This is a genomic window from Fibrobacter sp. UWH4, from assembly GCF_900142475.1.
Taxonomy (GTDB): Bacteria; Fibrobacterota; Fibrobacteria; order Fibrobacterales; family Fibrobacteraceae; genus Fibrobacter.
Map to the genome: position 1 here is coordinate 173,015 of NZ_FRAY01000002.1, position 443,700 is coordinate 616,714.

356 protein-coding genes, 8 tRNA genes, 1 rRNA gene and 3 pseudogenes are annotated in these 443,700 nt (G+C 50.0%); 212 read left to right on the forward strand and 156 right to left on the reverse strand.

All coding sequences use genetic code 11. The features are described 5' to 3' along the window. Nucleotides 1–131: 131 nt before the first annotated feature. The gene (locus tag BUA93_RS03555) at nucleotides 132–968 is read right to left on the reverse strand and encodes a hypothetical protein (protein WP_139257739.1); all 837 of its coding nucleotides are present in this window, start codon (nucleotides 966–968) and stop codon (nucleotides 132–134) included. A gap of 317 nt (nucleotides 969–1,285) precedes the next feature. Continuing rightward, complete coding sequence (locus tag BUA93_RS03560; protein WP_072977516.1) at nucleotides 1,286–2,227, reverse strand: aldolase catalytic domain-containing protein; 942 nt, start codon at nucleotides 2,225–2,227, stop codon at nucleotides 1,286–1,288. 646 nt (nucleotides 2,228–2,873) lie between these two features. On the opposite strand from BUA93_RS03560, the gene BUA93_RS03565 reads away from it, so the two are divergent. Then, entirely contained in the window at nucleotides 2,874–4,034 is a 1,161-nt protein-coding gene (locus BUA93_RS03565; RefSeq protein ID WP_072977518.1) for a trans-sulfuration enzyme family protein, read from the forward strand. A gap of 1 nt (nucleotide 4,035) precedes the next feature. Further along, nucleotides 4,036–4,947: a PLP-dependent cysteine synthase family protein gene (locus BUA93_RS03570; RefSeq protein WP_072977520.1), complete on the forward strand. Its 912-nt coding sequence runs from the start codon at nucleotides 4,036–4,038 to the stop codon at nucleotides 4,945–4,947. Between the two features lie 12 nt (nucleotides 4,948–4,959). Here BUA93_RS03570 and BUA93_RS03575 read toward each other — a convergent pair whose 3' ends face one another. From BUA93_RS03575 to BUA93_RS03605, 6 genes and pseudogenes are all read right to left on the reverse strand, one after another. Further along, entirely contained in the window at nucleotides 4,960–5,538 is a 579-nt protein-coding gene (locus BUA93_RS03575) for a hypothetical protein (RefSeq protein WP_072978077.1), read from the reverse strand. 232 nt (nucleotides 5,539–5,770) lie between these two features. Next, nucleotides 5,771–6,491 (reverse strand): annotated as a pseudogene (locus BUA93_RS03585) (cell filamentation protein Fic); the annotation flags it as partial. 58 nt (nucleotides 6,492–6,549) lie between these two features. Next, nucleotides 6,550–9,603, reverse strand: coding sequence for a metallophosphoesterase family protein (locus BUA93_RS03590; RefSeq protein WP_072977525.1), 3,054 nt, complete (start codon nucleotides 9,601–9,603; stop codon nucleotides 6,550–6,552). A gap of 132 nt (nucleotides 9,604–9,735) precedes the next feature. Then, nucleotides 9,736–10,515, reverse strand: a complete 780-nt coding sequence (locus tag BUA93_RS03595) for a DUF2971 domain-containing protein (RefSeq protein ID WP_072977527.1) — start codon at nucleotides 10,513–10,515, stop codon at nucleotides 9,736–9,738. Nucleotides 10,516–10,531: 16 nt separating this feature from the next. Beyond that, nucleotides 10,532–11,698: a hypothetical protein gene (locus tag BUA93_RS03600; protein ID WP_072978078.1), complete on the reverse strand. Its 1,167-nt coding sequence runs from the start codon at nucleotides 11,696–11,698 to the stop codon at nucleotides 10,532–10,534. Between the two features lie 34 nt (nucleotides 11,699–11,732). Continuing rightward, nucleotides 11,733–13,340, reverse strand: a complete 1,608-nt coding sequence (locus tag BUA93_RS03605; RefSeq protein WP_072977528.1) for a toll/interleukin-1 receptor domain-containing protein — start codon at nucleotides 13,338–13,340, stop codon at nucleotides 11,733–11,735. Between the two features lie 319 nt (nucleotides 13,341–13,659). Here BUA93_RS03605 and BUA93_RS03610 point away from each other — a divergent pair, with 319 nt between their 5' ends. Genes BUA93_RS03610 through BUA93_RS03620 form a run of 3 tightly spaced genes read left to right on the forward strand, consistent with a single transcriptional unit; the run spans nucleotide 13,660 to nucleotide 19,497 of the window. Further along, nucleotides 13,660–15,231 carry a type I restriction-modification system subunit M gene (locus BUA93_RS03610; RefSeq protein ID WP_072977530.1) on the forward strand — a complete coding sequence of 524 codons (1,572 nt, stop codon included), beginning with the start codon at nucleotides 13,660–13,662 and terminating at the stop codon, nucleotides 15,229–15,231. Continuing rightward, a complete protein-coding gene (locus BUA93_RS03615) occupies nucleotides 15,218–16,333 on the forward strand; it encodes a restriction endonuclease subunit S (protein ID WP_072977532.1) in 1,116 nt (371 codons plus the stop codon). Before BUA93_RS03610 ends, BUA93_RS03615 begins: the two co-directional genes overlap by 14 nt. Nucleotides 16,334–16,338: 5 nt before the next feature. Continuing rightward, a complete protein-coding gene (locus tag BUA93_RS03620; RefSeq protein WP_072977533.1) occupies nucleotides 16,339–19,497 on the forward strand; it encodes a type I restriction endonuclease subunit R in 3,159 nt (1,052 codons plus the stop codon). A 2-nt stretch (nucleotides 19,498–19,499) separates the two neighbouring features. Here BUA93_RS03620 and BUA93_RS03625 read toward each other — a convergent pair whose 3' ends face one another. The 5 genes from BUA93_RS03625 to BUA93_RS03645 form a co-directional block, all read right to left on the reverse strand. Next, nucleotides 19,500–20,957, reverse strand: coding sequence for a KAP family P-loop NTPase fold protein (locus tag BUA93_RS03625; RefSeq protein ID WP_072977535.1), 1,458 nt, complete (start codon nucleotides 20,955–20,957; stop codon nucleotides 19,500–19,502). A gap of 68 nt (nucleotides 20,958–21,025) precedes the next feature. Continuing rightward, on the reverse strand, nucleotides 21,026–21,886 hold the full coding sequence (locus BUA93_RS03630; protein ID WP_072977537.1) for a nucleotidyl transferase AbiEii/AbiGii toxin family protein: 861 nt from the start codon (nucleotides 21,884–21,886) through the stop codon (nucleotides 21,026–21,028). Nucleotides 21,887–21,888: 2 nt separating this feature from the next. Beyond that, on the reverse strand, nucleotides 21,889–22,467 hold the full coding sequence (locus BUA93_RS03635) for a type IV toxin-antitoxin system AbiEi family antitoxin domain-containing protein (protein ID WP_072977538.1): 579 nt from the start codon (nucleotides 22,465–22,467) through the stop codon (nucleotides 21,889–21,891). A 217-nt stretch (nucleotides 22,468–22,684) separates the two neighbouring features. Continuing rightward, complete coding sequence (locus tag BUA93_RS03640) at nucleotides 22,685–23,527, reverse strand: metallophosphoesterase (RefSeq protein WP_072977540.1); 843 nt, start codon at nucleotides 23,525–23,527, stop codon at nucleotides 22,685–22,687. A 283-nt stretch (nucleotides 23,528–23,810) separates the two neighbouring features. Then, entirely contained in the window at nucleotides 23,811–24,587 is a 777-nt protein-coding gene (locus BUA93_RS03645) for a PDZ domain-containing protein (protein ID WP_072977542.1), read from the reverse strand. Nucleotides 24,588–24,715: 128 nt separating this feature from the next. Here BUA93_RS03645 and BUA93_RS16155 point away from each other — a divergent pair, with 128 nt between their 5' ends. The 6 genes from BUA93_RS16155 to BUA93_RS03670 all read left to right on the forward strand — a co-directional run bounded on the left by BUA93_RS16155 (nucleotide 24,716) and on the right by BUA93_RS03670 (nucleotide 30,469). Then, nucleotides 24,716–24,871, forward strand: coding sequence for a hypothetical protein (locus BUA93_RS16155; RefSeq protein WP_175547361.1), 156 nt, complete (start codon nucleotides 24,716–24,718; stop codon nucleotides 24,869–24,871). A gap of 495 nt (nucleotides 24,872–25,366) precedes the next feature. After that, nucleotides 25,367–26,650 (forward strand): O-acetylhomoserine aminocarboxypropyltransferase/cysteine synthase family protein, encoded by a 1,284-nt coding sequence (locus BUA93_RS03650; protein WP_072978080.1) that lies wholly within the window; start codon nucleotides 25,367–25,369, stop codon nucleotides 26,648–26,650. A gap of 160 nt (nucleotides 26,651–26,810) precedes the next feature. Beyond that, entirely contained in the window at nucleotides 26,811–27,971 is a 1,161-nt protein-coding gene (locus BUA93_RS03655; RefSeq protein WP_072977543.1) for an iron-containing alcohol dehydrogenase, read from the forward strand. 65 nt (nucleotides 27,972–28,036) lie between these two features. Beyond that, a complete protein-coding gene (locus BUA93_RS03660; protein WP_072977545.1) occupies nucleotides 28,037–28,591 on the forward strand; it encodes a carboxymuconolactone decarboxylase family protein in 555 nt (184 codons plus the stop codon). A gap of 90 nt (nucleotides 28,592–28,681) precedes the next feature. Next, nucleotides 28,682–29,659, forward strand: coding sequence for an ABC transporter permease (locus BUA93_RS03665; protein WP_072977546.1), 978 nt, complete (start codon nucleotides 28,682–28,684; stop codon nucleotides 29,657–29,659). A gap of 6 nt (nucleotides 29,660–29,665) precedes the next feature. Next, entirely contained in the window at nucleotides 29,666–30,469 is an 804-nt protein-coding gene (locus tag BUA93_RS03670) for an ABC transporter ATP-binding protein (protein WP_139257741.1), read from the forward strand. A gap of 184 nt (nucleotides 30,470–30,653) precedes the next feature. Here the strand turns inward: BUA93_RS03670 and BUA93_RS03675 are convergent, their stop codons facing one another. The 20 genes from BUA93_RS03675 to BUA93_RS03770 form a co-directional block, all read right to left on the reverse strand. After that, nucleotides 30,654–31,733, reverse strand: a complete 1,080-nt coding sequence (locus BUA93_RS03675) for a hypothetical protein (RefSeq protein ID WP_072977548.1) — start codon at nucleotides 31,731–31,733, stop codon at nucleotides 30,654–30,656. Nucleotides 31,734–31,957: 224 nt separating this feature from the next. After that, entirely contained in the window at nucleotides 31,958–33,643 is a 1,686-nt protein-coding gene (locus BUA93_RS03680) for a sulfate adenylyltransferase subunit 1 (RefSeq protein WP_072977550.1), read from the reverse strand. Further along, on the reverse strand, nucleotides 33,643–34,542 hold the full coding sequence (gene cysD / locus BUA93_RS03685; RefSeq protein WP_072977551.1) for a sulfate adenylyltransferase subunit CysD: 900 nt from the start codon (nucleotides 34,540–34,542) through the stop codon (nucleotides 33,643–33,645). Before cysD ends, BUA93_RS03680 begins: the two co-directional genes overlap by 1 nt. Before the next feature lie 58 nt (nucleotides 34,543–34,600). Then, a complete protein-coding gene (locus BUA93_RS03690; RefSeq protein ID WP_072977553.1) occupies nucleotides 34,601–34,915 on the reverse strand; it encodes a 4Fe-4S dicluster domain-containing protein in 315 nt (104 codons plus the stop codon). Continuing rightward, nucleotides 34,899–36,647: an adenylyl-sulfate reductase subunit alpha gene (locus BUA93_RS03695; RefSeq protein ID WP_072977554.1), complete on the reverse strand. Its 1,749-nt coding sequence runs from the start codon at nucleotides 36,645–36,647 to the stop codon at nucleotides 34,899–34,901. Before BUA93_RS03695 ends, BUA93_RS03690 begins: the two co-directional genes overlap by 17 nt. Continuing rightward, nucleotides 36,644–37,507, reverse strand: coding sequence for a 4Fe-4S binding protein (locus BUA93_RS03700; protein ID WP_072977556.1), 864 nt, complete (start codon nucleotides 37,505–37,507; stop codon nucleotides 36,644–36,646). The genes BUA93_RS03695 and BUA93_RS03700 overlap by 4 nt, the downstream gene beginning before the upstream one ends. 72 nt (nucleotides 37,508–37,579) lie before the next feature. Further along, complete coding sequence (locus BUA93_RS03705) at nucleotides 37,580–38,806, reverse strand: O-acetylhomoserine aminocarboxypropyltransferase/cysteine synthase family protein (protein ID WP_072977557.1); 1,227 nt, start codon at nucleotides 38,804–38,806, stop codon at nucleotides 37,580–37,582. A gap of 121 nt (nucleotides 38,807–38,927) precedes the next feature. Next, nucleotides 38,928–39,986, reverse strand: coding sequence for an ABC transporter ATP-binding protein (locus tag BUA93_RS03710; protein ID WP_072977559.1), 1,059 nt, complete (start codon nucleotides 39,984–39,986; stop codon nucleotides 38,928–38,930). 8 nt (nucleotides 39,987–39,994) lie between these two features. Next, on the reverse strand, nucleotides 39,995–40,828 hold the full coding sequence (gene cysW, locus BUA93_RS03715) for a sulfate ABC transporter permease subunit CysW (protein WP_072977560.1): 834 nt from the start codon (nucleotides 40,826–40,828) through the stop codon (nucleotides 39,995–39,997). Continuing rightward, on the reverse strand, nucleotides 40,828–41,661 hold the full coding sequence (gene cysT, locus BUA93_RS03720) for a sulfate ABC transporter permease subunit CysT (protein ID WP_072977562.1): 834 nt from the start codon (nucleotides 41,659–41,661) through the stop codon (nucleotides 40,828–40,830). Before cysT ends, cysW begins: the two co-directional genes overlap by 1 nt. Then, nucleotides 41,662–42,708, reverse strand: a complete 1,047-nt coding sequence (locus tag BUA93_RS03725; RefSeq protein WP_072977563.1) for a sulfate ABC transporter substrate-binding protein — start codon at nucleotides 42,706–42,708, stop codon at nucleotides 41,662–41,664. A 249-nt stretch (nucleotides 42,709–42,957) separates the two neighbouring features. Further along, nucleotides 42,958–43,368: a M67 family metallopeptidase gene (locus BUA93_RS03730; protein WP_072977565.1), complete on the reverse strand. Its 411-nt coding sequence runs from the start codon at nucleotides 43,366–43,368 to the stop codon at nucleotides 42,958–42,960. 144 nt (nucleotides 43,369–43,512) lie between these two features. Beyond that, nucleotides 43,513–44,322 (reverse strand): HesA/MoeB/ThiF family protein, encoded by an 810-nt coding sequence (locus tag BUA93_RS03735; protein WP_072977566.1) that lies wholly within the window; start codon nucleotides 44,320–44,322, stop codon nucleotides 43,513–43,515. Further along, a complete protein-coding gene (gene thiS, locus BUA93_RS03740) occupies nucleotides 44,322–44,528 on the reverse strand; it encodes a sulfur carrier protein ThiS (protein ID WP_072977568.1) in 207 nt (68 codons plus the stop codon). Before thiS ends, BUA93_RS03735 begins: the two co-directional genes overlap by 1 nt. A 17-nt stretch (nucleotides 44,529–44,545) precedes the next feature. Continuing rightward, nucleotides 44,546–44,791 carry a sulfurtransferase TusA family protein gene (locus tag BUA93_RS03745; protein WP_072977570.1) on the reverse strand — a complete coding sequence of 82 codons (246 nt, stop codon included), beginning with the start codon at nucleotides 44,789–44,791 and terminating at the stop codon, nucleotides 44,546–44,548. 198 nt (nucleotides 44,792–44,989) lie between these two features. Further along, the gene (gene epsC / locus BUA93_RS03750) at nucleotides 44,990–45,949 is read right to left on the reverse strand and encodes a serine O-acetyltransferase EpsC (protein ID WP_072977571.1); all 960 of its coding nucleotides are present in this window, start codon (nucleotides 45,947–45,949) and stop codon (nucleotides 44,990–44,992) included. A 123-nt stretch (nucleotides 45,950–46,072) separates the two neighbouring features. Then, nucleotides 46,073–47,818, reverse strand: a complete 1,746-nt coding sequence (locus BUA93_RS03755) for a cysteine desulfurase (RefSeq protein WP_072977573.1) — start codon at nucleotides 47,816–47,818, stop codon at nucleotides 46,073–46,075. Beyond that, nucleotides 47,805–48,770 (reverse strand): family 2A encapsulin nanocompartment shell protein, encoded by a 966-nt coding sequence (locus tag BUA93_RS03760; RefSeq protein ID WP_072977574.1) that lies wholly within the window; start codon nucleotides 48,768–48,770, stop codon nucleotides 47,805–47,807. Before BUA93_RS03760 ends, BUA93_RS03755 begins: the two co-directional genes overlap by 14 nt. Before the next feature lie 127 nt (nucleotides 48,771–48,897). Continuing rightward, nucleotides 48,898–50,271 (reverse strand): molybdopterin-synthase adenylyltransferase MoeB, encoded by a 1,374-nt coding sequence (gene moeB, locus BUA93_RS03765; protein WP_254793832.1) that lies wholly within the window; start codon nucleotides 50,269–50,271, stop codon nucleotides 48,898–48,900. Nucleotides 50,272–50,522: 251 nt separating this feature from the next. Then, nucleotides 50,523–50,903 carry a M67 family metallopeptidase gene (locus BUA93_RS03770; protein ID WP_072977578.1) on the reverse strand — a complete coding sequence of 127 codons (381 nt, stop codon included), beginning with the start codon at nucleotides 50,901–50,903 and terminating at the stop codon, nucleotides 50,523–50,525. Between the two features lie 156 nt (nucleotides 50,904–51,059). Between BUA93_RS03770 and BUA93_RS03775 the strand changes: the two genes are divergently transcribed. The 5 genes from BUA93_RS03775 (at nucleotide 51,060) to BUA93_RS03795 (ending at nucleotide 55,926) form a co-directional block, all read left to right on the forward strand. Then, nucleotides 51,060–51,464 carry a DUF4418 family protein gene (locus BUA93_RS03775; RefSeq protein ID WP_072977580.1) on the forward strand — a complete coding sequence of 135 codons (405 nt, stop codon included), beginning with the start codon at nucleotides 51,060–51,062 and terminating at the stop codon, nucleotides 51,462–51,464. Then, a complete protein-coding gene (locus BUA93_RS03780) occupies nucleotides 51,457–52,668 on the forward strand; it encodes an ABC transporter permease (protein ID WP_072977582.1) in 1,212 nt (403 codons plus the stop codon). Before BUA93_RS03775 ends, BUA93_RS03780 begins: the two co-directional genes overlap by 8 nt. Beyond that, nucleotides 52,665–53,378, forward strand: coding sequence for an ABC transporter ATP-binding protein (locus tag BUA93_RS03785; RefSeq protein WP_072977583.1), 714 nt, complete (start codon nucleotides 52,665–52,667; stop codon nucleotides 53,376–53,378). The genes BUA93_RS03780 and BUA93_RS03785 overlap by 4 nt, the downstream gene beginning before the upstream one ends. Nucleotides 53,379–53,537: 159 nt before the next feature. After that, nucleotides 53,538–54,881, forward strand: coding sequence for an O-acetylhomoserine aminocarboxypropyltransferase/cysteine synthase family protein (locus tag BUA93_RS03790; protein WP_072977585.1), 1,344 nt, complete (start codon nucleotides 53,538–53,540; stop codon nucleotides 54,879–54,881). Between the two features lie 16 nt (nucleotides 54,882–54,897). Continuing rightward, a complete protein-coding gene (locus tag BUA93_RS03795) occupies nucleotides 54,898–55,926 on the forward strand; it encodes an ABC transporter substrate-binding protein (protein WP_072977587.1) in 1,029 nt (342 codons plus the stop codon). 278 nt (nucleotides 55,927–56,204) lie between these two features. On the opposite strand, the gene metK is transcribed toward BUA93_RS03795, so the two are convergent. Then, a complete protein-coding gene (gene metK / locus BUA93_RS03800; protein ID WP_072977588.1) occupies nucleotides 56,205–57,395 on the reverse strand; it encodes a methionine adenosyltransferase in 1,191 nt (396 codons plus the stop codon). A 244-nt stretch (nucleotides 57,396–57,639) separates the two neighbouring features. Between metK and BUA93_RS03805 the strand changes: the two genes are divergently transcribed. Together BUA93_RS03805 and BUA93_RS03810 are read left to right on the forward strand one after the other, a co-directional pair. Further along, entirely contained in the window at nucleotides 57,640–58,599 is a 960-nt protein-coding gene (locus BUA93_RS03805; protein ID WP_072977590.1) for a 50S ribosomal protein L11 methyltransferase, read from the forward strand. 15 nt (nucleotides 58,600–58,614) lie between these two features. Further along, nucleotides 58,615–59,217, forward strand: coding sequence for a dimethylsulfonioproprionate lyase family protein (locus BUA93_RS03810; RefSeq protein WP_072977591.1), 603 nt, complete (start codon nucleotides 58,615–58,617; stop codon nucleotides 59,215–59,217). 15 nt (nucleotides 59,218–59,232) lie between these two features. Here the strand turns inward: BUA93_RS03810 and BUA93_RS03815 are convergent, their stop codons facing one another. Continuing rightward, the gene (locus BUA93_RS03815; protein WP_072977593.1) at nucleotides 59,233–60,657 is read right to left on the reverse strand and encodes a MocR-like pyridoxine biosynthesis transcription factor PdxR; all 1,425 of its coding nucleotides are present in this window, start codon (nucleotides 60,655–60,657) and stop codon (nucleotides 59,233–59,235) included. A 140-nt stretch (nucleotides 60,658–60,797) separates the two neighbouring features. On the opposite strand from BUA93_RS03815, the gene pdxS reads away from it, so the two are divergent. The 3 genes from pdxS to pabB all read left to right on the forward strand — a co-directional run bounded on the left by pdxS (nucleotide 60,798) and on the right by pabB (nucleotide 63,869). After that, a complete protein-coding gene (gene pdxS / locus BUA93_RS03820; protein ID WP_072977595.1) occupies nucleotides 60,798–61,676 on the forward strand; it encodes a pyridoxal 5'-phosphate synthase lyase subunit PdxS in 879 nt (292 codons plus the stop codon). Further along, nucleotides 61,676–62,263, forward strand: a complete 588-nt coding sequence (gene pdxT / locus BUA93_RS03825; protein WP_072977596.1) for a pyridoxal 5'-phosphate synthase glutaminase subunit PdxT — start codon at nucleotides 61,676–61,678, stop codon at nucleotides 62,261–62,263. Before pdxS ends, pdxT begins: the two co-directional genes overlap by 1 nt. A 145-nt stretch (nucleotides 62,264–62,408) precedes the next feature. Beyond that, the gene (gene pabB, locus BUA93_RS03830) at nucleotides 62,409–63,869 is read left to right on the forward strand and encodes an aminodeoxychorismate synthase component I (RefSeq protein ID WP_254793833.1); all 1,461 of its coding nucleotides are present in this window, start codon (nucleotides 62,409–62,411) and stop codon (nucleotides 63,867–63,869) included. A 6-nt stretch (nucleotides 63,870–63,875) separates the two neighbouring features. On the opposite strand, the gene BUA93_RS03835 is transcribed toward pabB, so the two are convergent. Next, nucleotides 63,876–64,472 carry a LysE family translocator gene (locus BUA93_RS03835; protein WP_072977599.1) on the reverse strand — a complete coding sequence of 199 codons (597 nt, stop codon included), beginning with the start codon at nucleotides 64,470–64,472 and terminating at the stop codon, nucleotides 63,876–63,878. A 19-nt stretch (nucleotides 64,473–64,491) separates the two neighbouring features. Beyond that, nucleotides 64,492–65,433 carry a biotin synthase BioB gene (bioB, locus tag BUA93_RS03840; protein ID WP_072977601.1) on the reverse strand — a complete coding sequence of 314 codons (942 nt, stop codon included), beginning with the start codon at nucleotides 65,431–65,433 and terminating at the stop codon, nucleotides 64,492–64,494. 108 nt (nucleotides 65,434–65,541) lie between these two features. On the opposite strand from bioB, the gene BUA93_RS03845 reads away from it, so the two are divergent. Next, nucleotides 65,542–66,123, forward strand: coding sequence for a DUF6803 family protein (locus tag BUA93_RS03845; RefSeq protein WP_254793834.1), 582 nt, complete (start codon nucleotides 65,542–65,544; stop codon nucleotides 66,121–66,123). Between the two features lie 10 nt (nucleotides 66,124–66,133). Here the strand turns inward: BUA93_RS03845 and BUA93_RS03850 are convergent, their stop codons facing one another. From BUA93_RS03850 to nifH, 11 genes are all read right to left on the reverse strand, one after another. Next, nucleotides 66,134–67,297: a MalY/PatB family protein gene (locus tag BUA93_RS03850; protein WP_072977603.1), complete on the reverse strand. Its 1,164-nt coding sequence runs from the start codon at nucleotides 67,295–67,297 to the stop codon at nucleotides 66,134–66,136. A gap of 14 nt (nucleotides 67,298–67,311) precedes the next feature. After that, nucleotides 67,312–68,319 (reverse strand): DsrE/DsrF/DrsH-like family protein, encoded by a 1,008-nt coding sequence (locus BUA93_RS03855; protein ID WP_072977604.1) that lies wholly within the window; start codon nucleotides 68,317–68,319, stop codon nucleotides 67,312–67,314. A 130-nt stretch (nucleotides 68,320–68,449) separates the two neighbouring features. Then, nucleotides 68,450–69,436: a nucleotidyltransferase family protein gene (locus tag BUA93_RS03860; protein WP_072978084.1), complete on the reverse strand. Its 987-nt coding sequence runs from the start codon at nucleotides 69,434–69,436 to the stop codon at nucleotides 68,450–68,452. A gap of 115 nt (nucleotides 69,437–69,551) precedes the next feature. Next, nucleotides 69,552–70,121, reverse strand: coding sequence for an HD domain-containing protein (locus BUA93_RS03865; RefSeq protein ID WP_072977606.1), 570 nt, complete (start codon nucleotides 70,119–70,121; stop codon nucleotides 69,552–69,554). 47 nt (nucleotides 70,122–70,168) lie between these two features. Next, a complete protein-coding gene (locus BUA93_RS03870) occupies nucleotides 70,169–70,861 on the reverse strand; it encodes an ABC transporter permease (protein WP_254793835.1) in 693 nt (230 codons plus the stop codon). Between the two features lie 68 nt (nucleotides 70,862–70,929). Continuing rightward, nucleotides 70,930–71,745, reverse strand: coding sequence for an ABC transporter ATP-binding protein (locus tag BUA93_RS03875; protein WP_072977609.1), 816 nt, complete (start codon nucleotides 71,743–71,745; stop codon nucleotides 70,930–70,932). Between the two features lie 7 nt (nucleotides 71,746–71,752). After that, nucleotides 71,753–72,787, reverse strand: coding sequence for an ABC transporter substrate-binding protein (locus BUA93_RS03880; RefSeq protein WP_072977611.1), 1,035 nt, complete (start codon nucleotides 72,785–72,787; stop codon nucleotides 71,753–71,755). A 17-nt stretch (nucleotides 72,788–72,804) separates the two neighbouring features. Beyond that, nucleotides 72,805–74,016 (reverse strand): hypothetical protein, encoded by a 1,212-nt coding sequence (locus BUA93_RS03885; RefSeq protein ID WP_072977612.1) that lies wholly within the window; start codon nucleotides 74,014–74,016, stop codon nucleotides 72,805–72,807. Between the two features lie 382 nt (nucleotides 74,017–74,398). Continuing rightward, entirely contained in the window at nucleotides 74,399–75,751 is a 1,353-nt protein-coding gene (locus BUA93_RS03890) for a nitrogenase component 1 (protein WP_072977614.1), read from the reverse strand. A gap of 15 nt (nucleotides 75,752–75,766) precedes the next feature. After that, nucleotides 75,767–77,395: a nitrogenase component 1 gene (locus BUA93_RS03895; RefSeq protein ID WP_072977616.1), complete on the reverse strand. Its 1,629-nt coding sequence runs from the start codon at nucleotides 77,393–77,395 to the stop codon at nucleotides 75,767–75,769. An 11-nt stretch (nucleotides 77,396–77,406) separates the two neighbouring features. After that, on the reverse strand, nucleotides 77,407–78,252 hold the full coding sequence (nifH, locus tag BUA93_RS03900; protein WP_072977618.1) for a nitrogenase iron protein: 846 nt from the start codon (nucleotides 78,250–78,252) through the stop codon (nucleotides 77,407–77,409). Between the two features lie 448 nt (nucleotides 78,253–78,700). Here nifH and BUA93_RS03905 point away from each other — a divergent pair, with 448 nt between their 5' ends. From BUA93_RS03905 to mnmA (BUA93_RS03925), 5 genes are all read left to right on the forward strand, one after another. Continuing rightward, nucleotides 78,701–79,573: a radical SAM protein gene (locus tag BUA93_RS03905; protein ID WP_072978086.1), complete on the forward strand. Its 873-nt coding sequence runs from the start codon at nucleotides 78,701–78,703 to the stop codon at nucleotides 79,571–79,573. After that, nucleotides 79,566–79,976, forward strand: a complete 411-nt coding sequence (locus BUA93_RS03910) for a NifB/NifX family molybdenum-iron cluster-binding protein (protein ID WP_072977619.1) — start codon at nucleotides 79,566–79,568, stop codon at nucleotides 79,974–79,976. Before BUA93_RS03905 ends, BUA93_RS03910 begins: the two co-directional genes overlap by 8 nt. Before the next feature lie 156 nt (nucleotides 79,977–80,132). Then, nucleotides 80,133–80,975, forward strand: coding sequence for a class I SAM-dependent methyltransferase (locus tag BUA93_RS03915; RefSeq protein ID WP_072977621.1), 843 nt, complete (start codon nucleotides 80,133–80,135; stop codon nucleotides 80,973–80,975). Between the two features lie 74 nt (nucleotides 80,976–81,049). Continuing rightward, complete coding sequence (locus tag BUA93_RS03920; RefSeq protein ID WP_072977623.1) at nucleotides 81,050–81,595, forward strand: RBBP9/YdeN family alpha/beta hydrolase; 546 nt, start codon at nucleotides 81,050–81,052, stop codon at nucleotides 81,593–81,595. Between the two features lie 14 nt (nucleotides 81,596–81,609). Then, nucleotides 81,610–82,695 (forward strand): tRNA 2-thiouridine(34) synthase MnmA, encoded by a 1,086-nt coding sequence (gene mnmA / locus BUA93_RS03925; RefSeq protein ID WP_072977625.1) that lies wholly within the window; start codon nucleotides 81,610–81,612, stop codon nucleotides 82,693–82,695. A gap of 1 nt (nucleotide 82,696) precedes the next feature. On the opposite strand, the gene BUA93_RS03930 is transcribed toward mnmA (BUA93_RS03925), so the two are convergent. Continuing rightward, on the reverse strand, nucleotides 82,697–83,602 hold the full coding sequence (locus BUA93_RS03930; RefSeq protein WP_072977627.1) for a LysR family transcriptional regulator: 906 nt from the start codon (nucleotides 83,600–83,602) through the stop codon (nucleotides 82,697–82,699). 224 nt (nucleotides 83,603–83,826) lie between these two features. On the opposite strand from BUA93_RS03930, the gene metE reads away from it, so the two are divergent. Together metE and BUA93_RS03940 are read left to right on the forward strand one after the other, a co-directional pair. Further along, nucleotides 83,827–86,094 (forward strand): 5-methyltetrahydropteroyltriglutamate--homocysteine S-methyltransferase, encoded by a 2,268-nt coding sequence (gene metE / locus BUA93_RS03935; RefSeq protein WP_072977629.1) that lies wholly within the window; start codon nucleotides 83,827–83,829, stop codon nucleotides 86,092–86,094. Nucleotides 86,095–86,179: 85 nt separating this feature from the next. Beyond that, a complete protein-coding gene (locus tag BUA93_RS03940; RefSeq protein ID WP_072977631.1) occupies nucleotides 86,180–88,303 on the forward strand; it encodes a glycoside hydrolase family 9 protein in 2,124 nt (707 codons plus the stop codon). Nucleotides 88,304–88,453: 150 nt separating this feature from the next. Here BUA93_RS03940 and rpmB read toward each other — a convergent pair whose 3' ends face one another. From rpmB to BUA93_RS03965, 5 genes are all read right to left on the reverse strand, one after another. Continuing rightward, nucleotides 88,454–88,675, reverse strand: a complete 222-nt coding sequence (gene rpmB, locus BUA93_RS03945; protein ID WP_014546602.1) for a 50S ribosomal protein L28 — start codon at nucleotides 88,673–88,675, stop codon at nucleotides 88,454–88,456. 69 nt (nucleotides 88,676–88,744) lie between these two features. Beyond that, complete coding sequence (gene ispH, locus BUA93_RS03950) at nucleotides 88,745–89,677, reverse strand: 4-hydroxy-3-methylbut-2-enyl diphosphate reductase (RefSeq protein ID WP_072977633.1); 933 nt, start codon at nucleotides 89,675–89,677, stop codon at nucleotides 88,745–88,747. Further along, nucleotides 89,674–90,858: a glycosyltransferase N-terminal domain-containing protein gene (locus BUA93_RS03955; RefSeq protein ID WP_254793837.1), complete on the reverse strand. Its 1,185-nt coding sequence runs from the start codon at nucleotides 90,856–90,858 to the stop codon at nucleotides 89,674–89,676. The genes ispH and BUA93_RS03955 overlap by 4 nt, the downstream gene beginning before the upstream one ends. Then, nucleotides 90,849–91,571, reverse strand: a complete 723-nt coding sequence (locus BUA93_RS03960; protein ID WP_072977635.1) for a methyltransferase family protein — start codon at nucleotides 91,569–91,571, stop codon at nucleotides 90,849–90,851. Before BUA93_RS03960 ends, BUA93_RS03955 begins: the two co-directional genes overlap by 10 nt. Before the next feature lie 29 nt (nucleotides 91,572–91,600). Next, nucleotides 91,601–93,163 carry an ABC transporter ATP-binding protein gene (locus tag BUA93_RS03965; protein ID WP_139257743.1) on the reverse strand — a complete coding sequence of 521 codons (1,563 nt, stop codon included), beginning with the start codon at nucleotides 93,161–93,163 and terminating at the stop codon, nucleotides 91,601–91,603. Nucleotides 93,164–93,238: 75 nt separating this feature from the next. Here BUA93_RS03965 and BUA93_RS03970 point away from each other — a divergent pair. Next, nucleotides 93,239–93,311: transfer RNA gene (locus tag BUA93_RS03970), tRNA-Glu, on the forward strand. 121 nt (nucleotides 93,312–93,432) lie between these two features. Beyond that, nucleotides 93,433–93,505: transfer RNA gene (locus BUA93_RS03975), tRNA-Glu, on the forward strand. Nucleotides 93,506–93,632: 127 nt separating this feature from the next. Here the strand turns inward: BUA93_RS03975 and BUA93_RS03980 are convergent. From BUA93_RS03980 to BUA93_RS04015, 8 genes are all read right to left on the reverse strand, one after another. Next, complete coding sequence (locus tag BUA93_RS03980) at nucleotides 93,633–93,860, reverse strand: hypothetical protein (RefSeq protein ID WP_072977636.1); 228 nt, start codon at nucleotides 93,858–93,860, stop codon at nucleotides 93,633–93,635. Nucleotides 93,861–93,954: 94 nt separating this feature from the next. Then, the gene (locus BUA93_RS03985; RefSeq protein ID WP_072977637.1) at nucleotides 93,955–94,404 is read right to left on the reverse strand and encodes a septal ring lytic transglycosylase RlpA family protein; all 450 of its coding nucleotides are present in this window, start codon (nucleotides 94,402–94,404) and stop codon (nucleotides 93,955–93,957) included. After that, complete coding sequence (locus tag BUA93_RS03990; RefSeq protein WP_254793838.1) at nucleotides 94,391–96,298, reverse strand: tetratricopeptide repeat protein; 1,908 nt, start codon at nucleotides 96,296–96,298, stop codon at nucleotides 94,391–94,393. The genes BUA93_RS03985 and BUA93_RS03990 overlap by 14 nt, the downstream gene beginning before the upstream one ends. Nucleotides 96,299–96,415: 117 nt before the next feature. After that, entirely contained in the window at nucleotides 96,416–98,131 is a 1,716-nt protein-coding gene (locus BUA93_RS03995; RefSeq protein WP_072977638.1) for a tetratricopeptide repeat protein, read from the reverse strand. Continuing rightward, nucleotides 98,131–98,982, reverse strand: a complete 852-nt coding sequence (locus BUA93_RS04000; RefSeq protein ID WP_072978091.1) for a sigma-70 family RNA polymerase sigma factor — start codon at nucleotides 98,980–98,982, stop codon at nucleotides 98,131–98,133. Before BUA93_RS04000 ends, BUA93_RS03995 begins: the two co-directional genes overlap by 1 nt. A 62-nt stretch (nucleotides 98,983–99,044) precedes the next feature. Continuing rightward, nucleotides 99,045–99,341: a DUF971 domain-containing protein gene (locus BUA93_RS04005; protein ID WP_072977639.1), complete on the reverse strand. Its 297-nt coding sequence runs from the start codon at nucleotides 99,339–99,341 to the stop codon at nucleotides 99,045–99,047. Then, on the reverse strand, nucleotides 99,338–100,462 hold the full coding sequence (locus tag BUA93_RS04010; RefSeq protein ID WP_072977641.1) for an Mrp/NBP35 family ATP-binding protein: 1,125 nt from the start codon (nucleotides 100,460–100,462) through the stop codon (nucleotides 99,338–99,340). Before BUA93_RS04010 ends, BUA93_RS04005 begins: the two co-directional genes overlap by 4 nt. A 15-nt stretch (nucleotides 100,463–100,477) precedes the next feature. Continuing rightward, nucleotides 100,478–101,878 carry an ATP-binding cassette domain-containing protein gene (locus BUA93_RS04015; protein ID WP_072978093.1) on the reverse strand — a complete coding sequence of 467 codons (1,401 nt, stop codon included), beginning with the start codon at nucleotides 101,876–101,878 and terminating at the stop codon, nucleotides 100,478–100,480. Between the two features lie 87 nt (nucleotides 101,879–101,965). Between BUA93_RS04015 and BUA93_RS04020 the strand changes: the two genes are divergently transcribed. The 9 genes from BUA93_RS04020 to BUA93_RS04060 all read left to right on the forward strand — a co-directional run bounded on the left by BUA93_RS04020 (nucleotide 101,966) and on the right by BUA93_RS04060 (nucleotide 116,474). Beyond that, nucleotides 101,966–103,645, forward strand: coding sequence for a glutamine--tRNA ligase/YqeY domain fusion protein (locus BUA93_RS04020; protein ID WP_072977642.1), 1,680 nt, complete (start codon nucleotides 101,966–101,968; stop codon nucleotides 103,643–103,645). Nucleotides 103,646–103,872: 227 nt separating this feature from the next. Next, complete coding sequence (locus tag BUA93_RS04025) at nucleotides 103,873–105,636, forward strand: AAA family ATPase (RefSeq protein WP_072977644.1); 1,764 nt, start codon at nucleotides 103,873–103,875, stop codon at nucleotides 105,634–105,636. Nucleotides 105,637–105,761: 125 nt separating this feature from the next. Further along, a complete protein-coding gene (locus BUA93_RS04030; RefSeq protein ID WP_072977645.1) occupies nucleotides 105,762–107,084 on the forward strand; it encodes a hypothetical protein in 1,323 nt (440 codons plus the stop codon). 33 nt (nucleotides 107,085–107,117) lie between these two features. Then, complete coding sequence (locus BUA93_RS04035) at nucleotides 107,118–108,302, forward strand: LysM peptidoglycan-binding domain-containing protein (protein ID WP_072977647.1); 1,185 nt, start codon at nucleotides 107,118–107,120, stop codon at nucleotides 108,300–108,302. Between the two features lie 15 nt (nucleotides 108,303–108,317). Next, entirely contained in the window at nucleotides 108,318–110,381 is a 2,064-nt protein-coding gene (locus BUA93_RS04040) for a sensor histidine kinase (RefSeq protein WP_072977649.1), read from the forward strand. Between the two features lie 3 nt (nucleotides 110,382–110,384). Then, entirely contained in the window at nucleotides 110,385–111,095 is a 711-nt protein-coding gene (locus BUA93_RS04045) for a response regulator transcription factor (RefSeq protein WP_072977651.1), read from the forward strand. A 23-nt stretch (nucleotides 111,096–111,118) separates the two neighbouring features. Next, a complete protein-coding gene (locus BUA93_RS04050) occupies nucleotides 111,119–113,653 on the forward strand; it encodes a PQQ-binding-like beta-propeller repeat protein (RefSeq protein WP_139257745.1) in 2,535 nt (844 codons plus the stop codon). Nucleotides 113,654–113,768: 115 nt separating this feature from the next. Further along, nucleotides 113,769–115,547, forward strand: coding sequence for an ABC transporter substrate-binding protein (locus BUA93_RS04055; protein WP_072978095.1), 1,779 nt, complete (start codon nucleotides 113,769–113,771; stop codon nucleotides 115,545–115,547). 117 nt (nucleotides 115,548–115,664) lie between these two features. Further along, entirely contained in the window at nucleotides 115,665–116,474 is an 810-nt protein-coding gene (locus BUA93_RS04060) for a CDP-alcohol phosphatidyltransferase family protein (protein WP_072977655.1), read from the forward strand. Here BUA93_RS04060 and mpaA read toward each other — a convergent pair. From mpaA to ruvC, 3 genes are read right to left on the reverse strand one after another with little or no spacing between them, the layout of a single operon-like run. Then, a complete protein-coding gene (gene mpaA, locus BUA93_RS04065) occupies nucleotides 116,437–117,123 on the reverse strand; it encodes a murein tripeptide amidase MpaA (protein WP_072977656.1) in 687 nt (228 codons plus the stop codon). The two genes, BUA93_RS04060 and mpaA, sit on opposite strands and share 38 nt — an antisense overlap. Nucleotide 117,124: 1 nt before the next feature. Continuing rightward, a complete protein-coding gene (locus tag BUA93_RS04070; protein WP_139257747.1) occupies nucleotides 117,125–117,799 on the reverse strand; it encodes a M15 family metallopeptidase in 675 nt (224 codons plus the stop codon). Beyond that, on the reverse strand, nucleotides 117,796–118,392 hold the full coding sequence (ruvC, locus tag BUA93_RS04075) for a crossover junction endodeoxyribonuclease RuvC (RefSeq protein WP_072977660.1): 597 nt from the start codon (nucleotides 118,390–118,392) through the stop codon (nucleotides 117,796–117,798). Before ruvC ends, BUA93_RS04070 begins: the two co-directional genes overlap by 4 nt. A gap of 52 nt (nucleotides 118,393–118,444) precedes the next feature. Here ruvC and BUA93_RS04080 point away from each other — a divergent pair, with 52 nt between their 5' ends. The 4 genes from BUA93_RS04080 (at nucleotide 118,445) to BUA93_RS04095 (ending at nucleotide 123,965) form a co-directional block, all read left to right on the forward strand. After that, nucleotides 118,445–120,355, forward strand: coding sequence for a CHC2 zinc finger domain-containing protein (locus BUA93_RS04080; protein ID WP_072977662.1), 1,911 nt, complete (start codon nucleotides 118,445–118,447; stop codon nucleotides 120,353–120,355). Nucleotides 120,356–120,357: 2 nt separating this feature from the next. Continuing rightward, a complete protein-coding gene (locus BUA93_RS04085) occupies nucleotides 120,358–121,560 on the forward strand; it encodes a glycosyltransferase (protein ID WP_072977664.1) in 1,203 nt (400 codons plus the stop codon). Then, a complete protein-coding gene (locus BUA93_RS04090; RefSeq protein WP_072977666.1) occupies nucleotides 121,557–121,874 on the forward strand; it encodes a Dabb family protein in 318 nt (105 codons plus the stop codon). Before BUA93_RS04085 ends, BUA93_RS04090 begins: the two co-directional genes overlap by 4 nt. Nucleotides 121,875–121,940: 66 nt before the next feature. Then, complete coding sequence (locus tag BUA93_RS04095; protein WP_072977667.1) at nucleotides 121,941–123,965, forward strand: LTA synthase family protein; 2,025 nt, start codon at nucleotides 121,941–121,943, stop codon at nucleotides 123,963–123,965. A 12-nt stretch (nucleotides 123,966–123,977) separates the two neighbouring features. Here the strand turns inward: BUA93_RS04095 and BUA93_RS15840 are convergent, their stop codons facing one another. After that, the gene (locus BUA93_RS15840) at nucleotides 123,978–125,159 is read right to left on the reverse strand and encodes a glycosyltransferase family 4 protein (RefSeq protein WP_139257749.1); all 1,182 of its coding nucleotides are present in this window, start codon (nucleotides 125,157–125,159) and stop codon (nucleotides 123,978–123,980) included. Here BUA93_RS15840 and BUA93_RS04105 point away from each other — a divergent pair. After that, nucleotides 125,113–127,698: an MMPL family transporter gene (locus BUA93_RS04105; RefSeq protein ID WP_072978097.1), complete on the forward strand. Its 2,586-nt coding sequence runs from the start codon at nucleotides 125,113–125,115 to the stop codon at nucleotides 127,696–127,698. The genes BUA93_RS15840 and BUA93_RS04105 overlap by 47 nt on opposite strands. Nucleotides 127,699–127,702: 4 nt before the next feature. Then, on the forward strand, nucleotides 127,703–128,587 hold the full coding sequence (locus BUA93_RS04110; RefSeq protein WP_083597112.1) for a glucosamine inositolphosphorylceramide transferase family protein: 885 nt from the start codon (nucleotides 127,703–127,705) through the stop codon (nucleotides 128,585–128,587). 30 nt (nucleotides 128,588–128,617) lie between these two features. Here BUA93_RS04110 and BUA93_RS04115 read toward each other — a convergent pair whose 3' ends face one another. From BUA93_RS04115 to BUA93_RS04140, 5 genes are read right to left on the reverse strand one after another with little or no spacing between them, the layout of a single operon-like run. Further along, the gene (locus BUA93_RS04115; protein ID WP_254793839.1) at nucleotides 128,618–130,615 is read right to left on the reverse strand and encodes an LTA synthase family protein; all 1,998 of its coding nucleotides are present in this window, start codon (nucleotides 130,613–130,615) and stop codon (nucleotides 128,618–128,620) included. 21 nt (nucleotides 130,616–130,636) lie between these two features. Next, nucleotides 130,637–131,671, reverse strand: a complete 1,035-nt coding sequence (locus BUA93_RS04120) for a glycosyltransferase family protein (RefSeq protein WP_072977671.1) — start codon at nucleotides 131,669–131,671, stop codon at nucleotides 130,637–130,639. A 48-nt stretch (nucleotides 131,672–131,719) separates the two neighbouring features. Further along, entirely contained in the window at nucleotides 131,720–132,781 is a 1,062-nt protein-coding gene (locus BUA93_RS15715; protein WP_083597113.1) for a glycosyltransferase family 4 protein, read from the reverse strand. Further along, the gene (locus tag BUA93_RS04135) at nucleotides 132,778–134,256 is read right to left on the reverse strand and encodes an oligosaccharide flippase family protein (RefSeq protein ID WP_072977676.1); all 1,479 of its coding nucleotides are present in this window, start codon (nucleotides 134,254–134,256) and stop codon (nucleotides 132,778–132,780) included. Before BUA93_RS04135 ends, BUA93_RS15715 begins: the two co-directional genes overlap by 4 nt. Before the next feature lie 21 nt (nucleotides 134,257–134,277). Continuing rightward, a complete protein-coding gene (locus BUA93_RS04140; RefSeq protein WP_072977678.1) occupies nucleotides 134,278–135,240 on the reverse strand; it encodes a glycosyltransferase family protein in 963 nt (320 codons plus the stop codon). A gap of 162 nt (nucleotides 135,241–135,402) precedes the next feature. Here BUA93_RS04140 and BUA93_RS04145 point away from each other — a divergent pair, with 162 nt between their 5' ends. The 3 genes from BUA93_RS04145 to BUA93_RS04155 are packed head-to-tail and all read left to right on the forward strand — an operon-like array spanning nucleotide 135,403 to nucleotide 139,450. Beyond that, entirely contained in the window at nucleotides 135,403–135,897 is a 495-nt protein-coding gene (locus tag BUA93_RS04145) for an SRPBCC family protein (RefSeq protein WP_139257751.1), read from the forward strand. An 8-nt stretch (nucleotides 135,898–135,905) separates the two neighbouring features. Next, a complete protein-coding gene (locus BUA93_RS04150) occupies nucleotides 135,906–137,795 on the forward strand; it encodes a UbiD family decarboxylase (RefSeq protein WP_072977681.1) in 1,890 nt (629 codons plus the stop codon). Beyond that, nucleotides 137,792–139,450, forward strand: coding sequence for a hypothetical protein (locus BUA93_RS04155; RefSeq protein ID WP_072977683.1), 1,659 nt, complete (start codon nucleotides 137,792–137,794; stop codon nucleotides 139,448–139,450). The genes BUA93_RS04150 and BUA93_RS04155 overlap by 4 nt, the downstream gene beginning before the upstream one ends. Nucleotides 139,451–139,494: 44 nt before the next feature. Here BUA93_RS04155 and BUA93_RS04160 read toward each other — a convergent pair whose 3' ends face one another. Genes BUA93_RS04160 through BUA93_RS04175 form a run of 4 tightly spaced genes read right to left on the reverse strand, consistent with a single transcriptional unit; the run spans nucleotide 139,495 to nucleotide 144,895 of the window. Continuing rightward, nucleotides 139,495–141,093 (reverse strand): glycoside hydrolase family 57 protein, encoded by a 1,599-nt coding sequence (locus BUA93_RS04160; RefSeq protein WP_072977685.1) that lies wholly within the window; start codon nucleotides 141,091–141,093, stop codon nucleotides 139,495–139,497. 9 nt (nucleotides 141,094–141,102) lie between these two features. Continuing rightward, on the reverse strand, nucleotides 141,103–142,227 hold the full coding sequence (locus tag BUA93_RS04165) for a DUF4912 domain-containing protein (RefSeq protein WP_072977687.1): 1,125 nt from the start codon (nucleotides 142,225–142,227) through the stop codon (nucleotides 141,103–141,105). 23 nt (nucleotides 142,228–142,250) lie between these two features. After that, complete coding sequence (locus tag BUA93_RS04170) at nucleotides 142,251–143,486, reverse strand: hypothetical protein (protein WP_072977689.1); 1,236 nt, start codon at nucleotides 143,484–143,486, stop codon at nucleotides 142,251–142,253. After that, complete coding sequence (locus BUA93_RS04175; protein WP_072977691.1) at nucleotides 143,486–144,895, reverse strand: hypothetical protein; 1,410 nt, start codon at nucleotides 144,893–144,895, stop codon at nucleotides 143,486–143,488. Before BUA93_RS04175 ends, BUA93_RS04170 begins: the two co-directional genes overlap by 1 nt. A gap of 106 nt (nucleotides 144,896–145,001) precedes the next feature. Here BUA93_RS04175 and thrC point away from each other — a divergent pair, with 106 nt between their 5' ends. Then, nucleotides 145,002–146,342, forward strand: a complete 1,341-nt coding sequence (gene thrC / locus BUA93_RS04180; protein ID WP_072977692.1) for a threonine synthase — start codon at nucleotides 145,002–145,004, stop codon at nucleotides 146,340–146,342. A gap of 799 nt (nucleotides 146,343–147,141) precedes the next feature. Here the strand turns inward: thrC and BUA93_RS04185 are convergent. After that, complete coding sequence (locus BUA93_RS04185) at nucleotides 147,142–148,371, reverse strand: hypothetical protein (protein WP_254793840.1); 1,230 nt, start codon at nucleotides 148,369–148,371, stop codon at nucleotides 147,142–147,144. A 181-nt stretch (nucleotides 148,372–148,552) separates the two neighbouring features. Here BUA93_RS04185 and mutL point away from each other — a divergent pair, with 181 nt between their 5' ends. Then, nucleotides 148,553–150,493 (forward strand): DNA mismatch repair endonuclease MutL, encoded by a 1,941-nt coding sequence (gene mutL, locus BUA93_RS04190; protein WP_072977696.1) that lies wholly within the window; start codon nucleotides 148,553–148,555, stop codon nucleotides 150,491–150,493. Here the strand turns inward: mutL and BUA93_RS04195 are convergent. The 3 genes from BUA93_RS04195 to BUA93_RS04205 all read right to left on the reverse strand — a co-directional run bounded on the left by BUA93_RS04195 (nucleotide 150,446) and on the right by BUA93_RS04205 (nucleotide 155,649). After that, a complete protein-coding gene (locus tag BUA93_RS04195) occupies nucleotides 150,446–151,654 on the reverse strand; it encodes a lipid-A-disaccharide synthase (RefSeq protein ID WP_072977698.1) in 1,209 nt (402 codons plus the stop codon). The two genes, mutL and BUA93_RS04195, sit on opposite strands and share 48 nt — an antisense overlap. Nucleotides 151,655–151,659: 5 nt before the next feature. Next, entirely contained in the window at nucleotides 151,660–155,523 is a 3,864-nt protein-coding gene (gene dnaE / locus BUA93_RS04200) for a DNA polymerase III subunit alpha (RefSeq protein ID WP_072977699.1), read from the reverse strand. 53 nt (nucleotides 155,524–155,576) lie between these two features. Then, nucleotides 155,577–155,649, reverse strand: a tRNA-Cys gene (locus BUA93_RS04205). Nucleotides 155,650–155,731: 82 nt separating this feature from the next. On the opposite strand from BUA93_RS04205, the gene BUA93_RS04210 reads away from it, so the two are divergent. Together BUA93_RS04210 and BUA93_RS04215 are read left to right on the forward strand one after the other, a co-directional pair. Continuing rightward, the gene (locus BUA93_RS04210) at nucleotides 155,732–156,247 is read left to right on the forward strand and encodes a lysophospholipid acyltransferase family protein (RefSeq protein WP_072977701.1); all 516 of its coding nucleotides are present in this window, start codon (nucleotides 155,732–155,734) and stop codon (nucleotides 156,245–156,247) included. Between the two features lie 58 nt (nucleotides 156,248–156,305). Further along, entirely contained in the window at nucleotides 156,306–156,947 is a 642-nt protein-coding gene (locus BUA93_RS04215) for a 3'-5' exonuclease (RefSeq protein ID WP_254793841.1), read from the forward strand. A 60-nt stretch (nucleotides 156,948–157,007) separates the two neighbouring features. On the opposite strand, the gene BUA93_RS04220 is transcribed toward BUA93_RS04215, so the two are convergent. From BUA93_RS04220 to BUA93_RS04235, 4 genes are all read right to left on the reverse strand, one after another. Then, nucleotides 157,008–157,826, reverse strand: coding sequence for a GRP family sugar transporter (locus BUA93_RS04220; RefSeq protein WP_072978105.1), 819 nt, complete (start codon nucleotides 157,824–157,826; stop codon nucleotides 157,008–157,010). A gap of 43 nt (nucleotides 157,827–157,869) precedes the next feature. Then, nucleotides 157,870–159,312: a tRNA modification GTPase gene (locus BUA93_RS04225; protein ID WP_072978103.1), complete on the reverse strand. Its 1,443-nt coding sequence runs from the start codon at nucleotides 159,310–159,312 to the stop codon at nucleotides 157,870–157,872. Between the two features lie 55 nt (nucleotides 159,313–159,367). After that, nucleotides 159,368–160,345, reverse strand: a complete 978-nt coding sequence (locus tag BUA93_RS04230; RefSeq protein WP_072977705.1) for a glycosyltransferase family 2 protein — start codon at nucleotides 160,343–160,345, stop codon at nucleotides 159,368–159,370. Nucleotides 160,346–160,418: 73 nt separating this feature from the next. Then, the gene (locus tag BUA93_RS04235; protein ID WP_072978107.1) at nucleotides 160,419–162,344 is read right to left on the reverse strand and encodes a LamG-like jellyroll fold domain-containing protein; all 1,926 of its coding nucleotides are present in this window, start codon (nucleotides 162,342–162,344) and stop codon (nucleotides 160,419–160,421) included. Between the two features lie 109 nt (nucleotides 162,345–162,453). Here BUA93_RS04235 and BUA93_RS04240 point away from each other — a divergent pair, with 109 nt between their 5' ends. Then, complete coding sequence (locus BUA93_RS04240) at nucleotides 162,454–163,359, forward strand: lysylphosphatidylglycerol synthase transmembrane domain-containing protein (RefSeq protein ID WP_254793842.1); 906 nt, start codon at nucleotides 162,454–162,456, stop codon at nucleotides 163,357–163,359. A 64-nt stretch (nucleotides 163,360–163,423) separates the two neighbouring features. Here BUA93_RS04240 and BUA93_RS04245 read toward each other — a convergent pair whose 3' ends face one another. Further along, nucleotides 163,424–163,861 carry a DUF3332 family protein gene (locus tag BUA93_RS04245; protein ID WP_072977709.1) on the reverse strand — a complete coding sequence of 146 codons (438 nt, stop codon included), beginning with the start codon at nucleotides 163,859–163,861 and terminating at the stop codon, nucleotides 163,424–163,426. 263 nt (nucleotides 163,862–164,124) lie between these two features. Here BUA93_RS04245 and BUA93_RS04250 point away from each other — a divergent pair, with 263 nt between their 5' ends. The 3 genes from BUA93_RS04250 to BUA93_RS16160 are packed head-to-tail and all read left to right on the forward strand — an operon-like array spanning nucleotide 164,125 to nucleotide 167,468. Next, on the forward strand, nucleotides 164,125–165,633 hold the full coding sequence (locus tag BUA93_RS04250) for an extracellular solute-binding protein (protein WP_254793843.1): 1,509 nt from the start codon (nucleotides 164,125–164,127) through the stop codon (nucleotides 165,631–165,633). Between the two features lie 17 nt (nucleotides 165,634–165,650). Then, nucleotides 165,651–167,327: a sensor domain-containing diguanylate cyclase gene (locus BUA93_RS04255; protein ID WP_254793844.1), complete on the forward strand. Its 1,677-nt coding sequence runs from the start codon at nucleotides 165,651–165,653 to the stop codon at nucleotides 167,325–167,327. Continuing rightward, on the forward strand, nucleotides 167,328–167,468 hold the full coding sequence (locus BUA93_RS16160; RefSeq protein ID WP_175547365.1) for a hypothetical protein: 141 nt from the start codon (nucleotides 167,328–167,330) through the stop codon (nucleotides 167,466–167,468). It abuts the gene before it with no gap. Nucleotides 167,469–167,574: 106 nt separating this feature from the next. On the opposite strand, the gene BUA93_RS04260 is transcribed toward BUA93_RS16160, so the two are convergent. The 8 genes from BUA93_RS04260 to BUA93_RS04295 form a co-directional block, all read right to left on the reverse strand. Then, a tRNA-Pro gene (locus BUA93_RS04260) sits at nucleotides 167,575–167,648 on the reverse strand. A gap of 75 nt (nucleotides 167,649–167,723) precedes the next feature. Next, nucleotides 167,724–168,449: a hypothetical protein gene (locus tag BUA93_RS04265; protein WP_072977713.1), complete on the reverse strand. Its 726-nt coding sequence runs from the start codon at nucleotides 168,447–168,449 to the stop codon at nucleotides 167,724–167,726. Nucleotides 168,450–168,471: 22 nt separating this feature from the next. After that, a complete protein-coding gene (locus tag BUA93_RS04270; protein ID WP_072977715.1) occupies nucleotides 168,472–169,149 on the reverse strand; it encodes an HAD family hydrolase in 678 nt (225 codons plus the stop codon). A 146-nt stretch (nucleotides 169,150–169,295) separates the two neighbouring features. Further along, complete coding sequence (locus BUA93_RS04275; RefSeq protein ID WP_072977717.1) at nucleotides 169,296–170,759, reverse strand: esterase; 1,464 nt, start codon at nucleotides 170,757–170,759, stop codon at nucleotides 169,296–169,298. A 109-nt stretch (nucleotides 170,760–170,868) separates the two neighbouring features. Further along, nucleotides 170,869–171,063, reverse strand: coding sequence for a hypothetical protein (locus tag BUA93_RS04280; RefSeq protein ID WP_072977719.1), 195 nt, complete (start codon nucleotides 171,061–171,063; stop codon nucleotides 170,869–170,871). 6 nt (nucleotides 171,064–171,069) lie between these two features. Continuing rightward, nucleotides 171,070–172,110, reverse strand: coding sequence for a hypothetical protein (locus BUA93_RS04285; protein WP_072977720.1), 1,041 nt, complete (start codon nucleotides 172,108–172,110; stop codon nucleotides 171,070–171,072). 73 nt (nucleotides 172,111–172,183) lie between these two features. Next, nucleotides 172,184–173,917, reverse strand: coding sequence for a beta-galactosidase (locus BUA93_RS04290; RefSeq protein WP_072977722.1), 1,734 nt, complete (start codon nucleotides 173,915–173,917; stop codon nucleotides 172,184–172,186). A 12-nt stretch (nucleotides 173,918–173,929) separates the two neighbouring features. Further along, on the reverse strand, nucleotides 173,930–174,604 hold the full coding sequence (locus BUA93_RS04295) for a TonB family protein (RefSeq protein ID WP_072977724.1): 675 nt from the start codon (nucleotides 174,602–174,604) through the stop codon (nucleotides 173,930–173,932). Between the two features lie 229 nt (nucleotides 174,605–174,833). On the opposite strand from BUA93_RS04295, the gene BUA93_RS04300 reads away from it, so the two are divergent. The 16 genes and pseudogenes from BUA93_RS04300 to argS all read left to right on the forward strand — a co-directional run bounded on the left by BUA93_RS04300 (nucleotide 174,834) and on the right by argS (nucleotide 187,804). Further along, nucleotides 174,834–175,151 carry a type II toxin-antitoxin system RelE/ParE family toxin gene (locus tag BUA93_RS04300; RefSeq protein ID WP_072978111.1) on the forward strand — a complete coding sequence of 106 codons (318 nt, stop codon included), beginning with the start codon at nucleotides 174,834–174,836 and terminating at the stop codon, nucleotides 175,149–175,151. An 11-nt stretch (nucleotides 175,152–175,162) separates the two neighbouring features. After that, complete coding sequence (locus BUA93_RS04305) at nucleotides 175,163–176,173, forward strand: HigA family addiction module antitoxin (protein ID WP_072977726.1); 1,011 nt, start codon at nucleotides 175,163–175,165, stop codon at nucleotides 176,171–176,173. A gap of 18 nt (nucleotides 176,174–176,191) precedes the next feature. Next, entirely contained in the window at nucleotides 176,192–176,365 is a 174-nt protein-coding gene (locus BUA93_RS16165) for a hypothetical protein (protein WP_175547366.1), read from the forward strand. 9 nt (nucleotides 176,366–176,374) lie between these two features. After that, nucleotides 176,375–176,476: pseudogene (locus BUA93_RS15845) on the forward strand (type II toxin-antitoxin system YoeB family toxin); the annotation flags it as partial. Nucleotides 176,477–177,121: 645 nt separating this feature from the next. Beyond that, nucleotides 177,122–177,925 carry a restriction endonuclease gene (locus BUA93_RS04315; RefSeq protein ID WP_072977727.1) on the forward strand — a complete coding sequence of 268 codons (804 nt, stop codon included), beginning with the start codon at nucleotides 177,122–177,124 and terminating at the stop codon, nucleotides 177,923–177,925. Beyond that, nucleotides 177,922–178,950: a site-specific DNA-methyltransferase gene (locus BUA93_RS04320; protein ID WP_072977729.1), complete on the forward strand. Its 1,029-nt coding sequence runs from the start codon at nucleotides 177,922–177,924 to the stop codon at nucleotides 178,948–178,950. The genes BUA93_RS04315 and BUA93_RS04320 overlap by 4 nt, the downstream gene beginning before the upstream one ends. A 400-nt stretch (nucleotides 178,951–179,350) precedes the next feature. Next, on the forward strand, nucleotides 179,351–180,673 hold the full coding sequence (gene miaB / locus BUA93_RS04325; protein ID WP_072977731.1) for a tRNA (N6-isopentenyl adenosine(37)-C2)-methylthiotransferase MiaB: 1,323 nt from the start codon (nucleotides 179,351–179,353) through the stop codon (nucleotides 180,671–180,673). A 103-nt stretch (nucleotides 180,674–180,776) separates the two neighbouring features. After that, the gene (locus BUA93_RS04330) at nucleotides 180,777–181,748 is read left to right on the forward strand and encodes an SPOR domain-containing protein (RefSeq protein ID WP_175547367.1); all 972 of its coding nucleotides are present in this window, start codon (nucleotides 180,777–180,779) and stop codon (nucleotides 181,746–181,748) included. A 79-nt stretch (nucleotides 181,749–181,827) separates the two neighbouring features. After that, nucleotides 181,828–181,911: transfer RNA gene (locus BUA93_RS04335), tRNA-Leu, on the forward strand. 23 nt (nucleotides 181,912–181,934) lie between these two features. Further along, nucleotides 181,935–182,663 (forward strand): hypothetical protein, encoded by a 729-nt coding sequence (locus BUA93_RS04340; protein WP_072978115.1) that lies wholly within the window; start codon nucleotides 181,935–181,937, stop codon nucleotides 182,661–182,663. A 7-nt stretch (nucleotides 182,664–182,670) separates the two neighbouring features. After that, the gene (gene panD, locus BUA93_RS04345) at nucleotides 182,671–183,018 is read left to right on the forward strand and encodes an aspartate 1-decarboxylase (RefSeq protein ID WP_072800535.1); all 348 of its coding nucleotides are present in this window, start codon (nucleotides 182,671–182,673) and stop codon (nucleotides 183,016–183,018) included. 100 nt (nucleotides 183,019–183,118) lie between these two features. Next, nucleotides 183,119–184,630 carry an SPFH domain-containing protein gene (locus tag BUA93_RS04350; RefSeq protein WP_072977741.1) on the forward strand — a complete coding sequence of 504 codons (1,512 nt, stop codon included), beginning with the start codon at nucleotides 183,119–183,121 and terminating at the stop codon, nucleotides 184,628–184,630. A gap of 30 nt (nucleotides 184,631–184,660) precedes the next feature. Further along, nucleotides 184,661–185,203, forward strand: a complete 543-nt coding sequence (locus tag BUA93_RS04355) for a hypothetical protein (RefSeq protein WP_254793845.1) — start codon at nucleotides 184,661–184,663, stop codon at nucleotides 185,201–185,203. A 100-nt stretch (nucleotides 185,204–185,303) separates the two neighbouring features. Beyond that, nucleotides 185,304–185,690 carry a LytR C-terminal domain-containing protein gene (locus BUA93_RS04360; protein WP_254793846.1) on the forward strand — a complete coding sequence of 129 codons (387 nt, stop codon included), beginning with the start codon at nucleotides 185,304–185,306 and terminating at the stop codon, nucleotides 185,688–185,690. Further along, nucleotides 185,677–186,090 carry a ribosome silencing factor gene (rsfS, locus tag BUA93_RS04365; RefSeq protein WP_072977746.1) on the forward strand — a complete coding sequence of 138 codons (414 nt, stop codon included), beginning with the start codon at nucleotides 185,677–185,679 and terminating at the stop codon, nucleotides 186,088–186,090. The genes BUA93_RS04360 and rsfS overlap by 14 nt, the downstream gene beginning before the upstream one ends. Then, nucleotides 186,077–187,804, forward strand: coding sequence for an arginine--tRNA ligase (argS, locus tag BUA93_RS04370; protein ID WP_072977748.1), 1,728 nt, complete (start codon nucleotides 186,077–186,079; stop codon nucleotides 187,802–187,804). Before rsfS ends, argS begins: the two co-directional genes overlap by 14 nt. Before the next feature lie 141 nt (nucleotides 187,805–187,945). Here the strand turns inward: argS and BUA93_RS04380 are convergent, their stop codons facing one another. Together BUA93_RS04380 and BUA93_RS04385 are read right to left on the reverse strand one after the other, a co-directional pair. Beyond that, the gene (locus tag BUA93_RS04380) at nucleotides 187,946–189,490 is read right to left on the reverse strand and encodes a family 16 glycosylhydrolase (RefSeq protein WP_083597116.1); all 1,545 of its coding nucleotides are present in this window, start codon (nucleotides 189,488–189,490) and stop codon (nucleotides 187,946–187,948) included. Between the two features lie 110 nt (nucleotides 189,491–189,600). Then, entirely contained in the window at nucleotides 189,601–191,007 is a 1,407-nt protein-coding gene (locus BUA93_RS04385) for a tetratricopeptide repeat protein (RefSeq protein WP_072977750.1), read from the reverse strand. A 68-nt stretch (nucleotides 191,008–191,075) separates the two neighbouring features. Here BUA93_RS04385 and BUA93_RS04390 point away from each other — a divergent pair, with 68 nt between their 5' ends. Beyond that, on the forward strand, nucleotides 191,076–191,342 hold the full coding sequence (locus BUA93_RS04390; protein ID WP_072977752.1) for a hypothetical protein: 267 nt from the start codon (nucleotides 191,076–191,078) through the stop codon (nucleotides 191,340–191,342). A 36-nt stretch (nucleotides 191,343–191,378) separates the two neighbouring features. Here BUA93_RS04390 and BUA93_RS04395 read toward each other — a convergent pair whose 3' ends face one another. After that, nucleotides 191,379–192,041 carry a DNA alkylation repair protein gene (locus tag BUA93_RS04395; protein WP_072978117.1) on the reverse strand — a complete coding sequence of 221 codons (663 nt, stop codon included), beginning with the start codon at nucleotides 192,039–192,041 and terminating at the stop codon, nucleotides 191,379–191,381. 408 nt (nucleotides 192,042–192,449) lie between these two features. Here BUA93_RS04395 and BUA93_RS15850 point away from each other — a divergent pair, with 408 nt between their 5' ends. The 6 genes from BUA93_RS15850 (at nucleotide 192,450) to BUA93_RS04425 (ending at nucleotide 202,898) form a co-directional block, all read left to right on the forward strand. Further along, nucleotides 192,450–192,839: a hypothetical protein gene (locus BUA93_RS15850; RefSeq protein ID WP_139257755.1), complete on the forward strand. Its 390-nt coding sequence runs from the start codon at nucleotides 192,450–192,452 to the stop codon at nucleotides 192,837–192,839. Between the two features lie 101 nt (nucleotides 192,840–192,940). Beyond that, on the forward strand, nucleotides 192,941–193,966 hold the full coding sequence (locus BUA93_RS04405) for an aldose 1-epimerase (RefSeq protein WP_072977755.1): 1,026 nt from the start codon (nucleotides 192,941–192,943) through the stop codon (nucleotides 193,964–193,966). Nucleotides 193,967–194,158: 192 nt separating this feature from the next. Next, on the forward strand, nucleotides 194,159–196,093 hold the full coding sequence (locus BUA93_RS04410; protein WP_072977757.1) for a glycosyl hydrolase: 1,935 nt from the start codon (nucleotides 194,159–194,161) through the stop codon (nucleotides 196,091–196,093). A gap of 245 nt (nucleotides 196,094–196,338) precedes the next feature. Then, a complete protein-coding gene (locus BUA93_RS04415; protein WP_139257757.1) occupies nucleotides 196,339–198,216 on the forward strand; it encodes a T9SS type A sorting domain-containing protein in 1,878 nt (625 codons plus the stop codon). Between the two features lie 148 nt (nucleotides 198,217–198,364). Next, the gene (locus BUA93_RS04420; protein ID WP_083597117.1) at nucleotides 198,365–200,224 is read left to right on the forward strand and encodes a glycosyl hydrolase; all 1,860 of its coding nucleotides are present in this window, start codon (nucleotides 198,365–198,367) and stop codon (nucleotides 200,222–200,224) included. 571 nt (nucleotides 200,225–200,795) lie between these two features. Then, nucleotides 200,796–202,898: a glycoside hydrolase family 5 protein gene (locus tag BUA93_RS04425; protein ID WP_072977762.1), complete on the forward strand. Its 2,103-nt coding sequence runs from the start codon at nucleotides 200,796–200,798 to the stop codon at nucleotides 202,896–202,898. Nucleotides 202,899–203,037: 139 nt separating this feature from the next. Here BUA93_RS04425 and BUA93_RS04430 read toward each other — a convergent pair whose 3' ends face one another. Together BUA93_RS04430 and BUA93_RS04435 are read right to left on the reverse strand one after the other, a co-directional pair. Next, the gene (locus tag BUA93_RS04430) at nucleotides 203,038–206,748 is read right to left on the reverse strand and encodes an SNF2-related protein (RefSeq protein ID WP_072977764.1); all 3,711 of its coding nucleotides are present in this window, start codon (nucleotides 206,746–206,748) and stop codon (nucleotides 203,038–203,040) included. Between the two features lie 103 nt (nucleotides 206,749–206,851). Further along, nucleotides 206,852–207,403, reverse strand: coding sequence for a carbohydrate-binding family 9-like protein (locus tag BUA93_RS04435; RefSeq protein ID WP_072977766.1), 552 nt, complete (start codon nucleotides 207,401–207,403; stop codon nucleotides 206,852–206,854). 204 nt (nucleotides 207,404–207,607) lie between these two features. Between BUA93_RS04435 and BUA93_RS04440 the strand changes: the two genes are divergently transcribed. Beyond that, nucleotides 207,608–207,931, forward strand: a complete 324-nt coding sequence (locus BUA93_RS04440) for a SpoVG family protein (protein ID WP_072977767.1) — start codon at nucleotides 207,608–207,610, stop codon at nucleotides 207,929–207,931. Between the two features lie 9 nt (nucleotides 207,932–207,940). Continuing rightward, nucleotides 207,941–209,476 carry a YifB family Mg chelatase-like AAA ATPase gene (locus BUA93_RS04445; protein ID WP_072977769.1) on the forward strand — a complete coding sequence of 512 codons (1,536 nt, stop codon included), beginning with the start codon at nucleotides 207,941–207,943 and terminating at the stop codon, nucleotides 209,474–209,476. 1 nt (nucleotide 209,477) lies between these two features. Here the strand turns inward: BUA93_RS04445 and BUA93_RS04450 are convergent, their stop codons facing one another. Further along, the gene (locus tag BUA93_RS04450) at nucleotides 209,478–209,843 is read right to left on the reverse strand and encodes a dihydroneopterin aldolase (RefSeq protein WP_072977771.1); all 366 of its coding nucleotides are present in this window, start codon (nucleotides 209,841–209,843) and stop codon (nucleotides 209,478–209,480) included. Then, nucleotides 209,837–210,874, reverse strand: a complete 1,038-nt coding sequence (locus BUA93_RS04455; RefSeq protein WP_072977773.1) for a hypothetical protein — start codon at nucleotides 210,872–210,874, stop codon at nucleotides 209,837–209,839. Before BUA93_RS04455 ends, BUA93_RS04450 begins: the two co-directional genes overlap by 7 nt. 575 nt (nucleotides 210,875–211,449) lie before the next feature. On the opposite strand from BUA93_RS04455, the gene pgk reads away from it, so the two are divergent. The 4 genes from pgk (at nucleotide 211,450) to BUA93_RS04475 (ending at nucleotide 215,251) form a co-directional block, all read left to right on the forward strand. After that, a complete protein-coding gene (gene pgk, locus BUA93_RS04460) occupies nucleotides 211,450–212,706 on the forward strand; it encodes a phosphoglycerate kinase (protein WP_072977774.1) in 1,257 nt (418 codons plus the stop codon). A gap of 101 nt (nucleotides 212,707–212,807) precedes the next feature. Beyond that, complete coding sequence (locus tag BUA93_RS04465) at nucleotides 212,808–213,599, forward strand: hypothetical protein (protein WP_139257759.1); 792 nt, start codon at nucleotides 212,808–212,810, stop codon at nucleotides 213,597–213,599. A gap of 96 nt (nucleotides 213,600–213,695) precedes the next feature. Next, the gene (locus tag BUA93_RS04470) at nucleotides 213,696–214,529 is read left to right on the forward strand and encodes a hypothetical protein (protein ID WP_072977778.1); all 834 of its coding nucleotides are present in this window, start codon (nucleotides 213,696–213,698) and stop codon (nucleotides 214,527–214,529) included. 11 nt (nucleotides 214,530–214,540) lie between these two features. Beyond that, complete coding sequence (locus tag BUA93_RS04475) at nucleotides 214,541–215,251, forward strand: hypothetical protein (protein WP_139257762.1); 711 nt, start codon at nucleotides 214,541–214,543, stop codon at nucleotides 215,249–215,251. A 63-nt stretch (nucleotides 215,252–215,314) separates the two neighbouring features. Here BUA93_RS04475 and BUA93_RS04480 read toward each other — a convergent pair whose 3' ends face one another. From BUA93_RS04480 to BUA93_RS04505, 7 genes are all read right to left on the reverse strand, one after another. Beyond that, complete coding sequence (locus BUA93_RS04480) at nucleotides 215,315–216,409, reverse strand: HAD family hydrolase (RefSeq protein WP_254793848.1); 1,095 nt, start codon at nucleotides 216,407–216,409, stop codon at nucleotides 215,315–215,317. 195 nt (nucleotides 216,410–216,604) lie between these two features. After that, nucleotides 216,605–218,311, reverse strand: coding sequence for a Na/Pi cotransporter family protein (locus BUA93_RS04485; RefSeq protein WP_072977781.1), 1,707 nt, complete (start codon nucleotides 218,309–218,311; stop codon nucleotides 216,605–216,607). Nucleotides 218,312–218,518: 207 nt separating this feature from the next. After that, the gene (locus BUA93_RS04490) at nucleotides 218,519–222,211 is read right to left on the reverse strand and encodes a hypothetical protein (RefSeq protein ID WP_072977783.1); all 3,693 of its coding nucleotides are present in this window, start codon (nucleotides 222,209–222,211) and stop codon (nucleotides 218,519–218,521) included. Between the two features lie 112 nt (nucleotides 222,212–222,323). After that, a complete protein-coding gene (gene ispF, locus BUA93_RS04495; RefSeq protein ID WP_072977785.1) occupies nucleotides 222,324–222,809 on the reverse strand; it encodes a 2-C-methyl-D-erythritol 2,4-cyclodiphosphate synthase in 486 nt (161 codons plus the stop codon). A 24-nt stretch (nucleotides 222,810–222,833) separates the two neighbouring features. Beyond that, on the reverse strand, nucleotides 222,834–225,608 hold the full coding sequence (locus BUA93_RS04500) for a YfhO family protein (RefSeq protein WP_254793849.1): 2,775 nt from the start codon (nucleotides 225,606–225,608) through the stop codon (nucleotides 222,834–222,836). A 149-nt stretch (nucleotides 225,609–225,757) separates the two neighbouring features. Next, nucleotides 225,758–225,880, reverse strand: a complete 123-nt coding sequence (locus BUA93_RS16655) for a hypothetical protein (protein WP_255396653.1) — start codon at nucleotides 225,878–225,880, stop codon at nucleotides 225,758–225,760. A gap of 66 nt (nucleotides 225,881–225,946) precedes the next feature. Then, a complete protein-coding gene (locus tag BUA93_RS04505) occupies nucleotides 225,947–227,116 on the reverse strand; it encodes a TraB/GumN family protein (RefSeq protein ID WP_072977786.1) in 1,170 nt (389 codons plus the stop codon). 119 nt (nucleotides 227,117–227,235) lie between these two features. Between BUA93_RS04505 and BUA93_RS04510 the strand changes: the two genes are divergently transcribed. Next, complete coding sequence (locus BUA93_RS04510) at nucleotides 227,236–227,847, forward strand: hypothetical protein (protein ID WP_072977788.1); 612 nt, start codon at nucleotides 227,236–227,238, stop codon at nucleotides 227,845–227,847. Nucleotides 227,848–227,868: 21 nt separating this feature from the next. Next, nucleotides 227,869–228,339, forward strand: coding sequence for a hypothetical protein (locus tag BUA93_RS04515; protein WP_083597118.1), 471 nt, complete (start codon nucleotides 227,869–227,871; stop codon nucleotides 228,337–228,339). Nucleotides 228,340–228,377: 38 nt separating this feature from the next. Here the strand turns inward: BUA93_RS04515 and queA are convergent, their stop codons facing one another. From queA to gltX, 4 genes are all read right to left on the reverse strand, one after another. Next, nucleotides 228,378–229,424 carry a tRNA preQ1(34) S-adenosylmethionine ribosyltransferase-isomerase QueA gene (gene queA / locus BUA93_RS04520; protein WP_072977789.1) on the reverse strand — a complete coding sequence of 349 codons (1,047 nt, stop codon included), beginning with the start codon at nucleotides 229,422–229,424 and terminating at the stop codon, nucleotides 228,378–228,380. 1 nt (nucleotide 229,425) lies between these two features. After that, a complete protein-coding gene (locus BUA93_RS04525) occupies nucleotides 229,426–230,409 on the reverse strand; it encodes a WYL domain-containing protein (RefSeq protein ID WP_072977791.1) in 984 nt (327 codons plus the stop codon). Between the two features lie 10 nt (nucleotides 230,410–230,419). Next, entirely contained in the window at nucleotides 230,420–231,592 is a 1,173-nt protein-coding gene (locus tag BUA93_RS04530; RefSeq protein ID WP_083597119.1) for a BON domain-containing protein, read from the reverse strand. 240 nt (nucleotides 231,593–231,832) lie between these two features. Next, nucleotides 231,833–233,305, reverse strand: a complete 1,473-nt coding sequence (gene gltX, locus BUA93_RS04535) for a glutamate--tRNA ligase (RefSeq protein ID WP_072977794.1) — start codon at nucleotides 233,303–233,305, stop codon at nucleotides 231,833–231,835. A 118-nt stretch (nucleotides 233,306–233,423) separates the two neighbouring features. On the opposite strand from gltX, the gene BUA93_RS04540 reads away from it, so the two are divergent. From BUA93_RS04540 to BUA93_RS04565, 6 genes are all read left to right on the forward strand, one after another. Continuing rightward, nucleotides 233,424–234,866, forward strand: coding sequence for an alanine/glycine:cation symporter family protein (locus tag BUA93_RS04540; protein ID WP_072977796.1), 1,443 nt, complete (start codon nucleotides 233,424–233,426; stop codon nucleotides 234,864–234,866). A gap of 97 nt (nucleotides 234,867–234,963) precedes the next feature. Beyond that, entirely contained in the window at nucleotides 234,964–235,680 is a 717-nt protein-coding gene (gene ispD, locus BUA93_RS04545) for a 2-C-methyl-D-erythritol 4-phosphate cytidylyltransferase (RefSeq protein ID WP_072977797.1), read from the forward strand. A gap of 134 nt (nucleotides 235,681–235,814) precedes the next feature. After that, complete coding sequence (gene prfA / locus BUA93_RS04550; RefSeq protein ID WP_072977799.1) at nucleotides 235,815–236,882, forward strand: peptide chain release factor 1; 1,068 nt, start codon at nucleotides 235,815–235,817, stop codon at nucleotides 236,880–236,882. 85 nt (nucleotides 236,883–236,967) lie between these two features. Beyond that, on the forward strand, nucleotides 236,968–237,873 hold the full coding sequence (prmC, locus tag BUA93_RS04555; protein WP_072978123.1) for a peptide chain release factor N(5)-glutamine methyltransferase: 906 nt from the start codon (nucleotides 236,968–236,970) through the stop codon (nucleotides 237,871–237,873). Nucleotides 237,874–238,108: 235 nt separating this feature from the next. Further along, nucleotides 238,109–239,074, forward strand: coding sequence for a porin family protein (locus tag BUA93_RS04560; RefSeq protein ID WP_083597121.1), 966 nt, complete (start codon nucleotides 238,109–238,111; stop codon nucleotides 239,072–239,074). 29 nt (nucleotides 239,075–239,103) lie between these two features. Further along, the gene (locus BUA93_RS04565; protein WP_083597122.1) at nucleotides 239,104–240,744 is read left to right on the forward strand and encodes an NAD(P)H-hydrate dehydratase; all 1,641 of its coding nucleotides are present in this window, start codon (nucleotides 239,104–239,106) and stop codon (nucleotides 240,742–240,744) included. Between the two features lie 45 nt (nucleotides 240,745–240,789). Here the strand turns inward: BUA93_RS04565 and BUA93_RS04570 are convergent, their stop codons facing one another. Together BUA93_RS04570 and BUA93_RS04575 are read right to left on the reverse strand one after the other, a co-directional pair. Further along, nucleotides 240,790–241,947 (reverse strand): FprA family A-type flavoprotein, encoded by a 1,158-nt coding sequence (locus tag BUA93_RS04570; RefSeq protein ID WP_072977802.1) that lies wholly within the window; start codon nucleotides 241,945–241,947, stop codon nucleotides 240,790–240,792. A 53-nt stretch (nucleotides 241,948–242,000) separates the two neighbouring features. Beyond that, nucleotides 242,001–242,702, reverse strand: a complete 702-nt coding sequence (locus tag BUA93_RS04575) for an SIMPL domain-containing protein (protein WP_072977804.1) — start codon at nucleotides 242,700–242,702, stop codon at nucleotides 242,001–242,003. Nucleotides 242,703–242,772: 70 nt separating this feature from the next. Here BUA93_RS04575 and BUA93_RS04580 point away from each other — a divergent pair, with 70 nt between their 5' ends. From BUA93_RS04580 to nth, 7 genes are all read left to right on the forward strand, one after another. After that, the gene (locus tag BUA93_RS04580; RefSeq protein WP_139257764.1) at nucleotides 242,773–243,786 is read left to right on the forward strand and encodes a TM2 domain-containing protein; all 1,014 of its coding nucleotides are present in this window, start codon (nucleotides 242,773–242,775) and stop codon (nucleotides 243,784–243,786) included. A 17-nt stretch (nucleotides 243,787–243,803) separates the two neighbouring features. Next, nucleotides 243,804–246,656: a DNA polymerase I gene (polA, locus tag BUA93_RS04585; RefSeq protein WP_072977808.1), complete on the forward strand. Its 2,853-nt coding sequence runs from the start codon at nucleotides 243,804–243,806 to the stop codon at nucleotides 246,654–246,656. Nucleotides 246,657–246,706: 50 nt separating this feature from the next. Beyond that, nucleotides 246,707–249,121 (forward strand): DUF3536 domain-containing protein, encoded by a 2,415-nt coding sequence (locus tag BUA93_RS04590; protein WP_072977810.1) that lies wholly within the window; start codon nucleotides 246,707–246,709, stop codon nucleotides 249,119–249,121. 14 nt (nucleotides 249,122–249,135) lie between these two features. Continuing rightward, on the forward strand, nucleotides 249,136–249,681 hold the full coding sequence (hpt, locus tag BUA93_RS04595) for a hypoxanthine phosphoribosyltransferase (protein WP_072977811.1): 546 nt from the start codon (nucleotides 249,136–249,138) through the stop codon (nucleotides 249,679–249,681). Further along, nucleotides 249,682–250,188, forward strand: coding sequence for a hypothetical protein (locus tag BUA93_RS04600; protein WP_072977813.1), 507 nt, complete (start codon nucleotides 249,682–249,684; stop codon nucleotides 250,186–250,188). Then, nucleotides 250,185–250,973, forward strand: coding sequence for a serine O-acetyltransferase (cysE, locus tag BUA93_RS04605; RefSeq protein ID WP_072977814.1), 789 nt, complete (start codon nucleotides 250,185–250,187; stop codon nucleotides 250,971–250,973). Before BUA93_RS04600 ends, cysE begins: the two co-directional genes overlap by 4 nt. Nucleotides 250,974–251,071: 98 nt before the next feature. After that, entirely contained in the window at nucleotides 251,072–251,707 is a 636-nt protein-coding gene (gene nth / locus BUA93_RS04610) for an endonuclease III (protein WP_072977816.1), read from the forward strand. Here the strand turns inward: nth and BUA93_RS04615 are convergent. Next, nucleotides 251,694–252,446, reverse strand: a complete 753-nt coding sequence (locus BUA93_RS04615) for a hypothetical protein (protein WP_254793850.1) — start codon at nucleotides 252,444–252,446, stop codon at nucleotides 251,694–251,696. The two genes, nth and BUA93_RS04615, sit on opposite strands and share 14 nt — an antisense overlap. 419 nt (nucleotides 252,447–252,865) lie before the next feature. Here BUA93_RS04615 and BUA93_RS04620 point away from each other — a divergent pair, with 419 nt between their 5' ends. Together BUA93_RS04620 and BUA93_RS16500 are read left to right on the forward strand one after the other, a co-directional pair. Then, nucleotides 252,866–254,326 (forward strand): glycoside hydrolase family 30 beta sandwich domain-containing protein, encoded by a 1,461-nt coding sequence (locus tag BUA93_RS04620; protein ID WP_254793851.1) that lies wholly within the window; start codon nucleotides 252,866–252,868, stop codon nucleotides 254,324–254,326. Nucleotides 254,327–254,512: 186 nt separating this feature from the next. After that, on the forward strand, nucleotides 254,513–254,674 hold the full coding sequence (locus tag BUA93_RS16500; RefSeq protein WP_254793852.1) for a T9SS type A sorting domain-containing protein: 162 nt from the start codon (nucleotides 254,513–254,515) through the stop codon (nucleotides 254,672–254,674). A 79-nt stretch (nucleotides 254,675–254,753) separates the two neighbouring features. Here BUA93_RS16500 and BUA93_RS04625 read toward each other — a convergent pair whose 3' ends face one another. The 7 genes from BUA93_RS04625 to BUA93_RS04655 all read right to left on the reverse strand — a co-directional run bounded on the left by BUA93_RS04625 (nucleotide 254,754) and on the right by BUA93_RS04655 (nucleotide 262,959). Continuing rightward, nucleotides 254,754–255,764 carry a T9SS type A sorting domain-containing protein gene (locus BUA93_RS04625; RefSeq protein WP_072977817.1) on the reverse strand — a complete coding sequence of 337 codons (1,011 nt, stop codon included), beginning with the start codon at nucleotides 255,762–255,764 and terminating at the stop codon, nucleotides 254,754–254,756. A 157-nt stretch (nucleotides 255,765–255,921) separates the two neighbouring features. Continuing rightward, nucleotides 255,922–256,560, reverse strand: coding sequence for a hypothetical protein (locus BUA93_RS04630; protein ID WP_072977819.1), 639 nt, complete (start codon nucleotides 256,558–256,560; stop codon nucleotides 255,922–255,924). A 138-nt stretch (nucleotides 256,561–256,698) separates the two neighbouring features. After that, a complete protein-coding gene (gene murI / locus BUA93_RS04635) occupies nucleotides 256,699–257,508 on the reverse strand; it encodes a glutamate racemase (protein WP_072977821.1) in 810 nt (269 codons plus the stop codon). Continuing rightward, on the reverse strand, nucleotides 257,505–259,925 hold the full coding sequence (locus tag BUA93_RS04640; RefSeq protein WP_072977822.1) for a UvrD-helicase domain-containing protein: 2,421 nt from the start codon (nucleotides 259,923–259,925) through the stop codon (nucleotides 257,505–257,507). The genes murI and BUA93_RS04640 overlap by 4 nt, the downstream gene beginning before the upstream one ends. Nucleotides 259,926–260,023: 98 nt before the next feature. Beyond that, nucleotides 260,024–261,046, reverse strand: a complete 1,023-nt coding sequence (locus tag BUA93_RS04645; RefSeq protein WP_072977824.1) for a lysylphosphatidylglycerol synthase transmembrane domain-containing protein — start codon at nucleotides 261,044–261,046, stop codon at nucleotides 260,024–260,026. Continuing rightward, a complete protein-coding gene (locus tag BUA93_RS04650) occupies nucleotides 261,043–262,176 on the reverse strand; it encodes a glycosyltransferase family 4 protein (RefSeq protein WP_072977826.1) in 1,134 nt (377 codons plus the stop codon). The genes BUA93_RS04645 and BUA93_RS04650 overlap by 4 nt, the downstream gene beginning before the upstream one ends. 3 nt (nucleotides 262,177–262,179) lie before the next feature. Then, nucleotides 262,180–262,959, reverse strand: coding sequence for a class I SAM-dependent methyltransferase (locus tag BUA93_RS04655; protein ID WP_072977828.1), 780 nt, complete (start codon nucleotides 262,957–262,959; stop codon nucleotides 262,180–262,182). Between the two features lie 530 nt (nucleotides 262,960–263,489). Between BUA93_RS04655 and BUA93_RS04660 the strand changes: the two genes are divergently transcribed. Further along, a complete protein-coding gene (locus BUA93_RS04660; RefSeq protein WP_072977829.1) occupies nucleotides 263,490–264,302 on the forward strand; it encodes a sigma-70 family RNA polymerase sigma factor in 813 nt (270 codons plus the stop codon). A gap of 151 nt (nucleotides 264,303–264,453) precedes the next feature. On the opposite strand, the gene BUA93_RS15860 is transcribed toward BUA93_RS04660, so the two are convergent. The 3 genes from BUA93_RS15860 to hemW all read right to left on the reverse strand — a co-directional run bounded on the left by BUA93_RS15860 (nucleotide 264,454) and on the right by hemW (nucleotide 272,759). Further along, nucleotides 264,454–268,722: a hypothetical protein gene (locus tag BUA93_RS15860; protein WP_072977831.1), complete on the reverse strand. Its 4,269-nt coding sequence runs from the start codon at nucleotides 268,720–268,722 to the stop codon at nucleotides 264,454–264,456. Continuing rightward, entirely contained in the window at nucleotides 268,723–271,464 is a 2,742-nt protein-coding gene (locus BUA93_RS04670) for a hypothetical protein (protein ID WP_139257765.1), read from the reverse strand. Nucleotides 271,465–271,601: 137 nt separating this feature from the next. Beyond that, a complete protein-coding gene (gene hemW / locus BUA93_RS04675) occupies nucleotides 271,602–272,759 on the reverse strand; it encodes a radical SAM family heme chaperone HemW (RefSeq protein WP_072977834.1) in 1,158 nt (385 codons plus the stop codon). Nucleotides 272,760–272,828: 69 nt separating this feature from the next. On the opposite strand from hemW, the gene BUA93_RS04680 reads away from it, so the two are divergent. The 5 genes from BUA93_RS04680 to BUA93_RS04705 all read left to right on the forward strand — a co-directional run bounded on the left by BUA93_RS04680 (nucleotide 272,829) and on the right by BUA93_RS04705 (nucleotide 275,888). Further along, nucleotides 272,829–273,008, forward strand: a complete 180-nt coding sequence (locus tag BUA93_RS04680; protein ID WP_072977836.1) for a hypothetical protein — start codon at nucleotides 272,829–272,831, stop codon at nucleotides 273,006–273,008. A gap of 7 nt (nucleotides 273,009–273,015) precedes the next feature. Continuing rightward, entirely contained in the window at nucleotides 273,016–274,092 is a 1,077-nt protein-coding gene (locus tag BUA93_RS04685) for an adenylate/guanylate cyclase domain-containing protein (protein ID WP_083597123.1), read from the forward strand. Nucleotides 274,093–274,123: 31 nt separating this feature from the next. Next, nucleotides 274,124–274,196 (forward strand) — tRNA-Gly (locus BUA93_RS04690). Nucleotides 274,197–274,702: 506 nt separating this feature from the next. Beyond that, nucleotides 274,703–275,722: a UDP-glucose 4-epimerase GalE gene (gene galE / locus BUA93_RS04700; protein ID WP_072977842.1), complete on the forward strand. Its 1,020-nt coding sequence runs from the start codon at nucleotides 274,703–274,705 to the stop codon at nucleotides 275,720–275,722. 93 nt (nucleotides 275,723–275,815) lie between these two features. Next, nucleotides 275,816–275,888, forward strand: a tRNA-Gly gene (locus BUA93_RS04705). A 561-nt stretch (nucleotides 275,889–276,449) separates the two neighbouring features. Here the strand turns inward: BUA93_RS04705 and BUA93_RS04710 are convergent. Continuing rightward, nucleotides 276,450–277,352, reverse strand: a complete 903-nt coding sequence (locus tag BUA93_RS04710) for a PD-(D/E)XK nuclease family transposase (protein WP_139257767.1) — start codon at nucleotides 277,350–277,352, stop codon at nucleotides 276,450–276,452. Between the two features lie 295 nt (nucleotides 277,353–277,647). On the opposite strand from BUA93_RS04710, the gene BUA93_RS04715 reads away from it, so the two are divergent. From BUA93_RS04715 to BUA93_RS04740, 6 genes are all read left to right on the forward strand, one after another. Then, nucleotides 277,648–278,853, forward strand: coding sequence for an FISUMP domain-containing protein (locus BUA93_RS04715; RefSeq protein WP_139257769.1), 1,206 nt, complete (start codon nucleotides 277,648–277,650; stop codon nucleotides 278,851–278,853). 362 nt (nucleotides 278,854–279,215) lie between these two features. Continuing rightward, entirely contained in the window at nucleotides 279,216–280,373 is a 1,158-nt protein-coding gene (locus BUA93_RS04720) for a ribonuclease D (RefSeq protein ID WP_072801320.1), read from the forward strand. A 57-nt stretch (nucleotides 280,374–280,430) separates the two neighbouring features. After that, nucleotides 280,431–281,006, forward strand: a complete 576-nt coding sequence (locus BUA93_RS04725) for a 5-formyltetrahydrofolate cyclo-ligase (RefSeq protein ID WP_072977847.1) — start codon at nucleotides 280,431–280,433, stop codon at nucleotides 281,004–281,006. A gap of 65 nt (nucleotides 281,007–281,071) precedes the next feature. Continuing rightward, entirely contained in the window at nucleotides 281,072–282,058 is a 987-nt protein-coding gene (locus tag BUA93_RS04730) for a TrmH family RNA methyltransferase (protein WP_072977848.1), read from the forward strand. Between the two features lie 27 nt (nucleotides 282,059–282,085). After that, the gene (locus BUA93_RS04735; protein ID WP_139257771.1) at nucleotides 282,086–283,150 is read left to right on the forward strand and encodes a PorT family protein; all 1,065 of its coding nucleotides are present in this window, start codon (nucleotides 282,086–282,088) and stop codon (nucleotides 283,148–283,150) included. A 121-nt stretch (nucleotides 283,151–283,271) separates the two neighbouring features. Continuing rightward, nucleotides 283,272–284,642: a sensor domain-containing diguanylate cyclase gene (locus tag BUA93_RS04740; protein WP_072977852.1), complete on the forward strand. Its 1,371-nt coding sequence runs from the start codon at nucleotides 283,272–283,274 to the stop codon at nucleotides 284,640–284,642. Nucleotides 284,643–284,690: 48 nt separating this feature from the next. On the opposite strand, the gene BUA93_RS04745 is transcribed toward BUA93_RS04740, so the two are convergent. From BUA93_RS04745 to BUA93_RS04775, 6 genes are all read right to left on the reverse strand, one after another. After that, entirely contained in the window at nucleotides 284,691–286,829 is a 2,139-nt protein-coding gene (locus BUA93_RS04745) for a C13 family peptidase (RefSeq protein WP_139257773.1), read from the reverse strand. Further along, the gene (locus BUA93_RS15865; protein WP_139257775.1) at nucleotides 286,816–287,790 is read right to left on the reverse strand and encodes a type 1 periplasmic-binding domain-containing protein; all 975 of its coding nucleotides are present in this window, start codon (nucleotides 287,788–287,790) and stop codon (nucleotides 286,816–286,818) included. Before BUA93_RS15865 ends, BUA93_RS04745 begins: the two co-directional genes overlap by 14 nt. A gap of 126 nt (nucleotides 287,791–287,916) precedes the next feature. After that, nucleotides 287,917–288,984 (reverse strand): FISUMP domain-containing protein, encoded by a 1,068-nt coding sequence (locus BUA93_RS15870; protein ID WP_139257777.1) that lies wholly within the window; start codon nucleotides 288,982–288,984, stop codon nucleotides 287,917–287,919. 229 nt (nucleotides 288,985–289,213) lie between these two features. Continuing rightward, nucleotides 289,214–290,236, reverse strand: a complete 1,023-nt coding sequence (gene pheS, locus BUA93_RS04760) for a phenylalanine--tRNA ligase subunit alpha (RefSeq protein ID WP_072801315.1) — start codon at nucleotides 290,234–290,236, stop codon at nucleotides 289,214–289,216. 5 nt (nucleotides 290,237–290,241) lie between these two features. Continuing rightward, on the reverse strand, nucleotides 290,242–290,883 hold the full coding sequence (locus BUA93_RS04765) for a GNAT family N-acetyltransferase (protein ID WP_072977856.1): 642 nt from the start codon (nucleotides 290,881–290,883) through the stop codon (nucleotides 290,242–290,244). A 501-nt stretch (nucleotides 290,884–291,384) separates the two neighbouring features. Then, nucleotides 291,385–291,981: a pyridoxamine 5'-phosphate oxidase family protein gene (locus tag BUA93_RS04775; protein WP_072977860.1), complete on the reverse strand. Its 597-nt coding sequence runs from the start codon at nucleotides 291,979–291,981 to the stop codon at nucleotides 291,385–291,387. Nucleotides 291,982–292,162: 181 nt separating this feature from the next. Here BUA93_RS04775 and BUA93_RS04780 point away from each other — a divergent pair, with 181 nt between their 5' ends. Then, nucleotides 292,163–294,127 carry a carbohydrate-binding domain-containing protein gene (locus BUA93_RS04780; protein ID WP_072977862.1) on the forward strand — a complete coding sequence of 655 codons (1,965 nt, stop codon included), beginning with the start codon at nucleotides 292,163–292,165 and terminating at the stop codon, nucleotides 294,125–294,127. Nucleotides 294,128–294,180: 53 nt separating this feature from the next. Here BUA93_RS04780 and BUA93_RS04785 read toward each other — a convergent pair whose 3' ends face one another. Then, nucleotides 294,181–295,551: a toxin-antitoxin system YwqK family antitoxin gene (locus BUA93_RS04785; RefSeq protein WP_254793854.1), complete on the reverse strand. Its 1,371-nt coding sequence runs from the start codon at nucleotides 295,549–295,551 to the stop codon at nucleotides 294,181–294,183. A gap of 82 nt (nucleotides 295,552–295,633) precedes the next feature. Here BUA93_RS04785 and BUA93_RS04790 point away from each other — a divergent pair, with 82 nt between their 5' ends. The 9 genes from BUA93_RS04790 to BUA93_RS04835 all read left to right on the forward strand — a co-directional run bounded on the left by BUA93_RS04790 (nucleotide 295,634) and on the right by BUA93_RS04835 (nucleotide 303,821). After that, nucleotides 295,634–296,437: a hypothetical protein gene (locus BUA93_RS04790; protein ID WP_083597127.1), complete on the forward strand. Its 804-nt coding sequence runs from the start codon at nucleotides 295,634–295,636 to the stop codon at nucleotides 296,435–296,437. Between the two features lie 7 nt (nucleotides 296,438–296,444). Then, nucleotides 296,445–296,963, forward strand: coding sequence for a hypothetical protein (locus BUA93_RS04795; RefSeq protein WP_072977865.1), 519 nt, complete (start codon nucleotides 296,445–296,447; stop codon nucleotides 296,961–296,963). A 195-nt stretch (nucleotides 296,964–297,158) separates the two neighbouring features. Beyond that, the gene (locus BUA93_RS04800) at nucleotides 297,159–297,761 is read left to right on the forward strand and encodes an alpha/beta hydrolase (protein WP_139257779.1); all 603 of its coding nucleotides are present in this window, start codon (nucleotides 297,159–297,161) and stop codon (nucleotides 297,759–297,761) included. Nucleotides 297,762–297,805: 44 nt separating this feature from the next. Next, nucleotides 297,806–297,889: transfer RNA gene (locus BUA93_RS04805), tRNA-Leu, on the forward strand. 122 nt (nucleotides 297,890–298,011) lie between these two features. Continuing rightward, nucleotides 298,012–298,614, forward strand: coding sequence for a GNAT family N-acetyltransferase (locus BUA93_RS04810; RefSeq protein WP_072977868.1), 603 nt, complete (start codon nucleotides 298,012–298,014; stop codon nucleotides 298,612–298,614). A 72-nt stretch (nucleotides 298,615–298,686) separates the two neighbouring features. After that, nucleotides 298,687–299,535 carry a TIGR02147 family protein gene (locus BUA93_RS04815; protein WP_072977870.1) on the forward strand — a complete coding sequence of 283 codons (849 nt, stop codon included), beginning with the start codon at nucleotides 298,687–298,689 and terminating at the stop codon, nucleotides 299,533–299,535. Then, entirely contained in the window at nucleotides 299,535–300,926 is a 1,392-nt protein-coding gene (locus BUA93_RS04820; RefSeq protein ID WP_072977871.1) for a carbohydrate binding domain-containing protein, read from the forward strand. Before BUA93_RS04815 ends, BUA93_RS04820 begins: the two co-directional genes overlap by 1 nt. 76 nt (nucleotides 300,927–301,002) lie before the next feature. Continuing rightward, nucleotides 301,003–302,733, forward strand: a complete 1,731-nt coding sequence (locus BUA93_RS04825) for a maltotransferase domain-containing protein (RefSeq protein ID WP_072977873.1) — start codon at nucleotides 301,003–301,005, stop codon at nucleotides 302,731–302,733. 332 nt (nucleotides 302,734–303,065) lie between these two features. Next, complete coding sequence (locus BUA93_RS04835) at nucleotides 303,066–303,821, forward strand: acyl-[acyl-carrier-protein] thioesterase (protein ID WP_072977877.1); 756 nt, start codon at nucleotides 303,066–303,068, stop codon at nucleotides 303,819–303,821. 11 nt (nucleotides 303,822–303,832) lie between these two features. On the opposite strand, the gene BUA93_RS04840 is transcribed toward BUA93_RS04835, so the two are convergent. Further along, nucleotides 303,833–304,798 carry an L-threonylcarbamoyladenylate synthase gene (locus BUA93_RS04840; protein ID WP_072977879.1) on the reverse strand — a complete coding sequence of 322 codons (966 nt, stop codon included), beginning with the start codon at nucleotides 304,796–304,798 and terminating at the stop codon, nucleotides 303,833–303,835. A 148-nt stretch (nucleotides 304,799–304,946) separates the two neighbouring features. Beyond that, the gene (locus tag BUA93_RS04845; RefSeq protein WP_072978132.1) at nucleotides 304,947–307,853 is read right to left on the reverse strand and encodes a DUF349 domain-containing protein; all 2,907 of its coding nucleotides are present in this window, start codon (nucleotides 307,851–307,853) and stop codon (nucleotides 304,947–304,949) included. 126 nt (nucleotides 307,854–307,979) lie between these two features. Here BUA93_RS04845 and priA point away from each other — a divergent pair, with 126 nt between their 5' ends. Continuing rightward, on the forward strand, nucleotides 307,980–310,118 hold the full coding sequence (priA, locus tag BUA93_RS04850) for a replication restart helicase PriA (RefSeq protein WP_072977881.1): 2,139 nt from the start codon (nucleotides 307,980–307,982) through the stop codon (nucleotides 310,116–310,118). Nucleotides 310,119–310,179: 61 nt separating this feature from the next. Here priA and BUA93_RS04855 read toward each other — a convergent pair whose 3' ends face one another. Both BUA93_RS04855 and BUA93_RS04860 read right to left on the reverse strand, forming a co-directional pair. Next, nucleotides 310,180–310,896 (reverse strand): M15 family metallopeptidase, encoded by a 717-nt coding sequence (locus tag BUA93_RS04855; RefSeq protein ID WP_139257801.1) that lies wholly within the window; start codon nucleotides 310,894–310,896, stop codon nucleotides 310,180–310,182. An 81-nt stretch (nucleotides 310,897–310,977) separates the two neighbouring features. Beyond that, the gene (locus BUA93_RS04860) at nucleotides 310,978–313,338 is read right to left on the reverse strand and encodes a peptidase associated/transthyretin-like domain-containing protein (RefSeq protein ID WP_072977891.1); all 2,361 of its coding nucleotides are present in this window, start codon (nucleotides 313,336–313,338) and stop codon (nucleotides 310,978–310,980) included. A gap of 41 nt (nucleotides 313,339–313,379) precedes the next feature. Here BUA93_RS04860 and BUA93_RS04865 point away from each other — a divergent pair, with 41 nt between their 5' ends. The 10 genes from BUA93_RS04865 (at nucleotide 313,380) to BUA93_RS04905 (ending at nucleotide 323,256) form a co-directional block, all read left to right on the forward strand. Next, nucleotides 313,380–314,207, forward strand: coding sequence for a nitrilase-related carbon-nitrogen hydrolase (locus BUA93_RS04865; RefSeq protein WP_072977893.1), 828 nt, complete (start codon nucleotides 313,380–313,382; stop codon nucleotides 314,205–314,207). 205 nt (nucleotides 314,208–314,412) lie between these two features. Next, the gene (locus BUA93_RS16660) at nucleotides 314,413–314,544 is read left to right on the forward strand and encodes a hypothetical protein (protein ID WP_256374669.1); all 132 of its coding nucleotides are present in this window, start codon (nucleotides 314,413–314,415) and stop codon (nucleotides 314,542–314,544) included. An 18-nt stretch (nucleotides 314,545–314,562) separates the two neighbouring features. Next, the gene (locus BUA93_RS04870; RefSeq protein WP_072977895.1) at nucleotides 314,563–314,913 is read left to right on the forward strand and encodes a hypothetical protein; all 351 of its coding nucleotides are present in this window, start codon (nucleotides 314,563–314,565) and stop codon (nucleotides 314,911–314,913) included. Then, nucleotides 314,910–316,091 (forward strand): phosphotransferase, encoded by a 1,182-nt coding sequence (locus BUA93_RS04875; RefSeq protein ID WP_072977896.1) that lies wholly within the window; start codon nucleotides 314,910–314,912, stop codon nucleotides 316,089–316,091. Before BUA93_RS04870 ends, BUA93_RS04875 begins: the two co-directional genes overlap by 4 nt. Before the next feature lie 144 nt (nucleotides 316,092–316,235). Beyond that, the gene (cmk, locus tag BUA93_RS04880) at nucleotides 316,236–316,904 is read left to right on the forward strand and encodes a (d)CMP kinase (RefSeq protein ID WP_072977898.1); all 669 of its coding nucleotides are present in this window, start codon (nucleotides 316,236–316,238) and stop codon (nucleotides 316,902–316,904) included. 35 nt (nucleotides 316,905–316,939) lie between these two features. Then, a complete protein-coding gene (gene rpsA, locus BUA93_RS04885) occupies nucleotides 316,940–318,703 on the forward strand; it encodes a 30S ribosomal protein S1 (RefSeq protein WP_072977900.1) in 1,764 nt (587 codons plus the stop codon). A 134-nt stretch (nucleotides 318,704–318,837) separates the two neighbouring features. Continuing rightward, nucleotides 318,838–319,941, forward strand: coding sequence for an acyltransferase family protein (locus BUA93_RS04890; RefSeq protein ID WP_175547368.1), 1,104 nt, complete (start codon nucleotides 318,838–318,840; stop codon nucleotides 319,939–319,941). A 365-nt stretch (nucleotides 319,942–320,306) separates the two neighbouring features. Further along, a complete protein-coding gene (locus BUA93_RS04895) occupies nucleotides 320,307–321,623 on the forward strand; it encodes a bifunctional phosphopantothenoylcysteine decarboxylase/phosphopantothenate synthase (protein ID WP_072977904.1) in 1,317 nt (438 codons plus the stop codon). Then, the gene (locus BUA93_RS04900) at nucleotides 321,616–322,599 is read left to right on the forward strand and encodes a uracil-DNA glycosylase family protein (RefSeq protein WP_072977907.1); all 984 of its coding nucleotides are present in this window, start codon (nucleotides 321,616–321,618) and stop codon (nucleotides 322,597–322,599) included. Before BUA93_RS04895 ends, BUA93_RS04900 begins: the two co-directional genes overlap by 8 nt. 21 nt (nucleotides 322,600–322,620) lie before the next feature. After that, nucleotides 322,621–323,256, forward strand: a complete 636-nt coding sequence (locus BUA93_RS04905) for a CatB-related O-acetyltransferase (protein ID WP_072977909.1) — start codon at nucleotides 322,621–322,623, stop codon at nucleotides 323,254–323,256. A gap of 9 nt (nucleotides 323,257–323,265) precedes the next feature. Here BUA93_RS04905 and BUA93_RS04910 read toward each other — a convergent pair whose 3' ends face one another. The 3 genes from BUA93_RS04910 to BUA93_RS04920 all read right to left on the reverse strand — a co-directional run bounded on the left by BUA93_RS04910 (nucleotide 323,266) and on the right by BUA93_RS04920 (nucleotide 327,049). Further along, nucleotides 323,266–324,219, reverse strand: a complete 954-nt coding sequence (locus BUA93_RS04910) for a class I SAM-dependent rRNA methyltransferase (protein WP_072977911.1) — start codon at nucleotides 324,217–324,219, stop codon at nucleotides 323,266–323,268. A gap of 157 nt (nucleotides 324,220–324,376) precedes the next feature. After that, entirely contained in the window at nucleotides 324,377–324,820 is a 444-nt protein-coding gene (gene nrdR / locus BUA93_RS04915) for a transcriptional regulator NrdR (RefSeq protein WP_072977912.1), read from the reverse strand. A gap of 156 nt (nucleotides 324,821–324,976) precedes the next feature. Continuing rightward, nucleotides 324,977–327,049 carry a transketolase family protein gene (locus BUA93_RS04920; protein ID WP_072977914.1) on the reverse strand — a complete coding sequence of 691 codons (2,073 nt, stop codon included), beginning with the start codon at nucleotides 327,047–327,049 and terminating at the stop codon, nucleotides 324,977–324,979. Between the two features lie 209 nt (nucleotides 327,050–327,258). Here BUA93_RS04920 and BUA93_RS04925 point away from each other — a divergent pair, with 209 nt between their 5' ends. The 4 genes from BUA93_RS04925 to gmk all read left to right on the forward strand — a co-directional run bounded on the left by BUA93_RS04925 (nucleotide 327,259) and on the right by gmk (nucleotide 332,718). Then, nucleotides 327,259–328,332, forward strand: a complete 1,074-nt coding sequence (locus BUA93_RS04925; protein ID WP_139257781.1) for a prolipoprotein diacylglyceryl transferase — start codon at nucleotides 327,259–327,261, stop codon at nucleotides 328,330–328,332. Nucleotides 328,333–328,524: 192 nt separating this feature from the next. After that, nucleotides 328,525–331,092, forward strand: a complete 2,568-nt coding sequence (locus BUA93_RS04930; protein WP_072977917.1) for an NPCBM/NEW2 domain-containing protein — start codon at nucleotides 328,525–328,527, stop codon at nucleotides 331,090–331,092. 7 nt (nucleotides 331,093–331,099) lie between these two features. Next, nucleotides 331,100–332,014 carry a glycosyltransferase family 2 protein gene (locus tag BUA93_RS04935; protein ID WP_072977919.1) on the forward strand — a complete coding sequence of 305 codons (915 nt, stop codon included), beginning with the start codon at nucleotides 331,100–331,102 and terminating at the stop codon, nucleotides 332,012–332,014. 143 nt (nucleotides 332,015–332,157) lie between these two features. After that, nucleotides 332,158–332,718 carry a guanylate kinase gene (gmk, locus tag BUA93_RS04940; protein WP_072977921.1) on the forward strand — a complete coding sequence of 187 codons (561 nt, stop codon included), beginning with the start codon at nucleotides 332,158–332,160 and terminating at the stop codon, nucleotides 332,716–332,718. Between the two features lie 59 nt (nucleotides 332,719–332,777). Here the strand turns inward: gmk and BUA93_RS04945 are convergent, their stop codons facing one another. From BUA93_RS04945 to BUA93_RS04955, 3 genes are all read right to left on the reverse strand, one after another. Continuing rightward, nucleotides 332,778–335,891, reverse strand: coding sequence for an AAA family ATPase (locus tag BUA93_RS04945; RefSeq protein WP_072977922.1), 3,114 nt, complete (start codon nucleotides 335,889–335,891; stop codon nucleotides 332,778–332,780). Between the two features lie 11 nt (nucleotides 335,892–335,902). Further along, nucleotides 335,903–337,162: an exonuclease subunit SbcD gene (gene sbcD / locus BUA93_RS04950; RefSeq protein WP_072977924.1), complete on the reverse strand. Its 1,260-nt coding sequence runs from the start codon at nucleotides 337,160–337,162 to the stop codon at nucleotides 335,903–335,905. A 195-nt stretch (nucleotides 337,163–337,357) separates the two neighbouring features. Further along, nucleotides 337,358–339,679, reverse strand: coding sequence for an NADP-dependent malic enzyme (locus BUA93_RS04955; protein ID WP_072977926.1), 2,322 nt, complete (start codon nucleotides 339,677–339,679; stop codon nucleotides 337,358–337,360). A gap of 359 nt (nucleotides 339,680–340,038) precedes the next feature. Between BUA93_RS04955 and BUA93_RS04960 the strand changes: the two genes are divergently transcribed. The 22 genes and pseudogenes from BUA93_RS04960 to BUA93_RS05060 all read left to right on the forward strand — a co-directional run bounded on the left by BUA93_RS04960 (nucleotide 340,039) and on the right by BUA93_RS05060 (nucleotide 361,509). Then, entirely contained in the window at nucleotides 340,039–340,596 is a 558-nt protein-coding gene (locus BUA93_RS04960) for a glycosyltransferase (protein ID WP_175547369.1), read from the forward strand. A gap of 25 nt (nucleotides 340,597–340,621) precedes the next feature. Then, nucleotides 340,622–341,794 (forward strand): GDP-L-fucose synthase family protein, encoded by a 1,173-nt coding sequence (locus tag BUA93_RS04965; RefSeq protein WP_072977930.1) that lies wholly within the window; start codon nucleotides 340,622–340,624, stop codon nucleotides 341,792–341,794. A 72-nt stretch (nucleotides 341,795–341,866) separates the two neighbouring features. Further along, nucleotides 341,867–342,968 (forward strand): annotated as a pseudogene (gmd, locus tag BUA93_RS04970) (GDP-mannose 4,6-dehydratase). A gap of 6 nt (nucleotides 342,969–342,974) precedes the next feature. Next, a complete protein-coding gene (locus tag BUA93_RS16175; protein ID WP_175547370.1) occupies nucleotides 342,975–343,127 on the forward strand; it encodes a hypothetical protein in 153 nt (50 codons plus the stop codon). A 27-nt stretch (nucleotides 343,128–343,154) separates the two neighbouring features. Next, complete coding sequence (locus BUA93_RS04975) at nucleotides 343,155–344,684, forward strand: oligosaccharide flippase family protein (protein WP_072977931.1); 1,530 nt, start codon at nucleotides 343,155–343,157, stop codon at nucleotides 344,682–344,684. Then, nucleotides 344,681–345,490, forward strand: a complete 810-nt coding sequence (locus tag BUA93_RS04980; RefSeq protein WP_072977933.1) for an SDR family NAD(P)-dependent oxidoreductase — start codon at nucleotides 344,681–344,683, stop codon at nucleotides 345,488–345,490. The genes BUA93_RS04975 and BUA93_RS04980 overlap by 4 nt, the downstream gene beginning before the upstream one ends. 6 nt (nucleotides 345,491–345,496) lie before the next feature. Continuing rightward, nucleotides 345,497–347,239, forward strand: a complete 1,743-nt coding sequence (locus BUA93_RS04985; protein ID WP_072977935.1) for a thiamine pyrophosphate-binding protein — start codon at nucleotides 345,497–345,499, stop codon at nucleotides 347,237–347,239. Next, complete coding sequence (locus BUA93_RS04990; RefSeq protein WP_072977937.1) at nucleotides 347,236–348,300, forward strand: polysaccharide pyruvyl transferase family protein; 1,065 nt, start codon at nucleotides 347,236–347,238, stop codon at nucleotides 348,298–348,300. The genes BUA93_RS04985 and BUA93_RS04990 overlap by 4 nt, the downstream gene beginning before the upstream one ends. 39 nt (nucleotides 348,301–348,339) lie before the next feature. Next, nucleotides 348,340–348,843, forward strand: a complete 504-nt coding sequence (locus BUA93_RS04995) for an EpsG family protein (protein ID WP_072977939.1) — start codon at nucleotides 348,340–348,342, stop codon at nucleotides 348,841–348,843. Next, a complete protein-coding gene (locus BUA93_RS05000) occupies nucleotides 348,821–349,516 on the forward strand; it encodes an EpsG family protein (protein ID WP_072977941.1) in 696 nt (231 codons plus the stop codon). The genes BUA93_RS04995 and BUA93_RS05000 overlap by 23 nt, the downstream gene beginning before the upstream one ends. 9 nt (nucleotides 349,517–349,525) lie before the next feature. After that, nucleotides 349,526–350,125 (forward strand): hypothetical protein, encoded by a 600-nt coding sequence (locus BUA93_RS05005; protein ID WP_072977943.1) that lies wholly within the window; start codon nucleotides 349,526–349,528, stop codon nucleotides 350,123–350,125. Between the two features lie 15 nt (nucleotides 350,126–350,140). After that, nucleotides 350,141–350,815 (forward strand): glycosyltransferase family 4 protein, encoded by a 675-nt coding sequence (locus BUA93_RS05010; RefSeq protein WP_175547371.1) that lies wholly within the window; start codon nucleotides 350,141–350,143, stop codon nucleotides 350,813–350,815. Nucleotide 350,816: 1 nt separating this feature from the next. After that, a complete protein-coding gene (locus tag BUA93_RS05015) occupies nucleotides 350,817–351,788 on the forward strand; it encodes a hypothetical protein (RefSeq protein WP_083597133.1) in 972 nt (323 codons plus the stop codon). 250 nt (nucleotides 351,789–352,038) lie between these two features. Further along, entirely contained in the window at nucleotides 352,039–352,389 is a 351-nt protein-coding gene (locus BUA93_RS16180; RefSeq protein WP_175547372.1) for an acyltransferase, read from the forward strand. A gap of 1 nt (nucleotide 352,390) precedes the next feature. Next, entirely contained in the window at nucleotides 352,391–353,536 is a 1,146-nt protein-coding gene (locus tag BUA93_RS05025; RefSeq protein ID WP_072977947.1) for a glycosyltransferase, read from the forward strand. Further along, nucleotides 353,533–354,393, forward strand: a complete 861-nt coding sequence (locus BUA93_RS05030) for an SDR family NAD(P)-dependent oxidoreductase (RefSeq protein ID WP_083597137.1) — start codon at nucleotides 353,533–353,535, stop codon at nucleotides 354,391–354,393. Before BUA93_RS05025 ends, BUA93_RS05030 begins: the two co-directional genes overlap by 4 nt. Before the next feature lie 8 nt (nucleotides 354,394–354,401). Continuing rightward, on the forward strand, nucleotides 354,402–355,391 hold the full coding sequence (locus BUA93_RS05035; protein WP_217650988.1) for a glycosyltransferase family 2 protein: 990 nt from the start codon (nucleotides 354,402–354,404) through the stop codon (nucleotides 355,389–355,391). A gap of 3 nt (nucleotides 355,392–355,394) precedes the next feature. Next, entirely contained in the window at nucleotides 355,395–356,648 is a 1,254-nt protein-coding gene (locus BUA93_RS05040; RefSeq protein WP_072977950.1) for a polysaccharide pyruvyl transferase family protein, read from the forward strand. 66 nt (nucleotides 356,649–356,714) lie between these two features. Continuing rightward, nucleotides 356,715–357,341 carry an acyltransferase gene (locus BUA93_RS05045; protein WP_072977952.1) on the forward strand — a complete coding sequence of 209 codons (627 nt, stop codon included), beginning with the start codon at nucleotides 356,715–356,717 and terminating at the stop codon, nucleotides 357,339–357,341. Then, complete coding sequence (locus BUA93_RS05050) at nucleotides 357,342–358,427, forward strand: glycosyltransferase family 4 protein (protein ID WP_072977954.1); 1,086 nt, start codon at nucleotides 357,342–357,344, stop codon at nucleotides 358,425–358,427. 174 nt (nucleotides 358,428–358,601) lie between these two features. Continuing rightward, on the forward strand, nucleotides 358,602–359,327 hold the full coding sequence (locus BUA93_RS05055; protein ID WP_072978142.1) for a WecB/TagA/CpsF family glycosyltransferase: 726 nt from the start codon (nucleotides 358,602–358,604) through the stop codon (nucleotides 359,325–359,327). Nucleotides 359,328–359,349: 22 nt separating this feature from the next. Beyond that, nucleotides 359,350–361,509, forward strand: a complete 2,160-nt coding sequence (locus tag BUA93_RS05060; protein ID WP_083597139.1) for a polysaccharide biosynthesis tyrosine autokinase — start codon at nucleotides 359,350–359,352, stop codon at nucleotides 361,507–361,509. Nucleotides 361,510–361,575: 66 nt separating this feature from the next. Here the strand turns inward: BUA93_RS05060 and nadC are convergent, their stop codons facing one another. The 3 genes from nadC to BUA93_RS05075 form a co-directional block, all read right to left on the reverse strand. Beyond that, on the reverse strand, nucleotides 361,576–362,439 hold the full coding sequence (gene nadC / locus BUA93_RS05065; protein ID WP_072977958.1) for a carboxylating nicotinate-nucleotide diphosphorylase: 864 nt from the start codon (nucleotides 362,437–362,439) through the stop codon (nucleotides 361,576–361,578). Between the two features lie 103 nt (nucleotides 362,440–362,542). Continuing rightward, nucleotides 362,543–363,994, reverse strand: coding sequence for a sugar transferase (locus BUA93_RS05070; protein ID WP_072977960.1), 1,452 nt, complete (start codon nucleotides 363,992–363,994; stop codon nucleotides 362,543–362,545). A 43-nt stretch (nucleotides 363,995–364,037) separates the two neighbouring features. Further along, entirely contained in the window at nucleotides 364,038–365,327 is a 1,290-nt protein-coding gene (locus tag BUA93_RS05075) for a homoserine dehydrogenase (RefSeq protein WP_072977962.1), read from the reverse strand. 82 nt (nucleotides 365,328–365,409) lie between these two features. On the opposite strand from BUA93_RS05075, the gene BUA93_RS05080 reads away from it, so the two are divergent. From BUA93_RS05080 to BUA93_RS05090, 3 genes are all read left to right on the forward strand, one after another. Continuing rightward, nucleotides 365,410–366,444, forward strand: coding sequence for a CofH family radical SAM protein (locus BUA93_RS05080; RefSeq protein WP_072977964.1), 1,035 nt, complete (start codon nucleotides 365,410–365,412; stop codon nucleotides 366,442–366,444). 440 nt (nucleotides 366,445–366,884) lie between these two features. Then, the gene (locus BUA93_RS05085) at nucleotides 366,885–368,696 is read left to right on the forward strand and encodes a BatD family protein (RefSeq protein WP_072977966.1); all 1,812 of its coding nucleotides are present in this window, start codon (nucleotides 366,885–366,887) and stop codon (nucleotides 368,694–368,696) included. 124 nt (nucleotides 368,697–368,820) lie between these two features. Next, nucleotides 368,821–369,582 (forward strand): tetratricopeptide repeat protein, encoded by a 762-nt coding sequence (locus BUA93_RS05090; RefSeq protein ID WP_072977968.1) that lies wholly within the window; start codon nucleotides 368,821–368,823, stop codon nucleotides 369,580–369,582. Nucleotides 369,583–369,603: 21 nt separating this feature from the next. Here the strand turns inward: BUA93_RS05090 and mnmA (BUA93_RS05095) are convergent, their stop codons facing one another. The 4 genes from mnmA (BUA93_RS05095) to BUA93_RS05110 form a co-directional block, all read right to left on the reverse strand. Further along, entirely contained in the window at nucleotides 369,604–370,701 is a 1,098-nt protein-coding gene (gene mnmA / locus BUA93_RS05095) for a tRNA 2-thiouridine(34) synthase MnmA (RefSeq protein ID WP_072978144.1), read from the reverse strand. 76 nt (nucleotides 370,702–370,777) lie between these two features. Further along, nucleotides 370,778–377,629, reverse strand: coding sequence for a T9SS outer membrane translocon Sov/SprA (sprA, locus tag BUA93_RS05100; protein WP_083597141.1), 6,852 nt, complete (start codon nucleotides 377,627–377,629; stop codon nucleotides 370,778–370,780). Between the two features lie 299 nt (nucleotides 377,630–377,928). Next, a complete protein-coding gene (locus tag BUA93_RS05105; protein ID WP_072977970.1) occupies nucleotides 377,929–379,548 on the reverse strand; it encodes an acyl-CoA carboxylase subunit beta in 1,620 nt (539 codons plus the stop codon). Between the two features lie 126 nt (nucleotides 379,549–379,674). Continuing rightward, a complete protein-coding gene (locus tag BUA93_RS05110; protein WP_072977972.1) occupies nucleotides 379,675–381,570 on the reverse strand; it encodes an AIPR family protein in 1,896 nt (631 codons plus the stop codon). Between the two features lie 264 nt (nucleotides 381,571–381,834). Between BUA93_RS05110 and BUA93_RS05115 the strand changes: the two genes are divergently transcribed. The 3 genes from BUA93_RS05115 (at nucleotide 381,835) to BUA93_RS05125 (ending at nucleotide 385,434) form a co-directional block, all read left to right on the forward strand. Next, a complete protein-coding gene (locus BUA93_RS05115) occupies nucleotides 381,835–382,587 on the forward strand; it encodes a leucine-rich repeat domain-containing protein (protein ID WP_072978145.1) in 753 nt (250 codons plus the stop codon). 136 nt (nucleotides 382,588–382,723) lie between these two features. Further along, the gene (locus BUA93_RS05120) at nucleotides 382,724–383,959 is read left to right on the forward strand and encodes a S41 family peptidase (RefSeq protein ID WP_139257783.1); all 1,236 of its coding nucleotides are present in this window, start codon (nucleotides 382,724–382,726) and stop codon (nucleotides 383,957–383,959) included. A gap of 50 nt (nucleotides 383,960–384,009) precedes the next feature. Further along, nucleotides 384,010–385,434: a S41 family peptidase gene (locus BUA93_RS05125; protein WP_072977974.1), complete on the forward strand. Its 1,425-nt coding sequence runs from the start codon at nucleotides 384,010–384,012 to the stop codon at nucleotides 385,432–385,434. Here BUA93_RS05125 and BUA93_RS05130 read toward each other — a convergent pair whose 3' ends face one another. Then, nucleotides 385,435–386,748 (reverse strand): M23 family metallopeptidase, encoded by a 1,314-nt coding sequence (locus tag BUA93_RS05130; protein ID WP_254793856.1) that lies wholly within the window; start codon nucleotides 386,746–386,748, stop codon nucleotides 385,435–385,437. 99 nt (nucleotides 386,749–386,847) lie between these two features. Further along, a complete protein-coding gene (locus BUA93_RS05135; RefSeq protein ID WP_083597143.1) occupies nucleotides 386,848–387,945 on the reverse strand; it encodes an FKBP-type peptidyl-prolyl cis-trans isomerase in 1,098 nt (365 codons plus the stop codon). A 124-nt stretch (nucleotides 387,946–388,069) separates the two neighbouring features. On the opposite strand from BUA93_RS05135, the gene glmS reads away from it, so the two are divergent. From glmS to BUA93_RS05175, 8 genes are read left to right on the forward strand one after another with little or no spacing between them, the layout of a single operon-like run. Then, nucleotides 388,070–389,896, forward strand: coding sequence for a glutamine--fructose-6-phosphate transaminase (isomerizing) (gene glmS / locus BUA93_RS05140; protein ID WP_072977977.1), 1,827 nt, complete (start codon nucleotides 388,070–388,072; stop codon nucleotides 389,894–389,896). A gap of 6 nt (nucleotides 389,897–389,902) precedes the next feature. Beyond that, nucleotides 389,903–391,762, forward strand: a complete 1,860-nt coding sequence (locus BUA93_RS05145; RefSeq protein ID WP_072977979.1) for an alpha-amylase/4-alpha-glucanotransferase domain-containing protein — start codon at nucleotides 389,903–389,905, stop codon at nucleotides 391,760–391,762. Between the two features lie 3 nt (nucleotides 391,763–391,765). Then, entirely contained in the window at nucleotides 391,766–392,455 is a 690-nt protein-coding gene (locus tag BUA93_RS05150) for an STAS domain-containing protein (protein WP_072977981.1), read from the forward strand. After that, nucleotides 392,445–393,146 (forward strand): lytic transglycosylase domain-containing protein, encoded by a 702-nt coding sequence (locus BUA93_RS05155; RefSeq protein ID WP_072977983.1) that lies wholly within the window; start codon nucleotides 392,445–392,447, stop codon nucleotides 393,144–393,146. Before BUA93_RS05150 ends, BUA93_RS05155 begins: the two co-directional genes overlap by 11 nt. Nucleotides 393,147–393,196: 50 nt before the next feature. Next, complete coding sequence (locus BUA93_RS05160) at nucleotides 393,197–394,558, forward strand: TolC family protein (protein ID WP_072977985.1); 1,362 nt, start codon at nucleotides 393,197–393,199, stop codon at nucleotides 394,556–394,558. Between the two features lie 22 nt (nucleotides 394,559–394,580). Beyond that, nucleotides 394,581–395,159, forward strand: coding sequence for an MlaC/ttg2D family ABC transporter substrate-binding protein (locus BUA93_RS05165; RefSeq protein WP_072977987.1), 579 nt, complete (start codon nucleotides 394,581–394,583; stop codon nucleotides 395,157–395,159). Between the two features lie 4 nt (nucleotides 395,160–395,163). Then, complete coding sequence (locus tag BUA93_RS05170; protein WP_072977989.1) at nucleotides 395,164–396,057, forward strand: hypothetical protein; 894 nt, start codon at nucleotides 395,164–395,166, stop codon at nucleotides 396,055–396,057. Continuing rightward, the gene (locus tag BUA93_RS05175) at nucleotides 396,057–396,761 is read left to right on the forward strand and encodes a pseudouridine synthase (protein WP_083597145.1); all 705 of its coding nucleotides are present in this window, start codon (nucleotides 396,057–396,059) and stop codon (nucleotides 396,759–396,761) included. The genes BUA93_RS05170 and BUA93_RS05175 overlap by 1 nt, the downstream gene beginning before the upstream one ends. A 97-nt stretch (nucleotides 396,762–396,858) precedes the next feature. Here BUA93_RS05175 and BUA93_RS05180 read toward each other — a convergent pair whose 3' ends face one another. Further along, nucleotides 396,859–397,248 carry an HU family DNA-binding protein gene (locus BUA93_RS05180; protein ID WP_072977991.1) on the reverse strand — a complete coding sequence of 130 codons (390 nt, stop codon included), beginning with the start codon at nucleotides 397,246–397,248 and terminating at the stop codon, nucleotides 396,859–396,861. Nucleotides 397,249–397,353: 105 nt separating this feature from the next. Here BUA93_RS05180 and BUA93_RS05185 point away from each other — a divergent pair, with 105 nt between their 5' ends. The 15 genes from BUA93_RS05185 (at nucleotide 397,354) to BUA93_RS16525 (ending at nucleotide 411,487) form a co-directional block, all read left to right on the forward strand. Continuing rightward, the gene (locus tag BUA93_RS05185; RefSeq protein ID WP_072977993.1) at nucleotides 397,354–398,451 is read left to right on the forward strand and encodes a tRNA dihydrouridine synthase; all 1,098 of its coding nucleotides are present in this window, start codon (nucleotides 397,354–397,356) and stop codon (nucleotides 398,449–398,451) included. 230 nt (nucleotides 398,452–398,681) lie between these two features. Next, nucleotides 398,682–398,882 (forward strand): type II toxin-antitoxin system RelB/DinJ family antitoxin, encoded by a 201-nt coding sequence (locus tag BUA93_RS05190; protein WP_072977994.1) that lies wholly within the window; start codon nucleotides 398,682–398,684, stop codon nucleotides 398,880–398,882. A gap of 219 nt (nucleotides 398,883–399,101) precedes the next feature. Beyond that, entirely contained in the window at nucleotides 399,102–400,121 is a 1,020-nt protein-coding gene (locus tag BUA93_RS05195; RefSeq protein WP_072977996.1) for a DUF4332 domain-containing protein, read from the forward strand. Between the two features lie 15 nt (nucleotides 400,122–400,136). After that, nucleotides 400,137–400,709 carry a coiled-coil domain-containing protein gene (locus BUA93_RS05200; RefSeq protein ID WP_072977998.1) on the forward strand — a complete coding sequence of 191 codons (573 nt, stop codon included), beginning with the start codon at nucleotides 400,137–400,139 and terminating at the stop codon, nucleotides 400,707–400,709. A 235-nt stretch (nucleotides 400,710–400,944) separates the two neighbouring features. After that, nucleotides 400,945–401,559, forward strand: a complete 615-nt coding sequence (locus BUA93_RS05205) for a hypothetical protein (protein ID WP_072978000.1) — start codon at nucleotides 400,945–400,947, stop codon at nucleotides 401,557–401,559. Nucleotides 401,560–401,626: 67 nt separating this feature from the next. Then, nucleotides 401,627–402,283 (forward strand): hypothetical protein, encoded by a 657-nt coding sequence (locus BUA93_RS05210; RefSeq protein ID WP_072978002.1) that lies wholly within the window; start codon nucleotides 401,627–401,629, stop codon nucleotides 402,281–402,283. Between the two features lie 87 nt (nucleotides 402,284–402,370). Continuing rightward, nucleotides 402,371–404,281: a hypothetical protein gene (locus tag BUA93_RS05215; protein ID WP_072978004.1), complete on the forward strand. Its 1,911-nt coding sequence runs from the start codon at nucleotides 402,371–402,373 to the stop codon at nucleotides 404,279–404,281. Further along, nucleotides 404,281–404,943, forward strand: coding sequence for a hypothetical protein (locus tag BUA93_RS05220; RefSeq protein WP_072978005.1), 663 nt, complete (start codon nucleotides 404,281–404,283; stop codon nucleotides 404,941–404,943). The genes BUA93_RS05215 and BUA93_RS05220 overlap by 1 nt, the downstream gene beginning before the upstream one ends. Then, complete coding sequence (locus BUA93_RS05225; RefSeq protein WP_072978007.1) at nucleotides 404,933–405,541, forward strand: tetratricopeptide repeat protein; 609 nt, start codon at nucleotides 404,933–404,935, stop codon at nucleotides 405,539–405,541. The genes BUA93_RS05220 and BUA93_RS05225 overlap by 11 nt, the downstream gene beginning before the upstream one ends. A 17-nt stretch (nucleotides 405,542–405,558) precedes the next feature. Beyond that, a complete protein-coding gene (locus BUA93_RS05230; protein ID WP_072978009.1) occupies nucleotides 405,559–407,280 on the forward strand; it encodes a DUF6765 family protein in 1,722 nt (573 codons plus the stop codon). Nucleotides 407,281–407,320: 40 nt separating this feature from the next. Further along, nucleotides 407,321–409,126 carry a C2 family cysteine protease gene (locus tag BUA93_RS05235; RefSeq protein WP_072978011.1) on the forward strand — a complete coding sequence of 602 codons (1,806 nt, stop codon included), beginning with the start codon at nucleotides 407,321–407,323 and terminating at the stop codon, nucleotides 409,124–409,126. Nucleotides 409,127–409,260: 134 nt separating this feature from the next. Next, entirely contained in the window at nucleotides 409,261–409,860 is a 600-nt protein-coding gene (locus BUA93_RS05240) for a BspA family leucine-rich repeat surface protein (RefSeq protein WP_254793857.1), read from the forward strand. A gap of 226 nt (nucleotides 409,861–410,086) precedes the next feature. Further along, nucleotides 410,087–410,371 carry an FIST N-terminal domain-containing protein gene (locus BUA93_RS16515; RefSeq protein WP_254793858.1) on the forward strand — a complete coding sequence of 95 codons (285 nt, stop codon included), beginning with the start codon at nucleotides 410,087–410,089 and terminating at the stop codon, nucleotides 410,369–410,371. Further along, nucleotides 410,356–411,024: an FIST N-terminal domain-containing protein gene (locus BUA93_RS16520; RefSeq protein ID WP_254793859.1), complete on the forward strand. Its 669-nt coding sequence runs from the start codon at nucleotides 410,356–410,358 to the stop codon at nucleotides 411,022–411,024. Before BUA93_RS16515 ends, BUA93_RS16520 begins: the two co-directional genes overlap by 16 nt. Before the next feature lie 10 nt (nucleotides 411,025–411,034). Further along, a complete protein-coding gene (locus tag BUA93_RS16525) occupies nucleotides 411,035–411,487 on the forward strand; it encodes an HD-GYP domain-containing protein (protein WP_371359295.1) in 453 nt (150 codons plus the stop codon). A gap of 67 nt (nucleotides 411,488–411,554) precedes the next feature. Here BUA93_RS16525 and BUA93_RS05250 read toward each other — a convergent pair whose 3' ends face one another. The 3 genes from BUA93_RS05250 to BUA93_RS05260 all read right to left on the reverse strand — a co-directional run bounded on the left by BUA93_RS05250 (nucleotide 411,555) and on the right by BUA93_RS05260 (nucleotide 416,937). Further along, complete coding sequence (locus BUA93_RS05250) at nucleotides 411,555–412,844, reverse strand: citrate synthase (RefSeq protein ID WP_072978014.1); 1,290 nt, start codon at nucleotides 412,842–412,844, stop codon at nucleotides 411,555–411,557. A 123-nt stretch (nucleotides 412,845–412,967) separates the two neighbouring features. Next, nucleotides 412,968–414,263: an aminotransferase class I/II-fold pyridoxal phosphate-dependent enzyme gene (locus BUA93_RS05255; RefSeq protein WP_072978016.1), complete on the reverse strand. Its 1,296-nt coding sequence runs from the start codon at nucleotides 414,261–414,263 to the stop codon at nucleotides 412,968–412,970. Nucleotides 414,264–414,336: 73 nt separating this feature from the next. Continuing rightward, on the reverse strand, nucleotides 414,337–416,937 hold the full coding sequence (locus tag BUA93_RS05260; protein WP_072978018.1) for a DEAD/DEAH box helicase: 2,601 nt from the start codon (nucleotides 416,935–416,937) through the stop codon (nucleotides 414,337–414,339). A gap of 80 nt (nucleotides 416,938–417,017) precedes the next feature. On the opposite strand from BUA93_RS05260, the gene BUA93_RS05265 reads away from it, so the two are divergent. The 21 genes from BUA93_RS05265 to BUA93_RS05365 all read left to right on the forward strand — a co-directional run bounded on the left by BUA93_RS05265 (nucleotide 417,018) and on the right by BUA93_RS05365 (nucleotide 441,643). Next, entirely contained in the window at nucleotides 417,018–419,114 is a 2,097-nt protein-coding gene (locus BUA93_RS05265) for a polysaccharide biosynthesis tyrosine autokinase (RefSeq protein ID WP_072978020.1), read from the forward strand. Nucleotides 419,115–419,135: 21 nt separating this feature from the next. Continuing rightward, nucleotides 419,136–420,023 carry a glucose-1-phosphate thymidylyltransferase RfbA gene (gene rfbA / locus BUA93_RS05270; protein WP_072978022.1) on the forward strand — a complete coding sequence of 296 codons (888 nt, stop codon included), beginning with the start codon at nucleotides 419,136–419,138 and terminating at the stop codon, nucleotides 420,021–420,023. Between the two features lie 71 nt (nucleotides 420,024–420,094). Next, a complete protein-coding gene (locus BUA93_RS05275) occupies nucleotides 420,095–421,231 on the forward strand; it encodes a dTDP-glucose 4,6-dehydratase (RefSeq protein ID WP_072978024.1) in 1,137 nt (378 codons plus the stop codon). A gap of 99 nt (nucleotides 421,232–421,330) precedes the next feature. Continuing rightward, a complete protein-coding gene (rfbC, locus tag BUA93_RS05280) occupies nucleotides 421,331–421,894 on the forward strand; it encodes a dTDP-4-dehydrorhamnose 3,5-epimerase (protein WP_072978026.1) in 564 nt (187 codons plus the stop codon). 118 nt (nucleotides 421,895–422,012) lie between these two features. Beyond that, complete coding sequence (locus tag BUA93_RS05285; RefSeq protein WP_072978028.1) at nucleotides 422,013–422,459, forward strand: low molecular weight protein-tyrosine-phosphatase; 447 nt, start codon at nucleotides 422,013–422,015, stop codon at nucleotides 422,457–422,459. 21 nt (nucleotides 422,460–422,480) lie between these two features. Further along, nucleotides 422,481–423,614, forward strand: coding sequence for a polysaccharide biosynthesis/export family protein (locus tag BUA93_RS05290; RefSeq protein ID WP_072978030.1), 1,134 nt, complete (start codon nucleotides 422,481–422,483; stop codon nucleotides 423,612–423,614). A gap of 17 nt (nucleotides 423,615–423,631) precedes the next feature. Continuing rightward, nucleotides 423,632–425,008, forward strand: coding sequence for a mannose-1-phosphate guanylyltransferase/mannose-6-phosphate isomerase (locus BUA93_RS05295; RefSeq protein WP_072978031.1), 1,377 nt, complete (start codon nucleotides 423,632–423,634; stop codon nucleotides 425,006–425,008). Between the two features lie 148 nt (nucleotides 425,009–425,156). Continuing rightward, the gene (locus tag BUA93_RS05300; RefSeq protein ID WP_072978032.1) at nucleotides 425,157–425,966 is read left to right on the forward strand and encodes an alpha/beta fold hydrolase; all 810 of its coding nucleotides are present in this window, start codon (nucleotides 425,157–425,159) and stop codon (nucleotides 425,964–425,966) included. Nucleotides 425,967–425,984: 18 nt separating this feature from the next. Continuing rightward, nucleotides 425,985–427,043 (forward strand): acyltransferase family protein, encoded by a 1,059-nt coding sequence (locus tag BUA93_RS05305; protein ID WP_072978033.1) that lies wholly within the window; start codon nucleotides 425,985–425,987, stop codon nucleotides 427,041–427,043. 200 nt (nucleotides 427,044–427,243) lie between these two features. Then, complete coding sequence (locus tag BUA93_RS05310) at nucleotides 427,244–428,347, forward strand: vWA domain-containing protein (RefSeq protein ID WP_072978034.1); 1,104 nt, start codon at nucleotides 427,244–427,246, stop codon at nucleotides 428,345–428,347. Nucleotides 428,348–428,359: 12 nt separating this feature from the next. After that, complete coding sequence (locus tag BUA93_RS05315) at nucleotides 428,360–429,388, forward strand: vWA domain-containing protein (RefSeq protein ID WP_072978035.1); 1,029 nt, start codon at nucleotides 428,360–428,362, stop codon at nucleotides 429,386–429,388. A 260-nt stretch (nucleotides 429,389–429,648) separates the two neighbouring features. Next, on the forward strand, nucleotides 429,649–430,332 hold the full coding sequence (locus tag BUA93_RS05320) for a DUF4956 domain-containing protein (RefSeq protein ID WP_072978037.1): 684 nt from the start codon (nucleotides 429,649–429,651) through the stop codon (nucleotides 430,330–430,332). A gap of 9 nt (nucleotides 430,333–430,341) precedes the next feature. Then, on the forward strand, nucleotides 430,342–431,406 hold the full coding sequence (locus BUA93_RS05325) for an HlyD family secretion protein (protein ID WP_072978039.1): 1,065 nt from the start codon (nucleotides 430,342–430,344) through the stop codon (nucleotides 431,404–431,406). A 96-nt stretch (nucleotides 431,407–431,502) separates the two neighbouring features. Next, nucleotides 431,503–432,870 (forward strand): TolC family protein, encoded by a 1,368-nt coding sequence (locus BUA93_RS05330; protein ID WP_072978040.1) that lies wholly within the window; start codon nucleotides 431,503–431,505, stop codon nucleotides 432,868–432,870. A 1-nt stretch (nucleotide 432,871) separates the two neighbouring features. After that, nucleotides 432,872–433,702 (forward strand): polyphosphate polymerase domain-containing protein, encoded by an 831-nt coding sequence (locus BUA93_RS05335; RefSeq protein WP_072978042.1) that lies wholly within the window; start codon nucleotides 432,872–432,874, stop codon nucleotides 433,700–433,702. Nucleotides 433,703–433,732: 30 nt separating this feature from the next. Then, nucleotides 433,733–435,412, forward strand: coding sequence for a lamin tail domain-containing protein (locus BUA93_RS05340; protein ID WP_072978044.1), 1,680 nt, complete (start codon nucleotides 433,733–433,735; stop codon nucleotides 435,410–435,412). An 85-nt stretch (nucleotides 435,413–435,497) separates the two neighbouring features. After that, on the forward strand, nucleotides 435,498–437,300 hold the full coding sequence (locus tag BUA93_RS05345) for a TolC family protein (protein WP_072978046.1): 1,803 nt from the start codon (nucleotides 435,498–435,500) through the stop codon (nucleotides 437,298–437,300). Between the two features lie 51 nt (nucleotides 437,301–437,351). Further along, nucleotides 437,352–438,350, forward strand: a complete 999-nt coding sequence (locus BUA93_RS05350; RefSeq protein WP_072978048.1) for an HlyD family secretion protein — start codon at nucleotides 437,352–437,354, stop codon at nucleotides 438,348–438,350. A 51-nt stretch (nucleotides 438,351–438,401) separates the two neighbouring features. Beyond that, entirely contained in the window at nucleotides 438,402–439,649 is a 1,248-nt protein-coding gene (locus tag BUA93_RS05355; RefSeq protein ID WP_072978050.1) for an ABC transporter permease, read from the forward strand. Next, on the forward strand, nucleotides 439,646–440,836 hold the full coding sequence (locus BUA93_RS05360) for an ABC transporter permease (RefSeq protein WP_072978052.1): 1,191 nt from the start codon (nucleotides 439,646–439,648) through the stop codon (nucleotides 440,834–440,836). Before BUA93_RS05355 ends, BUA93_RS05360 begins: the two co-directional genes overlap by 4 nt. Nucleotides 440,837–440,929: 93 nt before the next feature. Continuing rightward, nucleotides 440,930–441,643 carry a zinc metallopeptidase gene (locus tag BUA93_RS05365; RefSeq protein WP_083597149.1) on the forward strand — a complete coding sequence of 238 codons (714 nt, stop codon included), beginning with the start codon at nucleotides 440,930–440,932 and terminating at the stop codon, nucleotides 441,641–441,643. Between the two features lie 86 nt (nucleotides 441,644–441,729). Here the strand turns inward: BUA93_RS05365 and BUA93_RS05370 are convergent, their stop codons facing one another. Both BUA93_RS05370 and rrf read right to left on the reverse strand, forming a co-directional pair. Then, nucleotides 441,730–443,202 (reverse strand): segregation/condensation protein A, encoded by a 1,473-nt coding sequence (locus tag BUA93_RS05370; RefSeq protein WP_072978054.1) that lies wholly within the window; start codon nucleotides 443,200–443,202, stop codon nucleotides 441,730–441,732. 405 nt (nucleotides 443,203–443,607) lie between these two features. Continuing rightward, nucleotides 443,608–443,700 (reverse strand): 5S ribosomal RNA (gene rrf, locus BUA93_RS05375); the annotation flags it as partial.

Sequence of the window (443,700 nt, forward strand, 5' to 3'; positions counted from 1 at the left end):
AGTCCCTTTGGTCTATCGCCCGGGAGACCGACATTGGCCCCGGGAGGGTTCCGATAAAAATCGGTGCACCAAATATAGAAAATCAGGAAAAAATGTCAAACTGCGGGAGGCAGTCCGCCCCAAAACAGTCCCTACGCCCCGAGCTGGAGCCCCAGGAAAAAGGTGTTCGACCACCCCTCGACACCCCCGTGGACGTATCTTTGCCCACCCACTTCAAAAGAAATCCATGTAGAACGGAGCGCACCTTTCGCCCAGGGCCACACTTCCAGCAGGTTGAAAGCCACCCCCGGCACAAGGCTCAACATCACGTCCTTCGAAAAATTGTATTCGACCTGGACAAGCCCCGTTACCGCGAACAGCCTAGACACGTTATAGCCGCCCCCTAGGCCAAGCCCGATAGAGAAACCGTCCATAGCGAACAGCTTTCCGCAGTTCGTCTCCGTTTTAGAGGAATCGTCCGTTTCTTCAAGATCTTCGTCATCCGCCTGCTGCCACCAGAAACGGGCACGCGTTTTTTTTGAATCCGCCTCTTCCCGGTCCACCACCTGCTTGCGGAATTCCGAGATGCTCGTATTCTCCAGCCCCAGGAACGGCCCCGCAAAAAGAGCAAATTCATCGTAAGCGGAATGAAACCTCACATGAATCCGATAGCGCTGGAACATGACCATCTTGTCGCGGTCCAGGTCGCCGCCGAAAAAACGCACCTCGAAACTCCCACTCACCAAATCCGAATAAAAATACTCCAGCTGGCCCTGCCACGAGCCCATGCAGTCACATTCTTCAATCGGGCTGAAGACACCTGCCGCAAGTCCGATCGAAAGCCCCGCACCCGTGTAGGCGGACTGCCCCGGAAGCGCCACCGATTCCCGTTTCGGAACCGATTCGGCATCATTCGCCGAAGACTCCCCCGCGAGTGAATACGACGGGAGCAAAAGGACAAAGGCGATGAAAATAAAAAGATGCGGCACGAGAAACAAACTAGAAAAAAAAGAAGGGGGAAGTTTCCCCCTCGCTCGCACGACGCACGCTAGTCGCTCGCTACCCCTTCGCCTAGGGCTCCGCCCTAAAACCCGGATAGTTTATCGCGGCATTCGGCTCCTCTGTGAGCAACAAAGCCCCCAGGTGTTAACTGGGGGCGGTTGCGAGAGCGAGCGCTCAGGGCACGTACTTAGTACGATTGGGCGCGAGCGGTCTTTAATCGTGGCCCTTGATTTTTCAAATCAAGGGCGCGACTCGTCGGCTCACCAATACGAAAGTGCGAGCACTTTCGTGCTGGATTCGCCTCCTAGTCGTTCATCATATGATTATAGAACTTGCGGTAGTTGTCGCGGTCTTCGGTTTTGCGGACGGCGATAGCATCCTGCGGGTGGCGGTTCAGCATACCCGTAATCATCTGCGGGATGATGTAACCCCATTCATACTTTTCCTTGAGCGGCAAGAACAGTTCCTGGTAGGCATCGAGCACCGGACGCAGGTCGTACTTCGGGTTCTTGAGGAAACCGAGGAGCAACTCGGTGGTGCAGTTGCCAGCGCCACGGCCCATGCCAGACACGGAACCGTCGAGGAAATCCACATGGTTAATAATTGCCTGGATCGTGTTGCTGAAGGCAAGCTGCTGGTTGTTGTGGCCATGGAAACCGAACTTCTTGTTCTTCACGATTCCCTTGTAACGAGTCAGTTCCTTGTCAATGTCTTCCTGGTAGAAGGCACCGAAGCTGTCGACGAGGTAAAGCACGTCGGCCTTGCACTCTTCGTTCACCTGATGCAGGGCTTCGTCAAGTTCCGGACCACGGTCACGGCTCACGGCCATGATGTTGAGGGTTGTTTCGTAACCCATGTCGTGGAAGGCATTCACCATCTCGATACCCTTGTCGATGTTCTTCACGTAGCTTGCCACGCGGAACATCTGGTACGGGCTTTCGCTGGCGGGCTTCACGGCGTCCATGTTCACGCGGCCCACGTCAGCCATCACGGCCATCTTGATGTTGGATTCGATGCCGTCTTTCACCTTCCACAGGAGATCGTCTTCGCAGAACTTCCACGGACCGTATTCCTTGGGGTCGAAGAGTTCCGGAGAATTCTTGTAACCCATTTCCATATAGTCCACGCCGGCGGCAGAAAGGAGTGTATAGAGGCGACGCACAAATTCGAGGGAGAAGTCGTGCTTGTTGACGAGACCGCCATCGCGGATGGTGCAGTCGAGGACCTTGATGCTTTCGTAGTACATAGTGGTTATGAGGTCGCTTCGCTTTGAGGTATGAGCGTCGCCGCGAGCGGCTAGTGGTTAAGGTTAATTGTTTCGCAGGCAAAGATAGGTTATGCAAAGGCTTCGGTCAAGAAAAAAAGTTAACCGTCTACAAAAAAGCTAATTTTTAACGCAGATTTTGCGTAATTAGTTGAAAATTCAATCAAAAATAGAGTAAAACAAGGAACCTGACACAGCAAGAATTGTTCGCTACGGCAAATTCTAGAGCTTAGGAGCACTAATTTCGGGTCAATCCGAGGCAATTCCGTCCACCACGCCAAAACCTATCACTCTATTTTTTCCGCAGATTTTGCGTAAATAAATAAAGCGGTATGTTATAGATAAAAACTATCTTTAATCAAAGAAAAATTGTATAACCAAATAACCCGATTTCGGTTGACAGCGTTATTGTTTTTGTCTATATTATTCCTACACAAACGATAGGAATTAAAAAAATGACTCAAAAAATGATGAACAAGTGTTGTTTCTGTTGGGGTCGATGTCGAACGGGCGACTAGTTTTTAGGCTTTTATCTAAAACAGATTCCCGCTCGGTTTTGTCTCCGGAGCGGGATTTTTTATTCGAATTTTAACAATAAATGGCGCATGGCGCTAAAGGACTTCAAAAAATGTCAATTTCCAAGTATATCGAAACGAAACTCATCCACGGCGGCATCGATGGTGACAAGGTCACCGGAGCCGTTAACGTGCCCATCTACCAGACTTCTACCTACAAGCAGGCGGGTCTCGGCGAAAATACCGGCTGGGAATATTCCCGCACGGGTAACCCCACGCGCGCAGCCCTCGAAGCGCTGATTGCCGACCTTGAAGGCGGTGTCGCGGGCTTTGCTTTTGGTAGCGGCATGGCGGCTACCTCTACGGTGCTTTCGCTTTTCAAGCAGGGCGACCGCATCATTATCTCTAGCAATGTTTATGGTGGTACCTTCCGCGTTCTGGATAAAGTTTTCAAGAACCTCGGCATTACCTATTCTATTGAAGATACGACCGACTTGGCAACGCTCGATACCAAGGTGACGCCCGATGTGAAGGCCTTCTTTATCGAAAGCCCGGCGAACCCGCTCCTGACCGTGACGGACTTGGCGGGAGTCGCCGCGATTGCGAAGAAGCATGGAATTCTGACCATTGTCGACAACACCTTCATGACTCCTTACTTGCAGCGCCCGCTGGAACTTGGCGCCGACATCGTGGTGCATTCCGCGACCAAGTACTTGGGCGGCCACAGCGATGTGGTGGCAGGCCTCGCCGTAACGAATAACAAGGAAATCGCAGAAAAGCTTGCGTTCAATCAGAATGCCGTGGGTGCGGTGCTCGGCCCCTTCGATTCGTTCCTCCTGATTCGCGGTATCAAGACGCTTGGCGTGCGCCTCGATCGCCATACCGAAAATGCGGAACGCATTGCCCGCTACCTGGAACAGCATGAAGCCGTGAAGCGTGTTTATTATCCGGGACTCCCGACCGCTCAGGGCTACGAAATCAACAAGAAACAGGCCAAGAACGGCGGCGCCATGATTTCGTTCGAACTTTACGAAAACTACGACATCAAGAAATTCTTCAAGGCACTGCAGCTGATTTCGCTGGCCGAAAGTTTGGGCGGTGTTGAAAGCCTCGTATGCCATCCGGCCACCATGACCCATGCCTCTATTCCGAAGGAAATCCGCGAAAAGGTGGGCATTACCGACGGACTCATTCGTTTGTCTGTAGGTATCGAAAAAGTCGATGACATTATCTTGGATTTGAACGCCGGCATTAGCGCCGCAAAGGAAGCATAATATGCATTACTACGAATCGATGCAATCTTTAATCGGGAAGACTCCGCTTGTAAAGCTTAACCATGTCGGACTCCCCGAAGGCGTAAACCTGTTTGCTAAACTCGAACTCTGGAACCCCTCGGGCAGTGTGAAGGACCGCACCGGCCTTTACATGGTAAACGACGCGATTGAAAAGGGTCTCCTGAAACCGGGTGGAACCATTGTGGAAGCCACCGCAGGCAACACCGGCCTCGGCATCGCCTTCGCGGCACTCAACCGCGGCATCCGCGTGATATTCGTGGTGCCCACCAAGTTCTCGCAAGAAAAGCAGACGCTCATGCGCGCCCTCGGTGCAGAACTCATCAACACCCCGCGCGAAGACGGAATGCTCGGCGCCGAAAAGAAGGACGAAGAACTCCTGACGCAAATTCCGGGCTCTGTTTCGCTAAGGCAGTTCCGCAACATGGCAAACCCGCTGGCCCATTACGAAACCACCGGCCCCGAAATCTACGAGGATCTGGACGGACAAATCGACTACGTGGTCGCAGGCGCAGGCAGTGGCGGCACCTTCAGCGGAATCCTTAAGGCGCTCAAGGAAAAGAACCCTAACATCAAGGGCGTACTCGCAGACCCCATCGGCTCTACTATGGGCGGCGGCGAACATGGCGACTACAACATCGAAGGAATCGGCAACGACTTTATCGCCGACACCATGGACATGTCGCTCGTAGATCAGGTCATCAAAATCAACGATGACGACGCCTTTGGCGGTGCCCGCGAACTCGCCAAGAAAGAAGGAATCTTCGCAGGCTCCTCTTCGGGTGCCGCGTTCACCGCTGTCAAGAAACTCATCGCCTCGGGCGCCCGCGGAAACATCGTGTTCGTAGCACCCGACCGCGGCGACCGTTACTTTAGCAAGGGATTGTATGAGTAAAGTGCGCTGTACCTAAAATACGGAGTCCTGTTCGTCTTCAATTTTATCCGCATTTTTGAAGAAATAATAAAGAATCAGGAATCCCTGGCGGGAAGAAATCTCGCTTGCGGAACATTCGAGAACAACCATATCAAGATTGTCGGCGAGTTTTCCTCCCTTACCCCAGATGGCGGCCAAAGTGCGTGCGCCACCTTTTAAGGTGTGCATCCAATAATAGCCTTCTTGAAAAACAGATTCCGGATCAATTTCATCACGAATCGTAGCTTCGCCGTACTTCTTTGCGATACGGTCTTTGGTGGTATTGAAAGCGCCCTGCAATTCTGTTCCATAGTCGTTTGTACTGATGGCCGAAGATAATGCCTTAATCTGGTATAAGCCCTTATTTTTGTCGACAAAAACAAAATAATACTCAAATGACGGGTGACTTTTCTTAGGCTTGATTATGTAAGCGTCATTTTTTACGAATTCGGGCTTGCCCTCGCATTCCTTGGCAATCTCCTTAATCGACATACCCATCTTTAAACCAAAAGGCGACGCCATGGCAAGAGTGGGAAATATCGCCATAATCATAAAAAAAAGAATCTTTTTCATATTATGCCTCCTGAAAAGAGTGTTTCTGCCCACAAAGATACATTCTTCGAGTGTCAAAAGATGACAATCACGAAATTTTTCGTAAAAAAGCGAAAATTCAGACAGGTATTCAACAATAATTTTCTTGAACTTTGTCGACTTTTATCGACGTTTTAAGCATTTTTCGCCACTTTTCGGATTCTCTTTCACAATGTCTAGAATCTGTTTCTGGCGTTCGCTGATTTTTACTGTGACATTTTACTGTGACATTTTTTGATTTTTCAATCACAGCTTTGTCCTTGACTCCCTTGTAATCAACATGCAAGTAGCGGTTTCTCAGTTCGTTGTGTTCGCCCATCAGCAAATTACGGAAGAACTTTTCGAGGTGTTCCGGCTCTTGCTGGATTCCCTTCCGCACATTCTTGTAGTTCGCACGGACAAGGGCATTCCTGAAATACCACGAATTTTTGGCGAAAATGTCGTTCCCGACTTTAAAGCCCATGGAACGCAGATACTTGATGGTAAAAACCGCAGTCGTGCGAGTATTGCCCGTTCAGCACCCATTCCTTTTTCGAAATATTGTATTTGCGGATTTCTCCAGCATGTTTGAACACCCCCTCGAAAAGCCGCTTGTGAATTGCAATCAAAAAAGAGGGTGAAAAATTGAACGACTTTTCACTCAATATTTGCGCAATGCGGGCAGAAACTTTGTCAGCTTCTTCAGTATCGTCTTTGTCGTCGGAACGCTCCGTCTTCGATTCGTAATAAGAATCAATGAGCTCCTGAGCCTTGTTCAGGGAAATCTTCCCTTCAATGTTCTTCTTGGCGACTTCGAGCAGATAATCCGAAGGCGTCAGGCCATCAACCTGCTGCAAGCCGATAGCCGTGGACCACGCGTAGGACTTTTCCCGCTTGGCGGGCTCGACCTGACGGATGTATTCTTCAAAATCCAGTTCTGACGGTTTCTTTCGCATCGGAGTTCTGCCGTTTATGTTTGATATAACTTTTATTTACTATGTTACTATAAGAGAGTTAAACGCCTTTCGCTGGTAAAGTCGGTTTAAATTGGACTTTTAAATTTAATGCACTAGCAATTTTTTGTTTTTTTGAAATATCAATATTGTTTGTATAAACATAATTTCGTACTATGTCGCAAAGTAAATTATGAACAAGCATATTTTTCTTATAAAACTCTTTGTGAAGTTCTTCAAGTTTTTTCATATTAAATCTTCCTGATGATAACGCTACAGAAAAAGCTGTTAATTTAGCGATAGGAGAATTGTTTTCTGAATTGATTTTAAAAGCGACTTCATCTGCAATCAAGGATATGTTTTTTTGAGCAACAGCATTCGCGATCTTGTATATCATCATATGGCAAATAAAATACGACAACATTCTCACAAAATTATTTGCCGCTAGTTTTATTTTTTGAGGGTCATTCTTTTTATGATTCTTTTTTTCTAGTTCTTTTGTTACTGCTAATGTCAAATCATCTTTTGCCCGAATTAGATCTTGACAAAAAAAGTCTAATGTTCTGAAGCCGCATTCAAAAACATTTTGCATCATTTCCTGAATTTTTTCTTTTGCAATCGATGCATATCGGTTCTTTATTATTTGACCAACAATTTCAATTGATCTAAAAGACTGTAAGATTGGAGCGAGGACATCCGATGAGTCAACATTTTCCTCTTTTTCAAGGCTGATTTCCTCGTCAACTTTATCTATATTGTCTTGAATAACTTTATGGGTTTCATAAGGATCTACGTCGCCTTGAATAACAGAGGATGATATTTTTTCAACAACTTCATTTATGAAATTAAAGTACTCGCTTTTAGCATCAAGAGTTGCTGGTTTATAATGCTCAAAAGGCAACATTGTTGCAAAAGAAACCTCATCCAGCAGGTTTTCACTTTCAGTATAACTAGAAATAAAAATTAATATATTTGCATTTTCTAGTGAATTTAAATTAGAACACAGATCTTCAACAATTTTCTTCCCCTCATCCCTATCTATGGTCTTTGCTATTTTTCCTGCAACTAGATAATAATAAATGTATTTATAAGAAAATGAGTAAATTTCGTCATCTTTTTTCAAAAGATTTGCTTTTAGACAAGTAGATAATAAGGCATCTGGAGAACCAAGGATGTATTTATTAGCGTATTCTCGAGAAAAAGCGTCGAAATCTTCTTTTGTAAATCGAGTATCCTTCTTTTTATAAAGAAAAAAAGAAAATTCTTCTAAAAATTTAATATGCATATTAAACTCATCGTCTTTGACGCATCCATTTTTCATCAAAGACAAATAAATTAGCGTCCTGTAACATTCTGAATATGATGTTTTTTCGAAATTTCTTGCAGGGAAATTCTTTTGAGCCTGCAATATTATCAGCATATATAAAGGATACGATGGAACGATTTTGTTTTGTACAACTCGCCTTAGCAAAAGACAATTATTTTTTAGGAAGTCCAAATCATCATTTTGATCTTTGTCAAAATCTTTGTCTTCGTAAAATGCGTAATATTTTTCACATAATTCGCTTCTTCGGTTATTATTGAACGGAAGAATTCTAAAAAGAGAAATTTTATCACCAAATATGCTCTTTAACTTAATTTGCCAATTCAAACTTGAATTAGTAAAAATAATTATTTTTTTGAATACGCTTTTCAAGTAATCAAAAAATATTTGGAAGTTTTCTTTTCCCAAAGGGTCTAGAGAGAAATCATCTATAAATATAATTTTATTTTCATCCTGTCTAAATTCATCAAAAGAAGAACAAGCAGAAACGTACTGTAATCCATATGTTTTTTTTATAATTTTTTCAAAATCGTCTATTTCTCTTTTTTTTCGGACTAATAGGTCCTTGTTTTTTACGTAAAGAGATAGATTTGAAGTTTTTTCTGTGTCAAAAAATAATTTTAACGCAAGAGATGTTTTCCCGCTTTGAGCGTCCCCCTCTATAACAATTATTTCCGAATCATCATCTAAGACTTTTTCTGACGAAATATGATTTTTGACTTCGTTTGATGTCGTTTTTTCCAAATCTGGATAAACAAATATGTCATTTATTACGGCTTGCTTTCCATTCTTATTTGGTAACGTAAAATTGATTTTTTCAATACTATTGATAAAATCTTTTGAGTGGCTTTTGCTTAAAAGCCCTGATTCCGTTTTTTCAGCAATAAAAGAAGCTTTATTTTTTTCACAAAATAAATCATCCGCATAAAAATATGTTTTCAGCCTTATATCTTTCGTATTTGAATCAAATACAATCGTTTGAAATTCTGAGCAGTCTTTGCCATCTTTTTGAAAATTGAACGCCGCTCCGCAAATATCAATAAATCCATTTGCTGTCAAATCATTATTTTCTTCTCTAACAGTAAGATTATGTTCATGACCGCAAAAGGCAAAATCAAAATTATTTTGCAAATATGTCCTAAACTCATTTCTATTATTTTCTTGATTTTGCGAAGTTAACCAAGATAAAGGATGGTGAAAAATTGCTATTCGAATTGTCCCGTTAGAATCAAAACGAGGAAATTTTTTTACAGGAATAAAAAGACGGGATTCATTTAGTGATGATGTTAACGCTGTGTTTATTTCATAAAAACCTAAATGACAATCCGCTGTTTCTTCAGTTTCATAAAAAACAAACTTCTCAAATTCATGAGATGACTGATTTATTTTTCTATAAAAATCCCAATAATCAGATTGAACGCTTGCACAAGTTTCAATTATACTATTGTCAAGATTATTGTATCCGTTATTTTGAATATGTTGTAAGGTGATATTACGAATTCCTGAATTTTTATTGAAATCGCAATCATGATTTCCTGGAACTAAATAAACACCTGTCGGTTTCTTTATTTCTTCTTGTATTAGTAGCAAAACAGATTGAATCCAATCTTCAGCTTTTGCGTACTCTTCCTTTTTCCCTGAGAAAGCGATATCCCCGGAAAAAAGTACATATATATGGCTAACATCAATCCAGTCACTTTTAATGGCTAAAACGATCTTTTCTGCTGGTTTAAGCACAGAATCTTCTTTTATGTGTAAATCTGAAATATGAAGAAATCCGATTTTTGCCATTTTGCATTCCTTTTTTATAAAAATAATAAAAGTTAAATGGTAAAATCAAAATATTGTTTTATAGTTTTATAAATATAGAACGATTTTAAGGCAATGATATTCGCCTATTCGAGAAAAAGAGTGTGCAAAAATTCAATTTTCAATAAATCCTGCATTCAATCTAAACTGATTAGGATCTATTGTCATCTTATAAATTTTCATTTCAGGATTAAGCCATCGCGCCACTTTCAAAATTTCATCCTGCTTGTCTTTTTCCACATTGACGCCGAGATAGAGTTCGCAAAAACATTCTCGACCTATAACCGGATAAAAGCGAACATCTTCGTAATCAACCGAACCGTCTTCCTTTTTAGCACTTTCTGAATATTCTGAAGGAATTGTTCCAACTAATGGATCTGTCAGCAACAAGCGAACTTCTTTTTCATGCTCCCATTCCTTAGCTTTTGTTGACAGCTGGTAACGGGTGTAATTAATCATGTCGATTTTGTGAAAGAAATCCGGTTTATTGACAATGTCCTTGTACTGCACTTCTAATTGTTGTACGCCCAAATAGACTCCGTTCATTACTCGAGAAAGATACTTCTCTGCTTTTTCCATGTCGATACCGATACAGACACCGCTGTAACTGCTGTAAAAGCACCACATAAGCAAGGAATCATAGACCTTTGAAAGACTACAAATCCAAGTACGTTTTCGCAAGTTCTTATATTGGCAAGACTCCAATTCCTCAATTAAATGTGCCGACCATATCTTGCATTTTTCTGCAGGAACTTTTGAAAAGTCTATCAAACTGGGATGACAATCAAAAGGGTCGTTTAATCTTGTGGCGTTAACGAATCGAAGATTGTGGCATTTCATCATCTTCAATCCGCCATAGATATCAAGATATTTGTATAATTTAGAAGCGCTCATAAAATTTATTTCACCCTTATTTGTATTTTAGATCGCCTCTATCTATAATCAATTCACAATACCCTTCATTAAAAGCTTTTATTTCTCTAAGTCTATCAAATTGATAGTCCAACTCCATTCCTGCCATTATTCCGGCAGAATCTATTTCCTGCTGAATGTTTTCTGTAGTTAGTTCAGATTCTTGCTTGTGAGGATTCATTTGTCGAATCCGTCCGTTAAATTCGTCGCAACCAACAAATAATCTTTTTCGTTCCTCAAATGGTAAGGTGCTTGGAATTTTTTTATTTATCCTATACTTACATAATTCCCAAGATAGTATAACTTTTTGACGAGGATCCATTTTTTCTTTTTCTAATGCTTGGTTTAGTTGATTTATAAAAGCGACTTCTTTAAATTCCTCTTGCGATTCAAAATACCGTTTTCTTTCTGCTACAATTTTTTTATTCGCTTCTAGCACCTCCTTATAAATTGAATCCGTATATTTTAAAATATATGGGGATTCGTTTGAAGTTAAAATTTCTGATATTTCTTTTCCATTTACCACATCAATGACATAGCGTTGATCAGGCTTCTTCAATGAAAAAATTTTGGATCCAAACGAAAAATCCAATTTATTGACTTCTAAGTATTTTGAATATATTTTTTCATTTCTATAATAAATATTTAATAGGAATAAGGCGCCTAAAGCACGAATAAGATTTTTTACAGTGCCCCTACTAACAGACGAATATCTATCATGTTTTACTGCTTGATACGCGCTTTCCCAGTCAGTTCCCTGTCTTTTATGAGCTTCTCTCAGAGGTCTAAAAACCTTATTACTATCTTCGGTTAAATTGAACGACGGACAAGTTACCATCACTATCTTCTTAGACGAATTACATTTTATATCTAATATTTTCAAGCAATCTTCATCAAAAAATAAATCTTTATCCCCTCTTTTTTTTGAGCCTCCTAAGTCAAAATACAATTCCTTTGATATGGCTTCAATTTCGACACATGTTCTAACAATCAAATCTGCAATATGCGGAGAAAAAGTTTCGATTTGCGTTTTACACGATTCTCGGATCAAGGAACCTTTTGAATAAACATATTTCTCATCTGTAATGTAAATGTATTTAGACAGTTCGAGAAGTTCTCTTTCGAGATTTAGATATGTTTGCCAATACATTTCAGCTTTTTTCATTGTCAAGTTCTCCATAAGCAAAAACCATTTTTTTCTAAGGCAAGGAAGCGATGTCATAATTGCCAATTGTTAAAGGAATTTTCGGAACTTTACTTAAAGAACCGGGATATCCATAGCCAGCTTCAATCGGATTATTTTGTATCTTGCACTTTAGTTCTTCAATGGTTTTTGCGTTAAATAAAGGTAGAATCTTCAAACAATACTGTTTCGAAGGCAATTTTTTCCACACATTTATTGAACTTTCGCCAAAAGGATTTATGTTTGCATAAACATATGAAGTAGGAAACCAAGCACCATCTTTTATATTCAAGACAGCCGACATTTGACAAATAAAAATATCTGTTTCTGCAAAAGATTCTTGAGTTATTAAAGGCTCCTTGATTCTTTTAACAGCAACATCTGCTGTAAATGAATACATTCGCGAATTTTCTTTAGAATATTCAAGATTTTCACAATAACACCCAAAATTCATAATAGAAGCGGGAGAAATGCTTCTTAGAGGAGATATTTCTTTTTGCAAAAAATAAGTATGAGTCAAAACCAAATACAGTTCTTTATATTTTTCATAATGAAGTAAATAAGTGACAGTACAAACAAATGTTTCCCATATAAAAAAATGATAGTGCTCATAATGAGAATTACTCCAGGAATTCGTGTGAGGGGGCAAAAGCATTAGTTCATTATATACATTTTCAAAGAAACGACACACGAACTCAGCTAAATCCCGTTCAGAGAATATAATTTCTTTTAAAAAATCTAAATATGAATCTCTTAATGGTTTCATAGCTCCTTTTTTCGACAAGATTTCTTGTCCGATATTATTTGAGTCCTTAATAATAAATTCTTTCGCTTTGCTTGAAAATTCTTGGTAAAAATCCGCAACAGCAGCATTCTTTCGAGTTTCATTGGCGGAAGATTTTAAAATTGATATCGACTTTGACAAGGAGGACAAGCTTACTTTATTTTCGTTCAACCATTCTGGCATACTTCCTAATTTTGGTTTAGGAATTAACGGCTTATTATAAATGTGTCTTAATAGTCTTTCATATTCATTTTCGTAATTATTTTCATCGGTAAAATCAAAATATATTCGAGATTTTATATATACAGGTCGGGTAGCTTCGTCTTTTTCATCTGTTTCTAAAACTAAAGGCAAAAATTTTGTTTGAGACGATTTCCCATAAAGTTCTGATGTGATAATGACGGTTTCGTCACCAACACCTCCAGTTCTATCATTAGCCTTTTTGGTATAAGTTTCATCGCAAAGAATCAATACATAATCAATGGATTGGTCTGCCACCATCGATTCCATAAATTTGTATTTATCTTGCCCCTCTTTTAAATCCCAAAAATCGACTTTGGTCTCTACACCGTCATTCATTAAACGAGTAGCAAGATTAACAGTCCAGTCTTTTACAGCCCAAGAGTACGATATAAAAACTTTCGGTTGTCCTACTTCATTCATTTTACACACTTCCATTTTGGATTTCTTTTCAGTATAAATATATATCATGGGAATGTCATAAAATTTCAGAAAAAATTTCGGAAGCGCTATTTTGGGCAAATTTTCGGCTCTTTGTCTAGGATGTCTGGAGAGCCTTGCCACCAAGGGTGCAAAATTTGCTCTTATGTGACGGTGCATTTGACACAAAAAATTCGTATTTATATATATTTTCCACTGACATAGCCCTTTGCCACCCGGCATTGGGCGACCGGAAATTTTGAGATTCGTCTCTTATTCTCGCTCTGAAACTACCACTTTCTAATGACTCGAGAGTAAGACGAACGCTCACGTCCCATCTGGGGCGTGGGTCGTTTGTGCTTATTGAGTCAAGGGTGTGGTAGCCCGCAGAGCGATAGGCACGCTAAGCGACTCCACGCCTTTTTTGTTTTCCCGACATCTTAGGCCAACGTCTCCGTGCGAATGAGGACGGATTTCGCCACTTTTGCTTGGAGATGTTATGGCGAAGGAAAAGAAGCAGGTGTCGCTCGAAGCGGGTCTTTGGGCTGCGTGTAATAAGTTGCGCGGAAGCGTGAGTGCCACGGATTACGTGAACGTCGTGTTGGGGCTATTGTTCCTGCGGTTTGCCTATGACAAGTTTGAGGCACAACGTCAGGCTCTCCTTGCAAACGAAGACACGAAGGATTTCGTCAACAATCCGCGTTTTTACTCCAAGGAAAACGTGTTCTATCTCGAAGAGACGGACTGCTGGAACTACTTGCTCAAGAATTCCAAGAAGAACGACATCTACAAGCAGATTGACGATGCGTTCAACAATATGGAAAAGAACAATCCTTCGCTCAAGGGCGCTCTCCCGATAGGCTTCTATCGCGACCTGCATATCGAGGCGAACAAGTTCTCTTCGCTGATGGACGAAATCAACAAGATGCAATACAGCACCGATGAAACGGACGATGTGATCGGTCGAGTTTACGAATACTTCTTGCGTAAGTTCTGCATTGCAGCAAAGTCCGAAAAAGGCGAGTTCTACACGCCGGGGAATATTGTTGAACTGATGACTGAAATCGTGCAGCCCTATACGGGTTCCGTTTTTGACCCGGCCTGCGGTTCGGGTGGAATGTTCGTGCAGTCGGCCGAATTTATCAAGCGCCACAAAGGCAACAAGAAGAACATTACCATTTATGGTCAGGAGTCGAATGACAAAACTTATAAACTTGCCCGAATGAACCTGGCCATTCGCGGCTTGAATTGCAACTTGGGCGATGCCGACGCTTCGAGTTTTACGAACGATAAACATAAGGACTTGAAGGCGGACTTTATCCTGGCAAATCCGCCGTTCAATCTGAAGAACTGGCGAACGGAAGAAGAGTTGAAAAATGATGCCCGTTGGAAGGGCTACGAAGTTCCGCCGGTAAGCAATGCGAACTATGCGTGGATTTTGCACATGATTTCGCACTTGAGCTATAACGGGACGGCGGCGTTCCTTTTGGCAAATGGCGCTTTAAACGCCGATGGCGATGAATACAAAATCCGCAAGAAATTAATCGAAGAACACAAGGTAGAGGCAATTATCGTACTGCCGCGAGATATGTTCTATGCGACGGATATTTCGGTGACGCTTTGGATTGTGGGCAATCACAAGAAAGAAAAGACCGTAAAACGCGACGGCAAGAATGTCAAGCTTCGCAACCGCGAAAACGAGATTTTGTTCATTGACGCTCGCCAGCTTGGTGATGGTGGCGCAAACGAAGACGGCTTTACCCTTTTGACGGAAGAAAGCAAGCAACGCATTGCGCAAACGCTTTTCAACTGGCAATCCCCTGATTGGAAAAATTTGTATAAGGACGAAGCGGAATATTGTTACTCAGCCCCGATGAGTGAAATCGTTGAAAAGGATTATTCACTTGTTCCGAGTAAGTATATCGAGTTCATTGACCACGATTTGGATATCGATTACAAGAAAGAGATGAAGCGAATCCAAAAGGAAATGCAAGAAGTCATTGCCGAAGAAGTCAAGTCTCAAGAAATGCTCGTAAATGCATTTAAAGGGATTGGGTATGGGATTAAGTAAGATTCGAATTGGCGATGTTATTTCATTGGTTGATGAAAGAAATTCGTTTGGAATAACAGATTTTTACGGCATAAATATTTTTAAAGAATTTATGCCTACTGTGGCAAATACAGAAAATTTAGATAACGCGAAATATAAAATTGTTAGAAAGAATCGTTTTGTATATAGTGGCATGCAAACGGGACGAGATAAGTGTATTCGAATAAGCATGTTTATGAAAGATTCACCTGTTATCGTATCGCCGGCATATACGACATTTGATGTTGATCAAGAAAAGATTTTGCCGGAATACTTCTTTATGCTTTTTCTCTCAAGAGAAAAAGACCGATTAGGATGGTTTCATAGCGATGGTAGCGTAAGAGCAAATTTGGATTGGGATGTTTTTTGTGACTTGGAGTTTGAAATCCCCGATGTCCCGACACAGCAGAAGTATGTTGATATCTATGATGCAATGTGCGCAAACCAAAAGGCCTATGAAAAAGGCCTTGACGACTTGAAACTCACTTGTGATGCATACATTGAAGAACTGCGCCGCAAGATGCCCTGCGAAAAAATTGGTCCGTATATCAAAGAGTGTAACGAAAAGAATGATGATAATTCTATTTCCTTATTTCAGGGTGTGAATGTGGATCATGTATTTACTGCTCCAAAACGCATAGCGGATGATAAAAAGAACGGAAACATTGTAAGAACAGGTCAAATAGCTTTTAATAAGGTGATGAAGGCTAATGGCACAAAGTTGCCGATTGCTCTTCGTGAAGGCCCAGATTGCGTTGTTTCTAGCTCGTATCAAGTTTTTGAAATAAATGATAAGAGAAACTTGTCTCCCGAATATTTTATGTTGTGGATGAATCGAGTGGAAACGCAGCGATATGCCGGTTTTATTTCTTTTGGAACAACAAGAGATATTTTTTCACTTGATGATATGGCAGAAATATCAATTCCCGTTCCTGATATCAAAATTCAAGAATCTATTGCTGATATTTATAAGGTTTATATAGAACGCAAGCGAATAAACGAAAAACTTAAGCAGCAAATCAAGAACATCTGTCCCATCCTAATCAAAGGGGCAATCGAAGAAGGTAAATCCAAAAGAGGTTAACGCCTATGGCCAAGTTTTGCGAAAATGAATTCGAGCAGGCTGTTCTTGAAAAGTTCGAGAACAATTCCTGGGAATACCTTTGCGGCTACGATATCAGCCGTGAGTTGGATACGCCCATTCTTAAACAAGACCTTCGCACTTACTTGGACCAGAATTATGATTCCCTTTCGGATAACGAATTTGACCAGGTCGCAAGCTACATTACGGAGTATTCAAACCAGTCGCTTTATCGTGCGTTAAAAGAATCCTACAAGCGACTTTTCAAGGGCTTTGACCTCCTGCGAGACGATGGTTCAAGGCTGTTCATCAATTTCTTTGACTTTGGCGACGATGCCGAGACAAACAACATCTTTCGTGTCGTAAACCAGTTTGAATTCCAGGAATATAAGCTACAACGCCCTGATATTGTCCTGTTCATTAACGGCATTCCTGTTTCCGTTATCGAACTCAAGAATCCTGCCGATGATTCTGTAACCATTGCGGACGCATACGAACAGACGCATATCCGCTATGCCCAGAATATTCCTTCGCTAATGAAGTTTGACTTTATCAATGTCATCAGCGATGGTGCAAACAATAAATACGGAGCGTTGTTCAGCCCATACGAATTCTATTTCAAGTGGAAACTCAAGGAAGGCGATGCTTACAGAAGTGCCGATGGCCCGCAGGGAATAGACAACATTATCGAAGGCATTTTTGAACGACGCACATTATTGAATTTTCTGCGCAATTATATCTATATTCCTGACAATAGCGATAAGAATCTCGTTATCTTGCCCAAATACTATCAGTATTATGGTGCAGAGGCGATGTTCAAGGGCATCGTCAAGGAATATGCGGCAAATACACACAAGGGCGGCACGTTCTGGGGTGCGACCGGCTGCGGAAAATCGTACATCATGCTGTTCCTTGCTAAAAAGATTACGACCTACGAAGAATTTGACAAGCCGACCGTCATCATGCTTACGGACCGCAATGATTTGGACGACCAGCTGTCCGAAGATTTCGAAAATGCCAAAGAATATTTTGTAGAAGCGAATACATTGCAAATCAAGAATCGGCCAATGCTGACACAAAAATTGAAGGATGTCCAAAGCGGTGGCGTTTACTTGATGACCATTCAAAAGTTCAGGGAAGACTTGAACTTGCTCAGTGACCGCAGGAATATCTTCTGTATTTCCGACGAAGCTCACCGAACGCAGACGAATGTGAACAGTAAAGTCGTGATGTCACAAACCAAGGGCGCAAAGACGGTTTACGGTTTTGCAAAATACTTGCGAGATTCGTTCCCCAATGCAACTTATATCGGCTTTACTGGCACACCCGTAGATGCAACTTTGCAAGTCTTTGGAGACATCACCTTCAAATACACGATGTTCCAGTCAAAAGAAGACGGCGCAACGGTTCAAATTTCCCGATTGAACGGTCCGCGAGAAGTTCAATTAAACGAACGTCAAGCTGAAATTTGCGATAAATTCTACGAATCTATGGCAAATGCAGGCACAAACCCGGACCAGATTCAGCAATCGCAACGGGATATGCTCAAGATCAAGACAATTCTGGGGGCTACAAGTCGCCTTGATATTGTTGTCAATCACTTTATTGGCCATTATGAAAAACGTTGCCGTGAAAATGCTACCGTAAACGGCAAGGCAATGTTTGTGTGCTATGACCGTGAAATCGGGCTTGAAGTCTATAAACGAATCAAGACGCTCCGCCCGGAATGGTTTGAAAAACGCAAATGCGCACCCGAATATGACGGAAATGAAATCAGCCGCGATGCGATGGACATTGAAAAAGTCAAGTTCGTCTGCAGCGGTTCCAAGAATGACACTGCAGAAATGAAGGCAATTATCGGGACCGATGATGACCGTAAAAACTACGCCAAGGAATTCAAGAATGAAAAATCGAATTTCAAGATAGTCATTCTTGTCGATATGTGGATTACCGGTTTTGATGTCCCTTCGCTTGACACAATGTATCTTGACAAGCCCGTAGAACGGCATAATTTGATTCAGACGATTTCCCGCGTAAACCGAGTTTTCAAGGGAAAAGAATACGGGTTGATTGTTGACTACATCGGTCTTGAATCGTCTATCGCAAAAGCGATGAAGTTGTATAATGGCGATATCAAGCCTGTTAACGGAACAGATGCAGCCCTCGTTATCTTCAAGGATTTCTTGCAAAAGACGATTGACTTGATGAACGATGTGGATTATAGCCGGTTCTTTGAAGAGACGGCTACGCCTCTTGAACGGTTGGATATCATCAACAAGGGTGTTGAATTTGTAATGGCGTTCAAGGAACGTCGCGACCGCTTTATGGGTTTTACGCAACGCGCCAAGAAAGCGTTTGATGTGTGTATCGGTCACGACCAAATTACAGAGCATGAAGTGGATTTGTTGCATTACTTCTTGTGCGTTCGTTCCGTGATTTTCAAGATGACCATTGGTGATACGCCCGATGCTACTTTGATGAACAAGAAAATTGCAGAACTTGTAGACAGGGCCATCTGCTCGTCATACGAGGGTAAGGATTTCACATTTGACGATTCTGCAAAAGATGATGTGCAAAACTTGTTCAGCGACGAATTTCTGGAAAAACTGAAGAAAATAAAATTTCCGAATACGAAATACTTCGCGCTGGTCAAGTTGCTGAAACGCGCCATCAAGGAATTCGGCAAGACGAATATGCTGAAAGCGGCAGAATTCTCAAAACGCCTGAAAAACATCATTGACCGCTATAACAGTCGTAACGAACTCAACGAAGTTCAAGAAATTATCGAAGAAACTGTTGACAATCTTAGTGAAGAACTTGAAAAAGTATTCAAGGATTTGAAGAAGGAAAAGAGCTCCTTTGAAGAAATGGGAATATCCTATATCGAAAAGGCGTTCTACGATATCCTAGTCGCCGTCGCCGACGAGCACAATTTCCGTAAGGCCTTGAACGAAGAAACCTACATTGAATTGGCCCGAAAAATTAGGGAACTCGTCAATGGCAAGGCGAAATATGCAGATTGGACCAATCGGCAGGATATTCGCGACGAACTCTATTCCGACTTGGCCGTACTTTTGAAAAAGAACGGCTACCCGCCAACCGTAATCAACGAAGCCTACGATGAAGTCCTGAAACAGGTTGAGAATTTCAAGAAGTACGAAGAATGACCTTACACCAAAGTTTCTAGCGTCTTTCGGAAAGCTTCGATAAAAGCGACTTCGGAGGGAATGGGGCCTGCACCATTTATCACAACAGATTCATCGTGTTCATAAAAAATCTTTATATAGGATTGTGGATAGTCTAAGACGATGGGGTGTAATGTTGTGTAACGTTCACCTATACGTCTTTTTAGATTTCCACAACTAGATCTGCTCCAATTTTCAAAACTTTTTTCGAATTCACTTATATTGGAAATTCCTTCTACATTAGTCAAATTTGCAATTTGCAAATATAACTCATGACGATCGTCTTCCACTTCTTGATGTAATGCTGTGGGATAATTCTTTTTCAATACAGATTTGCAAAGACCGTCGACCAACTCAATACATAAAGTATTAAATCTAAGATGCTTATCTAAAGAGTCATTCAATGCAGTTATCTCATGAGCGGTCTTTATCAAATGGATTAGCTCTAATTTAGTTCGCATGGGAAAGAACGAAAGAACCTCAGTAAAAAATCTTTCAACATATTCTCTTCCATTAGTATCAGCCTCGTCAAAGTTTTTATCAAATCCCTCTAGAAGGGACAATGGATTGTCTATTTTTTCGCCATTAGATACGGGGATTATCATCTGGAAAAATTTCTTGAAATAATAATTGCCAAATTGTATTTGACATTCATCGAAGTTATCGCAAGAGATTTTCCCAGGATTATAACCATTAGGGTTTGTATATCGCTGTGTTAAATTGAATTCACGGCCAAATGTTTTGGCTATGGAGTCGAGTAATTCACTTTTATTGATTGCCGCTAATTGAATAAACATGTATTTATCGGATGTAGTGTCAAAACATATATGATGTAACCGCTGCATTACTTTAATGGCGTATTCAGGCAAGCAACGGTCAAGTTCATCTACCGCAATAACGACGTTTTCAAATACATCGTTGCTTTCCGACAGGACATTAGTTAATTGAAAAAGACTTTTGCGAACCATATCTAAAGTTTCATTTAACGATTGATTCCTGTCGAAATCTTTTGATATTGCAGGAGCTCTGTCTGCGGCTATTGCTTTTTTCCCGGATTCTAAAAAATCGTTAAAACCGATACCGAACTTATTTGTTAAGATGGTCGATATTACTTCAGCGAAAAATTTTAATGCAATTTGTATTCTGTCTTTTTTATTCGTGTCCGAAATTTTATCCTGCAATTGGTTCAGTTTATCAATTATAACAGAGAGTATAGCGACAAGCGGTTCTTCGTAGTATTCGTTTTCCCAACAGTTATAGTGAATTACCAAATAATTCTTCAGCTCAAGTTTTTGCTCAAACTCTTTCAAAATCCACGATTTGCCGCACCCCCACTTGCCGTCAATGGCAAATGAAAAACCTTCATGTGCATTTGTTTTCTGAATAATAATGTTTTCCAATAATGAGACGAACGGCCCACGCCCTAACATATCTTGCGGCATAATTTTAGTCCTTTTTCTATGCAATATAATTTTATTTTTTACTTCCCTATTTACTTGATGATGAAACTCTATTCCAGCATTTCTTTTGACCAATACATTTCTAGCTTATCACGAATCAAATTCATCACATCTTCAAAATTTAATGGTTTCGTATATTTGATTTTGTGTAAAAAATTTTTCCAAAGAGCTAGTCTTGCTTCGTTATGGGAGAAATTAGCAGAAAAAAGTTTAGCTTTGGAAGTGTAGTTCGTTTTCCTGGCGCGAAAAGTCGCTTTGATGGCTGATTCAAGAACATTGTTGTCAATCTTGTGATTTGTCAAAATTTGATAGACGTCAAAGAAATCCTTCATGCGGCTATTGCTTTCGTCTCGCTCAATCATGGCATGGAATTTTTCGGCAACAATAGATTCAATTGAATAGACAAAAATAATCGCTTTAGGCAAATTGTCAAGTAGTGAGGGGTACGACATCTCTTTTACACCAACAACCGAATCTCCGAACCCAACGTCAATGGCGACCCACTGGCGAATTGAATCCAAGTTTGCCTGTATTTTCACATGAAGCCCGAGGTATTCCTTATCATTCATGATGTCATTGACTTGAATGGAGTCAATATCGAAAGTAATGCCGTCTTCAGGACACGTTTGCAAACATATATCAGCAAACATAGAGCGGAGCAGTTCTGGCTTTGAAGGGAAATTGATACCGAGCAAGTCCACATCCAAAGTTGGGCGCGCAATTACGGGATTCAAAGCAAACAGTAATGAACCGCCCTTCAAATAGAATGATGATCTGTACTTGCTTTTAGCGAGGCGATACATCAAACGCTCATGAAAGAAGCGTATGAGAACTTGTTGGTAGTTTCCGTGTGCTTTTCTCGTTTGCTCCAGTAGACGATTTTTTACTGACTTTGCGACATCCTGAACCATCCTTAAAGTCCTATTTCCAAATATGTTTTTAGTGTTGCTGAAACACGGAGCTTTTTTGCATATTCCGATAGTTTAGGGAGATTTCTATCGCTGCGACGAAGATATGTCTTGACTATTTCGGCACATACATCTAGTCCGATTTTATTTCGGTATTTTACCGCATCGCAGACGGAGCGTTCCAAGTCTGTGACATGCACCTTATGCCCATGTACTTCTGCTATTGTGGTTCCGAATTCCAGCAGATGATCCGACCAATAATAAAGCGTTATTGGAGGGAATTCGGGCAATACAAGTTTTCGTTTACGCTGAATAGCGATACAAAATGCGTTGGGAATTTGCGTCGTGAGTTCGTAATGTTCCCACGCCGAATACAAGCATAGCACGCCACCGGGCACAAGAATGTCTATATCGAGCATCGTATCGGCCAATACTATGGGTTCAGCAAACACACCTGGACGCAAGCGAAGCAACTCACCCGATTGAACCTTTTGTAGAATCTGATGATATTGATAAGCGCTCATGTTGTCGCGAAGCATGAAACCTTCGGTATTGCAAAATTCTTTTCCGTCGTAATTTGGCATATCCTTAATATAACAAAATTACGGCATTTTTACAAATACGCCGTAAAATTTTAATATTTTTGTCTAGGACACAGAGTTTAACAACTATCAAAATTTCAACAAAATACGGAAAATGTTTAGATATCCCGTATTTTATTGAAAAAATTTCAAGAAAACGACTGCAATTTTGAATATTTGTAGTTGTTTTGTACAGGTTTGAAAATCTATTTTCCATATTTCACTCCACCTTCACCAAGAAATCTTCCCGTTTTAGCCCGTATTCCGCGTAGGGGTTTTCATCGGGATAACCCACGGGATTGCACAGCAGCAGGTGTTTTTTGCCAAGCGGGTCGATGTATTCGCGCTTGATGGCGGTGTGGGTGTGGCCAGCCTGCCAAATGCTTCCGTCATCCAGGTTCTCGAGGTATTCCGCCCCGTGGAAATAGAAAAAGTTTGAGTAGGGATCCTGCCGATAACGTTCGGACATTTCGAATTCCAGCGGTAGAAAGTGCGACATCATGATTTTCGGGCGTTGTGCAGTAAGTTCGCGAAATACAATGTCATAATGCCGCCAGAGTTTGTCGGCGTTGTTCTGCATGTATTTCCAGTGACGAGCGTCGAACCAGCGTGTCGCCCACAGGATTTTGTTCGCAATTTCGGACGCGGCAGGCGAATGTTTGTACTTAAAATCGCACATACCCATGCAACCCGCAACGCCTTCTGCGATGCGGTTTTCGAGCAGGAGAATATTCGGGATTTTCCCTGCTTCAGCAAGGAAGTACTTTATTTTGCTTTCGGATGTAGCAAATTCCTTGTCTGCTCCGAAGCGCCCCAGATGCTCAGTGATGATGTCGTGGTTCCCGAAGCACACGTAAACCGCACTGTATTTTTCGGCAATGAACTTCAGAAACTCCACATAAGTAAAGTAATCGTTCGCGATATCGCCCGCAATACAGCAGGCATCCGCCGGCAAGAAGTGGCGTTCAAAGTAGTCTACGAAATGTTTGCGTAGTATGGCGACAGTACGGGTTACCGGCGCATAGAAATCAACATGCAAATCGATGATAAAGTAGTAAGTCATGTCTCAAATCTATACTTGGGTATTTGGGGCGTCAAGGGGACGAACTGCGAGTTGGATTTCCCAAAATTTCAATGAAATTCGGACATTTTTCGAATATTCCAAATTTCGTTGAAAAAAGATTCAAAATGCGGGTATTGGGAAAAATGCTACGACATTTTATTTGCTACGTCACAGGAAATTCTATACAAAATGGCGAGGCTGTCAATCCGTCTAATTAGGCTGAATCAGGTTTTTCGACCAATTCATACACAATATAAATTTTTTTGTCACCAAAAGAGTTTGATTACAAACCGAATCGCAGCGAAATTTTGTACGGTTTGCCATTTCTGATTATGGTCATCTTCCAAGTATCACCTATATTCGACGCATTCCTTATGTCAACAAAATCTGCAGTAGTGTATATTTTTCTTCCATTGATTTTGGTAATAATATCGCCATGAAAAACATTAGCATAATAAGCAACGGAATTTTCAAATACAGTGATTATTTTACAACCAACATTTTGTTTATACGTATCACGATCTTTTTGAGATAAATTCGCTACAGTAAAACCAGGGGCATACTGCATTCTATATTTTTCAGGAATCGGAATAAAAAAATATGCGGAATAGTCATATCTATCTATAGAGTATGAATATGTTGAATAAGATGTGGTTGTGTAGGTATGACCCATCCCATATGCATCAATATAAGAATGGTAGTGAGTTTGGGGAGAAGAAAAAACTCCGTTTCGCGTATCTGTGTATGATTTTGACCAAATGACAACTTTAGCCTTGACTTCTTTACTAAAATTGGCGATACTACGGTAAACAGCATTTTCGCTGTAATTCGGGCCGTTGAAACCAGAGTTCCCAATACACCAATACCATCGAGAAGTGACTTCTCTGTACTTCGCGTCCAGGTCTGAAGTTTTCATCAAAACAGGTTCTTCACCCTCTTTCAAGTATGCTTCTTGCGGGAAATAATTTTCGTTGAACCACGGATTATAAAAAGATTTGAAACCGGATGCACAACCTACGAAGAAAATGGCAACGAGACTCATTATAAGCATTTTCTTCATATTATTCTCCGAATGGTTAACATGTTCAAATATAGGTATTTTTCTATTAGGAATTATCACGAAGGTTTATCTGTAGTTGAACAGAAGGTTCTATTGCTTTAGAAGTCGTTTTTGTATAGATTGAGGACATGACAGAAGAAAACTTCGAAGATAATCTGGGCTGGAAGGCCTTTGCGGAATTGCGCAGGCAAGTTCAATGCAGCGCTGCTGCTGGAATAAGCGAAACTGAAGTAGAAGCAGAGATTGCGGCATATCGTTCTAGAAAAGAACAGAGCGCAAAGTAGTCCTCCTGATCGTTGCCAATCTGATTTTTGCGTTAGGGATAGTGACCCTTGGCGGCGCTGTGGCGCCGTTTTAGCAGGTAAGCGGCGAGCGGAGCGAAGACGGTTGCCGCTAAAATATAGCCCGGCCCGCGCAGTGGCGCGGGAAACGCCCGTTTTTTCCGTTTACAGTTATAACTTAAATCTATTACCAAGTATAGTTAAATAGTATGTATTTATGCCTTGACAGGGCCAATTTCAAATTCTATTTTATTTCACACAAGATTGATAGGAATAACAAAATGTTTTGCGATTCCTAAGCATTCGAAGGAGCGCCTATGAGTAGTGACTGTCGAATGCCGAGAGGCATTCTGAAAACGAACTAGCCGAAAGTCTTTTGTCCTTAGGACTTTGCAGGTTAGAAAAACAAGCCTAAGGATATCTCCAAAATCAAACTTTAGCGAGCAAGGGTCAATGAAGAACCCCGTTGCTTGCTGTAACCTAAAAGGAATTTTTACCATGACGACACAGAATAAGCTCCATTTTGAAACTCTCCAGGTTCACGTTGGCCAGGAACATGCAGATCCCACAACCGATTCTCGCGCAGTTCCCATCTACCAGACCACTTCCTACGTGTTCCATAGCGCTCAGCATGCCGCTGACCGTTTCGCCCTGAAGGACGCCGGTAACGTCTATGGCCGTATCAACAACTCTACGCAGGGTGTGCTCGAAGAACGTATCGCTGCCCTCGAAGGTGGTGTTGCCGCTCTCGCCGTCGCTTCCGGTGCAGCTGCCATTACCTACGCCATTACGGCTCTCGCCCGCAAGGGTGACCACGTGGTTGCACAGCGTACGGTTTACGGCGGTACCTTCAACCTGCTGCAGCACACGCTCCGCGACTTCGGTATCGAAACGACTTTCGTTGACACCCACGACCTCAAGAGTGTCGAAGCAGCTGTCAAGAGCAACACGAAGCTCATCTTTATCGAAACGCTCGGCAACCCGCATTCCGACATCCCGGATATCGAAGCCATTTCCGAAATCGCCCACAAGAACAAGATTCCTCTGGTGATCGACAACACCTTCGGTACGCCTTATCTTATCCGTCCGCTTGAACACGGCGCTGACATTGTGGTGCATTCCGCTACCAAGTTTATCGGTGGCCACGGCACGACTCTCGGCGGTATCATCGTGGACGGCGGCAAGTTCGATTGGGCTGCATCCGGCAAGTTCCCGCACTTCACCGAAGTGAACCCGAGCTACGGTATTCCTTTCACCGCGACGGGCGCCGCTGCTTACGTGATCTACGTTCGCACGATTCTCCTCCGCGACGAAGGTGCTGCAATTTCTCCGTTCAACGCATTCCTCCTGTTGCAGGGTGTCGAAACGCTTTCTCTCCGCCTGGATCGCCATGTGGAAAATACCAAGAAGGTTATCGAATTCCTCACCAAGCATCCGAAGGTTACCCGCGTGAGCCACCCGAGCCTCCCGAACCATCCGGACCACAAGCTTTATCAGAAGTACTTCCCGAATGGCGGCGGTTCTATCTTCACCTTCGACATCAAGGGTGGTCAGGAAGAAGCTTTCAAGTTCATTGACAACCTGAAAATTTTCAGCCTGCTTGCAAACGTCGCCGACGTGAAGAGCCTCGTGATTCACCCGTACACCACCACGCACGCCGAACTTTCTCCGGAAGAACTGGCTGCCGCCGAAATTACCCCGGCAACGATCCGCGTGTCTATCGGTACGGAACATTACGAAGACATTATCGCTGACTTGGAAAACGGCTTCGCCGCTATCTAAAAGTTCCATTGCGTGAACAACATCCCTCGTTCGTCATGCAGGCGGGCCGTAGGTAAGGATGATTCTAGTCCTGCTCGAGAGTTTGGTACTGGATTCTTTGCCCACGGTTCCAGCTGGCGGCGGGGATTATTTTTATTGATGTTTACAAGGAGAGTACATCATGATAGACTTCGAATATTATAATCCTGCGAAAATTGTATTTGGCGAACATAGTGAACAGAAGTTAAAATCGCTTTTGGCTGCGTACGACGTGAAGTCGCTTCAGCTTGTTTACAGCGGCGATTTTATCAAGACGCTCGGCATTTATGACGTGATCAAGGACGCTGTCAAGGAACTCGGGATTCGTTTTTCCGAAAACGGGAATGTGGTACCGAACCCGACCATTGACCTGGTGCGCGAACTCGTGAAGCAGGGCAAGGAAAACCAGGTGGACTTTGTGCTCGCGGTCGGTGGCGGAAGCTCCATTGATACGGCAAAAGCGGTGGCGCTTGGCATTCCGTATGACGGCGATGTGTGGGACTTCTTTGAAAAAGGCATCTCGCCCAAGCAGGTTTTGCCGATTGGCGTGATCGCAACGACGGCTTCGAGCGGTTCCGAGACTTCGAACGCGGCAATTCTTTCGAGCGGTGAATGGAAACTCGGCTTTGAAGATGACCGGATCATTCCGAAATTTGCCATCATGAACCCGAAATACACGGTGGGCCTGCCGGCATACCAGACTTTCGTGGGAATCGCGGACGTACTTTCGCACTTGCTGGAACGCTATTTCTCTGACGAGAAAAATTCCGACACAACGGACTACCTGATTGAAGGCGCAATTCGTGCATTGCTCGTGAATGCGGACAAACTCTTGAAAGATCAGAAGGATGTCAATGCCCGTGGTGAAATCCAGTGGCTCGCGAGCGTTGCCCACGGCGGATTTTTGGATGCAGGGCGTCGCGCGGACTGGGGATCGCACCGAATCGAGCATGAGCTTTCGGCGCAGTACAACATCACTCACGGCGAAGGCATGGCCGTTGTCACCGTCGCTTGGAGCAAGTACATGGCCGAGAAAAAGCCCTGGAGGCTTGCGCTTTTGGCAAGCAGGGTTTTCGGAGTAGATTCGTTCAACTACAGCGAAACGGAACGCGCTTATATTTTGTCAGAAAAACTGGCTGCATTCTTCAAGAAGCTGCACCTCGCAACGAGCCTGGCAGAACTCAAGATTGACAACAAGGACTTTGACGCTATGGCTGCACGCGCAACGCGTAACGGCAAGGTCGGGCACTATGTTCCGCTGGATGCCGCAGCAATCAAGGATATCTTGAAAATCGCGTTGTAATAAAAAACTTCAACAAAAAACAATAACAAAAACGGTGCGAATGCACCACAAGGAGAGTATAAACAATGGCAAGAGTACATTTAAAACAACCGAACGAATTGACTGGCGAAGCAAAGGCTGCTTACGAAAAGCTGGAAGCTGCAGGCAAGGTGACCAACATGAAGTTGGTGATGCTCCAGGATTACGGCATCTACAAGGCTTTCATGGGCTGGTACGACGCTTGGGAAAGCCTCGAAAAGGCGGTTGGCCTGCGTGCGGCAACGATTTTTGCACACTCGGTTTCTACGACTAACGGCTGCCTTCTCTGCTCGCTGTTCTTCATTAGCGATTTGAAGGCTCTGGGGCTTGATCCGAACAACTTCGAAACTTCGGAAAACGAAAAGCTTTTGCAGCAACTGGGCCAGCAGATCGTGAAGGATCCGACAAAGGTTCCCGACGAACTTTTCGAAGGACTGCGCAAGTTCTATACCGACGAACAGATTATCATTATCGTGGGCTTTGGCGCTCAGATGCAGGCGACGAACAACTTCAATTCTGTCTTGGGTGTTGACGTTGACAAGCGTCTTCTGCCTTTGAAGGAACTGTTCAAGCCCGCTACTTGGAGAGAAAATATCAAGTAATTTGTACTCTCCGTACAACCTGGCGCTCCTGGAAATATTCGAAGTCCATTTTCAGGGGCGCCTTTTTTGAACTTTTTTCACGGAGATTGAATGAACATTGTACTGACTATTTCTGGATTCCTGATCGCTTTCTTGGTGAATTTGCTTTTCCCGCAGGTGGCCGAGAATGTGCGAATCAGGGAATATGCTTTTGGCAGTTTTACGGTTGACGACAATTTGGCTTACCGCTTGGTTTTGCTCGCCATTATCGCCTATTATGCCATTTACGCGATCGTACTGTTTGTCCGCAAGGCAAGTGCTAATAAAGTCGCGAAGTTTTATGCAGGATCGAGGTTCCGTTTTGCGGTGGGGCTTGCGCTTGCCGCATGGGATATTCTCGGAACTAAGCTGCTGTTTTTGCCGCAGCCGTTCTTTCCGGGGCCCGCGATTATCATGGACGCCTTTATTGGCGACACCAAGTTCATCTGGCAGAATACGCTTTACTCGTTGCGTCTTTTTGTAGCCGGATTTTCGGTGGGTGTAGTGACAGGCGTGTTGACGGGGGTACTGATCGGTTGGTATCCGAGGGCTCGTTACTGGATTTTGCCGGTGCTCAACATTTGCGGCGTGATTCCAGCGGTGGCATGGATGCCTTTTGCGCTGACGCTTTTTCCGACTTCGTTTGCGGCGGCGACTTTCTTGATTGCGATTTGCTCCTGGTTCCCGGTGGCGACTATGACGGCCGACGGGGTGCAGGGTACGCCGAAGTCGTTGTTTGAACTTTCGCGCACTTTTGGCGCGGGGCAGCTGTACCAGATTTTCCATATTGCGATTCCCCATGCAATGCCGCAGATTTTTACGGGCATTATGACGGCGGCGGCATTCGGCTTTACTACGCTCGTGATGGCCGAAATGATGGGGCAGCCGGGCGGTCTTGGCTACTACATTAACACTTCGAAGGTTTGGAGCGCTTATTACAAAGTGTTCGCGGCGATTGTCGTGATGGCAGTGTTGTTCTCCGCGATTTTGAAGGTGGTTGGCGCGGTACAGCGTTATGTGCTTCGCTGGCAGAAAGGCGTTGTGCGATAGGAGGCGATGATGACGGATATTTTAGATAAAGAAAAAATCTTGAAGATTCGCGAAGTAAACCGTTCCTTTATCGATGAACGTACAGGCGAGCCGCGGCAGATTTTGAAGGATATCAATCTTTCTGTTTTTGAGGGCGAATTCATTTCGATTTTAGGAGCATCGGGTTGCGGCAAGACGACACTTTTGCGCTTGATTGCAGGGCTTGACCCGGTTCAAGAAGGCAAAATTATTCTTGATGGCGAGCCGGTGCATGGACCAGATTCCAAGCGCGGTTACGTGTTCCAGCAGGGTTGCCTTTTCCCGTGGCTCACGGTAGAAGACAACATCGCGATGGGCCTCAAGATTCGTGGCGTTTATAAGCAGAACAAGGACAAGGTTCACGAATTTATCGAGAAAATCGGTCTTGGCGGATTCGAAAAGAATTTCCCGCACCAGATTAGTGGCGGTATGGCGCAGCGTGTGGCGATTGCGCGTGCGTTGATTAACGAGCCTGAAATCTTGTTGCTTGACGAACCTATGGGTGCGCTGGATTCTTTTACGCGTGCCGACATTCAGAACTTGCTTTTGGAACTTCGCAAGGAACGCAATACCACGATGATTCTGGTGACCCACGATATTGACGAAGCGCTTTATCTGTCTGACCGTATCGTGATTATGACGCCGCGTCCGGGGCGCATTAGCGAGGTGCTTGAAATTCGCGACAGCTTCCCGCGTGAAAGAGGCTCGGCGCAGTTCCTGGAAAAGCGTCGCAATATTTTGGAACGCTTTAATCTTGCACGTTCCAATACGGCACCGGAATACGTTATATAAAAAGAGTGGAATAAAAACATCGCATACCATTATTTGCGCCATTTTTTAGACGAAGGTTACTGCAAAATGCAGTAACCTTTTTAATTTGCCTGTTTACATGACGGATACGAAAAACGCCCCCGACGTTTGGAGGATTACGTCGAGGGCGTTGGAGTGTGCAACAAAAGAAACTTTCTGGAGTATCTTACTGGACGGTGGCAGTGAAGCGTGCCGCGATAGCGACATCAGAGACTTCTTTTTCGCTGTAGGCGCTCAGCTGAATCTTGCTGCGCTTACCAATCTTTTTAATAAGACTGACGGTCCATGCAATTTCATCGGCATCAGCCTGCAATTCATCTCGATTGGAAATGTATTCAAGTTCGGCATAAAAGCTGTTCAGGAACCCAGCAGTCGGAATTTCGATACCTACGAAGAACGGGACATATTCAGTACCCTGAGCGTATTCGGGCTTGATAGCGTTATCAACGGAGAGATTTTCGTCATCACCGGTATAAATGTAGGCAACTTCGCCGTAAACACCCAGATTCTTGAGGAAGTAATAGCTAGCACGTCCTGCAAAGCGGTGCGTGACTTCAGCTGTATGCTGAACAGGATCAAGTACATTACCGCGGTAAGCGGCGCTGATCTTCGCATCGCCCAACTTGAGGGTTTCTTCGGCGCGGAGATAGCCTGTATCGAACTTATTGTCGTAGGTACCGAGCAACAGGCTGAAGCTGGAAATACCCTTATCGAAACCAACGGCGATAGCATCATGCTGGTAATCGCGAGCAAGGAAGCCGCGCTTCGAAAGGTGCGGATCGACGTAGGTACCAAAATTGCCAGCCACGGACCAGTCGGTACGGAAACGTCCAAATTGAGCACTGAAATTGCCGAATGCAAGGTTCCATATATACTTTGCGTAATAAGTATCGGCACTGATTTTGTCCTGTGCGGTCTTCGTCACCTTAACTTTGCCTTTTTCGTCGGTAGTGACATCAGTGACATTCTTGTTCCCAAAAACAGGGCTGAAGATGCGCAAGTTGATTACAGCTTCAAAGTTATCGGATGCATACTTTCCGCCGACATTTGCGCGCAAGAAGGAATTATCAAGCGTATTGTCCGCGTCATTATCGTAAACAGCCTTGATAGCCTGGGCCTGCACGTTTCCGGTGAGTTTGAAGGCGGGATCTTCTGCCTTGGATGTTTCCTGGGCAAAGATGTTAGAAACGAAAAGGGATGTAGTAATGGCCGCAGCGGTGGCGAGCTTTGCAAAATTCTGATTCATTCTTAAACTCCTTGGTTATGGTTGATTTTATTTGTTCTTTTTTTGTGCGCACAAATATAGAAGGCATTTTTTACTTTGTCCAATACTTTAATTTTATGCGGAGTTATCATTTTTTGTTATAAAAAATCCCGCACAATGGCGGGATTTTTATTAGGAACGAGATCCTTCGCGGCGTGGTTTGACGAGCACACAGACCTTGCCGCTCAGGATGACGACAAGGAACATTACTTTATCACGACTTTTCTATAAGTGTCAAAAACGGTCCATTTTTTGAAGAACTTTTCGCGGCCAGCTTCGCCCGCTTCGGCATATTCGTGAAGCAGACGCGACACATCTTCGTCGGAATGTACCTTGATTTCAAAGCCGCGTCCGTTGATGACGGGGAATCCGTCGTAAAGATATTTGGCCGCTTCCGTAATTTCGGCGATACGCTTGCCGCGCACCTTGACAGCGGTGCTGTCACGCAAGATTATGATGTCAAAATCATCGGGATAGCGGTAGCTCTCCCCCACCGTCGGAATTTCGTCGCCTACGGTGTAGTGCTGCTTTACAGGCTGTTGTTTCACCACAGAAAGTGTTACCGTATCGTAGAAGAATTCCTCGAAGATTTCTCCGCGACCGTGGCGTTTCCCCTGCACGAATTCAGCCTTTTCACCAGCAGCAACCTGCCTTTCGAAAAGACCTTCCACGACGCCACAAGCCGATGTCGCATGGGTCACGCGGTCAATCAGAATCAGTTCGCCCAAGGTCTTGTGCTTTTCGAAAAGGTCCACGACAATGGCTTCGGTAAATACAATTTCTACAACGGCGATGCCATTCTTTTCAAGGACATCGGAATTGATATGCTTTCCGCTATTAATATCGACGGAATAATCAATTTTATTTATGATTCCGGGAATCGTCTTCGTTCCAAGTTTCACAAGATAATCCTTGCCGAGCGAAAGCGGTTCATCGTCCATCCACAGGAGCGACGCCTTGATTTTCTTGTAGCTGCCGATGTCAGTGTCCTTGGCAAGTACACAACCTCTGGAAACGTCCACTTCGCGGTCAAGCGAAATCGTGACGGGGTCGCCGAAGCGAGCCTCTTCCACATTCCTGTCGCCACGCAGGATTCCCTTGACAGTAGCTTTTTCATTACTCGGGAGGCTTGTAACCGTATCACCCACGCGGATTGCGCCCGCTTCAATTTGCCCCTGGAACCCACGGAAAGTGCGGTCCGGACGGCACACACGCTGCACGGGCAGATAAAAGCCCGTTTCAGTCTGCGCATCATCTATATCAATCGTTTCGAGATAATCGAGCAGTGCCTTGCCCTGATACCAAGCGATGTTCTTGGATTTCACCGTCACGTTATCGCCTTCGGTAGCCGAAAGCGGAATCACGTAAACGCTGTGGAGCGAAAGTTCGGCGGCCAGTTCGTTGACTTGCTTCAAAATTTCTTTGAAACGTTCCTGACTGTAGCCCACAAGATCCATCTTGTTCACGGCAAAGACAAAATAGCGGATGCCCATGAGCTTGCAAATGCGGGCATGACGACGGGTCTGTACCAAAACACCCTGCGATGCATCCACAAGAATCACCGAAAGGTCCGCAAACGAGGCTCCCACCGCCATGTTGCGGGTGTATTCCTCGTGCCCCGGCGTATCTGCCACGATAAAGCTGCGGTTGTCCGTTGTAAAGTAACGGTACGCGACATCGATGGTAATGCCCTGCTCGCGTTCGGCCATCAGGCCGTCCAGCAAAAGGGAATAGTCAATTTTTCCGCTGCGGCTACCGACTTTACTGTCAAGCTCCAGAGCCTTTTCCTGGTCGGCGTAAAGCAACTTGGAATCGTAAAGGATATGCCCGATGAGCGTCGACTTTCCATCGTCCACCGAGCCGCACGTAATAAACTTCAACAAACCTTTCATTAGAAATATCCCTCCCTCTTGCGGCGTTCCATGCTGCCTGCGGCTTCGTTGTCGATCACGCGGGAAGTGCGTTCCGAAGATACAGCGCTCAGGGTTTCATCGATGATTTCGTCAAGCGTCGTGGCGGTCGATTCAATGCCGCCCGTAAGCGGGTAGCAACCGAGCGTGCGGAAACGCACCGACTTGATTTCGGGCGTTTCGCCTTCGCGCAACGGGAAACGTTCGTCGTCCACCATGATGATATTGCCGTCGCGCACCACGACCGGGCGCAGTGCCGCAAAGTACAGCGGGACAATGTCAATCTTTTCGCGCTTGATGTACTGCCAGATGTCCTTTTCGGTCCAGTTTGAAATCGGGAACACGCGGATGCTTTCGCCCTTGTTGATCTTGGTGTTGTAAAGTTTCCACATTTCGGGGCGCTGATTTTTCGGATCCCACGCGTGTGCGGAATTGCGGAAAGAGAAAATTCTTTCCTTCGCACGGGATTTTTCTTCATCGCGGCGGCCACCGCCAAATGCCGCAGTGAAGCCGTACTTGTTGAGCGCCTGCTTCAACGCCTGTGTTTTCATAATGTCGGTGTAGGCGGCACCGTGGTCAAACGGATTAATGCCCTGCTTGACGCCATCCTGATTGATGTATTCCAGCATTTCGATACCGAGTTTCTTGGCAATTTCGTCGCGAAACTTGATCATTTCCTTGAATTTCCACGTGGTGTTCACATGCAAGAACGGGAAAGGCGGCTTTTCGGGGTAAAAGGCCTTCAAGGCCAAATGCAACATGACGGAACTGTCCTTGCCGATAGAATAAAGCATCACCGGCTTTTCGCATTCGGCAGCGACTTCGCGGATGATGTAGATGGCTTCGGCTTCCAGCTCGTCGAGGTGAGAATATTCGCTCAAATTAAATCTCCTATGAGATTCCGGAGCAAGTCCGGAATGACATCTTGAAGTGAAATTCCTAATATTTATTTGATTCCTTGGGGTCGATGTCGATAGTCTTAACGCTCCCATTGGGGAACTCAACGATCCATCGAACGAGACCGTTTACTTTTTCGGTATGCACCTTGCTGCCCTTGCCGCCAATGTCTTCGCCTAGGAAGAAGCTGATGGCGTGAACCGGGCATTCCTTGATGCACGAGGTGCAACCCCAGCAATCTTTGGGATACTTGATAAACGCCTTTTTATTTTCGTTTATCTTGATTAACGTGCCGGGACAAACATCGTGACATTTTCCGCAGCCGATGCATTTACTTTGATCAATGCTGATGCTCATAGTTCTTTTGCCCTTCTGCGGTGAGTTCGCGCAAGATGATTTTGATTTCGCCGTTTTCGAGGCGAGAATTCACGTACTTGCGGAAGTTGACGTCGTCTTTTTCGGGATAGTCGAGGTTCTCGGCGAAACTGTGCCAGCGGGTTTCGCGGCGGGCGGCTAGGTGCGCAATCACGCTCTTGCAGACCGTCAGGCGTTCCTTGAGTTCGTAGATGTACATGACATCTTGCAAGTCGGCGGCACTCAAGTTGTCTGTCAGTTTTTCAATTACCTCGATTTCTTTTTTCGCCTGGTTCAGCTGGTTTTCGCTGTAGCGGTAGCTGGTCTTGATGCCACCTGCATAGGAATCCATGACGGCCTGCATCGCTTCTTCGAGATTCTCAGTGGTCTGCGGACCTTTTTCGTTCGAAAGAAATTTCTCGATTTCTGCAACGTGATCAGCAATCTCTTCTTCCTTAATGGTTGCTTCGGCAGGCTCAGCAACCTTAAATTGCACGTCAGGTCCCTGAGTTTGCCGAAGGGCCGACAAGCTCTCTATATATTCCACCGCGCTTTTCGCTGCAATCTCGCCTTCGGCAAGGGCCCCCGTCACGTACTTTTGCGGTGCACCTCCGGCCACATCGCCTGCGGCGTAAAGGCCTTGAATGGTGGTGGCACGCTTGGTATCGACCCAGTAACCGCTTGCGGTATGCCCTCCAACGATATAAGGCTCCGTGCCTTCGATTTCTACGTTCGCTTTTGACGGCGTTTCATTTTCAAGCCAACGGATCGTTTGCGACGGTGCCATATTCAGGTACGCCTTCAAAAGTGATTCTTCTTGAGCGGGCGTAATCCCGACGGTGCGCAAATAGCAAGGTCCTCGACCTTCCAGATTCTCGACCACAGTGCCGTAAACGCGTTCCGATGTAGAAATTCCATACTTGGTTTCATAAACATCGCCGAGCGCGTTCACCTGCTTGGCACCAACGCCTTGCGCGAGCGTACCTGTAGGCGCTATCGTATCTTTGCAACGAAGGGCGATAAAACGCATTTCAAATGTCGTCATTTCGGCGCCGTGGCGGATTCCCATGGCATAGCCTGCGCCCGTATTGAACGGTGGATACCACATCTTGTGCCGAGAAAATCCAGGGTTGTTCGGGCGGTAAAGCCCAGCGGCACCGCCTGTTGCGATAATCACCGCGCGCGCCTCGATGGCGTAGAAAGTATCGTTCTCAATCCCGAAACCGAATGCTCCGTCTATCTTATTATTGTGAACGGAAAAATCAAAAATGTTCACGTGGTTCAGCACTTGAATGTTCCGCGCCTTTGCAACTGCCGCGGCCAAAATCGGCTTGATGTTTTCGCCGTTGATCTTGATGTTACGATTTCCGCGTGTCACATATTTGCCGTTTTTGTCTTTCAGGATGACAAGGCCCAACTTTTCCAAGCGTGCCGTGACTTCGTTGAATTTTTCGGAGATTGTGTACAGCAAGTCTTCGCGAACGATTCCGTCGGCGTCCTTCTTCGCATATTCCACGTAATCCTTGGGCGTACGGCCTTCGGTAATGTAAGCGTTCAAGGCGTTCACGCCTGCGGCCAAACAACCGCTGCGCTTGATATTTGCCTTTTCAACGATAAGGATCTTGAGACCCACCGCTTCCTGAGATGCGTTTTGTGCGGCAGTGATGGCGGCATAGCAGCCCGCCGTACCGCCACCAATAATCAACAAGTCTGTTTTAAGCCGTTCTATTTTCATTTGCCGTTATAAGCGTCTTTGATTTTTTGCGCAAAGACTTCGTGGCCAATGCGGTCAATGGTGTACTTGAATCGTTCGCTGGGTTTTGCATTTTCGGCAAAGAACTGAATCGCAGCATCGCAGACATCAAGCAGCTTTTGCTTATCGTCAATAAAGGGGATAATCGTTTCGCCCTTATTGATGTTGTTGCCGAAAAGGCCGCCGAAAGAAACGATGTAGCCGTGGGTATGTTCCCAAGCGTCGGTGGGGCATGCCTTGTAGCAACGCCCGCAGAAATTGCACTGCGAGTCATCGAAAATCACTTTCTTATTTTCAAATTTGATAGCACCCTTGCGGCAACTTTTGGCACAGAGTCCACAACCAATGCACTTATCTTCGATCCAATTGACCTTGATACCGCCCTTGATACCGACATCATTTTCTTCGGCCTTGAGGCAGTTGTTCTGACAACCGGTCACACCAAATTTAAACTTGTGCGGGAGTTCTCGGGCAAAGTAACGATCGTCCAGTTCCTTGGCGATGGCATAAGTGTCAATGCATCCGCTCGGGCAAACGGCTTCGCCCTGACATGCCGTGATAGTACGCACGCGAGGGCCGCAAACGCCAGGTTCCACGCCACCTTCGGCAAGGGCAGCCTTCACGTCGTCTACATTCTCCAATTTGATAAATGGTATTTCGACGCTCTGCCTGGAAGTCAAATGAGCGTAGCCTTCGCCGTATTTTTCGGCGACTTCGGCGATCTTTGCCAATTGCGTTGCCGTGAGGTTTCCGCCCACGACGCGCACGCGCAGCGAGAAGTTATTCTTCTGCTTTTGGCGCATCCAACCGCCCTTTTTAAGAGTTGCATAATCTGTTGCCATATTTTGTGTCTCCGTTTTTTGTTACACCCGCATAGTTCGGCGAAACACACCAACTAGGGCGGGCACCTCCATTCAAATGCTTTTGACAGCCTGTTCAAAGTCTTCTTTGAGATCTTCGATATCTTCTATTCCGACGCTTACGCGGACAGTGCCTTCGAATACACCGGCGTTTTCCTTCTGTTCCTTGGAACCGTGCGTAAAGATGGAGCTATCTGGGTGAATCACCAGCGTGCGCAAGTCGCCAATGTTCGTTGCGATGGTGGCGTATTTCAAATTGTTAATCAACTTGAACGCTCTTTCCTTGCTGCCCGCGTCAATCGTAAGGATGGCTCCGCCCTTGCCTCCGAGCTGACTTTGCACCAAGCTATAATAGGGGCTGCTTTTTAGAGCAGGATAGTTGACAGAAATACCTTCAAAGCCTTGCAAAAATTCAGCCAGTCGCAAGGCGTTGCTACAAAGGCGTTCCATGCGCAGACCGAGCGTTTCGAGTCCAAGCGCATTCAAGAAAGAAGTGTTCGGAGCCACGCAGCAGCCCACGTTACGCCAAATGCCGTTGCGGAGTTTGGCGAGGTAGGCGAACTTGCTAAAGCGCTTGTATTCTTCAAGGCCTTTAAAACGGGAATAATCCCAGTTGAACTTGCCGCTATCAACAATAATGCCGCTAATGGCACTCCCATTACCGTTGATATACTTGGAAGACGAATGTACAACGATATCTGCACCAAAATCAGAGGGATGAATAAGGTACGGAGTTGCCGTGGTACTGTCGACAATAAACGGCACGCCATTTTGGTGCGCCACATCCGCAACGCTCTGCAAATCGACAACGTTCAGTTTCGGATTTCCGATGAGTTCGGTGAAAACAGCTTTGGTCTTTTCGTTCAGTTGAGTACTCACCGTTTCGGCGGTGACTTCGGTAACAAAACGCGTCTTGATTCCGAAGGCTTCCAAATCATGGAACAAGTCGATGGTGCCGCCAAAAAGACCAGCACTTGCAATGACTTCGTCGCCAGATTGCAAAATATTCAAGAGCGAAATCGTCACTGCAGCCATGCCCGACGAACACGCCACCGCACCGATCCCTTTTTCAAGGGATGCGATACGGCGTTCAAAAGAATCGGTTGTAGGGTTCCCGATGCGTGTATATGCAAAACCCGGAGCTTTGTTGTTGAAAACAGCTTCGAGTTTTTCTGCAGAATCATAAGCGAATGCGCTTACCTGATAAATAGGTGTAAGGGTGGATCCGCTACATCGGTCACTGTCAAAATTCTTGTGCAATAAAGTCGTGTTAAAATTCATTCTGCATGCCCCGTACTATTTTTATTACGTAGCCAAATATAGAACGCGTTTTTACCTGCGTCCAATACTTAATAAGTATCGCCTTTTATAGTTTTTTCTATAAATTTTCGATCCGCAACGATTAAATCACTACGACGGGTTCACGCAACGACTTGTTTTCGAGCAAATAAGCGTTATCTCCTGCGGTGACAAAAATGCGATAAATGAACACATCCACTTTTTCGCCTACAGAAACACTCGGTTCGTCAAAGCCGCGCCGCGCCGTAAGAGTTACGCCGTTCACCAGTACCGACAATTCTATACCGCTACCACGGAAGGCGACATCGGTCACGACGCCTTCTTCGGCGGAATTCTTGAATTTTTGCACTTCGGTTTTCTTGGTGACTTTCACAAATTCGGGGCGCACAATCGCCTGCTCCGCACCCTCGATAGCCTCAAATCGGCGGAACTTGCTGTAATCCTTGAAAATGCTGGGTTGTCCAAAGAAAGACGCGACAAATGCAGTTTTGGGAGCGCTGTAAACATCCAGAGGCTTACCTATTTGATCGATACGGCCCTTGTTCATGATGATGATTTCGTCAGCCACTTCGATGGCCTCGTCTTGGTCGTGAGTCACAAAGATGCTTGTGACGCCGAGTTTTGCGATCATCTCCTTAAGCCAATGGCGGAGTTCCTGACGCACCTTGGCATCAATTGCGGCAAAAGGTTCATCGAGCAAAAGTAACTGCGGATTCGGGGCGAGAGCGCGTGCAAATGCAACACGTTGGCGCTGTCCACCCGAAAGTTGGCTCGGATAGCGATTTTCAAGTCCATCTAGGCCAATTAGCTTGACAAGTTCCGCGACACGGTCCTTGATTTCACTATCGGATTTTTTGAGCACTCGGAGTCCAAAGGCGATGTTTTCAAAAACCGTCATGTAACGGAACAAGGCGTAACTCTGGAACACGAATCCGATGCCGCGCTTACTGGCAGGCACATTATTGATTACTTTGCTGTCAATAATGATATCGCCGTTGTCAGGTGTTTCCAGTCCTGCAATCATACGAAGAATCGTCGTTTTGCCAGAACCACTCGGGCCCAGCAGACCAATCAGTTTACCCTTTTCGATACCGAAGGATACGTCGTCAGACGCCTTGAAATTTCCAAAGTGTTTGTTGATATTTTTTAATTCTACGTACATATACTCTCCTACGGTTCAACCTTATTTTTCTTTTTTCCGTTATATTCGATCAAACTTCTTGCGATCAGAATAAATATTGCGAGTAGTACCAGAATTGACGCTACCGCAAATGCGGGCACATACTGGAATTCGTTGAACAAAATTTCCACATGAAGCGGAAGCGTATTCGTCTTACCGCGCAAATGCCCCGAAATCACCGATACCGCACCGAATTCGCCCATAGCACGCGCCGCGCAAAGCACCACGCCGTACAAAAAAGCCCACTTGATATGCGGGAAAGTAATTTTCCTGAAAATGGTAAATCCTTTCGCTCCCATTAGTGCAGCAGCCTCTTCTTCGTCGTTTCCACGGGCTTCCAGAACCGGAATCAACTCGCGAGAAATGAACGGAAATGTCACGAAAATCGTAGCAAGCACAATCCCCGGCACCGCAAAAACAATCTTAACATTCCAATCCTGCAACAGCGGAAAAATCGGGCTTTGACGACCGAATGTGAGCAAGAAAATCAGGCCTGCGATAATCGGCGAAACCGTCACTGGCAAGTCAATCAAGGTCGTGAGAATTTTTTTGCCCCTGAAGTGGAACTTGGTCAGCGACCATGCTGCACTCAGCCCGAAGACCGTATTGATAACAACGGCAAGCGCAGTCGCTTCTAGCGTAAGCCAAATCGCCTTGACTGTGTAGTTGTCCGTTACCGCCTTCTGGTACACGGCAAAGCCCTGCTTAAAGGCCTCGGTAATCACCGTAATCAACGGGAGCAAAAGCATAAGCACTACAAAGAGCACGCTAATCCCAATTAAAAACCATTTGACCGCTTTTGAAGATTTAGTTTCTTTATACATCAAGCGCCTCCCTTCAAAATTCGCGTATTTCTAGTTTGAATCAAGTTCACCAGGAATAACGTTACGAACGAAGCTACAAGCATCACGAGCGCAATGGTTGTCGCACTGGCGTAATCGTATTCCTGTAATTCCGACATAATGATGAGTGGCACGATTTCTGTTTCGAACGGCTTGTTGCCCGCGATAAAAACCACGCTGCCGTATTCGCCTAGGCAACGCCCGAAGGCAAGTCCGAATCCTGTTAAAGCGGCGGGAACAATCTCCGGGAAAACAATTTTCCAGAAGATTCGGCTACGAGACGCCCCTAGCACGCCTGCGGCTTCTTCGTAAGCGGGATCCAGTTTTTCAAGCACTGGCTGCACCGCACGAACTACAAATGGAATGCCAATAAACACTAATGCCACCGTAATGCCAGCCTGCGTGAAAGCAATCTTTACGCCAAACTTTGCAAAGAAGCCGCCCACAAGCCCAGTATCCGCCGTAAGCGTCGTAAGCGCTATACCCGCCACCGCCGTCGGCAAGGCAAACGGGAGCTCAATCATGCCATCAATCAACCGTTTGAACGGGAAACTATACTTTACCAGCACCCACGCCAGCACAACGCCCATCACCACATTAATCAACGACGCTACAAACGCCGTCACAAAGCTCACACGAAAACTAGACAACACTCTATCGCGCGTAATTGTCGCGACAATTTCGTCAAGGCTCATGTGGGCCGTGAACACCACTAGCGACGCAAGCGGAATAAGCACCACGATGCTCAAGATGGCAAGCGTGATGCCCGTAGTCAGGCCGAAACCTGGTATGACACTTCTATTCGTTCTTTTCATTTACTTCTTTTCGTAAATCTGGTCAAAGATGCCACCGTTCGAGAAATGCGTGCTCTGAGCCTTGTCCCAGCCACCGAAGTAGCTGATGTCAATCAGGTTCACGTTCTGGTCGAATTCCTTGTACTGGTCAAGAATGGCCTTGTTGGAAGGACGATAGTGGTTCTTGGCTGCAATGTGCTGGCCTTCATCGCTGTAGAGGAAGTTCAGGTATTCGGTGGCAAGTTCGCGGGTGCCGCGCTTGTCAACCACCTTGTCCACGATTGCGACAGAGGGTTCAGCCAAGATACTCACACTAGGAATTACGATTTCGTAATCGTTAGGATAATCCTTGAGCGAAAGGAAGGCTTCGTTTTCCCAGGCGAGCAAAACATCGCCCTGACCATTTTCGATGAAAGTCGTCGTAGAGCCACGAGCGCCGGAAGCAAGCACAAGGACATTCTTGTAGAGTTTCTTCACAAATTCCTTAACCTTGGCTTCGTCACCATTATATTGCTTTTCGGCCCATGCCCAAGCAGCAAGATAATTCCAACGTGCGCCGCCAGAAGTTTTCGGGTTCGGCGTGATAACTCCGATGCCATCCTTCACGAGATCGCCCCAGTCCTTAAGGTTCTTCGGGTTACCCTTGCGCACCAAGAACACGATGGTCGAGGTATAAGGGGCGCTATTCAGCGGGAATTCCTTGACCCAGCCGTCTTCAATAAGGCCTGCGTCACGCACGGCGTTCACGTCATATTCAAGGGCGAGCGTCACCACGTCGGCTTCAAGACCGTTGGCCACTTCAAGGGCCTGCTTGCCGGAACCGCCATGGGACTGCGTGATTTCTACTTCCTTGCCAGTCTTTTCTTTCCAGTGCTTTGCGAAAACTTCGTTGTAGTTGGCGTAGAGTTCACGGGTCGGATCGTAAGACACGTTGGTGAGAGTCTGCTTTTCGACCTTGGCAGAAGATTCGCTCTTCTGTTCGTCAGAAGAAGAACATGCGCTAAAGCCAATAGTTCCTGCAATCAGGAGGGTTGCCGCAACGGCGGACTTGACAAAATTCTGATTCATTCTTATACCTCACTTGTTTATGTTTGTTGTTTGTTGTTTTTTATTTGTTGTTTTTTGTGCGCCGAAATATAGAACCCGATTTCGCTATTGTCCAATACTTAATTCTTATGCGGATTTATAGGTTTTTGTTATAAGAAAACGGGATAGACTAATTTTCCTTTAGGGCGCTATGATGAAAAAAATGCCTCCAGAGCACATAAGCACTGAAGGCATTCGGTTTTTATGGCTTTACTTATGGCTTTACAATACCTATACTATCACAAGACCTTCGTTGATGGCGTTGTCGCCTTCGATATGGAAGGAATTCAACACTGGATTTTCGCGGTCTTGCAGCGAAAGGATCAGGTAGCTTGCCGATGAATCGTAGGCCAGCCGTTTATCTTCTTGCGACGGACGCGACGGCGATTCCGGATGCGAATGCCAGTTGCCCAGCGGTTTCAAGCCCTTGGTGCGAATATCCTTGATGGCGGCCAAGTGTTCCTTGGGATCAAGCGAAAAATGTTCGTTGGAATGGTCAATATTCGTGAGTAGGTACACTTCGCGAATCACCTTTCCTTCGGCGGTCTCTTCGCCCGCAATCAGCCCGCAGGCTTCTTCCGGCAAATTCTTTTCCGCATGCGCCAGGATTTTTTCGTAGTTGTCTTTTGAAATTGTAATCATTGAAAACCTCTAGACATGAAGTCGCAGCAAGTGGTTAGTGATTAGTGGTTGGTGGCTAGGATATGCAAAAAAGGACATCTTGATATCAGCGTTCCTGTTTACGGCCTAACCACTGTTTACTAACCACTGCATACTAACCACTTTCTAATGCTTCAAATCGCAAACCGCCTGTTCGTAGTCGATGAGCTGGGTGATGGTCGGGTGCGTGCCGCACACGGCGCAGTCTTCGGTATGCGTCGGGAGCTTCACCTTGCGGAATTCCATCGTGAGCGCATTGTAAGTGAGCAAGTAGCCCGTGAGCAGGTTACCTACACCGAGAATGTACTTGACGGCTTCCATCGCCTGCAGACTACCGATAACGCCGCCCATCGCGCCAATCACGCCCGCCTGCTTGCATGTCGGCACAGCATCTTTCGGAGGCGGCTCCTTGAACACGCAGCGGTAGCAAGGGCCCTGGCCCGGAACACACGTCATAAGCTGCCCCTGGAAGCGGATGATTCCCGCATGGGAGAAAGGTTTCTTCGCCATCACGCAGGCGTCGTTAATGAGGAACTTCGCCGGGAAATTATCCGTGCCGTCGATGATGAAATCGTAATCCTTGATGAGGTCAAGAATGTTTTCGCTCGTCACAAAGGTATGGTACGTAATCACCTTCACGTCGGGATTCATCGCTTCCATCGTCTCTTTCGCGGACTGCACCTTGGGCTTGCCCACATCCTGCGTGGCATGGATAATCTGGCGCTGCAGATTGGAAAGGTCGACCACGTCGGCATCGGCAATGCCGATGGTGCCCACGCCTGCTGCAGCAAGGTACATGGCTACAGGGGCACCGAGGCCACCAGCACCAATCACGAGAACTTTTGCGTTCAGGAGCTTCTTCTGGCCCTTCGCGCCCACCTCTTTCAAGATGATGTGGCGCGAATAGCGCTCCAGTTGTTCGTTAGTAAAAGCCATTAGCAGCCGCCTCCCATGAAGTAGAGGAACTCGACGCTGTCACCGTCCTTGAGAACGGCCTTGTCAAAAGTTCCGCCCTCGACAAACGCCTCGTTCACCGAAACGGTCACGTAAAGCGGGTTATCAATCTTCTCGGCTTCAATCAGCTCTGCTACGGTGAGACCATCCTTGTATTCTTTCTTGTTTCCTGCAACAGTAATAATCATTTTATACTCCTTAAAAGTTATTCACCGACCTTTTTCACGATAAGTGTGTAAGTTCCATCTTGATTGTCGTCGAGTTTGAGAATTTCATGGCCTTCTTCCTTGATGCTGCGCGGCACATTTTGCACCGGTTCACCATCGTTCAAGCGGATAGAAAGAATTTGGCCTTCGTCAAGTTCTTCCAGAGCGACCTTCGCCTTCACGAAAGTGGTCGGGCACACGACATCGGTAATATCGATCGTATCGTCAATCTTAAATTCTGCCATTTTTTGTTTCTCCGTACATTGTTGTTTAATTCAAGCGCAAATATAGAACGGCTTTTTGCCCCTGTCCAATACTATCTTTTTATGCAGAATTATCAGTTTTTTCTATAGCAAGTGCAATCCTATGGTTTTTGATGACATTAAATCAATTCCGAGCACATTAATCTTTCGTCTGTAGCAACCTTGCGATCGTCCTCTCGACTAAATAATGTAGTACCAGACATCGCTTTGTTTGAGTTCTTCCGTTTTATGTTTTTTATCGGTAGACACGTAATCCATTTCAAGATTCTTCATGCTTACGCGGGTATTTGCGGCAACGGAACTCGTGATGAATGCGTTGCCACCGATGACAGCGTTTTCGCCGATGACGGTTTCGCCACCGAGAATAGAAGCACCTGCGTAAATAGTGACATTATCTTGAATGGTGGGGTGACGTTTTTTGCCGGAAAGTTTTTGGCCACCTCTTGTCGAAAGTGCGCCCAAGGTTACTCCCTGATAAATTTTCACATTTTTTCCGATAACGGCGGTTTCGCCAATCACAATGCCCGTGCCGTGGTCAATAAAGAAATACTTGCCAATAGTCGCACCAGGGTGAATATCAATGCCCGTTTTGGAATGTGCATATTCGGTCATAAGACGTGGAAGTACAGGCACATGTAAAAGGTAAAGTTCATGGGCGATGCGGTAAATCGTTGTTGCCATGAGGCCGGGGTAGGCGAGAATGATTTCGTCAAGGCAGCCGGCGGCGGGGTCACCGTCGTAAGCAGCGTGCAAATCGGTTTCCAGAAATTCGCGGACCTGCGGAATCTTCGCGAAGAATTCCTTGCAAATACGGTAGCTTTCAATCTTGCGTTCTTCCGATGTCATCGTGCCACGCAGTTTGCAATAATCCAAAGCGATCGCCACCTGCTTGTGAAGGTGATAGAAAGTATCTTCGATAATGACTGCAAAGCTGTTTTTCGGGTTGTAAATTTTGTGTGTGCGGTCCCTGAAATGCCCGGGATAAACCACGCGGATTAAATTCTGCAAAATCGTTTGAATTTCGGCCTGGTCAGGTCGATTGTAGATGTCGATGTTATCGATATGCTTGTTGCCGTTGTAATCGTCGAAAATAGTTTGTACGGCTTTTGCTACTTCAGATTCTTGGATTAATTCGTGCATTGTGAATTTAGGTATGAAAAAGAAATAGTGATTAGTGGTTAGTGGTTGGTGGTTAGGGCGGCTTCGCCGCAGTATGCTAATTGCAATATCCTAACCACTGTTTACTAATCACTAACCACTTTATTATGCAAACGTCTTCAGCGCCCTCACGAGAGCGTCGATGTCGTCCGGAGAGTTGTATAGCGCAAGCGTCGGGCGAACGGTTGTTTCGTAACCGAAATGCCTGAGCACCGGCTGTGCGCAGTGGTGACCTGTACGCACGGCAACACCGTAGGCGTCAAGCCTCTTGCCCACTTCTTCGTCGGAATAACCGTCGAGCTTGAAGGCGAGAGCAGATGCCTTGTTGAGTGCCGTGCCTACAAGGTGCAGACCCTTGACGGTCTTCAGTTCCTTGAGGCCATACTGCAACAGTTCATGTTCCCAGCGGAATACGCAGGGCATCCCGATTTCGGAGAGATACTGGAGTGCAGCACCCAAGCCAACGGCGTCAGCGATGCTTCCGGTTCCTGCCTCGAACTTGTTCGGGATTCCGTTGTAGATGGTGCGTTCGAAGGTCACGTCGGCAATCATGTTGCCGCCGCCGTGGTACGGGCGGGCCGCTTCCAGCAATTCCTTCTTGCCGTAAACGACACCGATACCGGTCGGGGCAAACACCTTGTGTCCAGAGAACACGAAGAAGTCTGCGTCGAGGGCGGAAACGTTCACCGGAATGTGCGCGATGGACTGCGCACCGTCAATGAGGATTCTCACGCCGTGCCTGTGGGCGATGGCGATGAGTTCTTCAATCGGGGTGACCGTACCGAGCACGTTCGAGACATGCGTCACTGAGACGAACTTGGTGCGCTTCGTGAACAGAGCCTCGTAATCGTGCAACTTGAGCTGGCCGGTAGAATCGCAGGGAATCACCTTGATGATAGCGCCTGTTTCTTCGGCGATGAGCTGCCACGGCACAATGTTGGCGTGGTGTTCCAAAATGGAGACGATGATTTCGTCGCCCGGCTGGAGCGTCGGTTTCACGTAGGCGTTAGCCACCAAGTTGATTGCTTCGGTGGTACCGCGCACAAAAACGATTTCCTGCGAAGACGGAGCCCCGATAAAGTCGCGCACGATGTTACGGGCGTTTTCGTAGGCATCCGTCGATATGGCCGCGAGTGTATGGGCACCACGGTGCACGTTGGAGTTCTCGTTTTCGTAGTAGTACTTGAGGCGATCAATCACCACTTGCGGGCGCTGCGTCGTAGCACCGTTATCGAGCCAAACGAGCGGATGCCCGTTTACCTGTTTCGAAAGAATCGGGAAATCGGCGCGAATCTGTGCAAGTGTCTTGGAACCAATGCGGATGGATTCGTTGCGGGAATTGGAGCCGCTGTTTGCGTTGCCGGCCTTGTTCACGGAATCGCCGCCGAGAGATGTCGGAGCGTCTATCGGACGAGCGTTCTGTGCAGCCTGCGTTTTGGACACGACCTTCGGGGAGTAACCCTGTGCCGGTGCGGGCGCTGCTGGAACATCACCGAACTGCGACACAAATTCTGCTTCGGGAACCGCAGGGGCTTCCACGGAATTGAGCCAGGTATCGGCGGAATTGCCACCATAGGCAAACGGAGCCGAAGAAGTCGGCTGGTCGCCATAGGTCGCAAACGGATGTTCCCAGTCGAATGCGGGAGTCTGGCTGATGGCAGCCGCTCCTTGGGCGGCGCTCACTCCCTGAGCCGCAGAAGCATTCTGCACTTCGGGTGCCGCGGGAGTTGCAGCATAGGCACTGTCCGTCAAGTCGGGAAAGTACTCATTTGCCAACTGCTCCAGTTCAGCCGCATTGGGAACTCCGGCGAGCTCTTCCAGCGATCTGGTATCTGGATTATTCGTAATCATAGTATTCGCCAACCTCTACGTCTTCGAGAACAGCAATGGCGTCGTCGGCAAGGATAGCCGCAGAGCAGTACAGGGAAAGCAGGTAAGAAGCGACGCCCTTGTTGTCGATGCCGCGGAAACGCACGGAGAGACCGCGAGAATGTTCGTTCTTGAGACCCGCCTGGAAAAGTCCAATCACGCCGCGCTTGGCTTCGCCAGTACGCACAAGCAGGATGTTAGTCTTGCCACCCTGGGACTTCGGATTCTTCACGCCGTCCACGAGGAGCTTGTCGGTCGGGACCAGAGGAATTCCGCGCCAGGTGAGGAACTTGCCACCGGCAATGTCCACGACAACAGGCGGCACACCGCGGCGGGTACATTCGCGTTCGAATGCGGCAATGGCACGCGGGTGAGCGAGGAAGAAAGACGGTTCCTTCCAAACCTTCGAAATGAGTTCATCGAGATCATCCGGTGTGGGGCGGCCATCATCGCGACGCGGCTGAATGCGCTGGGAATCGGCGATGTTCTTCAACAGACCGTAATCGTCGTTGTTAATGAGCTGGCTTTCCTGACGTTCGCGGAGCGATTCGATAGCGAGACCGAGCTGTTCCTGAACCTGGTCATATGGAGAGCTGTAAACATCTTCAATCGCCGTGTTCACGTTGATAATCGTGGAGATGGAGCTCAACTTGTATTCGCGCGGTTCGGTTTCGTATTCAACGTAGCCTTCCGGGATAATATCCGTCTTCTTGGTCTGGCTGCAAAGAACATCGAGAGGGGTTTCGCCTTCTACGACCTTGTTCACGCGGAACAGGCCAGTTTCCAGGCCCTTGAATTCAAGGAACTTGGTGAGCCACTTCGGAGTGAGGGCACCGTATTGTGGCTTAGTCTTAGTGACGTTAGCAAGGTTATAGGCGGCCTTTGCACCAAGTGCATTGATGCCGACTTTTTTATCAGTAGTTTCATTTGCCATAGTGATTTACCTCTTGGGTTTTGTGTTAAGTCTTGCACTTCGTCGTCCTGGAGACCGTAGGCCAATAGGAACCAGTGCAGTTTTATAAGATTTCCTATCCATTTGATAGGTTTTGCGCGTAAAAATTTTATAGCCAGGCACCCTCGTGGGAGAACATAATATCTTTCATCGCATCGACACCTCCCTTCAGGTTGTATAGCGGTCCCGTGTAACCTGCCTCACGCAAGGTATTGATGGCGAGAACACTACGTTTACCCTGTTTGCAGATAAAAACCGTATCCTTGTTCGGATCCAGTTCTTTTTGCCTGCGGGCCAGCTGCCCGATGGGAATCACGATGGCGTTGGGGAAGCGTAAAATCGCCCGTTCATGGGGTTCGCGCACATCGATAATGGTCAGCGGGTCGCCATTGTCAATCTTCTTCGCCAGTTCTTCGGGCGTAAAGCCCTCCACCGGAATTTCGTTTTCGGTCTTGAGTCCACATAATTCATCGTAATCAATTTCCTCAACATCGGTAATCGTCGGGCTGTTCCCGCAAATAGGGCAACTCCTGTTGCGCTCCACCTTCAAAATTCGCGAAGTCAAATACAGGCTGTCGACATGCAATAGTTTTCCGTTCAAATGTTCGCCGATTCCAAGAATCAATTTGAGAGCCTCGTTCGCCTGGATGCTTCCCACAATACCCGGGAGCGGGCTAATCGCACCACCTTCGGAGCAAGAGGGAATAAGCCCTGCCGGAGGAGGCGACGGATATTGGCAACGATAGCACGGACCACCGTCCAGATTGAAAATGCTCACCTGGCCTTCGAACTGGTAGATTGCGCCGAACACGACGGGAATGCCATGCAGTGCACAAACGTCGTTAATCAAGTAGCGGGTTTTGTAGTTGTCGGAGCAGTCGACCACTAAATCGTAACCATCAATCTGTTCAAGAATATTCGACGAATCCAGTTGCTCCTTTTCGGCAATAAACTCGATATTCTTGTTGATATTTTTCACCTTATCCCTGGCAGAAGCAACTTTCGGGCGCTTGAGATCGCGAGTTCCGTAAAGCACCTGACTTTGCAAATTTTCTAGCGATACTTCGTTAAAATCAATGACCTTGATAGTTCCGACACCGGCTGCGGCTAGGTACTGAATTACCGCAGAACCAAGTGCGCCCGCTCCTGCGACAACAACTTTTGCAGCCTTGATGCGCTTCTGCCCCTTCACACCAATTTCTTTAAGCATCAAATGCTTGCCGAAGCGTTCCACTTCGCTGTCGTCGAAAGAAACACTCTTGCGTCGTTCATCCGAAACGAGGCTTTCGACGGTCGCGTTTTGTCCCCCTTCAACAGGTGCGCCGCCTGCGATGGCGGGCAACAACAGGATTTCTGTATCGGCAGGGAGTTCAGTATCCCAGAGTGTGTCGATTACCTGTTTTTTGCCATTGACATAAACCTGTATGAAATCCCTGAGTTTTTTATTATCGTCGTAAAAAACATTTTGTGCTTCGGGATGCAAATCTAAGAGAATGGCAAACGCCTTCCTGATACAACTTGCGGGAATTTCAACCTGGGGTGTTCCCCCAAGAAACTTTCTTAATGTTGCTGATATGTATATTTTCACTTTACTCTCCGTTAATTAAAAGCGCCTTTTTGCGCAAAAAAATCCCCGAAAGGGACTTTTGACAAGCAGAAATATAGAACTGCATAATTTGTATGTCCAATACAATAATTTTATGCAACGCTATTGAATTAATTTATAGTAAAGTCCTATTTTTGAAAATATTGAATATCTGCAACACCATCTTTGGTTACAGAAAGAATGGCGTAAACGAGGCCAGGAATCATATAATGCAGATCCTGTTCCGAAGGGACTGCCTTACAATCGGGGTGCGAATGATAAAAACCAACAATTTCCAAACCGCTCCTTTCGATTTCACGTTCCACCTGATAAAGGAACATAGGATCCATTTCAAAATGACAACGATTTTGCGCCCCTGTAACCAGGTTGTTCGCTTTGCGAATGTCGCTGACAGTAATGGAGCCGTCTATTTTGCCAATCAAAATCCCGCAGCATTCGTACGGATAGGCTTGTTGAGCGTCTAGGACCATCTGCTCAGATATTTTTTCGCATAGATTGATATTTGTCATACGCAATAACGGCATTAAATATAGAATGTCGACTTAAACAAAAGTTATAGAAAAAAGTGATAACGAATGCTAAAAATTAAGTATTGGACATAGCTACAATCCTCTTCTATATTTGCGCTCGAAAAAATTGTACGATTAAAAAAAACGGAGTTCGCCATGAAACAGTACAAAGTATTTGTTATTGCAAACCTTATTTTTGGCATTTTGCTGATAGCCCTTACCAAGGTAATTCTGCCTGTATGCCGCCCGATGGGCGGCGGAGTGATGCGTTGTGGGACATCGACAACAATTGTCGCCATTTTGGGTCTCGTGTTACTTGTTGTCGCCGTAGCTGCGGTCGGGCTCCTCAAGAAAAAAATCCACATCATTTTATCTGTGGGAACTCTTGCAATCGGCATTTTTACTTCGTTGGTGCCAACAGTAATTGTGGGAACCTGTCCGCACGCCCACATGGCGTGCCATACGACAACTGCCCCAGTACTCGCCATTACGGGCGTTGTGATAGCATTATTTGCAGCTATTAATCTGATTTACTTGAAATTAAGGAGGCGAAATGAATAAGTCTGATGCAAATTTAATTATTGAAAATTACTTGCGAAATCCGTTCCGCAGTTTCGGACTTTCGCTTTTGATAGCAATGCTCGCCTCGTCGCTTTTGGTGGGCGGGCTTTTTTCATTTTCGCTTTCAAAGGGGCTGAACCGATTGTCGTCTCGTTTGGGAGCCGATGTCATCGTAATTCCGCAGGGGACCGAAATAAATGACCAATCGGTTCTTTTGCAGGGCGATTCCAAGTACGCTTACCTGCCCGAAGGTTCGCTGGAATTCATTCGCGGGCTTGACGGCGTAGAAATTGCAACCCCACAGTACTACTTGACCACCTTGAGCGCAAGCTGCTGCGATCAAAAAGTTTCAGTCATCGGTTTCGATCCGGCGTCTGATTTTGTGATTCAGCCCTGGATTCGCGAAGTTCTCACGGAAAGACTCCCTCGAGGAGCGATTGTTGTCGGAAGTGAAATCCGCATAGAAGAAAAGGGAACAGTCAAGTTCTTTGATCGAGAATATCCCGTGGCGGCAACACTTGAGCCGATTGGCAACAGGCTTGACCAGGCCGTATTTGTAGATGTTTCGACCCTAGAAAGCATTCGTGAGGCAGCGCAGGCGAAAGGCGTAGTGTTCTTGTTCCGGAACGAAAATCCTGAACTGCTTACCTATTCGAGTATTTTGATTAAACTCGCTCCCAATGCCGATTTGGAACGACTGTCGCGAGAAATTCATACCCGATTTGATGGCGTTCAGATTCGCAGCCGTAAGGATATGTTCTCTGGGCTTGAAAAATCAACAAGAATCTTGCAGATTGTGGTATGGGTGATTGTCGCATTTTTCTTAATTGTGGCAGTGGCCGCGATTGTAATTTCATTTTCACTTTCGACGCGGGAGCGCAGGCGCGAATACGCTTTGTTACGCATTATCGGATTTACGCGTAAGCGTTTAAAGAAATTAGTGCTCGCAGAATCATTCCTTGTTTCTGCTGTCGGAACATATATCGGCTTATTATTCGCAAGTGTTGCCTTTTTTACATTCCGCATTTGGATTGGCGAACATGTCGGGGTTCCATTTATTATTCCTGCATCAGCCGAAATTACAGGTGTTTACGTGGCGGTGATTTTACTTTTGCATTCGGTAGGGCCCGCTGCTGTTTACGGTGTTGCAAATAAGGTGAGTCAAATAGATGCTTACGCCGCTTTGAGGGAGGTTGAACATTGATTTTAAACGTTTCCAATTTATACAAGACCTATACGCGACGCGGTGAAGAATTTAACGCAGTCGATAATGTTGAATTTTTCGCATGGTCCGGCGACTTTTCGGTGATTTATGGCGAATCGGGTAGCGGGAAAAGTACGCTTTTGTCGTTGCTTTCTGGAATCAATCGCCCCTCGCAAGGTTCGATTATTTTTAACGGTATCGACTTTGCAAATCTGACAGATGCTGAACTTTCTGCAATTCGTAACGATAAAATCGGTTATATTCCGCAAGATGCAGTATTTTTGCCGCAATTTACAGTACTAGAAAACATCTTTCTCCCGCGAGCGATTCGAGACGGCAAGAAAATTGAAGTAAGAGATATTTCGGAATTGACGGATATCGATATTCTTTCGAAACTGGAAACCCTCGGCATTGCGCATCTTGCAAATGAAATGCCTGCGGAGCTTTCGGGAGGTGAACTCAAGCGAGCTTCAATCGTGCGTGCCATGGTTAACAAGCCTGATATCGTAATAGCTGACGAGCCGACAAGCAACCTTGACGAAGTCAACGGCAAGAAGGTTTTTGACCTGTTGGCAGAACTCGTGCATTCGGGAACATCTGTGATTGTGGCAACTCACGATACTCGCGGATTCAAATACGGCGACCGCATCTATACAATGCTCAAGGGAAAACTCCTTCCTAGTGGAGAATCCGATTATGGCGGATTATAAATAAACTAGCATTAAGAGATTCCGCTCCCGACTCTGTCGGGGGCTTTGTCTTATCGCTATAAAATTTTCTGATAAATCCATATAAAAACAAAGTATTAGAAAAAGTGTGAAACCCTTTCTATTTTTCGCATTGAAAAATTTATAAGGAGAGTGATTCATATGCCAAATAAATCATCAAAAAATTCAAGTAAAATTTCAGCAGACGTTTCGAATCCGTCCAACTGGAATTTTGGAACCAAGTGCTTACAGGCGGGCTGGAAGCCGAAAGTGGGCGAACCCCGCGTACTGCCGATTTTCCAGTCAACCACTTACAAGTACGAAGATGTTGACGAAGTAGAACGTCTTTTCGCCCTCAAGCAGTCGGGCAATAAGTATACGCGTACGGGCAACCCGACGGTAGCGGCTTTTGAAGCAAAAATTACCGAGTTGGAAGGCGGCGTGGGCGCTGTCGCAACGGCTTCGGGACAGTCGGCCGTATTGCTCGCTATTTCGAATTTGGTCAAGGCAGGCGATCATATCGTAGCCTCTAAGGCGGTGTATGGCGGGACCTATACACTGCTTGATGTTCGACTTTCAAAGCTCGGCGTCGAAACCACCTTCATTGACCCGGAAGCCCCTATCGCAGAACTTCGCAAGGCATTCCGCCCAAACACTAAGCTTGTCTTCGGCGAAACCATTGGTAACCCGGCGCTTGGCGTTCTGGATTTTGAAAAGTTCTCGAAGCTTGCCAAGGAATTTGACGTGCCGTTCCTTGTGGATAATACCCTTGCGACACCGTTCTTGGTGAAGCCCTTAAAGCATGGCGCAAACATCGTCATTCATTCAGCAACCAAGTACATTGATGGTCATGCCATCGCCTTGGGCGGTGTCGTGATTGACGGCGGCAATTACAACTGGAATAACGGAAAGTTCCCGGATCTCGTCAATCCCGATGCGCAGTACGCAAATACTTCTTATACTGAAAAGTTCGGCCGCGCCGCCTACATTGTCAAGGCCCGCGCTCAGTTTTTGCGCGATTTCGGGGCCGCCCAGAGTCCGTTCAACGCATTCCTTTTGAACTTGGGCCTTGAAACTCTGCATTTGCGCATGCCGCAGCACAGTTCTAACGCTTTGGCCTTGGCGGAATACCTCTCCAAGCATCCGGCGGTAAACTGGGTCAACTATCCGGCGCTCAAATCTAGCCCGAACAGCAAGCGCATTCGCAAGTATTTCGATTACCAGGGCGGAAGCGGCGTGCTGACCTTTGGCCTCAAGGGGGGCAAGGCTGCCATTCGCTCGTTCGTGAAGGCCTTGAAAGTTGCTGCCTTGGTGGTGCATGTGGGCGATGCTCGCACAAGCGTGCTGCACCCGGCAACAAGTACACATTCCCAGCTTTCGCCGAAGGACAGGCTTGCCGCAGGAATCCCTGACGACATGATTCGCGTATCCGTCGGCATCGAAGACCCGCGCGACATTATCGCCGATTTTGAACAGGCAATTAAGGCAAGTACAACAAAGCATTAATCATAGGAGATTTTAAATGAAATTCATCCAAACATTACTATCGTTCGCAACTATTTTCACTTTGGGTTTTGCATTCTCCGCTTGCGAAGAAGAAAAATCCGAGAAGGCTGCCGCTACCAATGAATCTGCTTTCAAATTCGGTACCGTCGAAATTCCCGTTTCCGATGGAACCCTTTGCATCGCGCCGTTCTTTGTCGCTAAAGAAAAAGGATTCTTTGCTAAAGAAGGCGTCGATGTAAAATTCGTGTCGGCGAATGCCGAAACCCGCAAAATCGGGCTCAACAACGGAACCTATCCGATTACAAACTCCGACTTCGCCTTTTTCCAGTCCGTCGAGAACGGAGTGAACATCAAGGTGGTCGAAGGATTCCACGTCGGATGCATTCATCTGCTTGTTAAGAAGGGCTCGCCGATTCGCTCTGCGCTAGATTTGAAGGGCAAAAAGATAGCAGTGAATGCTATTGGTGCTACTCCGCACCAGGCCGCAACACTTTGGCTTGAAGCAAACGGCGTTTCTGCTATAAACGATGTTCAATTCTTGCCCTATGCCGATGGCAACTTGGCGCTCGAGGCCTTGGAACGCGGGCAGGTCGAAGCGGTATCACTTTGGGACCCGCTAGGAAGCCTTGCCGCAGTTGACGGTCGCGCCGATGTGCTGATGGATTTGGCAACAGACCCCGTTTTTGCCGGTCGCTATTGCTGTTTCTATTATGTTTCGGGAGTCCTTCTGGAAAAGGAACCGGAAAAGATCAAGGCTCTCCTCCGCGCTCTTGAACAGGCTCACACCTGGATCAGCGAACATCCGGAAGAAACCGTAGAACTTATGCAGGCAGGCAAGCACTCCGCCATCGAAGACAAGGAATTCGCAACCGCACTCATCAAGTCGTACGAATACCAATCTCCTGAACAAAAGGCAAAGAGCGGCCGCAACCTGAAAGCTGATCTGCACTACTTTGCAGACCTGCTGCATAAGGTCGGATACCTGCAGCTGAACGCCGACGAATTCACCGAAAAAATCTATCGTGAAGTCGACTGGCATCAGTAATAAATTGTACTCCTAAATCCCTGTGCATTACTCTCCGCGCAGGTACCCCTCGGCAGCATTAGCTGCCGAGGGTGTTTTTATAGAGCGGACATCATTCGAAGCGAAAGTGTCATTCTAAGCGAAGGCGTGAAACGCCGAAGTCGATATACGACACTAGACACTTTAGTGGCAAAGTGGAGTTATCCACTATGTGGAAGAATCTAGGGCATTTTTATTCTGTGTACAAAAAAAGGCTCGTCGTTTGACGAGCCTTAATCTTTTTGCTAGAGAGAATTCGCTTATGCTTTGGCGAGTTTCTTCAAAGTTGCAGCCTTGTCCGTCTTTTCCCAAGTGAAGCGTGCACCGGTGCGGCCGAAATGGCCGAGCGCAGCAGTTGCCTGATAGCCGGGCTTTTTCAGGTCGAGCATCTTCACGATGCCGGCCGGAGAAAGGTCGAAAGTTTTCTTTACGATTTCTTCAATCTTGCGGTCATCAATCTTGCCGGTCTTGAAAGTATTTACCAACACAGACACCGGCTTGGAATAACCGATAGCGTAGGCAAGCTGCACTTCGCAACGATCTGCAAGGCCCGCGGCAACGATATTCTTTGCCACATAGCGAGCGGCGTAAGCGGCACTGCGGTCCACCTTACTCGGGTCCTTGCCGCTGAAAGCGCCACCACCGTGACGGCCCATGCCGCCGTAGGTGTCGACGATAATTTTACGGCCCGTCAGGCCGCAGTCACCATGCGGGCCACCAATCACGAATTTACCCGTCGGATTGATGAGGAAGCGAGTCTTCTTGTCCAAAAGCTTGGCCGGAATCACCTTCTTGATGAGTTTTTCGACGATTTCCTTTTCGATTGTAGAATGCTTGAGTTCCTTGCCGTTCACGAATTTATCGTGCTGGGTGCTGACCACCACGGTATCGACGCGCACGGGCTTGTCGTTTTCGTCGTATTCGACAGTCACCTGCGATTTTGCATCAGGACGGAGCCACTTGATTTTGCCGGATTCGCGGAGGTTCTGGATTTCTTCCATGAGCTTGTGTGCCAAGCTAATCGGAAGCGGCATCAGTTCCTTGGTTTCGTTCACGGCATAACCGAACATCATGCCCTGATCGCCTGCGCCCTGCTTGTCATCTTCCTTGCCTTCGGCAGCCTTGGCGTCAACACCCTGAGCAATATCGGGAGACTGCTTATCTACGGCGACGAGCACGGAGCAGCCCTTGTAATCAAAAGCAAGTTCCGGGTTCACATAACCGATGCTCTTAATAGTCTTGCGTGCAATCTGCTGGTAGTCAATTACGGCCTTGGTGGTAATTTCGCCAGAGATAACGACCAGACCGGTGTTGGCAAGTGTTTCGCAAGCCACACGGCTGTTCGGGTCTTGGGCGAGGCAGGCGTCGAGAATTGCATCCGAGATCTGGTCGCAAACTTTGTCGGGGTGTCCCTTGGACACCGATTCAGAAGTAAAGAGATAATGTGCCATTGTGTTAGGCTCCTTTTGTTAACAGCACCGAAAAGAACGTCGCATTTTTGAGCATTCCCAAGCGCTGAAAAAACGTGGTTTAAATTTCTTATGCATAAATCTACATAAACGCATAAATGTTGTCAAGTGAAAAACACGATTTTTCCTTATATAAAAAATTGATAGCAAGCGCTAGGAATTTTGTATTAGACGCAGCAATAGGCAACATCTATATTTGCACTCAAAAAAGCGAGGTTATCTATAAATGAGTATTTTAGTCGACATTAAAAAGTATCTGACTTTAGATGGTGCGCCGAAGCACGTTCAAGATTATCTTTCTGTGGCAGTAACGGATCACGCCTACTTGCCAAAAACCGAAGATATTACTAGCGATTGGGTCGCCTACATTGCGGCTCCGGCATTCAAACTGATCCGTGAAAATCTAGGACACGATGTAGAAGCATTCGCTTCGATCGGTACAGGTTCCGGTATCGATGTCTTGACGGGCATCGAACTTTTGGGCGCAAAACGCGTAGGCTTTACTGACTTGCAAAAAAGCGTAGTAACTGCCGCCGCCGAGAATATCAAGAAGAATTTGAAGAATGCAGATTCGGTTGAATTGGAATTCGGTGCAGGCGACTTGTTGCAACCTCTTCAAAATGGCAAGCGCCGTTACGACGTGATTTACGAGAATCTGCCCAATGTTCCGCTGACGGACAACACCAAGATTGAAGACAAACGAAACAGCGGCCATTACCTAGAAAAACGTGTAGAAGCGATTCCAGAATTTGTGCACGAACAGATGCTGGATTTGCATTATCTGGCACTCAAGCAGGCACGCGATTACCTGGCCGACAAGGGTGCGGTCTATTCGACACTCGGTGGACGCGTACCGCTCAGTGCGTTTATCAAGCTCGGCGAATTGGCGGGCCTATCTTCTGAAATCTTTACTTATTCCTGGAAGGTGCAGGCGGAACCCGAAGACGTGATTTCGGGCTATGCCGCGCAAGAAAAGGCGGGGCTCGGACCGTTCCGGTTCTACCGTGCAGCAGACTTGCAAAAAGCATTCGCCAGCATTTCGGTGAAGGAATCCGGCAAGAACGCTTTCGAAATCGAAAAGTCGCTGGAGTCGTCAAAACTTACAGCTACAGAAGCCTACGAAGCATTCCGAAAGGGCGAAGTTATCGGCCACACCGTTGCCGTATTGAAATCAAGTGCTAAGTAAAACGAGTGTATTTTGATGCAAGATTTTATCGCCCGTTTAATTGAAGAATCGAAGCGATTTCTGAATGAACGCGCCCAAATCGATGACGACATCGGGCGCGAAGCTGCGAAATTTGTTGAGCGCGAAATTCCCTCCCCCAGCGGAACTTTCAAAAAAAGCGATTCTCCACTGATTCGCTGGATTGAAGACTCCGCAAAACATGGATGTTCAGAGACTGCAAATTTGTTAAACGCGTTAAAGCCCGCGCTCCCCTTTTTGCCGTGGAAGTATAATTACGAGCCTCGCGCCGATATGCCCGATTTAGGAAACCGTATGGGCTGGGGAGAAATCCTCGGGCCCGAAGCGCCGTACCATGACGATCATTTTTGTTTCGGTTTTACGCTTCTCGGAAAGAATACCTTATACCCGGCGCATTATCACCCCGCCACGGAACTTTATGTGGTGCTTTCGGGCCTTGCCGTTTGGACATTAGACGGCGTTTCAAAAGTCCGCGGCCCCGGAGAATTTATTCTGCACCCGTCAAACCACGTACATTCCATGCAAACAAAAGACGAGCCGTTGCTTGCGCTTTACACGTGGAGCGGCGAAGATGTCGAGACTCTCTCAAAGTACGTGTGATTGAAATAATCCTTTTTAGTTGCACAGGCCCGCAAGTATCTCCACCGCTTTTTGCATGTTCGTTTTATCGACCGACGAGTAGTTCACGACAAACTTGTGCTGCGACGGCTTCGCCTCAAAATAATACTCCGAAAGGGCGCGGATGTTTACCCCGCGAAATCGGGCGCGGTTGCAGAATTCTATATCGGAACATTTCGTGTTCACTTCCAAGATAAAGTGGAGGCCAGCGTCTTCTTCGTAAATTCGGGCGACATTCGAAAGCCTGCTCTTGCGGATAGCCGACAGGAGCATATCGCGCTTGGCCCGGTACAGATTGCGCATGCGGTTGATGTGCGTCTCGTAGTAACCGAAATCAATGAACCTGGCCATTACATACTGATCAAGATTCGAAACCGTACACGAATAGAACGAAAGTTTGTCATGGAATTTCTCGGCAAGATGCGGCGGGAGCACCATATAACTGAGGCGAATCGCAGAAGTCATCGTCTTGGAAAAGGTGTTCAGGTAAATCACCTTTTCGGTAACATCAATGTTCTGTAATGCGGGGATGGGTTTTCCGATCATGCGGAATTCGCTGTCATAGTCATCTTCGACGATGTAGCGATTTGGGGATTCTGCCGCCCAACTGAGCAAGCGATAGCGTTCGCCGACGGGCATCACCATCCCTGTCGGAAAATGGTGCGCTGGGGAAATATGCACGACATCGACGTCAGATTTCTTGACGGAGTCTACGAAACTTTCTGCCGCAATGGGAATATGACACACCTTGACGCCGTATTGGCTATACAGTTTTGAAATTTTGCCCCAGCCAGGGTCTTCTACGCCATAGCACTTGTCAAATCCGAGCAATTGTACTAGCAAGCCATAAAGGTAATCAGTTCCGGCACCAATGACAATCTGTTCGGGCGACACCTGGATATTTCTGAATTCGCGAAGCATACGAGCGATGGCTCGGCGAAGTTCCAGTGAGCCCATTCCCGGAGAAACTTGCAACAAATCGTTCTGCCTTTCGCAAAGGACCTCGCGAGTGATTTTTGCCCAAGTGGTAAAGGGAAACGCCTCGATGTCGGCACCGTTGCTTGCGAAATCGGCGAGATATTTCGGGTTGATATGTTCTGATTCATCGGATGGTTCTGCGTGGATTCTGCGCGTGCGGGGTTTCTTGCGGTTCCGATGGACTTGCGCATTAGCCGCGGCATTTATGTCTACAACAAAGAAGCCTTTTTTAGGGAGCGAGTAGATATAGCCTTCGGCGAGGAGCTGGGCGTAAGCGTTTTCAACGGTCACAACGCTAATGCCGAGATTCTGCGCGAGGTTGCGTTTGGAAGGGAGCTGTTCTTCAGCAAGGACGTTTCCGCTTACGATATCTTTTTTGATGCATTGGTAAAGGTAATGGTAGAGGCTGTTTGCTCCCGCTTTGGACATATCGTAAGTGAACATGAAACTGACCTTATTAATATTGTTAATCTGATATTTAACTGACCTTATAAAAATAGTAAAAAACTGAATATTGTGCAGGTCAAGCGAATGTTTTAAATTACAGCCTGAAATTAAACCATTCCACAACCAAGGAGATTTACATGTCTGACCAGAATCGTTACGAACTCAACAAAAACCTAGCCCAAATGCTCAAGGGTGGCGTCATTATGGATGTGACGACCCCCGAACAAGCCAAAATCGCCGAAGCCGCTGGGGCCGCCGCCGTGATGGCATTGGAACGCATCCCTGCCGACATCCGTGCCGCGGGCGGTGTATCGCGCATGAGCGACCCCAAGATGATCAAAGGCATTCAGGAAGCCGTCTCTATCCCGGTCATGGCCAAATGCCGTATTGGCCACTTTGCCGAAGCGCAGATTTTGCAGGCTATCGAGATTGACTACATTGACGAAAGCGAAGTGCTTTCTCCTGCCGACGACATTTTCCACATCAACAAGCGCGAATTCGACGTGCCGTTTGTCTGCGGCGCGAAGGACTTAGGCGAAGCGCTGCGCCGTATCGAAGAAGGCGCGTCAATGATCCGTACCAAGGGCGAGCCGGGTACGGGCGACATCGTCCAGGCCGTGCGACACATGCGCCTGATGAACCAGGAAATCGCCCGCATTTCGAGTATGCGCGAAGACGAACTCTTTAACCGAGCCAAGGAACTCCAGGTGTCGTACGACCTGGTGCGCTTCGTTCACGACCACAAGAAACTCCCCGTGGTGAACTTCGCTGCCGGTGGTGTTGCCACCCCCGCCGATGCCGCCCTCATGATGCAACTCGGTGCCGAAGGCGTTTTCGTAGGCTCCGGTATCTTCAAGTCGGGTAACCCCGCCAAGCGTGCCGCTGCCATTGTGCAGGCTGTCACCAATTATACCGACGCAAAGCTGATCGCCAAGCTTTCTGAAGACTTGGGCGAAGCCATGGTCGGTATCAATGAACAGGAAATCGCGCTGCTGATGGCCGAAAGGGGAAAGTAATGGGAATTAACAAACCGCAAATTGGCGTACTCGCGGTGCAGGGGGCATTCATCGAACATGAACGCATTCTGCAATCGCTCGGCGCCGAAGTCTTTGAAATCAGGCAGTTACGCGACCTTGACCGCCATTTAGACGGTCTTGTGCTCCCCGGTGGCGAAAGCACCGTGCAAGGAAAACTGCTCCACGATTTGGGGCTTTTTGAACCGCTCAAGAATCTCATTGAGAACGGACTCCCGACTTTAGGAACTTGCGCAGGATTGATTCTACTCGCTGACAATTTGAGTAACGATTCTCACACCTACTTCGGAACACTCCCCGCCACTGTTGAACGCAATGCATACGGTCGTCAACTCGGAAGTTTTTACGTCGAAGAAAACTTTGAAGAAATCGGAAAAATTCCGATGACATTCATCCGCGCACCGCTTATTCAAAAAGTGGACGAGGGCGTCCAGGTTTTAGCAACTGTCAATGACCAAATTGTCGCTGTACGCTACAAAAATCAACTGGCCATTTCGTTCCACCCGGAACTCAACGAAGACTTGCGCGTACATCGATATTTTTTGGAAATGATTTCTCATTTTTACTAACTTTGGCCGCGCCATGCTGATATATGCCGACAAAGTTTTTGAAAATCCCATTGAAATCGTTGAAGCTTTCTGCCCAAATCAGGTCAAACCCGCTTTAGATAAAGTAGAGTTTCTGAAAAACAAGGGGCTCTACCTTGTGGGTTATATGCGGTATGATCTTAAAAATATCGCCGACAACCTGCCATTGGTTTATTTCGAGGCTTTTGATAGTTGTAAACCTTTTGAGCACAAGGTGCCTGATTGCAAAATCGGCACCATTGTAACTCCGCTTATCAGCAGAGAAGAATACTTTGAGAAGATTGCCTATATCAAGGAACAGATTAGGAAGGGTATCACATACGAAGTGAATTACACTTATCCGTCGTCGCTAAAGACCAATGCGAGTGAAATCGATTTGTACCATTTCCTTCTGCAAAATCAGCGGACGCCCTACAATGCCTTTTTGCAGAATAAATACGAAACAATCCTCTCCTTTTCTCCTGAACTGTTCTTCACTTTGAGCGGTAACAAAATCCGGACAAAACCAATGAAGGGGACGGTCAAAAGAGGGAATGATTCCGAAGAAGATGCCAAGTTGAAGGAATTTCTCTTTAATGACCTTAAAAACCGCACCGAAAACATCATGATTGTCGATTTGCTGCGGAATGACTTGGGACGGATTTCTAAACCAGGAACGGTCCGCGCAGACAAAATGTTCGAAATTGAAGCGCACAAAACATTGTTCCAGATGACATCCGAAATCTCTTCGGAACTTAGAAACGACGCGACTCTTTACGACATTTTTGAAGCGATTTACCCCTGCGGTTCCATTACCGGCGCTCCAAAAATTTCGACTATGCAAATCATCGACGAAACCGAGCCCAAGTCCCGTGGCGTTTATTGCGGGGCCATCGGATATTTGCACAAAAACGAAGTCGTGTTTTCGGTCCCGATAAGAATTTTGCAGAAAATAAATGGTGAATCAACTTATCGGTACGATGCTGGCAGCGCCATCACGTGGAATTCTACTGCCGAAAATGAATGGGAAGAAACTATGACCAAGGCCGAATTCTTAAGAACTGATTTTTCGCTTATCGAAACGGGAATTACCGATTTCGAGATGCACGTTGAACGCCTCAAAAAATCAGCGCAGGAATTAGGCTTCGTGTGGAATTGTGATATTGAAAAAATCGGATTCAATAAAGAAATTGTCAACCGAATTGAACTTTTCAAAGATGGACATTTCGAAGTCACGACAAGGCCCATTCCGGCTCCAAAGCAAAATCCGAAAGTCAGAATTGGCTATCACGTAAATTCAGAGAATCCTTTTTTGTACCATAAAACCAGCATCCGCCTGCCTGCACCCAAGGATGTTTTCGATGAAATTGGGATTAACGAAAAAGGCGAAATTACCGAAGGAACCTTCACTAACATAGGCATCAAACAGAACGGGATCATTTACACTCCGCCAATCAAGTGCGGACTTTTAAACGGAATTACCCGACAAAAGTTGCTCCGTGAAGGCAAAATCCAAGAAAAAATCTTGTATCCACGCGACCTTGAAACTGCCGAGAAAATCTACTGTTTCAATTCAGTGCGCGGCGTTGTCGAAGTGGAATTGGCTTAACGCTATTTACCACACAATTCCAATCGCGCAGTAAAGTAGCGATAGTCCCATGAGCGTATAGAAAATTCGGTGGTGTTTTCGGAATATACCTTGAAGCAAAACGCCCGCGAAAAGCCACGCCAAATTGCAAACAGGCCCTGTGAATGGCAAGACTAGGCCAAATATAAGGATGTGCGGAAAATCCTGGTGGTAAGGAAGCATGTAGGTCGTAATCGCCGTCAAGCAAAACACCATTATCTTCACGTTTGTAAGTTGCACGAAAAGGCCCGTGCGGAAATTGCCGGTGGCGCGGTTGTTGCGAATTTCATCGTATGGTTTAATCGCTTGAAGCAAAAGGCTTATAGCTAGATACGCAATATAAATTGCTCCAATAAACGAGAATATTTCAATAAAACTTTCAAATGCACTGCTAATAAAATAAACGATAAAAACGGACGCAAGCGCAACAATCGTGTATCCGGTAAAAAGCCCGTACCATTGCTTTATCGCCACACTTTTTCCACTTTTCATTGCCACGGACAGCGAGCAAAGATTCGCGGGTCCCGGGGTAATTCCCGAAACAAAGGCGTAAAGCAAAAATGAAAGTGCAACTTCTAGTGACACGATGTGCCCCGCACGACGATTATTTATCTGTGCTTTCCACTTGCCAGGTGAAGCCTGCCGCCTCGATGGTGCGGAATGTTTCTTCGAGACTCTGGCCGCCTTCGGTGAGGTAGCCCGACGCGAATATGGAATCGGCCACCTTGAAAAGCGTCTTTTCGTGCCCCTTGAAATACACCTCGCGGCCGGCGGCGCAGCGGATGTCCGATTTCGGGAGCATCAGGCGAGCCAGGCAAAGCACCTTGATGCAGTATTCGGGCGTGAGTGCCGAAATGTCGCGGGTAGCAAGGCGTGTGCCTTCTACCGGCAACAAGAAGTTGATCGGCACCGAATCCGGATTGATTTCAAGCAGTTCAAAAAGCATGTCCACCACATCTTCGGGCGTTTCACCCATGCCGATGATGCCGCCGGAGCAGATTTCGAAGCCGAGGCCCTTCAGCATTTTCAAGTTGTCAATTCGTTCCTGGTAAGTGTGCGTGGTGCAGATGCTCGGGTAAAAACGACGGCTGCTGTTCAGGTTGTGATTGATACGATTGAGGCCAGCTTCCTTAAGAATCAACGCCTGTTTTTCGGTCAGGAATCCGATGGAACAGCAGATTTGCGTGTCGTTCTTTTTCATCTTGCGGATGCGTTCGGCAAGTTTTTCGATATCGTCGTCCGCAAAACGGATGCCGCTAAGTCCGATGCAGTGCCTCGCCAAATGCATTTCATCAACGAGGTCGTTGTCACCATACAGCTTTTTGTCTTCTACATAGCGGTACTTTTCAATCGGTGCTTCGGAATCGCGAGACTGGGCGCAATAGGCGCAGTTCTGCGTGCAGTTTCCGCTGCGGACATTGGTGAGCAACTGGATGCTTACGCGGTTGCCTTTGTACTTGGTACGCAGCTGATATGCCTGTTCAATCAAGTTAGGCAAGGAATCCGCATTCGCATTCAAAATATCAAGAGCCGTTTGTCGATTCATGGTAAAAAAATCCCTATAGAAAAATAATATAACCCCAAATGTGGTTTCAAAAGTCAGCTTTTACTACTTTCCTACATAAAATATAGGAAATAATTTCTGGAGAATCTTATGTCTTCTACCCATTATATGGATTTACTGATGCAGAACTCGCCGTGGAACTTGATTCTGTTCATGGCGATTCCTGTCATCTTGGCAGAAACCATCGCGATTACGGAACTGTTGATTCCGCTACTCTCACAAAGAGCCGGGTTGACAAAAAAAGTGAACCGCGTAAGCGGCGTTCTCGCTGGCATTGCGTTTATCGGCATCATTCTTTACCTCGTCCCTACAGTGGTCCTGCCGCTCGCTTCCAACGGGGAATTCAGGACCTGGGTCGATGCGGTCGCCATCTTCTCGTACCTATTAGCGGGTATCCCGATGATTCTGCTGGCGTTGCTCAACTTGAAGCTTCTCTTTAAGCATGCTGAGCCGAAGAAAAGAAACGTCATTCGCATTTCCTTGCTGGCAGCATTCCTGGTTCTGTCTCACATCGCCATGATTTTTGGTATGGTAGATCCGTCCATTGCAGGCTACCAACCAACAAAGCAATCCGTTGAGATGAATCATTCTCACCATCATTCACACGGCGATATTCAGCAGGATTTTTTGCAGCAAGGCCATTCCATGCATGACCATTCGCATCATCACTGATGCGTAAAAATCACGCTTGTAGTAACGCTGCAATTCCCTGTTTAAGCCGATTCAGCCCTTCTAGGCATACACTCTTAGGGCAGGCGATGTTCATTCTTAAGAAATGTTCGCCGCCGGCACCGTAAGCATCGCCGCCTATAAGAAGCAGTCCCGTTTTACGCCTTAAATAGGCGGCAACATTTCGCCCAGTTTCAGGCAACGCCGAAATGTCAAGCCACACAAGGTAAGTGGCGTCGCCCTTGACAGCCTTGATTTCCGGAAGTTCTTTCGCCAAAAAGTCTTCGACCAGTTTCCGGTTTTCCCAGATGTATTCGCGCAGGCTTTCAAGCCATGGCTCGCCCTGTTCAAACGCAGCAATCGCGGCCACCGTCGCAAAGGAATTGGGCGCGGCGATCTTGTCCGTGTACAACGCATGCCGTACCTTGCGCCTCAAAGTGGGGCTTGCTACATATACCGCCGAAGTATGGAGACTCGCCAAGTTGAAAGTCTTCGTGGGCGCTATGCAAGTAACGCTTACTTCGCGGCAAGTTTCGGAAGCCGCCGCAAACGGCACGTAACTTTTCCCAGGCTCCGTAATGTCGCAGTGGATTTCATCGGAAATGACGATGACATTGTACTTCTTGGCAAGTTCGCCGATTTTTGCCAAATCTTCCGCACTCCAGATTTTTCCAATCGGGTTGTGGGGATTGCAGAGAATCATCACTGTTGTCTGCGGATTCGATAGCTTTTGTTCCAGATCCGTAAAATCGATGGCGTAAGTCCCGCTCTTATACAAAAGTTTATTTTCGACAACATTACAATCGCCATTTTCGATGCAGTTGTAGAAGTTATTGTAGACTGGAGATTGGATGACGATGTTTTCGCCCGGAGCGGCAAGCCGCTCGATTACGGAGAAAATCGAAGGCATCACGCCTGCAGAGAAAACCAAATTTTCTTTCTCCATTTTCAAGTGATGCCGCCTACCCCACCAATTGATGTAAGCATTGTACCAGGCGTCGGGAACATCCGCATACCCGAAAACGCCATGATCCAGGCGGCTTTTGAGCGCATCCAAAATTTCGGGGGCAGTCCGGAAATCCATATCCGCCACCCACATGGGCAGCTCGTTTTCGGCGACTTTCCATTTTATAGAATCGCCATTTCGTCGATCGATTACGGTGTCGAAATCGTACATATCGCAGGGGTCGTCTAGATAAAATACGTCAAGTCGGATTTTTCAGTGGAGCCGAGCATGGTCGCAACACCGCCAAGTTCCACGCCGTCGATGAGTTCTTCGGGCGTAATTCCCATCAATTCCATCGACATCTGACAGGCAACGAATTTTACGCCCTTCTGCCTCGCGCTTTCAATCAGTTCTTCTAGCGAAGAAACCCCGTTTTTCTTCATAACCGCGCGAATCATCTTGGCGCCAATACCGCCAAAGTTCATGCGCGAAAGTCCGAGTTTCTTGGAACCGCGGGGCATCATGAAGCCGAACATTTTCCCGATGAACGATTTTTTGACGCGCACCTTATCGGGCCTACGCAAAATGCTTACACCCCAGAAGGTGAAGAACATGGTAACCGAGCGGCCCATGGCGGCAGCACCATTCGCCATGATGAACGAGGCAATCGCCTTGTCCAAATCGCCGCTAAAAACAACAAACGTCTTGTCATGTTCAAACCCCTTCCTTTCGGGAGCGGGAAGAACATCGCGCTTTACGATGGTCGCATAGATTACGCCGTCTTTTTCGGAAAGCGATTTCAATTCATTGCCGGTACGCTGGCACCAGACATTCACATCCGAGAAGAAAGCCTTCTCGGTCGCTTCCACCTGAACTTCTTCGCCAACAGATACGCTTTTGACAGCTTCGTCCACCTTCACGATTGGACCTGGGCACTTGAGATCCTTAGCATCCACATAGTGAATTTTCGGGACGGCGTCAAGCCCGCCTTCTACATTGTACACGTCATAATCGCGATCGGCGAGAATTTCGGCAACTTGTTCGGAACGGTCACCTGTAGAACAGAATACGTAAACAGGCTTGTCTTTCGGGATGCAATCAATCTTCTTGGACAACTCAAAAAATGGAATTAGAATAGCCCCACTTACGGGACGTACAATGGACTCGCTCGGTTCGCGAACATCCAACAAGATTGAGTTTTTGGAATCAATCTTGTGAAAATATTTTGCAAGGAATTTTTTGACTTCGGACATTTTGTTGTGTAGAAAAAAATTTAATGACGGTAACTCACAGATTTAACGATATGATTCACAAAAATAAAAATTGCACCTAAACGGTGCAATATTTCGGGATATACATTTTTTTTATAGCTTTTCAATCAAATCAGTCAATCAAGTCGTTCTGGAAGCGGGACAGGTGCTCGAACGGCAAGATCTGACGACCGCGGAAAAGGCCGCAACCGTCGTTTATTAGCTGATTGTTGATAGCCTTGAACATGTTCACGTCTATTTTGGCAAGTTCGAGTTCCTGCAATTTCATAAGACGCTCATAGGCCTCGTCAAAATAGACGCACTCACCACTAGGAATCTGATCGTGTTTGGAGCGCCTGGTCTCTTGCGTTTTCTCGTAGCCAAAATGGTTTGCCTCGCCGATTTCGGCAAAATCGTCCATGTCCTTGGTGCGCAACTGCACCTCGGTAAAGCAGCGGGCCAGATTGTCGTAGAAAATAATATGCAGCGATTGGTAGCCCGAACTTCTCGGGAATGCCACCGAATCGTGGTAATACGGCCGCACTTGTTCATTCAACAATTCCGAATGACCATCTTCCGTGTACTTCGTGATCTCTGCCGTAAAGCCGCGCTCTTCCAAGAATTCCGGCAGCACGTTCGCGATTTCGTACAGATACTTTTCTTCTACTTCGCGGCGGTTCTCGCCCTTTTTAATGTGGCAAACCGGCATCGAAATCACAATGCGGTAAGCAATCAAGTCGCGAAAGTTCAGCTTGCTCTTGATTTCGGCTTCCGTCGGGAACTTCCCGTTTTTTTTGTAGTAGCCGTAAATGTATTCAAGGATGTAACCATTGAATTTTTCTTCGGCGCGAATCAGCGACTTAATGCGACCCTTGAAAGTAAAAGCCAAGAACGGGTATTCCCGCGTCATGAACTTGTAGAATTCCTTGATCCGCTGTGACTGCGAAGTCAAAAAGTCATTGTGCTCCAGCAATTCAATAATCTGAATCAGAAAATTCGAATGCGCAAGGTCGATGCTGTTGCGCGTTTCCTTCGCACCGTTCCTGAGGTCGTTAGAATACTGGTGCAAAATTTTCAGCACCGTGTTTCCAGAATATAAATAGTCGTTCAGCGTAATCATATTAAATCCTGCGCCCCATAGAATGCAAAAAATATGCCAAAGCTCTTTCACAAGATACTTTGGCATTTTTCATTACAGTTTTTGGAAAACTTTACGGTTTTGGATAGCGTCGTAATTACGCGGCGTTCCCCGCCAATCCGATTTCTGCGGCGTGTTCGCGCATGCCCTCGATGCAGATGGCGGCGACGTCTTTCACGTCCATGCCGAGCAGTGCGCAGCCTTTCAGGATGTAGTCGCGGTTGCACTTGGCGGCGAATTTCTTGTCCTTGAACTTCTTCATGAAGCTTTTCACTTCGAGGTCCAAAATTCCGTTGGGGCGCATTCTCGCGCAAGCCTGGATGATTCCGGTGAGCTCGTCCACGGTGAACAGACTCTTTTCCATATTTGTCCTGGGTTCCACCTGGTTCACGATTTCAAAGCCGTGTGCCAAAATGGCGCGCACGTCTTCTTCGGAGACGCCCTGCGCAAGCAGTTCCTTTTCGGTGTGCTGCAGGTGTTCTTCGGGGAATTCCTGGTAGTCGTAATCGTGCAGGTAGCCCACGGCCTGCCAGTGTTCAACGTCTTCGCCGAAGTGTTTGGCCATGGCGCCCATGGCGTAGCATACGTTGAGGGAATGGATGACCAGCGATTCTTCGGTCACGTGGCCCTTGCTGATTTCTTTTGCGCGTTCGACGGTCAGGCTCATTTTATATCTCCAATTTCCACCGCTAATATAAATATTTTGAAGAATGACTAGTTCGCTTTTGTCCAGAACAGGAGTTTGCGTTTAACAAGTTCAAACAGTTCCATAATCGCAAGCACCACAATGCCTGTCCAAAGAATGCCTGCAACCATGTTGGGGTAATCGGAATAGTCGGCGTAAAATTGCACAAAGTGACCAAGCCCCGTATTTTCGCCAAAAAGTTCAGCCACGGTGAGCATGATGAACGAAAGTCCCATGCCTACGGACAGTCCCGAAAATATCGAGGGAAGGCTTGCTACAAGGGCGATTCTCCACAGGTATTCAAACTTTCCGATTCCGATAACGGCGGCGTTACGCTTGTATTTTTCGGGGATTTCGGCGGCGCCGGCAGCCGTATTCAAGTAGATGGGCCAAAAGGCGGCAATAAAAATGATAAATGTCGAAGACAAATAGAACGTCGGAAGAATCGCTATCGCGTAAGGAATATAAACGTTGGGGGGAATGGGGGCCGCAAACCTGGAAATGGGTTTTAGCATGTTCGATACCCATGGAACGGAACCAGAAACGATTCCGATAGATATTCCGACAATCGATGCCACCAGATAGGCGGGCACCAGTTTTAAAAGAGAGGCTCCTGCGCTGCGCAAAAGTTCTTCGCGAGAATCGAAGAGGGCCTTAAATATCGCCTTAGGAGACGGGAACAGGTATTGACTGTCCCATTCCGGGCCGCAACTGATTAGCACCCAAATTCCTAACAAGAAGAGAAGAAAAAGGATTCCCGAAAACTTGGATAAGTATTTTGTAAAAGTTCTCATATGCTGGCACCTCCTTGTACAATGTGGCCTAGTTTTTCAAGGATGTCCTTGTGGTAGGCGTCTTCAATAGTTGCAATGGTTTCTTGGACTTTTTCGTTGCGGAACCAGTCGCCGCGATTCTTCTTTACCGGGAAATCAAGCGGGATGTCTGCAATGATGCGGCCGGGGGTTGACCCTAAAACGATAATGCGGCTTCCGAGATAAACAGCTTCACGAATGTCGTGCGTTACAAACAATGTTGTAATCGGCCGGTCTTTGATACCGCGGCAAAGTTCCAAAATCAAATCTTGCAAACTCGCCCTGTTTACCGGGTCAAGAGCGCCAAAGGGTTCGTCTAAAAGAAGGGCGTCAGCGCTGACACTTAAGGCGCGTGCTATGGCTCCGCGCTGGCGCATTCCGCCCGAAAGTTCAAAGGGGTATTTATGTAGGCTTCCTGAAAGTCCCACCAAATTCAAGTATTCTTCTGCTAAATTTTTGGCGTAACTTGTCTTCAGTTTTTTTGTCTTTTTAATAGCGAGCGTTACATTTTGGAGAAGGGTAAGCCAAGGGAAAAGGGTGTAGTCCTGAAAGACTACACTCCTTTCTGCAGAAGGCTTTTCGATTTCTTTTCCTTTCCAGTAGACATGCCCCTCGCTCGGCTTGGCAAGCCCAGCGAGAAGGTTTAGCAAAGTGGTCTTGCCACTACCGCTTTCGCCTAGCAGGCATACGAATTCACCTTGATTGATTTTCAAGTTGATGTCTTTCAAGATGGCTCTGCCATCGTACGAAAAACCGAGATTCGATGCTTCAAAACCATTTTGCTTTATTGTCATACTATTCTTAGTTCCTGGATTTGAAAATATTTTCTGCCTTGGCGTAGAATTCGGACTTGGGATTTTCTTTGCGAAGTTCTGCGATGGCGGCCTTGTAGAAATCGGTGCGAACGTATTCGGAAACTTTCTTGTCGGACTTGATGAATTCGGCATCTTTCAAGAAATCCCAGAAGAATTCGACACCCTTCACGTTCGGGTCCGTATCCTGCGTGACGTGCCCGCTGTAGAACGCCTTGTTGACAAGGGCGGTATCGAGCTTGATCCACTTGGCAATAATTTCCACACTCTTCTTGTGGTCATTTTGCACCAGTTCTTCGGCTTCGATCAGTGACTTGACCAGGCGCTTGTAAACATCGTCGCGACCTTCGATTTTGCGGAGCGATGCAATGAGGCGGCAGCAAATATGGCCGGGGTTAATGTCCTTACTGCGGAGCACCACGGAAAGGCCTGCTTCTTCGGCGCGAAGGTCATGGGGTCCCCAAGTAACGCCTGCAAATACGCTTCCGTTCTTGACGGCTTCGATCACTGCAGGCGGATTCTTGAGTTCTACGATGGTAACGTCTTTGCGCCAATCAACGCCCTCCTTCTTGAGGCCGCCGCGAACGATGGCGTCAGCAGTGCCCAAGCGAATGGTGGCAATTTTCTTGCCCTTGAGGTCACTCAACTTTTTGACGGAGCCTGCGTTTTCTTTGCGGGTAATCACCGCCTGGTCGCCGCCCATGATGCCACCAATCACGCGGATGTCGGCACCTTGCGAAATGTGGATAAGCGGAGCGAGTGAACCGAATGCACCTGCATCGAGTTTACCTGCGCGGACAGCGGCAATGCCGTCGCCGGAATTCGAAAATTCAACGAGCGTTACGTCAAGGCCATTTTTCTCGAAAATGCCAGCGTCTTTAGCGATAAAGAATTTTCCTTGACCTGTAGAAGACAGGTAACCGATGGAAATCTTGTCTGCGGCGATTGCAGAAGTAGCGCAGGCGAGGCTAAAGAGGATTGCCAATGCAATCCGAGAATGTTTTTTATGATAATTCTGAGTCATTGTGAAATTCTCCTATGTTAGAAGCCATAAGTTGCGGAAAGGTGATAACGGTTCAAGTCTGCTTCTTTTACGGTGCCTGCGATCAGGTAATCTGTTTGAACGTGGAGGTATTCAATCCCGAGCGAGAAGGCATCAGTCAGGCTGTAGGTGGCGTTTGCGAAAATGGATATGTTCTGCTCGCGGCCGCCCACAGTTTCGATGTCATCGCGGTCCAGTTTGTCAATACCTGCGCCACCATTAATTGCCAGTTTTTGAATCAGTTTAGCCTGCAGAGCGAACCAACCACCGTACGCCTTGATGCTTTTGACACTTTCGGGATCTTCGGTGTTGGCGACAAATCCGCGCCCGATGCCGGCTGCATACGTATCCAGATTCTCGCCGATAAATCCTTCGCCAAGGAGGGTGATGGAACTTGTAACAGGGAGAGTCAAGTCAACGTTAGCAGACCAGGTGGGAATATCCTTGGTTTTGCCGGTTGCGTCCAAGTCGATTTCTTCTTGTCCGTAATGGCCAGAAACACCCAGGCCAGCCTTCTTGTTATCTACCCACAGCGGAAGCGCAATGCCGATGCGGCCCTGGAAAGTAGGAATGTCGGCGTCGGTACCGGTTTCAGAGGCAGAGGAGGAGTTGTACGGTTGGTTTTCACCAATGGTGCGGACAACAGCGGCGGCAATATCCACGGAGCCTTCGCCAACGGGGATTTTCTCGGTGAGTCTCAGCTGAGCCCTACGAAGGCCTGCGTCGCCGGAGTTATTGAGAACGCCTGCGTTAAGCGTCGGGGTTACCAACGGAGAAATCACGTCCCAAGTTTGACCGCCCAAAATAGAGAAGCCAGTCTTGCCGAAAGAAATTTCACCGTAGCCGTGACGGAGACGCGGGTTGGGATTGTTGGCTGAGCCACCACCGTAAAAGTCTACTTCGACTTTACCGTTGGCCTTGAAATAAGTCGTATCGCTACCGCTCGAAAGATTGAAGCCGATTCGAGTCAGGTTAGGAGTCAAGTGCCAGCCACCGTCGTTTTCGTTGGTAAGATCCGAGGCTGCAACGAAGTTGGCAAAGTTACCGTTATTGCTCTTGGAATCTTCGTAGGCGGCGTTGAGAGAAGCAAAACCGTAGAGTGTTGCGGTTACGCCGGTTTTTGTGGTGACCGAAATCGGTTCGGCGGCGAAAGAGGTGATTGCAGACAAAAGAATAATCTTGGCAGCAATATTTTTCGAATTGATATTCATTTACAAATCTCCTGATTGAAAATTTTTATGAGTTGAGCAACCATGCAAAAAAAATTTTGCACGACTTGATTAAATTTTGTTTGGTGGGGTTGAGTGCTTACTGGCGAATGCCTTGAGCAAAATTATAAAGTCTACACATATAGGTATCCTCGTTTTGATTTGTTTGCTCTTCGGAACATAATGTTCTCGAATTTTTGTGCGTAAAAAGTAGAAATAAAAATGTGTTTGTAAAATACTTTTTCTTTATAACTTAATATAGGGTTAAACTTGAACTAAGACAGTGACAAAAAGTGACTTTTACTTTTGAGAAAATGCCGCCTGAAAATCAGGCGACATTTTTGTGTTAGGAGAGTAAATGGATTGAAGTTAATTTATCTTGAAATTATTTACCACCGACAGATGTGCTATAAATCTTTTCGAGTAAATTAAGCGCACCCTTGTAACCGACGAAACTACGATTGATAATCAACGTTTCGCTGGACGGCGGAGTAATTTCGAAAAGCAGCGCATTCTTTTCGTTGGCGATATTGATTTCCCAAGAAGACGCAAGAATCAAAGGCTTGCCCGAAGAGAAATTCACTTCCTTAATGGACTTTTCAATCAGGTAGCCATCTTCTTCAAATTCCACGTCAACATCGACACCTTCGCTAATGTTGTGGAACGCATCTTTGATACCTTTGCGGAATTTTTCTGGCGGATCGTCACTGATGATCGCCTTGCGCGGAATAAGACCGATTTGGTCTACGAGGAACTTGGTGTAGGCAAGCGTGTAGGCGGAATCTGCGGTAATGGCAAATTCGCTGGGCATACCGAACCAGTATTCGGCGAAGAATTCAGAGAAGTGTTCCAGATAGTAGTAATAGATTCTGTTTTCTTCCTTGATGAACTTTTCGCTCTGTTTCTTGTCAATTCCGGCAAATTCGACAACTTTACGGATAAATTCGCTTGTCGCTTCGGCGCCGAGCGGAATTTCAGGAATGTGCAGGAACGGCTGACCGTATTTTTCCTGGAGGTGTTCTGCGTTTCGAACGCCCACCCAGGTCGAAATCACCAAGTTGAATTGGGCCTTCGGAATGCGCAACCAATCCTTAACACCTTCGTTTTCGGGTCCGAAGGGAACATTGACTTCAAAACCGGCACCACGGAGAATACGGGCAATTTCCTGATAGTCTCCACGCCAGTTCTGGTTGTAGTAAGGAGTTTCAAACCAAAGATTGACAAGACCTTTTTTGCGTTTACCCTTGTAATCGCCAACGAACTGGTCGACAATCGCGTTCACGACTTCTTCGTGGCCGAAAAGGTTGTTGCCCTTGAAACCAGCTGTATCGACAGACACAATCGGGTAACCCAAATCGCGGTAGCCACGAACCAGGCTCGAAACATCGTCGCCGATAAGACCTCCCACGCAACCGGTAAGCACAACGTAGAGGTCGCCATTGAACACCTTGAGCGTCGACTTGATCAACTGATCCAAAGTCTTGATGCCGCCAAAGACGATGTCGTTTTCAGTGGAGTTTGCACTCGGCATGTTACCAGCGCCGGCATAAATACTGCCCTGAAAGCCATTTTCGAAGGTGAGAAAAGCCGTTTGCTTAAGCTGGCAACCCGGAGAACAGTTGGCAATGGGAACTGCACCCTTAATCGCTACAACCGTATGAGATGCACCAACCGCACAAGCGTATCGGGGGTCCGAAATGGAATTACTCTTTTTTCTTTTAATTGTAGAATCAGACATTTTGAAACTCCCTAGTTATACATTTTCCGAATTATTTTCTTCGCCGTTATCGTTGTCTTTCTTTTTGCTTTTGCTGAACTTGAGATATCTCGGTTCCGGCAAATCTTCAAGTGCTTCCGGATGGTGCGTCAGGTAGAACGGATCGTCCTGAGCAAGCCACCAGTCAGAATACGGAAGTTTCACGTTGCGTTTAAGCACTTGGTTAAACTTTGTACGTGCAATCACGCCCTTGAGCATTTCGCCAATGCGGAGAATGCCCTGGTAGCCCACCGGGATATGTTCGTCGCCCATGGTAAGGGTCGGGAATCCGAGGTGGCCCGCGACAGAGGCGAGACCCGGATGGCGAATGAGCAAGAAATCCGTCTTGGCGCGTTTCAGAAGCTGCGGAAGCTGGAAGGCGCGGGTCTTACTAACGGTATAGTGCGGAATATCGCCGTAGGTTTCGACCAATTCTTTCAAGGTATCCTGATGTTCGCCACCGCCGTCATAAACGGGGTCGTGGTGGAATACGAGAGCTGCATCGTGACCGATTCCCAGTTCCGAAAGCACGCTGATGAGGCCGTGTGCGTATGCAGAACCCGTCATCACGATGCCATTCTTGCCCTTGAAAAATTCGCGGAGTTCGGCAAGCTTTGGAGCAATGCGCTTGTGTTCGCTTTCGATGTATTCTTCGGCTTCTTTTTCTTTGCCGACCACCTTTGCGATAGCGCGAAGCCATGCATCGGTACCCTTGATGCCGTAAGGCTGCGGAGCATCAATCTGCGGAACGCCGAAAGATTCTTCAAGTGCTGTTGCCATGTAGCCGCCCAACGTATCGCAGAAGGTAGCGGTAGCGACTGCTTCGGAGGCTTGGCGAATTTCTTCGAAAGAGGCGGTATCCAAAAGGTAGTTTACGCGCAGTCCAAGCGGAGCAAGCATTTCGGAGAAATAGTCCGAACCCCAAAGGGCGACGATATTGAGCAAGTCATTCTGTTTCTTGGTCGGGTGGCGTTCCACAATCTGGCGAAGTACACCATGGAACGCGACGTCAAAACCCGTAGACCAGTGCTTGGAACGAAAACCTTCGCAATGCAGCGGAATAATAGGCACGCCAACTTCCGGTTCCATTTCTTCGGCAATAGAATCGATGTCTTCGCCAATGATGGCGGTAGCGCAAGCCATGCCAATGAAGATCGCCTTGGGGTTAAAGCGTTCCTTTGCGTCAAGGATTGTCTGGCGGAGTTTTTCGGAAGCGCCAAAGACCATGTCCTTTTCTTTCAGGTTCGTACTGATGTTTAGCGTATTCTGCAGGGGCTTTCCACGACGGCGAAGTCCGTTATGCATAGAAAGGTTAAACTTGGAATTTTCGCCGCTGCAACCGATAGGAGAATGGTCAATCAGGGCGCAGTCCGTAAGGTTACCCACCTGGCACTGCACAATTGCGTTAGAACACATGGTTTCTTGGTTCAGCGGAGAACTCAATTCGCAAAGTTTGCAGCCCGAGCCCTTGCCTGCGCAGCCGCCATGCTTTTTCGCACTGCGTTCGTCGTAGGCCGATTCCTTAATAAGGTCGCTTGCCTTGCCGTCCCAGCCGATAATCGTACCCAGTCGATATTCGCGGTTTTCGACTGAGGTCATGTTCAAATTAATATTAGTCTTGGCCATGAACCCTCACATTAAATCTGGTAGTCTTTTTCCATCATGCCGTAATCGATGAGAATTTGTTCCAAACGATCCTGCGTCATCGGGGTCGGAATGGTAAAGAGTTCGTTTTCGTCGATATTCTTGGCGAGTTCACGGTAGACGTTTGCCTGGCTGGACTTAGGTTCGAATTCAATTACGGTCTTCTTGCGGATTTCGGCCTGCTGCACAATGTTGTTGCGCGGTACGAACTGAATGAGCTGCGTGTTGAGTTCCTTGGTGAATGCACGGAGCAGGTCAAGTTCGTTATCCACATTACGGCTGTTACAAATGATACCGCCCAAACGAACTTCACCATGCTGGGCGTACTTGGCAATACCCTTACAAATGTTGTTGGCGGCATAGAGAGCCATCATTTCGCCGGAAGCCACGATATAAATTTCCTTGGCCTTGCCTTCACGAATCGGCATAGCGAAACCACCGCACACCACGTCGCCCAACACGTCGTAGAAAACGTAATCAAGGTCTTCGGTATAGGCGCCGAGTTGTTCGAGCATGCTAATGGAAGTGATGATGCCGCGGCCTGCGCAACCCACGCCCGGTTCCGGGCCGCCGGATTCCACGCAGCGCACGCCCTTAAAGCCCACTTTTTCGAGGTCAGAAAGCTGAATTTCGGTTTTGTTATCGCGAATGGTGTCAAGCACCGTCTTTTGATGAAGGCCACCGAGCAAAAGGCGAGTAGAGTCTGCTTTAGGGTCGCAACCAACCACAAGAACGTGCTTTCCCTGTTCTACAAGGCCTGCGGTCAAGTTTTGAGTCGTGGTGGACTTACCGATGCCACCTTTTCCGTAAATAGCGATTTGACGTAATTTCTTAGACATGTTATCGTGTCTCCTTATGTTTTCCTACAAAATTACTAGGCAAAGTCAAGTTAGAATTTAAGTCAACTCTTTCCAATACATTTTGAATCCGTTTAGTCAAAAAAATTCTAATTTCCACTTTTGTTATAAAAATCATTTATCGCTCCAATCCGCATAAAACTATAGTTTGTTAAAAAATTGGTTTTGCAATAACGCCCAACTATAACTAGCACCCAAACAGACCTATCACTCCTTTAACAAAATGATTTTTTTTCATTTTCCCCACAGATTCGTATTGAAACTGACTATTCTCTTTTTTTATTTTTCACCCAGACTTCTTTGGCAAAGAAGTCAAGGTATTAACAACGCTACAGAACGCTAGGCAGAACGTTCACAATATTTAATACAAACTAAATCGGTTCTTTGCCGATCATTTTTTGTGCAGGGTTTCTATACCTTGCGAGGTTTTATGGCAACCAGTCAAGAAACAGTTTTTAGAGAACACCCGTGTTTTGGTGCTTGCAAAAACCGAAAGGGGCGCATTCATTTGCCAGTCGCTCCAGGTTGCAACATCGAGTGTCGTTTTTGTGATAGGCGCATTAACGAAGATGCTCAGGTACCGGGGAATACAAGTAAGGTGATTAAGCCCGAAGAGGCATGCGGATACATTCGCAAGGCATTAGAATTCGTGCCGGAACTCACTACGGTGGGAATTGCGGGCCCTGGCGACACCTTGGCAACGCCTTTTGCGCTAGATACATTCCGCCTGGTAAAAAAGGAATTCCCGCAGCTCATTCGTTGCATGAGCACCAATGGACTTTTGCTGAACGATAAGGCAGACGAAGTCATCGATGTCGGCATTGATTCGCTCACGGTTACGGTGAATGCCGTGGACCCTGAAATCGAGGCGATGATTAACGCGAGAATTTTCTACCACGGCAAAACCTATACGGGCGTAGAAGCCGCAAAAATCCTGATTCACAACCAGCTCAAAGGCATTCGCAAGGTGGCGAAAAGCGGAACGCTTATCAAAGTGAATACGGTTCTTTGCCCGGGCATTAACGACAAGCACATCGAAGATGTGGCGGCCACCGTGCGCGAAGCGGGCGCCATCATGTACAATATCATTCCGTTGATTCCGCAAAATGGCTTTAAGGATATTCCGGCCCCGACGCCAAAGACCCTTGCGATTGCGCAGGAGCAGGCGGGAGTGTTCATCAACGTGTTCAAGCATTGCGCCCATTGCCGTGCCGACGCCGTTGGCGTCCCGGGCGTTTACGATGTCGGCGCGCAAATCTACATGGACCGTATCCGTGTAAAGGAGACTTTCTCTCATGGCTAAATATAGAGTTGCAGTCGCCACAAACGATGGCGAAAATGTCAATGTTCACTTTGGACATGCCGCAGCGTTCGATGTCTACGAAGTCGATGAAGAAAGCGGAAAATTTGAAAAAATCGAAGTCCGCGTAAAGCCGGAGCATTGCGATGGTTCGTGCGGAGATGGCACTTGCGGACAACGAGATGTGGAGCGTTCGTCAATGTTTTCGGCAGCAAAAAATCTAGCCGATCTAGATTACGTTCTCTGCTCGCAGCTTGGCCCGCAGGCGGTACAGGCGTTAACGCGCTTTAACGTGCGCGCTTTCGATATCGCACTTCCCATTGCCGAAGCGATTGCAAAAATCAACGTGTACCGTAAAAAGATAGCGGAACGCACCCAAAGACTCAAGGGATTGCAGGACAAATAAAATGATGCTCCAGATTGCAAAATTTTGTTGTATGAACGGCCGATGTTGACGGGCGTTTATTGCGGTATTCATTTTTGTCGCCCGTGTATGGTTAGCCTACGCGGGCGTTTCTTATGGGCTAGGGCCCTCAACTTAAATTTTAAAAAGGAAAAATAAATGGAAAGTTTAACAGCAAAATTATGCGCCTTTGCGCGAGCCTGGCATTCTTTACAATCGGACCATACGATTTTCAACGATTTTCTGGCGTTTGACCTGATGGGTCGCGAGGAGTACGAAAATGTTTCACGCCTGATTCTAAAGCGGTTTCCACAAGAGTCGGAAAATTCGGTCGAATATTTCAACAAAAAATACTTTCTCCCAATTGTACTTTCTCGGAGCCGTTTTGCCGAGGACCGCGTAAAGCTCCTTGCACGTTCGGGTAAGATTCAATACGTGATTTGCGGTGCGGGAGTAGACACGTTCTCGTTCCGCAATAAAGACCCGAATGTCGAAGTTTTTGAACTGGATTTGCTGCCGACGCAAAGCTACAAGAAAAATCGCATTCGCGAACTCAAGTGGAGCGTTTCGGAGAATGTTCATTTTGTCGCAGTCGACTTCAGCAAAGACAGCATTGTCGAAAGACTCGTCGCAAACGGCTTTGACCGCAAAAAGCCAACGGTTATCAGTATTCTGGGCGTTTCGTATTATCTTCCGCTTTCTGTTTTCGCAGAAACGGTGCGACAGTTTTCGGGAATCGCGTCTACAGACATTTCGATTGTATTTGATTACCTGCAAAAAGATGCCTATTCGAATTCTGTACAAGAATTGCGAAAAATCGTTGCCGATTGCGGCGAAACCATGGCCGAAGGCTACCTGGACCGCGAGGTTTTCGAGGTGCTTGAGCGTTACGGATTCAAGGTCGACGAATTCCTTGGCGAAAATGCACTACAGCAACGATATTTTTTGACGGATAATCTAAAACCTTTTGATTCAGTGCGTTTGATTGCGGCAAAAAAGTAGGCAAAACGGCAATAACGATTTGCGGAGCCTTTGTTTTTATACTATTTTTGTAGGAAAGAAAAAGGACTTCATAAATGCATTACTTAATTGTTCCCGGTTTGAATAATTCTGGCCCGAGCCATTGGCAGACTTTTTGGACCAAGAGTCTGCCAAGCGCAAGTCGCGTTTACCAGCATTGTTGGGATAAGCCGCAAAAAGAAGATTGGATCGCAACTCTTGACGAGGCCATTCGTCAGTTGAAAGACGACACAATTCTTGTTTCGCACAGTCTAGGCGTCGTTACGACAGCCCTTTGGCTTTTGCGTGCGAAGCAGCAAGGGAATCTTCCGGCAAATATCAAGGGGGCCTTCCTTGTGGCACCTGCCGATGCCGACTCTGTTGATGTCATCAAGAACTTTGCTCCGATGCCTACCGAAAGGCTCCCGGTGCAAGCTTGCATCGTCGGTAGCGAAAACGACCCGTACATGACACCCGAGCGCACGAAGTTCTTTGCTGAGGCGTGGGGCGCAAAGCTGTTTAACGCGGGTGCGCTGGGACACATCAATTCCGACTCGAATCTAGGTGAATGGGAACAGGGCCGTGCATTCTTGGCAGAATTTGAGAAAGGTTTGTCGCAATAATCGTAAGGTAAATAATGAAGCGTGTGGCAGTAGGACTTTCAGGCGGTGTAGATTCAGCCCTTTCGGCGTACTTGTTGCAAAAGCAAGGGTACGATGTGGTAGGACTCACCATGGCTACGTGGGACGGTTCGGTGAATATGCCCGCGGTAGAAGGCCGCGAAGGCTGTTACGGTCCGAGTGAGGACAAGAATATCGAAGAAGCGAAACTGGTGGCAGACCGTCTGGGAATCCCGCATTATGTAGTTCCCGTCGCAGGTGAATACAAAACAAAGGTGTTGGATTATTTCCGCGCCGAATACCGTGCTGGCCGTACGCCGAACCCGTGCGTGCGTTGCAATCAGTCCATCAAGTTTGGCGCATTGCATTTGGCAGCACGCAAAATGGGAATCGAGTTTGATTATTTTGCTACAGGGCATTATGCACGCCTCGATTTCAAAAACGAGAATGAACCCTTTTTGTACCGCGCCTTAGATACGGGCAAAGACCAGACTTATTTTTTGTCGAGACTTTCGGCGGAACAACTTTCGACGGTGTTGTTCCCGCTGGGAAACATGCGTAAGCAAGACGTCAAGGCGCTCGCCGCTGAAATCGGCTGGGAAGATTTTGCGACCAAGCGAGAAAGCCAGGATTTTATTGAATGCGGCGATTACTCGGTGCTGTTCGAAGAATCGGACCAGGTGCCGGGTGACTTTGTCGATGTGAGCGGCAAGGTGCTGGGTAAGCACAAGGGAATCGTGAATTATACGGTGGGCCAGCGCAAGGGCCTGAACATTGGCGGCCAAAAGGAACCGCTTTTTGTGGTGGCTATTGATGCTGCCAAGAATCAGGTGGTTCTCGGACCCCGCAGCGCTCTTTCCTGCATTCAAGTTTCTGCCATTGACTTAAACTTGATGGTCGACGAAAACTCGCCACTGCTTAGGGAGCCGCTAGATGCCCACATTCGCTTGGGCCACAAGGGCTCTCCGGCAAAGATTCTGGATTTGGAACCGGGCCGCATTCGCGTTGAATTCGAAACTCCACAATTTGCAGCCGCCCCCGGCCAAGTTTTGGTGCTTTACGCGGGCGATGGCGTCGTCGCTTCGGCAATTATTGACAAGTAATTTATTTGCAGTGTCGCAAAAGTGCGGCAATATATGCTTTGGCGTAGCGCGAAGGCGTTACGCCTTTTCGCATCACGTAGCCGATAGTCATTTTGTCGTGAACGTCGAGGTGCCTCGCGATAATGTTTCGACCATTGAGCTTGTGGCTAATGACGCCTGAGCAAATGGTGTAGCCATTCAGGCCGATGAGCAAGTTGAAAAGTGTCGCGCGGTCGCGAACCTTGATATTGCGTGGACAATCGAAATCGATGGCAGTGAGCGGTTCTTCGGCGAAGTAGAACGAATTGAAATCGCCTTGTTCGTAGGTCAGGTACGGGTATGGCTTCAGGTCCTCCAGCGTGATTTTTTCTTTTCGAGCGAGAGGGTTCCTGGACGACATAAATACGTGCAAAGGGGTCGCAAAGAGCGGTTCAAAGACCAAATTGTTCTTTTGAATGAGTTTTTTGATGACTTTTTCGTTCTTGTCGCTCAAATAAAGTACGCCTATTTCGCTTTTTAGCTTGGCGATATCGTCAATAATTTCATTAGTTTGTGTTTCCCGGAGCGTGAAATCGTAGCTCGGACCGCCGAATTTTCGAATGACATCGACGAATGCGTTGACCGCAAAAGAGTAATGCTGACAGCTTACGGAGAAGATGGTGTTACCGCCTTTGCCGCCTTTGTAGCGGTCTTCCATGAGGGTTGCTTGCTCCAAGACTTGCCTTGCGTAAGAGAGAAATTCGTCGCCCTCGTTAGTGATCGTGACGCCTTTATTGGAGCGGTTAAAGATGGTAACGCCCATTTCTTCTTCAAGCTCGTGAATGGCGGCCGTAAGGCTCGGCTGTGATATGAATACCCGCTTGGATGCTTCGGTAATGTTGCGTGTGTCGGCGATGGCGATAGCGTATTTAAGTTGTTGTAAAGTCATGGTAATTCGGATTTCAGATTTCGGAATTCGGAGTTGTGGAATAAAATAGAAAATCGTTGATAGAAATAGAAATTTTTTATGACTGGTTATAAGAATTTCTTTTATTCGCTCCATAGGAAAAATCTATGGTGAATGCCTAAAAAATAGTATTTTACCGATGATAAAAAAGGAGATATATTTGGCGGCGTAATCGAAAAACAAACAAAAAAGGTAGGTTAAACACTATGAGCAATAAAAAAACATCTGTAATCGGTTTCCCGCGTATTGGTAAGGCCCGTGAACTCAAGTTCGCAAGCGAAAAGTTCTTCAAGGGCGAAATCTCCGAAGCGGAGCTCCAGAACATCGCCGCCGAAATCCGTCAGTACGGTTGGGCGAAGCAGAAGGCCGCCGGCATCGACTTTATTCCTTCGAACGATTTCTCGTTCTACGACAACATGCTCGATACGGCGTTCTTGTTCGGCATTGTTCCGGAACGTTACAAGAAACTCGAGCTTAGCGATCTCGAAAAGTATTTTGCCGCGGCGCACGGCTACCAGGGAGAAAAGGGCGACGTAAAGGCCCTCCCCATGAAAAAGTGGTTCAATACGAACTACCACTACATTGTTCCGGAAATCAATGACGCTTCTGAATTCAAGGTGAATGATTCCAAGCCGGTGCAGGAATACAACGAAGCAAAAGCTGCTGGAATCCAGACCGTGCCGACTTTGATTGGCGCTTATACGTTCCTCCGCTTGGCCCGCTACAACGGTCAAAAGAAGGCCAAGGATTTTGTTGCCTCTGCAGTCGCTGCTTACACGAAGGTTGCCGAACTGCTCGCTGCTGCCGGTGCCGAATGGATCAGCTTTGCCGAACCCGCTTTGGTGTTTGACGTGACCGCCGAAGAAAAGGAACTTTTTAAATCTATTTATGTGGAACTCGTCAAGAAGGTGCGTGCCGCAGGCCTCAAGATTGCCTTGCAGACTTATTTTGGCGATATCCGCGATGTGTACCAGGACGTGGTTGCTCTCGGTTTCGATGCCATCGGTCTCGATTTTGTGGAAGGACTCAAGTCGCTGGAACTGGTCAAGTCCGGTTTCCCGAAGAACACGCTCTTGCTCGCCGGTATCGTGAACGGCAAGAACATCTGGCATGCCGATTACTCGCAGAAGAATGCTCTGCTCGCCGAAATCGCGAGTGCTGTCGGTGCCGAAAACGTGGTGGTCGGAACTTCTTGCTCGCTGTTGCATGTGCCGTACACGGTTGCCGCCGAACAGAAACTCCCCGCCGAGACGCTCCGTCACTTTGCTTTCGCCGAGGAAAAGCTTGTAGAACTTGCCGAGATCGCAAGCGGTGACGCTGCCGCGCTCGAAAAGAACAAGGCCTTGTTTGCAACTCCGCGTGTGCAGGCGAATGCCAAGGTACAGGCCGAACTGGGCGCTCTCACCGCCGCTGATTTCGAACGCAAGCCGAGCCGCCTCAAGCGCCGCGAAGTGCAGAAGGCTGAATTCAAGCTGCCCGCGTTCCCCACGACTACCATCGGATCTTTCCCGCAGACCGCTGAAGTCCGCGCGAACCGCGCCGCATTCCGCAAGGGTGAAATTTCCAAGGAACAGTACGTGGAATTCAACCGCAAGAAGATTGCCGAATGCATCAAGTTGCAAGAAGAAATCGGCCTCGACGTGATTGTGCACGGCGAATTCGAACGCAACGACATGGTGGAATATTTCGGCTCGAAGATTGACGGATTCGTGTTTACGCAGAATGCCTGGGTGCAGAGCTACGGTACACGTTGCGTGAAGCCGCCTGTAGTCTGGGGCGACGTGAGCCGCAGCGCCACGATTACGGTCGAATGGTCCGTATACGCCCAGAGCTGCACCAAGAAGCCGGTGAAGGGCATGCTCACGGGCCCGGTGACGATTCTCAACTGGTCGTTCCCGCGCGAAGACGTTTCGCTGAAGGTGCAGGCGCAGGAAATCGGCTTTGCCATCCGTGACGAAGTCCTTGACCTCGAAAAGAACGGCATTCGCATTATCCAGATTGACGAAGCCGCCCTTCGCGAGAAGTTGCCGCTCCGCAAGAGCGACTGGCACAAGGAATACCTCGACTGGGCAATTCCCGCATTCCGCCTGGTACATGCGAAGGTCAAGCCCGAAACGCAGATCCACACGCACATGTGCTACAGCGAATTCAACGACATCGTGCGCGATATCGACAACATGGATGCTGACGTGATCACCTTCGAAGCGAGCCGTTCTGACCTCAAGTTGCTTGACGCCCTGAACGAAGCCAAGTTCGAAACGCAGGTGGGGCCGGGCGTGTATGACATTCACTCTCCGCGCGTGCCCTCGGAACAGGAAATTGTGGATGCGCTCCACAAGATCATCGCGAAGGTCCCGCAGCAGAACGTGTGGGTGAACCCCGATTGCGGTCTCAAGACCCGTGGCGAAACCGAGACCACGGCAAGCCTCAAGAACCTCGTGGCAGCAGCCCAAAAACTGCGCGCCGAAAAATAAAGTTTTCCGCCTATTTATTTGACGAAAAGCACACTTTAGAAGTATGTTCTTGAATTCCAGGAACTAATAAATTATATTAGTTCTCATGAATACCATTTGCAGACTTTTCCCTCTCGCGTTTGCGGCATCCACCTTTGCCGCAAACACTTTCTTTTTTAACGAGGCGGGCTACGACCAGGGCAAGCCCATTTCTATCGTTGTGCAAAGCACCGACAACCTCGAAGGTACCGACTGGACGCTTTTCTATGCCCCCGATGGCGAAATAACCGGAGCCACAGTTGCTAACGGAACATTCGGTAAAGGCGAGGATCCTGACAAATGGGCCAAGACAGGCAAATACTACACAATCGATCTTGGATCTATACGTTTGCCCTATTCCGGCAAATTCTATGTAAGTGTCAGCACCGGAAGTCCCTCCACATCCGGAGAATTTTACATTCGCGAGGACGCCCTTGCGGTCAGCACGCTCGGCATGGTCATGAACTATTTCTTCAATGACCGAGCCACCAACGCGCAAATTGTGAGCTGGGACCAAAAAGCCCCCGTTTACGGTAAAACCGGTGTCACGCGAGATGTCCACGGCGGTTGGTACGATGCAAGTGGCGACGTGAGTAAGTACCTTTCACACCTTTCTTACGCCAATTACCTGAGTCCTCAGCAGATTCCCCTGACAGTATGGTCGCTCGCCTTTGCTGCAGAACACATTCCCGCCCTGCTGGCATCAACTAAAACAACAGCGACGGCCGTAGAAGAAGCCGCCTACGGCGCAGACTTCCTGGTTCGTATGTTCGACGAGCAGGGATTTTTCTACATGACCGTATTCGACAACTGGGGAATGGGCTCCAGCCGTTATCTCTGCGCCTTTAGCGGAGAAGACGGCATCAAGAGCAGCGACTACCAGACGGCCTTCCGCGAAGGTGGCGGCATGGCGATTGCAGGCCTCGCCCGCGTTGCCGCCCTCAAGGCAAACGGCGATTTCACCAGCGAACAGTACCTTGCTACAGCCGAGGCCGCTTACGCCCATCTTTCCGCCAAACAGGGTATCGGCCAGCCGTGCGCCTATTGCGACGACGGCAAGGAAAACATTATCGATGACTACACGGCCCTTCTTGCCGCCACGGAACTCTACGCAGCCACAAAAAATACATCCTATCTGAACGACGCCAGAACCCGAGCAGTCAATCTCGCGAACCGTCTCAGCGACGCGGGATACTTCTGGAGCGACGATGCCAAGAAGCGCCCCTTCTGGCACGCCAGCGACGCAGGTCTTCCGCTGATCGCTCTCATCCGTTATGCCGAAATTGAAAACGCCGAATCCAAGAATCAATGGACATGCACAACATCCCTCAATGGATCTACCTGCATGCACCCGTTCTTATCTACGGTAAACAACGCCATCGAGAAGCACTACAACTGGCTCATCAGTATCACGAACAGCGTCGAGAACCCCTTCGGGTACGCCCGTCAAACCTACATTACCGGAAACAATATTAAGGACGGTTTCTTCATACCGCACGACAACGAAAGCAACTACTGGTGGCAAGGAGAAGACGCTAGAATCGCAAGTCTCGCCGCCGCTGTCACTTACGCCGCCCACGCCCTTAAAATTAACGACACCAGGGATGCCGACAAATACGCCACCGACCAGCTTGACTGGATTCTCGGCAAAAACCCCTACGGCACCAGCATGATGTACGGCATCGGCAAAAAGAACCCCGCCAAGTACGACGGACAATCGAAATACGACGCCACACTCGAAGGCGGTATCGCAAACGGCATTACCGGCAAGAACAGCGACGGTTCCGGAATCGCCTGGGACGACGACGGCGTTTCTGCAGTCGGTTTCCCCTACGACGAACATTGGCACAACTGGCGTTGGATCGAGCAATGGCTCCCCCACACGACCTGGTTCCTGAACGCTCTCGTCGCCCGCTACGACGAAGCTCCCGCATCCATCATTTCCGACATTACGGCAATCCAGCCCAAGGCACGCGAATACGCCAAGTTTAACGTACAGACACAGAACCGGACAATCATCGTAAACGCTCAAGGGAACGCGCCTGTCAGTGTCATCCAGCTTGACGGAACCAAGGTCGCCTCAACCCACCTAAACAAGGGCAAGGCAACCTTCAACCTCGACAAGGTTCAGAGCGGAATCTACCTGGTAAAGGTCGACGGCCTCGGGGCAAAGAAAATCGCCCTGAAATAAAACGGACGCACTTAGAGCTACTTCAAAAGCATCGGCACGCACCGGTGCTTTTTTCTTTGCCTTTTTCGGCACTTTTGACATTCTTCAAAATGCACAAAACACCGCCAAGGGAAACCTTGGCGGCCTTTAAAGCAAATTCGTTATCTAAAATTAGATGCCGAGTTCCTGAGCAACAGCCTGGATGCCAAGCTTGTTGATCGTGCGGAGACCAGCGGCGCTCACGCGAAGCGTGACCCAACGGTCTTCTTCAGGAATGTAGAAGCGCTTCTTCTGGAGGTTCGGCAGCTGCTTCATCAACTTCTTGCGGTTAGAGTGGGAAACCATGTTGCCCACGAGGCCGGCCTTGCCGGTAACTTCACAAATGCGGCTCATAATAAACTCCGTTGTTTTATAACGGACGCAATTTTAGAAAAAAAACGGCGTTCCGTCAAGGTTAAATTATCAATCTTGCAATGCCTTTGGCAAATTAAACTTGGTCGATTCCACTAATTTTACAAAATTTTCGATTTCCACTGGGGCAAATTTCGCCTTGATCCAGTCGACAACCCCCTGAACAAGCACTTCAGGCGCGCTGGCTCCGCTCGAAATGCCGACCGATTCAATATTTTCGAACCATTCCGCTTGCAGGTCGTCAACCGAGGCAATTAAATGACTCTGGATCCCCTGTTCAAGTCCAAGCTCCATCAGACGGCTCGAATTGGAGGAATTCTTGGCGCCAACGACCAAAAGCATATTCACCTTGGAGCAGAGATCGAGGACCGCCGCCTGGCGGTTACCCGTCGCATAGCAGAGATCCCCCGCATCGGGTCCGATAATTTTAGGGAAACGTTCCTTGAGAGCCTCGATAATCTTGCGAGTCTCGGCTACGGAAAGAGTCGTCTGCGTAATGTAGGCGAGTTCCTTTCCTTCGGGGACTTGCACCGTCCGTGCATCTTTTTCGTTCTTGATCAGCGTAATCGCCCCCGGCGGAAGCTGTCCCAAGGTGCCAATTACCTCGGCATGTCCCGCATGACCAATCAAGATGATATGACGACCGGCGGCATAATGACGCTTAGCACTGAAATGGACCTTGAGCACCAGCGGACAGCTCGCATCCAGCACCTGCAGTCCGCGTTTTTCGGCATCGGCATAAATTTCTTCGGCAACTCCATGGGCCGAAAAAATCACCACCGAACCGGCAGGGACCTCATCCAGTTCATCGACAAAAACGACGCCTTTCGACTTGAGCGTATCGACCACGAACTTGTTATGCACTATCTCGTGACGCACATAAATAGGAGTCCCGAATTTTTCGATGGCGCGTTCCACCACATGAATAGCTCGGTCTACGCCGGCACAGAATCCTCTGGGGGTCGCAAGAATCACTTTTTTCATTTAAGGCCCTTTATAAAATTCAGCAACAAAAAATAGGAATCTAAAACCTTCTTCTTTTCCTGCGCAAGGCTCAAGCGCACCGCATCGACCGACGGAAACCGACGGCGCAAGAAATCAACCGGCGAATGGATCTGTGCCAGCACATGCGCCGACACGAGTTTTGCCACGATATCTTCGTGCCCCTTGGCGTAAGGCCCCACGCAAGTCGCAACACCCATCCGTACCGGCTCCCAAAAATCATGGACGCCAAGCGTCCGCACAAACGACCCTCCAACGACAGCACTCCTGCTTTTCAACAGAATTTCTCGGGAAAGTCCAAAACGAGACACCAGCGAAACGCACCCCTTCCGCACGACAGGATAGTCCACCACAGGCAGTCCAGCATCCAGCAACAACCTACGGAACTGGTTCAGTTCGGCTAGTCGACGGGGCATCAGCACCGGAGCTTCCCCCTTGTCGACAGAATCCTTCGCCATGCGCAAAAGCGCCTCGGATTCTTCCAGATGAAACGAGAGAAAGACCACGTCAACGACAGGGTTTTCAGGAGCACAGACAAGTCCACCGTCGCGCGCCCAGTTCAAGAGTTTCCAGTCGCCACCCATGGTACAGGGAACGGCGCCCTTGCTCGCATAGGAAAAACGCCCCAGGTCGGCAGCAGTCTGCAGGCACGCAATTCCCATTCCCGAAAAATCAAGGAACGGTAACGAGCGTCGATAACGCCCCGACACAAGCGCAATATTTTTCCTTGTCGAAATCCTAGAAAGGGTCGAAAGATAACCCGGCCAAAGCTCATTTTCTGCAAGAACCAGCCCCAGGGGTTGCACCGCCTTCACGAAAGAATCCAACGTAGAAGGAATGTCCGCCGGCGCAATTGACACATCCGCGATGCCGGCGCAGGCCTCGTTCAAATAAGAGACGACCTCGGCTTTCTGAGACGTAATCAAGATTTTCGGACAATCGGCCAAGTCCTCGCGAAGGGCACAGGCCAGATTCAGCAACATGCGGCACTCACCCAAGCTCGCTCCGTGCAGCCACAGATAAGGGCCGACAGGCCACGGTCCCGATAAGCGTTCCTCTATTCGATATTCCTGGTCTATACCCGGCAACAAGCAAGCGGCACGAGCCACCGAACCGGCGGCAACATTCCACACCATCTTGCCAAAGCGTATGCCTAAGCCCATATCAAGAAATCAACCTTCCTGAACAAGGCAAGCCCCACCATCAGCGCAAGGCTAACCCACGAGGCCATGTCGGCAAGAATCGCTTCCTTTCCGCTGCGCCTCGGTCCCGGGACATGAATTTCGCGAGGAATAAAAGCAGGAGTATGCATCGCCCAGAGTTTCCACTGATCACCGTAGCGTTTTTCGAGATAACGGTCATCCAGTTTCGCAAGCCTGAATCCGATTGCAAGCAAAATCGCCACGAACGGAAGAACGAACAGGCTGAGTCCAAAATGAAGAACAATCAGGGATACACCAATGGCCATGTTGGACACGTAAAGCGGATGACGCATCCGGCCATAAGCCCCCCAGGTAACATGCACAGGAGCGTCCTGCGCATTGCCACGGGTATGCTCTCCAATGCAGCATCGCGCCTTGACTCGCAGATAGACGGCAATGATAAAGATGTTGATAAAAATCAAGAACGGGACAATCTCGAGATCTCCCGCCGGGAAAGCCAGAGCCACCACGGCAAGAACAGCGAGTATAATTCCACGGTAGCGGTAAAGGAATGGACGCGGAGGACGATCATCCACTTCGGGGAAATTAACCGTTTTCGCCTCGGCTTGAGGCGCAGGATTCTGCGGAGCCTGCTCCGAAGCGGAACAATTCTCCTTGACGGATTCTACTTGACTCTTAGATTCATTCGGTTGAGAATTCAACTGTTCTTCCATAAAAGCCTCCGCAAAAAAACACCCTGCTTTTAAAAACACTCTGTTTTAAATATACATTCAACTTCAGCAGAAAGTACATCGTGACTCACAATTATTGTCCATTTCCCCAATTTTTTCGCCGCATCTAGATAGGCAACAAGCAACGGTTCCCTGTCGTCCAGCGATACCGAGGCAAACGGTTCATCCAAGAGCACCGTCGAAGCCGCCGAGGCTAGCGCCCATAGCAAAGCCACCCGCGCCCGCTCGCCCCCGGACAGCCCCGGTTTTTCAAGCAACGGAGCAGTCCCCGCCGCAGTCATAAACTTTTCGAGAACAATCAATTTATCCTTTTCATCCGCCTTTAACCGATTCATCAAACGCAAAAGCATCCACCGAGGCGGAAGTTCCAAATCCTGCGCCACGAAAAAAACATCGCGGGGAGCAGACACCTTGGCCGAGTTCCACCGCTCAAGCCCCGCCAGCAAGCGTAAAAAAGTAGACTTGCCGACACCGTTCCTGCCCCGGACAAGCACAGGCTTTTCACGAGACCAGCGGACTTCAAGGTCACTAAACACGTCTTGATCCGCCCCCTCGTAACGGAAACGCCCATCGCGGACCATGACTTCATCTCCCGCAGGCATCACAGAAACGAAGCCTCTTGCAGGAACGCTCCCCTCAACTCCGAGCGATTCAAATTTTTCCAGGATATCCAGCGCGCTCATCGCCGCACGGAACTGCGGCATAACTCTAGCACACTCCTTGACCGGCTTGTAGCAAAGCAAAACCGCCGAAGCAAAGAGGACGAGCCCCGAAGCATCCATGTAACCGCGCCCCATCAGGAGTGCGCAGAAGGCAAGAACAAACACCATCGCGGTAACCGAGACCGTTTCGGCCCATAGCGAAAGTTGCGATTTCTTGATTGCCGCCGAAGCCCCTTCGTCTCGCATACGACGTACACACTTCAGCAGTCCATCCGAAATGCCGCTCCGTTCATCGCGACTACTCCACTGCCTAAACAGCCGCCGGGCAAGCGTCAGGTCTCCCCGAAAATCGGAACGCAGACGCATCAGGGATTCCTCGGCAGGACCGAGCCTGTGCAATCTCCGCTGCAGTAACGCCACGAAGGGAACGATCACCACAAAAAGAAACAACGTCAGCGGCCACGAAATGTAGAACAGCACCGGCAAAAACACCATCAGCTGGAGCACTGCCTGCACCGCCTGAAAAAAGACACCGCCGTTATTCTGCAACACGACAGTCGCCTCGTAAGCAGATTCAACCTCGCGCTCCCCCTTCGGCGTATGGAATACCCTCGGAGGCAAACTACGCAGTCGGTGCAGGAAGAAAGCCTGCACCCGCGACGACACCCCGTAAAGCCAATTTTCCGAAATTCTTGACTTGCCCAACAGAAAAAAAAGTCGCAGTAGCGCAAGCGCGACCATCCCGGCGAGCCAAGCCAGCAACGGGATATCCGTTTTGCCCCCGATAATCTCGATGAAGGAGCGCACACCACACAATACCCCCGCATCGGCGGCACTTGCAAGAATAGCCACCGGTAAAAAGCGGGCGATACCCCCCTTAAGGGACTTTTTTAGCCATTTCTTCAAAGTCACGAAGAAAAATTAACTTTTTTCATCAACCACCCTTGACGGATTTTAAATATTAACCTATATTTGGCCCTACTAAACGCCCCTATCGTCTAGTGGCCCAGGACTCGGGATTTTCATTCCCGCAACAGCGGTTCGAAACCGCTTGGGGGTATAAAAGATGCTTCGTTAGAAGCATCTTTTTTTTATACTTCCAAGCCAACCCGATCCCTCTTTTTTTCACAAAAATACCCTTGACGAAATCAAAAACTTTCTTATATTTGGTCTCACAAATCGCCCCTATCGTCTAGTGGCCCAGGACTCGGGATTTTCATTCCCGCAACAGCGGTTCGAAACCGCTTGGGGGTATAAAAGATGCTTCGTTAGAAGCATCTTTTTTTTATACTTCCAAGCCAACCGCGTCAAAGGGTATAAGGAACTCATCTAAGGATGAGTTCTTTTTTTATACCCTCAAGCCAACCGGCTCCACCCATTCCTACATACCTACGGTACAGCCAAGGGCACTCAGCACATACGTCTCGCTTTCGCCCATACGGTAAAAGGGCAGCAACGTTTCGTCATCCACCATCGAACCGTCAAATCCATTCAGCTGGAGCTGTTCATCGATACGGCGCTTGAACGAGGAAAATCCCGAATTCCAGAGATTGCATTTTTCCGGTTCCACCGCATAACTGGCGCTTTTATAATCATGCTTATACGACATATTTACCTCTTTTCTAAAAAAGCACACAAACAAACAAGTGCTTTTCCGTTCAGTGATAAATATAGGTATATTCAGATGTCAAAAGATGACATTTTCATTCTATGACAGTAGCCGTCACAGTGGCATGCCCCACCTTGTCTAGACCAATCTTCTTGCCCGCGGCAACACTCAGGTCCAAAATTCGGTCACCCACATAAGGGCCACGATCATTGACGCGGACTTCAACACTTTCGCCATTGTCCTTGCGAACCACCTTCAGCTTGGTACCAAACGGTAGCGTCTTATGGGCACAGGTATAATCATCCTGGTCAAAAATTTCACCACTGGCGGTCTGCTTACCATCGAAACCGGGGCCATAGTAGCTAGCCTCGCCTTCAATTTTAGTCCCGATTTCAGCTTTTTCACCCGAAGCATAATGTTTGCCCGGAAATCGCACATACCCCTTACGCGAGGCAATCTTTGCGTTTGCAGCGGCACATCCAGACAACAGCATGGCGGCAGACAACACCGCAACAACGGCAAGTTTTCCCTTACTCAAAATCATACATGCTGTTGTAGGTGTTTTCAAGGATTTCATCTTCCTTGCTCTTGACTTCAGCCTGTTTTTCTTCGGGAGCCTTGTTCAACGCTTCATAGTACTGCGCCGACTGTTTGTTGATATGTTCCTCGCTGGACTTCACTCGTTTTCTCAAGCGTTCCAGATCCTTATCCGACATCGTCAAGCGGGAATTCATCATTTTTGCCGCCTGTTTTCCCCACGGAGTCTGACCATACTGGTCACGGAGTTGCTTGTAGGTAGCAAAGGCGCTGTCAACACGTTCAGGATTCATCTGGAAATAGATTGCCTTCATGTAAAGCGCCTGTATTCCAGCCTGGGTTTCCGGGAATTCCCGATACAAACTATCAAAGTACACGAAGGCGTGCGTATATGCGGAATCCACCAATTCCATCTGATCCAAAGGCATTTCTGAGGCGACCGTCCAAAGGCTTTCCGCTTCCATGTAGCGGTCCTTCGCAACATCTTCGCGCGTCTTCAAGGTTACCCGCATGCCGAGGTTCGCCTGCGCCTGCTTGGCATATTCGGTGTCCGGGTACTTTTCGATAATTTCCTTGTAGATTTCTTCGGCAGCATCGGGATCGTGCAGATATTCGTCGTAGACAAAAGCCTTCGCATAAATAGCGCGCAAGACCTTGGCGCTGTCCCCGGATTCCTTGATTACGTTATCGAGGCGCGTAATGGCGCTATCCACCTCAGATAACTTGAACAGGAACAATTCCGCTATCAGGAACTCGGACCGGAAAAAATTATCCACATTGGGAATGGAATCCTTGCGTTCCTTATCATTCTGGTTGCGCATGGCGATCAGACGCTTCAACGCATCACGGCGTTCACGGCTTTCCTGACCCCACTTACAGATCGTGCGAGAAATAAAGCTGCTGTCGTAATAGACGACCGCCTTGTCGTAATCAATTTTTTGGTGCTGTTCGTAATCTCCTAGGCAGAAATAACTTCGAGACGCCACTTCGGTACGCGGATACTCCGTATTCACCTTCTGCAAGATGACAATCGCATCGGCATGTCGACCGGCGAGCATCGTCAGTTCTCCGATACGCACCAGGTAATCCGGCTGTTTGGATTCATAATCGGGATTCTTGTAAAGTTCCTTGTATTCATCCGCCGCCTGCAGATACTCCTTACGGTTCACAAGGCATTCCGCGGCCTGCTCCCCCGCCGTCTGCTGTTCTCGCGGATTCAGTTCCTTGATTTCCTTGGCCGTATAATGCTCTCGGGACTTGTCCCAGTTTTCTTTCTTGAAATAAAGCCCGGCAAGTCTAAAGTGAGCCTTGCCCCGCATAAAAGGAGTTCCCGCCGTATCGGCAAGCAAGGCTTCCAAAGAAGCAATCGCCTGATCCGGAGCCTCGGACTGTTCGTCCAAAAGCGAGAGTAGGTTCAGTCCCTGGAAATAATAAGGATGTTCCTTGGACGCCACCACCGGTTCCAATGCAAATCGGCTAATGTTATACTCATGGTTCCTATACAGACAGTAGGCCCGCTGATATTCCACTGCCTTCATTGAATCATGGTCGGCAAAGTAGCGTTCAAATTCATCGTACTTGGTAATCGCCTTGCCCCACTCATGCTTGTGGCGGAACGACTCTCCAATCAAAAAAACCGCTTCGGCAGTACGTTTCTTGTTGTCAGGGAAACGTTCCAAGACTCGGGAGCCCTTCTCGATAATCTTGTCGTATTTTTGGCGTTCCTCGGTTCCGGGCAGGGAATTTTCACTATCGGAAATACTGTCCAGTCGGGCGGCGCGCATTTCACCGGCCTGCTCATCCAACCGTTCCGCATTGAACATGTGATTCAAGTAGGCACAGCAGGTACACCCCTCAAATACGAGGGCAACAATAGCTAATGCCAGAAAACGGAACATCATAGTGTAAAGATACAAAAAAAGAGTTTAGAACTTAGAGCTTAGAACCTAGAATTTAGAGCATAGATATATTCTGCTAAGTTCTAAGAGCGAAGCGGTATAAGCTCGACCAACTAAAATCTAGAACTCATTCAGGTATTTCGTGTAATCGCAGAGCTTGAGTCCCGCCGGGAGCACGCTCTTGTCGAAACGCACCATGCGCACTTCGGCCGGTTTTCCGACCACGCGGGCAAGCATCTCGAAGTTGTCCTGGGTTTCCCAGACGGCGGCATCCAAAACGATACCATCGCCGCAATCCGTTTCACCCGTACTATTGCCTATGCCGGAAATTCTCGAATTCTGCTTGAGCAGCCTCGTATAAATTTCAGGAGCCATCCCCATATGATTCGAAGAAGAGGTCGAATCGTAAACCACCACATGAACTTCGCGGAAATGGCTGAGGGAATCAAAGATGACTGTATAAGTATGCATGTAGGGCGCAATGTAGAACGATTCCTGCCAGACATTGTTGGCTACAGGCCTGAAATTGCCGATGGAATACTTCTTGAAGAATTCACGCGGAGTCGCCCCATAACGAACAACATAATGACCAAGCATCGTCGTAAAGTCATGCGTCGTCGCAGGTTCAATGGATTCGCGCAAACTGTCGACCGCACGGTTCAAGTTCGCCGTCAGGCCATCCCCCTTTGAAATCGGAGCGGGTCTCGTGACATTTGCTTCCTGGATACGCTGCTGGATATCAGGATATTCAGGATCCACCTTCTGAATGTCCTGGAACTGAGAACGGGCACGATCAAACTGGCGTCCCTTCAAGTAAGCGCGTCCAAGAGCTTCTTTCAAGGGCAAATTTTCCGGATACTTTTCGACCAGCGGCTCCAGGATGTCGCATGCTGTCTGCGCACGGTCCTGCGGAGAAAGGACTACACCAGAACCGGAACCCGGAGGAGACTTTTCGCCCAAGGTCGATATGGCTTCGCGAGCCTGGACAAAATCGGGATTAAACGCAAGAATGCGCTGGTAAAGTTTCTCCGCCGCATCAAAATGCCCCTGGTATTCATTCAGGTATCCCTGCAACAATAGCAGGTTTGCATTGACCGGAAACTGAGAAAGGGCGTATTCCACCAAGGCAGAGCAACTGTCCAACTGGCCACTGCGGCGGTACAGTTCCGCCAGCAATTCATAGGCTCTCGGCTCGTCCCCGTTCGAAAGGCTCACGACCGTCTTCAGTTCGTTCGTCGCCTGGATCGAGCGGCCGCCGTCCATCAGCAGGCGGCCATACCACAACCTCGTCTGGTAAAAGGCGGGAGCCTTTTCCGATGCAATTCGCGCCAATTCCAATGCTGCCGTGGAGTTTCCCTCTCTATAAATCTTGCAACTTTCCAAATAGGCCGACAGGCCAGAACCGGGGTAACGCCCCTGAAGTTTTTCAGTGAGTAGAGAAAGACGGTCCTGTTGCAGGCTCGAAAGCGAATCAAGTTCGAACAAAGTATTCAACTGTCCCAGGAGGGCAGGCAGCAAATCCGGATACAGCACCACGATTCCATCGTAGATGTCATAAGCGGAACTATAGGCGCCCGAACGGAACAGTTCCATCGCACGGCGAAGTTCCGTCTGCACCTGGGCAGGCACGGTGGCCAGGGCCTCGGTCATATCGGGAGTATCGCCACGGATGACCGTCGATCCGGCTGGCAGACCATAAGGGTCTCCCCCCACTACAATCTTGTTGGGACCGTGAACATCATAAAGGCGAAAGCCCACAAAAGCAAGCAATGCCCCACAACACAAAGCCAAAAAGAGGTATGCCGCCCTACGGGCCGCCGAAGACGAATTCGTCATTATTTTTCCAAAAAATCAGCCAGTTTTTCTTTATGTTCTTTACTCTTCTGCAAACGGCGGAGCGTCTTGTTCTTAATCTGGCGCACACGTTCACGGCTGAGTTTCAAGTCTTCGCCAATGTCCTTGAGCGTGGTATCTTCCACGGTATCCAGTCCATAGAACATACGAAGGATTTCTTCTTCGCGCTGCGGAAGAGCCGACAAAGTTTCCTGGATGAGCTTACGGCGTTCATCCTTTTCCATGTCCTCGTCCTGGTTTCCATCGGAACCAAGAACATCCATCAGGGTGCTGACCGTATCGCCGTTTCCAGAGACATTCGTCGAATCGCCAATGGGAGCGTCGAGCGAAATGTCCACGATCTTTTCCATGACCTCGACAATGTCCTTTTCGAATGGAGCGAATTCGTCCATCGCTATGGTACGATCGTAGTCACCGTCGTTCTGCATCAAGGCTCGCTTGAAGCGGTTGACCAGGGCAAGTTTGTTGGGAGGAATCCGGACCGCCCCCACCTGTTCAAACAACGCCTTCTGGATCGACTGGCGAATCCACCACACGGCATAGGAGATAAACTTGACGTCTTTACCCATGTCAAAGCGTTTTGCCGCCTTGAACAAGCCGATATTTCCTTCATTGATCAAATCCAACAAAGAAAGTCCACGGCCCTGGTACTTACGCGCAACACTCACGACAAAGCGGAGGTTGCCTCGAATCAGGCGCTGTAAGGCCGACTTGCGAATCTCTTCCGACTGTTCACTCTTGATAATCGCAAGAAGAGCCTCCTCTTCCTGAGGACTCAGGGTAGGAAACCTGTTCAGGTCCCTGAAATAAAGCGCTTCGTTTGCATCACTCATAGAAACACATACCTTCGATCCTTCAAGGAACATTTCCAAGAAGACAATCCAAATATGTCTTTTTACTTTATTTTCGTCAAGTTATACAACTTGTCGTAAGGGTAAATTCCTGAATTGTGTCCGTCATCAAACGAAAGGCCCGCTGCATAGCGACCGATAGACTGCACACGGACAAGCTTGATATCCGCCGATACAGAAGAATCGTCCAGCAACTTTTCGCCCGTATGTTCATCGACGCACAACGCACAGGGACACGCAAGTCTCAAGTCGCGAATGGCGCACGCACCACGCGTACCATCGTTCCATTCAAATCCGAGACGGCCATCCTTTGTCCTAAATACTTTCTTGGGCTGGATCATACATCCTCCTCGGGAAGTTCTGCAAATTCATAATTGAATGTCTTGAGCACTCCATCGCCTTCGGTCTTGAATACCGAGAGTGTACGCACCATGACATCGGCCGCCTGCATGAACGATTTTGCCGATTCCGAATTCGGGTAACGGAGTACTGCAGGTATTCCCTGGTCACCGCAATCGGCAACGGCAGGTTCGAGAGGCACCTTCGCAATCACCGGGACGCCCCAGCTTTTCGCGATGCGGTCACCACCACCTTCACGGAAAATATGATGCGCCTTGCCGCACTGGTCGCAAATAAAGTAACTCATGTTTTCGACGACGCCTACCACGGGTACCCCCACGGAATCGAACATAGCAAGGCCCTTGCGGCAGTCAGCGAGGGCAACTTCCTGCGGAGTCGTCACCACCACGGCACCGGCCATCGGGCAGTTCTGCGTAAGCGTCAGTTGAATGTCGCCCGTTCCTGGAGGAAAGTCTACCAGCAGGTAATCAAGTTTGCCCCAGCGCACGTGGTGAATAAAATGCTGGATCATCTGCGAAACCATCGGACCGCGCCAGATGGTCGCCTTATCGCTATCAGCGAACATACACATACTGACAATGCTGATGCCGCCCTTTGCCTCGACCGGAGCAATCGTATTGTCCTCGAAAACCTCGGGAGCCTTGTCAATACCGAACATGAGTCCCATCGAAGGGCCGTAAATATCGGCATCCAGAATACCCACGCGGGCACCGGACAGGCTGAGCGCCATCGCGAGGTTCGCCGTCACAGTCGATTTACCGACACCCCCCTTGCCACTAGCAACCGCAACCACATGCGCCACATCGCCAATGTAAGAAACCTTCGGAGCCTGCGCCGCCGTATTGGTGTTATCCACACGACCTTGTGCGGTAAACGTCACCTGCACATCGGAAGCTCCGAGCGACTTTACGATTGCGATGCACTGGTCCTTGAACTTGTCGCGAATCGGGCAAGCCGGAGTTGTCAGGCGCAAATCAAAACTCACCTTGTCACCATCGATCTTTAAATTCTGGACAAAGTTCAGTTCGACAATATTCTTGTGCAGGTCGGGGTCTTGAACCGCCTGCAAGGATTTGAGAATCGTTTGTTCGTTCAGTTGCATAATATGTTTATGATCCTACATCGAGAATTTCGGCATACGGAGAAGGTGCGTCATACAAGGCGGCCATTCCTCTTCGTAATGGCTCACCAAGATAATCGTCGTCTCCTTCGAAAGAAGTTGCAACAAGTTGAATATCTTTTCGCGGTATTCGCCCTTGAGACCTTGCGTCGGTTCATCGAGCAGCAGAACCTTGGGAGGCCGAATCGCCGCACGCGCCATGAGAACAACGCGCTTATCGATCGGCGACAAACTACGGTAGCGAGCGTCAACATCATCGAAACCAAGATAATTGAGCCATTCCTTCGCCTTCGCACGTTCTTCCCAGGTGGTATTTTCCGCCTTGCAGAGATTCGACGTAAAGCCCGTACACAGCACCTCGGACAAGCTCAAGTCCTCGCGATACTGGAGAGCCAGTTCCGGCGAGAAGAATCCGAGTTCCGCCTTGTGTTCCCAGATATTCAGGCCATGCCCCGGGCGCTTTCCCAAAAGTGTGATATCGTTCTTGTAAATCTGGGGGTGGTCCGCCGTGAGCATGCCGAGGAGGGTACTCTTACCCGCCCCATTCTCGCCCATAACCGCCCAATGTTCGCCCTTACGGACAGTCCAGTTCAGATTCTTGAGCACATCGGTTTCGCCAAAGCGGACATTCACGTTCTTGAGATCGAAAAGGATTTCAGAAGAGGTTTGAGCGACGGGATCGCTCGCAAGCTCGCTTTGAGGTTTGAGCAAAACTATCTCGTAATCCTTGAGTTCGGCCTTCGTAAACTTCGGCTTCGCGACTTCTGTTGGCAATTCGCCTGCATACGGCGAGAAGGTCTTGTCGGCATAAACGAACGCAGGGATTTCTGGGAGCAGTTCATCTTCGCGGGCGAGGCGCACGGCCACCTTCAGGCCACTGCGTTTCGAAAGCTGAACCACGCTCGAAGCCAGATGCCGGCGGTATTCCGGGTCAAGTCCGCCAAACAGGTCGTTAAAGTAGACCCATTGCGGATTTTCCATCCACATGCGCGCCAACAGGACGCGGCGCAATTCCCCGTTCGAAAGGCTTAGAAGCTTACGGTCCAGGACTTCTTCGGACAAGTCGGCAATCTTTAGCGCCTCATCCAATTTATCGGGATCGGTCTCCGGCCACGCCATGTCGTCGATATAACGGTCCGTCTGCAAGAAAAACTTCTTTTTCAGCAGGAGATGACGAACCAGCGGAGCTTCTTCATCGTGCAGGCTGATAAAGCGCTGCTGGAAAAACGGAGCTAGCGCATGCTGAATTTTACGCTGCATCGCTTCCGACATCGTGGAGACATTCTTCTGTTGGTTCAAAAAATGGGTAATGACCCGGTCCAGGTCCTCGCCCTCGGTGCTAAAAATCTGCACCTGCGGGAACATTTCGATCAAGGCCTCAAAACGCTTAAATTCCATGTCCATAAAGATAGAAAAGTGAGCCTAAACTTGGCAAAGAAACAATTTTTTCTACATTTAGCCCCGTAAAACAGAAAGGTTAAAACCATGGATATTCCCGAATCCTCGAATTTTGTACAGGACATTATCGTTAACGACCTCAAGACGGGCAAGCGCAAGAGCGTGCACACCCGTTTTCCGCCCGAACCGAACGGTTACATCCACATCGGACACGCCAAGTCCATCTGCCTGAATTTCGGTACGGCAAACAAGTATAAGGACTTCGGCGGCATCACGAACCTCCGTTTCGACGACACGAACCCCACTAAAGAAGACGTGGAATACGTGGATTCCATCCGTGAAGACGTGAAGTGGCTCGGCTTTGAATGGAAGGGCGGCGAATACTTCGCGAGCGACTACTACGACCAGATTTACGCCTTTGCCGAAAAACTGATTGAAATGGGCAAGGCCTATGTAGAAGACCTGACCCGCGACGAGATGCAGGAATACCGCGGCAACGATGCCGGTAAGCCGAGCCGCCCGAGCCCTTACCGCGACCGCAGCGTCGAAGAGAACATGAAGCTCTTCCGTGAAATGCGCGACGGCAAGTATGCCGACGGCGAAAAGTGCCTGCGCGCGAAGGTGGACCTTTCGAGCCCGAACATGAACATGCGCGATCCGGTCATTTACCGTATTAAGCACTGCACCCACCACCGCACCGGTGACAAGTGGTGCATCTACCCGATGTACGACTTTGCTCACCCGCTCAGCGACTGGATCGAAGGCATTACCCACTCCATCTGTACGCTGGAATTCGAAGCCCACCGCCCGCTGTACGACTGGTTCCTGATTGAACTGGGTCTGGACAATCGCCCGCAGCAGATTGAATTTGCCCGCCTGAACCTGACCTACACCATGATGAGCAAGCGTAAGCTCCTGGAACTGGTGCAGACGAAGGCCGTAATGGGCTGGAACGACCCGCGTATGCCGACGGTCTGCGGTTACCGCCGCCGCGGATTTACCCCGAGTTCCATCCGCGAATTTTGCGACCGCATCGGCGTGTCGAAGGCCGACTCCATGGTCGATGTGAACCTGCTCTACTTCTGCATCCGCGAAGAATTGAACCAGACCGCGAACCGCGTGATGGCCGTGATTGATCCGGTCAAGCTCGTGATTGACAACTGGGAAGCGGGCAAGGTCGAAATGATTGAAGTCGAGAACAACCCGAACGACCCGAATGCAGGTACGCGCCAGGTTCCGTTCAGCGGCGAACTCTACATCGAAGCCGACGACTTTATGGAAGAACCGCCGAAGAAGTACTTCCGCTTGAAGCCGGAAGGCGAAGTCCGCCTGAAGGGCGCTTACTTCGTGACCTGCAAGAGCGTTGAAAAGGACGCCGACGGCAAGGTGAAGGTGATTCACTGCGTTTACGACCCGCTGAGCAAGGGTGGCGAAACGCCTGACGGCCGTAAGGTCAAGGGCACCATCCACTGGGTTTCCGCCGCTCACGCCGTGGATGCCGAAGTGCGCCTGATCGACAACCTGTTCACGCTCGAAGACCCCTCGGCAGTTCCCGAAGGCGAAGACTGGCACGACTACCTGAACCCGGAATCCATGGTCATTAAGCAGGCCAAGGTGGAACCGAGCCTTGCAAACGCAAAACTCGAAGACCGCTTCCAGTTTATGCGCCAGGGTTACTTCTGCCTCGACAGCGAAGATTCCAAGCCGGGCCACCTGGTGTTCAACAGAACGGTGGGCTTGAAGGATAGTTTCAATCCGACAAAATAATGTGAGGTGAGAGATGTGAAAGGCGAGGTTAAACGATCCTCATTTCACATTCCACATTACATTTCGAGTTTAGAAAATATTTTAGACAAATTAAAATTCAACATCCTAGAGACTTTTCTGGGGTGTTTTTTCATATTTATCGCCTTTTTTTTACAATTTTTCATTTTTAATTATTCGTTTTTGATTTAAAAAGCTACATTCAATACGCTAAAGCATTCGAGGCGCTTATGGAAAACGCAAAAAAGACCATCAACCTGTTCCTGAAGAACAAGTATAGTCCGAACGAACTCAAAGCCGAGCTCTACAAGGCGGGTGTCGCCGCTATGGAAGAAGGCTGGACCTTCATGGACGCCAGTTTCCAGCTCGGCGGCAAGGCCCGCGACGACGGCATGGACGGCGAAGAGGTCGAACAGACTCTTCGCCGCGCGTTCTCCGCCGAAAAGCGCTCCTCGGAACGCCCCGAAGAAAAACCCGCACCAGCGGCGCAGAACGCGGCACCGTCTGCGGAGGGGTTCCCTGCACAGCCCCAGACCACCGCCCCTCCGCAGACGGTGGCCATGCCGATTATCAACCCCCTTTCGGCCGGTATGATTTCCATGGAGCAGATGCTTGCCATGGGCCTCGACACACAGTCCCTGGAACTGTTGCAGAACTTCAAGATTGACCCCGAAGCGCTCTCCATTCCCTGGCCCGCCGCAGACTGGCGCAAGGACCTCGCCAAACTTTTGGAAGCCACCTTCGACCCCGACGAGACAATCGCATTCAAGGTATCGAACACCCCCGAAAGCAGCGAGGAACTCGTCTCGAACATCATCGGGCAGGACGACTCCATCAAGAAAATCATGAAGAGCCTCGACAGCCCCGAAGGCGCCCTTCTCTGCATCAACGCCGTCAAGGGCGGCGAAGACGCCTCGGACGAATCCTGGCACTACCGCTACGTGGTGGTAGACAATCCCAAGATGTCCTTGGCCAAGCAGCTCGCCTACTACAAGGCTCTTAACCTCCCCTGCGCCGCCCTCGTGAACACGGGCGCGAACTCCGTGCAGGCGTGGGTCAAGATTTTTGCAAACGACGAAGAGGAATACAACGAACGCGTAGACTTCCTTTTCAAGACACTCGACTCCCAGGGATTCAAGGTCGACCCGAGCAACCGAAACGCCCACATGATGGTGCGTATGCCCGGCGTTCTCCGTGGCGGAAAACAACAGTACCTAATTGGCCTTGAACAAGGCGCCAAGAACTTCAAGGAATGGCAGGAATGGGTGGAATATTCCCTGGACGGCAAGCCGCTCATCGAACTTGCAAGCGATACCGAGGAAGCCCCCAAGAAAGACCAGACCATCGTCGAGAATATGCTCCGCGCAGGAGAATTTTTCCTGTTCACGGCACCACCGAAGAGCGGAAAGTCCCTTGCACTCATGGACCTCGGCCTTTCCATCTGTTACGGTGAGGACTGGTTCGGCAACGCCACTTCTTCGAGCGATGTGCTATTCATCAATTTCGAATTCACCAAGTCCGTATTCCTGAACCGCCTTTACCTGCTGGGCGCCAAGCGCAACCTGAACGCGAGCTCCCCCAAGTTCGGCTTCCTGAACCTGCGCGGAACGGCACTTTCGCCGATTGAAACCGCACAACTGATCGCAAAACGTATTCAAGGTGCCAAGCGACTGGAAAACCACGACTATCGAGTCGTCGTCATCGACCCGATTTCCGCCGTGCTTCACAACCCCAAGTCCACCCGACTGAACGGGGCTCCGCACCAGATTCTGATGCAGATGATCGATACCATTATCGCCCTGACAGGCTGCGCAGTCGTGTCGTCCTGTAACCTCGATGAATATCCTTACCTGGAATCGAGAGCGGACTCCGTCATTAAGCTGTTGCCCGTCGAAGGTAGCCTGAACCTGTACCAGATTAACGGAAACTTCCGCGAGTTCCCGAAAACTCTTGCACGCGAATGTTCGTGGATTTACCCGAGATTCCTTGTTTAATTCAGAATTCGGATTTCGGAATTACTCAAGTAGGAAGTTGCCTAGCCACGAATGAGTCGTCCTGAGCAAAGGGCTATGCCCGAAGTCGAAGGATCCAAAGATAAAGTAAAAGTAAAGAATTAAAAATGAAGAACAATTTTAGAAGTACAAACAATCGCGCACGCGGAAATTCCGTACGTCGCGGCAAGGAACAAACGGAAGCACCGAAAGCCGAAAAGCCGGTGAAGCCGGTCGTACGCACGATTCCGACTTTCGACGACATCAAGAAACAACTTGAAGCCTGGGCAGAAACGAACCGCATTCCCGGAAAGATCCAAGCCTGGTACACGGCCGAAACCCTTCCCGAACACTCAGACTGGCGCATTATCAAGACCTACCGCGGCAAGCAGGAATCACTTACGATAGATGCACCCGCCCGCGACATGAAGGCTCCGGAACTTGTCACTCGTGTCTTTGAACAACTCAAGAAAGAACACCTGCATATCTTTAGCAAGGCGCTCCGCGAAATCTGGTTCCGTGCCGTAGGCGACGGCAACTACGCCCTGCTCGTCCAGGTCAACCTCAAGGGAAAAATTTCCGCTCACGGCTACAAGACTTTCGTTGAATTTATCCAGAGGAATTTCCCCGAAGTCATCAGCTGCCATCACATCCAGTGCCTGCCGGACCAGCCGTTTGACCCCGCCGGAACAACGCCCATGAAGGTCGAGGCAAAATGCGCCTTCGGTAGCGACTTCATGCCGATTGGAGATTCCGGTATCAGCATGCACGTCTTGGACTGGGCCCCCCGCATGCGCGATTCCTGGCTTGGACTTCCCGGACGTATCGAAAAGGCGATCCACCCCAACCGCGAAGACTGTTTCTTTGAATTCTACTCCGGCAGTTCCTTCGTCAGCGCCTCGCTCGCTAATTTATTCAAAAAAGTCGTATCGATGGACTGTCGCGAATACGCTATGCAGTCTTCGCGACTGAACGCCCGCAACGCCATCGACGAAAACATGAAATTCATCCGCAGCCACGTGGACCAGGAATTCTTCGGCAAGTTCTTCGCCAAAGACGAAAACGAAGGCCGGTGGACATTCTATTTCAACCTGCCCGGCGATGAACCGCTCGCCCAGGGAGTCGCCCAGGCGGCTGCGCTTTCGAGACCCGAAAGAATTTTGCTGCAGACCTCCAACCTCGAGGTTGCCGCACGCACCATCAAACAGTTCCGCAACGAGAACTACATGCTCCGCAAGAGCATCCCGCTTTACCTGGAACCCGGTAGCGGCAAGTTCGAAGTGCTGTTCCTTTTCGTGCCTGACCGCGCTGGTATTTTAGGCCAGAATCCGGTGCAGAAGTCCCGTTCCCGCAACGTCCAGCGCCCCCAGGAGCGCATCTCTAGGCAAAAAACAAGCGAAATTCCGCATTTTAGCCAGGGTAGCCCGACTTTCAGGCAAAGAAAAGGTTAAATTATTGACGTAATCAGCCTGTAAAGGATTATTATGCGATTTTTAAAGTGTGCATCCATCTGTCTTGGACTTTCCGCCTTGTTGGCATCCGCCTACATCGTCAAGGAAGGAGATACCCTCTGGGACCTGAGTGACGAATTCCTTAAGGACCCCTTTGCCTGGCCGGACCTTTGGGAAAATAACCGCCACATCCAGGACCCGCATTGGATTTATCCGGGCGATTCCATCTATCTGGGAGATAGCATCCAAGAAGGGAACGGGAACGTTATCGCGGTCGAAAAGACCAAGTATCCCTGTAACGCAGCCATTTCGGATTCAGCACTCCCCAAGGGCAAAGGCTATTATGTAAAGAACGCCGGTTGCGACGAGAACGACGAACGCAACGCCGAATTCGAGAACCTCCTCGGCAACCTTCGCGACAAGGACAAGAAGAGCCAAAAGAAACGCAAGCCGGAAGACTCCTATTATTACCAGCAGCGTCCGGCTCCGAAGATTTTCAACGGTTACTACCAGTTGCACGCCCCCGAAATCTACACGCTGGATTCCCTCAAGAAAGACGAGCGCTTCATTTCGATCCGCTCCGGCGAAAAGAAGGAACCCATTATCCACATGCCCGAAAACGAAGTCGTTGTCGGCGTGGGTAAAAAGACCAACAGCAAGCTCAAGAGAGGCGACCTCGTCGAAATCATCGACGCAAAACCCATTAACGTTCCTGCAACAAACGGAACCGATTTTACCAAGTACGCCCTGCTCCGCCTGAGCGGCATTGCCAAGATTACCGCCATCGGCGATACGCTTTCCCGAGCCAAGGTCGTGACGGCCTTCCGCGAAATCAAGATTAACCAATCCAAGGCTAGAATGAAACAGCCACTACAGGCCATCAACGTTTCGGGTTACACCCCCGACAGCGTGGCCAGGATGGATTCCCTTGCCAGGATCCGTTACGCCATGGATCCCATGTTGCTGATCGGAGCCTACTCCTATGTCCTGATCGACAAGGGTTCTGCCCAGGCCTACAACACCGGTGACGGCGTTGCCATTTGGGCAGAAGACCACTCCGATGCGACCCTTCCGCCCCGCCTCCTCGGACGCGGCCTGATCGTCAGGGCGACCAAAAACGAGTCGTCCGTCTTGATTCGCGAGCTTTACTCCAATAGCCGCCATATCGAAATCGGTCACAAGGTGTCGGTCACCCACCGAGCCCAAATCGTAAAGTAGGCAAACGGACCGGCAATGCAGGTTTCACGAAATAATCTGCTGTTCGTCCTATTATTTGCGGGGGGTATCATTCTACCCACCGCTATTTTGTCTTACCTGAGTTTCAGGAACATCCAGAACGAAGTTTACCTGGCACAGAAGAACTTCGACGAGAACCTCTCCGCGTTTCAAAACGAAGTCGAAGACGCTATAGAAAAAGAGCAAGCCAAGATTTACCAGGAAACAAAAGCGGCGTCGCTTTTCCTATATGAACAACCGCAGGGCCTCCTTGACTTTGGACACGCCACCGAATTCAAGTCCGTCGAAGGCATCGAAGCTATTTTCCTATTTAACAAGGGGACTCTCATCTACCCCGACCTGTCGTCGAGGAACTTCTTCAAGTCCCCCGATTTTTCGAGCAGCGTAGCAACCCCGCAATCCATCAATCTCTACCAGGAAGAAACAGCCGGTTTCAAGGATAGCCTTTCGCAGAGGATTTACCTCGCCAAGCGTTCCAAGAGTCTGAAGCCCACCAGTTTCTTTTTCGAAACCCACGACGACCAGATACAGAATTTGCTAGGACTCATCCGGTTCTACTACAAGCAGAAGAACTATGACGAAGCCCTAAAACTGCTATCGATTCTAGAAAATTCGCCCCACCAGCAAGGCTACCTGCACGCCGACCTGACCAGAGCGGTCAACCTGCTCCATTTCGAAATTCTCGTAAAGCAGCGCAAGCACCAGGAAGCGCAGGACTACTGTCTTTCTGTACTGGTCCAGTTCCTGGAGAAACAGGACATCGACGACGTATCCTCATCCAAGTTCTTCTTCGAAACAGCCTTTACACAAATCCTCTCCTTCGAAAAATTGGCCCAAGACAAACGTGAAGCCTTCTGGAACCTGCGCGAGAACTTCAACCGACAGCTGGGCTATATGGACATTCTGCACCACCACAAGGACCAGTTCCAAGAAATCCTGAATGATGTTGTATCTTCCAAGGAAGGCATTCTCTACCGCAACACCGATGACGCGACCCTATTCAAGATGTCTTACCCCTACTTGTCTGGTGACCAGGTCGTCATTGCTAAACTGGACCGCAATGCCTACAGGACTCGACTCCTGAACCGCCTCAAGACCGTCACCCAAAGTTTCAAGAATATTCCCTTCTCCATCACCGAGAAAAACGACAGCCTCATTTTAGGAAGCATTCCGAAGGACGCCCCCATTATCGGCCAGCACGAAATTTCAGAAGCCCTTGACTGGGAATTTACCTTGTACGAAAAAGACATGCAGGATATTCGCAAGGAAACTCGCCACCGGATGTTCCTGATGTACGGACTGATGCTGTTCGCGCTCATCACCGTCATTTTCGGATCCTTCTTCATGTTCCGATTCATCACGCAGGAACGCAAATTGCTCGCCATGAAGGCGAACTTCTTGTCGAGTGTGTCGCACGAGCTGAAGACGCCCCTGACCTCCATCAAGATGTTCGCCGAGATGATGGCCCGCGGAAGGCTCCAGAAAGCGGAAAAAGTACAAGAATACTCCACCCTCATCGGCAAGGAAGCATCGAGACTTGAAAACCTGATCGGCGCCATTCTCAACTACACACGTATGGAACACGGAACGGGAGCCTTCAAGTGGGAACGGCTGGATTTCTCCATTTGCGCCAAGAAAGTTTTTGACGCGGTCGAAGACATCGGTGTCGAAAAGGGCCTCACCTTCTACACGCACTTCGAGCCGAACGTTTTCGTGATGGGCGACTATACAGCCCTTTACAGCCTTGTCCAGAACCTGATCGACAACGCCATCAAATACACCGAAGCCCCGGGCGATATCACCATCGATGTCAAGAGCGAAGACGACTGGATTGTTTTCTCCGTTGCTGACACGGGTATTGGCATCGCCTCTTCGGAACAAAAAAATATATTTAATGATTTTTATAGAGTCGGTGACGAAATGACCCGAAGCACCAAGGGATCCGGGCTCGGACTTGCCACCGTCAAGAGAGTTGCAGAGACGCACAAGGCGACAATTTCACTTGTCAGCAAACCAGGAAAAGGATCGACATTCACCGTCAAGTTTAAAAGGGCAGAATAACTCATGGCACAAAACTTCAAAATACTGATCGTAGAGGATGAAGAAATCATCCGCCTCGGCCTCCAGGACAACTTCGAAATGGAAGGCTACGAAGTGGAAACGGCCTGCGACGGCGAGGAAGCCATTGCGAAATCCGACTCCTACCAGCCGCACCTGGTGCTTCTGGATTTGATGATTCCGAAAAAGAGCGGATTCGAAGTCTGCCGTTACATCAGGAACAAGCATCCCGAAACCTACATCATCATGCTCACGGCAAAAACCGAAGAAACAAGCAAGGTGGCAGGGCTTGAAATGGGTGCCGACGACTACGTGACCAAGCCGTTCTCTATCCTGGAACTGCTCGCCCGCGTGAAGGCTTTCAAGCGCCGAATAGAACCGCAGGCCAGCGCAAACACCGCCGCGGTTCCCGACGTTTTGGAATTTGCGAACATAAAGGTCGATGTCAAGAAGTTCGAGGCGACCAAGGGCGGAGTCCCGCTCGACCTCACGACCCGCGAATACCTGATACTCAAGTACTTTTGGGCCCACCGCGGGGAAGTCGTCTTGCGCGAAGACATTCTCAAGGAAATCTGGGGTTACACTGACGAAAACATGCCCTCGACCCGCACCGTAGACAACCACATCGCGAACTTGCGTCGCAAAATCGAAGACGATCTCGCCGACCCGAAAATAATCATTTCAGTCCGAGGTGCAGGATACAAGTTCGACGCATAGATATTCGGAATCCAAATTTCAGAATGAAAAGAAGAATGTTGGAAATAGGTTCTCTCGGTAATAAAATCCGCGCGGTGCTTGCAATCGTGTGGTTATGCGGCCTTGTATCCACCGCGAACGCCGAGAAGATGGAGACATCCATCCAGGAAGCCATCTACATCTTTGAGATGAAGGGGGAATCCTCGACAGCAATCAAATTGCTTGAAGACGCAGCCAACAACGGTGACGAAGACGACAAGGAAAGAGCCTATTTCTATCTCGGGAAAATCCAGGAACTCTCGGGCAACAAAGCCTCAGCCAATTTTTACTACAACCAGAGCCTGAATCGCACCACCGAAACAGGCAAGGCCTACTGGCTATCGGAACGCGAGAGCGCTACCAGCAGCCAAGCCGAGAACCTGCTCCGTACCCCGATTTCGCTAAAGACTTCCATCAGCAGGACTTTCGGCGAATCCCCGACGTTCATCCAACTTCGCGACGGAACCATCCACAAAATCGAAGACGATCGATTAGTCAAAGTTTCTCAGGAGCTCCCCGCAAACGCACAGGTCCTGACAGTAACGCCGCAGGGAGTCTGGTACCAGTCCCCCGAAAATGACAGCCTCGTTTTCAAGTCCTTCTACGCGAACAGACCTGACCGCAAATACCTCCTGGGTGGGATTATCCAATTCCTTGTCCACGAGGACAAGGCACTCGCCCAAGGAAACAACCAACTCACGCTCCTGAACAGCAAGGGGATCAAGGCGCAAATTTCGGACAAGTACAGCGGTTGCATCGCCGAAGGGTTCTACGCGCCTACAGCCGAGTTCGTTCTCAACTGTACCGACAATGCGCTCCATTTCATTTCTCCCGAAAACGGTTCTGACCGCAAGACCATCGCCCAGTTCGATGTCATCAAGAAGGTCCTTGTCGACAAGTCGCTGATATACCTGGTTTCGGGAAACTACCTCTATGGATACAATCCCAAGCAACGGACATCCCCCCTGTGGAAAGTTTCCGTCAACAATGTCGAAAGCATTGAGCCCTTCGAAAAGAACATTGCGATTCTCGAGGCTTCGGGCAAGATTACCTTCATAAGCAAGAAGAACGGTTACCCACTAGTTTCTGCACAGAGCGACGCCACGGCCATTCACCCCCTCGCCAAGGGAACCCTCGGCCTATTTTCCAGCGAAGGAACAATTATCGCGGTTGACACGATGCTTGTGCCCCTGTGGCATTTCAATTTCACCAAGCCTATCGAGCACGCCCCCATTCATACCAATGGCAATATTTACCTGGATTTCGGCGAACATAAGCTGACCGCCCTTTCGCCCCACTATTACGGCAAGAAAATCCTTCAATCGGAACTCACGGCAAGACAGGCCGGCAAACTCGTTGAAGAAGAAAACTGGGAAGAACTGCAAACTCTCCTGACCACCCTATTCAAGCAGGAACCGGGTAATGCCGAAGGTTGGTTTTTCAAGGCCCTATACCTCGAGAACCAAAACGGCAACACCCGCGACAAGCAAAAGGCCTGGTCCGAAGCGGTCCGTCTCTCGGCAAGCAACCCTCAAGTCACCCGCCTGATCCTGAGCCGCTACAGTAAAGCCATCGGGGCTAAGTTCGTCAACCAGCTACCCATTTCGCCCAAGACGCTTTACCCCCAATTCTTCAGTAGCAAGAAAAACCTCTACACCATCGATCCCGCCGCAGAGAAGCTATTTTGTTTCAACGCCGAAAATGGGGATCTCCGTTGGTCCAAGAGTATCGGAAATTTCAACAACAATCACGCCATCGACAATGACGAAAACACGCTCGTTATCGCTTCGGGCTACAACTTGTCCGTCTACGACCTAGTTCACGAAAACACGGCCCTCACGCTACAACTTCCGGGCAAGGCATTCGAAACGATGGTGACCGACAAGGCGATTTACGTATCGACCTGGAACGGATTCCTGCTTAAGATTCTGAAATCCGACTACAAGCTCACCTGGTCCCGCAAGATTTTTGCCGTTCCATTCCTACTCTCCGCTAATTCCAAGGAACTTTACGCCTGTAACTTGGAAGGGGAAATCGTATCGCTAAACGACGATTCAGGACAAACTAAAGAAGGCTCTACACGAAAGATTCCCGGACAGATTACGCACATTCTCAGCAGCGATTCCATTACAGCCGTTGCCTCCAGCGGGAACCGTCTCTACCTTATCAACCAAAACCATAAGGACACTCCCCCGCTCCAGATTTTGATGGACGACGCCATATCTTCGCTGCAACTCGTTAACGATCAAGGCGACAGAAAATTCCTGATTGGACTTGCGAACCAATCCGTGTTACTTTATACCGAATCCGGTGCTCCCCTCTGGAAATTCCACGGAGCAAATTCCGTATTCATGAAGCCCTTCGTCAAAGACGATTTGGTCTGGCTTGACCAAGGAAACGAGATTGTCGCCATTTCCCTTAAAAATGGAAAAGTAGAGCGCAAGTTCAGCACTCCTGGCGGAGCGGGACCCCCGTTCATCATGAACAAAATTCTATATAGCGCCTCGCCCAAGCGTCTTTTGTACGGATTTTCATTATAAATTCACAAAAAACGCCCTTTTTCTGTACATTTTTCTCTCTTGTAAATAATTGTTGGTGGTTTTTTTATTAAAAACACACTAAATTTAGATGTTGTACCCCAAGGGAAGGACAAGGATGAATTTGGTAACAAATAAGAATCGTTTTTCAAGAATCGCGGCAGCCTGTTTCGCTGCGGCAGGTGTACTCACACTCGCCGCCTGCAACGAAGAAAACAAGGCTACCGAGGGCAAGACCGCCACGGACTACGACCGCAGCGAAACGCTGTATATCGGAGGCTTCGACTGGGCTCCCCCGTCGACATTCAACCCCTTGGACTACGATCCGAACTTTCCTATTGACGGAAATTGCAGAATCGCTTACGAAGCGCTCTTGGCCTACAACCAGTTGAACGGTGAACTCGAACCGATGCTCGCCGACAGCTACACCAGTTCCGAGAACAGCATCACGGTTCATCTGGACCCGCGCGCCAAGTGGAACAACGGCAATCCCGTTACCGTTGACGACGTCCTTTACACCTTTAAAATTGATTCCCTGCTGCCGACTCCACGTCACGGCAACTGGAATTTCTTAAGCCAGGTCACCGACGACGGCAACAACAACATTACCTTCCACTTCGGCAAGAACAAGAACCCGCTCATCATCCTGAACGCACTTGCCGAAACCTCCATTTTGCCCAAGGCCGTATTCGAGCCGCTCATCCAGGGGGCCAAGTCCGGCAAGGGTTACAACATGAACAAGATTACCGAGTTCAAGAACGATTCCATGCCGGTATTCTCTGGTCCGTACACGCTGAAGACTTATTCTCCCGACCAGATTGTCCTGGAACGCAACGATAACTACTGGGGCAACGTCAAGTATAACGGACAAAAACCGTCGCCGAAATATATCATCCATTCCCTTTACAACGGCAACAACCACTTCAACAGTGCCATGACCAAGGGAAACCTCGACATCTCGTCCGTATTCCTGCCGCGCATTTGGGATAAGGCCCGCGATAGCATCCGCGCCTGGAGCCGCAACGAGCCCTACCACCAGCCGGGGTCCATTACAACCTTGCTGATTGCCCAGCAGCAGGCCCCCTTTAACGACGTAGCCCTACGCCGCGCCATGATGCACGCCATCAACTTCGAAAAGATCAAGGCACGCGCCGTATCCAACTACACTCCCGTGATCCAGCCGGGGTTCATTCTCCCCTTCGGAACCGAGTCCAAGTATTTCAACAAGGAAGATGCCGAGAAATACGGCTATGTCTATGACATCGAGAAAGCGAAGTCCATTTTGTCCGATGCAGGTTACAGCTGGGATGAAAGCGGTCACCTGCTCGACAAGAAGGGCAAACCCGTCCGCAGTTTTACCATCGAGTGTCCGCAAGGATGGACCGACTGGGAAGACGCCATTAAGGTTGTCGTAGGTTCCCTGAATGACATCGGACTTGCCGCCGAAGAGAAGTTCGTCGACTACAGCGTCTGGGACAAGAACCTGCGTCTGGGCACCTTCGACCTCGCTATGAAGACGCAAACCGCCGAACTTTCTGCGGCATCGCCGTGGAACCGTTTCGAGCAGGTGATGGGATCGGCCGCCTACAAGCCCGTCGGTGAAGAATCTTTCGCCAACCAGGGCCGCTACAAGAACGATGATGCAGACAAATTAATTCAGAAGATTCCCGCCATCACCGACGAGAAGGAACTGACTGAAGCCTACCGCGCCCTGAACCGCATCTTTATGGAAACGATTCCGGTTCTCCCGGTCATGTACCGCCCCACGCAGTATTACCAGTTCTCTACCAGACATTGGGAAAACTTCCCCACCGAAGAAAACCCCTACGCACCTCCGCAGAGCCTGGTTGTCGCCGCCGGCGTAAAAGCGCTCTGGTACATCAAGCCCGCGAAGTAAATTTAAATTTCGGAATTCAGAATTCGGAGTAGATTCTCTAGAATTTAATTCCGAAATTCGAGCTCGTAATTCCGAATTAAACTATATTTCTCGCGACACTTTTTAGTGGAGGTTTTTATGGGTAAATCTCGTTTTATTTTGCCTAATGCTTTTACCAGCATGAACTTTTTGCTGGGCGTCTTTGCGATCTGTTGGGTGACCGGGGCTTTTTCTTCTTTCACTAGCGCCGACCCCATCCGCACGGGAGCCTATTTCATTCTTTTAAGCGTCCTTCTGGACAAGCTGGACGGTTTTGCCGCTCGACTCGTAAACGCCAGTTCCGAGTTCGGAGCGCAGTTCGACAGCCTTTCCGACCTGATTGCCTTCGGTCTCGCTCCCGCCTTTACGATTTTCTTTGCCTACAAGACCATCGCTCCTGAATGGTTCCAGGCTAACGGAGTCCTGCTGGTAGTCACGTTCTCCATCTACGTGCTCTGTGCCGCCATGCGTCTTGCAAAGTACAACGCCTGCGACAGTGACACCTACCACCACCATTTCTCGGGCCTCCCCTCCACCTTTGCAGGTGCAATCAACGCTATCCTGATTGTCCACCTTCAGTCGCATGGATTTTTCGCAGATCAGAGCGGAATCCACATGTTCCTGCCCGTGTTCGTGATGCTGGTTACGGGCCTACTGATGGTCTGTCCGCTGTTCCTGCCCAAGCTCCAGCCGCGCAAGAACCCCATCTTCAACATTTTCCAGGCAATCCTGATCGTGATTACCTACATCTGCGGTTTCGTGTTCATTTCGGACAAGATCCCCTTTATCACCGAATACCTGCTGGTTCTCTGCACCAGCTATCTCGTCATCGGCTTCGGCATCGGCCTTGTCCAGCGCAAGAAGATTATCGCTAACGCCGAGAAGAATAAGATCGAAGAAAGGCGCTAAAGCTTTCGCCATAGCGGTCGTACAAGGCCTCTAAAGACATTCGAGGAAGTTCCAGGGTGACACACTCTGGACTTTTTCTTTCTTTGCACCAGGTTCCGAAACTTCCCGGAGTCGGATAACCGATATCGGGTTGCCACGGCAAGTTGAACGCCGCACAGAGTCGCTCGACCAAGGGCGACTTCGCGGGAGCATCGACGCAAGCAATGGGAGCATGCATCGAAAGAACCGATTCAGGAGAGAGCTTTTCGACCAAGGCTACAAGGGCCCTTGTTTCGCTTTCGCTACCGGGTGCAGTCCCAGGAGAAAGTTCCGTATCGCGAGGGGCTTCCAGAACCGACCGGCAATAGACCGCATCGGCACTCCAATTGGAGGTCGGAAAGTTGCGGTTCAAGTCGACCCCGTTCGCATTACAGCGGGTCCCAAGAGTCATGCCGTCGGGATTGGCGCAAAGCACGAACGCCACGTCTTCAAAGGGGCGTTCAAAGTCACGGAGTACACGACTCAAAAGGAACGTCGTCTCAGGTTCCTCCCCGTGGATTCCTGCAACGACAAGCAACCGACAAGCCCCTGCACAAGGAATATAGCGAAGCGCCGTTCCGAGGACCGAGCGACCGTATTCAGAGAAAGGAAGAAGAAGAGAGGAACGCATCTTAGACAAAGTACGGATAGATGTAATCTTGGGCGAGAGTTTCCAGGTTATCGAGAAGAGCCGACTTGCAGGCAATATCCGTCTTTTCGTAGAGTTTGCGGAGTTCCGCAAGAGAGAAATCCTCTAGGTACTTCCGCGATGTCGGTAAGTGCGCGATATGCCATTTTTCGGGCTGGATCTTGCCGCGACCAGGAACAAAAACCCGTTCAAATCCAAAAGATTCACCGGACGCCATCAGCTCCGTAAGCCGCTGATGGAACGGAGCGAACATCCCGTCGCACTCGGCGGGAGTCAGCTGCACTTCGTAACCTTCGGGGCAGGCATTTCCGTCGACCACATCGAGGTCGGTTCCCAGGTGGTGGCGACTTGCGCCCGGAAGCGCCGACCAAGTGAGAATCGCATACATCAGCGATTCCTCGTCGCGGGGGCGTTCCATAGGAGTACCCGTTGCATCGAGGAGCGGGAGTTTTCCCGCCGCCTTGCGATTCCAGATGGACAGCTGGCGTTCAAAGGGGCGGTATGCAGATTCCAGGCGGAGCCTGAAACCGTCGCGCGCCAACGTTTCTTTTAATTTGTTGTAAAACGAAAGAATCTCTTTATCCAGCGGACACCCTTCGATTTCGATGAAATCCGAAGATTTTGCATCGCGGAGACCAAAACAAAGTTGAGTGCTCACGGAAGTTTTCCTCCCATTTTCTGGATTAAATTTTCCCACTGTTTGACGGTCGGCTTTTTCTTGCGGTTTGATATTTTCTTCTTGGTGCAGTCTGCAGGAAGTGCGGCCGAAAGGTTCGATAGGAGCGGAGCAGGATTTGCATGAGTCCAGGCAATTGCAAGAGCATCGGAGGCATCCAGCGGAAGTTCCCCCGCCTCGATTCCGAGACGCGCAAAAATCATATTCGCCACCTGTTCCTTGGCGGCTCCACCATCACCCGTGACAGCCAGTTTGACCGCACGGGGGCTATATTCGTTAAAGGACATTCCACGGCGGCGGCAAGCCACGAGAATAGCCCCTCGGATATGCCCCAGCACCAGGGCGCTCTTTGCATTCTTCGCAAAGAACACCCCTTCCATGCTCAAAGCCTCGGGATGGTACTTGTCCAGGAGCGTTTCCAGCTCCGACACAATTTGCAGCAAGCGGTCTTCGAGGACATGCCCCGCAGGAGCGTGGAGAACGCCGTATTCCAGCACACGGGAATTTTTCGATCCTGTATCTAAAAAAGCATAGCCGGTAGTAATAGAACCGGGGTCTATCCCGAGAATAATCATGGTCTTAAAATAAAAAAAAACTAGATTATCTAATTGAAAAAAGAGGTCTCTTATGCTTATCGATCAAGAACATGCCGGAATCATCATGCGTGCAAAGACCCACCCCCGTCAGCTGGGAATTCCTCTCAGCCGTTGGGGCAGAAACCTGATTGCATGCTGCCCCTTCCATTCCCCGGAAGAAACATCCCTGTTCTTTTACGACGCCCTGGGTTACTGGCGTTACCGTTGCCTGCAATGCGGAAGCGAGGGCGACCTTGTTGAATTCGTGATGCGCAGCCGTTTCAACGGCATGGAAGAACCCGCCGCCCGAGCTGAAGCGGTAGACTTTTTAGGGACCCTCGAATCCGACCAGGGCAAGCAAACGCAGGAAGAACACCCCTGGATCAAAGAAATCGGTGGCGAAAAATCTAAAGTCCTCGAGAACTTCGTCCGTTACTGCCATTGGGCCGCTTGCAGGAGCCCTTCTTCGGCAGAGTTCCTTGCTGCACGCGGATGGAACATCGGACAGGCGCAGCTCTACGGTCTCGGCTATTATAGCGGCGATCCCGAACCGTTTATCAGCTACTGCATGATGTCGGGTATCGAGCGTCACCAGATCAGTTTCTACCTGGACAACCTCGAAGCTTACCACGAGCCGCGCATCACCATTCCCGCACGCAATTCCAAGGGGCTGATCCACTCCGTTTACGGGCGCGTCCTCGATGACACCGACAGTCCGCACCGTTACATTTCTTACGCATCGGGCCCGAGCGACATTCCTTTCAACATCCAGCCTGACATTAGCAAACCCGTGATTGTCGAAGGATTCTTCGACGCACTCACCGCCGACCTCGCCGGTATTCCGGGAGTGGTTTCGACCATGTACCAGGAACTTTCGCTGAGCCACCTTTACAAGCTCAAGGCTTGCGGTGCAGAATCGGTCACGGTCATTCTCCGTCGAGAGCTCGACCGCAGAGAACAGGAATTCCGTATCCAGAAATACCTGAAAATGGCGGAACAGCAGGATCTGCGTTTCAAATCGATTGTGCTTCCGAAGGGCGAAACCGTCGACGAAGTCGTGCGCAAGAACGGTGCCGACCAGTTGATTTCGCTCGTTGCCCAGACCGAAGAGGACACGGTGCATACCCACCGTCGTTCTATGCTGTTGCAGGACATCAAGGAAAACTTTGATACCGCCATGGGATGTCCTCCGGACGTCAGCGTCGGATACGCACTCAACACTTTCCCGAAACTCACGCAGGAAATTGACGGTATCCAGTCAGGCTGTTTCTACGTTTCGTCCAAGCCGTTCGGTCTCAAGACTACGCTACTCTCCAGTTTCGCTCTCGACCTGCTCCAGAGCAACCCGAAACTGAAACTGATCTACGTTGCACTTGAAACTCCGCGCCGCCAGATTTTCGACAGGCTCGTCGCCATGCTTATCGGTGAATCGGTATTGACCGTTCGCAAGCAAAGCGAAGACGAAGCGGTGAACCAGAAGATTCTGGAAGCAACCCGCGACCTGATGGCATTCGTGCGCAACAACCGACTGGAAATCTGGGAAGACCAGCCCGCGTTCGACAACCAGGAACTGCTGAACACCCTGAAAGAAGAAGTCAGGGAACACCCGAACCTAGTCGTCATCATCGATGGAATTGACCATCTGAAAGTTTCGGACCATGTGGACCTTTCGGACATTCACGAACGCCGTTCCTCTGTTGTCCTGGATCTTTACAAGGCGCTCGACATACCCATCTTTGTTGGCGGCGAGCTCGTCGACTCGGAACAGGGACTTGTCGGACCCAGAGCATACCTCCGCGATTCCGATGCCATTTACTGGCTTGAATCCAAGGGCGGCAACCTGTTCCTCACCGTAGATTCCAAGCGTCTTGGCAACAATCAGCTGTACCAGGGAACACTCTCCATCGATCCGCTTTCGAACAGGATGCAGGAAGAGCCCTGGAACATCGAGAATAACGGCTAGTAATGTTTACTATCGTCGATTTCAACAACTTCTGGAGCCCCTCCGGCGGAGGCGTCCGACGGTACCACCTACAAAAGATGGCGTTTTACGAGAACTTATCTTCGGAAACAACAGACCAGGTTCTTTCCGTGTTCGTGATGCCGGATTCCAAGACCTTTACCGAAAAAAGAAGCGAAAGCCTGATTATCGAACATGTCGAGGCATTTCGTTTTCCGGGTAAATGGGAATACCGCTTTATTTGGAAACCGTCGCAAATTGAGCCTGTCCTTGCCAAATACAAGCCTCAAGTCATCGAAGTCGGTTCGCCCTACCTGCTCCCGACCGTGGTTCGCAGGGCCGCCAAAAAGATTGTCCCCGAAGCCGTCTTGCTGAGTTTTTGGCATGCGGATTTCCCGATTACCTACGTGCAGCGCCCCGTCACGAATAAGTTCGGCAAGGCACTCGGCAATCTGAGCAAGAACGTCGCTTTCTGGTACGCTCGTCAGGAATTCAGGCATTTCGACGGCATCCAAGTTTCCTGCAACGAAGTCTTGAAGCGGCTCGACAGGCACAAGCTTCCGACAAGCCACTGGATTCCGCTCGGTTGCGACATCCAGATGTTCTCGCCCGCCAAACGTGACGAAACTTTGGTTCAAAAACTGAAAGACGGCAAACCCGACAGGCTTACGATCTTCTTCCCGCACCGGTTCTGCGAAGAAAAAGGAATTGAGCTTTTACTCGGCGCCTACCCCATTCTCTGCGAAAAACTCGGATGCGAACCGGCACTCGTCTTTGCTGGTACGGGACCGTACTTGACTCAAGTGCAGGAAGCCGTTGAAAAATATCCGCACATCCAATACGCGGGATTCATTTCGTCCATCGACGAAATGGCGAGGCATTACGCGAGCGTTGACCTCGGACTCGCCCTTTCAGGCTGGGAAACCTTCGGACTTTCGATTCTCGAAAGTATGGCCTGCGGCAATGCGCAGATCGGTGCCTCGACGGGAGCCGCAGCCGAACACATCCGCGAATCTGGAGCGGGAGTTGTCTTGAAGGAACGCACTCCACAGGCGCTCGCCGACGCCATCGTCGAACTATACCATTCCGACATGGCCACGATGAAACAGAACGCTCGCGCCTATGCCGAAAAATTCAGCTGGGCAGACTGTTTCAAGCGCCAGCTAGAACTTTACAAGCTCATTTACAACCAAAAGAGGAAAAAATGATTCGTCATATCGTATTCTGGAAATTGAAAGCTGAAGCCGAAGGCGCCACCGCCAAGGAAAACGGACAGAAAATGGTCGACGCCTTCCATGCGCTCGCAGGAAAGATCCCAGGCCTGTTGAGCATTGAATCGGGCCTGAATTTCAACAAGGCCGAAACCGGTAACGGCGACATTGAATACGATGTAGCCCTCGACACCACATTCCATACCAAGGCAGCCCTCGACATCTACCAGAACCACCCAGAGCACCTCGCCATCGTCACCTTCGTCAAGAAGGTCGTGACCGAGCGCCGCGCCGTCGACTTTGAATTTTAAGCAAGAAGATACTAGCTACCTAAGACGGCGCCTTGGGTGCCGACAGGATTCATCCACAGAAAACTTATGATGAAATCGATCGCATACTTACTGAAGGCCGTTGGGAAAGGTCTTGCCCCATTGCAAAACCTTGTACTCATTTCGCTTGCGGCGTGGTTTACGCACATTCTGCTCCGCGTAATGCTCCTGTTCCGAAGCAACCCCTATGGATTCCCGTTCGTATCGAAACCGGACTGGTTCATTTTCCATGCGGTATGCATCGACTTCATGTGGATTGCGAATGCGCTCGTCGTATTCCTGATTCTTGGCGGAATCGCCCTGCGCATCGCGGGCGGCTCCAAGGGAATCGGGAGTAATGGAGCTGTCGGAACAAAAGGAAAAACGGTCGCGAAAGTCACCACCGTTCTCTATGCGGTCTTCCATACCGTCATTCTTTTATTGACACTACTCGACAACGAAACGCAGCGATTCCTGGGCGGGCACCTGACATTCGGTCTCGTGGACACCTACAAGGACACCTCTTCTATCATCGTGTTCTACGACTACGTGGCAAACGACCTGTCCGTACCCTACTTGCAGTTCGTCGTGCTTGCGCTGATGCTTCCGCTGACTTACGGAATCTACAAGCTACTTTGCAGATGGTATCGCCCTACCGAAGGTTTCTACATCAAGAAATCCGTCATTGCGATGCTCGTATTCTACATTGCCTCTTACTCGTACGTTTACTTTATATGGACTGGCAGTTCCCGTATGGATAAACTCCGTCCGGTTGTATCGCTGATTTACAACGACCTGTTCGCAGCAAAAAGGGCCCCCGGACTTTCCGAAGCAGACTTGAGCGCCTACAAAACCGCCTACCAAAACCTGTGGCAACAAGTCGAAGGTGATTCCAACTGGACTTTCTCCGATGCCAAGGAAGGAAATGCTCTCCCGCTCTACCGTGTCCCTAGCACAGAACTTGTGAACAGCGAAAAACTTGCCGCCCAGCGCGAGATGAAGCCGAACTTCATCCTGGTCCTCATGGAATCACAGCGGGGGCTCAACACGGGCTACATGAATCCACAAATTCAACCTAGCCCAACACCCTTCATGGATTCACTCGCCGCCCATTCTCACGTGTGGATGCGCATGCATACGAGCGGAGTCCCCACAACAGGCGGAGTCCTTTCAACGCATATCGGCATTCCCCACCACTCCCGCCTTCAGCAAGCCACCGACCTGGCCCACGTAACCCTACCGAGTTTCGTCTCGGTCCTCACCGAAAACGGATACAGCACGCATTACATGTCGGCAGCGGACCCCGCCTGGGATAACTTGGGCGTGTGGATGGCAAAGTGGTACACCGCGCAGCACTACAACCGCAATCGCGAGGATGACTCCACCTTCATGGACAATGCCATCGAATACGTGCGCGACACCCTCGCCAAAGAAGGCAAGCCCTTCCTCGCGACCCTCATGACCCGTTCCAACCACTATCCGTTCAACTTTGCTGCAGGCATGACCGACGAAGAAAAGAACCGACCGTTGCAGGAACGCATCAATGTGACCATGGGTTACGCCGACAGACAACTCGCCCGCTTTATCCGCGCCGTCGAAAACGAGGAATGGTACAAGAACACCTATGTCATCATCATGGCGGACCACGGATTCCCCCTGGGCGAAAATGGCGTCTCAACGATGAGCGGCGGCGGTTTTTCGAACATCAGCTGGATTCCGTTCTTTATTCACGGAAAAGGGCTGGACGCCGTTCGCGACACGACAACCGCAGCACAAATTGACATTGCTCCCACCGTACTTGAACTTGCCGGACTTGCAGTACCGAACATTTTTATGGGACATAACTTGTTAAGAGGGGATAGCGCCGGGCTTTCCCTCGGGGCTTACTCGGGCGGATATGCGGCCATCGGGCTTAACGGCTATCGCCTTATCGCAAAGTTCCCCGCCAAGCAAGAAACTCATCTTTTCGCAGACGATGACTTGCGTCAAGAAAACGAACTCACGGGAAAACTTTCAGAAGTTGAAAGTCGCCTGTCGGGATACCTCGACACTTTGCTCAAAATTTCAGATTACTCGCTCGAACACGGGCTTTAAATCTTAAGTGCGTTACCGGCGCTTCTGCAATTCTCCAAGAAGACGCATCCAATTTTCCCCGATTTTATCCGGGGTGAAATCATGGGAACGCTTCCACCCGTTTTCTTGGACTTGCCTGCGGTAACCTTCGTCCTCGATCATTCTCGAAAGGGCACCTGCCAGAGCCTCTTCGTTCTCGCACTCCACACATAAGCCTTGAGAATCGTCCTGGATGATTTCCCTCTGACGGCCCTTATAATCGCAGGCGATACAGGCTGCCCCCTGCGACATGGCTTCGATGAGAACCATACCGAAACCTTCGTAGCGGCTACTGAGAACGAATATTTCGGAATCACTGAAGAAATCCTTGATATTCAGATGGAATCCGGAAAGGATGACTCTATTTTCTAAGTGTTTTTCGGCAATAAGACCTTCCAAATACTGGCGTCCGGTTTCACCTTCGCCGGCAATTTCTACAACCCAGTCAGGATATTTTTCCTGGACTTTCGCCCATGCCTTGATGAGAATGTCAAAACCCTTGCAGTGCCAGATATTCAGCCGTCCGGCAGCAAGAATTCGCTTTTTTCTGTTGACGCGGATCGATTCAGCAGGCTGCATCGAAAGGGGGTTCGGCATCACCTCCGTTCTCCGGAACTTCTTGACGACGATATCGTAGTCCGTTTTTGTCAAAACAGTAACGCAATCGTAAACGGCGTTGAAGTAGAACTTGAGAAGATACGGGAAAAGATGCCTTTGGGAATAAGGATTCTTTTCAAAGGAACTGTGGTCTGACGAAATGATGATTTTATGGAGTCCCAAGGCGGCCAGATAGGTGTAAAATGTAGAATCCGGCATTATTCCGATAATGATATCGGGATTTTCCTTTTTTATGGTTCGACGAAGGCTAAAAATCTTCAAGGGAAAATAATGACGGAAACAAGGGAGAATTTGAACATTCTCTTCGATAGGATAAAAATCGGATATGTCGTTTCGTCCCTTGTTACTGACGAAAAAAATTTCGTGTCCCATTCGAGAAAACTGATTAGCGAGTTGTACCGCCACATTTTCCCCGCCACCGCGGGCGATTCGGTTAAGAATAATCATTATTTTCATAAAAGTAAATCTAGTAAAAACGAGTGTCCACGCCAATATTTTATATATTTTGTCTATGACTACAAAGAAATCCTTGCAAGAAAAATTTTCAGCATGGTACATTCCGCTGATCTGTAAGCATCAATTCAAAGCTCTGGCATTCTATTTCCTGCTTGCGGCACTATGTGCATTCCCCATCTTCGTTAAACCCGGCCTTCGATTGGACGCAGACCTTTCTCACTTGCTGCCCGACGAAACACCGAGCGTCCTCGCCCTACAAGAATCCTACCAGCGTTTTGGTAGCACAGACCGCTTTACAATCGCCATTCAGAGCGAAGACCCTGAAATCGTGGCGGCAATGCAGGATTCCATCGAGAACTATATTCATTCCCGTTGGCAAGGCGACTTCGTCTCAACGCAAAAAGACGAAGACAACCAATTCTTCAAGGACAACGCCCTTCTTTATTTGCCCGTATTCCATTTGGAGCGCATCCGTAACAACCTGGAAGATCTTCAGTTGGAAATCGGCCGAAAGAACGGCCCACTCGTTGTGGACTTGTTGGGAGACGCTCCTGCGGAAACTACCGAAAAGAAAGAACGCATCTGGTTCGACGAAAATCTGCCGCAGGAGCTCGGCCTTCCGGACGAAGCCATTGGAGCTTTTGCCTCTTTCATTATAAAAGCCAAGCTTGGTTCCGAACAGGACCAAAAGGATGAATGGCATCCGAAAGACCCTGTACCGGCCCACCTGAAATCACGTCTCATCGGTTGCCCGCACCCAGACAGCACGGGAAAAATCCTGTTCAACGGCGTTGTGAACGCAAAACTCATCAAGCCGTCTACGGATTACGAATTTGTCACCCACATTCTTGCACGCACGGATTCCCTACTCCAGCATTTCAACGGAAAAACTTTCGCCATTCCCACCCGTTTTACCGTAGACGGTACATACGAAGGACTTAAGGAAGTTGACGAAGTCGCCAACGACAGTATATTCTCCTTTGGCATCAGCCTGGTTTTGATCATCCTTCTGACATCCTATTTCTTTAGAGGAATCAAGGGGCCGATTCTTGTAACCAGCTCCGTGCTGTACGCCTGCATTCCGACATTCGCTTTCACAGCCGTGTTCTACGGCAAGCTGAATCCGTTTACGGTCTTTGTGGCCTCCATCATCCTGGGAATTGGTATCGACTATTCCATCCACATGTTAGGAACCGCCCAGAAACTGTTGCGCGAGAAGGCCTCTCTGGAAGAAGTCCTTGAAGAAGCCCAAAAGCGTATGCTCAAGCCGTTTATCTTGGCAAGCTTCACCACTATCGCAGCATTCCTCACCTTGCTTGCGGCACATTTCAAGGGTTTCTACGAATTTGGCGTTGTAGCATCGGCAGGTGTTTTCTTCAGTATGCTCACCTCCATCTTGGTGCTCCCGGTATTCATCAAGTGCATGGGAGGCATTCCCAAGGCTCCGGACAACAGTTTCTTCCCGAAAGCCTGGACAGAAGCCAAAATTTTCAAGTTCTTCAAGGTCGCCGCCATTATCGGCTTTATTCTTGGCGCCATTTCCCTCTATTTCGCCCCACAAGTGGATTTCGAGCATAACCTTAAGAACCTTCGCCGAGCCTCTACGGTCAAGACGGTCCAGCACAACAAGATTTCCACTAAAGTGACCCGTGCAAGCTACAAGGCCAAGACCTCCACGCCGGCCGCAGTCATGGGCTCCAAGGTCTCACAGCTCGACCGCCTCTACGACACGCTGATGTATCGACTCAATGTGGAAAAGGATTCCATGTTGGGCAGCTTTATAACGCTCAAGAGTTTCATTCCGCCCAAGGATTCGCAGGAAGCGCGTCTTGAAATCATCGAGGAAATCCGCGACCTGGTGGAGGCTCGCGTATTTGACCGAGCCGAAGGAGAAGATTCCGTCAACATTGCCAATTTAAGAAAACTGGCCATGGTCGAAAGGACCTTTGCGCCAGAAGATCTTCCCAGCTGGATTCTAGATATCGTTCGCGAAAAGGACGGATCCTACGGCAAGATTGGCTTTATCTACGGAGACTTCCCCAGCTGGGACGCAAAGGCGCTCCACCGTTTCCAGGAACGTTACGGGCACTGGAATTTTGACGGCGAAAAACTCCGCACCTTCTCGTCGCAGTTTATTCTTTCCGATGTGATTTCTTCCGTGAAAGAAGACAGTTTCAACTTGGCGATCGTAATCATTCTCGTTATTTTCGGCACACTTCTCATCTCGTTCAGAAAGCCGAAGATTTTCCTTGTGGGTTGCATTCCCTTCGGCATGGGCATTCTCCTTACCTTAGGATTGCTAGGGTTCCTCAACGGGACGTTCGACTACGGCAAGATAAGCATTTATAATGTGATTGTGATTCCTATGACATTGGGTATCGGTATCGACGCCACGATTCACCTGGTGACTGCCTGGAATTCCGACAAGACCATGACTCTTCGCCGATTGATGGATACAACGGCACGAAACGTGATGGCCAGCTCCTTGACGACTATTGCCGGTTTCGTGGGATTCCTCTTTACCACCCACAAAGGATTGAAGGGAATCGGAGACCTTGCCTGCATGAGCATTTTCATTTTCCTGATTGCAAGCATTATATTCTCGATGTTCCTGTGCGGCAAGATCCTTAAGAAGGAGTAGTCGCGTGAAGTTCATCGAGCTATACCGTAGCATCATGCAAGGTGTCTGGAACATCGGCTTTGTCGAAAACACCTTGGATGGAGTCATCGACGGCGAACCCTTGAAAATCAGGTGGCTGGAACATGAATGCAGGGACCGCTGGTTTGCCGACCCCTTCATTCTCGATGTTACGGACGACAAGATATACGTCTTGGTGGAAGAATACTACTATCCCCATAAACGGGGACGCCTTGCGATGCTCACGGTGGACAAGGCAAGCAACAAGCTCCTTAAAGTGGATACAATCCTGGAATTGGATTCGCATCTCAGCTTTCCGGCCATTATCCGCAGGGACGGCAAGATCCTCGTCTACCCTGAAAATTTCAAGGGTGGTGGCCTGAAACTATACGACTTGGATCTAGAAAAACCCGCCTTGGTAAACGCAAGGCCTATCAGCGAAGCGCTCCTGACAGATGCGATTTATACGGAACTATTCGGCAAGAAGCAGATTTATTCTACGGAAATTCCTGATCCAAACGGTTCCACTTTAGGCGTGTACGAAACAGACGATGCCGGAAAGTATGTCAAGGTGAAGGAATATCACTTTCCCGAAAAAATTGCCAGAAATGCCGGAGACTGGTTCGAATATAAAGGAAAGAAATACCGCCCCGCCCAGGAAAGCAATACTGAATACGGCCACGGCATATCCTTCCAGCAAATCGAGGAAACACCGGACGGTCTCGAATTCAAGGAATTGTGGAGAAAGTCATCTCCGCACCCGACGATGAAGGTCGCGTTCCATACATTCAACATGTACAAGGGCGTCATGGTCGTCGATTGCCGTGGCTACCGCTACAAGGTAGCTGCCGGCATAATCAACTTCTTTAGGCGCCTGTTCGTAAAAGAATAAATCAGAAAAACAACGCCCAAGGCCGCCACTCTACGGCATCATGATGTCGTTGCGGAGTACGGAACGTACGGCTTTTGCCGCCCCGACCGCCCTCTTTTTCCATTCGAGATCGGCGGGTTCTGTCGTAATCGTATAAGGGCTTTCGCCACCAGCTGCAGCACGGTAAACATCCTCGTTTTCGAGGCCGCCTACTAGCACGTGGTCCCGGAATCCCAAGTAGTAGGAGTTCTGGGAGAAGAATACCGAAGGCTGTCCTGCGGGGCGTTCCTGAGTCAGCAAGTCATACCCCCAGAAATGGTTCGGTTCGCGTACCTGCGCAAGATCAAAGATCGTGGGGCCCAAATCCAGTTGCGAGGCCACATCTTCACGCACCGTAAGACCGTTAAAGAGAGCAGAATCCGCCGAGAAAATTCCGATAAAAATCTGGGAAGCCGACAGTCCCAACGGTTGCGGCACCAGATAATCCACTGAATCCACGGGAGTATCGTGGTCTCCCAAAATAAACACCACCGTGTTTTCAAAATCGGGACGGGTCGAAAGAGCATCAAAGAATCGCCCAAGTTGCTTGTCGGTATAACGAACCGCATTACGATAACGCACCATGGCATCGTCAGGCTTTTCCGCAAAGGCTTCCGGATAGTTGTGGAACGGAATATGGGAGGAAATCGTATTGAAAACAAGAAGCCACGGGCTATCCGTCGGCAGGCTTTTCAGCAGTTCCATAGCCCTATCCGCACCTAAACTATCAACAGTGCCCGCAACAGTCACCTCTTGAGGCAAGAACCAGTTCTTGCCGAAGAACTTTTCGATAAAGGGTAACGTGTGGTCGAAAATCGGATTCGATACCGTCATATACTTTTTTTGATAATTTGTCAGGAACTCCGGCCATCCCTTGAACTTGTTTGCTGCATAAAAGCTGGGAACATCGCGGTTCGGATGTGAGGGGAAACCCATATAGGTCGCCATTGTGCCGCGCACCGTAGGATAGCCTCCGCTAAAGGCGTGCTTGAACCAGAGGCCACCTCCGAGACTTTTTCCTGTAGAGTCCTTGGCGTAATAACCGCCATTAGCCAGCTTAAATATGTTGGGTGCAAAGGTCGTGTCCCCATCGAGCATCTTGTTGAATACGCGACCCTTGAACGATTCGCCCATGATGAACACGATGTTATAAGGCTTCTTCGCCTTGTATTCATGTGTCGGGGCACTGCGATACATCGGAAGATCCAGGGCGTGTGCGCGACCCGCAACGAAATCCTTTGATAAAAAGGCATCCAAGTCGCCAACCAGCTCATCGGTGATTTTAGTATTGTCGTGGAAAAACTCAAAAGTTTCCACCGCCGCGATATGGAGTATCGGAGCGGTAAGCGTATGCTTGCCTAAGGTGAAACGCATTTCCACCTTCGTGTGAATCACCGGAATTTCAATCCACCCGCGGGCACCCGTAAGGAACAACACCAGAGGAGTGAGCGACAACGCCATACCGACAGCGAACATCGTCCAGGGGACTTTTCTGGATTCCGGTTTCCAGGGACCCTTGCTATTGTCGAGGACTTGCGTACGACGGCGCGCACGCAGACGAAGCGTGTACGCAACAACAAAGGCAATTCCCCCGGCAAAACAGAGTCCGACCATCGACAACCAAAGAACCGTTCCGAGTAAATCACCGCCCAGAGTCGAAATCGTGGTGGCATCGGTAATGTTCGAAATATGGAAATACGTGCGCAAGAACGAATAGGAAAGACGCTGGTGCGAAAAGCGAAATACATCGTAGTCCACAATCGCTACGAAGAAATACAGCGCATAGAAAACAGCTAGTCCGCGGGGCGCTCGGGCAAATCCAAAGAGGCCCGCCATCGCAAGGATGGCTCCAAACGCCATAAAAATCTGCCAAAGCGTTTTACCTTCGAACATTTCGGACATCGAAAGTCCGAGCGGGTCGGGCAAGGTGTAGAAAAATTCCAACAGAACACTCTGCACCAACAGGGCGACAAGCGCCAAAGCAAGGTAAGGATTTTTCAGCAAACGCACATAGACTCCTTGAATATAAAACTAGCGAACGACTCGATTATCCTTTCCCAGCAACGTTCCCAAAATTCTCAGAGGGAACACGAGGAACGGCATTTTCTTGTAAATCCACGCAAGCGATTTGGCGAAGGCGTAGCTGCGGATAATGTAGGCGCCTGCGGCCCCCACCTTGCGGGTCTGGAATTCAAATTCTTCCTTGGCGTGGGCAATCACGTCGTCATAGTATTCGTTGATGGAAATGCTCTTGTCGGCATTGACCTTCACCGGAATGTTCTTAAGATTCGTGTAGAAGTCCTTGCGCAAAATTTTCGGCAAGAACAGGTCCATGCTGGCAGGCACCTTGTGGCCGCGAGTATCGATGATTCGCGAACCGAAGAAATGCAACACCTTCGCCGTCGGCAGGAACCTGTTGCCGTAAGCCAGCTGGCAGTTCCAGCCGCCAGGCATTTTTTTGGTGATGTAATTAAACTTGAAGTTCGTCTCGGCGAGGCTCGCCATGTCGTAGGGGAAATTCTTGGACACGCAATAGAGCCACAGCTCATGCCAAGTTTCGAAGAATTTGCGTGCTTCGGGAGTGTCTGCTGCAAACATCACGCCCCCGTTAAAGATTTCGTCGTTCAGAATCGGCGAGAAGCCCATCATCTTCGCGTTATTCAAGATCTTCTTGCGGTTGATGGCCTTCGAAAGGTTAGTGTGAAAGTCCAGCACCGCATAAATGCCGCCCTTCCATTCTTCGGGAATCGAAAGGTCTCCCACAATGGCGATGTCGGAATCCATGTACAGGAAATCACCGTCAACCACGTTGCGCATCACCGTCTTCAGGTAGCGCGACCGCAACATCGGTGTGAATTTTTCATCAAGAGTCAACACCTTGAGTTCATCCACAGCGTCCTTCAAAACTGCGCGCGGGCCAACCAAGGTTTCCGCCGTCTTGTCGTCGGTCAAGAGCGTCACGAACGCGCCAGGGTTATGCACACGCAGCGAGGCGATTGCCACCAGCGTCTGTTCGCAAAAAAAATCCTTCGGGGAACTGGTCAGAACAAAAAGGTATTTGGTCATATGTCTAATATATAAAATTGCTTCAGATGATAAACGTTTGTTTTTTCATTATACCCTATAGAGAGAAATCCATTCATCGCGGTGCGCACTCCACGAATTGTTTTTCATATAGTTCATTGCGGCAAGTTCTTTCTCCCGTATTTTTCCAGAATAATAATCTTGAAACGCCTGTACCATAGCCTGAGCCAGAGCGTTCTCATGGTCCTGATTTGACTCATAATGGTAAACATACAGGCATTCCGACTGCTTCTGGATATCCACGACATTGGCGATATCAGGAGTCACAACCGTTTTTTCGTAGGAGCAGGCCATCAGTGCCGTCCCAGAATTCAATGACGACCGATAAGAATAGGGAGTCACCAAAAAAGCGGCACTCTTCAAATAGGCATAGACTTCTTCGTTCGGAACAAATTCCGGGGAAAAACAAACACCTTCCTGCGTTGATATCTTGTCCTCCAATGCATCCTGATAATCCTTGGGGCTCGCCTTTCCGCAAATAAGCAGCACCGCCTCAGGAAACTTCGTCTTTCGAATTTGAGCAAACGCATTAATCAATACATCTACATTCTTGTAATAGCGGACGGCTCCCAAGAACAATGCAATCGGAGCATTTTCTGCAATCTTAAACTTCGCCCGCACATCAAGGCTGGATTTCGGATACGATTCAAAGTAATCCCCATGCGGGATCAACTTCACCTTATGCAGTTGTCTTCGCAAATAGGGAATGTCAAAACTCTTTTCGCTCATTACATGAATAACATGCGAATAGTGAAGCAGCAAAAAGCGCAAAACACGATTATATGGAGCCCGCACCTCATGGGATTCTATATTATGGACAGTCCATACAATTCTTTTCCCAGAAACAATGACTCGAAGCAATACGAAAAGACGATAAACAAAAGACGAAAAATTTTCACACTGATCGAACCAGTTAAAATGGAAAACATCGCAGCGATATGGGGACAACCGCTTTCCCACAAGATCATAAAATCCGCTGCATTCATAATTTCCCGTTTGTTCAAGCAATCGGACAAGATTGGCTAAAAACAGATTTGTACTATTTTCCAACTCGGGGAAAAAGCACACCTTCACTTTAGATTCTTTTTTCATTTTTTCTTATGGAAATTTTTTTGTGAAAGGCCTTGCTTCCAGAAAGTTAGCAAAATGAACAGCAGTGCGATAGCAAAAACAACAACCTTTTCGACAATGCTCAGCGAACAGACCGTATTCACGGCAATATAGAGGACTGTCAAGCCCGCAATCCAAATGCCTTGAACAATCAGGTATTTTTCATAGGGCCAATACCCCATTCTCTTTAGATAGATGTTCATCCACACACATTGCATCACTTGATACAGCATCGAAGACAACGCAGCGCCGGCAATACCCATTCGAGGGATGCAAATGTAATTCAGGACAACGGCAACAACTAAGGATACGACATTCAAGAAGAAGAGAAAACTGCTTTTCCCCAAGCCATTGATAACAGAACCGGACAGACCAAAAAGTCCGTTGATCAAGTTCCCAATCATCAGGATACCCAATACGGCGACCGGACTCTCTTCGCTGACAAACGATTTACCGGCAATCATCATCACCTGTTCCGGGAACAAGACGATAAAGAATCCAATTCCAAGTTGAATCAACGTCACCATTGAGACGCAATACGAATACACCGGTTTCAGGTCCGTATCCAGGCGTTCCTTGGACATTCCTGCCACTACTGGAGTCAAAATGGGTTGGTAGCTTCGACGAATGACCTTCAGACCATTCGAGATTGTCACCATGACCGCATAAACACCTGCCGCCTCCGGCCCAATCAAAGCAAGGACCATCCACAAATCCACACGCAGCAGGAAAGCACCGACAATTTCCGAAAAACCGATTGGCAAAGAGAATCGGAGAAGTTCTTGTGGAATTTTATCTTTCACGAACCATTTCAATTTAGGGAACTGATAGTTCATGAGGAATATGTAAACAAAGAGTCCCAGCAAATTGGCGACAAACAGCCCCAACGGGAGCGAAAGCCGATCTTCAAAATGGAGAAAATGGAGTCCCAATGCAATTATGGGAGCTAAGGAGGACAAGGCAAATTCGTTTATGAATATCTTGTATTGGGGACGACGGTTCCCTTCCGAGGCCCCACCAAAAAGCACTAGCAAAGAATAAGGAAGAATCGAAAGTGCATACAAAGAAATTTCTAGCGGGGACAACATTTCTAGCCCCGATGACAGACGATGCAAACCGAAAAAAGAACCGACGCAGATGACAACCGTTATCAGAACCGCAACCGACGCGGTAATCCGCAGCGAACCGACAATGCCGTCATGTTCCGGCCGATTGCATACCTTATTTTGTGGCAGATAGCGATGCAGGCCATAATCGAAACCAAAAACAGCCACTCGGCATAAAGTCAGCACGAGCAATTGCGTAGAAACGTAGATTCCAAAAATTTCCTTGCCAAAAACACGGGCGATGACAATCGTAAATATGGGTGCGAGAACCTTGAGAACCATTCCCAGGAACGTAAAAAAAGTACCCTTCATCAAAAATTTTTGATCAGTTTGAATGGTATTATCGGCCATACCGTTTCCTACGCGAAAATTTTAAATAACGCCCAGCCATTTCAAAAGCTTGCTGAACCTTGGAAATTGGCGATACAGGAAGAAAAGCGGAAATGAAGATTTCTCTTCCAACACACGGGGTGCCCCCCAAAAACATTCCCTTGCATTATGAACGACTTGCAGCATGGACTCGTCCACGGACTGTTGTTCCTTCATTTTGACAAAGAAATCCTTTCTCATCAGCGGGTGAGGCTCCCTTTTCCCATCTATTCCGGTGCTGAAAAAATGGAGAATCTTGGAGCGGCAAAGAATCGGATAAATGGTCTTTACGCGGTACAGATGGTTATATGCTTCGCGAACCTGACAATTCCATTCTCCGTCCATTTCAACAATGGGGTGATTCAAGAGGTGATTCGTCTCGTTAAAAGAAATCTGGTCCGTGAAAATATCCTTTTTTTCGCATTGCCGGTATAACTCATGCCACCTAGAGAAGAATTCCCGTGCAGGCTTGTCATCCTTAGCAAAAACAACTCCACTATTGAAATACTTGTCGTGGAAGGAGAGCGAAAAATTCATCGTGTTCTTGTCAGCATTATTTTTCTTGTGCTTGACCTGGTACTTGTCATTTTCTCCACCGTGCATGTCAACAACGGCAAAGACACTACCTTTGGCATCCGTCAAATTGACATCCAATTTATCGACAATCGCCGTATCCCCATCAATAAACAGGAAATCGCCATGGATATGATTGCGCATATTCGTTTTTAAATACCTGGAACGAACCATATTCGACATTTTTTCATCAAAAGTGATGACCTTGTATTCGTTTACCAGGTCCTTGATTCCGGCACGGAACCCGACCAGGCTCTTGTCGGTCTTGTCATCGACCAATAGCGATACAAAAGCGTCGGGATTGTAATGGCGAAGGGATATCACGGAAACAAGAGTTTGTTCGTAATAGATATCTTTCTCGTTACTCACCAGAATATACAAGAACTTCACCATAGGACTTTCCTTCTTTTACAAAACTTGTTTAAAATTTAGAAATTCTTGCTTCGAAAAACACAACCTCCCCTAGAGGTCGAGTCGAAGTATCCCGCAACAAAAAAACACAAAAAAAACATCCGCATTGTCCATTCCATACTTTTTTTTCTAAATTATCGGCATATGGTTCAATTTAGTCAGACTTCATGGCAGGAATACACTCTAGCGAACATGCTCGAGACGATGCGATATGCACCCATGAACGTGACTATCGAAAAGAATCCCGTCATCCATTACACGCTGCCCAAGGCACTCGAAGCGGGCGAAATCGTCCGTTACGCGGTCGTTGTCGGATTCAGGAAAATCAGCTGGACCGGAAAGATCAGCTCCATCAACAACGGAAAGATCTTGGTGAGGCTTGACAAGGGCCCCTTCCGCGGATTTAACGCCAGCCACGAATTCACCGACGAAGGCAACCTGACCGGTTGCTACGATGAATTCTCTTTCCAGGGTTTTAGCGATTTTCCCGAAGAAACGTTTGCCAAGGTAATGGCAAGCGCCTCCATTGTTTACGCCGTCGCAAGCCGCAAGGATACGCGTGATGCACTTCTTGCGATCGAAAGCAAGAAGCAGACTCAAGGATTTTCCGCTATTCATCAATCCGCAACCGCCGGATAAGGTTGTCCATGTACAAAGACCTGGAACAGGCACTGCTCGACTTGGAAAAAGCAGGCATGCTCAAGCGTGTCTACCAAGAGGTGGATCCGTTCCTGGAAATGGCCGAAATGGCCCGACAGGCATTCGAAAATCACGGCCCTGCACTCCTTTTTGAACATGTCAAGGGGAGCCCCTTCCGAGCCGTCTGCAACATCTTCGGAACGCAGGAGAGGCTTGATTTTCTGTTTCGCAAGACGCTTGCCGGGACACAGACTGCGGTTCTTTTCAAGTCAAATCCTGTCGAATTCTTTAAACATTCCCGGCCGAAGGCCCTTTGTCAAGCAGCCCTAACGGGACTTCATTCGCTACCCCATAAAAGCGGAAGCATCCGGAACTTTAGAGAGTGCAATCTTTCGGATTTGCCGCAGATTGTCTGCTGGCCCCACGACGGAGGCGCCTTCCTTACGCTCCCGCAGGTGGCAACGCGTCCGGCAGAAGATGCAAGCGTCATGACCACAAATCTGGGAATGTACCGCGTACAGATATCCGGAAACGACTATGCCTCAAACGAATGCGGTCTACATTACCAGATCAAGCGAGACATCGCCAGGCACCACCAGAAGGCGATAGAAGAAGGACGCCCCCTCAAGGTGAGCATCTTTGTCGGAGGCCCCCCGGCCCACACGGTTGCCGCGGTTATGCCCATGCCCGAAAACCTGAGCGAACTTCTTTTCGCGGGAATGCTCGGCGGGCGCCGATTTCGCTACTTTATCTACAACGGCTACCTCGTTTCCAGCGACGCAGACTTTTGCATTCTCGGCGAAGTCCAGCCCGACTTGAAACCGGAAGGACCTTTCGGCGACCACATCGGCTACTATTCGGACAAGCATCTTTTCCCTTATTTAAAGGTGGAAAAAGTTCTCTGCAAGAAGAACGCGATCTACCCCTTCACGGTTGTCGGGCGTCCCCCGCAAGAAGACACCCTGTTCGGCAATTTCATTCACCAGGTGACCAAACCGATGGTGCCCGCCTCGATTCCCGGCCTCGCAGCACTCCACGCCGTTGACGAAGCCGGCGTGCATCCTTTATGTCTCGCCCTGGCTCATGAACGATTCCTGCCTTACATCAAGCCCGAAGAACGCGAGCCGCTCGAATTGCTAAAAACGGCGAACGCCATTCTGGGATTCAACCAGGCAAGCCTCACCAAGTACTTACTGATTGCAGCCGCCGAAGATTTCGCCGACAGAGAGGGCTCGCCCTCCCCGACGGCGATTGTACGCGATGTGGAAGGATTCTTCAAGCATGTGCTGGAGCGGGTCGACTTTTCCCGCGATCTGCATTTTGAGACCTGCACCAGCATCGACACGCTCGACTACGCCGGCGGCAGGCTCAATCACGGTTCCAAACTCACGATTGCCGCGGCGGGCCCTGTACGCAGAAACCTGCGACACAACCCGCAGGACATTCAAGCCCTCTGCGAAACACTTTCACCTGTGGGAATCACCGGTGCGGCGAGCCCCATGCCGGGCGTCATCATGCTGCAAGGGCCCGCCTACGACGCCACTAGCCGCAACGTCCTCTTCAATCAAATCACCGAAGCACTCGGCCGCTGGCCTTTCCGCGAAAACTACCCGTGGATTACCCTGGTCGATTCTGCAACAGACGCATTCCCAAGCGGTGCCGCCCAAAACACCCTCCGTGATTTCCTGTGGTTCACCTTCACGCGCTCGGACCCTGCCAAGGATGTATTCGGCTACAATGAGCGCACATGCGAAAAACACTGGAAATGCGACGCCCCGATAATAATTGATGCCCGCATCAAGCCGCACCACCAAAAAGCATTGACACTCCCCGATGACATCCGCAACCGAGCAAGGCAAATTCTTATAGAAGAAAATATCCTTCCGGAGGATCGATGAAAAAGAGCGTCCTCGCCATTCTTCTATTTCTGCTCTGTACCGCCACGACCGCCATTGCACAGCATACCTGCGGTACGGCGCAAGTTCTCCGCAACCTTCTGGAACAAAGAAATGGTTCGCCCATCAAGGAAATTGTTTCAAAGCCCGCCCTGGCGTTAACCTCCAGCGACGCCTGCACGATCGAAGACTACTATGACGAAATCCTGACGCAAACATCGGAACACTTCCAGATTTTCTACACCCTCGACGGACCGCATAAGGCCACCCAGGAATACATTGATTCGCTCTCCAAGCACCTCGAGTACGCATGGAATTTTCACGTCAAAAAAACGGGAATGCTCCCCCCCCTAGGAATAAGCAAGAGTTTTCATTACCAACAGGATGTCTTGCCCGGTCTCTATCCCGTTGAAGTCTTAGATATCGATCTCATTCGCGACTCCAAATCTTTATTCGTAGCAAGCGGTGCATGCCACGGTTGCTACGGCTTGACGATTCCTTTCGATTCCACCCAAAGCACCCTTATCATCGACAACGATTTTCGCAGTACACCTCGAAGCAATGCCACCAAGGCCTCAGTCCACTACAACGGCAAGGAATGTTTTTACGAAGAAGCTACACAGGACTTGACGAATTCAGCTCACGGTTACTCCTACTCCACCGAATGGAACCAGGGACTTCGCGTTACGGCGGCACACGAACTCTATCACGCCATCCAGCTCCGTTTCCTCGATTTTCAGAAACTTTATAAAACACCTTTCTGGTTTGAAGCATCCGCAATGGGAATCGAAGAAGTCGTAGCTCCCGATGTCGACGACTACTTCAACTACCTTTCGAAATTTTCCAACTCCATCGGAATCTCTTTCGACAACCTGAGCGAAGACTACGGTCCCGGACTTTTTTTCATGTATCTCTACAAATTTGTCGACAAAGGCTTCGACAAATCAATCTGGGAAAGTTTTTCTAGCGAACCCAGCAAACCGTTCCAGCACCATCTCACAAAGTACGCGAAAAAGCACCACCTCTCCGCGGACTCCCTTTTCCACAGCTTCGCCATAAAGCTTTCTTTTACCGGGAGTCGCGCCGCTCTCGTTGATTCCAACTTTTGGATAAATGACGACCAGCCGCGATGGCCCGAATTTAAGACCGTTGAACAAGCGGGTGATTTCGAGCCGTATTCGCTAAACGAACTCTCATACCGATTCTATTCCAACGGAAAGCCCGATCTTTCCAAATTTACAGGAAAATCCTCGGCGGTTTCCATCAGCGACAACCGATATTCCTTCCGATTTCTGCCGAATACAAACAGCGTCGATTCCGTCTACATCGAATCCACAAGTTCCTCCGCCGATTCCATCATTTGGATTCTGAGCAGGTTTACCGAAGTCGATCCGATTCCTACGGTTTTCAAGGATTCCACGCTACGCGCCTTCCCTACGCCATGGCGTCACGGCCACCTGTGCTTTACGCCGCTTCCGCAAGACAAAGAATACATCGAAATCCGCAACCGCCGTGGAAACCTCGTTGAAAAAATCAAGTACGACAACTACACGCTTTGCCTTGACGAGAGCAAGGTAAAATCGCTTATGGTTCCGGGCGTCTATCGATTCAGGGCCGGCAATAGCGGCAAACTGAAAGATTTTATCGTCATTTACTAGGCGCAACCCCATAGGCGCCATAAGGCCGAATGTAGGCAAGATTGTTACAACCAGCCGAAGATACTATTCGTCTTCTCTAGTTTCGGCAAAACAGAATGTGCCGTCGGTTTGTCCGTGTTCTTGAGAATAGCCTTGCAGGCTTCCGCGAATAACGTATGGCCATTATTGTAATGGTCGTCCAGGCGACGGCGAGCATAGCCATCCGCCGAATGGTTGTGAATCATAAAAGCCCAGTCCGAAGACTGGAACAACATCAGTTCGCGTTCCATCTGCTTGATGTAGCGAGTCAAAAGCTTTCCGCGCGGCGAACTTTCGCCCATCTTTTGACGGATAGAAATCAAGTGGTCAATCATCGCACGCAGACGATAGGACTGCGGATAATACTTATCGGTTTCACCGTTAATCCACACGGAGCCGAAACCGCCTTCGCCCCAGCTGGAAAAAGCCGGTTCATGCGATTCGGGATCTGCCGACGAAGTCATGATTTCGTCGGCACCGGCAAATTCGATGACCGACGAAGAGGCCGCGCGTTCCAGCATCGCCTCTAAGAACAGGGGACCTTCGAACCACCAGTGTCCAAAAAGTTCGGCATCGTAGGGGCAAAGCATTGCCGCCCTGTTGCCCTCCATGTTCACGAGCAGCTCCGAGATGGTCGTTTCGCGGTTCACCACGAAGAGGCGCGCATGGTCTTCGGCCAAGCGCATCGCATTCCAGGGGCGATAAATTTCTTTATGTTCGCCACCGGTAATGCGGTTATACTTAAAGCCCGAATCAATCGGCGTATCGCCCGCGAAGAAGTATTCGCCCAGGTAATCGCGCGGGCGATCTTTCGCGATATCGGTGAAAAATTCGCGGTACTCGGGGTGGCCCGGATAACCCGTGCGGCGACTCCACACTTCCATAGAGCTTTTCTGTTCACGCCCCATGCAATAAAGCCCCTGCGTGGTACGCAACGGCGTGAACACGCCGTACTTGGGCGTAGGTGTCGCCAGGAGAACCCCATGCGTTTCGAGGAAGAAATAATGCAGGCCGAATTCGGCGAGGTACTTGTCGAGTCCCGGAAAATACCCACATTCAGGGAGCCACACGCCCCTGGGCTTACGTCCAAAGGCTCGCTCAAAGCAACGCACCGTCACGTCAAGCTGCATCCGGATCGATGCCGGATCGCTTTGGTAAGCCGGCAGGAACGGGTGCGTTCCCACGCACGTGAGCAAATTCAGCTTGCCCGCCTTTTCAAGTTCCAGAAATTCCGCGAGCAAATTACGATGCAGGCGATTTTCCCACAAATCGATCAACGTTTGCTGGCGAGAAAGATAAAAGCGAGAAAGTTGCTCCAGCTCCGTTCCGGCATTGCGAGCCACTTCCTTTTCAATCAGTTCGAGTTGCTTTTTCAGATGCTCCGAGAACTTTTCGATCAAGCTCCCATCTGAAAGCATCTCAATCAAAGGAGGAGAAACACTCAGATTGAGCGTCCCGGGAACGCCCTTTTCCAAGAGGCGCCGCATCGCCTGCACCAGAGGCAGGTATGTTTCGGCAATAGCTTCAAACAGCCAGTTCTCTTCGAAAAAGCGCTCAAATTCCGGATGCCGCACAAAAGGCAAGTGTGCATGCATCAGGAACAGTATTTTTCCGGGAGCTCCCATTGAGTTCAACTACTCCGTGCGCTTCACCACGATCGGCACGATTGTCGTCGGGAAATCGCCATCCTTGTCGGTAGCGAACACGGGAATAATCTTTGTAGAATCCGGCAGGTCTTCTTCAAAGCTGAAGGTACCATCCGAATTCAGCGGGAACGGTTCGCCGCGCACCTGGAGGTGAGCATCCGGACGGGTTCCGCCATAAACGATCAAGCGAGTCTTCACCCACAGGAAGAAATCCTTGCCGTAGTTCACAGAATCCTTGGAAACTTCGATGTTGTTGGACTGCAAGGCAGCGCTGGACAATGCACCGGAGAACATGGATTCAGAAGAACTGCCGAAGTTTCCACCGAGGCTCTTGAGCCAAGATTCTGCGGTCTGGCTCGAGAAACCGGAACTCATGAAGTTACCGAGCGTATTGCCGCCGAGAGAAGCCTTTGCAAAGGCGTCATTCTCAGCAGGTGCGGCAGCGGACTTGTCAAAAGTCATCACCGGAGTAGATTCAACGATGGGCATGAAATTCTTGCCGGACACGGCGCCGAGAACGGCTACGCAGGACTTACCTGCCGTATTTTCGACATACCAGCTACGGGCATTGGCCGGCACTTCGATATCGCGGAACTTGCGCTTCTTGCTGCGCTGCACCGTGAGGTCATCAGCAATATCGAACAGACGAAGAACGATTTTCCCCTTACCCTTCTTCGCTTCGTTAATGCGATTTTCAGATACTTCCCAGAAGGCATGCATCCAGTTCGGGTCCTTCTGCATGAGCACCAGGTATTCGGCATCAAAGGACTGCGCCATCTTGGCGACTTCCTTTTCGGAAGCCTTTTTAGCAGCCTTCGTCGCGGTCTTCTTTGCGGCAACGGCCTTAACCCCTTCCACGACACGCTTCTTGGCAGACACAGCCTTTTCGGCCGTGGCGGAAGCCTTGGCAACCGCAGCCTTCTTCACCTTAGAGACTGCCTTCACGGCCTTTTCTTCTGCTTCCTTCATCGACTTGAGCGTCGCGGACTTCGATGCGGTCTTCTTTTCGGCGGCCTTCGTCACCTTCTTGACCTTATCCGCGGCTTTTTCAGCAATTTCCTTTACAGCCACTTTGATCTTGGACTTTGCATCCGTTTCTTTTTTTATAGCCATACTAGGCCTCCTTCGTTAAAAAACTACCGGCGTTCCATTCCCCATGTGGCGATTCCAGTCAGACCGATTCTGAGCCCAATGAACATTTCTTCCCACTGATGATCGGTATCCGCAAAACGTTTTCCACCCTGAATCGCAACGTCAAGAGACGTCCCCTTTCGTCCAAGCGGAAAACCGCCACCCAAAGAACCACCCACCTCGTAGACATCCTTGATATACCAACTATGGAACCAGGCTCCCACGCGGTAATTAATCCTGGTCAAGTACGAATCGTAGAAAAGCGGACTGCCGTCGCACTGATAACCCACAGAGACCATCACATCCTTCTGGGTTTCAGTCGCCTCGGGAATATTCCATCCGCCCGCAATGTTCTTGACATCGTCATCCCAAACGCGCCAGGTCAAATCAAGCATTATGTTATGACGTTTCGCCAAGCGATAATTGATGCCGGTCGCGAGAAGAGCGGGCACATCGATTTCACGAGTATAACGAGTCGAGGTCAGCGTATCCAATTCACTAAACCTTAAGTTGTAATCCAAGGTATTTTCGAGAGTATACCCCGTCGTATAAGAGAAGAAGAACGACGCAAGCTTGCCGCGGTACTGGAGAGCTCCCGTATAGTATGCCGGATGATCCTTGATTTCCCAGGTTCCGTCGACATAATCCGAAATTCTGTAATTACCACCCGCCCAGGCATCGTCTTCATCTAGGCCGGACTTGTCTGCACCCAGAGTCATAGAACGGGAGGTATTTCCCATAACCACGTGGGCGGAAGCACCCAGCGAGAACGAACGCAAAATCGGAAGGCGAACCGCATAAGTCGGAACCAGTTCATACACACTTCCCTTGTATTCGATTTCAACCTTCGAACCATTAGCGGTATAGTCTTCCTTCAAAGACGAGGCATAATGTTGCCACAGGGAGACACCCATCGTTCCCCAATCCGACATCGGGAAGGACAAATTGAACGAGGGCAAAGACAGGCTGTTCAGCGTATAGTGCGAACCGTCTTTTCTGGCCTCGGTCATTTCCATAGCGAAATTCAAATTGAAAACAACCTTTGTATCAAAGGCAAATCGAGCCGGGTTTACTAAAGAAAGACCTTCCGCATCGCCCGTTTTGGCATTACCCGAAAAACCGCGACCGGCGGCCGAAGCCGTTCCGCCCTGCACCTGTTCTTCGCCCAAGGCTTCCATTCCGATCATGGAACCGAAGGAGAAACCCGCCAAAGCACACAAAGCAACTAAAAACTTTTTCATTACTTATCCCCCCGCTTGGACGCCAGCCAAAGCTTGAGCGTCACAGGATTTTCCATCGCCTTCGAAAAGTCGTAGCGGGCATAATCGAAATAACTCAGGCGAAGATAGCTCGTATCTCCATCGGCAGTCCTATAGGTCGCATAAGTCGTATCTTTCTCCTGCAAGAAGGGGTACCCCATACGCATAATGAACTTCATGGAACGTCCATCGCTCGCCTTGTTGATAAAGTCTCGGGCACCTTCAGTCAATTGCAGTGTCAGGGAGTCGCCCTCATGGAAAATCAAGTTCGGGTGTCCCGATTCCAGAATGACCTCGTTATTGAGCAGGTAGCTTTCCATTCTTCTGATTTTCTTGTCGGCGCTATCGACATAGGAGCCAGCGACAACCTGAATTGGCAGTCCCAATTCACTTTCGCCCTGAGAATCGTCGCGCGACATCGTCAACTGCGCAAGGATGACCGTCTGACGCACATCGTTCTTGTCGCCATCGCTGTAAGGGAATTCATCTCCATAGAATTCGGAGAGGGCCTTCAAAATCGGTTCCGACGGGAGTTCCACCACCAGGGAATCGAACACACCGCCATGCAACACCAGGCATTCCTTGCATTCTTCCTCGTTCTTCACGACATTCGCCATACGGAACGGGGTCGGGGCCGGATTCAGGAAATTCAGCGAATCCGCATAAGGAGCGAAAATAGGCGGATAATTGCTGGCATCACCGTAGAAACGATACAGGTGCTTAGCTTCGGGAGCGGACAGACGGAGCTGCAAGTGGATTGCCCCGCGGGCCTTCTTCAGATCTTCAAGCAAGGCGGCAGGCAGGTCCATACGGATCGAGGTGTCCCCCGCCGCATGATTCACGGCGTACACCGTATCGGCAGAACCATCCGCAGTCCACTTTTCAAGGCTCCGGTACCAAGTCGTATCCGCCACCTTAGATATGCTGTCCAGGAACTTCTTTCCTGAACCCGTATCCAGTTTCCAGCTAAGATTCAGCTTCAGGTCTTCTTCGACCGGCAGGGAATCAGACGGATAATTTTCGGAAGTATAAAGAGGGCGCAACCAGAACAACGAAAGGTATGCCCCGGCCGTATCCGATTCGGAAAGGCTCTTCATGAAGCCGGAATCCGGCATAAAGGCGATATCCAGCACCAAATCATGGCTCAAGTTCGCCGTGTGTCCGAGCACAGCCTGGTAATCTGCCGAGGTCGGGAACGTATCCAGGAAAACCTCAGCCGAGGCAATCGACAAATCCGGGATGTTCAGAGTCTGCACCTTATAGCTACTTGGCATTCCCTGATCCGAAAGCCAGTTCGACAAACCATCTTCGTCTGATTCAAAAATACAGGCCGTCAAGGCAAACGCCAAAAACGCAACCAGGCCCAACAAAACAATCTTTTTATTTTTCACTCATTACTCCGAGTATATTCTTCTAATTCCGTGGATAATATAGAAAACTACATCTTTCAAAATATGAATTTTCCTATATTTGTGCCGTAAAAAACTAGAGGATATTATGGCTCAATTCAATGCCCATTTTAGGAACATCAACGGGGACGACACCTACCCGCTGACCGACGTCATTTACAGGAGCAAGGTGGACGGCAGCCTGCTCGAAGTCGAACATGACCGTGCAGCACTTGCTGAGAAGAGCCCCGAAGAATGGAAGAAGCTCTTTGCCGAACGCCGCATGAGCTTTGAACCGGCCGACATGAGCGGCATCTGGAGCAAGCGCGAAATGGTGCTCCCCGACATGCCCCTCGAAGACATCGTGACGATGCGCGAAGGCTGGAGCCCGCTCTTTGACGCAGCCCCGCTGGCCAAGGAAATGGGCATCAAGAGCCTGAAGGTGAAGCTCTGCGGCAACTCCCACACGGGCAGCTTCAAGGACCTCGGCATGACGGTCCTCGTGAGCCAGGTGAACCACATTATCAAGAAAAAGATTCACGAAATCGACGCCGTGGCCTGCGCCTCTACCGGCGACACCTCCGCAGCTTTGAGCGCCTACTGCGCGAAGGCCGGCATCCCGAGCATCGTATTCCTCCCCGCCGGAAAGACGAGCGTTGCCCAGCTGATCCAGCCGATTTCTAACGGCAGCATCGTGCTCGCCCTCGACACCGACTTTGACGGTTGCATGAAGATTGTGCAGCAGGTCACCGCCGACAACCGCATCTACCTCGCCAACTCCATGAACAGCCTCCGCGTGGAAGGCCAGAAGACGATTTCTCCGGAAATCTGCCAGGAAATGGGCTGGAAGGTGCCCGACACCGTGATTATCCCGGGCGGAAACCTCGGTAACGTGAGCGCCCTCGCGAAGGGTTTCGAAGACTGCAAGGCCATGGGCCTCATCGACCGCATTCCGCGCATCATCGTCGCCCAGGCCGAGAACGCGAACCCGTTCTACCAGGCTTACGAACGCGGCTTCGACAAGCTCGTTCCAATGCAGGCGAAGAAGACACTTGCAAGCGCCATCCAGATCGGTAACCCGGTCAGCTACCCGAAGGCCGTGCGCGCCATCCAGAAGACGAACGGCATGGTCGTGAGTGTTTCCGAAGAAGAACTCGCGAACGCCGCCCACCGCGGTGACCGCATCGGTCTCTACTGCTGCCCGCATACCGGTGTGGCCCTCGGCGCGCTTGAAAAGCTCGTAGCCGCAGGCAAAATCGACAAGGAAGAAAACGTGGTCGTCATCAGCACGGCACACGGCCTCAAGTTCACCGAATTCAAGGTGGGCTACCACGAAAAGAAGCTCGAGAATATCTGCTCCAAGTTCGCGAACCCCGTGTTCAAGGCTCCGGCAGACCTCGGCGCCGTCATGGACATCTTGAAGAAAGAGATGGCTGAACGCAGAAGATAATTCGGATTTCAGAATTCGGATTTCGGAATTAATATCTCTGAACAAAGCCGAAGGATTCCTCCTAAAGAATGTAGCTCCGCATAAATGCGGAGCTTTTTTGCACATGACCGAGCCGAAGAGTTAGCTTTATTTTTGCGGCCTTGAGTCTTTTGGAAAAAGACCGGTTCCCAAGGCGAGAGAAGCGGCAATGCTTGCATTGCCATTTCCGAGCCGCTGATCGGCTGAAAGACATGTTCGCAGACCGAGCGTCGCGACCGTGCTTGCACGGGCATGGCCGACCCCAGAACAGGCGTAGAAAAGGCCGTAAGGCGAGCGCAGCGGCGGCAAACAAGTTTGCCGACATTGCCGAGCCGAAGAATTTGCTGTAAGACTAACACATAAGACGAGATTCTTACTCTTGTAAAAAGACTAACTCGTAAGGCGAGAGACGCGACCGTGCTTGCACGGGCATTTCCGAGCCACTGATCGGCTGAAAGACATGTTCGCAGACCGAGCGTCGCGACCGTGCTTGCACGGGCATGACCGAGGTCCAGAACATGCTTTATTTACGCGCCATCGAGGCGCGTAAATAAAGAAAGGCCCCTCTTACGAGGAGCCTTTCCTAAGAAGGAGAAAATATGAATCGGTATGTGGAACCTTGAACCTACCAGGAGGGGAGCAATGATAGTGTCGTTTCAGGATTTACCCTTCTACCGTTTCACAATTCCAAATATATCCTTTTATTTCGAACCGAGAACTACCAAATTGCTTATTTTCTTAATCCGCAACAATTACATTCGTATTGCAAGTAAACTAACATTTACTCTTCGTGGAAAATGATCTTGCACTTCGGAACAAAACGGAATCCACCACGACGGTGACGTTCGATTTCGAAATACTTCTTCACGCCTTCGGACGGATGTTCCGGATCGTCAGAGCCGTTGATATGAGCAATGACGCGGTTCAAGCGGCTTTCGAAGTTCGGACGAAGCGGATCCATGCAAATGGAAGAATCGCGCTTGAATTCACGGTTTTCAAATTCTTCACGGCCCGTAGCGCTGTACTCGCGAAGCAGGTTGCGCAGGATTCGTGCAGGCACGTTACGCATCAGGTGCTTACTGTTCACTGAAATAGAATCATCGCTCTTGTAGTAGATGACCGTCACGGAGTCGTTCATCGCTTCAAGGAGCTGTTCCTGAGCCTTCTGGATCGGTTCCCAGGAATCGAATTCCTGCTTCACGACGGCGCTCATGAGCTTGTTGAACGGCTCCGGAGCGACAACGTTTGCCTTATAATCAAAGTAGACCACGCTAGCCGGTGCGCCGTAATAGCAACCCTTATGAATCAGCACGGCACCCACCTTTTCGTCGACCACATCTTCGGTGGCACGGATGCAGGCCATCTTGCGTTCGGCGTCGAACTCCCAGTCAAGGCCATATTCGTCAAGGCAATCGCCGAAGGTCATGTACTTACCGACCTGACGGCCATTCACATAGACACAACCATCATCGCGTACTTCAGCCGTCGCACGGTTTTCGAGAGCTTCAGCAAAAGAGGTCTGGCTGGCCTTGTATTCGATCAATTCGTAGCGAGGGGTATTCAGGAAAATGGGACCCAACTGCACCAGGCCGTTGAACCAGCGCATGGGGTTCGTGATCAAAAGACCCGGAGAATCAAAACGATAGGTGAAGTATTCCTTGCGGTTACCATCCACCAAATCACGGCGGAGGAACTTCGAGTTCGTGAGCAAGGGATAGCGCTTCGGAATAATGTCAAGGCAGAGCTGACGGACATCTTCGGTCGCATAGAACTGCGATACATAGGGCAGGTAGGAGCGCAACACGCTACGAGCAGGGACTGCCTCGAACGACGCACAGCGGTCTATAATATTTTGAACAAAGGTATCCGGGTTTTCGCCCCTTTCATAGAGCCAGTTCACCACATTGTTCATAATCAATCGGTGAATGCCTTCATCTACAGACAAATCTTCGAAATAGATGTCATTAAGAACCTTGACCGTAAAACGCGGATCGCGTTTGATGAGAGTCAAAATATCCTTGACGGGATACTTAATGAGTAACTCGATATGAGTCAGCTGTAAGAATAGGTTTGAAAGCACTTTTTTACCTCACTCTATTGAATGGTTATTCCTAACAACCACTCAGCCATTTGCTTAATTAATTTAGTAAAAAAAAATACAAAATCTTACACTAAAAGGCTATATTTAGGTCATGAAATCAGCCGAAATACACATTTTATCCGATGAAATCATCAATAAAATCGCCGCAGGAGAGGTCATAGAGCGCCCAGCCTCTGCTGTAAAGGAGCTGATCGAAAACGCAATTGACGCTGGAGCCACCCGTATACAAGTTTCCATAGAACAGGGAGGCAAGAAAAAAATCCAGGTTTCGGACAACGGAAAAGGAATGAATTCCGCCGATTTGGACCTGTGTTATTTGCGGCACACTACATCCAAACTATCTAATGCAGAAGACCTGTTTCACCTGCACACCAATGGTTTTAGAGGTGAAGCTGTCGCCTCGATCGCCGCTGTATCCAAATTAACGATAACGAGCGCCACTGACGACGGCGATTCCGGACGCATTATTCTAGAAGGCGGAAACGTTATCGAAAAACAAGACGTACAAGCTAGCCGCGGCACCACCTTTTTAGTTGAAGAACTTTTTTACAACACCCCCGTTCGCCGTAACTTTCTAAGTAGCGAAACGGCCGAAGGAACGAGAATTTTCGACGTTGTCCTACGCACCGCCATTGCGCACCCCGAAATCCGTTTCGATTACAAGGTTGGCGACAAGACCGTATTTACGGGAGTACCGGGGGAACTGCGCAACCGTATTGCCGAAGCCATCGGTTCTAAAATAGCAAAGGCACTCTTGCCCGTTGACTACACCGAAGCGGGCATTCATGTATGGGGATACATCTCCCCCACCACCGAAACCAACGGCAAACGCAATCATCAATTTCTATTTATCCGCAACCGTCCCATCGAAAGCAAGATGGTGACCAAGGCCGTCCAACAGGCTTACGAACCTTACGGAGCCCAGTGCAAGCCAGTCTCGGTTCTGTTCCTGGACATGCCCGATATGGAATTCGACGTGAACGTGCACCCCGCCAAGCGCGAGGTCCGTTTCGCCAACCAGAATTTAGTGTTTCTCGTCGTCACGCATGCCATCCGAGATACATTCACCAAGGACATGGAAGCGAATTCACCACTCATTGACTTGAGCGATGAAATCGCAGGGGGCCGCGACACAACCGCCGGGACTCGCAACACCTCTTTTTCGCCGCCCCCCTTTGCAGATGATTTACACGAGCCTAAAGCTCCCTACGGATTCTCGGAACCGATTCGTCCCGCAAATCCAACAAATTTCGTACCTGGATTTGCAACTAAAGAATCATCTGGCGACATTCCCGAAATGTCGAACCGTCCCGGCAATTTCAGTTTCGAAAAATCTCGCAAAACAAATGCATTTGAAGACCTCGCCCAGGATATGTTCAGCACTCCTGAAGCAGGCAAAGTCATTTCGCTTGAAGGAAACGAAGCCCTGAAGCCCACGGTGCCTGAACCGGCCTGGAATCCACCGACATTCTTCCAGATTGCAAACACCTATATCGCCGGCGAAGATTCCAACGGACTTTTGGTTATCGACCAACACGCCGCCCATTCGCGGGTACTCTACGAACAAGCGCTCGACATTCTCAAAAACGGAGCCGCCCTCGACAGCCAAGAACTTCTGTTCCCGGAGCTCCTGGAACTTTCTAAAATAGAGGTGGAAGCGCTCAAGAGTGTCGAGGACCAATTCAAGCATTTAGGATTCTACATTGAACATTTCGGTGGCGAAACCTACCAGATCCGCGCGATTCCAAGCGCACTTCCGCTTTCGCGCGCCATCAAGGCAGTCAAGGACTTTTTGGACAGCATCGGAGACGAAGGCAAGGGCGAAGGCGACATGGTAAAAGTCCAAGACACCATAGCCAAAGCCTGGGCCAACACGAACGCCTACCAGGCCGGAGACAAACTCAAGTCCGAGGAGATGGCAGCCCTCGTAAGCCAGCTAATGCTCACCGAGGAGCCTCTCAAGTCCCCCTACGGGCACCCGACTCTACTCCGATTCACGCTTGATGAACTGGCGAAAAAATTCCGCCGCTAGTTGATCGAGCGACATCCCTGCTGAAAGTTTAGAATACAGGACGTCCGTATCCGGATTCTGCTTAGAAATGCACTCAGAGGCAATTTCTTGAGCGATGCTTGCGACAGTACATTGTTCTTTGCCTGGAGCACAAATCTTTTCAGGATAAACCAACTTGTTCAAGATAATGTTCGGCAACGCGAAATACTTCGTCTTGACGAAAACGCGGGCAAAGCCATAGGTCAATGCATCCGGCTTGACGCAAACTATCATCGGACAACCTGACAAGGCCAATTCCAAAGTCGCCGTTCCCGGTGCAGTCAACGCCAGTGACGCATCTTGATAAATAGCACGACGAGCATCTGCCTCTTGAGGCGACTCCACCACATGAACTTTTCGTATAAGGTCGCCGTCTCCAAATTGACGCAAGGCTTTTTCAAATACTTCAACCAGTTCCCAACGAGCCGCCAACAAAGTGATTTCCATACGGGAAATTTCTAGCGACTTTCGAGTCATCTGAACTGCTTTTAGCATCAAAGGTAAATTGCGGAGCGCCTGCGCCTTTCGACTCCCGGGCAACAGCAAACAACATTGACTAGGAACCGCTTCGGTCTCGGCAATTCCATGCGACGCCTTATGTCTCTCTAAATGCAACTCCGAACTCCGAATTCCGAATTCTGAATTTACAAACGGATGTTTCACACGAACGACATTGCAGCCAGCTTCGCGATACACCTGTTCTTCAAAATCAAAGAACACCGCTAGCTTGACATACGGATTTTGCGCAAGAACCTTCGCGCGTTTACGTTTCCAGGCCCACACTTGCGGAGGCGCCACATACAAGGCGGGCTTGCGGAGCTTCCCCGCCAACGCTACCAGTTTCATGTTAAAGCCCGGATAATCGATGGCGACAAGCCCGAGACATTCCGGAGATTCCAGCGATGACTTAAGTTCATTATAGCACTGGCGCAACTTAAAATACTTGGGCAACACATCGCCAAAGCCAGAAACCGGCAACACCTCGAAATCAACCAAAGGAACCATTCCCGCCGATTGCATTCGACGACCACCGGCCCCCTTAACATCAATATGTTGAGAGCAGAATGCCTTGACCAGGGGTTCGCCGATAACGTCCCCCGAATCTTCGCCAGCACAAACCAAAATGTACGGCAAAAAAGCCATCACCTTTACCGTTTGGCACGGTTTGAAACCCAGACCTTCGCAATTCCCAATTCCTTACGCAGGAACTGCAGCAATTCCGGAGTATAAACGACCTTCTTATTTTTCAAGGCCAACACGTGCATATTTCCCGAGTCAGTTTCAACATGGCAAACCAATTCGCAACCGCGCTCGCCTTCGAAGGGTTCATACTTTTCCATGGCGGCCATCAACTTGTCGGTGAAATTGTCATCAACCATCGAAGAATAAAGAACCATGTGGATATGGGAAACCATATCCGAACGCACGCGGTCCAGCTGTATGACTTCTTCGACAACAATCTGGACTCCATCGCCCATGCGTTGCTGTTCCAGGCTACCCTTGACAAGCACGCGGTCATCGAGTGCCACCGTATCACGGAACTTTTCCCACAAGTCCTTCTTGAAGAACATTTCCAAGTCACCGTGGAAATCTTGAATGGCGCCCGCACCAATGGTATCACCGCGCTTGGTCTCGATAGAACGAAGCTTGGTCACCACACCACCGACAATGACTGTACCACCCACATGGCGAGACAATTCCTCTTCTTCCAAGGAACAAGTCGTAAAGCCTTGCTGTTCCGGACGGAATTCATCGAGCGGATGCCCCGAAAGGAACATGCCCAAGACATCGCGTTCCTTGTTGAGCATTTCCATCGCGGTCCATTCTTCGGCTTCCTCAAGCACCTCGGCGGAGCTATCCATCGAAGGAGTACTACCGCCCATATCAAAGAGCGACATCTGTCCACGATCCTTATCTTCCTGGAATCGGGACGCCACTTCCATGGCTCGGTCTACAGTCGCCATCAGCACGGCGCGGCTTCCCGGCAATTCATCGAGGGCACCCGCCATAATCAAACTTTCAATCAGGCGCTTGTTCATGGGCGGACGTTTTTCCTTCTGTTCGCCCTGGTATTCCGTTACGCGCTTACAGAAATCAAAGATATCCTTAAACTTTCCACGCCGTTCGCGTTCCGCCACAATATCTTCGACAACGCCAATGCCCACGTTACGAATGCCCGCGAGACCGAAAAGAATCTTCTTGTCGGGAGTGGCCACAAATTCGCCCATCGAGGCGTTAATATTCGGCGACACCACATCAATATCAAGGCGCTTGCATTCCAAGATAATCGTCACAATATCTTCGGTCTTGCCCATCTTCGAGGTCATCGAAGCCGCCATGTATTCAGGGCCGTAATGCGCCTTCAGGTATGCAGTCTGGTAAGCCACATAAGCATAAGCAGCGGCATGGCTCTTGTTGAACGCGTATCCGCAGAACGGGAGCACCGCATCCCAAACCTTTTGAATCATCGCCTTGTCGTAGCCATTGTCCAGACATTTCTGGAAAAACTCCGGTTCGAGTTTCGCCATCTTTTCGGGCATTTTCTTGGCCATGATACGGCGGATATTGTCAGCGCCACCCAGCGAGTAGCCACCCAAAATCTGGGCAAGCTTCATCACCTGTTCCTGGTACACAATCACGCCGTAGGTTTCGCCCAGCACCTGTTCCAAGTCGGGGTGGTAGCAGTCAATTTCTTCTTGACCGTTCTTACGGGCAATAAAGTGCGGAATCTGGTCGATCGGCCCCGGACGATACAGGGCGTTCATAGCGATCAGGTCGAAGATTCGAGTGGGCTTCAGTTCGCGCAGATATTTTTGCATACCCGGAGATTCGAACTGGAAAACCGTCGTGGTCATGCCCTTGCCGAGCAAGTCAAACGTTTCCTTGTCATCGAGCGGAATATGGCCCATGTCAAGTTCGATCGAACGATTCTTCTTGACCATGTTCACCGTGTCTTGAATGATAGACAAGTTGATAAGGCCAAGGAAGTCCATCTTCAAAAGTCCGATGTCTTCGGCGTAGTGCTTGTCGTACATCACCACCGGCGTATCTTCGGGGGCGGCACGGTACAAAGGCGCAAGGTTATAAATCGGGGTCGGCGTAATCACCACGCCGCAAGCATGCACACCGGTCTGGCGCGGCAAATCTTCGAGCTTTTTAGCGATATCCCACAAGTTCTGGTAACTGGCGCGGCTACCGATCATCGCCTGCAGGGGTTCCGGGCTGTAACCGTCTTCCAGGTTATTGCCCTTCTTGTCTTTACCCGTCCAAGCCTGCTTTAGGCTAAAGTTCAAGGTGCGCTGCGGGAACAGCTTGGTAATCTGCTTTGCTTCGGCAGGCGGAAGTCCCAAGACGCGAGCCACGTCGGTAATCACCGCCTTCGATTTGAGCATGCCGTAGGTAATAATCTGGCCCACGCATTCCTTGCCGTACGTGTCAGTCACGTACTGAATCACGCGGCCGCGGTCGCGGTCCGCAAAGTCGGTATCGATATCCGGCATGGACACACGTTCGGGGTTCAGGAATCGTTCAAAAAGGAGATCGAAGGTGAGCGGGTCGATGTCGGTAATACCGATGATGTAAGTGACCAAGGAACCTGCGGCAGAACCACGGCCCGGACCCACGGGAATTCCGTGTTCACGGGACCAGTTGATAAAGTCCCACACAATCAAGAGGTAGCCCGCCACGTTCATGTTGCGGATACAGTTCAGTTCCTTGTACATGCGCTTGCCCACATCGGTTTCGTGGGCAGGGAACTTAAAGTCCTCTTTCGGGAAGCGCCACTTAAGGCGCTGATTACAAAGATGCGTGATGTAGATATCGGCATCGCCACCCGGCTTGCACCAGCGGCGAACGCTCTTGTCCCAAGCTTTTTGATCGTCTTCGTCAAAGAATTCCGGCTGCGACAGGCGTTCAATTTCGGCCTTGTCTTCGTCGGTCAGGGCGTCTTCGGCAATTCCCTTGTCAGCACAATAAGTTGCCGTCACCTTTTTCTTTTTGTCCTTGATGACACCCTTGACTTCGCGTTCGCGTACGACCGGATATTCCGCGTCGTATTCCGCCTTCATAATCGCCTTGATGTTCTGGTATTCATCGGAGGACAAGAAATCTTCAGGAATCTTAAAGCGGGGCCAGAATTCATCGCCGATACCGGTCTTGACCGTGTAATTGCATCGTTCTGCAATCTTCACCGTATTTTCGATGGCCCCCGGAATATGCCCGAACATTTCCACCATTTCGGCTTCGCTACGGAAATAGAATTTACCGTTATCTGGGAAATGTTTGTCATCGAAACCATTGAGCGTCTCTTTCAAGGCAATGCAACGCAAAATCTTGTGCGCTTCGGCATCTTCGGGCTTAATGTAATGGACATCGCCTACGGCAACAATTTCGCGACCCAACTCGCCAGCCAGCTTGACATTGTAGTCGTTCAACAACTTTTGCTGCGGCACACCGTTGTCGCACACCGAAATGTACAAATGGTCGTGGTCAAAAATCTTGTCGAGGGCTTCCATGTATTCGCGGGCAACGCTGTTGCGCCCGGCCGCGACACTCTGGCCGTACTTGCTAAAGAAATCGCCTGCAATGGCGATAATGCCTTCTTTATGCTCTTCGATAACCGAAAGCGGCACCGACGGAATTTCTGCCCAGCGGTCACCGTCTTCGTAGCGGTAACTCACAATGCGGAGCAAGTTATAATATCCCGCCTCGTTTTCGACCAGGAGCGTCAATCGCTCAAACGTGATCGGATCTTTCTGGTTCGCGCTCGAGGTATCCACATAAATATGGCAGCCGTAAATTGTCTTTACCGGCGGGAGGCCCTTTTCTTTGCGGGCCTTGTTCATGTCTTTTCCGCGAGTCTGAATTTCTAGAATACCGAACATCGCGCCATGGTCGGTAAGGGCGACTGCAGGTGCGTTTTCGTCGGCAGCGGCAGCCAAAATACCGTCTAGACGAGCAGAAGACTGTAAAACAGAAAATTCAGAATGAACTTGAAGGTGAACAAAAGCCATAACCGCAATTTAGAAAAAAGACCTTTTCTCGGGGTGAGAAAAGGTCTTTTGAGAGGCAACGATCAGACTCGAACTGATGAATAAGGCTTTTGCAGAGCCGCCCCTTACCAACTTGGGTACGTCGCCAAAGTGAACCGCAATATAGGTAAAATTTTCACCCTTTTCAAGGGTAAACCAAAGTTTTTTTGCATTTTTTTATCTTTAAGGCATGACCAAACAGCCTTTCAAGGTCAGACTGGCGCTTTTTTTGGCTAGTCTTTGGATAAAAAGCTTGCGCGTCAAGCTCAAGACCCCCGATTCCTTTTCACCGGGAATTCTCGGAATATGGCACCGAGACCTACTTGCCGCCACAGCCGCATTCAAAAACTGGGGGGTGCACGCTTTTATTTCGGAATCCGGAGACGGCGAGATATTTGCCACCCTCGCCCAGCGCTTGGGGTATGTCGTCACTCGCGGTTCCAGCAGCCACGGGGCAAGCAACATTAGGTACATCCTTGATGCCCTCCAACAAGGACATTTTGCAGGAATGGCACTCGACGGTCCACGGGGCCCCGCACTCAAAATCAAGCCCGGGTCACAGTGGCTATCCCAAAAAAGCAACCGCCCCCTTTGGATGGTTTCAGCACGATACGGGGCCCATTTAACCCTAAAAACATGGGATAATTTCATTTTACCCCTTCCGCTGACATCTATTGACATCGAAATTAAGTATCTTTGTGACTGATTTGTTAACACTACCATGGTGAATTCATTTTTTCAAGAGGTTTATTAACGTGATTCTAATGCCACCTAAGTTCGTCGCCTTCGACCTTGAAACGACAGGCCTCAACAACCAGAAAGACGAGATCATTGAAATCGGCGCAGTCAAATTCACCGTGGAAACAGACAAAACCGGCAAGGTCGTCCCTAAGTTGCTTGGCGAACTCGAAACGTTCGTGAAGCCGAACATGATGATTCCTGCCGAAGCATCTGCCGTGAACCATATTTACGACAGCGATGTGCAGGACGCTCCTGTCGTTGGTGACGCCATCAAGAAGTTCACCGAATTCTGCGGACAGAGCACCATTCTCATCGCCCACAACGCCAACTTCGACGCCAGCTTCCTTCGTGTTGCCTACAAGAACAATCCCCAGGTCGTCCCCGGCAACCCTGTCATCGACAGCCTTGCGATTTCCAAGGCCATTCTCCCCGAAGCAAGTTCACACAAGCTCGGCATCCTTGCCAATATGTTCAAGCGCCGCGACGAAATCGCCATGAAGATCGAAGCGGACAAAATGCACCGCGCCGTTTACGACTGCCTGATGCTCATGGAAGTGTTCGTTGCCCTGTTGCGCCGCCGTTTCAAGGAAAAGGACTGGGAAATGGTCAACATCATGAAGAACATGGAAAAGTACAAGGGCATTCCGCAGTTCATCAACAAATAGGCTTTCATCCAGAATGCACAAAAAAAGAGAACCAAAGGTTCTCTTTTTTTTACAACTTAATTAGCCTTTCGAAAGGGTCAGCAGCACCGCCCCCGCGAGAATGATAAATGTCGCGAGGAGTAACTTGATTCGTTCTCGCGCGGTCTTGTACTCACCGAAAACAAACACTCCCCAGCCGAGGTTCACCAGCAGGTTCAACTGCGTGAGCGGATAACCGACGGCATAACCGAGCGCCCCTTCCGGGTCGATTGCCCAGAAGCAACCGTGCATTCCCGCCATCCACAAGAATCCGGCGATAACACTCACGACACTCGGAGCAAGCGGATACCAATAGAATTTATGACGACGAATCTGGAGAATGCCAATTAAGAGCTGACTTCCGAAAAAGATCCCTATCGAGAACGGACACATGAATTCGACATCGGTCAATTCAAGTCCCGCGGCCGTCGCCAACTTAAAAGGAATCAAGTAAGTACCAAAGGCGAAACCGCCCAGGAACGAGCGCCAGTTCTTGAATATCGAGCCGCCATGCGAAGGCGAAAGCCGGGAAAGTCCGACCATAAAGCAGATAATCGCCGGAATCGAAAGCGCAAACGAAGACTTTTCGTGAAACAGCAGAACCCCCGAAAGGAACGAGGCCAAGATGCTCATTCCCATGGAGCGCACGCCGGCACCCGCCAGGTCCGCCTCGGCCTTGACCGCCCAGAAACAGAACGTTCCGCCAATGACCCACCACAAGCCACAGAAAAAACCGACCGGGCTCAAGTTAAACGTTCCCGTGACAAAGGCAACCACGAGCGCACTGATAAGCACGCCCCAAGTCATCATCGAAAGGAATGCCCAGCTCGAAAACTTCGGCCACTTTTTGAGAGGGGTCATGTAAGTGCCGAAAATAAAGATGGACATCAACGCGCCAACGTAACTACTTTCCAATGCAGAACCCCGCGAAAATAGATTGTAAAATGTCTTCGGACGAAATTTCGCCCGTGATACTCTGAAGCGCCCTGCGCACCAGCTGCATTTCAAAAGCGAGCAGTTCCACTGCAGGGTTTTTCTCTAGCAGGTCAAGCACGCGGTCAACACCCGCAAGGGCTTCTTCGAGGCAAGACTTTTCTCGTTCACTCGTAATCCAGAGATCTTCTGCGTTTTCAGATTTCTTGAACAAGACGGCATTCATGACTTTCTTGAGGTCGTCTAGGCCCTCGCCAGTCTTGGAAGAAACATTAAGATGACTTGTATCAGGAGATTGCTTCGTCGCTTCGCTCCTCGCAATGACATTTGCGGCCAAGTCGCTCTTCGAAACGACAACAAAATCTGGTTTGAGATCCTTCGACTCCGCTTGCGCTTCTCCACAAGGTGGATAACAGCCACTAAGGGACTTCGTCCCAAGTGTTGTATAGCTCAGGATGACACCTTCTTTGTTCCCAGCGGAGTTGTTTCCATCCACCACCAAAATTTTCATATCGGCTTCGTCGAGAATCTCGCGCGACTTTTTCATACTGAGCGCATCGAGTTCGTCAGTCGCCTTGTCCGCAATGCCCGCGGTATCGATCAGGCGGATTTCACCGCCATCCAAAAACAGACGGACTTCGACAAAATCACGAGTCGTCCCCGGAACATTGCTCACAAGCACGCGGTCTTCGCCGAGGAGCGCATTCACCAAACTCGACTTGCCCGCATTCGGGGCTCCATAAAGTACCGCGAGCGGGAGCTTGCTCAGATTCGCCTTACCACGAAAGCTGTTTAGAATTCCCTTGATTGAAACACGGATATTTTCAAACTTCTGTTTCCAGCCGCTAAAATCGGGATCCGCTTCTTCTTCGGCAAAATCCACATCGAGTTCCAGGCGAGCAGAGATATCCTTGACCTGCGCCGTTAGCGTCGCAATTTTCTTGGAAAGGGCTCCCGAAAGCAGGCGGTGGGCATTTTCCAGCTCGGCTCGGTTCGCACTGTGAATGACATCGGCCACCGATTCAGCCTGGGTCAAGTCCATCTTGCCGTTCAAGAAGGCTCGGCGGGTGTATTCACCGGGTTCAGCCAGGCGAACCCCCTCGATGTCACGAATCGCCTGCAGCAAATCGCGGACAATCAGCGGATTTCCGTGCGGGTAAAGTTCCAGGACGTCTTCGCCGGTGTAGGAATTCGGCGCTTCGAAGTAGATGTACAAGAGGCTGTCAAGCACCTTGCCCGTCTGCGGATCGCGAGCGGTCCCTAGATTCGCCATTCGAGGCACCAGTTTTTCTGCGGCTCGCGCACCGAACAGGCGCCGAACCACGTCACGGACGTGGGTGCCGCTCACGCGGAGCGCAGCAACGGCACTGACGCCCGCAGGCGTCATCGGCGCAACAATCGTCAAAGAATCCATAGAATTAAAGATAGCAAAAGCCGAGTTTGCGGCCAAAAGCATTTCCTATTTTGCATCACCTATTTTCAATCGGATACGCCTTAAGAATATCGCGGACCTTGGCACCGACATTCCCGAACTTCTTGCGATACTTCTTGCGAATCACCAGTTCATCCGGAAGCATCGCAAACGCCTGCAACCAAGCCTTCGCCAGGGCGGCACAGATTGACACCTTCGAAAGCTTCTTTCCATCCCCCGACTGCCCCGGAACCCCGCCCTTCGCCATATTCAGGTAACGCACGACACCCTGAAACGGAAGTTTCAGGACATCAGTCAACGGGAGCAAACGGACGGCAGTCCGCAGGCGGTTTCTCTCCGAATAAAACAGCTTGCGAGGCGAATAGCGCACCGTCGTCATCGAACGTTCATGGTAAACCTTCGCATCGGGGCAGAACACCGTCTTGAAGCCCGCCAGGTTATGACGGAAATACCACTCCGTTTCTTCGAAGAACAAGAAGAAACTCGCATCCATCTTGCCTGCAGCAACGGCAGCCGACTTGCGGAAACTCATCACGGCCCCATAGCAGCCAAAGACTTCCTTTTCGCGAACATCCGCTGCGGAAATATCCAGCCCGCTCGCCTCATTTTTCGCAAACAGATCCGCACCGAAACGCACGCCCACCGCATTCACGACTCCGCTTTTTTCCATCACGAGGCTTGCCACCGATCCCGCCTCCGGATGCCTTTCAAAACAGCGCAACAAGTTTTCGGCCCAGGTCGGGTCAAATTCCAGGTCCATATTGCAAAGCACCTGGATCTCGGAATCCATATTTTCGAGGAGCCCATTGCAGGCGCCCGCATAACCGAGATTTTTCGGGCTCTCGATAACTTTGCAGTCAAGATTCTTTTCCCTTAACCGCTGGATTGAATCGTCGGTCGAAGCATTGTCAAAGACAAGAACGCGAACAGGAACGCTCTGCGCAAGCAAGCTCCCAACACATTCCGAAAGTTCCAAGCCACCGTTGTAATTTATGATACCGACATCTATCTGCATATTCACCCAAAAGAAAAAGGGACCGAAACAGGTCCCTTCAAATATAGATTAAAGCATTCGTTATCGGTATATATTACAAGCCGTAGTAACGGATGTAATCAATTTCACCGTTAAAGTAGCGGTTGCCCTTCGCCTGCTTCATGGCGTCGTAGCCGATACCGATATTGTAGCCCAGCTGGGACACATCGCCCTTCGCAGCGGCCCACACCGAACGTTCACCGTTCTGGAAAACAATCACGGAATCAGCGGTACGTTCGACCCGAATTTCGGTCCATTCGTCAAGAGCAAGTTCCTTGCCCTTAAGCACATTCCATTCCGTGCCATCGGTTTCTTCGTCACGGAAATGCACCGTCAAGACACCGTCGTCAAGGCGGACAATCCAACCGTCACCGTAACGTCCAGGCGGCTCGGCCACAATGATATTCTGCATTTCCGCGAAAGCGGCCGGTTTCACGCGGGTTTCAATCGCGAACGTATTGCGCAGGAACGCTCTCGACAGATTCACAGGCATACCGGATTGTCCATCGAGCACAAGCGTCGTATCGGCAACAACCGCATTTCCGACGACGTACTTCGAGGAATTGTTCGCCATACGGTCAAGTCCCACGAACTCCGGCTCGTTGAATTCCCAAGCAGCAAGCAGCCATTCATTCTTGGGAACCAGGGTGCCTTCGGTAAAGCCCTTGAACACGCCGAAGCGGATATAATCCATTTCACCAACGAAATAGCGATTATGGAAACCTTGCTGCATCGCATCGTAACCGATACCCCAGTCGTAACACATCTGGGTCAAGTCGCCCTGGTAGGCCACGGCAACCGTAAGTTCGCCATTCTGGAACAGTTTGACACTGTCGGCATTGCGTTCCAGGCGGATTTCGTTCCATTCACCGAGAATCATTTCTTTGCCCGGATAAATGCTCCAGTCTACATAGCTACTGTCGGCATCACGAAGATGAACAGTAAGAACCCCTTCGTCGATACGGAGCTGCCAGCCGTCCACCCCACGTCCAGGAGGCTCGGCCACAATAATATTCTGCATCGTAGCGAACTGGGTCGGTTTCACGCGGGCTTCGATCACGAATTCATTGATACGGATATCCGTATCCAGAGAAACCACCATGCCGGACTTTCCGTCAAAACTGGCGATGCCATCAACAGCGCTCACCGAGCCTTCTCCGGCTGTGGCGTTATGTCCGTGACCCGTCACATCGAGTCCCACGTTTTCAGCATCGTTGAAATTCCATTCGGCAATCCATTCCGTCACCACGGAATCGTTCAAAGCCGCGGAAGTATCCAGCGGAATATCCAACGTATCGATCACCTGGACAGAGTCAATCGGAGAATCTTCGATTTCGTCAACCGTTTCGACGCCAATCTGTTCCACGCGTCCATTGTTGCAGTGGCACTTGCCGGGATTCCTTGCGTCAAAGCCAATCGTGAACAGGCCCTTGATTACGGCGCTCTTTCCGTCATCCTTGAAAGCATCGATAATCTTTCCGTTCACGATAATCGCGACAACAACGCCGGCACGTTCCACGCGGACCGTGTTGATTTTTTTCAAGTCCAGCGCCTTTTCGGTCTTGAACTTGAGCCAATCCTCATCTGCAGTATTGCGCCATGAATAGACAACGGCACCTTCTTCGACCTGCAGAACCCAAGCGGCGGAGTCTCCATCGACACCGGCAGAGGCTATCGTGTATGCAGAATCGTCTTCGACCTGCACATCTGCTTCAACGGCAAAGTCGCAGTTCTTCAGCGAATCCACGACCACAGATGCCGTATCCGAAGTTGAATCGGAAAGTTGCCAGGAATCCACCACGAAATGCCGGTACCGTGCAAGATGCGAGTGCGCGTCCACGACATTCACACGAGCAATATTATTCACGGTGGACTGTTCTTCGCTCACCGTACCCCACGACGAAGAGTCGGACGGGCCCGTCGAGCACCCAGCCAGCACACCAAGTGCGGCAGCCAAGGCAAAACTCGAAAAATTTTTCATCGATTCTCCTTTTCCCATCACAAAAACCTTAGTTTGTAAGAATATAATATTTTATATTGTAGCTATGCAAGAGCCCACTCGGAAAAAAATGACGAAATTCACTATAAATGTGATCAAATTATTCGTTACTGTCGGTGGCATCGCCTATATTTTTAACAAAATCCCCTTTTTTGACGCAATTTCAAACTGGCAGGAATCGACCCTCCCCTGGCTCCTGTTCATTTTTGCCCTGACCGTCATCCTGATGGCAATCCAGGCGAACCGTTGGCGCGGGCTCCTGCTGGACGAAGGCAAAAAAATCAAATTACGCACTTTTTACGCCTATATCGCGCTTGGCTACTTTTTCAACAACCTGCTTCCCAGTGGTTTCGGCGGAGATGCCGTCAAGACAATCGCGTTCGGCAAGCGTTTCGGCAACACGGCCAATTCCGTCGCCGCCATTGCGATTTCACGCGTCATGGGCCTTATCGCCATGTTCCTGAGTTTCTTCATAGCGCTCCCCTTCGTACTTGTTCAATACCAAATTCCTAAAGCATACACCATTACCGTTAGTTTGGTCGCTGTGCTTGCGGTGATTATCATTATCGGCGGCCTCTTTTCGGACAAGATAAACATTCCGCACAAACTCGCTGACAAGGTTCCTTTCCTACTAAAACTGCAACAGGCATTCACCCTATACAGGAGCCATCCCAAGGCGTTCTGGCTATCGGGGTTAGACTCGATCTGGTTACAACTGGTGACCATCATCATCCACTACGCCTACTTCAGGGCTGTCGGAGTCGATGTAAACATTGCGGTCATTACGGTGTTCACGACCATCATGGTTACCTTCACCATGCTCCCCATCTCCATCAACGGAATCGGAATCCGCGAAAACGTTCAAGTGAGCCTGTATACGGGACTCCTCGGAATTCCCGCCGATGTGGTCCTCGCCTCGACCCTGCTCAGCTACCTGCCGCTCCTGTTCCAGGCAGCACAAGGGGCGGTCGTTCTCGCCGCCGCGCCCAAGAAATAAAACACCTGCAAAAAAAATGCCCCGGAAAAAACCGGAGCACCTAGAACCAAGAAACCGATTCGGATTACTTTTCGATTTCGTACTGAGCAACGACGTTGCCTTCGTTGTCGAGAGCGCGAACAACATTTTCATCGCGCTGAAGGGTCAGGTTGGCCTTTTCACCCTTGGCAGTGGTCAGTTCCACGGACATAGAACCGTCTTCATTCTTCACAGCGGCAATGGTGTTGCCCTGGGCGTCCTTTTCGAAGTAGGAATCACCGGAAGCGAGCGGGTTGGAGCCGGTCCAGAATTCGATGGTGTTCAGCACGAGGCCGTCCACGAGGAACAGGCAGATGCCGTACACCGGCAACCAGAACAGGATGAAGTGGACAATGGAGTTGATCCACTTGTCACCGAGGGTGCCGTTCCAATTATGAAGCTTGTTGAAGCAAGCGTTTTTGCCATAGCAACCGGAAAGAACGATCATGCCGGCGCAGAGAAGGGTGACAATACCTTTTTTCATTTTTTAATACTCCTTAGGATTGATTTAGTGTCTTTTGGACAGCGGGAAATATAACTAAAAAAACAGATTAGCAACACATTTGCGTCTTTTTTTCCAAGTTTTAAACAAAATATATACTTTTGTTTACAAAAATAGCGATTATTCGCGAATCAATATTATATTTTAGTGACGGATTTCACATAATGAAATTATTTTTTATTTTAGGTACGTATACTTTTACAAAAAAGTGACGAAATTTGAAAGGAGTGATAATGGGTATTGTTATGAATAAGATGAAGCTTTCTGTATTTGCAGCACTATTTGCTACAGCAACCGCCATGGCTGCTCCCAAGCCGTTAACCGTCTGGATTATGCCAAACGGGGCCTCTCCTCAAGAGACTCTAGAAAAAAGACTTGAATTGTTTACCAAAAAGACCGGCATCCCGACCAAGGTGCAAGTGCTGGACTGGGGTGAAGCCTGGAACCGCATCACGTACGCGCTGTCTAACCAGCAGGAAGCCCCCGACGTTCTTCAGTTGGGTACCACCTGGATTCCCTACTTTGCCTCCCGCAACGAAATCAAGCCCTTGAACGAACACCTCAGCGAAATCCAGCCGGCGCGGTTCGTCCCCGTCAGCTGGAATACAACGCATATCGATTCAGACTCCATCATCTACTCCGTGCCTTGGTTCATCGACATCCGTCCGGTTCTCGCCAACAAGAGAATCCTTAAGAAATACGGCATCACCAGGGAATCGGTCAGGAGCTACGACGGTTTCAGGGACGCCATCCGCAAGGTCAACGAAGCCAATGAAATTTTGGAAGACGGAGCCTATGTCCGCGGTTACGCCTTCCCGGGCAGGAACGACTGGAATATCCCCCACAACTTCGCCCCGTGGATCTGGAGCAACGGCGGTTCGTTCATCCAAAAAGACAGTGCCGGCTGGCATGCCAACATTCTTTCCAAGGAAACGCTGCGCGGTATCGCAAGCTACTTGCATTTCGTGATGGACTCGCTAGTCATGCCCGAAGCCCTGCAATCGAACACGGCCCAGATCGCCCAGCAGTTCAACAACGGTGAACTGGCCTTTATCGTCAGCACCTCCGAAATCGTGATGCAGACCCGCATCCATGGTAACCTGGGCGGTCTTTCCAATGCACGCATCGGTAGGGACAGCGTCTTGGTGCTCCCGATTCCCCAAGGTTCCAATGGCAGTGTAAGCTTTATCGGAGGATCGAACCTCGCCATTCCTTCGAACAACACCCGCAAGGAAGCCCTCGATCTTCTGCTGTTCCTGATTAACGACGAGAACCTGGACGCCTACACCAAGCAGATCGGTCTGTTGCCGCCCTCCAAAAAAGTCCTGCAGAAATGGGCCAAGGATGAAGATTACAAGACTTTGACAATCGCCCTCGAAACGGGACGCACCTATGTTCCGGTTCCCGAATGGGGTGATCTGGAACAGCTTTTCGGATCCATGTTCAGCACCATCTGGGAACAAATGGAAATTCCATCGCTCTACTCCGAAGACAAGCTGTACGAAATATTCAAACAGTACTCCATTGAAATTGACAAGAAACTGAACTATCCCACAAACAGTTTCATGACCCTTGCCGAATTCAAGGATAGCTGGAACCAGGTCAACGCTCCCCTTGAAGACAAGTCAAGCGATTCCGCCAAGGATACGACAACGAGCGTGGCCGACGCCAACCTGAAGAAAGCGCCGTTCGTATTTGTGGCCATGCTTGTTCTCGGTTTCCTGTTCGCCTTTTTCCGCAAGAAGAAAAAATAAGCACTTAAGGTAATTTCATGCCTATCGGTTCCTTTTCTGGTTTTTCACGAAGCATCGTCTTTAAGGTCTTGCTTGTGCTGATATTCTCCATGACCCTTGTGGTCACGGGGAGTATCTTCATTTTCAATAATAAGCAAACCGACCTGATGCTGGACTGGAGCTTCAACAACAACGAAGCCCAGCTGAACCAGATTGCCAATATGGCAAGCCTCGAAATGAAACAGTTCGGCGAAAGACTGACCTTGCTTGCCAAGACTTCCGAAATCCAGAGCATGGACGCAATGACTGCCGCCAGCTACCTCAAGAGCTTCAATATTTCCTCGCTGTTCATTTCGGGCGAAGTCATTACTCTGTACGACAAGGACTATCATTTCGTATGCGACAATTCCGTAGTCGGTTTATCGAAGGATCCCGCATACCCCATTGATTTTTCGCGCATCACGCCGCACCGTCCCTACATCACCCCCTGGTTTAGGGATTCCAAGGACGCTCCGCCCAAACGACTATTCGGCATCACCATTTCGAGCCGCAACGGCGGTGACGGAAGCCTTGTTGCCAGTTTTTCACTCCGCAGACTCTGGACGAACTTTCCTAATTACACCATCGGCAAGAATGGCTTCCTAGTCGCTACCAACGGAAACGGAGAAATTCTCTACCACCCTGATTTGAAGAAATGGATGACCGACGTCCACAAGATTTCCGAATTGGGATTGGAAGACATCAACCCGCGCAATTACAAGATCGACAAGGCAAAGTTCTTCAAACTGAACGACGACGAATCGTACCTGTTGAACATCAACTACAATCCCACTTACGATTTCGCCCTCATATCATTCCAACCCAAGTGCGAAATTGACGAGCTGATTTCATCGGCAACACAGGCTAGCATCGCAATCCTGATTGTTTCAATTCTCATTATCCTGATTATCGCCACACGGATGTTCTACATCCTGGGCGTTCCGATGAACAAGCTTATCCTGCACATCAAGCAGATTACCCAGGGCAACCTGGACATCCAGGAAATCGATGTCGGAACTCGCTGCGACGAAATCGGACAGCTGGGCAAGGCATTCAACATAATGCACAGCACCATCAAGCGTCAGATTGGCGAACTGAATGCTCATAGGGATATCCTTGAACAGGAGGTCCGTGAACGCACCAAGGACCTGGAAGAAGCCAACAAGAAACTCGACCTGATTTCCAAGACTGACGAACTGACGGGACTTCCCAACCGTCGCGACATGAACGAGACGATTGCAAACGAAGTCGGACGCGTGCAACGCACCCACAAGCCTTTCTGCTTTATCTTTATCGACATTGACCACTTCAAGAACATCAACGACACCTACGGCCATGCCTGCGGTGACGTTATCCTGAAATCGGTCGCACAGACGATCCGCGGTCTGCTTCGCAAGTACGACGTTTTCGCCCGCTACGGTGGCGAAGAATTCCTGACCCTTCTCCCCGAGACGGATTTGGAAGGGGCGGCCGTCGTCGCCGAACGGTTCCGCAAGCAGATCGAAAAGATGACCGTCCGCTATGCCGACTTCACCATCAAGATCACGATTACGCTGGGTGTCGCCAAATACGACGACCGTCTTGGAGCCGACCGAAGCATCCAGATGGCAGACAAGGCGCTGTACCAAGGTAAGGAAAGCGGTCGAAATCGCGTCATCGTATGGGAACCGGAATGAGTGACGAACGCGGACTACGAGGCTGCCGCCATCGAACTTGCCGCCCTGAAAAAGAACTCCGAAGGTTCCAAGACGGAAAATTTCCAGGTAAGTTTGGACTATATCGACGACACGTCGGACAAGCAGGATCTTCCGAGCTAGCTGATAATGGCAACGGGCACGTCAGAACCGCAAGCAGGTTTTGAGTCCCTTTGGCACTAAATTTTTTCTGAATGCAAAAAACACCGCGTTTACGCGGTGTTTTTTATCGGGATGACTGAATTCGAATCAGCGACCTCTTGAACCCCATTCAAGCGCTCTACCAGGCTGAGCTACATCCCGTTGGGTCATTGGTGGGTCAAAATTAGATAAAAATTAGCTTTTTTGCAAGGCTAACGCCCCAAAAAAGCCAAATTTTTACTTCCAATAACCGACAATCAGAACCTCTGGTGTTGCCTTCGGATACTTTTTGCTCTTGAACGAGACTATCTTGCGGATGCTCTTCTGCTTAAGTTCCCAACCTTCACGGGAAAGGCCGTTGGTCGTAAGTGTCACCTTGAGTCCCGGAACTTTGCCGCCTTCCTTGATTTTGTCAAGCTTGTCAACATTCAACATCACGGGTTTGGCAGACATCTTGAACTGCTTGGCCGATTCGGGATCAAGTGTCAAATCGGGGCGATTTTTCTTGTCGGTCTCCCACACGTAGAACGTCCATTCGCGTTTTTCGCCCTTGGCATAATACCCTGCATCAAAGAGTTTTTCGCCGAAGAAGAACGGGACCTTCACGATGCCGTCCATATTCGCAGTGTAAGGCTTGCCCGTCGTATCGACCAGCACGACCACAGGGTTGATTTGGCCTTCCATGTCGGCCGTACTCAGGTCGAATTCAATCGTTACGGTTCCCTTGGCAGGAATCTTGTTCGGGAACTTGAAGTTCGACATTCCATTGCCCTGTCCGAACACATTCTCTAGGACAATTTCACTGCCGGTCGTATTCGCGCCCTTGAGCACGATATGCTTGACATCGCCCTGGTTCAGGACTCCGATAGGATAATTTTCGGGAACAAAGCGGATAGCCTCGTCGGCCATGGCGGCAGTCGAAAAAAAGAAAGCCGCTGCAAAAGCAACTGTTTTAAAATTCATAAGTATAATATACAAAATTCCCTTAGACAATCCTACGCAGAAGCTGGCATAATTCCGCATAGCTGAGAACGACATTGTCAGGTTCAAGCGACAGAAGATTCACCGGTTTTCCGAAGCCGCAAAGGAGAGTCACGCAATCGGTGCCCGCGTCACGGGCGGCCAAGATATCAGGTTGGTCATCCCCCACCATGACAGTATCTTCACGGGAGACATGGGCCATTTCGATGATTTTTTGAAGTCCTGCCGGACTAGGCTTACGTTCGGGCGCCGTGTCGCCGCAAAGAACGAATTCGAATCGGTTACGGAGCCCAAAATGCTCAAGAATCTTTTCAGTCGGGCGGAGCGGCTTGTTCGTAAGCAAGGCCACCCGGACCTTACTGCGGTTAAGGAACTCGACAATTCCAGGTACGGGGCGAGTGCGTTCCGTGCAATGCTCCCAATAGAAATCTGAATAAACCTTGTGAACCTTTTCGACAGTCACCCCCGTGCGGGCGATATTTTCAGAGAGCGCGGCCTCCCCCATGCTCCGTTCGATCAGTTTCATGGAACCGTTCCCAATAAAGCTACGGACCTGTTCCTCGGAATGTTCCGGCAAGCCAAAATGGCGGAGCGCATAATTCACCGCCACGGCAAGGTCGCCGAGAGTATTGAACAAAGTACCATCAAGATCAAAAACAACAAGGGATTTTTTAGAAAGCATAGAAACCCAATTCCGCAACAGCGCCAAATTTAGAAAAGAACATATCCCATTAGGCCTATGTAATGAACAGATAACATTCTTTACAGAAAAAGCGCCATCCTGCATTAAACCGGACGGCGCTTTTGGGGGTGTGTTATAGGAATTTTTTAGAACTTGTTGAAGAAATCCCAAGTGGCCTTCGGAACCCAGGACTGCTGCTGGCCCGGATCCTTATGGTCCCAGATATGCCCGCCGTTCTGCGTGCACCAGCGAACCGGGAAACGTTCTTCAACCGTGGTATAGTCGTAGCACACGTGCGGACCGCTGCCGCCATATTCCTGGGCACGTTCATTCTTGGCCTTGCCACCTTCGGAATTGAGCTCCAAAATAATATCGCGAGCGGCGCGCCCCATTGTCGGCGTGCAAAGGTTGTCTTGCAAGCCGAGCACGCCCATCCAGCCGATACCCATCTGCTTGCGCTGCGGGAGCCAGATATTGCGTTCGGCAGTTTCGTATACAGCCACGGCGCGGAGCACATCCTGATGGTTCCAGGAGAGACCATTACTGAACATGGAACCGTAACTAAAGCCCGTTGAGAACACGCGAGAAGAGTCGATGCAGAAATTGCCTTCGAAGTATGCAAGGAGTTCATCAAAAAGCAAGTAGTCGTCCTGACCCCACGGGGCCTGGTTACCATTGCCTTCCGGAGCAACGAAGATGGCGGAATTTTCGGTATCGAGCGGTTTCAGGCCATAGTAACCTTCATCTTGCACGCCACCGGCCCAGCCGCCCATGCACTGCATGCCGAAAATGAGTTTGTACGGTTTATTTTTGTCGTAGTTCTTCGGAATGTCAAGACGCACCGTGCGCGTACCCTTGCTCCACTTGAATTCGATATACGGCTTGTCGCCGCGATACTTGTAATCAAGCCTTGTGTCCTTGCCGCAACCACGCGTAGGTACAGGGTCGTTCTTGAGGCCCCATCCGTAGGCATACTGCGGCTCAGGTTTCGTAAGCGTTAGCACCAGGTTCGTGTCGAGATTCGCAAGTTTTACAGTCAACGTATCAAAGCCATCGGCAATCACGCGGAGATCGTCAGTATCATTTGTCTTTTTAAGGGCATTTGCAACACTTGCCGACTTGTCACCAAAAGCGGCTCCGTAGTTTCCTTGCGAGGTAAAACGGATATTGCGCTGGACACTCCCGATTTTGACAAGAGCATAGTAAGCCCCCTGAGCCTTGACACAGGCCTGCAAATCGAGACTCCCCGAACCATAAAGCGTTTCCTTCAAAAGGCGGTTACCCATCATGTCAAAAATTTGCACCTGAACGGGTTCGCTTGAACGCTGAGAAAACGAAAGGATACCGTTATTCACGCTAATGTAACCGGGCAACACACGTCCCAAACTGGCTCCAGGAAGAGCATCCGTATCGGCAGATTCATCCTGATGCAAAGTAAATTCACCTTTATCGTCGGTGGTAGTTTCTAGCCCTTTCTGCAGTAACTTTACCGCTGCGCCACTTACCGTTTTCCCTTGTTCATCGCTCACCTTGCCCGATACCGTAAAGGCGTTCGCCGAAACGGCAAAGGCGCAGGCGAGAGCCAATGATTCCCAAACACTTTTTTTCATAAGAGCTCCTTTTTCTGCTTTTCCCCTAAAAACTATCTCTAAAAAAGGGGAAAAACACTCTCTGAAAAAACAAAGTGTGGACAATTAGTCAAGGGATGTAGACAAATTTTTACCGAACAAATTCCATTTCCACAAGGAACCGGTAAAAGCAAAGCGCCGACACGCCCAAAATGAACACCAGCACGATTACAAACTGCACCGGATGCTCACGAAAGCTGTAATCCGCCTTGCCGTAAGAGAACTGCCCGCGGACAATCGCACTCACGAATAGGGCTAGGAACAAAAGGGCAAGCAACAGGGACATCGCGAATCACTCCACGCCGTAATGCGTTTTCATCATTGCCGCTACTTCGGGAAAGACGCGTTCATCCACAACAAAAGACCCTCGGTCTTTCTTGAAAAAGAACATCAAAGCGCCCTTTTCATCGCGCTTGGTCTTTTGCAGTTCCGACTTGTCGAACGAGAACGTCTTTTCTCCGAAACGGGTGCAAAGCACAAACTTGTCCTTGTACCACCGGATCTCGAAAACATCACTCAAATGATAAAATGCACAGATAAGGACTATGGCGGCAAATAAAAAAGCGAACGCAGCATAGCCCGAGTCCGAAGCCAAAATATTACCAAGACCTAAAAATATATTGAAAAGAAAGGCTACGACATACCAGCCCATGGCGACGGGGCGCTTCAGCGGCTTGAATTCCGCATAAACCGAACCGTTTTCGCCCAGCACAAGGTCTTTCGGATTTAACTCGTCGTAAATTCTGCACAACATTTTTGTAACTTCTGGAAACGCCTTTTCACGAAGTACAAAATTCCATTTTCCCTTTTTCAAGCAAACGCTAAACCCTTTGTCGTCTTCGTATCCAAACTCAGCAAACACCGATTTATCAAACGAGAGTTCCGTTTCTCCATAGAGTGTCTTTAAAATGAATTTATCCTTATACCATTTTACAGCAAAAACAGTTCTTGACAAAAAGAAAATACAAGTTCCAAAACACACGCTCACCGGCAACCATATCGGCCACAAAGACTTCAGCTCTTCGACAAAGGACATCGCCACAACAGAAAACAAAAAAGGTCCAAGACAGCAAAGCATTCCCACAACGGTTTTAACAAATTCAAACTTGGCAATTTTAAACACAACATAACCACTGGTTCTTTGGGCAAAGTCCACCTCATCGGAATGCTCAAGATAATCAAAGCCGTTTATTTCACCCTGATTCCGTTTCTGGACAGGACCTACTTTACATTCGGCTTCCTCGACGCGACCATAATTCGGATTCGGCGCATCGCACCACAAGCAACACTGCATGTCATCTTCGTATTCTTCACCGCATTTCGGACAAATCATGAAATTCTCCTACAACGAGAAATATAATTTTTTTATCCGGGTTTCTCAAATCCGAACACCCCTCCATAAAAAATTATTTATGCAGTAGTAGCTTATTATTTTCTTGGAGGCCGTCGTTGTCGAAGCGGACGGTGGGATTCTTGCCGTTCTTGAAGGCTCCTTCGCTTTCGTAGAGGGAAAGAGCTACTGAAACGCCTGGCTGCGTCGCGAGATTTGTCTCGTCTGCCGGAACCGCGCCGCCGAACGAGAACTGCAGCGAAGCGCCATCCTTGAACGTACCCTTGGGAATGCGGATGGTTTTGCCCAACTGCGCGATGGCCGCGCCCGTACTGTCCACGAATTCTGCCACCAAATACACATCGAAGAAGCTGGGCGCCACGCCGGTGTTCTTTACGGTGATGTTCAAGGTGTTCGTCGCAACATTGCCAGCAGCGGTGTCGGCGAATTCCCCTGTGGTTTCGGCGCCGCCGGCGACGGTCGTGAGTTCCGCCCGCGTCACGGTAAAGTTGTACCCGATGACCTTGCTCATGGAATCGGCCAGCGCCTTGTTATCCTTGTAGAAATAGTAACCGCAGTCGTTGTCCTGGTCCAACACGTAGTAGGTCAGGTGCGCTGTGGTAATCGCATCCACCCAGCGTTCAGCAGTCCACTTCTGGGTGCCTCCGGGAATCAGATCGTCATTGGCCAGCATCGTCCTGTAACCGGCGATGTTTTCGGCGATGGTCGGGAGGTTCGCATTGTACGCCCGCAGCAAGGTATCGGGCCTGCCGGGAATGCCGATGAACCCATCGTCGCGCTTGGTAATGCCGAGGTCTAGCGCATGCGTATAGACATCGCCAAAACCGTTGGAGGGCAGCACCAGCTGGGTCTTCTTGAACACGGAGGCGTAATGGTCCAGCATTTCTTTCTGGATCTTTTCCGAGGGCATCTGGCTTCCGTCCAGATTCGAGACATGCCATTCGCCCCATTCTCCGAAGGAGCGGATATCGATATATTCTATGCGGGGGTCGCCGTCGTACTTTTGCGCAAGGGCCGTTGCAAAATCTTTTGCGGCCTGCAAATAGTTCGGATCGTCCCACACAGGGACAACCGCTTTGGAACCGTTCCCCTTGTAGGTCGCCGTAATCTTTTTTGCACCCAATTCATTGTAAACGAATTTCGGGGTCCAGTCGTAGTTTTCTTCGGGTGTATCGTTGTCCATGATAAAGCTGGGCGAATACGGGAACACGCGCAGGGCATAACCCATGTTGTGCTCGGCAAGTGCGTTCAGCAGCTTTTCTAGTTCCGTCCAGTCGTAAACGCCCTTAGCCGGATTTAGCTTGTTCCACTGCTGGTAACCGGAACCGTACGAAACCAGGTCCCACGCCCTGTTGTTCAGGGAACCGTAAGGGCCATATTCAAATTCCGGGACAAAAGTCCACGCGCCACCGGTCGGCACCGTGAAGCCCTTGTGCGGGTTGGAAAGCGGCCCGTCGAAAGGCTTGAGCGCATAGGTGATTTTTGTGGTATCCGAGAATGTCGCAGAACCGGAGTCACCGCTGTTAGAGGATGTCATTCCGGCCAGAGCCTGTCCCGGACCTTGTTCCGGGAAGCCGGAATCACCATTTACACTGCTTGATGAGACCTCTATAGACGAACTCGACAGCGTTACAGACGAGGACGGTACGGAATCCGAAGAACTCGATTCCTCAATCGCGCTGCTTTCAGTATTCTCCAGAGCAGAACTGCTCGCGTCGTCGCCACAGGCGATAAGGCCTGCACATGCGAAGCAGGCAAACACCACTGAAAATTTTGAATCTTGACGCATAGGTAAATAATCCTATTCAGGCTGAGAGGACTTTATTTCAACCGTGTTTTCTTGAAAAGTAATTGGGAAAGTCGCAATAGTTTCTCCCGACTCCACTTTCGAAAACTTCCAACGGCTTACAGCCATTCTGACATGTTTTTCAAATTCTTTGTTATTTGTAGTCGACAAAACAACCTGGCATTCTTTAACAGAACCATCCGCCAACAGTTTTATCTTTAGAATAATTGTTCCTTCAAAAAAAAGTTCTGGATTTTGCTTTAAATATTTATTATAAACATGACGTAAGGACTGTGTTCGTTTTTCCAAACCTGCAAAAACAGAATCTCTTCCAAGAGCACTGCCTTTGGCAACGGTTATTTCTTTCTTATTCAGTTGTTTAACCGCCCCCCTATTTTTTGAAGGGAGCTTTAAAGAATTCCCCGGCTTTTTCACCAAGAAAAATGAGTTACCTCTGCAATCGCCATTACAACCATAAAGCGTTGCACTAGCTTCATTCAAAATACTTGTATCTTTTACTTCAGGCTTCTCATCAACTCTTTTTTTCACATTCTGCAATTGAATAAGTACAGAATCACCTTGCTTGGTGGTATCGTCATCCTTTTCGGAATCGCTGCAACCGGCCCACAGCACCGCTGCGGCCATCAGAACAAACTTCCCAAGGTATTTGCTGAAGGGTTTCGCCATCATTTAAGTATAGCAAAAATATTTTCGCGAGCATCGGGGCATTACAGAATTTCCTGCAACTCCAGAATGACTCCTAAGGAGGGCAAGACTGTAGGCAGGTGGGTTCCGTCCCCATTGGCTAGTATTATAATCAACTCAAACTGCGTATTTTATAAAAACAAGACACCCCTTGCGTTTCTCAAAAGTTTTTATTATATTAAAAAAGAGATTTTTGACTAACGGTGGAGGTTTCTTGAAAGTTGAGTTTAGAGATAAGGATTTGGAACTTTGTGCAATGGATGAGGCTTATGCAATACGGCGAATGGGCAAAAAACGGGCAAAATGCTACAGAAATCGAATCTTCTCCTTGCACTTAGCTAAAAATTTTGCCGCTCTGCCTTCGCTTCCGGGACATTTCCATGAACTCGTAGGCAACCGAAAGGGACAATGGGCATGCGACCTTGATCAGCCATACCGATTGATTATTTGTGGCGCAGAACCGAACAAGGCTATTGTTTGGGCTGAAGTTACCGAGGCCGAAGTCGTAGAAATTGTAGATTATCATAAATAGAGAGGAATAATATGGCAGAAGAAAAAGAACTCATTTTGTGGGGGGCAACGTCCCCTGGAGAAATTCTTGAAGAAAAACTTCAAGAAATGAATGTGGATGTTAACGATTTCGCCGCCCGAATCGGCTACACACCCAAGACGGTGAACGAATTGCTCAAAGCCAAGTGCAGGGTGACGGCAGAAATGGCCTACAGCCTTGAATTTGGAACGGGAATTCCGCAGTATTTTTGGTTAGAAGCACAAAAGCAGTACGAACGGGATCTCTGGCGTGAAAAAATCAAGAGATCCCTCAAGAAAAGTGTTGTTTGGCGCAAGTTCTTCCCTATCGGTGAACTCAATCCGCGCACATGGATCAAGGACTTCAACAACAAGGAAGACGGTGTGTCGCCCATTCTCAGGTTCTTCGGGGTGGCAAGCCCCAAGGCGTGGGAAAATTACTATTACAAGAACCGCCTGAAGGTCGCCTTCCGCATTTCGCTGGCCGAAACCGAAGACCCGTATGCGGCCTCCGTGTGGATGCGCCGCGGCGAAATCCTCGCCGACGAAATCAAGATGGAAAAGCAGAACGACAAGAAGGTGCGTTCCGCCATCAAGAAGGCAATGCCGCAATTTGTGGAACTGGCCAAAAACGACGTTGCCGCGTGGGAAGATTTACGCCGCAAGAAGGCCCTGCCCAAGCCGAAGGTAGGCGAAGATTTCATTGACGACGGCATGCACAAGTTGCAGGAACTGGGTGCAAAACTCGGTATCAAGGTGCTCTACGCGCAGAACTTCAAGTCGGCACCGATTCATGGCATGGCCCGCTGGTACAAGGACATCCCCGTCATCCAGTTGCACGACCGTTTCAAGGACCGCAATGCGTTCTGGTTCACGTTCTTCCACGAGCTCGGCCACATCGTACTCCACGGCAAGAAGGACATCTTCATCAAGAACGTCTATTACGGCAACAAGAACCAGCAAAAAGACGACGAGGCAAACGCATTCGCGCAAAAATACATGGCGCAGGCAGGGCTAGAAGTCTAGGGAAACAAGGAGCGCAGTATGGCACAGGCAACAGTTTCCGCACGCATCGACAGCAAGGACAAGGAAAGTTTCGATAAGTTCTGCAGCAACGCAAGCGACATCGAAGCCCTCAAAAAAGGCATCGAACAGCTGAATGCCGGCAAGGGAATTGTAAAGACCATAGAAGAACTGGAGGCGATGGAGAATGGCTAAAATCGCTTTTTCGGAAGCCGCAGAATCGACGACGCAAACCGTCTGATTTATCGAATCAACGGCGAATTTATCGACATTCTCTCGTGCAAAGGCCATTACGAGAACGTCTGACTAGGAAGGACGGAGCCTTTAAGTCAGATTGTTGCTTTTTTGTCATGCCCGTGCAAGCGGGCTTCCTTTTCCCCAAAAAAATTATATATTTATTCTTGAAAATAGAGTTTTCTCTTATTCTCGGCTTGAAATCTCGACCATTTCTTACACAGAGGATAAGACGAACGCTCACGTCTGCGGCAATTCCATTGCCGTATCGTTTTGCTATGGGCAAATTATATTTGCTTTTTTAGTTACGCGACCTTAACTGGGGCGTGAGTTGTTTGTGTTTATTTGTGTAGGGCTGTCGAGAGCCTCAAGTCGATAAACGCATTCAACTCCACGCCTTTTTTGTATTCAAAAAAATTGGATTGATTGCTGAATAAGGGTGATCTCGTACCGGAGTTCAACTCTTGTTCTTGACTTGAAATCTCGACAATTTCTACACAAAGAATAAGACTTATACTCGCCAACGCCTATGTAATACATGGGTGTAGTGTATCCTGAGAGAATAATATTCTCTTGGGTTATATTGGTCATACCGTTGCAAACCTGTAAAGGCGAAGCAATCTCTTGACTCATATTGCGAGTTTTGTTCTTTGAAATGTCGTGCGTTTTGGCACTTGCGAGAGTGACTCGTTCACTTTCAGTAAGGAGTCAAATAAAATGCCCGCCATTTTACGAGCAGCCAATCCATGGACACAAAAAAGCATCGACTACGCAGCAAACCGCCCCTATCTAGATGATTTGTACACAGTCTATCCTGTGGTACACGAAAATGTACGCAGAATAGATGAAAGAATCATGTATCGCGTTGAAATGTACTTTAACGAGAGAGATAATTTCAATCTAATAGCCTCTCTGTTGGATTTAGACCTGTTTCCTGTAAAAGACAGTTATATTCCCTTCTTACGAAAATCAAAAGACGCCATTAGAAGAAATCCGCAAATAATCAACCGCATCTGCGGGGATCTCTATGAAATGGGATTCAGGGAGCTCTATAAAAGATGCACCGAACCCAAAGAAGCCAATCGCCAAATGGGTCCCATGTTTCGCAATTGGCTTAATTCTGGGGCTTTAGGAATTAGACCTGTTCCTGAATCAGTTTTTGTTCGTAGTACAGGAAATGCAATTCTTGATGGATCCGACAGCTCAATGATGGATTTTGCTAGACGGAATTTCGGATACAACCGAGAAAAGGGGCTTGATTTCATAGCTCGATATAACGGCCGTTATGTTATTGGCGAAGCAAAATTCATTTCTGATTTTGGTGGTCATCAAAATGACCAGTTTGTGGATGCTATTGCGACAATTGAATCTCCCCTTAGAAATAACGATGTCGTAAAAATCGGCATAATTGATGGTGTTCCATATATACGGAATAACGGGAAACTTTTCCTTAATTTGATCAGGACAGAATACAACATCATGTCGGCTCTTGTACTTCGTGATTTCCTGGAGTCGCTATGAAAAACACTCTCATAAAAGGCGACAACATAGATTCACTGGTGTATATCCGTGATAAGATGAAATTACGCGAATCTATTGATTTGGTCTATATTGATCCTCCTTTTGCAACGGGAGGTGAATTTAAAACAGATTCTAATGGACGTGTAGCTACAATTAGTAGTTCGTCATCCGGTAAAATAGCGTATTCTGATAAATTAACTGGTTCGGCTTTTATTGAATTTTTACGCGAGCGGATTCAAATCATATACGATCTTCTTTCTCCGCAAGGTTCATTCTATTTACACATAGACTATAAAATTGGTCATTATGTAAAGTGTATGCTTGATGAAATTTTTGGAATTGAAAATTTCAGAAACGACATCACAAGAATAAAATGCAATCCAAAAAATTTTTCAAGGATTGGCTATGGCAACATTAAGGATATGATTTTATTCTATACAAAAGGAAAGAAACCTATCTGGCATGAGCCAAGAATTCCTATGTCAGAAGAGGAAATTGCAAAGTTATATACAAAAGTTGACAAAAACGGAAGACGCTATACAACTGTTCCAATCCACGCTCCTGGCGAAACAAAAGATGGAAAATCTTCGCAAAAATTCAAAGGGATTTTACCCCCTCCAGGAAGGCATTGGAGATGTAGTGTGGAAGAACTAGAACAATTAGATAAAGATGGTTTAATTGAATGGTCTGCATCGGGAAATCCGCGTAAAATCAACTATGCCGATGAACATCTGACCAAGAAGTTGCAAGATATTTGGACTTTCAAGGATTCTCCTAATCCTATTTATCCGACAGAGAAAAATCACGAAATGTTGCAAACAATTATTAAGGCGTCCTCCAATGAGGATTCCATCGTGATGGATTGCTTTGCCGGCTCGGGAGGCACTTTAGTTGAAGCAAGCAGGTTGGGCCGCAAATGGATTGGCGTTGATAAATCAGATATAGCAATTGAAACCATCAAAAAGAATCTTGAAAATAACGGTTTCTTTGCTAATGAATCAATGTATAAATATATTGAAATTTAGCTTGTAAATTACTTGACAATTCGGGAGTTTGCAGAACCAATTCAGCTCAGCCATGACAATTCGTGCAAGCACGATTGTCACGGCATTCGCCTTTTGGGGTGTTAGGGGACGGAGCCCCTTAGGCGAGAGGGTGACGGAAGACTTGCCCTAGATCCTGCTCCTACGAACCTAACTCAACTAAGGCTACAAGTAGCCAAGTTTCGTATATCGACTTCGCCCTACGGGCTTCGCTCAGGATGACACGCTCGTAGCTCAGGGTGACAGAAGGGCAAGGCTGCAGGCAGGGGGATGCCTCCCCCCCCCTTTACAATAACCATAGATTCTATCGCTGCGCTCCAGAATGACTTTTCTAAGCTCTAAGTTCTAAGTTCTGCCAACTAAAAATGCTATCTTTACCCGCATGAAAAAATACCACTTGGCCACATACGGCTGCCAGATGAACGAGTATGACTCGGCGATGATTGCCCAGGAGCTCGACATGTGCGGTTGCGTCGAGACGAGCAACCAGGAAGATGCCGACTTCATCATCGTGAACACCTGCAGCGTGCGCGAAAAGGCCGAGGAAACCGCCATCGCAAACATCAGCAAGCTCAAGTACCTGAACAAGAAGAACCCCGACGTGAAGGTGGTCGTTTGCGGCTGCATGGCGAAGAACCGCGGGCCGGAACTTTTGAAGCGCCTGCCTAACGTGAGCTACATTGTGGGGCCGGACCAGTACAAGAAAATTCCGGAGTTGCTGCTGGGCGATGCCAAAAGTCCGTTGCACCAGACGCACCACAAGATGTTCATCGACGAGGATCTGAGCGAGAACTACCTGGGCGAATACGCGAAACTCCAGAACGACTTCACCACCTTCGTCGCCATCCAGCGCGGTTGCAACAAGCGTTGCAGTTACTGTATTGTGCCGTATCTTCGCGGGTCGGAAAAGTACCGCGACATGGAAGATGTTCTTGCCGAAGTGCGCAAGGCGGCCGACAAGGGCATTACCGAGGTGACGCTGCTGGGCCAGACTGTGAACGCCTACAAGACGGAAGGCGGCAATTTTGCCGACCTGCTCACGAAGGTTTCTGAAATCGGGGGCATCCGCCGCATCCGCTTTACGAGCCCGCACCCGAGGCATTACACCAACGAGCTCATCGACGTGCTGCTGAACAACCCGAAAGTCTGCCATTACGCGCACATCCCCATCCAGAGCGGCTCCGACGCCATGCTCAAGAAGATGCGACGCCAGCACAACATGGAGCAGTACCTTTCGATTATCGAACAGCTGCGAAGCAAGGACCCGTTCTACGGGATTTCGACGGACGTGATTTGCGGATTCGTGGGCGAAACGGAAGAGGACTTCGAGCAGACGCTCAAGGCATTTGAACAGTGCCAGTTCGACAGCGCCTTCATGTTCATCTACAGCCCGCGCAAGGGCACGGAATCGTACAAGGAAGCGGAGACGCTCACCGAGGCTGAAAAGAACGAGCGTCACACGCGTCTGGTGGAACTGCAGAACGCCATCACGCTCAAGAGGAACCAGATGATGCTCGGCCGCACCGAGGAACTCCTGGTAGAAAAGAATTCTGCTCGCGACGAAACGGAACTGCGTGGCCGCACCGACAACTTCAAGAAGGTGGTGTTCAAGCCCGAAGTTGGCCAGATTGTGAAGCCCGGCGACTACGTGAAGGTGAAGCTGGACGACATTCGCGGATGGACGATACGAGGAACGCTGGTGTAAGATGTGGGGTGTGAGGTTTGGGGTGTGGGGTCGCGCCTTCGGCGCTTTGAGGTATGAGGTATGAGGTGTGGAGTGTGAAATGTGTAGTGAGAAGTGCGAGGCGATGAGTATGAAGTTTTGGAATGTTCGTAGGGTTGCTGCAGTTTTGCTTTCTGTTTTTGCAGCAAGTGCATTTGCGCAGTCGATGGCGGATGCGCAGAAGGCATACGTTGCCGGCAACTGGAAAGAAGCCGCCGCCGCATACGAAGCCGCTTGCCCGAAGGAACCAGATTCCCTGCGTGCCGAATGCTACCTGTGGAACGTTCTCGCCCTTTCGCAAACGGGAAGCGCCCAGTCGTTCAAGATTGCAGGCAAGCGCCTCGACAGCCTTATCCAGACGACCAATCCGCAACGCGCCATCTACGCCGACCTCATGATGACGAGCGCCCAGTTCAGGCTCTACCTTGGCAAATACGACAAGGCTGCCGAAGACTTGATCCAGGCCATAGAGACTTCGCACCCGCACCAGGCCGTCGTTCTCCAGAAAGTGTGTCAGGCCGTAAAAGCCAAAGTAAAGTCGGACGAACTCAATGACCGCTGCAACCTGCTGAACAATCCCGACTCGCTAGCAGCAATGCAAAAATCAAAGGCCGCCACAGTAGCCCCTGCCGAACCCGCAAAGGTTTCCGCCCCGGCTCCGAAAAAAGACTCTACCGTAGCCAAGCCCATTCAACCTCCTGTGGCAGACAGTACTTCCTCAAAGGTCGCCGAGCCCCCCAAGCCAGCCCCTGCAGTTGTTCCGACCGCCACCGCTACACCGACCGCAAACGTTCCTGCAGTCACCAAAGCCGAGCCCGCCCAGGAATACTGGACACTCCAGTTGGGCGCCTTCGGAACAAAATCCAACGCAGACCTGCTCGTCACCAACCTCAAAAAACAGAAAATTTCCTGCACCATCATCGAACAGCCACGGGCGGAACGGACTCTTTACCTTGTACAAACAGGGCGGTTTGAGACAAAGGAACAGGCCGTTGACTTCGCCGCAAACAAGCTTGTGCCCCTGAAAATCGAATACCAGCCCCTTCTAAAAAGATAAAATTGCACAAAAATGGGTATTTTTCTCTTATTTACCCTGCAAAAAAGCAAAAAGTGTTCTATATTTGTGCAAACCCCGCGCCGGGGTGGTGAAATTGGTAGACGCGCCGGACTCAAAATCCGGTACTCGCGAGAGTGTGAGGGTTCGATTCCCTCCCCCGGCATTAAAAACTGAAGGATGAAATTGATGGCGAATTGGTGCAAGATTCTCTCAACAGTGTTGCTGTGCGGCTCTATTGCGTTCGCCCAGTTCGATGACGAATCTTCCGAAGATTCATACTCTTACGGAGCATCTTCCGAAGCATCCGATGACGCATTTGCAAACGACGACGAAAACGTTGGAGAAGCAAAAGCTTCCGGAGACGAATGGCAGGGTTTCAACTACGAAGAAATGGGACTTACCCAGTGGGAATTCCAGCAGGCCAAGGAAGAAGGCGTGTCTAGGGACAAACTCACGAACCTTGTCGAAATGGGAATCCGCCCGTCCGAATATCTCCAAAAGCCCTGGGAAAAGCTTGGTGTTTCCGAAGAAGAATGGATTAGCCAGCGTTCCGGCGGACTTGAAGATGCCGATATTGACCGTTCTTATCGTAACAATGCCGGCGATCAGAGCTACGCTTACCTTTCCCTGTTGATCCCCTCGCTTTACCAGTGGCACAAGGATGAATCCATGAAGGCCATCTGGATGGACGCCCTTTGGGTGGGAAGCGTCGGAACAACGGTCTACCTCGCCACTGACGGAAACACGGCTTGGTGGTACGGCCTGATTTTTGTTGCCGCGGCCCACATCTGGTCTTTCGCTGACGCATTCTTCAGCACCCAGTGGGACAGCAACCCGGACGCAAACCGTTTCAGCTACGGAATCCTCCCCACTCCTGAAAATGGTGTCGCTGGATTCTTCAACGTAAAATTCTAAGCGCATCATGCAGCTAGAATTACTCAAAAGCAAAATTCATCGCGCAACCGTAACCGACGCCAACCTCAACTACGAGGGGTCGATTACCATTGCCCGCGATTTGATGGATGCAGCAAACATCCTCCCCTTCGAAAAGGTGGGCGTGCTTGACGTGAACAACGGCAACCGCCTCGACACCTATGTCATCGAAGGTCCTGCCGGTTCCGGCGTCATCTGCTTAAATGGAGCTGCAGCCCGCTTGGTCCAGCCAGGAGACTTGGTAATTATCGTTGCCTACGCCACTATGAGCGAAGACGAAGCCAAGACGTGGAAGCCCACCGTGATCCACGTGAACGCCAAGAACGAAATCGTGTAAACATTCAATCTCATTTTTTCTATCGAAAAATTTAAGGTCTGTCATTCCGTGACAGATCTTTTGTTATATATTTAGAGTAAACAAAATGGAGGATTAATTCATGCAAGCAAGCATTCTTTTCACAATCATCTTTTTCTTGGTGGTTTTTCTCGTCATCGTCTTCGTGATGTCGTATATCAAGGCCGCACCAGACGAAGCCATTATCGTTTCGGGGCTTCGAAAACTTCCGAAAGTCATCATCGGACGCGCAGGCCTTAGAATTCCCTTCTTTGAACGAGCCGACCACCTTTCTTTGCAATTGATTCAAATTGATGTAAAGACTGGAAGCCCGGTCCCGACAAAGGATTATATCAACGTTTCTGTCGACGCTGTTGTGACCGCCAAGATTTCGGATAATCCAGACCGTCTCAAGTCTTCGGCACAGAACTTCTTGAACAAGAAGCCCGAAGATATCCGTGCCATGATTGTAGACATTCTAGAAGGTAACATGCGCGAAATCGTAGGCCGCATGCAGCTGGTAGACCTTGTGGGTGACCGCAAGCAGGTTTCCGAACTTGTGCTCGAGAACGCCATTCCCGACCTTGAAAAGTTGGGTATCGTGGTTCAGACATTCAACATTCAGAATTTTGAAGATGCCAATGGCGTGATTGAAAACCTGGGCGTGGACAAGACCTCCGCCATCCGCAAGGCAGCCGCCATTTCTAAGGCTAACGCCGAAAGAGATATCAGCGTTGCCCAATCCCAGGCCAAGAAGGACGCCAATGACGCCGCCGTTGCCGCCGAACTTGAAATCGCCCAGAAGCAGAACGACCTCGCCGTGAAAAAGGCCAACCTGCAAAAGATTTCGGACACCGAAAAAGCGATTGCCGACGCCGCCTACGAAATCCAGAAGCAGACCCAGCAAAAGGCCATTAACGTTGCTCAGGCCGAAGCCGAAGTTGCCAAGCAGGAAAAAGAAATTGAAATTCGCGAACGCATGGTGACTGTGACAGAAAAGGAACTGAAGGCCCAAATTGAAAAGAAGGCCGAAGCTGAACGCCAGGCACAGATTCAGCGTTCCGAAGCGGAACTTTTCCAGCAGCAGAAAGACGCCGAAGCTGACCGTTACAAGGAGGAACAGCGCGCCAAGGCAATTAAACAGATTGCTGAAGCGGAAAAGGAAAAAGCTTTCGCCGAAGCCGAAGCCACCAAGGCAAAAGCCATGGCCGAAGCAGATGCAACAAAGGCAAAAGGTCTCGCTGAAGCTGAAGCGATCAAGGCTCAAGGCCTTGCCGAAGCTGAAGCGTTGAACAAAAAAGCCGAAGCCATGAAGCTGTACGGCGATGCTGCCCGACAGGAAATGCAGTTGAAGACCATCGAAAGATATTTCGAACAGATGCCGCAGATAGCCGCCGCAATCGCAAAACCCATGGAAAAGATTGGAAGCATCACCATGTACGGTGAAGGCAACACGGCAAAGCTCACGGGCGACATTACCAAGACACTCACGCAGGTCACCAACGGACTCACGGATTCCCTCGGTATCGATTTGCGCACGGTTCTCGGTTCTATGTTCGGAGCAAAACTTGCTGGCGTCACCAAGCCAGATAATACACCGGAGAACAAGAAGTAACTTGGCATGCGGTTATTGTTGCTAACAATAGTGTTTGTTGCATTTGCCTTTGCGGAAAATCCCGTAAAGGCAGATTCTGCGATTGTTACTACAGCTCCCAAAGACACCGTCGTTGATACGGTCTACATCGTTCCCGACGACGGCATTCCCTGGAACCGCGAGCATTTTGACCCCGAGCGCTTGGTGCGGCACGAAACATTCGACCCCGCGCTCAAAGTCGCCTACACCTACTCGGTGAGCTTTATGGGAGGAACCTTTGGGACTTTCGCCCAGCAGAGTTACATGGCGCACCTCGCCTACGAATTTTCACCGGAACTTCACTTGTACGCAAACGTGGGCCTCTGGATGCCGCTTTACTCGAACTTTCGCTTCGGCACGCCGATTGCCAAGGAAGATGTGCGGCAGGGCAACGTGGACATCATCCTCCCCGACATTGCGCTCGAATATAAGCCTAACGAAAACATGAGTTTCAGGCTGATGTTCGTGAACGAGAACGACGCCTTCAAGGCATACGGGCCCTACCGTCATTTTTACGGCGGATGCCCGTGGAGAACGAGTTATTACTGTAGGTAAGCGGAATGACAAGCATGGTGCATTTTTTCTAAATTTAAATAGGAAAATGTCCTTGATGTACGCCAAAACATTTCGTTTCTCTTTCGCCGCAATAGCCTTGATGGCTACATTGCTTTTTACGGGTTGCGAAGAGGAACAGAAAAAGGCGCCGGTAGAAAAGGTGGTGCGCACCTACAAGGGCGATGTCGAGGTGCTGAACAGCTGCGGAAAGCAGGGAGCGGCCGCCAAGATGCGCTCCTACCTGCGCGAAAACGGATTTGACGTCGTCAGTTCTAGAAACGATAGATTACAGAACTACGATGAAACCGTGTTGGTGCTCAGGAACCCCGAATGGGAAGGCGCCAAGGCGCTCGCCCGCGCGCTCAAGACGAAGAACGTACTCGTGGTCCACAGCAGCCGCGCCGTCGTAGATGCCGCCGTGTACATCGGCAAAGACTTTGAACAAATAATAGAACCCAAACAGGGAGAAACAGATGACAACGAATAAGCAAGAACCTCCCCAGTCCGTCCAAATGGGCGCAAGCATTTTGTTTGAGCTGCGCGCCCAGAACGTGCAGCTGATTGACCTGCGCGGCATCAAGGATGTCACGGATTATTTCCTCGTGGCGACCTGCGAAAGCGAAGCCCAGATGCAGGCGATTCTGAACGAACTCCGCAAGGAATTCAAGGCGAACAAGCTCCCTTCCGTGGGCGTGGAATACAAGGAAGGCGTGCGCTGGGCCGTGTTCGATGCGGGCCTCGACCTGATGGTTCACCTGTTCGAAGAAGAAAAGCGTAACGAGATTTCGCTTGACCGTCTCTATGCCGACGGCAAGATTGTGGAACTCGATGAAAATGACTTTGTAAAGACCACCGACAAGAAGGCCGACGACAATGAACTCGTTTGAGCAAGAAATCGCAGAAGCGCTCGCCGCTACCGGTTCCTTCGAGAAGGAAGCCGCATTCAAGCTTATCTCCGTGCCGCCTGACACCACCCACGGCAACTTCACCATTCCGTGCTTTTCGCTCGCGAAGGTGATGCGCAAGGCCCCGAAGATGATCGCCGAAGACCTCGCCGCACAGGTGAAGCTCCCGGCAGGCCTCTCGAAAGTGGAAGCCGTAAACGGCTACCTAAACTTCTTCATTGACCGCGGATTCCTCGCGAAGTCTACGCTCGAAGAAATCGCCGCCAAGGGTTTGGAATACGGTCACGCCGCACCGAACGGGAAGGTCGTCTGCATCGACTTCAGTTCCCCGAACATCGGTAAGGAACTGGCCTTCCACCACCTGCGTTCGACGATGATCGGAAACTCGCTTTCCCGCATCTACAAGGCCGCAGGCTACAAGGTGGAACGCATCAACCACCTCGGTGACTGGGGAACCGCATTCGGTAAACTGATTGTGATGTACCTGCGCGAAAATCGCCCGACGGACGACGCCACGCTCGATAGCCTCACCGTGAAGGAACTCAACATCCTTTACGCAGCATTCTCCAAGGCATCTAAGGAAGAGCCAGGCCTCGAAGACGAAGCGCGCGCCGCATTCACCAAGCTCGAACAGGGCGACGAATTCTACCGCAAGCTTTGGACCGCCTTCCGCGCCGCAACGCTCAAGGAACTCATGCGCATCTACGACATGATGGGCGTGGGCTTTGACCACTACACCGGCGAATCCTTCTTCGAAGACAAGATTCCGGCCATTCTCGACGAACTCCGCGAAAAGAACCTGATGGTCAAGAGCCAGGATTTGGACGTGGTGATGCTCGACGAATTCGACCTGAACCCTTGCCTGATCCGCAAGAGCGACGGATCTACCTTGTACGCCACCCGCGACCTCGCCGCCGCCTGCTACCGCAAGAAGGAATACAACTTCGACAAGTGCCTCTATGTGGTGGACCTCGGACAAGCGCTCCACTTCAAGCAGGTGTTCCACGTTTTGAAGAAGATGGGACGCGAATGGTACAAGGACATGTACCACATTCCGTTCGGCGTGATTCTGCAGCTGGTGGACGGCAAGTGGGAAAAGGGCAAGACCCGCACGGGAACTGCAAGCCTGCTTCGCGACGTGATTGAAGCCGCCCAGAAGAAGATTCTCGAATTCATCGACCAAAAGAATCCGGGCCTCGAAAACAAGGAACTCATCGCCCGCCAGATCGGCATTAGCGCCCTTACCTTCAACGACCTGAAGAACAGCCGCCTGAAGGACGTGCGTTTCGATTGGGATGCCGTGATGAGCTTCGAAGGCGATACCGGTCCGTATGTGCAGAACGCCCACGTGCGCCTCTGCAGCATTATGCGCAAGGCCGGCATTGAACGTGCCGATCTCGCCGCCGCAATCAAGGACGTGAACTTTGCCGAACTCGGCGACGATGCGGCCTACAGCCTCATCAACATCCTGTCGAAGAAGGGCAAGAAGATTCTGGATGCCGTGGCCGGTGACGAACCGAGCGTACTCGCCCAGTACGCCCTCGAAATCGCAGAAGCCGCGCACAAGTTCATCCACGAAGACCGCGTGCTCGGGAGCGCCGAAGAAAAGTCCCGCCTGTTCCTGGTGCAGGCAACACAGATTGTGCTCGAGAACGTGCTCGACCTGCTCGGACTCTTCCCGATTCGCCAGATGTAGTGCGCTTTGTGCACAGTAGACGGTAGGCAGTAAATTTGCTGCTCAACCGAAATCAAAAAACGAGAGCTTAAAGCTCTCGTTTTTTGTAGATCCCGTCGCTCACTACGTTCGCTCCAGGATGACATGCTAGTGAGAGCTTGTTTATTTCGTAAAACGTTTTAATTCCGTTCGTTTTCCGTCAGTAACGGCCACATGGTAAACACCTGCGGGCAGATTTCGCACATTCATAGCCGCCGTACGGAAGGCTTTGTAACGCATCACCTCGCGGCCCTGCAAATCCAGAACGCGAACAGTCGCGCCATTCTTAAGGTCACTCGCCAGTTCTACAAACAACATGTCGTTTGCATAATGGACTGAAGTTCCGTACACACTTGCATAGTTGCCCAAGTACGAAATCGCAGTCCTACCGGTATCCGTAACAGACGTATCTTTCTTCGTCGTATCCTTCGAAGGAACCACATCGTCCTTGCCAAGCAAACGCCACATCTGGTTCCATTCCCAGTCATTGGCCCAGCTCTGCACCACGCGCTCGCCGTCCGTAGTTGCACGCAAGTACATATTGCTGTGCTGCATCTTCATGCGCACCACGGAGCCTTCGTAGCCGGACTGCTTCTCCATGACAACCTTCTGATGACCGCCACCATTCCACTTGTACAGGCCCATGGTAATACCCGCTTCGGTAGATTCATTCGGAGTATCAATGGACAAGTCACCGAAGCCGAACCGGTAAGTTGTCGAAGAAAGCGGAGTAATCGTGACGACGGCAGCATCGGAATTGCAATCGCCGAGAGCAAGTTTGTCTTCTGCAGTTCTAACCATGCAAGTGCCAAAGTTCATCGAGAAAATGCGAACCGTATCGGGCTTCGCAGGTTTCGCCTGCCACACGCGCACCCAGTCCGCTTCAAAATAAGCAGGCTTGTCAGCCGTAATGGCGATGTCGTCGCCGGCCCAGCCGCCAATCGCCAGGTTCACGATAATGTACTGCGCCGAGAGCTGCTTGATTTCAGTCGGGCGATTGTAACTAGCAAACTTCTTGTCGTCAAAGTAAAAGCTTAAAGTAGATTCATCCCATTCCACGGCATAGTTGTGGAAGCCCGCAGAACGATCCACGTCGTCGTCCTTGTGGCCGCCAAAAGACGCCTCGTGGTCCCAAGCCGAACCATGGCTGTTATACCAGCTCGGGTCCGTGTAATGCAAGTAGTAATGGTGTTGCTTGCGCGAAGCGGGAATTTCCAAGATATCGATTTCGGGAGGCCAACCGTCTTGCAGAGTCCAGAAGGCAGGCCAAGTTCCTTTCTGCGACGGAGCCTTGAAGCGGCCTTCAATGTAACCGTACTTGACTTCGAAGTGTCCCTTGGTATCGATGGCTCCACTTGTGTAGTCTACCGGAATTTCTTTGTTGTTGAACTTCGCCTTTTTCCCGTTGGCATTCGGATGAACTTTCTTTTCGCCCTTCAGCTTGAGCGTACCGTCAGAGACAATCACGTTTTCTTCGGCACAGTAGGCGCGGTGGTTGTGCGTCGGCCCCCAGTTATACGTAGGGTTCCACTTTTTCTTGTCGAGGCTGGTGCCGTCGAAGTTATCCTCGAACACCTTTTCCCAGCCGCTAAAATTAGCGGGAGGATCAGCCAAGACCAAAGAGGCTGACAACGCCACCATACTTGATATAATAAAAAGCTTTTTCATATCCAACTCCAATCCTCACCCACAACACCAAAAAGCCGTAGGCATTATAAATATACCTACGGCTTCGCTTTTTTCAAAGTCAAAAGTTATTAACAAGCTGTCAAAAGACTCTATCTAGTGCGGCGCGGCAGTTCCGAGGCATGCTTTTCAAGCCACACGGCATCTTCGAGCGCGCGTTCGGCTTCGGCCGCCCAATCGGAATCCGGGAACTGCTGCACCACTTCGCGGTAACGCACCACGGCGCTGTGGAAGTCGCGGAGTTCGCGGTAGGCGTTGCCCAGCTGCAACATGGTAAAGTAGCGATCTTCGGGCTGCTGATCGGTCTCGAGCAGAGCCTTGTACATCTTGAGGGCGGACTCGATGCTACCTGCGCTGTAAAGCAGGTTTGCATTGGCAAGAGTCGGCGTACTAGACGGAGCATCCGCAATGTCAGCCACCTTCGGTTCTGCAACCGGGGCTTTGGCCACTTGCGTCGGCGCGGGTTCAACCGTTTTCGGCGCTTCGGCAGGCTCAGCAGCCTTTGAATCGGCAGCAGCAGATTGATTCTTACTTTCCTTTTCAGCCTTGATTTCAGCGATGCGGGCTTCGGCGGCAGCGCGGTACTTGGCGTTCGGCGCAGCCTTCTTCATATACGCGGCAAGGAACTTGAGTTCCTGATCGGACTTGTTGGACTTTTGTGCAATCTTTGCCAAGAAGAAGTTCGCGTCGTTGCCTTCTTCCTTGTATTCGAGGCCCTTCTTCAAGTTGAATTCAGCCTTGTCCATTTCGCCGAGTTCATAACGGGTAAGGCCCGCGTAGAAATACGCACCGGCGTGTCCCGGCTGCTTACGCAGCACTTCGCGCCACAGGGGGGCCGCTTCCTTGTACTTGCCTTCGGCGAAGAGAGCCTTTCCCTTTTCGAACGGGTCAGTCGGAAGCGCGGCAGATTCTTCTTTCACAGGTTCGGCAGCCTTGGTCTCGGCAACCTTTGCTGGCTCCGGTTTCGCCACCTCCGCAGTTTTTTCGACGGGCTTCGGTTCCGGAGCGGTTACCGTCTTCGGCGCCTCAGCTACAGGCGCGGCAGGAGCGGTCTCCGCCTTCGGAGCATCAGCCTTCGGAGCTTCGGTAGCAGCAGGAGTTTCCGCAGGAGCGGCGGCTTCCTGGACCGGTTCTGCGGCAACAGGATTGTTCTTCGGATCCTTCGCGCGTTCGGCATCCGCTTTTGCCTTCTGACCGAGGACCTCATAAACCTTGGCGGCACCTTCGTAGGCGGCGCTCATGGTCGGTTCAAACTTGTAAGCAAGGCGGTAGTTGGCAAGCGCCCCGCTGTAATCCTTCATTTTCATGCGAACTTGCGCGGCGGCAAAGTAAGCTTCGGCACTCTTCGGATTTTCGGCCAAGACGGCTCGGTATTCGCCAAGTGCCATTTCGAAATCACCCTTCGCCTCAAAACGGGCGCCCTGTTCCATTCGCGGGTCGGCACTGAACGACAGTCCCACCAAACAAGCCAATGCAATCGCAGAAATACGGATATTCATGTGTTCAATTTAGCAAAATTTACAGCAAAAACATTTTCCTTACGCCAAAGAAATACTACATTCAGGGTATGAGCAAAATTATCGCACGACTTCTTGTTGGGATTCTCGCCGCACTCGCCCTGAAACTGATCAGCACCCTGCTCCTGCCCACGGCAATTACCGAAAGCGAGAGTTTCGATGCCGTCATCAGCCTTTGCTATGCGGCATGCATCATCGTCCCGTGCGTCATCTATTTCGTAAAGGCTCCCCCGGAAAAGACAACCGAGGGTAAAAAAAACTTTTTTCTGACAACCTATCGTAACGATCGCCACAAAAAAAGCCCTCCTGCGGCGTAGCAGAAAGGCTCGTTGAAATTTATTAATTTGTTCTAGCTAAATCAGACGGAGGATTTCCTGGGCGGTCTGTTCTGCGAAGGTATTGTCCTGGACAAAACGACGCACCTCGGTCGGGTTGATTCGGGCGTATTCCGAAAGGGCACGACCGATACCGTTCCTAATGTAGTAATCGTCGTCCTTGGCGCAAGTCAGGCAGAACTCACGGAGCAGAGGCCAGTCGGTGCGGTCCTTGTACTGGATCTGGAAGATGATTGCGCTGCGGCGGACCCACACATTCGGATCGCGGATCCAGGATGCAATTTTACTGCGGAGCGCGGGGAGACGGAGAGCAAGGTCACCCAGGACGCATGCAGCGAGCGTATCGACCGTGTCGCGCCAAGCGCGGGTCTTGATGAGCTTTTTAAGGAAGGCAAGGTGCTGACCACCGAGCAGGGCCCTGTGACGGAACAGGTAGTCGCAGGCCGCATACTGAATTTCACGATACGGCTGTGCCCACATGTCCTCGACCCTGGCCACCAACTCGTCACCGTCTTTCGGCGGGTACTTGTCGAAAATGGGATAGGTCACCTCGCGGCGGGGAACAAGACGAATTCCAAGGAAGTCGAACTGTTCACGAGCCTTCTTAGACATTTCATGTGCCTCCTCCTCATTGGAGATGGCGCGGAGTGCAAGTAATATTTCTTGTGTAAACCGAAGCATGTTATGCCAAAAATAGTCCAAAAAAAATTTTTTTTCTAGGTCTTGACAAGCATTTTTTTTCATTTTTTTTAAATTTGGTCTGCATTTTTTACAATAAAATGACATTTTTTACTCTTGACAAGTTAAAAAAAGGCCAAAAAAACAGTTTTTATGCACCAAAATACGGCTACGGACACTCTAAAAACCATTGAAGTTCCCCCCGAATTACGGGGTCTTTCCGACGAAGAAATTATCCGGAATTCCGAAGAATTCCAGAAAAAATTTGAAGGGAGACGTAAAAACGGGGCGGCACGGCCTTCCAAGAGGGAACGACTTGCCCAGAAAGAAGAAAAAGCCAGGCGCGAGACCGAAAAAATCGCCGCTGAAATTTTCGGGAAGAGCCCTGTCCTGGGCAATATACCGAAAGCCATGTCTACGCCGTTTCCGCCAGTTACGCCCCTCAACGAACTTTCGAACGAAAAGCGAAAAATGCTCGAGGACGCCTTCTCGCCAAGCAGCAAGGGATACTCCCTTCTCAAAACCGACGAAAAGAGCGTGCACGACACCCCCCGTTCCATGATTTCGGAAATGCCTAAGCCCACTTCGGGAAGAGTCCTCAAGGTCTCTTTCGGTGCCAAGAACGGCCCCGCCCCCAAGGCTGTCATCGTCTCGGCGGCAGACCTCGCAAAGCAAAAAGCCGAAGAACGCGCCAAGAAAATCCAGGCGTTTTTCAGGGCCAAGCATCCGGAAGCGACTACGATGCCCGACGGCGCTCCCATCAAGCGCCCCCGCGGCAGGCCCCGCAAGAACCCCCTTTAGCACAAAATTTCGTTTACAAACAAAGAAATCTTTTAAAAAAAACTTATTTATATATGGCAATGGGACTGTTTGCCCCATTTTTTGTGTAGATTTATTTTGATATGAGTCAATTCAAGCTTATTTACCGCCCGTTGGGCACCATTCCCTGCTTCGTGATGCAACGCGACGACGGAGCCGAATTTGAAATTTTGAGCGGATTCGGCGGCGGGCTCAATGCCTGGCGCGTACCGGTCGAAGATCCGGAAAACTCTCACAGCTCCAAAATGCTCGACCTGCTCTACGGCTACAGGGACGAGCCGACACTCCGCAAGATTTCGCCCGACACCAATGCAGGTTGCAGACTCACACCGTTCCCCGGACGCACAGCTTACGCCCAGTTCAAATGGAAAGGCGAAACCTACAAGCTGGTCAACAACGTCAGCTGGGCGCCACATGCCCTGCACGGTTTTCTGCAAGATAAGGAATGGACTTTCGAAAGCTTTGAAAGCGACAGCGACAGTTGCACGGCTATTTTCAGCTGCGACTGGCCCGGCGCCTTTACAGGATTCCCTTTCCCCTACCGCGCCATCAACGAAATCACCTTTACGGGCGAAAGTGTCACGGTTACGGCAAGAGTCCAAAACATCGGCAAGGCGGAACTCCCCTATTCCGAAGGTTGGCACCCCTACTTTATGCTGGGCGAAAAAATCGACAACCTGACGATGACGCTCCCACGTAGCTCGCTTGCACTCCTGGACAGCGCCGACCTCCCCACGGGCAACTTCAAGGAAGATACGCGCTTCGTGGACGGTCGCAAGATTGGCGACGAATTCATCAACGACTGTTTCTGCCTCGAAAAGGAAGTGACGCAGCTGAAGGCGACCGATTCCGACTTCATCAACAATGTACACGCCTCACTCGAAAGCGACCGCTATACGCTTGACATTTGGCAAAAGGCCGGCATCGAACAGTACAACGCCATCCAGATTTACACGCCGCCCGACCGCATGAGCATCGCCATCGAACCCATGACCTCCGAACCCGACGCCCTGAACCACCAGCGTGGTCTGATCGTGATCCAGCCCGGTGAAGAACGGACATTCACGTTCGGGTTCCGTTTCCACGAAAAAACGGGTATCGAACTTTAAGCTTGAAACCGATTTAGCGCGTTTTTTACGCATTTTTTGCGAAAATCGCGTAAAAATATTTTTTCAGGATCCGTCTTTCGGGGCGGATTTTTTGTTGAGAAATACCCAACGATTTATTCAACGCCACACAAAAAATGCTTTGAGGAGCCCCTTTTTTAACCTATTTTCCAAACGGACAATATAGGAGTTATCATGAAATTCACTAAAACCATTCTCGCATTCGGTCTTGCTGCAGCAGCTACCGCTAGCGCTGCCATCAGCTACAGCCCAGTTACAGCTAACGCTACCGAAGGCGCCCAGAAGCTTTACAACTTCCTTGCCACGAACTACGGCGTTAAGACCGTTTCCGGCGTGATGACCGGCGATGTCAGCTCCGCCACCGTCAAGGAACTCCCCGACGTGATTTCGTTCCAGGAACATACGGGCAAGCTCCCGGCCCTCGTGGGTTTCGACTTCCTGTTCGCAACCGGCGTGAAGGCTAGCGACGCCTGGTACCAGAGCTACACGCAGATGGCTCTCGATGCCGCCAAGGACCTGTGGAAGCAGGGCGGTATTCCGGCCTTCACCTGGCACTGGAAGGATCCCAGCGACCAAATTGACGCGTTCTACACTAAGTCGGGCAACGACAAGGAATACACTGAATTTGACTTTACCAAGGGCTTTGCTGACCCCGCCTGCACGGCGAACTGCACCTGGAATACGGAATCCGAAACCTACAAGCAGCTCGTAAGCGATATTGACGAAATTGCCGACATGTTCCTCGGCCTGCAGGAGGCCGGCGTGGCCGCCATCTTCCGTCCGCTCCACGAAGCAAGCGGCAAATGGTTCTGGTGGGGCACCAAGGGTGGTGCCGCCTTCCAGGCCCTCTACAACCTCGTCTACGACGAAATGGTTTCGGTGAAGGGTGTGAAGAACCTCGTGTGGGTGTGGAACCCCGAATACACGAGCGACAAGGACTGGAACCCGGGTACTGCGAAGTACGACGTGATTAGCCTCGACATCTACGAAGCGTGGGACTACACCACCAAGTACACCAAGGCCTATGCAGAACTCACCACGAACTACGGCACCGACAAGATTCTCGCCGTGTCCGAGAACGGTTCCATTCCCGACATGTCTGCCATGAAGGCTGGCAACACCGTGTGGTCATGGTGGATGCCCTGGTACCAGACCTGGGATGGCAAGTTCCTCGACCAGACCGTAGAGGCGGTATGGAAGGCAAACATGGAAAGCCCCTGCACTATCGATCTTGAAAGCATGCCGGGCTGGGACAAGTACACCATTTCGAATGCCCCCGTGGCCGCCTGCGATGCGGATTACAAGCTTGGCGAACTCGACACGGCACGCGTTATTGAAGATAAATTTCCGGGAGACCTGGCTACGAACGGCTGGTTGCAGGTCAAGCTTGCCGCCGGCAGTGACACCGCCAAGGGCAACATCGTGATTCTCGACAAGAACATTCCGGACCTCTCCACCGCGAAGACGCTCACGATGAAGGTCTACAACACCAATTCCATGTCGGGCATCTGGTTCACGGTCGCATTCCTCACGGGCGCTCCGGACTGGGCATGGGCACAGCCCGATGGCTGCTGGGTGAACGCGGGGGATTCCACCCTTTGCGAGATTGACCTTACTACAACCGCGAAGGACCAGGTTGTGCTGGAAGGTGCCGACTACACGGCATTCATGGGCAACATCTCGAAGGTCTACCTCGAAGTGTTCGCGGCCGGCTTCAACGGCACCGTCTATTATGATGACGTAACAGTTGACGGATCCATCCTCATCAACGACTTCAACAAGGCCCAGAACATCAAGGTTGAAGAAGGCCAGAAGCTCGCGGTAAAGGTTCTCACGGCCGGCAGCAGCGCCATCAAGCCGGTGGCAGCAGCAAGCGCCGCCGCCAAGTTGAGTGTATCGGGCAAGACTGTTTCGCTCACCACCGCCAAGGCAGGCATGGTTGCAGTCGAAGTGTTCGGCATGAACGGCAAGCGCGTGGCAACGCTCTACAAGGGAAACCTCGCCGCAGGCACCAGCGCATTCAGCCTCGCCGACATGCCCAAGGGCCGCTACATCGTCCGCGTGAAGGGAGCTGGACTCGCCGCAACGCAGCCGATTCTAGTCAAGTAATTTTTCTTTCATGACTCCTGGTCCCTGCGGGTTTACTCCCGCGGGGGCTTTTTTTATGATCGTTTGACCCTGGACCGTAATAAAATTTGCATATCACGATAATCCGATCGGCGCCATCGGTGCATAAATTGGTGTGGACAAAAAACAGGATTTATGTCAACACCCCTAAATAAAAACCGTCCCATTTGCGTCTTATTTTTTTATTTTCCCGATGGACGCCCCTGACGGGCGTTTCGAGGAGTCATATGAAAAAATTGAGTTTTGCGGCTCTTTGCGGGGCCTTTTTGCTCGGTGGAACTGCTTTTGCGGCCCCGGGCCTCACGGTGAGCGGCACCGACCTGCTCTATAACGGCAAGAAAATCTTCTTTTCGGGCACGAACCTCGCCTGGAGCGACTACAATTCCGACGTGGGAGCTTCCCCGCTGAACGAAAACGCCTGGCGCAAGGCTGTGGAAGGCACGCGCGCTGCGGGCGGTAACGCCATCCGCTGGTGGCTTTTCAACAACATGAGCCAGAGCCCCGAAATCGACCAGACAACGCACCTGGTTTCGGGCCTCAAGGAAAACACCATCAACAACATGAAGAAGGCCCTGGACATCGCCGAGGAATACGGTGTGATGGTCTCGATGTGCCTCTTCAGCCACAACCTGATGGAACCCAACCAGTGGGGACTTTACGACGAAAAGCTCGACATCACTGCGAACACGAACCTGTTCGAGGACGAGGGCACGCAGGCGTTTATCGACAACGCGCTCATCCCGGTGGTGAAGGCGATTGGCAACCACAAGGCGCTCATGACCTGGGAAGTCTTCAACGAACCCGAGGGCATGACGAGCGAATGTAGCGGCTGGACTACCAAGAAGATGGCGCTTTCCAAGATTCAGGCGTTTACAAACAAGGTAGCGGCAGCCATCCACACCGAAAACCCGGAACTGCTCGTTTCTACGGGTAGCGTGAACATCCAGTATCAAAAACACTGGAACGACGCGGCCCTCGTGGCGGCGGGCGGCAAGGCGAACGGCACGCTCGACTTTTTCCAGACGCACTACTATCCGTATTGGCAAAACGATGCGGTGAGCCCGTTCGTGAATACGGCAGCCCAGATGGCGAGCAAGTACGGTTACGATAGCAAGCCGATGATTATCGGCGAGTTCCCCGCAAGCGGCTGGAAAGGCGACACCTACACGGCGAGCATGGCGGCAAAGACCCAGATTTCGACCGAGGAATGCTACCGCAAGGCGTTTGACGGCGGTTACGCGGGTGCTCTCGCCTGGCAGTACATCGGCGACAAGACCGAATCGAACTTCGGCGGTTACACCTATACCATCGACCCGGCACTCGATGCAATGAAGGCGCTTGCCGCAACAGAAGAGGCCAGCATCAAGATTAAGGATGTGGCAATAAGCCAGGAAAGCGGCGATGGCAAGATGGCCGTGACCTACGGAGGCGACAATGCGCAAATCGAATACCAGAAGACGTGGGACCTGAGCAAGGCCAACACGTTCACGTTCGAGGTGAAAAACCAGGGCGCGAGCGATGCTCAACTGAACCTAATTTTCAAACTGACGGATGCGTGGACATGGACCGAAGTAGAAGGCCCCTGCGAAGTGGCTGCGGGCGAATCGAAAATATGTTCGTTCGATATTTCCAGCTACGCTGACCGCAACAAGACCCTGAGTGTTGTCATTGCGAACTATGCAGCAGGCTACACCGGCACCATCCTGTACGACAACTTCAAGGCGGGCGACCAAGTTCTTTGGGACTTCAACGAAGACAAGTACGATGCCTTCAGCCGCGGATTCGAGAACACCGAAGAGATGATTCCCGAAATCAAGATTGTGTTCGGCGAAGGTCCCCTCGGGATTGAGCCTCGCGCAGTCTCGCTCGCTGCGGGTGGCACCTTCAATATCGCAGGCAATACGATTTCTCTTGTGACCGCGAAGGCGGGCGACGTGAGCGTAGACATGTTCGGCATGAACGGCAAGCGCGTTGCAACGCTCTTCCACGGCACGCTTACGCAGGGCAGCTACGCGTTCAGTCTCGAGAATATGCCCAAGGGAATGTATATCGTGCGCGTGAAGGGCGCGGGAATAGCAGCCACAAGGCCTGTACTTGTAAAATAAAGCGTTTCTGACTCCTCGCCCCTGTGGGTTTATACCCGCGGGGGCTTTTTATTGCGAATCAGACAACATCTTTTCCGTTGTTTTACTTGCAAACGGGATATTCTGATTTTTCGAAAGTATATTTAAGGCATAAATTAAGGAGTGTTGTATGGGATGTAAATTACTCGCGGCGCTGTCCGCATTCTCCGTGATGCCTGCTTTTGCAGCCCCCACAATCTACGAAGCCGAAGATTTGCCTGGCGCAAGCGTTGCCGAAGGTGCAGAATTTTCGGGCGGAAAATACGCAAAGACCGCAGACCCGAGCGGCATCACATTCACCGTCAAGGTCGAAGAAACCGCCGTCTACGATATTACCACCAAGGTTCTGATCAAGCAATACGACTGGACCACCTCTAAAATCGCGGTCAACGGAGTGGATGTGGGTTCCATGCTGACTACCCCGCGCAACTGCGATTCGAGCTACGTGGTTTCGGCATCGGCCAAGATGAAGGCCGGCGAAAACAAGATTACCGTAGGGAACCAGGCTCTCGGCGTGGACTACATTACCGTTGAACGCCACCCCGACGCGGTATTCAAGATTAGCGAATTGCCGGTAACTCCGAACGCGACGGAATCGGCCCGCAAGGTCTACACCTACCTCCGCGATAACTTCGGCAAAAAGACCGTTAGCGGCATGATGATTAGCGACCAGAATTTCAACTACGATTACGGCAACATGCGGCTCATTCCGCCTGGCGGCTGCACGCCCGCGGATTCCTGCAAGTTCAACGACGAGGAAGTCTCGTGGAAGGGCCAGACCGACATCGCCGAATTCTACAAGCGTAGCGGACACTACCCCGCCATTGGCGGCTTCGATATGCTGTTTGCGGCAGGCGGCCACCATGAAGAAGGCTGGTTCAAGGGCTACACCGAAAACAACTTGCTCATGACCGAAGACTTGTGGAACATGGGCGGCATTCCGACTTATACTTGGCACTGGAAGGTCGGCGAAGACACCGTATTCTACACGCAGGGCACTCCCGCAGGCTTTAACAACCCCGGCTGCACCGAAGGCGTTATGGGCACTTCGAACACAAATACCTGCTTTAACTACACCAAGGCTTTCAAGGGCGAACAATGCCAGGAACTTGATGAAACCTCACAGGAATACAAGGACATTGTCGCCGACGTGGACATTGTCTCGGGCTACTTCAAGCAGCTGCAAGACAAGGGAATCGCCGTCGTATGGCGCCCCTTGCACGAAGCAAGCGGTGGCTGGTTCTGGTGGGGTACTGCAAGCCCCGAATGCTATGTGCAGCTGTACCGCCTGGTATTCGATCGCATGGTCAAGACAAACAAGCTCACCAACCTGATTTGGGTCTGGAACATCAATACCGACCCGAAATTTGGTTACGACTACAGCGCTCTGAATGCAGCATGGTACCCTGGCGATGAATACGTGGACATTGTCGCTGTTGACATTTACGACCCGCTGAATGACCACAATTCTGCAGCCAATTACTACAACAAGATTGTGAGCGACGTGGGCACAAGCAAGATGATTGCCTTGAGCGAAAACGGAGCCATTCCGGATATTGACAGCATTGCCGAAGACAAGGCCTATTGGAGCTACTGGATGACCTGGAGCCAGACCTGGAGCGGAAATTTCTTGGAAAAGACTCCGACAGACATGTGGAAACGCAACTTGGATGACGAACGCATTATCGCCCTCGACGACATGCCCGGTTGGGACAATGTGAAGGCCGACATCAGGATGGCTCGCCGTATAGGATCCAACAACCTGGCCGTCAATATGCAGGGCAACCAAGTTACCGTATCGCTTGCTCATGCCGGAGCAGCAAGCATTGCCCTGTTCGACTTGCTCGGCCATAAAGTCGCAAGCCTCGCCCAAGGAAACCTGCCTGCAGGAACCACTGCATTCAATCTTGACGGTATCGCCAGCGGCCATTACATTGTGCGCGTCAAAGTCGGCAGCACCAGCCTCGCAAAAAAAATTTCACTAAAATAATCAACACCGAAAATAGACAACACCATATTTCTAGTCAGGAAAGCCGATTTTGAGCAAAAATCGGCATTTTTCTTTTGTTAAAGGCTTTCACAAATATTAAGCGACCTTGCGGCAAAATTATTCCCGTTTTTACATACTTTTCATATAAAAAAGAGTCTTCAGTATGTAAAGAACCTCTTCTTTTTTTTATTGTTACATACTTTTTTCATTTTCAAGCAACTTAGTATGTAATTTTTTTCAAAAAAGAGGGGAAAACGGCAAAAAATCCCCCAAGAAACTTTCTACAAGTACCAAAGTCTCTTATTTTTGCACGGAAAAATCTGTTTTTTACATACTAACCGCACTGTTTTTAGCATTTAGTATGTAACGATGTCCGGCAAAGCACAAAATACAGCCTAATTAGGCATGTAAAGCCGTTCATATTCCTCTTTTAAAGTCCCTGTTGAGAATTCTACACCGCAAAAAACATACAGACGCATATTTTTTGTTTAAAACGGCCTTGCAAAATCTAATTTCAGATAGAACTACAACGGGGCAAGTTATGCCCACATATACCATATAAGGAGTCAAAATGTTTGGTATCGGAAAGTTTGGTATCGCGGTCGGCGCGCTCTCGCTCGCAAGCACCGCTGCGTTCGCCCTCCCCAAGGCGACCGAGATTTACCCCGACATGGGTCTCGGCTACAACATCGGCAACACGATGGAAGTCCCGGGGAACCCGACTGGATGGGGCAACTCTTTCCCTGACGCCGCCTACGTGAAGGCAATCAAGGACGCAGGATTCAACACCGTGCGTATTCCCTGCGCCTGGAACAGCCACGCCTCTAACGGCACCATTAACGCCGGCTGGCTCGACTCCGTAAAGACCGTCGTCGATCTCGTCATCAACAACGGCATGTACGCCATCTTGAACAGCCACTGGGACGAAGGTTGGCTCGAAGACGAAGTCTTTAGCGGCGGACACATCGACCGCAACGGAAATCAGGCCACAACCGACTCGTCCAAGGTTCGCGCCCTGCAAGAAGGCTACTGGAAGCAAATTGCAGACTACTTCAAAACCTACGACGAACATCTGATTTTCGCATCCGCCAATGAACCTGGCGTGAACGATCACCGTGGTGGTTCCGCTGCAGATGGATACACCGACAACGGCCAGCTGGCTTTCAATGAAGACCGCATGACCATCTTAAAGCGCCTCCACGAAGCATGCCTGCGCGCCGTACGCACTTCCGGCGGCAACAACGCCACCCGTATCGTGGTCGTGCAGGCCCCGCGTACCGAAATTGACAAGGTCCCGCTCCTTTCCGCGCAATACCCGACAGATCCGGCAGGCGAAGGCTACACCATGGCCGAAATCCACTTCTACCCGTACCAGTTCTCGCTCATGACCAGCGGCGACGAAAGCTGGGGCAAGATGTTCTACTACTGGGAAGACCAGACTCCGGGTAACGACGCAGCACATACCTGCTCTGGCTCCTCTCTCGGATCCAAGAGCTCTATCGACCAGCTGTTCAGCGGCCTCAAGAGCACTTTCTACGACAAGGGCATTCCGGTCGTGATCGGTGAAATGGGCGCCGTCAAGCGTTTCTCGCTCACAGGAGACAACCTGAAGGCTCACTTGAAGGCTCGTGCCGCCTGGTACGGCTACACAGTTGCAGCCGCCAAGAAGAACGGTCTCGTTCCTTGCGTATGGGACACCGGTGACGAAGGCGATGGTAACATGACCATTATCCGCCGCCAGGTGAACAAATTCGGCGGCAACGTGGGTGACATTACCGACGTCGAAACTTTGAACGCCATGCGTGAAGCATTCGGCCAGGCAGCTCTTCCGGGCGGTTCCATTGATTCTCTCGTCAACCAAAACCCCGACATTCCCGAAGGTTCCGGCAAGGGCGTGCAGGTGACTTACCAGACAGTAACTTCCGACTCCAGCGAAGTGGGTACACTGCGCATCAACCTTGCTAGTGGCAAAAACGACCTTTCCAAGTACGTTGGCATCGAAATTCGTCTGAAGGGTTCCGTCACTTCTGCAGGCCCGTGCACCAACGCAGCAAAGGATTGCGGTGAATACGGCTGGACCTCCATGGACCTCTTCATGATGACTGGTAGCAGCTGGGCATGGTTCGACGCTCCCGTACTGCAGCAGGCCGACCAAGAACTCAATGCGTCCAAGTTCCAGACTTTCCAGGTCAAGTGGGATGACTTCCGTACCACTCCCACAGGCCTCAACTCGGTGAACGCCATCGGCTTGAACCTTTACGGCACGCAGGTCACCGGCACCATCACCTTCGACTACATCAAGGGCATCAAGGCCGACGGCTCCACCGAAATCATCGACGATTTTGACAAGAAACCGCAACTCGAAGGCATCGCCTCTGCCAAGATTGTCGCGCTCAGTGGAACGGATGCCATCAAGCCCGCAGCAGTCGCCGCAACGTCCAAGATGTTCGTGAACGTTCAGTACGGCTCCGTTATGGCTCAGTTTAACGCCGCAGCAACCGCTCCGGCCAAGGCTATGCTCTTGAACAGCATGGGCCAGGTGATTGCACAGCAGAATTTCACCGCAAGCAAGGGCATGAACACAGTTGAACTTTCGAGCGACTACCGCGGTCCGGCCGTACTCATGGTCAAGCAGGGCAGCCAGCGTTACATGCAGAAGGTGATTCTGAAGTAAGTTTCGTGTGGAGTCCCGGCAGGTTGGAGTGTCTTTGCCGGGATTGCTTGGAAAAAAGCAAAAGGAATCTGGTCTGAACGACCGGATTCTTTTTTTTCGCCATCCTTGCAGGATTCCAGGACGGTGTTTCGTAGAAATGTTACAGCACCGAAGCGGAATCCAACGCAAAGATTTCGCCTAATTGCTTATCATCCATGTCGGCAAGCCAGGTTTCACCGGCGTTCACCGTCATCTCGACGACGGCCTTTTTGGCTTCGAGCAGCGCGTCGATTTTTTCTTCAAAAGTACCCTTGGTAATAAAGCGGTGTACCTGCACATTCCTGGTCTGCCCAATACGGAACGCACGGTCCGTCGCCTGCGCTTCGATAGCGGGATTCCACCACAAGTCATAGTGAATCACCTGCGAAGCGGCGGTCAAGTTAAGACCGGTTCCTGCCGCCTTGAGCGAAAGGATAAGCACCTTGTCTTCGGGATCTTCCTGGAACCGACGCACCATTTCGTTGCGTTGATTCTGTGTACAGCCGCCGTGGTAAAAATCCGCCTTGATTTGCAATTCGCGTTCAAGCGTTTCTTGCAGTAGCTCGCCCATTTCGCGGAACTGCGTAAAGATGATAGCCTTTTCGCCCTGTTCCTGAATAGAACGCAGCAAGTCGAGAAGCATCCCCAATTTTCCGGAATCTTCGACCTTCGCCTCCCCCGCCTTCAAGTAGGTACGCGGGTGGTTGCAAATTTGCTTGAGCGCAAGAATCATCTGGAGAATAAGTCCCTTGCGCTTGAAAAGGTTGCTCGCGCCAGCAGGAGCCGCAGAAGCAGGCGCGGCATCCGCGCCATCGGCAACCGCGAGCACATCCGCACCGATATCCATTGACGGACCTTCTTCAAGCAGTTGCAATTCTTCCATAAACTTGTCGAGGATCTTCTTGTACAGCGCCGCCTGCGACCGCGTCAGTTCCGCATACTCGTTCTGCTGAATCTTGTCGGGCAAGTCACTGATAATCGTCTTGTCCGTCTTCATACGGCGAAGCATAAAGGGAGCGGTTATCTTCTTGAACTTTTCAGCGACCGCCTGGTTTGCATTCTTCTGGATAGGCGTTTCGTACTTGTCGCGGAATTCCAGCGCCGATGGCAAAAAGCCACGGTTGCAGAAATCCATAATCGTCCAGAATTCCATCAGACGATTTTCGACTGGGGTTCCGCTCATGGCAATCTTCATCGGAGCTTTGAGTGCGCGAATCTTGCGACTCTGTTCGCTGTCGGCATTCTTGATATTCTGCGCTTCGTCGATTACGATCACGCGCCAATTCAGCTTTTCAAGTTTCTTGAAATCGAGGCGACACGTCGAATAGGTCGTAATCAGCAAGTCTGCATTGAATTTTTCCAGCTTGCGGCCCGCCCCATGGTAAGTAAACACCTTGAGTTCGGGCGCAAACTTTTTCACTTCCATCTGCCAATTGCACAAAAGTCCCGCCGGCACCACCACGAGAGCACGCCCTTCGGCAAGGCGACCTTCCTGTTTCAGCTTCAAGAGGAAAGCGATTACCTGGAGCGTCTTTCCAAGGCCCATGTCGTCTGCCAAGATGCACCCGAAACCCATCTGCAAGTTCTTGTACATCCACGAATAACCGCGCATCTGGTAAGGGCGAAGCGTCGCGTTCAGGTTCTCCGGTAAATTCGTCTCGGTTTCCCCGCGCCACACATCCAGCTGCTGCTTTAGCCCGTCAGTCATATCGACAGGGATGTCGTCGCATTGCCCCGTCAGGCAAGCCTGCAGAAGTTTCGCCGTCGAGGGAATAAAATCCTCGGAAGCATCATCCACATCGGAGTCCGCAGCAGAATCAGTGGCGCCGTCAGCATCCGCAGCCTCACCCGCAGAATCCGCGTCATCAACAGCGCCATCGGCAACAATCGCACCTCCGGCCTTTTTCTTTTCGCGTTCGTCGATACGCTGCTGTAAAAGCGCAAGATCGTCCGCCGTATATTCTATGTAGCGGTCCTTGTACTTGAGGAGCCCTTCGGCATCCTTGGCAAGCCGCATGAATTCCTCGGCGGGAATTTTTTCGTCGCCCAGAGCCACTTCCCAGTCAAAGTCCAGCAGGTCACCCGCGGTGAACGCCCCGATACCAAGGCTTCCCTTGAGCTTCATCTGCGTCTTGGGGCGTGCAATTTCCTTGAGGGAACGCGGCATCTCGGTCACGATGCCGAACACCTCGAATTTCTTGATGGAATAAGTGACAAATTCCTTGAGTTCCGCGCCCTTCATCACGATCGGTTCTACCGCATGAACTTCCAAGTATTGCTTCATCGGCTTGAACGTTTCCGAGACGCAGTTGAGCACGTTCATCAGCGACAGAAGCCGCGGATCGCTATTTTCAAAGAGGGCCTTGAGAGGTTCGCGACCGACCGACGATTCCACGAAAACATCCAGGGCAATTTCCTTGCCAAGTTCCGAGCAGCGGAAAATAATCTTGTGGTTGAATTCCAGCGAATTGTAGACGGAGAACCACGCCTGAATCTTCGACGGAATCTTGAGCCCGTTTGACGCCAGTTTTCCCGACTTGCAGTCAAAGAAAAATCCGAGCAGGTTTTCGTGGGTTCCCTTCTTGTAACTCTGCGCCGTACGCGCAAAACGGAGCAGCTTGCCGATAAAAATCGAGAGGATATGTTCGGCGGCTCCGTCCAGGTCTTCGCGCAGCAAGTCACGCACTGTAAAAGCGAAATCGTCGGGAACACCCTTTTCAAGTTCTGCCACCACCGCAAGCACATCAGGAAGCATCTCCGCCGGGAGCCAGCGCACCTGCGCCGTCACGCCGTTCAGCCAGAACACCTGCGGGTAAATCGCACCGCAGCGCACCAGGTAATACGCCACCATCAGGAGCTGATGCACAAAACGTACCGTCACATGGTTATGCCACACGCAATCCTGGTTCAGGCGGCAAAGCGCTCCCATAATATTTTCAACGGAAAGCCCCTCGGCCACCACGCGCTCGTCTTCAAGCTGGCTGAATGTCCACTGCCATCCGCGAGCATGCACCACCTGCAGGCGTTCCCGTTCCATCAAGAAAGTGTGCGCATGGTAGATTCCAAAATCCTGTGCAAACTGTTCAAACTTTTCAAAATGGTTGTAGAACAGGCGGCAACGTTCCAGTTCGTCAACAAAACTCTTCTTGAAATTGCCTGCGGGGCAAAAATCCGGACAATTCGACAACATCGCCGGAAGCACATGGGAATAATCGCGCCACTCGTTAAAATTGAACTTGGGTACGCGCGGCATCTCTGTACGGTCGTTTACCGGCAAAATCCGCACCAGAGTCGATTCGCTCGGCACATCCGATTCCACCGGTTCCGGCTTATAGTCCTTGAGGTAAGCGATATCGATTCCGTGAATCCTGAAAAGCACAAACGGGTCCGAAGAAATCATTTCACCCAGTTTCAGGAACACCGATATCACGTAACGGCAAGGAAGCGGATCCTTGCAGTCACAGTTCATGTTCACGTGGTCGCAGGTTTCGAACAGGGAAAGCCCGCACTTCGACAGGAGCAACTCAATCGAGGGATTCATCGCCTCGTTTGAAAGAGCCGTGAGCTCCACCGGCTGCTGCTTCAGAAGCCCCACAAAGACATTGGCCCGTTCCTTGTCAAATTTCGGGAAAACGAGGTAAACATTGTGCGAACCGCCATTCGGCCCCTTCACCTCGGCCATGACGCGGTTGTCGGACACCGTAAAGGGCTGGACCTGCCCACGCCCCACATACTTGAAAGCCAGGTCAATATCGCGGGCGGACGCACCCGAAAGCAAGTGGTCTAGCCACTTCTTACTCCACCAAGTACTTCCGTATACACCATATTCCATAGCCCCCCAAATATAGTAATTTTTTGTATTAAAATTTGCTCATTTGAGCAATAAAACTACAAACGGCAGCGACCGCCGCTTACAGATCCCAGACTAGGGACCATCAGGTAAAATCCCTGAAAAACTCCGGGCGGTGAAAATCGGGTTTCTCGGTTTCAATCTCGAATGCGCTCAGGTAGTGCGGCGTTTTCGCCTTGTCGGCGCACTTGTACAGGTTTCCCCTGAGTTGGACTCCGTTGAAACTTTGGATGCCAAGGATGCTCGCCGGAATCTGCACCGTCATTCCCCAGCACACCAGGTTGCCTGCCACGCTGGCAAGTTGCTTGGTCCGAATCACCTTGTCGATTTCCGACTGCGGAAGCGCCGTGCGGTTATTGCGGTCGGGGCCACGGGCCGCCAAAAGGTAGCCACGGCTAGTCGTTTCGAAGTTGAAGTACTCACCGGGATTCACTGGACTCTGTAGGAAAATTTCGACGCAGGAATCTTCCCAACTGCGGCCGTTGTCGCCATCGACTTCGGCACGGAAGCAGTCCGAAGGTTCTTCCACCGTAAAGTGGATCGTGAAATAATCCGCGGAAAGTTCCGCCTCGGCAAGCACGGTCGGGAGAGCGATTCCCTGATTCTGGGGCCAGTTCATATTCGGTTTCAAGAGCATGTGTTAATAATAGTAAACTGATTAATCAGTGATTAATCGGTGATTAATCACCTCGGCAGATTCGTCTTTTTTTGAAATTGTCGTTTTTTCGTTTAATTTCGCCATTTTTTCAAATTGGCACGGTTCTTGCAAATAGGGTTCCGACAACGGCACGGGCAATTCGTTACGTTGCCAGCAAATTCACACATAAACTAGGAGGCCTATATGGCTGAAGAAAAGAAGAAGAAAGAATGGAATGCGACCGGGGCGTTCGACTGCCTCGCCGTCACCAGTGTGCAGGTTTACCCCTTCAAGGAAGGCCCTTCCATGGGGCATATCAAGGGGCTCGCATCGGTCGTGCTCAACGACCAGTTCCTGGTTCGCGGGCTTCGCGTGATGGAAGGCGAAAACGGCATGTTCGTGGGTTACCCGATTGATCCGTTCTTCAAGGGCGAAGAATTCCGTAGCGTATGTTTCCCGATGGCACGCAACCTGCGCGAGCATATCGAAAATTGCGTTCTTGAAAAGTACCAGGCCGCAGTCGCCTAAGGAGAATCCATGTTCCGTCGAATCCGTTCTTACTGCTTGTTTGGAATAAAGGCTGTCCCGGTGAGTGTCGAAATCGATGCCTCGCAGGGGCTGCCGGGTTTCACCATGGTAGGGTTACCCGACAACGCGGTAAGGGAATCACGGGAACGTGTCGTTTCGGCGATTCGTTCCATTGACAAGGTGGTGACCGGTTTCCGGACTACGGTGAACCTGTCACCCGCGGATTTGCGGAAAGAAGGAAGCGCCCTGGATCTGCCGCTTGCCATCGGGCTGCTGGTTGCGACCGGCGAAATCGAAGTTCCCCAACTTGAAAACCTCGTTATCGTGGGGGAACTTTCGCTCGATGGCCTGCTGAAGCCGATTCGGGGCGCGCTTTCGATTGCCATGAGCCTTTCGGAAAAGTCCAAGAACATCCTGGTGATTCCTCGCGCGAACGAAAGCGAAGTCTCGCTGGTCGAAGGAATCCGCTATGTCTGCGCAGATACCCTCAGGGAATGCGTCGAGGCTTTGGAAGCGGGTGCAGAGAATGTTGCCAGGTGGGCCACCGGCTTCCGTTTTAAGAATAAATCAACTATTACCGCAAATGACATTCCCGATTTCAAGAATGTCGTCGGGATGGAGGGCGTCAAGCGTGCGCTGGAAGTGGCCGCGGCTGGAGCGCACAACTTTCTGCTGGTAGGCTCGCCCGGAGCGGGCAAGACGCTCTGTGCAAAATGCCTGCCGGGCATTTTGCCCGAAATGACCGAGACCGAGATCCTAGAGACAACCCGCATCCACTCGTGCGCAAGAACGGCCGGTGATTCCGACGAATTCAAGCCGGTCATGACGCGCCCGTTCCGCACGCCCCACCACAGCGCGTCCATGGTGTCCTTGGTGGGGGGCGGCACCCGGCTAAAGCCGGGCGAAGCGAGCCTCGCGCACAACGGCGTCCTCTTTCTGGACGAGCTCCCCGAATTTAACCGCAGCGTTTTGGAGGCCCTGCGCGAACCAATGGAAGAAGGTTCCATCTCGGTCAGCCGTGCGAGCGGCACCGTCGTCTGGCCTGCCCGATTTATGATGGGAGCGGCCATGAACCCCTGCCCCTGCGGTTACGCCATGGATCCCAAGCGACACTGCACCTGCCTCCCCGAGGCACGCAAACGTTACCAAGAAAAAATTTCAGGACCTCTCCTTGACCGCATCGATATCCAAGTGAGCGTTCCTCCCGTAGACGCCTCGCAATTTGCATCGAAGGCCTCCGCGGAGCCGTCCGCAGAAATCCGCAAGCGAGTCTGCGCCGCCCGCGACATCCAACGCAAACGGTTCAAGGGAACCCGCTTCAAGACGAATGCGGAAATGAGTTCCAATTTCGCCAAGGATAGCTGCAACCTCTCCTCCGCCACCGAAAAATTCGCCATCAACGCCGCCGACCGAATGAACTTGAGCGCCCGCGGCTACTATAGACTATTAAAGGTCGGGCGCACCATCGCCGACCTTCGAAATTCAGAATCAGTTGAAATCGAGGACCTCTCCGAAGCCCTGCGCTACCGCGCCTTCAGAAGCTAACCTAGCGGATTATCTTGATGGAAGATTCGGCGCCGGCGCTTTGCGGGATTGCGAGCGGCTTGCGGACAGAAACTTCTGCCGCGACGGTCTTCGGGTAGTGGTTCAGGATATGTTTCGCGGTTTCTACAACCAGCGTTTCTTCTAACTGAAAACGGGACTTGCAAACGAAGTCCTGTACATCATCAGCTAACTGAACATAATCAATGGAATGAGCCAAATCCTCGTTGCGAGCAGCGAGGGTAAAATCAAGCCACACGGAAATGTTCATCACCACCGGCTGCTCGTTTTCGCGTTCGAAAGGGAGCGTGCCGATAATGCAGCTGAACTCCAGGTCCCGTATAGAGATTTTACCCGTTTCGACTACCATACGAAGAGGACAACAGCGCCAGCAATGGCACCGGCAGCGACACCGAACCAGATGTTACGGGCGGTGGCGTAAGAATCGTGAGTTGCCTTGTTTTCGTCCATGCGCTTCTGCATGTTGGCCAAGGACCAGTCAGAGTTACCGGCCTTCTCGGACATTACCGCACGACACTTATCGGGGTTTGCGTCAGCGGCGCAAACACTCAAGACCTTGTCGTTGATTTCGGAAAGCTCGTCGTAAGCATCCTGAGCTTCGCCGGCCTTGCTGTGGTTCAAAACACCCATCACGATGCCGGCACCGGCAACGGCGGACAGAGCAACGGCAGCCCAGAAACGGACTTCATCAGCAATACCGAAACGGTCGCCCACATCGTTTGCAGCGTCGCTTGCGGCGTAGTCGCGATCATCGGCAGATGTATTGTCAACCGGAGCGGAAGTATTGTAAGAAGTGTAATCTTCTTCATCTTCGTCTTCGCAGTCCGGATCGTATTCGTCACATTCTTCTTCTTCGCTAGAGCTTGCGGCGGGAGTGGCAGCGGCAACGGTTTCTTCCTCTTCTTCGGCAGCCGGAGCGTCGCCCTTCAAGGTCACCGGAGAACCGTCAATAAAGACAATCGCAGTCGTAAGACCAGGTGCGTAAACAGCCTTACCATCGAAGTAGACCTTTTCGACATCCTTATCGGCGGACATACCGCGACGTTCATAGAGCTTTGCCGAAATGAGCTTGGAATAATCAACGCCTTCGGCAGTCAGAGCGGTCATCGAGGAAAGGTCACCCTTGCCACCCTGGTAGAGCTGGTAAGAGGTTTCGGATTCACCAAACGGATCTTCAAACTTCTGACGGACGACCAGGCGGCCTTCTTGGAGCGTTTCGACTTCATCTGCAGGAGCGACCTTAAGCGTTCCGCCAAATTCGGCAACGATATAGTCATCCGGTGTGCCCGCATCCTTTGCGGAAAATTCTTCAATATCGTACACGCCAGCAAAAGCCGATACGACAGACAGGCAGAGAACCATCAAAAGTGAACGTTTCATTTATCACTCCAAATTGTCTAATTTTTTTTTTGAAATATATAAAAAAATATGGACAATTGCATCAAAAATATGCCTTAACATTACACATTTGTGAACATTATGTTTTCCCATCGGGCGAATTGTTTCCCAATGTTTACAAGCATCGCGGAAAAATGCAAGCGGGGCGTTACGGGGCCGGCGATTACAGAAACCCATGACGCTCGGTCATAGCCATGCAAGCATGGCTGCGACTCTCGCTTACAGGGTTTTGAGGCCCCGTTCGAAGGGGTAGCGCCCTTCGACAGACTCAGGGACCTATGTTCCTGAGGATGGCGATGGAAGCGAGGGGGAGACTCCCTCCCCCTACAACCTCTACTCTGGATCCCCTCCCCCATCGTGCTACGCACTCCGGGGTCGAGGATGACTTATGTGAAATCGGGCGGCTCGGCGATGCCCCAAAGCATTCGTTTTTTGTCGCATCACTCGCCTTTGACGGGTTCAAAAAGGGATTTGCAAGCAGCTCCGCATTGTTCGCCCTACGCAAAGTTACTATATTTTGCCCGTAAAATTTTAACCCTAAAAAGAGGATTGCTACAATGGCAAAGCTTTCTATCGAAGATCTCGAACTCGCCGGCAAGCGCGTGTTCATCCGTGTCGACTTCAACGTTCCGCAGGACAAGGTGACTGGCGAAATCACCAACACCAAGCGTATCGAAGCCGCTCTCCCGACCATCCAGTACGCTCTCGACAAGGGTGCAGCCGTCGTGCTCGCTTCTCACCTCGGCCGTCCGAATGGCGAAAAGAACATGAAGTACACGCTCGCTCCGGTTGCAAAGAAGCTCGAAGAACTCATCAAGAAGCCGGTGAAGTTCCTCTCTGACTGCGTGGGTCCGGAAGTCGAAGCCGCCTGCGCCGCTATCAAGCCGGGTGAAATCATCCTCCTCGAAAACCTCCGCTTCCACATCGAAGAAGAAGGCAAGCGCAAGATCAAGAACGCCGATGGCACCGAAACTAAGGAAAAGGCCGACAAGGAAGCCGTGAAGGCCTTCCGCGCAAGCCTCACCAAGCTCGCTGACGTCTACGTGAACGACGCTTTCGGTACCGCTCACCGCGATCACTCCTCTATGACTGGTGTTGCACTGCCGCAGCGTGCCGCTGGTTTCCTCATGAACAAGGAACTCAAGGCATTCGACCAGGTGCTCAACAATCCTCCGCGTCCGTTCCTCGCCATCCTCGGCGGTGCAAAGGTCGCTGACAAGATCCAGCTCATCAACAACCTTCTCGACAAGGCCGACAAGATCATCATCGGCGGTGGCATGGCTTTCACCTTCAAGAAGGTTCTCAACAACATCGAAATCGGTTCTTCCCTGTTTGACGAAGAAGGCGCCAAGCTCGTTCCGGATCTGATGGCCAAGGCCAAGGCTGCCGGAAAGGAAATCATCCTCCCGGTTGACTACATCGCTGCCGACAAGTTCGCTGCCGACGCTGCCACGAAGGCTGTCTCTGACGCCGAAGGCATTCCGGCTGGCTGGATGGGCCTCGATGTGGGCGCTGAATCCACCAAGCTCTTCGTGAACGCTATCAAGTCCGCCAAGACCATCGTCTGGAACGGTCCTGCAGGCGTGTTCGAATTCGAAGCCTTCGAAAAGGCTACCAAGGCTATGGCCGACGCTATCGTCGAAGCTACCGCTGCCGGCGCAATCACCGTGATCGGTGGTGGCGATACCGCAACGGCTGCCAAGAAGTACGGCGCCGACAAGAAGGTGACCCACACCTCTACGGGTGGTGGCGCTTCCCTCGAACTCCTGGAAGGCAAGGTTCTTCCGGGCGTTGCAGTGCTCACGGATAAGTAATGGTTTGTCATTGCGAGCCCCGTAGGGGGTGAAGCAATCTCAATTCAAATTCTTAAAGGGGACCCTCGTTCGCGAGGGTTTCTTTTTTTATCTTTGAACTTATGAGATATCTTGTTTTTATTCTTTTATTTGCAATGTCCGTGTTCGCACAAGAGACAAATTCATACGCTCCGACCGAAGCACCGATCGAGGATCCTGCCACGCAGCCCCAATACGTGCAATATCCAAACCAGCCGCAAGATGTGTCGGTTCAACAAAATGTGCAAACTCCGCAATACGCCCCCGCGCAATACGGTCAACCCAGCCAATATCCCCCGCAACAGCAGTACGCCCCGGCGCAGTATCCGACACAATACCCGAATCAGTATCCTGCCCAGCAGCCTTATTATGCTCCGGCACCGTACCCCGTTGCACAGCCGCAGTACCCGCTTCAATACTACCAGCAGGTTTTCTATGACGACAGTGTCGCCTACTACCAAAACAAGATTGAAATCTACACTCAAAGCGGCAATTCGAAGCGGAGAGCGGGCAACGCCATGATGATCGGAGGCGGTATTGCCGCTGCAATCGGAGGGATTATGATGATCGGCGCATTGGACGATACCGACGACGATGACTGTCGCTACAATGATTACCGGTGCAATGAAGACCACGAAGGTAAAGAGAACATCGCCCTTGCTGGTTACTGCGTATTCCTCGGAGGCGCCGGCGTTTTCATCGCAGGCGTCGTCGTAAAGATTGTGGGCGGATCCAAGCTGCGCAAGGCAGAGCGTTTCCGCAATTCCCTTGTGCAGTACAACTACAGAAGACAACACGCCCTGCAACTGCAAATCGAGCCTTTAATCAACGCCCGCAAAGGCTCCTACGGCAGCAGACTTTCCTTGAATTTCTAGTTCGTAGACACTTAAAAAAAATGATTTGCGCAACTCTGCAATATACTTTGCAGAGCTTCTTTTTTACAATTTATTAGATTTTCGCAAGGAACCCCTATGCATAAGTTCGAGACATTTCTTTTATTCCTCGTCGCATCGTTGTTATGCGGGTGTACCTTCATCGAAACCAAGGTCGAAATGACCAAGGGTCGATTTAAAATTCCCGAAATAGAAAACTTTAATGGCGTGGGAAAATTCGTACCTGAACAGACCTTACTAAAGGGATTCTCGTTTTCTGTCGCCAAATCAAAAGACCGAGAAATTCCGATGGACGTCTCAAACGAAAAAGAAGACTTTTCGGATTCAATCACCCTGCCCAACAGCAAAATCGACTTCGCCTACGTACACAAGACCTGGGATTTCGCAGGTACAGCAGACTTTTTATTCAAGGACGAAATAGTCCTATCGGGACTATCCTTCGGCTTCAATTCGTCACTATCCGCATTTATACGGGGCGTTGTTGGTATAAACTTAACGCATTTTGAAAGTGGACTTTTCGGATATTTCGCCTTAGGGCAATGGCAAAGTTCTTACACAGGATACCAATACACAGAAAGCTTCTATGACATGGGCGATCGCATCCCTGCATCCAAAGAAACGTACGAAGAAAATTATTCTGGAAAAATTGTAACCACCGCCGCAGCAGGAACCTACGCTTCCGTCTATGCGGGACCAGCGGCCCTTTCAGGATCCATTTCTATGTTCTCCCCGTGGGGCGGCACCGAAGACAGAATGGACCTGACCTTTGAATTTCCTTACCTGTTCAAGGCGTACCTGGGGACATCGCTCTGGATTGGTGACCATATCAAAATTTCCGCAGGCATCACTGACTACCTGAACGCCGAAAAGAGGAATTTGTCATTCGGCGGATCCGCAGGACTATGGCTATAGGGGGGAAGATTATGGGATCTCTATCAAAAAAATTCCTTGCCGTATTGTTAATGACGCTGATGATTTCCGGTTGCGCTAGTGTCAATACAGGCCATGCAGAAATTTATTTCAACCAAAGGACCGTAAAGCATCAAATTCTAATTGATGGGGAAACATACGCCGAAATAAGCCCCGCCCAAAATTCCGCAATGGTAGCCGTCAACATTCCCAAAGGGGAACATCAACTGACCATAGTAAACAACAGCAATATCTTGTTGGATACGACCTTGGTCATCGGAAATAACCACAACCGCAACAAATGGCTAGAATGGTCCATAGGCACGACAGGACTGCTCGGGTCGATTACTTTTGGAGGTGTAGGGTGGATTGTAGGCTTGTTCTTATTTACTGTGCCTCATCTTCTTGATCAATCATTTAATGAAGCGGACGCAATTCTCAACATAGCGGCAATCACGCCCCCAGATATCGAAGAATTTTACAGTGATTCCATATACGCAAACATTATCTTTAATTCCGTTACAAACAGAAAATTTTTTTTCAAGCCAGAAGCTCTTTGTTATGACGAACCCACTAACCTGATTTGGATAAAAACCTATAGCAACCTATCTTATTACGACTTAGAAATGGTCTCGTTATGCACATCTCAAGAGTCTGACATTCAATGCAAGACCCCAGACAAAAAATTCTGGCAAGATTTTCAGTGTCGTCCAAAACCCGAATAAATCAAAATGTTGTCCGTCAAAACGGATAACCCAAGCGCAAAGGATTCTACGTAAAGTGGTAGGCTAGTTCGCTTTCTGGACGCTGTCGCCGTAGATGGTTTTCCAGTCGTTCTTCATGGACACGGGAATCCATCCGTTCTTTTCACTGGCGGCACGCATCTTTTCGGCCTTGGCCTCGTTGCCGTATTCGCGTTCGAGGTCATCGCAGAGGAGCATAAAACCCATAGCCCTGTACTTGTTGCCGTGAATGGCATAGTTCAAGAGGCTTGCGTCGGTACCGCTGTTACCGAAGGCGAGCACGGGCTGGTAGCCGATTTCGCGGGCAAGGGCTGTCACCTTGTTCATCTGCAGATTCTTGATGATGCTCTCCCCCGCAAGCACGAGTTTGTCGCCATCCTGGATGGTATAGGCGAGACCGTCGGCGCCGTTCTGGTTATTTGACACCACGACTACATCGGAACCGATAATCTGCCGAGGCGGAAGACCGAGGCCGTCCATGACGACGGGGCGCATCGTGTAGCGTTCGGTGCCGCTGCTCACGTAAACCGTAAATCCGTTTGCGGTCAGGAACTTGACCACTTCGACCATCGGCTTGTAATAGGCTTCGCCACGCTTGAGGCCCGTAAAGCCCGGCTGCGGTTCTGCCATAAAGGCGCGAACGTAAGCCTCAAATTCCGAGAGCGTCATGCCCTTGTAGGCCTGCGCGACCATACGTTCGCGTTCGGCGCTAAGTCCAGGGAAGACCTTCTTTTCGCGACCTTCGCGGGCGGCCTTCAGTTGCTGCTTGGACGGCTTGAAAGTTGAATCGTCAAGGACGCGGTGTTCAAAAAGCATCCAGTCAAAGTAGGTCGGAGCCGTTTCGAGGAAGAGTGTACCGTCCCAGTCGAACGCGGCAATACGGCGTTCCACCGGGATAAAGTCCGGCGAAGTAGAATCTGTCACCGCACGCACGAAAGCTTCCAGAGAATCCTTTGCAGGAGCATGTTCCGTCCACAGCGAGAGAGTTACCGGGCGTTCCGGGAGCGAAGCGGACTGTTGCGCCTGCGAGGCAACCGGAGTCTGCGCAGCGGCAGTCTTTTCTTTGGGACATTTTTCGCAGCAGCCTGCAAAAAACAGGGCTGCAATTGCACTCGTCGCAATAATTCGAGAAAACATCATACACCTTCCTTCTTATGTTTTTTAGAAATATAACACATTTTGATAGAAGGTGAAAATGTATCTCTGGATCCTCCCCATTCGGGGACCATGCGCACTAAGGTTACAAGTAACCAAGTGCTGTCCGCCGTCGGGCGTACCGCCCTCCAGGATGACAGCAACGGGAATAATGCAATATTGCGAAGTTTGCAGGTGAATTTAAGTGGAGAATTTTTTGTTCGTGTGAGCCTCGACCACGTTCACCACGTAGTCACCGAGCTTTTCGCAATCGTTCACCACGTCCATGTAGTGAACACCCATCTGGTAGCTGTACTTCTGCGATTCGATGTCGGTGATATTTTTCTCCTTGAGGAGCTTGCGGTAATCGTTGATCTCATTCTCCATATTCAGCGTACGGTTTGCGTCGGCAGTCACAGCATCGCTAATGACATCAATCATGTTCGTTAACGCCTTGTCGCAAAGCTGCATCATGTGCTTGATGCGGTTGTACTGCTCTTCGGTAAAGTCGTCGGTACTCCTAAACTTGCGGTTGATGGCGCGGGCCATGTTATAGCAGGAATCCCCGATACTTTCGATTTCAGAAATTTCGCGGAGCATCGACTGGATATTCGTCTTACTTTCGGGACTCAAGCGGCCTTCGGAAACCTGGTTCAGGTACTTGGCAATTTCGATTTCCATGTTGTCGCTGATGCCTTCGTACTTTTCGATGCGGGCAAAGAGCTTCACGAAATCGTTCTCGTCCTTCATCTCGAGCAGTTCGGGCACCATGCGGAACATCTTCTGCGTGCGGGCTGCAAACAAGTTAATTTCCTTGCGGGCTTCAAAAAGCGAAAGTTCCGCAGTGCTCATGAGGCCCGCGCTGATAAACTTGACCTTGAAATCCTCGCCGTCTTCCTTCTCGCGGATAATCTTGCAGATGATTTTTTCCATCGGCTTGATGAACCAGATGAGGATAAGCACGTTGCAGAGGTTGAATGCCGTATGGAAGGCAGATAGCGCGTAGGTCACACGGACGCTCGCCTGGGCAACTTCTTCGTCGGTGTGCGGCACAAACGTCGGGTCGAACCCTACGATGCTGCACACCATGTTCACGAACGGGCGGAACACTATCAAAACCCACACCACGCCGAACACGTTGAAGAGCATGTGCGCCAAGGCCGCGCGCCTTGCCTGCGTACTTGCCGAAAGAGCGGCGAGGTTCGATGTCACCGTGGTACCGATGTTTTCACCCATCACGAGCGCAATGCCCTGGTAAATCGGAAGCACTCCACTGCTGCAGAGCAAAAGCGTAATCGCCATGATAGCCGCAGACGACTGCACGCACATGGTAAGGACGCTACCCAGCAGCAAGAAGAGGAGCGTGCTGAAGATTCCCCAACCGCCAGTCGTCGCAAAGAAGTTGATCACCGTCTGGTTGTGAGCCAAGTCCATAGCCACCGCATTTTCACGCAGCGTGGTAAGGCCGAGGAACATGAACGCGAAACCGAACACGAATTCGCCGATACTCTTGGTCGAATTCTTCTTGGTGTAAGAAAGGATGATGCCGAGGGCGAAGAAGGGCCACACCACCGAGCTCATGTTGAACTGGAACCCGAAAACGGACATAATCCATGCCGTGGCCGTAGTACCGATGTTTGCACCCATGATAACAGGAATGGCCTGACTCAATGTGAGCAGGCCAGCGTTAACGAAGCTTACGGTAAGGACGGTCGTAGCGGTAGAAGACTGCACCGAGGCAGTCACAAAGGTACCTGTGAGAAGGCCTCCGATGCGGTGCTTGGTCATGGTTCCAAGGACAGCACGCAGGTGACCGCCCGTGAGTTTCTGCAAGCCTTCGCTCATGGTCTTCATGCCGAACATGAGGAGCGCAAGGCAACCTATCATTTTAAGAATCATAAGTGTCATAGGACATTCCTACGGAACGCCACTACCGGATCATCGTCGCTGCCTTTCAGCTAGTTCGGGCTCATGGCGGTGAGTTGTTTATTGTAAAGAGTACGTAAAAATATAGTAAAGTACCAGCATTTTCCCATTCCATAAAGGGCTATAAAAAAGGAAAAAATTTATTACAGCAAGGCCCCCGTCAAATGACGGGGGCTTTTGTCTCAAAAACTAGCGGATATTTACAATTCTTGTCTGTTTTCCGCTACGGACAATGTAGCGACCCGCCCTCGGAACCGAGAGATTCACCGTAGTCCCATAGGCACGTGCCGTCGCCACCAGGCGGCCCTGCATATCGAGTACCGCCACCGGCCTTTTTTCGGCAAGACCAGTCACAGAAATATTCCGTGCAGAAACTTCCACCTGCATCAAAGGCGCCACAGGCTTAACCAGCACAGGAGTCGTTCCACCTTCACCCTGGCCCGTAGAATCGTCACCCGCGAGCACCACGTCTTCCCGGAAACTCAAGACATACGGCTCATCCGAATCCCCATAGAAATCCTTGACCACTTTTACATTGCAAGTCGAGGTCGTATCCGTTTTCATCTTGGGCAGGCAGTCTCCAAATACCCACTCTGCATTAGTCAAGAAGGCAAGATTACCCTTCATCTCATCAAAGGACTTGAAGACGGTCGTTTCGGTATCAAATTCGTTTGTCTCATCGACAGCATACTTTGCAAAAGCAGAAACCGACTTGCCACCATAATAATAGTTGGCCAAGGAATTACTTCCGCCTAAAAATTCATACACCAACGATGCTATGCCGGTTCCCGACAGTGTATCCGAATAATTATATCCCGAGGCAATTCGTCCACCATCGATTACAGACGCAATTCCTCCTGTATATCGAAGTGTCGAGCCACCCTCGTTCTTGACAGTTCCCCTGTTGTAGTCGTCATAGACAGATGTAGCAAGGCCATACCCCAAAAGGCCTCCAGCATAAGCGACACTATCCGAAGCCTTGACAGTTACAGGTCCATAGTTATATGAATAAACGACAGTTGTTGTTGCGAAACGCGTCCCACTGCTCAAGCTACTGAAGGATCCGTTACTTAAGCCAATCACACCACCTGCATACACCGCCTTACCCGAAAGGGCGTGAACACGACCCCAGTTGCCACCAGCGGTAAACGTATTCACAGAATCCAACTGTCCCGCAATGCCGCCAATAGTAAGGATACCCGAAGTGGAGCGACCTTCAACCAGTCCCGTATTATGGTTTCTACTCATCGAGCTCCTGACCGCATGTCCCACGATTCCTCCCGCAGAAACAGATCCGTCACCCGAAGCAAGCACCATTCCGCTATTAGAATTATCAATAATCGTGGCCGAGCCGCTGTATCCAGAGCCCGCATAACCGATAATGCCGCCCACAAGTTGCCCAGACACTCGGCCTGAATTTGCATTTTCGACAACAACGGCATTGCCCTCCGCAACGATACCACCAGCAACGCCATCCGAAAGAACAACTGTATTTTCGTTCGTATCATTACGTACGACGCCATAGTTATGCGCCACAATTCCTCCCGCTAAATCCCCACCGCGCACAAGGCTATTGCGTATCTTGACATTGCGGATACAGGAATTTTTACCGAGTTCAATCGCAACACCGGCCGCAGACATTCCATAGTTATTTTCAAAGCGGCTATTGGCAATCGTCAAGTTTTCAACAAGCGCTGTATCCCCGACACAATAGAATATGGAGCGCGACATATTGAGCCCATAAATGGTATGTCCGTTACCGTTAAAGCGCATTTTCAGGCACCCGGTCCGGCTCGTGTCAGTTGCAATTTTCTGCTTCGCCAAATGAACTGTATCCTTCCCCATGACGATGTCGTTGGCAAGTTCAACCTTGAGCTTATAAGGATACCTTTTATAGGTATAACCCATCTCCAGGAAGTTATTCAGTTCAGAGGAATTTGAAATGGTGTAGACAAGGGTATCGCCCTCTACGTGCGACAACGGCATTGCAAATTCGCCCTTGTCAAAGAAAACCGAATCGTTTTTATACAAGCTATCGAAAGTGAACACCGGATACCCACCGCGGCGCACACATAGCTTTCTGTCTGCAGTTTCTCCGTTCGATGTATTCAGCGTTGCCACCATTTCGTCACTTTGCAGTTCCGCAGTCGTTTTCTTGCAGTCCGTACATTCCACTAAATCGCTGTACAAGATTTGACCCAGCGCGCTCACATTAGAAAGAGTGCCGTCGTAATAGGTATTACGCGGAGGAACCATAGCGTTGGTGTAGCCGGTTATGCCCCCGATGGAATCTCCCTTTATGCCGGGAGCCGCACTATAGGCATTCTGGATATAGAAATCTGGATAAGTATAGCGTCCCACGATTCCACCAACATAACTTCCGCCATAAGAGAGCTTTCCCTTTGCCGAGACACTTCCACGGTTATAGACATCGGTTATCATCATCTCGTTTGCGTAGCCCGCAATGCCACCTACATCCAGTTCTTCCGAAAGGGTCGACGTATCCGCTACGCTACCCGTCACATTACCGTAGTTGTAGGAACGGCGCAGTGCATCATTAAGATTGTACGGACGATCCGCCCACCCTAAAACACCGCCTACATAAGTTCTGAAAACACCTTCCGCATAAACATTTCCGCGGTTACCCAACTTGTCAAATCCAAGATAATTGGAATTCATCTGTTCATTACCAATAACGCCACCAACATACGTCTTCAGTTCACCACCGTAGCCGTAAGCCTTGACCGCCCCCTTATTCAACGCGTTGCTTATGGGAAGATAACGATTTTCACCAAAGATTCCTCCAACGGCGAACTCACCCGTTTTAAAGGCGCCTTCGACCATTGCAGTCACATTACCTTCATTCAAAAAATCGCGGAGTTCACCCGTTTCGTACCGATGAAGATGCTTGTTGCCAATAACACCACCCACATAAGAATAAACCGGCAAAGATGAAGTTGGATCGCTTTCAAACGAAACCTTGGACGACACGTCGCCATAGTTTTGCAAATTGGCAACCGAGCCGAGCACATAGCCCGCGACACCGCCCACATACACTTCCCTATGCGCCGTTACCACTTCAACTGCACCACGATTGACACAGCCTTCTATGGCATAGCCGGGTTGCGATTCCGCGTACCCAACGATACCACCAATATAAATATCGTACGAGAAATCTGTTCTGTCAGTCACCTTTTCCGAATAGATGACCTTCGCCGAATTGGAACAGCCAAGGATGCGGCCTCTAGAGTAGCCAACAATGCCGCCCACATAGGATGCCCCCGTAACAGAGCCACCCTCGACGCTACTATTGAAAATGGCAGTAAGTTCATCGTCCGACGAAATCATGCGGCCCGCGATACCACCGGCATAATAAGCAGACACCACCTTCGTATTGGTCACATTCACATTCTGCACAACACCGCGCAGCATGTCGGCAATGGCGCCAACATAATAAGCCGTATCGCTACCGAAGGAACTGTTTGCCACATTGACGTTGCGGACTTCGCCCACGTTAATTCCGATGGTTTCGAACATGGAATTCTCGGCATTCAAACCATAAACAGTATGACCGCGGCCATCAAAGAACCCCTGAAAGAGGGACTGGTCCTTATTTCGAACCCATTTTTTAGAGCAAAGCTTCGACGTGTCCGAGCCAAAAATAATATCGTTTTTTAGATAGGCTCGAAGCGTTTCGTCATACTTCTTCAGCACCGTTGCCGAATCCAGGAACCAGACTAGTTCTTCTGGGGTCGTGATTTCGTAGTAGTCCAGGCCATCACTCTTGACGACCTTCGGTAACTTGGCCGAGCCCGACCACGCCGCAAAAGCCCCCTGCACAACGGCAAGCAGGGCAACTGCAAAGCACCACTTTTTAAGCATAGATTTCCTCCTAACAAATTATACGCAACAAATATAAATTATTCTGCGTCGTTAGGAGATCCCCGCCGGATTTTACCCCGCACTTGATGCGGGGCGGGGATGACATAGCAGCCTAAAAGCTACGGACCATGGCGATGGCCTGGGAGGCGATTCCCTCGCCGCGACCGGTAAAGCCGAGCTTTTCGGTGGTCGTTCCCTTAATGCCAACCTGCTTCACGTCAAGACCAAGCACGCGGGCGATATTCGCCTTCATCTGGTCCTTGTGCGGGTTCACCTTCGGGCGTTCGCACATCACGACACTGTCGATATTGATAATCTCGTAACCGGCCTTCTTGACTTCTTCACCGACCTTGCGCAACAGTTCCAGACTATCGGCACCTTTGAAGGCGGGATCGGTGTCCGGGAAATACGTTCCGATATCGCCGAGCCCAGCGGCCCCGAGCAAGGCGTCGCTAATGGCATGCAACAACACATCGGCATCGCTATGGCCGAGCAGGCCCTTTTCGTACGGAATGTCCACCCCGCCGATAATGCACTTGCGACCTTCCACCAACTTGTGAACGTCAAAACCGATACCCGAACGATAAATCTTATCCATAATGAATCCTTTATTATAATCTAACTAACACTTGGTGCGGCAACGTACGGCGGTGACTGCACCGAGAACAATCAACAGCACCGCTGCAATTACACTCACAAGAATCGTCTTATGGAACGGGGCGCTGCGGTATTCCATGCGGACTTCGGAGTTACCAGCCGGAATCTGCACGGCGCGCAAGGTTCCAAACGCCTTGTAGACTTTAGTTTCTTTGCCGTTCACGTAAGCCTTCCAATACGGGTGATAGTTGCCGGCGACGACCATGAAGCCTTCGCGGTCCGCAGTCACGTTGAACACCTGCGTATCCATCTTGGGACTTGCGACAAGCTTTGCAGAACCCTGAATCGGGCCCTTGGCAGCCACGCTGCCCTTGCCGTCGAATTCCGGAGCTTCAGACAAAATAACTTTTTCGCGGTAGAAGAACTTGCCCGGCTCGTCGCCGTATTCAGGGGCAGTCGGCTTTGCCGCCACAGCACTTGCGGAATCAGCGGTAGCGCTATCGGCGGTCGTAACGGCGGAGTCTGCAACGGGTTCTGCCACCGGTTCGGCGGTTTTCTGTTCACGAATGGCGGCCTGTGTCTGAAGCGTCTTTATGGCAGCGGAATCATCCATCACCACGGCTTCGCCGTAGAGGTAGGCCTCGCCCATTGCCGTCGGAATCGGCATGTAGGTCGTTCCCTGACGACTATCGAAAATGATGGCGCCCACGTTCATCAAGTCGAGGAACGGGTGCACGGCCGTCGGGTCATTGATATTCATCAGGTAATTCGCGTCCTGCTGACCGCCGCGGAAGGCACGGTAGCTCGCCAGTTCGTTATCGTGAATGCCGTCGGCATTGCGCATGTGGTACTGCGGGAAAATGTTTCCACTCAATGCCTTGTTGCGCGACAGCGAAAGCACGCGCGGCGTATTCAAGGAATCACTCTTGTACGGTGCCTTGATAGCGGCAACCACCGGATTAGTCGGCTGCAAGTATTCACCTGCCGGAACATTCTGAACGAACGCGCCATCGATAAAGAAAAGTTCGATACCTGCGGCAAGCGCAAGCACGCCCGCCTTCTGTGCCACTGGAGCCTTCCACTTCGCCACAAAGAGCGTCACCGCGACAATCACCAGCACCAGCACAAAGCCAGGGACAGCCTTGCCGGCGGTCGCATTCATCACGATTTCGTTCAGCGGCTTAAAGTAAGGAGCGGTAATCGGATCTTCCAAAAGTTTCTGGCCGCTCATGAGCATCACGCCGAGATAGGCAAAGCCGATAAAGATGCAAGCCTGCAGTGCACGCGGAGTTCCCGGAAGGCCCTTCTGGAATGCCTCGGTCAAATTTGCAACGGTAAGCTTTTTCTTCTGGTCATCAAGGCTCATCACGCCAAGGCAAAGGGCGGCATAAAGAATCATCACCACCAAGCCGACTGGGCCAATAAAGATTGTCCAGGCAAAACGGGCAATCAAGGCAAGCACCAGGAGCACGCCATACATGGCAGAACCATGCAACAAGGCGCGACGGTTATCTTCGGCTTCGGCGGATTCTTCAGGAGTCTTGCCCTCGGCCGAGAGAGCCTTCAAAACCGGGCCCGCCATCATCACGAGCAAGAGCGGCAACCAGAACAGCGCCATGCCCGGAGCACGGAAGTTCTTGACACCCGGGAGCACATTGTACCACAGCTTGAACAGCGGAGAATGATCGCCCATGCCGTAGCTCAAGGCGACAACAGCACCCAAGCCCCAGAAAGCCGCATAGCGACGCTTTCCCGGCAAGAACAGGCAAAGGAATCCGAGGAAGGTGAGCAAGGCGCCCGCATTGTTATGGTCCAACTTGAACGCATTGTGGCCCCAATAGAACGGCGAACCGCCCTGCAGCTTGCGGTATTCGTCCATCGAGAAACTCACGAAAGAGGAACCTTCGAGATCACCCGTCTTTTCGTTCTGTTCGTAAACGTCCACACCCACAAAGCCCGGCAACAGAATCTGCGCCATTTCTTCTTGGTGCAAGGACCAACTCACGGCGTGGCCGTAATTGGTGTGGCTATCGTCACCGCGCACCGACTGCGTGGTCGTGTACATGTAAGGCGGTACAATCTGGAAGCAAGAAAGAGCAAGGCCAAAGCCGAGGCCCACCGCAGCAAGGCCAAGGCGCTTGCCGCGAGTCTTTAGGGCATCGCAATGGAAGGCGACTTCGTAAAGCGTGTAAAGGCCAGCACCCCACAGGAACAAGTAGGTAAGCTGCAGGTGCGAACCCAAAATCATCCAGGCGACCGAGAGCGCAAGCACAATCATGTAAGGAATGCTACCCGAGCGTACCACCTTGCGAATAGCAAGCAAGGCAAGAGGCGCAATGGCAAAGACCATCATCTTGCCGTCGTGGCCACCGTACAGGTAGGTAAAGAATTCCGGCGAGAAGGCGTAAAGCATTCCGAGGAGGCCCGCCCACCAGCGGTTCCCCGTCAGGTTCCAGGCGAGAGCCATGGCGCTCATAAAGGCCACCCACAAGGTCAAGATAAACTTGAAACCCACGGCGCGGGCCGGGTCCATCAGGAACTGCACCCACACCAGCGGATGGTAAGCGTCAGCGAACAAGGCATCGATCGTCGGCACGCCACCCAAGCGGGAATCGTCCCATTCGGTGAGTACGGCACTTTCGGCGCGCAGAATGCGGCTACCGATACCGTTCAGCTGGTCGCTGTTGAGCATGAGCTGGTTCGGGTCGAACGCAAAGTCGCGGAACACGATCAGCAAGATTCCAAGGAAAATGGCGGAAACCGCCACGAAAAATGCAGGTTTCTTATTTAAGAAATTCATGCGGATAATGTAGATAATTCGGAGTTCGGAATTCGGAGTTCAGAATTATTAGGAACTATTATATACAAGCTACAAGAACCGCTAAAAAGCAGAAAGCACCAAAGGGCGGCTGGGAATCCAGCCGTCTTAATCAAAAAAATGTTTTAAAACTACTCTTCGGACTTGTTTTCGAGCTTGTCGTCGGCAGAAGAATATTTAATCAGGCAATACACGCCGAAAGCCGAGATGACGCAAGCGGCGGCAATGGCGACATACTTAATGATCTTTCCCATAAATTTCTCCTATAAAAAAGCTTTAGCTATAAGATACACAATTTTTTCAAAAAAAGCAAAAAAAAACTAAAACGCTTGGTAAATTTTGAATATCGCGAGAATCTTTCCGATAATCGCCGGAATCCCCGGACACAAGAAGCAGAGAATGACGCGCGTCACGCGGTTTTTCCACCAGCGCCGCACCTGCCAGATATCGTCGGCCAAGGTTTCCATCTCGGACACGCGGGGTGGCCTCATGTAAACCTGCGTAAGCGCCGTAAAGAACCCGACGCCAATCAGCGGAGTAAGTCCCGTAAACGGAGCCGCCACCAGCGCCACCAAAATCGTCACCGGATGCCCGCCCGCAATTACCGTACCGAGCATGGCACCACCGCCGGTAAGCATCGCCCACTGGAGGCTGAGTTCGCCCGCCTTCTCAAAACCCGCATGGACTCCAACCGCGATAATGCTTGCGATAATCGCCACGGGAATCACCCAGCCGATAATCTTCCAAATCGGCGCACTCTTCGGAATCACGCTGATAGATTCCTCGCTCGGAAGTTCGCGGTCTTCTTCGATGATCTTCGCGATTCCGTTCATGTGCCCCGCACCCACGACCGCCACAATCTTCTTGCCGGGAGCATTCTTGATCTTGCTTGCCAGGAACTGGTCACGTTCATCGATCAGCACCTGCTTGACCTCAGGGAAAGACTTGCCGAAATCCTGCATCATAGCACTCAGGGCGTCCTGCTCCTTGATCTTGGCGAGGTCTTCTTCGCTGACTTCCGTCTTGTCGAAGATACTCGCAAAAAGCCCGCCCAGCAAGCTAAGCTTACGGTACCATGGAGTACACGCCCACGTACGGCGCAACGTAATCTTGATGTCACGGTCGGCAAGCACCAGTTCGGCGCCACGGCCCTCGGCGCAGTCCACCGCTTCCTTGAGTTCGGAACCCGGCTTTACGCCCGTCTGGGCACCCATACGCTTCTGGTAAGACCCCAGCACCAAGTTCGCAATCAAAGTTCCAAGTTGCTTGTTCTTGATAACCTGCTTCAGGTCCGTCTTTTTCCAGCGGTCCGGCTCCTTGATAGACTTCAGTCGACCTTCATCCAGCTCGACGCACACCGTGTCGGGTGCTTCCGCCTCGATGGTTGCACGGACAAGATCCTTTGAAACCTGCGAAATATGGGCGGTGCCGATTAAAACAAACTCTCTATCGTCTTTTTTTATGCGGTAAATATCAGATTTTTCGTTCATCGCCTTAAATGATAGCAAGAAAACGCCCCCTACATTGAAAATTTCAGCTCTTTTTTGTTGACTTTTATAAAAAATGTTTATATTTAGGAGGAAATCTATTTTTTCGGAGGTTTTACCCTATGAAAAAAATTCTGGCTTACCTTTCTTTGGCCGCACTGGTCCTAACCGGCTGTGCAGGTTCCAAGTCCGATGACCCGGAAGCCCTCGACAACGCCCTTGTCGGTTTCACCTCTTGCGTGCAGGGTTCCCGCTGGCAAGAAGCCCTTGAATACGTCACCCCGAGCGAGGCTGACGACATCGCCACTTCCGATGGATACGAATTCAAGGACGAATACAAGACCGCAGCACGCCGTCTGCCCCTTTCCACCCTGCGCAGGGCCGGTCTCGAAGTCGATAGCCGCGGTCGTCTGATTGGCATCAAGGCCGCCATGGACGAAGCAAACGAACGCTACGTGATGTCCGAAGAACAGGCCAAGGTCGGCACGAACCTGAAGCAGATGGAAGACGAACGCATCAAGCGCCGCATTGAACAGGGTCAGAAGATCTTGCAGGAAGAAGAGGAAGAAGCTTCCCAGGAACAGGAAGAAATCGTCTATTCCAACAAGCTGACCGAAGAAGAAAAGCGCAAGTACGGCAGCACCCGCGACCTTCAGGCTCCGGAAGCTTACCAGGACGAAAACACCGAAGCAGCCGAAGAAGAAATCTACGGCGGCGACTACGAAAATCCGTAATCATCTTGCCTGACGGAAACGATGAAAGGTCTTTCCAAACATTTTGCAAAAGCGGCGCTTCACAAAGCGTCGTTTTTTTCAGTCGCTCTTGCGGCATTCTGCGGTTTTTTCCTTATTGCTTGCGGAGATCTCGGACCGGATCCGGATGCCGACGGAGCAAGATTCAGCAACCAATTCCGCTACTACTGGACTCAAGACTGCCGTTATGACAGTTTCGGCGCTTATGACTGCGGGCCAATGCGCAACATAAGCCCGTCGATGAAGGTCGGCCTTCGAGTCGATAGCGACGGACTCGCCAGCCTGAACCTGGATGGGGACCGTTACTATTACCTCGAATCGGAATACGACGAAGGATACGATTCCGAATTCGGAAGCTACTTCCATTTCTATCAGGACGACGACGAACTGACCATCTACAAGGACGGTTCTGAAATGGCCTGGTGGAAGACCAGCGAAGGTACAGTCACCTACTATTTCTACGATATATACTAGGCTACTGGAGGTGCGCCGAGAACGGGCACCAGCAGGATTTACAGAATTAACATTCCGTCGCCGTAGCTGAACAGCTTCATTTTATTCTCTACAGCCATCTTATAGGCTGCAAGCGTATTTTCGCGGCCGTAGAACGCGGACACCAGAAGAATCAGCGAACTTTTGGGCCAGTGGAAATTCGTAAGGAGACCATCCACAATCTTGTAGCGGTAACCGGGGTAGAAGAACGCATGGGTCACGCCCGATTGCGCCTTCACGATTCCGTTTGCATCGGCGATCGTCTCGACGACACGCGTACTTGTGGTACCCACCGTTACAATGCGGCCCCCTTCGCGTTTTGCCTTGTTGATAATCTCGGCATTTTCCTTGGTGAGTTCGTAATGTTCGCCGTGCATCTTGTGCTGGGTGAAATCTTCCACCGAGATATTCTGGAACGTTCCCGGACCCACATGCAGCGTGACTTCGGCCACATAAACGCCTTTCGCTTTGAGGGCTTCGAGCATTTCTTCGCTAAAGTGGAGGCTTGCCGTCGGAGCAGCCACAGCGCCGGAATACTTTGCAAAAATCGTCTGGTACGCCTTCTTGTCGTCTTCGTCATCGGGGCGGTCAATATAAGGCGGCAGCGGCACGTGACCTTCACGGTTCATTACCGCTTCGAGTTCCACCGGCGTTACCGCAAAGCGGAGCACGCGGGCTCCGTCTTCCTTGATATCTTCGACAATCGTCTTGACGCCCGCAATATCAAGTTCGCGCCCAATCTTGAAAGCCTTACCCGGGCGAACCTGCGCCTCGTAGCGAGCGGAGCCGTCTTCGGCTGGGATCAACGCCTGCACCAGGAGCGTTTCCACTTCGCCACCGTGCATCGTGTGTCCGTACAAGCGCGCCGGAATCACCTTGGTGTTGTTTACCACCAGGCAATCCCCCGGCTTGAACAAGTCCACAATTTCAGGAGCCTTCATAATGTGGCGTTCACCGCCATCTTTCGGGCAATGCAAAATGCGGGTTTTCCCCTTGCCCGCCGTGCGGCTAGCAATCAGTTCCTTGGGGAATTCAAAATTATAGTCAGAAAGATTATGCGATTCCATTTTAGCGGTCCATTTCGGACAAAGCGTCTTTCAGTTTCTGCTTGACCGTTTCCTTAAGCGATGCCGGCTTCAAGATGCGAACATCCGTGGCAACGCCCATCAGCCAAGAAACAAAGTCCGGCGTAATACGGAGTTTCATATCCACAATCATATTCTTGTTCTTGTCGTAACGCTTTGAAATCGCGGGATTAAAGTGGGAACGTTCAAACTGCGTCTGCAGCCACCTGTTGCGAATTTCCAAGGTGATATCTTCAGGCTTGTCCTTGCCCGTGTACTTGCCGAATGCGTACTTGTAATGCGTTGCAGCATCAAAAACAAACTTCGGCACGGCGTGGTTTGTTTCCTGCACGTTCTTGATTTGCTCGAACAGGTAATTCTTGAAAACCTGATTTCCCTTGTCGTCTTCTTCGCCGGCAATCAAGTACAATGTATCCATTCGCATAATCACCTTGACCGGGAAAACTTCCTTGTTTTCGTCGATGACAGCGGAATGATCGGTTGCGTGGCTATACTGAATCTTGATCGCGAAACCTTCATGAATCGCCTTGAGTACCTTATTGACATGAGTCGAATTCAACTTGTCATCGCTGAACGGGCCGTAATCCAGAACATAGTCCGGGTCCGTCGTAATGGCGTCGGGCTTAAAATCTTCGGGATCGGTGGTCTGCATGACCTTGATCAGCTTGTCCAGCAGCTTAGTCGTCTTGATATCTGCTGCAGAAGTCTCGGACAGGTTTTTCTTGATCTTTTCGAGCTGCTTGACCACGTCCTGGTTGAAGTTCGCTTCTTTATCCGTCTGAATGACATAGAAGGTTTCACCGTTTTCCTTAAACTTGCGAAGGCCGCAGTTTTCGGCATTGATGACTTCCAGATGACGGAAGATGGTACGGGGACCGCACCCCATCAAATAAGCAAGACTGTTGACAGTCTGCTTGACTTTCAACTTGCTCTTAATCGCATTAATTTTTTCGTAACCGGTCGCCATGGGCGCCTCCTTATATCAATCTCAAGCGGTTTTCTACCGCCGTCGTCTTCGTTTTTTTTAACAAAGTAAACAATGCCAGTTGTTTCTGGAAAGTCGACTGGACATGACCTTCCAGCAGGAACTTCCTGTTGTTACAAGAAACCCGGATATAGGCCCCCCGCAGCAACGCATTCGTCGATAAATCGGTTTCCAGTTCCTTACACAGTTCTACATTCATCGGATCCGAAAGTTCCGTCACCAAGCAAACAAGGTCGCGGACTCCGGGAATTTCTCCCAAACGGTTTTCCAAATCCTTGGGACGTTCGTTTTCGTAGCACGAAGACTGGATCTGGACCTTTCCACCGGACACATTGACTTTATAGTCAAAGAGATGCATTGCCGGTGATTCAAGAAGTTCATAGATACTCGATTCGATGTCGCTGTCCGTTATCTGCGTCGAGACCTGCAACCGCGTAAAATTCACGCAGCCACGCACCTTCGGAAGCGCACTCACGCAATTTTCCATTGCACGCTGAATCGTATAGTTCTTGACCAGTCCTTTCAAATAAACGATACCCTGGCCAACTTCTACAGACACCTTGTCGCTGTCTTCCGGGAAGACCTGAGACAACTTTCCCTGCACGATTTCGCGCAAACGGTCATTCGGCAAATTCTGTGCCAACGGAGGCAACGTGATAAAAACAAGTGTCGAATCTTTCAAAAGAACGACAAGCTTGTCTTTCTCGCCATCATTCACCAACCCCACCGCCAATCCGAACTGGTCACGAATGGCATGGTAAACATTGTCACCCAACAAGGTCTGCGCACTCTGGGCCGGCAACAGACGATAACCTTCGGAAGATTCTTCCTGTTCTATCACGACCTTGGGCAGCTCCATTTTCTTTTCGGAGGCGCCATCATAATTTACGACGACTATTTCCCTGTCAGGCCCTTGGAAAACGCTCTTGACCACCCCCGGCTTGGGAGCGTTCTTAAAGTAAATCCAGTTGCCCGGTACAATGCGATTGTAACCGTAAATTTTGGTATAGTCCTGATTGACGCAGTCGCGACGGCAGAAAACAAACTCTTGCGAGAAAGCGACAAACATCGTCGCGCAGGCATCGCAACAACACAACAGCGGAATCTGCGGATCCATTCCCCCGAAAGTCGAATACACCTCGCGAGCATAGATGCCGTGTTCCACTACCTTCTGGCAGCGGCGGCAAAACAGCCTTTGTGTATACAACCTATGTGGAAACTGGGAACGCATGAGAAGTGGTTGGTGGCTGGTGATTAGTGGTTAGTGGTTAGTGGTTAGTGGTTGGTGGTTGGTGGTTGGTGGTTGGTGGTTGGTGGTTAGTGATTAGTGGTTAGGTTTAAATAATCGAGGCTTTACCGCCTAACTATTCCTGTTTACTAACCACTGTTTACTAATCACTGTTTACTATTTCATCAACGGCATTGCGACGTCAATGCGGCGCAGCACTTCGTCCTTGCCGATGATTTCGAACATTTCCCAGAGGCCGGGGCCTGCGGTCACGCCAGAAACAGCGAGGCGCGGAGCACCCACAAGTTCACCGACCTTGTGACCGCAACGTTCGGCGAGATCGTAGAATCCCTTCTCAATAACCGGAGTCTTGAAGTCCTCGATAGAGGCGAGCATATCGCGCACGAGGGTCGCCACTTCTTTGGAGCCTTCTCCGAAGTGCTTCTTCGCACCCTTTTCGTCGTAGGTGGTCGGAGCCACAAAGAAGTACACAGCCATGTCGGCCAGATCCTGCACAAAGTGGGCACGCGGCTTCAGCTGCTTCACGATTTCGTCGAGGCGTTCTTCCGGTTCCTTCGAGAGGTCAATACCCTTTGCGGCAAGGCCTTCCTTCATGATTCCCTTGAGGAACGCGTCATCGCACAGGTGAATGTGCTGGCCGTTCATCCACTGCAGTTTCTTTTCGTCGAAGCTTGCGGACTTCGGGTTGATGCGTTCCAGCGTGAAGCTTTCCACCATTTCCTTGATGGTCATGACTTCGCGGTCGTCGCCCGGATTCCAGCCGAGGAGCGCGAGGTAGTTCACGAGAGTCTCCGGCAAGTAGCCGAGGTCGCGGAAATCGCCCACGGAAGCGGCACCCTTGCGCTTACTGAGCTTACCGCCATTCTTGTCGAGAATCACCGGCAGGTGGCACCATACGGGCGGCTGCCAGCCGAAGGCCTTGTACAAGAGTTCGTGCTTCGGCGTGGAGCTGATCCATTCGTCGCCGCGGAGCACGTGGGTCGTACCCATCAGGTGGTCGTCCACGACGCTTGCAAAATGGTAAGTCGGATAACCGTCGCGTTTGATGAGCACGAGGTCGTCCAGAAGTTCGTTCTGGTAGCTGATGTGACCGCGAATCATGTCGTCGAATTCGGTAACACCCGTTTCGGGCACCTTGAAGCGAATAACAGCCTTTTCGCCAGCTGCAATGCGGGCTTCGGCTTCTTCACGGCTGATATTGCGGCAGTGGCGGTCGTAGCCCGTGACCGGCACGTGGCTCTTTTCCTGTTCAGCGCGGACTTCCTGCAGGCGTTCTTCGGTGCAGAAGCAGTAGTAGGCGCAGCCGGCGTCCAGGAGCTTCTTGATTTCGCGGTGGTAAATGTCCAGACGTTCGCTCTGGAAGTACGGGCCGCAGTCGCCTTCGCAACCCGGACCTTCGTCCCACTGGAGTCCCAGCCACTTGAGGTCGCGCATCAAGTCATGGAGCGCAGTTTCGTTGTAACGCTTGCGGTCGGTATCTTCAATACGCAGGTAGAAGGTGCCGCCCATGTGTTTTGCAAAAAAGTAGTTGTAAATAGCAGTACGCGCACCGCCCACATGCAGGTAGCCCGTCGGGCTCGGGGCAAAACGGACGCGGACAGGACGGCTAGAATTGCAATTTTCGCACATAATTTCCTCTTTTGTTTATTCCGTGTCAAAAAATAGCAATTTAAAATGACTCCAGATTCAACTTTTCTATCTTTGGGGCCGTTAATCGAAACAGCCACCCTTTTCTACGGGATTATTTATGGAAACTTTAAATTCCATCTTAGATGCTATTGACGGCTATGTTTGGGGAGTCCCCCTGATTGTCATTATCCTCTTCGTAGGATTCCTGCTCACCATCCGCCTCGGCTGCCTGCAGGTTCTGAACCTACCGAATGCACTTCGCTATATACTCCACAACGAAAAGGGCGGCGAAAGCGAAGTGTCGAGCTTTGGCGCTCTCTGCACAGCCCTTGCAGCCACAATCGGCACGGGTAACATCGTGGGCGTCGCCACCGCTATCGGTACCGGTGGCCCGGGTGCCCTCTTCTGGATGGAAGTGGCCGCATTCCTCGGTATGGCCACCAAGTATGCCGAAGGCCTGCTCGCCGTCAAGTACCGCACTATCGGCAAAGACGGCAAGGTATTGGGAGGCCCGTTCTACTACATCGAAACTGGCATCAAGGAACGCTTTGGCTGGAACATGAAATGGCTCGCTGTCATATTTGCCGTATTCGGCATTGGCGCGGGACTCCTCGGTATCGGCACCATCACTCAGGTAAACGGTATCACCAGCGCCATGGCCCGCCTCACCCCGAACGCCCCTGAATTCATTAACCTCGGTGGCAATTCCGTTTCTTGGACCACCGCCATCGCAGGCCTTTTGGTTACCATTTTCGCCGCAACCGTTATCATCGGCGGCTTAAAGCGCATCGCAAAAGTTTCGACCTACATTGTCCCGATCATGGCGATTGTCTACATTCTCGCCTGCGTGCTCTTGCTGCTTTTGAACTTCGCCCAGATTCCGCTGGCTATCCAGACGGTCGTGCAAGCCGCATTCAACCCGAGCGCCATTACCGGCGGTGCCGTCGGCACCATCTTTATCGCGATGCAGAAGGGTATCGCCCGCGGTATTTTCAGTAACGAAGCAGGCCTCGGTTCTGCCCCGATTGCAGCGGCCGCCGCCAAGACCAAGGAACCGGTTCGTCAGGGTTTCGTCTGCATGACCGGCACCTTTTTTGACACCATTATCATTTGTACCATGACAGGCCTCGCCATCGTGGTTTCGGGCGCATGGGACCCGAAGCTCGGTCTCGAAGGCGTGAACATCACCATGGAAGCCTTCTCCCGCGGACTTGCCATCGTTCCGGCCGGTTCTGTCATCGCACCATTCTTCCTCGCCATCGCCCTGGTGTTTTTCGCGTTCACCACGATTCTTGGCTGGGCATACTATTCCGAAAAGTGCCTGCAGTACCTGATGGGCGGCAAGAACGAAAAGGCCACCCTGATTTACCGCTGGGTCTACATCGCGGCAATCTTTATCGGCCCGTACCTCACGGTAAGCGCCGTATGGACTAGCGCCGATATCTTCAACGGCCTTATGGCATTCCCGAACTTGGTTGCGCTGATTCTCTTGAGCGGAATAGTCTCGAAGGAAACCAAGGATTACCTTGAACGCCTCCACAACGGCCACGTAGGTGACTAATTAGTTTGGATTTCGGAATTCGGAGTTCAGAATTAGAATTTCGAAGTTCGTTTTTTTAATTTGGAAATGAAGCAAATATATTTCGTCGGAAGGTTTTATGTTGGATTTTAAAGGCAAATTTGCGGCGGTGCTCCCGGCGGGGGGACTCGGCAAGCGCATGGGTGGAAACATTCCCAAGCAGCTTATGGTTCTGGGCGGCAAGCCCGTTTACCGTTACAGCCTAGAAACCTTCCTTTCGATGGAAGAAATTGCCGAAGTCGTGATGGCCGTACCCGCCGACTGGAAAGATCATTTCGAAAAAGAAATTTTCGGTCAATCACCAAGCGAACTTGACGCCCTTATTACAAACAAGTTAAAAATTGTCGTGGGTGGAGCGGAACGTTGGCAGTCCGTGGAAAACGGCGTGAACGCGCTCACGAGTGGTGCCGAATATGTTCTGGTACACGATGTGGCACGCCCGTTCATCAGCAAAGAAATCATTCTTGATGTCTGCAAGACTCTTGTTGAAAAAGGCAGTTGCCTTGTGGCAAAGCCCGCGGTCGACACCATCAAGATTGCAAAAGACAGCTGCGTACAGCAGACTATCGACCGCAACACCGTATGGATGGCGCAGACCCCGCAGGCGGCCTCGATTGCCTTACTGAAAAAGCTCTACGGGCGTATCGCCGCAGAGCCTTTGAACTTCACGCCCACCGACGAAGCGAGCATTCTTGAATACTTCGGCGAACGCGTCTACATCGTCAAGGGTAACAACCTGAACGACAAGCTTACGACTCCCGAAGACTTCGAAATTTTCGCAAACAGAGCCCATTAGCATACGCGCTCTACCGGCCCTACACAACAATTTTCTTGTGACGCCGCAGCACGCAAACGCAAAAACAAGTTTTTGCGCGTCCTCGCCTTGCATTGCTTTGTCGCTGCGCTCGCCTTTTACTAAATTTGAGCCCGATGAAAGATAAAGCTAAAAAACTGATTGAAAAGTACGAGGAACTGGAATCGGAACTCGGTAATCCGGATGTTCTTTCTGACCAAGCCCGTTACAACAAGATTCACAAGCAGTACAAGGGTATCGAAAAGGCTGTACTCAAGGCTAAGGAATACCTGCAAATGCTAAACGACCAGGAAGAATGGAAGGCCGCCCTTGGCGATTCCGACCCTGAAATGGTCGCAATGGCGAAGTCGGAACTTTCCGACATCGAAAAGAAGCTGCCGGTTATTACCGACGAGCTCCAGATTTTGATGGTGCCGAAGGATCCGTGGGATTACCGTAATGCCACGCTCGAAATCCGCGGCGGTACCGGCGGCGACGAATCAGCCCTTTTTGCGGGCGACCTGTTCCGTATGTACCAGGGCTACTGCAGCCGCATGGGCTGGAAAATGACTATCCAGGATGCGAGCGAAGGCACCGTAGGCGGTTACAAGGAAATTCGCGTATTTATCGAAGGCGACAGTGTTTACGGCACCTTGAAGTTCGAAAGCGGCGTGCACCGCGTACAGCGCGTGCCCGAAACCGAAACGCAGGGGCGCGTACATACGTCTGCCGCAACCGTTGCAATTCTCCCCGAAGCTGAAGAAGTCGACGTGGAAATCCGCGAAGCCGACATTCACATGGACACCTACCGTTCTTCGGGCGCCGGCGGTCAGTACATCAACAAGACGGACTCCGCCGTGCGACTCACCCATATTCCGACAGGCGTGGTGGTGAGCTGTCAGACCGAACGCAGCCAGCTGCAGAACCGTTTGCACGCCATGGAAATGTTGCGTTCCAAGATTCTTGACGCCGTGATTGCAAAGAAGGAACAGGAAGAAGCCGCGAGCCGTAAGGCCCTGGTGGGCACTGGCGACCGCTCCGCAAAAATCCGCACCTACAACTTCCCGCAGAACCGCGTGACCGACCACCGCATCGGTCTTACACTCTACAACCTGGACAAGGTCATCACCGGCGACCTCGATGAAATCATCAACGGCCTCCAGATGGCGAACGCCCAGGAAAAGCTCGGAAAGTTCAACGCTTAATTGGATTGCCGCGCCCCTCCCTTCGGCAAGCTCAGGGACCTGGGGCACGCAATGACGCACGATAGGAATGTCTATAATGCCGCAGATGACCGTACTTGAAATTTTGAACCGCACCAAGGTATTCTTCGAAAAGAAGGGAATTCCCGATGCGCGCCTAGACGCCGAGTACATCATCAGTCACGGGCTCAAAATGAAGAGCCGCATGGACATTTACCTGAACTTCGAAAAGCCGCTGACCGACGCAGAGCTCGACGTGCTTCGCCAGATGGTGGCACGCCGCGCGAACCGCGAACCGCTGCAGCATATTATCGGCGACACGAGTTTCCGCGGATTTATCATCAAGTGCGACAAGCGGGCGCTGGTCCCGCGCCCCGAAACCGAAATGCTTGTCGACATGGCGAAGGAACGCCTCAAGGGAATCGAAACTCCGCTTATCGTGGAAGTGGGCACGGGAACAGGGGCGATTTCGATCGCCTGCGCGAAAGAAATCGCCGGAGCAAAAGTGCTCGCCACAGACATTTCTGAAGACGCACTTTCGCTCGCCCGCGAAAATGCAGAAGTCAACGAACTGGGTTCAAACACAGAAGGCACAAATCTTACCTTTGCTCAAGGCGACTTGCTGGACGCCGTCACCGGCGAAGCACTTCGGCAAGCTCAGTGCCCTTGCGATGCAAAAATTGACTGCCTGATTGCAAACCTCCCCTACATTCCCGATAGCGAAAAAGGGAAGCTCCAGCCCGAAGTCGACAAGTTCGACCCGGCGCTCGCCCTCTATGGCGGACCCGACGGACTTTCACTTGTCCGTAAGCTCCTCCAGCAGACTGAAGGCAAGCTGAACGCAGAAGCCTCGATTCTCCTTGAGATCGGTTCCGAACAGGCTGAAGTCCTGAAAAACGAAGCCGCCAACTACCCGTGGCTTGAATTCGCAGGAATTCACAAGGATTATTGCGGTAACATCCGCTTTGTCAGCTATAAGACCGCTCACGCCTAATCATCAAAGTACGGCCCCGAAGCGTTCGCTCTCGCAACCACGCCTCGTTAATACGAGGCGTTTGTTGCTCACAAAAGACCGTTCGCGCTTAATCACTCCTGACCGCCCCTGTTTAAGAACAGGGGCTTTGTCGTTTTTTCGGCGCTTATTTCAAGCCGTTTTGAAGCATTTTCTTTATTCCGCGCCTCAATTTTATACTATTTTATTACAAAATAACTCAAAGTTTGGAGAGAATATGAAAAAGTTCTGGACACTTGTCGCCTGCACACTAATGGCAACCTCGATCTCGTTCGCTCAAGAAGAAGAATATTACTACGGAGTGCAAACCGAGGAACCGTCCGCAAACCAAACTTCTGAACCCTGGCCGGACGAAGCAGAACAATCCAGCGAAGCTGAACCCGCAGAAGAAGCACCTGACGCACCGGTAGCCAAGCAGGTCAATAATCAGGTTACAAACCAGACCAACATTCAACAAGCAAATCAGGTCACTATTCAGAACAACTTCTACGCACAAGCGAACGAAGCTCCCGCTCCGGCAAGCAATGCTCAAGCAAGCGAACCGCAGGATTCCTACGAACGCCCTGCCAACAATGAACAGAAATTCGGCATCGGCCTCCGAGCCGCTTTTGACTACGGCATGATGTACGGATTCAAGAACGAGGATGACGATGTGGACGGCTCCCCCACCGGCATTGGTTTCGAAGGCGGCCTTATGGGAAGAATCCAGCTTGTTTCCAATCTGCATTTCGCACCGGAAGTCAACATCGCCTTTGTCCGCACCGAACACGAATACCTACACCAGAAACGAACCTATACCAGCATAGACCTCGAAATTCCTCTCCTGATGCGCGGAATCGTTCTGGACAAGTTCTACGTCACCGGTGGTCCGCAACTGAACCTCAACCTGAGCAACGATTTCGACTACGACAACAAGGAAGCAGCCGAGGGCTACGAAGAAAAAATTGACGAAGCCAAGTTCACCTTCGGCCTTGCGGTGGGTGCCGGATTCAACATCATCGAAGGACTCTTTATCGATGTACGCTTCTACATGGGACTTATGGATCTCTATCCGGACGTAAAATCCATCAGCGACTACGAAGACGGCGACATCGTAAGCGAAGGAGACGACTTCTCCTACATCAGCATGAAGGGCGCCAAAATGATGAAGATCAAGGCCGGTCTCAGCTACTGGTTTATCTAACCATCCGCTTTCCAACATCAGGGTAAAACATGAGAACGCTTGCCAATTTGACCTATAAGGAGTGCCCTCCGATAGTCACCGCCGAGTCCATGCGTTTCTTGGACGGCGACACCAAAAGGAGCCGCGTTTCCAATTCCGGTTTTCATCCTCTCTGGGATATGCAAACTGAACCCGCTGCGTCTGACAGCAACGAGTTCGCCTCCCCGATCGACGCCGGATACGCCCTGATGAAATTAGCCGGCAAGGCCCTCTTCCGCCGCGTCCGTAAAATTCTCGGCGAAGATGCCGAAGGAAAATCCGTCGCCATTTTTGTGGGCGGCGGCAACAACGGCGGCGACGGACTCGCCCTTGCAAGCAACTTGATCGAAGCGGGAATTCCATGCACCGTCTATTCGCTTGCCAAGGCGGAATCCTTCAAGGACGAAGCATCGCTCGCCTACCAGGATTTTGAGAAGAACGGCGGGAAGCTGGTCTATACCGGAGAACGCTTCCCCGAAAATTCGCACTTTTCTCTCGTCGTGGACTGTATGCTCGGAAACGGCGCGTCCGGAGAACTGCGCCCCGCATTTGCCCGCGCCGTAATCGCCATCGGCGAATGGGGAATCCCCATCCTCGCTGCAGATGCACCCACCGGATTCGACTTCACAGCTCACTGCTGCGGAGTTCCCTGCACCGAAGCTACCGAAACAATGCTCTTCGGGCTTCCGCGACTTGACGCCTTCACGCAAGAAGGCGCAAAGGCTTTCGGCAGCCCCATCATCGAACCGCTTGACTACCCCGACAACCTTGTCGACAAGATCAACAGTGGCATATTCCTTGCCAGCGAGAAAATGATTCCGGCATTGCTCCCCGACCGTGACGAATTCGGCGACAAGCGCGGCCAAGGTACCGCAATGATTGTAGCCGGCTCCGGGAACATGACCGGGGCGGCGGCTCTTTGCACCAAGGCGTGCCTCCGCAGTGGAGCGGGACTTGTTACGACGGCAACCCCCAAGGCACTACTTCCAGCATTGCAATCAAAACTGGACGAACCGGTATTCTACGGAATTGGCGACGAACGCACCGACAAGCTCTCGATTATGCATCTGATGCAGTTGCAGGACCTCGCCACCCACCAAAGCGCCATCGCGATTGGCCCTGGACTTGGCATAGACACCGAAACGCAGGATGCCATCCGAATGTTCCTGACCGGTTTACAGACGCCCGTCGTCGTCGATGCCGATGCGATTAACGCCTGCGGTTCCGCATTCTTCTGCATGGAAGGTGGTCCCGCGAATGCGATTATCACGCCGCACAAGCGCGAATGGGAACGCAACTTCGGCCCACTCCCAACAAATGAATGTTTCTACCCGGAATACCTGCAGCAGTTTGCAACGCAGTTCAAGATTACTATCGTGCTGAAGGGTTGCCCCACCTACATAGCCATTCCCGACGGACGCGTGTACGTGATTCCGGCCCGCAATTCTGGCCTCGCCAAGGGCGGCGCAGGCGACGTGCTTACCGGCATCATTACGGCACTCCTTGCGCAAGGTTTGCCGACAGCAGAAGCAGCTGTTCTCGGCGTACTCCTGCACCAGAAAGCAGGCCGCCTGACCCGCGAAAAAATGGGAGCATTTGGCATGCTCCCAAGCGACGTAATTGAAATGTTACCCACCGCATTCGGCTGCTAAAGCTACTAATGTCATGCCGCACTTGATGCGGCATCTCCTTTTCTACTAAAGTAGTTCAGAAACCAATTTGTCCATCGCAGCTTCGGATTCGGCGCTGAGCGTCGATTTTACCGTCACTACCGTTTCGGCAAGCGTCACGTTCTTGAGCGAGGAGAGGATTTCGGTCATCTTCTTTGCGGCCATCGGAGCCCACGTGCCATTCTCGACAACGCCCACCTTGCGGTTGCTGTAATTCTTCGCCTTCAAGTGATTCAGGAAGTCTTCCATCACCGGGAAAAGTCCCGCGTCATACGTGGGAGCAGCCACCACCATGCGGTCGTAACGGAAAGCGTCTTCGATGACTTCGGCCATGTCGCTGCGGGCAAGGTCAGAAACCACCACCTTCTCGACACCGGCGGCCTTGAGTTTTTCACCAAGCAATTCCGCGGCCTTCTTGGTTCCGCCGTAAATTGAGGCATACGCCACGAGCACGCCTTTGTCTTCGGGAGCGTAGCTGCTCCAGGTGTTGTACTTGTCGATGTAGTAGCCCAAATTTTCGGTAAGCACCGGGCCGTGCAGCGGGCAGATTGTCTTGATGTCGAGCGCGGCAGCCTTCTTGAGAACCGCCTGCACCTGGTTGCCGTACTTGCCCACGATATTGAAGTAGTAGCGGCGGGCTTCGCAGGCCCAGTCGTCCGGGTCAGCATCGTACACGCCGAACTTGCCGAACGCATCGGCCGCGAACAGCACCTTTTCGCTCTGCTCGTAGCTGAACAGCACTTCGGGCCAGTGCACCATCGGAGCTCCGATAAACTGCAAGGTGTGCGCACCGAGTGCAAGCGTATCGCCTTCCTTCACGGTCTGCTTCTTGACCGATTCAGGGAGTGTCATGAACTGCGGCAGGAGCGCAAAAGCCTTCGCCGAGGAAACGAGAGTCGCTTCCGGGTACTTCGCGACAAAATCAGCAATGCCACCGGCATGGTCCGGTTCCAGATGGTGAATCACCAAGTAATCCGGTTTGCGCCCAGCGAGAGCAGTTTCCAGATTGGCAAGCCATTCATTCACCTTGTGGGCATCCACCGTATCGGTCACGGCAATTTTTTCGTCCACAATCACATACGAATTGTACGCCATGCCCTCGGGCACCACGTACTGGCCTTCGAACAAATCCAAGTCGCGGTCATCAACTCCGATGTACTTGATATTTTCGCTAAAGTTCTTCATAAAGACTCCTGATAATTTCGTAGAGAATTTAACAATTTATCGGACGGAGATTCTTAATCTTCCAAGAAATACTGCACATTCGTCACGACGCGGACTTTCTTGATGTACGGCGTATTTTCATCGCGGTCCTCGATGGAGAACACGCCCTGCGTGGCGGTCTTGATTTTGCCAAGCTTGCTGTCGGAATCCTTCGCGAATTTTTCAGCAGCGGAGCGTGCATTCTTTGTCGCCTCGTCAATCATGGCGGGCTTGATTTCATTGAGACCGTTAAAGCTATAGACGGTGCGGTACTGGTAATCGCTGCCGCTAAAAGCGATTCCATGTTTCAGGAGTTCGCCCTGTTTTTCCATGGCCTTACGAACAAGTTCTACATCGTTTGTCGCCACCGTTGCAACCACGGTTGCCACATAGCGATAATTGTGTTTGCCTCCGCTGTAGAGTTCGCCGTCGGCATCGACAATGGCCGGGGTCGAGTAAGTAATGTTTTCTTTTTTAACGCCGTTTTCGAGCAGGAACTTTTCAAATATCTGCGATTTGGACTGTAGCGTTGCAGAAAGTTCGGCAAGATCGTTGCCCACTTCTTTGTAAACAATCGGCCAAATCACGAAATCAGCCGGTACTTCGCGTTCGGCAAGGCCTCGCACGAACACCACGCGGTCGCGGTCCTTGACATCGATTTGCGCGCGATAGAAAAATGCACCCAGGCACAAAATGGCGAGCGCCAGAATGAGAGCCTCTTTAACTCGTGATTGCATAAACAACTCCTTTTTTTCTTTAAGTCAATATACAAAATTCTATATTACCAAAGTAAAAAAGGAGAACAAGATGATTTGTCCTAAATGCGGCAGAAAATACGAAGACGACATGCCCCAGTGCCTGTGGTGTGACGCCCCCAACCCCAAAATAAACAAGCAAACGGAACCCGAACAAGAAACAAAAATCGAACAGCATCCGGTTCAGGAAAAGTTTGACGAAACGAACGCCATTTCAAATCAAAACTGCGAATGTCCGGAAACCTCCGAAACTACGGAACCCGAAGACAACACCATGCCCCGCAAAGGAACGCTTATTTTCTGGATGGGTGCTATTTTTGGTGAATTGGGCGTGCACTGCATTATGAGCGGGAGAACCCTGAGAGGATGGTTGTACCTCTTTTTCGGAGGATTCACATTCAATTTTTGGAAAGGGTTTCTAGGTCCACTCAACATTCATTTTCCGCTTTGGATGCATATCCTAATGAACCTGGCAAGCGTCGTCGTTACAGTCCTTGCATGCATCGACGTCTGGAAGATTGCACAAGGTAGATATGTTCATTCAAAAAAAGGCTTTACATATACAGGCGCAAAATGGATGTTCGCCATTGCCATTTTATGCTACATGATTAACGGAATATTTATTGCATCTTCAACCATCAAAATCATCAGTAACGGATTTTTCAATATAGAGACCTACGACAGAACCGATGACAATGTTCAAGCCTGTTATGAAAACATGGCCTCTTCTGTAGAAGATTACATTGATAGACAGGAGAAATTCTTCGCAACCGAAAAAAGGTTAGGAAATTTCGAAGTAATTGCTTTCATCCCGACAGCATACAAATGCCACATCAATCACTTTGTGACACAAGACCTTGGGATAGGAATAAGCATTAAATATAGATCCTTTATTACAGACTGTAAAACAGGATCCATCTGGACATTCTCGGCGTCCGTTCAAGATGACAAGCTCGTCTGGTACACCACCACACCCAAAGACGAAAAATGCAAGGAAACATTCCCAAAATTTTATGAGTTGAAAGACAAGCTGGAAAAACAACAGACTGAAAGTTCCGCGCAATAATTGTTATCTTTCAAGCTATGGCCGAAAAGACTTTACTTTTGCTCGACTCCTATGCGCTCGCGTTCCGCATGTTTTACGCCTATTCGCAGAACCCGCTCAAGAACAGCCAGGGCGAAGAGGTTTCGATGATGCACGGTTACTGGGGTGCGGTGCTCCGCATTTTGGCCCAGCACAAGCCGACGCATTTTGCGATTGCACGCGATGTCGCACACACGAAGACTTTTAGGCACGAACTTTACCCCGACTACAAGGCCAATCGCGGCCCCATGCCCGAAGAGATGGCAGCGCAGATGCCGCTCCTTGGCGAAAGTCTTGAAGCGAGCGGTATTCCGCTGCTTTCGGAACCGGGTTACGAAGCGGATGACGTAATGGCAAGTACCGCCATGGCCGCCGTCAAAGCGGGCTTTGACCACGTGGTCATTCTGAGTAAAGACAAGGATATGTCGCAGATTGTGACTGACAAGATTCACCTTTTCCACCTGACGAAGGGCGCAGACGGCATTGACTTCGGTCCGGAACAGGTGCTCGAAAAATACGGGCTTCCGCCGGAGAAAATCCGCGACTACCTCGCGCTCATGGGTGACGCAAGCGACAACGTTCCCGGCGTGCCGAAGGTGGGCCCGAAAACGGCAATCCAGTTGCTGAACGATTACGGCGACATGGACAACCTGTACGCGAATCTCGACAAGATTACCAAGAAGGGTTTGCACGACAATTTGGCGAACAACCACGAAAAGGCATTCCTCAGCCGCGAACTGGTGACGCTCCAGACCAAGCGCGCCTTTAGCGGGAACCTAGATGCACTTGAATATAACGGCCTGCACGTGGATACCTTGGCGCAGCTGTTCAAGGACCACGAAATCAACAGTCTGCTGCGCCTGCTCGAGAAAGTCCCGAGCAAGGCGGGATTCGTGCGGGAAGGTTCTGATGGCGTGGAAGGCGTCGATAATTCAACGGACGCAGAAGTGGAACGGGCAGATTTCGCAGTCGATGTTCCGCCGCCGTACATTTGCGTCGATACCGACGAAATCTTTGAGCAGATGAAGGCGGAGTTTACTGCATCGTCTTTGATTGGCGTAGACACCGAAACAGACGGCCTCGACCCGATGCAGTGCAACATCGCAGGCCTCTGCCTTGCGTCTGCCGACAGCGACGGCAACGTGGCGAAGGGCTACTACATACCCCTTGCGCACACCGACGAAATCGGGTTCCCGCTCCCCGCAGGCAAGGGCGGCAACTTCGACTTCAACAAGGCGAAGGAGTGGTTCTGCACATTTTTCGCCGACATCACACCCGCCGCAGGTTCCGAGACGCCGCGCGCATTCGTATTCCATAACGCAAAATTCGACCTGCATGTTCTCGCACGCGCGTTCAAGATTCCGCAATCCGTTATCGACAACGCAAACATCATCGACACGCTGATTGCCGCCTGGATGCTTTCGCCGGGGCAATCTGGCCTCGGGCTCGACAACCAGGTGATGCAACGCCTGCAGCACGAGATGATTCCCATCGAGAACCTCATCGGGCGCGGCAAGAACCAGATTACGTTCAACCGCGCGCCAATCAAGGACGCCACCGAATACGGCGCCGAAGATGCAGTCTACACGCTCCGCCTTTGGAAGCCTCTCAAGCAGGAACTCGAAAAGCTCGACTACGTGAAGTACTTCTTCGCGCAGGAAATGCCGCTGCTGAAAGTTTTGTACCAGATGGAATCCGTGGGTGTCGCCATCGATGTTCCGGCTCTCAAGACGCTGGAGCAGGAACTGGGCCGCCGCATCGAGAATCTCGAGAAAGAAATCTGCGACATGGCTGGTTTCGAATTCAACATCGGTTCGCCCAAGCAGCTCGGCGATGTGCTTTTTGACACGCTCGGACTCCCTGAAATCAAGAAGCGCAGTACCGACGCCGTGGTTCTCGAAGAACTCAGCTACAAGGCGCCGCACCCGATTGTTTTTGCCGTCATCGAGTACCGCGAACTCAAGAAGATGCAGAGCACCTACATCTCGGTGCTCCCGACGCTGGTGAATCCGGATACCAAGCGCATTCACACGAGCTTTATCCAGTGGGGTACTGCGACGGGCCGCCTTTCGAGCCGCGATCCAAACTTGCAGAACATCCCCGTTCGTAGCGACCTCGGCAAAAAAATCCGCGCCGCATTCGTGCCACAGAGCAAGGATAACGTGATTCTTGCAGTGGACTACTCGCAGATTGAACTCAGAATGCTTGCCCACTTGAGCGGAGACGAAGCGCTCATCGAAAGCTACAAGGAAGGTATCGATATTCACGCCCGCACCGCCGCCGCGATTTACGGAGTGGGCCTCAACGAAGTCACCAGCGACATGCGCCGCGACGCCAAGGTGGTGAATTTCGGCGTGCTCTACGGCATGACCGCCTTCCGCTTGAGCCGCGACTTGAAAATTCCGATGTCGCAGGCGAAGGACTTTATCACCGGCTACTTCGACATGTACCAGGGCGTGCAGCAGTATATCGAAGACATCAAGGCGGCCGCCCACCGCGACGGTTATGTAGAAACGCTTTCGGGCCGCCGCCGCTACATCGCAGGCATCGACTCTAGCGACCGCATGGAATCGCAGATGGCCGAGCGCATGGCCGTGAATACTCCTGTGCAGGGCTCCGCCGCCGACTTAATCAAGATTGCGATGATACGCATTCAGAAGCGAATCAACGAAGAGAACCTACCACTCCGCATGATGCTGCAGGTCCACGACGAACTCGTGTTCGAATGCCCCCGCGACCAGGTGGAAGCGATGGCCCAGATGGTGAAATCCGAGATGGAAGGCGCCATGGAACTCAAGGTTCCGCTCGTCGCGAGCGTCGGCTTCGGCGAAAACTGGCTCGTGGCACATTAGCGCCTTTTCAAACTTCGCTGGGAGCGCTCACTTTTCTATCTTTACCCCGTATGGAAAAGAAGCACCCCCTTTATTTTACGATTCACGGTCATTTTTACCAGCCGCCGCGCGAAAATCCCTGGACAGGCGTCATCGAAAACCAGCCCAGCGCACGCCCGTTTCACGACTGGAACGACCGCATTGCTAGCCAGTGTTACAGTCCCAATTCTGCAAGCCGTATTCTTTCGCCGAACGGACGCATTGTCGATATTGTCAACAACTATGACTTTATGAGTTTCAACATGGGTCCGACCCTGATGGGATGGATTCGCACGAACACTCCGGATACCTATAGGCGAATTCAAGAAGCGGACAAGCGAAGTGCCGAGCGACTGAAAGGCCACGGCAACGCAATCGCCCAGGTCTACAACCACATCATCATGCCGCTCGCCTCGCAAGAGGACAAGAAGACTCAAATCCGTTGGGGCATCGAAGACTTCAAATTCCACTTCGGACGCATGCCCGAAGCCATGTGGCTCGCCGAAACCGCCATCAACTTCGAAACGGTGGTGGAACTCATCAAGGCGGGGATCAAGTTCACCATCCTTTCGCCGACACAGGCCGACAAGTTCCGCAAATTTGGCGACTCTCAGTGGACCGGTTGCAGCAACACCGACATCGACACGACTCGCCCTTATCGCATCTACCCGCGCAACAAGGACGGCGTTCTCGTTTGCGACGGCTACCTGGACGTATTCTTCTATAACCCGTGGCTTTCTTCTGCGGTAGGCTTTGAACACCTACTGCGCAGCGCAGAAACATTCGGTAACCGCATCAAGGACGCCTGGGACGAAAACCGCACAGACCCGCAGCTGGTAAGCATCGGTACCGATGGCGAAAGCTACGGTCACCACGAACCGTTCGGCGACATGTGCGCCGCCTGGCTCTACAACCACTACGCCCCCGACCACAACATGGTACCGGTAAACTACGGTTGGTTCCTTGAAGAATTCCCGCCCCAGCACGAAGTGATGCTCAAGAACTTCTACAGCGAAGGCTGCGCCTGGAGCTGTGCCCACGGCGTTGGCCGCTGGTACCGCGATTGCGGCTGCTCTACTGGCGGTGGGCCGGGTTGGAACCAGAAATGGCGCGGTCCGCTCCGCGATGCATTCAACCACTTGAAGAAACTCGCCGACGATATTTTCGTCCGTGAATTTGAAAAGATATCCGACGTAGACCCGTGGGAAGCACGCAACAATTTTGTCGAAGTCCTGGTCGCCCCCGAAGACGAATCGCGCGTACAGGCATTCCTCGCCAAGACGGTCAAAAATCCGAACGACGCAGACATGTGCGCGAAAGCCATCCGCCTGCTTGAAATCCAGAAGTTCTGCCTGTTCAGCTTCACGAGCTGTGGCTGGTTCTTCAACGACATCGAAGGTCTGGAACCGGTGCAGAACATGCGCTACGCCCTCCGTGCCATGGAGCTTTTGGAACCATTCCTGCCTTACGGTCACCACATCAAGAATGAAGTTATCAGCATTCTCGCCCGCGCCACAAGTAACGAACACAAGTGGAACGGTGCCGAAGTGTTTACGAACTATGCCGAGGAAAAAGTTCCGGTGGTCGTGAAGGAAATGGCCGAACAGGCCGCCATGTTCCACCTGAACCTGGAAGACGATTCCGAAAAGAACAAGAAGATTGTCGCTACGAAGATTGCTTCGCGCAGGCGCCAGACACTCGTTCGCACGGAATATTTCGACAAGTACATCAACGAACGCCGCATTTCGACGGTACTTGCCATCACCGACATGCTCGGCCGTATCAACCTGGTCGTCGCCGATGGCGAAAACGAGCAGAACGGGCTTAAGTTTGTTGAAAATCCGAATATGAGCACGCAGGAACTGCAGGCGCTCTACCCCACCGCCTATGTGGTTCGCATGCGCAACCTGATGAGCGACTCCATCAAGCGCATCAACCAGATTTCGACTAAGAAGTACCTGAACGAAATTACGGAATCGTTCTCGAACTTCGCCCTTTCTCACGGGCTTTCGATCGACAGTCTGGCCGACCTCGACCATACCCTGCCAGATACGATGCGCAAGATTCTTTCGCTCGAAATCAACTCCAAGATTCACCACCTGGCACTCGAATACATGGAAAACGACGACCAGAAGGTTTTCGACGAAATCAAGGATTTGATAGAGGAAGCGAACGCCCTGCACACGCATTATTCCTTTGGCGGAACAGGCCGTATGTTCCATGCAAAGCTCATCAAGCTGATCGACTCCGTTTTCGAAAGCTTCGATACGAACGCCGTTCATCACATCACGGGACTTATCACGGTTGCCGACTGGCTCAAGCTCGAAATCGACAAGACCAGTCTCGAGAACAAGGTGTTCCCCGCTTACCAGGAATACGTGAAATACCCGACCAGCAAGATTGCGGCACTCAAGCCGATGTTCAGCTGGTTGAATTTCGAGGTTTAACCACCGAGGTCAATATGTTCAGGATGTCAGAAAAACCGCTCATTCCCGCAGACAAGACTCGCGAACGCGTCGCAACGCTCGCCCGTGAAATTGCCGACGCCTATGACTACGACATTCTGCTTTCGGCCCTTACCGGAGCTTACATGTTCACTGCCGACTTGAGCCGTGAACTTGCAAATGCTCAAGGAGCGAAAGCCCCCCATAAGCGAATCGCCTTCATCAAGGCGTCAAGCTATGGTGATTCCACCGAATCCAGCGGCAAGCTCCAGGTGCAGGGCCTTGAAAGGATCCCCCTTCAGGGCAAAAAAGTCCTGATGGTCGACGACATCGCCGATACAGGAACTACACTTCTCGGCCTCACGGACATGCTCAATGAGGCCGGGGCCAAGGAAGTCCGCACCTGCGTGCTATTGAACAAGCAGGAACGGCGCGAAGTTGAAATCAAGGCCGACTTCGTGGGTTTTGAAATTGCAAACGAATTCGTGGTCGGATACGGACTCGATTACGCAAACGAGTACCGCACCCTTCCCGAAATATGGACGCTACAGGAGGCTGACTAAATGGCGAACAACGATTTTGATGACGTCCGGCTCCATGCCACTCAAACATTCGAAGCGGTTGAACGCAGCTACAACAAGATTGGCCGCGGCAAGCGTTTCTTGATCAATCTGGCCGTATGCCTTTTGTTCTTTATGGCGGGCTTCATCGTATGCAACATATTCAACAGCGTTCCGAGCGAAGGCGTCATTGAACGAGTCGCCGCCCAGCCGGATATGCCGAACAAGTGCAAATACCGTTACGACCGAGCCATGGAATACGCCATTATGCACGAATGCGTTTTCGGCAAAGGTACCCCCAGCAACGAAAAGACGCTCATACAGCGAGTCAACTACTGTACCTGCGCCCTTGAAAGCGTGCAGAAGAAAAAGCCCTACCAGAAAATGTTTGAAAACAACCTCGTAGACTTCACCTTCAAAATCCGCGAAGAAAATCTATGCAAAGAAAACAAGGTGATTCCCACCTTGGATGACGAAGAAGAAGAGTCGAAGGACAAGGCTAAAAAATGACCGTCGAAGAAATTGAAAAGAAAATCCGCTGCGAAGCAGAAAAACTGGTTCACGACGAGCCGCTTTCGGTACTGATGCTTACCGAACAAGTTCTAAACTGCAAAGATTTTGCAGCCATGCTCACGGTAACACTATCGTGTCAGCTGGCGGGTGAAATTATGGACCGCAACGAACTCGAAAAAGTCTTCGGAATTCTTTACCTCAAGTACCCGGAACTGGTGACCTGCGCAAGCAAGGACTTGTACGCAACAGTCCTTCGCGATGCCGCCTGCACCAGCTTCCTAGAGCCTCTTCTCTTCTTCAAGGGGTTCCAGGGTCTGCAAGCCTACCGCGCCGCCCACGCCCTGTGGCAGGAAGGCCGTTCATTCCCCGCCAAGATGCTCCAGAGCATCATTAGCCGCAAGTTCGGCATGGACATTCACCCGGCCGCTAAAATCGGCTACGGCCTCTTGATTGACCACGCCACGAACCTGGTCATCGGTGAGACCGCGGTGGTCGGAAACAACGTGAGTTTCTTGCACGGCGTGACCCTCGGCGGTACCGGGAACGAAGTCGGCGACCGTCATCCGAAAATCGGAAACGGCGTGATGCTTGGTGCCCATGCACAGCTGCTCGGCAACATCCACATCGGCGATGGAGCAAAGATTGGCGCTGGCGCTGTAGTGGTAAGCGACGTTCCGGCGCATACGACTTACGCAGGCGTCCCCGCCGTACAAGTCGGTAAGCCGCACGACGAAATGCCAAGTTTCAACATGCAGCAGGACTTCACTCGCGACTGCGAGTAATGAGACAAAGGTTCTCCAACCTTATAAAGGTTCCTGAGCAAGCGAAACACCTCAAAACGGTCATCCTGGAACGACTGAAAGGAGTGACGGGATCCATTATGAAGAAAGCAGAAAAAATTAAGTTCATCAGTGAGACACTCGACGAGTTGTTTCCTGACCCGCCGATTCCTCTGGATTACTTAGACCCCTATACGCTCTTGGTCGCCGTGGTCCTGAGCGCCCAATGCACCGACCTCCGCGTCAATCAGGTGACCAAGGAACTTTACAAGAAGGCGAAAACGCCCAAGGCCATGGTGAAACTCGGCATCGAAAAGATAACCGAAATCATCAAGCCCTGCGGTCTTTCTACCACCAAGGGCAAGAACATTTTCAACTTGTCCAAGATTCTTGTCGAAAAGTACGACAGCGTTGTTCCGCAAACTTTCGAAGAACTCGAAGCGCTCCCTGGTGTCGGCCACAAGACGGCCAGCGTCATGATGATTCACGCGTTCAAGATTCCGGCCTTCCCCGTAGACACGCATATTCACCGCCTCGCCAAGCGCTGGGGACTTTCCGACGGTTCATCCGTCGAACAGACAGAAAAAGACCTCAAGAAAATCTTCCCCGAAAGCGAATGGGAAAAGCGCCACCTGCAAATCATCCTGTTCGGGCGTACTTATTGCAAGGCTCTCGGCCACATGCCCGAAAACTGCCCTATCTGCAGTGTCGTCGGTTGCAAGGTCACCAAGAGCTAGAACTGTTCCGCTGGTAAAACCAGTAGTAGAACAGACTCCAGGCGCCCCACAATACGCATAGCCACATTCCTACATAGCCCGCGGTATACACGGCGTTTGCAATCGTATCGTACTTCAAGAGCAGTCCCGTTTCGGACAAAATAAAATTCCAGTCATGAAAACCGTACGGAGCCTCGGCACCGGTACCGCCGCTAATCAGAGTCAGTTTCATGTGCAAGGCATCGTCAATATACACCGCCACATCGATAAAGTTTTCGAACGCCCACCAAAGCGCCACCGACGCCCCTAAAATATCGCGCGGTTTAATCCACAACGCAAAGCAGAATACCAGCGGCATGATTATCTGGAAAAGCGAACCGCCCAGCGAATGCAACACTCGATTTCCGAAAAAAGAAAACACAATATGTCCCGTTTCGTGCACCGGCAAATTCAGGCGATGCAGATACTGGGCAATCCAAGCATCATAACCATCGCGCATCAGTTGCACCGTAAAAATGATCATCAACACGACGAGCAACAATCGGAACGGAATAAAATGCGCCCCGCCAAGCGTTTTGGGGTACAATAAAAACTGTACCACCACGGGCCACGTTCCGGGATCATCCAGGCGAAATGTCGAAGGGGCATCGCACTTGACCGTCACCAAGTTCAACGGGACCTGATCGGTCGCCTTCGAGAACCTTGGTGCAGATCCTGTCTGCCGCTCTTCAAGAATTTTCGGGGTGTTTTCGTCCTTCATACGCCTAAATATATATTGTTCGATTTAAAAGACAACACTTTTTTAAACCAAATCTCTACACAAACCCATCCAAAAAATTTATTTTCGCTACAAAAACAAGGATGTGTGTATGAAATCAAACTTTAGAATGGCTGCAGTCGCAACCATTTCGGCTCTTGCCGCCACGACCATGACGCAGGCCGCAAGCATTACTGTAGACCCCTCTGCCACAAAGCAACAAATCATCGGCTTCGGCGCCTTACCAAAGCTGGATTACCGCACTCGGCACCACAACGCAAGAAGCGCTCTACGACACCGCCTTCACCGGCCTGAACCTGTCGCTACTTCGTGTTGGCAACTGGCTGCAGGACGAATCCGAGGGTGTAAGCAAGGACGACATCAAGATCGTAACCGCAGGCAAGAAACGCCTCGGGAGCCACATGAAAATTGAAATGTCCAGCTGGTCTGCACCGGCAAGCCTCAAACCGAGCGGAGACATCAACGGCAAAAAAGACGGTGTCTTCTACTCAGGCAAGAATTCCACATTAAAAGCATCATCTTCCGATCCCTACGGCAAGTACGCCTACCGCGAATTCGCCAGCTGGTGGAAGCGTTCCTACCAGGCCTACGAAGCAGTGGGCATCGCTCCCGACTACATCAGTTTCCAGAATGAGCCGGACATGTTCGCCGAATACGAAGAGACCCTGTTCACCCCGACGGAGAACGACACCTCCGCAGGTTACGCCCAGGCACTCAACGCCATGCGCGACACCATGAACACCCTCGCGAACCCGCCCAAAATTCTTGGCCCGGAACCCCTCGGCATCGGTTACAACAATTTCCAGAAATACGCCAAGGCACTCACCGATTCCAAACTGGACGGCTATGCCTACCACCTATACCATGCCGGCGACGGAAACGACAATTCCCTCGCGAACTACATGAGCCCCGAAAGCTTCCGCAGTCCCATGAAGGCTATCGCCACCAGCTACGGTTCCGACGCACGCCCCATCATCATGACCGAATTCTGCTCCATGGAAGAAAACGGCAAGGAAGAATACATGACAGGCCTCGCACACATTATGCAGGTTGGCTTTACCGACGGCAAGCTCAACAGCTACATCGCCTGGGAACTTTTCTGGGGCGAAGGCAAGGGACAGCTTATCGGAGTCTGCACCAAGGGCTGGGGTAGCTGCACCGAGGACCAAATCAACATCAGCCCCGAATACCACGCCATGCGCCACTACTCCAAGTTCGTGAACCCGGGCTGGCGCGTCGTAAGTTCCACTTCCGAAGGTAGCGGGCTCTATGCAGTCGCCTTCCGCAGCGCCGACTGCGACTCTATCACAGTGGTCGCCATCAACGAAAACAGTTCGAGCTTAAGCCTGAATGCCCCCAGCGTTAACGGATACAACGCCGTATACGCCGTGCAGTCCGTCGAAAACGGAAGCAAGAGCAAGGACATTGCCACTAGCGTGAGCTACAGCCTGCCGGCAAATTCCATCACGACTTTCGTCTACACGACCAGCAACACCGCCGCTCTTTCCTGCGAAGATTCCCCGATTGTGGACCCCTACAAGCCCGCCGATGTAGGCGACACAATAGTCCTCGTCGACTACGCCACCACCAATACGGTTTCCAACTGGAGCGGCGACTTTACCGTAACTTACGGCACCAAGGCTATCGACGGTGTAAGCAGCTACGCAACGGTTCCCCTAGCTGGTTGCGAACAAGGTAGCGACGATTGCAGTTACCAGCACGCAATCTTCGAAGTTCCCGCTAATGCATCCGACGCGCTTTCGACCTGCAGCGAGCTCGTTATCACCATGCACAGCCAAGATGACACGACTACCTACGTCAATGTGGGCGGAGCCGGTTCCGAATGGATTAGCTACGAATAAGGCAGACAGGCCGGCAGCAGTTCCTGGACTGAATCCACGGTCGACCTCACCAACGAAGCTGAAAACGGATCCTCGAAGATAACCTTCAACAGCAACGGTTCCGGCGTCTATATTTCCAAGATTATCGCAACCGGTTGCGGCGGCAGCTCCGCCATCAAGAACATCCGCACAAACTTCGCCAGCAACATGAACGCAAACGCCAAGGTGTTCGACCTGAACGGCAACCTCGTGTGGAGTGGCCTCAAGGGCCAGGCTCTGAACGCCGACGGCACGCTCCGCCTGAACCTCCGCCAGGGCATGTACCTCATAAAGACAAAGGATACGACGGCGAAGGCCATCAAGAAGTAGCGCATTCGCTTCACCTACGCAACTTGCAAAAAGGCACCGGAAATATCCGGCGCCTTTTCATTTGAAATTTAAAAAGTAATTACTTAAGCAGAATCTTCTGTGCAAGATTCACGGAGCCTGCAATGCGCACCATGTACACGCCCGCATCGAGGCGGGAAAGGTCCATGGCAGACGCGGCAGAACCTTTCAGCATAACTTGTCCCTGGAGGTTCGTGATTTCCACGCGGGAATCACCACGGATACCACTGAAGGAAAGCGTACGGTCCGTAAGGATTGCCTTGGCGGAATTTGCCCTAGCAACACTGGAGAACCCCGCAGAGATCACTGAACATTCGTCCTTCCAACCGAGCTCCTTCAGGATGAAGGTTCCCGAGACATCTTCGGCACGACTATTTTTCAGGCGAATCTTCAAGCCGACGGACTTTTCCGTAGCGACAGAAATCGGTTTCTTGTTTTCATCCCAGCCGTCCTGCTTGAAGTCGGACCAGGCAAAATCAAGGGTAGTCGGTCCCGGGGTCGTAGGGAGTTCTGCATACCAGGAGTCATAACCATTGGTCTCTTCGTCCCAGGAAAGTTCCATCTGGAGCGGTATCACGGAACCAACGGCAGTGCCGGAACCGATCCACTGGTAACTAATACAATAACCGGGATTGCTGGAAATGTCCATCGCAGATTTGTCTTTTAACCAGTCAAAACCAAGACCGGCAATTGCCGGAGCAGCAGCGGTTCCGCCCGCAGCGGACATAGTTACGACAAGACCGCCATCCTTAACAAGGTTTCCGTTGGGGATGATGTCGCCATCTTCATCGGCCATAATCAACTTGTAGGTACCGTCATCGTTTTTCGTAATGGGTTCAAACGACACCTTCTGACCATTTTCGGTATCGCCGGCATAGGCGTACCACCAGCCTCCTATATTCGGATCTACACACGCTGTCGAACCGTCTTCATTTTCCCAAGCACACGGGAGTGTTTGGGGAATTTGAACTTGGTAAGCGTCGACATACATATTCCAGAGACTGCCCGCAGCCATGGCGAAACCCGCTGCAGAAAGCACAACGGCGGGAAGAATAAATTTTGTCTGTTTCATAATCACTCCTTTACCTCAAGGGCAACAATCCAAATATACATTATTTTATACATAAAACAACAAGAAATCTTTTTTTGAAAAAAAATCACACACAAAAAAACCTCTGCATCATAGCAGAGGCTTTTCGCATCATTTCCTTATTCAGGAAACCAGAGAATTACCCTTCTTCAAGAGCTTCCTTGTATTCGTCGACCGTCGCGATGTATTCATCGATCATGTCGTCCTTGGAATCAAGGTAGGCAAGGATCTGTTCCAGATGTTCCTTCTTGAACACGGCCTTGAGCTGACGGCTGGCATGTCCGCGGTAGCCCCATTCCTTGAGGATTTCATCGGTCACCACAAAGGCATCGTTCATGGACACAAAACGCATCGGACCATAGACAGCCCAGTTGTGTTCCATCTGCATGCATTCCGGTTCTTCAAGTTCCGGGTTCGCCATGTAGCGCTGGATGTGACGGGTACGCACGTCCTTGATCTTGTCGATGCGCATATAACCCATAATCAAGTACTTGTTGCGGAGTTCGGAATCGCTCAGGCCTTCGTAACGGGTGCCGAACAGAATGTAACGGCTCTTAGCCTTGAGGATTGCATTGATCGCCTTCACGTTATAGCAGCTCATCAGGCCATAGGTGCTGGTTTCGTAGTTGGGTTCGTAAAGAAAACCCTTGCCGTTTTCGTTGAGCTGGTCGCGGACCGGCATTTCGGACTGGTGGCTGGTTTCGACGTAGAGCAGGCTACCGGCAGCGTTGCCGCGATAATCCTGCCAACCTTCGAGATTGATCTGTGTTTTAGGCATTTGTCATCCACTCTAGTTAGGTTAAACTTTGGGAACCCCGAATTTTGGTCCGGGGTCCCCTTTTTATATAAATCTTACAAGCGGACTACTTGTGGTAGTCCGTTGCTTATTCCAATACGCAAGATACAAAAAAATAAGCTAGAAGGTAATCGATTCCGCCGAAAAACCCGTCATTCCAAAGAGCGAGGCCCCTTTTTCGAAGAATTTCGCGGTATCGGTGGTCAAAAATCGGGTTTTTCCATTTTTTGTAAGACGATTTTCCATTTCTGGATGCCGTCTCAGGTAGTCCACCGTCTTTTCAGCCACGATATCCCCCTGGAAAACCAGACGGACCTTCTCGGGCAAAGCAGCACGGATCGCCCCTTCCAGGAGCGGGTAATGCGTACAAGCCAACAGGAGCGTATCGATTTCGGGATCCTCGGCAAGCAGGGCATCAATATCCTTCTTCACAAAGAACTTCGCCCCCTCGGACTCCCTTTCACCGTATTCGACCAGCGGCACCCACATGGGGCAGGCATGCTGCGTCACCTTGAGGCCAGGGTAGAAATGCTTGATTTCAATCAGGTAACTGCCCGAAGAAACTGTTCCCGCCGTTCCGAAAATGCCGATGTGCCCCGACCGGCTGAACTTGCCGATTTCTTCGGCGGTGGGTCGCACAATGCCAAGCACGCGCTTATCGGGGAATTCGTAAGGGAGAACATCCTGCTGGATGCTCCGGAGCGCCTTGGCAGACGCCGTGTTGCAGGCGAGAATCACCAGCGGGCATCCGCGGCTGAACAGCTCGCGCACCGCCTGCAGCGTATAACGGAAAATCGTCTCGAAACTGCGGGAGCCATAAGGGGCGCGGGCATTGTCGCCCAGGTAAAGGTAATCGTACTGCGGAAGCGCCTTCTGCAAATTCCGGAGAATCGTGAGGCCCCCAAAACCCGAATCGAACACGCCGATCACAGGGCGTCCTCCATCATCTTGTGGACCATGGGGAGCATGTGAACCTTGGGGTCGAACTTCTCGTTTTCCTTACGGCATTCCAGGACATCGACCGGAGCAAGAATCTTCACGTTCACCTTGCGGCGGCCCCAATCCTTGCGGCGTTCCCACACGGGGCCGGAGCCTTTGATCACGAGCGGCAACAGGATTGCATCGTTTTCACAAGCGAAACGGAACACGCCACTCTTGAAGGTGCCGAGCGCACCGGTCTTGCTGCGAGTCCCTTCCGGAAAAATAAACACGCGTACCGCATTTCCCCTTTCGGCAATCGCCTCGCGCACCGCCTTGGCGGCACCACCCTTTTCACGGTTCACCAAAATGCAACCAATCTTATGCATCCAGAAATGCAGAAACGGAATACGACCGAGAGACTTTTTCGCGACAAAGCCCACCGTCTTCTGAATGGCCAGGAACACGATCGGGATATCGGCAAAGGAATTATGGTTCCCTACAATAAACACGGGACGGGTCCAATCCACCTTACCGAGCTGCGCCTGGTCTTCGATCGTCAAGTCCACCCGCAGCCGCCTCATGCAGAATCTCGAGAAGTCCTGAATCTTATGGTCCAGCCACGCCCCGAAATTCTTGCCATAATAAGGCTTGGTAAACGGCAGAGTCAGTATATACATCAGCATATACCCAAGCACCGTCGCGGCAACATAAATTTTAAACAAAATAACAGGCATCTTGAATTTTGAATCCCGATCCCGGGCTTTTTCCGATACGACAGGCCACCCTTTTGCAGGGAAGGCTGGGGAAGTCATACCGCGAGGCAAAAAACGCGACCGTCTGAATCGACGAAGTTTGCCTTTCCAGAATCTACATTTGCAATATAACAAAAATAGGCAAGCCTCGGCACGGGTCACCCCCACATAATAAAGCCTCCGTTCCTCATCGAGTTGTTTCTTTCGAGCCTTACGGTCACCGGTACATTCGCCGGGAGTCAGTTTTTCGCAGAGTCCCGCATAATACACCACCGCATACTGAAGCCCCTTGGACGCATGCACCGTCTCGATGTGCACCCCGTCTTCAACAGTCACTTCGGGCGCAGTCTCCCCATTTTCCGTCTCGCCCGCATCCGCCACGACATCACCTGCAATAGGAATCCCGTAGTCGCGGAGGGCCTGTTCGTAATAAAGCCGCTGCCGGTTGTAGCGCACAAGGATTGCAAAATTTTTCCACAGCAGGTCATAACCCAGCCGGAGTTCCCTGATCGATTCCACAATCTTCTGGATTTCCTCGACAGGATTGTCGGACACCCAGACTTCGGGCTTACGGTTCTCCTTGTAAAGCGGATTACCACCGGAACCATTCAAGTTGCCAGCCCGGAGCATCTTGCGCAAGTGAATCGGCTTGTTCTTGAAGATGTCATTCGCCAGGTACAGCACATTCGGAACCGAACGGTAATTCCATTCCAAGCGAATCTGAGTCGATTCCTTGAAGTCCTCGCAGAAGCGCTCGATGTTTCCGATGTCGGCACCGCGAAAGCCGTAAATGGCCTGGTCGTCATCGCCTACGACAAACAGCTGCTTGCGGTCGCCGAGCAAGCCTTTCACCAAACGATACTGCGAAGGGTTGATATCCTGGTACTCATCCACCAGGATTTCTTGCCACTGTTTGCGAAAATAATTCCGAGCCGCCTCGTTGGTTTCGAGCAACTGAATCGCCGAATAAATCAGGTCTTCAAAAACGACTTGCCCCGATTCGAGTACCGCGTCGCGAAGCGGTTGCAATTTCGCCGATACCGCCTCACCGTAGCTGTCCGAAAACAGGTTTTCCCGCAACACCTTGACTTTCAACTTGAGTTTCGAAAGCGCCTGCGAAAAATCCCGCTCCGAAAATTCCGTCGGTACGGGCATTTTCTTGAAGCCAATGAGCTCGTACGCATAAGGTCCCTGTGGTTCGGCGGGTTCACACTTCGCAGGCTCGCTAACCTGATTAAGGTTCCCAAGCTTGCTGCTTGCGGTGAGTTTTGTTGAACCGAGGGGCCGAAGGGTTCGTTCACTTCGGCCCCGCTCAGTGAACTTGTCACTAGGTTCCTGAGCTTGCCGAAGGGCCGGCCGAAGGAGTGGCACCCTGCATTTCAACATGTACAGTGCAAGCGAATGGAACGTACACAGCCGCACGCCCGCGTCCGGGAACAATTTTTGCACGCGATCCCGCATCTCGGCGGCGGCCTTTGCGGTGAAGGTCAACGCCAAGATTTTTTCAGGTTCTACACCGCAAAGAATCCTGTACTGGATTCGCTTGGTCAAGACAGACGTCTTGCCCGAGCCGGCCCCCGCCAGAATCAATAGTTGCGCACCTTTCTCATGGTCGTGCAGCACCGCCGCACGCTGGTCAGAATTCAATCCCTTGAGGATCTCTTCGGCGTCCATAACGCCTCGTATGGAATGGGGCGAAGTACATGTACAGCGCCACCGCTATCTAATAACCGTCGCACGCCCAGGGATTCTCCAAGGCCTGCGCCGTCGAATTATTTCGGCTCGTCGTTCACCTTCGCCGGCGTATTTGCAACAGGGCTTCCGCCGAGCAAAAAGACAAATGCACCGAACAAACTCAGTACCAGGCTCACAAAGTAAGCGAGCAACTGAATCACCACCGATTCAAGCCCCGGCACTCCGGCACGTGCAAACAGCGACTGCGCCAAAAGTTCACGCGGGCCAAAACCGCCAATCGATATCGGGAGCGCACTCACGATCGCCACCAGCGGGATGTAGTAAAAGTACCACGAAATCGAGAGGTCCACGCCGACCGCGATTCCGCAAAAATAGTGAACGAAAATGCGCAACGACTGCGTCACCGCCGAAAGGCCGCTAATAAGCATCCAGAGTTTTGCCGAACGGAACTGCTGGAACCGTTCGAACATGTGAATCAGCCGTTCGTTAATCTTTTTCGGAAAAACTTTCGCGAGCACCTTGCACAACAAGCGCCCGAGCCTGCGGCTGCAAAGGGCGGCAAACAAAGCACAGAATCCAATAAAAATCCACACCGAAGGCCACATGAACGATCGTTGCGCTTCGTCGTGCATAAAGAACATCAGGCCCATCGCAAGTGCAAACAACGTAATAAAGAAAAGGCCGAACAGGCGATCAAAGAAAGTCGCCGTAAGTCCTGCGCCCACGGTATCCTGACCTCCCTGCATGCGGATGTCATAAACCTTCTTGGCGTCGCCACCCACATTGCCCGGCATAAAGTTATTGAAGAAAAGTCCTACGTAATAAAGCTTGAGCAAATGCCCGTAGCCCATTTTCACGTTCTGCTTTTCGAGCAACAGTTTCCACTGCAGGCACGCCGTAAAGTTCGAAAGTCCAAGGCACAACAAGGCAACAAAAAGCGGCCACACGCTATGCGCGCTAAAGAGCCTATACAAATCGTCGACGCTCCAGTCCGGCGCCTTCACGATATTTCGGGACACAAAATAAGCCGGAACCGCAGTCACCACCAGTTTCAAGCAAAAAATCAGCACCGATTTCAGTCGGCCATTCACCTTACTCATTTCCTCCCCCCCACTTGTCGCTCTATAACGGCATCCTGCAAAAGGTCGAGAGTCTTCTCGGCAGCAATGTCCCAGCGGAACTCACCCGCATAACTCTTCGCCGCCGCCGAAAGTCTCGTGCGCAAATCGTCGTCGCTATAAAGCCTGTCCATTTCGGACGCACAAGTATGAAAATCCCCCACCGGGAACAAGAGTCCCGTTTCGCCGTTTCTTACGCTGTCGCGGAGTCCCGGCACATCGCTTGCAATCGTCGTCGTTCCAAGCCTTGCAGCCTCCACTACCGTAAGGCCCCAACCTTCCTTGTAGCTCGTCTGCAAGAGCGCCACCGCTTTCTGCAACAGGGCGCGTTTCTTCGACGGCGTCACAAATCCCAAAAGTTCAACACGTTCTGTCAGTCCGCGTTCCTTGAGCCACGCCGGAATCTTTTTCAGGAGCGGACCATCGCCCGCCACTACAAGCTTTACATCAGGGTGGTTCTCGGCAAATTCTTCAAAAGCCTCGAGCGCCGTCCAAATTCCCTTGTAGCGGTGCACGCGCGAAAGCCACAAAAAATACGGCGTACTCGGCACGTCTTCGGTCGCCAAGACCTGCGACGGATCCACATCGTCCGATCCATTATAAACCACCGAGATGCGGTCTTCGTCAATTCCGATTTCTTCAAGTTCGTACTTGGTGCTCGGGCTTACCACCACAAACGGCTGCTTGCGGTAGAACCACGGAATAACGCGTTCGAACGCCCACACCATAAAGGCAATTGGGAACGACGCCTCATGGAAAATGGAGCTGCGCCACAAATGGTGCATCTGCACCACCACCGGCTTCTTGGTCAAGAACGGCGTAAACAGCGGAAGCTTGTTCAAGTCCTCGACCACCACATCGAAATTGAATTCACGGTCCAGCTTGCGGATATTCATCGCCGTCGTCAGCTGAAACAGCAAATCGCCACCCTTGCGAACCACCTCAATTCCGTCCACCGTTTCGCGGGCCTTGCAGCCGGCAAACGCCGTCGTCAGGAGCACAACCTTGTGCCCCGATTCTACAATCTGAGAAAAAATACGGTGAAGGTGCTTTTCGGCGCCCCCTGCGGCAGGGTGCATCCGGTCGCGGTAATTGACTACAAGGATGTTCATCGGCTAGGGCTTTCTGCCCAGGACTCCAATGCACAACTGCGTGTAGTGCATAAGCGAATTGTTTTCGAGCGAATCAAGAATCTTGTCCTTGACCTTCTGGTAGGCAGATCCTTGCAGCGGATACTTCGGCAGTTCCACGCCCACCTTGAAGCCCACTTCACGCACAATGCGGTAAAAGAGGTTCGGGCGCATCCAGTCGCCATAATCGTAAACGCATTCAAAACCCGCATCGGTCATGAGCTTTTTCAGCTGCGGCATGGTGAACTGCTTTTCCCAACCGGCAAACCACTTGTCCATCGCAATCAGAATATGCTTGATCACGGTGTACGGGTGAACGGTCTGCGGCACGTCGCACAGGCAGTGACCGCCATGCTTCAAGATGCGGTAGTTTTCCTTGATCAACGGGAGCGAATCCTTGAAATGCTCGGCCAACCCCTGATGGAAAACCAAGTCAAAAGTGCAATCCGGGAACGGAGCCTTGAAGGCATCGCCACGCACAAGCTTCAGGTTATCGTAAAGGTTATCCTTCGCGCGAATGGCATCCACAATCTTCAAACTGTTTTCAGCGTAATCGAGCACATAGACATCGGCACCCAAACGAGCCAGTTCTGCGCTGTCGCGACCGGTACCGGCGCCGACCTCCAAAACCTTGAGGCCTTCGAGCTTAAAATTCTTCTTAATCGTATTCAACACAGACGGGGACGAAGGGTACACCTTGTCCATATCGTTCTTCTGTTGCCAAAATCTGTTCCAGACAGACTGATCAGGTTCTTTAATAGACATAGCGTGTAAAATATACTAATTCGAAATTCAGAATTCGGAAATCCTAGTTAAAAGATGCCTAAGTAGAAAGGGCTTAGTTGGTAGAACTTAGAGCTAAGAACTTAGTGCTTAGAGAATCAGGAATTAGATGTTGTTAAAAGGGGGGAAGTTTCCCCCTCGCTATCCTTCGGCAGCAAGGCAGAGAAAAGGTCCCTGAGCCTGCCGATATACGAAACTTGGCAACTCGTTGCCTTAGTTGAGTTAGGTTCGTAGGAGCAGGGCCGCTACGCACTCCAGGGTCGAGGATGACTTCGACGGGGCTGTCATCCTGGAGCGACTGCAAGGAGCGACGGGATCCAGGGCGACAGCAATTAAATTGTCATAAAATTATGACAAAAGTTGAATTTTAAAGACAATTATTCTATACTTTAAGACAAGATTCATAAAATCGTGACAATTTCCACTAAAATTGATACACTTTGCAATTTTTTTACACTTTTGGCACGCATCTTGCTTAAAAAAATACGATATTAAGGACATAAGGTTATAAAATGCATATTGACTCCACAGATACTACACTAAAGAGATACCTCGAAGATATTAGACGCACTGCACCGCTTTCCCGCGAAGAAGAACAAGTCCTTTTCCAGAAAGCAAAAGAAGGCGACAAGATCGCCCGCAAGAAACTCATTTCCGCCAACATGCGTTTCGTGCTCAAGGTCGCCATCCAGTACCGCGGCTGCCCGATTCCGCTGCCGGACCTGGTGAGCGAAGGCGCCATGGGACTTGTCCGCGCCATCGAATCCTTCGAACATACCCGCGGCCTTAAGTTCATCAGCTACGGCGTTTGGTGGATCAAGGCTTACATTACCCGTGCCATCAACGAACAGGGCAACCTGATTCGCTTGCCGGCGAACCAGCACCTGCGCGTGCGTAAGGCTTTGCACGAACAGAGCCGCGGTAAGGAAATCAACGAAGAAATCCGCGAACTCATCCAGATCGGTCAGCGCGGCGTTTCTTTCGACAGTCCGCTTAAGGCAGACTCCAAGGCCACTTACGCCGAAGTGTTGCCCGACGGTACCGCGACGAACCCGGAAAACGAATCCGAAATCCAGAGCGTCGAAGCCCTCGCCCGCGACCTCATGGAACAGCTCCCGGAACGCGAAGCCAAGGTGATCACCGGTATCTTCGGTATCAACCAGGAAGCCCCGCAGACACTCCGCGAAGTGGGCGAATCCATGAACATTTCCCACGAACGCGTGCGTCAGCTGCGCGACCAGGCGCTGCGCCGTATTCGCAAGTACAACAGCAAGGAATTCCTGCAAGACAAGAAGGAAGCGTTCCTAGCAGCGATTAACAAATAACAGGTATGAGCTACGAGCTCGCTCCCTTCGGGAGCTTTGGGCTTTGAGACAAAAAAAACATTCAGCAATAGCTGAATGTTTTTTCATATTCTACCCATAGGGTGCTTTGCACCCGGGCTCACACCTCAAAGGGCGAAGCCCGTGCTCAATGCTATTTCTTGTGCTTCTTGCGGCGGACGCCCCACTTGTCCTTGATCTGTTCCTCGATCTTACGGTTTTCGTAACGGACAATCATCTTGAACTGGACGTTGTAAATGCCGGTTCCCACGAAGCGTCCCTTGTGATCCTTGAAGTTCCAGTTCACAAAGACCTTCTTGTCGGTTTCCAAGCAGTTACCGCCGAACTTCGGGCTGTTACACGGAACGGTAATCACCGTATCGTTCACGTACTGGCCCAGGTGATCGAAGTAATTCACGATGAACGAGATGTACACATCTTCGGGCTTCAGGGAATCAAGCACCGACGGGTCATAGGAACCATCCGAAGAAACCTGGGCACGGTCGAGGAGCTGCGGCACGAAGCGTTCGCCCAGCTGCACGAGCTGTCCTAGCGCCCCTTCCTTCTCCATATCTTCCTTAGTCGTGGTTCCCGGCACATAGCGCAGGTTCACGGAGCTCACCGTCTGCAAGGTGTAGGTCTTGTTGCTATCCTCATCCACGATACGGTCATCGTTCGCATCGAAGCTGCCCATATTGGTCGCCTCGACCAGATGGTTCAGCAGACCGCCGATAATGACCGATTGCGGATTTTCGCCAGCAATGTTGCCGTAGTTATCCTTGATGGCATCCTTGAGTCCCTTACGCACCACAAGCGAGTCGCCCGGCATAATGGTTCCCTGGCTACCATTGAACACCAGCTTTGCGCTCAATCCATCCGGCGACCAGTCGATACGCGTCGGATTGAGCTCAATCGTTTCTTCACCATGGATATAGGAGAAGTAGTCATTGCTCTTGAGGTTCTTATGGTTAATCGCTTCGGAGAACACCACCAACAAGGTATCCGCCTTCTTGCCGTAGCTCAACGTAGCGCTTGCAACGACAGGGGACATCTTGTCGACCAGGGGAGCGGATTCTTCGTTCACGAATGTTTCGTCAAAGACCTTGTAATAGGTATAAACGTTTGCCTGAGGCAGGTTGTCGCTGATGCTCGTAACGCCATCCGCCAAGCGGGTCGGAGACACCACTTCCCAAATCACCCGGGTCGAATCATTCGGGTCAAGCTTCAGGTCAGCAGGCTGCGCCTGCAACTGGATCATCATACCGCGATAGCTGTACCACGGGAACGACATATAGAGCGTACTATCGATATCCGCCTGGGTCAGCTTTCTGTCGAACACGGCCACGATCCTATCCAGGACGCCATCTCCGTCGGTATCCCAGTATTCCACGTTCTTGGACGACGGGAAGCGATCCACCACCTTGACAGCCACTTCGCGTTCGTATTCGTCGGAGGTAATATTCGGCAGACTCTCAAAGGTCACGCTCGGATAGAGAGACACACTATCCTTGAATGCGCCCTTCAGCTTGAAGGTCTTGCCGACCAGAATTACAATATCCTTCGCGGGCATATAGACCTTAAGCACTTCGTCCAGCCCATACCGAGCCCCTTCCTGCTTGAGCATCACAAGCATGTCGGGAGAATTAACATCAACCGGCATCAGGTCGATATTGAACTGCAGGAACAGGGAGTCAAGGCCGTTTGCGTTACGGATGGCATAAGCGTCCTTAATCACGTTGCTGCCCACTTCCGTCACAGGAACCTCGCGGAGATAAGTCGCCCCCGTTCCAGCCTTATCAGCGTAAGTGATCAACGCCTTGGCATCCTTCGGGAACTCTCCCACGCCCGGCAAATTCAAGCCGCTCACATCTACCTGGATTCGGTCACCCTTGATTGTCGGGTTGACACAGTCATAGGTCTTTCCGCCAACGACAAGCTTGACGCCATCCAGGTAATAGCTATCGGGCAAGGTATCCTTCAAGAGAATTTCCAGGTAGTCGAACGCCATGTCATCATCGGAATCCTTGATGTAGCCCATGCGGCTATCCGGAATCGGGTCGTAGAAGTTGATGTTGTCGATAATAACCATCTCTCCACCGCCGTACACCTTGATGGTGCCGCCATTGACCACCTGATTGGCCGTCACGAAAATCGTGACGCTGCCATCGGCATTCACGACCAGTTTGTCGGTGATTTTGCCGTTGCTCGGATCAACCAGTTTTACATTTTGACCCGGCAACAGCGTCAAGGAATCCGCCGTACCGAAATATTCCTTCACCTTATCCGGATCCAGCGTAATGGCGATAATGTCACCGACCTTAGCCGAATCCAGGCCAGAATCAAAGCGTAAATCCATCGGAATACCCTTCGGATCGTCCGTCAGCAGATAGCTGTTGCCTGCAATGACCACAATCTTCGGGTTATTCGGATCAGGATCCGTGGGTTCCATCACCACGGTCTTCTTGACCAAGGAATCTCCCTTCTCGAAGTCATCGGCAGACGGGTAGTTATCCAGGCCAGAATCATCACCGTAATCAACATCGTCTGCTCCATAGTACATTCTCGAAGAACTCGACCTAACGTCGACATCGTCGCCCGAACCATGGAACCTGCTCGAAGACGACGGATTATCGACATCTTCGCCATTACCGTTGCCCTTCGAAGAGCTGCTGTTACCATTGCCACCGTTGCTATCGGAACTGTTGCCGGTGCTATTGCTGCTGCCGCCGTTGCTGCCGGAGCTGTCACCGGTGCTATTGCTGCTACCGCCGTTGCTACCGGAGCTGTTACCGGTGCTATTGCTGCTGCCGCCGTTGCTGCCGGAGCTGTCGGTGCTATTGCTGCTGCCGCCGTTGCTGCCGGAGCTGTCGCCCGTGCTATTGCTGCTGCCGCCGTTGCTGCCGGAGCTGTTGCCGGTACTATTGCTGCTGCCGCCATTGCTGCCGGAACTGTCGCCCGTGCTATTGCTGCTGCCGCCGTTGCTACCGGAGCTGTTGCCGGTACTATTGCTGCTGCCACCATTTCCGGTACTGCTGCTAGACTTCGCGCTGCTAGATGACTCCTGGTATTCCACCAGAGACGAGCTACTCTGCGAAGCGCTGGATATTTCATCTTCACCGGTATTGCCGCCTACACGGATAACGCCCACGCCCGAAAGCGGAGCCAGGTCATCCAGATAATTATCGATCCATTGTACGTGAACAAGCACATTGTCGTTGATTTGCTTTTTCGGGTTTGCCGCATAGTCCACAAAAATCATGTGACCCGTATTGGACGCCACGAACAAATGGCCGTACCCGTCAGTCGTACCCTGGTCCAGACGCCAACCTACGCCGGGCGTTCTCGGGCCAGTCATGTTCGCCTTGGTTTCGGTAAAGAAGAATTCGCGGAGGTCAATCATTGCCACCACTTTCGCCTGCTGATTTCCCGCCATATCCTTGTAAGGCTGAATCTGCACAATGCGCGAACCACCGAACACGAAGATCGTCTTGGAGTAGGTATCGTACGCACCACCATGGGCACCTTCAAGGGAGTCGATCAAGATTTTCGTTCCCACCGACGTAATGACCGATTCTCCAATTTCCCCACCAATGTTCGCCTGGTTTTCGCGAGTCACCTTGGTCCAAGTCGTATCGGTAAACATGCCGAAATAAGCATTCGCCGAACTCGCCTTACGGGCTGACGAGTCACAGGCCGCATAGCCACCGCCCGCTTCGCATCCACCACCCGCATAATCGGAATAGGTAAAGAAAGCGGTTCCATCGCCATCCCAAATCACGGTCGACAGCTTGTCATCCTTACGGCGGTTCGTAGATTTCGGACGAAGGGTCACCTTGTAACCGTTCGACGCAAAGTTACCCACCGACGGGTCGATTTTTGTGGAATAACGGAACAGGTAACCAGGAATTCCCGCAGCCCACAACCATTTCTGGTTCGGGTCCATCATGAGATGCCAAAAACCGTTTGTATATTGCTTTGGATACGACGTCTTGACCAGACACTTTTTACTGGAGTCTTTCGCCGTCTTGTTCACCTTATGAATTTCCCTATTCTGGCCAGCAATCAGGAGGTCTCCATCGGGATGGTGCACAATACCGTCAGCACCGACAAGTCCGTCGCCCATCGTACAAAGAGTCTTCTTGTCCGACGGTTTCATGAGCAGGTAGCCCGCACCATCGTACTGGTAGCTGATACTCTTCACGCGGTCGTTTTCCTCGTACTTGGTATAGTACAAGGTCGCCTTTGTCGCAGCATGCGGCACAATATCGCCCACCTGCTGAATCCAGATACCCGTCGCCGGGTTTTCGGGCGGCGGCAGAGAAGCCGGCGACTGAGCCGCAGCACCTGCGGCCATCGCGAGCAACATTGTCGATAAGTATTTCACAGTCTTCATCATGTTCGTACCCTCGGAAAGAATCTCCATTTAGTGCTTCCTAGAAGAAATGCCCCATCTAAAGATTCTTTCAACTTTAAAATCATCCTTGGCGCCGTAGACCTTGATTTTGAACTTCGCCAAATAAATTCCCGCGCCGACCCTGCGACCGTCATCGGAACGCATATTCCAACGCACATAGAGCTTATCCGGATTTTCGAGGCAGTTGCCTTCGAAGAACGGATCGTTACAGTCGATATTTCCCGAGGCGCCACCCACGTAGGCACCCAGGTTCGTGTAGACATACAGTTCCCAAGTCAAGCCGATCTTGTCCATATTCGGAACGGATGCACCAACGGAATCATCCTTAGACATAATGGTCGAGAAGGCGACATCCATCAGCACTCCGAGGGAAGACTGGTCGGACGCTTCCTTGGCATTCTTCACATGTTCGATGGTAAACGGCTTTGCACGTTCGCTCAATTCCGCGGCCTTGTTCAAATCCGCAAAAGAGTTCGTCTTCATAATCAAGCGCGGATCACCTTCGACCAACACGGTCGGCGCCATTTCCGAGACCTTGTTGCCCTTGGTATCTGCAAGGCCGCTCGTAAAGTTATCGAAGCGCACCGAGTCCGCCGGGTTCATTCGGGAAGACAAGTCTTCGCCCGCTTCCATAAACAGCGTCACCGTACGGCCATTGTCGCTCCATTCCGCAGAGCTCAAGTTGTAATGCACCCACTGTCCATCGACATAGAACGCGAGACAGTCATCAGACAGTGTTGCGTTCTTGTAGTCCATTGCCTCGGAGAACGTTACCTTGAACTTGTCCGGTTCCATTTCCTGGAACGATTCCGGTTGCAGGAAAGTCGAAGAAATCACAGGCGGCATGTAGTCACGCATGTTGTAATCCGCCGATTCCGTCGTATCCTTGCCATTGACCGAGAGCTTGTTCGAAATCGTCGCGTAACCGTACTCAATTTTTCCGCCCTTGGAATAGGACTTGTCAATGCCCGTAAGCATTTCCTTGACATCGTATTTTTCTGGATTATCGAGCGCATAACCCAGCACGCGACCATCCGCCGAAATCGTAAGGTCCGCAAGGTTCGGCTTGATTGCAAGCAATTCGCCGTCGCCATCGAGCCAGTAGAACGTGATGTCCATATTCTTCAGGTCTTCTTCGGTAATCGGAGTTTCAAAGCCGACCGAAGCGCTGTCCATCCGGCCATCGCCATCGCGGTCATAGAAACCGTTATTTTCGTTGTCGACCAAGACGCGGCCCGCATTCTGCACCGGAACTTCCTGGTTGTTCTTGTTTGTCGGAACTCCGTCGGCGGCAGTCAAGATTCCGTCCGGACATTCGGCACCACAGACCGTCTCGATTTTGAGCATATCGCCCACACGCACGATACCCGTATCCACTACGAACGCCCACAGGTTACCGTCCTTCATGAACGCCGTCACATCAATCGAGGATCCATTCAGCTTCAAACCGCGACCGGTCGTCCACGATGTATCCATATCCTTGTTGAATCGAACAAGCAGAGTGTCGGTTGCGCTTCCCGTATTTCCCTTAATCAAGGTTGCTTCTTGGATGGCTGCTCCAATGCTATCGGCGAGAGCCGTCTGCAACGTTTCGCAACGGTTTCCGACCGTTGTGCAGACAAAGGCCTTGACCGCACCCGTCGCAGAATCTTTCTGCAATTCAACCTTCACGTCGGGGAGCCCGTACACGTCTTTTTTCTGCTTGACGTCACCGCTATACTTTTCAAAGGAATCGTCGTTCGGCCAGCTGTAGTAGAAGGAATCCACCGAGACCGAGTCCATCTTGCCGCCAAACCAGGTCGCAATGCTGTCGCCAATGCCGTCGCCATCGGTATCAAAAATGGCTGCGCTATCCAAGGTCGGCATATCGGGGTTCGTGAACTGGTATTCGCCGGGGAACGGATTTTTCAAGATAAACTCGTTATTGTTCAAGCTGTCCGGGAAAGCGTTCATCGTGAAAGTCGAACCGTCACTGATAGCCTTGGTCGAAACCACCATGAACTTGCCCTTGCCGTCCTTGATATCCAAGCGGATCGTTCCGTCGGACAGTTTCAGGTTCTTGCCACCTTCGCTCAGGAACATCATCGATTCGCTCTGTCCTTCTGCCGTAATGTAGAAGGTCCTCTGGAGAGCCGAGTCAACGCGGCCCTTCGCATGGCCGATCGGGATGATGGCCTCGACATCGACATGCATCGTATCGCCTACCTCGTAGGACATCTGCGACTTGCTGGTAATTTCCTTGCTCTCGACATAGTACTTCAGGTACGGGACATAGAAATTGTAGATGAGGCTCACCTTCGGGTCCGAACCCGCCGCATCATCCGACGTACCCAGCGGGAAATTGTTCAACTCGTAGCGGCTTCCGATTCGGACATTCACGAGACCGGTTTCGTTATCGGCTTTCACCGCCGTAAGGTTCTTGATAATGGCCTCTTCCTTAGGAAGTTTCGAGTCAGCCAATTCAAGCGTCAAAGAATCACGGCCCAGGCCTTCTTCACTCGGGGCATACACGTAAAACGTTGCCCCCTTGATTGCAGCCGACTTGTTAAACGGATTTTCTCCGGGAGGAACCACCCACAACTGAGCACCGCGGTCATCCCAAATACGGTAATACTTGCACAAGCCCTTGTCTTCGTCGGGAACCGATTCGTAGTCCGTACAGTCCGGATAATCCAACGCAAAAACACCTGTCGAAAAACTCAGCATCGACAGCAGAATCAGCGAAAGAAAATTTGTCTTGACTTGCAACATTACGACCTCGGCAAAAAACTGAACACACGCAAAAAAAACTTTGCATAATACACATTCCAAATATATGATTTTTTTTTAGAAAACGAACAACAAAAATTATAGTTGTGACTCGTATCTCACCCGCATTCCAAAGCGGATTATTCCAAGTTGGAATAAGCGTTTGCAAGATCTGTGACGATTTCATCCATAAAAATCCAACCGCGCCCTTGCAGGCGGAGAATTCCATCTTTATTTATTACAAAATCCTTACGGATCCATTTGTCCACACAAGCGGCAGAACGCGATTCGGGATTATCGATTCCCAAGGCACGGAGATCCTCGAAACGGAGCCCCTTCGACTGCCGAAGCGAAAGCCAAATAAGCTCCATCAGTTCATCATCGCGATTCAGGCGATCGACCATAAGCGCATCAGCCGGACATTCCGAATTGACATAGTCTTTCCAGCGCGGATAAATTTCGGGAGCGTAAAAACGCGTTCCTCCTATATAGCTGTGCGCACCGGGACCAAAGCCCGCGTACTCGCCACGGTCCCAATAATTCCGGTTATGGGAGCTTTCAAAACCGGGCTTTGCGAAATTCGACACTTCGTAGCGTACAAAGCCTTTTCGTTCAAGGATTTCGACACCCCCTAGATACATCGGTTCATAAAGATCTTCGTTCACGGACAGCTCCCCCCGTGAAACCCTGTGTCCAAGCCTGGAACGCGGAGAAACATTCAATCCATAGAAACTGACATGATTCAACGGAAAATCCGAAAGGCGGTCGACGTCGGCCAAAAAGCCTTCTACGGTTTGCCCCGGAAGGTCAAACATCAGGTCGGCATTCACCTGCAAATTTGGCATCGAGGTCAATAACCGAAGCGCCTCGAGCCCCCGCTCCACCGAATGGGAGCGCCCCACCAGCTTGAGCAGGTCCGCATCGAAAGTCTGCAAGCCGAGACTCACGCGATTCACTCCAAGCGAAAGCGCCGACTCCACCGTATATTCATCCGTCGATTCCGGATTGAACTCCATCGAGACTTCACGCAAACGACCCGCAGCAACCCCCACCGAAGCAAGGCATTCGAAAATTTGGCGCAGGTAAGTGGGCGGTAATGCCGAAGGAGTTCCCCCTCCAAGATAAAGCGTCTCTGCCGTCTTCAACAGTCCCGGGCGCTCGCTTTCGAAACATACAATTTGCTTACAAATTACATCCGTATACTCTTTGTAGAGTTTAGACTGGGCCGGCATTACCCGAAAATCGCAATAATCGCAAACTTTTTTGCAAAAGGGGATGTGAAGATAGACACAAAACATGTTTTAACAATATAATTTTTTAATACGAATGAATCTTTTGCTAAAAATTAGATTATTTATATAAGAAGTATGCGCAACGAAGAAAACATAAGTTGGAAACAAAAGATGAAGAAGCGGCTCCCGCTCCTGATTTTTTTGACGATATCCACTACGATTTTCTTCCTTGCTTCGGCCCTTCTACTTGACGAATCGTATAAAGATATTATTATTATCGCCATGATCTGGGCTCTCCCCCTATTTATTCACTGAAGGTTCCATGGCCATTACTCGACTGACGCAACGTAAATGTAAGGCCGTATGCTTTTATATCCTTAGCTGGGTTATCGCGACCCTTCTTACGTCCCTTTTGTTCCAATACGGTTCCGGCAAAGGCATAGACCCCAGCCGCCTGCTGTTCATGCTGCAGCTGTCCCTGTTTTCGGGACTTTCGCACGCCATCTACGACGTGATGATCCTGCAAGACGAGATGGACAAGCGCCCCGTCGCCGCCGCCTTGCTGATCCGCTCCTGCTTCTTTCTGGCAAGCATCTGCGCAAACCTCACTCTCTGCATTCTCATCTGGAAGATTGACAAGAGCGAAGGGCTGATCAACGAAGCCTCGCTAAAACAAGTCATCCAGTTTTTCAAGGAACCCAGCAGCCACATCCTTATTTTCTCGCTATTCCTGCTAGGGCACCTCATCACCTTTGTGCGTTCGGTACACAAGAAATTCGGCACCCGCGTTTTCATAAACACCCTGCTCGGCAAGTACCAGGACCCCAAGGAAGAAGACCTTATCTTCATGTTCATCGACATGAAACATTCCACCGAAATCGCCGAGGAACTGGGACATGTCACCTACAGCAACTTTATCCGCGACTACTACAGGCTCCTGTCGAACTGTTGCGAAGAGAACCATGGCGAAATCTACCAAATCGCAGGCGACGGAGTGTTCCTGACCTGGAAAACGAAAGACTGCCACCGCAGGGCCCGTCCGCTGGAATGTTTCCACGACTTTGCCGAGTGTCTAGCCAGAACAAAGGGGAAATTCATCAAGCGCTACGGTATCTGCCCTGCATTCAAGGCCGCCGCCCACTGCGGGAAGGTCATCTCGACCGAGGTCGGAAACTTTGGCAGCGAAATGGCGTACCACGGCGACGTGCTGAACACCACGTCCCGAATCCAGACCCTCTGCTCCAAACTCGGACAGGATTTCTTGATTTCGGAAGACCTCTTCGCCAAGCTTCCGCTCCCCCTTCCCCATGGATTTTTGTGCGTAAAAGCGGGATTTTTCGAACTTCGGGGCAAAAAAAACGGAATTTTAATTTTTTCTTTGCACCAACCCTTGACATAGCCACCTAATTATTCTATAATTGGGTCACCCCGCGGGAATAGCTCAGTTGGTAGAGCACGACCTTGCCAAGGTCGGGGTCGAGGGTCCGAGTCCCTTTTCCCGCTCTAAAACAAAAAGAACCACTTCAAAGTGGTTCTTTTTTGTTTTATCGCTAGACAATGGTATGCAGTACCTGAGACCCCTCGGGGTCGGGGGGCCGACTAAACAACGAGGCGCACAAAGTGCTTGCGAGTTGTTTAGGAACTCACGCCCTAAAGGGCGGGAGGCCCGTCAGGGTGAGGAGCTAGCCGGTCGCAGACCGGAGACTAGCGACGAATCAATCCCTTTTCCCACTCTAATACAAAAGAAGCCTAGCATAAAGCTAGGCCTTTTTTGTATTCGAATGATAATGGGTCGGACCCGAGACCCCTTGGGGGAGAGGGTGCGGCATAATTTGGCTCATGCACGAAGTGCGAAGAGGCAAATTATGAGCTTGTGGCAAGCGAAGCTTGCATCGAGCCCGTAGGGCGGCGAGCCAGCCGCGTAGCGGAGACTGGCGCTGCCGCAATCCCTTTTGACGCCATTTCACCCATAATTTTATATATTTCCCCAAAAATTTGAAGGACAATTTATGAAAATTGCAGTTATTGGTGGCGCAGGTTATATTGGCAGCCACACGATTATCGAACTTTATAAGGCAGGCCATTCCGTTGTCGCCGTCGACAACCTGGTGAACTCCTGCGACGAATCGCTCCGCAGAGTCGCTGAAATCGTCGGGCAAGAAATTCCCTTTATCAAGGCAGACGCCCGCGACGCTGCCGCCATGGACAAGATTTTCAAGGAAAACCACTTTGATGCCTGCATCCATTTTGCCGGGCTCAAGGCCGTTGGCGAATCGGTCGCCAAGCCGCTGGAATACTACGAAAACAACATGAATGCGACATTCGTGCTGTTAAACGCCATGCGCAACAATGGCTGCAAGAACATCATCTTCTCGTCGTCGGCCACCGTGTACGGCGATCCCGCAGAAATTCCCATCACCGAAAAATGTCCGAAGGGCGCCATCACCAACCCTTACGGCCAGACAAAGTCGATGCTGGAACAGGTACTGATCGACGTGCAGAAGGCAGACCCCGAATGGAACGTGGTGCTGCTCCGCTACTTTAACCCGATTGGCGCCCACCCAAGTGGCCGCATCGGCGAAGACCCGAACGGCATTCCGAACAACTTAATGCCTTACATTACGCAGACCGCCGTAGGCATCCGCAAGGAACTCGGCGTGTTCGGCAACGACTACGACACCCCCGACGGAACCGGTGTGCGCGACTACATTCACGTTTGCGACCTCGCCGCAGGCCACGTGAGCGCGCTCAAGGCCATCGAAAACAAGTGCGGACTCGCCATTTACAACCTGGGAACAGGCCACGGCTACTCCGTGCTCGACGTGGTGCACGCTTTTGAAAAGGTGAACGGCATCAAGGTGCCCTACAGCATCAAGCCCCGCCGCGCAGGCGACATCGCCACCTGCTACTGCAACCCCGAAAAGGCTTACAAGGAACTCGGCTGGAAGGCCCAGTTCGGCATCGAGGAAATGTGCCGCGACGCTTGGAACTGGCAAAAGAACAACCCGAACGGTTACCGCAAGGGGTAACGGCCCCAAAAGCCGCTTTCTGCAAAAAAATTCATTTTTGCGGCACCTTCCCCTTGACACCTCCGCCCAATTATTCTATAATTGAGCAACCCCGCGGGAATAGCTCAGTTGGTAGAGCACGACCTTGCCAAGGTCGGGGTCGAGGGTCCGAGTCCCTTTTCCCGCTCTAAAAACGAAAGAACCACCTAACAGGTGGTTCTTTTGTTTTTACAAGTAGGCGATGGACACGGACACTCGAAGAGGGGCCGACTAAATTCTTTTGTGGGCGCTAGCCCGTGGAAAGAATTTAGGACTTTGAGCGCAGCGATAAGCCCGTCAGGGTGAGGAGCTAGCCGGTCGCAGACCGGAGACTAGCGACGAATCAATCCCTTTTCCCGCTCGAATACAAAAGAAGCCTAGCATAAAGCTAGGCCTTTTTTGTATTCGAATGATAATGGGTCGGACCCGAGACCCCTTGGGGGAGAGGGTGCGGCATAATTTGGCTCATGCACGAAGTGCGAAGAGGCAAATTATGAGCTTGAGGCAAGCCAGCCGCGTAGCGGAGACTGGCGCAGCCGCAATCCCTTTGACAACTAAAAAGCCTAGTTTAAAGCTAGGCTCGCATTTATTTGAATGTTAACGGGTCAAAAATAATTTGTCTCGAAGGCTTTGCTGAGTTGAAATACATACGTGTTATACAGCAAAAAGGCGGTCATCAGACCGCCTAGCAAAGCATTTTTGGGAGCAATTAGAGTTCGCGAATTTCTTTTTCGGAAAGATTAGTCGTTTCCTTTATAATGGAAATATCTACACCCTTATCGCGCATTTTCTTCGCGATTTCGCAGGCTGTTCGATGCTTCAGCCAAGCTTCATCAAAGTCTTTCATCAATTCGCAACGCATATATCTAGCACTAAAATTACACAATTTCACCTCGTTTTGCAAGACCTTGAACACGGGGTCGGTAGCAAACTCGCTAAAATCGGCTTCACGGTTGAGCGTATCGATGGCACGGAGCCACTGTGCGATGCGGCTGTTGTCGCCTTCGAACTTTTCCTTCTGCTTGAGGAACTTGTTCACTTCGATGAGAGTCACCGTCTGCCGTTCAAAATATACACGCTGCTCCTGATTGCGGAGCTGCACCTTATGACGATAATTCGGGGATTCCTTGAACGCATCGAAAAACTGGAAACTGACCACATGCAGGTTTTCCAGGCGCGTAAACTTTCCAACCTTTTCCATGCTGCTCGTAAGGCGAGCCACATAAAGAACCAAACGGTCGTTGAACAGAAAATCGTTATTTTCGTGCTGAACGTCAACAGAGATGCGGTCGCGCGGAATATTTTCGCCGCGGTCGTTAGTCAGCAGCAAATCGGGTTCAATACTACGGTAACCCATTTCGCCAGGAATATAGGGGTTTACAAGCTTCGGATTCTCAATACGGTCCGAACCGACAAGGTTCAGCGCCGCATTGATGAGATCCGTTGTGAGCATCAAGTTCTTCTCGCTTGCGAGAATCTTCTTGATGCACCCATCATTGTAGAAATAAACATTCCGATGTTCGTATTCCTTGACGATTGCGTCAAGGTCAAGTCCGTTATCATCCGCATTTTTCAGTTTATGCTGAAAAACGGCAAATTCTTCTCTAGTCATTATTGCCTTTTGTAGTTTCTTCACGGGAAATTCCGCAAAGCGGCAGAAAGAAATGCCTCTGTCTATACTATACACGCATTTTTTGAACGCTCACCGACATTTTTTCGAAAAATTTATTTCTTTTTACAAAACAAAAATAGATTTAGTAACGAAATCCATAAAATCGGTCGAAATCTGCTAGAAGTATAGATTAAATTGCCACAAGAATTCGATTTGGCTAACGCCAAAATCTAGCCGAACAACTTATTTTTATATTTGTTTGCGAGTTTATTTTTGAGGTTACCGGAGGTCTTCTGTGAAGATTTTTACAAACGTCATTGCGAGCCCTGTAAGGGCGAAACAATCCATTTTTGGTCGGTTAGTATTTGCGCTTGTCTTTGCGTGTATTTTCATTGCGTGTGGCGATGAGTCTGGTAGCTCCGCTCCTGATTCAGTCGGTGAAATCTCGTTGAGTAGCAATGAGGACCTTGGTTCCAGTTCGAGTGTCGGCGAGAATGGTTGGGAGAATGGTTCTTCTTCGTCTTTGAAGCCTGATTCGAATGGCTCGCAGAAAAATTCTAGTTCCGCAATAACGGTACAATCTAGCAGTAGCTCGAATGCAAAATCTTCGTCAAGTAAGGCGTGGACTTGCTCTGAAGAAGGAAAAATTGTTGAGAAAAAAAATAAGACAACAGATGTATGGGAAATATATCAATGTGTAAATGGCGTTTATGAATTGGTTGTGTATTCAAGTTCTTCAGAAAAAGTCTATACATTCAAGGAATTATTTAAAGAAGACAGTGTATTTAATAAAAAGATGGAATATGGAACTTTCGAGGATCCGCGTGATGGACAGAAGTATAGGACCATCGTTATAAAAACGGGATATGTTAGTGTGCCAGAATTTGAGGCTTTTGCTCAGAATCTGAACTACGGATCACAAATAAAATTGGGAACCTCTGTTTTTGACGATGACAAAGTCGAAAAATACTGTTATGATGATGACCCTTGGTTTTGCGAACACTATTTTGGTGGATTGTACTCCTGGAGCGAGGCAATGGGACTCCCGAAGGCATGCGATAGTGTATGGACGGGTACGACGCAAAATTGTCCTGATTCAATTGCTCCAGGAATTGTTTATGAGGCTGAATGGAGCGATCTCCAAATACAGGGAATATGCCCTGAGGGATGGCATGTGATGAACGAAACCGAATGGAGAGCTTTGATTCATGGAGATGAGTCTGCATCTCGTGCGATATCAAAAGCTTCGTATGGAGGCAATGAAAGTGGCTTTTCTGCTTTGCGTGGGGGAGGGAAACTAGTTTCGCATCCTGAACTTAATGCTGTGTATGAAGATATTGGAGATGCTTGCAATTATTGGTTGCCGTCTGAGGAATCAGAAGGTGGAGCGAATGGATTGGTTGATTACCGTTATTCATATTTTATGTATGATAGGATTCATGATAAAAACTTTGGCCTTCCCGTCCGCTGCGTAAAGAATTATTTGTCGGAATCTAGGTGAGCTAGATTTCTTCCTTTAAAAATTTTAAACAAAAAACAGGGCTTTGAGAAAAGCGACGGCGAATGCCTGGCCGCTAAGCGGACAGTAAAGGCCGAAGGCCGTAATTTGTCCGCGTGCGGAGCAGGCTGAGCCGGAGCGTTTTTTTTCGGACATGAAAAGCTGATGCCGATTTCCATCGGCATGACGCGGGCTGGGAAAGGAGGTGCCGGGGGTTTTAGGGGGCAGAGCCCCTTAGGCGAGGGGGTGCTGGAAGACTTGCCTTGGACCCTCTTGCTGCGCTCCAGGGTGACAACAAGGCAAGGCTGCAAGCAGGGGGAGCCTTCCCCCTTCACCCAAAAATTTTATTACATTTCACCCTACCGATGCAAGACGAAAAATACATCCTGGTAGATAGCGAAGAATCGCTCGCGAATTTGCTCGCGGATTTGGAGCTGTACGAAATGGCCGCCGTCGATACCGAGGCGGATTCCATGTACCATTATACCACCCGTCTTTGCCTGATCCAGATTACCATCGGCGAGCACCACTACATTGTGGACCCGCTGTGTGGGCTTGACCTTGCCCCTTTGTTCAAGGCCCGCGCCATGCAGACGCTCATTTTCCACGGCGCCGACTACGACTTGCGACTGCTGTGGCAGACTTACGGATTCTCGCCGAAGCAGATTTTTGACACCATGCTCGCGGCAAAGATTCTGGGCGAAGATCACCTGGGCCTTGCGGACTTGGTCCGCGAATACTTCGGTGACGAACTCAAGAAAGAAAACCAGCGTGCCGACTGGACGACGCGACCGCTGCCGCTCGAAATGTGCGAATACGCCATCCACGACACGTTCTACCTGCACGAACTCTGCGCGATTCTCGTGGAAAAACTGCAAGAGGCTGGCCGCATGAGCTGGCTTACCGAACAGTGCGATGCCTTAATCGAACACGCCAAGCACCCCGCTCCGCAGAGAAAGGACCCCTGGCGCGTCACGGGTTCTGCACCGCTTTCGCCGTGCGCCCTGAACGTGCTCAAGTTCCTCTGGGAATGGCGCGAAAACCAGGCCCAGGAACTGGACCGCCCGCCCTACAAGGTGATGCCGGTGGAGCTCATGCTCGCCATCGCACGCCGCAGCGAGGCGAATTTCCCGACCGTGGACTTGGAAAAGTTGCCGAAGCTCCCCCGCAATTTCCGCGACGAGCGTCTGGATTCATTCGTGAACATGCTGCAGACGGCCGTGGCCGTGCCGCAATCGGACTGGCCCGAAAGACTCCCCAAGGCCCCGCCCCCGCCGGTGGTGCCGAACTCCGACCTGCTTTCGGTGCTCAAGACCTGGCGCGACCTTAAAGCCGAAGAACTGGAACTCGACCCGTCGCTCTTGGCCAACAAGGCGCAGCTCATTTGGCTAGCCGCTCCGGGTGACATGCCCTGGGAGGCCCGCTACGAAGAGGCGCACCTCATGAACTGGCAGCGCGCCCTGTGGACCGAAATTTTGCAACAGAACCTGCCCAACGCAAAGCGCGTAGGCGACCCCGACTAAATTTTTACGACTCACCTTAACCGCCCGCTACTGGACAAAACCCCCGCAGGCATCATTATGGAATCTGTACTTCTCGTTTCTGCCTTACTCCTTTTGATTTTCGGCTCCCGGCCGCTTTTCGAGATGTTGCGCAAAAAACGCGACGGCGAAGAACTCATCGGAAACCCGTGGGAAGAAGTCCACGCCATCAAGGGTTACAGGGAATCGCGCAAGGTGGCGGCGTTCTACCCGCTCACGGGCGAACCGAACATTATGCCGATTATCGAGCAGCTTGCCGACGAAGACCGTCTGCTGCTCCCCCGCTGCACGGGCCCCACGACCATGGAGTTCTGCCACGTGCAAAGCCTCAAGAAAGATTTGGTCAAGGGCAAGTTCGGCATCATGGAACCCCGCGGCGACATTCCCGCTTACGAGGGCGACTTCACCGTGTTCCTGGTTCCCGGCACCAAATTCAACTTGACCGGCGAACGCTGCGGGCACGGCAAGGGTTACTACGACCGCTTTTTGGCAAAGCACCCGAACGCCCACAAGGCAGGCATTGCAACGCCAAAGCAGATTAGCGTGGAGCCGCTCGTGCAAAAGCTGACCGACATCAAGATGGACCAGATTATCATTTGTAGGGAAAAACCCTAAGACAAAACGTCATTGCGAGCACGCAGTGCGAAGCAATCCAAGGAAAATTTTTAAAAGGAAGAAACATGGCTTTCGACAAGAACAAAGAAACTGAGTTCGGCATTATCCGCAACAACTTCAAGGACCGCGAACCGCGTGACGATTCCCGCGAACACCGCGAAGGATTCGAGGATTTCCGCCGCCGCGATTTCAACAAGCCGCGCGAAAGTTTTAACAGCGAACGTCCGCGATTCAACAAGGACCGCGAAGGTTTCACACGCCGCAAGACCGATGGCGACCGCCGCGTGAGTTTCGGCGACCCCGATGGCGCTCCGCAAACCGCGATCGGCGGCATCCGCGAAGTGACCGACCTTCTGGAACGTAGCCCCATGCAGGTGCACCGCGTGCTCTTTATGCACCAGTCGGGCAACCCCAAGCTCTATGAGTTGCAAAAGCTCGCGAAGCGCGCCCATGTACACGTACAGCAGGTGGATTCCAAAGTTCTGAACACCTACACGACGCAGCACCACGGCGTGGTCGCCCTGCTCAACGAAAAGGAACTCCTGGTTTGGGAAGATATCCGCGAAGAATACTTTGCCGCCAAGCAAAAAGGCGAACGCAAGCTGATTGCCGTGGGCACCAACATCGAAGACCCGCGCAACCTGGGCGCCTGCATCCGTAGTGCACTCGCCTTGGGTGTAGACCTTTTGATGCTCCCGGCCAAGGGCATGTGCGGCATTACGCCGGCTGTCGCCCGCTCTGCCGCAGGCGCGCTCGACAAGATGAAAATTTGCCGTCCGAACAACCTGGAAGCCGCCGTCGGCGAACTCAAGCTCGCGGGCTACCAGATTCTGGGCCTCGATGCCGACACCGAGACGAACCTCGCCGGCTTTGAATTCAGCGACCAGGCGGTCATCGCCGTCGGTGGCGAAGACGTGGGCCTCCCGCCCTTTATCCGCAAACAGTGCGACGCCGTGCTCCGCATTCCGATGATGCCCGAAGCGCATTCCTACAACGCCTCGGTAGCCCTTTCGCTCGGCCTGTACGAATACGCAAGACTACGCATCAAGTAAGCTTGCCGTTTCACAAGGAGGCTTTCTATGCGAACCCGATCATTACTTCTATTTGCATGCTCGCTAGTATTTGCTCAACCCGACGCAAATCCGCAGCAGATGCCTCCGCAAGCGTACCCTGCACCGCAACAGCAGATGCCTCCGCAGGCGTACCCCGTACAGCAGCAAAACAATTCTCCTGTTATGTACGGGACCTACGTCCAGTACAATGCTGTTCCTCCGGCAATCCCTGACAGTATCGCCAAACGAGAGGCCGCGATAAAAGACAGCATTGCCGCCGAACGCGCCAAGGAAGATTCACTGAAAAATGTTGTGTGGAATCGAATGGAAAGCAGTTCCCTTTTCGCGGGGTTCCACATTTCCTTTGGACTTGCAGGCATATACAACAGCGAAAAGGTCAAGGGACGCTACACCCCCGGTTCCAAAAGCGAAAATTATGCAGACCCATTCAAGGGTACAATAGGCTTCACCTTTGACTTAGGTCTAGCGGGGATGTACAGACCGATTAAGTATGCAGGACTCTATCTCGAAGCAGATTTCCGACTTTCCTACTACTCACGAGAATCGGACGACTACTGCATCGATGTTCAGAAATTCGGAAAGACCAAATGCGAAGCTCTTGACGAAGACTTCCTGTTAATCGGATTCGATTTTCCCCTGCTGTTAAGAGTCTACCCGACGAGAAACTTCTTCCTAGAAGCAGGTCCCAGTTTACGCCTGAATGTATATGGTTCCAGATCATTGTCCGAAGATACCGACTGGAGCATTTCTACAGATGATGACGAAAACAAGAAAAACGACTCTTATCGAGAAGACATAGGAGGATGGGATTGCGAAACCGCCGGCTACTCCCTCGTTTTCGGATTCGGCTACTCCACGGTCGCCATGAGCGAAACGACAACCCTGACAGGAGGGACCAAGGTATCACCAGTTCCCGTCGAATTAGCATTCCGTGTCATTGTCGACCAGACAAACCTGGAAGAACAGGATGCCATTCAACTGAATAAGAAATACGGAACTTACCGCGAAGCCTCCACAGCCCGTAGCTGGTCCATCAACCTATCCTTCACCGTTTTCGGCGGAGTTTGGTAGACCATTAAGACAAATATTCCAACTTGGACTATAAATGCACCCTGTAGGGGGTGTTTTTTTTTGCTATTCACTTACTTTTCATATCAAATTGGTATATCTTTCTTCTTAAGAAGGGAAAAATATGGATTTCAGCTCTCTGTTGTCAAAATATAAGGCCAAGGCGTGCATCGTCTCCATCGATTTCTACGAAGACGAAACATACGGGAACATCCGCATTCTCGAGGGAAACAAGGCGCACTACGACGACATGACCGCCATCGGCCACCCTTTTGTCCCCAACACTCCTTACGAGGCCTGTTTTCCAAAGAATCGAAATTTCGAGGACTACTGTTTTCGCTGCACACGCAGCGGCAGACCTCAGCACGCCTACGTGGAACTTTACACCATGGGCCTCTGGTTGAACATGTTCCTGATTCCGATCGAATCGGACAAGCCGAACACCGGCTACTGCATTTACGTTTACGACGTTTCTCCAAAGGTGGACTCCGCAGCGATGGTCGACCTTTCTGGCGACGTGGCCTCCGAAGTGCTAAAAGCCTGCGTCAAGCTCCGCAGCTCGATCGACATCAAGAAGACCTTCCAAGAAGTCATTGAAGATATTCGCAGTCTTTGCGGTTCCGAACACTGCTGCATTTTGCTGACCGATCCCGATTCCCGCACCTGCGAGGTCCTTGGAGACGCCCTCAGCAAAGAAACAAAACTTCTCCCCATGTCCACCTACCTAGATGGTTTCTATGAAATCACGGAAACCTGGGCCGAAACTCTTGGCGGAAGCACCTGCATTATCATCAAAGACCAACACGATATGGAGCACCTGCATGAGCAAAACCCCATCTGGGCAGAATCGCTTGTGGGAGCGATGGTCAAGACAATCGTGCTATTTCCGTTACGGTTCGACAATAGGGTACTCGGCTACATGTGGGCAATCAACTTCGACGCCGAAAGCACCATCAAGATTAAAAAGACGCTTGAACTGACAACCTATTTCCTGGCCTCCGAAATTGCTAACCACCTGCTTCTGATTAAACTCGAAATTATGAGTTCCATTGACTCGCTCACGGGCATCAAGAACAGGAATATGATGAACAACCGCGTAGACCAGATTGTGAGCGGCAAACTCCCCACGCCAGACGCCGTATTCTTTATTGACCTGAACGGGCTCAAGCGCGTGAACGACGAACAGGGCCACAACGCCGGCGACAAGATGCTCCGCACGGCAGCGAAAATCCTGCAAGAAGTTCTCCATGACGGCGAAGTGTTCCGCGCAGGCGGCGACGAATTCATGGCGATGGTTCCGAAAATTTCTGAAGCCGAGCTGCAAAAGCGAATCGAACAAGTTCATAAGGTTGCAAAAGCAAACGACATTCACTTCTCGATTGGATCGTGCTACGGAGGAAAGGATGTTCGCAAGGCAATGCACACCGCCGACGAACGCATGTACGCAGACAAAAATGCCTACTACGAAGCACACCCTGAGGAAAAATACCGATAGCGTTTTTACAAGCTCGGGAGATGCCCGACTAAATCGGGCATAACATTTTCACTTCACCACAAAGAACTCACTCATCGTTTCTTTGTAGATATTCCCGTAATTTTTTACGTTGTACAGTTGCACATGCGAACCTGAAATTTTACTTGCAATTTCGACATACATGTCCCTCAGCGTTGCGTCGGGAGTCTCATCAAGCAGTTCCGTAAAACCTCGAGTAAAACGGTTCGTCAAGTATACGCCCATTTCTTCGTTTCGTTCATCCGCCTTACTCGTTTCATAAGGCGACGCCGCTGTTAGAAAAACGATACCAGGAATATCCGCCTTTTCCGCAGTTTCACCAAGTCCACCACTATAGCAGGCCTCCACGGCAACCAGCACCTTGCGGTGCGGAATTTGTTTTATCAGCGAAATAATCTGTTCGTAACTGATTTTGTCATTTCCAAAATTCAGGTATCCCGGCATCCCATGACCACTCCAAAAGACAAAAACATTGTCGGTCGACTTTGCACGGAGGACCTTTGACAACTTATCACTTGAATTCCCCCTTAATATATTTCCTAGGTCAGACGCCGTTACGTAACTTAATTTGTAATCAACCACACCCTTTTCATAGACGTTGTCTCCATCCAAACGGATAAAGAGTTCTCCCGGATACAAGTTACGACGATGATTTGCAAGGTCATCTTCGGCAATCACGATAATATGGTCATCGTCGTAACCCATCTTCTTGAGTTTCTGGTAAATGGCAAAGATGTCCGCCTGAAAGCGGTAATTTGCCCAGCCCGATGAGGCTGCAACCAAAAGCGCCCAATGTTTCGAAACGTCATTATAAGAAATATTCGAGTCTGCATATTCGAAAAAGCTCGTATCCACATCGGCCTTGAAAAAGTCCAACCAATTTTCTTCTGGATTTATTGAATGCTTCGAATCGTCGTTGCTGGTAAAATCGTTCGTGACATATTTATGGTCAGCAATATTCCACCCGCGATACACTGAACCGCTCACACTGTTGTCCCTATCCTGGAAAGTCCAAGAACTTGACACCCCCGTCAGATCAGGCAAGCGTCCATTCTGCAACGACATGAAATTTTCATGCATTCCGGCAATCATCCAATCGCCGCCGGTACCGTCCCTTCCTCCGAGCACAGCTCTAATCGATTCATTCAATTCCAAGCCCGACGAAACGGAATAAGTCGCAGCATACGCCAAAATATACAGAGCATCTACGAAATGCGCTTCGCCATTGAGAATGTCTTCGCCAAAATGTTCATGGTAAGCTTGCGCAAACCCGGACTCGGGTCTTGCATACAAATCAAAGCCACGGTAAAAATCGTAATGAAGATTTTTTACGATAGAATCCGAAACGAAATTACTGGAACACACCACTCGGATGCCACCTTGAGAAGCGACATCCTGTTGATACAATTCATCATCAAAGGCTAAGGCCATTTTGTCATCATAGGGTTCAAACAACAAAACACTATACGGTTTCTTACGTTCCAAATAAGTCTGCGTAAGCATCCGCAGTTCGGCTTCGTCATTGTACAAAAAGATTCTGTCAATTTTAAGTCCGAATTCTTCGGCCATAAAGCCGATCCAGTCGACATAAGAACTTACGAGTCCACCATTCAATTCACTCGACGGAGCCAAAAGAGTAAGTTCCAGTTCATTCTTAAAAATAGCCGCAAAAGAACTAGCCAAATGCGAGAAAGCTGATTCTATCAGCATAAAGTCGTTTTCAACCAAGTTCCACAAGTTCGGCATGTTGGCAAAAAAACGCTGGTATTCCACATTCGACGCCTTGGGCGAAAGAATCGGCTTCTCACTTTTCTGCAAAAGCTCCGCCATACGGTACGCCTTGTCCGATTGAGTAGGCCCCACAACAGCCACATAGTCCGTATCGTGAGCCACCTTTTCCATATACTCGTCAATATCGGCGTCATCCTGGTTTTTAAATTCCAGTTGCAGTTTTACCTTTTGACCTAGCCCGTCCTGAGCTTTTTCCATATTTTCCAAAGCCCATTCGGCACTGCGTTTCCAGCGAGGCATTTCAGAGGTCTTTGCCATGACAGCGACCTTGTACTTGTGCGTTTTCGCATCGGAATTTGCAGAAGACGTATTGTCGGAGCACGCACAAAGACAAAGAATCGCGATAAACAACAAGGAAAGTAGACTATTTCTTGGCATGGCGAGCCTCCTCGCGAACCGCCTCGTCATAATACTTTTCATAGCGGTCTTCGAACTCTTTCGTATCGCCAAAATTCTTATTAAACACAATCGATGCGGCAGCATCCCCCAAGCCCAAAGAGCGGAACCGAGGCCAATCCTTACCCAAAGCCCATTCTTCCAAGTAGCGAACAACAATCCCCTTAATGTCAATGACTAGAGTAAACGGCACCTTCGGCAACACGCCGCTCTGGTCAACATCCATCCCAATCATAAAGTGTCCCGTATTCGGATAATCGATCAAGGCCCGACGCACGCCCTTGATAGCACCCCCCAACAAAGGAAAAATAGCCGAAGGTCTATCCGCATCTAGAATATAATTCGTTATCGAAAAAGTGGCCACGTAGGCAAATTCAATGTTGTTAAAAGCCGTTTCATCATTTTCATTATAGGTAAGATAATCCACTCCCAGAGTATCTGCTATCGTCTTATGCGCATCGTAGCCCTTCCTAAAGCCATCAATCGATGTTTCTAGGCTCGCAAAGCCGGGTGCCGCCGCCAAAATCATGCAGGGGTTTATGCCCAGAATCGCCCCCGACAAGTAACTCGCTCCGTAACGCTCTATCGAGAAAGCATTGACGCCTTGTGGAAGTCCCGCCGTATCGGCCTCAAACAACAAAACTTTGTTGCCTATCCCCGTAAAGCGAATATCAAGTTTTCGCGCTAGCCCCACATATTCGGAAGAAGCCAAAATCAGCATCGATGAATCGGTGTCGACATTTTCCTTGAGCCACGCCTGTACAAGTGAATCGGCCTCGTCCATAGATTCCGGCTGCACCAAGCGGAAAGGTACTTCGCTATCTTCATTAAACCGGAATAGTCCTGCCAATATTTGGTCATTATAGCTGTTATCGCCAATGCCGTTGATACTTGCAATCAAGGTGATATTTGCAATTCCTGAATTATTTTCAGAAGCACCCACAGACTCGCTATTGGAACAGGCATACAACGAAAGCAACAAAAAGAATCCAAAAAACAGCCTTAACATCATTACTTTAATGATAAAAAATTCCCTCAAACGAGGGAATATTTTTGTTGTTCTGAAAAACTAATCCTTTAGACAACGAACACTGAGTCCATAGCGAGCAGCCCTAGGACGCACTGCAGCCGAATCATTATCGAAATTTAGGGAAACTAAGTAAAAGGTATTGCCTCCATAACTTGTCGATGCCCAAAACTGAGTTTCTTCGTCCATGCCATAATAAGTATCTTTAATCGAGTAACCTACGGGTAACGCAGAGAATTTGTAGTCATCATCCCCGTTACCTTCGCTCTTCCATCCAGAGGTAGATTTGAGCGCCTTGCCAGCAGCGGCTTCACCCCCAAGTTCATTTATTAAAGTAAGCCATTCAGCTTTGCTCGGCAAATGCCAGCCGTCTGGACAAGCTGCTTTTGCCGCATAATAGTTATAGAGTCGGCCGTATTTTCGACAATTTGCTTTATCATCATTGAAACAATAAGTATGACCTCCTTCCGAATCATACCTGAGATTTTCAGCCATCCAAACCTGTGACTTAATTACCGTCGTTTTATAAATTCTCCAATCGCGGTAATCCAGCAATCGATTTTTCATCTCATCAGCCCCTATAAGACCATTAAGCGCATTTATCGCACAATCATCTGTAGCAATCCCAGCCCCCCCCAACATGCCACAAACGAGAAATGCCATTACTACAGTATTATCATCTACATTCATATTATCTCCATAATCACCGCTATACACCTGCCATACATCCATTGATGTATTCAGATCCGTATCCTCAGGGTATACAACCCGCAATTCTCCCTTAAGTCGCTCATCGGAATCATTCTTTTTTACATGGATTTTTACAACCGCATCACCCGAGCCTGATTCGGGATAAATCGAATCAATGAAAGTCGTCCCATTTTCAAAACGCCATTCTCCGCTGGACTCCACACTCATTTCGTAAAGACCTTCACCCATGCCAAGAATCAGCGTATCGCCATTGGCTAGCATATCACCAACCCAGATAGAGAGCACGTTGTCTTCACCGTTTGCGTCACCAGAACTGTCCGAATCCGAGCAGGCAATGAAACCGACCGCACACAAAGCAAGTGCGATCATCGTGAATTTATAACTTTTTGCAAAGCTCATGATTTTCTCCTTCTTTTGGGGAAACACTTTGTTTCAAATGTATAGTTTTTATTTACAAAATCACGTAAAAAAAACAAATAGACCATTCCAAGTTGGAATAATCTATATACAGAAAAGCGGCCCTTTTAGGACCGCTCGTTCGTAATTTAATTTTTTTGAGTCTTCGACTTCTCACGAGATCGGACTCATTTTTCTAATTCCGAATTCTGAATTCCGAAATCCGAATTAATTAGAACTGACTCAGGAATCTCTGGTCGTTGCTCGTCAGCAAGCCGATTTCCGGGATAGCGTGGCGCAGCATGGCGATACGGTCGAGACCGAAGCCGAATGCGAAGCCCGTGTACTTCTCGGAATCGATGCCGCAGTTCTTGAACACGTTCGGGTCCACGGAACCGCAACCGCCGATTTCCATCCAGCCGGTTCCCTTGCAGCGACGGCAACCCTTGCCACCGCAGAACACGCAGCTCACGTCCATTTCGGCGCTGGGCTCCGTGAACGGGAAGAAACTCGGGCGGAAACGCGTCTTGACGCCTTCTCCGAATAGCTTGTTCATGAACACCTGCAGCACACCTTTGAGGTCTGCAAAGCTGATGTTCTCGTCGACCACCAGGCCTTCGCACTGCTGGAACATCGGGGCGTGGGTCGCATCGTTGTCGACGCGGAACACGTGGCCCGGAGCAATCATGCGGAACGGCGGCTTGTGCGTTTCCATGTAGTGGATCTGCGTGCCGGAGGTGTGCGTACGCAGCATCACCTTGTCGTCCACGTAGAACGTGTCCTGCATGTCGCGGCTCGGGTGGTCGGGCGGCGTATTCAAGGCTTCGAAGTTGTACCAGTCCGTTTCGATGTCGCGACCGAAGTCCACTTCGAAACCCATCTGGCTGAAGAAGTCGATAATCTCTTCGCGCACGTCGTAAAGCGGGTGCGTCGAGCCCGCCGGGATGCCTGCACCCGGGAGCGTGGTATCTACAAAGCCGCTTTCCAGCTTCTTCTGGAGGGCGGCCTGGTTCGCGGTCTCGATAGCCTTGTCGATTGCCTCGGAGACGGCGACCTTAAGTTCGTTCACGAGCTTGCCGTAAGCCGGACGTTCCTCGGCGCTCAAGCTCCCCATCTGCTTCATGAGGTCGGTGACGGCCCCCTTCTTGCCCAGGTACTTCACGCGGAGGTTGTTGACGGCTTCTTGGTTCGTAAGGTCGGTCTGCGCAAGTTCTGCGTCAAACGCCTGCTTCACATTGTTTATAGCTTCACTCATAGTGGCTACAAATGTAGAATTTTTTTCATGCTCCAGCTGCCGATTTTTTTGCCGTCGTGCTCAATTTCGCATTCGTGAAAGACCTCGTAGCCGCGTTTGCTGTAAAAAGCGAGGTTTTCCCGGGAATTCGTAAAAAGAGCCAACTGCTTGCCGCCACGCTCCCGCACGTACTCTTCCATATAAATTAAAAACTGCGAGCCGACTCCCTGCCCCTGCGCAGACGGGTCCACCTCGAGCATGCTGAGATACCAGATGTCCGGCCCTGATTTCTGAAAATCGTGGCAGGGCTTGCTGGCGTTATCGTCCATAGCTAAGAATCCGTTGATTTCGCTCCATTTCGTATTAAGGTATACGCGCAAGAAGCCGTGTATAATGTATTGGAACGCGGAAGGCTTCTTGAAGCCGGGAGCCTCCAATGTTGCACGGGCAACCAGCTTGCCGTCTCGATGCGCCGCCAACAAATCAGCCTTTCCATAGCACGTTTTTAGGACGCATTGCATAAAAATCTGCAGTCCCTTTCGGCTTTTTTCCCTATCAGGGAAATAGAGCGTAACGTAGTCATAATCTTCGTACGCCCTGGCCATGATTAAGCCTGCCTCGTCGAGTTCTTCGCGAGTCTGTAATCCGAATTCAAGTTCATTTGCCATATAGGGATACCCTCCTGCACTTGCACACCAACCCAAACCGCCATTCTGGTTGGTTCAATTTCTCCGTCTATTTGCAAAACTAAACATTTTTTCGCTTTTCGGCACACGAGAAGAAAAAAAATTTAAATGCGCGAAGTTTTTTGAAAAAAATACCCATTTTAGGGGGGTATGCACCTATAAAAAGACATTTAAAAGAGAATTTATAGGTACAAAAACGCAAAACACTATAGTCCAAGGAATCAAAGTACCTATAAAGCAGACAATACAAAGTTATTTATAGGTACAAAAAAAACATTCAAAAGCCATTTTTAATTCATACAAACTAAATATGCACCTATAAAAGCTTATTTTGGTGGCCATTTATAGGTCAAGATTCTGAAACATCTTGTAAAGCGACCTATAAAAAACAATTATTGAAGCAATTTATAGGTACAATCGGCAATTTACGTCTTTATTTTTTGCAAAAGGCAATACGCAAAGCGCGAGAATTTCGCGGAACGACTATTCCGATTTCGCTTTCCCGGTGAAGTTCGTGCTTGTTATCTTGAACACGGTCACGGCGGCAGCCTGTGCGGGCGTGAATTCGAACTTGTGCGGCGCGGCGTGCATTTGCTGCGTCGCACCTGTTGCGTGCACAGACGACGCCGCGGATTGTGAGGAATGCTCGGAACCTGAAGGTTGCCGAGCATGAGCAGATAGCGCAGCACTTGCAGCCTGCCGTTTCATCAGGAGCGAGAGCCCGCGGCATTTCTCGGCGCTATCCTCGACGATTTCGGCCTTACCCTGCCCGACGACGCTTGCGTAAAAGCGCCCGCTCTTGCAATAAACATCTTCGTGAATCTCGATGCGGTTCTCGACGCACATGCTGAACGCCACGTTCGGATTCTTGAGGATGCAGTCGAGCTTTTTGCCGACATGCGCACAATGGAAATACAATTCCAGTACACCATCCATCAAACTATACCCGAATGACATCGGAATCACGTAGGGCATACCCACATTTGCATCGTCTATCATCGCGACATGGCAGGTCGTGCACTGCTCAATAATCTTCGCGATATTCTCGTCGCCTAAAACTTCTCTATCCTTGCGTCGCATATCGTCTCCTAAGAATCATTTTTCAAATTTAATTTATTTCATCAAACGCAGAGTGACAAGCTCATTTACACACCTCTTACACAAAAAGAAGTTTACTTTTATTGACTTTACCACCCATTGCAATTATTATTGTAGACGGGGTCTACCTTTTTGGGATGTTGAAAAGCAAAAAGGAGTGTTTATGAAATTGAACAAGTTGCCAGTGTTCGCGGTGTCAGCAACTTTGTGGTTTGCAGCATGTTCCGACGAGAATAACGCCGTAGCGAATCTCGAAGGTTACGCCACTTCTCCCGAAGAACTTATTTCAGGCAATGAGATTCCGACGAACGATATTCCTGACACCCAAAATTCGGGAACAGAATATCCGGGCCACCAAAATTCAGGCACCCAGGTTCCTGGTAATCAGCTTCCCGACTCCGGACTTTCTAGTGCAAGCAGCGAATTTCCCGGCGGTGAGCTAGGCGGCAACGACATTTTCAGTTCCAGCAGCGCTATCCCAGGCAACCCTCCCAACCCGAATCCAGGCAACGAATCTGGCGATGACGAAAACGACAATGATGACGCGCGCACCTTGAACGGCACACAAATTCTCTTGAAACTTTCCGGCACATCGGCCACAGTCGAAAACAATAACGGTTGTGTCGAAGTTACAGACAAAGTCGCAACAATCACTTGCCCGGGCGCCTACTATGTAACCGGTGAATCCACCGACTTCCAGGTGGTCGTAAACACTCCGGGTACCGACAACGAAGGCAACACCGGCATTTACCTCTACAACGCCACCCTGAAAAGTTCCAATTCCCCCATCCTCGTGAAGAACGCCGACAAGACGGTAATTCACTTGGTCAAGGGCACCACCAATGTGGTCGAAGACGGCAACGGCAATCACGTGTTCACTAAAGTCAACGGAGCACAGGACACTTCGAAGGCAGCCATTTATTCCAGAGACGACTTGAACATCAAGGGCGCAGGCTCCTTGACCGTTACCGCCAACTTCAAGAACGGTATCCAATCCAGCAACGACCTGAAAATCAAAAACGGTGACATCACCATTGTCGCAGCCGATGATGGCATCAGGGGCAAGGGCAGTCTTCATATCTCGGGCGGCACGCTGAATATCACCGCCAACAATGGCAACGGCCTTAAAAGCGACGAATGCGAAGAAAATCCCGACGGCAGCTTCAAGGACACCGTGGCAAACAAGGGCTTCGTAAAAATTTCAGGAGGTAACCTTACCATCAAAGGGCGCAAGAGTGGTATCAAGGCAGCCAACTACATTGACATTAGCGATTCCACCGAGCCCTCGACTATCAAAATCGAATCTTCCAACAAGGGAATATCCGCTGAAAAATTCCTCTACATCAACGGCGGCACCATCGATGTAAAATCTGATTCTTCCGCCTTGCGCACCAACTGGCAAGTCTACATGAACGGCGGCGACGTGACTATTTCTACAAAGAAAAAAGGTATTCACGCCGATTCTGCCCTGTACCTGAGAGGTTCTACCATCAACATCGTCACGGCCTTCGAAGGCATGGAAGCATTCAAGATTTTCGCCGAAGGCGGCGTGACATCCGTATTCGCAACCAACGACGGCTGGAACGGCGGTGGTGGTCCCAAAAACAACAGCAGCTCCATGGCCATGTTCAGCGAGAGCAGTGGCTATATCACCATTAGCGGAGGCTACCACTACATCAGCGCGAAAGGCGACATGATCGACGTTTTGGACGCAAACGGCACCGCCAAGATGACCGGAGGTGTTCTGATTCTCGAAATTACCGGCCAGAGCTACGAGAACCAGGGTGGTATGGGAATGGGGATGGGCATGGGTTGGGGCCCAGGTCAGCAGGGCGGAAACTGCGGAGCCTACAACTTTGCTGGTGGCCTCATCGACACCGATGACGGATTCTCGATTACCGGTGGCGTACTCCTCGCATTCGGCAACTTTTCTACCGATACTCCCAGCTGCGCAAGCCAGACCTACAACAGTAGCAACTACTACGGCTCCGACAAGGCCGCTTTCAAGCCCACCTACCAAGGCAATTACATCCTTTACGGTGGCGATGTGAATTCGGTCAGCCAAGTAAATACGGCTGGAATGCAGGAACTCAAGTTCCCCAACGGCGTAAGCTACATGTACCGATAGCCCTTCGGCATAGTTCGGCAGGCTCACCAACCGAGCTCAGGGACCTTACATATTTAGGGAGCTTGCTCTCCCAGCAAATGCATAATCACGGGCCGGTTCTTGCCGGCCTCTGTTTTATGTATCGTGAGTTTACCGGTACTGTCGTAGCTGAACTGTTCGCCCACACGTTCGCCATTTACGAAAGTGAGGCTGTCGCGGAGCACACCGCTCTTGTACCAGTTACGCATGATTCCATTGCGTTTTGACAAACCGTCTTTCGGGTCTACCTTCCAGAAACATTCGCTCGCCAGTTTGCCGCCCATACTGTCCGGGAAAAAGCTGCGGCTTTCTGCGATTTGCCCGTCCTTCCAATATTCCTCGTAGAGCAGCAAACGTCCCGGTTTTATGTAGCGAATCGTCGCCGGGAATTTTCCAATACTTTGTTCAAAACCCACACTCTGCGACAGGTTCGAACCATCAAGCACTCCGCTTATGCCGCCCACATACGATGTCTCGGCGCAGAACTTGGACATATTTCCTTCGCAGGCGCCATAGACCACTCCCGACACACGCAAGTCGCACTCACGAACCAGGTTGCCACGTTCATCGAACCAGCGCCACACAGAATCTCGTTTGCCGTCCTTATTCCAATGCTCCTGTTTCATGGGAGTGCCATCGGCCCTAAAGTACGTCACCGTTCCGATAAGCGCACTGTCCTTGCCGGTCGCACCCTTGCCCAGCACGCCCTGTACACGGATGCGCCCGGTACCGCAATTCGCCGAATCAACCGTTTCGCCATAACTCTCATAATACAACGAGAATGCACCGTCCAGCCGTCCATTTTTGCAAGTAAATTCTTCAAGCAAATGACAATCTTTCGTATAACGTCTCAAATAGCTTGAATCAGGATCCTCGGCATTTTTCCCTTTTACTTTAGCACGCCCCGCCGGAGCAGAAGCAATCTCGCGCTTGGGGTCCCACTTGGCGTGGCAATTTCCTTCTTGTTGCAGGGCTCCGTTATCGTACCATTTTTTCCAGATTCCTACCGCCAGGCCGTCATCGTTGTAATGCTCTTCGAAAGAACGCTCCCGGTTAAAATGCCAACCTTCCCAGTCACCCACCGGATGGTCGTTTTCGTAATAAAGATACGCCTCAACCTTCTTGTCGCTAAAGAGCGCCGTCCACTTGCCGTCCTTGAGACCTTTCTTATAGTGTCCAAGCAGGGCCACGTCGCCAAAACCAGTCCAACGCTTAAAGTCTCCATGCGGCACACCGTCCTTATAGGGGATTTCCAGTTCCTTGATGCCATCGGTATACCATTCGTTTCTTTTTAGGATTTCTCCATCGGGGTATACCCAAATCGAGGTCTTTTTAGCCCCGTTCGCGTGCTCAGCAAGCACCTTTTCCTCGGCCCGTTCGATGGTGCACCCCAAAACAAGTTGCAAAAAGGGGGCAATTAGGCCTAAAAATGGCAAAAAACGAATTGTACGCATACCAAGTAAAGTAGAAAAAAGGTAATTTCTAATTGTGCTGGAGTTAAAGAATAAATCGATTGCCGATACCTTTAACGCAAGAATCCGCTCCCCCTGGGCGTGGGTGGTTTTGGCGGTTGCAATAGGGCTCACCATCCTGTTCTATTTTTCGCAAAAGCCGCAGATTATCATGTACTCCCGCTACATCAAGACGCTGTCGGACTACCAGTTGCAGGAATCGTACGCCATGCGCGGCATGGAACGCGTGCGCATCGGATTCGGAATCGACACCGTCTTTGTCCTGGCCCAAACGATGAATCTTCGCGAGATTGCTGTCGCTTTCTCCCGTGAAATGGACGAAATCCGCGGAATCGGGATCAAGGCGCCACCGCATTCCACTGTTGAGCGCTTCGAGCGGGAAGTCCTCGCCAAGGTTTCGAGCATGCGCCGTTACGCCGCAAGCCGGGCCCTCTGGCTAGAGCACCTGCAACAGATCGACAACCAAGCCTCGCAACTTCCCGCAAGCATCCAAATTCCGCTCCGCGATATATTGGATTCCGCCCGTGCGGGTTATATGGTCGGCATCGCCGGTCACGGGGACAGTCTCTACAGCGCACTCCCCGATTCCACCAGGAACGCCATCGCTGCACTCCTTCAAGAAAACGAAGAACTGACACTCGCCTGGAGCCGTTTCAACAACGAGATGGCAGTCATGTACAGCGAAGACCCCATCCAATTTTTCCAGCAACAGAATATCGACGAAATGGCGCTCAAGTCCAAGATTCCGATGGCATTCTACTTTTTGACCCTGGTGCTGATGCTTTCTACATTCTTCTTCATTTTTAGATCCAAGCAATAAAAGACCCATGCGATTCTTTACTTCTAGAAAACCGGCCCTTCTGAATTTTTCTCTGCTGCTGATTTTTCTTGCGGCATGGCTCACCTCCTACATGCTGCCTGCCCTCAAGGGCCTCCTCCAGGAAGACGACCTTTTTTACGGGACGGTCTCGCACGCCGCCATTCCGAGCGTCTTCGGCGGGAGCAACGTTCCCTTTTTCGACAAGACCATTTTCCAGATTAACGGAGACGAACAAGCCAACTTTATCCTGTACGCCTCCAGGGAAATGCTCGACGACATGGCAGACTGGTACAGCTTTGCGGCCTACAACGCAGGGGATGTTCCTCTCGAAATTTCCGCTTCGCGTATCGATGAGCACACATTCGTCGTACACAGCATCGCCTCGACAGACGGAGAACTGGACTTCGACACACTCGTAATAGACTACCAGGTCTACTATGCCTTTATCGGATGCTCCATCATACTAGCGATGACTTTGGTGGCACTCCTCCTGTTTATCCTGTGGATCGTGAAAAAGAGACGGTAATTCTGAATTCGGATTTCAGAATTCAGAATTCGGATTTCGGATTTTAAAATTAATGAAATGAAAAGTCTTCTAGTTATTCTTTTTTTCGCAGCATTGGCCATTGCTCAAGCGCCGACCGAGACCTTGTTCGTCAATCAAAGAAACCCTCTCGAAAACGCCTCATTCATGTTTTCGGCCGGGAACAAATCACCCGACATGCCTGTCGGAGTGTGGCGGATTGCAGGCAACAAGACAACTGACGGAACGGTCGTTTGGTTTCACGGTGGCATGACCAGCAACAACTGTCGGAAAGGACTCGTGGCAGGAGGCGACATCGCCAAGATGCTCCCGACCTACACCGTTGTCAGCGCCTCGGCCTGCAAGCAAAACCACTGGGTAGAGCCCACCACCATTCAACGTGTTGACGACGCTCTTGACAGTCTCTCCAAACGCCACAAGAAAGACATTTCCGAAATCTCGCTCATCGGTATTTCAGACGGTTCACTTGGCGTAATCGCCTATTCCATGTGGGGCAAGCGAAAAATCAGGAACCGCATTCTGATGAGTTCCTACGGCGAGGCTCTCGGACCGGCAACCCAAGTCGCCGCGCAAGCGCCCCTCAAAAACGGACGCTGGAGATTTATCCAAGGCGGTTCCGACCGCCTGTACCCCTCCGAAAAGACTCTCCCCTGGATACAGGAATTCTGCCAGAACGTAGGAACCGCCTGCGACCTCAAGTTCGATCCGCAAGGCGAGCACGACTGGAGCTACTGGCAAAAGAAGCACAAAGAATGGATTTTAGAGTTTTTTTCTAATTAACCCTTGACAAAATCGGGAAATTTTTCAAAATTTGGCTTACCCACGCGGATGTGGTGGAACTGGTAGACACGCTAGATTCAGGTTCTAGTGCCTGCAAGGGCATGAAGGTTCAAGTCCTTTCATCCGCACTGAAAAACCGTCGAAGCGATTCGGCGGTTTTTTATTTTCTCCCACAGTCCACCGCCCACTTCCCACTGCCTACTGTCTACTTCCCGCTTCCTACTGCCTACTATTTACTACATTCGCATTTATGGAAAACTTCGAAGACTTTTTCACCAAGGCATTTGAGACGACGACACTCAAGGGAGAGCGTGTCACCCTCAAGGGCGTACGCGAAAACGGCAGCGGCCCGGCAGCGGCGGAAAACATCTTCGCGACCATCGAAAATTCCCGCGACTTTTTAGCGGAACACCTCCCCTGGATTCCCGAGACCGACATATTCGACCTCAAGAAACGTATCCGTTCGTGGGTCTTGAACGAACGATTCGGCCAGGGCGGTTGCTGGCTGATTTTCAAGAACACGCCGAACAGCCCCGAAGGGGAATTCGCGGGCGCTATCATGATGGAAATCAACCTGCGGAACCACTCCGCCACGTTGAGCTACTGGCTCGCCAAACCCTTTACGGGGCAAGGACTTATGACCGAATCCGTCAAGCTGATCATCCGCTTTTCCTTCGAGCATCTCAAGCTCAACCGGCTGGAACTTCTCGTTTCGGTACACAACACCAAGAGTGCCGCCGTGGCCACCCGTTGCGGGTTCACTGAAGAAGGCGTAAACCGCGATTTTGAGCTGATAAACGGCAAATTCGTGGATCACCGGCGGTATTCTCTTCTCGCCCGCGATGTTTACTGATGGTTACCAAGGTAAACGAGAAAGTCAAAAAAATTTTTATTTTCAGCCAAGAACTCTTCTATTTTTTAAAGCATGGATAATGGAGAAAATAAAAAGCTCGTAGAACCGGATATTCTGCAGTATACCAACTACAGGGTATTCCTGCGCGATTACTACGAATACAAGAAGAAGACTTCGACCGCTTTCAGCCTGCGTTTTTTTGCCGAAAAGGCAGGGCTTTCGAGCCACGCCCACTTAAAGCTTGCCATCGACGGCAAGCGCAACATTACCAAGAACACTGTCACCAAACTGATTCACGGCCTGGGACTTGAAAACCAGCGTGCCGCCTATTTCGAAAGCCTCGTATTCTTCAACCAGGCGCAAACCGACGCCGACAAGCAAATTTATTACGCACAGCTCATCAAGGCTAGCCCCCGCTCCAAGCTCCACAAGATGGACAAGGCTCAGTTCCGCATATTCCAGGAATGGCACCATTCCGCCATTCTCGAAATGGTAGGACTCAAGGACTTCAGGCCTATTCCTGACCAGATTTCCAAAAAGCTCCGTGGGCTAGTCACTCCCGCCCAGGTCACCGAATCCCTAAACCTTTTGCTGGAACTGGGACTGTTGGTCAAGACCGCCAACGGATACCGTCAGCGCGACCCGCTGATTACGACCGACGACGAAGTGCAAGACCTGATGGTCAAGATGTACCATTTACAGATGCTCAAGCTCTCGGCCAATATGCTGACGGAGCTTCCGGGCCAAGAAAGGGACATTTCGGCGCTCACTTTTGGAATTAAGCGCTCAGATTTCCCCAATTTGAAAAAACACTTACAACTAATGCGAAAAGAACTACTAGATTTCTCTGCAAAAGCAGGAGAAGCAGAAGATGTTGTTCAAATCAACATCCAGCTCTTCCCTTTGACCCGAGGAGTGTGATGAAATTCTTTTTGCCCATAGCCACGATTGCCGCCTACGCCATTACGGTCGTTTCCTTGACCGTATCATTTGTCGCATGTTCCAACGACAAGACCGTGGCGGGAATCGAAATCGGAAATCCGTCGATTGCCGACCTTGACACAACCGCAAGGGATACAGTCGTCAAGGATACCACTCCGAAGGACACTACACCAAAGGACACGACTCCGAAAGATACCGTCATCAAGAAGCTGCCCGCACTCCCCCTGACGGCAAACTTCTCTGTAGACTATTCCGACATCGGTCCTAAGCTGCTCACCAAGACGGCCTCCAACGACGAACCAATCTTGTTGGACAGCTTCTCCCTGGTACTGACCCAGGTGCGCTCCTTCTCGAGCTACTACATTAGTGTTTCTGTCGACCCGGTGCTCGGGCTCCAGCTTTGGCCGTACGAAGACACTCCTGATGACGAACTAGAAATTTCGTTCACCGAAGGTTCTTCCGTAGAAGATCCGTTCAAGGACATCGACCTGCAAGAAGAAGGATACCTCAAGGAAATGGGCGTCGGATTCCGTCTTAACGACATGACTTCCATTTGTGGTAAAATCCTGATCGACAGTTCCTATGTTCCGTTCGAATACAGCCTGTCCAACTTCCAGACACTGCTACTCCGCTACCACTACTCCCAAATCGAGATCAACGACGGGAAGGCGAACCTGTCCGTCATATTCAGGGTCAAGCAGTTCATAAAGGACGTTGACTTCTCTGGCGCCGAACTGGGACGCGACGGGATACTCTACATCAACTCCAATTTCAATCCCGAACTGTGGCAGAAACTTAACGAGAGATTCGTCACCAGTTTCCAGCCCTTGCGTTACGACTACACATCCGCTACCGGTGATTCGCTCTCCGAGTACGTCGTCGACATCTGGAACGGTATCGCCGCCAAGCAGGGCGAAAACACGATCATTAACGGGAACTTTGAATCGCCTTTCACCACGGACTGGATCCTGATGAACCAATTTGGAGGTAGTGCCGACACGAGCGTCATTATCGAAAACGGTTCCAAGGACCGCATCATGAAGGTGCAAGTCAACGAAGGCGGCAACCACTCTTACAGCGTGCAGTTGATTCAAGAAAACGTCGCCCTCATAAAGGGAATTCAGTACCAGTGCGTATTCACCATCTGGTCCAATATCGAAGGACAGATTACGGCACGCATCGGTTCCTATGCCACTTATGAAACCGTCGGTTTCCAGGGGCACGTCGATGTGCACACCACGGGACAGTCGGTTGGCATTACCTTCACTCCGGAAGTCAGCGATCCCTTCGCCCGTTTCGAGCTCAACCTCGGCGGCTCCGCACGTACATTCTGGATCAAGGACGTGCAGGTCATAAGGCTTTCGAAATAAATTCCAGAACTTAGTTGGTAGATTTTTCTAAGTTCAAATTTGCATCTCGCACATTAAATTCTACATTTGGGCCATTATGGCAACTATTCCTACTCGCAAAGACAATCTCGTTATTGAAAACATTCGCCCCCAGATCGAAGGTGGGCGTTTTATGCTCAAGCGCGAACCGGGCGACACCGTCACGCTTACCGCGGACATTTTCCGCCACAGCCACGAAAAGTATGACGCGGCGATTTTCTACCGCCACGATTCCAAAAAGAAATGGGAAAAGGCTCCCATGCACTTTGTCGATAACGACCAGTGGGAAGGATCCTTCACGGTCAACAACATCGGCTACTATGAATACAAGATTTGCGCCTGGACCGTGGAACCCAAGGACGAGCCGACCGAAAGCCCCGTGATGAAACTCCGCGTGGACCCGTCTTACGCCCGCATCGGTACTTGGTACGAAATGTGGCCGAAGAGCCAGGGCACCGACCCCACCAAGAGTGCCACCTGGAAGGATTGCGAAAAGCAGCTCGACTACATCGCAGGCCTCGGCTTCGATACCGTTTACCTGGTGCCCATTCACCCGATCGGTGTCACCAACCGCAAGGGCGCGAACAACGCCTTGCACGCCAAGGTCGACAAGAAGGGCAAACCGCTTGAACCTGGTTGCCCGTACGCCGTAGGTAACAAGAACGGCGGCCACTACGACGTGGACCCCGAACTTGGAAGCATGAAGGATTTCGAACACTTCGCCAAGGCCGCCCGCAAGAAGGGGCTTCGCCTCGCTCTCGATATCGCGCTCAACTGCAGCCCCGATCACCCGTATGTGAAATCGCACCCGGAATGGTTCTACCACGAACCGGATGGCAGCATCAAGTTCGCCGAAAACCCGCCCAAGAAGTACGAAGACATTTACCCCTTCGACTACTACAACAAGAACTACAAGGCCCTGTGGAAAGAAATCGAAAACATTATCTTGTTCTGGGCCGACAAGGGCGTCGAAATTTTCCGTATCGATAACCCGCACACCAAGCCTTTCCCGTTCTGGGAATGGCTGATTGCTGACGTCAAGGAAAAGCGTCCGGAACTGGTGTTCCTCGCCGAAGCGTTCACGCGCCCGAAGATGATGCACCGCCTTGCAAAGTCGGGCTTCGACATGAGCTACACCTACTTCGCCTGGCGCTCTGCCAAGTGGGAATTCGAGCAGTACCTCAAGGAACTCACGCAGTCCGATGCCAAGGAATACATGCGCGGCATCTTCTTCCCGACGACTCCGGACATTTTCCCGAAGTACCTCGCCTACAAGGGCCCGAACGCCTTCAAGCAACGTTACTTCCTTGCCGGTACGCTTTCTAGCCTTACCGGTATGTACAACGGCTACGAGCTCTGCGAAAACATCCCGAGCCCCATCAAGGAAGAACTGCAGGACAGCGAAAAGTACCAGTACAAGGTGCACAACTGGTATGGTCCCGGCATCCAGGACTTCGTTCGCCGCGTAAACACCGCCCGTCAGGAACACGTCGCCCTGCAGGAATACGACAACCTCGACTTCCACTATTGCGCCAACGACCAGCTGATGGTTTACTCCAAAAAATCCGGCGAAGACGTGATCCTCTGCGTGTGCAACATGGATATGGACAACGCGCAGGAAGGCATGGTGGAACTCGACATGAGGAAGCTCGGCCTGAATGACGATTCCTTCTTCTTCTTGAAGGACCTGATTACCGACGAATCCTTCGTGTGGCGCGGCAACAAGAACTTTGTTCGCCTCGACCCTGCCAAGGCTCCCGGCCACCTGCTCGTGCTCAAGAAAATCTAGGCGACACTGGATCCTCCCCATTCGGGGACCATGCGCACTAAGGTTACAAAAGCATATAAGGCGAACGCCGCGACAGAATGTTTACATTCTGGCATGGTTGAGCCGAAATTGCGGACGCCAAAGGCGTCCACTAACCAAGTGCTGTCCGCCGTCGGTCTGACGACCTCCAGGATGACCGGTTTCTGCAATAGCAGCATAGGAGCCCAGCGGTTAGTCGACCTCCAGGATGACTGTTTAGGAGGATGTCATTCTGGAGCGAAGCGACGGAATCCATAGACACATTTGTACAAAAGACTGTTTTCACGGCAGTCTTTTTTATTTATATTGAAAGTATGATCGACATTTATTCGCTTGCTAAAAATCCGCTGGTTTTCCAGAAACAACGCACCATCACCTCGGCCTACATCGATGTCTCAGGCAAGATGGGCCTTGCGCAGACGGTACTCATGGTGCAGGACAACTTCACCGAGAATTTCGGCACACTCAAGATGGACAACTTCTGCGTCAACGAAAAAGGCGGCTATTGGGCCATCACCAAAGCGAAGTTTAAATTTTTCCAACGCCCCTATTGGCGCGACAAGGTGGTGACCACATCGTTCCCCGCCGACAGCGCTCCCATCCGCACTTACGAAAATACTGCCGTCACGACAGTCGAAGGGGAACCCATCATTCTCGCCGTACAAGAAGCCTGCTGCCTCAACTTGGAAACACATCGCCCCATGAAGCTTTCTGCGGTGGACTTTCCTGCAGAAGGTTCCCCTGAACCCTTTATGGACAACAAGTTCTCGAAGTTCCCCGTAGAGCCCGAGGAATATCAGGAAGTGTACCGCCAGAAGGTGCTGCCGCAGCATATCGACATGTCGCACCACATGAACAACATCGAATACGTAAAGCTTGGTCTGAATGTGTTCAGCGCCGCCGACCTGGAACTATGCATTCCTTCGATGTTGGAATTGCACTTTATGGGAGAAACCCGCGAAGGCCAAGAAGTCAAGATTTTCCGCGCCGACAAGATGGGTGCGACCTATATGAAAATCGAAGACGATTCGGGACGCCAAGTCTTCGAGATGAAAGTCAAGATGAAGTAACGCCTCGGATATTATCCGAGATGCTTGATGCTCGCGCGTTTCAGGCGGTCATTCAAGGCCATGCCCACGCCCACATTCGGAATCGGGTCCACAAGAATCAAGTCATACTTGGGGTCATCCAGATCGTGCATATAGGCGTACAGCTTTGCCGTCGCTTCGAGCATATTGCCACTTTCGGACAAATTCAACGTTGCGGGAATAGGGCCTTCGCAGTCGCCAAAAGCGATACGCACGGTACGTTCCGGCAACTGACAACCTTCGGGAAGCGCTCCGTAGAAAAGTGGAACCTGCGGGCGGTAGTGCGTGTCGCACTGCCCCGGTGCGGCCATCGCTTGCCCCGGCTTCGAAGTAGATTCTTTCACCTTCACGTCGCCGATGACTTTCGCAATCATTTCGGGCGTTACGGCTCCCGGACGGAGCACCGTCGGCTCGCCCACTAAAGAGACAATCGTGCTTTCGACACCCACGTTGCAGGGACCGCCATCTACAATGCCAGCAAGGCCTCGGTCGGCCAGCTGCGCCGCCACGTGTTCGGCAGTTGTCGGGCTCACGTGCTTGAACAGGTTCGCACTCGGGGCTGCTAGCGGCACGCCAGCCTTCCAGATAATTTCCTGGGCCACTGGATGCGACGGGAACCTCACCGCAACAGACGGAAGTCCGCTCGTACACAAATCCGGTATGCATTCCTTCTTGGGAAGAATCATTGTCATCGGGCCCGGCCAATAAGCCTTCGCCAATGCGTACGCCGCATCGGGAATGTTTTCGGCGATATCGGCCAACTGCGAAATTTCGCAGATGTGAACAATCAGCGGGTCGAACGTCGGTCGTTCCTTAATCGCAAAAATCTGAGCCAGCGCAGATGGCAAATACGCGTTTCCCGCAAGTCCGTAAACGGTCTCGGTCGGAATCGCGACCACCTGTCCATCGTGAAGCAGGCGCGCGGCATCGTCAATACTTGTCCAAGGAGGAAATTGCATTTTCAATTCAGAATTCGGATTTCAGAGTTAAAAATAGAAAATTTTGTTGTTCGCATAAAAAAAGAGAACAGCACATCGCTATCCTCTTTTTAATTATGATTTCACACTCAATAATAATTCCGAATTCAGAAATCCGGATCCAGAACTATTACGCTTCTGCCGGAGCTTCCGGAGCAGCACCTTCCTGGGCGGCACCTTCAGGCTGATCCTTGCGACCGAAGGCAAACACCTTGTCGCAGGCCGTATTGAAGCGTTTCCAGGTTTTCTCGGATTGTTCACGAGGCACGGCCCCCACTTCCTTCCACAGGCGACGCAGATGTTTCACCTTGTTCATCGAGGCGGCCACCGTCTGTTCGTTCAGATCGATCAGCAGGTCTTCGGCCTGTTCACAGAGCAACAGCTTTTTCTGCAGGTTGTTCTGGCGAGCCTGTTCCTGAATGTCGAGCTGGTCACGGCGACGGGTAAAGAAGTCATCGCAAGCTTCGCGGAACTGCTTGTAAAGATCCATATCCTCGAGGCCGCAGAATCCGAGTTCGCGCCATTCCTTCTGGAGTTCGCGAACGGCATCGGCCAACTGGTTGCTGCCAGCGCTTTCGGCAAACTGACGCACCTTGTCGATCATTGCGGTCTTCTTTTCCTTGATGACATCGAGTCCTTGCGCCAAGGTAGAATCCACATGGGCAAGACGGTCGAGAATCTTATTGTAGACGGAGTTGTAACGGTTGCTGATTTCTTCGATGGCATCCTTCGGAACCATGCCGACAGCCTTCCATTCTTCTTCCACGGCCTTGAGTTCGTCAAGCGTTCCCTGGGCAGCGGCTTCCATCGCCTCGAGCTTTTCGCACAAGGCTTTCTTCGCTTCAAGATTCTTCGACTTTGCAGCATCCATTTCTTCGAAATGGGCTCGCTTCTTTTCAAAGAAGCTATCGCATGCGGTACGGAAACGGGTCCAGATTTCATCGGACTTGCTCTTGGGCACAGGACCGACAGACTTCCAGGAATCCTGCAACTGCTTTAACTTGTTCGAAGTCGCATTCCAGTCGCTCGATTCCTTGAGCGCTTCGGCTTCCATGCAGAGAGCTACCTTCTTCTCGTAGTTGGCTTCGCGAGATTCGTCTTCCTGCTTCAGGTTTTCCTTATGCTGGGCGTAGAACGCAGCCGTCGCGGCCTTGAAGCGTTCGGTAAGCGCAGCCACATTTTCCTTAGGCACCATGCCGATATTCTTCCAGTTTTCCTGGATTTCCTGCATCGCCTTGTACTTGTCCTTCCAGAACATTTCTGCATTTTGAACAAGTTCTTCAATCTTTGCGCACAGGGCTTCCTTGTCGGCCAAGTTCTTCACGCGTTCCGCATTCATTTCTTCGATAAAGGCGGCGCAGTTTTCCTTGATCTTTTCGTAGTTGCTCTGGAAGTGATCGCGATATTCCTGCAGCTTGGCAGCAGAAATGGGTCCAATTTCCTTCCAGCGGTTCGTAATTTCCTTCAGCTTCTGAAGAACGGTCTGGCTACCGGCTTCCTTGGTCAGGGCATCCATTTCGAGGAGCAGATCGTCGCGGTCCTTTTCATTGTGCCAATTTTCCCACTGCTGCATTTCCTGGAAACGGGCCGTCGCGGCCTTGTATTCCTGCCACAGGTCGTGGTACTTGAACTTGTTTTCGCCGACGATTTCCTTCCACTGCAAGAAGCATTCACGAACCTTCTTGTTCAGTTCGCGGAAGTCTTCGTTTTCGTCAAAGGACTTGACCTTTTCGATAATTGCCTTCAGCTTTTCGGAGTTTTCTTCAAAACGCTTCTGTGCATCGTCGTTATAGGCGGAAATCTTGATCGAGAGCTTGTTGCGCAGCGCATTGTATTCCTGCAACATCGGGTCTTCGCCTTCCAGCAGCGGAAGCTTTTCCCATTCGCGGACAATGGCGTGCAAATGCTTGTGGGTCATGTCGTTGACATCTGTATCGGCAAGAGCCTTAAGGCGTTCCAGCAGTTCCGGTCGAACCGATTCGTCGGTGCCTTCAGGGACTTCTTCGACAATTTCTTTCGCCTTGTTGATTTCCTGGACCTTGAAGAAAGCATTGTTATAACGCTTGACCAAGGCAGCATCCATCAGGGACTTGCCTTCGGCCCAATCGGCAAGGATAGCCTCGATACGTTCTGCGTTTTCGGATGCCTTGCCTCCAGCAACCAAGCCTTCAAGTTCTTCGAGGCTTGCCGTGAGGGCAGCAATCTTCGCTTGCTTTTCGGCTTCGGCCTTTTCGGCGGCGATGCGGGCAGCATCAGCTTCGTCGCAGAATTTCTTGAAGCTTTCATACACTTCATCAATTGTTGCCTGCAAATCCCCCATACCGAGGTTGCGGGCTTCTCCCATCAGATCTTCGAACTGAGCCTTCACGGCGAGGGGTTCCTTCTGGGCAGCGAGATAATGTGCCTGCTTTACCAGGGCTTCACGCTTGCTCGCCAGGAGTTCAGCAGCCTTCTTGCCGTTATCTTCGGCATCGCGCTTTGCACGGAGCTTTTCAGAAATGGTCTTACGAACTTCGGACTGCCTTGAATTCTTCGCAATATCCTGCAAAAGCGATTCGGATTCCACCTTGGCCGCCGCAGCGAGAGCGATACGGGCGCTGGCATCACGATTGGCGACATTGGCAAGGATAGACTGCTTTTCGCAAAGCTTCACCAGCTCGCTACGGACAGTTTCAGAGGTGTTCACACCCTTCAGCAATTCTTCGGCGTAATGAGTATCCTTGAGGTCCTTCAAATAAGAAAGGTCTTCGGCGCTCGGTTCGGCACCGGACTTCAACTTCTTGACAACCTCTTCCTGATAACGGGTCTTTGCAGTACGCTTCACGTCTTCGTCGGAATCTTCCTTCGAAATTTTCAACAACGAAGAAATGATATTCAACTTCTTTACGGCCGCGGTCCTGACAGAAGCATCGGAATCGGAACTGGCAATACGGTCCAGGATATCCTGGTTGTCCAAGCCCAATTCAGCGACTGCTTCAAGGCGCTTGGCGGGGTTGGAATTCTGCCACTTCGGTTTAAAGGCGTCAAATAAGCTCATAGAGATCTCCAATAGTATGGCAAGCCTGCTTAAGGTTTGCATACTATAATCTAACAAAAAAAGTTTTTTCAAACAAAAAAAATTGGAATTTATGCGCATTTTGCGGTATTAACTATCTTTTAGCCCGTGACAAAGCGAATTCCCAAACTCAGCGCCCCCGAGGAAGTGCACCAGAAGCTCAAATCCGCAACTCTGACGGATTTCTGCGAGGTATACATTCCCATGGCCCCCGATGTCTATACCTACGGAGTTCCCGCAGGGGTCAACCTTGTGCGCGGAGATGTCGTTTGGGTTCAGTTCGCCACCCGTAAAAAGCCGGCCCTCGCCGTGGTCGCACGCGTCCACCAGGACCGCCCCAAGTTTGATGTGCGCCCCGCTTACCCGCACCAGTCGGGCTACCGCTTTAGCGAACGTTATATGGAATCGCTCGAATGGACGGCACGGTATTACATTAGCACACCCATGAAGGCGCTGTTCGTCTTCTGGCCCAGCGACTTCGAGAAGTACTTAGATGCTTTGGCATTTACAAAGGGGGAAGCCTCCCCCTCGCGTGAGCCCCAAGGGTCTCCCGCTACCCCCTCTGCAGGGGACACCCCTACAACGACCCCGAATGCACAAAGCATGTCATTGCGAGCCGAAGGCGAAGCAATCTCTAGCCAAACCGCCCGTACCCCCACATTAACTTCAGAACAAACTAACGCATTCAATACGCTTTGCGAAGAACTGGATAAAGACGGATTCCGGGGCGTATTACTCCATGGTGTCACCGGATCGGGCAAGACCCGCGTTTACCAGGAGCTTGCCCGCGAAGCATTGAAGCGACACAAGAAAGTCTTGATCCTCGTGCCCGAAATCGGACTCACGCCGCAAACGCTCAAGCGTTTTGAAGATTTTCTGCAAGTCCCGATTGTGGTATTGCACTCGGCGCTTTCTGCACCCAAGAAACGCGAAGGCTACGTCTCAATTTTGAAGGGCGACACGCAGGTGGTTCTCGGCACCCGCAGCGCGATTCTTGCCCCGTTCGATTTCGACCTCGTGATTCTCGACGAAGAACACGATTCCTCTTTTAAGCAACAGGATCCGGCGCCGCGTTACCACACCCGCGAAATGGCATTCCATTTAGCGTACAAGTACGGCGCCCTCGTGGTACTCGGGAGTGCCACACCGAGCCTCGAAACATTCTATAATGCAAAGGCGAATAACTTAAAGACGGTTACACTCAAGGAACGCGCCACGCAGGCGCCGCTCCCGAAGGTGCAAATTGTCGACATGGGCAAGATGCGCCAGCAAAAGGGCATCCTCTTGTCGCCCGCACTCCGCGAAGCATTGACCGATTGCATCGAGCGCGGGGACCAGGCGATTATCCTCATGAACCGCCGCGGTTTTTCGAAGATGCGCGTGTGTACCGAATGCGGCGAGACGCTTTACTGCAAGCATTGCCACATTCCGCTGGTATACCATAAGCAATACCGCTCACTTATGTGCCACTACTGCGCCGCCCTTTACCCGGTGAACACACCGTGTAGCGCCTGCGGCGCCGAAACTTACGAGTTCGTGGGCGGCGCCATCGAGATGCTCGAAGAAGAAATCGCCGAGTGGATTCCGAATGCGAAAGTGATTCGCATGGACCGCGACACCACGCAGAACGTGGGCGCCAGCGAAAAGATTCTTGACGCGTTCCGCAATCGCGAATACAATATTCTAATCGGAACACAAATGGTCGCCAAGGGCCACGACTTTCCTGGCGTGCAATTAGTCGGGGTCGTTGGCGCCGATAGCGGACTCGGCATTCCCGATTTCCGTTCTACAGAAAGACTTTTCCAACTGCTCAGCCAGACTGCAGGGCGCGCGGGTCGTGCAGGGGGAGAAGGCCAAGTGCTGATTCAGACTCTCAAGCCTTCAGAACCGGTGATGCAGTTTGCCGTGAACCACGACTTCATCGGATTTGCCAACAAGGAAATGGAAGACCGGCGCGCCGCCTTCTACCCGCCCTTCTGCAAGCTCGTAGAAATCAGCTGCGGCAGCCGCGACGAAGATCTACTGCGGCACACCGTCGAGCGTCTTGAAACCCTCTTACGCACCGACAAGAAGCTCATGGTGCTCGGCCCTGTGGACGCCTTCGTGCCTGTCGTGCAAAATGTCCACTGGGCAAAACTCTACATCAAGACACAAGACCTCGCCCCCGTCCGCAAGATTCTGCATCCCATTATCAACGGCGCCAAGCCCTGGGTGCAAAACGTAGAGATTAAAGTGGAAATTGAATAACAATCTTCCCTGTGCAACTAAAAGGGAGATGCCCGCCTGCGCGGGCATGACAGAGACGCTTTTACAGCGGGAACTTCGGATAATTTTCGCGCACGTACTTGCTAGGGAATGCGTTAAAATGCCACCATTCGCTGCCGAGCGGGACCCAGCCCGCCCCGCGCATAATCTTGCGGAGCTTGTTGCGGTTGTCCACTTGTTCCTGCGTAAGCCGTCCACTCTTTAAGGCTTCCGCTTCGCCGACTTCGCCCGCGCAGCGTTCAAAAGAATCAAAGTCCGTGCCCATGTCAAGCAAGTTGCCATCGGCATCGGTAATGCCCAAATCTAGCGCCAAGCCAAAGTTATGCATGCCTCCTTTACCCGGCGAAGAAACATAGGCCGAATAAGGGGTTCCACGCACGGTCCTTCGCAAAGCCTCCTGCGCATACAGCGGGCGTGACGCATCGAAAATCACAAGCATAGAGCCAGGCATATCACGCTGCATAATTTTGATCGCCTTGCGGAGTTTTGCAGCAGCATCCTTATGCACAAAGGCGCGCTGCACGCCACAATACAAGTCATGCCCTGTCACATTTTCAAAGGTGGCGTATCGCAAGTCCATGCGCACGCCCTTCAGGCGCGTAATTTCGACCATGTTGGAATCTGCCGTCGCAAATTCAATCCACTTCTTGACAGAACTGCAATAACGCAAGGGCTTATCGGGCTTCGGTGGAACAAACAGGGAATCCGTCTCATGAGCAAAAACGGATATGCAAGCCACGCAGACCGTTAAAAAAAACATCTTAATGGATCGCTTCGTCACTTCGTTCCTCGCGATGACGTGCATTTACATTTTCGAAATAATTCCGAACTCCGAATAACCCTAGATTCCCAGCTGCACTTCGACGCCGAATTGCACGTAGAGGCCCATTCCCTTCGCCATGAACGGCACCAGGTCATAGCCATCGGTAGATTCATCGTTGTTATCTCGGGTCACCCAGGAGCGTTCGCGGGCGTTTTCACTCCCCAAGAACTTAAGTGCCGACACATCGAGGTTCGCGAAGATATTGTCCACTTCGATATAGAATCGGGCACTCCTGAAGAAATACTTGCTGCTCGTCAAGTCCAGGTTCACACGCGCATCGGTGCGGAACATATCCGTAAATTCGTTGTAATCCTTGAGGCGTCGCGTACCATTAGTATGGCTCTTGACATCGGACGGAGTAATTTCATAGTAATACAACGGACGGTGCAGTGCCGCATGGTGCGTAATGATGACCGATACAATCGAGTCCTTGCGCGGATAGTAGCGGAAATGCGAAAGGATGTCCAGACGGGAATTCGCTTCCCACGGGAGAGACTTGCCACCATCTAATTCGTATTCACCGTAAACCGTGCTCACGTTCGTCGCCATCGAGAAATGGTGCGAAGTCTTGAATTCAAGCGTACCCGAAGCGCCCGCCACCCAAGCAAAATCAATCGGAGTCACATCGTCATACTGCGCATACGCCTTGGGCATCGGCAAAAGCGGATCAGGGTAGTAGCGGCCAAAGCCCGAACCCTGCGCCACCAAGTACTTGGAATTATAGCCCAGGCCCAGCTTGCCGGACACACCCGATTCCAAGCGCCCCGTAAGGTCGCCATCTTCGTAATAAGGTTTCCAGTCGCTACGGTAGGCCGCATTCGCAAAGAGCCTCCAGTAGGCGGTATCAATCTTCGAAAGGTTCTGTTCAAAGTCCAACGAAGCCGTCGGCGCCGCCTCGTGTTCGCCGGCATCGGCAATGGCGCCGACAGAAAGAATTTCCTGCGAGAAGTCACTCCGCCAGTTCATGCGGGCAGCCCCCGAAAGCACTCCCGTCTGGAAGTCGTCGGACTGCGTATCACCAAAATCAGGATATTCTCGTTCGACAATATGGTGCTCGTAAAGCAGGGCGCCACTCAATTTGGAGCCCAGGATCGACCCCTTGAAATTCCGGTCGAGTCCACCACTCAAAGTCGTATGAGTCTGTTCGTAGGCATCGATAAAGGTCGCCGATTCCTTCGTATTCGCCGTTTTGCGGAAACCCGTCGTATCGCGGAGCGTATCACCCAGAACTTCACGCACGAAGCCGGCATGAGCAGACGTTCCAAAGCGGGAATTATATTCGGCGCCCATGACCAGGTACTGCTGCATTCCCTCGATAATGTCGATCGAGTTCACCTGGTCGTAGGCAGTAGAAGTGTCCTGATGGATGCTGTATTCATCGGAGCTGTACAAGGTACGAAGCGCCCAGGTATTTCCGCTGCTGTCGGAACCGTTAAACTGCGCATAGATGTCGTATGCCGTGAGATCAAACGGATCCGAAGATTTCACGTTGCAGTTCTCGACGCAATCACCATCACGCTTGCGGAACTCGGTAAAGAACTTTTCGCCCAAGTTCTTGAGCATTTCCTCGTCAAGCCTACGGAAAGAGAAACGGAAGCTATCCCAGAAAAGCCACGGCGCATCAACCACCACTTCTTGAAGCGTAATGCCCGCCGTGCCGCGGAGTCCCCAATCGCCCTTGGTCTGTTCAGGAATATACTGTACCGAAGTCGCGAGCCCCTGGCCGATCGGTCCTTCACCGTAATTGTCATGGATTTCGATGGCGCTCAGGATATGCGGATTGATAACCGACAAATTGCCCGGGAAGCCCACATCTAAGTGGCGCATGTTCGGAATACGGAGTCTGCCCAAATGGTATGCCACGTCGCCCGCGCGAGAACCTTCGTAATAAAGAGCGCTGCTGAAATCTTTCTGACCAGAGATACCTGGCATCTGGCTCAAGTGTTCCGTCACGTCAAAGCGCATACCGGCAGCATCTTCCAGCTTATCCAGGTTCACTTTACGTTCAAAGTTCCACTGCACTTTGTCGCCACCACCGCCAATCACGGTACTCGTCCCCAGGTTGCGGACATCGGTGGTCGTCTGCATCGTGACCACCATGTCAAAGAGGTCTGCAAAATCTTGCAGTTCCACTTGCACGCTGTCGAAGCCGTCCTTCTTAAAAATGAGGATTGCATTCTTGGAATCCACCGTCAGTTCGAAGCGACCGTCAGAATCCGTCTCACCCAATTTTTTTCCGGAGACATAAGTGATGGTTGCATCCTTAACCGGCAAATCGGTTTCGGATTCCAGAACGACACCCACAATCAAGGTCGGGGTCGCAGCAAACAGGAACGTCGCCAAAAGCAGGACTGAAACGAGCAGGGAGCGTAATCTCATGATTCTTAAAATAGCAAATTGAATTGTTCTATATTTAACGCATGCTTGATATTTACCTAGTTCAAATGGAAATTGTCCCAAACGACAAGGCCAAAAACTTTGCCAAAGTCCGCGAACTCTCCTCGAAAATTCGCAAAAATGCGGACGATTCCGTTCCAGGTCTAATCATTCTCCCCGAAATGTTCGCCACGGGATACCTGCCGCTACACCCGGAAAGCGCCGCGGAACACTTTTTCAAAAACGACGCCGGCGAAACGGCCGATTTTTTGTACAAACTCGCAAACGAAACGGGTTGTGCAGTTATGGGGGCTGGCATAGAAAAAGGCGCCGAAAGCGATGCGGCTCGCGACACCACTGAAAACCAGAAACTCCTGAACCATTGCAGCGTATACCAACCGGGATACCCCGAGGAGTTTGCAGCCTACGACAAGTACCATCCGTTCTTTATGGAACAGAAAAAGTTCAAGGCCGGCGGCATGCCGTGTCCGTTTTCGCTCTATAATTGGACGGTTGCGTCCACCATCTGTTTCGACCTTCGATTTCCGGAACTCTACCGCGATGCAGTCAAGGCAGGAGCTAGGCTCATCACGGTGCAGGCGGCCTGGCCCGCCGCAAGAATCGCCCACTGGAAAACCTTGTTGCAGGCGCGGGCCATCGAGAACCAGGTGTACATCGCTGCCGTGAACGGAATCGGGGGACCCTCTTACGGAGGCAACTCGATGATTATCAATCCGAAAGGGGAAATCATCGCTTCGACGGACGCCTCTTTCGAAGGAATCGTACACGCACGTATCGATTCAAAATCACAGGAAGAATACCGCAAACAGTTCCCCGTCCTAAAGGGAATTGTACCGGAAGAATACATTTAATATCTAGTATTCCAAAATGGAATGATCTAGGTCACATTATTTTCCAAAACGGATTTTTTCCTAATTCACTAGCTATCAACAGGTTAGCGTCATTTCGTCAAAAAGTGGTCCATAAAAAAATTTTTTTATGTCTTTCCACTGTCAAAATTATAATATATCTTTTCCCTCTAGGATGGATCGACAACATCTAAGCAAGAGGTAAACGATGTCGAATACAAGCAGACTCCAGTACGCAAAAGCGTTAATCAAGGCAGGCATCACGCGTGAACTTGTCCTCAAGATTACGTCTATCTCGACCTACCAATATGCGCAAATCCAGCGGGAACTAGCCGCTTAAGGAGAGCGTGCCTTGCGGATGGTGCTTGTCATTCCGGCACAGCCTGCGACTTTGAACGAAGAACGACAGGCAGTGCTTTTGAATTGCTACAGGGACGGTTCACTTTTACTTGACGCCAAGGACGGCAAAAAGCCCGCACGATTTTTTCTGAAAGTCGGCGATGTTTTTCCGTGGAACCAGTTTCTGCCCAAGCTTCTTGCGAACTGGCAACTTTCCGACTTCAAGGATGTTCCCAAGGAGTTCATCCCCCAAAAAAGGATTCCCGAATTCGTACTCGAAGGAATCCTGAACGAGCCTCTCGAAAACCAGCTGAAGGTTTCGGCCACCCTCCGAAAGCAGGGGTATTTTTCAGCACTGAAAACAAAATGACCTACGATATTACAAGCAAGCGATGGTTCATGGGAAAGGGGCTACCCGTCCGTCAAATCAACGAAATGGACCACATCGAAATTGCAGGCTGTACACTCCAAATTTTACAGGTTGAATTCGAGAACAATTCTCGCGACCTATATGCAACTATCGAAGACGAATCCAAGACCGGAACCATCCTTGCCGAATGTTTCGGCGGAGCTCCGTCCGTCCAGATTTTCAAGACAGATAAAGGACAATTCGTTTTCACACGGACCAGCAAGATCGACAAGGATACCCTCGCCCAGGCAATCGCCCTTGGTGCCGAGCAGAGCAATTCAGCGTTTTTCGTAAAGGGTAAATACTTCTTCAAGTTATACCGCCGCTTGCACGCAGGGCTTCACCCCGAACAGGAAATCCTCCTGCAACTGAACAAGAAGGGATTCGAAGGAGTTCCGCAGCTTCTTGGATACGCGGAGTACCAGACGAACGGAAATTCCTACGCCATCGGCATTCTGGAAAACCACATTGACGGAGCCAAAAACGCCTGGGACATTTTCACGGGAGAGCCGACTCCTTTTCTCGAACACGCCGCCTGGTTGCTTGGACAGACCACGGCGAAGCTGCATCAGGCCTTAAAGGGACTGAAGGGAACGGGCTCGCAGCCCGAAAAGCCACCCTTTGAGAAGTTGATTAAGCTCCTAAAGTCGAACGGGAAAAAAGACCTGGTGCCGCTCGTCAACAAATTAAGTTGTTTGCAAGAATCTTTGTTGACCAAAACGACGCAGGGGTGTTTCGTTCCGCAACGAATCCACGGGGACTATCACCTGGGGCAACTCCTTTTTAACGGAACAAACTTCACGGTTCTCGACTTTGAAGGGGAACCGACGCGCACGCTCGAATTCAGGCGAAGGCTACGCTCCCCTGCCGCCGACATCGCGGGTATGCTGCGAAGTTTCGCCTATGCCGAAGCGGTCCGACAGGCAAACATCCCCGAGGAAAAACGTTCCGCCGAGCCCTGCAGCTACGGGCTGAGTTTTTTGATCGGCTATAGCCAGGAATCGGGGATTCCGATCAAGCAACTGGAAGAGGAATCCAGGCCCTACATTCTAAGCAAGGCCGTCTACGAGGCATGTTACGAGCTGGAATTCCGCCCCGACTGGTTCTGGATTCCCGAAAAAGCCCTCAAAGAGCTTTAGTGGTGCAAACGGGGACTCTTGAAACGGAGCTCCGTTTTTCTATATTGGCGCCCTTTCAGGGCGCATATAGCACGGTTCGGTCATGTCAATTCGTGCAAGCACGATTGACGCGACTCTCACCTTAAGCTATATTTGCACCCACTCATGAGCAATTCTAAGAATTTTGTTATCGCCCTCGATGGCGGTTCGGGTACCGGTAAAAGTACCACCGCAAAGATCGTGGCAAAGACCCTCGGCATTACCTATCTGGATACCGGCGCCATGTACCGCGCCGTGACGCTTGCAGCCCTCGACAAGGGACTTGCGGCCGAAGAAGGCCCCGCCATGGACGAACTGCTCAAGAACCTTGACCTCGGGTTCGACTCCGAAAACCACATTCTCATTAACGGTGTGAGCCGCGAAAGCGAAATCCGCGGCATGAAGGTGTCGAGCAACGTGAGCATCTACTGTGCCCTCCCGTCGGTCCGCGCCGCCATGACCGAAAAGCAGCGCGAAATCGGCAAGAAGCAGAGCTGCATCCTGGACGGCCGCGACATCGGAACCGTCGTTTTCCCCGACGCCAAATACAAGTTTTTCATGGTCACGGACGTGAAGGTCCGCGCCGAACGCCGCTACAAGGAACTCCTTGAAAAGGGCGAGAAGGTGACGCTCGAAGAAGTCCTCGAGAACCTGGTCGAACGCGACCGCCTGGATTCTTCCCGCGCAAACGCCCCCCTCAAGAAAGCGGACGACGCTATTGAAATTGACACTACACACATCTCAATCCAACAACAGGTTCAAAAGATTCTCGACTACGTAGGTGTAGTGGCGTAGCCTGAATCCTTTGTTCCACAACCCAACTAAACAAAATGTCTCAAAATCTCAAATTCGGAACTCAAGAAGATCTCGCTGAAATCCTCGCCGCTCAGGGTGAATGCAGCCCCAACTTCCGTAAGGCCAACGCCGACGTATATGCCGGCATGGACTGCCTCGAACAGGGCAAGCTCGTCACCGGTAAGATCAGCCAGGTGAACGACCAGGAAGTCCTTATCGACGTGAACTACAAGTCCGAAGGTGTTATCGACCGTGGCGAATTCAAGGACACGGACTCCCTCGAAATCGGTTCCGAAATCGAAGTGTTTGTAGAAAAGCTTGAAGATGAAGACGGACGTCTCATCCTCTCCAAGCAGAAGGCCGACTTCGTGCGCGTGTGGGATCGCATCCACGCTGCATTCGAAAACAACGAAGTCGTGCGCGGTACGCTCACGAAGCGTATCAAGGGCGGTGTGGTTGTCGACCTGTTCGGCATCGACGCCTTCCTCCCGGGTTCCCAGATCGACCTCCGTCAGATCCCGGACATCAACGCCCTCATCGGTCAGGAATACGACCTCAAGGTTATCAAGGTCAACAAGGCTCGCCGCAACATCGTCGTGTCCCGCCGCGTCGTTCTCGAAGAAGAACGCAACAAGCAGCGTGGCGACGTGCTCGAAACCCTCGAAAAGGGTCAGGTCCGCAAGGGTATCGTCAAGAACATCACCGACTTCGGTGCATTCATTGACCTCGGCGGCGTAGACGGCCTCCTCCACATCACCGACATGAGCTACAAGCGCATCAACCACCCGACCGAAATGCTCCAGCTCGGCCAGGAAGTCGAAGTCATGGTTCTCGACTTCAACGACAAGAAGGAACGCATCTCTCTCGGCATGAAGCAGCTTAAGCCGCATCCGTGGAAGGACATCGCCGAACGTTATCCGGAAGGCGCCATCGTTAAGGGTAAGGTTGTTTCCATCACCGATTACGGTGCATTCGTTGAACTGGATAGCGGCGTTGAAGGCCTCATCCACGTTTCCGAAATGTCCTGGACTCAGCATGTCAAGCACCCGTCCAAGATCCTCACCGTCGGTCAGGAAGTCGAAGCTGTCGTGCTCAAGGTTGAAGAAGATGCAGAACGCATCTCTCTCGGCATGAAGCAGCTCGAATCCGATCCGTGGGATTCTATCGAAACCGAACTTCCGCCGGGTGCCCGCGTGGTTGGTGAAATCCGCAACATCGCTTCCTTCGGCGCCTTCGTCGAAATCAAGGAAGGTGTTGATGGCCTCATCCACGTTTCCGACATGTCCTGGACCAAGAAGATCACCCACCCGAACGAAATGGTCAAGAAGGGTGACAAGGTCGAATGCGTCGTGCTCGCCGTCGATAAGGAAAAGCGTCGTATTTCCCTCTCCATGAAGCACCTCACCGAAGACCCGTGGGATACCATCGATTCCACCTACCCGGTGAACAGCGAAGTGAAGGGCAAGATCGTTCGCATGCTCGACCGCGGCGTCGTGGTTGAACTCGCTGACGGTATCGAAGGCTTCATCCCGGTTTCCAAGCTCACCGCTGAATACATCAAGGTTCCGGCCGATGCATTCAAGGTTGGCGACGAAGTTCCGGCTGTCGTGACCGAAATCGATCAGAACAACCGTAAGATCTTCCTCTCTGTGGTTGACTACTTCAAGAACCGTGAATCCGCCGAGCTCAAGACTTGGATGGACTCTCACAAGCCGGGCGAATCTGGCACCACCATCGGTGAAGCCGCCGCTCCGAAGAAGAAGTCTTCCAAGAAGAAGGCTGAAGAAGCTGAAGCTTAATCTTCGCTTGTTCTAAGCCTAAAGCTTAAGGGAACCCCGCGGTTAACCGCGGGGTTTCTTATATGACCACTCGGCTTACCCCCGAGGGCTTTGTTGCTCACATAACCGAACGACCTATTTTCTATTTTATCATTATGCAAAAAAGGATTCAGGAACTCGATGTCTTGCGCGTACTTGCGATGTTCTTTGTCATCACGTACCATTTCGGATGCGAATACGCGGCAGCCGGGCTCCCGTTCATTAATTTATTCTGCACCACGTCGAATTACGATTTCGGCAATATCGCCGTTACGATTTTCATTGCCCTTTCGGGAGGGCTGCTCTATAAAAGATACGGAGTTATCGGCTGTGAAGAGAGATGCCCGACTCAACCGGGCATAACAAATGACGCACAGAAAAAAAAGAGCAAATTCGAGCAAATTAAAACGTTTTATGTAAAACGGGCGAAAGCTATTTACCCGCCGTTTTGGATTCTCAGTCTTTACATTCCCCTTTCGATGATTCGGCATCTGCTTGCGGACGGCAACCCGTTTTTCATGGGCAGTCCCTTCAAGCTGTCGCTAACCGTCATCGGATTTGATGGTTATGTGAAGCTGTTCGGGATCAGCACTTACGCTTTTTGCGGGGACTGGTTTGTCGGCGCCATCGTATTACTTTATCTGCTATACCCATTGCTCGCCAAATGTTACAGGAATTTTCCGGTGGTAACGCTCATTGTTCTAGCGGGACTTTACGCATCGCAATTTTTACTACCGGCGGAACATGACGGCATCATGAGCGCCCTTCCTGCGACACTGATGTTCAAGTTCGTCATCGGATTTGCGTTGATCGAGAATTTGGAGAGGCTCAAGGACTGGCGCGTGGCCGCTGTCGCAGGGGTCGCATTTGCAGTACTCACATTCGTAGATATTCCTGGACGACTAAATACCGATGCTATCGGCACGTTCGCCTCATTCGCCCTTTTCGCCATCCTATTCTACTTGGCTCCGCAGTTGCTCCGTTTCAAGGCGGCAAGCGTCCCCATTCAAAAGCTCGCCACCCTTTCTTACTGCGTATTCCTGGTGCAGCACGTAGGAATCGTTTGGGTACAAGGCGCCTTTGTCAAGATCTTTGAGAAAATGCATTGGAGCTTTACGCAATGGAATGTCTTGGCATTGCTCGCCTGCACGCTTGTTATCATCGTGCTTGTCGCTTGGATATTGAAGCTGGTCAGCGATAAACTCGTGCAAAAACGATAAAAAAGCACCTATAATTATAGGGGTGTACCTATAAACCGAGTAAAAAAAAGTGTTTTATAGGTACAATTCAGCAAATTACAAACAAATTATTCTGCAAAACAGAAAAGATTTCTGGATTTTTCATAAAATTTGACCTATAAAAGTGCTAATACAGAAATCTTATAGGTATCAGCATCATGAAAAAAGAGACTTTTATTGAATTTGATACCTATAAATAGGACAATTCATCTGTTTTATAGGTACACATTTCCCAAAACGGACTTTTCGGGCACCCCAAAAACCATTTTTTTCATTGATTTGGGAAGATAGCGACATTCGGAACGCTTGAAAGACAAGCTCCGGTACATTTTTCTATTTTTCGATGTATGAATCTCGCTGGAAAGAAAATTTTGCTCGGAGTCTCGGGCGGCATTGCCGTGTACAAGAGCTGCGAGCTGTTGCGCCTGTTGCAAAAGAAGGGCGCAGAAGTACGCGTGTGCATGACCGATGCGGCGACAGAATTCGTGGCACCGCTGACATTTGCAAGCCTTAGCAAGTGTCCCGTGTATCTAAAGAACGGCGCCGTCGAAGCGCGCCCTTTCCAGCATATTGATTTTCCTCGTTGGGCAGATCTCTTTTTGGTGGTGCCCGCGACCGCGAACATCATCGGTAAATTCGCCTGCGGCATCGCCGACGATCCGGTGAGCCTTTGCTTTATGAGCTGCACGTGCCCACGCGTGATTGCTCCGGCGATGAATGTGGCCATGTACAATTCTCCGGCGGTTAAACGCAACCTCGAGATTTTGCGCGGATTTGAGAACACGACCGTGCTGGAATCGCCTGCAGGGGAACTCGCCTGCGGTGAAGTCGGACAAGGTCGCCTGATGGAACCGGCAGGAATTGTAGATTATTTAGAGGCCAGCGACGTTAAATTCCGAACTCCGAATTCTGAATTCCGAATTGAACCGCCGGCAATCCCCGTTGCAAAAGACATCGACCCGACGAAGGATTCTACACTTCCCGGCTACGGCAAGAAGGTGCTGTTGACAGCAGGCCGCACCGAAGAGGCCATTGACCCGGTGCGTTACATCAGCAACCGCAGCAGTGGAAAGACCGCCGTCGCACTCGCCTCGGTGTTCTACGCCAACGGCTTTAACGTCGAAGTGGTTGCAGGTCCGATGGAGGCGGCGTTCCCGGGCGGAGTGAAAGTGACCCGCGTGCAAAGCGCCCGGGACATGCACGACGCCGTGATGGAGCGGTTAGATTCTGCGGACGCCGTCGTGCATTGCGCGGCGGTAGCGGACTACCGCCCCGCCCACGCCGCCGACGAGAAAATCAAGAATAGCCGCAGCCAGCTCTCGATTGAACTTGTACCGAATCCGAATATTCTACGCGACTGCACTGCCGCCCGCAGGGCTCGCACCGATTCCACATCGGGAACCGCCGCTCATAAGCAGGTGATTGTCGGATTCGCACTTGAGACCGATCACTTCGAAGAACACGCCGCCGAAAAACTTGAAAAGAGCGGCGCCGACGCACTTCTGTTAAATGCGCCCGTGGCAGCCGATTCCGGCTTTGGCCGCGACTGCGTACGCTTCGCCCTGGTGGAAACGGGCAAGCCCGTTCCACCGCTCGCCATGGGCGAGAAGATCGATTTGGCCGAGACGATTTTGAACTTTTGCCTGGAGCGCCTGAATGGCTGACGAATTTGACTTTAGCGAACTGCGCAACTACCTTTCAGGACAAATCGACCTGGGCGAAGCGGAACTGCTGCTCGACGAACCGTGGACACTCACGCGCAAGCCTGCCGTACCTGGAGCGCCCGCGCCTGCCGCACGCCCAGCGGCGCCAGCTGCACCACGTCCTGTTCCGCCGACTCCGGCCGCAGCCCGCCCGGTGCCGCGCAACCTGCCGCCACAATTTCCGAACAGCACGGCACCCGGCGCCTCCAACGCACCCGCCGATATTCCGCAAGCTCCGATTCCGGATACCACCGGATTTGCCCCTTCGCTTTTCGGCGCCGTCGACCCCAAGGCGACCGCGATTCCCGCCGCCAACATGCCGACGCCCCGCACCGTCAAACGCGGCACACACGCCTTTGAATCCGCCGAAACCCTTGACGCCTTCTACGACGCCATCAAGGGCGAGGCCATGTACGCCAAGGAAGCTTCGCTCGCCCGCTACACAGGCCCTGCGAAACCGAAAGTGCTATTCCTGCTCCCCGCCGCAAAATTGTCCGATGCTGGCACAGCCGCTTCCCCCTTCAATACGGCGGGCAGCACCGACGCCTTCTTCGGGACCGCTGTCGGACAGATGCTTTCGCGCCTTTTCGCAAGCCTCTCCATCAATCAGAACGACATCGGCATCACCTATTTCTTCAAGTCCACCGAACGCCCGCTCGCGCCGCTTCTCGAAGCCGCGCTCCGCAAGATGCTCGCCAAGGAACTGGACTTCATTCAGCCCGAAATCATGGTAACCTTCGGGCAGCCGCTATTCTATCAAGTGTTCGGCAAGGGCAAGAATTTCGACGACAACGCCGGCACCGCCATGGACTTCGCCGGCACCAAGAGCGTTGCCCTCGTGGACCCTTACCTTATGGTGAACGACAAGCAAATGAAATTGCTCACCTGGAAGGTTCACATCCCGCGCAGTGGGCTTTTCACCATAGCTGCAAAGTAATTTTCGACGAGGCAGAATCGCATGAGCGCTCCGAATCCGAACACGGTGCATCCTATTGCGGGCTACGACAAGGAAATCTACGTCAAGCCCACCATCAAGAACCCGAACATTATTGTCGGCGACTTCACCTATATCGCGGACTCGGAATTCGAAAGCCATGTGACGCACCATTACGATTTTATCGACGACAAGCTGATTATCGGAAAGTTCTGCCAGATTGCCGCGGGCGTAGAATTTGTAATGAACGGGGCGAACCACCAGATGAATGCGGTTTCCACATTCCCGTTCTACACGCTTGAGGGCTGGGACATGAAACCGCCCGCCGCAAGCGACATGCCGTTCAAGGGCGACACCGTCATCGGAAACGATGTGTGGATTGGCCAGAACGCGACCATCTTGCCGGGAGTGCATATCGGCGACGGCGCCATCATCGGCGCGAACAGTGTCGTCGGCAGCAACGTGGAACCCTACTCGATTGTAGTCGGAAATCCCGCCGAAGTCACCCGCTACCGCTTCGACAAAGACCTGACGGAACTCCTGTTAAAATTCAAATGGTGGGACAAGCCCATCGAAGAAATCAACGAGTTGATTCCGATTCTTACAAGCAGCGATCTTGATAAAGTCAAAGCCGAAATCCACCGGCTAATGAAAGATTAATTCAAACAGCTACACTTCAATGAGCGTTGCCACAAGGCAGCTGTCTTTAGTGTGGCCAGAGCCCACAAAGTCAATATCCTGCGACTTGTTCCAAAGCGTCTTGGCGCTCGAGTGAACAGACGCCACCGCAGCGAGCGCATCGCGCGAGAATTTAGACAAATTAAATTCGCTGTAATTGGAGCTCACCATAAAGAGGCCGCCCTTGTTCAGAAGCGTGGCGCAGTCGGCCACAAGCGGCATCAGGTGTTCACGCACGTTGAAGTTCTTGCCCTTGAAGCGAGCAAAGCTCGGCGGGTCGAGCACGATGGCATCGAACTTGAGGTCCTTCTTTTGCGCCCAGTGAACGTACTCGACAGCGTTACCCCTGAAGAATTCGCCCTGCTTGGGTTCGAGTCCGTTGAGCGCATAGTTTTCGCGGCCCTTGTCCAGAATCTTCGCGCTGATGTCGGCATTCGTCGAAATCTCGGCGCCACCTAAGCGGCCGTGCACCGAGAAGGCACAAGTGTAGCTGAACAGATTCAGCATGCGGCGGTCGGCCGCACGCTCGCCCATCTCCAGGCGAATATGGCGCATATCCAAGAACAGGCCCGGATTCACCGTGTCGAGCAAATCGATGTGAAATTTCGCAGAACCTTCGCGGACTACACCTACAGAATCTTCCGCGCGCCCCACCGCCACTTCCATCGGCGGGTTCTCCAGCGACTTGCCCGAACGGGAAAGGCGTTCCTTTATAACGAGGCAAACCGGCGCGAACTTTTCTGCGACGGCGGCAACGACAGCATTTTTTTCGCGGAGCAGTTCATCACCGAAAAACTGAATCTGGTAACGGTCACCGAACTTGTCGAGCGTCATGCCGGGGAAACCGTCCGGCGCCCCGTTCACAATGCGGAAAGCCTCGGTAACCCCTAGCAAAGGAGCACGTCTTTTATAAGCAGCATCTAAGTTATTGATTAAATCTTTCATGGGAATGAGGTATGAGCTCGGTCGCCTTAAGCTCCCTATGAGGAAAGAGGCTTTAGTAGAAAGATAAATTTTTGTTCCTAGCTGAATCCTCAAAGGTGCGTAGCACCGACCTCAAAGTGAGTTTACGAACGCGCTCAAAACTCTTAGGCGCGCAGCGCTACTTGTCCATGCTCTTGATCTGGTCCACGAACTCGCCAACTTCCTTGAATTCGCGGTAAATCGAGGCAAAGCGCACGTAAGCGACGGCATCGAGTTTCTTGAGTTCCTGCATCACCAGGTTGCCAATCTGCTCGTAGCTGACTTCGAAGTTTTCAGTCACGGTCAAGGCGTTTTCCACGTTGGTCGCGAGCTGTTCTATGTCAGCAACAGAAACCGGACGTTTCTTGCAGGAGTTCATGATACCGCGCAGCAGCTTTTCACGCTGGAACGGTTCATGTTCGCCGCTGCGCTTGATTACGGTCAGCGGCTGGACTTCGATGTATTCGCGAGTGGTAAAGCGCTTGCCGCATTCGCAGCATTCACGACGGCGTCGAATGGAGGAACCGCTCACGCGACTATCCACCACCTTGTCGTTATCTTTCTTGCAGAACGGGCAAATCATATCACTTATTGTAGGTCTGAGATTTGAGCGCGGTCGCCTTCGGCTCCCTTTGAGGTTTGAGGTTTTAGTAGAAATTTAATTATTCTAGCAGAACCTCAAAAGTGCGTAGCACCGACCTCAGAGCTCAAAGCCTTGCAAAGCAAGGCGACCTCATCGCTAGTTGTTCTTCTTAAATTCCTCGACGTTTGCCTTGAATTCAGCGAGGTATTCCTTCGCGGCGGCCACGACGGCTTCCGGAGTGTAACCGAATTCCTTTTCGAGCACTGCTGCCGGAGCAGAGGCGCCAAAGCGTTCGAGACCGGAGACCTTGCCGAAGCCACCCACGACCTGGGCGAACAGAAGCGGAAGGCCGCTGGACTTTGCGAACACCGGAGTCCAAGGAACGATGATGGAATCGCGGTAAGCCTTGTCCTGAGCCATAAAGAGGGCCGGGCTGATCATCGAGACCACGCGGACCTTGAGGCCTTCGCCGCGGAGGATTTCGGCGGCGTCGTGAGTCAGGAGCACGTCGGAACCGTTAGACACGAAGGTCAGGTCCGGGCGTGCGGAACCGCAATTGTCGCTCACGATGTAGGCGCCCTTGCGGCAAGCCTTGGAAGCTTCGTAGCGCTTGTCACCGGGGAGAGTCTTCACGTTCTGGCGGGTAAGGATAATCGCTGTCGGGCGATCGTTGTTTTCAAAAGCCATTTCCCAGGCGGTCACGGTTTCGAAGGCATCGGCCGGGCGGAGTACCAACATTTCGGATTTGCCGTCTTCGCGCTTGAGGCCTTCGAGCAAACGGATCTGGGTTTCGTGTTCGATCGGCTGGTGCGTCGGGCCGTCTTCGCCCACGCGGAAGCTGTCATGCGTGTACATGAACTTGACCGGGAGCTTCATGAGGGCAGCCATGCGAATTGCCGGTTTCATGAAATCGCTGAACACGAAGAACGTGGCACAAATCGGATAGAGGCCGCCGTGCAATGCGATACCGCAGCAGATGGCGCCCATAGTCAGTTCGGCAACGCCCACCTGAACGAAGGCGCCCTTGAAGTCGCCTGCGCGGAAGATGCCGGTCTTGTTGAGGAAGGCCTGAGTGTTGTCGGAGTTGGAAAGGTCTGCGGAGCTGCAAATGCAGTTCTTCACGTTTTCGGCGAGGTAGCCGAGCACGGTACCGGAAGTCACGCGGGTAGCGACACCTTCCTTGAGTTCGAGCTTGGAAAGGTCGATCTTCGGAGCCTTGCCCGAGAGCCATTCCTTGAGGGTGGCGGCCTTTTCGGGATTCTTGGCATCCCAAGCGGCCTTGGCCTTCTTCCATTCGGCAACCTGCTTGCGGAGCTCTTCCTTGCGGGCTTCGAAGCCAGCCTTCACGTCGTCAAAAATCTTGAATGCATCGGCCGGATCACCGCCGAGGTTCTTCACCGTTGCGTCGGTAGAAGCGCCTGCTGCATTGAGCGGCTGACCGTGAGTAGAAACGGCACCTTCGAAGGACTTGCCGTCTTCGGCAATGGCGCCCTTGGCCATGGTGGTGTGACCGATGATGATGGTCGGCTTTTCAGTTTCGGCCCAAGCGGCCTTGAAAGCCTTGCGGAGTTCTGCAATGTTGTGACCGTCTGCCACGTCAATCACGCGGAAGCCCCATGCTTCGTACTGCTTCTTGAAGTCGTGGCTCATCACGTCTTCAACCTTGCAAGAGAGCTGCACCTGGTTGGCATCGTAGAAGAAAATGAGGTTCGAAAGCTTGAGGTGACCGGCAATGCGGCCCACGCCGTAAGCGATTTCTTCTTCAAGGCCACCGTCAGACACGAGGCATACGACCTTGTGCTGCAAGATGTCGCCAAAGCGTTCGACCATGAAGCGTTCGGCAATCGCATTACCGAGGGCTACGGCATGACCGATACCGAGCGGACCCGAGGAGTTTTCGATGCCGAGGGCGACTTCGACTTCGGGGTGGCCCGGCGTGCGGGAGCCAAGCTGGCGGAAATTCTTGAGGTCATCCATCGAGAGGTTGCCGAGCATGGCAAGTTCGCCGTACAGGAGCGCGGACATGTGGCCCGGATCCATAAAGAAGCGGTCGCGGGCTTCCCAATAGGGGTTTTCGGGGTCAAAACGGAGAAATTCCGAATACAGGAGCGTAATGGCGTCTGCTGCGCCCATGGCTCCACCCGGGTGACCGGACTTTGCCTTCTGCACCATGGCAGCGGAAAGGATTCGAATGTTGTCAGCCGCTTTTGTAACCAACGCGTCTTGCACTTTTTTAACCTCTCTTTATATTACAGGGCGATGAGCCGCCCCTAAAATAGCGACGCAAATTTAGTTTTTTTACAATGCCATCTCAAGGTTTAAAGGCACAAAATGCCATAAAAAAGCTCAAAAAATCAAAAAAAGGGGTAAATGCAAAATAAGTGTTACTTATGAAAATCATACAAAAAATTATCTATTTTTAGCCGCAAGGAAAAATTATGTCCAAAAGATCGTTCTCCACTATCGCTTTTTTAGTTGCAGGGATGCTCAGTACGGCAAACGCCCTCGAAGTTAGACCCCTCGCCCAAATCCAGATTCCCGGTAAAGACAAAATCGCATGGGAAAACCACGGCAAAAAAGACGACATGAAAGTCGACGCAGACCTCGTCTTCGAAATCGGTACAGAACTTTTGGCGAACACGGACTATGTCCGTTACGGCATCGGTCTTGCCTATAAAAGCGCCCAGAAAAAAGGCGACGTAACCGCCGCGCCGGCCACCATTCCCGTCTGGCTGAGCGCCTCTTTTGGACTTTTCAACAAGCAGGCCATGTTCCAGCCCTACGCCGTCGCACGATTCGGCACGCTCGCCCCCCTCACCGGTAACGGAAACTGGTGGGAACGCCCGCTCAACTATATGGTCGAAGGTGGTGCGGGAGTTGTTTTCCCCTACAACATCGGCCTTGAAGTCGTCTACGACTATTCTTCCCTCAAGAAATCCTTTAAAAGCAACGAAACCGAATACCGCGTTTCCTCGGGACGCGTAGGCATCCAGCTTTCCGTCGGCATCAACCTCAGCGGAGACGATTCCGCAAAGCCCGCCGAAAATTCAGAACAAACTAACGCAAACATTCTTGAAAGCAGCGACTCAGCGGAACCCGAATCCTCCGATAGCTACGAATCTTACACCAACCCGTACGCAGAACCGGAACAAGCCTCCGAAAAGGATTCCACGGCAACCAGCGAAACGCCGAGCGAACCTGCGGAAGCCGCGGTTCCCGCCGAAAGCACTAGCGACACCGCAACGACAGAAACCGTTGAAGAAAGCCCCGAAATCGAAGCTGATTCCGCAGCAACAGAAACCGCAGAGAGCGCTTCGGAACCGGCGCCCGAAACCGTTACCGAACCGGAGCCCGAACCAGAAGCAGTCCCCGCACCGGTAGAAGAGCCGAAGCCCGCCGCCACAAAGACTACAAAGAAATCCTCTAAAAAATCAACGAAAAAGGCTTCAAAGAAATCTTCAAAGAAGTCAACAAAAAAAGCAAGCAAGAAGTCTACAAAGAAGAAGAAATAACAGGCAGAATCGTCATTCTCGACCGAAGGGAGGGAATCCATCCAGTGCTGGATTCCGTCTCCCCTCCGCTACGCTTCGAGGATGACACGCTCCAGAATGACACAGCGCGTCTGTTCTAAGTTCTAAGCTCTAAATTCTAAGTTCTAAGATTAAATAGCAGCAGGCTCCTGCTGCTTTATTTATATTTAACCTATGAAACCCTATATTCTCGGTCTTTTGAAAAATCTCGCGCACCCGGGCACAATCGTCGGCCTCGTTATTTCCCTCGCGATTCCCTTCCTCATTTACCTCGGTCCGAACGTCGGCCACAAAGATACCATCCGCACGCTCGACCTTTATTTGCCGCTCCCCTTGTTCATCGTGCAGTTCATTGCGGGAATCGTCCTGTTCGCCACCCTGAACAAGGACTTTAGGGAATGGATCAAGGGAATTCTCCCCGAAAAGAAAATCTCGATCCTGATGCTTGCCTTCACGGCAGTCATCACCATTTTTGCGGCCACCCAGATCGAGGCCCGCCATCGCGTGCAAAGCGACGAAAGCGTATTCATGTCGGTCGCCCAGAACATGTATTACAATCAGGAATCGGGCACCTGCAACCAAGGGTATTTTGAAAACGGCAACTTGAAATGCGTCGCGACTTCCAATAGTTTCAAGACCAAGGGACTCGCTTTTCTGTACCTGCTCGGCATGCCGCTTCTAGGTAACGACCTGCACTGGATTTTCCACATGGAGCTCCTGATGCTCCCGCTTACAGTACTCCTGATGTTCCTGGCCATTGCCGCCTGGACAAGACAGCCCCTGCTCGCCTTCTTCGCCGCCCTCCTCACGGCATTACAACCCACGGTACTTTTCCAGTTCCGCGCCATGTCGGTGGAACCCCTCTACATTTTCCTTTCCGCACTTTCGCTCCTCATTTTCAAGTGGGCTTACGACCGCAACACCGTCAGGCACTGGGCTCTTCTCGCACTTTCGTTGGCATTCTTCGCACAGACCCGCCAAGAAACAGCCTTCTGCCTGCTCGCCTTTATCTTGTTCGCTCTCCCCAAGATTCTTGACAGCAAGGGCGCCAAGGCCCCCACGTTCTTTGTGACGCTTTCGCTGTTCTCGGTTCCCGCACTCCTGACCATCAGCTATTTCCAGGGATTCGGTTTCCAGGGAGGAGAATTCGAAGCGCACGGCCACTTCCTTGAAGACCTTTCACGCAACTGGACCGAAATGACCAAGCCGCTCAACAAGAACGGCGAACTCGAAAACCCCTTCCTCTCCTACTTCAACTACCTCTTTGTCGCAGGCGCCATTTACCTGCTTGCACGAGCCATTCTCGGTGCAAGGAAAAAAGACTACTTCTACCTGAAAATTCTCGCATTCCTGCTCCTGTACCACATACAGACCTACATGATTCTTGAAAATGTCTCGGGCGATTTCAGCATCCAGATTAATCAGCGCTACAGCCTGGTGATGCTTCCGTCCATGGCATTTGTAGGAGCCCTCCCCGTAGCACACCTTGTCCAGCAGACCATCGCCTCGATGAGCGGAAAGGATTCCAAGCAAAACGCAGTGACTGCCCTGTTGGTGACCCTCGTGGCCGCAACCCTCTTTACCGCCTGGACATTCCACTACAAGGAAGACTTCAACAAGAACATCATGTACAACCGCAACCACCTCACCATCGAGGAACACGAGATTCTCGGATGGCTCGCGGAACAGCCTCAAAAGGACCGATTCTTTATTTACGGTCGCCCCTGGCATTTCATCGGTTACGGAATATCTTCTATCCACTATGACCGCGCACGGCAAATGAGTTCCGAAGAACTCAAGAACCTCGTCAACAAGTACCAGGGCGAAGTCTACTACATCCGCGGGCTTGACTGCTGGGACAGCCACACTTACCACAAGAAGGCGGTGGAACACCGCATCGCGACCACTTGCGACATTTTCGAACGCGACATGGATCTTGAAGGAGTCAAGAATATCCTTATTACCAACAACTACTGGGTGCAAATCGCCAAGTTCAACGGACGCAAGGATTTCAATCCGAAAAACATCATTACCGTGAACGAGCCCGAGCTCATACAGAATGCCGCCACGGATTCGCTTCCGGCCGCCTCCGCGCTTCAGTACAGCTTCAGCCTCAACGAAAAGGCGACCGCTACTAGCCAGTGGATTTATACCGTGCAAGTGAACGGGGACATCGTTTCTCGCGCACCGTACACCAAAGGAAACTTCAGCGGGAATGTCAAGGAAGAACAACTCCACCCAGGCTACAACCAGCTGGAATTCGTTGTCCAGAATCCGAAGAACGGTAAAATTATCGCCGTCATCCAGAAGTTCTATTTCTACAGCAAAACGGGAGCCGTCAAGCTCACCGAAATTCCCTATGCAAGTCACAAGCAGGGCTGGGGAACGCTCCATAAGAACGAAAGCATCGAGGGTCACGATTTCAAGGTAGACAATAAGTTCTACAACGAAGGTTTCGGCACGCACGCCGCCTCCGAAACGGTCTTCAATATCGAAGGAAAGTACAAGACCTTCAAGATGGCCTACGGTCTCGACGAAGAATCCCTTTGCAGCGACGGAGTGCAGCTACAAGTTCTCGCCGACGGCAATGTGATTTTCGATAGCGGGAGTTTTTCCTATGGAAAGCTGAAGATTCTCGATGTGAACATCGAAAACGTAAAGGTTCTCACCCTCAAGGCGCTCCCGCTCAAGAACATCGACTGCGACCATGTCGATTTCATCAACCCGGCACTTATCCCGTAGGCGAACCATGCTCCTGTCAGTCATCATTCCTGTCTATAACGAAGAAGAAATCGTCGCGGAAACATACCGCGTCCTTGAAGAGGAACTCAAGGATATCGAGCACGAGCTGATTTTTGTGAACGACGGTTCCAAGGACCGCACCCGAGAAATTGTCGGAAGCCTACTGCCGAGCAACCCGAACAACAAGATTATCAACTTCAGCCGTAACTTCGGGCACCAGGCGGCATTCAGCGCAGGCCTCGACCATTGTATCGGCGATGCCGTCGTCATTATCGACGGGGACCTTCAGGACCCACCGAGTCTGATTCACGAAATGCTCGAAAAATGGCGCGAAGGCTACCAGGTGGTTTACGCACAGAGAAACAAGCGCAAAGGCGAAACCATTTTCAAGCGCTTCACCGCATTCGCCTTCTACCGCCTGATCGGCAAACTCACGAACATCGACATTCCGCCCGATACCGGCGACTTCCGCCTCATGGACCGCTGCGTGGTAAACCAGCTCAAGAACCTGCCGGAACGCAGCCGATTCCTGCGCGGGCTCGTCTGCTGGGTCGGCTTCAAGAAAATCGGCGTCAAGTACGACCGTGCCGAACGCACCGCGGGCACTTCCAAGTACCCGCTCAAGAAAATGGTACGCCTCGCCTTCGACGGAATCACCGGATTCAGTTCCGCACCGCTCAAGCTCAGTTTCTACCTGGGACTTTTCGCCGCCATCGTGGGTTTCGGCGTATTCGTCTGGTCCATCCTCGAAAAGATTCTTTCTCCCGCGACAACGGTTCCCGGCTGGGCATCGCTCATGACCGCCATCGTGTTCTTCGCGGGAGTGCAGCTCATTTCGATCGGCATCCTTGGCGAGTACATCGGACGCATCTACGACGAAGTCAAGCAGCGCCCGCTATACATTGAAGATAAGAAGGAATGAGCAGTGAACAACGAGCACGGGTCCAAAGGCCCTTTGAGCAATAATAAATGCGGCATGGCCGCCTAACTTAAACCTCAGAGCGAACGAACGTGAGCGAACTCAAACCTCAAAGCGAGCCACGCGAGCGAACTCAAAGCTACGATATGAAGAATAAACTTTTTGTAATGAGCGCCGCGAGTGGCGCAGGAAAGACCACCCTCAAGGACCTGGTCATCAAGGATTTTCCGGACATCAAGTATTCCATTTCGGCTACCACACGCGCCCCGCGCGAAGGTGAAGTTGACGGAGTCCATTACTTCTTCAAGACCAAGGAAGAATTCGAAAAGCTGATCAAAGAAGACGGCCTTATCGAATGGAACGAAGTCCACGGTAACTACTACGGAACGCCCAAGAGCTTTGTCGAGAAGACTCTCGCCGAAGGGAACCGCGTCCTGTTCGACCTTGACGTTTTCGGCAAGGTGAACTTCGACAAGGTCTACCCCGACGCTACCGGCATCCTGATTCTGCCGCCGAGCGAAGAAGAACTCGAAAAGCGCCTGCGTGGCCGCGGAACCGACTCCGAAGAAGTCATCCAGCTCCGCCTCAAGAACGCGAAGAAGGAAATGGAATTCGCCAAGACGAAAGGCAAGTACGAATACGTCATCATCAACGACGATTTGCAGCGAGCCGCCGACGAACTCCGCTCGATCCTGAAGAAGGTCTAGGCAGGCCCCGGCTCACGCCCGAGCCATTCAGGACCGGCAACGGAGCCGTCCAGCAGTAGCTAAAGCTGACGAACGCCCGGGCCCTTGATAACGCTGTGGCCCTGAGAAACCGGAGTCAGTTCGATTCTCTGCGTAATGCTTTCGACAACGGATTCCACGTGCGTGATGATTCCGAGCATCTTGCCCGAACGTTCCTGCGCACGCAGGCAATCCAGCACGCATTCCAGCGTATCCGCATCCAATGTACCGAAGCCCTCGTCCATAAAGAGGGAGTCTACACGGACATTGCGGCTAGCATATTCCGCGATGCCCAAGGCGAAGGCAAGACTTACCAGGAACTTTTCGCCGCCAGAGAGGTTGCTCGTTCGGCGCGGTTCCCCGAAAAAGTCATCCTTGACGCGGAAGCCCAGGTCTCCCGACATGACCAGCTGATAACGGTCTTTCATCCGCAGCAACTGCTTGTTTGCCAATTTCAACAGCGACCGGAAGGTAAGCCCTTGCACAAACGTGACAAAGTCGCTACCGTCAGCCCTGCCGAACCAGCTTCGCATCGTATTCCAGCGGTTAAATTCCGCCTGCTTGGAATCCAGTTCAGCCTTTAGCTTTTCAAGCTGCTTTTGCCGTTCATTATAGTTGCGAATCGCTTCTTGAATCGCGCCGACATCCTGTTGCATTTTCTTCAGTTCGGCATCGACGGCAGCTTTTTTCGATTCAAGTTCTTCGACCGGAGTCGAATCCTGATTTTCAGCTTTAACCTTTTCCAAAGCTTCCGTTGCATCGCGCAAGGACTGCCTACACGCAACCAAAGCCTCGTTGATTTCGGAGCGGCGGCGAGTCAACGCATCGAATTCTCCGTCCGGAAGCAGCACCTTCAAGAACTCGTCTTCACCAGCAAAGCCCTTTGAGGCAAGCGCTTCCGTAAACTTGGCAGAAGCTTGTTCCAACTCCAGTGAGACCTTCTGCAAGTTTTCCTTCATGGTCGTCAAACGGGTCAAGAGACCATTGCGTTTATCTTCGGCCAAGCGGAAATTCTTGTCCGCAACGGCAAAGCGATCCGTTGCCGTTTTTAAATCGGCCTCGGCCTTTTCGACAACTTCTTGGACATTCTGCTCGCCGAACATTTCGCGACGTTCAGCCTGAAGTTTCTGCAATACATTCTGGATTTCCGCAAGGGATCTCTGTTCCTGCTCCAGTTGATTCTTTGCGCGACCAATCCCTTCTGCGCTGTTTTCGTAGTTGTTCCTAACGATTTTCAAATTGCCAGAAACCTGTTCCAAAGTTTCCTTCGATTTGCAGAAAGCCTCATAGCGCGCCTTAAGCGAATCCATTTGCGTTCCGGCATTCTTGCTGTCGAATTCAATCCACGGCTTGCACAGTTCCGTCAAGCCATCAATAATGCCTTGTGCCCTTTCCGTCAACTTTTCCAAGGATTCTGCATAGCTTCTTTCATCGGACTCTGCCTGAGCCTTCGCGCTCTGCATATTCTGGATTTCGCCATCGGCAGTCTGAATTTTCGCATTCAATGCACGTACCTTAGACGCAGCGTCAACCGCACGGGATTCGTCCTCCGCAGAAGAGGCCTGTTCTGCGACGTTCCCGTTGCAAGCAGGATGTTCCTTAGAGCCGCACACAGGGCAGGGAGCCCCCTCTTCCAGGTGTTTCTGGATAATGTTTGCAAGCACTAGGACATCGTTGCGGAAAAGCTCCTGCAGCTCGGCATTCAAGGTTTCGCGGCGATTCAAAGCCACATCCAACTTCACCTGCGTTTCCGCAGCAAGCTGCGTCGCCTTGTTTTTCAAAACCTGAGCATCGGAATAATCCTTCCGCACGCGCGCCAGTTCCGCAACCTGCAATTCGCCCTTCGGCAACACATCCTTAAGTGCCTCGTCGCTACTGGAATCAGACACCTTTTTCTGCAGGTCTTTTTCTTGAGCTTCCAATGTTTGCAGGTTCAGGAGCATTCCAGCCTGTTCATCCAGCAAATTTTTCAGGATTTTATCGGCATCCTTGCAACGTTTTTCTTCCGTACTCAGGTTCGCCACGGTTCCCGCAATCTTGACGTCAAGAGCACGCACATTGTTCCAAAGTTCCCGATGCGACTGAACGAAATCATTGGCATCATTCTTAGACTTTTCCGCATTTTTCTTGGTTTCATCAAGCATCTTCAATGATGATTCCGCAGAATCCAATTCCCCCTGCATCTTTGTCAAGCTGCCTTGAGTAACGTTTTCCTCTTTACGCAACCGATCGAAATTCTGATAAAGGGAATCGCAACCCTTCGCATTTTCGGCCTGTTGCAGGCGCAGTTCGTTTTCGGCAAACTTTTCCTTGGACTCATTCGCCAGATTTAAAGCCTTTTCGGCACTCTGCAGCTTGCCCTGTTTTTCGTCCAAATTCTTATGCCAAACCAGCAGAGATGCAACCTTCGCCTGTTCCTGCCCAATTGATTCTTCGCGCGCCTTGAATTCGGCAAGCTTGTTCTGTTGCTGCGCAATTTCTTCGGCATTCGGAATGGATTCCGCCAGCGTTCCAAAATTCGATTCCGCCTGCTCCTTGGCGCGCTTGCTCACGGACCAGTGTTCCGCGACCTTCTGCGCAATGCGGCGGTAGTTTTCCATACCGTTCAATTTCTCAAGAATTTCGGCGCGTTCCTCTTCATCGCAAGTCAGGAACTTGCTGAATTCACCTTGCGCCAGCATAATGGAACGACAAAATTCGGAATAGTCCAACTGAATAATTGCCGCATTCGCCTGGGCCAGTTCTTCGCGGGCCCCCGTCGTATGACTAAACAAAGGAGATTCCGGCTGTTCAACACCGTAAATCAACCCTTCGGCCGGCTGCAACTGTCCATCGGCACGGTCGCGTCCTTTACGCTGCGACCACCGGGAAACAAAAATTCCCTTTTTGCACTGGTACGTCACCTGGGCATAGCAGTTGCCCTTGTCGGCGGTCATCACTCCGTTGCCTTCGGCTCCATAAATTTTTTCCTGACGGGGCGTGCGGCCATAAAGAGCAAGCGTAATGGCATCCAGAATGGACGTCTTCCCGGAGCCCGTCAGCCCACTGATGACAAAACGGTTTCCTGCCTGCTTATAGGTAGGATCCGTAAAGTCGATTTCCCACTTGCCTGCAATGCAGTTGATATTCTCGAATTCAACTTTCAAAATCTTCATTACTTGCCCCCTTAGCCTTCGCGTTCCACTTCTTCCAACACCTGCTCAAAAAACGGCAAGTATTCGGCATACTGCGCCTCTACCTGCTCATCGGCTTCAGTCAAGCCAGCCTGTTTCATCAGCAGCAACTTGAAAACACCCCTTTCGTCAGGGATCTCGATTCCGTCAGACGATTCGTCCGTAAAGTCCGCGGCATTCAAGGAATCCCTGCGATTCGACTTCCAGCTGACGACCTCGTAATTTTCACCTTCAAGGACATCTTCCAGTTCCGCCTGGACATTTACCCGCGGATCATAATCATAAACGATTTCCAACTTTACCGGTTTTGTCAAAGCTTCAGACCTCAACGCCACCAACTGACGACGGATTTCGGCAGTAGCCCCAGTCAAACGGCGGAATTCAAAATAACGCGGAGCCTCCACCTTTTCCACAACAGGATTCTGCCCCTGCGCCAAATCAACCGTCAAGATATAATGCGGCATTTTCGCTTCATCGAACCCCAATACGAACGGAGATCCCGAATAGCGCACCTTGGGATTCTTCGCCACCATGGTCGTGTAATGGATATGACCAAGGGCAACATAGTCAAGCCCCTCGGGGAATACGCCTACCGGCACCGTTCCCAGGTTTCCCACGATATCTCGCACACCGTGATTCTTCATATCGCGACCATCATCGTTATCGGGGCGACCTTCCAGTTTGGCCGCATACAAGTGTCCCGTTGCGACGATCGGAATTTCACGGCCAGCACGCAGCTTTTCCGCCGCCTCATAAACAGCCCCATACAAGCCCCTGTAAGTACTGTCGGCAAAATTTTCGGCACCTTCTGTCAGATAAGGGCGCAAGTCCGCCTCACGCACATACGGCACAGCGGCACTGATTCCAATCACCTCACCACGACCATCCGTCAATTCCTTGACCAGGTCTTCAACGGAACGATCCCCCATGGAACCGACCATCTGGATATTCAAGGCATCCAGTAGATCGCGCGGCGCATCCAGCAACGTTCCCGAATCATGGTTACCGCCCACCAGCACGATGTTCTTGCAGCAGGTATCCAACAACGACGCCAGAAAACGGAAATACATCCGGCGCGCTTCCACCGGAGGATTCACCGTATCGAAGATATCCCCCGCCACCACGAGGCATTCCGCCCCGAATTCAACGATGCGTTCCCGGAGCCAGCCCAAGAATTGTTTGGCTTCTTCCCTACGATCGATGTCATGCATCGAATTACCCAAATGCCAGTCGGCGGTGTGGATGAACTTCATCTTTTTCCTTTGCCGTTGTCCACGGCGATTTTTCACTTACCAAATATACTATCGCTTTCTAGACAATAAATGTCAAATGAAAAAAAGAATTTTTTTTCACCTCTATAACACAGAAAATCGCCCCGGATTGACCGAGGCGATTCTAATTAAGAGTATAAGGCCTTAGTGCAGGACAACCGCACCATTATAAAGCCATTACCACATCTTGTCGTATTTCTTGCGGCTCTTTTCTTCGTCCTTCTTTTCCTGAACAATCGCGTCGATCACGGCGGCAACCGTCAGGTTGAAGATATCGTGCACCGAGGCGTCGGTATCGGTAAAGTGAACCGGCTTGTTCAGGCCCATCTGCACAGGACCGATGGATTCGCCCACGCCCATTTCGAGGAGCATCTTGCAAGTGGTATTTGCAGAAGAGAGGCACGGGAAGATGAGCGTATTGACCGTCTGGCCCTTGATCTTGTTGAAGGGGTACTTGGTGTCGCGCAGGTCCTTGTCGAGCGCCACGTTCACCTGCATTTCGCCATCGATCATGTAATCCGGGAACTGTTCGTGAATCATGCGCACGGCTTCGCGGGCGGTGTTGGACGTTCCGCGCGGAGCACCCTTGCCGCTGCCGAAGTTTGCGTAGCTGAGCATGGCCATCACCGGTTCGTGAGCGAAGAAACGCACGGCGTCGTGAGTGAGCTTGACGATATCCACGAGCGTTTCTGCATCGGGGTCGCGGTTCACCAGCGTATCGGCCAAGAAGAACGTTCCCTTGCGGGTGCTCAAAATGTGCATAGCGCCGAAGTGCTTGTATTCTTCGCGGATACCGATGATTTCCTTGGCAAGTTCAATCGTTTCGCTATACTTGGAGTAGCCACCAGAAATCAGGGCGTCAGCGTCGCCGACCTTCACCATCATCATACCGAAGTGGTTGGGTTCGAACATGTCGTCGCGGGCTTCGTCGAGCGTCACGCCGTTACGGCCGTTTTCTTCGGCGTAGATTTCGGCATACTTGCGGCGGCGTTCAAATTCTTCCGGAGAACGCGGGTTCACAATCTGGATGCCCGTGAGGTCCAGTTGCTCGCGCTGAGCGATAATCTGGATGCGTTCGGGGTTGCCGAGCAGAATCGGGTGTGCAACGCCTTCGACCTTGGCCTGAACAGCGGCCTTGAGCATATTGAGGTTGCTTTCGGCAAACACCACGCGCTTGGGATTGCTGCGGGCGGTATCGCTGAACTGACGGATAAGCTTGTTGTCGTAACCCATCATGTCACGCAGACGGTCATAATAAGCGTCCCAATCGGTAATCGGCTTGCGGGCTACACCACTTTCGATAGCGGCCTTGGCAACAGCGATAGACACATCGGTGAGTAGGCGCGGATCCAAGGGCTTTGGAATCAGGTATTCCTTACCGAAGGTAAAGCGCTGGGCGTTGTAGGCAATGTTCACCACATCCGGAACCGGCTTATGGGCAAGGGCTGCAATGGCGCGCACGGCGGCGTGTTTCATGTGTTCGTTGATGCAGGTAGCGCGAACGTCGAGGGCTCCGCGGAAAATGTACGGGAAACCGATCACGTTGTTCACCTGGTTCGGGTAGTCGCTGCGGCCCGTCGCAAAAATCAGGTCGCCACGACTTGCCATGGCTTCTTCGTAGCTGATTTCGGGGTTCGGGTTGGCGAGAGCGAAAACGATCGGCTGGTCGGCCATGCTGCGGACCATTTCGCGAGTCAGGACGTTAGCCTTGGAGAGGCCGACGAACACATCTGCGCCCTTCATGGCGTCTTCGAGCGTTTCGATATCGGTGCGGTCGGTCGCAAAGAAAGCCTTCGCTTCGGTTAGGCCCTTGCGGTCCTTGCGGATGACGCCCTTACTGTCGCACATCACCAGGTTCTCTTTCTTGAGACCGAGCGACAAGTAGAGTCGCGTGCAGGCGCAAGCGGCTGCACCCGCACCGTTCACCACCATCTTCACGTTGCGAATGCTCTTGCCCGCCACTTCAATAGCGTTCAAGAGGCCTGCAGAAGAAATGATGGCCGTACCATGCTGGTCATCGTGCATCACGGGGATGTCAAGTTCAGCCTTCAAGGTGTCTTCGATTTCGAAGCATTCCGGAGCCTTGATGTCTTCGAGGTTGATACCGCCGAACGTCGGGGCAATCCCCTTCACAATTTCGATAAACTTCTTCGGGTCCTTTTCGTTGATTTCGATGTCGAACACATCGATACCGGCATAAATCTTGAAGAGGAGAGCCTTGCCTTCCATCACCGGCTTACCGGCGAGAGCGCCAATGTCGCCGAGGCCAAGGACAGCGGTTCCGTTAGAAATCACGGCAACCAAATTACCCTTGCCCGTGTATTCGTAAGCGAGGTTGTTATCCTTTTCGATTTCCAAGCAAGGAACAGCTACACCCGGAGTGTACGCAAGGCCCAAGTCGGTCTGGGTGCTGTGCGGCTTGGTCGGCACGATTTCAATCTTGCCGGGCTTGCCCATGGAATGGTATTCGAGAGCTTTTTCTTTTAAATCCTTGCTCATTTTTTCTCCTTATTTCCGCCACCATCAAAAAAGCGCGGAAGTTCAATTTTCGCGCGCGAATATAGTAAAAACAAGGGGCATTGTAAAGATTTTAAAACCCTTACATTATTATTAGACAAGTCTAATTCAGGGCGCTCTACGACGGTTATTTCAAGAAGTTTGAGATTTGATAAAAGTGGGGTCTTTTTACAAGGGGCTTGTCATCCGCTTTGATATTTATTATATTTTTCATACTTTTAGGTTTTGCAAGTACAAATGTCGAAAAGAAAGGTCGCATTTTTTGTTTTATTGTCGACCGCAGTTCACGGCGAACTGCGTGGTATTTCGAGCCACAACAGGTCTATTGAGGGACAATCGTATTGAGTTATCCAGCATACAGCGCTCTGCTCGGTGTTTGTGCAACCAATAAACCGCAATGGTTGTCTACCGCCATAGACAGCACGCTCCATCAAACGGTAAAACCGTCTGAAATCATTGTGGTCCAGAACGGCTCATTAACAGATGAATTGGCCGCGACAATCAATCGGTACAAAGAAGAAAATCCTGAGCTTTTCGTAATACAGTCTTTGCCGTCTCGTACGGGACTGGGCGCGACAGTTCGAAAGGGCATAGAGGCCTGTTCAAACGGATTTGTCGCCTACATAGATGCAAACGGATATTCTGTACCGACCCGGATAGAAGAAGAGTTTGAAGCCCTGCTGGCAAACAAGGCCGACATCGTCGGAACCAACATAAACGAGTTCTCGGAATCTATAGACAAAGTGACAGATTACCGCACATTCCCAGAAACACCTGAGGAAATCTACAAGTTCGCCAAGAAAAAAATACCGATGGCATTTTCTTCCGTCTTGTTCAAAAAAAGAAGGATGGTTGCCGCCACATCTAAGTTACCAGAGTATACGCAATTAGCTCACTAATATAGAATTCACCCACTGATTTGATATGCTAGACAAGAATTCAAAGATTTACGTTGCAGGCCACCACGGCTTGGTGGGGTCTGCCATTTGGAATAATCTCAAGTCCCGCGGATACAACAACCTTGTTGGCCGCACCCACAAGGAACTCGATTTAACCGACCAGTATGCCGTCAAGAAGTTCTTTGACGAAGAACGCCCCGACGCAGTGGTGCTTGCGGCGGCATTTGTCGGCGGCATCATGGCAAACTCGCTCTACCGTGCAGACTTCATGATGATGAACATGAAAATCCAGTGCAACGTGTTCAGCGAGGCCTATGCCCACAATGTGAAGAAGTTCTTGTTCCTCGGCTCGACGTGCATTTATCCGAAAAATGCCCCGCAGCCCATGAAGGAAGACGCCCTCCTCACGAGCGAACTCGAGTACACCAACGAGGAATACGCCATCGCAAAGATTGCGGGCCTCAAGATGTGTGAAAGCTACAACCTGCAATATGGCACCAACTACCTCGCCGTGATGCCCACGAACCTTTACGGCCCGAACGACAACTTCCATCTGGAAAACAGCCATGTGATGCCCGCCATGATGCGCAAAATCTACCTCGCGAAGCTCATCCATGACAACGACTGGAATAGCATTAAGGTCGACATGGACAAGCGACCCGTCGAAGGCATCAATGGCAACGCCTCCCAGGATGAAATCTTGAAAGTCCTCGCGAAGTACGGCATCGCGAACAACAAGGTAACCCTCTGGGGCACGGGCAAGCCGCTCCGCGAATTCCTTTGGAGCGAAGACATGGCCGATGCATCGGTGCACGTGCTGTTGAACGTGAACTTTAGCGACATCATCGGCATCGAAAAGTATTCCAGCGTGCATTACGGCGCGAGCGTAGACGGCGCTGTAGACCGCAACCACAGCGCGGGCCGCGGCGGTGCAATTCCCAAGCTTGGCGAAATCCGCAACTGCCACATCAATGTGGGTACGGGCAAGGAACTCACCATCCGCGAACTCAGCGAACTTGTGGTGAAGGCGGTCGGTTTCGAAGGCGAAGTCGTGTTTGATGCAAGCAAGCCCGACGGCACCCCGCGCAAGCTCATCGACGTGAGCAAGCTCCACAGCCTCGGCTGGACGCACAAGGTCGAAATCGACGAAGGTGTACAGAAACTCTTCAACTGGTACAAGGATTCACTCAAAGCGTAACAAAGGTGTCATCCTGAGCGGACCCTGGAGCGCGAAGCGCGATAGGGGAAGTCGAAGGATCAAAACAAGATTATGACTGAAAAACGAAACGTAGCACTCATCACGGGCGTCACCGGACAGGATGGCACCTACCTTTCTGAATTCCTCCTCGCTAAGGGCTACGAAGTCCACGGCATCATCCGCCGCTCCTCGGTGGACTTCCGCGAACGCATCGCGCACCTCGAAGGCATGCCGAACTTCCATTTGCACTACGCCGACATGGGCGACTCCATGAGCCTCGTGAAAGTTGTGGGCAAGGTCCAGCCGACCGAAATCTATAACCTTGCAGCCCAGAGCCACGTGCAGGTCTCGTTTGACTCCCCGGAATTTACCGCCGACGTTGACGCTACAGGAGTGCTCCGCGTACTGGAAGCCGTGCGCACCAACCATTTGGAAAAGACTTGCCGCATCTACCAGGCGAGTACCAGTGAACTCTACGGCAAGGTCGAAGAAGTCCCGCAGAACGAGAATACCCCGTTCCACCCGTACAGCCCCTACGCCGTCGCCAAGCTTTACGGCTTCTGGATTGTCAAGGAATACCGCGAAGCCTACAATATGTTCTGCTGCTCCGGCATCCTCTTCAACCACGAATCTGAACGCCGCGGCGAAACATTCGTGACCCGCAAGATCACGCTCGCCGCCGCCCGTATCGCCCAGGGCAAGCAGGACTGCCTGTTCCTCGGCAACCTCGACAGCCTCCGCGACTGGGGCTACGCCAAGGACTACGTGGAATGCATGTGGCTCATTTTGCAGCACGACAAGCCCGAAGACTTCGTTATCGCGACCGGCGTTCAGCCACACCGTCCGTGAATTTGCGACGCTCGCGTTCCACCACGCAGGCATTGAACTCCGCTGGGAAGGCGAAGGCGTCCATGAAAAGGGCATCGACGTTGCTACGGGCAAGACCGTTGTGGCTGTGTCCGAAGATTTCTACCGCCCGACCGACGTGGTGAACCTCTGGGGCGACCCGACCAAGGCGAGGGCCGAACTCGGCTGGAACCCGCAAAAGACGACATTCGAACAGCTCGTGAAGCTCATGGTCGAAAACGACATGCGCAAGGTCGCCGCCGACGATGCCGCAAGCCGCGTACACACGAACCTCGCCGAATACCTCGAAAAAGGCCTGGTGAAGTAAGAGGGAATGGTGGTTGCTTTTGAACGATTCATTCTTGTCAAGGCAACCGCCTTATTTGTCATTCCCGACCTGTTCGGGAATGTTTTTTGTATATTCAACCGTTTGCAAAATAGTGAAGATAGCCAACTGTTGGTGACAGAATATCGGGTGGCGGGATAAGCATATATTGAATGCTTAATATGAATTATGGCTACAGAACACGAAAATAACAAGAGAATTGCGAAAAATACATTGTTGCTTTATGTGCGCACAATGTTTGTGATGGCTGTATCTCTTTTTACTAGTAGGGTAGTTCTAAATGCTCTTGGTGTTGAAGATTTCGGTATGTATAATGTTGTTGGTGGCTTTGTTGCGATGTTCTCTGTTATTTCAGGAGCCTTATCTTCCTCTATTAGTAGGTTTTTAACGTTTGAACTTGGTAAAGGAGGCGGTGAAAAACTTAATAGAATTTTTTCAACAAGCGTAAATATCCAAATAGTAATTGGAGCTGTTGTTTTTATATTAGGTGAAATTGCTGGATTATGGTTCTTGAATTATAAAGCAAATATTCCTGATGGACGTCTTATTGCGGCCGTTTGGGTTTTGCAGTGTTCATTAATTGCTTTTGTTGTTAATCTTGTTAGTGTCCCTTATAATGCAGCGATTATTGCCCATGAAAAGATGAAAACTTTTGCTTACATTGGAGTTTTAGAAGCTGTATTGAAATTGCTTGTTGCTTATTTTTTGTACATATCTTCATGGGATAAATTAGTTACGTATGCTGTTTTGCTTGTACTGATTTCGGTAATTATTCGATTGATTTATGGAATTTATTGTCATCGGAATTTTTCAGAAACGAGATATAAGTTCTGCTATGACAAAGAGCTTGTGCATGAAATGACTGGTTTTGCGGGCTGGAGCTTTTTTACTAATTGCGCTTTTATATTTAATACTCAAGGAGTCAATATTCTTATAAATGTTTTCTTTGGGGTTGCTTCAAATGCTGCACGAGGTATTGCTGTTCAAATGGAAACCGCTATAAAAAAATTTGTTTATGACTTTACAACAGCAATCAACCCCCAAATAACTAAGAATTATGCTGCGGGAAAGTTTGCTGAAATGAACAAGCTTATTTGTAGGGGCTCGAGGTTTTCGTATTTGCTTTTTTTGATTTTCGCGTTACCATTTATTTTTGAAACACCAACTGTTCTTAAACTTTGGTTAAATGTTGTTCCTGAACATACTGTTGCGTTCTTTAGACTTACCATAATTTGCTCTATACTTGATGTATTGGGGAATACTGGTTATACAGCCTGCATGGCGACAGGAAAAATAAAAAAATATGTGTTGACAATTACATCTGTTGGCTGCTTGGTTTTTCCTCTTTCTTGGTTGGCTTATTATTTAGGTTTCCCAGTAGAATCTTGTTATGTTGTTTTTGCTTTGGTTTATTTTGTGGTTGATGTAGTTCGATTGTTTTTGATGAAGCAAATGCTTGATTTTCCTCCTTTTTTATATATTCGTGATGTTGTTTTTCGTATTTTCTTGGTTACGTTATTCTCGTTGCCCATTCCGTTTTTTATAACTGAGCTCATGGAGCCATCCGTTTTACGTTTTTTTGTCAATACGATTATTTGTGTTTTAATAGCTAGTTTATCTTCGTTTTTCTTCGGTCTTTCAAAAAATGAGAAGTTAGCCGTTCAAAATGGAATCAGAGCGAGGTTCTTAAAAAAATGAGTTTTATAAAAAAAATCATTAAAAAGTTAACTACGCGAACAATAACGGTTTTAAAACCTATTGTTGTAACTGTACCTTCAAATGAACTGTTGAAAGGAAAAACAGCCTTGATTACGGGGGGCGGGTGTGGAATTGGCTTTGCAATAGCTAAGGCTTTGAGTCTTGCTGGTGCAAATGTTTTTATCTGTGGGAGAAATGAAAAAAAACTTCAAGTAGCTGCTGAACAAATCCATTGTAAATATATTGTTTTGGACATTTGTGATGTTCAAAATGCTGAATGTATAATTGAAAAAATATTTTGCGAAACTCCGATAGATATTCTTGTAAATTCTGCCGGAATCCATGGTAATGATGCTTTTGGTCAGGTGTCAGAAGATACCTTCAACGCTGTTATGGATACAAATGTGAAAGCCTTATATTTCATCTCTCAAAAGATTTCTAATTTGATGATAAAGTATGGTGTTAAGGGACATATTTTAAATGTTTGTTCTGCATCGGCATTAAAGCCATCTTGGACTCCATATGAGATTAGTAAGCGTGCTGTTCAAGGAATAACAGAGGGGTTCGCTCATAAACTGATAAAGCATGGTATTGTTGTGAATGGGATTGCTCCTGGTCCTACGTTGACTCCTATGCTAAGAACAGAAAACAATCTAACTTGGCCTGCAAATCCCTCAGGGAGAATGTCTATGCCCGAAGAAATTGCGTCTTTGGCTCTTTTTATGGTGGGGCCTCAAGGCGAAGGGATTGTTGGGGATACATTTTTTATAACAGGCGGCTCAGGAACAATTGACAAGGAAAAATAGCTTATTATGTACACAATTCAAGAAAATGTTCGAATAGTCATTGCTCTTCTTAAACAATACAATATCAGGCATATTGTCGTTAGCCCTGGTGGTACCAACATTCCGATTTCTCAAGCTGTTCAAGACGATCCGTTCTTTATTTGCTATTCAATTCCTGATGAACGTAGTGCGATGTATTTTGCAATAGGTCTATATTTGCAAACAGGTGAGATAATAGCGACTTCTTGTACGAGTGCTCAGGCCACTCGTAATTATGTTCCCGGTTTGACGGAAGCTTTTTACAAGCACGTTCCGATTCTTGCTATAACTACAGCCAAATTGGAACGTTTCCAATACCAAGATTATATGCAAGCTCCCGATCAGTGTTCCTTGCCTAAAGATTCTGTGAAGGCTTCTTTTGATTTGCCTCCAGTAACTGACGATAACACTCGGATACAGGTTTACCATAATGCAAAGGATGCTATTTTGGAAACAAAGCATAGAAGTGCGGGACCTGTTCAGCTTAATATCCGAATTATAGACGCATTACAAATTCAATTTGAAAATATTGAACTTCCCAAAATTCGTCCTTTGACTCGCTATATGGCATGGGATGAGTGGTCTGATGTCGATTTAGAAGGCAAAAAAATTCTCATAGTGGTCGGTGAACATCGACCATTTACTGATAGACAATTAAAAGCAATAGATTGCTTCTGTGAAAAATATAATGTGTGCGTTTATGTAAATCATTTGTCTAATTATCATGGAAAATATTCAGTTTCTGCCAATTTGATGGTTTCTTGTGGTGGCTTTAATCAGTTGAAACCAGATGTTCTTATCACAATTGGTGGTCAAACAGGAGATTACGCTATTTATGGAGCTCTTAACGGACTTGGAAAAGCGGAACACTGGAGAGTGTCAGAAGATGGTGCTTATGTAGATACATATTGTCATTTGACAAAAATATTCGAATGTCCTGATTATTTTTTCTTTGAACGATTTGTCAAAAAAGAGATTTCTGCACATCCTTATTTCCAGGAATGGAAGTCTCTTTGTGATTCAATAAACTATGATGTAGAACTGCCGTTTTCTAATTGCTATGTTGCACAGCAGCTTCATTCTAAGATCCCTGCAAATAGTGTCATGAATTTTGCAATTCTTAATAGCTTGCGGTGTTGGAGTTATTTCCAATTGGATCCAAGTATTCAAGGGTATGCTAATGTGGCTGCGTTTGGTATAGACGGCTGCAATTCCATGCTTTTTGGTGAAAGCATGAAAACGGATGAGCTTTGCTTTATTGTTACGGGTGATTTAGCATTTTTCTATGATATGAATGCTTTAGGGATTCGTCATCTTAAAAAGAATATACGTATCTTGCTTATTAATAATAATGGCGGTGCTGAATTTAAAATTATGACTCGTAATTGGAAAAATGATGTTCGTGTTGATGATTTTATTTCTGCAAATGGTCATAATGGTAACGCTAAGGGATGGGCTGAAAATTGCGGTTTTAAATATTTATCCGCTTCATCCAAAAACGAATTTGAAAACCAAAAAGATTTATTTGTCTCTTCTTGTAATCAACCGATTGTTTTGGAAGTGTTTACAAAAGAGGATGATGAGGTTGTAGCTATGAAAAATCTTGTTGAATCAAATAGAATTCAGTCTGCACAGGATCATTTAAAGGGTATGGTTACTAATCTTGTTGGTGAAAAGGGTACAGCGTATTTGAAAAAATATTATGAAACGAATATAATAGGGATAGTATGAAACGTATATTTTTTGATATCCTGCATTTGATAACTTATTTCTTTGGTGCTTTTTTTACATTCAAGAAGAAAGTGCTGTTGTTCTGTATTCCTGAGCATCCTAATTTGGGAGACCAGGCTCAGTTGATGTGTACTGAAAAATGGATTAAGAATAATTATGGTAATTACAAGTTGTTTGAATTCCCGTTGATTTGTCAGGTCTTTGCTAATGACAATAAATCCTTGTTGTTTAATTACACATTTTGGGTTTTTATTGTACTAAAATTAACTGTTCGTAAAAAAGACATATTTATTGGACATAGTGGATATTTCTTTACGGATCATCATGGGGGGTGGTTTTCCTTTGCTTTCTTGATGGAACATTGGAATAATCAATTTATAATACTTCCGCAAACAATTAATTTTTATGCTCCGTTTGTTAAACAGCTTGTTGCAAAGAAATTTGGGAATCGAGAAAATCTCACAATTTTGTGTCGTGATGAAGTTTCTTATGAAAATGCAAAAAAGCTTTTTGGATCAACAAAATTATTGCTTTTCCCAGATATTGTAACTAGCTTGATTGGTGCGCGATCTTATAAAGCTGATCGAGACGGGGTGCTTTTTTGCATGCGTGATGATGTTGAAACTTTTTATTCTGCAAGTAGTATTGATGATTTGATGAATCGGTTTGGAAATGTTCGAAAAGAAAAGATTGACACGACGCTAAAGATTAGTAATGTTGAAATGCGAAAGCATCGTGACGAATTGATAAATAAAACTATTGAAAAAATTTCAACCTATAAAGTTGTGATTACAGATCGTTATCATGGAACTATCTTTTCTGCGATTGCCAATACTCCTGTAATTGTTATTAATTCTGCTGATCATAAATTGAGTAGTGGCGTTAAATGGTTCCCAAAAGAATTTTTTGGTGAAAATGTCCAATATGCAGAAAATCTAGAGGATGCGTATGAAAATGCTTGTCGAATTTTGCAAGATTCGAGACAAGTAACTGCTAATCCGGCTTATTTTAAAGAAAAATATTGGGATTTTTTACAAGATGTAAGAAATAGTGAAAAATGACTATTTGAGTTATTTAATAATTCTAATAAATAAAATCATATGTTTTATACTTTTTTAGTAATAGTTGCACTTTTTTTTGCTTATAAAGCGGGTTGTTTTGAAACAGAAAATAACCATGATTTGTATTATAAACTAACTTTTTTTGTAATATTCTTCATTTATGGTTTTGAATTCTATAACACTGTTGACTATAGTGTTATGCTTAATAAGTTTAATTTGGTAAATCGCACAGATAAATCTATTTTTGAATTTGGTGAATCTGTAGAACCTTTTTGTGCATTTTTATTAAAAATTTGTCAACCTATAGGTGGTATTGGGTACTATCTTGTGACTGCTGCTTTTGAAATTTTTGTAATGTATAAAATATGTAGGAAAAGTATTGACGAAAGGTTTCTTTGGCTGTTTACATTTATTTTGCTGATAAATTTTGATTATGTAATTGTTTTTATGACTGTAAAAAGACAATTTTTATCAGTGGCTTTTGTTATGCTTGGTGTGTACTTGTCTTCATTAGAATCGTGTGAAAATAAAAGAATTTTTTAAGAAAAGTTTTTATGTTTTTCTATGTTTTGTTGCCGCGTTTATGATCCATAAAGCTTCTGTCGGTGCTTTATTTTTGCTGCCTATAGTGTTTTTTAAGCAACCTCTTACGAAAAAGATATCTGCTTTTTTATTGTTTTTGTTTTTGCTTCAATATTTGGTGGATTTGTCAAAATATGCGGATTCCATTTTTTATTTTTTATCTGACAGGACAGACAAATTTGCTCATTATGCTCAACAGTTGGAAAGTGGAAGATCGAAAACATTTGTTTATGTTTTTTATGAAACTGTTGTTTTTTTAATTCTGCTTTATTATGGAAACAAAGAATCCGGTATAAGGCTTGTTTTGATAAAAGCGTCTTTGTTCTATTTTGTTATGGCGAATTATTTTCAAAAAGATGTCGGGCGAATTTTGTTGTATTATCATTATTGCACGATTTTCGCTATTGTGATTTCTGTTGAAAATTTATTTGCTGAAGGAAAAGTTAGATTTGCAAAGATGTTTTTGATTATGGCTGTTTTAATTTCTTGTCGTCTTTATTATAATGCATTTTTTGTAAGTGATAAGCATTCGATGTCTTATGGCTTTAAAAATTTTAAAACAATTATTGAAGCTCCTTCTTTATGGATTGAAAATCCAAATCAGTTATACAAAAAATATTTACCATACTATTGATAGAATATCATGAAAATTCTTTGGTTTGCAAATACGCCTTGTGAGGCTGAAGAAAAGCTCACTGGAAAGCCTGTCACTGGTGGTGGGTGGTTGTACGCTCTTTCTCAAGAAATGAAAAAAGACCCTCAAGTGGAGCTGCATATAGCTTTTTACTGGGGGGTGCCGATGGAACCTTTTTGCTATTCTGGCATATATTATTACCCTATATTGCGTTCTGGAAATTGCTCAAAAATTGGAAGGTATATCTATAGATTTAGATCCCAATTTTCAGATTGTTACGATGCCGTTGAAGTTCCTCGTTTGCTAGATGTCGTATCTCGTGTTAATCCTGATGTAATCCATATTCATGGATCTGAGGAAAATTTTGGGCTAATTGCGGAACATATTGATTCTCGAAAAATTTGTATGTCGGTACAAGGAATTTTGGGCCCTTATAAGAATAAATATTTTTCAGGGATTCCTAAAGAAGTTGTAGAAAAAAATTCTCCCTTTATAAAAAGGGTGTTGCTTGATGGCTCTATTGCTTCGTATCGCCGTTTCTGCAGAAAAACGTTAAGGAAAAAAAGAATTTATCGGAAAATAGATAATATTATTGGTCGTACGAAGTAGGATGAAATGTGTTCTTTGGCATTGAATCCGGAAAGAAAATATTATACCTGTAATGAAATCCTTCGTAGCGATTTTTTCAAGAAAGAATGGGCTGTCCCATCAAATGAAAAATTCAAGATTGTTTCGACGATAAGTTTTGGCTTGTGGAAAGGGGTCGAAGTGATTTTCCAGGCCGCCAAAATTTTAGAAGAGGCGGAATTCAATTTTGAATGGAACGTTATTGGCATAACGGCTGATGACGAAAAAGCTTTGTATTCCGAAAAAATGACTTCTTTCAACAGAAATTCATCAAATGTTAAATTTTTAGGCCGTATGGACTCTTCTCGGCTGATTGATCAGATGATGTCATCGAATTTATTTGTTCAGGTGAGTAGAATTGAAAACAGTCCAAATACATTATGCGAGGCTATGTTACTTGGTATGCCCATAATTGCATCTTATGTTGGTGGTACTGCAAGTATGATGAAAGATGGGGTTGATGGGTATATGTACCAGGAAGGAGAGCCGTATGTTCTTGCTGGACTTATAATGGATTGTGAAAAAAATTATGCTAAATATGTTGGTATGGGGAAAAATGCGAGAGTCCGTGCATCGCAAAGGCATAATCCCCAAAATGTCGCTCAAGAATTGAAACGTATCTATGAATCAATTTGTTTGTCGAATGGTCACGTAAATGATACGAGGGTGTAATATGAAGACGAAAATAATGAAGCTGCTAAGCAATGTCTACAAAAAAGCTTTTAGAAAAAAATATGTTGGACAGTCTTGGCCTAGCGAAAATGAAAGAGAAAATGCCAATCGAGCCATTTTTGATTTATTAAGTGCGGATAAGCCTTGCTTTATTGGTAGAATGGGAACGACAGAAGGTGCCGTCATAAATAATTATATAACGGTTCATAGTGATGTAAGCTATTTCAAGAAATTGCTTAATTACATTACGGACAAAACAAGACTTCCTTGGTGGGATTTCCCTAGATTAGACAATGACTTGTGTCAATTTTCTGGATTCTTTCCCGGTGGTAATTTAAAAGAATTGGAAAAGTTTGCAGAATTGTATATGAAGTATATTCCGACAATGGACTTAGCAGGGCGCTTTTCTTATTATGAAAAATTTTTGCCGTTTAATTCCAAGTGTCAATTCTTTCAGTTGGAGGCCCTGTATCCATTTTTTGTCGAGCATTCCTGGATGAAGGCCCTAGAAGGAAAAAAGGTTCTTGTTATTCACCCTTTTAAGGAAACCATTGAAAAACAGTATGAAAAAAGAGCCCATTTATTCCCTTCAAAGGACTGGCTCCCTGATTTTAAGCGCCTTACGGTTATAAAGGCCGTACAAACTTTAGCGGGCGAAAAATGTAAATTTGCCAACTGGTTCGAAGCTCTGGATTCGATGATCAAGCAAATTGACCAGGCGGATTTTGATGTGGCTCTTATTGGGTGTGGTGCCTATGGCTTACCTTTGGCTGCTCATTGCAAAGAAATCGGGAAAAAGGGATTTCATCTAGGGGGAGGATTACAGCTCTTGTTTGGAATTAAAGGAAAACGCTGGGAGTCCCAATACACGAACTCTTGCTACAGAGATTTGTTTAATGAGTATTGGGTGTATCCAGATGGATCTGAAAAAATAAAGAATGCGTCATCTGTTGAATCTGGTTGCTATTGGTAATGTTATGGTGCATAAATCGAATAGTCTAGCTCATTATTGCAATGTCGCTTGGAAAAGGTTTTCCAAATATTTTTGGCTGTTGCCGAATGTTTTGACCGCCTGGTGGTGGGGGGTCAATTTGGGCTCAAAGAACCGTTTTTATGGAAAGACAGTTTTCCGTACAGAACCCGATTCTATAATTTCTATAGGAAACAACTCTTGTTTCAATTCGTCTCATCGGTCAAATTTGATAGGTGTTTTTTCTCCGTGTATGATTTCCACAATAGCGCGCAGAGCCGAAATCCATATTGGTAACAATTGCGGCTTTTCGGGAACCGTTATTGGTGCTGCGTTGTCTATAAAACTGGGCAATGGCGTACGTTGTGGAGCCAATACTATGATTACAGATAGCGATTGGCATTCGGATGATCCCAGATCTGGGAAGGATGCTCCTGTTGTTATTGATGATAACGTTTGGCTTGGTTATGGAGTCAAGGTTTTGAAGGGTGTACACATTGGTGAAAATACTGTAATTGGTGCTGGGAGTGTCGTTACTCACGATATTCCTGCCAATGTTGTAGCGGCAGGAAATCCATGTAAAGTGATAAAGGGCTTGAATTAGTATGAACGTGATTCTTATGACTGGTGAGGGGTATCCGAAGCGATTTTCTGCCAATAATTCCAAGAGTGAATTTATTGCTCGTGGCTTAAAGGAATGTGGCTGCTCTGTGTCTATTATAGATGGTGCTTTTGGTGCTTATGATATCAGAGAGGAAATGTCAGGTATTTCCGAAAACGGAATAGACTACTGTATATTTCCGAGAACTAATCGCCTAAAAAGTTTCTTTGTGAACTTGCCCAAATTATGGAAAACCCTAAAGAATAAGAAGCGTAAAGGTGAGGTAAACCATATAATAATCGGAATGGAAATGGTTCCTTTTATATATGTTTATTTTGCTATGGCTTGGTTGCAGGGGTATTCCAGAAGTTGCCTTTTTCATGAATGGCATGCCGGTTTAAGTCAAGGCTTTGTTTCGAAAATACGAGGATGCCTTTTAGATTATACTTTTGGTTATTTTGTAAATGCAATTTTCCCTATAGGTCATTTTCTAAGAGAAAAGTGTAATCGATTCCATAAGCCTAATATGTTGATTCCTATTTTGGCTGATTTTGATGTGAAGTATCAACGACAGAAAATTGCAAGCCATTTTACGTATTGTTGTGCTGGCGAGTATTTGCTGAGAAATACGTTGGTCTTGGATTCTTTTCGTGAGCTTCATAAACAGGAAAAATACCGAGATGTCCAATTAGTTCTTGTGATTCAAGGAAATGATCGTGTTCTGAAAAAAACGCAAGAGCTGGTGCAGTCTTATGCTGATAATGAAAATATCATTGTCAAAAATAAAGTTCCGCGTCAAGAGTTGGACGAAATTTTTGCATCGTCAATAGGTTTGCTGATTCCTTTAGATCCAAATAGCCTTCAGGATAAGGCACGTTTTTCTCAAAAAATTGCGGAATACGTTGCCACGCGTAGACCGATAATAACTAGCGCTGTTGGTGAAATTCCTTTTTATTTTAAGGACCGGGAGAGTGCTATTCTTGCTAAGTATGATGTTGCCGGATATTGTGAGGCGATGCGCTTTTTAGTTGATAACAGATCTAGAGCCGATGAAATTGGCGAAAATGGTTTTTCAGTTGGACAAAGTTCTTTTGATTATCGGGAATATGGTAAAAAAATTAAAGCGATTATAGAAAAGATTAATGAATGAACTTAAAAACATTAAATAAAAAAGGTATGGTTATGATAAAGAAAATAATTTTAAAATTGGTTACTCTGTTTAAACATAAACGGTATATCCCAATAGTCTCGATTACTTCAAAAGAAAAAATGCTTGAAGGTAAAAAAGCTCTTGTTGTTGGAGGCTCTGGAGGTATTGGGAGTGCTATTGCTAAAAAATTGAAGGAATGTGGTTGCTATGTAATTATAACAGGTTCTAATGAATCAAAGCTAAAGAATGTTGCGAAGGATTGTAATGCAGACGGCTTTGTAACGCTGAATTTAAAGGATATCTCTAGTTTTGATGACAAAATAAATGAGGTTGAAAATAAATACGGGAAAATAGATATCTTGGTGTGTAGTTCTGGTATTCATGTGAAAAGAAAAGGCTTTAATTACATGTCGGTAAGTACTGATGAATTCGATGACATTATGAATGTCAATATGAGAGGCGTGTATTTTATATGCCAGAAAATTGCTAAGCGAATGGTGGAATTGAAAAAAAACGGGAATATTTTAATCATATCTTCTTCTCGTGGAGCGGAGCCGTCTTGGTCTCCTTATAGCTTGTCAAAACGTTGCTTGAATGGTTATATTGAGGGCTTGGCGAAGGAGCTTGTTCCTTATGGAATTGTTGTTAATGGAATTGCACCTGGTCCTACGGCTACAACTATGCAAGATGAACTTGTGGGTGGCAGTATTTACACAAATCAGAATCCTTTAGAACGATTGACAATGCCTGAAGAAGTTGCCGAATATGCATGTATGCTGGTTAGCTCGCTTGGAAATACTGTTGCTGGACAAACTATATTTTTGTCTGGTGGCCGAGGAATATTCGATATTAGATGAGGTCCAAAATGAAAAAGGTTTCAATTGTTGTTCCGCTGTATAAGTCAGAACCGTTTATGAATAAGCTGGTTGATTCTGTATTGAATCAAACATATCAGAATATAGAGCTTATTCTTGTCGACGACGAATCTCCTGATAGATGTGGCGAAATTGCTGATGAATACGCCAAAAAAGATAACAGGGTCGTTGTTATTCACAAGAAAAATGGAGGCTGTTGCGATGCTCGAAATGCTGGGCTGAAGGCTGTTTCCGGTGAGTACTTGATGCTTGCAGATGGCGACGACTGGATGGAATCTGACTGTGTAGAGTATCTTGTAAATATAATGGAAACGAACAATTGCCAAATGTCTATGTCAGATTGCGTGTTCTCGACTAGAGATCGAAAGCAAAATGAAACTGACTTTGTGCGTGTCTGGTCAAAAGAGCGTGCGGCTTGTGGAATCTTGTATATAGATACTCCTATTGGACCTTGGAATAAGGTTTATACAACTAAGGTTATTCGGGATAATAATCTTTCATTCTCTGTTCCGTGGTTTGGCGAAGGTTTGTACTTCTCTGTTATGGCTGCTCAACTATCTAATCAGGTTGCGGTAGGGCATAGAAAGGTATATAACTATAGGTTGAATAATCCAAATAGTGGTACGACTGTACGCCAAGTTGAAAATGCTTTGAGTGCACAATGGAATATTAATAACATAAAGAATAATTTGATTGTACGTACGCCCAAGACTGTAAATGCCTGCAATTGGCACATTTATAATAATTATTTTATGGTTGTTATGTACATTGTGGGGGCGTCAGCATATTCCCTGTATCACGAACAGTATAAAAATGCGAAAAAAGGTATTCGCAAAAATGCTTTAAACGTTCTAATTCATTCTACAGTGTCGCTTAAGGAAAAAATCAGAATAATTGCATACGCCATATCTCCTTACGCTATGGCTAAGTTTATATTGTGGTGGAAAAAAAGGCAGCTTAAGGCAGATTTGATGGAGTAATGAATGAAAATAGTGATTGCAGAAGGTGGCCCTGCTGGAAATGTGGGGTCTATGGCATTGATAGAAAATGCTATAAAAATTGCTAGAGAAAAACATCCGGGGTGCGAAATTATTGTATTGTCTTCGGTCCCGGATTCTGTAGATGATGCTTTGACAAAAGAAGGCCTACACTCTAATGTTGTTGTTATGGGAGATCTCTTTATTGTTCCCCTTGCTGGTACTTTTGTTAAATTGGCTTGGTTGGTCCAATGTATTTTATGGATTGTGTATACTCGTTTTTTGCTGTTGTTCTCGAATAAAATTTCTTGTTTGTTACTTGGTAGAAGAAAGAAAATTCTCAAAGAAGTTGAATCAGCGGACTTTGTTTATTGTATAGGTGCTGAACGAATTAACGATATATATTTTAAAACGGCATTGTTGTCTCTTAGTGAACTCGGAATTTTCATAAAGATGGGCAAGAAACTGGTTCACTTGTCGTTGACTATTGGGCCTGTTTTTTATAGAAGTACGATATGTGCAGCTAAACGGATTTTGAATGCTAGTTATGCTATATTCGTTCGGGATCAAAAAACTTTTGATATTTTAAAGGAATGGCATTGCAAGGCTCCGCATATATTTAATTCTTTTGATATTGCGCTATTGCAGGATTCTGCATCGGAAAAAACACAACAGTTATTAAATGAGTTTGGAATTGAATCGGGATTTATTGCTGTTTCTGTAATTGATTGGTTGTTCCGGAAAGCTAAGGGCCCTGCAAGGATGCCTGAATACAATGAAGCACATGCGAAGGTTCTTGATTACATTGTTGAAAAGTATGACAAAAATATTTTGTTTACGCCTACGGTGGTCTCTAATTGCTACAAGGTTAGCGATACAACTGCGGCAGATTCTGTTATTTCGTTAATGAAACACAAAGATAGAGTTGTTTCAATCCAACGTTTGTTAACTCCTATGGAGCTGGCTGCAATATACAGTCAATGTTATTTTGGCATAGTCACTCGAATGCATGCGGCTATTCTTTGCTCTGGTGCCGGTGGAAAACCTATTGTTGCTGTCAATTATTTGTATAAATTACGAGAATATATGAAGAATATTCAATTTGAGGACTATTCTGTAGATATTGATTATGTGAATGAGTGCGCTTTGAAGGATTTTGTAGATCAGATGTTTTTGAATTATGACGTTAATTTGGAACGGTTGAACAAACGTATTTCAAGTATGCGGAGTGATTTAATGGCTCATTTAATGTCCGTTTAAAATATGTGTGAATGGATGATGTGATTTTTGGGGAATGTTTGTTAGATTGAAATTTTTGGAGAAAACATGATAAACTTTTGTATAAAAATAAGTAAATCAATTCCATATGTTCTGGATAAATTTATTACTGTGTTATACAAAAAGAGTATGAAATATTGCGGAAAAAATGTGTATCTCCGACCAATGTTTTCTGATTTTAAGGGGTTGGAAAATTTATCTATTGGAGATGACGCAATTATTCCTAAAGGAAGTACTTTTTATTGTACGGGCGCTCCATTGACCATAGGAAGAAAAGTAATCTTTGGCCCTCATCCAACTATAATAACAGGCGATCACCGCATTGATTTGATTGGAAAATATATAGCTGATGTATCTGACGAAGACAAACTGAATGGTTCAAATGTAAGTCCTTATGATGCTCCTGTTGTAATTGAAGATGATGTCTGGTGCGGAGCTAATGTAACTATATTAAAAGGTGTGACTATAGGAAGGGGATGTGTGGCAGCTGCGGGTGCTGTTGTGACGAAATCTTGCCCTCCATACAGTATTGTTGGTGGCGTTCCTGCAAAAGTGCTTAAATTTAGATTTTCAGTTGATCAAATTATTGAGCATGAAAAAAATCTCTATCCTGAAAGTGAACGCTATACGAGAAAACAATTAGAAGAAATTCGTGAGAATTATCCTGGTAAGTAAATGACTAACGTTATTATTACAGCGCCTTCGTTGGATCCGACGCAAAATGTGAGTGGCATCTCTAGCGTTGTCAATTTTATCATTGACAATAATCCGGAAGTGAATTACCTTCATTTTGAACTTGGCAAAAAAGACAAAGAAAAGGGGGGCTTGCATAGGGTAACCCGAATTATAAAATCTTATGTAAAATGGCGCGAATTTGTTGATGAAAATTCAGACGCGATTATTCACTATTCGTTTCCTTTGTCGGGTTTCTCAATTATAAGGGATTTTCCTTTTTTGTCTTATTGTATAAAGAAGAATAGAAAACTCGTTATCCATGTTCATGGAGGCTTGTTTTTAACGGCTCCAAAGATTCCGTACTATTTGAAGCTTATTTTAAAGAAGGTTTTCTCTTGGAATGTTCCTTTTATAGTTTTGAGTAATTCAGAAGTCCAAATTTTGAAGAATCGCTTTGCTGCCAAGAATGTGCATTCTTTGCCTAACTGCGTGGATTTGAAAGATGCCGAAGAATATGCGAGTGCAAAAAAAAATAATTCTTGTAACAAACCTCTAGTTATAGGTTATCTTGGTCGAATTGAACCGAATAAGGGTATGACGGAATTGCTTAGTGCTTGCGAAGTCTTGAAAAAAGAGGGGGTTCCCTTTAAACTAACCATCGCTGGAAAAGAACAGATGAATGGAGAATTTCTTCCTCGTTTTGATAGGCTACTGGAGGATGATTTCCATTATGCAGGATTAGTCTATGGAAAAACAAAATGTGATTTTCTCAGAAGTCTTGACGTGTTTGTCCTGCCTTCGTATTTTGAAGGTTTGCCTATGTCTCTTCTCGAATGTATGAGTTATGGAGTTGTTCCTGTTGTTACTCCAGTTGGTTCAATTCCAGAGGTTGTTGAAAATGGAGAGAATGGGATCTTTATAAGTGTCAAAGATTCTGATAGTATTGTTAAAGGAATTAGGAATCTGCATGATAATCGAAATATGGTCAAAAGACTTGGCGAAAAAGCTCGTAATACAATTTTTAAAAGATTCTCGCCTCAAGCATATGTGAAAAAATTAAATGAAATTTATGCGGAGGTCCGTTGAATTTCTTACGAACCCAGTATGGCGAAAACGGCTATAAAAAGTTCAAGTCCGAATTTACACTACAGTCTTTTGAAAACCGCTTTGCCGGGATATTGAAAGATGTGTTGTCCCATAGCGAGTTTACAAAAAGGTTACAATAAGCTATCTTTGTAATTACGGAATTTGGTTTATTCTATGATTTGCATCAGAAACTTAAATCTCCTCTGTAGTCGAGCTGAACTTGCAAACCTTCCCGAGGGCAAGCTGTTAATCAACACGATTAACGCGTTCTCGTACAACAACGCCCGTCGAGATGTCTTGTTTGAAGAAGCTCTGACCAAAGGCGATGTATTGATTCCCGATGGTATCAGCATTGTCCGCGTGTGCAAGTTCCTTAAAGGCAAATCTCGCCCCAAGGAACGCATTGCCGGGTGGGACCTTTTTGTACACGAAATGCAACGCCTAAATGAAAAGGGGGGCAAGGTGATGTTTCTGGGTTCCAGCGAAAAGGTTCTGAAGCTCATTCGCCAAAAAGCCGCTATCGTGTACCCGAATCTGGAAGTTGTTACTTATTCTCCGCCGTATAAGCCCCAGTTCACGGTCGAGGACGACTTGAACATGGTCAAGGCGATTAACGATGCAAACCCGGATTTGCTATGGATTGGCATGACCGCCCCCAAGCAAGAAAAATGGGCTTATGCCAACTGGGATCGCCTGAATATCCACTGCCATGTCGGGACTGTAGGCGCGGTTTTCGATTTCTTTGCGGGGACGTACAAACGCGCCCCGATGATTTGGCAAAGGCTTGGCTTGGAATGGCTTTACCGTCTTTTAAAGGAACCTCGCCGAATGTGGCGCCGTTACATAATTGGCAATATGTTATTTTTGGTGTTGGTTTTCAGGGAAAAGATAGGGATTTGATAATTAGTTGGAATAAAAATTTATGACAGTTACACCGAATAATAATCAGCCGAATACGCAACTGCCTTTCTTTATGCCTATCAAGGCCGGTGATTCTTTTGATTTGTTTAGCAATGTTTTGCACCATTGGAAGCTTGTCGCATTTTTGTCGATTGTTGGGCTTATGGCCGGGACGGTTTTTTCGCGCTATGTTCGCGATTCCTTCGATAACAAGACGATGCTCCAGCTCGATACGAAGTCCAAGAGCGGCAAGGCCGTATCTGACATTGGGGATTTGTTCGATGTGCAGAGCCCGGCGGTTGCCGAAATCCACTTGATAAAGAGCCTGAGTGTGCTTATGCCTGTGGTGGAACAGCTGCGCTTGAACTATATGGCGGAACCGCAGGGGGTTGTGGATAGGCTCATGCGTCGTGAAGGCCGTATGGACCTTGAACTTTTTGAGCCGCCTCGAATGGATGAAGAGCTGGTTAAAAAGGGCAAAAAGTGGATTGCCGTAATCCAGTCGGAGGATTCATACGAGCTGTTCTCGCCGATGGGCCAAAGTCTTGTCGTAGGTAAAGTCGGTGAAACGTACCGCATCCCGATGGACGCAGATACGGTCGCAATTTGTGTCAAGGCGATTAATGCTGAACCTGGGCAGTCGTTTAGCTTGTCCAGGGCTTCAGTCTTGAGCGTTGCCGAAGGCTTGCAGGCGTCGATTAACGCCTACGAGAAGGAAAAGAATTCGAATATCTTGGAAATTTCATATTCCGACCGTTATCCGGACCGCGTTGCCGAAGTGCTCAATGCCATTGCGCAGACTTATGTGCGCCAGAATGTCGAGATGCGCAGTGCCGAAGCCGAGAAGTCTTTGGATTTTTTGGAAGAACAGTTGCCGTCTATCAAGGCTAAGCTGGATTCGTCCGAACGTCTGTTGACGAATTACCGCAACAAGATGGGGACAGTCGATCTTGGTGCCGAAGCAAAGGGAACTCTTGAACGTCAGGTCGAACTCAAGACGCAGTTGCTCTCGTTACAGCAGCAGTATCATGAGAAGGCTCGCTTGTTTAAGGAAGACCACCCGGCGATGCAGGCTATTTTGCAGCAACAGCAACGTTTGAGCCACGAAATCGGTAAAGAAGAAAGCAAGACTAAAAAGCTGCCGATTACCCAGCAAGATGTGTTGAAGTTGCAGCAGGATGTTGAAATCAATAACCAACTGTACACGTCTGTCTTGAACAACATCCAACAGTTGCGCGTGGTCCGTGCTAGTGAAATCGGTAATGTGCGAATCGTGGACCCTGCCTATATTCATGTAAAGCCGTCCAAGCCCAATCGCAAAAAGATTATGGCAGCGGGTTTTGGTGGTGGCTTTGCGCTCAGCCTTGTCTTGATATATCTCTTGCATACCTTAAGTAACCGTGGCGTGGGCTCTTCTTCTGAAATCGAGCGCGAAACCGGAGTTAGCGTCTATGCTAAAATTCCGAAAACTCAAATCAGTCACAAACTTCCGGGCGCAAGCGACAAGCGCTTTATATTGGCCAAGGCCGATTCCGAAGACTTGGCGGTCGAAAAGATCAGGGCACTCCGCACGGCACTGGAATTCTCATTCCTCGACGAAGGCGGCAAGGTGCTGATGGTGACGGGTATCGCTCCGGGCGCAGGCAAATCATTCGTCTCGCTGAACTTGGCATACCTCTTTGCGCAACAGGGCAAGCGCTCCATCTTTATCGACGCAGACCTCCGCAAATCCCGCCTGTCGCACAAGCACGAAAAGGGTATCACAGATGTTATCGCCAAAGGATGCGACTTGGAGAAGGCCCTTATCGATATCGGAGACGGTGCGTACTTCCTGCCCATGGGTTCCCGCGTGGCAAACCCTGGCGAAATGCTCGGTTCCAAGGCATTTGCCGAACTGGTTCAGGAATGCAAATCTAAATTCGATGTCGTCATTATCGACACGCCGCCTATCGCACTTGTTTCGGATGCGCTGGCCATTGCTAAGTTGGCTGATTTCGGCCTCATCGTTATCGAGTACAAAAAGCACTCCATGGAAAACATCCAAGAAACCATCGAGCAACTCAACATTGCAAAGCTGGACAAGAAGGCCATCGTGTTGAACCACTGCATCCACGACAGCGGAGCATACGGTTACGGATACGGCTATGGTTACGGATACCGCTACCGGTACCGCGACAAATAGAGCAACTAATAGTAACGAGAAAGAGAAGCCCACCCGGGCTTCTCTTTTCTTAATTTTCGGCCAAATTTAAATTCTCATCGAAATGTCGAGAGCCTTTACACTGTGTGTAAGAGCGCCCACCGAGATATAGTCAAGGCCGAGTGTCGCGATTTCCTTCGCGCGTTCGAGCGTCATGTTGCCGGAACCTTCGACCAGGCACTTGTCGCCGCTTTCCTTGATAATCTTCAAGGCTTCGGCCATCATCTCGTTGCTCATGTTATCGAGCATAATGACGTCGACACCCTTGTTCAGGAGTGCACGCAGCTGGTCAAAATTTTCGACTTCCATTTCGACCATCAAGTTCTGCTTGTTATTCTTCTTCACGACTTCGAGCGCCTGGAGCACGCCACCTGCTGCAGCAATGTGGTTGTCCTTCACCAGCACCATGTCAAAGAGACCCATGCGGTGGTTGGAACCGCCACCCACGCGAACGGCGTACTTCTGCAGCGTGCGGAAACCGGGAACCGTCTTGCGGGTATCGAGCACCTTGGTCTTCCCCGCCTTCAAGGCTTCCTGGAAGGTATGCGCAACGGTTGCCACGCCGGAAAGCTGCTGGATAAAATTCAAAAGCGTACGTTCGCCCGTCAAAAGTTCGTGCGTCGTGCCGTCCATTTCGGCAATCAGGTCACCCTTCTTCACGACATCGCCGTCTTTCTTGTGGAGCGTCACCTTCACGTTCGCCTTGAGTTCCTGGAACACGAGTTCAATCACCGGAAGGCCTGCGAGCACGCCATCTTCTTTTGCAATCAGGCGGGCATGCTGCTTCTGGTCGGCAGGAATCGTCCATTCACTGGTTACATCACCCGTGCGCACGTCTTCGGCAAGCGCCAAGCGAATCATCGTGAGAGCATCATCTTTCGGAAAAACTGGTGTTGAACAATCTCCATACATAATCTTGTCTCTTGTTTCAGTAGTTTTATAACAAATGGATTGCCGCGCTTCGCTCGCAATGACATACTATTAATTCTGAATTCCGAAATCCGAACTCCGAATTTTACTGCGCTCCTTTTCCGGTCAGCACAACATAAACCGTCCGCACCAAAATCTGGAAGTCAAGAAGCAGGCTCATGTTTTCGAAGTAGTACATGTCGTACTGCAACTTGATTTTCACGTCTTCGGTGCTGGTATCGTAATGGTGACACACCTGAGCCCAACCGGTCAGGCCCGGTTTCATTTTCAGGCGGCTAATGTAGAACGGAATCTCTTCACGGAGCTTGGCAATGAACACAGCACGTTCCGGACGCGGTCCCACCATGCTCATGTCGCCCTTAAGTACACACAAAATCTGCGGAAGTTCATCAATACGGGTCTTGCGGAGGAACTTGCCCACCTTCGTTATACGGGGGTCGTCCTTGGTGGCCCACTGGGCACCGAACTTTTCGGCATCGGTTCGCATCGTGCGGAACTTGTAAACCATAAAGGGCTTGCCGTACAGGCCAATGCGTTCCTGCGAATAGAACACCGGACCACGATCTTCCAGCTTGATGGCAATGGCGGCAAGCACACACACCGGGAAAGAAATCAGTCCCAGGAATGCGCCAAACAGAATATCAATCACACGCTTCACGCGCACCTGCCACAAAGGCATAGTAAACGCAAACAGTTCCTGCAATTCAAAACCATAAACCAGGTTCGCCTTGAACTGTCCATGCACCACGCTGTAGAGTTCTGGCACCAGGTAAATGTGAACCGGCTGGTCGCACACCCACACAAGCACACGCATGATTTCTTGCGGCGAAGAACTTTCGTGAGCGATAATAATGCCCGTCACCTTGTACTTCTTAATGAGCGAAGCAAGGTCTGCATATTTTCCAAGCACCGGAACATTCGCAAATTCATGTTCCATCACCTGAAAACGTTCATCCACAAAGCCCACCACACGCTGGCCGCGTTCGGGAGTTTTCGCAAGCGCTTCGGCAATCTTCTTGCCAGCCTCGGTCGCACCTAACACAAGAATGTTGTTCGCACCAAAGCCGAGACTCAAGAGTCGGCGTAGGCAACGATAGATCACCATCCTGAAAAGCACCACCAAGAAAAGCGCAAAGCCACCGTAAATAAAGATCCACGGGAATCGGGAACCATAAAGGTAACCGCTACTGAGAGGCTCGTTCGCAATGACCTTGCCCAGGAACTCCGCACCAAAAAGCACCACAACAATGACCACGATACCGATCAGCACCGCACGCAACACGCGCAATATCTGGTGCGTTCTCGACATCAAGAGCCATGAACGGTAGAGTCCGGCACAGGTAAACAGGAAAAGCCAGCCCACATTCAAAATAAGTCCCATGTGGGCATAATCGGCAAACGCCTTGCTCGGGTCGAACTTGTCTACAATCCAACCACTATGGAACTGCACCCAGAAAGCGAGGGCAAAACAAATCGACAACGCCACGAAGTCCGACAGGACCACAAGGATGCGTTCCAATGTAGCAGCACGAATCATAACGACTCTAAATTACAAAATTGCGACTGCCAAAGGCTATCCGTTACGCAAGGAAACGGATGACCTGACTCTTCTCGACAATTTCGGGCAATGCGTCGATAGCGTCCACCGCCTTCGAAGCCTTGCAATCCTGAGTCTTTTCGGTAATCACCACGACAGAGACCTTCCCCGGATCGTTCACGTTCTTCTGGATAATGGTTTCGATCGAGATGTTGTTCTCGGCAAGAATGCTCGTAATCTTTGCAAGCACGCCACAAGCGTCACGGGAAGTGAAGCGCAGGTAGTAGCGGGCCGAAGTTTCCGAAATCGGAACGAGCGTCGCGGAGTTTTCGACGTTGAACCAGCCCATCGGGAGCGCCTTACGGCTACCCTGATCCACAGAGCGGGCCAAGGAAACGAGGTCGGCTACAACGGCAGAGGCAGTCGGCAAGCGGCCTGCACCGGCGCCAGTCTGAACAGTTTCGCCCAGGTTGTCGCACTTCAGGTACACGGCATTGATGACACCGTTCACGTTCGAGAGCAGATTCTCGTTAGAAACGAAGCACGGATGGACGCGGGCGTCCACGCGGTCACCGTCGCGGTGGTAAATGCCGAGGAGCTTCACGCAACAGCCAAGTTCCTTGGCAAACGCGATATCCTGGGCGGTAATCTTGGAGATACCCGTCACGTGAATCTTTTCAAAGTCCACGCGCTTGCCGCTGCAGAGGCTAGCGAGCAAGGCTGTCTTGTGGGCGGAGTCGATACCTTCGATATCGAAGGTCGGGTCCGCTTCGGCAAAGCCGAGCTTCTGGGCATCCTTCAGCACCACGTCAAAGTCGAGGCCTTCGTCGGCCATGCGGCTCAGGATGTAGTTGCAGGTACCATTGATAATGCAGCTCAGGTGTTCCACCGTAGAACCGAGCAGGCCTTCCTGCAGGCTACGGATAATAGGAATGCCACCGCCAACAGCGGCTTCGAACAGCACATGCAGGCCCTTTTCGGCAGCGAGCGGGAAAATTTCGTGGCCGTACTTGGCGAGGAGAGCCTTGTTCGCAGTCACCACGTGCTTACCGGCATTGAGAGCGGCCAAGATCCACTTGCGCGGCATGTTGTAGCCACCGGCGAGTTCCACGAGCACGTCAATATCGTCACTAGCGATCATTTCATCGGCGTTTGTGGAAACCTTGTAGCCCTTCGCCTTGTACGGGGCAAGTTCTTCTTCGGACTTTGCGCAGATGCAGGCAAGCTGCAGTTCAACGCCAAGCTTTTCCTTGTATTCGTCGATTTTCTGTTCGAGAATCTGAATAACACCGCCACCGACGGTTCCAGTACCAATAAGTCCAATACGCAGCATAAGGCGTCTCCATTTTAAATTTTTTCGCGGGGAAATATAGAAAAGTATACAGGGCAGTTCATTTTTTCTATTTTAAAAATCAATGAATTCCCTACTGAAAAAAACGATTGACGGGACACGCCTCACCCCGGCGGAAGCTCTTGACATTCTGAAAAACGCCCCGTGGACCGAGGTGGTCCAGGCCGGCGACGCCATGCGCCACCGCATCAACCCGGGGAACAAGGTGGGCTACACGGCTTTCCGCATCATCAACTACACGAACGTCTGCGAGATTACCTGCAGCTTTTGCAGTTTCTGCCGTCCCGCCCACAGCCCCGAAGCCTACGTGCTTAATTTGGACGAAATCCGTCAGAAAACGATCGAAGCCAAGGCCAGGGGCGCCGACCAGATTTTCTTGCAGGGCGGCGTGAACCAGGCGCTCCCTCTCAGTTACTATACCGACATTCTGAAAATGCTCACGCAAGAAATGGGCGTGAAAGTCCGCGGATTTTCTCCCGTAGAACTCGTCCGCATCGCCGTCTTCAACAGGATTTCTCTTGACGAGCTGCTCGATATTTTCAAGGCGGCAGGTCTCAGTTCCGTTCCGGGCGCCGGTGCCGAAATTCTCTCCGACCGCATGCGCCAAATCCTGAGCCCGAAAAAGCTCCCCGCGCAGGTATGGTGCGACACGCTCGCCGCCTGCCACAAGAAAGGGCTACCCGGCAGCGCGAACATCGTGTTCGGCAGCGTCGAAACCCCCGAAGAAATCATCGAGCACCTGGAATACGTGCGCAAGACGCAAGATATCGCAAGCGGGTTCAAGAGTTTCGTGGTGTGGACATTCCAGCCGCAAACCGACAAGTTCCCCATCCGCCACGTACGCGGCGACGAATACCTCAAGCTGCTCGCGCTTTCGCGACTGTACCTCGACAACATCCCGCATATCGAAGTATCACTCCTCGGCATGGGACTTTCTTTAGGTGAACTCGGGCTGCACGCCGGTGCCGACGACATCAACAGCATCGTCATCGAAGAAAACGTGCTGCAAAACCACGGCCTTACCACCATCGAACAAGCCGAAGATTTCATCAAAAACGCCGGCTTCATCCCTTACAGACGAACTCTAAACTTCGACTAAGGCGAGAGCCGCAAAATAAAAAACACCGGTCCGCTTGTTCAGCGTAACCGGTATAACCATAGAGAGAGAAAAAACAGCTTGTGCGGCTTATTAAGCGCGCTTGGCATGCTTCCTGAAGCTCTTGATCAGAAGGGCAGCGAGAATGCAGTACATATACCTTTTATCCTTTATTTTCGACGTTTTATCGTCTTTTTGAAACAGCGCGCCAATTTTAACAAAATTTTACTAACGCGTCAAGGGTAAAAAGAATATATTTATTGATTATTTCCTTACAATTCCGTTCTGGATCCCGTCACTCCATTCTGTCGTTCCAGGATGACGCCCCTACAAGAGTCATCCTCGACCTATACGAAACTTAGAACTTTAGTTCTCTAGTTGAGTATCCCACATACTAATTAGCCATATTTGTCTTTTCTGGCGAAATTTGGTAAATTTGGGGCATGAAACGAATTATCTTATTTTGCCTCGCCGCTGCCCTGTGCGTATCTGCACGGCCGTCCCTGCAAGTGGACCGCGAGCGCGTGGAATCGGGCAAGAACTTTGGACTCCAGCTTGTATTTCCCCTGAACGAACTCCCCGAAAACCGCAGCGAATTGCAGATGGAAACCGCAAACGGATTTACCCTCGTCGGCATCGACAGTACCGACCAGGTGATTCGCCCCGATATCGAGGACATGTTCAATTCCTTCTTTGGCGGGGGCCGCAACCGGGGCGGTTACAAGGCTCGCGTCTACACCTTTAAGCTGAAAGCCCCGAAAAAGACAGGCCGCATCAGCATCGGCCAGATCTTCATGGACATCGACGGGCAAAAGCACAACCTGACAGGCGACATTCCCATCAACATCCAGCGCGCCTATAGCGACGACGCTCTCGCCGTATCGCTCACCCCAAGCAAGAAATCGGTCTACGAAGGCGAACAGTTCAACGTGACACTCGGTTTCCACACCTACGAACACTTCGAAGGCGGCCTCCAGGCGACCGACATGAACACCGGTGACGACTTTATCGTACACCGCAGCGACCTTTCGACCATGAAATTCGAACCCGTCGAAGGAAACCGCCGCGAAATGCAGGCGAGCGCAAAATTCGCCTGGCTAGCTTCCACCAAGAGCGGCAACCTGCAAATTCCGCCGTTCAAGTTCAAGTACACCAAGCGCGGCGAGCCGAAGGTCGTCGAAGAAAACAAGCAGATGGGCGGCATGACATTCTCCAGCAGGAGTGTCAAGCAGGAATCTGTAGAAGCCGAAACGCAGACCCCCACTATCAACATTACCGTGAAACCGCTCCCAACCGAAGGCAAACCCGCGAACTTCAGCGGTATGGTGGGTAACTACAGTTTCAGCGCCGATTTCGACCGCACCGAGCTCAAGGTCGGCGAAGCCATGACGCTTACCATCAACATCAAGGGCGACGGCCTCCCCGGTTCCATTACCGACCCCAAGCTCCCCGACTTCGGCGAGTTCCGCTCGGTCCCCCCCGAAAACGAACTCAACAAGAAAGTCTCCGGCAACAAGGTGATTACCACCAAGAACATTCGCGTGTTCCTGTACCCCAAAAAGAAGGGTGAATTCACCATTCCCGAAATTACCTATTCCTGGTTCAACCCGAGCAAAAAGAAATACGAAACCGCAAAGGCTGGCCCCTGGAACATCGTCGTAGAAAAGGGTGAAGCCGCCCCCGAGGCCATATTCCAGGCACCGGTCGCACAAGGCCCAGCCGCCGTGCAGAAACAGGAAATTGAGTCTCTAGGCAGCGACATCCGTTTTATCCACCAGGTAAACGAAGCCGCCAACAGCACCGCCCCCTACAAGAGCATTCTTTACTGGGTGATTTTTGCAGTCGCAATCCCCTTCTACCTGATTGTGACTTCCGCCGTGCGCAGCCGCCGCAAGCACAACAGCGACGCGGCCCTCGTGCGTAAGGGCAAGGCAAACAAGATGCTCAAGGCACGCTTTGCCGACGCGCGCGAAGCCTTAAAGAAGGGCGATGCAAAGGCTCTTTACGCCGCCCTCGAAAACGGTCTCATTGACTACCTGAGCGACAAGACGAATCTGGAATTCAAGGGCATGACCCGCCCGCAAATGAAGGAAGAACTTGCAAAGCTCGGCGTGAAAGACGAAACAATCGCCGCCATCGACAGTTGGCTCGAAAAGTGCGCGTTCGCGCGGTATGCCCCGGTGAACCCGACCAAGGACGAGCAGCAGAAAATGCTCAACGACGTGGAAAAATTGTGCGAAGGACTAAAGGTATAACATTTAAGATGTCATGCCCAACTTGTTTGGGCATCACCTTTTCAACCTAAAACAAAAACTTTATTTAAATAAGAAAGGTGATTCCCGCATTCGCGGGAATGACAATCAAGGGAAAATACAAAATATGAGTATCTTAAGAAGCATCATTTTATTTTTAACATTTGCGGTAGTAGCGAACGCCGCAGAACATTGCAACGGCATCGAGACCGGCGCCAAGGCCTACAACGAAGGTGACTTCGAACGTGCCATCGACGAATGGCGCACCTGTAGCGACAATGGAATCGAAAATTCCGACCTCTACTACAACCTGGGCAACGCCTACTTCAGGGGCGGCAAGCTCGGCTTCGCCATTTACTATTACAAGTCGGCCCTGCGGCTTGACCCAAGCAATGACGACATCCTGCACAACCTCAAGTACGCGCAGGCCATGACGCGTGACAAGGTGGACGAAGACGGCGAAGAAAACCCGCTCCTCGCAGGACTTTTCAAGGCACACCATGCGCTTTCACTCAAGGCGCAGATGTGGACGCTTCTCGGAATTTTCTGGGCGATTGCGTTACTCGCCGTCGCAAGGCGCATCAGCCGCAACGGAAAGGCGAAAAACATACTCATCGGAACGATGTTCGCATTATCCTGCGTTTTCGGCATCATTGCGATGAGCGCCGGCTACAAGGTTTTCGTCGCCGAAACGGAAATCACCGGAGTCGTCACGGCGAAGGACGCCGACGTGACTAGCGCTCCCAGCGACAAGTCCCAGACGCTCAACACGCTTTCTGAAGGAACCTCCTTCGAAGTGCTTAGCGAACAGGGAAACTTCGCCGAAATCCGCTTGGGCGAAAAGGTCCGCGGTTTCGTCAAAATGAGCGATGTCGGAATCGTAAAATAGCCCGTCCATTTCTAGAATAAACTAGCGAATCCAGCCGCCACCGAGCACCATGTCACCGTCATAAAAGACGGCGCACTGGCCAGGCGTTACGGCAAACTGCGATTGTTCAAAACTGGCGAGTGCGCAGCCGCCTTCAAGGATTTTCACCATGCATCGCGTCGGGCGCTGGCGGTAACGCACCATGCCCTCGCATTCGAAGGTGTCGCCAGCAGTGTATGCGGAGCCCGTTGCCGGGTTGACGCCGTGCCATACGCAATTTTCGATGCGGACTTCGGTAGCGGAGACGGCCGACTTGTCGGCGGTCACCACGATGTCGCCCGTCGCGGGATCCACGCTGCGGATAAACGCCGGGACGCCCAGGGCAACGCCAAGTCCCTTGCGTTGCCCCACCGTGTAACGGTGGTAACCTTCGTGACTCCTTAAGATTTTTCCGTCCTCGGTCACGAAGTTTCCTGGGCGGGTCATCGCACCGAAGCGGCCTTCCAGGAATTCAGTGTAATCGTTTCCGTAGATGTCGAAGCAGATATCCTGGCTGTCACTCGCGCTCGCGTTTTCGAAGTCGTGCTTCGAAGCCAAAGCCCGCACGTCGGGCTTTTCCATGCCCCCGAGCGGGGTCATGACGCGAGCCAGCGCCTCGTCGGGAACACCGAACAGAAAATAGCTCTGGTCCTTCGCCAAGTCCTTGCCGCGGAAAAGCCTGCGGACGCCGCCGACCTCCTTGACATTCACATAGTGCCCCGTCGACAGGAAGTCGGCGCCATGCTCCAAGGCAAAGTCCATCATCCAGCCGAATTTCACGAAGCGGTTGCAATAGCAGCATGGATTCGGCGTCCGAGCCTGTGCAAAGTCATCGTGGCAACGCTTCAGCACCCGCTCGGTAAACGCATCGTCGCAAACCGCCACGAAGTGTTCAATCCCCAGGCGCTTTGCGACCGCACGCGCGCGCAAGACGCTTTCATCTTTTTCGGGATCATAAGGGGTCGCCCCGCTATTTGCAAGCGGAGGCAGCACCCGCAGCGTTACGCCGAACACGTCGTAACCCTGCTCCAAAAGGACAAGCGCCGCCACAGAGGAATCCACTCCCCCGCTCATGCCAACAGCCACGCGCTTTTTAATCATAAATCCTTCGACTCCGTAGCACATCCGCTCAGGATGACACTCCTGTAACTCCGAATTCTGAAATCCGAGTTCCGACTTAGTCAAACCTCAGCATCAGCGCAATTTCAAACTGCAAAATCTGCCGCAGGTGCGGAGTTTCGTCATCCAGCTTTTCGTGAATCTGACGATACTCGATATAACTGCTCATCGACGCAATCTTGTTGAACTGGTAGCCCGCACTCGGGCGGATAAACCATTCGTGCGTACGCGACGGCACCGTCCTATCCGTCAAGGTCAGTTTCGGATTATAGACGGTCTTCGGGACATCGGCGTACAGCGGGTCGTCGAAATGCCACTGTCTAAAGACACCGTCCGTTCCGCTCTCCTTGTTCCACATATCGTAGCCGTCTTCAGGATCGTACTGCTTGCGGATGGTCTTCTTGTAGTCGTAACCGGCGGTAAACTTGAGGTCGACCGAGTTCTTGAACTTGAAGAACCACTTGAAGAACTTGACCGCCTTGTCGAGCTTAAGAGGATAGGTAATGGTGAAGTCGTCACCGATATTGAACATAAAGTCGTTATAGAGCGACGTATGGATCCACGGCGTTTCCCAGAAATAATCGGTGGTATCGCGGCTATTGCCCGCCGAATCGGGCCACGTGGTAATGCCGATAACTTCTTCTTTCGGGCGACGGTCAGTATCTTCAATCTTCATACGCACGCTGTTTTCGATACGCATGTTGTTCTGCAGCAAGAACGTCACGCGAATCAACGGGTTGAAGTTGATACTCTGCGACCAGGAATCTTCGGAACTCTGGAACGGATGCACCGTCGTCGTATAGGTGTAATCGAAACGATGGAAGGTCGACACGCTGCGGAAACCATTCAGGATCGATACGCGCTGCGAGAAATTCGGGACCGTCACGCCGACTCCAATCTTCGGCCACACCGTCGTCGTATCCAAGTAAAGCGGATATTCTCTCGCCTGGGAGAAGTCTTCTTTCCACTGCAAGTCACCCTGGACTCCGATATCCCAAATCGGGAGCGTAATCCCCGTCCCCATCTGGAACTGTCGAGAAACGGAGTGACGGAAATTACCCTGGTACACGAGCGTATCCACGTGATGGTTACGGTACTGCGCAAAGCGACGGTAATCGTCGCGGTGATCAAGCCCCATATCGCCCGTGACGATATTGTAGAAACCACGATTCCGATAGCCGTTACCGAGGCCAAGCCCATACAGATAGTACTGCAACGGAGTCACGTGCTGTTCCTCGTTGAGCTGAGCCAAGGTAAAGTTCTCACCCACGGTGTTGGTGCTTGCGGTCCAGCTAAAGCGGATTTCACGCCATTTTATCTTGTCGAAAGCGCTCGCAACAAAGTTTCCCTTTCCGAACGCATTTGCGAAATCGAGAATCTTGAACGTCGGCGAGAACTCAAACCGGTTCGTCTGCGAAATCGTCCAGTAATTCTTTTCGATCATCGTCTCGTCCTTGAAATCGAAATCGTCCGGAATGGTCTTCTGTTGGTTGAAATCGGAACTAAAATTGGTCGTAAACGGCAGGAACGGAATCAGGCGCGGGTTAAACCCGATCTTGAACTGCTGCGAACGGGCGCGTTCGTTGCGCAAAATACCGTAGGAGCGGCCATATTCCCTGCGACCCACACTATCCACCTTGTAAAACACCGTGGTATCGTAGCGAATCTCGTAAGAATCAGGGTTCTGCATGTCGATGGCAAGAGTATCGCCACTCTCAGAAATCCTAGCAATCGTATCACGCGGAATGGCTACAATACTGTCGCCCGACACATAGACACGACGGTCGGTATGGTCATAGTCAAAGATATAATCGCTTGCAAAAAGGCCGCCATCACGCGAGGTAAAGAAATTCTTCTTCACGAACGCTTCGCGGTCGCCACCACCGTACATGTCGCGCTTGACATTCAAGGAATAGCTTGTCGTGAGGAACGAGAAAATGTTCCAGCGCATATTCAACTTGTGGTTCAATTCAGTCGTATAGGTGACAATCTTGTCTACCTGCGGTTCCACATAATCCGGATCGCGGTTCTGGTTTACATAGCGTACATAGTTCAAGTCGAAGAGCGTCACGTCGAACGTCTGCGGCCAGGGTTCGAATTCCGTCTTGGCGAGCGGTTTCAGCCATTCGTACTTGGACAGAGCATCAAGCGGCCTGAAGCGGAACATACTGAACGTACCCAGCTTATACTCGATAATCGTATGGTAAGAATAGGACGAATCCGCCGAAGTCGTCGCACGGCCTTCCGACTCGTTGTAAGAATAGCTGAAGGCCGGACGATCGAGGAATATCTGCGACATCACCTCGCCCAGCTTGGAATCGCGGGCATGGTAATCCTTGCGGTAGCTGATACCGAAGGAACGGTCTCGCACATAAGACTGGTAGCCCTTAGATTCCGCTTCGTCGCGCAGTTTCTGCTCTTCCTTGTCGCCATCCACTTCCAGCCTTCTCTGGAACATGTCGCCCGTCATATCCACGAAGCTACTTCTCTTGAGCATCATGTCGTCAGTCGGCTTCATGTAGGGGCGCTTGGTCGAACTATGATATCCGAGTGAAAGAGGAATATGGAATCCGGAACTGTCGTTCAGGAACTTGTTCAAGTTCATCGTGAAGTCACCCGCCACATCGATCTGCGAGGCGGCCACCGAAGTTTTCGGCTTGGGCGATCCATTCGAAGTCGAAAGGGTCGCGAAGTTTCCATCCTGGTAACGAATGGCACCCGACAGCGAAATAAAGTCGGCGAAATTCACTTGGCCGCTCGTACGCGCCGCATAGCCCCACTCGGTATCCATATCCGAAAGGCGGAGATCATCGAGCCAGAAAGTTCCTTCCAAGTCGCTTTCGGAAGCGCTGGAATCCGCAATAATCACGAAACGCATCCAGTCGATGCTCGTAATCGACGGATTACCCACCAGTTTCAATTTTTCTTCGCGGTCGCCACCCAAATCCTTTTCGACTGCAGTCAGGTACGGCGGACGGCGGCCTCGCTTCAAGTCCGAGAAGTCGGAAACATTCATCGCGAAGGCGTTGTCGAGCCAGTTACGTTCATCGCAGTCCTGCGGGCGTTCCGAGCCCTTCTTGCAGGTGTAATTCACCGGGCGGAAGCTCCATTCGTAGTAGTCGCTGGAACCTTCGAGCGAGCCTTCACCGAACTGGATAGCAAATCGCACCGGCACCGAAGTTGCATCCGTCTGGTAATGGATTTCCATCTTCAGCGAGCGGTAGCTTGAAAAATCCTTCACGTCCGTTTCAAAGATACGCGTCACGCCCACTTCCTGTCCCGGACTCATATTGTGGTAATCGAGCACCAGCGCCGTTTCCTTCAGCGGAGCGTTCGAATCGGAATCGCGTTCCGTCTTCGTATTCGGCGACTTGTGATACTTGTCCGCATCTTCACGGTTGTTAATCGTCTTTACGGTAATGTAGTTCGTGTCTTTCGCCGTCACATTTTCGGTCACCTTCGTTTCGATGCCGTTCACTTCCACAATCTGCGAATGTTCCGTCGAAGAAGTCTGGTACAAGTCGGCCACAGTCGTTTCTTCCCAAGCGTTTCCTACGACGGCAAGATGCACCACCTGCACCTTCGCCTCGGCCACGCCATTATTCAGCTTGCCCAGCCAGAGCCTGCTGAACTGCGACTCCGCAAGAATCGTCTGATAATCATTTGCCGTCGCCGAGACAATCGTATCGTACTGGTACAGCGGAATGCGCCACTTTCGCCATCCGTTCTTAAGGATATCGAAATGTGCCGCGTTCGTATCAGACAAATCGATGCGATAACGCACGAAGCTGATGTCCCTGTCCAAGGAACCGTTCTTGTTGATATCTTCGGTATCGTAGGTGCGTTCGCCCGAGTTCTTTTCGGTTCCGTTGATAGCCCGGGGAGGATCGCTTTCTTCATCCAGGTCGTCGTTAAAATTATCGTGAGCGATATCGTTCGACGACGCATCCACATTGCCCATCCGCACGCTATATTCAGTGCCCTTACAGGGGTTGGTTCGGCAATCCCAAACCGTGTCGATTTCGTCAGATCCACTTACGCCATCAAGGCCCTTGTCATTGAGCGCCGTCGATGTACCCAAGTCATTTTCACCGTTGTAATCCCCGTTCGGCGAAGCTCCGTTAATCGAGAGGTCTTCGCTAATAAGACCCAAGTCCAGGTAGAGCGAACCCACGTTTCCGCGCGCCACCACTTCGATATACTTCATATCGCTCATATCCTGGTAGTAACTACTGTTCGGACGCATCACGCCGCCCCAGGAATTACCAGCCAAGTTGTCGTTCGCGCGGAGCGTCATCTTGAGTACCGTCAGGTGCTGGTTGTCAACATCGGAGTTTCCAACCGACGGGTAAATGTTCTTGTAAAGTTCGGTATTGTTGCTGTGCCAGATAAACTCGCCCTTGTGCCGATAATCCTGGCTTTCGATGTAGGTCAAGCTGTGCTCCACACCGCCCGGAGGCGACGCCTGGTACCACGACAGACGGGACAGTGGATAAGTCAGGCCCGAAGTAGTCGCCTCGAAATCTTCCACCAACGCAGAGCTTTCTTCACTCGTGTTTGCATTGTGGCGGCTCGCCGCAAATTCCGCCTCGTAACGCCAGCTGGACTGCGCCGTCGTATTGATGCCCGGAATCAGGTTCACCAGTTCCGTGAGGGCCGGAATCGTATCCTGCAAACGGAGGTTCATGCCCAACAGCACGCTGGAGTACGGTTCGTTTCCGAGCGTCGGAGTCTTCGCCGTGGTACTCTGGCTCTTGTACAAGGCGGTGACGCCAAACACGGAACCAGCACCCATGCCGTAAAGGTCCAGCGGAAGTTCCGCACGGGCGCCCAGCAAAAGCTTGTTGTCAATCTCGAACAGGGGTTCGCATTCGTAGCTCACCTTGATTTCCTTGTTCGGGTCAAGAGCGCGTTCACTCAAAAGTTCAATCTGGCCGAGTTCGTAGTTGACTTCGTAGTCCGTTCCGCGGATAAGAGTCGTCGATCCCGCCGTCACCTTTTCTGTACCCGGCGAAATATCCATACAGGAACTTCCGCTCACCGAATAGCTCGAACTCGGGTCTCGCACACTCAGCACGGAATTGCGACGCTTACCTACCGATTCAAAATAGAAGCGGTTCGTGTAGCGCTGGAGGTTGTAAACAGGAAGCGTATAGAGCTGAGCCATCGCCGCCGAGGAATCGAGGTTACGCATCGGTTCCAAGCAATTCTGCTTGGCCAGTTCGTCAGGATTCTTCGCACCGCTGTAAACCGGATCCGACGACTTCTTACAGGGGAGCCACATTTCACCCGTGTATGTTCCCGAAGCGTCCTTCTTGAAAATCGTAGCGTCATTCACCAACGGAGTTCCCGTGGTCGTATCCACCAGGCCAAGTTTCTTGAGGTAATCCCCGGAGATACCCGACTTGTTCTTCATGCGCAAAACGAAACTCGAAGAACTCGCATCAGAGATGCCTATCGAATACACATTACGCAGCATGAGCTTGTCGATATCGACCAGTTCCGAAAGGGATGCGTCCCACTGAATAAGGGAAACCGTATCCCCTTCTTTCACCGAGGATTTTCCGCCACGGTCTTCCGTCCAGCTCGCCGCAAGCAAGGTGTTGCGGTTCACGCCGTTCACCTTCACCACGCCCATTTTCGAATCGTAAGTAAAGTCCGTATTCGGAATCTGGACCATGCGCTCCACGAGCTTCACGACCGTTTTTCCGCCAGGCGTCGTGTACCGAACATAAACATTATCAATGACACCCGTCGCGCTGTTCGTAGCTCCGCGCTTATAAAGCCTGAGTTCCGAGGCCTTCTGGTTCCAAGTCCTGTTTCCGCCGATGGCCGCATTGACGTAGTCCCTCCTGATCGACTGATTCAGGAAGTAGTAGCGGTAAGCGACAAACTGCTTGTCAAGGATCTGGAACTCCGTCGTAGATTCGCTGGACTTCAGACTGAATTCTTCCTGGTCGCCACCATCCTGCGAGGCAATCGTCGTAAGGCGCCAGTCACCGAGTTTCCAGTCGGCCTTGATACCGAACAGCCCCTGGTGGTTCTCGGAATAACCCGTGAGTTCCGTACCCGTCAAGGCGAGGTTCGTGGTACCGGCTTCTACACGCTGCAGAATGTAGTCCTCGAATTCATCCTTGTACGATTCTTCGTAAACAACACGCACCTGGTTGCGGGCGCCCAGCCCTTCTTCCACGTTGTTGATTTCAACCGTGATGTACGGGCCGATCTTGCCCTTCACCATGAAGTTCGGCGTATAGTTCAAAGTAGGGCTGGGCCACAGACTCGTCTTGGTGCTACCTTCGGCATCATCCTTTTCGCCATAGCCCTTCAAGCGGATATCCATCGTTCCCTGGAGCATCAGCTTCGGCTTGTCGAGCCCGAAGTCGCGCATCCACGCGGGCATCGTCACGGGAATCGTAATGTCGAATACCGACCCCACCTCGGGAGTCTCGTATCCGTCGTTCGGCTTCCCGACCAAGTCGTTCAGCCACAGGCTCTTCTGGCCGATACTGTACATGTCCGACACATAATCCGCAAGTTCCGGATAATGCGCCGTCCACAAGGTCGTGGTATCACGGGAAACGGAGTTCACGCGCTTTTCGCTCACGTCCATTTCACGGGTCGAGACATCGATATCGTGACTAAAGACCTGCCCCTTGCTGGTACTCATCAAACGCGGCGAAGAACCGATACCGCCGAACGGCAAAAGTCCATTCAACGGGGTCACCGAAGGAGGCAACGATATGTACTGGTATGTCGGCTGCCACTCGGTTTCAGCCGGATCCGGCTCCGTGGTTTCAGCGTCGCTTGCAGACACTACCGAAACGGAGTCGCTCTGGGACCAGGCGATTCCCACGGCAAGGGCGACAGTCGCCACCGGCCACAAGTGTTTCAAACCATCAAAAAACACAGTTTTCTTCTATGCAGTTCGCCCATAAAATACTGAATTTGCACCCTGCAAACCAACCGAAAATACGGGATACACCTGCAATTTGTGCGAAAATAGAAAAATTTCGTTTTTTCAAACGGATTTGCGTTTGCTACATAAGCAAAAAACGGCCCGCAATGCGAACCGTTTAACAGAAGTTAATTTGTTAAAACCACGCGATCTCCGTGAGCAACAAAGCCCTCGGGTGTTAACCGAGGGCGGTTGCGAGAGGATCGGCTTCAGAGTAAGAATTCTGGAGAATTTAGCCGATCCGGTCTGTATTATAGCGGTATGTTCGCGTGCTTCTTCCAGTGACGCTTCTGTTCCTTGGTCTTCAAGGCATCAAAGGCGGCAATGAGGCGCTTGCGAACATCGGCCGGGTGAATCACTTCGTCGACCACGCCCATGGAGGCGGCAACGTAGGGGTTCATCAGTTCTTCTTCGTACTTGGCGATGCACTGGGCGCGAGCAGCAGCCGGATCCGGAGCCGCAGCGATTTCCTTCTTGTTGATGATTTCCACGGCACCTTCGGCACCCATCACGGCCACCTGGGCAATCGGGAGGGCGAACACGTAGTCGGCACCCACGTCCTTGCTGTTCATGGCGATGTAGGCGCCACCGAAAGCCTTACGCAGAATGAGCGTCACCTTCGGCACGGTTGCTTCGGCAAAGGCGTAAAGGAGCTTTGCACCGTGGCGGATAATGCCCGAGTATTCCTGCTTGGAACCCGGCATGTAGCCCGGAACGTCAGCGAGAGCCAAAAGCGGAATGTTGAACGCGTCGCAGAAGCGCACAAAGCGGCCAGCCTTGTCGGAACCGTCTACGTCCAAGGAACCGGCGAGCACCTTCGGCTGGTTAGCCACGATACCGATCGCTTCGCCGTTCAAGCGAGCAAAGCCGATCACCACGTTCTTGCCCCAGTCGCTCTGCACTTCAAAGAAGCTGTCTGCATCGGCAAAGGCCGCAATCACGGACTTCACGTCGTAGGCCTGCTTGTAGTTATCCGGAACGATGTCCTGGATAGAGGCGCTGTTGTCGAAGGAAGCTGCCACTTCGTTCGATTCGGACTTGGAGAACAGCTTCTTGAAGAAGCCTTCGTCATTCTTGGCGGCTTCGGCAATCTTGCAGTTGCATTCGGCAGATTCCTTGCGGTTGCTCTGCGGCAAGTAGCTGAGGAGCTTGCGGACACCTTCGAGGCACTTCTTGTCGTCTTCGTACATGAAGTGAGCCACACCGGACTTGGAAGTATGCACCTGAGCGCCACCGAGGTCAGCAGCGGTAATATTTTCACCCATCACCAGCTTCACCACAGCCGGGCCCGTCAGGAACATCTGGCTCGTGTTCTGCGTCATGAAAATGAAGTCGCTCAGAGCCGGAGAATAGCAGGCGCCACCAGCGCAGGGGCCCATGATCACGGCAATCTGCGGAATCACGCCCGAAGCCCAGACGTTGCGGGCCATGATGGCGCTATAGCCTGCCAAGGAGAACACGCCTTCGTGGATACGGGCTCCACCGCTATCGTTCATGGCGACAAACGGAGCACCAGCTTCGACAGCCATGTCCATCACGCGGCAAATCTTTTCGGCGTGGCACTGGCCCAAGGAGCCGCCACCCATCGTAAAGTCCTGAGAAGAGGCGAACACCAGACGGCCATTCACCTTGCCGTAACCGGTCACGACGCCGTCACCCAGGACGACCTTGCTTTCCTTGAGCACGCGGTTGCTCGACTTGCGGAGAGCACCGACTTCAACAAACGTACCTTCGTCGAACAGCATTTCCATGCGTTCGCGAGCAGTGCACTTTCCAGACTGGTGCTGCTTATCGACACGGGCAGCCCCACCTGCCGCCTGGGCCTGAGCCAGGTAGCTATCCAGCTTAGCGATATACTTTTCGTTCCACATTTTGTAAAGAACTCCTGTATTTGTAAGATTTTCGTAGCCAAAATTAGAAAAAGCCGTTGAGCTAGTCAACGGCTTTTGTTTCTTTTTGTTTAAATAATAAAGATGGAAGAAGTTTGTAGGAATCGATTAGATGAAAGCTTCGATTCCGCCACGGCACTTTTCCCAAGCGGGATTCTTCTTGCACAGAAGATCCATCATCTTGTCATAAGTAGCGGTGTTGCTAAAGCCCTTCCACAGGCGGCGTTCCACCGATTCGCCACTATCCTTGTCGATGGTGGTGATGGTATCGTAGTAAGCCGGATTGTCCTTGAATTCGCTAATCAGGATTCCCTTCAGGTCGTCGGTGTAGATACGGGCCGCATACTTGAGGATGGAATCGTTGAAGTTGAGTTCGTTTTCGACGAGCCATTCAAAGTCCTGAATCGGATCACCGTAGATGAGCCAGTGCTTCAGGGCAAGGGCCACCACCAGGTCCTTCACAGCGCTACGGAAGATAAACTTGTCTTCGAGGCGGCCGTTCCAGGTGATACGGGTCAGCGGGTTATCGTCGTTCGCTTCGATAGACACGCCCTTACCCGGGGTAACGCGGCGAATCTTGATCGGCAAACGGCTAAGCAACTGCCATGCCTTGGTGAAAGCGATCGTCTTGCGGACGAAATCCTTTTCCTTGTCCGGTGCCACGCGCACAAATGCGCCGAAGCAACGCTGGTACAGGGTTTCCTTATCGAAAATGCAGTCGCTGGAGCGGCATTCGCTGAGCTTGCCGTCCATCATGAAGAGGGTCTTGGCAAGTTCGGGGCGCATACGCACTTCGAGCTTACGGGTACGTGCCTTCAGGCGCACGCCATCCTTATAAACGTAGGTAAAGCCTTCTTCCTGGTAACGCTGCCAAATGAAGAACTGCAAGTCGTCAGCAGCGCGCAGGTGGTAGCTGAACACCGGGTTCTGGCGGTTGTTGGCCATGGTCACCTGGTTCAGGAAGTTGTCGGCACCGGGGTACGGCACCACGACCTTCACGAGCACCTGCGGGTTCACCGGCTTCTTGCTCTTCTTGGCGTACTGTTCGTAGGTGAACAGGGACTGGGCACCGTTAATAATCTTCGGGCGTTCAATATAGAGCACCTTCTTGCCGTCGCGTTCCTTGAGGCGCAGGTCATCACCCGTCAGGGTCATACCGTTGTGCAGGAACGGGAAATCGTCCACGTTCACGTTCTGGTCGTCGTTGCGTTCCATCGTCTGGAAGGCATCGATCAAAGCCGCGTTCGTGTGAGTGAGGTTGCCGAGGTAAGTACGGATGTTGCTGGAGACGATAGCCATGTTGTGCTTCGTCTTGAGGCGCTTACCCAGGTTCACGTGGTAATCAAAAATCGTACGGATGGGGCAGAAACCGAGGAAGAGTTCGCCATGATCGCTCGTGAGGTGGAGCGGATCGGAATCCATCACAATTTCAAGCTTGTCGTCAGCGCTGCGGAAATCGCGGGTCAAGTCGTCGTGTTCGGCGATAATTTCAAGCTTGGCCTTCACGTCGTTCTTCCAGATCAGGAGCTTGCGACGCATATCCTTGAGCGTACGTTCCAGTTCGGAGTCGGTGATGTCGCGGCTTGCACGGGTACGGAGCACCGTAATTTCGAGCGTTTCCATGTAGGGGCGGCTTGCCGGAGAATCGGAATCGTCTTCGCCTTCTTCATCGTCACTAATCTTGTTGACCGCCCAGGGGTCAGCCTCTTCGCGCAGCGACATGAAGAACGGGTTAGGAGGATCGCTCGTACGGAACACGGCGATCTGCAACTGCTTGAGGTCGGAATTCAGGTGGGCAACGACCTTTTCAAGCGGAGTATCTTCATCGAGGAAGATGAAGAATTCCATAAAGCCTTGGGAATATTGGAATCCGTGGAAGCAGCCGTTTTCATCAAGGTTTAGATGCCGGAGTGCCTTAATTCGGTCAGTAGGGTCGTTCGGATTGAGACTCAAGAGGCTAGCCACGAATGCTAGACGGCGTTCCTGCGATTTGGTTAATTCCATTTTTTCCTCAGTTCTGTTATTTACAATAGCAAAAGTCAGGTGCAAATGAGGCACCTTACCATTATTATCGTATTTTGCCCCTTAAAAATAGTTTCAAAAAGAGGGTTTGCGAAAAAAAAAGGACAACTTTTTTCATTTTTTTTCAAAAACGGGTCAATTTATAGTGAACATTTGTATAAAAAACATACTTTTTTACTTTTTTTCGTCATTCGTCCGTCTTTTTTGACCAAAAATGCTATGATTTACAATATAGGAGATGTTCCCATGAATTTGCTAGATATTATCGCCAAGGCCAAGGCCGAAAAAGCCACTTCGTTAGACCTTTCCCAGAAAGACCTGAGACTCCTCCCCCAGGAGCTTTTTGAACTGGATAACCTAGAAGAGTTGATCCTCGACCGCAATATGCTTGTGGAACTCCCCGACGACATCGGCAAGCTCAAGAATTTGAAAAAACTTTCCGTGAGCGAAAATGACCTGATGGAACTCCCCGAGACCATCGGCGAGCTCACCAACCTGGAGCACCTGTACCTGGGCTACAACAGCCTGTCCGAACTTCCGGACACCGTCGGAAACCTTACAAAACTTGAAACGGTAAATATCGCAAAGAACCAGCTTCTGGACCTGACTCTCGAAGTTGGAAAGTGGGTTAACGTTACCAAGTTGAGCCTCCACGACAACATGCTGTCCGAAGTACCGGCAACCCTCGGCAAGCTGAAAAAGCTCCGCAAGCTCTACCTGGACAACAATGACCTCACCTCGATCCCGGCGAACCTTTCTCACCTGGAATCCCTGGAAGTCCTGATGGTGTCGGGCAACAACCTGGGCGCCATCCCCTCCGAATTCGGCAACCTGAAGAAGCTCAAGGAACTGGTACTCGACGCCAACCAGCTCGCGACCCTCCCCGAAAGCCTCGCCGAGTGCGATAGCCTCGAAACGATTTCCGTGGTGGAAAACCCGCTCGAAGGCGGAATCCCGCGCGTGCTACTGGACAAGAAGGGACTAAGCATCGACCAGTAGGCCGGCGCAAAGCGCCGTTGAGCTATGAGGTCGCTACGCTTTGAGGTGTGAGAGGAGTTTCGCTTTGTTATTTGAAATAAAAAAGCAAAAAGAGCGAACGCACAAATGCTCATGGCTCAAAGCGAGCACAGCGAGCGTGCTCATCGCCTTTTTCCTCACTGCCTGTAGCGATTTTTTCGAGCCCGTCGAGAGCACTCCCGAGCCGACAGAATACAGTTATAACTACTGGCTGCTCAAGCAAACGTACCTGTTCGAAGACGAACTGCCACAGCTAGACGAAAACGGGGACTCGGTCCAGGAGCTTTACAACAAACTGTCCGACCCATTCACCCGTTATATTCCGCCATCCAAAAGCGAAGCGACCATTACCCACATCAACACGAGTATCGTCCCGGGCGATGTCGGAATGGAATACGAGAAATTTCCCCAAAAAGAATACCCGCTAATCATCTACCGCGTTTATCCCGAAGGACCTGCCGGACGCGCCGGTATCAAACGCTACGGTAACATCATGAACGCAAACGGAGTCGACATCGTCGGAGAAAACGCATTCGAAGTATACGATTCCATTTTGACCTACAGCAAGGAAATTACTCTCACCGTCGCCTACACCAGCGGCACTATTTCGTACAACCTAACTAAAGAAGATGTCTACGCCCCGACGATATTCCTCGACACCCTGAACGGGATTCCAATCATTACCATCACCAGTTTCAAGCTAAATACCGCCGACCAGAAAAACGGCTCGTTGGGAGAACTCAAGACCTATCTCGATTCCACCCAAAACACGACCGAACCTCGCCTCATCAACCTGCGGAACAACCCCGGTGGACATGTATCACATTGCATCGCCATGGCAGACTTGTTTATCAAAGATGGCGTCATTTCGACTCGAACATCGCGAGACCTTTCCGTAGAAGGAAAGACTATCTACAGGGAAAAATCGGAAAGGGCCAAATCGGGCGACTCCGGTGAAAAAGGAAAGTTCGTTCTCCTGGTCAACAAGGGAAGCGCAAGTTGTTCCGAGATATTCGCCGCCGCGCTTCAAGAAGCGGCAAACATCCCCGTCGCAGGCGAGACCACATACGGCAAGGGCATCGGCCAAAGCACCTGGAAAACGATGAACGGCGGGCTCGCCATCATTACCAACTGGGAATTTCTGACACCCAAGGGGAACTCCTACCACAAAAAAGGCGTCATCCCCGACTACCCTTGCGAAAGCGCCACCCTTTCGTGCGGCATAGAAGCCATCCAGAAATATTACGGAACCGCTCCCCTCCTGAAGAGCCGTTCCGGCATTTTCGACAAAGAGCCCTCTGTACTTCGCAGGTATAAGTTCGAAGGCGGTTCCATCGAAAATTCAAATTTCTGATTTGAAAGTCCAACACAACATTTTCTATTTTAAATCCTAGCGAGGATTGTATGAAGCATTTCTATTTATTGATATCCCTGGCGGCGGCCCTCATTTTTTCGGCATGTACGCAGACCACCAGCAGTGACGACAGCAACAGCCAGCCTTCCAACGAAATTTTCCCTCGGATGGACGAAGTTACCGACAAATACGAGGCGGAGCTCTACTACAACTATGTCTTGCTTGACTATTTCTACCTTTACGGTCATTTACGCAACGAACTCGCCGACGATTACAAGGTCTATCTAGGAAAGGAATCCGACAATGACAACTTCTCCAAGGGGTACTGCACATCCGACTATTACGACGTGTGCTATATGTACGGCCAATTAAGAGACCCTTTCACCCAATACTTTGATCCGGAAGTCGCCCCTCAGGTTCTTGCAAGCATTTTTGAAACCCATACAATTAGAGGAATCGGTGCGGAAGTCGAAGAAATTACTGACAGCACATCCCAATACTTACGCATCTCGGATATATACCCGGGCTCCCCTGCAGAAAAGGCTGGACTCCAAATAGGCGATATCATTGTCCAAATAGACGGGCTTAGCATTTCGACGACCTCTAACTTCGATGCCATGTGTACAGGCAATATCGGAGACGTCATCAAGATTGTCGTAGACCGCAATGACGAAATGGTCGTTGCCGCAGTCATCGTAGACGAATACAACGAGCCCTCTGTCAAGCTCACTTATCAAGATTCCATTCCGGTCATCCAGATTAAGAAATTTGTCGTGACATCGATTAGCGACAGCGGATCCTACGGAGAATTTCTTACAGCCCTCAAAAAAACTGAAGGAGCAAAATCGACCATTATTGACCTACGCGGAAACCCCGGTGGAGAAACAAGGCAATGCAACGGTATAACCGCAGAACTTCTTTCCAAGGGAGACACAATTACTATTGACATAGAAGCTCATTTAGACTCTGTTTTCGAAGGTAGGAATATACGGTATATTCAGAAAATGGACACTCTAACCTACACTGCAACTGCCGATGGTCTCGGGAAAAAACGTTATTATGTGTTCATGGCCGATACCGCCTCGGCAAGCTGCGCCGAGCTTATGCTTTCAGCATTAACAACAAATAGGAGCACTCCTGTTGTAGGCCAACTGACATACGGGAAACAGATCGGCCAGATATTCGATTCAACACTCTACGGCGGACTTGCCCTGATAACAGCCCTGCAAGGTTTCGACAAGAACTGGGAAAGTTTCCACGACCTAGGCATTGTCCCCGACTACGAAATCGACGATCCAGAAGAACAAATGGCAAAAGCGATCGAACTCGCCAAGAATGCCTCTGAAAAACGTACGGCCGGCTACGGGACCAAGCGACTCTATCACTTCTCCAAAACAGGGACACAGGTGCAGGAAGGCAAGATTCCCACCCTGAAGGACTTGAAGCCGAGACTCCGCAAAGCCAAATTTTTCTAATTAAAGGTTTCGCATACGCACCATCACGTCGGTGGTGTCGTTAGCCTTGACGGCAGGGGCGGCGAGAGTCGCCTCTATTTGTTTGCGGATTTCGGCGACTTCCTTATGCAGGCGGGCAAGGCGTTCGCCCTCGAGTTTCGGGGCGGCAATCATCGTCTTGGAAGCCGGATTGATCCAGGCGCCCTTTTCGTTCTTGAAACCCAGATGCAGGTGCGGGCCAGTGCTGCGACCCGTAGACCCCACGCGGCCAATGCACTGACGGGCAGCCACCTTGGAGCCCACCTTGACGCCGCGAACAGAAAGGTGCATGTACCAGCTTTCGGAGCGGTCGCGGTGGCGAATGGCAATCTTGTTTCCGCTGAACGGATCAAAACCCGAAACCGTCACAATACCTTCGGCAACAGCGTAAACCGGCGTACCCGTGGGGCTACCATAGTCAATACCGGCATGCATTTTGCGTTGGCCCGTAATGGGGTGAATGCGGCTACCGAAAGGACTTGTAACATGCAGGCGGTCGAGCGGGTAACGCAAGCCATCGAAAACGAGCGCTTCGCCCTTTTCGGTATAGTGGGCGTTAAAGGAACTCTTCGGATCCGGATCTTCGTAACGGAAGGCTTCGTGATGGCCCACGATGCGACCGTCGAATTCCGCATAAACCACGCGACCGTCAATCCAAATGGAATCCTGGTAGAATGTTTCTTCGAGCAAAATACGGAACTTGTCGCCGGCACGGGCCAAGGGGAACGCCACCTTGCACTGCAGCACGCCACTCACGATGCCTACCATGCGACCGGGAATTCCCACCTTGAAAAGGGCGCCGTTCAGGGTGCTGCCTTCGGTGAGGGCTCCCTCGAAAATGGACTGACGGCGCGTTACCGGTTTTTCAATCAGCTTGTAGACATATCCCGAATCCGTATGGGTGAGCATGTGGATCGTCGCCGGGTTCGGAGCATAGCGAAACTTCTGGACACTCCCCGCCGAATCAAGGGCGGCATAGAAAACCTGCCCCACGCGAAGTTTCGAAAGTTCCACGCTATCTTGCAGGGCGAGCACAATCTTTCCGCGTTCGCGTTCGTTGATTTGCATGCGGACAAGCACCTGGAAAAGGCCGTCCCCCGCGCGTACGGTGTCGTTTTGAACAATCCAGTTTCCAGGAAACGCCTGAACGTGATCGATAGCCGCGGAAAGCGAATCGATCTTTGCGCGAAGCCGGTCGCCTTCCGCCTTTAAGCCTTGAATTTTCTCCTGTTCATTGCAACCAAGCAACGACAACGCAAAAAACGCGGACAACGCCATCGACAGAATAAATTTCACGAAAACCTCGAAACGATAATGCGACAAATATAGAATATGAAAACAAAAAGACCCCGCGGTTTACCGCGGGGCCCCTTCGCAAATCACATTGTCAGCCGATTACTGTGCGGCAGCCGGGGCGGCCGGGGCAGCAGCGGGAGCAGCGGCAGCGGGCTTAGCTTCAGCCTTAGCGGCAGCGGGAGCAGCAGCCGGGGCTGCGGCAGCGGGCTTGGCTTCAGCCTTAGCGGCAGCGGGAGCAGCAGCCGGCTTTGCGGCTGCGGGCTTGGCTTCGGCCTTAGCGGCAGCGGGAGCTTCGGCAGCCGGCTTTGCGGCTGCGGGCTTGGCTTCAGCCTTAGCGGCAGCGGGAGCTTCAGCGGCCGGCTTTGCGGCAGCGGCCTTAGCTTCAGCCTTCGGAGCAGCCTTAGCAGCAACCTTCTTTTCAGCCTTCGGCGCTTCGGCCTTAGGGGCTTCAGCGGCCGGAGCATCGGCAGCGTGAGTATCAATCAATTCCATTTCGAACACGAGGAGGCTGTTACCCGGAATCTGCGGGCCACGGCCACGCGGACCGTAAGCGAGGTCGCTCGGGATCCAAGCGGTGACCTTTTCGCCCACCTTCATGAGCTTGAGCATTTCGGTCCAACCCGGAATCACGGCGCTGATCGGGAATTCAAGCGGTTCGCCACGGTCGACGGAGCTGTCGAACTTGGTGCCGTCAAGGAGCTTACCGGTGTAATGGACCTTCACGATGTCGCCATCGGCCGGAGTTGCACCCGTACCTTCGGCAATCACCTTGTACTGGAGGCCAGATTCGGTAGTCACGACGCCTTCGGCAGTCTTGTTCTGGGCGAGGAATGCTTCGCCTGCAGCCTTGTTGGCTTCGGCAGCGAGGCTGTCCTTCTTGTTCTTTTCAGCCTGGCGAGCCTGGGAAAGGTCGGTCAGAGTCTGGAAAATCGTGGAATCGTTCATCAGGAAGTGAGCGGAATCTTCGTTGTAGCGTTCCTTGAAAGCCTGGATGAAAAGATCGAGGTCCAGGTCGATGGAATCGCGGGTCACCAGCTGGAAACGAGCCTGGTTACCGAAATGGGCTCCGAGAGCGTAGCTGTACTTGTCCTTTTCCGTCACCAGAGCAGTCTTGGTCTTCGGACCCTGGCACAATTGGTCACATCCGGTCAAAGCAAAGGCGAGAGCGCCTGCGGCAATAAGCAATTTTTTGTTCATTTGTTCCTCTTTTGGTTAGACAGGGAGAAAAATAACAAAATCTTACGCCAAAAGACCAATTGTAACTCAATTTTACCAAAAGAAATTCGTATATTAACGACCGTTAACATATAAAGGATTTACTATGTGCGGAATTGTTGGCTATATAGGTAAAAATGATGCATTGCCGATTTTGATTGGCGGACTTAAGAAACTTGAATATCGTGGTTATGACAGCTCGGGTGTCGCCTTGATTGAAGACGGAAAAATTGAAACGGTCCGTGCTTCCGGCAAGATAGCTGCCCTGGAAGACAAGCTGAAGAGCAAGCCTCTCCACGGTCATATCGGTATCGCCCACACCCGTTGGGCCACCCACGGCGCCCCCACAGAACAGAACGCGCACCCGCACCAGAGCTTTGACGGAAACATCTCGATCGTGCACAACGGCATCATCGAAAACTACGCCATTCTAAAGAAGAAGCTCCAATCCGAAGGAATCGAATTCAAGTCCGAAACCGACACCGAAGTCGTCGCCCACTTGATTGCCCGCTACTACAACGGCAACCTCAAAGAAGCCGTCCTCAAGGCGATTTCCAAAATCGAAGGAACATTTGGCCTTGCCGTCATCTGCAAGAGCGAACCCGGCACCCTTATCGGAGCCCGCCGCGGATCTCCGCTCATTTTGGGCATCGGACAGGACGAATTCTACTTGGCCTCCGATGTTTCCGCAATTATCATGCACACGCAGAAGGTTGTCTACTTGGACGACAACGACATCGTGGAAATCAAGGAAGACGGCTACAACCTGCTGAACACGCACAGCCAGCCGGTGCAACACGAAGTGCAGGATGTAGAATTTGACGCTGACGTTATTGCAAAGGGCGGATTTGCCCATTTTATGCTCAAGGAAATTTTCGAGCAGCCCGAAGTGCTCCGCAACACCATGCGCGGCCGCCTGCTGTACGCCGAAGGCAACGCCAAGCTCGCAGGTCTCGACACCAACATCAAGGAACTGAGGAACATCAACCGTATCATTATTACCGCCTGCGGCACCAGCTACTACGCCGGTATGGTCGGCGAATACATGATCGAAGACTTGGCCGGCGTCCCGGTCGAAGTGGAATACGCCTCGGAATTCCGTTACCGCAACCCGATTATCAAGCCGGGCACGCTCGTTCTTGCCATTAGCCAGTCCGGCGAAACCGCCGATACGCTCGCCGCCCTTAAAGAAGCCCAGCAGAAGGGCGCTACCGCTCTTGCCATCTGTAACGGTGTGGGTTCTACCATCGCCCGCACAAGCGACGGCGGCGTTTACCTGCACGCAGGCCCCGAAATCGGCGTGGCAAGCACCAAGGCGTTCACCAGCCAGGTGACCGTGCTCGCCATGATTGCCCTTTTGCTTGGCCGCCAGCGCAGACTTTCTTTTGAAGCAGGCTCCGACATCGTGAAGGCCATGCAGGAACTCCCGGAACTCGTGGAGCAGACTCTCAAGCTTTCGGACCAGATTGCAGGCATCGCCAACAAGTACGTGAAGGCGAACAACTTCTTGTACCTGGGCCGCCACTTCAACTACCCCGTCGCCATGGAAGGCGCCCTCAAGCTCAAGGAAATCAGCTACATTCACGCCGAAGGCTACCCCGCCGCCGAAATGAAGCATGGGCCCATTGCCTTGATTGACGAAAACATGCCGGTCGTGGTGATTGCCCCGAAGGACGCCCTGTTCGACAAGGTCATCAGTAACGTTCGTGAAATCAAGGCCCGTGGCGGCAAGGTGATTGCCATCTCGACCGAAGACTGTCACCCGCTCGACGAAATTGCAGACCACCTGATCAAGGTTCCAAAAACCATCCCGATGCTCATGCCGATCGTGACTTGCGTGCCGCTCCAGCTGCTCGCCTACCACATTGCCGTGCTTCGTAGAAACGACGTGGACCAGCCAAGAAACCTCGCGAAGAGTGTCACCGTGGAATAAAGTCCTATGAAACCGTCTCTTTCGTTCGTCCTTCAGTTGCCTCCTTCGACGGCGTACGCCAAGCTAGATGCCGTGGCGGAAAACCTGCTTTCGGGAGTCCTTATGGGCCTCGATTCAGGCAAGATGAACATTTCGCTGTTCATGGACGGACCGACACTGGAAACGGTTTGCAATGTAGCAGGTCCGCAGAAAATAAACAAGTTGCGCAATGCAATCGAGGACGGAAGCCTGGAACTGCTGGGCGGCGGATTTTACGACCCGATGTTGCCGCTTTTCCCGACCGAACTGCAATCCATGCAGCTGGAACAGCACGGAAATTTCCTGTGGAAACACTTCAAGGTCGAACCAACCGGCTACTTCAATACCTCGATGGTCTGGGAAATGGAAATGACCGACCTCCTGGAAGAGCACCGATTTGAATACGCCCTGGTACAAGAAGCATCGTTACAGGACGCCCTCGGACGCACGACACCCGTTTCGGGATGGTATTCCGTCGAAGACAAGGGGGCATTCCTCAAGATTGTCCCCATTTCGCAAACGCTTTCTCGAACCATTGCCGAAGATGACTTTCACTGGCCTGAAATTGCAGAGCCATACTGCCGAGGTGGAAAGACGGCGGTCATCGCCTTGGATATTCCACCGCAGCCGGGCGACATCATTCCTTTCTTCGAAAGGCTGATTGACTTCCTTGAAACGAATGAGCTCGAAACGAAGACCGTCGCAAGCGTCGTCAATGAACAGACCTCCGAAGGCCGAATCAGTTTTCTGCTTTCCGCCGGGCAAAAAATAGGGCTTCCTGCAACCGCCAAGACCTGTCGAGAACTTCTCGTAAAAAGGCCAGAGGTCAACCTGCTGCACAAGACGCTCCTTTCGCTTTACCACCGCGCCAAGGACACTCTGAAAGACCACGAACTCAAAGAAATCTACCAGATGCTGATGCCCGCCATGTCGCCCATCTACTACCGCGATATGCAGGACTGCGAAGGGATGCGGACTCCCATGGTCCGCTGGTGGGGAGCTCGATTCCTGCTCCAGGTGGCAAATCGCCTGACAGAACTCGTGTCCTTTGACGGAATCCGGCTAGACATCGCAGACTTCATGCTTGACGGCCACAAGTACATCTGGGCGGAAAACCATTCCTACTCTTTCTTACTGGACTATTTCGGCGGCGGAATTCTTCGAATCCTGAACGCCAAGGATCCCGAAAACAACCTACTGAGTTCCTGGCGCGACGACGGAGAACCTGCGGTCGGTTTCCTCGACTTTGTTCTTCCGAACACGGAACAGAAGGCCTCCAAGCTCGACCAGCTCCTTTCGGACCGCGAGGGGATTCTCGTAAGCCCGTTTGACTATCAGATCAAGCGACACGATGCTGGGACGGACATCCAGCTTCTCTCGGAACAGCAAGTCAAAATCGGCGATCAGAGCGGCATCCTTGAAGTCGAAAAGAATTTTGCCCTTTCGGCAACGGGTTCCGAATTCGAGCTGGAGTACAAGCTCAAGAACAACGGTACTGCCGAGGCTAAAGGATTTTTCGGGACACTCCTCGAGACCGGCCTACTCGCCTGCGGAACAACGGACCGCGACATTCTCGTTGATGGCGACGCCCTCAAGTTCAACTTCCGCGACCCCCTGATTTTCCCCGATGCAAGGCGGATCGAAATCAAGGACTCCGTTACGGATTGCCGCATCCGTCTTGATTTCGAGACCAGGACCTCGCTCCTGGTCGCCCCGATTTTCGGGGCATCCGCACTCGCTGCTCCCGAAGCATTGCAAGGCATCCGCATATTCCCCTTCTGGAAGCTTTCACTTGCAAGCCTCAACGAAACCGAATTCAAGATGACCGTCCACATTTCCAAGAGATAACTCATGAAGTCCGACCTGATAGACATCCAAGTAGAATCTCGTGGAAACGATGTTGAACTCACCCTATCGGGTTCGCTCGGCATAGCGCAACTTTCGGCCGTCAAGGAAAAGCTCGACATGCTTGTCGACGGGCCAGGCTGCTTTTTCTTCTTGAACCTGCAGAACGCCCACTTTACCAGCGACCATTACCTGAGCGTCTTCTTGGAGCTCCTAAACCGCGTCAAGTCGCAAAAATCGGCGCTAATCCTGATCTTCGATTCAGCTGAACTCTACGATTACTTTTCCAGGTACCTGAACATTTTCGAAATCTACGAAAACCGTAACGCCTACAAGAAATCGGGAACCAAGAAACAGTTACAGCAAATTGGCCTACATTACGGGCTCCGTTCCGGCATCACCATCAGTTCCGGAGTCGCGGTCGCCTTCCTTTCGCTCATCGTCGGTTGGATTGTTACTTTGTTAATAATCATCTCGACTCAGGGCCACGACCTCTCTGACAAGCAGGCCCAAATCATCGCGCTCCAGAACCAGAAGGAACGCTATATCAAGGAAATCGACAAACTGGAATCCTCTATCGGGCCTCTCCGCAAGCTGGGCGTCGTACAGGATACGACCATGCTCAGCTCCTTTGGACTCATCCAGGACTGGGTCGGTTATCTAGAATACCTCGAGAACACCCGACGTGAAAAGTAACGTTCGCATTTCGAAACTTTCTCTTGCGATTATCCTGGTCCTCTGTTTCGGAGCTCTCGGACTATTCGTGTCTTACTGGTTTTCGAGGCAGGCCGAAATTAAGGAACTCGCCAAGCAGGAAACGCTGTTGCGTGGCGAGCTCGACCAACTGAGTGTCTGGGGGAAATGGACCGTCGATTATGTCAAAATCAACAAGGCGCTAGCCCATCTTTCCAAAAACCGCCTGACAGAGGAACAGCGGGAAATGCTGACAGAACAAATCTGGCAGATTTCACGATCCTATGCGACCGACCCGCTCCTGATTCTCTCGGTCGTTGCCCAGGAAAGCCACGGCAACCCCAATGCCCGCGGGCGCATGCAATCGGGAGCCTATTCCGGAGCACTGGGGCTAATGCAAATCAAGCTTGAAACCGCCAAGAAAATGGGCGCCCATTTTGGACTGCATATCGAAACCGAAGAAGACCTCCTCAAGCCAGAAATCAACGTGACCGTCGGCACTGCCTACCTAATCCGACTGATTTCAAAATACGGCAACTGGAAGGACGCCCTTATTGCGTACAACCTTGGACACTCCGCCGTTGACCGTATGCTGGAATCGGGCAAGCCTCTACCGACAAAATATTACGAGCACGTCATTTCCAAATACCGCAAACTGACCGGAATCGATTTTTTGGAGACGAGCAGTCCATAACAAGCGACCACCGGTATACAACATTCTCCGTATTTTGCTACATTTATGTTATGTTCCGTATTGTGGCATTCCTGTTGATGGCGTCCATGGCGCTTGCCGGTGAAGTCCGGTACGACCTGACTCGCTTTGTCAACGAAGGCCTTGCCGCCAATCCGCAAATTCAGGAACTCAAGCACGGAGCCGAAGCCAAGAAAAATCAGCTCGGCAAGCTCAAGTCCGAAGCGATTCTCCCGACATTCTACGTCACGATGATGGTAGGCCCCGCTCCCGGCCTAAAAAACGAGCTACAGGACGGAGACACCGTAGAAGTTTACGATTTCTCAAGAATGGGCCCCTTCTGGGGCGTCGAAGCCAAGTTTATCCAGCCCCTGAACCTGGGACAGTATCGCGCAGGCAAGATGGCGATCGAAGCGGATATCCAGCAAAAATCATTTGACATCGAAAACAACATCCACAAGAAGGATGTCGAACTACAGACTTATTACTACAACTACCTTCTCGCCCGCGAAATGATCCGCCTTGCAACGGACGCCCAAAAGAAAGTGGACGAAGCCTACGAAAAGTTGGAAGAAGCCCTAGACGATGACGACCCGAACGTATCGCAGATGGACCTCCTGAACCTCAAGGCAAAAATGCATACCGTCAAGGAAGGAGTCACCGAAGCGAACCTCGGCATGAAACGCGTGATGCTAGCGATCCGTTTTTCATTGAACCTGCGTGAAGAGGACTCTTTTGCAACTGAAGATTCCGCCCTGACACCGCGATCGGAAACACTTCCCACCCTCGAAGAAGTCCGAAACCTGACCGTCCAGCACCACCCGGAACTGAGACAACTTTCGGCAGGGCTCCGTGCCCGTCGCCTGCAACTGGACCTCGCCGAAGCGAAACTCGCCCCCGAATTCTTTATCATGGGCCAGGTACAATACGTCAAGAGTTGGGCAGGAAACCGTAGCGTCATGCAGAAGGACGCCTTCGCCGAAGATGCAGTCAACAAACTGGACGGGCTCATCGGACTTGGCGTGCGCTACAACCTGAATTTCTGGAAAAGCTGGGAAAACTACCGCTCCGCCCGCACCGACCTGCGCGGGCTCCAACTCAAGGAATCCTACGCCACGAACGGCCTCATGAGCCAGGCCGAAGAACAGTATTACCAGGTTGTCACCGCCAAGGAAAAGATGGACGCCCTGAAAGAAAGCCTGCGCGCCTCGGAAGGAATCCTGAAGGGCGCCGCCATGAAATATGATTTGGACAAGTCGCAGACAAGCGGACTGGTTTCGGCCTACACTCAGAATGTAACGATGCAGAAAGATTACTATTTTGCCGTATGCAAGTACAACGTGGAATTTGCGCAGCTGATTGCAAAGATGGGAATGTCGCTGAACGATTTCCACACGATTTACATGAATCAGTGATTAAAGTTTAATGGAGGTAAGCATGTTCAAGAAGATTTTGGTTACGGTAGCCTGTGTTTCGTTAATGGCCTTTGCCGCCGAAGACCCCGTCGCGGCCATCCAGAAAAAGGACTCCGAATTGCAGACCCTTTTGAAGAAATCCAGCAGGAACACCAAGGAAACCGAACGAGTCAAGAACCTTCTGAACGATTCGTTCGACTTCGCCCTTCTGGCAAAGAAATCCCTTTCGGCAAATGACTGGAAAGCTCAGGACGCCGCCTCGCAGGATAAATTCGTAAACGAATTCCAGCGCATGGTCAGAAACTCCAGCGCCAAGCGCCTGGAACTGTACCGCGCCGATTCCACCATTTACGAACCCGCCAAGATGAAAGGGGACAGCGAAGCTCGCGTCGTAGCCCACCTCTGGAACAAGGGGAAGGAATCGGTCCTTGAATACAAGATGACCCTTGTCGACGGCAAGTGGAAAGCTTGGGACCTCGTCATTGACGACCTTTCGACCGCCCGCAACTACAAGGAACAGTTCAGCCAGATTCTCAAGAACAAGAGCTTTGCCGAACTGATCGACATCATCAGCAAGAAGGCTGACGAAACGGAGAAGTAGCTCCTTGATCTGGCTCCTGGGCGTACTCTGTGCATTGGCGCTAGTCGCCCTATTTTTCCCGTTTGTTTTCTGGATTGATTTCGGTGCGGATTTTAACGAGGTAAACGCGCGCGTTTGCCTTTACAAGAAGGTTCTCGGCTCTTTCAGTAAAAATTTCCGCAAGGAAGCGAGCGACCGTTCTCGTGATGACACACGCAAAGATGTGCCAGAAAAACAATCTGCAACACAAGTGGACACGGACAAGGATTCCGTAGGTGAAGCGTCTACCGCCACGCCAGCTGCACCGGTAGAAAAAAAGGACACTCCCAAGCAGACTGAAGAAAAAACGGAAGAACCGACAGAAACGAAAGCAACTGCCGAAACGGTTGCAGAAAAGGACGAGAAAGAAAATATCAAGAAAGAATCGAACGAAGTTGAATCAAATGAAACTGAGTCTAAAGAAAAGCGGTCCCTTACCGACAAGGAATTCTGGACGCTTCTCCTGACCCCCGAATTCGACTCCCGCGCCTGGTGGTCTGTACGCCACTGGATGTCCGCCTTGTTCAGGCTCTTCCGCGTCCGTTTCGTAGATTGCTTTGTCGAGGGTTTCCGTATGGAATACCACCACATGGGATACGCCGCCGCTCTGAACGGATTCCTCAAGAGCTATCCCTACATTGGCAACTGGGACTTCCGCATGGACTGGACTCGCGACCATGATCCACGCATCGAAGGACACGTACGGATTTCGGTAAACCTGTGCCGCATTCTTGGACTTTCGATCGCGACGCTCTTTTACGGAGGCATTGTCGCCTGGAGCTTCTGGCGTCGACGCTCACACATACTCAAGACCGGGGAACTCCCCGAACTCGGATTCATCCGCGGCAAGATTGTAAAAATGATGATGGAGGATAACTGATGCCCGCATTGACCCTAGATAGACTGCTAGCCTCCCTCGGTTTCGGCTCTCGCAAAGAATGCCGCGCGCTCGTCCGCATGGGCGTAGTCGAATTGAACGGCGCCGTCCAGGAAGACCCCTTCGTGGAATTCAAGGAACGCCCCGAAACCATCACCGTAAACGGAGAAGAAATTCCGACCATCGAAAAGCTCTACATCATGATGGACAAGCCGCTGGACGTAGAATGCAGCCATAACGCCCGCGACCACCAGTCCGTGTTTGAACTGCTCCCCGACCGGTTCTCCGCCATGGGAATCCAGACCGTGGGGCGCCTCGATGCGGATTCCTCGGGCCTACTGCTTTTCTCAAACCAGGGCGACTTTATCCACAAGGTGGAAAGTCCCAAGAAAGGCTACCTGAAGCAGTACAGGGTAACGCTTGCGCGGGAGTTCACCGATAAACAGATGACCGAATTGCTGAACGGCGTAATGCTCAAGGACGAACGGCGTCCGGTGCTTGCACGGGACATCGTGATCGATGGAGATTCGGTACTGATTTCTATTGGCGAAGGACTGTATCACCAGGTGCGTCGCATGTTCGCCGCCGTAGGCAACCACGTGGAAACCCTGAAGCGCGAAGCCATCGGCCCGGTGGTGCTGGACCAGACGCTCGGCAAGGGCGGGTGGCGCTACCTGACCGAAGAAGAAGTCGCGGCACTTTCGTAAAGCTTTCACCCCAGCAGATTCATTCCCTCTTAAAAAGAGAAGCCCCGACTAAAAGTCGGGGCCTTAAATTCTCGGCAATATTTTAGCAGGCTAGATTCTATTTCGATTCGGTATCGGTCGGGGTTTCCTGCGACTGGACGGCAATCATCACGTCGCTACCTTCGGATTCCAGCTTGGCGTTCACGCCTTCGACAATCGCCTCGAGAGAATTGATTTTGTCCTTGATGTCGTTGCTGAACTTGAACGAAGGGACCATACGTTCTTCGATCAGGACCGTTTCTCCCGTACGAGGATTACGAGCCGGGCGCGCCTTGCGCGGTTTGCAGGCGAAAGTGCCAAAGCCACGAATTTCGATGGTGTTGCCCTCTATCAGCTTTTCGGCCAAAAGGTCGAGAAACTGCTCGATAACGGTCTTTATGTCGTTGCGCACAAATCCAGTGGACTTGGCGATCTCTTGAATCAATGCTTGTTTAGTTATATTTGCCACGCCCTAAATATAGGTTTATCAATGAGTTAGAGTACCGGTCCCGCTGAAATTAAATAATTTTTTCGGGTTCTTGTTGCGGAATTTTTGTGGATAGATGTGGTTAAAATGTTGAAAAGTTTCAAGCTTCGAAATCTGGAAGTCTTTCCGAATACAATCCTCAGTCCCATGGACGGGGTGACAGACGCCCCTTTCCGCAGGCTCTGCCGAGTTCTTTCCGGTAACCGAATGGGGCTCCTGGTTTCCGAGTTCGTCCCGACCGACGGTGACGCCGTGTTTTGCCTTGACGGGCACAAGCAGTTGAAGTTTTTCCCTGAAGAACGCCCTTTCGGCATCCAGATTTTCGGACGCTTTCCCGACAGGATGGCCACCGCCGCAAAGAAAATCGCCGAAGCCCTCCATCCGGAATTCATCGAGGTGAATGCAGGCTGCCCCGCCCCCAAGGTCGCAGGCAAGGGCAGCGGATCGGGACTGTTGCGAGACCTACCCCGCCTGCAAGAAATCCTGCACGACGTCCGGACGGCCCTCGATTCCTCAAGCGTAAACATTCCCCTGACCCTCAAGTGCCGTATCGGCTGGGACGACCAGAGCATCAACGTAATGGAAACACTGAAGATCGCCGAAGGCGAAGGCGTCGAAATGCTGACGGTACATGGCCGAACCAGGCTACAAGGGTATAACGGACTCGCCAACTGGGACTGGATCGGCAAAGTAGCGGCCGCGGCCAAGATTCCCGTTATCGGGAATGGCGACGTGAACAGCGTCGCAAACGCCCGCGAGCGCCTTGAAACGTACGGAGTATCGGGCGTTTCCATTGGCCGCGGTGCGATGCACAACCCGTGGATTTTCGGACAAATTGCTGACGCCTGGGAAGGTAAACCGCCTCATCAAATGACCGCCTCCGAGGCCCTCGACGTGTTTCCCCTCTACTACAAGTTCAAGCTGGAGGACGGCGCCACCGAAATGGGGGCTCTTGGACGTTTGAAACAGCTTGCCGCAAGACTTTGCAAGGGCTTTGAAGACCCGACCTTGACCGTACGCCAAACGCTACTCACCGCACAGACGGCGGACGAATTCTTCGACCGCCTAGAGGTGTTGAAAAATAGTGTTGTGAAATCTATGCGCTACGATCCGAACCGTTTGGTGAATCTAAATGGAGCCAAAGAAACCGAATTAAGGTTTGGCGACCAATTTGCCGGAAGATAAATTTTTTTTATGAATTTTTTTCGATAAACTGCTTTTTACGAAAAAAGCGCATTTAGGCCACGTTGATTCTAAAAAGAAACAATTTGTACGTGATATGTATGACCATGTGTGTCAAAAATGTGAAAATTGCGAGAAATAAGATTGATTTGTATGAAAAAAATAATTGTTGTAGATTTGACAACAAATGAAAAATAAACTATTGTTAAACGGCTTTTTGAAGGGATAGAATTATGGCAATAGTAAGCGTAAGAATGGAAGACGAAACGAAGAAAAAGTTTGAAACATTCTGTGATTCCGTTGGGATTACTGTTTCGGCTGCAGTAAATATGTTTGTCAAGATGACAATCCGAGAAGATCGCCTACCTTTTGATGTCAAAGGGCATTCCTTTGAACCGCTAGGAAAAGTGGTCCAGGCAAAGGATGTCGGCTAAGATTTTTCTTGCTTAAATCATAAAAGAAAGCCGCCCGACGGGGCGGCTTTCTTTGTATAAAGTTAATTTGTAATACAATGTACTTAATTTGTTTTGATGATGTAACAATTTGTTTGTAAATAAAAAAATAATGTTGTTATAAATCACATTATTTTGTTTCAAATGTTTTATATTGTTGTGTACAATAATGTTATTTAAAACTTTTAAAAAGAGAAAAATATGTCAGGTTCATTGATTAGTATTGCTGGTATTGACCGTAAAATGCAGGATCTTTTATCGTCAAGAGCTAAGATTGAAAGTCTTCCTCGTTTTTGGGATGCAACTCGTACCCCCGAAGAAAGAGCTGAATTGGCTAGAAAAACAAGAATTCCTTTGGACACAATAAACATTTGGGCCGTGCAAGCAGAATTACTTCGTATTGATACGATGTCTTATGATATGGCATACGAATTAATGGAAGCGGACATCCGTTCTGTGGAACAGTTTAAAGAAACAAGTGCAAGTGTAATTCTTGAAAAATTAAAAAAAGAAAATCCCCATACAAAATTTACTGAAGATGCTATTCTTAAACTTCAAAAAGCTGATGTTAAATTTGCAAGAGCGTTTGAATGTACTACTGTTCTAAAAGATACGATTGTTACAAAAGATACTACGCCTGGAATTTATTCCAACTTGTCTAACGTTATAATTGAATTAGGCAAGGGTGTTGCCGTTGCACAGCATGAATTAGATCAATATTCTTTGGATATTCAAAATAAAATTTTAAGAGACGATAAATTGTATGGCATGGGGTTGCAGGCAACATGGTATGTAATGCCTGAGGTTGAATTTACCATGAAAATGGATTATTCAGTTTATGAAGAAAAAAAAGAGGACGGAACTATTACTAGAACTGATGTTAACATGTTGCCTAGTAATGCAACTTATTCCAACTTGTTCAAATCTTCAAAGAAAGAAGAAAGTTCTGTAAAATTGAAAATAGTGCCTATACCAGCAGGAGACAAATTTGTTGCAAGACGATATATGCCGAATTTGAAAAATGGCAATGTATCAACCATTGGAGAGTTAAAATCTGAACTTGAACGAGTTGGTATTTCTGCCTATAAAATTTTACCGGAAGATGTTGATGTGTCTGATGATTCGATGCAGATAGAAGTTATTCGTCAGGATCCTCTTGAAAACAAACTTTTGGTAATAGGAATTGTTCCCGAAATTCAAATTAAAGTGGTGAAAAAGTAACAAGGAGATTGGATAATGGCTGAACTTTTTAGAACTAGACTTCGTAGGTTAACGCCGATTGCAACGGCTGTTGCGGCTTTGTCTCAAGAAGAAAAAGAAGCTTATGAAAAAGCTATGGATGAAGTGGAAGAAAAACTTCAAGAATTAGAATTAAAAAAGAAAGAAGTTGACGCGATGCAATCAACTTTGGCCGAGAAAGGTGCCGAGTTGGCTAAGAAAACTTGCGAAATGCAAACCAAAGAAAAAGAATTTGAAATTCGATATGCTGAATTGGAAAAAGAAAAAAAAGATTTGGCGGATAGATTAGAAGATATTGATAAAAAGAATGCTAGTACTTGTTACACTACGGATGATATATCTTCTTTTTTGAACAAAACAATAAATGATTTTAACGCGAATACAGATTCAGATAGTGATGTTGCTAAGTATGTCATTAATAGCATGGATGTTGATTTGAAAGTACGTGTTCTTGAAGATTGTGATGGAGATGGCAAAACAACCTTTAAATTTCTAGCGCCCAGAATATCTGAAACATCTGAAGAAAGCTTGAGTAGTATCAAAATTTCTATTCAGGCTGTACCGAAATAGTGTAATAGTTTATTAAACATAAATAAGGTTCAATTTCACTCAGGAGGTTTGCCCAAAAGAGTGTGATGACCAAAATGGGTTTCAGGGATTAGTTGCTGAAAGGTTTTTGGTCGCACTCGAATTAGAATTCTATCGAATGTAAAAATTGGTCTAAACAGAGTATTTCGATGAGAAAAATTTTTTCTCTACTGATTTTATCTGTTTATAAGTTATTAATCAGAAAGGAATAATCAATATGGCGTCAATCGGACAAGAACTATTAAATGTTCCGTTTGGAGACATGGTCATGCAGTTGGCAAATGCGATTGCAGAAGGTCAGTTCAAAATGGATATGACCAGCTGTAAAATTGCAAGACTGATGGGCGATGTCGATACATGTGGAATTGAAATTCCTAATTTCGGTGATTCGCTGACTGGAACGGAAAAGGTCTCCTTAATTGGTGCAGGTTTTCAACCGACTTTTTACCAGTTTACGGATACGATTATCGAAGTTAAGATTTCTATCACGATGTCGATGTCTATGGAAGTTTCTGCTTCTGCCAGCTACAAATGTTTGTGCGCATCTGTAAACGCGTCCTTTTCTGCAAAGTATTCCTACACGGCAGAAGGTTCTAGCTTGATTAGAACAAAGATTACACCTGTTCCGCCTAATGCTTTTATGCAAAAATTGCTGGATTTAAAAGCTCAGTTAGAACAGAAAAAGTTCGAGAATACGATGAAGTTGATCGAACAGGAAATCGCGAAAGAGCCTGTTGCTAATAGTAGTAATACTGATGAACAGAAGCAAACAGATGAGGGTAACGAACAACCTCAACAACCAGGAGAAAATGGTGATTCTAGTTCTACATAAAATGTAGGAACTTAGTTGCAAATTCCCCTGAACCAAACAATTAACAAATAAAAAAGGAAAAAACAATATGAGTATTGGTCAACAACTTTTGGATGTACCTTTCGGTGAAATGGTGTCTAGTCTGGGAATGGCTATTGCTGAAGCCCAATGCAATCTTGATAAGAATTCCATTGAAATTCTTAAATTGATGGGCCAGCAGGACACGGTTCAACTTCCTATGGTTTCTGTAAGTTACAACAAGGCCAATGGAATTGTCGTTTCGGATAAGCCCTATACGACCTCCATGATTGGTGCTGGTTTTCAGCCTACATTCTATCAGTTTGCGGAGACTGTGATTGAAGTGAAAATCGCAATATCCATGAGCTACGAATCTTCATCGGAATATGAGTACGGTTCGAAAACAGAACTTAAGAATAAGAAAAAAACCTTTGCTAGAACAACGACGGTGGATGCTTCTTATTCTAGCAAGTACAGCTATAACGCAGAAGGTGCCAGCCTTTTAAGGACTCGTTTGGTTCCTGTTCCGCCTAATACGATTATTTCTCAAGTTATTGATCTAAGAACGCAGGCGATGAACAAGGTTTTCCAGATAGAATCTGAAAAATTGGCTAAGGATATCGAAATCGCTAATGTGGGTTATGATACGGATCACCCAGCAGAAAATCCCACACAGTCGAAGCCAAACGAGGGTGCACAGTCGAAGCCAGATGAGGGTGATGAGTAATCCTCCGCAAATCTAAAGAGCATTCTTAGGGGCAAAACCTCTGAGAATGCCTGTTTCTTTCAAATTCCCATTAAGTCACAAAGATGTATGAGTGAAAAAATAGACGACAACTCGTTAATAGATGATATTGAAGGCTTGTTGTTTTCTGAGGAATTTGCCGATTCCGAAGATAATTCGTCGATAATATCCGAAATAGCCTCCTCGGAAATTTTAGAAAGGAGTGATGAATCGGATGAAAATACTGAGAATCCCTCAAAAAAAGAGACTGATAAGGATAATCCCGAAAAAACAAGTGTTGAAGAGATTGTTTTAAATATTGCAAAATCGGATAACTTTTTTGAGATTGATTTTAATTTTGCTTCTTTAGAAAAAATACGCAATTCTATATGGGCGAGTAAAAAAATAAATCATTCTACTATCGGATTGGAAAAGCCAAAGTATTCTGTAAGAGAAGGACTCGCTGCTCAGACTTTACGAGACTCTTTTGGTGGTTGCAAAGAACAAAAATGTCCTTTAGCTGAGATTGAAAAAGCAAGTTTTTTTATAAGAAGGGGCTTTGAACCGGAATCTTTGCGGGAATTCATATGGGATAAGCAAGACGCTTTTAAACCTTTAATTGAATCGGGTTATTCAATATTTCCTATGGGAGACGTTTCCAGAGCGAAACCCTTTTTTGACACCTTGACATGTGTCGAAAAAAACAAAATTGTTCCGATTTGTCAGAAAGAAACTAGTGCTACTGTAGAAAAAAATGATGATTCAAAATCTTCATATGCGCCCGTAGAAACATATAAAGTGCTTAGGCAACCATCAAAAAGTATTGAAAAATCGAATGCTTCAATAGATTTAGAAAAGAAAAAAGATGTTGCAAGAGGTCCTCTCTGTGCCGATTGTTTAAATAATTTTGTAGAAACTCATAAAGAAACGGGCTTAATAACTGAAAGAAGTTCTTCCGATAAAAGGAAATTACTTAATCTGGAAACTAATTGCATAGAAAAATTGAAACCCTCTAGTTCTATAGGAAAAACGAAGTTTTCTATAAAAACTAGAATGCGGAGGGAAAATGTAACGAATGACGAAACTTCTGTAGGCTTCCAAAAATCTTCTGTTCAGAAAAAAAACTCTGAAATAGCATGTGAATTCAAAGAAAACAGCATACATTCTACGAATGTGGAGAAAACTAGGGATTCCTTAAGTTGGGAAAAAACAAATTGCTTGGTTGGTTCTGAAAAAGCTAGTGCAATTGTGAGAAATTGTTTTGAAACAGAACTAATCTGTCGAAAGCAAACTAATAAGAATGTGAAAAGTTTTTTGGCAAATTCTGAAATTGCAAAAAAATCTGTAAGTTTGAATGAAACGAAAATTTCTGTTGCTTCAGAAAATAGAACATTGATTGAAAATATTGATCAAACTAAAAATTTTGAATGCTCTGAAAAAAAGAAAACTATTTTGAACGAAAAAAAAAGTGCGAAAACTTTGCGAGATTCTGTTGAATGCAATGAATCTAATAACGAATCGTTTGCGAATATAAAGAAAAATGAAGAAATTGCTGATGCAGGAAAATCTAAAGCTTCTTTAAACAAAAGAAAATCCGAAAGAATTGATGTAGGTGTGGCGCCATCTCAAAAAAATAATGGACTAAAAAAGGAACAAAAAAACATTGCATCAAGTAGTGCTGTATCTATAACTGCCAATAATAATCTTGATTTAGCATCATCTGCTAATAAGAAGCAAGAAAAGAATTTCTTTTCTACGATAGAAAAACGAAAAAAGAATCTCCCACGAAAGAAAGCATTTGATGATTTTAATAAAGGAATAGAAAAACAAACTTCTCAAATAAGGGTTTCTTCGTTCCCTTTAAAAAATGATGGCTTTGTATCAAAATTGAATGGCGACAGGACTTTTGAAAAAAAAGAGATGTCGTTGCTCTATGATAAAAGAAAAACTGCTTATAAAAACATGGAACGTGATTTTAAATACAAAAAGGATCTGTTTTAATGGCTACCATAGGATTTGATGAACAAATTGAAATGATTGTCAAACAGCTAACGGAAAAAATCAATATGGCGATTTCTTTCGCGTTAGATGAAACTAAAACCTTTGAACAAGCGGAATCGATTTTCAAAGAAGCGATAACTGTTCTGGAATATTATCAATGTGGAGATACTGCTGCTGAACAGCTTATGAACTTTTCAAAAGTTGCCTATTTTAGAAAGGAATGTAGAAAGGCTTTGCTTTTTGCTTCGGACGCTGTTGAAAAATGTATCTCAGACGATATGCGAAATAAAGCCTTGGATAATGTTCACAGCATGGCTTTCAAGTTGCTTGAGTTTATATTGGTCAATGAAAATGACAAAATGAAAGTAACCTTTGAGGATGTTCAAGGATTTATAATGCCTCAGGATTATTGTTTGGCTTTGCAAAAAGCCTATGAGGCTACGGACCGTATAAAAACAAAAGATGATCAGACTTTTCTTACTAGCGTATTGACCAAACTTTCTTTAGAAGTGCTGAAACAAGGGCTGAGGCGAGAAAAAAATGGTGATTATGCTGATGCTTTAATGCTGTTAAAAGCAGTGTTACCTTTTTTGAATTCTAAAAGAGCTGAAATTGTAAGTAAGGAAATTGAAAAAATGGAGAATATGGATCATGAAAACTAGTCCTATGCAAGGTATTGCTGATGCTCTTTTAGAGATGGATAAAAGAGCTGCGCTTTTTGTGGCTAATCAAAATTATGATGATGCGCTAAAGGCTTATAAAGAAATATTAAGAGCTCAAGAACAGCTGAAATTAGAAACACTTTGTGGACATACTTTATTGAATATGGCCAACATTTACATGATTCAAGATGATTATGAAAGTGCTTTGCAAAAGATTAACGAAGCTGCATTGATAAAATCAATGCAGACGAATAATGAAGATCGAGGAAATCTTAGGCTTTGCCATGCAAATTGTTTGTTTCGGTTGAACAAGGCTAAAGAAGCTGAGAGCGAACTGAAAAATGAATTGATGAAGAATTACAGTAAATCGTTATGTGGTAAAATGGAACTTCTGCTTTTCTCTTATTATCGGGAAACTAATAATAGAATGGCCGCGAGAACATATGTTGATAAGGCTATAAACCATTTCAAATTAGATAAAAATAATAATGAGTTGTTGCGCGCATTACGAAGTCGTGTTGATTACTTTAGATCAATTGGACAAGAGCAATTTGCTCGTTATGATGAAAATGAAATTGAATGTTTAACCAAATCCTAAAAAAGGAGTAAATTAATATGCAGATCGATTGCCACTATTATGGAACGTACTATATCGCTAGAAAAGCTGGATTTGACCATGATGACGCAAAAAGAATCGCATGGGCGGCACAAACTGTTGATGAAATGAATCATGAAAATGTGAGTCGGTTGATTCACAGTGATTTAGTTACTGATGGTGTAGGAAATACGTATGTAAATAATTATAATACGAAGTGTGAAGAGGTGATAAAAGCGTATTCCTGTTTGGTTACGTTAACGACGGATAAAGGCTATTTGTACAAAAATAGAACAGATTATACAGAAAAACTCAGAAGAAGAATCATATATGCGTGGACTCCGTTTCACTTTTTGCCTTGTGGTAAGGATGAATTAGAAAATAAAAAACTAGCAGGGATGGATTACAAAGAAATTCCCGAGCACGTCAAAGGTGTAAAAGATAAAGAGGATCAAAAGCAAAGACTTTGTAAAGATGTCGATCTTATTTGCAAGACATCAACAAATTTATGCAGTAATATGATTCAAGAAGCAATGTCTTCACTACAAACGTGTGGAAACAGCGAACTGGAAAAGAATAAAGCGCTATATAGAATTGGAATCGCTATGCATGTTTTGGCGGACACCTGGTCTCATCAAGGATTCACTGGTGCTTGTGACGAGTATCTCAACTCTGTTGAAATTGATGAGCTTGATGATTGTGACACAAAGATCGAAGGTACCTGCGATGGAGATTGGGATTTGGGTACTGTTGTGGTTGGATCTTTCGCTGACGTCTCTCAGGAACCATTTTCTCCAGCATGGACAGGACATGGATCTGCTGGAAGTAATCCTGATATTCCTGGCTTCAATTATAAGATGTTGTATGAAGAAATTGAAAATGATTCTGAAAAAGAAATTTTCACCAATGTGTACAATCCTGTGAGATATACATATGCTTTTTACCAAATGTACAAAGCGTTATTGTATGTTAGAAATCCAGATGAATTTGTTAAAAGTACGAATGTAGAAGATGTAGATAATAACATTTTCCTTATGGGGGATAATAGGCAAATTTTCCTCAATGATAATTTTTCTCAAGATGTATCTTTTCTACTGAAGGCTGATCTTCCAAAATGGGAAGAAATTCAGAAAGATATAAAATCGTGCTTTTTGCCTACATCCAAGATGAATGAAAGAAGCGCTAAATGGAAAGAATGTATTGTCAATAGTTATAAAGATTCAACAGAGCTTTTTGAATTTCGTAAAGATGAGGAGGCAGAATATTTTTTAGATAAAACAAAAAAAGAACAAAATATAAAAGCGTTTTTGGAAGCGGCAAAAGAACATCGGACCTTTATCATGGGAAAAATAGGTCTTGATTCATACGAAGCTGAGGTAACAAAGGGGGTTGCTGATGAATTGAAGGAATATATTAAAGGTTACTTCGAAGATGCCGACGAGAAATATATAGAGGAGATGGAAAGAAAGCGTAAAGAAGAAGAGGAAAGAAAACGTAAAGAGGAAGAGGAACGTGAGCGAAAAAAAGATCAGGTGATATATGATAGTGGTGTTCCTGTTAACCCGGGGCATTCGTCTCCCAATAAATGGGGGCAAAATGAAAATAATGAAGAGAAAGATTCGTATGTTGCAATTTGTACCGGAATGGAATGTGCTGGCAATAGTTTGATTAAGGGTATGAGGTGGGATAGTGAATTTTTCCCCGCTGAAGAGAAATGCTCCGTGAGTTCAAATAATTCATGATTGCTTGAATGAATATTCATCGTATTGAAGGAATTAGATAATGGCAAATAACAAGATCTTTGATGGTTGTCCTGATCCGTTTAGCGTTGCTGAATTTATCAAGGGCGAACGAATCAATTGGTCTACAAAAAAAGACGAGTATGATGCTATCGCTGAATGCTTTGGCATAACTAAAAAAGGGTTTGTGCAAAACGCTTCGACCCTTTTGAACCCGCAGGTTTCTACAAATGCGAAAGGTGATTTTATTGTTATTTCAGAAGAAGACGCCGAGAAAAGGCTTGATTCGCTACTAAAAAAATTTGCGAGGTCTCAATCGAAAAAAAGTACAAAAAGCTCGAATCTAGAACAACGTCGTAAGAATATTGTTAAATCACTATTGTATAAGCAAGTTTCGGATGTTAGCAAAATGAAGCTTGTCTATGATGATGATAGTTCTGCTAGTGAAGATGATTTTTATTTGCCTGATGGCTTAAAATGGATGGATAAGGGGTACTTTTTCAATGAAACTGTTGATTGGAGGGATGTCTGTCAAAATGCTATTGGAGATTGCTATTTCCTATCGGCATTATGCTCTATAGCTTTTGTCAATCCGTTTTTAATTAAGAATGTAACAGCTTTTAGAAAAAAATGGAATAAAGATGGTGGCAAAGTTGCAAAATATGCTCCTTGGCATGCAATTGACTTTTATGTCCCCAATAGTAGCCAGTATGAATCATCTCAGGCTTGGAGTGATCAGAAAAAGACGGTACAGACAATTGTTGTTTCTGAAGATGTCCTTGTAAATAAAGATGGTCTTAATTATGGTGTGAGCGGCCATAAAGAAAAGTCGTATCGTATAAATGGTGGACGGCTTCCAAAAAGAAAATCGGGCAAAGACCCGTGCTGGCCCGCGGTTTATGAAAAAGCATATGCAAAATTCCTTGAAAAATCTACATCAGATCATCCCTATATGTTGTCTAGGAAATATGCGAAAAATAATGGGATGAGGGTCGCTTTTATTAATGGTGGAAAGGCTGCTGCGGCAATGAAAGAGCTGCTCCATACGGAAAAGGTTACTGTCAAGGAATTGTCATCCATGAATAGTGATGAAATTTATAATGCGGCTCGAAAAGCTTATTTGCGGCCTACTTGTGCGGCAATTCATCGTGAAACGAAAGTGATAAATGGGCGAGAAACTAGTTGTGGTAAGGACGGAACTGAAGAAGAATATTTGAATTTGGGACTTCATGTTGGACATTCATATTCGTTGATGTATGCGCTCACTATAAACTCAAAAAAATATATTGTGCTTCGCAATCCGCATGGACGTAACCCGATGGAACTAAAGAACAACCCCAAGGTTTACCATCAGTCTTGGAGTGTAAAAGCGGATTGTAATATTATGGATACCTATCGAGGCTGCTCGGATATGTTCTGGGAACTTGCGGGCAACGATAATCCGTATAAGTCTAATGGGGTGTTCCTGCTGGAAGTTGACGAATTCAAACGCCTATTCCATGATGTGACTTTCTATAGTGGCCCTCAATTGAATTATGGAACTACGGCTCTTGTGCCAGATGAACCTGTCCTAAAAATAAAAGTCACGAATGGTTCTGCAAATGCCATAAAAGTAAAAGTTCAGAGTCAGAATCCTGATACTGGAATTACATCAACAAAAACTGTATGTACTTCACTGGATTATAACAAAAGTAAAATCATAGATTTGTCAGAAAGAAATATCGAATCTCGGTCTAGGGTGAGAATCATTATCGTGTCAGGTGGTAAAAGAAGCTATTCGAAATATTTCTTCTATCATTCAGAAGCGTCAAGAACAGTCAATCTTAAGTATTTTGCAGAATTGAATTAAATGGAATCCCTATGGCGGCAAAAAAAATCATTGCTCTTAGTCGTGAACATCTTGAACAGCTTATTGAAGAAACTATTGAAAAAGAGGGCTTGAATTGCGACCTTAATTTTATCAATGTTTCTAAAGTAACCGATATGAGCGGCTTGTTCTATTGCTCCTCATTCAATGGTGATATCAGTAAATGGAAGGTGACGAATGTTACCGACATGAGCGACATGTTCTGCGGTTCTGAATTCAATGGAGATATTAGCAAGTGGAAGGTGGCGAATGTCACCAACATGAGCTGCATGTTTCTGGGGTCTCAATTTAATGGCAATATCAGTAAATGGGACGTTTCGAATGTAGTTGATATGAATGGCATGTTCTGTAGCTCTAAGTTTAACGGCAACATCAGCAAGTGGAATGTATCGAATGTGTCCGATATGAACAGCATGTTCCTAAAGTCTCAATTCAACGGCAATATCAGCAAATGGGATGTATCGAACGTGACGGATATGAATTGCATGTTCCAATTTTCGAAATTTAATGGAAACATTAGCGCATGGAAAGTCTCTAAGGTGGCTGATATGAGTATGATGTTTTATCACTCCGAATTCAATGGAAATATAAGCGGCTGGAACGTGCAAAAAACGGCAGACATAAGCAGAATGTTTCATTTCTCTGCTTTAGAGGATGCCGGTAATGTTCCTGAATGGTATAATGTGCTTATGAAAAACCTTTATATGGCCCGCTAAATTGTCAGTTTACTCCCCCAAATATTCCTGTTTGGACTAATTTATGGCCTCTTTTAGGGGCTTTTTTTGTGGGTGATTGTTGCAAGAGACCTGTTTTCTTATATATATATTAATGTCTAGTTGTTCTTAAGAAGGGATAATATGAAGAACAAAATATTTTGCAGCCAGGTTCGAAAACGAACTTTTCCTGTTTAGTAAGTGGTACAAGGAACATGGTTCCCCCACGATGAGCTTCCAAATCCATTCAACCATATTGGATCCCGAAAAACTGAAGCCCGTTTGGGATATTCTGGAACGCGTGTTCCCCGAGACGCCGTGGTTCGGTAACTCGACTAGCGGAAATATTGTTGATTGCGAACAGATGGTCGATATTTCGGTGTCAGCAATCATTTTCGAAAAAACCTCCAGCAAGTTCAAGATTGTGCAGTACGACTTATCCAGGGAGTCTGTCGGTGGCATTGCAGGCCAGATCGTGGCTGAAGCCGACAAGGATCCTTGGTCAAGGTTGTAGAAATTTATCACTGCATTTCGCCCTTCTCGACGACGGCTCTTTGCGAAGGGCTTGACAGCCTTGCTCCGAACATTCAGGTTTTTGGCGGTATTGTTTGCTCTCCCGATATTACGAGCCCGAATTCCTGCGTGTTCTCGTCGGTGGGTGGATTATCTAAATCGGGTCTGCTAGTGGTCTTTTACGGTGGTGCGGACTTGCATGTGGATTCCCGCAAGATTAGTGGCTGGAAGCCGATTGGCCGTAATTTCCATGTAACCCGCTCCGACGGAAACATCCTCTACGAATTGGGAGGAGTCCCTGCCTACGAAGTCTACAACAAGTATCTGAGCATCAAGAACGACCAGAACTTCTTTTATAATGCACTTGAGTTCCCGATGCTCTATGAGCACAATGGAGTCTCGATTGTGCGTGCGGCTGGCGCGAGTAATCCGGATGGTTCGCTCTCCATGTCTTCGGATATTGATGAGGGGTCCATTGTCCGGTTGTCGTATGGTGAACCGCAATTGATTGAGGAAAAGATTAAGGCTGAAAGTGAAGTGTGCGAAAATTTTGCTCCCGAAGTGCAGCATATCTTCTCTTGCGCGGCCCGAAAGGCGTTCGGTCCCAGCATGAGCCGACTTACGAAATTTCTCCGTTCTAGGGTCTGGCTCTAGTACCGGATTTTTGCATGATATTGGCAAGATGGGTATTAGCGACAGTGTTCTTGGCAAGCCTGGTAAGCTAACGGATGATGAATTCTCGATCATTAAGCAACACTCGGTGATTAGCGCCAAGATTCTGATGCAGTCCAACTACACCCACGAACTTGTGCAGATAGTATTGCATCACCATGAACGTTACGATGGTCGCGGTTACCCCGAAGGCTTGAAGGGTGAAGAAATTCCTATCGGAGCCCGTATCATTGCAATTGCGGACTCTGTTGACGCAATGACCAGCAAGCGCGTTTACCGCGATGCTTTGTCGTTGGAATACTGCCGCAATGAAATCGAAAAGAACCTGGGCGTGATGTACGATCCTGCCATTGGCAAAGTGGTGCTAGATCATTGGAACGAGGTCGCAGACTTGCTCATGAAACTGCAGAGCGGTCGCCCGAAAATCGTCAATCGCTCCAATTGATAGACCTTGCAACAAAAGCCGCCGGATTTATTCCGACGGCTAAGCCGAATGGACTCCGAGCGGTCTTTTACCTTTTATCGCGGTCGATCCAGGGGCGGGCGGTATGGCCCGTGTAGATCTGGCGCGGACGGTTGATCTTGGAATTCGGATCGTCGTGCATTTCTTTCCAGTGGGCAATCCAGCCGGGGAGTCGGCCGATGGCGAACATCACCGTAAGCATGTTCGTCGGAATGCCCATGGCGCGGTAGAGAATGCCCGAGTAGAAGTCCACGTTCGGGTAGAGCTTGCGTTCGATAAAGTAGTCGTCCTTGAGGGCGGCTTCTTCGAGCTTGAGCGCAATGTCCAGAAGCGGGTCGTGGAAGTGTTCGCGTTCGAACACCTGGTACATGAGCTTCTTCAAGACCTTCGCGCGCGGGTCGTAGCTCTTGTAGACGCGGTGGCCGAAGCCGGAAAGACGGAACGGGTCGTTCTTGTCCTTGGCCTTTGCCATCACCTGGTCAATGGTCATGCCACTCTGCTGAATGCGCAGGAGCGTTTCGAGCACGGCCTGGTTTGCACCGCCATGAAGCGGACCCCACAAGGCGCAAATGCCTGCACAGATACTTGCGTACAAGTTAGCGTGAGAGCTGCCCACCATACGCACGGTAGAGGTAGAGCAGTTCTGTTCGTGGTCGGCGTGAACAATCAGAAGCGTGTTCAGCGCCTTTTCCATAATCGGATCCGGATGGTAGGAACGGGCCTTGCTGCTGAACATCATGTTCAGGAAGTTGCTGCAGTAGCTGCGTTCCGCTTCGGGGTACACGAACGGTTCGCCGATGCTTGCCTTGTAAGAGAAGGCGGCAATCGTGCGGATCTTCGAAATCAGGCTCGCGGTCGTGAGGTCGAACACGTCGGCGATGTTTTCGTCGTCGTAGAAACGCGGCGTAAACAGACCCACGGCGTTCACGATGGAGCTGAGGATGCCCATCGGGTGGGCGCTCGGCGGCATCTGCCTAAAGAAGTGCAGAAGGTTTTCGTGGAGGAGGGCGTTTTCGGTCAACAACGTACGGAATCGCGCGAGCTGCTGCTGAGTCGGCAGTTCACCGTAAATCAGGAGCCAGGCGGTTTCGGGGAAGGTTGCCTTTTCGGCAAGGTCTTCGATGCTGTAGCCGCGGTAACGCAGAATTCCCTTTTCGCCGTCCACGTAAGTGATGGCGCTGCGGGTGCTACCGGTGTTCAGGTAGCCGTAATCCAAGGTTACCAGGCCGGTTTCCTTGCGGAGTTTGCAGATGTCGAGACCGTGTTCGTTTTCAGCACCTTCAACAACAGGGAGCTCGATGCTCTTTCCGTTGTAACTTAAAATGGCGTTGTCGGACATGTATCCTCCAGGTGATTAATTAAGAGTTCGGAATTCAGAGTTCAGAACTTAAATAGTCGCGGCGTAGCCGCCTTATTAACAACTCCGAAATCCGAAATCATAATTCTGAATTTAGAATGAAATCTACGATTTCATTTCCATGATGCAATTATAGATATTGTCGAAGAGCTTGGGAAGCTTTTCGGTCGGCACGGCAGAGAATGCGAGGCGGATCAGGCCAGAAAGCATGATGGTGCCCGTGCTGTAATCCTTGATGAGCTTTTCGCGGAGTTGTTCTGCATCGACGCCCTTCGGCTTGATGCACATAAAGTAACCGCTGTTGCACGGCATCGGGTCGAAAGCTTCCTTGTATTCCGGATGGGCGGCGAGGACTTCCTTGATGATGTCGTAGCGCTTCTTGAGGGTCGCGTACTTTTCGGCCTTCTGCAGGGCGTATTCCGGGCTCTGGTAAGCGGCAAGCAAAATCCTCTGGCTGATGGAAGGGCCATTCGAGATGTTACCGCGGACGGTGCCGGCGGCCTTGTCTTCCATGGCCTTGAGTTGGGCTTCGGTTGCACCCTTGAAACCAAAGCTCATGAAGCCCACGCGGAAGCCCCATACGTAGTCTTCCTTGGTCGGGCCGTCGAGCTTGACGGCGAGGAGGTTTTCGTGAGCGTCCACGAGTTTGACGAACAGGGATTCCTTGGTCACGCCTTCTTCGTACACCAGTCCGAAGTAGGCATCGTCGAGGAGGGCCACCACTTTGTTGCCCTTGGCGGCACATTCGGTGAGGATCTTGGCGATTTCAACGGCTTCGGTTTCGGTAGCGGTGTAGCCGGTCGGGTTGTTCGGGAAGTTCAGGAGCACGACCTTCTTGTCGCCCTTGCTGTTTTCCAAAGCGGCCTTCAAGGCTTCGGTATCGAAACCGCCGTTCTTGAAGGTGTTGAAGGTCTTGATCTTGGCGCCGCGGGCGTTTTCGAACACGAGCTCGTAGTTGTCCCAGTACAGGTCCGGGATAATCACTTCGTCACCGGCGTCGAGGAACAGGTAGCCGGCGCAGCTGATGGCGTGGGTGAGGGCGCAGGTCACGACCGGCGTGCTGAAGTTCTTGTTTGCAAGCGTCGGGTTCTTGATGATGACCTGCTTCTTCCATTCCTTGCGGAGGTCCGGGTTACCGAAGCTCGGGGCATACAGGAAGGACTGTTTGGGCAGATTCAGGGACTTGAGAACGCAATCCAGCACGAGCGGAGAGCCGTCGTCTTCGAGGGCGGTGCCAATCGTAGCGTTGATCTCGGAGCCCTTGGCTTCGGCGCCCTGGCCGAGGATTCCCTTGCGGGGGAAGAAAATCGCCTTGCCCTGTTCAGAGAGCATGTCGAGAACTTTGCAGCCGTTTGCAGAAAGTTCTGCATTCAGAGCCTGTGCTAAAGGATTGTAGTTCATGGTTTGTGTCCTTTGAAAATTTTACGAGGCCAAAGATAGAAAAAATCACCTATTTTTTCTAATTGCAAATTGCTTACACTTCGCCGATACGGGTCATTTTAAGGAGCGGCATGCCCGCGTCGCGGCATTCGGCAAGATTCACATCGAAATCGATGCTCCAGTCGTTAAAGTCTTCTTCGTCTTGCAGCATCTGCTGCACGTGCATGATATCACCTTCGTAGGTGATAATCGTATGGTGCAACGAGCGGCCTTCGACATCGAGACGGAACTTGTGGTGTTCTGCGGTATAGGCGGCCATGATTTCCATGAGGCCGTTTTCGGTCCAAGGCTTTCCGTCGCCGTCCTCGAGCATCTGCCCTTCGGCGAGGTCATCGGCGAGCATGTCGAGCACATCGCCATAGGCCTGCTTCTGCAAAGCGGACATAAGCTGGAAGATGCGCTGGCGTACCATGACGATAAAGCGTTTCTTGTCGTAGGTGATGTCGGCGGCCACCTTGTCGGCCCCGAAGGCGGTCTCGAGTTCCGTGGCGCCTGCGGCTTCCATGCGCTTCTGGTAGTCTTCGGGGTGCGCCATCTTTTCCCATTCTTCGAGCAGGCTCGAGTCGGTGCGACGAATCATGTCGCCGAGGTAGTCCTGCATGTCGAGGAGCTCTTCGTTCTTGTAGCCGTCGGGAACCGTCTGGCTGAGCACCTTGTAAACGCCGTTGATATGCCGGAGTAGAATTGCTTCCATGCGCTGCAGGCCGTACTGCTTCACGTAGCCGCTAAAGGTGCTGAAATTTTCGAACATTTCGCGCACGATGCTCTTGGGTTCGATATTCACGTCGACCCAAGGGTGTTCTTCGGCAAAGGCGTTGAAGGTGTCGTAAATGAAATCGCGAAGCGGCTTGGGGTACTCAACTTTTTCGAGTTCTTCCATGCGCTGGTTGAATTCAATGCCCTGCGCCTTGAGTTCGTCGAGGCGGGCGTTACGCGCCTTGTTCTGCTGAATGCGGAGGATTGCATCCGGATTTTCCACAATGCTTTCGCACAAAGTAATGACATCGAGGGCGTATTCGGGGCTTTCGCGGTCCAGTTTCGGGAGCGTATCGACCAGGTACAGCGAAAGCGGCTGGTTCATGGAAAAGTCGTCTTGCAAGTCCATGTTGACGCGGAGTTTGCTGTAGCCGGGCGCAATCGGTGTCACAAATTCAATGATATTCTTCTTGACGAGGCTCTTGAAAAGCTGAAAAGCACGGTGTTGCAATTTCTTTTTGCTTGCGATACTTTCGTGGCAATCCTTGAGCAGGTTGCGCATGGCGGTGCAGCCGTCCGTAGGGCGGCTCAGAATGTTCAAAAGCATTCCGTGACTCACCTGGAAACTGGATGTTAGCGGTTCCGGCGAAGCTGCTATCAATCGCTTGTAGGTGCTTTCGTCAAAGGGAACGTAGCCGTGTTCGGGCGGTTTCTTTTTCTGGAATTTTTTGCCAGTCTGCTTGGTTTTGGCCTCGAGTTTCAGGTTCTCGATCACATGCTCGGGAGCCTGCGCCACTACGTAGCCGATGTCGTCGAACCCCTTGCGGCCTGCGCGGCCTGCAATCTGGTGGAAATCGCGGGCGGTCAGGATCGCCGTCTTGTCGCCGCTGTACTTGCAGAGTTGCGTGAAAAGCACCGTTCGAATGGGAACATTCACGCCGACGCCCAATGTGTCCGTGCCGCAAATGACTTTAAGCAGGCCCTTTTGCGCAAGTTTTTCGCAGAGAATGCGGTACTTGGGCAAAAGTCCCGCATGGTGCAGGCCGATGCCCTGCTTGAGCCAGCGCTTGACTTCGGGGCCGTAGGGGCTGCTGAATCGGACTTCCTTGATGGCGTCGTTAATGGCTTGCTTTTCTTCTTTAGTGCAGAGGTCCAAGCTCATGAAATTCTGGGCGTTGGTCGCCGCGGCGGCCTGCGTAAAATGCACCACATAGACGGGTGCCTTGCCGCCCGACACAAGCTTTTGCACCGTGTTCGAAATTTCGGTTTCGGAATAGCTGAAATCGAGTGGAACCGGACGCTGCGAAGACCTTACCGTCACCGACTCGCGGCCCGTATGCTTCGTCATGTCGCGTTCGAAAAATTCGGTGGCGCCGACGGTTGCGCTCATGAGCAAAAATCTTGCCTGCGGAAGCGTGAGTAACGGAACTTGCCAAGCGACGCCGCGTTCCTTGTCGGAATAGTAGTGGAACTCGTCCATGACCACGTCGGTAATGGTGAGCTTTTCGCCTTCGTTCAGCGCCATGTTGGAGAGAATTTCTGCGGTACAACAGAGTATCGGTGCATTGTGGTTTACGGTTGCATCACCTGTCGAAAGTCCTACATTCTCGGCACCGAATTCCTTGCAGAGCGCCATCCATTTTTCGTTGACCAGCGCCTTGATGGGGCAGGTGTAGACGCTTCGGCGTCCATGGGCCAAGCTGTCGAAATGGAGGGCCAAGGCGACCATCGATTTGCCGGAGCCCGTGGGTGTGTTCAAGATGACGTTTTTGCCGTCCAAAAGCTCCAAAATGGCTTCTTCCTGGGCGGGGTAGAGTGTGGTGCCGCGGGATTCCGCCCATGCCATAAACGCATCCAACAGGGTCTCGGCGCCTTCGCCGGCGTTAAATGGGGTTTGGGGCAAGAAATCTTTTAGGCGTTTGGGGGCGTTTTCACTCATAAAGCCAAAGATAGCTTTTTTATATATAGTGCGTTTTTTCTAAATTATACAGACATCGTGTGTTAGAGGAAAAACGCTTTATGGCTACGAAGAAAAAAGAAGATACCGATCTTGGAGAACTTTTAAAGGAACTGGCCAAAAACTGGCCCATTATGGTTCCTATTATGCTACTCGCCGGCATCATCGGCGTATTTGTCGCGATGTGGGTGAGACCGGTTTATCAGGTGGATGCGCTTCTGCAAATCGAATCTAAAAATAGCAAGCCCTCGGGAATGATGGGTAGCCTCGGCGCTTTGTTTGCGACAAGTAGTCCCGCCGAAACTGAAATGGAACTAATCAAGAGCCGTCAGGTGATGGGCGCTGCCGTTGAAAAAATGCGCCTTGACCTAGTCGCAGATCCTCAAAGCAAACTGGACCGTCTCATGCACAAAGAAGGCCGCCTAGAGCTGAGCAACTTCAATGTGCCCTGGAACAACGTCCCTAAAGAAAAACGTAATCTGCCCTGGACCGTCGTCGCCAAGGATTCCCTAGGCAACTTTGAGCTCTTCGACCAAGACAAAAAATTGGTCCTCACAGGAAGTGCTGGGCAAACCTATCATTTCACTTATGCCGGCGATACGGCCTCTTTCGGAATTTTCCGTGCCGAGGTTCGCCCCGGTCAAACATTCTCCGTATACAAACTCAAGCGCCTCGACGCTATCGAAAAATTTCGTGGAGCGTTCAACGTTTCCGAAAAAGGCAAGAAAACAGGAATCCTTGAATTTTCGTACCAGGATATTTATCCGGACCGCGGTGTAGAAATTTTGAACGAGGTTGCATCTTCTTACTTGCGACAGAATGTCGAGGAACGCAATGCGGAGGCCCAAAAGACCCTGGAATTCCTCGAAAAACAGCTTCCCGATGTCAAGGCCCAGATGGATTCGTCCCTCATGAACTTGAACACCTACCGTAACCGCGTCGGTTCGGTAGACATCAATGCAGAAACACAGTTGGTGTTACAGCGTCGTATGAAGCTGCAACAGGATATTCTCGCCCTACAGCAGCGCAAGCAAGAAGCAATCCGTCTGTTCCATTCCGAGCATCCCACCGTAAAAACTCTGGAAGATCAAGAAGACGCTCTACGCCGTGAACTTGCGGGAACCTCCAGCGAAGTAAAGAAGCTTCCCGCCACCCAGCAGGAAGTGCTTAAGTTGCAGAACCAGGTGGAACTGACAAAGGTCATGTACACCACCATGCTCAACAACATCCAGCAGTTGCGTCTCGTTTCTGCCGGTGAGGTCGGCTCGGTTCGAATCATTGATTTCGCCGAACAGGTGACAGTCCCCACAAAGCCAAAGAAGAAAGTTATCCTGTGCGTTGCCCTGTTCCTCGGATTCCTGTTGGGCGCAACAATCGTCTCGATCAAGTCTAAGTTTAGCAGTGGCGTCAAGAGCGCGAATTTCATCGAGAAAGAAACAGGCTTCACCGTTTATGCCAAGGTTCCCAAGGGCAATCCGAAGGGAACCAAGGGGACCCGTCCCCTGGCCGTGGTGGAACCAGACGACGTCGCAGTAGAATCGCTCCGAGCATTGCGTTCATCCCTTGAATTTTCAATGATGGACGAAGGAGGCTCCATTATCGGCGTAAGCGGCCTTATCCCCGGAGTGGGCAAGAGTTTTATCTCGGTAAACCTCGCCGCTCTGTTTGCCGGTCTCGGCAAGAAGGTGCTGCTCATTGACGCAGACCTGCGTAAGGGTCGTTTGCACAAGGAATTCGGCATCAAGCGCGGGGACGGACTTTCCCAGATACTCCTCCGCAAGGTGGAACCAGAAGACGTGATTTTCCCCACCGAAGTTGAGAACCTTTTTGTCATCCCGTGCGGCAATGTTCCCGCCAACCCGGCGGAACTCCTGGGGTCCAAGCATTATTCCGAAATAATCAACAAATTCAAGCAGGAATACGACCTCGTAATCGTCGACACTCCGCCCATTATGCTCGTCACCGACGCCGCGCTCGCCTGCCATGTCGCCGACCAGATCGTGATGGTCATTGAATTCAATAAGCATTCAATCGAAGCCATCAAGGACGGTATGTCGCAGATTCTCAAGGGCAACCCGCAGGCCCACGCCTCGATTGTCATCAACAAGTACGAGCACAGCCGCACCGAAGGCTACGGCTACAAGTACGGTAAGTACTAATTAACCGACGAAGGAGTCAATATGAAAGGAATCGTTCTCGCCGGGGGCTCCGGAACAAGGCTTTATCCGCTGACCATGGTCACCAGTAAGCAGCTTTTGCCTGTTTACGATAAGCCCATGATCTACTACCCGTTGTCAACACTGATGCTCGCCGGCATTCGCGACATCCTGATTATCTCGACCCCGACGGACTTGCCCAACTTTGAACGACTCCTGGGCGACGGTTCTACCATGGGACTGCACCTAAGCTATAAGGTACAGCCTAGCCCTGATGGCCTTGCGCAAGCCTTTATCCTCGGCGAAGAATTTATCGGAAACGACTGTTGTGCGATGGTCCTTGGCGACAACATCTTCTACGGCAACGGTTTCAGCCCGCTCCTCAAGGCGGCAGTCAAGAATGCCGAAGAAAAAGGTCGTGCAAGTGTCTTCGGCTACTACGTCGAAGACCCGGAACGCTTTGGCGTCGTAGAATTTGACGACAACGGAAAGGTGATTTCTGTCGAAGAAAAGCCGAAAGAACCGAAGAGTAATTACGCGATTACGGGCCTCTACTTCTACGACAACCGAGTTTCCAAATATGCAAAGGCTCAGAAGCCCAGCGCTCGTGGCGAGCTTGAAATTACAGACCTCAACCGTGTTTACCTGGAACAAGGGGAACTCGACGTAAAACTGCTCGGCCGTGGTTTCGCCTGGCTTGATACCGGCACCATGGACAGCCTCATCGAAGCAGGCGAATTCGTGAAGATGGTCGAAAACCGCCAAGGAATCCAGATTAGCGCAGTCGAGGAAATTGCCTATATCAATGGTTGGATTAGCAAGGAAAAGCTCCTTGAATCCGCAGCCAAGTACGGCAAATCCCCCTACGGTCAACATCTGCGCAAAGTTGCAGAAGGAAAGATTAAGTATTAGTAAGCAGTAAACAGGACGATCTTGGTTGAAAATCCTAATCACAAACCACCAACCACCAACCACTTTTCACTATGAAACGATCCATTGTCATCACCGGCGGTGCAGGCTTTATCGGAAGCCATGTCGTTCGACTCTTTGTCAATAAGTATCCTGAATACAAGATTATCAACCTCGATAAGCTTACCTATGCGGGCAACCTCGCGAACTTGAAGGACATCGAGAACAAGCCGAACTACAAGTTCGTGAAGATGGATATCTGCGACTTTGACGCGTTCTACAAGCTCATGCAGGATGAGCATGTCGACGGTATCATCCACCTGGCAGCAGAAAGTCACGTGGACCGCTCCATCAAGGACCCGTTCACCTTCGCGAAGACCAACGTGATGGGAACTTTGAGCCTGTTGCAGGCCGCGAAACTTTACTGGGAATCCTTGCCCGAAAAGTACGAAGGCAAGCGTTTCTACCACATCTCTACCGACGAAGTCTATGGCGCTCTCAAGATGAACCACCCGGAAGGCATCACGCCCCCGTTCACCACGACGGCTTCCAGCTCCGAACATCACCTGGCCTACGGCGATGATTTCTTCTACGAGACCACAAAGTACACGCCGCATTCTCCGTATTCTGCATCCAAGGCGGGCTCCGACCACTTTGTGCGCGCGTTCCACGACACCTACGGCATGCCGACGATTGTCACGAACTGCAGCAACAACTACGGTCCGTACCAGTTCCCCGAAAAGCTGATTCCGCTATTCATCAACAACATCCGCCACAAGAAGCCGCTCCCGGTTTACGGCAAGGGCGAGAACGTCCGCGACTGGCTCTTCGTGGAAGACCACGCCCGCGCCATCGACGTGATTTTCCATAACGGCAAAATCGCCGAAACTTACAACATCGGCGGTTTCAATGAATGGAAGAACATCGACATCATCAAGGTCGTCATCAAGACTGTAGATAAGTTGCTCGGCCGCGCCGAAGGCGAGGACATGAACCTCATCACCTACGTGACGGACCGCCTGGGCCACGACGCCCGCTACGCCATTGACTCCACCAAGCTTCAGAAGGAGTTGGGCTGGGAACCGTCCCTGCAGTTCGAGGAAGGAATCGAGAAAACCGTGCGCTGGTACCTCGACAATCAGGAATGGCTGGACAACATCACCAGCGGCGACTACGAGAAGTATTACGAAAGTATGTACAAGGGAAAGTAGAACTTAGAATTTAGAACTTAGAATTTAGAACTTAGAACTTAGATTTATTTGTTCGTCTAAGAGCGAAGCGGTCTAAGTTCTGCCAACTACCAACTAAATATGTCCAAATTCAACTTTATCAAAACCTCCATCGAGGGCGTGACAATCATCGAGCCGACGGTCTATGGCGACCATCGCGGCTATTTTATGGAAACCTACAACAAGGCTGAATTCGACGCAGCCGGCTTAAACATGGTTTTCGTACAAGATAACGAATCCAGAAGCAAAAAGGGCGTGCTTCGCGGGCTCCACTTCCAGAAAAAGAATCCGCAGGGTAAGCTCGTGCGCGTCATCGAAGGTGAAGTCTTTGACGTCGCTGTAGACCTGCGCAAGGGAAGTCCCACGTTCGGCAAGTGGGAAGGCGTCACGCTTTCTGCCGAAAACAAGAAGCAGTTCTACATTCCCGAAGGTTTTGCCCACGGTTTCGTGGTGCTCAGCGAAACAGCGACTTTCGTGTACAAGTGCACTCGTCTCTACGACCCGAAAGACGAAGGCGGCCTGATGTGGAACGACCCTGAAATCGGCATCGAGTGGCCGGTAGGCAACGGCTTCGAGCCGCTTCTCAGCGAAAAGGATACGAAGAACCCTGCTCTTAAGGATTTGAATTTTTCTTTCGAGCTTTAAAGCCAAATAAAAAAGGAACTAAGAAGAATTAAAAGTGATTTTAATTCTTCTTTTTTTTGCTGTCATTTCCGTTAATTATTTATAACAATTACATGTCTTTTTTCTATCTTAGCATCCAATGAAACACATTCTAGTTGTATGCACAGGTAATATTTGTCGAAGCCCTACAGGCGAATACTGCCTCAAGAAAGAATTGGGCCCTGAATTTGAAGTGATGAGTGCCGGCCTCGGGGCATTGGTTGACCATCCCGCACATGAACTCAGCCAAAAAATCGCGCTGGAGCATGGCATCGATATGAGCGCACATCGAGCCCGTCAAATCAATCTGGACATCCTTAAGTGGGCCGATTTGATTCTCGTTATGGAAAATGGCCACAAGATGGAGCTCCTGCACCGCTATCCGTGGCTAGAAGGCAAAGTTTTCCGCTATGGTGAACCTCAGCGGGTCGACGTTCCCGACCCGTACCGCCGTCCCGAGAACGCCTTTGTTCTCGCATGGAACTTCATCTCCAAGCTGACTCCTTATTGGGTTGAAAAAATCAAACAAAGTGAAGGCCAGGCATAGCTGGCAGAAAAGGGTTGATTTATGAAAAAAATGTTTTTAGGCCTTTGCTCCATGGCATCCGTCGTCTTGACCGGTTGCTTTGCCGGTCCACAGATGCAGATGTCCTTGCCGAGCGATTCTGCCGAATATAACGGCATGACGGTGCAAATTCACTCCATCGACCAAGGCGATCTTGGCAAGAGTGTCGTAACCGCCGATGGATCATCTGACCTTGGCGATTTGAAGGACCTGGTTGTCGATTCCCTTCCTGAACTGGAATACCGCATTGGACCTCTGGACATGGTTCAGGTGGTGGTGTGGGAACACCCGGAACTGACCTCTCCGATGGGTCAGTACCAGCCCGCAGGCCAGAAGGTGACTACCGACGGAAAGCTTTTCTATCCCTACGCCGGTGAACTCCAGGCGGCAGGCCTGACAGCCCAGGAACTCCGCGCCGAAATTACGAAGCGTCTCTCCGACAAAATCTTGAACGACCCGCAGGTCGATGTCCGCGTTACCGGCTACAACAGCCGCAGGGCATTTGTGGCTGGCGCCGTGGAACGTCCGGGTTTCGTTTCGTTCAACGAAAATCCGATGACACTCCCCGACATGATTGCAAGCGTCGGCGGATTCACCAAGGAAGCTGATCCGTCTGCAATGCAACTTCGCCGTGGCGACAAGGTCTACAGCATCAACTACCTTGACGCCTTCAAGTCCAACCTGCCCCTTGAACGCATGATGGTTCAACCCAAGGACCAGCTCTTTGTTCCGGCACTGTCCGAAACGCAGAAGGAACAGAAGGTCTACGTGATGGGCGAAGTCGGCAGGTCTGGCATCGTGAATATCTACAGCGGCAAGTTGACCCTCGCCGAAGCTCTCGCCTCCGCCGGCGGCTTGCAGGCTTTGAACGCCACGTCCCGCGGCATCTATGTGATCCGCAATTCTTCTGAAACCAAGATTGACGTGTTCCAGCTGAACGCCAAGAACGCGATGGCACTTGCGATGGCCGACCGTTTCGAACTGAACGCCCGCGATATCGTGTACGTGGATGCTTCCGGTCTCGCCACCTGGAACCGCCTCATCAGCTTGATCCTCCCGTCCGTCCAGACGGTCTACTATGGTATGCTGGCTACGCATAACGCCTACATTGTCAAGGACGACATAAAAGGCAAATAGTAAGGAACTAACCGAGTATGATTAACTTGATTCTTTGTGGCGGTTCGGGCACACGCCTCTGGCCCGTGAGCCGTTCCCTGATGCCCAAGCAGTTCGCACCGCTCTTTGACGGGCAGTCGCTCTTCCGCAAGACGGTGGTCACCAACTCCGCCGTCTGCGAATCCCAGTTTATCGTTTCTAACGCCGACCAGTTTTTCCTCGCGAAGGACCAACTCGAAATGGAAGGCATGACCGGAAGCAAGTTCCTCCTGGAACCCGTGGGCCGCAATACCGCTCCCGCAATCGCCCTCGCCTGCCTCACCATGGATCCGGAGACCATCGTGCTCGTGTCCCCGTCGGACCACGTGATTCGCAAGAAGGACGAGTACAAGAAGGTTCTCCTCCGTGCGCAGGAACTCGCCGAGACGGGCAACTTCGTGACCTTCGGCATCACACCAACGAGTCCCGAGACCGGCTACGGCTACATCGAAGCCGCCGGCGAAGACGTGAAACGTTTCGTGGAAAAGCCCGACCTTGCCACCGCCGAAAAATACCTGCTCTCCGGCAACTTCTACTGGAACAGTGGCATCTTCTGCTTCAAGGCAAAGACTTTCCTCGCTGAGCTCGGTAAGTATTCTCCGAAAATGCTCGCCACCGCCCAGAAGGCGCTTTCTAACGCGACTGTCGAAGACGGCGAACCCATCCGCATCGACCGCGACGACATGATGGCCATCCCGTCGAACTCCATCGACTACGCCGTGATGGAAAAATCGAGCAAGGTGAAGGTGGTCCCGAGCGATATCGGCTGGAGCGACCTCGGCAGCTTCGACAGCCTTTACAACGAATATCCGCACGACGACAATGGCAACAACGTGAACCCGCGCCACATCGCCGTCGGTTCCAGGAATTCCCTCGTGATGGGTAGCCAGCGAGCCATCGCGACAATCGACCTCGACAAGATGCTCATCGTCGACACCCCGGACGCGCTCCTCGTCGCCCCGCTTTCCAGCAGCCAGAAGGTGAAGAAGGTGGTGGAAGAGCTCAAGCAGCGCGGTTCCGACCTCATCAACGTGCCGCAGACTGTAAGCCGTCCGTGGGGAACGTATTCCGTGCTTGAATCTACCGAACGCTACAAGATGAAACGCATCGTGGTGAAGCCAGGCAAGCGCCTCAGCCTGCAGAAGCACCTGCACCGTTCCGAGCACTGGGTGGTCGTAAGCGGTACAGCCACGGTGACCGTCGGCAAGAACGTGTTCTACGTGCGTCCGAACGAATCCACCTACATCCCCGTGGGCGAAGTTCACCGTCTGCAGAACGAAGGGAAACTTCCACTCGTGATCGTCGAAGTCCAGGTGGGTGAATACACCGGCGAAGACGACATCATCCGCATGGAAGACGACTTCCACAGAAACTAAACCATATTCGGAATCCAGAATTCGGATTTCGGAGTTGAGTAATAATTATATGTCGGACTTGTTCCGGCATTTTTTTATAACCGTCACAGCCCACTGTCTACTTCCAACTTCCTACTGTCTACTTCCTACTTCTTGCTATATTATAATCATGAGCGATTCTCTTGTACAGACCGTCCGTACGGATACTTTTGAAATGGATTACGCCAGAATCGGTTCTGGCGAAAAGCCGTTAGTCGTCATTCCCGGGATTTCTATCAAGAATCCCCTGAATTTCGCGAACTCCTTTAGCGTACCTTACAAGATATTCTTGAACGACTACACGCTCTATTTCTTTGACCGTAAAAAAGAGGCAAAACCCGGTTACACGCTTGAACAAATGGCCGATGACCAGGTTAACGCCCTCAATTCCATCGGAATCGAAAAGGCCGACATCTTTGGAGTATCGCAAGGTGGCATGATTGCCCAGTACATGGCAATCCGTCATCCGCAAATCGTAAACAAGCTGGTTCTCGGTTCATCCACTTCGCACGCGGAACCACTGCAACTAGAAACCATCGGCAAATGGGCGCGTCTAGCCGACACTCATAACGCCCAGGAACTCGTCGATTCCTTCCTCGACAAATGCTTTAGCGAAAAATTCCTGACGCGTTACCGCAGGGCGCTCAAGGCGATGTACGAAAATGTCTCCGATGCCGAAATGGATCGTTTTTCCATTTTCGCTCATGCCTGCGACTTTGTCAACACCTACGACGATCTCGGAAAAATCAAGAGCCCGACATTAGTTCTTGGCGCAGGGAACGATCTCGTGACCACCCCGGAAGCCTCCATCAAGATTGCAGACAAGTTAAAAACCGAAAGTATCCCATACGAATTCTATATGTACGAAGGCTACGGTCACGCCGTATTCGATGAACTGAGCGATTACAAGAAACGAATTTTTGAATTCCTGGAAAAGTAAAAATCAGTTACTTGCCGTATGGAAACTCCCCCACAGACCCCCGATGCCAAGCCCCGCTACGCCTTTGTCGATTTGGCCAAGGGCATTTGCATTATGCTGGTGGTTTGGCATCACATCGCTAGCACCTGGGGAATCGAAAGCTACCCGCTCAAGGAAACCGTATCGCTTTTCCGCATGCCTCTCTACTTTTTCCTGTCGGGACTTTTCTTCAAGGAATACGCAGGTTTCTTTGACTTTTGTCGACGCAAGGTGAACAAGCTTCTCATTCCGTTCGCCTTCTTTTTTGTGACTCTTTCTTGCCTATTGCCCTTTGCACTGCATTACCTGCATCTGCGGGCAAATCCAGGCGCGAGTGTCTGGTATTCGTTCTTTTGGAAACAGACATTTCCGAATATCCCCGTATGGTTCTTGCTAAGCCTATTCTGGACGAACCTGATCTTTTACGGTTTACACCTCGTCGTAAAAAAAATAGTGGCGAAAAAATTTCCGAAGCACACCACGGCATCGCTCGTCAGTTTATCCGTCATATTGGGCCTAGTCGGTTTCTTCCTCGGGCGAAACGGCATCAAGCTTCCGATGTTCCTCGCCTCTTCACTCACGGCAATTCCCTACTTTTGTGCAGGACACGTGGCTTTCCGCTACACGAAAATTCTGGCGCCGAACCGACTGGACCGTTGGAACATTCCCTTTGCTCTCTTACTCTTTGGAATCACCCTCGCACTTTCCTTTAACGCCCCGCCGGAATCCGTCAGCTATGTCAGCAACCGCTACTGGTTCCCGATATGGAACATATACCTATGCGGGCTCCTGGGCACCATCGCCGTTCTACTGCTATCCAAGGCCATCGGGAAAATTCCACTCGTTTCCTACTTCGGTCGCTATTCCATCATGATCCTGGTGACGCACGGTTGGGTCCAATGGGGAATCATTAAGTTTTTGCAGGAAAATCACGTGCATTGGCCGAGGCCTGTGGCGCTTGCTTTTGTCTTTGTGACGACCATGCTCCTGTACTTGGGCATTATACCGCTCATGAAGCGCTTCTTACCTCACGTGACCGCACAGAAAGACGTTATTTAATTCGGAATTCGGATTTCAGAATTCGGAGTTCAGAATTCAGATTTCTGAATTCGGAGTTCAGAATTCAGATTTTCTTTTGACTCACTTCCTACTGTCTACTGCCTACTGTCTACCGTCTACTCCTCATTCTAGCTTTTTTCGCCGCATTTTTGTATATTCACCGTTGTAAAATTTGATTTTTTGCGTATTTCGGAGATTTTATGGATATTGGTGCGCTGCATTTTCAGAATCCCGAGGCCTTCTGGCTCTTACTTTTAGTCCCTGTTTTAGTCGGCTGGTACATCTACCGTGAACACCGCCGCAAGAGTACCATCAAGTTTCCGGCACTCTCGATTGCAAAGCGCGCTGTCCCGAGCAGACGCGTCCGTTTTCGCCATATCGTGCCGATTTTACGCCTCGCCGCACTCATCTGCTTTGTCGTGGCGCTTGCCCGCCCGCAGAACGCCATGGAAGTGGAATACACGTCGACCGACGGCGTCGACATCATGCTCGCGCTCGACGTTTCGGGATCCATGGGCACGCTCGACATGCTCACGCGTATGGAACAGGCGAAGCTCGGTGTCATGAATGCAGAACGCATCCTGAAATCCGGCGACTACTGGAAATATAGTCGCTTGGGTTATGCCCAGCAAGTGATTGCAGACTTTATCCAGAAACGCCACAGCGACCGAATTGGGCTTTCTGCCTTTGGTGCACGCTCGATTACGCAGTGCCCGCTGACGCTCGATTACGGATCCCTCCTTGAAATTCTGAAAGCGACCGATGACCTTGCCCGCGATTCCATTATGGGTAGCCGCACGGCCATTGGAGACGGTCTTATGAATTCCCTTGCGCGTTTGCAAAAGTCCGAAGCCAAGTCTAAAGTAGTGGTTCTCCTGACCGATGGTCGCGATAACGCTAGCGTGGTGCCGCCGATGCGTGCCGCAGACGTAGCGCAGTCGCTGGGAGTCAAGGTCTACACGGTTGGCGTGGGTAAAAGGAACGGCAAGATTCTCGCCTTCCAGCAGAATCCGTGGACAGGCGATATTTCTTGGGGCGAACGCGATATCACTCCCGAAGAGGGCATCGACGAAGGCGTATTGAAAGCCGTGGCACAAAAGACCGGTGGGCGTTTCTACCGCGCCGAGAACAAGGAAGAACTCGAGAAAATCTATTCCGAAATCGATGAACTCGAAAAGACCGAAATTGAAACGGTCGCCTACGCCCGCTACGCCGAAAAATTCTACCCGTGGCTCCTGGTGGGCGCCCTGCTGATTTTACTTGAATTGTTGCTTGCGAATACGCGCTTTGTGCGCATCCCGTAATGGAGGCTTTAGATGCGATTTGCTGAACCGATGTTCTTGTGGGGCCTACTTACGCTCCCTCTGTTTGCGCTCCTTTTTGCGTATGCCTATCACCGTCGCAAAAAGTTGGCAGCCAGATTCGTTTCGCTTTCGATGTTACCTAAGCTTTCGACTTCGGTGTCGCCTTGGCGGCGCCTGGCGAAAGTAACCCTCTTGCTTTTTGCAATCGCATTCCTGTTCGTTGCGTTGGCGCGACCGCAATGGGGTCGCAAGATGGAGCACATTGAACGCCGCGGTCTTGACCTGGTACTGTTGCAGGACATTTCACTTTCGATGCTCGCCGAAGACGTGAAGCCGAACCGCCTTACCCGTAGCCGCCACGAAATTTCTTCGTTTCTGGAATCGCTTTCGGGCGACCGCGTTGGCCTCGTGGCATTCTCCGGAGAAGCTCAGGTGATGGTGCCACTCACCCTCGATTACGGCACCGTGCAGATGATGCTCCGAGAACTCACTCCGGGCTGGCTCATGCCGGGAACGAATCTGGAAAAGGCTATCCGCAAGGGGATGGACCTGTACCGTAATTCCGGAAGCGCCGGGCAATACTCCGTGATGATCTTGATGAGCGACGGAGAAGAACTCGAAGCCGCCGCCGTCAACGCCGCGAAAGAAGCCGCCGAGATGGGAATTCGCATCTACACCATCGGTATCGGCTCCCGCGAAGGCGTGCCTATTCCGGTGCCCTCCAAGAACGGCGAAATTGCCTACAAGAAGGACTTGCAAGGGAACATTGTCACGACCCGTCTTGAAGACGGAACACTACAGGAAATCGCAAGCGCAACCGGCGGACTCTACTTTTACGCAAGCCCGGGAGAATTCCAGTTGCAAAAGGTGCTGACAGAAATCGCAAGTCTCGAAAAGAAGGAACAGGCTTCCGACCGTATGGAAAACTACCAGGACCGTTACCAGATTTTCCTTGGCCTTGCCGCGCTTCTGTTCCTGATTGAAGCGCTCGTGTCCGAAAGGGGCCGAAAGCGTCGCGTTGGAGCCGGCCGGTTTAGCTAAAGGTAAAATATTTTTACCATGTGTTTGCACGCTATTTGCACACTTGCTTAAAATGCAAAAATCTTTTTAGGTGCGATTCTATTTCTTTTTTGCTATTATTCCAATATGGTGTAAAAAAATAGGGTAGATTTTCCCCAATCACCCTGCTTGAATAGGTTTGTTTGGTTTTTGTTCATCCATTTTTACACAAAAAATCACTATTTTGCGGGTGATTAAAGTAAATTTCGGATGAAAAGAAAAAGTCAACCAACGGAGTCTTTATGCTCGACCTTTTAGCCGTCCAGTCCGGCACCGCCAATGCCACCCTTATCACATTGGCGTACACCTTGATTCTCACGTTTATCCTGTCCTCGGTCATTGCCTGGACCTACGAAAAGACCTTCCTCGGACTTTCGTACTCCCGCAACTTCGTGCAAGCAATCGTGCTCAGCGCAGTAGTCGCCGCAACGGTGATGCAGGCTATCGGAGACAATGTCGGACGAGGCCTCGGTATGATGGGTGCTCTATCGGTGGTTCGCTTTAGAACGAGCTTCAAGGATCCCCGCGACATTATGTTCGTGTTCGCCTCGCTCGGCGCCGGTATCGGATGCGGTGTGTACGCATGGGGTGCCGCAGCGGGCGGTACGGTCGCCTTCTGCCTCGTCGCGTTCCTGCTTTCCCGCACGGGTCTCGGAACCAAGCACTTCTTTGACGGTATGCTCCGTTTCGCCCTTCCGAACGAACCCAAGGTACGCGGTCAGATCGAAGACATTATGAAGTCCAGCCTCAAGACCTTCATCTTGATTACGATGCGCGAAGTTGATGGCGGAGCAAGACTGGATGTCGCCTATCAGATTCGCCTGCGCGCGACAAAGCCCGCGGCAGAAATCCTGAGCGAACTTTCTAAGATCGAAGGCATCTCGGACGTACAGTTCATGATGCAGGACGCCACGACGGAAATGTAGGGAGTAAATATGAGCAAGCTTGAAGATTTGATTGACAACTTCTGGAACACCCACAAGAACAACGCGGGCGTTGCCTACCTTTACGGTCATAAGCTCTCTATCGCCTGGGTTCTCTGCGTCATTATCGCCATTATTCTTGGCGTTATTTACCAGGGCAAGATCGCCACTTTCCAGGGCATTGCCGAAGCGACCGAAACCACGATTAGTCTCCCGAGCCCGACTGAAGTGGTCAAGATTCACGTGATGCCCGGACAGTCGATCCAGCCCGGCGACACCATCGTAGAACTCAACCGTCCGGACCTCACCCTCCGCATCGCAGAACTCACCCGCGAATTGGACGCCAGCGAAGGCCGCAGCAACCTTTCCGCTGCGGACATCGATCAGAAGGTGGCCGCTGTCAAGGCAGACCTCGCTACCAAGACGCTCACACTCAAGTCCGAAATCAACCGTCTCGAAACGGAATACAAAAAGAACAAGGAAATTGCCTCCAAGCTCAAGAGCCTCCAGGGATCCAACGCCAATAGCGACGGGAACGACGCCATGGCCATGCAGATCAAGAACCTGAAGAACGAACTCGCCGTCGCAAACGCCAACGCGAATGAACAGATCAAGCTTCTCAGGAGCAGCAACCGACTGCAGAAGGATGCGGGCAAGAGCGAAGCCGAAAACCTGAAAAAGGAACTCGAGGAACTCCAGAAACAACAGGAAGAACTGGTCCAGATTGCCAAGGAAAACTGGGTCGTCGGTTCCGTGAACGTCCACGACGGAGAAAAGGTTTCGAGTTTCGCCCCGATTATCACCCTCACCCACAAATCCCCGACGCTTGTCCGCGGCTACATCCACGAAAGAATGTACCAGCGTATGGATATCGGGGAAACAGTGAAGGTCAAGACCCTGAGTGGAACCGGCAAGCCCGTCAAGGGCAAGATTGTCGGTCTTTCGAGCCGCATCGTGGAATTCCCGGTACGCATGTGGAAAATGCCGGAAATGCCTATTCACGGCCGCGAAGTCATCATTACGATTCCCGCCGAAAATCCGTTCCTCCTGGGAGAAATGGTCACTATTTCGGAATAGTTTAAGTCTTTGCGAGGCAACTGCGATCGTTCGAAATTATAAGTAACGTCATTGCGAGGGGCAAAGCCCCGAAGCAATCTCTAGATAAAGGTTTATATGAAAAAGTGTGGATATGTCTTTTTGCTTCTGGCCGCTCCGCTGCTTGCCGCTCCCCTCACCTGGGAGACGCTGATCAAGTCCGCCGACGACGATTTGCGCTACCAGTCTTCCAAGAAGCGCACGAACATCGCCACGTCGCGCAACACCAAGCTTTGGGACAAGATGGAGTTGCGCTACAAGCTCGACGGTTTTAGCTTTGCGAGCCACGATTTTGAACTCCGCATGACTCCGAAGGCTTTTGGCGAGGGCTCCGCCGATCGCGCCCATTACGAAGCGCAGATGGTGTATGCTAATGCCCAGCTGGCCGAAGACCGCGGCATATTGCTCTACGACCGCTACGAACGTGCAATTCATTATCTGATGCGTCAGCGAATCAACAGACTGAACAAGGAACTTTACCAGGTCAATTCCGACCGTATCGAAGTCCTGCACATGAAAGCGGGTTCGGCCACGTTCAATCCGCAGGACCTGATGTCCGCTCTCGAAAAGGAAGCGACTATCCGTGCGGCCCTCATTAGCGATTCCAATTCGCTCCAGAATTCCGAGAAGAAACTCCGCCGCTGGATTCCCGATTTTGACGGCATCGAACTGGATTCTTCCTGGCTCCCGTCCATGGAAGAAATTGAGTCCCAGCTTTCGGGCGGAATCGAAGTGAACGACAATTACCCGCAGATTGCAATGGCGAAGGGCAAGATGGAATCCGAAAAGGCTCGCGCCAAACAGGATGTCGCCAGCCGCCGCGACTACATTACGCATATCGGCATCGGCTACTCGATGAAGATCGAATCGCTGATGGAAAAGTACAAGGACCTGGATGCAGGAGACGTCGCCTACGAATACAACGAGTACATGGACGACTACCTTGAAAAGTATCCGGATGCCACTGCGGACGACTCCCGCACCATCCGCAAACTCGTCGCTGACAAGGACAGTCGAAAGACCAGCGACAAGTTCTACGCGACTCTCGGCATCAAGCTTCCGTTCTTTGACAGCAACAAGGACAACGACTTGCGCAACCAGGTCGCCGACCTTGATGCAGAAGGCGACTATATGGCCAAGGCCCGCGACGTGAACGTGAAGGTCAACCGCCTTGTAGAACAAGTTAACAGCTACCTAGCCCAAAGGAAAGTCCAGAAGGACTTTGCCGACAAGGTCAAGGCCGGAAACATCTTTGAGCAGTTCGCCAAGGATGCCGGATCCGAGCCGTTACTCCTGTTGCGCGCCCGCGAAAGTGCCCTTGAAAGCGAACTGAACGCCGCCAAGCTCGAAACGACCATCTACGACCTTTACCTGGAACTGCTCCAATACGCAGGAAAACTCTCCAAGGAAGGCGTGCAGAACCACCTGGTAGGGGGACTTAAGTAATATGGCCGAGGCCCGCGGATTTAGCCTTCTCGAAAGGTTCGAACTCAAGTACCACATTCCTGTGGAATGGGCCGACCGTATCGGCGCCTTCCTCGCACCCTATTGCGAAGAAGACTACTACTCGAAAATCACCCCAGGTGGATTCTACTGGATCACGAACCTCTATCTGGATTCGCCCAGCTGGACGTTCCTCGGCTGGAAAAAGAAACAGTTGCTGGACCGTTTCAATATGCGCATTCGCACTTATGGTGAGCACCCGGCACAAGACGGAACGTTCCACTTCGAATGCAAGCGCAAGATCAAGAATATCTGCTACAAGAGCCGCGGCACCATCAAGGGAATCAACCCCGGCGAAGTGTGGAACATGAAACCCGAGGACTGGCCGTGCAAGGGAGAAAAGGACCGCATGTACGTGAAGGATTTTCTGTACAAGACGGAACTCTATAACGCACACCCGCGCCTACTCACGCAATACAAGCGCCGCGCCTGGTTTGGACTCCGCGAAGAATATTCCCGCGTGACCATCGATACCGGCATGCGTTTCCGCGAAGAAAATGGTTTCGACTACACCGTCGATCCGCACTACATGCACTCAACCGGCATACCGAGATTTTTCCAACCCGGTTGCGATGCCGTACTCGAGCTCAAGTGCCCCTGTTCGCAGGTGCCTTACTGGATGTTTGACCTGATTAAGTTCTTGAACTTGAAACATGCTGCGTTTTCCAAGTTCGGCAATGCCGCCGCGGAATGGAAACGTGTTTACGAGAACCCACGGCGATTCAAGACTCCCTATTGGACAAAACTCGCCGTCGGCGCAGGTGAAAATTATTAAAATAGTAGAAAGTTTCACGAGGATACCACTATGGATATCAAAAAAATTCTTTTGACGGGTTCGACCGTGGCAGCGTTGGCATTCGTCGTTGCCTGCTCCGATGATTCCTCTTCGGGGCCCAAGAACGAAGATCCGGCCTCCAGCGCCTCCATCGATCAGCCGACTTCGTCTGACGGAACCACCCCGACATCCAACGGCACCGAGACGGGTTCGTCCAGCAGCGCAACTGAACCGGACGAGCATCTTTCTTCGTCGATGGATGCCAGCGTGACGAACATGGTCATCACCGAAATCATGTACAACGCCCCCGACGCCTCCGAACTCGAATGGGTGGAAGTGGCGATTGCGGCCGGTCCCGACCTTAAGAGCATGGCATTCTACAAGCTCCGTCTCGAAGGAGCCATCACCTATTCTTTCCCGGCAGAACCGCTAGCCAAGGGCGAATATGTCGTCGTTACGAACAACGTCGAATTGTTCAAGGAAACGTATCCGACCTTTACAGGCCGACTCTTTGGCCCCTGGGATAACGATCCCTCTACCGGTACGGTTGCAAAACTTTCGAACGAAGGCGATGTTATCGATGTCAAGCTGACCGGAAACGGTGACGTCAGCTGTTCCTACAGCAAGGAACCGCCTTGGCCCTCCCTTGCCAACGGCAAGGGCCGCACCCTCGTCTACAAGGGCGGAAACGCCGCTCTTCCCTCTTCCTGGGGCGCAAGCAAGATCCTGAAGGGTAACCCCGGTGTCGGTAACGACGAATGGCTGACGACCTCCAATGTGCGCATCAATGAAATCATGCCGACCCTGACCGGTCAGAATGCATGGGTAGAACTGTACAATGCAGGAACCGAAAATGTCGACGTAACAGGCTGGCAATTTGAATCCAAAGTCCGTAACGAAACCCTGACCATCAAATCGGGAATCGTTCCTGCCGGAAGCTACCTGGTCCTGGATGCGGCTTCCGATTTCAGCGAAGAACTGATCGTCAGCCCCATTGGCGGCGCCTACTATCTGTATGGAGCCACCGAAGGCGATGAATCCAGCCTGTTCCTGCCCTCCAGTGAACTTTCGAGCGGCGTCGTTGACCTGGCCGACGGTTCCATGGCTCAGGGAGCCCTTACCACGGCAACTCCGGGAGCCATTAACACGAATCTGTATATCGGCCCGGTCGTCATCAACGAAATTCATTATCACCCCATTGACGACAATGCAAACGACGTCGAATTCCTGGAACTCAAGAACACCTCTGCAACCCCGATCACTCTCTACGAAAAGGTGAAAACGACCAACAAGGGCTGGAAGGTCGAAGGTATCAACATGGACTTTACAAGCTCCGACATCCTGCCCGCAAACGGTCTCGCAGTCCTGTTCCCGGAATCGCTTTCAACCGCCGTGGGAGAAGCCGGATTGCGCACCCGCTACTCCATCGCAAGCGACGTACTCGTCAAGTTCTACAAGGGTAAGCTTTCGAACCGTGGCGAAATGATCGCCGTCAAGAAGCCCTTCGACTTCAGCGATGATCCAACAAGCCCCTCGGGCATCCAATGGTTCTACAACTGGTCCGATGCAACGCTCTATAGCGACGGCTGGAAGGGCGAAAACTTCGCAAAGACAGACGGATTCGGATATAGCCTACAACGCAAGGACTACAGCACCATGGGTTATGAAGCTTCCGCCTGGGTTGCCGCAGAACCGACCCCCGGAAAATAGTCACGGAACGCGGCCTCATTTATAACAAATAAGTCACCTTTTCAAGGTGGCTTTTTTTGTAAAAAATATATATCTTTTACATAGTATGAAAAAGAGTGTGTTACTGGGTTTGGCGACAAGCGTCGCCGTTTCTGCCGCGCCTATTTCGCTTTCCGACGCCATCAACATGGCAAAAGCCGGAAATTCACAAATCAAGGCCGAAAAGGCAAAAGTCGACATGGCCGAAAGTGGCCAGTCCGAAGCCTTTTCCCGTTTTATGCCGCAGCTGTCGCTGACCGCAAGCGTTACAAAGATCAACGATCCCATCTACATAGACCTGAACCAAATCCGTTCGGGAATGATTCAGGTACACGGTGCCGAGGCATACCAGTCCTACTACAGCCAGTATTATTCGGATTACTATAAGCAGTATTACGATCAGGCCTACGATGCCGCCAAGGCGCAGGGTGCCGACGACGCAACCGCTACAGCGACTGCCAAAAAGGCCGCCGACCAGGCCGGTCAAAAAGCGGGAACCGAGGCAGGTCAAAAAGCCCAGCAGCAGACCGAAGAAAAGCTGAACGAGGCTCTGCCCTCCTTTGAAAAGAAGGTGCAGGACGATGTCTTTTTTAACGCGCGCCTGACGGCCATTTGGCCCATCTTTACGGGTTTCAAGATCTATTCCGCCTACGATGCCGCCAAGGAAAACGTGAACGCCAAGAAGGCGGCCTTTGACATGGCACAAAACACCATCCTGATGGATGTGGCGACCAAGTACTTTACGCTGCGCTTGGCCGAAGAACTCACGCAGCTTCGCGAAAGAACCAGGAAGAACCTGGAAGAACACTTGGCTCGCTCCAAGAAACTTGAAGAAGGTGGTCAAATCAGCAAGGCTGAACGCCTGCGCGCCGAAGTGGCCTTGGCCGAAGCGGAGAATGCTCTCGAAGATTCCTACCGTGACCAGACTCTTGCTCGACTTGCTCTCGCAAGCCTGCTGCATACTGATACGAACCTTACCGCCATTACGCCGGTGATGGCCCCGGAACAGACTTTCGGCATGGAAGAGTTCAAGCAACTCGCCATGGACAGACACCCGGGACTGCGACAGCTGCGTACCGAACGCAAGCGCAGCCAGGATGCCGTGAGCGCGGCACGCGCCGATTATTACCCGACGGTCGCGCTTTTTGCCTACAAGGAACTTTACACGCGCGACCTTACAATCCTGGAACCCGAATGGGCCGTGGGAGCAAAGCTTCAGTGGGATTTGTTCAAGGGCGGCGAGACTCGCTCCAAAGTGAGTAACGCGAAAGCGCTTGACAGGTCGCTTTCGAGCATGGAAGAGCAGACCATGGATAACATTGGCCTCTTGGTGGAAAAGCGCTGGCGTGAAATGGAACATGCCAAGAGCCGCTTGGAAAGCTTGAAGAAGACTCGCGAACTCGCCGAAGAAGCGCACCGCAGCCAGACCTTGGCCTACGAGGCGGGACTTGCGACGGGCCTCGACGTGGTGGATGCCGAGCTTGCGCTTTCGCGCTTGCAGGTGGCTGACTTGAAGGCTCATTACGATGCGGTAATCGCCTGGCTTGGACTTTTGGAAGCAAGTGGAGAAGTGGTGAATGCGGGCGAAATGCTCAAGAACGTAAAACCAGTGGAAGAAAAATCGGCTGAGGTGTCGAAGCCTGAAGAAGCGAAGGCTGAAGAAAAGAAACCTGCCGAACCTGCTCCCGCTGCTGTCGAAACGGTTCCGCCCGCTGTAGAAACCGTTGCAAGCGACTCTACAAACGCTGCCGCGAGCCCCTCAACAAACGTCATTGCGAACCCCTCTACAAACGTCATTGCGAACCCCGAAGGGGTGAAGCAATCTACAGCGGCAGATTCGGTAAATACGGCTCCAGCCCCTAATCACTAACCACTTTATACTGTCTACTTCCAACTATGTACTTTTAATCTGGAGTAAACTATGAACGTCTTGAAAGTTATCGGAAAGGTCTTGGTCGTCTTGGCGTTGATTGCCCTGATTGGCCTTGGTATCGTTACCTTGCAGAAGTTCGCGACTGAACCGCGCGACGCCTATTTGCAGGGCCAGATGGAAGCTCGCCGAGTACTTGTGGCGGGCAAGGTTCCCGGGCGCGTTGAACAGCTGTTCTTCCGCGAAGGTGACATGGTCGAAAAGAACGCCATTGTGGCAATCATCAGTAGCCCAGAAATCGAGGCGAAAAAGATGCAGGCGCAGGGTGCTTTAGGTGCAGCCCGCGCTCAGGCGAACAAGGCGAAAAACGGAGCCCGCTCCGAAGACATTACGGCCCTCAAGGCCATGGCCTCGCGCGCCCAGGATGCCGCAAACCTCGCGAAGAACACTTACGACCGTGTGCAGAAGCTTTATAACGAAGGCGTGTTGCCGCTCCAGAAGCGCGATGAAGCCGAGACCCAGATGAAGGCGTCGCAGTCCGCTGCCGACGCCGCCAAGGCCCAGTACGAACAGGCTCTCGCCGGCGCCCGCAGCGAAGACAAGGCTGCCGCAAACGCACTCGTGCTGCAAGCGAAGGGCGCCAACGCCGAAGTCGACGCTTACCTCGAAGAAACCAAGATCCGCGCGCCCATCGCCGGTGAAGTTTCCGTCAAGCTAGTCGAAGAGGGCGAAGTCGTAGGCTCCGGCATGCCGGTAGTCGCCATCACGGACCTCGACGATTCCTGGGCAGTATTTCACCTGCGTGAAGACTTGCTCAAGAACATCACCAAGGGAAAATCCTTCAGCGTTTTCATTCCGGCGCTCGACAAGAATGTCGAAATGGAAGTCAGCTACATTGCGTCTGTAGGCGATTACGCCACCTGGCGCAGCTCCAAGGAAAGCGGCGGTTTCGACCTCAAGAGTTTCGAGGTGCGCCTGCGCCCGAAGCAGAAAGTCGAAAACCTGCGCCCCGGCATGAGCGTGCTTTTCCCCGTAGAACAGATTCAGTAATTTTTTGAGAAAACAGGAGATGCCCGACTAAATCGGGCATGACAATGCGATTTGTTTATTTCTTTCTTTAAAGCAGTCCGCAAAATCTACATCAGCCACAACATCGTGCTGTGGTTGGTTCTCCTGATTTTGCCGGTGGTGACATCGGTCTTTATGGTGAATTTCTTTTCGGCCGAAATCATTCAGCATGTGCCGATTGGCCTTTTAAAGCAAGACCGCTCGCAGCTGTCCGATAAAGTCGAAATGGCCTTGCGGGCAGACCCCGTGCTCGAAGTCGCGGTGGAATGCCACGACCGTAGCGAATGCGAACATGCGGTGATTCGCGGTGACTTGCAGGCGTTTATTGTGCTCCCGTACGACATGGAACGACGAGCTCTCCGCCTTGAAACGCCCGTGATTCCGGTGTATTCTAGCGGCCAGAATTACCTCACGAACACGTTTGCTGTCAAGGAAATCCGCTCGGTGATTTCGGCGATTGGTGCCGACCTGTTTACCAAGCAGATGGATGACCCGATTCATGTGGAACTTAAGTCGGTCAGCAATAATAGCGGTAACTACCAGGGTTTTTTAGGGCTCGGGCTGGTGACGGCGATTTTCCATCTGGCAGGAATTTTAGCGGCGGTGTACCTGTTCAGTTTTCCGTTCCGCGATCACCGCGTCCGCGAATTCTTGCAAGCGGCAGGTGGCTCGCGCGTGGTGCTTGGCGCTGCGACAGTTTTGCCGCTGGTTGTGATTCAGTGGCTGTCGATGGTGGCGGTGTATGCGTATGCTCGACGTGCGCTCACCCCGATGACTTTCGATGAATTCGTGGTGGTGTCTGCGGGGCAGCTGGCGATGTTTCTCGCATGCTCTGGAGCGGGGGCCGCCTTTGTGGGCATTACTGGCAACATGCGTATGTCGTCTAGCGTGGCAGGTGTAATTGCAGGTCCTGCGTTTGCATTTGCCGGGCAAACTTTCCCCGTGATGGCGATGCCCTTTGCGGTGCGTTGCTTCGCGTTCCTGCTTCCGCTCACCCATATTCTCAAGGTGCAATCGACAATGCTTCTCGGTTCTGTCGGCAAGGCTCACGCCTGGGAATCGATAGCCATCCTTTTATGCATGGCGCTGTTCTGGCACCTACTCGCCTCAAAATTGTTGTTCTTGCGTTGGAAAGTCGCCATTGAAAAAGAAGCAGACTGGGAAGCCCGCGAAAAGTTGCACCTGAAGGATAAGCTGAAAAATATTGCCGGAGCCGTCTATTCGGACTTAAGCATTCGCAAGGCAATCGCTTCTGATATGGCTGAAAGGGGGCGCAAATGATAGACCTCTTTAAGCGACTTTTCAAGGTGGCGTTCGCCGAATGGAAGCTTTTTTACACCGACCCTGCTGCGGTGTTGTTGCTGGTGGTGGCGGGCGTGCTTTACGCCTTCTATTACCCGACGCCTTACATGAAACAGACGGCTACAGATGTGCCTGTGGCTGTAGTGGATCTTGATCATACGGTGATGTCGCGCGAACTCACGCAGATGTCTGCCGCTGCCCAGCAGATTGATGTGCGCTATGTGTTTTCGGATATCCGCGAAGCGGAACAGGCCATGGCCGAAGAAAAAATCTACGGGTTCATGGTAATTCCCAAGGACATGGAAAAGACGCTCCGTAACGGTGGCAAGACGAACGTGAACGTGTTTACACACGGCGCCTACGTGATGCTCCACGGCAACATCGGAACGGCGTTTACTACATGCGCATTGACTGTTGGGGCAACTACCAAAGTCAAGCGGATTGCTTTAGGTAAAAAGGTTCCTGCAGCCAAGGCGATTGCTATGCGCGACCCGATTCCCATCAGCGTGCAGACCATGTACAACAACACGGGGAGCTACTCGAACTATGTGGTGCCGAGTGTGTTGGTGCTAATTTTACAACAGACGCTAGTGATTGGCATTTGCATTCTGGGCGGTGCCCGCGCTCATCGCAAGTTCCGCAAGTTGCAACGCGACAGTTCCGTCGAAAACGAGCTGATGCCTTACCGCTACTTTGGCCGTTCGCTTGCGTACTTCTTGCACTATTGCAGCTTTATCTTGTTCTACCACTTTGTGGTGTACAACGTGTTCGATTTTCCGCGCCGCGGCGAAATTTTGCCGATGGTGGCGTTTGCAATCGTGTTCCTGTTCTCGGTTATCAACTTCGGGATGGTGCTTTCGCAGGTGTTCTTGCGTCGCGAAACGAGCATGCAGTTGTTCCTGTACATGAGCATTCCGATCCTATTCCTTTCGAACTTCAGCTGGCCTACCGAACTGATTCCGGCCTGGATGAAGGGTTTCTCTTGCCTGTTGCCTTCGACGTTTGCCATTCCGGCATGGCTTGCGATTGAACAGCGTGGCGCCGACATTTACGATGCGGCATCGCTTCTGTTGCCGCTTGCGATGCAGGCGGTATTCTACCTGTTGCTCGGGCTCGTGCTTACCAACCTCCGCGACGGTAGCAAACTGAAAACCGGCGATATGTAGCCATTCCTGTCATCCCCGGCTTGGCCGGGGATCTCCGTGCTGAGCGTGACAATTTGAAAATGAATTTTGTATATTACGATTAGAGGTATTTTTATGATGTTCGATCCTTTATACATGATGATTCTCCTGGTGACGCTCGCTTTGTCTGGTAGCGTTTCCTGGATGGTCAAGTCCCGTTTTAACGCTGGCCAAAAAGTCGGCATTTCGAGCGGCCTTACCGGTGCCGATGTGGCGAAGGCAATCCTCATGGATGCGGGCATTACCGACGTGAAGGTGCTGCAGCATCACGGATTCCTGTCGGACCATTACAATCCGCTGAACAAGACTCTGAACTTGTCACCTGAAGTTTATAACGGCCGCAATGCGTCTGCCGCGGGCGTTGCCGCTCACGAAGTGGGCCACGCCATTCAGCATGCGCAGGGGTATTTCCCGCTGTGGCTGCGTTCGTTCATTGTGCCGGCCGCAAACCTCGGCTCTAATTTGGGTCCGTGGCTTGTGATTCTCGGCATCATCCTGATGAGTGCGGGCCGTGCGCTGGGCTATTCGCTCGCCGTGGCGGGTGTGGTACTGTTCGGTATCGCAACGCTCTTTACGCTGGTGACCGTGCCGGTGGAATTCGACGCTTCTTCCCGCGCGAAAAAGGTGCTTGCTCGCCTCGATATCGTGGCTCAGGGTCGCGAATACAATACGGTTTCGGGAGTGCTGTTTGCCGCGGGGCTTACCTACGTGGCTGCCGCCATCGGCTCCATTATGCAGTTGCTTTATTGGGCTTACCGCGCCGGACTTATCGGCGGTCGGCGAGACTAAGTAAATTCAGAGTTCGGAATTAGGATTTCGGAATTGAATTAATCGCGGCAAAGCCGCCTGACAATAAAACTCTGAAATCTGAAAACTTAATTATCAGTGTGGACTTCGATAGACGGAAATTCGTCATCGTCGTCGCCGGTTTCGTCATTGCGAGGAGCCGTAGGCGACGAAGCAATCCCATTTTCATTAGCCTGGGTGTCGTAGAACGCCTGGGCTTTTTTCATGAATGCTTCGAATTCTTCGTCCGTCATGTTGTCAGCGGGCTGTGGCTCTTCAGCCAGAGCCTCATCGACAGGTTCTTCGCTCACGTCATTGCGAGCCTCTGGCGAAGCAATCTCTTCCACCGGCGTTTCTTCAGCAACCGGCGTGCTTGTTTCTTCCACAACCGTTTCAGTTGTCGGCGCGGCTGTGTCAGCAACAGGTTCTGCAGGTGCGTTCTCTGCCGGGGCCTGAGTCCCTTCAGTCGGAGCCTGCGCACCCTCTGCGCCCGAAGCATTCTCCGCTGGAGCCTGAACACCATCAGTCGGATCCTGGGCATTTTCCGCCGCCTCGTCTTCCTTCATCATTTCGGCAAACGGGTTTTCCTGCACTTCGCTCAAGTCTTCGCGACCTTCGAGCATGGCGTTCAAATCGTCTTCGCTCACGTTCCGTCCGCGTTCCGTCCACAGCACGGCTTCGCGCATCACCGCGGCCAAGTCGCCCACGGTCTGTTCCTTGGAGCGTGCAATCGCCTGGTTGCGGATTGCTTCCACAAGGCCCGGCTTCACTTCCGGATCCTTGCTGAAGAACACAGTCTCGTGCGCCATTTCTTCGGCGTAGTCGGCATTGTTCTTCTTGCGGTAAATCCAAATCGGTCCGAACAGTTCACTCTGGCGGAACACGATTTCGTCCGTCTTGATCATCTCGAGCATGGCCATGAAGGTCACCGCCGCCACAATCGGGTGAGAATCGTTGTCAAGCAAGTCTTCGAACAGGGCGCGGCCATTCACCGCGAGATAATTGTTAATCGCCTGCTGACGGTCCTGAATGGTCACGTAATCGAGTTCAATGTGGTGAATCGTTTCCGAAATCTTGGTCTTCAGGCTCTTCTGGTAGGCGCGGAAAAGCTGCCAGATATTTGCGTCGGCCAAAGTCTCTTCGTCGGTCTGCGTTTTTTCGAGGCGGCCGCGGGAATACGTACCGAAGTTTTCGCTTTCCATTTCCTGGAGACCGCTCGCCACCTGCTTAAAGCGCTGGTATTCCAGCATTTCCTTCATGAGCTGTTCGCGGTCTTCGTTGTATTCCGCTTCCATCTCGGGGTCGCGCTGCTCGGCCGGCAAAAGTTCCTGCACCTTTAAGGCCATCAAGCGGCTCGCCATGTACAAGAAATCACCCGCCTTCGAAAGGTCGGTACCCTCGTACTCGTTCACCCACTTTAAGAACTGGTCCGCAATTTCGGCAATCGAAATCTGTTCAAGCGGAACTTCCTTCTTCTGAACAAGATAGACGAGCAAGTCCATCGGGCCGTTGAACGCCCCGATGCGTACTTCGTATTCTTCCTGTTCCTCCACATCAATCATCAGGTACAAATGTAGTAATTTATCGGAGCCGAATCGTCAATAGAGAGATAAAGAAAAAACGGAACGCGCGCCATGGGTGGCGCGAGCCTCGCCGCAATGGCGCGAGTGATTTGCAAAAACGGTATAGATAAAAAGAAGGGCACCGCTCGCCGTTAGATGGCAGGAGGCCGTGAGCCGCAAGCGGCAAGTATCAACTTGCCATGGCGGCGGGAGCGTAACGAAGCGGGGCGGTATAAAAAAAGGAGCCCCTCGCCGTTTACGGCAAGGGGCCGTGAGCGACAAGTGCCCGGTATTGACCGGGCATGGTCGCGAGAGCGAGCGCCGGTCGGAGTTGCACCGTTACGATAGCGCGAGCGGTCATATAAAACGAAGAGGCCCCCCGCCGTTAGGCGAGGGGCCTCGAGAATCCAGCGGCGACCTACTCTCCCGGGCCCGTGGGCCAGGTACCATCGGCGATGAGGGGCTTGACTTCCGTGTTCGGAAAGGGAACGGGTATGA

Coding starts and splice junctions, on each gene's coding strand:
- BUA93_RS03560 (WP_072977516.1), bottom strand. CDS start 2,227: ATGTACTACGAAAGCATCAAGGTCCTCGACTGCACCATCCGCGATGGC.
- BUA93_RS03565 (WP_072977518.1), top strand. CDS start 2,874: ATGTCAATTTCCAAGTATATCGAAACGAAACTCATCCACGGCGGCATC.
- BUA93_RS03570 (WP_072977520.1), top strand. CDS start 4,036: ATGCATTACTACGAATCGATGCAATCTTTAATCGGGAAGACTCCGCTT.
- BUA93_RS03575 (WP_072978077.1), bottom strand. CDS start 5,538: ATGAAAAAGATTCTTTTTTTTATGATTATGGCGATATTTCCCACTCTT.
- BUA93_RS03590 (WP_072977525.1), bottom strand. CDS start 9,603: ATGGCAAAAATCGGATTTCTTCATATTTCAGATTTACACATAAAAGAA.
- BUA93_RS03595 (WP_072977527.1), bottom strand. CDS start 10,515: ATGAGCGCTTCTAAATTATACAAATATCTTGATATCTATGGCGGATTG.
- BUA93_RS03600 (WP_072978078.1), bottom strand. CDS start 11,698: ATGAAAAAAGCTGAAATGTATTGGCAAACATATCTAAATCTCGAAAGA.
- BUA93_RS03605 (WP_072977528.1), bottom strand. CDS start 13,340: ATGCACCGTCACATAAGAGCAAATTTTGCACCCTTGGTGGCAAGGCTC.
- BUA93_RS03610 (WP_072977530.1), top strand. CDS start 13,660: ATGGCGAAGGAAAAGAAGCAGGTGTCGCTCGAAGCGGGTCTTTGGGCT.
- BUA93_RS03615 (WP_072977532.1), top strand. CDS start 15,218: ATGGGATTAAGTAAGATTCGAATTGGCGATGTTATTTCATTGGTTGAT.
- BUA93_RS03620 (WP_072977533.1), top strand. CDS start 16,339: ATGGCCAAGTTTTGCGAAAATGAATTCGAGCAGGCTGTTCTTGAAAAG.
- BUA93_RS03625 (WP_072977535.1), bottom strand. CDS start 20,957: ATGCCGCAAGATATGTTAGGGCGTGGGCCGTTCGTCTCATTATTGGAA.
- BUA93_RS03630 (WP_072977537.1), bottom strand. CDS start 21,886: ATGGTTCAGGATGTCGCAAAGTCAGTAAAAAATCGTCTACTGGAGCAA.
- BUA93_RS03635 (WP_072977538.1), bottom strand. CDS start 22,467: ATGCCAAATTACGACGGAAAAGAATTTTGCAATACCGAAGGTTTCATG.
- BUA93_RS03640 (WP_072977540.1), bottom strand. CDS start 23,527: ATGACTTACTACTTTATCATCGATTTGCATGTTGATTTCTATGCGCCG.
- BUA93_RS03645 (WP_072977542.1), bottom strand. CDS start 24,587: ATGAAGAAAATGCTTATAATGAGTCTCGTTGCCATTTTCTTCGTAGGT.
- BUA93_RS16155 (WP_175547361.1), top strand. CDS start 24,716: ATGACAGAAGAAAACTTCGAAGATAATCTGGGCTGGAAGGCCTTTGCG.
- BUA93_RS03650 (WP_072978080.1), top strand. CDS start 25,367: ATGACGACACAGAATAAGCTCCATTTTGAAACTCTCCAGGTTCACGTT.
- BUA93_RS03655 (WP_072977543.1), top strand. CDS start 26,811: ATGATAGACTTCGAATATTATAATCCTGCGAAAATTGTATTTGGCGAA.
- BUA93_RS03660 (WP_072977545.1), top strand. CDS start 28,037: ATGGCAAGAGTACATTTAAAACAACCGAACGAATTGACTGGCGAAGCA.
- BUA93_RS03665 (WP_072977546.1), top strand. CDS start 28,682: ATGAACATTGTACTGACTATTTCTGGATTCCTGATCGCTTTCTTGGTG.
- BUA93_RS03670 (WP_139257741.1), top strand. CDS start 29,666: ATGATGACGGATATTTTAGATAAAGAAAAAATCTTGAAGATTCGCGAA.
- BUA93_RS03675 (WP_072977548.1), bottom strand. CDS start 31,733: ATGAATCAGAATTTTGCAAAGCTCGCCACCGCTGCGGCCATTACTACA.
- BUA93_RS03680 (WP_072977550.1), bottom strand. CDS start 33,643: ATGAAAGGTTTGTTGAAGTTTATTACGTGCGGCTCGGTGGACGATGGA.
- BUA93_RS03690 (WP_072977553.1), bottom strand. CDS start 34,915: ATGAGCATCAGCATTGATCAAAGTAAATGCATCGGCTGCGGAAAATGT.
- BUA93_RS03695 (WP_072977554.1), bottom strand. CDS start 36,647: ATGAAAATAGAACGGCTTAAAACAGACTTGTTGATTATTGGTGGCGGT.
- BUA93_RS03700 (WP_072977556.1), bottom strand. CDS start 37,507: ATGGCAACAGATTATGCAACTCTTAAAAAGGGCGGTTGGATGCGCCAA.
- BUA93_RS03705 (WP_072977557.1), bottom strand. CDS start 38,806: ATGAATTTTAACACGACTTTATTGCACAAGAATTTTGACAGTGACCGA.
- BUA93_RS03710 (WP_072977559.1), bottom strand. CDS start 39,986: ATGTACGTAGAATTAAAAAATATCAACAAACACTTTGGAAATTTCAAG.
- cysW (WP_072977560.1), bottom strand. CDS start 40,828: ATGTATAAAGAAACTAAATCTTCAAAAGCGGTCAAATGGTTTTTAATT.
- cysT (WP_072977562.1), bottom strand. CDS start 41,661: ATGAAAAGAACGAATAGAAGTGTCATACCAGGTTTCGGCCTGACTACG.
- BUA93_RS03725 (WP_072977563.1), bottom strand. CDS start 42,708: ATGAATCAGAATTTTGTCAAGTCCGCCGTTGCGGCAACCCTCCTGATT.
- BUA93_RS03730 (WP_072977565.1), bottom strand. CDS start 43,368: ATGATTACAATTTCAAAAGACAACTACGAAAAAATCCTGGCGCATGCG.
- BUA93_RS03735 (WP_072977566.1), bottom strand. CDS start 44,322: ATGGCTTTTACTAACGAACAACTGGAGCGCTATTCGCGCCACATCATC.
- thiS (WP_072977568.1), bottom strand. CDS start 44,528: ATGATTATTACTGTTGCAGGAAACAAGAAAGAATACAAGGATGGTCTC.
- BUA93_RS03745 (WP_072977570.1), bottom strand. CDS start 44,791: ATGGCAGAATTTAAGATTGACGATACGATCGATATTACCGATGTCGTG.
- epsC (WP_072977571.1), bottom strand. CDS start 45,949: ATGCACGAATTAATCCAAGAATCTGAAGTAGCAAAAGCCGTACAAACT.
- BUA93_RS03755 (WP_072977573.1), bottom strand. CDS start 47,818: ATGATTACGAATAATCCAGATACCAGATCGCTGGAAGAGCTCGCCGGA.
- BUA93_RS03760 (WP_072977574.1), bottom strand. CDS start 48,770: ATGGCAAATGAAACTACTGATAAAAAAGTCGGCATCAATGCACTTGGT.
- BUA93_RS03770 (WP_072977578.1), bottom strand. CDS start 50,903: ATGACAAATATCAATCTATGCGAAAAAATATCTGAGCAGATGGTCCTA.
- BUA93_RS03775 (WP_072977580.1), top strand. CDS start 51,060: ATGAAACAGTACAAAGTATTTGTTATTGCAAACCTTATTTTTGGCATT.
- BUA93_RS03780 (WP_072977582.1), top strand. CDS start 51,457: ATGAATAAGTCTGATGCAAATTTAATTATTGAAAATTACTTGCGAAAT.
- BUA93_RS03790 (WP_072977585.1), top strand. CDS start 53,538: ATGCCAAATAAATCATCAAAAAATTCAAGTAAAATTTCAGCAGACGTT.
- BUA93_RS03795 (WP_072977587.1), top strand. CDS start 54,898: ATGAAATTCATCCAAACATTACTATCGTTCGCAACTATTTTCACTTTG.
- metK (WP_072977588.1), bottom strand. CDS start 57,395: ATGGCACATTATCTCTTTACTTCTGAATCGGTGTCCAAGGGACACCCC.
- BUA93_RS03805 (WP_072977590.1), top strand. CDS start 57,640: ATGAGTATTTTAGTCGACATTAAAAAGTATCTGACTTTAGATGGTGCG.
- BUA93_RS03810 (WP_072977591.1), top strand. CDS start 58,615: ATGCAAGATTTTATCGCCCGTTTAATTGAAGAATCGAAGCGATTTCTG.
- BUA93_RS03815 (WP_072977593.1), bottom strand. CDS start 60,657: ATGTTCACTTACGATATGTCCAAAGCGGGAGCAAACAGCCTCTACCAT.
- pdxS (WP_072977595.1), top strand. CDS start 60,798: ATGTCTGACCAGAATCGTTACGAACTCAACAAAAACCTAGCCCAAATG.
- pdxT (WP_072977596.1), top strand. CDS start 61,676: ATGGGAATTAACAAACCGCAAATTGGCGTACTCGCGGTGCAGGGGGCA.
- pabB (WP_254793833.1), top strand. CDS start 62,409: ATGCGGTATGATCTTAAAAATATCGCCGACAACCTGCCATTGGTTTAT.
- bioB (WP_072977601.1), bottom strand. CDS start 65,433: ATGAATCGACAAACGGCTCTTGATATTTTGAATGCGAATGCGGATTCC.
- BUA93_RS03845 (WP_254793834.1), top strand. CDS start 65,542: ATGTCTTCTACCCATTATATGGATTTACTGATGCAGAACTCGCCGTGG.
- BUA93_RS03850 (WP_072977603.1), bottom strand. CDS start 67,297: ATGTACGATTTCGACACCGTAATCGATCGACGAAATGGCGATTCTATA.
- BUA93_RS03855 (WP_072977604.1), bottom strand. CDS start 68,319: ATGTCCGAAGTCAAAAAATTCCTTGCAAAATATTTTCACAAGATTGAT.
- BUA93_RS03860 (WP_072978084.1), bottom strand. CDS start 69,436: ATGATTACGCTGAACGACTATTTATATTCTGGAAACACGGTGCTGAAA.
- BUA93_RS03865 (WP_072977606.1), bottom strand. CDS start 70,121: ATGAGCCTGACCGTCGAACGCGCAAAAGAAATCAGCAAGGGCCACGTG.
- BUA93_RS03875 (WP_072977609.1), bottom strand. CDS start 71,745: ATGACAATAAAGCAAAATGGTTTTGAAGCATCGAATCTCGGTTTTTCG.
- BUA93_RS03880 (WP_072977611.1), bottom strand. CDS start 72,787: ATGACTCAGAATTATCATAAAAAACATTCTCGGATTGCATTGGCAATC.
- BUA93_RS03885 (WP_072977612.1), bottom strand. CDS start 74,016: ATGAATATCAATTCGAAAAATATTGCTGCCAAGATTATTCTTTTGTCT.
- BUA93_RS03890 (WP_072977614.1), bottom strand. CDS start 75,751: ATGTCTGATTCTACAATTAAAAGAAAAAAGAGTAATTCCATTTCGGAC.
- BUA93_RS03895 (WP_072977616.1), bottom strand. CDS start 77,395: ATGGCCAAGACTAATATTAATTTGAACATGACCTCAGTCGAAAACCGC.
- nifH (WP_072977618.1), bottom strand. CDS start 78,252: ATGTCTAAGAAATTACGTCAAATCGCTATTTACGGAAAAGGTGGCATC.
- BUA93_RS03905 (WP_072978086.1), top strand. CDS start 78,701: ATGGCAACCAGTCAAGAAACAGTTTTTAGAGAACACCCGTGTTTTGGT.
- BUA93_RS03910 (WP_072977619.1), top strand. CDS start 79,566: ATGGCTAAATATAGAGTTGCAGTCGCCACAAACGATGGCGAAAATGTC.
- BUA93_RS03915 (WP_072977621.1), top strand. CDS start 80,133: ATGGAAAGTTTAACAGCAAAATTATGCGCCTTTGCGCGAGCCTGGCAT.
- BUA93_RS03920 (WP_072977623.1), top strand. CDS start 81,050: ATGCATTACTTAATTGTTCCCGGTTTGAATAATTCTGGCCCGAGCCAT.
- mnmA (WP_072977625.1), top strand. CDS start 81,610: ATGAAGCGTGTGGCAGTAGGACTTTCAGGCGGTGTAGATTCAGCCCTT.
- BUA93_RS03930 (WP_072977627.1), bottom strand. CDS start 83,602: ATGACTTTACAACAACTTAAATACGCTATCGCCATCGCCGACACACGC.
- metE (WP_072977629.1), top strand. CDS start 83,827: ATGAGCAATAAAAAAACATCTGTAATCGGTTTCCCGCGTATTGGTAAG.
- BUA93_RS03940 (WP_072977631.1), top strand. CDS start 86,180: ATGAATACCATTTGCAGACTTTTCCCTCTCGCGTTTGCGGCATCCACC.
- rpmB (WP_014546602.1), bottom strand. CDS start 88,675: ATGAGCCGCATTTGTGAAGTTACCGGCAAGGCCGGCCTCGTGGGCAAC.
- ispH (WP_072977633.1), bottom strand. CDS start 89,677: ATGAAAAAAGTGATTCTTGCGACCCCCAGAGGATTCTGTGCCGGCGTA.
- BUA93_RS03955 (WP_254793837.1), bottom strand. CDS start 90,858: ATGGGCTTAGGCATACGCTTTGGCAAGATGGTGTGGAATGTTGCCGCC.
- BUA93_RS03960 (WP_072977635.1), bottom strand. CDS start 91,571: ATGGAAGAACAGTTGAATTCTCAACCGAATGAATCTAAGAGTCAAGTA.
- BUA93_RS03980 (WP_072977636.1), bottom strand. CDS start 93,860: ATGTCGTATAAGCATGATTATAAAAGCGCCAGTTATGCGGTGGAACCG.
- BUA93_RS03985 (WP_072977637.1), bottom strand. CDS start 94,404: ATGATTTTGAGTAAGGGAAAACTTGCCGTTGTTGCGGTGTTGTCTGCC.
- BUA93_RS03990 (WP_254793838.1), bottom strand. CDS start 96,298: ATGATGTTCCGTTTTCTGGCATTAGCTATTGTTGCCCTCGTATTTGAG.
- BUA93_RS03995 (WP_072977638.1), bottom strand. CDS start 98,131: ATGACGAATTCGTCTTCGGCGGCCCGTAGGGCGGCATACCTCTTTTTG.
- BUA93_RS04000 (WP_072978091.1), bottom strand. CDS start 98,982: ATGAGTGATGCAAACGAAGCGCTTTATTTCAGGGACCTGAACAGGTTT.
- BUA93_RS04005 (WP_072977639.1), bottom strand. CDS start 99,341: ATGATCCAGCCCAAGAAAGTATTTAGGACAAAGGATGGCCGTCTCGGA.
- BUA93_RS04010 (WP_072977641.1), bottom strand. CDS start 100,462: ATGCAACTGAACGAACAAACGATTCTCAAATCCTTGCAGGCGGTTCAA.
- BUA93_RS04015 (WP_072978093.1), bottom strand. CDS start 101,878: ATGGAATTTAAGCGTTTTGAGGCCTTGATCGAAATGTTCCCGCAGGTG.
- BUA93_RS04020 (WP_072977642.1), top strand. CDS start 101,966: ATGGATATTCCCGAATCCTCGAATTTTGTACAGGACATTATCGTTAAC.
- BUA93_RS04025 (WP_072977644.1), top strand. CDS start 103,873: ATGGAAAACGCAAAAAAGACCATCAACCTGTTCCTGAAGAACAAGTAT.
- BUA93_RS04030 (WP_072977645.1), top strand. CDS start 105,762: ATGAAGAACAATTTTAGAAGTACAAACAATCGCGCACGCGGAAATTCC.
- BUA93_RS04035 (WP_072977647.1), top strand. CDS start 107,118: ATGCGATTTTTAAAGTGTGCATCCATCTGTCTTGGACTTTCCGCCTTG.
- BUA93_RS04040 (WP_072977649.1), top strand. CDS start 108,318: ATGCAGGTTTCACGAAATAATCTGCTGTTCGTCCTATTATTTGCGGGG.
- BUA93_RS04045 (WP_072977651.1), top strand. CDS start 110,385: ATGGCACAAAACTTCAAAATACTGATCGTAGAGGATGAAGAAATCATC.
- BUA93_RS04050 (WP_139257745.1), top strand. CDS start 111,119: ATGAAAAGAAGAATGTTGGAAATAGGTTCTCTCGGTAATAAAATCCGC.
- BUA93_RS04055 (WP_072978095.1), top strand. CDS start 113,769: ATGAATTTGGTAACAAATAAGAATCGTTTTTCAAGAATCGCGGCAGCC.
- BUA93_RS04060 (WP_072977655.1), top strand. CDS start 115,665: ATGGGTAAATCTCGTTTTATTTTGCCTAATGCTTTTACCAGCATGAAC.
- mpaA (WP_072977656.1), bottom strand. CDS start 117,123: ATGCGTTCCTCTCTTCTTCTTCCTTTCTCTGAATACGGTCGCTCGGTC.
- ruvC (WP_072977660.1), bottom strand. CDS start 118,392: ATGATTATTCTCGGGATAGACCCCGGTTCTATTACTACCGGCTATGCT.
- BUA93_RS04080 (WP_072977662.1), top strand. CDS start 118,445: ATGCTTATCGATCAAGAACATGCCGGAATCATCATGCGTGCAAAGACC.
- BUA93_RS04085 (WP_072977664.1), top strand. CDS start 120,358: ATGTTTACTATCGTCGATTTCAACAACTTCTGGAGCCCCTCCGGCGGA.
- BUA93_RS04090 (WP_072977666.1), top strand. CDS start 121,557: ATGATTCGTCATATCGTATTCTGGAAATTGAAAGCTGAAGCCGAAGGC.
- BUA93_RS04095 (WP_072977667.1), top strand. CDS start 121,941: ATGATGAAATCGATCGCATACTTACTGAAGGCCGTTGGGAAAGGTCTT.
- BUA93_RS04105 (WP_072978097.1), top strand. CDS start 125,113: ATGACTACAAAGAAATCCTTGCAAGAAAAATTTTCAGCATGGTACATT.
- BUA93_RS15840 (WP_139257749.1), bottom strand. CDS start 125,159: ATGTACCATGCTGAAAATTTTTCTTGCAAGGATTTCTTTGTAGTCATA.
- BUA93_RS04120 (WP_072977671.1), bottom strand. CDS start 131,671: ATGACCAAATACCTTTTTGTTCTGACCAGTTCCCCGAAGGATTTTTTT.
- BUA93_RS15715 (WP_083597113.1), bottom strand. CDS start 132,781: ATGAAAAAAGAATCTAAAGTGAAGGTGTGCTTTTTCCCCGAGTTGGAA.
- BUA93_RS04135 (WP_072977676.1), bottom strand. CDS start 134,256: ATGGCCGATAATACCATTCAAACTGATCAAAAATTTTTGATGAAGGGT.
- BUA93_RS04140 (WP_072977678.1), bottom strand. CDS start 135,240: ATGGTGAAGTTCTTGTATATTCTGGTGAGTAACGAGAAAGATATCTAT.
- BUA93_RS04145 (WP_139257751.1), top strand. CDS start 135,403: ATGGTTCAATTTAGTCAGACTTCATGGCAGGAATACACTCTAGCGAAC.
- BUA93_RS04150 (WP_072977681.1), top strand. CDS start 135,906: ATGTACAAAGACCTGGAACAGGCACTGCTCGACTTGGAAAAAGCAGGC.
- BUA93_RS04155 (WP_072977683.1), top strand. CDS start 137,792: ATGAAAAAGAGCGTCCTCGCCATTCTTCTATTTCTGCTCTGTACCGCC.
- BUA93_RS04160 (WP_072977685.1), bottom strand. CDS start 141,093: ATGGGAGCTCCCGGAAAAATACTGTTCCTGATGCATGCACACTTGCCT.
- BUA93_RS04165 (WP_072977687.1), bottom strand. CDS start 142,227: ATGGCTATAAAAAAAGAAACGGATGCAAAGTCCAAGATCAAAGTGGCT.
- BUA93_RS04170 (WP_072977689.1), bottom strand. CDS start 143,486: ATGAAAAAGTTTTTAGTTGCTTTGTGTGCTTTGGCGGGTTTCTCCTTC.
- thrC (WP_072977692.1), top strand. CDS start 145,002: ATGGCTCAATTCAATGCCCATTTTAGGAACATCAACGGGGACGACACC.
- mutL (WP_072977696.1), top strand. CDS start 148,553: ATGAAATCAGCCGAAATACACATTTTATCCGATGAAATCATCAATAAA.
- BUA93_RS04195 (WP_072977698.1), bottom strand. CDS start 151,654: ATGGCTTTTTTGCCGTACATTTTGGTTTGTGCTGGCGAAGATTCGGGG.
- dnaE (WP_072977699.1), bottom strand. CDS start 155,523: ATGGCTTTTGTTCACCTTCAAGTTCATTCTGAATTTTCTGTTTTACAG.
- BUA93_RS04210 (WP_072977701.1), top strand. CDS start 155,732: ATGACCAAACAGCCTTTCAAGGTCAGACTGGCGCTTTTTTTGGCTAGT.
- BUA93_RS04215 (WP_254793841.1), top strand. CDS start 156,306: ATGCCACCTAAGTTCGTCGCCTTCGACCTTGAAACGACAGGCCTCAAC.
- BUA93_RS04220 (WP_072978105.1), bottom strand. CDS start 157,826: ATGACCCCTCTCAAAAAGTGGCCGAAGTTTTCGAGCTGGGCATTCCTT.
- BUA93_RS04225 (WP_072978103.1), bottom strand. CDS start 159,312: ATGGATTCTTTGACGATTGTTGCGCCGATGACGCCTGCGGGCGTCAGT.
- BUA93_RS04230 (WP_072977705.1), bottom strand. CDS start 160,345: ATGCAGATAGATGTCGGTATCATAAATTACAACGGTGGCTTGGAACTT.
- BUA93_RS04235 (WP_072978107.1), bottom strand. CDS start 162,344: ATGAAAAATTTTTCGAGTTTTGCCTTGGCTGCCGCACTTGGTGTGCTG.
- BUA93_RS04245 (WP_072977709.1), bottom strand. CDS start 163,861: ATGAAAAAAGGTATTGTCACCCTTCTCTGCGCCGGCATGATCGTTCTT.
- BUA93_RS04250 (WP_254793843.1), top strand. CDS start 164,125: ATGAATAAGATGAAGCTTTCTGTATTTGCAGCACTATTTGCTACAGCA.
- BUA93_RS04255 (WP_254793844.1), top strand. CDS start 165,651: ATGCCTATCGGTTCCTTTTCTGGTTTTTCACGAAGCATCGTCTTTAAG.
- BUA93_RS04265 (WP_072977713.1), bottom strand. CDS start 168,449: ATGAATTTTAAAACAGTTGCTTTTGCAGCGGCTTTCTTTTTTTCGACT.
- BUA93_RS04270 (WP_072977715.1), bottom strand. CDS start 169,149: ATGCTTTCTAAAAAATCCCTTGTTGTTTTTGATCTTGATGGTACTTTG.
- BUA93_RS04275 (WP_072977717.1), bottom strand. CDS start 170,759: ATGAAAAAAAGTGTTTGGGAATCATTGGCTCTCGCCTGCGCCTTTGCC.
- BUA93_RS04280 (WP_072977719.1), bottom strand. CDS start 171,063: ATGTCCCTGTTGCTTGCCCTTTTGTTCCTAGCCCTATTCGTGAGTGCG.
- BUA93_RS04285 (WP_072977720.1), bottom strand. CDS start 172,110: ATGATTTGTCCGAAATGCGGTGAAGAATACGAAGATGACATGCAGTGT.
- BUA93_RS04290 (WP_072977722.1), bottom strand. CDS start 173,917: ATGCGTCAAGATTCAAAATTTTCAGTGGTGTTTGCCTGCTTCGCATGT.
- BUA93_RS04295 (WP_072977724.1), bottom strand. CDS start 174,604: ATGATGGCGAAACCCTTCAGCAAATACCTTGGGAAGTTTGTTCTGATG.
- BUA93_RS04305 (WP_072977726.1), top strand. CDS start 175,163: ATGGCAGAAGAAAAAGAACTCATTTTGTGGGGGGCAACGTCCCCTGGA.
- BUA93_RS16165 (WP_175547366.1), top strand. CDS start 176,192: ATGGCACAGGCAACAGTTTCCGCACGCATCGACAGCAAGGACAAGGAA.
- BUA93_RS04315 (WP_072977727.1), top strand. CDS start 177,122: ATGCCCGCCATTTTACGAGCAGCCAATCCATGGACACAAAAAAGCATC.
- BUA93_RS04320 (WP_072977729.1), top strand. CDS start 177,922: ATGAAAAACACTCTCATAAAAGGCGACAACATAGATTCACTGGTGTAT.
- miaB (WP_072977731.1), top strand. CDS start 179,351: ATGAAAAAATACCACTTGGCCACATACGGCTGCCAGATGAACGAGTAT.
- BUA93_RS04330 (WP_175547367.1), top strand. CDS start 180,777: ATGAGTATGAAGTTTTGGAATGTTCGTAGGGTTGCTGCAGTTTTGCTT.
- BUA93_RS04340 (WP_072978115.1), top strand. CDS start 181,935: ATGGCGAATTGGTGCAAGATTCTCTCAACAGTGTTGCTGTGCGGCTCT.
- panD (WP_072800535.1), top strand. CDS start 182,671: ATGCAGCTAGAATTACTCAAAAGCAAAATTCATCGCGCAACCGTAACC.
- BUA93_RS04350 (WP_072977741.1), top strand. CDS start 183,119: ATGCAAGCAAGCATTCTTTTCACAATCATCTTTTTCTTGGTGGTTTTT.
- BUA93_RS04360 (WP_254793846.1), top strand. CDS start 185,304: ATGGCTACATTGCTTTTTACGGGTTGCGAAGAGGAACAGAAAAAGGCG.
- rsfS (WP_072977746.1), top strand. CDS start 185,677: ATGACAACGAATAAGCAAGAACCTCCCCAGTCCGTCCAAATGGGCGCA.
- argS (WP_072977748.1), top strand. CDS start 186,077: ATGAACTCGTTTGAGCAAGAAATCGCAGAAGCGCTCGCCGCTACCGGT.
- BUA93_RS04380 (WP_083597116.1), bottom strand. CDS start 189,490: ATGAAAAAGCTTTTTATTATATCAAGTATGGTGGCGTTGTCAGCCTCT.
- BUA93_RS04385 (WP_072977750.1), bottom strand. CDS start 191,007: ATGAATATCCGTATTTCTGCGATTGCATTGGCTTGTTTGGTGGGACTG.
- BUA93_RS04390 (WP_072977752.1), top strand. CDS start 191,076: ATGAGCAAAATTATCGCACGACTTCTTGTTGGGATTCTCGCCGCACTC.
- BUA93_RS04395 (WP_072978117.1), bottom strand. CDS start 192,041: ATGCTTCGGTTTACACAAGAAATATTACTTGCACTCCGCGCCATCTCC.
- BUA93_RS15850 (WP_139257755.1), top strand. CDS start 192,450: ATGTCTACGCCGTTTCCGCCAGTTACGCCCCTCAACGAACTTTCGAAC.
- BUA93_RS04405 (WP_072977755.1), top strand. CDS start 192,941: ATGAGTCAATTCAAGCTTATTTACCGCCCGTTGGGCACCATTCCCTGC.
- BUA93_RS04410 (WP_072977757.1), top strand. CDS start 194,159: ATGAAATTCACTAAAACCATTCTCGCATTCGGTCTTGCTGCAGCAGCT.
- BUA93_RS04415 (WP_139257757.1), top strand. CDS start 196,339: ATGAAAAAATTGAGTTTTGCGGCTCTTTGCGGGGCCTTTTTGCTCGGT.
- BUA93_RS04420 (WP_083597117.1), top strand. CDS start 198,365: ATGGGATGTAAATTACTCGCGGCGCTGTCCGCATTCTCCGTGATGCCT.
- BUA93_RS04425 (WP_072977762.1), top strand. CDS start 200,796: ATGTTTGGTATCGGAAAGTTTGGTATCGCGGTCGGCGCGCTCTCGCTC.
- BUA93_RS04430 (WP_072977764.1), bottom strand. CDS start 206,748: ATGGAATATGGTGTATACGGAAGTACTTGGTGGAGTAAGAAGTGGCTA.
- BUA93_RS04435 (WP_072977766.1), bottom strand. CDS start 207,403: ATGCTCTTGAAACCGAATATGAACTGGCCCCAGAATCAGGGAATCGCT.
- BUA93_RS04440 (WP_072977767.1), top strand. CDS start 207,608: ATGGCTGAAGAAAAGAAGAAGAAAGAATGGAATGCGACCGGGGCGTTC.
- BUA93_RS04445 (WP_072977769.1), top strand. CDS start 207,941: ATGTTCCGTCGAATCCGTTCTTACTGCTTGTTTGGAATAAAGGCTGTC.
- BUA93_RS04450 (WP_072977771.1), bottom strand. CDS start 209,843: ATGGTAGTCGAAACGGGTAAAATCTCTATACGGGACCTGGAGTTCAGC.
- BUA93_RS04455 (WP_072977773.1), bottom strand. CDS start 210,874: ATGAAACGTTCACTTTTGATGGTTCTCTGCCTGTCTGTCGTATCGGCT.
- pgk (WP_072977774.1), top strand. CDS start 211,450: ATGGCAAAGCTTTCTATCGAAGATCTCGAACTCGCCGGCAAGCGCGTG.
- BUA93_RS04465 (WP_139257759.1), top strand. CDS start 212,808: ATGAGATATCTTGTTTTTATTCTTTTATTTGCAATGTCCGTGTTCGCA.
- BUA93_RS04470 (WP_072977778.1), top strand. CDS start 213,696: ATGCATAAGTTCGAGACATTTCTTTTATTCCTCGTCGCATCGTTGTTA.
- BUA93_RS04475 (WP_139257762.1), top strand. CDS start 214,541: ATGGGATCTCTATCAAAAAAATTCCTTGCCGTATTGTTAATGACGCTG.
- BUA93_RS04480 (WP_254793848.1), bottom strand. CDS start 216,409: ATGATGTTTTCTCGAATTATTGCGACGAGTGCAATTGCAGCCCTGTTT.
- BUA93_RS04485 (WP_072977781.1), bottom strand. CDS start 218,311: ATGACACTTATGATTCTTAAAATGATAGGTTGCCTTGCGCTCCTCATG.
- BUA93_RS04490 (WP_072977783.1), bottom strand. CDS start 222,211: ATGCTTAAAAAGTGGTGCTTTGCAGTTGCCCTGCTTGCCGTTGTGCAG.
- ispF (WP_072977785.1), bottom strand. CDS start 222,809: ATGGATAAGATTTATCGTTCGGGTATCGGTTTTGACGTTCACAAGTTG.
- BUA93_RS04500 (WP_254793849.1), bottom strand. CDS start 225,608: ATGAATTTCTTAAATAAGAAACCTGCATTTTTCGTGGCGGTTTCCGCC.
- BUA93_RS16655 (WP_255396653.1), bottom strand. CDS start 225,880: ATGGGAAAGATCATTAAGTATGTCGCCATTGCCGCCGCTTGCGTCATC.
- BUA93_RS04505 (WP_072977786.1), bottom strand. CDS start 227,116: ATGAACGAAAAATCTGATATTTACCGCATAAAAAAAGACGATAGAGAG.
- BUA93_RS04510 (WP_072977788.1), top strand. CDS start 227,236: ATGAAAAAAATTCTGGCTTACCTTTCTTTGGCCGCACTGGTCCTAACC.
- BUA93_RS04515 (WP_083597118.1), top strand. CDS start 227,869: ATGAAAGGTCTTTCCAAACATTTTGCAAAAGCGGCGCTTCACAAAGCG.
- queA (WP_072977789.1), bottom strand. CDS start 229,424: ATGGAATCGCATAATCTTTCTGACTATAATTTTGAATTCCCCAAGGAA.
- BUA93_RS04525 (WP_072977791.1), bottom strand. CDS start 230,409: ATGGCGACCGGTTACGAAAAAATTAATGCGATTAAGAGCAAGTTGAAA.
- gltX (WP_072977794.1), bottom strand. CDS start 233,305: ATGTGCGAAAATTGCAATTCTAGCCGTCCTGTCCGCGTCCGTTTTGCC.
- BUA93_RS04540 (WP_072977796.1), top strand. CDS start 233,424: ATGGAAACTTTAAATTCCATCTTAGATGCTATTGACGGCTATGTTTGG.
- ispD (WP_072977797.1), top strand. CDS start 234,964: ATGTTGGATTTTAAAGGCAAATTTGCGGCGGTGCTCCCGGCGGGGGGA.
- prfA (WP_072977799.1), top strand. CDS start 235,815: ATGAAAGATAAAGCTAAAAAACTGATTGAAAAGTACGAGGAACTGGAA.
- prmC (WP_072978123.1), top strand. CDS start 236,968: ATGACCGTACTTGAAATTTTGAACCGCACCAAGGTATTCTTCGAAAAG.
- BUA93_RS04560 (WP_083597121.1), top strand. CDS start 238,109: ATGAAAAAGTTCTGGACACTTGTCGCCTGCACACTAATGGCAACCTCG.
- BUA93_RS04565 (WP_083597122.1), top strand. CDS start 239,104: ATGAGAACGCTTGCCAATTTGACCTATAAGGAGTGCCCTCCGATAGTC.
- BUA93_RS04570 (WP_072977802.1), bottom strand. CDS start 241,947: ATGAAGAACTTTAGCGAAAATATCAAGTACATCGGAGTTGATGACCGC.
- BUA93_RS04575 (WP_072977804.1), bottom strand. CDS start 242,702: ATGCAATCACGAGTTAAAGAGGCTCTCATTCTGGCGCTCGCCATTTTG.
- BUA93_RS04580 (WP_139257764.1), top strand. CDS start 242,773: ATGATTTGTCCTAAATGCGGCAGAAAATACGAAGACGACATGCCCCAG.
- polA (WP_072977808.1), top strand. CDS start 243,804: ATGGCCGAAAAGACTTTACTTTTGCTCGACTCCTATGCGCTCGCGTTC.
- BUA93_RS04590 (WP_072977810.1), top strand. CDS start 246,707: ATGGAAAAGAAGCACCCCCTTTATTTTACGATTCACGGTCATTTTTAC.
- hpt (WP_072977811.1), top strand. CDS start 249,136: ATGTTCAGGATGTCAGAAAAACCGCTCATTCCCGCAGACAAGACTCGC.
- BUA93_RS04600 (WP_072977813.1), top strand. CDS start 249,682: ATGGCGAACAACGATTTTGATGACGTCCGGCTCCATGCCACTCAAACA.
- cysE (WP_072977814.1), top strand. CDS start 250,185: ATGACCGTCGAAGAAATTGAAAAGAAAATCCGCTGCGAAGCAGAAAAA.
- nth (WP_072977816.1), top strand. CDS start 251,072: ATGAAGAAAGCAGAAAAAATTAAGTTCATCAGTGAGACACTCGACGAG.
- BUA93_RS04615 (WP_254793850.1), bottom strand. CDS start 252,446: ATGAAGGACGAAAACACCCCGAAAATTCTTGAAGAGCGGCAGACAGGA.
- BUA93_RS04620 (WP_254793851.1), top strand. CDS start 252,866: ATGAAAATTGAAATGTCCAGCTGGTCTGCACCGGCAAGCCTCAAACCG.
- BUA93_RS16500 (WP_254793852.1), top strand. CDS start 254,513: ATGAACGCAAACGCCAAGGTGTTCGACCTGAACGGCAACCTCGTGTGG.
- BUA93_RS04625 (WP_072977817.1), bottom strand. CDS start 255,764: ATGAAACAGACAAAATTTATTCTTCCCGCCGTTGTGCTTTCTGCAGCG.
- BUA93_RS04630 (WP_072977819.1), bottom strand. CDS start 256,560: ATGCCTAAAACACAGATCAATCTCGAAGGTTGGCAGGATTATCGCGGC.
- BUA93_RS04640 (WP_072977822.1), bottom strand. CDS start 259,925: ATGGACGCCGAAGAGATCCTCAAGGGATTGAATTCTGACCAGCGTGCG.
- BUA93_RS04645 (WP_072977824.1), bottom strand. CDS start 261,046: ATGAGTAAGGTGAATGGCCGACTGAAATCGGTGCTGATTTTTTGCTTG.
- BUA93_RS04650 (WP_072977826.1), bottom strand. CDS start 262,176: ATGAACATCCTTGTAGTCAATTACCGCGACCGGATGCACCCTGCCGCA.
- BUA93_RS04655 (WP_072977828.1), bottom strand. CDS start 262,959: ATGTCTATTAAAGAACCTGATCAGTCTGTCTGGAACAGATTTTGGCAA.
- BUA93_RS04660 (WP_072977829.1), top strand. CDS start 263,490: ATGCATATTGACTCCACAGATACTACACTAAAGAGATACCTCGAAGAT.
- BUA93_RS15860 (WP_072977831.1), bottom strand. CDS start 268,722: ATGGAGATTCTTTCCGAGGGTACGAACATGATGAAGACTGTGAAATAC.
- BUA93_RS04670 (WP_139257765.1), bottom strand. CDS start 271,464: ATGTTGCAAGTCAAGACAAATTTTCTTTCGCTGATTCTGCTGTCGATG.
- hemW (WP_072977834.1), bottom strand. CDS start 272,759: ATGTTTTGTGTCTATCTTCACATCCCCTTTTGCAAAAAAGTTTGCGAT.
- BUA93_RS04680 (WP_072977836.1), top strand. CDS start 272,829: ATGCGCAACGAAGAAAACATAAGTTGGAAACAAAAGATGAAGAAGCGG.
- BUA93_RS04685 (WP_083597123.1), top strand. CDS start 273,016: ATGGCCATTACTCGACTGACGCAACGTAAATGTAAGGCCGTATGCTTT.
- galE (WP_072977842.1), top strand. CDS start 274,703: ATGAAAATTGCAGTTATTGGTGGCGCAGGTTATATTGGCAGCCACACG.
- BUA93_RS04710 (WP_139257767.1), bottom strand. CDS start 277,352: ATGACTAGAGAAGAATTTGCCGTTTTTCAGCATAAACTGAAAAATGCG.
- BUA93_RS04720 (WP_072801320.1), top strand. CDS start 279,216: ATGCAAGACGAAAAATACATCCTGGTAGATAGCGAAGAATCGCTCGCG.
- BUA93_RS04725 (WP_072977847.1), top strand. CDS start 280,431: ATGGAATCTGTACTTCTCGTTTCTGCCTTACTCCTTTTGATTTTCGGC.
- BUA93_RS04730 (WP_072977848.1), top strand. CDS start 281,072: ATGGCTTTCGACAAGAACAAAGAAACTGAGTTCGGCATTATCCGCAAC.
- BUA93_RS04735 (WP_139257771.1), top strand. CDS start 282,086: ATGCGAACCCGATCATTACTTCTATTTGCATGCTCGCTAGTATTTGCT.
- BUA93_RS04740 (WP_072977852.1), top strand. CDS start 283,272: ATGGATTTCAGCTCTCTGTTGTCAAAATATAAGGCCAAGGCGTGCATC.
- BUA93_RS04745 (WP_139257773.1), bottom strand. CDS start 286,829: ATGCCAAGAAATAGTCTACTTTCCTTGTTGTTTATCGCGATTCTTTGT.
- BUA93_RS15870 (WP_139257777.1), bottom strand. CDS start 288,984: ATGAGCTTTGCAAAAAGTTATAAATTCACGATGATCGCACTTGCTTTG.
- pheS (WP_072801315.1), bottom strand. CDS start 290,236: ATGAGTGAAGCTATAAACAATGTGAAGCAGGCGTTTGACGCAGAACTT.
- BUA93_RS04765 (WP_072977856.1), bottom strand. CDS start 290,883: ATGGCAAATGAACTTGAATTCGGATTACAGACTCGCGAAGAACTCGAC.
- BUA93_RS04775 (WP_072977860.1), bottom strand. CDS start 291,981: ATGCGACGCAAGGATAGAGAAGTTTTAGGCGACGAGAATATCGCGAAG.
- BUA93_RS04780 (WP_072977862.1), top strand. CDS start 292,163: ATGAAATTGAACAAGTTGCCAGTGTTCGCGGTGTCAGCAACTTTGTGG.
- BUA93_RS04795 (WP_072977865.1), top strand. CDS start 296,445: ATGCGATTCTTTACTTCTAGAAAACCGGCCCTTCTGAATTTTTCTCTG.
- BUA93_RS04800 (WP_139257779.1), top strand. CDS start 297,159: ATGCCTGTCGGAGTGTGGCGGATTGCAGGCAACAAGACAACTGACGGA.
- BUA93_RS04810 (WP_072977868.1), top strand. CDS start 298,012: ATGGAAAACTTCGAAGACTTTTTCACCAAGGCATTTGAGACGACGACA.
- BUA93_RS04815 (WP_072977870.1), top strand. CDS start 298,687: ATGGATAATGGAGAAAATAAAAAGCTCGTAGAACCGGATATTCTGCAG.
- BUA93_RS04820 (WP_072977871.1), top strand. CDS start 299,535: ATGAAATTCTTTTTGCCCATAGCCACGATTGCCGCCTACGCCATTACG.
- BUA93_RS04825 (WP_072977873.1), top strand. CDS start 301,003: ATGGCAACTATTCCTACTCGCAAAGACAATCTCGTTATTGAAAACATT.
- BUA93_RS04835 (WP_072977877.1), top strand. CDS start 303,066: ATGATCGACATTTATTCGCTTGCTAAAAATCCGCTGGTTTTCCAGAAA.
- BUA93_RS04840 (WP_072977879.1), bottom strand. CDS start 304,798: ATGCAATTTCCTCCTTGGACAAGTATTGACGATGCCGCGCGCCTGCTT.
- BUA93_RS04845 (WP_072978132.1), bottom strand. CDS start 307,853: ATGAGCTTATTTGACGCCTTTAAACCGAAGTGGCAGAATTCCAACCCC.
- BUA93_RS04855 (WP_139257801.1), bottom strand. CDS start 310,896: ATGTTTTTTTTAACGGTCTGCGTGGCTTGCATATCCGTTTTTGCTCAT.
- BUA93_RS04860 (WP_072977891.1), bottom strand. CDS start 313,338: ATGAGATTACGCTCCCTGCTCGTTTCAGTCCTGCTTTTGGCGACGTTC.
- BUA93_RS04865 (WP_072977893.1), top strand. CDS start 313,380: ATGCTTGATATTTACCTAGTTCAAATGGAAATTGTCCCAAACGACAAG.
- BUA93_RS16660 (WP_256374669.1), top strand. CDS start 314,413: ATGTCGAATACAAGCAGACTCCAGTACGCAAAAGCGTTAATCAAGGCA.
- BUA93_RS04870 (WP_072977895.1), top strand. CDS start 314,563: ATGGTGCTTGTCATTCCGGCACAGCCTGCGACTTTGAACGAAGAACGA.
- BUA93_RS04875 (WP_072977896.1), top strand. CDS start 314,910: ATGACCTACGATATTACAAGCAAGCGATGGTTCATGGGAAAGGGGCTA.
- cmk (WP_072977898.1), top strand. CDS start 316,236: ATGAGCAATTCTAAGAATTTTGTTATCGCCCTCGATGGCGGTTCGGGT.
- rpsA (WP_072977900.1), top strand. CDS start 316,940: ATGTCTCAAAATCTCAAATTCGGAACTCAAGAAGATCTCGCTGAAATC.
- BUA93_RS04890 (WP_175547368.1), top strand. CDS start 318,838: ATGCAAAAAAGGATTCAGGAACTCGATGTCTTGCGCGTACTTGCGATG.
- BUA93_RS04895 (WP_072977904.1), top strand. CDS start 320,307: ATGAATCTCGCTGGAAAGAAAATTTTGCTCGGAGTCTCGGGCGGCATT.
- BUA93_RS04900 (WP_072977907.1), top strand. CDS start 321,616: ATGGCTGACGAATTTGACTTTAGCGAACTGCGCAACTACCTTTCAGGA.
- BUA93_RS04905 (WP_072977909.1), top strand. CDS start 322,621: ATGAGCGCTCCGAATCCGAACACGGTGCATCCTATTGCGGGCTACGAC.
- BUA93_RS04910 (WP_072977911.1), bottom strand. CDS start 324,219: ATGAAAGATTTAATCAATAACTTAGATGCTGCTTATAAAAGACGTGCT.
- nrdR (WP_072977912.1), bottom strand. CDS start 324,820: ATGATTTGCCCGTTCTGCAAGAAAGATAACGACAAGGTGGTGGATAGT.
- BUA93_RS04925 (WP_139257781.1), top strand. CDS start 327,259: ATGTCCAAAAGATCGTTCTCCACTATCGCTTTTTTAGTTGCAGGGATG.
- BUA93_RS04930 (WP_072977917.1), top strand. CDS start 328,525: ATGAAACCCTATATTCTCGGTCTTTTGAAAAATCTCGCGCACCCGGGC.
- BUA93_RS04935 (WP_072977919.1), top strand. CDS start 331,100: ATGCTCCTGTCAGTCATCATTCCTGTCTATAACGAAGAAGAAATCGTC.
- gmk (WP_072977921.1), top strand. CDS start 332,158: ATGAAGAATAAACTTTTTGTAATGAGCGCCGCGAGTGGCGCAGGAAAG.
- BUA93_RS04945 (WP_072977922.1), bottom strand. CDS start 335,891: ATGAAGATTTTGAAAGTTGAATTCGAGAATATCAACTGCATTGCAGGC.
- sbcD (WP_072977924.1), bottom strand. CDS start 337,162: ATGAAGTTCATCCACACCGCCGACTGGCATTTGGGTAATTCGATGCAT.
- BUA93_RS04955 (WP_072977926.1), bottom strand. CDS start 339,679: ATGAGCAAGGATTTAAAAGAAAAAGCTCTCGAATACCATTCCATGGGC.
- BUA93_RS04965 (WP_072977930.1), top strand. CDS start 340,622: ATGCTAGACAAGAATTCAAAGATTTACGTTGCAGGCCACCACGGCTTG.
- BUA93_RS16175 (WP_175547370.1), top strand. CDS start 342,975: ATGGTGGTTGCTTTTGAACGATTCATTCTTGTCAAGGCAACCGCCTTA.
- BUA93_RS04975 (WP_072977931.1), top strand. CDS start 343,155: ATGGCTACAGAACACGAAAATAACAAGAGAATTGCGAAAAATACATTG.
- BUA93_RS04980 (WP_072977933.1), top strand. CDS start 344,681: ATGAGTTTTATAAAAAAAATCATTAAAAAGTTAACTACGCGAACAATA.
- BUA93_RS04985 (WP_072977935.1), top strand. CDS start 345,497: ATGTACACAATTCAAGAAAATGTTCGAATAGTCATTGCTCTTCTTAAA.
- BUA93_RS04990 (WP_072977937.1), top strand. CDS start 347,236: ATGAAACGTATATTTTTTGATATCCTGCATTTGATAACTTATTTCTTT.
- BUA93_RS04995 (WP_072977939.1), top strand. CDS start 348,340: ATGTTTTATACTTTTTTAGTAATAGTTGCACTTTTTTTTGCTTATAAA.
- BUA93_RS05005 (WP_072977943.1), top strand. CDS start 349,526: ATGAAAATTCTTTGGTTTGCAAATACGCCTTGTGAGGCTGAAGAAAAG.
- BUA93_RS05015 (WP_083597133.1), top strand. CDS start 350,817: ATGAAGACGAAAATAATGAAGCTGCTAAGCAATGTCTACAAAAAAGCT.
- BUA93_RS16180 (WP_175547372.1), top strand. CDS start 352,039: ATGATTTCCACAATAGCGCGCAGAGCCGAAATCCATATTGGTAACAAT.
- BUA93_RS05025 (WP_072977947.1), top strand. CDS start 352,391: ATGAACGTGATTCTTATGACTGGTGAGGGGTATCCGAAGCGATTTTCT.
- BUA93_RS05030 (WP_083597137.1), top strand. CDS start 353,533: ATGAACTTAAAAACATTAAATAAAAAAGGTATGGTTATGATAAAGAAA.
- BUA93_RS05035 (WP_217650988.1), top strand. CDS start 354,402: ATGAAAAAGGTTTCAATTGTTGTTCCGCTGTATAAGTCAGAACCGTTT.
- BUA93_RS05040 (WP_072977950.1), top strand. CDS start 355,395: ATGAAAATAGTGATTGCAGAAGGTGGCCCTGCTGGAAATGTGGGGTCT.
- BUA93_RS05045 (WP_072977952.1), top strand. CDS start 356,715: ATGATAAACTTTTGTATAAAAATAAGTAAATCAATTCCATATGTTCTG.
- BUA93_RS05050 (WP_072977954.1), top strand. CDS start 357,342: ATGACTAACGTTATTATTACAGCGCCTTCGTTGGATCCGACGCAAAAT.
- BUA93_RS05055 (WP_072978142.1), top strand. CDS start 358,602: ATGATTTGCATCAGAAACTTAAATCTCCTCTGTAGTCGAGCTGAACTT.
- BUA93_RS05060 (WP_083597139.1), top strand. CDS start 359,350: ATGACAGTTACACCGAATAATAATCAGCCGAATACGCAACTGCCTTTC.
- nadC (WP_072977958.1), bottom strand. CDS start 362,439: ATGTATGGAGATTGTTCAACACCAGTTTTTCCGAAAGATGATGCTCTC.
- BUA93_RS05070 (WP_072977960.1), bottom strand. CDS start 363,994: ATGATTCGTGCTGCTACATTGGAACGCATCCTTGTGGTCCTGTCGGAC.
- BUA93_RS05075 (WP_072977962.1), bottom strand. CDS start 365,327: ATGCTGCGTATTGGACTTATTGGTACTGGAACCGTCGGTGGCGGTGTT.
- BUA93_RS05080 (WP_072977964.1), top strand. CDS start 365,410: ATGAATTCCCTACTGAAAAAAACGATTGACGGGACACGCCTCACCCCG.
- BUA93_RS05085 (WP_072977966.1), top strand. CDS start 366,885: ATGAAACGAATTATCTTATTTTGCCTCGCCGCTGCCCTGTGCGTATCT.
- BUA93_RS05090 (WP_072977968.1), top strand. CDS start 368,821: ATGAGTATCTTAAGAAGCATCATTTTATTTTTAACATTTGCGGTAGTA.
- mnmA (WP_072978144.1), bottom strand. CDS start 370,701: ATGATTAAAAAGCGCGTGGCTGTTGGCATGAGCGGGGGAGTGGATTCC.
- BUA93_RS05105 (WP_072977970.1), bottom strand. CDS start 379,548: ATGTGGAACGAAAAGTATATCGCTAAGCTGGATAGCTACCTGGCTCAG.
- BUA93_RS05110 (WP_072977972.1), bottom strand. CDS start 381,570: ATGGAATTAACCAAATCGCAGGAACGCCGTCTAGCATTCGTGGCTAGC.
- BUA93_RS05115 (WP_072978145.1), top strand. CDS start 381,835: ATGAATTTGCTAGATATTATCGCCAAGGCCAAGGCCGAAAAAGCCACT.
- BUA93_RS05125 (WP_072977974.1), top strand. CDS start 384,010: ATGAAGCATTTCTATTTATTGATATCCCTGGCGGCGGCCCTCATTTTT.
- BUA93_RS05135 (WP_083597143.1), bottom strand. CDS start 387,945: ATGAACAAAAAATTGCTTATTGCCGCAGGCGCTCTCGCCTTTGCTTTG.
- glmS (WP_072977977.1), top strand. CDS start 388,070: ATGTGCGGAATTGTTGGCTATATAGGTAAAAATGATGCATTGCCGATT.
- BUA93_RS05145 (WP_072977979.1), top strand. CDS start 389,903: ATGAAACCGTCTCTTTCGTTCGTCCTTCAGTTGCCTCCTTCGACGGCG.
- BUA93_RS05150 (WP_072977981.1), top strand. CDS start 391,766: ATGAAGTCCGACCTGATAGACATCCAAGTAGAATCTCGTGGAAACGAT.
- BUA93_RS05160 (WP_072977985.1), top strand. CDS start 393,197: ATGTTCCGTATTGTGGCATTCCTGTTGATGGCGTCCATGGCGCTTGCC.
- BUA93_RS05165 (WP_072977987.1), top strand. CDS start 394,581: ATGTTCAAGAAGATTTTGGTTACGGTAGCCTGTGTTTCGTTAATGGCC.
- BUA93_RS05175 (WP_083597145.1), top strand. CDS start 396,057: ATGCCCGCATTGACCCTAGATAGACTGCTAGCCTCCCTCGGTTTCGGC.
- BUA93_RS05185 (WP_072977993.1), top strand. CDS start 397,354: ATGTTGAAAAGTTTCAAGCTTCGAAATCTGGAAGTCTTTCCGAATACA.
- BUA93_RS05190 (WP_072977994.1), top strand. CDS start 398,682: ATGGCAATAGTAAGCGTAAGAATGGAAGACGAAACGAAGAAAAAGTTT.
- BUA93_RS05195 (WP_072977996.1), top strand. CDS start 399,102: ATGTCAGGTTCATTGATTAGTATTGCTGGTATTGACCGTAAAATGCAG.
- BUA93_RS05200 (WP_072977998.1), top strand. CDS start 400,137: ATGGCTGAACTTTTTAGAACTAGACTTCGTAGGTTAACGCCGATTGCA.
- BUA93_RS05205 (WP_072978000.1), top strand. CDS start 400,945: ATGGCGTCAATCGGACAAGAACTATTAAATGTTCCGTTTGGAGACATG.
- BUA93_RS05210 (WP_072978002.1), top strand. CDS start 401,627: ATGAGTATTGGTCAACAACTTTTGGATGTACCTTTCGGTGAAATGGTG.
- BUA93_RS05215 (WP_072978004.1), top strand. CDS start 402,371: ATGAGTGAAAAAATAGACGACAACTCGTTAATAGATGATATTGAAGGC.
- BUA93_RS05220 (WP_072978005.1), top strand. CDS start 404,281: ATGGCTACCATAGGATTTGATGAACAAATTGAAATGATTGTCAAACAG.
- BUA93_RS05225 (WP_072978007.1), top strand. CDS start 404,933: ATGAAAACTAGTCCTATGCAAGGTATTGCTGATGCTCTTTTAGAGATG.
- BUA93_RS05230 (WP_072978009.1), top strand. CDS start 405,559: ATGCAGATCGATTGCCACTATTATGGAACGTACTATATCGCTAGAAAA.
- BUA93_RS05235 (WP_072978011.1), top strand. CDS start 407,321: ATGGCAAATAACAAGATCTTTGATGGTTGTCCTGATCCGTTTAGCGTT.
- BUA93_RS05240 (WP_254793857.1), top strand. CDS start 409,261: ATGAGCGGCTTGTTCTATTGCTCCTCATTCAATGGTGATATCAGTAAA.
- BUA93_RS16515 (WP_254793858.1), top strand. CDS start 410,087: ATGAGCTTCCAAATCCATTCAACCATATTGGATCCCGAAAAACTGAAG.
- BUA93_RS05250 (WP_072978014.1), bottom strand. CDS start 412,844: ATGTCCGACAACGCCATTTTAAGTTACAACGGAAAGAGCATCGAGCTC.
- BUA93_RS05255 (WP_072978016.1), bottom strand. CDS start 414,263: ATGAACTACAATCCTTTAGCACAGGCTCTGAATGCAGAACTTTCTGCA.
- BUA93_RS05260 (WP_072978018.1), bottom strand. CDS start 416,937: ATGAGTGAAAACGCCCCCAAACGCCTAAAAGATTTCTTGCCCCAAACC.
- BUA93_RS05265 (WP_072978020.1), top strand. CDS start 417,018: ATGGCTACGAAGAAAAAAGAAGATACCGATCTTGGAGAACTTTTAAAG.
- rfbA (WP_072978022.1), top strand. CDS start 419,136: ATGAAAGGAATCGTTCTCGCCGGGGGCTCCGGAACAAGGCTTTATCCG.
- BUA93_RS05275 (WP_072978024.1), top strand. CDS start 420,095: ATGAAACGATCCATTGTCATCACCGGCGGTGCAGGCTTTATCGGAAGC.
- rfbC (WP_072978026.1), top strand. CDS start 421,331: ATGTCCAAATTCAACTTTATCAAAACCTCCATCGAGGGCGTGACAATC.
- BUA93_RS05285 (WP_072978028.1), top strand. CDS start 422,013: ATGAAACACATTCTAGTTGTATGCACAGGTAATATTTGTCGAAGCCCT.
- BUA93_RS05290 (WP_072978030.1), top strand. CDS start 422,481: ATGAAAAAAATGTTTTTAGGCCTTTGCTCCATGGCATCCGTCGTCTTG.
- BUA93_RS05295 (WP_072978031.1), top strand. CDS start 423,632: ATGATTAACTTGATTCTTTGTGGCGGTTCGGGCACACGCCTCTGGCCC.
- BUA93_RS05300 (WP_072978032.1), top strand. CDS start 425,157: ATGAGCGATTCTCTTGTACAGACCGTCCGTACGGATACTTTTGAAATG.
- BUA93_RS05305 (WP_072978033.1), top strand. CDS start 425,985: ATGGAAACTCCCCCACAGACCCCCGATGCCAAGCCCCGCTACGCCTTT.
- BUA93_RS05310 (WP_072978034.1), top strand. CDS start 427,244: ATGGATATTGGTGCGCTGCATTTTCAGAATCCCGAGGCCTTCTGGCTC.
- BUA93_RS05315 (WP_072978035.1), top strand. CDS start 428,360: ATGCGATTTGCTGAACCGATGTTCTTGTGGGGCCTACTTACGCTCCCT.
- BUA93_RS05320 (WP_072978037.1), top strand. CDS start 429,649: ATGCTCGACCTTTTAGCCGTCCAGTCCGGCACCGCCAATGCCACCCTT.
- BUA93_RS05325 (WP_072978039.1), top strand. CDS start 430,342: ATGAGCAAGCTTGAAGATTTGATTGACAACTTCTGGAACACCCACAAG.
- BUA93_RS05330 (WP_072978040.1), top strand. CDS start 431,503: ATGAAAAAGTGTGGATATGTCTTTTTGCTTCTGGCCGCTCCGCTGCTT.
- BUA93_RS05335 (WP_072978042.1), top strand. CDS start 432,872: ATGGCCGAGGCCCGCGGATTTAGCCTTCTCGAAAGGTTCGAACTCAAG.
- BUA93_RS05340 (WP_072978044.1), top strand. CDS start 433,733: ATGGATATCAAAAAAATTCTTTTGACGGGTTCGACCGTGGCAGCGTTG.
- BUA93_RS05345 (WP_072978046.1), top strand. CDS start 435,498: ATGAAAAAGAGTGTGTTACTGGGTTTGGCGACAAGCGTCGCCGTTTCT.
- BUA93_RS05350 (WP_072978048.1), top strand. CDS start 437,352: ATGAACGTCTTGAAAGTTATCGGAAAGGTCTTGGTCGTCTTGGCGTTG.
- BUA93_RS05360 (WP_072978052.1), top strand. CDS start 439,646: ATGATAGACCTCTTTAAGCGACTTTTCAAGGTGGCGTTCGCCGAATGG.
- BUA93_RS05365 (WP_083597149.1), top strand. CDS start 440,930: ATGATGTTCGATCCTTTATACATGATGATTCTCCTGGTGACGCTCGCT.
- BUA93_RS05370 (WP_072978054.1), bottom strand. CDS start 443,202: ATGATTGATGTGGAGGAACAGGAAGAATACGAAGTACGCATCGGGGCG.